The sequence below is a fragment of the Congregibacter litoralis KT71 genome, from assembly GCF_000153125.2.
Classification (GTDB): domain Bacteria; phylum Pseudomonadota; class Gammaproteobacteria; order Pseudomonadales; family Halieaceae; genus Congregibacter; species Congregibacter litoralis.
This window is the reverse complement of record NZ_CM002299.1, coordinates 2,467,363-2,802,827: the sequence shown is the minus strand read 5'-3', so window position 1 is coordinate 2,802,827 and position 335,465 is coordinate 2,467,363. Positions and strand designations below refer to the sequence as shown.

The window sequence follows — 335,465 nt, the reverse complement described above, 5'->3', positions numbered from 1 at the left end:
CCGGCGGCCCCGGCGCCTCTTATGACGCCTCGGGGTATAACCATCACAGCCTCCGGGAGTTGCTGATCCCCCTGGAGCAGACTGCAACCGTGTGCCATATGCGTCCCCTGCCGCCCTTACAGCCCGTCAATGAAAGGAAAGTGATCCTGAGTCCTAAGCGAGGGTCGGAGGCTATGAAGATGCCAGCAGGCCTGACGTCAGGCGCTGCTGGCTTGTTTCCTGCGTTGCCTAGCGGCTTATTCTGTAGCCGAGCTGTTCCAGAACAAACTGGTTCTCACCCATTCCCATGGCTTCCATGATCTTGCCGTCGCCATTGAACTTGATACGCATGATCTGACGCTGGGTGAAGGGGTAGCCGGTCTCTGTTTCGGTGTCACTGTATTCAGCGGTCAGGTAGACCACATCACCCTCAGCCACGACCTCCAGGACACTACACTCGCCGGTGCCCCAATCGCTCGCGTCCGCCATGCCCAGATTTTTCAGAACCGTGCTTTTGTCATTCCTGGCAGCGATGATTCCACGATTAACCTCTACGGACATCTCCTTGCCATCACGCATGATTACCGCTTTTACCGGCTCGCCGGGCTTTCCACGAAACGTTGTTTTGTCACGGTTTTCCCAGGTGGAGGGCATTCCATTGACTGACACAAACTGATCGCCTGCCTTGAGAACACTGGCGGCTGGGGTGCCTGGTGTGACGCTCATGATCGTTCCAAAGTCGTCCCCTTTATCATTGTCGACGGTAAAGCCAAGGCCGACATAGCGATCGGGTGTGAAGACACCATCGTCTGCCATATGCATATCGACGTACTCAACAAAACCCTCGAGATCACCGCAGGACGCTTCGAACCAACCCTCAGCTACGGCTTTATTTCCCGGTCCTTCGTGATGCGCGGCGAAAGCAGTGGAGCCCGCACACAATAGAGCAGTACTTGCCACTAGGCACTTAATCGTATTCATGTTTATTCCTTGTCATTTTTGTTGTTAGAAAAACCGTGAGTTGCCTCGATTGAGGGACTCCACCTCAGCCTAGACCAGAAATTAGCCATGGCAAGGTGGATTCCTACAGTGTGACAGAGCCGGCTGGCTTATACTGCGCTTTTTTTTGGAGGCTTCCCCATGGACGACGACAAGAGCCGCCAGGCAGCAAGAGACGCGGCACTGCGCTATCACGCCTATCCCAAGCCCGGGAAGCTGGAGATCCGCGCGACCAAGCCTCTGGCAAATGGCCAGGATCTCGCGCGGGCCTATTCGCCGGGTGTTGCCGAGGCCTGCCTTGAAATCGTCAAGGATCCTGCCACGGCGGCGGATTACACGGCCCGGGGCAACCTCGTCGCGGTGATTAGCAACGGCAGCGCGGTACTCGGCCTTGGCAATATTGGCGGGCTGGCGGCAAAGCCCGTGATGGAAGGGAAGGCGGTTCTTTTCAAGAATTTTGCCGGCATTGATTGCTTCGATATCGAGCTCAACGAGTCCGATCCCGAGAAACTTGCGGATATCGTCTGTGCCATGGAGCCGTCCTTCGGTGCGATCAACCTTGAGGACATCAAAGCGCCCGATTGCTTTATCGTGGAGCAGCGATGCCGGGAGCGTATGAATATCCCGGTGTTCCACGATGATCAACACGGCACGGCGATCGTCGTGGGTGCCGCCGTTACCAACGCGCTGCATATAGCCGGCAAACGCTTTGAAGATATCAAGATTGTCTCCACGGGTGGCGGTGCAGCGGGTATTGCCTGTCTCAATATGCTGTTAAAGCTAGGGGTAAAACGCGAAAACGTCTGGCTCTGTGATGTTCACGGTCTGGTCTATGAAGGCCGCAGTGAAGACATGAACCCCCAGAAAGCCGCCTTCGCGCAGCCTAGCGACCATCGCACCCTGGATGATGTGATTGACGACGCGGATCTGTTTCTCGGTCTGAGTGCGCCCAAGGTGGTCAGCCCTGACATGATAGGCCGCATGGCCCCGCAGCCGATTGTCTTTGCCCTCGCCAACCCTGTGCCCGAGATTCTTCCGGATGAGGTCCGCGAAGTGGCCCCCGACGCGATTATCGCTACGGGCCGTTCGGATTATCCCAACCAGGTGAACAACGTCTTGTGCTTTCCGTTTATTTTTCGCGGTGCGTTGGATGTAGGCGCCACGGAGATTAACGATGCCATGCAACTGGCCTGCATCGACGGTATCGCGGCTCTGTCCCGGGCCACCACCAGTGCCGAAGCGGCGGAGGCCTATCGCGGCGAGCAGTTGGTTTTTGGCGTGGACTATCTGATTCCCAAGCCCTTTGATCCCCGGCTCATGGGGGTGGTTGCCAGTGCCGTGGCGAGCGCCGCCATGGAGACCGGTGTGGCTACCCGCCCCGTGGAGGACCTGGTGGCTTACCGCGAGCGGCTCGATGCCTCGGTGTTCCGCTCGTCCATGATTATGCGACCCGTGTTTGCCGCCGCGGCGCTGTCGCAACGACGTATCGTTTTTGCCGAGGGTGAAGATGAGCGGGTGTTGCGCACGGCGCAGGTGATCGTCGAGGAGATGACGGACAGGCCTATCCTCATTGGCCGCCCGGAAATCATTGCACGGCGCTGTGAGAAGGCGGGTTTGACCATCAAGCCCGGCGAGGATTTTGAGGTTGTGAATCCCGAGGACGACTCCCGGCATCGCCGTTACTGGGAGGCCTATTTGCAGCTCATGTCGCGACGGGGTGTGACGCCGGATCTTGCCAAAGTCATCATGCGTACCAACACCACGGCCATCGCCGCGATCATGGTGTACTGCGGCGATGCCGACAGCATGGTGTGTGGCAGCTTCGGACAGTATCTCTGGCATCTCAATTACGTGCGCCAGATTCTTGCCTATGATGGCGCCCATCCTCGTGGCGCACTGTCATTGATGATTACCGAAGACGAGCCTCTGTTTATCGCTGACACCCATGTGCATCCCGAACCCACGCCCGAGCAGATAGCAGATACGGTAATGGCTGCGGCAAATCACGTGCGTCGCTTTGGCATGAAGCCAAACATCGCCCTCTGCTCCCACTCGCAGTTCGGCAACCTGGATATTGATAGTGGACGTCGCGTCCGCCAGGCCATGGCACTTCTTGAGGCCCGGGAGCCGGATTTTGCCTACGAGGGGGAGATGCACATCGACTCGGCTCTGGACCCTGATCTGCGAGCGCGTATCTTTCCCAACTCCCGTCTCCAGGGACCTGCCAACGTGCTGGTGTTTGCCTATGGCGATGCTGCGTCCGGCGTTCGAAACATATTAAAAATGCGCGGCGGGGCATTGGAAGTGGGGCCCATTCTCATGGGTATGGGCAACCGCGCGCACATCGTGACGCCTTCCATTACCGCCCGCGGGCTTCTGAATATCTCAGCCCTCGCGGGTACGGACGTTACTCACTACAGCTAGGGTCTTCGGAAAAGTTCAAAGCGCGGTAAAAACGGTATTGCGCGGCCAGGCATACGGGGGCGGCCACGATGAGCCCGAGACCCAGGGGTATGCTCGCCGCAACACAGATCACGGCGATGACGAGAGCCAGCAGGCCATAGCTCCAGAAATGCGCGTGGATAAGTTTGCGGCTGGCCTCCATGGCGGGCCAGAAGTCCATTTTCTGATCAATGATCATCAGGTTCGTGAAGCCGTATACGATCAATAAATAGAGTCCGGGAAGGATAAACAAAAACACGCCAATCCCAATAAACAGCGACATGAGGAAAGAGGCAATGATCAGGGGCAGGAAAACCTGAAAGCCATCAAACAGGTTGTTGATCGTGATGGCTTCACCGCGCTCCAGACGAATAATCATGCTGTACAGACCGCCCAGGAGGGGAGGGTAAACCAGCGCTCCTGCAAAGGGGATCATGCCCGCCACGCCACAGATGATGCCCATGAGAATAGTCGCTCCCGAGAGGAGCAAGGGTTCCTGCTTGTAGAGAAGCCAGCCGTCTCTCAGGCAGGTACCGGCATCGGGGAGGGGATGTTCAGGCATGGCAGGACTCCTGTAAAACGCGTCATATCGACTGCCAGTGTAGCGACCTCCGGGAGTCTATGCGATGCCAGCGACGGAGCGACGGAGCGAGGGGCACCGGGGCCTGACTCGGCGGCTCAGGCGCTCTTCAACAGTTCCGCCCTGGCGAAAAGCGCCATACAGTTGTCGAGCATACGGTTAGCGAAACCCCACTCGTTGTCATACCAGGCCATGACCTTGACCAGATTGCCGTTGGCTTTGCTGTGGTTTGCATCAAACACGCAGGACGCGGCGCAATGGTTAAAGTCGATGGACACCAGAGGTGCTTCGTTGACGTCCAGCACACAGCCCAGGGGCCCCTTGGCTGCGGCGGACATAATGGCATTGACCTCGTCTGCGCTCGTGTCTCTCTCGGCAATAAAACTGAGATCCACCAGGGATACATTGATCGTGGGTATGCGCACCGCCATGCCGTCCAGACGGCCCTCGAGTTCAGGAAGTACCAATCCGATAGCTGCCGCCGCGCCGGTCCTGGTGGGAATCATGGACTGTGTGGCCGCCCGGGCGCGGTACAGGTCGCTGTGATACACATCCGAAAGCTGCTGATCGTTGGTGTAAGCGTGGATGGTGGTGACGTATCCCTTGGCAATGCCCAGGGCCTCGTGGAGCGGTTGCACCAGGGGGCCAGGCAGTTTGTCGTGCAGGATGCGTTGGAAACCACGCGCTCCGTGCCGGTGAGTTTGTGGTGGTTGATGCCGTAAACGATGGTGGCATCGGCGTCCGCCGAAGGCGCAGACACCAGCACCTTACGGGCGCCTGCCGCCAGATGTTGGGCCGCCTTGTCCCGAGCGGTGAAGACGCCGGTGCACTCGCAGACGACATCTACGTTTAAAGCCTTCCAGGGTAGTCGGGACGGGTCTCGCTCACTCAGCACTCGAATGCGCTTTTTGCCCACGAGCAGATAGTCGCCGTCGACGGTTACGGCGGCGGGGAAGCGACCGTGTACAGAATCGTACTGGGTGAGGTGGGCATTGATGGCGCTGTCACCGAGGTCGTTAATGGCAACGATCTCCAGGGCATCCGCCAGTTCATCGCCACGCTCCACGAGCGCTCTGAGAATGTTTCGACCGATACGTCCGTATCCGTTGATGGCTATGCGCAGCATGCTATGTTCACTCCTCGCTATTTTTTGACTATAAAATTACATAAATTGATCCAAAAACAGGTCAAAAACAAAAATTTATGTAGTTTTAGTAAAATATATGCCATGATAGCCTCAATGAACAAGACCAATTGTTAACGTGACAGACGCCCAAAACGACAATTTGCTTCACGAACTGGGGAGCGCCGCACGGCGAATCACCAAGTCCGAGCGGCGTATCGTGGACGTCATCCTCAATGACCCCCGGGCTGCCACCCGACTGAGTATTGCGGCGCTGGCAGAGTCGGCCGGGGTCAGCGAACCCACGGTGAATCGCTTTTGCCGCAAGTTCGAGCCCCGGGGCTATCCCGAATTCAAACTCCGTCTCGCCCAGTCTCTGGTTCTGGGTTTGCCCTATGTGAGTTCTTCCATTGCACCGGATGATGCGACGGGCACCTTCACCGCCAAGATTCTTGATGGAGCGGTGATGTCCCTGAGGGCTCTGGGCGAGCAACTGGCACCGGACCTCGTCGATGCCGTGGTGGATCAGCTCCTTGGTGCGCGGCATATTTTTTTCTTCGGTCTGGGAATCTCCAGCGCCGTTGCCCAGGATGCAGAGCATCATTTCTTTCGATTTTCCCTGCCGGTCACGGCCCACGCCGACGTGCTGATGCAGCGCATGCATGCTGCCGCGGCACACGAGGATGATTTGTTTTTCATTATTTCGCACACGGGGCGCACCCGCGATCTGGTGGATGTTGCGAATCTGGCGAAGGCCCGGGGAGCGACGGTTATTGCGCTGACCGCCGAGGCATCGCCCCTGGCAAAGGCCAGCAGCCTGGCAATCGAGCTCGAAGTGTCTGAGGATACGGATGCGTACATGCCCATGACCTCGCGTCTTGCACACCTGGCGGTGCTCGACGTATTGGCAGCGGGGGTCTCTCTCCGCCGCGGCGAGGCGCTCCAGCCGCATCTGCGCGCCATCAAAGAGAGCCTTCGGGCTACCCGTTTTGCACCGCCATCTGGAGGTAAGCACAGTTCATGACTTCTGAATCTCAAGGGACGCAGGATGATAACGATCACCCCTATCGCAGCCTGCGAAACAATGTCAGCCTCCTGGGAAGTATGCTCGGAGAGACCATGGCGCAAAGCCACGGTGAAGACTTCCTCGCCAGCGTGGAGCGCATACGCCTTCTTTCGAAGTCGGGTAGCAATGGCGAGGACCGTAGCTGGGAGCAACTGGAGGCCCTTCTTGCGGGTTTCGAAACCGAGCAGCTGGGCCGGGTGGCACGCGCCTTTGCGCAGTTTTTGAATCTCGCCAACATTGCAGAGCAGCACCATGGTCTGTCCCGGGAGATGGACACGGTGAATTCCGCCAGCAGAACCCTCACGGGCGTGATGGATCTGCTTGAGGACAAGGGACTGGACCCCGCTGCCATCCGCGCAGCGGTATCTGATCTGAGTATTGAGCTGGTGCTCACGGCGCATCCCACGGAGATCACCCGCCGCTCGCTGATTCACAAATATGAAGAGATTCAACGCTGCCTCGGGCAGTTGGAGTCGCCGGGTCTTACCAACTACGAGCGCAGTCGCATGGATCGCCGTCTCCGGGAACTCATCGCCCAGCTCTGGCATACCCATGAGTTTCGTGAGCACCGGCCCAGTCCCGTGGATGAAGCGCGCTGGGGTTATGCGGTGGTGGAGAACTCCCTGTGGCAGGCGGTGCCGGACTTTTTGCGTCGCCTTGATGACGCTCTGGTAGCCGCTACGGGCGAGCGTCTTCCCCTGGATGCCGCGCCGGTACAGTTCTCCTCCTGGATGGGGGGTGATCGCGATGGTAATCCCTTTGTCACCGCCAAAGTGACCCGGGAGGTATTGTTGCTCGGTCGCTGGCAGGCCGCTGCCCTGTATGTGAAAACCGTGGACCGCCTGGTGCAGGAGCTGTCCATGATCGAGTGCAACGCCGCCCTGCGGGAGTACGTCGGTGATACCCGTGAACCCTATCGCCATGCCATGAAGAATCTGCGTCGACGTCTTCGCAACTGGTTGACGGCCCTGGAGGCCTTGCTCGATGGCCGGGGGGCAGACGAGGGCGATCTTCTGCAGGATGCCGAGGAGATTTCAAAGCCCCTGATGCTCTGCTACCAATCCCTCTGTGACTGTGGGATGGAGCGCATTGCCGACGGCACGCTTCTCGATCTTTTGAGGCAGCTGCGGTGCTTTGGCGTCAATCTTGTGCGTCTCGATATCCGACAGCATTCGGACCGTCACAGCGCTGCTCTCACAGAGATCACTGAATTTCTGGGCCTGGGGCGCTATGTCGATTGGGACGAGGAGCAGCGTCGCGACTGGATTCGCCAGGAGCTCGAAAGTCGCAGGCCGCTCATTCCCCAGCACTGGTCCCCCAGTGAAGAGACCCGGGAGGTGCTCGATTGCTGTGCGGTAGTGGTGGAACAGCCTGCAGACGCTCTGGCCTGCTACATTATTTCCATGGCACGCCAGGCGTCGGACGTCATGGCCGTGCGGCTGCTGTTAAAAGCGGCCGGCGGTGGTGACAGCCTGCCCATCGCACCGCTCTTCGAGACCCTGGATGACCTCGATCGCGCCCCCCAGGTGATTACCGATCTTCTTGCGGTAGAAAAGGCTTTGGGTCGTTTACCCGAGCAGCAGATGGTCATGATCGGCTACTCCGACTCTGCCAAGGATGCCGGGATTCTCGCCGCGGCCTGGGCACAATACCGGGCCCAGGAAGCCCTCCTCGAGGTGTGCGAAAAGGCGGGGGTTCGGCTCCAGCTGTTTCATGGTCGCGGCGGCACTATTGGTCGCGGCGGCGCACCGGCCCATGACGCGCTGCTATCGCAGCCGCCGGGTTCCCTTGAGTGCGGTCTGCGCGTGACGGAGCAGGGCGAGATGATTCGCACCAAGCTGGGGATGACCGGGCTTGCGGTAAAGACCCTGGCGCTCTACACCAGCGCCATACTGGAGGCGCGCACGGCCCACCCCCCTACGCCGATGGCCCACTGGCGCGAGGCCATGGATCGTCTGGCATCGCACTCCTGTGATGCCTATCGCGCCGTAGTGCGAGATGATCCGCGCTTCCTCACGTATTTTCGTGAGGCCACGCCCGAGGGTGAGCTGGGGGCCCTGCCTCTTGCATCGCGACCCACCAGCCGCAAAAAAGATGGTGGTATCGAAGCCCTGCGGGCAATTCCCTGGATCTTTTCCTGGACACAGAATCGTCTCATGTTGCCATCGTGGTTGGGCGCCGGTGCGGCGTTGGCCAGGGAACTGGAAGCACAGGGCGAGACGGTGATCACCGAAATGTTCCGCGAATGGCCCTTCTTTGCCACGCGTATGCAGATGCTGGAGATGGTGTATAGCAAGACCGATGCCCGCATATCGGCACATTACGACAGCAAGCTGGTGAACCCTGAACTTCGTGTCATAGGCGAGCAGCTGCGCAGCCAGCTGGATAATGACGTGGCGACGGTGCTCAGCATACTCAAACAGGAGCAGCTTCTGGAGAAGCTCGACTGGACGCGGGAGTCCCTGGAGCTTCGCAATATCTATACCGTGCCCTTGAACGTGCTTCAGGCGGAGCTCCTGGCCCGTCTTCGACAGAAAGCAGATGACGACACGCGTCAGGCCATCATGATCAGCATTGCCGGTGTGGCGGCGGGCATGCGCAATACGGGCTGATCCAGGATTAGCGGAAGGGATAAAAATCAGCGCAAGCGATAAAAATCAGCGCTAGCGGTAAAAGCCGGCGCAAGAAAGAGGAAGATATGGTTCAGATCAACGACACCGTGGCAAAGGTCACAGAACAGATCAATGAGCGCAGCCGGGGGCCGAGGCAGGACTATCTGGATCTCATGGCGCGCAGCGGCGACCTGCGCCCCCAGCGTGGACAGCTGTCCTGTGGGAACCTCGCTCATGGCTTTGCTGCCTGTGGCGATGATGACAAAGACAGCATTCGGCTTATGGAAGCGTCCAACATCGGCATCGTTACGGCTTTCAACGACATGCTCTCTGCTCATCAGCCCTATGCCGAGTATCCCGAAAAAATAAAATCCGCTGTGCGCGCGGTGGGCAGCACCGCGCAGGTTGCCGGGGGTGTACCCGCCATGTGTGACGGCGTGACTCAGGGGCAGATTGGTATGGAGCTGTCCCTGTTCAGCCGCGACAATATTGCCCAGTCGACGGGCATCGCGCTGTCGCACCATATGTTTGATGGCATTGTTTGTCTCGGCATCTGCGACAAGATAGTGCCCGGACTCATCATGGGGGTTTTGCGGTTTGGCCACCTGCCTGCGTTGTTTATTCCCGCAGGGCCCATGCCATCGGGCCTGCCCAACGCGGAAAAAGCCCGGGTGAGGCAGCTCTTTGCCGAAGGCAAGGTGGGCAGAGAGGAGCTTCTCGCCGCGGAATCCGCGTCTTACCACAGCGCGGGTACCTGCACCTTTTACGGCACTGCCAACACCAATCAAATGGTGATGGAAGCCATGGGGCTGCAGCTGCCCGGTGGTTCCTTTGTCAATCCCGACACGCCTCTGCGTGAAGCGCTCACCCGGGAATCGTCAGAACTGATTACGCGCATCACGGCTCAGGGTCGCGACCCGCGGCCCCTGGCATCGGTTATCGACGCCCGTTCCTTTGTAAATGCCATCGTGGCGCTGCTGGCTTCGGGAGGCTCCACTAACCATACGATTCACCTTGTAGCCATGGCGCGGGCCGCGGGCCTGATTATCAACTGGGATGACTTTGCGCAGCTCTCCGCCGTCGTGCCGCTACTGGCGAGGGTGTATCCCAATGGCCAGGCGGATATCAATCACTTTCACGCAGCGGGCGGGACCGGGTTTTTGTTTCGTGAATTGCTCGACGCCGGATTAATGCATGGCACTGCCAATACCGTGTGGGGTGAAAATTTTCAGGCGTATACCCAGGAGCCGTATCTGGTCGATGGGCAGCTGACCTGGCGTCCCGCGGCGACGACGAGCCTGGATCCCGACGTGCTGGGCACCATGGCAAAGCCCTTTGCAAGCGAGGGTGGTCTGCGCTTATTGAAGGGCAATCTGGGCCGGGCTGTTATCAAGGTGTCCGCAGTGAAGCCTGAACACCGAAAGGTCACCGCGCCTGCGGTAGTGATCGATAGTCAGGAAGCGCTGGCAGAAAAATTTGCAAACGGAGATCTGGAGCGGGACTGTGTTGTGGTGGTGCGTTTTCAGGGCCCCCGGGCGAATGGTATGCCGGAGCTCCACAAACTCACGCCGCTCCTGGGGTCTCTTCTGGACAAGGGTTTTGCAGTGGCGCTGGTTACCGACGGTCGTATGTCCGGTGCCTCGGGTAAAGTCCCTGCGGCTATCCACGTAACGCCGGAGGCGGCCATGGGAGGCGCTCTGGCGCGCCTTCAGGATGGCGATATGCTGACCCTCGACGCCGTGACTGGGACTTTGCAATGTGACGATGCGCAGTTTCTCGACAGGCCCCTGGTCACCGCGCCACGTAACAGCGAGGCGGGCGTGGGTCGAGAGTTGTTTGGCCTGTTTAGAGAAGTGGTGACAACACCCGAAGCCGGTGCCACGGTGATTTTTCGTGAGGAAGCCTGAGATGAATCATTCAACGCAGATCCTGGCCCAGGCCCCCGTCGTCCCCGTCCTGGCCATTGACAACCTCGACCATGCCATTCCCCTTGCGCGGGCTCTGGTTGCAGGGGGTATTCCCGTGCTGGAAGTCACCTTGCGCACCCCCGCGGGCTTACCTGCGATCACGGCTATTCGCGATGCGGTCCCGGACGCTATTGTGGGCGCCGGCACCGTCGTCAACGCGCGGGACTTTGACGCCGCGGTGGAGGCGGGAAGTGCCTTCGTGGTGACGCCCGGTCTTACCCGGGGAATACTGGATGCGGCGGCGGATTCCGCGGTGCCTCTGATTCCAGGTGTTGCCACGGTCAGTGAAATGATGCGGGCGCTGGATCATGGTGTCGATTGTCTGAAGTTTTTTCCTGCGGAGGCATCGGGGGGCGCCGCCGCCTTGAAAGCTTTTGCCGGGCCCTTTCCCCGGGTGAAGTTCTGTCCCACAGGGGGGGTTGGTTTGCACAATATCGATGACTATCTGGCGCTTGAATCCGTGGTTACCGTCGGCGGTTCCTGGTTGACGCCCTCTGAATTACTCGCAGCGCAGGATTGGGATGCCATCCGGGCGCTGGCAAGCGCGGCCGTTGAGCACGTAACGGCCTTCAGGGCGGCACAATGATTGAGACTATGGCTAGTCCGGAGGAGAAGGACATGGATTTACTGATCTTTGGTGCCCGGGGTGACCTGTCGGCACGCAAGCTGTTTCCGGCGCTCTATCATCTGGACAACTGCGAGCTTCTCCCTGCGGGCGTGCGTATTCACGCCCTGGCCCGGGAAGATATTTCTCTGGAGACCTTCCTGAACGACATCAAGGATCGGGTGCGAAAATACGTGGATGATTCCCGCTGGTCTGAGGAGCAGTGGGCGAGCTACAGCTCCCGCTTTATGTATCACCGCATTGATTTTGGCAATGCCGAGGGCTTCTCGGAGCTCGCTCAGCTTTTGTCGGCGGATCGACCGGCAATGTTTTATCTGGCAACACCACCCTCATTGTTTGGGCCGATCTGTGAGCACCTTGGTGCGGCTGGCTGCCTTTCCGGTGATCGTCGTCTGCTCCTGGAAAAACCTATCGGGCACGACCTGGAGAGTTGCAAGGCAGTGAATGATACCGTGGGCGAGTACTTCCCCGAGGACTCCATTTATCGCGTTGATCATTATCTGGGTAAGGAGACGGTGCAGAATCTCCTGGTGATGCGCTTCGGCAATCGCTTCATTAACACCCAGTGGGATCAGAGCTGCGTCGATCACGTGCAGATCACCGTGGCCGAGCCCATTGGCATCGAGGGTCGCTGGTCCTATTACGACGGCGTAGGTCAGCTGCGCGATATGGTGCAGAACCATCTCATGCAACTGCTCTGCCTCGTGGCTATGGAGCCACCCAACTCCATGACCGCCGAAGGTATCCGCGATGAGAAGGTTAAGATTGTTCGCGCCCTGCGTCCCATTAACGAAAACAATGTCCGGGATCACGCGGTGCGGGGACAGTACGCGGCGGGATGGCTGCGGGGCGAATCTGTCCCGGGGTATCTGGAAGAGGAGGATTGTCCGGCGCAGGATAGCCAGACGGAAACCTACGTGGCGCTCAAGGCATTCATCGACAACTGGCGTTGGGCCGGGGTGCCATTTTATCTGCGCACGGGGAAGCGCATGCCCGAGAAGCTTACGGAGATTGTGATCACCTACAAGGCACTGCCGCACAATATTTTTGCCGGTGCGGGGAGCGAGGACGTGCCCAACCGTCTGGTTATTCGTCTTCAGCCCAACGAGGGCATCGAAATGCAGATGGTCTCCAAGCAGCACAGCCTGCGCAATAAAATGGGTCTGGTGACCAAGAACCTCAATCTGGATTTTCTGGATCATTCGGAGCTGGACCGCATACCCGATGCCTATGAGCGGCTCCTCCTCGACGCCATCAATGCGGATCAGTCGCTCTTTGTCGGCCGCGAGGAGATCGAAGAGTCCTGGCGCTGGTGTGATGAACTCATTGATGCCTGGCAGGCGAGGGCACCCAGCCTTCAGAGCTATCAGGCCGGTTCCTGGGGGCCCACAAAGGGCGAGTTACTCATCGAGAAAGATGGACGCAGCTGGCATGTCTGACCGGGATTCCTGCAATGCGTTAGCGGACCGCTTTCGCTCGTTTTCCAGCCGCGACCGTCTGGATGAGGATCTGGCAGCGGATGTCGCGAGGATCCTGAGGAGTGCCCTGGAGCAACGAGGCAAAGCCAGTCTGGTGCTCTCCGGGGGGAGTACCCCAAAAGGCTTTTTTGGGACTCTGGCGAAGGAAGATCTCGATTGGTCCCGGGTCACGGTCACCCTGGCGGATGATCGCTGGGTGCGCGCCGACCACAGGGACAGCAACGATCGCCTGGTACGGGAGAATCTTCTTCAGGGCGCGGCGGGCGATGCGCAGTTTGTCTCGCTGGTTACCCAAGATGAGCATCCCCGGGATGCGGTATCGGAAATCAGCAAGCGCCTCGCTGATCTCGGGACCATTGATGTGATGATTCTGGGTATGGGCGGAGACGGGCATTTCGCCTCCCTGTTCCCCGGGGCGGAGAATCTGAGTGCGGGTCTGGATCTCAGCAGTAGCGACACGGTTATTGCCGTAGATCCCATCACTGCACCCCATGCGCGCATGAGCATGACCCTGGCGCGTATTCTGGACTCGCGCCACCTGATCGTACACATCGTGGGAGAGGAAAAGCGCGCCGTGCTGGAGCGTGCCCGCTTGGAAAAAGATGCGGCAACCTTGCCCATTGCTGCGGTTTTGGCGAGTGAGGCACCCGCTGCCACGGTGTACTGGGCGCCCTGATTCCCTGGCTCCCGGGAAAAGGGCTCCTGGCTCCGAGGCAAAGGGCTAAAGGGCTAAAGGGCTAAAGGGCTAAAGGGCTAAAGAGCTAAAGAGCTAAAGGAGCAAAGGGCCAAAGGAGCTGTCAGGCAATGTCCAGCAGCTGTTCGTTGGGTCTTCCAAGGATCGCCTTGGCACCATTGATGCCGATGGGACGCTGAATAAGCCTGGGTTCCGCGGCCATGGCCGCAAACAGCTCGTCATCCGATGCGGAGTCGGAAATACCGAGCTTGATCGCATCTTTCTCCCGCATAAACGCTCGCGGACTCACATTGCCCATCTTCCTGGCAATATCGCGAAGCTCGCTCTCGCTGAGCATATCGCTCTTGTTCATGTACTTGCGCACTTCAGGCTCTATGCCGTTTTCCTGAAGCAGGGCGAGGCCCTTTTTTGAGGATCCGCAACCCGTGTGATGGATGAGCGTGTATGGCATGGTGTGTATCCTGATCGCTGAAGGGAGCATAATTATTCATCATTGCTCCGGGCAGGAAAAGCACGGTGTTGAGCGTTTGATGATAAAGAGGTGTAGCGATAAAGAGGGGCGTAACCCATTAAGAGGCGTATCCATGACCACAGATGAGCTACCGTCCTTTGGCGATGTTCAAGCCGCCGCCGGGCGGCTGCTGGGGCGAGCCACACGCACGCCCCTGCTGCAAAACCGCTTCCTCAATGAGGACAGCAAAAGAGAGGTTTTCTTGAAGCCGGAGATGCTGCAGCACAGCGGTAGCTTCAAGTTCCGCGGCGCCTACAACCGAATCTCGCAGCTAACACCGGAGGAGCGCAAGTCCGGCGTTATCGCCTGGTCCTCAGGTAATCACGCCCAGGGCGTGGCGGCGGCGGCTAAGCTGGAGGGCCTGCGCGCACGCATCGTCATGCCCGAGGATGCACCGCGCATTAAGCTCGACAACACCCGGGCCCTTGGCGCCGAGGTAATTACCTACGATCGCTACAGCGAGGATCGCGAGGCGATCAGCTACGCCCTCGCTGAGCGTGACGGCGGGGTCATTGTGCCGTCCTTTGACGATGCTCATGTTATTGCGGGGCAGGGGACCGCCGGTCTGGAGATTTTTGAAGACGCCGCAAAAGAGGGGCGAGCCCTCGATGCGCTGCTTATCTGCTGTGGTGGAGGCGGACTTACCGCAGGTTGTGCGCTCGCCGCAGAGACGCTGAGTCCGGATACGGCGCTCTTTACCGTGGAGCCGGCGCACTACGATGACCATGCCCGTTCTCTGATGTCGGGTCAGCGTGAGCGGGCGGATACCTCACAGCCGTCACTATGCGATGCCCTGTTATCGCCGACGCCGGGGGTGATGACGTTCTCCATCAATCAGCGTCTTCTTACCGGCGGCCTGGTGGTCACGGAGTCCGAAGTAAAAGCGGCCATGCGCTACGCCTTCAGGGTCCTGAAGCTTGTGGTGGAGCCCGGCGGGGCCGTTGCTCTTGCGGCGCTGCTGTCAGGAAAGCTGGATCCCAGGTACCAGTCCGTCGCGATAATGCTCAGCGGGGGAAACGTGGATCCGCGCGTGTTCGCAGACGTTTTAGGAGAAGCCCGTTGAAGGTCTCTGGCGCTAGTTCTCCCAACGCTGGACATTTATGAGGGTGTTGCCGTGAGCGTCAGTGCATTCGATTTGTTCAAGGTGGGCATCGGTCCGTCCAGCTCCCATACCGTGGGTCCCATGGTGGCGGCTCAGCGTTTCGCCTGTGCTCTTAAAAACGAAGAAAAGTTGGACTCGGTGTCGCGCCTGACCGTGGAGCTCTTCGGGTCCCTGGGCGCCACCGGTGCCGGTCACGGCTCTCCCAAAGCCATTATTCTTGGCTTGATGGGAGAGCTCCCCGAATCAGTGGATGTGGATAGCATTGCCGCTCATGTGCAGCGGGTGAGGGAGGGCGGTGAGCTGGCACTTCTCGGCAGCCATAGCATTGTCTTCAGCTATCGCGATGATCTCATCATGCATCGCAGGGAGTCCCTGCCCTACCACGCAAACGGTATGCGGTTTACGGCACAGGACGCAGATGGGAGTTCCCTGTTGACCCGGGTGTACTACTCCGTCGGCGGCGGCTTTGTGGTGAACGAGGCGGCGGCGTCGGGCGAAGAGCTTATCGTCGACGATCCCACAGATCTGCCATATCCTTTTAGTACAGCGGATGAATTGCTTGCCCAGTGCAAGGAACATGGCCTGTCCATCAGTGCGCTCATGATGGAAAACGAAAAAGCCTGGCGCAGCGAAGCAGAGGTGCGCCGGAAGTTGCTCGAGCTGTGGTCGGTGATGGATGCCTGTATCGACCGAGGGTGTCGCACCGAGGGCATCATGCCGGGAGGACTCAAGGTGCGCCGGCGTGCCGCGCAGCTCCACCGGCAACTGAAGAGCCAGTCAAACAGTTTTGGTGACCCTTCTCTGAATACCATGGACTGGGTGACGCTTTATGCCCTGGCAGTGAATGAAGAAAACGCCGCCGGTGGCCGCATCGTGACAGCCCCCACAAACGGCGCAGCGGGCATTATTCCCGCGGTGCTCAAGTACTATCTGTCCCACTGTCAGGGCAGTAGTGACAACGATATCTGCCGTTATCTGCTCACCGCCGCAGCGGTGGGGATTCTCTACAAAATCAATGCTTCCATCTCCGGGGCCGAGGTGGGCTGTCAGGGGGAGGTTGGCTCAGCCTGCTCCATGGCGGCGGCGGCGCTGGCGGACGCGCTGGGCGGAACCCCGGCCCAGGTCGAGAACGCTGCGGAAATAGCCATGGAACATAACCTGGGTCTGACCTGTGATCCCATTGGCGGTCTTGTGCAGGTTCCCTGTATCGAGCGCAATGCCATGGGTGCGATCAAGGCAATTTCCGCCGCGCGTATGGCCCTGCGAGGGTCCGGAGAACACTACGTATCCCTGGATCAGGTCATCAAGACCATGCGGGATACGGGACGGGATATGCAGGACAAGTACAAGGAAACCGCCCGGGGTGGTCTTGCGGTAAACGTGCTTGCGGTGCCCGTAAACTTTGTTGAGTGCTAGGTATCTGCATCAGCGCTTGTCACCAGGCACAGTGCTAAAAGAAAGGTAGCGACAACACCTGATCCCCCCGCAACCGCTGAGGGTATGAAAGCGTCCCGACCGGCCATAATCACCGCGGCGTTGGCGATGATGGCGATGCCACCAAGCAGCACGGTAACGCCACCCAGAGGTTTGGATCCCGCGTGCACTCTGGCTATGCCGAACACCATGGCGGCAAGTCCCAGCAATAGTTTTGCGGCGTAGTACACCATAAAGGAAAAAGCGACCACGGCGCTCGCCGCCGGAGCCAGGCCGTCTACCTGTCCCGCCGCCTCGCGAAAGGGTCCGAACATTGTGAGACCCACGCTGACCTGCACAACGTTGAGCACGGCGCTAAAGGCAATCGCAGCCCACCCGAGGTGGTAGCGGTTGGTCTGTACCATGGCAGCACCCGCAAAGGCGGCGAGGAAAGTGAAGAGCAGGCCCTCAATGCCCCAGAGCAATTGCCGTGGCACGTCGAGCTCCGCCACATACAGTGCCGTGTAGGTGGCTTGGGTTATCGCCAGGAGCAACAGTAACAGCGCGGTGATCTGGGTGGTGCGTAATGCTGAGGGTTCCATGAAACGGTCCTTTAAACAAATGAATTCAGCTTGTCGGTGTTATCTGGATCAGGGCGGCGTGGCCTGCCCGCAGGAAGGGTAATCGCAGGCCTGCGAGGTGCAGAGTGTCACCGGATACCGTTACTGCGCCACCGCGATGCCACTCGATGTCCTGCTGAACGAAGTCGGCATCTTCAGGGTTGAGTAACTCAAGATGGAATGTGCTGCCCCTGACGCAGGAAGGCAGGGCGACCACCGGAGGTTGGGCCTGTGTGGGGTAAGCACTGCGTAGTATGAAGAGCAAACAGCGGGTGTCTTCCCGGGAATAGACCAGCAGTGAGTCCAGGCCCGGTTCAAGTCCATCCAGGTAGTAAAAGTCTGAACGCGCCAGCCGGTCGCGCTCTCTCTTGAAAAAGGCCACCCATCGCCGGATTGTGTCGCGCTCACTGGCATCGAGGGTTTTGGGGTCGAGTTCGAGTCCCATGTGTCCCAGGAGTGCAACAAGGCAGCGCGTGGAGAGGGGTAGCGTTGCGCCTGTGGTGGAGGAGGGTGCAGCACCCACATGAGAGCCCAGTAAAGCCGGAGGAAAAACGCAGCTTATATGTTTCATCAGCGCAAAACGTTGCAAGGGGTCCATGCTGTCGCTGGGCCATAGTCGGTCGGCATGGGTCAGGGCTCCGGCATCGTTCCGTGCGCCGCCGGCGGCACAGGATTCGATGACCACCCGGGGATGGCGCAGGCGTAGTTCTGACAGTAACTGGTACCAGGCCCGGGTCATGGCCTCGGGCGTGGCAGAACCCCCAAAACCCACCTGTGCGTAGTCACGGTTCATGTCCCATTTGAGATAGTCGGGATCGCAGTCCTGGATCAGTCGCTCAATGCATTGAAGAATATGCTCGCGGACCTCGGACAGGCACAGATTCAACAGATACTGCTGTCGTCCCGATACCCCCGGGTAGGCCGCTGCCGCGATAATCCAGTCCGGATGTTCCGCCGCGACGCTCGAGTCCGGGGTAAGCATTTCTGGTTCGATCCACACGCCGAAGGACATGCCGAGCTTTCGCGCATGACGGGCAAGGGGCCCCAGACCCTCGGGATAACGGCGGGGGCAGGGCAGCCAGTCGCCAAGTCCGACACCGATACCGCTGCGTCCCTCCATCCAGCCATCGTCCAAAACAAAGCGCTCGGCACCCAGGTCATGAGCCTCGTCGATGAGCTTCAGACTGCTGTGGACGTCGTGCTCAAAGTAACTCGATTCCCAGCTATTAAAATGTACCGGGCGCTCCGGCGGTTCCGAGTAAGCCTTTTGGTCAAACCAATAGCGTTTGAATTGCCTGCGAATATCGTTGAGGCCGCCGTTGCTCAGAGCAAAAAGTGCTTTAGGGCCTTGCCACTGCTCGCCGGGAGCCAGGCGGACTTCCCCGCCTTGGAGAACGACCCCGGCTTGGAGGCTATGGCCGCCCGTGATGGCTGGCTCGACACGGAGCCGGTGATTGCCACTCCAGGCCAGGGTGGTGAGGAGTACCCGCTGCTTTTCGTGACTGAAGCCCGTCTCACCGCAAATCAGCGTGGGGAAACTCTGATGAGAGCAGCGACCTCGCTGGCTAGAGGTGTCGAGCGCAAACTGCCCCAGGGGTATTCGCTCGGCGAGCATTTCGTTCGCCCAAAAACCACCGTAGCGTTCCACTTCGCTATAGAGCGCAGGCAGGGGTAAATGCAGGGCCGCGAGCCAGTCCACCTCCAGAAGGCCCTCCTTCGCGCTGTTGACAATGGCGCTCTCGCTGGAAAAAACGCCGGATGCCGTGGCGCAGAGGGTCAGGCGGATCTCAACTCCCGCCTGACGATCTTCAAGCGTGCAGTGGAAGACCTCGCCGGAAGAAGAACAGTCTGCAACGCGTAACTGGTTCAGGAGCGCGTGGCCATCGCGCCGCAGGCGCAGGGCGGCCTGCCCCGGGGAGTGACCATCCTCGCCGGGGAAACCCTCGGTGCGGAGTTCGCAATCCAGTTCTCCGTGGGGGGTGGGCGCTGCGGTCAGTAGGGAAATTTCCTCAAGGTTCAACGCCGCCGGTAAGCGGCGCCCCAGGTAGCAGACGTCGAGTAGTGCGTCGCGGCAATCAAAGACCAGGGTGCTGTCGCCGGCGTCCAGGCGATGGAAGCTCAAGCGGGGAGCGCCTTGGCAAAAGACAGCTTTGCCTGCCCCTCAAACACCAGGCGATTGGCAATAAGCGCTATGGCAATGCAGAAGAACAGCGTAATGGCCATGAGATGGATGTAGTGGATGGGTGTCCACACAAAGGAAAACACCGCGTACAGGGCCACGCCGCTCACCAGGGCGATACCGGCTGCGCCGGCAGCAACACCGCGAAATACCAAGCCCACGATAAACACCGAGAGGATGGGCATGCTCAACAGGCCGTTGAGTTGCTGCACCAGATTAATAATGCTCTCCGCACCATCGTAGATCGGTACGAGGAGCAGTGCGCAGGCAACAAAAGCAATGGAAACCCATATGTTCAGACGATGGACGTTGGCTCCCTTGTTGACATAGGGCTCATGAAGATCAATGACGTAGAGCGTCGATGAAGAGTTGAGCACGCTGTTAAAGCTGGTAAGCACCGCCGCCACCATCATGGCGGCGAAGGTGCCCGACAGCCAGCCGGGCAGGAGGTCGCCCACGAGGGTGCCAAAGGTGGCATCACCGATGTCGCCATAAAGCTTGTAGGCGCAGATCCCGGGAATCACGATAATCGCCGGCACAATGAGCAGCCGGATAGCAGCCGCTGCAAGGACACCTTTCTGCGCTTCTCTTACGCTGGGCGCTGCCATGGCGCGCTGGGTAATCGTCTGATTGGTGCTCCAGTAAAAGATCTGAATAAACAGCATGCCCGTGAAGAGCGTGGTCCAGGGGATGGGGGAGTCGGCGCCGCCGATCATAGTCAGGCGATCTGCGGGTATCCCGGAAAAGTCGAAGTTGATGGCGTCCAGAGAAAGCCAGACCACGACAAGACTCAAGCTGAGGAGTCCAATGCCGCTGAGGGTGTCGGATACGGCGACGGCACGGAGTCCCCCGAAGATGGCGTAGGACGAGCCCAGCGCGGCGAGGGCGCAGGCTATGGTCAGCGTGGATGCCTCCAGGCCAAACATGGACTTGAGGAAAAGAGAGCCCGTGTAGAGCATGATGGGGAGATACAGAAATACGTTTCCCAGGAGGAACAGAATAGAGACCAGGGAGCGCAGGGATTGCTTGCCATAGCGCTTTTCCAGGAGTTCCGTGGTGGTCGCGCAGTTGTAGCGGTAGTAGATGGGGACAAAAACAAAGGCCAGAATCAGGAGTCCCACTACGGCGGCGAGCTCCCACCAGGCCAGGAGGAGCATCTGATTGCCGTTCATGCCCACCAGCTGATCGGTGCTCAGGTTGGTCAGGGTGATGGAGCCCGCAATGAAGTACCAGGACAGGGTGCGACCCGCCAGAAAATACTCGGCATTATCATCCCCGCTGCGGGGCGCTTTTCGGCATTGAAGATAGGTAAAGACCGCGATGGCGACGGTGATGGCGGCGAAAACAAAAAACTGCGTGTTCATGACAATGCCCTGCGGAGTTGCTCGGCAGCCCGTTCCGGGGTCAGGTCCCGCTGAGACTCGCCGAGCATTTCGAAACCCACCATGTGTTTGCGTACCGTGGCAGAGCGCAGCAGGGGCGGATAAAAATGTGCGTGCAGTTGCCAGTGGGGCGCCGCGACAGATCCCGGCGCGCCATGCCATCCCATGGAGTAGGGAAAGGGCACCGCGAAGAGTTGGTCATAGGTGCCGAGGAGCTGCTGCAGGATTAAGGCAAGGGCATCGCGCTGCGCGTTGCTGAGCGCCGGCAGGCTCGACACGGGCTCAAGGGGCAGCAGCAATATCTCAAAGGGCCAGGTGGCCCACCAGGGAACTACCGCCAGCCAGTGCTTGTTGGCGCACACGCTGCGCTCGCCCTGGGCCATTTCCTGCCGGGCATAGTCAAGTAGCAGGGGCGTAGCGTGTTTTTCAAAGTACGCCGCCTGCTGTTGCTCCTCGACCTTGATTTCGCCGGGCAGGGCATCCATGGCCCAGATCTGTCCGTGGGGGTGTGCGTTAGAGCAGCCCATGGTGGCGCCGCGGTTCTCAAAAATCTGGACGCAGGGATAGTCCCGGCTCAGCAACGCGGTCTCCCGGGCCCAGGTTTCTATAACGGCAAGGAGCTCCGGTTTGCTCATGCGCCCAAGGGTCAGATCGTGCCGCGGGCTGTAGCAGATGACGCGACAACGCCCCCGGACCGGATCGCTGCGAAACAGGCCCCCCGTGCCATCTCCTGCAGGCCTCACCTCGTCGGGCAACAGCGCCGGAAAGTCATTGTCAAAGACAAACACATGAGCATAGTCGGGGTTTTGCTGACCGCCGGCACGCGGATTACCGGGGCACAGATAGCAGTCCTCGCGGTACTGCGGTTCCGGCTCCGGAACGTCCTCCACCTGTCCCTGCCAGGGACGTTGATCGCGCTGGGGAGAGACCAAGACCCAGCGATCCGAGAGGGGGTTGTAGCGGCGGTGAGGATGGTCACTCATGCCAGAGCCCAGGATCGAGCACCGGCTGCGGCGGTAACCCAGCGAATGCCTGCCTCGCCGAAGCCTGCTTTGCGAAAGTCTGTGGTGACCACTTCTTCAAATGCCATCGCGTCACTGCTGTTTACAAAAGCCACCATGGAGCCTCCAAAACCGCCACCGGTCATGCGGGCCCCCAGGGCGCCGGCACGCCGCGCTGCCGCTACCAGTGTGTCGAGTTCGATGCAGCTTACCGCGAAATCCCGGGAAAGACTGTCGTGGCTTTGATACATGAGCTGTCCGGCAGTCGCGGGATCACGGGCGGACAAGGCCGCTTGAAATGCGAGTACCCGGGCATTCTCCGTGATCACGTGCTTTGCCCGTTGGCGCACAGTCTTGTCCGGGATCAGGGTAAGGTCCTCGGGACGAGCGTCGCGCAGGGACTTGCCCAAGAGGTGTTCGGCGGCTTCAACCTGCGCCCGTCGGGCGCCATAGCCGCCGTCGGCGAGCGCGTGGCGAACACCGGAGTCGACGATCGCGATACGCAGATCGCCGGGCAGCTCGATCATCCCAACGTTTTGGTCACGACAGTCCAAGAGCATCGCGGCGCCTTCCCGGGCAAAACTCACGGCAAATTGATCGAGAATCCCACAGGGCACGCCTGCGTAGTCATGCTCCGCGCGTTGACAGAGGAGGGCCCTGTCTTCCGGGCGCAATGCGTGACCGGTGACTGTCTCAATGAGTGTGGCAAAACAGAGCTCCAGGGAAGCACTGCTGGAAAGTCCCGCCCCCAAGGGCAGGTTGCCGCCGATGACCAGATCCATGGGCGGCACAGCGGCACCCTGTTCCTCGTAAAGGGCAAGGACACCGCGGAGATAATCCGTCCAGTCGCCCCTGCGTGACGCCGCTCCCCCTAAGGCTAATTCCGCCTCGCCTTCCTCGGCGCTGAATAGCCGTATCAGCTGACGATCGTCATCCCGGCTTGCTGCGACGACGAGGGTGTACAGGTCGATACCCATGGGCAGGGCAAGACCTTCGGAGTAATCCGTATGGTCACCGATAATATTCACGCGTCCCGGCGCGGCGGCGGCCCAGATCGCTTCTTTTCCGTAGCGCTGGCTAAGAGTTGTTGCCAGGGGTGCGAGGAGGGTCGCCAGGGAGGGGTTCAGTGATTCAGTCACGGGGGCTTTGCCAAACCGCATATTCACCCTGTCCAAGATCCCTGGCGCCGATCACGCACTCGGCGTCTCTGACTTCCAGTCGTTGAGCCTCCGGCGAAAAATTAAAGGCAAAGGTCAGTGAGCCCCGCCGCCGAATACGCAAACCTTCCGGAAGCGGTCGGTAGGCGCGGTCCCGCTGGGTAAAGATTTCCTGCATGACCGCCGTGAGAAACTCAGCAGGCACATGCGCATTGATGTAGTGATGATTGTCATTGCTGTACCAGAGTCCGGCGCCATCATCGCAGCGAATTCGTGGCTCCAGATCTGAGGCGATGGATTCCTGCCAGCGGCTTGCTTCAAAGTTTTTTTCCCCGTAGCTGAAAGATCGCCGGGCGCCCCGGCGCATGCTGTCCACCGCCAGCACCCTGAGGGGTATCAGGCTTTGGAGGGGCCCCGGAGCGAGGGTCTCGGGAAGGGCGCAGTGCTCATCCCGGGAGCCACTGCGGGCACCCATGAGGCAGCTCGCCCCCGCAGCTTCGACCCGCGCAACAAAGGCCGGGTCGATAATGATGGTCCCGGGCACAATGACGAACTCATAGCCGTCCAGGGCTGATTGTTCGCTCACGATATCGATATCCAGTCCCAGGGATCGCGCCGCGCTGTAATAGTGGAAGGCGCTCTCCAGTTGCGCCATGCCCGGCGCGTGGGCCTGGATGGCGCCCGCCCAGCAGGAAGGATAATCAAAGAGCAGGGCGATGGGCGCCTGTACGCTTTCGTTGGCATCAAGGTTCCGGAATTCCTCGGCCAGCCGGGTAACGGTTGCCCACGCCGGGGCGGGGTCGCCCGTGGGAAGCCGCAACGCCGCGTGCATTTGTTCCTGCGCCCGGGGTAACTGCTGATAGCGAAAATAGCTCACAAACTCGGCGCCATGGGCCACCGCTTCCATGCCCCAGAACGCCGGTGCGTTGTCCAGGGGCTGGGCATTGGATTCCGCCCAGTTGACGGGTCCGGGCTGCTGCTCCATCACCGCAAAGCGGCCCTTGCCGACGGCGCGGTAAAGGTCATGATGAAAGGCCGCCCAATCGGGGTGACCAATACGCCGGTAGCGGAGTTTCTCCTCCTCTTTGAACCAGCCCTGATCGAGAAAGCCCAGGGGGTAGCTGTCCCAGGTGGCGACATCCAGGTCTTCAGCGACGGCAAAGTGATCGAAGTCGATGAAGTTGCCCATGAAATTGTGCGTGACCCAGCGATCAGAGCCCTGGGAGCTTGCGAGCAGCTGACGCTGCTTCGCGTTGTAGTGTCGGACCTGATCAGAAGCGAAGCGCCAGTAGTCCAGCTGATGGGCCGGGTTGGCCTCGGTCACCGTGAGGTTGGGTCTTCCCACCTCGGCAAAGCTGCGGTACTCCTGGCTCCAGAACACCGTGCCCCAGGCCTGGTTGAGGGCACCGATATCGCCATGCCGCTTTTCCAGCCAGATTTGAAAGGCGCGTCCGTCATCCTCGCTGTAGCTCAGGGTGGTTTCGTGGCAACCGTATTCGTTATCCAGTTGCCATCCCACGACGGCAGGGTGGCCGGCATAGCGATCGATGACGGCTTGACTGATACGCAGGGACTCGTCGATGTACACCTCGCTGGCAAAGCGGTAGTGGCGGCGGGATCCAAAGCGACGCGGCTGGTCATTGCGATCCACGGGCAGAATCTCCGGGAAGCGCTCCACCAGCCACAGGGGCGGGCAGGCCGTGGGCGTGCACATAATGATCTTGAGGTTTTCCCCGGCGAGAGTTTCCACCGCTTCATCGAGCCAGTCCCACGCAAAGTGACCGGGGCTGGGTTCTATGCGTGACCAGGCAAACTCCGCGATGCGCACCAACTCGATCCCACCGCTGCGCATCATCGCGGCTTGTTCAGACCAGTGCTCCCGGGGCCAGTGCTCGGGGTAGTAGCAAACGCCGATGGTAGCCAGGGCCATGTGTCACCTCGTTATACGTGAAGCCTGCGCGCCAGGAGTAGTGCCAGGAGCGCCGCAACGGCGCCGGCAATGCCCGTCCATCCCAATCCTATAAAATTGGTTACGGCGCCTCCCAGAGACGAGCCCAAACCCTGGCCAGAGTAAAGCATGGAACCGTTTAAAGCGAAGGCGATGGTGGTCGCCGGTCCCGCGGCGTTCGCCAGCTGACTCTGGACCACCGGTGAGGTGCCGAACAGGGCTGCGGAGTTGAAGGCCATGGTAAATACCAACACGGGAATTGCCAGCACGCCCAGATCAAAGAGCATACCCAGGGAGAAGAGCACCTGGGTGACGAGGACGGATCCCAGAAGGATGCTCAACGCCCTGCGGGTGGTCAGCCTTGCAAGGAGAGCGCCGGCGGGCAGTCCCAGGAGGCTGCCGATGCCCGTCGACAGCTGGATGGCCGCGATACCCGAGCCCGTGAGCCCCGTTGATGCGGTGATCACGGGTCCTATAAAACTCACCGTTGCAAAGGTGCCGGCGAAGCTCAGGAGGGTAATGAACATGAGTTTGGGGTTTTCCCCCTGCAGCGCCCGTCGGAAGCTCGACGCGCCCGCTTCCGGTGCGTGGATATGGGCGGGGGCAAAGAGGCCAATGACGATAAAGGCCACGGCAGAGATGGCGGCAGCAAGCCAGAAGGCCGAGCGCCAGCCGTAGATATCACCCAGAATGCTCCCGGCGGGCATGCCGATGAGAAACGCCAGGGTATAGCCGGCAAGCACCGTAGCGATGGCCTTGGGGCGGCTCGCCTCCGGGACGAGGCTCACCGCCAGCGTGGAAGCCAGGGGTAGGGTCAGGGCGGCAAAAAATCCCGCCGCAAAACGAATGCCACCGATGGCGATAAGACTGGGCGCCAAGGCGGACCCCAGGTTCATGGCCGCAAGTATTGCCAGTACGCAAAGCAGCAGGCGTTTGCGATCAAAGCCTGCGAGGAGCCGGGCGAGCACCGGCCCGCCAATACCGCAGGCGAGGGCGAAGACGGTCTGCAGCTGACCGACGCTTGCAATACCGACCCCAAGATCCCGGGACATGGGCTCAATGAGTCCGATGTAGATAAACGCGCTGGTGCCAAGGGCAAAGGGCGCGAAGACAAGACTGAGCAGTCTGAGATTCACAGGACAGTTTCCGGGGGCAATGGGCGATGGGGAAGGGGGCGCCATGGTAGGTAGCGCCCCCTGGGGTGATCACGCGATACTGCGCTTCGCGAGGATTGTCATAGTAGAGTTAATACGTAAAAAACGGGGACTAGATTCATGAAGAGAGTATCCATTGCGGGCCTGCTGTTTCTGTTGGCGGTGCTTATCGGTTTCGGGGTAGGCCCGGGTATGCTCGAGCGCTCCATGAATAAAGTCCTGGATCATAAACCGTACCCGGTCTCTGAGGCCGCCCAGGCGCTCCATGATTCGCTGGTCGTGGGTGATCTCCACAGCGACAGCACACTCTGGGCGCGGGATCTCACGAAGAGAGCCGAGCGCGGCCACGTGGACCTTCCGCGATTACGAGAGGCGAATGTGGCTCTCCAGGCGTTTACCTTTGTTACCCGCTCACCCAAGGGCCAGAACTACGAGACTAACGAGGCGGATGCCCCGGACAACATTACCAGCTTGGCCAAGCTTCAACGCTGGCCCATAGCGACCTGGTCGAGCCTGACGGAGCGGGCCTTGCTGCAGGCAGAGAAGCTGGCCGCGATTGAGGCCGATGATCCCGGCAGCCTGCGAATATTGCGCAGTCAGGGAGACCTCGAAGCGGTCATGACGGCGCGCGAGGAGGGCGCAGAAACCATCGGCGCCCTGTTGGGCATCGAAGGCTCTCACGCCCTCGATGGGTCTCTCAACAATATTGATCGCCTGGAGGCTGCGGGTGTCCGTATGTTCGGACTCCATCATTTCTTTGACAACGCCCTCGGCGGCTCCCTCCATGGCACCGGCGGCGGGGGGCTCAGCAGCTTTGGTCGCGAAGTCGTTGCGGTCATTGATGCCAGAGGCCTGATCATCGACGTCGCCCATTCCTCGGAACAGAGCGTCAGGGATGTGCTTGCCATGAGTGATTCCCCCCTGATTGTGAGTCACAGCGGATTTCAGGGGCACTGTCCGACCCCGCGGAATATTTCTGATGATCTTATGCAAAAAATTGCACAAGGGGGCGGCTTGATCGGTGTGGGCTACTGGGACGCCGCCATCTGCGATGTCTCCCCCACCGGCATCGTGGCGGCCATACGCTACGGTATTGATCTCGTAGGCCTTGATCACGTGGCTCTCGGGTCGGACTACGACGGATCTACCACCGTGCCCTTTGATACCTCTGAGCTGGCGGCGCTCACCGAAGAGATGCTCAAGCAGGGCTTCAGCGAGGAGGAGATTCGCCTGGTGATGGGCGGGAACATGCTGCGATTTCTTCAGGAGAATTTACCTCCCGAAGATGCCTGAAACGCCAGGCTGCCCTGCTGTCACTTAAGGGCAATTTTGCTGAGCGCTGCCAACCTTGGAGCCCCGGGCCCTGCCATGCACAATCTCATGTTGCCAATGTCCCCAACGTTTTAAAAACAGGAGCAAGCTATGTCAGCGAAGGAAGTGCTTACAGAAAAGATTGATGGTGTGCTGATCATCACTCTGAATCGACCCGAGGCCAAAAACGCCGCCAATCGCGCACTGGCGCTGGGTGTGGCAGAGGCCATTGACGAACTGGAATCGGATGACAGCCTCCGGGTAGCAATCCTCACGGGAGCGGGCGGGACCTTCTGCTCCGGCATGGACCTGAAAGCGTTTGTCAGCGGCGAGCTGCCTCAGGTGGAGGGTCGGGGCTTTGCGGGGCTCACGGAGTACCGCTCCACGAAACCGATTATTGCCGCCGTCGAGGGCTACGCCCTGGCGGGGGGATTTGAGCTGGCTATCAGCTGCGACCTCATCGTTGCGTCCGAAAGCAGCAAGTTCGGCATCCCGGAAGTGAAGCGCGGTCTTGCTGCCGCGGCAGGGGGGCTGGTCAAGCTGCCCAAGCAGATTCCCTCCCGCATCGCCATGGAGCTTGCATTAACGGGTGAGTTCATCAGTGCAGAGCGGGCCTACGAATTAGGCTTGATCAACCGCATTGCGGAGACGGGCAAGGCACTGGAAGGCGCGCAGGCCCTGGCCAAGTCCATCGCAGCGAACGGCCCCCTGGCGGTTGCCGCCAGCCTCAAGGCCGTTGCCGGGGCCCAGGATTGGAGCAGCGATGAAATGTTTGCTAAGCAGCAGGAAATTGTCGGTCACGTGTTTACCAGCGAGGACGCCATTGAGGGTGCCACGGCCTTTGCCCAGAAACGCGCACCCAACTGGAAAGGTAAATAGGAGAGTCTGCCATGACTGAAGCCTGGATTATTGACGCCTGCCGTACTCCCCGGGGTATCGGCAAAAAAGGTAAAGGGGCCCTGGCGCACCTGCATCCCCAGCATCTCGGATCCACCGTGCTGAAAGCCCTTGCCGAGCGCAATGACATCGCCACGTCGGACGTGGATGACATTATTTTTGGCACCAGCTGGCAGCGCGGCACTCAGGGCGGTGATTTAGCGCGCATGGCCGCCCTGGATGCAGGCTACGATGTCCGCAGCTCGGCGGTCACCCTGGATCGCTTTTGTGGCTCGGGTATCACCTCGGTGAACATCGCGGCGGCCTCCATCATGAGTGGCATGGAAGACCTCGTGATCGCCGGCGGCTGCGAGATGATGTCCCTTTACGGTTCGGATCCCAGTCAATCGCCGTTTATGGATAACGACAATCTCCATCTCCGGGAAATGCATCCCCAGCCCCATCAGGGTGTGTGCGCTGATGCCATCGCTACCATCGAGAACATTCCCCGGACGGCGCTGGATGCCTTGGCCATCACCTCCCAGGAGAACGCGGCGGCGGCCATTGCCGGCGGGTATTTTGCGGGCAGTCTTATCCCCGTGCTGAATCCCGATGGCAGCGTCGCCCTGGACCATGAAGAGTTCCCCCGTCCCGAAACGACCCTTGAAGGTCTTTCGGCGCTTAAAGCCTCCTTTGAGCCCATTGCGGATTACCCCCTGGACGAGCAGGGCACTACCTATCGCAAGCTGGTGAATCAGGTGTATCCGGACCTCAAGATCAACCACGTGCATCACGCAGGCAATTCTTCGGGCGTCGTGGATGGTGCCGCCGCGCTGCTGTTGGCCTCGCCGGAGTACGCAAAAGCCCATGGCCTCAAGCCCCGGGCGCGGGTTGTTGCCATGGCTAACATGGGGGACTCCCCGACCTTGATGCTGAATGCGCCCGTGCCCGCGGCGAAAAAAGTCCTGAAGAAAGCCGGCATGAGCCTCGCCGATATCGACCTCTTTGAGATCAACGAAGCCTTTGCGGTGGTTGCTGAGAAGTTTATCCGGGACCTCGATCTGGATCGCAGCATAGTCAATGTCAACGGCGGTGCCATGGCCCTGGGGCATCCCATCGGTGGAACAGGTTCCGTGCTCATCGGCACAATCCTTGACGAGCTCGAGCGCCGGGACCAGCAGTTTGGTCTGGTGACCATGTGTGCAGCGGGGGGCATGGCCCCGGCGATTATCATTGAGCGCGTGGCCTGATAAAAATTAAGTAAAAGCTGACAAGCAGCCGGGTAAGAGCCGGGTAAGAGCCGGGTAAGAGCCGGGTAAGAGCCGGGTAAGAGCCGGGTTAGAGCTGGGTAAAAGCCGGCTAAAAAGCCGCATAAACGGTAGAACAAGAATGCAAAAGAGGAAGCAGACCTGTGTTTGAATTCAGCAAGGCGTCACTGGCGTTTCAGGATGAGCTGCGGGCCTTCATGGACGCACACATATACCCCAACGATGAGACCTATCGGCGTCAGGTCGATTCCGCGGAGGATCGCTTTGCCTATCCGCCGATCATGGACGAACTTAAAGCCAAGGCGCGGGAGGCGGGGTTGTGGAACATGTTTGTTCCTCCCAAGCTTGCGGAGCATGTGGATCATGACGGTCTGAGCAATCTGGACTACGCGCCCCTCGCGGAGCTTATGGGTCGCGTGATCTGGTGTCCCGAGGTGTTCAACTGCAACGCGCCGGACACGGGCAACATGGAAGTGTTCATGAAGTACGGCACGCCGGAACAGCAGGCGCAGTGGTTAACGCCGTTACTTGCGGGTGATATTCGCTCAGCCTACGCAATGACGGAACCCCAGGTCGCCTCCTCGGATGCGACCAATATCGAGCTCTCGATTCGCCGGGACGGCGATGAGTACGTTTTGAACGGCAATAAATGGTTCATCTCCGGGGCCATGTACGAACGCTGCGCGATTTTTATTGTCATGGGTAAGTCCGATCCGGATAACGAAAACCGCCACAAGCAGCAGTCCCAGGTGTTAGTGCCCAAAGGTACGCCGGGTTTGGAGATCATTCGTCCCCTCACCACCCTTGGCTACGACGATGCCCCCATGGGCCACGCTCAACTGCGGTTTGACGATGTGCGCGTTCCCGCGGAGAACATTCTGTTGGGTGAGGGGCGCGGTTTTGAGATTGCCCAGGGACGCCTGGGTCCCGGCCGCATTCACCACTGCATGCGGCTCATCGGTGCCGCGCAACGGTCTCTGGAGCTCGCCTGCGAGCGCGTGACCCAGCGCAGCACCTTCGGGCGTAAGCTCAGTGAACACCAGTCGGTGCGCGAGGATATTGCTAAAAGCTTCTCGGAGATCGAGATGATGCGACTGCTGGTGCTAAAGACCTGTCAGCGCATGGATGAGGTCGGTGCCAAGGGCGCAATGGATCTCATTGCGGCGAGCAAAGTGTCTGTGCCCATTATGGCGCAGACCGTGATTGATCGCTGCATGCAGATGCACGGCGCGGGAGGACTCACGGAGGACTATCCCATGGCCGAGGCCTACAACTACGCCCGTTGGTGCCGCCAGGCGGATGGTTCCGATCAGGTCCACCTCATGGCGCTCGGTAAGCAGGTGATCCGTCGCTACGCCGCCGATTGAATGCTCGCCGGGCCGCGAGGCTCGGCATTTTCCGGACACGGCCGGCGCTCAATTGTGACAGTCCCCATCCGGTGGTAGTGTTCACGGTTCATCTATTTCCGGAGCTTAGCTGTGAGCAGAAAGTCTCTACCGTTTGTATCCCTACTATCGTTGACCGCATTGCTGCAGACCGAAGCAGGTCTCGCGCAAAACTTTGATGCCCTTGAATACCGCAACGTCGGCCCCACCCGCGGCGGCCGCGTGACGGCTGTGGCGGGTACCGTGCAGGCCCCTGGTACCTTTTATCTCGGCGCCTCCGGGGGCGGGGTATGGAAAACCAGCGACTACGGTACGACCTGGAACAACATCTCCGATGGTTACTTCGCATCACCCTCTATCGGCGATATCGCCGCGTCGCAGACAGATACCAATCTTCTTTACGTAGGGACAGGATCCGATGGACTCAGATCCAACGTTATCCCCGGTAAGGGCGTCTACAAGTCCACCAATGGTGGCGACAGCTGGACGCATATCGGCCTTGAAGACAGCGGCCACATCGGTGCGGTAGAAATCGATCCCACGGATAACAATACGGTGTGGGTGGCAGCGATTGGATCGGCCTTTGCGGATAATCCCGAGCGTGGTCTTTATAAAACCGAGAATGGTGGGGTCAGCTGGTCCCAGGTCCTCAAGATTTCTGACGCCGTGGGTATCGCTGATGTAGAGCTCCTGCCCAACAATCCGGAGGTAGTGTTTGCCGCAGCCTGGAAGGCGCGCCGTCAGCCCTGGACAATTATCAGCGGAGGCACCCAGGAAGAGGGGGGGCTGTTCAAATCTGTTGATGGCGGCGATAACTGGCGGCGCATCACCGCGGGGCTGCCCACGGGCCTTATTGGCAAGATTGATATTGCGATATCCGCCTCCGATAGTAGTGTGGTTTACGCTCTGGTAGAGGCCCCGGGAGAAGAGGGGGGGCTTTATCGCTCCGACGATCAGGGTGAAACCTTTACGCAGGTGTCCTCAAAGAAAGGCCTGCGCATCCGCCCCTTTTACTACGGCAATGTGGAAGCGGATCCCACGGACGCCGATGTTGTTTACGTGCTGGCCACGGACTATTTCAAATCCGTTGATGGCGGCAAGAGCTGGGAAGAGCTGGAGCCTCCCCATGGGGATAATCACGATATGTGGATAAACCCCGAGGATCCCCAGTTGTTTATTCAGGCGAATGATGGGGGTGCGAACGTCACCCACAATGGCGGCCTGACCTGGTCCAGTCAGTTCAATCAGGCGACCACGGAGCTCTACACCGTTGATGTCGATGATCAGTATCCCTACTGGCTTTATGCGGGCCAGCAGGACAACGGCACCGCCATCGCCGTGCCAAGTCGGGCGCCCTACAGTGTGCAGAACGTCAATGCCTGGCTTATCGAGGCGGGCGGTTGTGAGACCGGACCGGCTGTTCCAAAACCGGGTGATCACACGACGGTCTATGCCAACTGCAAAGGACGCTTCTCGACGTTTAACAAAAACACCGGCACCGAGCGTAGCTACTATGTAGGGGCCACGAATATGTACGGCCAGAACCCCAAGGATCTTAAATACCGTTTTCAGCGGGTAGCTCCCGTCGCGGTATCGCCTCATGATCCCAATGTCGTGTATCACGGTTCCCAGTATGTGCATCGCACCAGTGACAACGGCGTAACCTGGGAGACGATTTCACCGGATCTCACGGCCTTCGAGGCCGATAAGCAGGTGGTCTCCGGCTCGCCGATTACCCGGGATGTCACGGGGGAAGAGGTGTACAGCACGCTGTATTCCATCCGCGAGTCCGCGATTGCCCCGGGCGTGATTTGGACCGGCTCCAATGACGGTCCCGTGCACGTAACCCGGGACGGCGGAGAAAGCTGGGATGATGTAACGCCCCGGGGTCTGCCCAAAGGCGGTCGGGTGGATTCCGTAGAACCCTCGCGACATGACCCTGCGGTAGCTTACATCGCGGTGCTTCGTTACCAGCTCGGTGATGACAAGCCCTACGCCTACCGTACCGCTGATTACGGCAAGCGCTGGACCCTGATGACCGACGGCAAAAACGGTATTCCTGCGGACTATCCCGTGCGCGTGGTGCGCGAGGACCCCGTGCGTCCGGGGCTGCTCTATGCCGGCACGGACTCCGGCCTGTTTGTTTCCTTTGACGATGGAGATAGCTGGCAATCCTTTCAGCAAAACCTGCCCATAACTCCGGTTACGGATATCCGCGTCCATCGCGATGATCTTGTGGTATCCACCATGGGTCGCGCGTTCTGGGTGCTCGATGATATCTCTGCGCTGAGACAGGATCCCATGCCGGACATGGGTGACGCGGTGGTGCTCTTTGAGCCCGCGGAAACCCTGCGGTACCGCGATCGTCCCACCTATGGCGATAAAGATCCCGATGCGATTCCTCAATACCGGGAGCCGTCGGCGATTATCGATTATTACCTGCCCGAGGGTTTCGACGGCTCCGTCACCCTGGAGATCACCACGGCAGATGGCGAGTTCGTGAATGCGTTTACGAATGCTGATGCCATGGATGGCGATGAGCGAGGAGAGCGGGTCGATGATATGGCGATGAATGAGATCCGCTACATCAAACAGAGCAGTCTGACGGCCGAGGGTGGTCTGAACCGCTTTCATTGGGATATGCGCTACCGGGGACCCTGGCGAAGCGACGAGAAAAAACGTTTTACCGACGGGGCTCTCGCTGCTGCCGGTGAGTACAAGATAACGCTCAGCGCGGGTGATGAGACTCTAAGCCAGCCGCTTTCCATTGTCATGGACCCCAGGGTATTGGAGATGGGTGTTACCGAGGCAGACGTGCAGGCGCAGCTTGCGCTCCAGCGTCAGGTTCTCGATCTCCTCGATCAAGCCCGGCGCAAGGCGCACAGCCTTGAGAATGAACTTGAGTCCCTGGGCGCGGGTGATTCGCCAAGGCGCAGCGCTATAGAAAACGCCATCCGCCTCCTCGTCACTGAAAAGGGGACCTATATGCAGCCCCGACTCATCAGCCAGATCAGCTATCTGTCGCGCATGCTCGACCGAGCGGACCAGGAACCCGGTGGCGAAGCCCTTGCGCGCTTTGATGAGCTTCAGGCTGAGTACGAGGCCGTGCTGGAAGCATTGGAAGGCTGACGTATCTCGAGAACTTCGGGCGTCGCTCACTCCTCTCGCTGAGTTGGGGGACGCTCGCTACGCGAGCAACGCTAGTAACCGGGAGCTGGCCTCGGGCTGTTGGCGTCGCTCACTCCTCTCGCTGAGTTGGGGGACGCTCGCTCCGTGAGCGACACCAACAGCCCTTGGTACCGGACCACGACACTATCCCTTGGGAGACAGCGTGGAGCCATCGCACGGCCGTGAGGCAAGCGTGCCTGAATAGCGGAGTGAGCGTCCCCCAATCCAGCGAATGGAGCTGTTCGGGCGCGCTTGCCGGAATCTCCGAGATTGTCTCACCGAACTTCAGGCTTCGATAAGAGCCGGAAAGGTGGTTTCGAGCTGGCTGCGGGCTGTTGGCGTCGCTCACTCCTCTCGCTAGGGAGGGGGACGCTCGCTACGTGAGCAACGCCAACAGCCCTGGGTGCCAAGTGCGGCTACCTTGCTATTGCTGGCAGGTGGAACCATCGCACGGTCGTGAGGCAAGCGTGTCTGAATAGCGGAGTGAGCGTCCCCCAAACCAGCGAATGGAGCTGTTCGGGCGCTCTTGCCGGAATCTCCGGGATTGTCTCACCGAACTCCAGGCTTCGATAAGAGCCGGAAAGGTGGTTTCTAGTTGACCGCGGGCTGTTGGCGTCGCTCACTTCACTCGCTAGGTAGGGGGACGCTCGCTCCGTGAGCAACGCCAACAGCCCTGGGTGCCAAGTGTGGCTACCTTGCTCTTGCTGGCAGATGGAACCATCGCACGGCCGTGAGGCAAGCGTGCCTGAATAGCGGAGCGAGCGTCCCCCAAACCAGCGAGTGGAGCTGTTCGGGCGCGCTTGCCGGAATCTCCGGGATTGTCTCACCGAAATCCAGGCTTCGATAAGAGCCGGAAAGGTGGTTTCTAGTCGACCGCGGGCTGTTGGCGTCGCTCACTTCACTCGCTAGGTAGGGGGACGCTCGCTCCGTGAGCAACGCCAACAGCCCTGGGTGCCAAGCGATGCATTTCCCTATCGCTCGCGGTAATCTACGAAACAAATGTCACCACCCTTACCAATGAGGAATCACTGCATGACCCCCAAGATCAAGTCAGGCTTACTGGCCCTGTTGCTCGCATCGCCTCTGGCCGTCGTTGCTCAGGACTCCGGGCGTCCGAGGTTTTCTGTGGACATGAGTTATCCCTATGATTACAGCTCCATCACGCCCTATGCCGACGAGCACGCGGCGATTTACAAGCATATCGATGACAACCTGACGGCGCACCTGGCGAATCTTCAGCGCTGGTTAAGGCAGCCCTCCATCAGTGCCCAGGACGTGGGTATCGATGACATGGCGCAGATGCTGGTGGATGATTTTCGGGCCATGGGATTTAAAGAGGCCGAGCTTGTGCCCACGGACGGCCATCCCGGCGTCTGGGGCTATTACGATGCGGGCGCTGCCAAAACCCTGATGGTTTACATGATGTACGACGTGCAGCCGGTGAACCCTGATGACTGGGAGTCACCTCCCTTTGCTGCAGAGCTTGTGGATCACCCCACAGGCAAGGTCCTGATGGCGCGGGGTGCAACGAATCAGAAGGGACCCGAGCGGGCGTTTCTGAACGCTCTGGAATCGATCATTGCGGTGGAGGGCAACCTCCCCGTTAATCTCATGATCACTGCGGAGGGGGAAGAAGAGCTGGGTTCACCCCACTATCCGCAGATCGTGGATAAGTATGAGGATCGTCTGCGCACGGCGGACGGGGTGATTTTTCCCTTCAATATGCAGTCGCCGACCGGCGACCTGAACCTCTTCCTGGGTGTGAAAGGCATCGCTTACTGGGAACTGGAGGCCCGCGGCGGTAGCTGGGGCGGTCCCGTGACATCGGAGATTCACGGGTCTTACAAGGCCGCTCTGGACTCTCCGGTTTGGCGCCTGGTGCAGGCCCTGTCGCTGTTAACCTCGCCCGACGGCAACACTGCCAGAGTGCCGGGATTTTATGACGGTATTCGGGGGCCGACGGAGGAAGAGCAGTCGCTTATCGCTGCCTCGCTTATGAACAACGACCGCACCCGAGCATTGAAGGAAGCCTTCGCCATCGAGCGATGGATTGATGATGCGGGTCCCGAGGAGTTGGCCATGGAGCTGACCTATACCCCCACCCTGAACATCGATGGCATTTATGCGGGTTACACGGGGGAGGGCGTAAAAACGATTCTGCCTCATGTGGCCACGGCTAAGATGGATTCCCGCTTGCCCGTGGGCATCGACCCCGATGAGCACATGGACAAGATTCGCTCTTATCTTGACGCCAACGGTTACAGCGATATCGTCATGCGCAGACTATCGAGCTATCCGGCGGCGCAAACGTCTATTCAGACACCCCTGGTTCAGGCTGCTCTGGGCGTCTCTAAAAAGTACGCAGGTACGCCGGCGGTGAATCCGCGTATTGCGGGGGTTCCGCTCCCTTTTATCAATTCACCCAGCGCCTGGGACTGCCCATGATGCCCTGGGGAATGGGTTTTGGTACGGGAGCACACTCACCGAACGAAATCATGCTCATCGAGCCGGCAGAGGCCACGGGCGCCGCGGGACTTGCCGACATTGAAAAAGCCTACGTGGATTTTGTTTTCGCGCTGTCTGATGACTGAGGCATTGCTGCTCCCGGGTTGTGACTAGCCCCAGAGTGCAGCGCTGGGAAGTCCTACGCTACCGCCGCTTCGGTACTCCAGACCGTTTTCAATATCACGGGCCAATAAAAGGGGTCCGTCGATATCAACGAACTGGCAGAACTGCGCGATCACGTAACTGGGGGCCATGGAGAGGGAGGTCCCCGTCATATTGCCTACCATGATTTGCATGTCCCGGCTTTGCGCTGCGCGTACCAGGGCCAGACCTTCCGTAAGACCGCCGCACTTATCCAGTTTGATATTGAGTACGTCGTAACGTTCGGCTGCCTGGTCAAACTCATCGAGCCCCAGACAGGATTCATCGGCGCCCAGGGGCACGGGAGATTTAAAACCTGCCAGGGCCGCGTCCTCGCCCCGGGGCAGGGGTTGCTCGATCATGGCAATACCCAGCTTCTCGCAGGCCGGTAAATAGTCTTTCAGGGCCTCAAAACTCCAACCCTGATTAACATCGATCACCAGGGTGGCATCGGGACGCGCGGCGCGAATGGCTTCCAGGCGCTCTATGGGCTTATCGTCATTCAGCTTGATTTTCAGTTGCGGGAATCGCTTCGCCGCGGCGGCACGCTCGGCCATAACGGCAACATCTTCCATACCCACGGTGAACACCGTGGTTACTTCCTGCGGGGTGATGTCCAGGAGCTCCCAGATGCGCTTTCCGGCGCGTTTGGCGCGCAAATCCCAAAGGGCGCAGTCCAGGGCGCAGCGGGCGCCGCAGAGGGGCATGAGGTCCTGCAGGCTCTCGGGTGTCGTGGTCGCGTCGACATGTCCGATGATGGCTTCCAGCTCAGCCTTCATGCTGGCGGCGGTTTCATTGAGATAATAGCTGCCTACGGACTCACCACGCCCAATTACGCCTTCGTGCTCGAGGGAGACGCGGACCGTGTCTGTGTCGTGAAAGACATGCCCGGTGATGGCGAAGGGCACTTCCATAGGATAGGAAACAATATCGACGGTCATCTTCATAGGTCGTGGGCCCCTTGGGGTTGGTGAGTTGTTGTCAGGGAAGTTTTACTTTCAGCCTAGGCAAAGGGGCTAAGGATCGCTTTTGTGCCCGTGACCAGGGGATCGACGCAGGGGAGGTCGTACTTGGACGATAGCGCCGCGAGGTATTCCTCGCGCTCGTCGGCGGGTATAGACAGGGTATTGACGCTGATCCCCACGCAGCGGATCAGGGGATTGGTCAGCGCGCCTATGGCCACCGTGCGTTCAATCACTTCGCCGATAGTCGGCAGAGCGTAAGCCTCCCATCCTTCGATGTGTGTGCGACCTGCAGCGTGACAAACAACAAAAGCGTCCGGCTGCGAGCCAATGAGCAGGCCGTGGCTGACCGCCGCGTAGCCCGGGTGAAAAATCGACCCCTGGCCCTCGATGACATCCCAGTGATCGGGCGAGTTGTCGGGGGACAGGGCCTCCGCAGCGCCGGATATAAAATCGGCGACCACGCAGTCGATGGGTATGCCACTTCCCGCGATCATGATGCCCGTTTGTCCCGATGCTCGAAAATCTGCGTCCATGCCCAGGGCGCGCATATCGCGCTCCAGCTGCAGCGCCGTGTATTTTTTACCAAGGGCACAGTCCGTGCCCACGGTGAGCAGGCGTTTGCCGCTGCGTTTTTTGCCGCTCGCCACGGGTATGCCGGGAGGCGGAATACGAATATCGATAAGGCGGCAGCCGCCCATATCCGCTGCCTCGCGAAGCTGCTCGATGCTGCTCAGGCGTGTATGCAAACCGGCAACGATATCCATGCCCGCGGCGGCGGCCTCGCAGAGTGTGGCCAGCCAATTGTCGGGTATGCTTCCCCCCACCAGGGCGGTGCCGACGATGAGAGAGCCAACACCCGCCTGAGCGGCTTCGGATACCGTCATGTCAGCAAGACCGAGGTCCGCGGCTGCCGTATCCAGACGCAGTTGCCCCGCACAGAGTTCCGGGCGCCAGTCTGCGACTCCCTTGCCCGTTTTGGCGTAGGTGGTTCGGCATTCGTCCCCGACAAAAACCAGATAGGGCGTGCGCAGTTGTGTAGTGCTGTTATCCATAACCGTCCTCAGGCGCGCTGAGCGACGCTGTGAATGCCGTCTGCGATTTCCTGGAGCAGAGGCGTGGGAAGATCGTGGGCCATGCCCGGCAAGATGCGCAGCTCGCTGTCGTTCAGGTGTTTGGCGGTGTCGATGCCACACTCTACTTTCACCAGCGTGTCTTCCTCCCCATGAATCACCAATGAGGGCGCGTCGACGCGGGCGAGGAGCTTGCGCCGATCCTTCGCCACAATAATGGCGGCAAGTTGTCGTGCTACGCCTTCGGGATAGTAACCGCCGCGATTGACGGCCTCGGTGGCCGTCTGGCGAATCTCGCTGTCATCTTTGGGGTGGGTGCGACTCTGCAATGCTTTTCGCACCCGAACATTGCGCTCAATAATGGATGCCGGGTCATCGGGGTTGTCGGGCTTGAGGAGCAGAGCCTTCGTAGCCGCACGATCCGCCCGGGGTAGGGAGCGGTGCCCCGTGGTCGACATGATGGAGGTTAGGCTGAGGGTGCGCTCGGGATAATGCACGGCGATAAGTTGGGCAATCATGCCTCCCATGGAGGCGCCCACAACATGAGCTTTGTCGATCTTTAGCGCGTCCAGGAGCCCGATGGCGTCCGCCGCCATGTCCTCCAGGGTATAAGGTGCGGGAGCCGGCATCTTCAAGGTCTTCAGTATGACCAGTCCCGGTATGTTGGGCGTCCGCTCGTGGTCAAGACGGCTCGAGAGCCCGATGTCGCGATTATCAAAGCGCAGCACGTGATAGCCGTGATCCACCAGGTAATCGCAGAACGCAGGGGGCCACCCCGTGAGCTGCGTGCCGAGGCCCATAATCAGCAATACCGTCGGATTCTCGGGATTGCCGTGACTTTCGTATTCGAGATTGATGGTATTGACGCTGACGTTAGGCAAGGAAGTGAAGTCCTGTTAAGTGACACGAAAATGTATTGCGGTGGTCCCTGAAAGGGCGCCTCGCGGAGACGCCCCGGGGCTCAGCGCCCAGTGAATTGCGCTTTGCGCCGCTCCATGAAGGATTGTACGCCTTCGGCGGCATCCTCACTTTTCATGATGGGCACCAGTTGCTTGAATATCTGCCTGGCGCAGGCATCGCGGTCATTTTCCAGGGAGTAGCGGCTGGCTGACAACAGTCCCTGTACGCCCAGGGGTGCGGCATCGGCTATCGAGGTGGCAAGCTCCATGGCCCGATCCACCTGCGCGCCGGGTTCCGTGAGTTCTTGCACCATGCCCCAGCGCAGGGCCTCTTCCGCGCTCCAGCGATCGCCCGTGAGCAGCACACGTTGGGCATTACCCCAACCTATCTCCCGGGGCAGGCGAAAGGTGGCGCCACCGCAGGGGAACAGACCTCGCTGAACCTCCAGCATCTGAAACTGTGTATCCGTAGCGGCAACGCGGATTTCCGTGTTCAGCAGCATTTCAACGCCCCAGGTAAAGCAATAGCCCTGGACCGCGATAACCACCGGCTTGCTGTGCTGCGGTCCCGTGACGCCCATGGGATCGATTCTCCCCTCGCCAACGGGCCAGCCCTCGCCGCCGCCGAAATAGGGCGCCCACTGGTCGAGCTCGACGCCCGCGGTGAAGTTGCGACCTTCGGCAGAGATTACTGCCACTCGGAGGTCCGGATCCGTCTCCAGACGATGGAGAGCTTCCGCCAGCGCACCGTACATTTCCAGACTCAGAGCGTTATATTTCTCGGGTCGGGTAAGATGTAAATGCATGATGTGATTGGCAGTAGTAACGTCTACCTGTGACATGGTGTTGCTCTCCTTGGCTGTCGTGCTCGTGTACAAAGCAACTGGTGCTTGAATGCAAAGTAGCGTCTGCTTCGGTGCTGTACGTGGCTGCGATGGTTTTGTTAAAACGGTGTATTGGGACGGTACAAGGTTAAACGATTCGAGACCGGAATTCGGCAGGGATTTGAAAAAAAATCCCCCGGGCCCTATGCGCCATTCACACGGGTGGTAAACGATGATCGCAAGAATTTTTCTGATGTCTTTGATGGGGTTACTTATGGCGTGTAGCGAGCAGTCAGATCATGAGGCTTCCAAAGCCATAGAGGCCGTCGGGGATGAGGTCATTGCGGACGCGCTTCCCTTTGGTAGCTGGCCTTCCATTATCACCGCGGCGTCACTGGTGGAGGGAAGTCGCGGCATCGGCGGTCTCACGAAGGACGGCGAGTATTTCTACTGGCTTGAATCCCGACCGGAGCAGGGCGGTCGCACGACGATCATGCGCTGGCAGCCGGGCTCAGAGCCCGAGGAGATTCTCGACGAAGGCTTCAATGTGCGCACCCGGGTGCAGGAATACGGCGGCGGCAGTCTGCTGGTCCATGGGGGCGTGCTGTGGTTCAGCAATTTCTCGGATCAACGCCTCTATCGCCTTCGCGCCGGCGAGGCAGCAGTCCCTATCACTCCCGAGACTGATTTGCGATATGCCGGTTGCAGCTTTGACCGCCAGCGCGAGCGCCTCCTGTGCATCCGCGAGGATCACCGCGGCATGGGCGAGCCTGTCAACGCGCTTGTCGCGTTGTCGCCCCATGAAGAAACCGAGGGCACCGTGCTGTTTTCGAGGACGGATTTTGTTTCCGCACCCCGCCTGTCACCTGACGGCAAGCACATTGCATTTGTAAGCTGGATGCACCCGAATATGCCCTGGGACAGCACCACCTTGCACAGCGCCAGTTTTGATGAGGCCGGCATGCTGACGGATCTGCGCATTCACAACCCGAAGAGCGATGAGTCCGTGATCGATCCCCAATGGCGGGACGACAATACGCTCATTGCGCTGTCAGACCGGGACAACTGGTGGAAGCCCTATCGCGTGGACGGGTCAGATTTTACCGCCATCGACACGGGTCTTGAGCATGTGGAAATCGGCGGGCCCGCCTGGACCATCGGTGGTCGCTACTACTGGTTCCTGCCCGATGGCAGCATGGTGTTTGTTGCACGGGAAGGGAGCGTCGAAACGCTGATGCATCTCGATAAAGACGGAAAAACTCGCGAGCTCCCAATGGGCGCTGTGAGCTTCGGCAGCGTTGTCTACGATGACGGTCAGCTGTATTTCACCGCGGGCTTTGCCGACAAGCCCGCGGCGTTGCTAAGCGCCAGTCTCAAGGGCAGCGTTAACAACGTCATCCGCCGCTCATCGGACACTGCCCTGGATGTCGCATGGGTACCCCAATACGAACAGGTCGCCTTCCCCTTGCCCACCGGTGGCGAGGCTTATGGCGTTTACTTTGCCCCCAAGAACCCGAATGCGGAGGCCATTCCGGGGACGGCGCCGCCGCTGATTGTGAGTGTCCACGGGGGGCCGACCTCCGTGGCGGGCGTGAGCTACCGGCCGGAGCACTACTATTGGACCAGCCGGGGATTTGCGGTGCTTGATCTTAACTATCGCGGCAGTACCGGGTTCGGTCGGGAATACCGACGGGCACTGTACGGCCAGTGGGGTATCAGCGATGTTGAGGACGCCGCTGCGGGCGCGACCTGGCTTGCAGAGCAGGGGCTTGCGGATGCCGATCGCCTGATTATCCGCGGTGGCAGCGCCGGGGGCTATACAACGCTCGCAGTGCACGCTTTTTACGATGCCTTCGCCGCAGGCGCCTCCTATTATGGCGTTTCAGATATTGAGGCCCTGGCCGAGGACACGCATAAGTTCGAATCGCGGTACCTGGATCAACTGGTGGGACCCTATCCCGAGCGCAAGGACCTTTATGTAGAGCGATCTCCCATTCATCACCTCGATGGTTTTAAAGCACCGCTGCTTCTATTGCAGGGTCTCGACGATCCCATCGTGCCCCCCAATCAATCAGAGATGATCTATGACGCCCTCAAGAGCAGCGGGGTGCCCACGGCCTATCTCGCCTTTGAGGGAGAGTCTCACGGTTTTAGAAAAGCCGAAAACCAGATAGCAGCCCGGGAGGCGGAACTGTATTTTTACGCCCGCGTGCTGGGCTTGAATCCGGCGGATGAACTGCCGGAAATCCTCATCGACAACCTGGACTAGGGGAGCGTTTACCCGGAAATGGCTTTGAGCGACACCACGGACGCGATCGTCATCGGTGCCGGGCACAACGGGCTGTGCTGTGCGGCTTATCTTGCCCGCAGTGGTCTCACCGTCCGTGTGCTTGAGCGGCGTGGCGTAGTCGGCGGTGCGGCCCTCACGGAAGAATTTCATCCCGGGTTTCGCAACTCGGTGTTTTCCTACCTCGTGAGTTTGCTGGATCAATCCGTGATGGAGGATCTTGAGCTGGAAAAGCATGGACTGACACTGATACACCGTCCCGGTGGCTCCCTGTCTCTCCTGCCGAAAGACCACCTGTATTTGCCCCGCGATACTGCCGCGGCACAGGCCGCCATCGCGCGTTTTTCCAAGGCTGATGCCGACGCTTTTCCTGCCTTTGAGAACATGCTGGAGGACATGGGTGAGCTGGTGCGCGGTATCGCCCGAGAAATTCCGCCGAATTTTGGTGGCGGACTGGGCGATCTGTGGCGACTGCTGCGTCAGGCTAATGCCTTTCGGCGTCTGTCCGCCCGGCGACAAATCGAACTGAGCGAGCTGATGACCATGTCCATCGGCGACGTGCTTGACCGCTGGTTCGAAAGTGACGTGGTCAAGGGACTCTACGGTTTTGAGGGCATTATCGGAAACTACGCTGACGCCTACACGCCGGGCACGGCCTACGTGCTCTTGCATCACGTGTTCGGCGACATCGATGGACGCACCGGTGCATGGTCCTACGCCCGCGGTGGTATGGGCGCGATCAGCGAAGCGATGGCGAGCTACTGTGAATCGCTGGGCGTGGAAATTCTCACGGATGCGGCCGTTGCCAGGGTGGAGGTTGAAGAGGGGACGGCCAAAGGCGTGACCCTGGAGAATGGTCGACGCTTCTCGGCTAAGGTGCTTGCTTCCAATACGCATCCCCGGGTGCTCTTTGGTCAATTGATTGATATGGCAGAGACACCGGAGGATTTTCGGCAACGCATCAGGGGATACCAGAGTGAGTCAGCCACCTTTCGAATGAACGTGGCCCTGTCAGAGCTGCCGCGCTTTGAGAGCGTTGAACACGATGAGCAGGGATTGATGGCTATGCAGAACACCATCGATATCTGTCCGTCCCTTGACTACATGAGTGATGCCTATCGTGAGGCGCACAGCAAAGGCTGGGCGTCTCAGCCGGTGATTTCCATGTGCATACCGACACTGGTGGATGATTCCCTCGCACCTCCGGGCCAGCACGTGATGAGTCTTTTCTGCCAGCATTTTCGCCGGCATCTACCCGATGAACAGAGCTGGGACGAGATCAAGGAGCAGGTTGCCGATGAAATTATCAACGTGGTGACTCAGTACGCCCCCAACTTCCGCGACGCGATTGTAGGGCGCCAGATCAACTCACCCTTGGATATAGACCGCAAGCTGAATATGTTGGGCGGTGATATTTTTCATGGCAAGCTGTCCTTGAATCAGATTTTCTCTCTGCGACCCGTGGGTGGCTATGCCGATCATCGCATGCCGGTAAAAGGTGTTTATCTTTGCGGCTCCGGTGCCCATCCGGGCGGCGGGGTCTCGGGCCTCCCCGGCAAGAACGCTGCGAAGGCGATTCTGAAGGACTACCAGCGCAGTTGAAGCGCGAGAATGTAGACGGCGACTTAAACACAACGATCTAAGCGGGCCTAAGCTGACCGAAGCCTATAAAAGGCGATGTGGATCCACCCAGCGTCTGCCGGGATCGAGGCTTTGCATCGCAGCTAGTACCTAATCCGCGTTGTCTGTCTTGATCTGCGCCAGGGCGTGAGCGAGGAGTTTCTCCAAACGGTCTTGCTTGCGTTTGAGCGTATGCAGCTGTTGATCGTTGTCCTCGCCGTTGCGCTGCGCCTTTAAGCCTTCGAGGGCCAGTTCGGTCTCACGCAGGGCCTCGCGGATTTTCTCAGCGGACGCTGCGTCCTCGGCCTTGTCGAAAGCTATATCCTCCGCAAGAGTTTCAATGTCGGCAACGGTAGCAGTGCCTCTCTGCCTGGGAAGCACCTTGTGCTCGGTGGCGAGTTGTCGGGTGTTCATAAAGTTGGGTGACACGATTTCGATGCCTTCATCGCTGAGGGCGTCCAGCATTGCGGTCAGCAAGGCAGACTTTGCGGATATGAGGCTGCGGATGTCTTCGAGGAGTCCGGCCACCCGATAGGTGATGGCGAAGTCGCCAAGTTCACGCACGTGGACAAAACAATCGGTGAGACCAGCGCTTTCTGCAGCGAGGAGCAGGGCCTTTTTTACGTGGTGGTGGGGAACGTCATAGCCCAGGGATACCTCCCCGGTGATTATGGAACCGGAGGCGCGGACGACCTTCAGGGGCTGGGTCACCATGAAGATGTTCGGGACGGTGACGAGGTCGCGGAACTCCGTTTGTATCTCCGTATGGAGCAAGTCCATTTCCGTAATCCGACCCGTGAGCTCAGCCACGGTAATGAAATCTCCCGGCCGGGCCTTGCGAATGGTTTTGAGCATGATGCCCGCGAGGATGTTGCCGATAAAGGTTGTTGACGAGAGTGCGATGGCGGCACTGAGGAGCAGGCCAATGAGACTCAGCAGCTGTCCCCGAAGCACGTCGCCTACGGGCAGCGCTGCGACAACCGCCAGCATGCAGGCCAGGGTAAGGCCCAGCATGATGAGCTGAAACTGAAACTGTGCGTCGGGCACATCTTTCCATCGACGGCGGAGCACAGCATTGACCCCCGCAAGCAGGGATGCGGCGATCCCAAGAGTGGCCAGCAGGGGTATGGCCGGCGTGACAATACCCCAAAGATCGGTCATCGGAGTGCGCTCTGCGGTGCGTCGATAATCTTGCCGGGATTTAAAATACCCTGCGGATCCAGGGCGGCTTTAAGGTTTTGCATGAGGCCGATTTCCGTGGCGGAGCGAGAGAGATGGAGATAGGGTTTTTTCTCAAAGCCGATACCATGTTCCGCCGAAACAGACCCGCCGATTTTTTCCAGGGGGCCATAAATCGTGCGCTCAATGGTTTCGCGAGACTGCGGAGCATCACCCGCTTCGGTCTGAACAATGATATGCAGATTGCCGTCGCCCAGGTGGCCGAATACCCAGCAGATTGCCTTGTCCAGTTGCTCATCCAGCGCAGCACTGATTTTCGCCACATAGGTCTCCATGGCGGCAATGGGAAGGGATACGTCAAACACCACGGGTGGACCGTAGCGGAAGGTCTGCTCCACGTCATCGCGGATGGACCAGAGTTTTTGTCGCTCTGTGGAGGACTGTGCAATTACCGCGTCGACGATATCTCCGTCCTCCAGGGCGCCCTCGAGTACCTCTTCGAACCGTTGTTTGTCGATCTTGTCATTGTTTCCCTGAGCTTCGATGAGCGCATAGTAGGGGTAGTCCGCGGCAAGGGGCGGTTGGTTGCTCGCCGGCGCTTCCGTCACGAGACGGTAAAAGTTTTTCCAGAGTACCTCATAGGCAGAAAGGGCACCGCCTAACTCACGGTCTACGCGTTTTAACATCCTGGGCACAGATGGAAAGTCAGCGAAAGCCACAAAAGCAACATTCTGCGAGCTGGGAGCCTCGCGCAATCGCAGAACCAGGCGGGTTATCACGCCCAGCGTACCCTCGGATCCCAGGAACAGCTGCTTGAGGTCGTAACCCGCGTTGTTCTTGATGAGATGGTTCATGGACGAAACCACCGTGCCATCGGCCAGAACCGCCTCAACACCCAGCACCATATCCCGCATCATGCCGTAGCGTATGACACGATTGCCCCCGGCGTTGGTTGCGGCATTACCGCCCACCGTCGCCGTGCCCCGCGCGCCAAGATCCAGGGGGAAAGCCAATTGATGCTCCTCGGCCGCCTCCTGCAGCGCCTGTAGGGTAACACCGGCCTCCACCGTGGCGGTTCGCTGGATGGGATCAATGGACTCAATGCTGCGCATCCTCTCCAAGGACAGGATCAGTTGCTCAGGGGTCGCATCGGCACCGTGAACCAGGCCCGTGAGTCCTCCCTGGGTAACGACGGAAACCCCTTCGGCGTGACACAGCTTCAATACCCCGGCTACCTCTGAGGTGGATCGTGGCCGGGCGATGGCCAGAGCATCGAGGGGGTCTGCACGCCAGACACCGGCGGCGCGTGATGTGACGTCGGTGCCCGTCAGAACGCCGCCGGCGCCGAGAAGAGTCGTGAGTTCGCTGATCAGGGTCATGGTCGTTACCTCTTGTATCCAGCAACAGATGTTAGAACGAAATTCTTTGCACTATTGTATGCTCTGGGTTTTATCGTAAAAGCGCCTCGCAATGCCACTGAAAAGCAAGTTACCGCAGGTAGGTACCACTATTTTTACCCGGATGTCGGGTCTTGCTCAGACCCACAATGCCCTGAACCTTTCTCAGGGCTTTCCGGACTTCGCCCCCCCAGAGGGGCTCGCGCGGGCTCTGGGTGAGCATGCTGTACAGGGCCATAACCAGTATGCCCCCATGGCCGGATTACCACGGCTTCGTGAGGCGATTGCGGGGCAGCTCGCCTTGCACCGCAAGGTGACGGTAGATCCTGAAGAGGAAATCACCGTCGTTCCCGGGGCAACGGAGGGCATTTTCTGCGCGATCACGGCGGTAGTGGAAGGGGGCGACGAAGTGATCGTGCTCGATCCTGTTTACGACAGCTATGAGCCCGCTATAGCGCTCGCCGGTGGACGCGCTGTACACGTGCCGCTCACGGCGGGAAGCTTTGCCATCGACTGGGATCGGGTAGAGGAGGCCATCAGCCCGAAAACCAAGCTGTTCATGCTCAACAGCCCCCATAACCCCTGTGGCAGTGTTGTCAGCGCCGCAGACCTTGATGTTCTGGCTCTCCTCGCTGAAAAGCACGATTTTTATGTGTGCAGTGACGAGGTCTACGAACATCTTGTCTTCGATGGGCGTCAGCACCGAAGCGTACTTCAGCACCCCGTGTTAAAAGAGCGCAGCTTTGCACACTTTTCCTTTGGTAAGACGCTCAGTGTCACGGGCTGGAAAACCGGCTACTGCGTGGCGCCGCCTGCCTTAACCGCTGAGTTGAGAAAAGTCCATCAGTACGTCGCATTTGTTGCGGTGACGCCGGTACAGCACGCTTTAGCTGATTTTTTTGAGGCACAGCCCCGGTACCCCGTAAAGCTTGCCAGCGACTATGAGCGCCGCAGGGACCTGTTCCTGTCTGCCTTATCGGAATCGAGGTTTTCCTGGACGCCCACGGCCGGCAGTTTTTTTCAGCTTCTGGATTTCGCTGATATCAGCGACGAGTCAGACACGGCGCTGAGCGAACGCTGGACCCGGGAGATTGGTGTTGCGTCCATACCCGTGTCGGTCTTTTATGAGAATCCGCCAACGCAGAGCGTCCTGCGTTTCTGCTTTGCAAAGTCCGACGACATTCTTCTGGAGGCAGCGGAGCGATTATGCGCGATTTAAAAGTCACCCTTGTTCAGCAAGCCCTGGTGTGGGAAGACCCCATCGCCAATCAGGAACACTTTGCGGCGGTGCTCCAAAAAGCCCAACCCGTAACGGATCTGATACTTCTGCCCGAGATGTTTACTACGGGGTTTTCCATGAACGCCGAAGCTAACGCCGAAGAGGCCGGGGGCGTCTCCCAGGACTGGTTACAGTCGCAGGCGCGTGTTTATGACTGCGCTATCGCGGGAAGTGTCGCCACGCGAGAAGATGGCCGTGTCTACAATCGATTGTTGTTTGTCACGCCGGAGCGCGTCGAGATCTACGACAAACGCCATTTGTTTCGCATGGCGGGAGAGCATGAGCATTATGCTGCGGGGGATCAGCGCGTTGTTCTGGAGTGGCGGGGCTGGAGAATCAAGCCGGAAATTTGCTATGACCTGCGGTTTCCCGTGTTCAGCCGCAATCGCGACGATTACGATTTGCTGTTTTTTGTGGCGAACTGGCCCTCACCGCGGGCGCATCACTGGCGCGCATTATTGAAGGCGCGAGCGATTGAGAACCTGGCCTGTGTGGTGGGTGTCAACAGAGTCGGTGTGGACGGCAACGGTCTCAACTACAGCGGAGACAGTTTGGCCTTTGATCAACAGGGGACCGTCCTTGCGGATCTGGAATCGCGCGCTGCGGTTGAAACCGTGTGCTTCAGTGGAAAAGCTTTAGAGGATTATCGCGCTACTTTTCCTACGCCTATGGATGCTGACCCCTTCATCTTAGAGCTTTGATTGGGTCTCGCCAGGCCAACGGGCGTTACCGGAGCAATCCATTGCCGGTGCGTGCACATCTGATCTCGCAGACAGCTCGAGATACCTGAGCTCAGCTCGGCTGTGCTTCTGCTGCGTGCTTGTCTTGGAGTAGATGACATGAGGGATCTCCCAGGTGCGAGCAGTAGGGCACCAGGTCACAGGTTTTCAGGCATTGGGAATATTTTTCCCCAAATACGCGGGGCGGCAGCGGTGGGTCGTGCCGTACGGGTAAATCAAGAAGCGTTAAAATATCCATGTCTCGACAATAGCGCCTGACAGGCCATTGCACACTCGCGCTGCATACAAAGCGCGCAACCCATCACATTCCTGCGCCGCTTAATTCTGGAATGTGATGAGGGTCACATAAAAATCCTGAGCCAGGAGCCCTCCAGGGCCCGAAGGGTTGGGTACCCTAAATGAGATCTGCTGCGACAGCGTGGAGCTGTCCCAATGCACCGGGGTTCGCAATGGGGCCCGCGGCCTGCTTCTGAAGGTCTGCTGCTCAACGATCGTAATCCCGGGGTGTCTTTTTTCTCATCCTTCCGCTTCCATGCTCACGACAAAGATCCCTCTCAGTTCCTCGAGTCCGTAGCCGGTGGCCTGGTCATCGGGATACAGGGCGTCGATCACGGAGAGCGTATCGGGGGATATCTGCGAAGTCTCGTCGCCGTGGCACAGGAGGCAGGTGCCGCTCGTTACGATGGGATAAAAACCGACTTTCCTCCCATTGATGTCCTGAAGAGAGGGCTTTACAGGCTTTCCGCTGGCCAGCAGTGACTTTGCCGTTGCTATGTAAGCGAGCTCAGAAGCGTTGGCCCCATTGGCAGGGTTGCGCGGCCGGTCACTGACGCGCGAGATCAGTGCCCCCGCTTCTGTAGAAACAGAGCGGGTGATTGGCAAGGCGTTCTCATTACAGAATTCAACGGCGGCGGTGGGGCCGCCGCGGCTCATAACCTGCTTCAACTGTCCGCCCAGCTCACTTTTTGCGAGGAGCGCAATATCCCGGCCCTGCTGCAGATAGTTGAAGGGGAGCTCCGTGGTCTGCCCCTGACCGTGACTAGTCCCCGACGTTAATGCGGCGGTGAGTATCAGTGCGAGGGTGATGCCTTGTCTGTTGAGCTGTTTCATAAAATCGAACCCTTTTAAAGTGGTATATCTGATAGTATTAATCAGACTGGCGCTAAAAACAATATCTAATATCACACTTTTAGCCCTAAAGACTCCCCTAGCTACGAGGTTGATCGTTCATGCGGCTGACTGCCTATTCCAATTACTCCATGCGGATTCTTATGTACTGCGCCATGCACCCCGGTCAGCTCGTGCGCATTCAGGACGTCGCTACCGCCTTTGATATTTCCAAAGCTCACTTGTTGAAAGCGGCCCGACACCTCGGGCAACTGGGCTACCTGTCGACGGTGCGAGGTCGCAGCGGAGGTATTCAGCTGGGGATGGCGGCGGAGCGCATTGATATCGGAGCGGTGATAAGAGCCGTCGAGGACAGTGGCGAATTCGTGGAGTGTTTTAACTCCTCGACCAACAGCTGTCCCATCGCGGGAACCTGCAAACTCACCGGTTTGTTTCGGCGGGGTCTGGAGGCCTTTTACCAGGAATTGGATGGGGTGACTCTTGCCGATCTCGTAGGCACGGGAACAGAGTTAAGGTCCAGATTGCCGCTGCTGGAACTGGCATAGGGTTTGGCATCTGTGCTCTTGCCGAAGCGTTCCGGGAGTCGTTAAGAGGCGCTATCCCGCCGCCCAGACCTTGATGAGTTCGTCGTAGGGCACGGTCTCGCCCTGGGGCTTTTCTTCCCTGAGTTTTGCTTTGGGGGCGCCGGGCTGATCCAGCCAGTACTGCGGATCCCTCGGTTCATTCAAAGCGGGTCCACATTCACCGAGCACGCCATGTTGCTCAAGACGGCCCATGATGCGGTCCTGCTGCTGCGCAAGGGTATCCATGGCGACCTGGGGTGTGACTTCACCGCTGACGGCGTTGGCCACGTTAGCCCACCAGAGCTGTGCAAGTTTGGGGTAGTCCGGCACGTTAGTGCCCGTGGGCGTCCAGAGCGTTCTTGCAGGGCTTCGATAAAACTCCACCAGTCCCCCGAGTTTTGGCGCGAGGTCCGTCATCGCCTGAGACTCCAGATCGGACTTACGGATGGGCGTGAGGCCCACGAGGGTTTTTTTCAAGGACACGGTTTTTGAGGTAACAAACTGCGCGTACAGCCAGGCGGCCTTACGACGCTCCAGAGGGGTACTCTTGAGCAGTGTCCAGGATCCCGTGTCCTGATAACCCAGCTTCATACCCTCGCTCCAGTAGGGTCCGTGTGGAGAAGGCGCCATGCGCCATTTGGGTGTTCCATCACTATTCACTACGGCGAGGCCCGCTTGAATCATGTCCGCGGTAAAGGTGGTGTACCAGAAAATCTGCTGGGCGATGTGACCCTGAGCCGGAACGGGTCCTGCTTCAGAGAAGGTCATGCCACCGGCCTCGGGTGGTGCAAAGCGCTTGAGCCAATCCATGTATTTTGACAGCGCATAGACAGCAGCAGGGCCATTGGTGGCACCACCACGACTGACACTGGAGCCCACGGGGCGGCAATCCTCGACGCGGATACCCCACTCGTCCACGGGCAAGCCGTTGGGAATGCCCGCATCGCCGGCCCCTGCCATGGACAGCCAGGCGTCCGTAAAGCGCCAGCCAAGGGAGGGGTCTTTCTTACCATAATCCATGTGGCCATAAACACGCTGGCCATCTATTTCTTTGACATGCACGCTGAAGAACTCTGCGATGTCTTCGTAGGCGGACCAGTTCACGGGCACGCCCAGGGGGTAGCCGTAAATGCCCTCAAACTGCTCCTGAAGGGCAGGGGTGGTGAACCAGTCGTAGCGAAACCAGTAAAGGTTGGCAAACTGCTGGTCCGGCAGCTGGTAGATTTTGCCGTCGGGGCCGGTGGTAAAGCTGATCCCGATAAAATCGTCGAGATCCAGGGTAGGGGAGGTGACTCCTGCGCCGTCACCCGTCATGAAGTCGCTTAGGGGCACCACATAACCATAGCGGGCGTGCGTGCCAATGAGGTCGGAGTCGTTGACGTAGGCATCGTAAACGTTCTCACCGGTTTGCATTTGCGTCTGCAGCTTTTCGATGACGTCGCCTTCCTGAATCAGGTCATGGGTGACCCGGATACCCGTCACGTCATAAAAGGCTTTAGCAAGCTCCGTGCTTTCATATTCGTGGGTGGTGAGGCTCTCCGAGGCCACGTTGATCGACATGCCGCGAAAATCCTCGGCGGCCTCCGTAAACCAGGCAAGCTCTGCCCTTTGCTCTTCCCGGCTCAGCGTTGAGGGCTGAAACTCCTCCAGCCAGCGTTCCGCATTGGCAGAAAAGTGTGTGGCTACCACCGCGGGGGCGTCGGCGCTCTCTTCCGAACAGCCCGCTAGCAGGGTGCCGGCCAGGACAACGGCGGGCAAAACGGGCAAAACCGGAAAGACAGTTGTGGGAAGAGGGACGGAGTTGGTTTTCACGATTATTATCCTGAGGAAACAGGCCCTCAGTATAGAGAGCTTAGCCCCAACGCATAAGTAGGAATGCCCATAGCAGGGACAGGGCCGAGGCCAACCACAGCCCGCTGGTGAGGGTTCCCAGCCAGAGGAGATGAATAAACGCCGCACTCAGGAGGCTGATAAAAAAGCGGTCCCCCCGCGTGGTCGCCATGGGAAGAAAACCCCGGGCTCGCGTTGTGGGTTTGAGTATCTCCAGGGCCGTCAGCGACAGCAGGGCGAGTCCAATGGCGCTGAAGAAGATCGCTGTGGGCAGGGTCCAGGCCATCCAGCTCATGACACCCGTCCCAGGGCAAAGCCCTTCACAAGGTCTTTGCGGACGAACCACACGACAAGCACGCCCGGTAGCACCGTCAGCACTCCCGCTGCCGCCAGGACACCCCAGTCCACGCCCGATGCGCTAACGGTTCGTGTCATCACGACGACAATGGGTTTGCTCGACGCGCCAGAGAGTGTTCGTGCCAGGAGTAGCTCCACCCAGCTGAACATAAAACAGAAGAACAGGGTGACCCCGATGGCCCCGCGATTGACTGGCAGAAAAATACGCAGAAAAAAGTGCAGAAAACTGTGTCCGTCGATCTGCGCCATTTCATCCAGTTCCGTTGGGACCCCTGAGAAAAAACCCTCCAGAATCCATACAGACAGGGGGACGGTAAACAGGCAGTGGGCCAGAGCAACGGCAAGGGGCGTGTCGAACAGCCCCACGGCAGAGTAAAGTTGGAAGAACGGCAACAGGAATACCGCCGGCGGTGCCATCCGATTGGTCAGGAGCCAGAAAAACAGCTGCTTGTCCCCAAGGAATCGATAGCGCGAAAACGCATAGGCCGCGGGAATCGCCACCGCCAGGGAAATCACCGTGTTGATGCCCACGTAGCTCAGGGAATGGACAAAGCCTTCATACCAGACGGGGTTGGAGAAAATCTCTCCGAAGTTCCCCCAGGTAATGGTGGGGGGCAGGAAGGAGAAATCACCCATGATGTCGGCGTTGCTGCGCAGTGCCATAGACAGCAGCCAATAGAGCGGCAGAAGCAGGTACACGCCGTACAGCAGGAGTACGACACGACTCAGGCGGCCCTTATGCATCATCGCTGCGCACCACGCTGGTGTAAAAGACCCAGCAAAACAGCAGTACAAAGAGGAAATAGATCACGGAAAATGCAGCGGCGGGCCCGAGATCAAACTGTCCCACAGCCATCGTGGCCAGGTGCTGGCTCAACATGGTCGTGGCGTTACCGGGACCGCCGCCGGTCAGCACAAAGGGCTCAGTGTAGATCATAAAGCTGTCCATGAGCCTAAGAAGTACCCCGATGATGAGGACGCCCCGCAAGCGGGGTAGCTCCACGTAGCGAAACACCTGCCAGCGGCTGGCGCCGTCGAGCTCCGCGGCCTGATAGTAGGGGGCCGGAATGGACGTAAGGCCTGCAAAGGCCAGCAGGGCAATGAGGGATGTCCAGTGCCAGACGTCCATGGCTATCAAGGTCACCCAGGCGTGGAGGGGCTCCGTGGTGTAGTTGTAGGTGATACCCAGAGCGTTGATGCTCCAGCCCAGAAGTCCGATGTCCGGGCGGGCGTATATCTGCCAGATGGTGCCCACCACGTTCCAGGGAATGAGCAGGGGTATGGCCAGGAGTATCAGGGTCACGGCGGTGAACCGGCTGTTCCGGTTGATACCTTTCGCGACGGCGACTCCCAGGGGCACCTCGATAAGCAAGATGGTAAAGCTGAACAACAGCTGCCTCAGGAAAGCCTCGATAAAGCGGGGATCCCTGAGCGTCTCCCGGTACCACTCAAAACCCACAAAAAACCGCGAATTGAAGTCGAGAATGTCCTGTACGGAATAGTTGACGACGGTCATGAGGGGTATGACGGCGCTGAAGGCGACGATAAGCAGCACCGGGAGCACCCCCAGCCAGGCGCGATTGTTCCGGGGTTTAAAGGAAGTCAATTTCGCGGACCAATGTCTGGTTTTCGAAGCACACACAGCGGCTCAGCTGCAGCTGTAAACCATCGCCGGGTTGAAGACTGTTGCCCGCCATAGGCCCGCGCACGGTAACTTCGCCGTGAGCCGTGCTCAGTGTGATCAAGCCGAAAGCCTCGCCGCCCTGAGCGCCCTGGAGTCGAGTGCGTAAAACCTCCGCCCCGATTGAGCCTTGGGCAGCCGGTTTGTCCGTATTCGCGGGGCTATCGGCATCTCCACGGCTCAGGGTTCCCCACTCGGGACGAAAGCCCACACGCTCGACATCGCCTAAACCCAGGGCCTGTCCGGGTAAAAAGTTCATGCCGGGGCTGCCCACGAAATGTCCGACGAATTCATGGGCGGGGGCCGCGTAAAGCCTCTCAGGGGTATCCGTTTGCAGCAGGCCCCCGGCGGAGAGTACGGAGACGCGATCAGCGAAGGTGAGGGCTTCGGTTTGGTCGTGGGTTACGTAGATCATGGTGACCTTGAGATCCTCCTGTATCCGCCGCAGCGTTTGCCGGAGACGCCACTTGGTGCGGGGCTCCACCGCTGTTAGAGGTTCGTCCAACAGCACCATGGCAACATCGGGGGAGACCAGGGCCTTGCCCACGGCGACTAATTGCTTCTGGAACAGGGATAGCGCTGCGGGCTTGAGCTCACGAAGATCGCAGATCTCAAGCTCATCGCAAATATAGGCAATCCTCTCTGCGATAAGACCGGCGTCGGACTTGCGCGTTTTCAGGGGGAAGGCGAGGTTCTCGGCGACGCTGAGGGATTCATAGAGGACGGGGAACTGAAACACCTGGGCAACCCTGCGCTCCCGGCCTGACTGGCGGGATACATCATTGCCATTGAAACGCAGACTGCCGGCACTGGGAAAAAGAAGCCCCGACAAGATGTTCAGAAGTGTTGTTTTCCCTGCGCCGCTGGCACCCAACAGCGCATGGGCCTCGCCGTCTGCGATCTCCAGCTGAAGATTGGACAGGGTGTCTTCGGACGCGCCGGGGTAACGAAAGCTCAGGTTCTCTAGGCTGATGGCGGCCATCAGAATCTCACGACATCGCGCTCAGCGGCGCTGATCTTTAAATCCTGACCCACCGCGACGGACAGCATGCCCCCTTGGCGTAATACCCACTCGCGGCCTTCCACTTCGCCGTGTATGAAGGATTCGCTGCCACTGGTCTCGCAGGCAATGACGCGCATATCAAATTCTATGGCGGCTGTGCCGGCGCCAGGGGCGGCGCTCAGGCTGAGATGCTCGGGCCGAAGAGCGCAGAGTGTGTCGTCGCGGTAGAAGCGATTGATATCGGGATCGGCCATCAGCGCCATGGCTTCGGCCGATTCGGGGTTTTCATAGACCGACAGGGGCGTACCGCACTGTAGTTTTTGGCCCTTGTGGAGAAGTAACAACTGATCACCGAGGGTGAAGGCATCCCGGGGATCGCTGCTGGTGTAGATGACCGTGGTCTGCGAGGCACGGAGAAGGTCGCGAAGCTCCAGCTCCAGAGACTCGCGCAGTTTAAAGTCGAGATTCACCAGGGGCTCGTCAAGGAGCAGGACGAGCGCTCCCTTGGCCATGGCGCGGGCGATGGCAACGCGCTGCTGTTGCCCCCCGGACAGCTCGTGAGGGTAGCGCTGTAACAGCGCGCTAATCTGCAGCTTTTCGGCGAGGGAGCCGACGGTGGCTTGCATCGTCGCCGCATCGGTTTTTTGCGCTCTCAGAGGAGAAGCAATGTTTTCAAACACCGTCAGGTTCGGGTAATTCACGAAGGCCTGATACACCATACCCACGGGACGCTGCCGAGGTGACAGAGAATCCAGGGATTGTCCGTCGAGAGATATTTTGCCGCGGGCACGGGTGTTTAATCCGGCGATGAGCCTGCAGAGGTCGGTCTTGCCCGATTGGTTGGCGCCCAGCACCACGGAGATTTCGCCCGCCGCGAAGCTGTGAGAGAACGATGTAGTCGTCTCGGCGGTCAGTGATATGTCGCTCAGGCTCAGCATGCGTGACGGTCGTTTTAAGTGATTATTAATGTTTTCTGTGCACAGGATGGCGATCCTACACGCTGGCGTCCCGAGCCACCATGCATGCACCCCGGGGCTTGCGAGGCGCGAGGCTTTGTTCATGGCGGGGATACGCGTATTGTGCCTGCCAGGGGCCTGCTCAGTCGGACCCGTTATGGCTCAAACATAGAGCCAGGGGGCCACACACTGTGTAACAGGCGCCCGCTTGAGCTCCACTTTTAATTGCATAACAAGGAACTGTTTACATGCTAAATCACTTAATGATCGGATCCAGCGACATTGAAAAGACCAAGGCCTTCTACAACGCCGTGCTCGGCGTGCTGGGCGCTGGCGATCCCATCGAGCACACCAATGATACGGGCCAGAAGCGCCTGTTCTATATTCATGATGGAACGACCTTTGGCATCAGTGAGCCGATCAATGGTGAGCCCGTGACCACAGCGAATGGATCAACGATCGGATTTCTCTGTCACTCACCCGAGCAGGTAAAGGAGTTGCACGATGTGGCCGTGGCTCACGGCGCTCGGTCCGTGGAGGACCCTCCCGGGCCCCGAAACAGCAGCATGGGCGTCATGCACCTGAGTTACTTTCTTGACCCCGATGGTCACAAGATCTGTGGTATCCACCGCCCCGGGTAGACCGGGCATGCCCCGGCGATTTCATGATCACCACATGAGATCGTCGGGAATCTCGTAGTCCTTGTACCAGTCCCTCTCTTCTCCCTCCAGGGCGTCGGCAGTGCTTTCGGTGCAAAAAATGACCCGCGTCGCATCCCGCTCGGCGATCTTGTGAGCGACCTCCGAGGGTATGAGTTCATAGCCCTCGGTCACGGCAGCGATAGCGACCTTGCCGGCGGCCAGAAGCTTTTGCTGAAGCCCTGAGACATAGATTTTTTTGATCTTTTGTTCATCGGTGAAGTTAAAGCCGATATCGCCGCCTTTGCGATCCAGCTTGTTTTTATCAATGAGCTGAACAATCTGCGCCTCAATGGCTTTTCGCTGGGCTTCCAGATTCCTTGCCTGGTTAAGTTCCCGGTCCCTCGCGGCTTTGTCGTCACGCGCCCGCTGCGCCGCCAGCTTCACTTCGTCCACTACCTCTGTGCGGGACTTCTGCGCCGTGCGTTTCTGTTTGCGTTTCTCCTTGTCGAGTTTTTTGGCCTTTTTCGCGTCGCTCAAGCCTGCATTCAATAATTGATCCTGGAGAGATCCGGCCATTCTTGCCTCCTTTTTAGGTCGCGCGGTCTGGGGACCCTATTGTCGCAGGAAAATACCCGGGGGATCAGCGATGGCGAAGAGCCTGAGGGGTTTTGGGATTGCAGGGATCAGAGAGCCAGCTTTACCTGCACCCGCTAAAAAGCCGACGTGATTGGTGGTGTTGAAGATTGCCGCAGCTTAGAATTGTAGTCCTGCGAGTGACCCAAGGGTCACGCCCGGTAACCCCTTCAGGAGCGTAGAGCGTGAGCAACAAAATCAAGGTAGAGAAGCCACTGGTCATCCTCCATGGCGACGAAATGGCGCAAATAGCCTTTGAGCGCCTCCTGGAGCAGTTTGTTACCTCACGCCTGGACATCAATCTTCTGGAGGTGGATCTGTCCGCGGAGAAGCGCTTTACCACGAACGGGCAGGTGGTGCTTGACGCCATCGATGCGCTTATTGAGCACGGCGTGGGCATTAAAAACGCCGGGATGACGGTGAATCGCAGCCAGCTTGACGAACTGCTCGCCAAGTATCCCGACGTCAAAGAGTCAGAGCTGGACAAGCTCGCCACCAAGTCCCCCAACGGCGCTATCCGAAAAGGTATCGGTGGCAACATTACGCGCGAGGATATCGAATTTCAGAATCTCACCAGCGTGCGCCCGGACTGGATCGACCGGGACATCGAAGTGGACACCATGGACAGCGGGGGACTGGATTTCAGCTACAGCGAACTGTCCAACGCGACGGGTGTGGCAAAGGTGATGTTTGTGGGCAGCAGTGGTGACCCCGTGGAATTGCATCGGCGCACCCTGAAAAAGGGCGATCCCTGGATGTTGGCAAACAACAGTCTCGAAGAGGTTGAGGCCTGGGCCCATCGGTTTTTCCAGCGCGCTCTGGATGAGAAGCGGGATATCTACCTGGGTTTGAAAGATACGGTGGTTCCCGGCTACGACGGGGTTATGCGCGCCGCCATTGAGGCCATATACGAGCGAGATTACAAAGAAAAGGTCGCTGCGGCGGGGCTGAAGTATCACTACGAGCTCATTGATGCCCAGGCAGCGCGGATCGTGTCAAATCCGCCGGAGCGGGCCCTGTGGGGGGTTCCCGATAACGTCAGCGGCATGAAGCTTTACAAACTGGTGCAGCAGCTCAAGCACTACGGTTTGCCCGAGCGAAAGGCGAACGTCTCCATCTCCCGAATGAGCGCCGGCGGTGGCGATCAATACGGCAGCTACAACACTCCCGCGCCTGAAGACGGCATCATCAAGGTGGTTGTCGACGGCGTTGAGAAGCACGCGCGGATGGTCAAGGCGAATGATCCCATCCTGTTCATGTCCAATGATCGCGATGCGATCAAGGATTGGGTGAAGCAGGTTTTCAAAGATGCATCGATTAATAAAAAGGAGGTGTATTTCGGTCTGAAGCGCGAGTTTGTTAACTACGACGAGGTCTACAGCTCGATTATTCTCGAGATTCGTAAAGAGCTGGCTGCCCTGGACACGCCTCCGCCGTCCTTCATGATCATGCGTCCGTCCCGGCAGCTCAGCAAGATGATCTGCGATCCGCCGCGCTGGGGCCTGTATCCCGCCCAGAACCTCGACGGTGATATTTTTTCGGATATCTCAGCGGCGCTTGGTGGCAGTCTTGCTACCGCAAGCTCGGTGATTAAAAGCAAAGATGGCACCTTGCTCTACGAGGCGCCTCACGGCACGGCCCACGATCTTTATCTGCGGTATCTCGAGACCGACGGCAAGGAAGCGCATTTCAATTCATCGGCATTAATCTTTGCCGTGGCCAATGCCCTGGAGGAGATGGCCCGGCGTGAAGAGAATGAAGCCCTTGCCGACTATGCCCAACGCCTGAAAGCGGCCCTCATAGACACGGTAGCGCAGGGCACGATCACCGGTGATCTCAAGGGTAAAACCCTGGATCCGGAGAGCGAAAACGTGGTGGATATGTACGGATTCCTCGACGCCATTGAAGCAAACCTCAACGCCTCATGAGAATCCTGCGGCCAGGAAGATCACTGCTGCCGGCCCTGTGCTGCGGGCTGTTCCTGGGTTGTTCAGCGCCCCCGGCGCAGGAGCTGGCCGATACCCTGATATTTACGGAAAGCGGGCAGGTGGTCGGCGTGTCCAGCGAGCACCCGGTGGTGCGCTGGCGGGATATTCCCTACGCAAGGCCCCCGGTCGCTGAGCTGCGCTGGCGCGCACCGCAGCCTTTAGTCGGGGCAGCGCAGGAACGCATTGCCCCTTCCGAGAGTGACATCCTCTGCCCCCAGGAGCCGGGAGAGATCTCCGGTACCGATGATGACGGCTTCGTGGGTCAGGAGGATTGTCTTTATCTGGATATAGTGGCTCCCGAGGATTACACGCGCAAAGCTTATCCCGTGATGTTCTGGATCCACGGTGGGGGCAATACCTCCGGCCACAAAGGCACCTATGACTATTCAGCGCTCGCAGCCCGGGAAAACGTCGTGGTGGTGACGATCAACTATCGCCTGGGGCCCCTCGGCTGGTTTACGCATCCGGCGCTGGAAAAGTCCGCCGCTGGCTACGATCGTAGCGGTAACTTCGGCACCCTGGACATTATCGCGGCCCTCGAGTGGACGCAGAGGAACATCGCGGCCTTTGGCGGCGATCCCGACAACGTTACGATTTTTGGGGAGAGTGCCGGCGGGCGAAACGTGTACAGCATGCTTGCCTCACCCCTTGCCGAGGGGCTGTTTCACAAGGCCATTGCCCAGTCGCCCACCGCTCAGAGCTATTCCCCCGAGCAGGCTTACAACGCCGACCAGCAGTTTTCCAATCTTGATCGCGGCTCCTGGGAGGTCCTGAAGGAACTCGGAAAGGACAATGACCGCGTAGGGGCGGAGGAGTTGCGCGGCCTGTCGGTGCAGACGCTCCTGGGCGCGTACTACGGCATTGATAAGGATCATGCTGAGCCGTTGATCGTCAACGATGGTGAGGTCATTCCTGAAGAGGGCTTGCTCGCAGCCCTGGCAAACCCCGCATACGCCAAGCATGTCCCGGTCATGGCGGGTTCCAATCGGGATGAGGTCACGCTGTGGCTGGGTTTGAATCGCTACTTTGTGGACGCAGACGATGTTTTGTTTGGGGTTCTGCCACCGAAGCTCAGGGTTCGTGAGCCGGATCTATTCGGGTATTGGGTGGAGCAGCGGGGGCGCGGCTGGAAGGTACGCTCTGTGGATCGGGCGCTGACGAATCTGGAGGCTGCGGGCTACAGCGACCTCTACGCCTACCGCTTTGATTGGGATGAGCAGGCCGACAATTGGTTTGTGCCGTTTTCCCAGGTTTTGGGGGCGGCCCACGCCAGTGAGATTGCCTTTGTCATGGGGGCGCCCATGTACGGCTCCGTGGGTGAATACATGTATCCTGATACAGACTCCGCAGGAGCCATGACTGAGATCATGATGTCGGCGTGGGCGCAGTTTGCCCGCAGCGGTAAGCCGGGATCGGTGGCTGATACCTCCTGGCCGGTATTTACCGCTGCACAGCCCGATGTGATGGTCCTGGATGCGGGCGCTGATTCGGTCAAGGTACTCCGGGACAGCCCCGGGCTCGATGGTCTACTCACGGAGATTGCAGAAACGGCGTCGCCCCTCAGTGATCTTGAGACCTGCATGCTGGTATGGGAGTTGGTGACGACCGTGGGTGATGCGGCCTACGACGAGTATCGGCAATGGAACAACGGCAGCTGCGCATCCGTTGATGTGCCCGAAGAAAAAGCGGCGGTTCGAGCGGCGCTCACGGAAAAATACGGGTCGCCGGATGTCCTCTGACGACTGTTGACCTCCTCCTGGCGTTGCATCTTAGCTTCAGGCTTCGCTTCGCTGCCCCTGAACCCCTTCCAGACTCGAGTGAGCCCCGGCAGCAAGCTCTCGACATAAATGAGCGTTCGCGGTCACGCTCTTTTAACGCCATACTCAGCTAAGTGATCTTGGCGGAAGAGGGGAGACTAGCACTTGATACTCAATATTGATGTCCATTTGCACTACGCGGTTCAGGCGGAGACGGACATCATCCTGCAAATCACCGTACCGGACTTCGCGGATCAGCGGCTTCTCAGTGAGGACATGGATCTCAGTGAGTGCCTGCACAGTGGCGCGGTGCTCGGGGAGGAGCGCTTCGGTGAGCGTAAGCTGCTGCACATCGACAAAGATCTTGAATGTCGCTACCGGGCGCGTGTCGAGATCGACAGACCCCTGTTAGATATCGCATCGCTGCCGGCGGTTGCTCCCCATAAGCTTCCCAACGACGCCCTCCGATACCTCATGCCCTCCCGCTACTGTCAGGCGGATCAGTTGCAGAGCTTTGTGGAGGCGGAGTTTGGTGATAGCAGTGGTGGTGAGCGCATTGCGCGAATCCGGGACTGGATATTTGAGAGCTTTCGCTATTCGTCGGAGAGCAGTAACAGTCAGACCACCGCCATCGATACCTTTGTGCAACGACAGGGCGTTTGTCGTGACTTTGCCCACGTACTCATCGCCCTCGCCAGAGCGTCGTCCATACCCGCCCGTTTTGTCAGTGGCTATGCGCCCTATGTCATCCCCCAGGATTTTCATGCCGTTGCCGAGGTGTATCTGGATCATACCTGGCATCTGGTGGATGCTACGGGCATGGCAGCATCAAACCAGATAGCGCGTATTGGTATTGGTTTAGACGCAGCCGAGGTGTCTTTTCTTTCAAGCTTCGGCTTCATCATGTTCCAAAACCAGTCTGTGCAGGTGAACATCGAAGACTAGGGGATTGTGCAAGGCTTGGTGTCTAGGCGCTGTCGTGAGTTCCAGGATCTCAGTGCTGATGCCCACCCGGACCGTGGGCATGGCGATGCGCGATCTCTTCGCTGGACGCGGGGCGGACGTCCAGAATCTCGATATCGAAGGTGAGGTCCTGACCGGCGAGGGGATGGTTGGTGTCCAGGTCAGCGCTGAACTTTCCGGCTTTAAGCACCGTTGCGGGGCGCTGCCCCTGTTCTGTATTCACCGCTACGACCATGCCCGGGCGTAAGCGTCCCTTGAAAAGCAGGTGTTTTATGGGGATGCGCTGCTGTCGCTGAGGGTCCCGCTCTCCGTAGGCATCCGCCGCGGCGAGGCTGACGCTAAAAACGTCCCCGGCGCTTTTACTCGCCATACTCTTTTCAAGCCCCGGCATGATGTTGTTGGCACCATGGAGATACACGCTGGGCGTGTCACTGCGGGAGGTTTCCAGCTCCTCGTTGTCTGTGTTGCGGAGCGTGTAGTGGAAGCTGACAACGGTATTACGTTCTATATTCATGAATAAATGGTCACAGCAGATGGGAATGGGATTACAGGCTAAATCGGCGCTCCAGGCAAGGCTTGAGCGTCTGCTGTCCTCAACAATCCGAAGTTTAGGCTCGTCCCATTGAACTAAACGACGGAGGAAGGCGTACTCTGCACTTTACAAAACAGCTCATGGATTCCTTATGCCAACGATAGAGAAGTACGACATTTTGCTTTACGGCGCCACGGGGTTTACCGGTCAGCTCGTTGCGCGGTATCTGGACAGGCATCCGGATCTTGAAGGTCGCTCCTGGGCCATCGCCGGCCGCAACACGGTAAAGCTCCAGGCTCTCGAGAAGACGCTATCGGGCAAAAAGCCGGGCGTTGTCACTTGCGATCTGGATGATGCAGCCGCTGTCGAGGCCATGGTGGCCTCGGCCCGCGTGATTATCTCCACCGCCGGGCCTTACTCCACGCACAACGGCGAGAGTCTATTGAGCGCCTGCGCCCGGGCGGGTGTGCACTACTCGGACCTGTCGGGCGAGGGTTTCTGGCAGCGTGAAATGATCGATGCTTATCATGAGCTTGCCAAGGGCAGTGGTGCGAGGATTGTCCTCGGTGGAGGAGTGGACTCTATTCCCAGTGATCTGGGTGCCTTTCTGGCATTGCGCGCTCTGGATATCGATGAGGTTGGAGACGGCCCTGTGCGGGTCACCGGCAAATACACCCAATACAGCGGCTCATTTTCCGGAGGCACCCTCGCCTCAGGGAAAGCACGCCAGGCGGCGATCAGGAGTGGCCGCATGACCAGAGAGGCAATGAACGACCCGTATATCCTGGCTCCGGGGGCGAGGCCCTGTGAGGGCGAGGAGATGACGCCGGACGGTATGCCGGCGCGTTTCCTGCGCAAAAGGGAGCCGGGCTATGGCCTGATGCTGCCGTTTTTCATGGCAGCGATTAACGCCCCGGTGGTAAGACGTTCCCTTGCCTTGCAGGGTTTGGACGGCCGTGTGAGCTATCGGGAGTGTTGCTCCCCGGGCATGTGGTCGCGCATCAGCTGGCTTTACTTGAGTCGCGGCTTTGGCGTTCCCCTGGGGGAGCCTATCAAGCTGCTGCCCAAGTCCGGGGAGGGTCCGCCAAAGTGGATGCTCAAGCAGGGGGCATTTTCCGTGGAGGTAACCGCCGAAGCGCATGACGGCCGCATTGCCAAGGCCGTGGTTGCCGGACAGGGAGATCCCGGTTACGGCGCGACCTCCAAAATGCTGGCGGAGCTGGGTCTGTGCCTGCTGCTTGACGAAAAAAAGGCTCCGAAGACTGCCGGCGTGCTCACACCGGCCACTGCCCTGGGTAATGCTTTGGTCGACCGACTCAACAGCGCGGAGGATGGACGATTTATGGAGCTGTACTCGGCGGGGTGATCGCCTCAAAAAGGAATATCGTCGTCGCCTACCCCGGGGCCGGGGCCAGGGGCACTCGCCGTCGAAAAATACTCGTCTGCGGCCGGGTTGCCGCCGGCGCTATCACTGTCCTGAGCGACGATTTTCCAGCCCTGGAGATTATTGAAGTACCTGCCGTTGTACTCCCGGCCGCGAATGTCGAAGGTGACCGTGACTTCCATACCCTCGGATAGAGCGTCAAGCAAAGCGACCTTATCCTGAACAAACTCCAGGTTGATCTCCTGAGGATATTTACCATCCTCTACCGTGACCACCATCTCCCGCTTCGTAAAACCGCTCTCAAAGGTCTTGGGTTCCTGGATCAGTTTGACCTTTCCCGTGAGTTCATACGCCATTCGTTGTTTCCTTTCCTTGCCTGTCTTTGGGATTGTTTAAATCGGGGCTCCGGGTCACGGCATCAGCTCGCGACCTCAAAAGCTGCTTTTAAAAAGTCTATGCCGTCAGTATCAGAACGGATACGGCATACACCGTGGTGATTACCGTCAGAGGAGTGAACCACGAGGGTTTTACAACAATGCCCAGGGCCAGCAGTGCTCCCAGGCCCGCAAGCACGATGGATGGTGTTGCTGCGTTACCCAGAAGCCGGATGTTGTAGTAGGGGCCCACGGCAAAATAGGCGACCATAAAGGCGGCCGATACGCGGCCCAGGGATTGGCTATGATCCAGAAAGTTGAGCTCAAGGTCGTTCTCCAGATCGTAGTCCTCCACGGGCAGTGCCAGTTCCGCGGCGCCGTAGACAAAAATGGTGCCGGCCACCAGGAACAAAAAATCGACAATGGCCCACTGCTCAAAATTGCGCAGTGCCCAGCCCACCCACCACATCTGCAAGGCAAACAGCATGATGCTCAGGGCCCAGAGCGCGGTGGCCCAGTGAAACTTGATGCGTTTGTGGGCTCGGATAAGCCCCCCCATGTGACCGAGGAGTCGGGTAATCGCCAGTCCCAGAATGATCGAGATGGCGACGAATACGTACTCGTGCTGGGTCAAGAGCGAACGCCCCCTTTGATACCTGTGATGTGCTCCGCGGGCGTGATTCTACGGGGCAGGGCAGAGGAGTGCTATAGCGCGGTTGTTTTTGCGAGTAATGGCGCTACCTAAGCCGAGCAAGGTTGGCAGAAGAGCGTGTCTGCAACTTGCGATCTCAGTCTATCTGGGCGGTTACTAATTCCGTCCGATACCTTTCCAGGAGCAGTTGGTCCGAGGGAGACCAGAGTTGCTTTCCGCGGAGTCGGGCTTCTTCTAGTGGATGTTGATCTTGCCAAAACCTCGATACGGGCACACGGCAAGAATTACTGAGCTTGCTCGAATTTCACCTATGACTCTCGGATCTACAGGTAGCGTAGGCAGCAATCAGCTGCTCACGCCACTTGTCGTCTTCGCCCAGCGCGCCCAGGGCAGGGTAGACGGCAAAGACAGCGTCCACTTGGGTGCGATAGCTATCGCCTGCTTCGTTCAAGGCACGTCTTAAGGTCTCAGACAATGGATCAGAAAACCCGAGGTCGGTGCCGCGTTGGGACTGGCCGGTCTGAATGCACAGCCAGGCTGCAACCACCGTGGTTAGCGCGGTGACGGAATCCCGTTGCGCTAGTCTTTCTGCCAGCGGTGCCAGAATCCGTTGCGGTAGTTTTTGGCTGGAGTCGGTGGCGATCTGGACCAGCGCATGTTGAAGATGAGGGTTGCCGAATCGAAGCTTTAAGGAGGCCAAATAGGTCGTAAGGTTGAAGTCCTCTGTGTCCGGAAGTGTGGTCGCTGTCTCCCGCCACATTTGATCAACGAGCGACTCCAGACGGGGGTCGGAAATGGCTTCATGGACGAAACGGATATCCAGCCAGCTACCCAAACATGCCAGCGCCGTGTGGGCGGCGTTCAACAAACGCAGCTTACGCAGCTCCCAGGCGTCGACGTTGTCTACCCAGGTCACGCCGACCCGTTCGAGCGCGGGTCGCTGCCCTTTGAAGTTGTTTTCTATAACCCACTGCGAGAACTGCTCTGTAATAGCCAGACCGTGGTCTTCCAGGCCCGTGAGTTTTTGCGTCTCATCTCGATCAGCCGCGGTGACCGCAGGAGCAATCCGGTCGACCATCGAATTAGGGAAGCTAACATTGTCCCCTATCCATTCAGTCAATCCGGCTTCGTGATGCTCAGCCATTGCTAACACCGCCCGTCGAGTGACGTCGCCATTGTGGGACAGATTGTCGCAAGACAATATGGTAAGGGGTTGTCCTTTCTCCCGGTATCTCCGCCGGAGTCCGGCAAGAAGAGAGCCGATGGCGGTGCAGGGATGCTCGAGTGATACCAGATCGCGCTTCACGTCTTCACGGTGGAGATCGAGATCGTCGTTGCCACCGTTTTGGCAGTAGCCCTTCTCGGTGATGGTGAGGGTTACCAACTGGGTATCCGGCCGAGCGATTGCCGAGGTCAATGCTTCGGGCTCCTCGAAGGCATTTACCACCTGCGTTAGCGACTGAACCACGGTGACATCACTGCCAGCCGCTGATCGCGCAACGTGTACATATAGTCCGTCCTGTGGGTTGAGTTGCTCGCCGGCGCTTTTACTGCGTAGGGAGGCGCCTTCAATAAGCCATGGGTACTCAGGTTCCAGGTGATTCAGCCTGTCGAAATACCAGGCTTGATGCGCTCGGTGGAAAGCCCCTACCCCTAGATGCACCACCTTGGGTTTGGGAGTTCTGTCATACGTTTCGGGCTGCAGGGCGCGCGGCAATCGTTGCAGCTTGTCTTTGTTCAGCCGATACACCGGGCTTCCTCATCAGTGCAAAAAAAGGGACCGCGTCCTGCGGTCCCTACCAGTGAATTTGCGTTCTAGGCAATTGGGGGCTTAAGTCTTGATCGGGACAGCTCAGAACGACCAGCGAGCGCGAATCCCGGCATACTGCTGGGAGTTCCGCGGCAGTATGTGAGTCATTACCGGAGAGCCGCCGTAGAAACCCGAGTTGTCGTTGATGAAACTCGCGTAGCGCTCATCAAACGCATTGTTGATGAAGGCGGTAATTCGATACTTGCCGTCATTCTCCGCAATGCCGAAAGTGAAATTGGCAATTCCATAGCCATCCTGCACTGTTCGGGGGTTGGCAAAGAGGTCGAAGTTCACATCGTCCTGGTAGCTATAGTTGGCATTTGCAAATAAGCCAAATGGCATTCCCGCAAGTGGGGTCTCGTAGGTCAGGCTCAGGTTGTATTTCCAGTCGGGAGAATTCGCCAGATCCTCGCCCCCCAGATCCTGTACACCGCCGATGCAGCCCTGGGCTTCTGTCTGGCCTGGATAGCAGTTGGCGCCACTGAAGGATTCGATGTTGGCGTCGACGAAGGCTGCGCTGGCATCGAGGCGCCAGCTGGCGCTGAGCTGCATGGCAAATTCGGCTTCGATACCTTGCGTACGCAATTCCCCAACATTGTTCAGGGCCACCACGATCCCGTCTTCCTGAGTCACTTCGATGCTTTGAGCCTGAAAGTCCTCGAAGTCGGTCATAAAGGCGACAAGACTGAATTGAGCGCGGCCGTCAATCACCGCTCCCTTCAAACCGGCTTCGTAGGAAGTCGCAGTCTCGGAGCCAACGGGGTTGTCGGCGCGATCTTGATTAAAGCCTGAGCTGACGTCGTAACCCTGTCCCTTGTAACCCGTGGAAACACTGGCAAATGCAGAAAGGTCGTCCCTCAGAAAGTATTGTATTGCGGCCTTGCCGACCGTGAATGTCTCCGAGTCATCACCTGTGTAGCTGGTGCCTGCTGCAGTGTCGTTAAAGAACACGTCAATTTCTTCACGTCCAACACGGCCGCCGAGACTAAGGTCCAGCTTTTCACTGAGGTGCCAGTTAAATTGGCCGAATAGAGCCATGTTGGTGTTGCCGGTGCCGGCGTCCCAGTCCGCCACAAACAGCGGCTGTCGATCAAACACACGGGTCGTGTCAGCACTTGAGTACCAGAGGCCAACGATGTAATCAAAGCTGTCGCTTTGCGGGGACTCGAGTCGAAGTTCTTGAGTTATTTGATCCGCTTCGAACGGTGCAATCTGGTAAATACCTCCGCTGAGTGCACCACCGGTAAACGCACCGGCAATGTCGAATTCCGTGCCGTCGACATCCTGCTCAAACAGGTAGCTCCAATCCTGGTAACTGGTGACGCTGACCAGATTGAAATCTCCAAGTGCGTAGCTGATTTTCATGGACGCGGACAGCTGCTCATTATCTGATACCGGTGCATAGTCGAGGCGCGTGTTGTAGTTGTCCTCGCCCGGGACCAGGCCTTCTGTAAACAAGTCCGTTGGGAAGGCACCGAACAGTAGCGATCCCTCGGGGATGTCGCGATAGGTGCTGACGCCACCTTTGATATTGCGCTCACTGTAATCGCCAACAAACTGGATCGAGAGATTGTCCGTCGGATCGATGACCAACTTTCCACGAATCCCGAATCCCTCATCGTCGTTGTATTGTTCGCCCAATGTAAAGTTGTTGATGTAACCATCACGTTGTTGGGTGTAGGCATTGATGCGGTAACCAGCGCGGTCACCAATTGGACCTGACAACGAGGCGTTGATGCGCAGCTCATCATCGTCGGTAGCCGCAGCTTCAATGTACCCTTCAAATTCCTGAGAGGGTCCTTTGGTTACGATGTTAACCAGTCCCGCGGAAGAGTTTTTGCCGAATAGGGTGCCCTGTGGCCCCCGGAGGACCTCAATGCGTTCGATGTCAGACAGTCCGTTGAAAGCCTGAGCCTGCTGCACTACGGGCACATCATCCACTATCACCGACACACTGGGTTCTACACCGATTGAGAACGCATAGGTGCCGATGCCGCGCAAATTAATGGAAGCGTTGGTCGCAGCGCCCGCATCTTTAACCGTCAACGATGGCGAAACAGCGGTAAGACCTCGGAAATCCGTAACTCCAGCGTCTCCAACATTTCTCCGGAAACAGCAGACACCGCGGCCGGTACCTCAAATACGCTTTCTTCGCGTTTTTGTGCGACGACTGTTACCACCTCTAACACAAGCCGTTCCTGAGCGTGGGTATCCGTGCTGAGACCGACGGATGAAGCAGCGACCGCGAGAGCCAGCAGCCGAGGTGTGAAACCATGAGTTTGGGTATTGAGCATGTTAGATGTCCTCTTGGGCGTGTCGTTATAATTTTGTTTTTCCGGAGGGTAACCGGTGTCGTATATTCGACGCAAGCATTTTTTCTACACGTTTTCATGGTGGTTATTGAGAGCTGCTGAGTGGCCTCGCTGCCAGCTTAAGTGGAGTCACTTTGTTTCGCTGCTCGAACGGGAGGCCGTCGCAGGTCTACGGACTCCGAAAGCTGGGATTGCCGTACAAGGCTGAGCGAAGGACTGGGCGCTATTTGTTACCCGGGATTGATACCGAGCTGCGCTCTACGATTTCTGCATCGAACTGCTGCACAGCCCCCGCTTTGCGCGTGATGTCTCCCGTTAGCATGGCGACTGCCAGGGAAGTCATGTCTTGCACGGGCTGGCGGACCGACGTGAGTGGGGGCCACAGTTGAGAAGCGACGGGAGAATCGTCAAAGCCCGTCACTGAGAGCTCTTCGGGTATACGAATGCCTAATTTGGCGGCGCTATGGAAAACGCCGGCGGCCATTTCGTCATTGGCACAAATGATCGCTGTCGCTTTATTAGTGAGTGTTAGTAGGTCGTTGCCCGCTTCTTGACCCGATTCAAAGGTGAACCCGCCGTAGCGAATCATCTCGTCATCAATGGCAAGTCCGTTGAGTGACAGCGCGTCGCGAACGCCAGCGAGTCGGCGCATTGTAGGTCCTGCGTTGGCAGGCCCGCCGATAAACGCAATGCGTGTATGCCCTAGCTTGGCCAGCTGGTTGGTAAGGGTGAGCGCTGCTGTACGGTCGTTGTACCGAATTTGCGGTACAGGGAAGTCGGCGTTATCGCCGGCGATACGCACGCTGGGCCAGTTTTGCTCGGCCAGTGCCGCGATTAGTGTTGCTGACTCGGACAGTGGCGGGGTCAGGATGAGCCCGTCGCAGCCAGAGCGCCGCATGAAGCGAATGAGTTCATCTGCAGCATCGAGATCGCTGCCCACGCTATGCATGACGATTTCGTAGCCTCGGCCGTTGGCGGCCATTTGAGCGCCCTTCAATATTTGCAAGACGTAGTTCGGGTTACGGTTGTTGTAGGCGACACCCAATAAAAGCGATCTTGCATTGGCCAGGGCTCGGGCTCTGCGATCGGGCTCATAGCCCACGTCCCGTATGATTTTCTGAATGTGTTTACGGGTCTTATCAGATACACCGCTTTCGTTGTTCAGTACCCGTGACACGGACTTCTTGGATACGCCAGCGAGTTTGGCAATTTCGTTGATCGTCGGGGTTGGCTTTGGGTGCGCTCAAGGTGCGGCTCCTAGGGAACAGGGAAGCATGATACCCCGTCGTAATCAGTGGCGGCCTTGATGTGAGAAACAATAGACACCGGTGTCGTATTTTATCTATGATGGTCCGTGTAAGTCACAAACATAAAAAAGGAGCACCGTATGATTCCTAAACAAGCCCTAAAGCACCTAACGACGGCAGTGGTGCTGGCTGCGATGTTTGGATCTCCGTCGACAATGGCGGCGGAAGAAAAAGAGACCGCAGAAGAAAGTACGCCATTCGACGCCCCCGCCATTGAGATGCCAGCGCCCGCGCCTGCCGTTTTAGGTTTTGTTGACGCACGGCGCAGCCAGTCGCTCAACGGTAAGTGGAATTTTATCGTTGACCCCATGGGCGTGGGGCAACCCGGCGGGTTCTTCGGTGGATGGGCTACGGACCGGGTGCCCGTCGATGAGTGGCAGGTGCTGGAGTACAACTACGCCGGTTCTCGCAAAATCAGTGTGCCAGGTGACTTCAATACTCAGTTTGAAGATTTACTTTTTTATCGCGATGGCGTTTGGTACCAGCGTTGGTTTGACGTCGAACCCAAGCCGGGCAAGCGATACCATTTGTGGTTTGGGGGGAGCAACTACACTACGTCTGTCTATTTGAACGGCACCCCTATGGCCAAACAGGTGGGCGGCTATGTGCCGTATTCCATTGATGTTACCGATGCTTTGAAGAGCGGTGGCAACGACTTGGTCATTAGTGTCAATAATCGACTTGAAAAGCATTCAGTCCCCACCCCCCGCACCGACTGGTGGCCCTATGGCGGTTTGATCCGCGACGTGATGCTTATAGAGACCCCAAGCGCCCATTTGGTGAATGCAAAGGTCGAGCTTGCAGATTTGTCGGGCCGGGTAGAGGGGGTTGTAGCTACGCAAGGTCTGCGGGCGGGTGACACCGTCACGGTGAGCATTGCAGAGTTAGATTTCTCTACTGAGGTGACCGTCGGAAGTGACGGGCAAGGCCAGTGGACCGCCATGCTGAAGCCTGAGCTATGGAGCCCCGAGAATCCCAAGCTATACGATGTGGAGTTTGCGACCGCCGATGAGCAACTTAGCGATCGCATCGGTTTTCGTCTGATTGAAGCTCGCGGCACCGAAATTTTCCTGAACGGCAAGCGCATCCGCTTCAAGGGCATTTCAACGCACGAAGAGCCGATTGGGCGCGACGGTGCAGCGTATTCGAAGGCGGACTTTGAGGCACTTTTCGGTGAGGCTAAGGCGCTCGGAGCCAATTTTGTTCGTGCGGCACATTACCCCTATGCCCGCCATGCGGCTCAGGTGGCTGACGAGTTAGGTCTAATGCTGTGGGAAGAGGTACCCATTTATTGGAACATCGCCTGGGAAAACCCAGAGACGCTAGAAATCGCCAAGGATCAAATCACTCGTCTGGTAACACGGGACTGGAACCGCGCTAGTGTCGTCATCTGGTCCGTCGCAAATGAGACCCCGTATTCAGAGCCGCGCATGGCGTTTCTGGAGGCATTGATTAACGAGGTGCGCTCTCTTGACGATACACGACTTGTTAGTGCTGCCCTGTTAGGAGATGTCAGCCGTGAACTGAAGGATGCGGCGCTATATCTCGCTGCATACGGCGCCGCCAGCGACGAGGTGTCAAAGCACGAGCGTGACATTTTTAAAGCCATGCTTGATAAAGCCGGCGATCATGCTCCGGCAGTAGGTTCCGGCTTCGAACTGGTAATCGATGATCCCCTCGGCGAACTGCTGGATGTAGTTAGCTACAACGAGTATTTCGGATGGTATTACGCCAGATTCATTGCGCCGCAGCTGGGTGTGAGCGAGAAGACCGTGCGCAAGCTTATGTTCAAGTTCATGGAGCACGTGGTGTTGAGCGCGGCCTTTGATAAGCCGATGCATATTTCTGAGTTTGGTGCTGGCGCCAAGTCGGGCAAACGGGGCGAGGGTCCCTGGACCGAGGAATATCAGGCTGAGGTTTATCGCGCCCAGTCACGGATGATCATGAACAGTCCTCAGATACAGGGCATGACGCCGTGGATACTCAAGGACTTCAGGGCCATGCTTCGCACTCTGCCGGGTATTCAGGACTACCGTAATCGTAAAGGACTCATCGACGAAAATGGTCAACGCAAGCAGGCCTTCTATGTGCTGCGTGACTTCTACGAAGGCTCTTGGGCGAACGTCGAGTAAGGGAGAGGTTATCTTGAGCAAGTCGCCAATATTGCAAATCAACCCGGACCGGCTGTTCCCTGTTGAGCCCTCTGTTCGTCGTTTGTGCGGGGAACTCTATGAGCAAGTGCGCGCAGCACCCATAATTTCCCCTCACGGCCATACCGATCCTGCCTGGTTTGCATGCGATACGCCGTTCGACAACGCGCTGTCATTGCTGGTTACCCCCGACCACTATTTGTTGCGCATGCTCTATAGCCGAGGTGTTGCACTGGAGGATTTGGGCGTGCCCGACCGTCAGGGCAGCGTGGTGGTCAGTCCGCGAGAAGGGTGGCGTAATTTTGCCCGACGCTACTATCTATTTACCGGCACCCCATCGAAGGTATGGCTGGATACCACCTTTGCTGAGGTGTTTGGCTTAACAGTGCAACTGGATGAGCACTCGGCCGATCTTTACTTTGACCACATCAATGAGTGCCTCAGTCAGGAGGCTTTTCGACCGCGGCAATTGCTGGATCGCTTTAATGTGGCATTCATTGCGACCACCGAGCACGCGCTCGATCCACTGTTGCATCACCAGGCTTTGGTCGAGCAGGGGCTTTCGACGCGGGTGACGACGACGTTCCGTCCCGATGATGTCCTCGATCCGGATTTTGACGGTTTTGCTGAGAACGTCGAACGATTGGGTGAGGTCACCGGTGAAACGGTGGCGAGCTATTCTGGCTACCTCAACGCCCTGCGCGCGCGACGAGCGGCTTTCCGTGCCGTCGGTGCAACCGCAACGGATCACGGTCCCGTCAGCCCGTTCACGGCCTGCCTGGCAGATGACGAGGCTGGGCGCCTCTACGGGCGTTGCCTTAGTGGAGCAGCCAGTGGGGACGAACGGAAGCTATTTCGTGGGCATATGCTGATCGAGATGGCGCGAATGAGCTTAGACGATGGCATGGTGATGCAGCTGCACCCGGGCTCTTCACGTAATCACAACTCAGCGCTATTTAACCGTTTTGGCCCCGATAAGGGCGCTGATATCCCCAGGCGTGTTGACTATTGCGAGGCCTTAAAGCCGTTGCTCAACGCCGTGGGAAATGAGCCTGATCTAGAACTCATTGTATTTACCCTCGACGAATCTAATTATGCCCGGGAGTTGGCGCCCTTGGCCGGTCATTATCCTGCGCTGCGACTTGGGCCGCCGTGGTGGTTTAACGACAGTCCTGAGGGAATGTTGCGCTTCAGACACTCCGTAACCGAGACGGCCGGTTTTTATAACACCGCAGGTTTCAATGACGATACTCGGGCACTATTGTCTATCCCGGCACGTCACGACATGGCTAGGCGCATGGATGCGCGGTTTCTTGCGCAACTGGTGACCGAGGGGCGTTTGTCCGAGGCAGAAGCGCTCAGGCTTATCACGACACTGACGACTGATCTGGTTGTTGAAGCCTATCGTTTGGGTGATCGCGTCGAACGCTTCACAGCGGCCTGACCTTCCCAATAGATTCTTCAAAGGATACCGATATGCAGGAAACATGGCGTTGGTTTGGTCCTCAGGATCCCATGGGGGGAGACGTGGAGTGGATTATCGTTGACCCATGGGCGTGGGGCACCCGGCGGGTTCTTCGGTGGATGGGCTCCTGACCGGGTGCCCGTCGATGAGTGGCAGGTGCTGGAGTACAACTACGCCGGTTCTCGCAAAATCAGTGTGCCAGGTGACTTCAATACTCAGTTTGAAGATTTACTTTTTTATCGCGATGGCGTTTGGTACCAGCGTTGGTTTGACGTCGAACCCAAGCCGGGCAAGCGATACCATTTGTGGTTTGGGGGGAGCAACTACACTACGTCTGTCTATTTGAACGGCACCCCTATGGCCAAACAGGTGGGCGGCTATGTGCCGTATTCCATTGATGTTACCGATGCTTTGAAGAGCGGTGGCAACGACTTGGTCATTAGTGTCAATAATCGACTTGAAAAGCATTCAGTCCCCACCCCCCGCACCGACTGGTGGCCCTATGGCGGTTTGATCCGCGACGTGATGCTTATAGAGACCCCAAGCGCCCATTTGGTGAATGCAAAGGTCGAGCTTGCAGATTTGTCGGGCCGGGTAGAGGGGGTTGTAGCTACGCAAGGTCTGCGGGCGGGTGACACCGTCACGGTGAGCATTGCAGAGTTAGATTTCTCTACTGAGGTGACCGTCGGAAGTGACGGGCAAGGCCAGTGGACCGCCATGCTGAAGCCTGAGCTATGGAGCCCCGAGAATCCCAAGCTATACGATGTGGAGTTTGCGACCGCCGATGAGCAACTTAGCGATCGCATCGGTTTTCGTCTGATTGAAGCTCGCGGCACCGAAATTTTCCTGAACGGCAAGCGCATCCGCTTCAAGGGCATTTCAACGCACGAAGAGCCGATTGGGCGCGACGGTGCAGCGTATTCGAAGGCGGACTTTGAGGCACTTTTCGGTGAGGCTAAGGCGCTCGGAGCCAATTTTGTTCGTGCGGCACATTACCCCTATGCCCGCCATGCGGCTCAGGTGGCTGACGAGTTAGGTCTAATGCTGTGGGAAGAGGTACCCATTTATTGGAACATCGCCTGGGAAAACCCAGAGACGCTAGAAATCGCCAAGGATCAAATCACTCGTCTGGTAACACGGGACTGGAACCGCGCTAGTGTCGTCATCTGGTCCGTCGCAAATGAGACCCCGTATTCAGAGCCGCGCATGGCGTTTCTGGAGGCATTGATTAACGAGGTGCGCTCTCTTGACGATACACGACTTGTTAGTGCTGCCCTGTTAGGAGATGTCAGCCGTGAACTGAAGGATGCGGCGCTATATCTCGCTGCATACGGCGCCGCCAGCGACGAGGTGTCAAAGCACGAGCGTGACATTTTTAAAGCCATGCTTGATAAAGCCGGCGATCATGCTCCGGCAGTAGGTTCCGGCTTCGAACTGGTAATCGATGATCCCCTCGGCGAACTGCTGGATGTAGTTAGCTACAACGAGTATTTCGGATGGTATTACGCCAGATTCATTGCGCCGCAGCTGGGTGTGAGCGAGAAGACCGTGCGCAAGCTTATGTTCAAGTTCATGGAGCACGTGGTGTTGAGCGCGGCCTTTGATAAGCCGATGCATATTTCTGAGTTTGGTGCTGGCGCCAAGTCGGGCAAACGGGGCGAGGGTCCCTGGACCGAGGAATATCAGGCTGAGGTTTATCGCGCCCAGTCACGGATGATCATGAACAGTCCTCAGATACAGGGCATGACGCCGTGGATACTCAAGGACTTCAGGGCCATGCTTCGCACTCTGCCGGGTATTCAGGACTACCGTAATCGTAAAGGACTCATCGACGAAAATGGTCAACGCAAGCAGGCCTTCTATGTGCTGCGTGACTTCTACGAAGGCTCTTGGGCGAACGTCGAGTAAGGGAGAGGTTATCTTGAGCAAGTCGCCAATATTGCAAATCAACCCGGACCGGCTGTTCCCTGTTGAGCCCTCTGTTCGTCGTTTGTGCGGGGAACTCTATGAGCAAGTGCGCGCAGCACCCATAATTTCCCCTCACGGCCATACCGATCCTGCCTGGTTTGCATGCGATACGCCGTTCGACAACGCGCTGTCATTGCTGGTTACCCCCGACCACTATTTGTTGCGCATGCTCTATAGCCGAGGTGTTGCACTGGAGGATTTGGGCGTGCCCGACCGTCAGGGCAGCGTGGTGGTCAGTCCGCGAGAAGGGTGGCGTAATTTTGCCCGACGCTACTATCTATTTACCGGCACCCCATCGAAGGTATGGCTGGATACCACCTTTGCTGAGGTGTTTGGCTTAACAGTGCAACTGGATGAGCACTCGGCCGATCTTTACTTTGACCACATCAATGAGTGCCTCAGTCAGGAGGCTTTTCGACCGCGGCAATTGCTGGATCGCTTTAATGTGGCATTCATTGCGACCACCGAGCACGCGCTCGATCCACTGTTGCATCACCAGGCTTTGGTCGAGCAGGGGCTTTCGACGCGGGTGACGACGACGTTCCGTCCCGATGATGTCCTCGATCCGGATTTTGACGGTTTTGCTGAGAACGTCGAACGATTGGGTGAGGTCACCGGTGAAACGGTGGCGAGCTATTCTGGCTACCTCAACGCCCTGCGCGCGCGACGAGCGGCTTTCCGTGCCGTCGGTGCAACCGCAACGGATCACGGTCCCGTCAGCCCGTTCACGGCCTGCCTGGCAGATGACGAGGCTGGGCGCCTCTACGGGCGTTGCCTTAGTGGAGCAGCCAGTGGGGACGAACGGAAGCTATTTCGTGGGCATATGCTGATCGAGATGGCGCGAATGAGCTTAGACGATGGCATGGTGATGCAGCTGCACCCGGGCTCTTCACGTAATCACAACTCAGCGCTATTTAACCGTTTTGGCCCCGATAAGGGCGCTGATATCCCCAGGCGTGTTGACTATTGCGAGGCCTTAAAGCCGTTGCTCAACGCCGTGGGAAATGAGCCTGATCTAGAACTCATTGTATTTACCCTCGACGAATCTAATTATGCCCGGGAGTTGGCGCCCTTGGCCGGTCATTATCCTGCGCTGCGACTTGGGCCGCCGTGGTGGTTTAACGACAGTCCTGAGGGAATGTTGCGCTTCAGACACTCCGTAACCGAGACGGCCGGTTTTTATAACACCGCAGGTTTCAATGACGATACTCGGGCACTATTGTCTATCCCGGCACGTCACGACATGGCTAGGCGCATGGATGCGCGGTTTCTTGCGCAACTGGTGACCGAGGGGCGTTTGTCCGAGGCAGAAGCGCTCAGGCTTATCACGACACTGACGACTGATCTGGTTGTTGAAGCCTATCGTTTGGGTGATCGCGTCGAACGCTTCACAGCGGCCTGACCTTCCCAATAGATTCTTCAAAGGATACCGATATGCAGGAAACATGGCGTTGGTTTGGTCCTCAGGATCCCATCACCCTTGAACAGATCCGACAGGCGGGTGCGACTGGCATTGTGAGCGCGCTTAACAATATAGCGACGGGAGAGGTGTGGCCGGCTGAGGAGATTGAACAGCGAAAGCGAGTGATTGAGGAGGCTGGGTTGACCTGGTCCGTGGTGGAGTCGGTACCCCTTCATAATGACATCAAAACTCGCTCCGGCGATTTTGAACGCATGATAGGAAACTACTGCGAGACCTTGAAAAACCTGGGAGAGCAGGGCATCCACGTGGTGTGCTACAACTTTATGCCGGTGGTCGACTGGACGCGTACCAATCTCCGTTACACATTGCCCGACCGCAGCGAAGCCCTGCGCTTTGATATTGTAGATTTTGCGGCCTACGACCTATACGTGCTGCGGCGACCCGGTGCCGACAAAGACTATCCCGCTGACGTGGTGAAGCGTGCGGAGGCTTATTATGAGTCACTGGACGAAGCCACAACTGAAGCGCTTGAACGAAACATCATTGCAGGCCTACCCGGTGGCGAGGGTAGCTACGATCGATCCAGCATTCTTGCCGCCATTGACCACTTCAATCAGTTTGATAACGACGCTTACCGACAGAATCTGATTGCTTTCCTTCGCGATATCACGCCCGCTGCTGAAGCGGCAGGCATCAAAATGGTCATTCACCCCGACGACCCCCCGTTTTCACTGTTTGGTTTACCGCGAGTGGTATCAACAGCGGAGGATGTTCGGAAATTGCGCGCAGCGGTGTCCAGCCCCAGTAACGGATTGACTCTGTGTGCCGGTTCATTCGGTGCACGTGGCGACAACGATTTGGTCGCTATCGCGAAGGAGTTTAGTGAGCACATTCACTTTGTACACCTGCGCAATATACGCCGTGAGTCTGATGGTTCATTCTACGAGTCCCCTCACCTGGATGGTGATAACGACATCGTGGGATTGGTGTCCGCTCTGCTGGATATTGAATTGAATGCTCGCGAAGACGGTCGCGTTATTGCTATGCGCCCAGACCATGGTCACACCATGAGTGCAGAGCAAAATGACCCGCGCTTGCAACCCGGCTATTCCTATGCGGGCCGAATGAAGGGGCTTGCCGAATTGCGAGGAGTTATCCACGCGTTGACACGGGTCAAGCAGACGGCGTTGGGATGAAGCCTTTGCTAAGCGTTGCGCGGCTTGGACTACCGTTACTGATCTTGGTGATCATGACCGGATGTCTGCCGCAGGAGCGGATGGTGGTGCTGCGCCTCGCCCATTCACTGGACACCGCGCACCCGGTGCACCGCGCCATGGAGGTTATGGATCGCCGCCTCCAGGAGCTTAGCGGTGACACCATGCGTATTGATATCTATCCCGCCGGGCAGTTGGGCAATGAGCGCGAACTGATCGAGCTGCTCCAAATTGGCAGTCTCGCGATGACCAAGGTTTCTGCCAGCCCACTCGAGGGATTCGTTCCCGAGATGAAGGTGTTCAACCTGCCTTACATATTTCGCGACACCCGTCACTACCACGCTGCCCTCGATAGTGACGTTGGTCGGGAGTTGCTTGCTGCTCCCACTTCGGTGCGTTTGCGCGGTCTGGGCTATTACGACGCTGGCGCGCGCTCCTTTTACACCGTAGATCAACCCGTGCACACGCCGGCAGATCTCGAGGGTCTTAAGATTAGGGTCCAGGAGAGTCCGACGGCTCTGGAGATGGTCGCGTCGCTGAGCGGGGCGCCAACGCCGATAGCCTGGGGCGAGTTGTATACTGCATTGCAACAAGGGGTTGTTGATGGTGCCGAGAATAATCTTCCTAGCTTTTATCTGTCAGGCCATTACGAAATCTGTAAGTACTTCACCCTTGATGAACACACCTCGGTACCCGATATCCTGTTGATTGGCACTCCAGCATGGAATGCGCTGAGCCAGCAGCAGCAAAAGTGGTTGCAGCGGGCGGTCGATGACTCTGTGGTTTACCAGCGCAAGCTATGGTCATCAGAGAGTGAGCGGGCCCTGCAGGCTGTTGTCGACGCCGGGGTCGAGATCATTCGACCCGATAAATCAGCCTTCAATAATCGGGTCGTGGGCCTGCGAGCTGCCCATGATGGCACGCCCTTGGGTGACTTGTTGGCGCGCATTGCCGCCTTAAAAACCAATGAAACGGCGGTAACGCCACTATGATGCCGGCCGCATTTTACGGGAAGCTGTTATTGGCTCTGGAGAGCGGTTTGCGTTGGCTGCTGATCATGCTCATGGCAGCGCTGGTCATGGCTGTTTCTTGGCAGGTTTTGTCTCGTTACGTTCTAACACAGCCAAGTTCCTGGACAGAGGAGGCATCGCGCTTTCTGTTGGTCTGGCTAAGCGTGTTGGGGGCCACCTATGCCTATCGCGGACGGATGCACCTGGCAATCGACCTATTGCCTCGCAAGCTCGGATCGCTTGGTAGGGCCCGGCTAGAGGTCTTCAACGCAGCCATGGTGGCTATTTTTGCGATGGCGGCGATGGTGTATGGCGGCGGATATCTCGTGATGATGACCTGGGAACTAAAACAGACTACGCCAGCGCTGGGTATCCCCATGGCGATGATCTATCTGGTGCTGCCCGTGAGCGGCGTACTTTTAACCCTGTTTGCTGCACTGCGGATTGGTGAAGAGATACAGGCTCAAACGACTGCACAGCGGGGTTAGAGGTAGCGATGACAGAAGCTATTCTGCTGTTGATGTTTTTCTTGTTGCTGACTTTGGGCGTGCCAGTGGCGTTTTGCATCGGTTTGGCTGCTGTTGCCGCCATGTTGGTATCCATTGATGTCACTCCGGCGCTTACCACGGTAGCTCAGCGCATGGCGGGCGGCATAAATAGTTTTGCCTTGCTCGCCATTCCACTGTTTATCCTCTCGGGTAATTTGATGAGCTCAGGCGGTATCGCGCAGCGCTTAATCACTTTTGCCCGAAGTTTTATTGGTGCGCTGCCCGGTGGCCTGGCGCTCGTAAACGTCATTTCCTGTGCCTTGTTTGGAGCGATTTCCGGCTCAGCCGTCGCGGCCACCTCGGCGGTGGGCGGCGTCATGGTGCCAGCGATGGAAGAGGATAACTTTCCTCGGGAGTTCAGTGCCGCGCTTACGGCTACTTCCGCGACCACCGGGCTGTTAATCCCGCCCAGCAACATCCTGATTGTCTATGCCGTTGCGAGTGGCGGCGTGTCGATAGCGGCGCTGTTCGTCGGCGGTTACCTTCCGGGTCTGTTGGTGGCGCTTTGTCTTATGGTTGTTTCTGCCCTGTATGCAAAAAGCAAGGGACTGCATGCACAAGGCCAAGTTAGCGCAAGCGTGGTGGTGCGCACCTTCGTGGAGGCAGCCCCTAGTCTTGCGCTCATCGTTATTGTGATTGGCGGCATTATTGGAGGTTTGTTTACCGCGACGGAGGCGGGAGCAATTGCCGTTTTGTATTCGCTATTGCTTTCTTTGCTGGTTTACCGGGAGGTGTCGGTCAGCGATTTGCCAGCGATCCTCCTCAAAGCCACCGAAACCACGGCGATCGTCATGCTGCTGGTGGGCACTTCTATCGCCATGTCCTGGCTGCTCGCGTTTCAGAACGTTCCGACAGTGGTGGCGGAATCGCTGCTGGCGGTGAGTGACAACCCGCTGGTGCTTTTTTTGTTGATTAACCTTGCACTGTTGGTGGTAGGTTCGTTTATGGACATGACGCCAGCCGTGCTGATTTTTACGCCTATCTTTCTTCCGATTGCCGTGCAACTGGATATGTCGCCACTGCATTTTGGCATCATGATGGTGCTCAACTTATCCATTGGATTATGCACCCCGCCCGTGGGTAGCGTGTTGTTTGTCAGTTGTGCCGTCGCCAAGACATCGCTTGAGCGAATGATAAAACCCCTGATGCCCATGTATGCGGCGATGGTGGTGGCACTATTGCTGGTCACTTTTGTACCCGAATTCAGTGAGGCGCTGCCGCGCTATTTTGGACTGTACGAATGAGCCTCAGCATACCGCAATCAGGTTTCGCCGCGATCGGCGAGTGCATGCTGGAGCTCAGGGAGGACGCTACCACGAATGAAAGCCACCCTGAGGTAAAGCTGTCTCTGGGATTCGGCGGTGACACCCTGAACACCGCGGTGTACCTCGCACGACTTGGTGTGCCGAGCACGTACGTGACTGCACTCGGTGATGATGCCCGGAGCCAGTGGCTATTGGATCACTGGGTACAAGAGGAAATCGATACCCATCTCGTCCGTCGCGTGCCCGGTCGTCGTCCCGGGGTTTACTGGATTACTACCGATGCTGCGGGAGAGCGATCTTTTGACTACTGGCGGGGTGAATCGCCTGCGCGGGAGTTGTTTGATGACCTGGCAGATGTCCAGGTGCTCACCCAAAATTTGTCGGCGTTCGGTATGGTTTATCTTTCGGGTATCACCTTATCGTTGTATTCAGCGGTAGCCCTCGAGCGCTTGTACACCATGTTGGAGGCATTGCGCGATAGCGGTGTGATAATCGGGTTCGACGGCAACTTCCGCCCCGCAGCTTGGACTGATTCTGAGAGCGCTAGAGCAGCGTTTGAGCGCGTCGCGCGTTTGGCGCACGTCGTGCTGCCGACCTTCGACGATGAGCTTATGCTTTTTGGCGATGATAGCCCTGAAGCCACTATCGCAAGATTGCGTGAATGGGGAGTAGACGAGGTTGTGGTTAAACTCGGTGGTGCGGGTTGTCTACTTGGTAGTGAAGGTACGCACAAGCTCGTGGCCACGCGGGCAGTTAGCGCACCCGTCGATACCACTGCCGCGGGAGATTCCTTCAATGCGGGTTATCTCGCCGCCCGGTATTTTGGCAAGTCTCTCCAGGAGGCAGCAGAAACCGGCAACCGACTGGCTGGATCCGTTGTTATGAACCGGGGGGCAATTATCCCTTTGGAGACCATGCCCGAGTTCACCTGATCGCCTGTCAGCTCTTCGGGGAAACGCGCCCCAGCTTAATTTTAACTGATGCGGGCCCAGGCCAAAGACCCGGGCAACCAGACTTATTTGTGTGCAGCCCAATGGGCGTTTTTTCCTTTCCGAGGCAAGCGTAAGAAAACTGTGGATACGCTTTGCCACCTATGCGGTGACCCTTGGTAGCCACATGCCCGCCGTAGCAGCGAAGATCCCGACGGCCATGTAAAGGCTCAGGAGCGTGAGCGTTGCGGCAAACACCCACTGTTCGCGGTACCCAGCGCCACGCTGAATACGGAAATACCATTCCAGCACCGCCAATGGCAGCAGGTACTGCGCAAAGCCGAGTACATACAGGAATGGACCCGTAAAAGTCTCAAAATCAATGCCGACGCCGCCGGTCAGCATCAGCCATCCCATAAGTCCGACGCGAAAGAACCACACCGCGCTCGCCACCATGAACAGGCGCATCGCCCAGCGTCGGTGTTCGGGGATACGACGGCCGATGGCGTGATGCACCGCCAGTGCAGAAAACACGAGAATCAGAACGGCATCACCGGAGACTGTCAGGTGACCCACCAGGTCGCCTACGGTGCCGCGGGTCCAGACCATGTAAAGGCCCCCAAGCGCACTGATGCATGCCGCAGTGAGGTAGGTCCTGCCAAGGGTGCGGTGGAACCGCGGAAAGCGTCGGCGCAGCGCCGGCAGCAACTGCAGCGGGCCCCCGCCTATCACTATCGCCGCCAGGAGTACGTGCGCTGTTGCCGCGAGATTACCCAGGAAATCTCCTTCCCGAAACCCTGACGGAAGGTGCATTCCCTCGAGGCCAGCGGTGCCATGCGCCGCGATCGGCGGGTAAAACACGGCAAGAATATAGGCAACAAAGATCAGGTGGCCCAGCAATGCCAGTGTGTACCAAACGTTCACGGCATAGCGGGCGGCCGTTGCCGCAGACGGTGTCGCTGCAAATCTCTGCGCAGCCGGGTCTAAAACTGAGTCATTCATCTGTCACGATCCATAGGGTTGGCGTTGAATCCATAGTGACAAAACGGCGAAGTGTGCACATCGAACCTGCGGCGGGGACTGGACTCCCCCAAAAGGTGGAGAAGAAACCCGAAGAAGCACCGCCAGAACGCTGATGACAGCGCGAGACAGAGTGGTCTAGAGTGGCTGAATGACAAGTGCACAGAACAGTTGGGGCGGCGTCGATAATCGAGCACCGCCGGTAACGGGAGCTTCTGATCCGGGAAGCGTCGCCGTAAAGGCGCTGCAGCCGTTCCGCGGGCCTTTTCAGCGCTGGCCTCGGATAACGGATGCTCTGCTGGGAGTGCTGGCGTTCTTTCTGACCCTGGCGATGTGGTCCTCAAATGCGACGAGCGGTGAGTTAGGGAAGGCCATGAGCGGCGCGCTGCTGATGCTGGCAATAGTGGCCAGTGCCGCTCTCTACTGGCGACGCAGCTATCCTGTGCAGGTTCACGGCCTTATTCTCTGCTGCTTGCTGCTCTCCGTCCTCAGCCCCTTAAATGACGGCGTCGTCGCCATGGCGTTTTCCCTTTACAGCCTCGGACGCTATGCAGCCAACGATCGCATCAGCATCTTAGGCGTGCTGCTCGCTATTCTCCTTGCGTCCATGGATATGTTTGTTATCAACAGCGCCGGTTTTAGCGGCCTGTTTACTCTGATGATGATGGGGGCGCTCTGGTACATCGGGCGCCGTCTTCGCTTTCGCGGCGAGTATCTCCGGCTCCTGGAGGAGCGAGCACAGTACCTCGAGCAGCGCAAGAACAGGGAAGCGGAACTGGCCGTTACCGAGGAGCGCGGCCGCATTGCCCGGGAGCTTCACGATATCGTTGCGCACCAGCTCAGCCTGATGACCGTTCAGGCGGGTGCTGCAAAGACCGTGGGCCAATCCGATCCAATCGCTGCGATGGAAGCCATGGAAGCTGTGGAAGGTGCGGGGCGGCAGGCGCTTAAGGAAATGCGACATCTACTGCATGTGCTGCGCCGCGATGAGAACGACAGCAGCCTTGTACCGCAACCTGGTTGCGCAGACCTGCCGTCGCTTATCGCTGAGGTCAACGCTACCGGCGTTGCGGTGCAGCTACAAACGGGGGGGCGCCTCTCGGGCCTGCCGGCCCGCGTCGACCTCAGCGTCTACCGTATTGTGCAGGAGGCCCTCACCAACGTCCTGAAACACGCCGGCAAACAGGTTTTTGTGACGGTTACGGTAGCCTCCTCTGCCGGGGGTGTGGAGGTGTCGATTTGCGATAGCGGTGGCGGACCCGGAGAAACCTCAGGCAGGGGTTATGGCATAGCGGGCATGCGCGAGCGTGCCGAAATGCTCGGCGGATGGCTGCGCACAGGACCAGGGTCAAACGGCGGTTTTGAAGTCAGCGCATTACTGCCCTGCGATGGGGCGCGCTCATGACCTTGCGAGTACTTGTTGTCGACGACCAGGCCTTGGTTCGACGGGGATTTGCAATGGTCCTCGAACATCAGGGGGACATTGAGGTCGTCGCGGAAGCGAGCACGGGCCTGGAGGCTATCACCGCCGCCAGGGTGCATGCGCCGGATGTGATTCTCATGGACATCCGTATGCCGGAACTCGATGGTCTCGAGGCGACGGCAAGGATTCTCAATGAAAGCGGCGATAGCACCCGCGTTATCGTGCTGACGACTTTCGATCCCGACGAATACATCTACCGCGCTCTGCGCGCCGGCGCCAGCGGCTTTCTCCTCAAGGATATTCCCCCGGAAGAACTGGTTGCCGCAGTGCGCACCGTTGCCGACGGTAGGGCGCTCCTCGGCCCGGATATTACGCGCCGGCTGATCGAGCAATTTGCCCGACAAGGCGGCGGCAGTTCAGCGCTCGCCGAGCGCTTGGAGCGACTCACGGGGCGGGAGCAGGAAGCGCTGCGCTGTGTTGGCGATGGCATGAACAACCAGGAAATTGCCCGGCATCTTGGCATCGGTCCGGCGACCGTGAAGACCCATGTTTCGAGCCTGCTGTCCAAGCTTGGTCTGCGCGACCGCGCACAGGCGGTGGTGTTTGCCTATGAGAGCGGGCTCGCGACGGTCGGCAGCAAGCAGATTGGCTATTAGCAAATGATTGCCCAATGATCTTTCAGCGAATGAGAGCACAGGCTCAGGGAGTCAACTGGTTCTGGCTGGTGGCCGAGTTTTTGATGCTCATCGTCGGCTTCTTCATTGGTCTACAGGTAAACGACTTGCAAGACAGTCGGATTGAGCGCGAACTGGAGGCCGAATACCTGGACCGATTAGTTGCAGATTTCGAGCAAAGTCAATCGCAGTTGCGGGAGAGCGTGACTAGAATGACGGCTGTGCTGGGCACACTCGATGCAGGCATGGACCTGCTGAGTGAGCAAGCGTTATCGGAAGCACAGCACGGGATGATTTTTGACGCCGTCAGCGTTGCAGGCATTTTCGCGCAATTCGATATTGCTCTCGGCACCGTGGAAGAACTCAAAGACACCGGTAATATGCGACTGATACGCTCTAAAGAGCTGCGTGGCGGCCTTGCCGACCTGTGGCAGCGGTATCAGAAGATCATCAGGCTATCCGAGATTCGAGCTCTTTACCGGGTCGACGCATCATCTCAACTGTCAGCACATCTTTACCCGAAAAAAGGGGCGTCTGTCGGCTGGGACACGAAGTCTGTCGAAAACAATAGACGGGAGCTGTATGCCGCACTGGCTCGCATACGGTATAACCAGGCCGCTGATATCGCCGATAGCAGGAAGCTTTTATCTCTACTGGAGGAAAACACTGCGGTTATCAAATCAATCTTGAACTGAGGCGTGAGCAGCAGGCATTCATTGACGCTGATCGGCTGCGGCTGCGGCGTGAATAGAGGGGAAAACACGACTTGTGTCGCCGCTGCGCGTGGCTATAATGCGCGCCGGAAAAGCCGATGTAGCTCAGCTCGGTAGAGCAACGCATTCGTAATGCGCAGGTCGTAGGTTCAAATCCTATCATCGGCACCATTTCCCAAAGGTGCTTCCCCGGCACACGCCCGCTGATTTATTGCCGGTTGCTGAAGCGCTCCAATCCCAGAAACTCTATTTCCGACGTCGATTGCCCGTCAACCGCCAGTTCCGCCATTACCGCGCCCATGGCAGACATAAACTTAAAGCCATGACCTGAAAAACCCGCTGCGAAAACGACGTTCTCGTTCTCCGGATCGCGATCAATGACGAAGTGACCGTCGTCGCTCATGGTGTACATGCACACGTCGTGTCTGACGGGAGAGGACGATAGCGATGGGAAAACATCGTCGATCAGCTTTCCGGGACCGTGAACATCCATCGTCTGGAGTGACCGGTCGAGAGCCAGGGGATCGTCCAGGGGGGTGCCACCGGAGTGTTCTGCAAGTTTTACGGTCTTGCCGTCGATGCAGGGGAATCCGTAATAGCTGCCGTGGGGTCGTTCAATAAAGAAAGTGCTCGTGGGTGCGGGTAGCGCCGCTTGTATCGGATACCAGGCGAGCACCTTGCGCGTGACGTGAAGATTCGCGGCCTCTGCTACCGCAGGTAAGAGCTGGGGAGCCCAGGCACCTGCCGTGAGCACCAGCCGGTCTGCCGAGTACTTGCCGCGATTGGTCTGGACTTCAACGCCTGCCCCGGTTGATTGGAAGCTCAGGATGAACTCACCGGTGTTGAGAGTGGCGCCATGTTTTTGGGCAAGTCCTGCATAACAGCGCACGCAGTCCTCGACCTTGAGATAGCCTCCGGAGGGTTCCCAGAGCACATCACTCCCCTCGGGAATTGAAAATGCCGGGAAGCGCTCGGCGCATTCAGCAACCGTTATGTCCTCTACCGGCACGCCATAGCGCTCTGCCGCAAGGCGCGAGCCTCCAAGGATTTCGCCGCCGGGCGGTCCGATCATCAGCAAGCCGCAGAGATCCATCAGGGACGCCTGAGATTCATCTTCCAACTCGGTCCACAGGCCATAGGCGCGGCGCAGGAGGGGCACGTAGTCCGGGTGTTCGAAGTACGCCTGGCGGATAACCCGCGTTTCGCCGTGGGAGCTGCCGCGGTCGTGGCCCGGCTCGAAGCGGTCAAAACCAATGACCCGGTGCCCGTCGCGGGCCAGGTGATAGAGCGCGCTGGCGCCACAGCCACCCACGCCCGCCACTAAAACATCCGCAGTGTTCTTCACAGATACCGACTCCTAATCAATCGCGTGAACTATGCATCAATGCGCCTACGCAGCAATGCGTTGCCGCAGTACCTGAGGCGTTAACTGCACAAACTGATCACCACTGGTCAGCAACATCTCGCCTTCGGAAACGGTGCACTGCAACTCCAGCCCCGATGCTGCCAGAGCTCCCAGGGATGCCAGCTCGTCATCGCTCACGCTGTACACCGTCAGGTTGTTGAAGCGGGCGAGGGCGTCGGCATTCTTTCTCCACCATACCCCGACGGCGCGCTCGCCATAGCAGTACAGCACCACATCTTTAGCCCGGCCGCTGGCTTTACGCAATCGGTCCGGATCCGGGGTTCCCAGCTCTACCCACAACTCAATGGAATTAGTGAGATCCCGAAGCCACAGGTCTGGCTCATCGTCGGTACTGATGCCTCGGCCAAACTCAAGACGCTCGTGGGCGTGAAGAGCGAAAGCCGCTACGCGGAGCATCATGCGGCTATCGGTTTCTGACGGGTGGCGCGCCACGGCCAAGGGGAAGTCGCCGTAGACATTGCGCTCCAGGTGAGCAACGTTCAGCTTTATCTTAAAAACGGTCGATTTTAATGCCATTACAATCTCTTAGTTATCCAAGTTAAAGCCGTTTCAAATTGCGCGAGTTACAGAGCTATTCGATTGTGACCTTGTCAATCGTAAACACAAGAATTTCCCGTCGTTGGTCTTATTACCGATTCTTCGCTGTACCCCTTATTTGTAACATTTCTGTAACATAGCGCTCCCAGGATTCTCGCGTCTTCAAATGCTCTGAGGGGGGCTATTCCTGTGAAGAAAACCATGTCTCAAATGTTCGCTCGCAAGGCCTTGGTTCGCGCCATCGCCAGTGCGTCTGTCATCGGCGGCGTTGCGCTGTCTATGCCATCTTATGCTCAAGAAACCAGTGCTGCGGTTCGCGGCGTGGTAACCGGTGCCAATGGCCAACCCATTGCCGGTGCCGAGGTCGAAATCAAAAGCCTGTCTACAGGTGTCACCAAGAGCACCACAACAGACAGCACCGGTAGCTACTTTGTCCGTCAGCTGCCCGCGGGTGTTGACTACAGCGTTGTGGTTCGAGCACCGGGTGAGGGTACGGCCTCTACGGCGCGCCTGCCCCTGACCGTCGGTGAATCCGTGGAGATGGATTATCGCCTCAGCAACACTCTCGAGGAGGTTGTTGTTCTGGGTCGCTCCGTTGCCGTTGCTGAAACTGCTATTGGACCCACCGCGGTATTCAGCGCGTCGGACCTGCAGGACTCACCGGCGATCAACCGAAACATCAACGATGTTATCGGTCAGGATCCCCGGGTTTACATCAACCAGTCCAACTCGGCGGACGCCATACAATGTAACGGCGCCAACCCCCGTTTTAACAGCCTGACTCTGGACGGTATTCGTCTGAATGACGGCTTTGGTCTCAATTCCAATGGCTACCCCACGCAGCGTATGCCGTTTCCCTTTGATGCGGTATCCAGCGTTGCGGTAGAAATGGCGCCCATGAGCGTGGTCTACGGCGGGTTCTCGGCCTGTAACATCAACGCTGTAACCAAGTCTGGCGGTAACGAGCTGTTTGGCTCGGTGTTCATGGACTACACCAGCGACTCACTCCAGGGCGATTCTCTCGAGGGTGAAGACGTTCAGGTCCCTGATTACGACGAGACCCGCTACGGTGTCGAAGTCGGTGGTGCGATCATCAAGGACAAGCTGTTCTTCTACGGCGCCTATGAGAAGTACGAGGGTGTTGATTTCAACAACCGCGGCGCTTTGGGCTCCGGTGCCATTAACGAAGTACAGGTCACCCAGGCGGAGCTGGACGAGATTCGTCAGATTGCCAACGATGTTTACCAGTACTCACCCGGCTCTGATTCTCCCGGCGTCAACGACTTTGAAGATGAGAAGTACATCGCCAAGCTGGATTGGTACGCGACGGATACGCAGCGCGTCGCCCTGACCTATATGTACAACGATTCCTTCAACGTTACCGAGTCCGATGGTGATCTCAACGAATTCGAATTCGCTGACCACTTCTACAATCGTGGTGCCGAGCTCGAGTCAATCATCGCAAGCGTCTATTCTGACTGGACGCCCAACTTCTCCACGGAGCTTCGCGTTGCGCGCACGGATGTGGATTTCCTGCAGGCGCCACGGGCAGGTAATGAGTTTGGTGAGATTCGTGTTGAGCTTGAAAACGTCGATGTTTATCTCGGTGGCGACGACAGCCGTCACGCTAACGAGTTGAATTACACCATTGATCAGCTCGTGTTCCGCGGCCGCTACCAGCTGGGCGCTCACACCATTACCGGTGGTATCGAGCGCGAGGAATATGACATCTTCAATCTGTTCTACCAGCACGTAGACACGGAAATCCGCTTTGACGGTATCGATAACTTCCGCAATGGTTTGGCCGATCGTGTTTACTACGGTAACGCTATCTCCAACAACCAGGATGATATCGCCGAGTCTTTCAGCTACGCCATCAACTATCTTTACCTGCAGGACGAGTGGCAGGTTAACGACAAGCTGCGTATGACCTTTGGTCTGCGCTACGATCGTTACGAGACGGATGATGCGCCTAACCTGAACCAGGACTTTGCCGACAGCTACGGCTTTGGTAATGACCAGACTCTGGACGGTCGGGATCTGATCCAGCCGCGCTTTGGTGCGACCTATGACTTCTCTGATGACCTGGTGCTGCGCGCCGGCGTTGGCTTGTTCTCCGGTGGTAACCCCAACGTATGGCTGTCTAACACTTACAGCAACACGTCTACCACGGCTGTACAGGCGCGGATCGACGGCGTAGATCTGTTTTCCCAGAACTACGTGAACTGTGAAGATGGCGTGCCTTCTGGCCCCGGCTACTGTGTACCGCAGAACATCGCAGATATCGTTGGTTCCGGAGACGGCAGCAACTTCGAGATCATCTACCTGGATCCCGACTTTGATATCCCCAGTGAGTGGAAGTACACCGCCGGTTTGACCTGGTACGCACCCATGGATTGGGTAGTAACCGCAGACCTTCAGATCAGCCGTGGCGAAGACACTGCGATCTACAAGCGAGCAGACCTTGAGCGTGTAGGCACTAACGATCTCGGCTACCCCGTTTATGAGAGTGTGCGTGAGGCCGCGTTTGTGCTCACCAACTCCAGCAACGGTAACGAGTCCGAGTCTCTGTCCTTCAGCGGCTTCAAGAGCTGGGATAACGGTTTTGATCTGCGCGTAGGTTATGCCTACACCCAGGCCGAAGACGTTAACCCCATGGGTTCTTCCGTAGCCTTCTCTAACTACATTTTCCGCGCCTTTGAAGATCCCCAGGCGGAAACACTGGGCACGTCTGATTGGCAGGTAGAGCACCGTTTCACCACGGTTCTTAACTACACGGCGGACTTCTTCGGTGGCTATGAGACGCGCATTTCCCTGTTCGGCCAGTACAATTCAGGGCTTCCCTACAGCCTGACGCTGGACGGCGCAGACGGAACCATCGGTGCTTACGGCTTCCAGCCTTTCCTCGACTTCGAGCCCAACGTACTGCCCATCGGCGGCACGCGTAACGGTGAGACCGGTTCATCCTTCAGCAAGGTTGATATGCGTATCACCCAGGAGCTGCCTGGATTCAGCCCCGAGCATCGTGGCAGTCTGTTTGTTGTCGTGGACAACCTGACCAACCTGATCAATGACGAGTGGGGTATCTTCTTTGAGCCCAACCGTCCGGGTGTGACTCAGGCTGATCTGGACAACGGCGCAGAAGAGCAGCGTGTGGGTGGAACCTCCCTCTGGAGCATGCGTGTTGGGGTAAACTACAGCTTCTAAGCCTACTCCATCACAAAGCCCCGCCTTCGTGAGGAGGCGGGGCTTTTTTATTGGATCTCAGTTTTTTATGTTGTTTCACCTGTGACCGTCCTAACAGACACGCTAGTCGAGTTTTTTCCGTGAGCGATCCTGGCCAATCCTACATCCTGACCTTTTCCTGCCCCGATTCCATCGGTGTGGTGGCGCGGTACTCCCAGCTGTTCTTTGAGTGTGGCATCAATATCACGGAGATCTCGAATTACACGGACCCCGTGAGCGATACCTTCTTTCTGCGCTGTGTGTTCGATGTCAGTGGTATGAGTTGCAGCCTGGAGCAGTTTGAAGCGCGACTGCGTCCCGTAGCCGATGAGCTTCAGATGACATATCTGCTTCGCTGTGTGTCAACGCTGCCCAAAATCGTTGTTGCCGTGTCGCGCTATGATCACTGCCTGACGGCTTTGCTCACGAAACAGCGGGCGGGAGCCTTACCCGCGCAGATTGTCGCCGTGGTGAGCAATCATGAGGACTGTCGCGGGCTCAGCGAGTGGCACGGTGTGCCATTTCATTATTTACCAGTAACGCCGGAGAGCAAGCCGGTACAGGAAGCCGAGATGCTCGCTATTCTTCGGGAAAGCGAGGCAGATCTATTGGTGTTGGCGCGCTATATGCAAATTCTGTCGGATGAGCTCTGCAGTCAGCTGTCGGGTCGGGCGATCAATATCCATCATTCCTTTTTACCCGGTTTCAAGGGCGCAAAGCCTTATCATCAGGCTTACGATCGTGGCGTAAAAGTGATCGGAGCCACGGCGCACTATGTCACCGCTGATCTGGACGAGGGGCCCATCATCGCCCAGGAGGTACGCCCCATCGACCACGAGATATCCGTGGAACAAATGGTTCATCTTGGCCATGACACCGAGGCCACGGCCCTGTCGCAGGCGGTGCGTCTTCACTGCGAACAACGGGTCATTCTCAACGGTCAGCGTACCGTTGTTCTTTAATCAAATGGAGTTTTCATGAGCGCATCAATCATCGACGGCAAGGCCGCAGCCCAGGCGCTGCGTGACCGCCTGGCTATCGAAGTATCCCGCATCGACGCCGAACACAGCTGGGTGCCGGGACTGGCCGTGGTGCTGGTGGGTGAAGATCCCGCCAGTCAGGTCTACGTGCGTAACAAGGGCAAGCAGACCGCCGAGGCGGGGATGCGCAGCTTTGAACACAAGTTGCCCGCCAGCACCAGCGAACGCGAGCTGCTGGATCTGGTGGAGAGCCTGAACCGGGACGATGCGGTTAACGGGATTCTTGTGCAGCTGCCGCTTCCGGAACATATCGACGCTCAGTTAGTGATCGAAACCATTGATCCCGCAAAAGACGTGGACGGCTTTCATCCCATGAATACCGGGGCCTTATCCAACGGCGATCCCACGGCACTGGTGCCCTGTACGCCTCTGGGCTGTCTTATGATGCTGCGCGAACAGTTTCCCGAGGGCATTGCGGGTCTTAACGCCGTGGTTGTCGGGCGCAGCAACATTGTCGGTAAACCCATGGCGCAGCTGCTTATCGCTGAGAGTTGTACCGTGACGGTCGCTCACTCCAAAACCCGCGACTTGCCGGCGCTATGTCGGACGGCGGATATCCTCGTTGCCGCTGTAGGGCGGCCGGAGATGGTCCGGGGTGACTGGGTGAAAGAGGGCGCTGTGGTGATTGATGTAGGCATTAACCGCGTACAGCTTGAGGGTCAGGAAAAAGCGCGCCTCGTCGGTGATGTCGCCTTTGCGGAGGCCGCAGAGAGAGCCAAAGCCATCACGCCCGTACCGGGAGGCGTGGGTCCCATGACCATCGCCTGTCTCCTTCGCAATACCGTCGTTGCCGCCTGCCGGCAGCACCGCGTGGTCTGTGAGCTGGGCTGAGGCCGCGCTTTACTCAGGGAAGCCCTTGAGGACTTCCCGCAGTAAATCCCATCGGTTAAAGCCCTGCTTGCCGTAGTCCAGTCCGCGACGCACGATCACCAGGTCGTGAGAAGGATCGATGATCACATACTGCCCCCGGTTGCCGGCGGTGCTGTAGGCATCGGCGGGCACGTCTTTTTTACGGCTATCAGGCACCAACCACCATTGAGCGCCATAGTCGGAGCCTCTGGCCTTCGATGCAGGCGCCGGAGTTCTCGAAAACGTGATCCACTTTTCCGAGATAAGACGCTCGCCGTCCCACATACCGTTGTTGAGATAAAGCAGACCAAAACGACCCAGATCTCGGGCGTTGGTATAGACCTGGCTGCTCAGGATGAAGTCGCCAAACCGATCGGTGGAGAGCAAGGTGTTACGCATGCCAATGCGATCGAGGAGGCGTTTTCTGGGGAATTCCAGATAAGCTGACTGACTTCCCAGGGTGTTTTTGAAAGCCTTCACGGCCAGTAAAGTGTCGTAGTTCTCGTAGTCCCAGAAGCTCCCGGGTTGACGAACCAGTCCCCGGTTTCGCGCGCCGTCAACGGAGCTGGCGCCGGCCCAGTAGGACAGTCCGGAGCCCGTGGCATATTCCATGTTGAAGCTGTCCACGGGATAGAGTCCGCTGGACATGTTGAGAAGGTGGCGCAGGGTGATGGCGTTTCGAGGATCTTTACCGCCCGAGAGCCTGGGTGCCCATTCGATACCCAGCGGGCCGTCCAGGGACATTTTGCCGCTATCGACGCGCATGCCTATGAGCGTGGCAGCAATGCTTTTTGCCGTGGACCAGGTGCGTGTTCGGGTGGTGTGATCAATACCCTCGGCGTAGCGCTCGTGGATAATCTTGCCCTGGTGGATCACCAGCAGACTCAAGGTGTCCTGCTCCTCCGTGGAGCGATTGAACGCCCAATCCGAGGCAGCCTTTAGGGCATCGGCGTTGATTGTGGCGGGTATGGGCATTACCGCGTTGGCATCACCATTGGGCCAGTCCAGGGTTTGGGGATCAATCTTGGGGTAGGGCATGTCCAGCACGGGTTGGCTGTTGATATCTGAAAGGCTCATATCGGGGGCCATCACAACGCAGCCAATACCTTTGCGGAAGGCTGAGATAACCGCGGGACCAGCATCGTCACCGCCAACACTGACCGCCCGCTCCCGGGGGTACACGGTATAGGGGCCACCGCTGGCATCGCCCAGAACGCGATCGCCCAGGTAAGCCAGCTCCTGCTCGAACACCTGTTCCAGCGTGCGACGTGAAGTGAACAATCCATTGCAGGTGAGCAGGGACTGTACGCCATTGCGAATCAGTTGCCGGTTTGCGGAAAAATAGTCGTAGCTATCTTCCTGCGCCTCCACCACGGGGCTGACGCCGAGGCACAGCGCCATGGCTATCGATACAGAGAGCGAGACAGAGCGCGCGATTAAGCGCGGCCCAGCTAGTTGAAGGTGAAGCATAAAAGTTCCCACAAGCAGACGAAGAATGACTATACACGGCACCGGGTTCGACGGGGAGACACGCCGGTTAACACCCCCTGTGTGACCAAGGAAAGACGCAGCCCGGGGGAACAGTCTAGAATGCGCGATTCTTAGCGTCGTATTAAGGAGAAAACGTGAGCCAGGGGGACAGCCTAACCTACGGAACCCGCGATACCGTCACCGGGGGTGCACTCGATGATTCCTCCCGGGGTGGTGAGGAGGTCGCCCTTCGCGGCGCGCAAATTCTCGCCAAGTGTCTTGTCGCCGAGGGCGTGGATACGCTTTTTGGCTACCCGGGTGGCGCCAATCTCGAGATTTTTGATGTGTTGCCGCAGTTTGGTATCCGCTGTATTCGCACAGAGCACGAGCAGGGTGCGGTGCATGCGGCCCAGGGCTACGCCCGCGTGACGGGTCGCCCCGGTGTGTGCCTTGCAACCTCGGGCCCCGGCGCGACTAACCTGGTAACCGGTATCGCCGACGCCAATAGCGATTCCACGCCCTTGGTGGCTATTACGGGCAACGTGCCATCGCATTTGCTGGGTAAAAACGCTTTTCAGGAGGTGGATATTGTTGCGGTCACTGATGCGATCACCAAACGAAACTACCTTGTGAAGCGCGTCGGTGCTATTCCCGAAGTGGTGCGCGAGGCGTTTGCCCTGGCGGGAGGTAACCGCCCGGGTCCCGTGCTGATCGATATTCCCAAAGATATTCAGCAGCAATACCCCAAGGATCCCGAGGGCAATTACAAGGCTCCCCGCATTCCGGCGGTGATCGATACCCCTGAGCCTGCCATGACGGGCATGGAGCAGGGGCAGTTGGAAGAGTGCATGCGGCTGCTTCGGGAGAGCGAACGGCCGGTGATTTATGCCGGCGGCGGCATAGGCGTCGCCGCCGGCGAAGACTCGCTCCTGGCCTTTGCGGAGAAGGCGCAGATTCCCGTTACCTGGACCATCATGGGGGTCGGGTGTTTTCCGCCGGACCATGCGCTATCGCTGGATGTCCTGGGCATGCACGGTGCTAAATATGCCAATCGCGCCATCTACGAGGCGGACCTGGTCCTGGCGCTGGGTGTGCGCTTTGATGATCGCGTAACGGGGAATGTTGCCGAGTTTGCCAAGCAGGCTCGCATTATTCATATCGATATCGATCGCAGCGAACTTAACAAAAATAAGACGGTGACCCTGCCCATTCGCGCGGACCTCAAGCCCGCACTCCTGCAGATGCTCGGCGCCTGTGAGCCCGTAGAGTCACGCCCGTGGGTAGAGACGGTGAATGGCTGGAAGCAGGATTACCCCTATCCGGAATCAGATTCCGAGGGTCTCAAACCCCAGCATGTGATCCGGGCGCTGTGCGCAGCCACTTTGGGAGACGCGGTGGTGTCGCTGGGCGTGGGCCAGCATCAAATGTGGGCCATGCAGTTCTATCGCTCCAAACAGCCTCGTTCCTTCCTGAGTTCCTCAGGCTTCGGCACCATGGGGTATGGCCTGCCGGCGGCCATTGGCGCCAAAATCGCGGCGCCGGATCGGCAGGTTATCGATATCGACGGCGACGGCTCCCTGAACATGACGATCCATGAACTCTCCACCTGTCATCGCTATGGCATCGGCGTCAAAACCGTCGTGATTAACAACCAGTGGCTGGGTATGGTTCGCCAGTGGCAGGACATGATCTATGACTCACATCGCGCAGGATCCGATTTGTCGGATCCCATGGCGGTCAAGTCCAGTGACGATGCGGATATTTATCCGGACTTTTTGAGCATCGCCAAAGGCTATCGCGTGACCGCCGAACGCGTGCGTCGTGCCGAAGATCTGCCTGCTGCTATTGAGCGGATGCTCGCGGATCCTGAGGAGCCCTATCTACTCGATGTGATCGTAGAGGCGGAAGAGAATGTGTACCCCATGATCCCGGCGGGGGGGACCTATCGGGACATCATCATGAGTGCAGACGATCTCGCAGACAGCGACTCCAACACCCAGGGCAGCAATATCTGACCTCCTTCGCCCAGGGGCGGTTAAGCAGGTCTTTGCGCGATAGGACTATCTCAAGGCAGAGAAACTCTCATTTAGACAGCACCATATCCATTAACTCTGCGTAACAAGCAGGAGTTAGAGTTTGCCACTTCAACTACCGAAGCCGGAGTTTATCGTGAGACGCCTTAACCACTTATCAGCCTTGCTATTCACCCTGTGTGCCGGCACGGCCCTGGCGCAGACTGATCCTGGTCAGGCTGCTGCTTCTAATCAGGCTGCGGCGCCTAATCAAGCCGAAACTCTCGATCAAGCCGCAGCGCCTCCAGCGGCCAGTGCAGCCCGATCACCCATGGGACTGCCTCTGGGCTGGCGCTCGGAGTTCGGCGCGGGCCTTATTGTTAATCCGAAGTTTGCCGGCAGCGACGAATACAACGTCACGCCCATTCCTTACTTTGACTTCCGCTATGTGGATGAGGCGGGCACAAAATACTTTGCCAATGTGCCCCAGGGTCTGGGTGGTTTTCTTTACCGAAGCGGCAGTCAGGCCTCGGGCAACTCCTTCAAGGTGGGAGCGTCCATCGCCCCGGGTTTTAATGTCCGGGATGATTCCATTGATGGGCTCGACGAAGTGGGCGTATCCACGGAAGCGCGACTGTTTGTTGAGGTAGCAAGGGGGCGTTGGTCAGGCAATGCTACTTTTGCGCAGGATGTTGGGTCGGGGCACGAAGGTGCCTATCTGGATCTCAGCGTGAATCGCCGGGGCCGCTTGATGAACGGCAGGGGATTTTATGCCGTGGGTCCGGTGCTGCGCTTTGGAGACTCGGTCTACAAGGATTCGTTATTCGGTATCACCCCCGAGGAGTCCATTGAGACGGGCTTGCCCGAGTACTCTGCAGAGGCAGGTGTGGAGCGTCTTGGGCTCCAAGCCCTGGTGAGCTTACCGGTGGGAAAGAGTAAGTGGCGATTTACGACCATCGTGCGAGGCAGTCAGCTCATTGATAATGCGGCTGACAGTCCGATTGTCGTTGATGAAACACAGTTCTTCTTGCTCACCTCCCTGACGCGAAATTTTTGACCCGCGTCCGCCGCCTTTTTTACCGCGAGCGGGCACCGCACAAAGGTCTTTTCTGCTAAGTTGGGGCATCAAGCGTAGTAAGAGGATGCCTACATGACCCTTGAGGAATGGTCGTACGTCTCGCAGATTGTCGGAGTCGTGCTGGTTGTCATCACCCTGGTTTACCTGGCCGTTCAGGTGAGGCAGGGGACGCAGTTATTGCTGTCCGAGGCCCGGCAAGTAGCGCTCACCACGGATCAGGGGGGCGTGTACAAGTTCATTGATTTCCCGGGCCTTGGGCGCTCTATGTCCGGGACCGAAGTCCCGAGCTTCGAAGAGAAAACGCAGCTGATGTTCTGGATCATCGCGCAGATGCGCGCCCGTGAGCACGAATGGCTGCAATACGAAGCGGGTGCTCTTGATGGTGATGCCTGGCTCAGCTACCGCGACGTTATCTACTTCATTCTCGGAACGCCAAGAGCCCGCGAACTCTGGGCGCTTTGCAGTGGCTACTTTCATGAAGGCTTCGTATCAATGGTGGCAGAAATGACAAAAGAGGTGCCTCTCACGGACTTTTGGCGTCGTTTGGAGGCCATAGACTGACCTCTGGTAGCTCACTCTCTTCGCCTGGGAGTCGGTGCTCCCGGTATGCTTTAATCATTGTTCAAGCGGATAAAGACCTCTAATAGAGCACGCTTCCTATGATTCTGCGCAGTGTCACAAGGCATGTTAAAGATCAAAATTGGTTTGCTGTCGGTATCGACTTCGCCATTGTCGTGGTCGGCGTATTCATTGGTATTCAAGTCGCCAATTGGAACGCGATGCAAACCGAGCGAGATCAGGCGCAGCGAACGCTCAGCGCTGTGTTAACGGATCTTGTGACGTTGAGAGAGGAACTTGTCGCCGGCAAACAACACCACCTCGAAGCTGCTACTTCCATCGATACGCTACTGAGCGCGCTGGAAGCAGCGGAGCAGATCAGCCCGGAAAGAGCTAAAGGTGTTCTTAAAGAGGCTTCCACCATCACAGTGCTTCCAACGCCGCCAGCTGCCCTTGATGAGTTACTCGTTGGCGCTCGTCTGGACCTCCTTGGGTTAATACCACTGCGTGATGCTCTGCGAGACTTGGCAGACAGCTCCAAAAGTGGCGCTAGATTTCAAACGGAGTCCTTACGGATATTCAATGCCGCGTTAGACGAAATCTATCCCCATGCGACGATCCTGCGCACGCCCGGTTTAGCAGTGAGGTCTTACGATATTAGTGATGTGGATATAGACGCAATATGGTCCAGTGCCACTGCGCGCGTGGCCATGACGAAATTTTATGTTTTTCACTCTAATCAATGGCGAGCCATGCAAGGTCTGCTGACTCACATCGACGAGGTTTTCGCTGAGGCACAGAATGTGCCATAGGAATATCCAAGCCTGTCTTCTATCAAGGATTCCTTATTGATGCGGTCTTTGGCCGCATTGCGGCGGTAGAGTCTTTACGAGTCGCATTCGCGCTTAGCAAACATCTCAGTGAGGGCTGTAGGCTTCTAACTCTATTTCTATCATGAACTCAGGCAGAGCCAATCCTTTTACCTCCAGCCAGCTGCCTGTTGGAAACTCTCCTTTGTAAATTTTGTTTCGATAATCACCCGAAACCTCAAGGAAGGCTGCCATATCCGTAGTAAACACGTTCTCGACAATTACATTCGAGAATCCCAGTTCATAGTGCTCGAGGACTTTTTGTAGATCGGCATAGACGTTAATCATTTGCTGCTCGATGTCCCCAACCGCAGTGGGGCTTCCATCATCATTCATGCTGACGGCGCCAGAGATCTTCACATCGTTGCCGATTTTTACAGCGTGAATGTAGCCGTAGGCCTTCTCTACCTCCGGACGAAGGGAGAAATACTCAGGCTTCAACTCTTCACTCTGAGAGACGAGGCTAATGCAGGCCAGGGTCATAAAAACGAATAGTTTTAGATACAAGGGTTTTCTCCTCAAGGGATAAGATAAAGACGCGCTAAACGGTGCGACAGAGAAGCCTAGGATTTAATCGATTGCGGCTTACAAAAGCAAGTGGTTCTCAAAGGAGCAGGTCTCTGCTTTCGTTGTTTACGCCGCTCTACAGTAAGCTCTGTTCGTCTGGCAGGCGACTTAAACCTTGTGCTCTAATTGTCGTCACCATGTTTCCCAATAGTGATGCAAAAGAGACAGTCGATGATTCTTCGAAGCCTAACAGCGCACGTAAAAGACCAGAATTGGTTCGCGGTGTGGGTGGATTTTGCCATCGTTGTTATTGGTGTTTTTATTGGTATTCAGGTTTCGAACTGGAACGAGCGGCAGGCGGATAAACGAATTGGGGAGGAATATGTTGCGCGTATTCTGCTTGAGCTCGATATCACGGAGGAAACATTTCAACGGAACCTGGACTTTTCTGAGTGGGTCATTGATTACACCCTGCGTGCGCTTGATTTATTGGAGTTTGAGTCAGGGGACCTTGATGCCGAGTTCGTTGTTGCCAGTTTCATCGCGGCGCACGAAATTGTTGGTTATATAAAGCGCGATGTTTACGACGAACTGCTGTCTGTCGGCTCTCTCAACAAGATTGCGAACCTGGAAGTACGTGAACGTATCCAGAATTTCTATCAGATCGAGCAAGATCTGTTTGATATGGGCACGACGGAAAACACCTATCAGTTCGACTTGCGCGGCGCCTTGCCCCACGACGTCATCATGATCCTGCGAAAGTCCTGCAGCGCAAGGTACACCGATAAGCTGGGGACGATATCGCGACTTCCCAGGACTCAGGAGGATTGCATGTCGGCATTATCGTCAGAGCAGCTATCGCGTGCCCTCGCTAACCTCGAGGCCGCCGATATACGCCGCAGTCTGCGCCAGGCGTTCGGCGACTATCAGAATAAGCAACGGGATTTCATGGATGTGCTTGAGAAGGTGCGTGAGCTGAAGGGCTTCCTTAAAGGCCAGCTTGCTCCGCTCCCGTCCTAATGAGTGAGTCGGGTCCTCCATCGCTGAACGGTGTCCTCAACACCCATCAGGCCTGAAATGGGCTCAACTGAATGGATCCGAAATGCCCTGCGTAGGCGTGAATCGCGGGAGAACCGCCCAGGTGCATGAGCAGCACCTTTGTGTTCCTGTCCAGGCGTCCATCCTCGATCAACTTTAAAAGCCCATGAACTGCCCGGCCCTCATAGACGGGGTCGGCGATTAAGCCTTCTTTGCCAGCCAGGAGGCGAATGCTGTTAATGATCTCCTCATCGGGCGCTCCGTAATCATTGTTGCTGGAGGCGATGATCTCGACGTCCTGCGCGTTAACGCGTGCACTTAGGTCCAACTCCTTTAAGGCCGCGTTGGCCAGCTCCAGCACTCTCGCTTTCTTTATGGCTACTTCACCATCATCAGATATGCCGACGATGCGGGTCTCTATGCCCAAAGCGGCAAATCCCGCCAGCAGTCCCGCCTGGGTGCTACTGGAGCCCGTGCAGTGCACAAGGTAGTCAAAGCGGATGTCGGCTGCATCCATCTGCGAAGCAATTTCCGCAGCACACTTGATGTACCCAAAACATCCGAGTCGATGCTCCGACGCGCCGCCGGGTATCAGGTAAGGCTTATGACCCTGCGCCCGGAGAAAGGCCATGAATTCGTCGAGGGGACCCTGATCCTCAATCGGTCGCTCCGTTTCATCCACGTACAGATCCGCGCCTATAAGATGACTTATCAGTAAGTTGCCCACTATTCGGTATTGAGGACTAGCATCTTTGGTCCACGCATAATGCAGCAGTGAGCATTTGAGACCGGACTTGGCTGCGGCGGCGGCAGTCTGACGCGTATGATTCGATTGAATCGCCCCAACGGTCACCAACATGTCGGCGCCTTTGGCCAGCGCGTCTCCTACCAGAAATTCCAGCTTGCGCGTTTTGTTGCCGCCTCCTTCCAAGCCCGTGAGGTCATCTCGTTTCATCCAAAGCTCGGGAACACCAACCGCCGCTGCGAAATTGCTGAGGGGGTGCATTGGCGTCGGTAAGAGAGCCAGCGGCATGTGGGGTAGGGCATCTAAACGGGCTTTAAGTTGGTGCAGTGCATCCGCGTTGGTCATTTCGGCGTCCTCAGGGGGGGAGGTTTATAGTGCGCCGATTCCGGTTGAATGTTAGAGGCTGTCTGAGGAGCCGTCGTCGCAATTCTGATTTTGCATCATATTCTTCAGCAGCGCATGTTCGCCGATGAGGTTTTGGTACTCTACGACCTCTACTCAGAGTCAGCGCGTGAGCTTGCAGTCGCGGTTACGGTCTCTTCAACTGATTAAATTGGCGCGGTGATGGATCAACAGAATTTCTTTATCGGTTTTGCGCAATTAGCATTGGTTTTGACAGGCTTTTCACGTCATACAGCCGTCAGGAGTAATCGACCTTGATTCTCGCTAAATTTGCTAACGCGGTACGCGGTCACGACTGGTTTACCGCACTGATAGAACTCATCCTTTTGGTCATGGGTATATTCTTTGGCTTTCAGTTAGACCGTTGGAATGACGAACGTCTGGATCGCGAAACGGTCAGTGAATATCGTTCACAGCTCATCAACGATCTGGAAGTCGAGCGCAGCGATATTACCGCGCTCATTGCGTATCACGAGTCTGTAAGAGACTACTCGGAACTCGCTCTGACCGCCTGGGATGAAGAACCTCAAGCGGGACCAGAAGAGCTTGTTGTCGCGCTTTATCAGGCGTCAAATGTTCTGCCCTTCACTTCTGCGCGCGGCGCGTACGATGCCCTGTCAGCGAATGGTCTCATCGATCTCATAGGCGATCTGGGCCTTCGATCCAGGCTGGCGTCATACTATGGGCAGGGGACGGATCGATTTTTTGAAGAGGAAAAGCGTTACCGCCGAGAAGTTCGTGGCGTGATGCCGATCCAGGTGCAAAGGCGTGTGCTCGATACCTGCGTTGTTTTATCGACGGACAACGCGATCAGCGAGACTTTTAGCAGTGAATGCAATCTGGAGCTAGAGCCTGAATACCTGAGTGAGGTACTGGAGTCGATCAGGCAGCATCCCAGGCTGCTCTACTACCTGCGCGAAGGCATATCAAGAGATTCTGTTTTTATATACCTCATGAATGCAAAGTTTGAATCGCCACCAGTTTGCTAGACACCTTTCAGCCATACAAAATGGCTATCAGAGAGGTGTTTATGAGCAACAAGCGTTACCCCGAAGAATTCAAGAGAGAAGCCGTTCGCCAGATCACGGATCGCGGCTACAGCGTGGCGGACGTGGCCAGTCGGCTGGGCGTGACGACGCACAGTCTGTATGCCTGGGTGAAGAAGTACGGGCCGGCTGCTGAGCAACATCGAGTGGAGGCTGATGATCAGGCCGAGATTCGTCGGCTACAAAAAGAGCTTAAGCGTGTCACGGAGGAGCGTGACATTCTAAAAAAAGCCGCGGCGTACTTCGCGAGCCAATCCGAGTGAGGTACGCTTTTATTCAATCCCATCGCCACCAGTTGCCGGTGCGGCATCTGTGTTCTTTGCTTAACGTTCACCCCAGCGGTTTCTATGCGTGGCGTCGACAGCCGCTATCGGCTCGCGGTTGTGAGGACAAGCGGCTCTCTGGCCTGATCAAGCAGTTCTGGCTCGAGTCCGGTGCTGTGTATGGCTATCGGAAGATCCATCGTGATTTGCATGAAATAGGCGAGTGTTGCGGCCCCAACCGTGTCCACCGTCTCATGAAAGACGCTGGAATCAGGGCGCAGGTTGGATATCGCAAGCCACGGCATAAGGTTGGCAAAGCGCATGATGTGACGCCTAACGTACTGCAGAGACAGTTTAATCCGGCTGCGCCGAACGAGCGATGGGCGACCGACATCACCCATATTCGGACCCACGAAGGCTGGTTGTACCTGGCCGTGGTCATCGACTTATTCTCGCGCCGGGTGATTGGCTGGTCGATGCAATCACGGATCACGAGCGATCTGGTTCTAGATGCCTTGTTGATGTCGGTGTGGCGTCGCAAGCCGGTGAGCAAGGTACTTGTTCATTCGGACCAGGGCAGTCAATACACAAGCTATGACTGGAGCGCGTTTCTACGCGCAAACGGCCTTGAGGGCAGTATGAGCAGACGCGGCAACTGCCATGACAACGCAGTCGCTGAAAGCTTCTTCCAGCTACTGAAACGCGAGCGCGTGAAGCGCAAGATATATCCGACCCGGCAGGATGCCCGGGCCGATATCTTTGACTATATCGAGATGTTCTACAACGTCAGACGCCGGCATGGCTCGAACAGCCTGCTGTCACCTGTAGACTACGAACAGCATCACGAAAAACAGCTGGAAAGTGTCTAGAGAACTGGTGGCGATTCAGTTAGAGTTTTTAAACAGGCTATTAGAAGAGCTACGGTCGGTCTGAGTGCAATGCTACGCGACGTAGAAGACAAGCATGAAACCAACGATTGCCCTCATTGGGCTGGTTTTTTCGACGCTGGCAGTCGCAGACGATAGCGGCTCAAGGGGTTTCCCCGTTCTTGAAGGTCCCTACATGGGGCAGGAGGCCCCCGGCATGCGAGCTGAGGTCTTTGCGCCTGGTGTGATCTCTACAGAAGCCTCCGAGCGCAGCCGCGGGTTTTTAGAAGTGCAGTTACCAGAAGAACGTTTAAATCCATGAGTTCTCGGGTGCACTTGGGTTCTAGCAGATTGCGAGCCCCGAAATGACCTGACGCAGGCTTCGCAAATTGTATGTTTTGGGGCATTCACAGCAACTGCGCGACATGTCCGTTGTCCGTCCAACCTAGACTTTTGCTTCCGGGGTCTAAGCTGGCATCTGATCAGATCAGGTGCTGACAATCGAAACTCGGCCGATACCATCTGGCGTTAGTTTCCAGAGGCTCGTAAAAGTCCTTATGCTAAAAGAATTCAAAGGCCCCTTCGGGCGGGAGCATTAAAAATGCCGCATGAGAGTTTCCTTATTGGATTTGCACAGCTCAGCCTAATCGCGACTGGCTTTCTATCAGTGCTTTTCGTTTTCATGGCGCCCGAAGGTGGTGGCTCCCGTGTCAACACGTTTCATGCGTTTCCCGTACTTATGGGAAGTCTAATTTGTTTTGTGGCATCTATACTGCCACTGCTTCTGACTGCTTATGGATTTGAGGGTAGGGTCCTGTGGTGGTGGGCCAGTGTTGCAGCGTTTGGTTTAGGAACAGGCTTCTTTGCGGTGGGTGGTTGGTTGACCATCCAGTTGACCAAAGCGGAGTTCAAAGAACTAGGGCCGATTCATGTGATCGCGGCATATGTGCCGGGGACGGTCGCAATGTTGCTGCTCGCGTGGAACATCTTTGGTGATGTTCGTAGCGGGCATTACCTGACGGCGCTTGTGCTCACGTTTTTGGCGAGCTTGATTGGATTTGTAGCATTTGCGATACAAAAAGTATTCTACTGGTGAGTCTGGCTTCGAGCCGATTACGCCCCGGGGATTCTGAGATGCTTACCCGATCTTAGGACCGTCTTTAGGCGTTATGAGACATCGCTAGAGACCGCTTCCGCCTAGGAGCTGAAGTTCGGGCTCATGTTTAGTCGGTTTCTACTCTCGATCCGAAGCGGCCATCCCGCCCTTGTAGTACATAGCGCAAACCCTCGTTGCCGATTCGAACTTGTGCTTTCCCCTTCCCTCTACCAGTTTGCGCCACTATTGACCGCTCAATAGCCCGCCACCGGAATCCGATGACCGCGCTCATGCTTCCCGCATTCGCAGCAGACTGAGCCCAAGCCAAAGAAACCAAACAATCTGTGAGAGCCCAAACATATCGGTAAACATATCCAAGGGGAGGGTCGTTGCAAGGCCAAAAGCGCCGACAAGACAGCCCAGGCTGTTCAACGCCCTCGGCAATACCCCGTATTTGAGACCGAGCAGACTCACGCCAGCTACCCATAACCCACCAACAAGTTCGTTACCGCCACCCAGACTGTCGCCGAGCATCGAGACAACTCGCCATAAGTGGAAGGCGGCCTCCGAGCTGTCGGGCAGAAGGCCGACAACATGCTGCAGGCCCGTGACATAGATCATTCCACTAGCCATGACGAGCCCAACCCAAACTGCGCCAAGCAGCGAAGTGAGTGACGCTGCTGGCCCGTAGGGGCTTAGCAAGTCATGCAATCCGGCAACCATGACAGCCAGCAAGGCTCCGAACAAAATATAGATTGAGCCATAGGCGATAGAGACGGCCAGCTGATTCTCATCTAAAAACCGGAGTCTTTCTTCCTGAGTGCCCTGCGACGGGTAATCGAAGAACGCGCCAAAATAAACGAAAGCTGCAATGTAAATAAGGGCCATCGCGAGTCCGGAAAAGCCTGCAGCGGAGCGTAGACTAATCATCGGGACTTCAGTGCCCGCTACGCGATGTGGATTATAGTGTGTCAAAGTGAACTGCTCGCGTCCTGTAATTGACGCGTTACACTAACGCATTCCGGTTGATCTCAAATACTAACCCGCGACAAACTGATTCGATTTCACGATAGACGACTGCCTCTGGCCGAAAGCAGCCGTTAACGTCATGGTGATTCTTCCCCACGCTAAAGACCGCCTTGAGGTGTTCTGAGCCGTCATTAAAGATCGCCTCCGCCTATTTTGAGTCGTTAGGGCAAAATTGCAGCGATGTCCGCTTTCGACCCGATGCCGACTCGGATTCAGACTTCACGAACCCTCTGCCTCTAGCAGTCCAACCATTTCCTCAGCAACCAGCGCTGCGGACGGCAAAAACATGGACGAGACGATCCGTTGATCCATGACGACTGCATTTTTGTCTGCCAGTGTCTGCTTGTTCTGAGCCAGCGCGCCATTCTTAAGAAGCTGGTCCTCAACGAGGAAAGGCAATAACTTGCCTTGCTCAGCCCAAGGCTTTGAGCGCTCCGTCGAGTTAGGAAATCCAGCGACTCGCTTGTCTTTAACCAGATATACGCCATTGCTCATCGTGGCATTGGCGAAGCCACCCGGGCCATGGCCACAGCCGCCCACAACACCCCCGGATTCGTAGACCTCACCGATGATGCTCATCAATTTCTCATTGGAAGCGACGTCGAACAATGTTCCGTAGCCTCCACCGACGTAAACGGCCTGATACTGATCGACGTCAACCTCACTAGGTTTGAGTGTATTTGCCGTTTTACCCAGAAAGTTCTGGTGCGCAATCGCATAACTACTGATCCCAATAGGCTCCATCATAAATTCGACGCGACCACCCTGAGGCGACACAAAATCGACTTCATAGCCATGGATAACAAAGATGTGGAAGGGCGGCGCATACTCCCATAAGTTGTTGCGGGCATCGTGTTGCTCAGGGTCGCCCATATGAAGCACGTTTGAAGCCACGAAGAGAACTTTCTTTTGGGCTTCAGCGAATGCTGGATTAGGCGCGAACCATGCGGCAAACAAACAGAACGCGATTGATAAGGTATGTGTTTTTCTCATCGAAAGGTCCAAGTTGAGGAACCTCCTGATTCTCGTTTTCAGCCAAGGGAAAGTGGAGCCGGGCGTGCTAGCCGACTGCGCGTTGTTGTATCTCGAGGCGAGATCTTAGCGCGAGCGACTCAACATGCCTTGGAAGTTTAGATAAGTTGAACTAATTTTGCGCCAGATGGCGGCTCCTGGCCGAAAGCAGTCTTGAAATCCTCTTCACTTGGCCTTCACCGACCGGCCGCTTTGAGGTCAGACTGTGTCAAAACTCGCCTCGGTACTTCTCGCACCGATTTGCTGCGCACAGCAGAACCGCTCGACTCACTGAGAGGCCCTTGCGGCGTCGCAGATTTCCTTGGCAGTTATTCGGTTTTCAAAGCGCGTCGCTCAGAATCGCGCACACGCGGCCTCAGATTATAGATTTCTAGGCGCAAAATGAGGCTGCTTAGCCCCTTATCGCCGCCATCAGCGGCACAACACCAAACATCTGCAACATCCGTTTGAGGTTGTAGGACAGGACATGCAGGCTCATCTCCGTGCTGACGTGTTTGAGCGTCTTCATCTGGAAGTGCGTCGGCCCCAACCAGGACTTGATCGTGCCAAACGGGTGCTCCACCGTGCTGCCGCGAATGCGCATGCAGTTCGACAGACGGTCCACCCGATCCTCCATCGCCTCCAGTATCTCTTCATGTTCCCAGCGACCCATACGGCGTTCCTTGCCCGTCGTGCATTTTGGCTTTAGCTCGCACTGCGGGCAGGCCGACGACCAGTAACGACGCATCGAATGCTCTTTTGAGTTATCTGTGAACCGATAGATCAATCGCTCGCCGGCAGGACATTCGTATTCGTCGTCTTCCGGCTGGTAGACAAAGTCTGCTCGAGCAAACAGTCCTTTGGCCTGGTTGTTCGAGGTTTGAGTCTTGGGCACGTAGGTCGTAATGCCAGCGTTCTCGCAGGCCAATATCTCGGCCCCACTAAAGTAACCGCGGTCCGCCAGTACCGACAGGTCCTCGCGGTCGGTCGCTTCTTTGGCTTGGAGCGCCATGTTGGCCAATTGCGAACGGTCGTGACCGATGTTGGTGACTTCGTGGGCTACGATTAAATGGTGCTCTGTATCCACAGCGGCCTGTACGTTGTAGCCGACAATCGCTTTGCTGCGCGCTGCGGTGGACATTACGCGTGCGTCAGGATCAGTCAGGGATATCTGTTGGTCCGGTGTTGCCAGCATCCGGACCTCCAGCTTTTTTAGTGCCTGAATCTCCTCCTTGAGCGCCGCGATTTTACTTTCCAGTCGATCGGTCTTGGTGTGACTGGCCTCACTGTCGCGCCGGTCGGCGCTGGCGATCTGATCCAGATAGCGGGCGATGCTGTCGTCGATCTGCTCCAGGCGTCTCTTGATCTTGGCTTTGCTGAAGTTGCGATTGCGGTTGTTCACCGCTTTGAACTTGCTGCCATCAATCGCCACAAAGGCATCGCTGAATAAATTGAGCTTGCGGCACAACATGACGAACTCTCGACACACCAGGCGAATGGCTTCACCGTTGTTCTTGCGAAAGTCAGCGATGGTTTTGAAGTCCGGCGTCAGTCTGCCCGTTAACCACATCAACTCGACATTGCGCCCGGCCTCGCGCTCTAACCGGCGAGACGATTGGATGCGATTGAGGTAACCGTAGATATAGAGCTTCAGCATCATCGCCGGGTTATAGGCGGGTCGACCCGTGACGGCGGGAATTGTTTTGAAACCCAAACCGGAGAGGTCCAGCTCATCGACGAACACGTCGATGACGCGAACCGCGTTCTCTTCTGCGATGTAATCGTCAATGCGTTCAGGAAACAGCGTGGCCTGTGATCGGCTTTCGCCCTCGATGAATCCACTCATGGCAGCAACTCTTCAGCGAGAAAGTTGAATCATATCTCGGTGAGAAGTTTTCACACAGTCTGAGGTGTTTTGAGACATCGCTAGCGACCGCTTCCGCCTACGAGCGGTCATCGGTAGGCTGGATTGACAAAGGTCCGCTTCCGACCCATAAGTGATACCACACCACCGTTCAATGCTACAAAAAGCGCGGTGTTCTCTCTCTGTACTGCACGAATGCTTTGCCATATTTCTTGGTCATCCATGGGTCTTCCACCCAGGGTGCGACGATATATAGTGCAGCCCACAACGACAGCAACACAGTCACTTTCCACGACGGCACCACAATCGCCCAACCCACCATGCCAATGATCGATGCGAGATAGATAGGGTTTCGGCTAAATCGATATACGCCTGACGTTCGAAGGCCATCAGGCTTGCCAAAGGCATTTCGCCAGCCGAGATAGTTTGTCCAGAAAAGGGCGCAGCCAAACCCGATAATGAATAAGGGTAGCCCAGCGTACAGGCGGTTTTTTTGTCGGTTCAAAATCAAGTGCCGATACCGTTAACAACCCATAAAAGTAGCTGCGAAATAGGACCCGAAATGCTGTGTGCTGCCAACCCTCTGCATTGGGTGGCGGCCAAGAGGAACGGTGCTTTTTCACAATGCCAAACAAGGTCAGTCCCGCTATCGCCAGCATTGCCGAAGTCGAAATCGAGAACATCCAGAGTGACACGTCATCCTTCATATGTCGTATCAAACGCCGTATGTCATCATGAGCGTGTGAGCGGGTCGCCGAACGACCGTTCGAAAATTAGAACGGATGATCGGAGATGTAGCGCCGCAAAAATTCTGCACTCACTCTAGAACCGACATGCATGCCATTCAAAGGCTGATTCGAACTCCGACATTGGCGATGAATCCATCGATTGGAGCCCAAGCATCGACTGTCCAACGACCATTGTTAGCCTGAGACGGGAGCAATAGCGGATCCTCTTTCGTTTGTCGGACATCCAAAATGTTCTCTAGATTTAGGAACAGGCGGTATCGGCCCAAATACATCTCTCCCAGAAGTCCTACATGTATGTAGGGTTCGCTTTCGTCCCGGTAAGGATTGTCTTCGAGCGTCTGCTCACCAACGTAATAGACCTCCAGACCAACGCGTCCCTTGTTTTCAGCTTCCCAAATCGACACCAAGCCTGCGGAGTGCGTTGGGGTTAGCGGCACTGCACGGTTCATTGGGCTATCTAACACGGGCTCTCGGGTGTCGAGATAAAGATAATTTGCAGTGATCGTGAAGTCGCCCTGACGCCATCGCCCCATTGCTTCTAAGCCTTTCGTTCGCGTTGTCCCTTCCTGATTAGTCAGCCGCACACGATCCGTCCCCGCGTCTTCTAAACGAACCGCATCCTCAATTGCAGATCCGAACAGCGTGAGGCTAGTCTCGAATTCGCCGGATGTGTAGCCGACATCGAGCGAAACCGTTTCTGCGGTTTCCGCTACCAGTTCAGATAGCGGCTCAAGCCGTGAAAGCCCCGTTGCCTCTGTTTCTTCGATAAATGGCGTTGGTGCGTAGAACCCACGCCCCCAAGAAGCGCGAATTGACCATAACCCTGGTCGATACTGGAGAGATAGGCGCGGACTGAATTGGTCTCCAAAGTCACTATGATTATCCCATCGAGCGCTAGCAGCGATGCTAAGCTGATCGTTGATATCTCTGTCTAACTGACCAAACACTGCGGGCGACTCGTAACTGTAATCGAAGCTGGGAAAAGCATCGGAATCATAGCGATCTGCTTGGTATGCAAGCCCGGTGACCCAAGTTGTCATGGCCGAGTCCCCCGTTACCGAGCCCTCGATCAGGGTCGTGCTGTGCGCATCGCTTTCTAGGAGTGTGCCAAACTGATGATCATGTTGCTGGTTCGTCCCAGAAGCGCGCAGTTGAGCTAACCCCCAATTGCCTAGAGGCTTTTCGAACGTTGCGCCTAGGTCAAAGCGCTCAGTGTCTTGGTTTAGGGGGTAGGGTTCTCCCGTGGGTAGCGTATTCCCACTACTCGTCCCACCTCGCCGCGCCTCGGTCATCGCGCCCATAGTGAGATACGCGCGTCTGCCATCGTCTCCATCGTAAAACAGCCTTGGTCGGATGCCGAAGCGGTCGTAGGCGGCCATATCAACCCAACCGTCATCGTCCAAGTCCTGCGCCGACTGGCTATTAATAGTCGTTAAGAGCGATCCACCCCAACTTGGGCTGAATTGCCGCGAAAAGTAACCTGAAACGTCTTGAGCATCTCGCGAGGTCGCGTTAACGATAACCTCCCCCTCGGGCTCGTCAGTTGGCCGCTTGGAGACTAGATTGATGACTCCGCCGAGGGCTTGGCCCCCATAAAGAGCTGATGCCGCCCCTTTAATTACCTCCACCTGCCGTAGGTCGCTTGGCGGAATTTGTAGTAGGCCCAGTGAGGAAGCCTGTCCCCCGTAAAGTGGCAATCCATCCGCCAGTAACTGAGTATAACGACCGCGCATTCCATAGGTGCGTATGTTCGCTGAGCCTAAGGCTGGCGACGTGACTTGCACTCGCAAACCACCAGTTGGGTTCTACCCCGATTTTACGGACACTTCAAAGAAGCCCGATAATGGGCAAAAGGAGTGTTTATGTCCAAGAGAAGGAAGTACAGCCCAGAGTTTAAGCGCGGTGCTGTGCAGCAAGTTCAACAGCCTGGCGTAAGCTGCGCACAGGTGGCTCGGGAGTTGGGCATCGGGCCCAACTTGCTGACCCGCTGGAAGCGTGAGGCCGAATTGGAGGGTGCCAGGGCCTTCGGTGGCACGGGCAATGCGCGCGATGAAGAAGTTGCACAACTGAGGCGCGAGCTGGCCCGGGTGAAGAAGGAACGCGATTTTTTGCGCGAAGCGGCAACGTTCTTTGCAAAGGGATCGTCCTGAGGTACCAGGCGATTCAGCGTTGTCGCAGTGAATTCCCCCTCCGCATGATGTGCCGGTGCCTAAAGGTGTCGCCTAGCGGCTATTACGACTGGGAGAGGCGTTTACCCAGTGATCGGCATGTCGACAACGAGCGGTTGCTTAGGCGTATCCGCGAGATCCACGAAGACAGTCGAGGTGCCATTGGCGCCCCGCGCATGCATGAGGACCTAAGCGATGCCGGTGAGACTGCCAGCAAGAATCGCATTGCTCGCCTTATGGCACGCGATGGCCTACAAGGCTGGCCTCGTAAGAAGAAGCGAGGTCAGCGCGGCAGACCGGGCTTACCGCCGCCAGGCGTGCGTAATCTTTTGGAGCGAGATTTCAACGCATTGGAACCGGAGACCAAGTGGGTCACCGACATTACCGAGTTCAAGACGGATGAGGGCAAGCTGTTTTTGTGCGTTGTCGTCGACCTCTTTAACAAGATCGTAGTGGGTTGGTCGATGCATCATCGTCAGGATCGCCAAATGGTTCTTAGAGCGATTGAGATGGCCTTATGGCAACGCCAAGGCGGGTGGTCTGTCATTCTGCATTCTGATCGCGGTACGCAATTTCGCAGCGGCGATTACCAGCGGTTTCTCAAGCAAAATGCACTGGTCTGCTCAATGAGCGCCGTGGGTCATTGCGGTGACAACGCGGCTTGCGAAGGCTTCTTTGGTCTTCTGAAACGGGAGCGCACTCACCATACAAAATATCGGACTTTGGATATCGCTAAAGCAGATATATTTGACTACATCGAGCGATTCCATAATCCTCGCATGAGACGAAGAGTGGCAAGGCAAGACCTGAAGTTTTCAGGCGTTTTAAAACCGTCCGTGGAATCGGGGTAGAACCCGTTTCGTTGAGCATCATAGAGATGTTGCCAGGACGCATCGATATCTTTTCGTCGACCTCTTCTTGAGATAACACCTCAACTCTGAGGGTTTGATCCTGTACGCGCCGCCCAGATCGGGTAGCTTGAACCACTATCTCTTCAATCTCATTAGCCTGAGCCTTGGCCGCATCGCCAAAAGACATCGCTGATAGGCAGAGGGTAAAAAGGTACATGGCACGCAATTCAGTAAAGCGAATCCACGATATGTCTGATCTGTCCTTTCGCAATGCTAGATCCATCGAGCAGTACTCCTACGGTAGGTTTCAAAGTCTTTGCCAAAGCGGCGCGCGAGCTCTTGTTCTTCTGGAATGATCTGTAAATAGTTGATCGCCAACACGAACAGTAGCGGCGAAGTGAAAGCCGCTACGTTTTGTAGTAAGAAGGCAACTCCGACTAAGACTGCTGCCATAGCGAGATACATAGGATTACGCGAGTAACGATACAACCCCGTCTGTACCAATCGGTTGGCTTCTGACGGCGACATCGGATTGACAGTGGTCTTAGCTCGGATGAACGCCACTACCGAAGCGGCGAGGCAGAAGCCGCCGAATGCTATCAGGGCCCAACCGAAAACCCCTAGAGAGCTAGAGTGGTAGGCAAGCTGTGGTATGGATTCGGCAGCCACGTAGCCGATCAAGGCACAGGCAAGGAGGTACGCTAGCGGCGGGGTTTTAAGTTTCACCCAAATGCCTCATGTTTTTTTGAAGAGGCTTTCCGATCAGACCGGAGTTCGAGTAGGGCCTGACTAAAGATAGCTGAAGACGATTTTAGGAACAGACAAGCCAGCAGCGCACCGACCACTAAATCCGGCCAGGCCGACCCGGTCCACGCAACCAGCCCGCCGGCTGCGATGACGCCAACGTTGCCAATAGCGTCGTTCCGCGAGCAAAGCCAAACGGATCTGACGTTGCTGTCTCCATCGCGCCACTTCAGCAGAATGAGGACGCTCGCCACGTTCGCCAGCAAGGCCAAAAAGCCAATGCTGCCCATTGTCTGCGCGTCTGGGGTCATTCCCTCAAAGTAGCGAATGGCGGTAAGTACCAAGATGAATAACGCCATTGCCCCAAGCGAGGCTGCCTTGAATAGCGAGGCTAGAGCGCGTGTCCTTACTGCAGCGCCTATCACTAAGAGGCTCAGCGCATAGGTCACCGTGTCGCCGGCGAAATCGAGAGCATCCGCCTTTAGCGCTTGAGAATTGGCGACAAGGCCTGCAGACATCTCGATGCCGAACATCACGGCATTGATCGCTATCACTGCCCAAAGCGCTCTTTTGTATCCAATAGATCCACCTTCAAAGGGTGGGGACTCACAGCATCCAGACATCGACCTGGCTCCTTGACTAGTTTGGCAATGCGGGAGATTCTAAGTCCTACAGCGACTGTAGAATCAAGCCCTAAGTGCTAGGTGTGTCATGAAACTGATGCCTATCGGAAAATTGTCAAAGCTTGCTGGCGTAAAGATAACGACGATTCGTTATTACGAGTCTATCGGCCTTATCAGTGAGCCCCTTCGAAGCGACAGCGGGCGGCGACTCTATGCTGAAGAAGCGGTGCAGAAGCTTTCCTTCATTAGGCACAGCAGAGACCTTGGCTTTTCGATAGATTCCATTGAGGGTCTGTTGGAGCTTCAGTCTCGGCCTGATCAAGACTGTTTGGACGTTGAACGTATCGCGCGTGGCCAGCTAGGAGAAGTCCAAAAGCGGTTGATTCAATTGCAAGCTCTGGAATCCGAGCTCAAGCGGATGATCAAAGGGTGCAGTGGTGGCGTTGTCGGAACCTGTAAAATTATGGCCGCGCTGAATGATCATGAAGAATGCCAATCTGATGAGCATGAGCGAGTTCTATCGCTGTAAATTGATGCGTTTGGCTAACGCTTTGAGCACTCCCTTTTCTTTGAATCGCTGAACTTCCGCTCCGTAGCCGAACGCGGTCTTAAAAAAAACACGTGATTTGACCTTCACCGACCGGCCGCTATGAGGTGTTTTGAGAAATCGCCAAGGACCGATCTCGCCTATTTTGAGTCGTTGGGAGAATCTTGGGCCTTCGCCCCAACCGCCACTCCAAGCCAACATAGCTACATGTTTCCAGCTAGCAGAAGTACTATGTTCGCAGACGACTTCTCATCGGCTTCCGAGAACATCGATTGAAATACACCGAGCTTAATGACTTCATACAAACGATTGCTACGGTTGGCGCAATTATTGGCCTGCTGGCTGTTGGGTATGAGCTACGGCAGGGTCACAGAATTGCACTAGCAAGCCAGTATCAGGCGCGTGCAGAGGCCACTCAGGAGCTGTTCCTCACGATGATGGAGTCAGGAATCGTTCCTGACCCCCTTAAAAGTAGCGTTGATAATGAAGCGAAAGCGCAACGAGTTAATCTGTGGCTTTGGCTTTGGACGCAATACGACAATCACTTTTATCAGCACGAGGCAGGATTTCTGGATGAGGAAGCATGGGTCGCTCAGGTGAGTAATATTCGAGAGTTGTATGGCCTGTGCGAGGGGCGTTTTGTTTACGACTGGCGAAAGGCTGGTCTGAGATCTAGTTTCATCGCTTTCATCGAATCGAGCGACGATCCCTGCGAAATCAGCGACTGACTGTTATCGAAAACCCGCCCAGGTTAGGCCATCTGTTTATGGCCGAAAGTGGCTGTAAAAATAGTTGAATTCCCCCTGAGCTAATGACCGCCCTGAGATGTTTTGCGACATCGCCAGGGACCGATCTCGCTTATTTTGAGTCGTTCACAGCATCCCGAGCCAAGGGCCGCTGTCGAACCGCAATGGAAAACTGATAGGCTCGCTCGCTTTCGCACGCAAGATCATGACTCGTATAGAAAGCTAGCCTTCAGTCCGGTTTCCAAGAAAACTTCACTTTCTCTTTACATGCTTCCGAGCTCAATTTTTATGAGCTTCAGAGCGGTCTCGGCGCTAGCGAACTCTCTCTCCCACCAATAGAGTCGAAGAGTACGATTGCGAAGTATTACCTGGAGATGAGGCTCGGCCGATTTCAGTTTTTCCCAATCGTATGCCTCCACTATCTGGCTAGGATCGTAGCTTTTGTCAGCACGGAACCAAACAGCTTCTTCAATAACTCCCTCATCGCGCTTCTTTAGCGCCTGGTCGAGGAGTGTGAGGTCGGCTTCTCTTTGGCGGGCATAGTCATTCAGCGCTTTTCGTAGCTCAGGGTTCCGGATGCGAGATGCGAGATAGCGTGCCCGTCGCGACAAGCTCATCGTATGTAGGTGCCATTTCGGTTACCGCCCATGCGATGACGCTTCCCGCGATCTGATCCTGAAGAGCTGCCGTGAGCCCTGGGTCCACACCGGATCGAATTGTGGAGATAAGTTCACCCACCTGCGCGGCAGATGCACGGTACATGGGCATGCGTCTCTCACCGAAGGCAACGATCTCCTCAAAATCATCCATCAGTCGCGACAGTAGAACCTCGTCCCGCGCTTGTTGAATCCGTGCCTCGTTCCAGTTGGCAACTTGGATACCGATGAACACACCGACCACGACAATCAGGAGGTCGATGCCTACCGCAAACCAGTTCTGATCGCGCACATGCTTGGTGATGCTACGCAGCAGCATTGGGATTACCTCAATTTGGCGTTTATTGAGGATACAACGAGATTGCGTTGTATGGTCTCTTCTGGCCTAAAGCCGTGGTAAAAACTACGTGATTTGGCCTTCACGGACCGGCCGCTATGCAGTGTTATGAGACATTGCTACAGACTGCGTTCGCCTATTTTCAGTCGTTGGGAGAGTGTTGAGCCAACCACTGATTTCGAGCCATAACGCTCGCTATTTGAGCCGGTTCTGAGCGTTAGTTATCGGGATAGCAGCCGTACCCCTTGGTGTATCACTCAGGTTCTATTGAGCGCGAGTATTGCTCCGCAGCCATGATGACTTCCGCTGCGCGCTCTAACGTGACTGTCTGCCAATCTAGAAGCAGTTCGACGCCGCGTAGACAATTCAACGCCCCAAGATACAACTCCAATGATTCAACTTGACTAGATAGCTGCGACTTAAACAGCGAGCCCTCGGCGAATCCGCCGTTTCTTGCAGCGTTAGTTACATCGTGGAGGGGTGCGCCATGTAAAAACAAATAGTCCAGAATTACCGGCGTCGCTATATCCAGCCTGTCCGCTTGAATCCCCCAATCGCGCAACGCGCGTTTCAGTGCCTGAGACTGGATGATGTTTATCTTGCCCGTGCTCAGTAGTTCTCTGTAAGCAGGAGTGCTTATGGCGGGCGACAACAGGCTTATCCCCAAGGAGCGCTCCGCGACAGTTAGAGCCTCCTGTTCACTAACACCGCCGCTTACTTCGTTGATAAGTTCCTGGAGAATCTCCTTGTCTTTCTTGTAGGTCAGCAAGTTCTGGTTTAGCTTTCCTTCAAGCTCCTTGAATTCGGCCAACAGCCTTGAAACGAGAACGCTCTCCTCTTGCTGCGTGAGCCTTGAAGAATTCCAATTTGCGACCTGAATACCGATGTAAACGCCGATCACGACAATACAGAAGTCGATACCGACGGCAAACCAGTTTTGATTGCGCACATGCTCTGTAACGCGTCGTAGCAACATTGGGCGGCTCCACATTTGACAGCTTCGAGCATACAGAAGTCTTCGTAAAATCGCTGCACCTGAACGATAGCGACGGCCCAACCTAGGCTGCGCGGCCGTCCGCTTTGAGGTGTTCTGAGTCATTGCTAAAGACCACTACCGCCTAGTCGACCCAAACGTGACCTTCATAAAACAAGCTCAAGCGAATCATGGGAGCGACATACCGCTTAGATTCGCCTTCTCGCGTCTGGTCGATCGCTATAAGATGACGCTCTTTGTTTGGGGGCGATGCCAGCCACCCAAATTATAAATTGATGAGGTACTGCGAATGAGCGGGTGGAAGCATTGAAGGTAAATAAGCTTGGCGCAGGTATTGCGATTGGAACCGCTGTTGGGGCGGGGATCGGCGCGGCTATGGGTAATTATGGCGCAGGCATTGCCATTGGAATTGCAATCGGCGTAGCCATCGCCGCGTCCGGGCAAAATACGGACGAATAGATTTACTCGCTGGGTTGATACCAACATCTGTTTCTGGCCGTAACCCGTCGTCACAACCAACTAATTTCGTCTTCAGCGACGGGCCGCATTGAGGCGCTTCGAGACATCGCGAAAGATTCTCTCCGCCCATGACCGAAGGCCACTACGTACCGTTCACTGTATCATCGTTGGAATACTCGGGCGGATACGGAGCCTAAAGATCTGTGATTTTAAAAAGACTGGCAAGCTCAATATCCAGACAAGACTGGTTTGCGGTATGCCTTGAAGTCCTGATCGTGGTGGTGGGTATCTATCTTGGCTTACAGGCGAGTGAATGGAGCCAGGACCGGGACGACCGCCAGGCCGAAATTGCTTACCTTGAAAGAATCGTTGTTGACCTGCGTTCTTCCGAAAAGCAGACGCGAATAGATGCTGACTTTCAAAGCCGACATGCAGGCTATGGCGGCTTAATCATTGACTCTCTTGATACCTGCGAGTTGAGTTTGAACAACAGAAACGATTTTGCCAGCGGCATATATTTGGCCGGCAAGTACATAAACGCCACGTTTGTTAAGGCAACGATCGAAGAGCTACTGTCATCGGGTCGCGCCACGTTGATTCGTAACGCCGAACTGCGACAAAAGCTTATCGAATTGCTGAGGTTCTATGATGAACATCTTTTTTATATGAGTGATGTTCAGCTTCGAACGGCCCCTCACGTCAATTACATCGACAGCGTGGTTCCGGTTACGGTCAGGGAAGCAATCGGTGGTGGCGTGAACATCACCTGGGACCGCCTCCGTACGAATTTTGAGGACATGTGCAATGACAAACGACTGTTATCGGCAGTAATCGCAACGACAAACTACACCTGGGATTCCACCGATTCTTTGTACACCTGGGCTGAGCGCCTATCGACGCTGGGTGGCGAGGTTAGGGCTGAACTTGCAACTCTGCGCAAATCAAAATGAGGGCGGTTCGTTTTTTGAGTTTGTAGCGTGTTGGTGGCTGAGCCAATGACCGATGATCGGATCGCACCATAACGGTGAGCGAATTAAGTCCGTGAGACCTTAGACGCAGAGCGCATTGCCGTGACATTGCGGACCCAAACAAACGGGCGGCGTACTGTCTCCCTGGCCCTTTGCTATGATGCGGCCCGTTTCTACAGAGCATGTTTTCATGAGCACGACTGATTTCGCGGCGCTACCTTTGTCGCCTGCGCAACTTGAGGCGCTGGCGGCCCTGGGGTACGAGCATATGACCCCCGTGCAGGCACAGAGTATTCCGCTGTTGCTGCAGGGTAAAGACGTCATCGCCCGCGCACGCACGGGCAGCGGCAAGACCGCCGCCTTTGGTATTGGCTTACTACAGACCATCAATCCCCGCTTTTTCGGGGTGCAGGCTCTGGTGCTGTGTCCAACGCGGGAACTCGCCGAGCAGGTGTCGGGGGAGTTGCGACGTCTGGCAAGCCGCATGGCTAATATCAAGCTCGTAACCCTTTGTGGTGGCAAACCCTTCGGGCCGCAGGTGGGCTCCTTGGAGCATGGCGCTCACATCGTGGTAGGCACCCCCGGTCGCATTCAGGATCACCTAGGTCGTGACACGCTAAAACTGGATGGCCTCAAGGTGCTGGTTCTGGACGAGGCCGACCGCATGTTGGACATGGGGTTTGCCGACAGCATGGAAGCCATCGTCGCCAAAACACCCAGGTCTCGTCAGACGCTGCTGTTCTCGGCGACCTATCCCGAAAACATCCGCAAGATGAGCGCCTCCATACAGCGGCAGCCAAGCATGGTGACCGTGGATGAGGAGGTCGCTCACAAAGAGGAGGTGATAGAGCAGCTGTTTTATGAGGTGCAAAAGCACGAGCGGCACACCACGCTCCTTGCACTCTTCGAGCACTACACGCCGGCAAATGCGGTGGTTTTTTGCAACACCAAAAAGCAATGCGATGAGGTTGCCAGCGTGCTCCGAGACTACGATATCGAGGCCCGAGCGATCCACGGTGATCTCGATCAGCGCGAGCGCGATCAGGTGTTGGTGCAGTTCGCCAACAACAGCTGTCCCGTTTTGGTGGCCACCGATGTGGCAGCCCGGGGTTTGGATATCAAATCCCTGGCCATGGTGATCAATTACGAACTGCCCCGTGACCCCGAGGTCTACGTCCATCGTATCGGCCGCACGGGCCGGGCAGGGGAGACCGGCCTCGCCATGAGCATCGTGATCCCGTCAGAGACGCACCGAATAAGCAAGATCGAGGAGTTTCAGAGCCAGCCCTGCGCCTGTGACACGCTGCCGTCCCTGGACCGGAATCCCAACTATGAGCTCATGGCTCCCATGGTGACCATTCAGCTCGATGCGGGGCGCAAGCAGAAGCTGCGACCCGGCGACATCTTGGGAGCACTCACCGGCGATGCAGGCTTAGAGGGATCGCAGATCGGAAAAATCGCCATCTTCGATCAGTGGAGTTTCGTTGCCATCGAGAGAGCCGCATTGCGCCAGGCGATGAACTACCTGGCCAACGGCAAAATCAAAGGCCGCAGTATTCGCGCGCGGAAGATCCGCTAGAGCGGCAGTGTGACTTCGAGTCCGCAGTTTCAAGCGCTAGGGGAGTTTAGTCACCGATGGGCAGGGGGGCCGCCTGCTTCACCGTCAGGAGGCTGAAGCTGGACTCGATCCCTTTGACCCCCGGAAATTGCAGGATGCCCTGCATGGCGATTTCCGAAAAATGATCCATGCTCTGGGCCACCACTTTAAGTAAATAGTCGTAGGCGCCACTCATGGCGTGGCATTCGATGATGTGCTCCTCCCGGGCCACCTGCACGAGAAAGTCCTGAGTCTTCTGATCGTCGTGTTTTTCCAATTGCACCTGTACAAAGGCCGTCACCTGGAGGCCCAGACTTCGCTGATTGAGGGTGGCACTGTAGCCGGCGATCACCCCCTGTTCCTCCAGTCCCCGAACCCGTCGCAGGCAGGGTGATTCTGACAATCCCACGGCCTGGGCCAATTCAACGTTGGACGTGCGGCCATCCTGCTGCAGCACCTCCAAAATGCGACGCTCGGTTTTATCCAGCTTTTTTGACATTAAATTGCTCCAAAATATTAAATATAAGCAGATTGAGTCTTTTTGTCGCTCATTATGGCAACAAATAGGAGGAATCTTTCGGGGGAAACTCTGTACCCTTAGGGCCTTGCTAGATCATTGATCAACTTGGAGAGTGCAGATGGCAGATGTTTTTGAAAATCCCATGGGCCTTGATGGTTTTGAGTTTGTGGAGTTCGCGGCCCTTGAACGTGGCGTACTGGAGCCCACCTTCGAAATGATGGGCTTTTCGCTGGTTGCCAAGCACCGCACCAAAGATGTGGATCTATGGCGGCAGGGCGGCATCAACTTCATCATCAATTATGAAAAATACTCCCCGGCCTACTACTACGCCGAGGAACACGGTCCCAGCGCCTGTGGCATGGCTTTTCGCGTGCGCGATGCCGCCTTTGCCTATCAGCGCGCGCTGGAGCTGGGTGCTCAGCCCATCGATATTCCCTGCGGACCCATGGAACTGAAGATGCCTGCTATCCGTGGTATCGGCGGCGCCATCCTGTACCTCATCGATCGCTACGAAGACGGCACGGCTATCTACGACATCGACTTCGACTACGTGGAGGGTGTGGACCGTCATCCCGAGGGCTGTGGCTTCGAACTCATCGATCACCTGACGCACAATGTGTACCGCGGTCGCATGGACTACTGGGCCAACTTTTACGAGAAGCTGTTTAATTTCCGTGAAGTGCGGTTCTTCGACATTAAGGGCGAGTACAGCGGCCTGAAATCCCGCGCCATGAGTGCGCCGGATGGCAAGATCCGCATTCCCCTCAATGAGGAAGGGCGCGCCGGTGGCGAGGGCCAGATCGAAGAGTTCCTCATGAAGTACAACGGAGAAGGTATCCAGCACATCGCCTTTGCCTGCGATGACTTGCCCGCCTGTTGGGATCGTCTCAAAGCGCGGGGCCTGTCGTTTATGACGCCACCGCCGGACACCTACTACGAGATGCTGGATGAGCGTCTGCCGGGGCATGGCGAACCCGTGGATGAGCTGAAGGCCCGGGGCATTTTGCTTGATGGCAGCACCGAGGGTGAGCCACGCCTGTTGCTACAGATTTTCTCCGAGACGCTCGTGGGGCCGATTTTCTTTGAGTTTATTCAGCGCAAGGAAGACGAGGGCTTTGGCGAAGGTAACTTCCAGGCGCTCTTTGAGTCTATCGAGCGGGATCAAATGGCCCGGGGTGCGCTGGGACAGAACGACGCAGCCTAGGTAAATCCAAGTGAATACAGGTAAACAAGGGCAGCGTAGCTCAGCTTACGCGGCTGACCTGATAGTGCTCGTCAAGGAGCTCCCGCACCAGGGGGTTATCGAAGCGGCGTTTTAAAGTGATGGCATAGAAGCTCTCGCTCAACGCGTCGAAATGCTTTGCCTCGACGAGCAGGCCGCTGTCCAATTCGTCCCGGACGACAATGGGCGGCACCACGGCAATGCCATGATCCGCGCGCGCCAGGAGACGGATCATGGCCATGTCATCAACCTCCGCCACGATGCGGGGCTGGATGTTCATGCGATCCAGCCAGGCGTCAAAATTGTTGCGAATGCTGCTCGCCTCCGAGGGAAGAATCAGGGGCTGAGTCGTCAGCAGCTCTTTGATGTCGATGTCCGGGGCAACGCGCGACGGACTCCCCACAATACTCACCGCCTGTTCATCAATGAGGTGTGTCAGCCAGGGGATGTCGTGGCTGACCGTAGGCGGCGTGTTCACCAGGAGCACATCCAGCTGCAGATCCTCGAGCTCCTTCATGAGCACCGAGAGTCCGTCAGAGCGCACCACAATATCGAGATCCTCCCGGGTGAGGAGAGGCGATAAAAAGCTCACCTGGAAATTACGGGAGAGGGTGGCCATGGCGCCAATGCGGATGACTTTGCTGGCCCGGGAATCGATGCCGCGCATGCTGCCCACCAGGTCAGCGCCGGCGGTGAATATGGTGTCGGCGTAATCCAGCGCGACGCGACCGGCTTCATTGAGCACCAGCTGGCGGCCTTTGCGATCGAATAGCGGGTGGCCCAGCTGCTCCTCCAGTTTCTGTATCTGCACCGATAGAGCCGGTGTGCTGATATGCAGAACCTCCGATGCGCGAGCCAGGCTACCCTCATGGGCTACGGTCCAGAAGTACTTCAAATGCTTAAAATTCAATTGCATAGGGAGATTTCGGACCTTTTTGGGCGGCATTAATAGTTAATTTTATATTAACTAATTGATTAAAACATTCTATTTTTTAATTCTGACATCTTTCCGTAAAGTGCGCCTCAGTCACCTAACTGAGCAGTGCAGCTATGAATCCTTCTCTCGCAACACCTCTTGCGGCGCCCCTTCACCTGCTCCTCGCAGCGATGTTTGCCGGTGTGCCCATCACCTGGCTGGTCACAGCCTTCTTTTGCCAGAAAGGCGATGACTACCGTCAGGCCCGTGCGCGGTTTCTCAGTCTAGCGGGCGGTATTGCGGCAATGATCTTTTCTCTTGGAGCGATCCTCCTCCTGTCCCTCCACGGACCGACAACGCTTTATGCCCCGGGCATTTTCGCCGAGGTCTTCTCCGTGCGTATTGATGCAGTGAGTGTCGCCATGACCACTCTGGTGAGCTTTGTAGGCCTGGTGGTGCTGCGCTTCAGCCATAGCTATCTCATGGGCGACGCGCGGCAGGCGGACTTTCTGCGCTTTCTCATGCAGACCCTGGCGGCGGTGAGCGTTGTGGTGATGGCGGGGAACGTGATCCTCCTTGTGGCTGGCTGGATCTCCATGAGTCTGTCCCTGCACCGGTTGCTGGTTTTTTACCCCGATCGTCCACGAGCCCAGTTGGCAGCGCACAAAAAGTTCATCATCGCCCGGGGCAGCGATCTTGCCCTGGCCCTGGCCGTTGGGCTCATGGTGGCTGCTACGGGCTCTACGGATATCGCGCTTATCGCCAGCGCAGCGCAGGACAGCGCCGACGTGTTTTCGGCGGCTCCGGCGCTGTTGCTGGTGCTGGCCGCACTGCTTAAGTCCGCACAGTTTCCCACCCACGGCTGGATCGCCGAAGTGATGGAGGCGCCTACGCCCGTATCCGCATTGCTCCACGCCGGCATCGTGAATGCGGGCGGTTTTCTGATTATCCGCTTTGCCGATGTGATTGCCTCCAGCGGCGTGGCGCTTTACGCCTTACTGCTGGTGGGTGGGATGACAGCATTGTTTGGCTCCCTGGTGATGCTGACCCAGCGCAGTGTCAAAGGCGCTCTCGCGTACTCCACGGTGGCTCAGATGGGCTTTATGCTCCTCCAATGCGGCCTGGGTGCCTTCTCTTCCGCCATGCTGCACATCATTGCCCACTCTCTGTATAAGGCCCATGCCTTTTTGTCTTCGGGCAGCATGGTGGATGTCGCCCGGGGTAATGGCTTCCCGTCCAAGGCAGCCCCGGTTCGGCCGGCACTCATTCTCCTGAGCCTGTTCATTGCCGGCGGTATCTTCGCCATCTGGAGCACCGTGGTGGGCATCACCATCGCCACCAAGCCCGCCATTGTTGGCCTGGGTGCCATCCTGGTCTTCGGGGCCATGCACCTGGTGATTCAGTCCAGCCGCGGCCAGGGTTCTGCCCTGGTGTTGTTCCGGGCCAGTTCTACGGCGGCGGTGGTGGCCGGTTTGTACTTCACCCTGCAGGCGCTCGCGGTGCTGGTGTTTGAGGGCAGCGTCCCCGAAGCGGGCAAGCTGGACGCGGTGCAGTTCGCCTTGATGATGCTCATGCTGGGCACCTTTGGCGCCGTCACGGTCCTGCAGTGGTATCTCCCCTCGGCGCGCAGCAATGCCCGCTGGCAGGCGTTCTGGGTGCATCTTTCCAACGGCTTTTATGTCAACCAGCTCTTTAACCAGTTCATCGCCCTGCCGCGAGTAAGCGGCGAGGCTAACCGATGATTTCTCACGAGGACTCTCCCATGACTGCACAAAAAACGGCAACGGTTACCACCCTTCCGGGCAGTCGCCCACCGGCGACAAGCGTCGTCCGCGAAGCGCTGGCGCAAGCGGTCAAGCGGGTCGCACCTCTCTGGTCCCTGGATCATTTTGTGGCGGTAAACCCTTTTCTGGGCTTTACCGAAGAGCGTTTTGAGCATGCGGCACGTCGGGTGTCTCTGGCCTGCGATGCGCAGTTGCTCATGCCCCGAAAGTTCTACCGCGAAGCTCTTGAGTCGGGTCGCATGGCGCAATCAGATATCGAGCGCGCGCTGTCGCAAAGCGCTCATGGAGATACCATCAGTCTTGATGCCCTCCTTGAAGGCCTTCAAAAGGAACGCGATGCCCAAGCCTCCAAAGCCCTCACAACCTGCGCCGACGTGGCGGCGACGATCAGTGGTAAGGATTGGTCGGCGCTCATCGTTGAACGCGTCTCCCACTGGGCATCCGGCTATTTTGATGCGGGACAGGCCAGCTGGCCGTCGCCTTTTCGGGATCTTCGTCCCTACGAGGCCTGGCGTCGCGAAGCGTCCATAGACTGCAGCGATACGGTGATGGGGCTGGCCTCCGCGCAGGACACTATCGCTGATCTACCGGACACTCCCGAGGCCCTGTGTGAGTACGCCCTGCAAAAGCTTGCGGTACCCGAAGCCTTGCTGGATCTTTATCTCCACCGGCTTCTCGCCAGTATCGGCGGCTGGGTGGCCTATGCGCGCTATCAGAGCTGGGGGCAGGAACTGGCAGGAGAATCTCCCAAGTGGGTGGTGGATCTTCTGGCTATCCGTCTCGCCTGGGAGCTTGTGCTCATGCGCGAGATGGCCACAGAGGGCGCCGAGATCGCCTGGCGCCGTGCGGTACAGTCGCATGTGAGCAGCGCTGATCTCCTGCGTGACCTCAACAAAGATGAGGCCATTGATCAGGTGCTGCAGGAGGCCTTCGAGCACGCCTGGCAGCGTAAGGCGATCAATGCGCTGGCAGCAAACAGCAGCAGTCCCGATGCCGCATCCGCCCGACCTTCTGCCCAGGCGGTGTTCTGCATTGACGTGCGTTCTGAGGTATTGCGCAGGGCCATAGAAGCCGCGGGCGAGAATGTCGAGACCCTGGGTTTTGCCGGATTCTTTGGCCTGCCCATCGAGTACCAGCCCCTGGCGGGCGAGGGCCGCGAAGCCCATTGCCCCGTCCTCCTGTCACCCGCGATTGCCGTCCAGGAATCCCTCCGGGGGGAGTCGGTGGAAATGACCAATCGCCTGTCCCAGCGGATTCGCCTGCGCCGGCATCTGGGCAACGGATGGCGGGCCTTCAAAAACTCGGCGGTCTCCTGCTTCGTGTTTGTGGAGAGCTACGGCCTGGCTTACGCTTACAAGCTGGCCGCGCATACCCTGGGTTTGTCGCGTCCCGAGCCCCATCCTTCCCATCGCGGTCTGCCACCGAATCTTGCCCGCAATCTCGGCCCGCAGCTCGCTCCGGTAGATGGTATCGGTGAAGGCATAGGTATTGAGAGTCAGATCGACTTTGCCCACTCCATGCTGAAGGGTATGTCGCTTACGGAGGGCTTTGCCCGGGTGGTGATGCTGGCGGGGCATGGTTCCTCCACGACGAATAACGCGCATGCCACGGGCCTGGACTGTGGTGCCTGCGGTGGACAGACCGGGGAGGCCAGTGCGCGTCTGGCGGCGATGATCCTCAACAATCCGCCGGTTCGCGACGGCCTCCGGGAGCGCGGTATTTCCGTGCCCGAGGACACGGTGTTTGTCGCCGCGCTGCATAACACAACCACCGATGCTGTGGAACTGTTTGACCTGGATGCCTTGCCCGACTCTCACAAGGGCGATATCAGCGACCTTCAGGACCAGCTTTCTGAGGCGGGAAAACAGGCGCGGGAAGAGCGCAGCAAGTTGCTGGCTTTTGCACCGGGTGCCGACCCCCTCGCTGCCATGGAGACCAAAAGTCGCGACTGGAGCGAAGTGCGACCCGAGTGGGGCCTCGCCGGCTGCGCGGGCTTTATTGCGGCTCCCCGGCGCATCACGCGGAACATTGATCTTGAGGGGCAGGCATTCCTCCACTCCTATGACTATCGCCAGGATCCGGACTTCAGCACCCTCGAGCTGATCATGAGTGCACCCATGGTGGTCGCCAGCTGGATCAGTCTTCAGTACTACGGCTCCACGGTAGACAATCAGGCCTTCGGCAGCGGCAACAAAACCCTGCACAATGTGGTTGGGGGGAGCCTGGGCGTTCTTGAAGGGAATGGCGGCGATCTTCGCGTAGGGCTACCCCTGCAGTCCGTGCACGACGGGGAGAAGTTTGTCCACGAGCCCCGTCGTCTATCGGTGTTTCTGGCAGCGCCCATCTCAGCGATCAACCGGATTCTGGATAAGCATCCCCAATTGCAGCAGCTTGTGGACAACGGATGGCTTAAACTCTTTGCTGTGTATGATGATGGCAAGGTAGTCGCCCGGTATATGGGCGACCTGCAGTGGGACGCTGCAGAAGCCGATGCCGCGCCAGCGGGGGTCGAGGAGGCCTGAGCTTGAAACAATTCAGAGATATCCTGGTTTACGCTGAGTCTGATGATCAGGGGTGCCTGGAGCAGGTAGTCGCCGTTGCCAAAGCCCACAGTGCCGCAATCACGGTGTGCGAGGTGGTCGAGCCAGCGCCGCAAATGCAGGATAACCGGGGTGTCATTGAGCGGGTCAGCAAGCTGCGCTGGTCCCGCGCTTTTCAGCGCCTGCGACGCATCTGCGATTTATTTGCCAGTCACACGGTGATTGATTACTCGGTGTTTACCGGTGTGCCCTTTGTCACCATCACCGAGCAGGTGGTGCAGCAGGATTTTGATCTCGTGGTGCATATCAGCGAGCCCGTGCAGATGGCCAGCGGCATTGGCCTGAACGCCACGGGCATGCACCTGATGCGTAAATGCCCCTGTACCGTCTGGGCCCTCCACCCCGAGCGGGAGCGCCACAGCAGCGACGTGGTGCTGGCTCTGGATAGAGAGCTGGCCAGTGGCACCCGGGCAGCAGAAGCCTTTGCCATGACCCTGGCGGATGCCGCTCTGGGTCTGGCGCAGACCCGCGATGGCAATGTGCATGTGCTTCACGCCTGGCAGGCATACGGCGCGGAGCTTCTGGATGATCCCGAACTGGAGCTCACGGACAGCGAGCGGCAGGTGTATCGTCGCCAACAGCAGGGCGACAGCGAGCAATGGTTCAAGCGCATTGTGCAGCGCATTGAGAGCATTGCTGATGACCCCGTGAGGGTTAAGGCGCATCTGATTGAGGGGATGGCCGTGCCCACGGTAGAGGAACTGGTGGAGCGTACGGATTCGGGTATGTTGGTGCTGGGTACCGTGGGTACCTCGGCGAACCCGGGCGTTCTCATCGGGGCGACGACCGAGTCCATCCTTGCCGGCGGCAATATTCCCGTGCTGGCACTCAAGCCCCCGGGCTTTGTCTCGCCCCTGATGCTGGCCCGTCAGGCTTGAGTGGCGACCTGACCCTGGACATCCCCTTCGGCTGTGCAACACTGATCGCCTGTGAGGATCTGAGAGGCCTGCGTAGTGCATGTCGCCGTTGTCAGTAGTCGTGTCGATGCCCTTGAGGAGGTTTTTGCCGGCGCGCTGAAGCCGCATATTCCCGAAGGCGTCACGCTGCGTTTTTATGCGGACAGCGACGCCCTGGATGATTGGGGGCGGGGTGCAGAAATCGCCCTGGGCGCTCCCGATGTGCTGGCTCCGCTCCTGGAGAGAATGCCGCATCTTCGCTGGGTGCAGTCCACCTGGGCGGGGGTCACGCCTTTCTTTGACGTTCCCCGGCGGGATTACCAGCTTACGGGCGTGAAAGACATCTTCGGTGCCAGCATGAGTGAGTATTGCCTGGGTTGGGTGCTGGCTCTGGAGCGCTCCATTCTCAGTCATGCCCAAGCCGTGTCCTGGCAGCCGCGCATCGATCGCGGTCTGTCAGCGCTGCGTGTGGGTATCGCCGGTGTCGGCAGCATCGGCGTGGCGGTAGCGCGGGCGTTTCAACCCTTTGTTCAGGAAATACGCGGACTCAACAGTGATGGGCGGGCGGTTGCGGGCTGTGATCGCTGTTTTGCAACGTCAGAGCGGCTGAGCTTTGCCCGCGATCTGGATGTGCTCATTATGATTCTCCCGGACACCCCCGCCACTGATGGGCTCGTGGATGCGAACTTACTGGATGCCCTGGCACCCGGTGCCCTTTTGATCAATGGCGGCCGCGCCAACGCCCTGGACCTTGATGCCGCATTGCGTGCCAAAGCCTCAGGACAGCTCAAAGCCCTGGTGCTGGATGTCTTCGAGAGGGAACCCCTGGACGATGATCATCCGCTCTGGAAAACCCCCGGTGTTTTCATCACCTCGCACACCGCTGCGCCGACGGACATCGCCAGTATTGCGCGGGTGTTTCTGGATAATCTGCAGCGCTATCAGCGGGGTGAGCCTCTGCAAGGGGTGATCGACTTTGATCGCGGGTATTAGCGCCGCGTAAGCCTCTTGGCGAGAGCCTAGTGGCGATCGCCCTGTCGTCTCCCCCGTGGTTTTTCCCGACGGTTCTTCTCTCCCATAGTCCCGTAAAGCTCCGTCTGCAGGCCAATGCCTATGCGCCGATCCTCGACCCGGTTGCTACGCCGGTCCTGATGATGCTTGAAACTACACTGACAGTCGGGACTCTTGCAGCCCTCCAGGGGCAGGGAGGGCGCGGCGGATCTGAGGTAGCGGACGTTGGCTGTTTCAAAGGCGATGGCGCAGGAATTTGGACAGGGTTTGACCGATACCGCTGCATAGGGCCCCCTGGCTGTCTGGGCCTTGCCGTCCGACGTGAGCGCGGTGTGAGCGGCGCGAGTACTCCGAGGTTGTTTACGCCGATTGGCGTGAGGCAGCTTCTCCCGGGGGCGGAGCAAAACCACCGCAAGAATGCCAACAAGCGCAACAATGCCAAGAGTCATTAAAACCATAGGGTCTCCCGCCTAACACCCCAATACTGTCACTGCACCGGGGCTGTTTCAAGGATGAGAGTTCGGGGCGCAGAGGCGCCCCAAAGTAGCGAGGAGGGCCGGGTCGCCTCCTGCGTTTTTGATCTTTGACCTTTGACCTCAGCGGTTGCGTCCCAGTCGTTCGTGAGCATCTACCCATTCGTTCTGTCGGGTCTTCTTATCGACACGCGTCGCCGCACCGAGAGACAGTTCGCCGGCGACCACCAGTGCCGCTGCGATTTCCGCCAGTTTCAGGGCCTTACCCTGACCGTGACAGTCCATCATCTTCAGGCATTCGCGCTGCGTGGGGAGATTGGTGCCGCCGCCATAGCTGGCAACAATCACACAGGGCAGGGTGATGGAGAAGTGGTAGTCGCCTTCCCGGGTGACGCGGTTGTAGGTCGTGCACTGATTAGACTCGCCGATGTTGGCGATATCCTGTCCCGTTGCCAGATACAGCGCTGCGAGTCCGTTTGCCGGGTGGGCCGCGTTGTTGGAGCTGTTGGTCAGAAAGGACGCGATGGTCGTAATGCCCTGACCGTAGTGCATGGCTTCCGGGGTGATGCGCAGGTTTCGCTCGAGTACTTCCCGGGGGATCGTGATTTCTGCGGTCACTCGCTTACCGCGGTTTTTCAGAAGATTAACGGAGGAGGTGCGTTTTTCCGTATCGAAGTTACCGGATAGCAGATAGTTTTTCAGCGCCGGGTAGTTTTCGCGGATCCACTCACAGGCGACAAAGGTTGCACGGCTGGTCATGTTCTGGCCCGCTGCGTCACCGGTGCTGTAATCAAAGCGGGTGTAGACGAAATTGTGCGCGCAGTAGTGCTCGATCTCGTCGAGCTTACCCACGGAGGTGGTGCTTTCGGCAACTTCCTTGATTTTCGGGAAATTCTCTACCAGCCACTGCTCAAAGTCCCGGGCGTCGCGGGAGTTGCGAAAAACAAAGCAGGGCGCCCGTTGCATGGCCTGACCCACGACGGTGGTCATCACACCGCCCGCTTCGCGAATCACTTTCATTCCCCGGTTGTAGCTGGCCAACATGGTGCCTTCTACCGTGGCCATGGGCACGTAGAACTCACCCTGAGCGTGCTCGCCGTTTACCAGCAAAGGTCCGGCGACGCCGATGGGCACCTGCACCACGCCGAACATGTTTTCGATGTTTCCGGCCATTTCCTGAGCGTCAAAGGAAAACTGTTTGGTGTGATCCAGGGTTGCCCCCGTGGTCTCCTCGATAAAACGCTGGCGCTTCTCGATAATCTCCGGGCTGTAATCGTCGGCACCGTCTCTGGGGATGGATTTGCTCATAGTCGTGTCTCCGTGAGAAAGGCGGCTAAACTACGTTTTCACAGCGCTTTCGTCAAACCGCAAAAAGTGCTGGGGCAATCCCTGGGGAGCGCTCCGGGGAATGACTTATTCAAGAATTGGAGGGGTGATAGTGCCCGGCTTTTATCTAAAAAATTCCAAAATGCTGGCTGGGGTGTTCGTCGCCCTGGCCCTGGTCTCCGGTCTCGCGCCGGCGCAGTCCATTGATGATGCCCTGTCTGTGGACCCGTCCCATAACGTCGATTATCCCGCTTCGGTCGTAGAGCTCAGCATTGAAAGTGGTGGACATCGCATGCCCGCGCATTTGTATGTCGCTGCCGGTGCCGGTCCCCATCCGACGATAGTGTTTCTGCACGGTTTGCCGGGCAACGAGCGCAACCTCGACCTTGCTCAGGCCCTGCGCCGCTTTGGTTTCAACACCCTGTATTTTCATTATCGCGGCGCCTGGGGCGCGGAGGGGGAGTACCGCTTCAGCCAGTTGCCCCGGGACGTGCTTGCGGTCCTCGAATACCTTCGCAACGAGAAGCATGCCGATCGCCTCCGCGTGGATCCTGAAGCGCTTTCTATCCTCGGCCATTCCCTGGGCGGCTATGCGGCGCTCGCCAGCGGTGCCCGGGACGAGGACTTACGCTGCGTTATTGCGCTGTCGCCGGCAAATCTCGGGCTCTGGCAGCTCGACGTAAAACGTGGCGGCGGCGAGACCAGTTCACGCCTCAAGGCCTACGCCGATGAGCTCTTTATGCTCGAGGGGTTTACCGGGGAACGCCTGGAGGAGGAGTTGGCATTTGTCGATGCAGCCGTATGGGATACCACGGGTTTCGGCGCGGGTCTCAAGGGTAAAGCCTTGTTGATGATTGTCGGAGAACAGGATGATGTAACGCCGGTGGCAACCATGTTTACACCGGTGGTCGAGGCCTATGAGGCCCTTGGGGGCATCGATATCACCGCTATGGTGATCAGCGGCGATCATTCATTTTCCTGGAGTCGGATTCAGCTCACCCGCGAGATTCTAGGCTGGTCGGACGCTCACTGCCGGGGAGCCCCTTAGGCGCAGTTGATCAGGAGAAAACCCTCAGGAGGGCAGCAGTAGCTCACAGCGCTGTCGGAAACGGCGGATTTTGCGCTGGGTTTTTCGTCGGGCAAAAAATGCCGACCAGGTGGAGAGGGGTATTAACTCCGCGTTGCCGATGCCGTCGACAAGCATCACGCGGTAGCCGTTATTTTCTTCTACGGCGACGATGTTGTGAGGCAACAGGTCGCGGCTCAGAATTCGCAGCTCCCCCACCGCGGTTACAAACTCCTCAATTCCCGCTTCCAGTGCCGGTGTCATGCCGTCTACGAGAAGCTGTTCAAGGTTCTTGGGCCAGCTGCCGTCGGCGTTGCGCATGAGCTGCGTGACGATACCCACCCCCATATCGGTTTCTTCCGTGCCGTGGTAGCGCGGTACGTAACGCCATAAGGTCTCACTGGCCCGGGTCAGGAGCTCACGATAGGCTTTGATTTCCTTGAGCTGGTCATCGAGAAAGCGCGCCGGCAGATGGCGCTTGAAGTCTTTTCGCAGAACCTTGCGCGCGGCACCCGTGCGGTCAGGACGCAGCACTTTGACACAGCGATTGGCGTGTTCCGGGTGTTGAAAACAGTAGCGGGTGCCGCCGACAAACAGCGGCCGTGAATACTTGAGTTTAAGCATGATTGAGTAACAAGCCCTGTGAAGGGGCACAGTTTACCGCAGGTCTCTGTTGTCTCCAGACTCTTTTTGACTGCAGGTCGCTGACATCGCATAGTAGCGGCGCGTCGTTCTGGAATGCTCCATGAGTTGGCTTAGATTCCCTTTTCCCGCACTGCTTTTGGTGCTCGCGGTGGTGCTCCTGCCCTTTGGCCGCATGATTGAGATCCCCATGGGCCTGCTGGCAATCGCAGGCCTGCTTATGGTGCTGCGGGCAAAAGGCCTGTGCGGCGCCAGCCACGGAAACCTCCTCCTGGCTCTTATCGCGGCCTTTGCCGTGCCCATGCTCATCTCCCTTCCCGATGCCATTGCGCTGAAGAAGGCTTCTCTGACAACCTTGGGGACATTGCGCTACGCCATGTCCTGTGCGGCGCTGCTGTGCTGGTTCCAGTGCTACAGCGAGGAGCCCCTGGAGCGGGACGGACTCCTCCGTGCGCTGGGATTGGCCGTCGCGCTTTTGCTGACGCTCTGGTGCGTCGACGGACTCTGGCAGTTTGCCACGGGGAGCAATGTGCTGGGTTATGGTGTGGGCGAGGGCTACATCAACGGTTTGTTTGGTGATGACGACAATATCAAGTTCGGGGTTGCTCTGGCGTTTCTCCTCCCCGTCGGACTGGTCTATGGGCTGCGTCACTGGCCGCCCGTGGTGGTAGGGGGGTTTCTTTTGCTGGTGCTGATTCTCATTGTGCTGTCGGGAAAACGCGCCGCATGGATCAGCGTGAGCGTCGAATTGGCCGCGCTGGGTATCTATTATTTTTTCCGCGGGCGGCTGGGACTGCTGAAAGTCGTGGCGGTCCTTGCTGTTGGGATTGCTGCGCTGACCTTTGCCTATCAGTCCAGCGACTGGGTGCGGGAGCGCAGCGTCGTGATTGTGTCGGCCCTCGATGAGCCCAGCTACACAGCGGTAAACAAAGCCACGGGGTTGCGACTGCCGATCTGGCGCACGGCCCTGGCCATGGGTGAAGCGCACTGGATCAATGGTGTCGGTCCCCGGGGGTTTCGCTACGCCTATCGGGATTTCGCCGTAGAGGGCGATCGCTGGGCACGACCCGCGGGAGAGGCGGGGGGCGCAAAGGCCTCCCATGCGCATCAGCTGCTTTTGGAGCTTTGGGCGGAGACCGGTGTTGTGGGACTAATGGGCTACGGGATTTTTCTGTTCCTGCTCGGGTCCGCATGGCAGCGGGGAGATGCCCACGCGCGCTCGCGGGCACTGCCCTATGGAGTGGCTCTCGTGGGCGTCCTCTTTCCCCTGAATACCCATCTGGCCTGGTACTCCTCCTGGCATGCGCTGTTGCTCTGGCTGTTTATCGGCGTGTTTTTGCTGGCCCTGAGTGAAAAAAGATCCCCGGAGAATGATCAGGCAATCGCGGAGCTGCATTCGTGATCATCAGTCATCAACATCGCTTTATTTTTGTAAAAACGCATAAGACCGCGGGTAGTTCCCTGGAGGTCGCTCTGGCGCGTGAATGTGGCGACAACGATATCGTGTCGCACATGGAAGACAATATCGCCAGTGGAATCCCGCGCAATTACGGTCCTACGTCCAGGCTGGGACCGGCCTACAACGAGATCAAACTACTGCGAAAAATTGTCGGTCGGCATTCGCCTTTGTTGGGAGAGTTCTACTATGAGCACATGCCAGCGTCGCGCATAAAGGCCCTCGTGGGGTCATCGATATGGGAGAGTTACTTCACCTTTTGCTTTGAACGAAACCCCTGGGATAAAGCGGTTTCCTACTATCTGTGGAAGCAACAGGGGCAGGGCCGGACCATGCCGCCCTTTGAAGAGTACATCGAGAAAAAGCCCCACCGCCTACCTCGGGATGCCGCACTCTATTTCGAGGGAGAGAATCTCCTGGTAGATCGCGTATTTGAGTTTCGCGAGCTGGGTCCTGCCTTGGAGGAGTTGAGGGACCGTCTGGGGCTGCGTCTGCCGGAACCGCTGCCTCGGGAGAAAACCGGCGTTGCCGTGGAGCGCAAGGATTACCGGGAATACTATAGTGATAAAAGTCGGGAGCGCATTGGCGAATTGTTTTCCCGCGAGATTGCTTTGATGGACTATCGCTTCAGCGGCTGACGTCGCGTGCTGCGAAAGGCTTCGCCGGCGCTGTTTGACACCTCTTAGCCCTCGATGTCCTCGGCGCCCTCGACTTAGGTGCTCGCCGGGGGCTTTCGCACAAAGTGCACATAGCCTGTGCGGGGACCGTCAATGCCCAGGTGCTTTCGTTTTTCCGCATCGGGCTCCAGGTCCTCAGGGGCGAAAACCTCCGTGAGGAATCCGGCGTCTTCCAGGCGCTGCTGGTAATCCGGTCCGTAATTCCGCACATGCTCATCGGGACGCTTATCCCAGGTCGGGCGCACATTGCCCGGTGTATTCGCTTCGGATGTTGCTTCAGCGAATAGCGGCACGTTTACCACCGCCCAGCCGCCGGGGCGGAGCACACGGAAGCACTCCGCGATGGCTTTTCTATCATCGGGGACATCCTGAAAAACGTGATTGCAATAGATCGCATCCATGGTTTCGTTGGGGTAGAGCATGTCCTGCACGTCCATGCGAACCATCACATCTTTGCGCATGAGATCCGCGGTGATGTAGCCCTCACCGATAGCACTGAAGAAAAACTCGCTGAGACGGGGCTCGGGCGCAACGTGAAGAAACTGCATGTGCTTTTGCAGAAGTTCGTTCTCGCGCTTTTGCAAAAACAGCCAGCTCAGACGATCTCTCTCCCGGCTACGACAGAGGGGACATACGGCGCCGGGGCGGGCCCGGTCTCCCGTACCGGCAGGCAGAAAATGCGAGAAGCTGTGGTCACAGACCGGGCAGTGAACCGCGTCTCCCCGATACTTGATCGGCGAGATCACCTGATTGCGCCAGTTCCGCAGACTGACTTCGAGAGACTTAAAAAACTGCATAGCTTATAGGTCGGTCACTGCGTCCCCGGGGGGACGCAGTATCGGGTCGTCTTTTAGCGAAAGATCCAAGATCTCAACCATAGCCTTACCCAACGGCTCGGCCGAAGACTTAACCGAAGACAAAGAAGGCCAGCTTGTTGCCATCAAGATCCTTAACGTAGGCACCGTAGAAAACATCGGGGATGCGCTGACCGGGTTCGCCGTCGCAGGTCGCGCCCAGTTCGATGGCCTTGGCATACAGGGTGTCGACAGCCTCTTTGCTCCCCGCAGTGATTGCTACCATGTTGCCGTTGCCCGGATGATTGGGCTCCTCGTCGTAGGGCAGGCAGACGGCGATCATGGGTTCGGCCATGCTCTTACCGATGAATGCGATACGGTCCATATCCGCGGTGACGGTGGCACCCATATCTTTGAGCAATTCGCTGTAAAAATTTTTGGCGCGATCCATATCGCTGACGCCGACGGTGACATAACCGATCATAGGTAGTTCCTCACATTAGATAACAAAGCTACGGGCTGTTCGTTTTATTTGTTGTTCTTTCACTGTTCGTTCGTTTTTGTTTCTATGCACACCCTTGTTCCGGTACCCGAGCGCCGGGAGTGCGCCTTCAAAAACGCCAGCGAATGGGCGCAGAGTGTAAAGCATAACGCAGCACAGGCAATCCGTAGGGAATCATGGCGAATGCTTGAGGCCAAAGGCCGGCTACGCGTATGCTCGCATATTCACAGCCAGACTGATTGTCTATGCCTGAACAGCTGTTCATCGCCGCCATTTTCCTGGGTCTGTTTTATGGGCTCGTGTTCACATCCTATGCGCCGGCCTGGCTGTTTTCGGGTGCCATGGGCGTGGTGTACTTTGCGGGTCTGGTAGACACGCCCGAGGTGCTCGACAAGGCAACGAATATCGGGCTCGTGACACTGGTACTCCTGCTCCTGGTATCCGTCGGTCTCGAGAAACTCAGTTGGTTGTCACGATTGTCCCGAGGCTTGGTTGTCGGCGGATATCGGCGCTCACTCCTCCGGGTGTCTGCGGTAACCAGCGTGTTTTCTGCGCTGGTGAATAACACGGCGGTGGTGGCGACCCTGGCCAACGCCCTTCGCGAGAATAACCACCATCTGCCCAGCCGTCTGCTGCTGCCCCTTTCTTACGCCGCGGTGCTCGGCGGCACCACCACGCTGATTGGCACCTCAACCAATCTTATTGTCAGTTCCTTTCTCGAGGATGCTACGGGCGAGGGCCTGGCCTTTTTTGATTTTCTGCCCATTGGTCTCAGCGTGACCGTAATAGGTATTGCTGTGCTTCTCCTCACCCACCGGCTGCTGCCGGCAAATCCCCGGGACGAGGTTACGGTGGCGGAATATCTGGTAGAAGCAGAGGTGGTCGCGGGTTCCAGCCTCATCGGCCGCAGCATCGCCGAAAATGGACTGCGCGAACTGGAGGCGCTGTTTCTCGTGGAGATCGTGCGCGGTGATCATCTGATCTCTCCCGTGGCGCCCCAGGAGTACATCGCGGAAGGAGATCGCCTGATTTTTTCCGGTGATATCGCCAAGGTCAGCATGCTTGAGCGCTTTGATGGCCTGGCAACCTTTGCGGCGGGCGAGGGTTTGCTAAGCGGGAACCTCGTGCAGGTGATCCTGCTGCCCGGAGCTACTGTCGAAGGAAAAACCGTCAAGGATTCGGGGTTTCGATCTCTGTTCGACGCAGCGGTGGTGGGGATTCGCCGTGGTGGTGAGCGTCTGTCGGGAAAACTTGGAACGATTACCCTGCAGGCCGGCGACAGCCTGATGCTGGCCATCGGGGGTGATTTCTACAGCCGGCGCAATGTGGATAAGAACTTTCTTGTGGTGGGGTCGCGGTCGGTGCAAAAAACCCTTGGCACGACGGTCAATACCATCGTCGGGGTGTCTATGCTCGCCGTGGTTGCCTCTGCCGCCCTGGGTCTGCTGCCGCTGATCAAAGGGCTTCTCGGTATGCTGGTTCTGATGCTGGCGCTGGGCGTTGTTCGTGCGGGAGAGCTCCGACGGCGCTTTCCCTTTGATATCGCCATGGTGATCGGTTCTGCGCTGGTCCTGTCTCAGGCGCTGGTGAATACGGGGCTGGTCTCCGTCATTGCTGACGGCCTGCATCTGCAGCTCGCCAGTAAGGGCCCCTATCTCGCTCTGGTGGCGGTATACCTGGCGACACTCCTGATGACGGAGTTGATGACCAATAACGCAGCGGCGGCGCTGGTGTTCCCCATCGCTTTTGGTCTGGCAGAGAGCTTCGGACTCAGCGCCATGCCCTTTGTAATGGCCGTGGCCTATGGCGCGAGTGCCAGCTTTATGACCCCCTATGGCTACACCACCAATCTTATGGTGCAGAATATCGGCAACTATCGTTTTGTGGACTACCTGCGCTACGGATTTCCCTTGTCCGTGGTGTATTCAGTGGTGGTGCTGGTGATGTTGCCCCGGGTGTTTCCCTTCGCCCCCTGAGCCATCGGGTCCCGCGGATAACTGATTAGTAACCTTTAATCCGCAGCACATGTTTCAACATCTGGATCTGCTCCCGGCTGACGTCGGCATCAGGGCCGCTCCCACCTTCCAAGCCGTCGGCGCCATAGCTTCGCAGCTGGTACTGGGGCACCGTGCGTCCCGACAGACCGCCTTCATAGTGATAGGCATTGCCCCAGGGGTCAGCGAGATTTGCGGTGCCCACGCCGTAATCGCCGCTGAGCAGCTTGTCGAGGGGGGCGGGCAGCGTGGCAGCCGCGTCGTAGTAACGGGTGATGGCGGCGTCTATGGCCAGCATGTCATCACGCACCGTGCTCAGGGCGGTCCAGTCAATATCCGGGCCACCGATGCCTGTGATGTCATAGAAGGCCTGTTCGGAGTCCTTGCTGCAGTAGACCTGCACCTCTTCCTTGCTGGGCGCTGCAATGATCATGTCCTCGCCCACCACAAACCTGCCCCGGTGCATGGTGAAACCGTTGGAGGTGAGGCGGGAATAGCTTCCGCAGAGAATCTTGCCGGGGTAGCTGCGGCTGTCGTGAATGGTGACATCGCGCTGATTTGGCAGGCTGCGTATAAGGCGCTCCTGATAGTCGGCGGTGTAGCTCGCACAGCCGCTCACCGCACTCAGAAAAACCAGTAAAGACACTCGTGACAGCATGATGATCCTTGGGGCTAAAGCAGGGTCGGGGAGTATGAATCCCGTACTGGAAGGGGGCAAGGGGCCGCCATTGAATAAAGGGCGAGCGCTCTCGATGTGGTTCGCCCGCGGTCATGGCGGCATGCTGAAGGGGTCGAGGAAGTGCGAGGAGAATAAAGAATGGCGGCGTCGGCTTGTCAGAGAATCACGCTGGTTTTTGCTTTTTTCTTTTTTGCCGGCCTGTCCCAGGCGGCGTTCTCTCAGTCACCGATTAACATTGAGCAGTTACTGACAAAACCATCGGTCTGGCAAATCAGCAGCAGTGTCGACTACCGGGGCTCATCGCTCGGGTCATTCCAAAACGGGCGCCAGCTCACGGGCTCCACGGGGCTTCGCTACGGACTGACGCCCAGGGTGGAGATCAACGCACGGCTCACGGGCTGGCAGTACCGCCAAAGCGTTGGAGAGCTTCAGTCCGAGGAACAGGGGCATTCCGTGAGTATCGGCGGCAACTGGCTTCTGAAACGCGAATCTCTCCTTCCCGCAATGCTTCTTGAGGCTCGTGGAGAGCTGCTAAGTCGCGGTAGCCCGGAGGAGCGCAGTTTCCCCGGGGGTTCCGTGGGCCTCACCCTTTATAAAAGCAGTGATCCCGTGGTGCTTTCTCTCCGCGCCTCGATGAATCTCCGGCGGTCCTATCGCTTTGAGAGCGTCAAGGTTAGCCCCGGTGCCACCTGGAGCATTGAACCGGGTGTCAATTTTGCGGTGAACGCCAATGTCACACTGTTTGGCAGTGCGTTTTTTGAGCGACGAAACGCGTCATTGCACGATGGCGTAACGCTCTATAACGCGCAAGAGCGTGTGGGGCTTCGCGGCGGTCTGGCGCTTGCCGTGGCGGGGCGCCACTCGCTATTTGTCAGTGGCGATCTTGCCAGTGATCAGCAGGGAGGCGTGAGCCTGCAATGGTTTTACGAATTTTAGTGGTGGGGAAGCATCCAATGAGTAATCGTGAAAGGAATCACATTATGAAAAATCGCAGTAAACAGTGGGCGGCAGTCGCCGCTCTGAGTCTACTTGTTGCGCAGGGAAGCACAGCGAGTGAAGACGCCATTTCCGTGCTTGACACCCAGGCGCAGCAATCAACACTGCTGTCCGAGGCATTCAGCAGCGCCCCTTCGGCATCAACGCGTGTTTTTGACGAGGCGTTGATGGAGGAGACCCAGGGGGCGCTATGGCCCTGGATTTTTGGCGTCGTGGCCGTGGATATCAGTCTCGCCAGCTTCTTCTGGGGCGATTATCTGCCGACCATGGCGGCGGCCGGCGGGGCTTGCGTCAATTGTGATATCGGTAACAAATCGAGGTAATCTCGACGACGGGGCAGATTCCTTGCCCCGTCGCTTTCATCTATGGGTTCCGTGATTTCGGAGGCGATACCTATGATTAATCCCGAATTAAGCAAAAAACGTCAGGATGTCGAGTATTCCCGGCGCTATGACCGGCTGTTTTTTTTCCATGCCCTGAGTCTGCTGCCGCTGCTGGTCTTTGTGACCGTGACCTTTGGGAAGTCGGGGCAGCTGGTATGGACGGCGGTTTATGCCAGCGGGGCCACCTATCTCGTACTGCTGATCTTCCTGCGGGTTCTCTGGCGCCGTGAGGTTCTTACGCGCATGCGGGAAGAGGGTGCAATCGACGGCGACTACAAACCGCCGGTGCTGTGAAGTCCCGCGACCGCGGTCGGAAGTCGCTATGGTCTGTTGCGTCAAGGTCGGTAGCGTGTTGCCTGTTGCTGCAGCTGGTTACGCCCGCGCAAGCCTTCGATAACTGGTTGTCTCTTCGCGATGCCGGGGTGGTAAGGCAAGAGCGGGATTTCAGTTGCGGTGCCGCGGCTCTTGCCACCGTGCTCACTCACTATTACGGGGAACCCGTGAGTGAGGCGGCGCTCCTCGAGCAGTTACTCAGGGAGCGCGTGAATACTGGTGATACGAAGGTGCAACAGCAGGCCCTGTCCTTCGCTGATCTCGCGATGCTGGCGGGCTCCAGACACTATCCGTCCATGGGCCTTGCGGTGGCTTTTGAGGATTTGAAGAAGCTGAAGCTGCCGGTTATTGTGGCGCTCGTCATCGAAGGGCGAGGGCACTTCAGCGTGCTCCGACGTGTCGACAGCGATGATCGGGTTTTTCTCGCCGATCCCAGCTGGGGTAATCGTCAACTGGGAAAACAGGCTTTTCTTCGCAGCTTTAGCACACCGGGGACGTCTGCCCAGGGACGTATTCTCATTATTGGTTCCAAAAGAGATTCCAAAAACGGTTCCAAGAGCGGTTCGGGAGGCGATGAGCGTTTCCGGCACCGGACCCCGCGCCGGGCGCTGATGGCACCCGGCGTCTGAGTCCCGAGCTTAGCGGAACTCGGAAACTCTGACCTTAGAGCTCCTTAAAACGCATATTCAGGGACTGGAGATAGCTTTCGCTGTCGCGGCGGGCCGCATTGCCCGTTACCACGGCGATGGATGCATTCTCCGGCACCAGATACTCGGCCGCGACCCGCTGAAGGTCCTCGAGGGTGACGTTGAGGATCCTCTGTCTGAAGGCCATGCGCTGCTCGTGGTTGCGTCCAAAGCGACGGTTGTGGAAGTCCTGCTTGGCTTCGCCCGCCGGGGATCCCGGCTTATCGATGGTGCTGATCACGCCGAGAATTGCTTCTTCCAGGCTGGCGGGGCTGTGATCGCCCGTGGCCATCCACGCGATGCTGGCGTCAAAATCTTCCAGGGTCCCTTCAATGCGGGGATCCCGATAGGAATAAAAACGAAAGGCTGCGATGCTCGCATCGTGACTCGCGCCGCCGCCGTAGGCGCCGCCCTGTTCGCGGATGGCACGATGGAGGAAGCCGTTGCGCAGATATCCCGATAATACGGTGAGCGCCGCCGCATCGGCATGCCCACTGGGTACCGTAGCGTAAGCCTTCGCACAAAAACTCACCTGAGAATTGGCTACCCAACACTCCCGGCGGGTTTCGCGCAGCATGGGTAAGCTCAGGCTCGAATCACTCTGGCTCGGCAGGGCTTTCCAGATGCTGGCGGCTTCTTCGGCGAGGGCAGTGGTGCGCCCCGGCTCTGCAACGATGAGCGCTTCCCACTCGGCATTCTGAAGCTTGGCGTGAAGCTGCTGCAGTTGCCGGGCAAAGGCCTCGAGTTTCCCTGTTTCGGCAAGAGAATCGTCAAGGCGCCGCAAGGCCGCAATACCCTCCATACCCGACAGTTCATGATGGAGCATGGCCAGGGGGCTCATGCCGGCACAGGCAGCGAGCATGGCCAGGCTATGTCCCTGTCCCGTGATGGACTGTTCCCGACGGGCTCTCTGCTGGGCGACCAATTCGCGAATACGCGGTAGCTCGTCAAAACGCAGATCCAGCAAGGTGTCGCGCATCAGCTTTGATTGCTCGGCGCTTTTCCGTGCCAGCGCCTTGGAGGAGAGCGCCAGGCTCGCCTGCGCCACCTGCTCGTCCTCAATGCTGCCGCGCATGGATGTGAACAGGCTGATGGATCCAACGGAGGAAGACTGCCGGTGTTGCGTCGCAAGATAGTCTGCATCGCCCAGGCCCAGCTCTGCGGTCATGCCCGTAAGATGCGGGAGGAGCGTCAGTTCCTCGGCGCTTAGCTGGGGAATACTGCAGCTGAGCTGCTGGTATACCAGTCCGTTTGTGCCCTGCTCGTACAGGGTAAAGGGCAGGCCGTCGATGTTTGTTTCCTGATACGACAGCTTGGGTAATGTGCCCGGCACATCCTCGAGGGTAACCTTGGGAAGCAGCTCCGGGTCATCCTCCTGCGCCTGACGCTCCAGCAGCGCCGCCGCCTGGGTGACGATGGCCTGTTTTTCCGACGCATCGAGGCTACTTTTGAGCGCCGCAAGCCGCTGCCGCTCCTCCTCGCGTTTTTTCTCGGACAGGGTTCCATCGGGGGTCATGACCAGCGTGACGCGATGGGGGTTTTCGATGAGCAAATTGCGCGCAAGACCGCGGATATAGTCTGGGTTCTGAATCTGCTCCCGCAACTGCGCAATCACCGGTTCGAGATCCATGGAGGGGACGGGGTCGGCATAGTGCGTGGCCGGGCCCAGAGCCTGGAGAATCAGGTTCAGTCCGAAGGGCATCCCGTCGCCGCTGATCTCCCGTTGATGGAGCTCCAGCTGATGCAATACCGCTTCCAGTTGCTCCCGGGGCACACCGTTTGTCGCAATATCCTCAATGACATCCAGCACCAGCTTTTCCAGCGCTTCTTCATGCGACGCTTCGCTGCCCTCGATGCCGCAACAGAAAACAAGCTCTCGAAGGGAGTCCTCCAGTCCGCACAGGGGTGAGGGCGCCGTGCCCAGTTCCGTGGTTTCGAGGGCTTTTTGAAGAGGTGAAGCGCTGTTTTCCATGAGTACGCTGGACAATAACTGCGCCTCCAGAAGGTCCTTCAGCTCGCTGCTTTCACCCAGTAACCAGCCCATCACGATATGGGTTCGCCGCTCGCTGCTGCCTTCCTCATCAAAGGCGTAGGGCTCCGTCACCCGTTTGGGCTCGGTGTAGCGCACCTCGGGGTTGACCACGATGCGCTTGTCCAGGCGGGTGAAGTTTTGCAGTGCCTGTTCGTGGAAGACCGCCTGATGCTCGGCCGCGGGGATATCACCAAAGGTCATGAAGGTGGCGTTGCTGGGATGATAATGGCTCTTGTAAAAGCTCTGTAGCTGATCATAGCTCAGCTCGGGGATATGTTCGGGTTCCCCGCCGGAGTTGTAGTGGTAAGTGCTGGTGGGGAACAGGTGGTGACAGAGAGTCTGCCACAGCCGCGAGGGCACGGAGCTCATGGCGCCCTTCATCTCGTTAAAAACCACACCCTTGTAGACCAGCTCGCTTTCCGTGTTGCCGGACTCCTCAAATTCGACACGGTGTCCTTCCTGGGCAAAATCCAGGGGGTCGAGCTTGGAGAAAAAGACCGCATCCAGATAAACGTCCAGGAGATTGCGAAAATCTTTACGGTTCTGGCTGGCAAAGGGGTAAGCCGTCCAGTCGGCACTGGTGAAGGCATTCATGAAGGTATTCAGGGATCGGCGGAGCATCATGAAGAAGGGGTCGCGCACGGGGTAGTGCTCGCTGCCGCACAGGGCCGTGTGCTCGAGAATGTGCGCCACACCCCGACTGTCCTCAGGAACCGTGCGCAGGGCCACGAGAAACACGTTTTCGGTGTTGTCCGAGGCAAAGTGATAGTGAATAGCCCCGGTCTCTCGGTGCTCAAACTGCTCCACCCGGATATTCAGGGCGTCGATGCGCTCCGCGCGCAGGGGAATGAAGCTATCGTGAGCAATGGGAAGATTGGACGGACTGTTCATAGCGTTTCCAATTCGTAAAAACGCGTATTCTAACGTGATTTGCGCCGCGTCTTTAGGGTCCGCCGGGGGCCGGCATGGCACGGAGTTTCAGACGGTACAGCCAGGGCCAGCGCTTACCCGTCACCCAGAGGGCCCGATTATCGGCATCCCAGGCGATGCCATTGAGTACATCGGTGCCGGGTTCCCGATCCTCGGGGTCAAGGAGCCCGCGAAGATCCACAATCCCCAGGACCGCGCCGGTCTCCGGGTCAATGCGAACCAGTTGATTTGCCTGCCAGACATTCGCCCAGATTTCGCCCTCAATCCACTCAAGCTCGTTGAGCCTGGGAAGAGGCCGAGCACCCAGGGTGACCGCCAGGGTGCGCTTTACGCGCATATCGTCAGTATTCAGGAAATACAGCTGGTGGCTGCCGTCGCTGTAAATCAGCTCCGATCCATTGTGCGTAAGCCCCCAGCCCTGGGTCGAGATGCGATGCGTCGCCAGGGGTTTAAAGGACTCTGCGTCGTATTCAATAAGCTGTCCCGCGCGCCAGGTGAGCTGGTAAATACGATCTTCGAGCCGCGTAACCCCTTCGCCAAAGAGCGCCGGGGGGAGGGCGTGCTCCTGCTTGAGTTTCATGGCGGGAAATTCGTAAGCCAGGAGTCGGGACTCACCATACTGGCCCGTGCTGACATAGAGGGTATCTCCTAGAATCTGCAGACCCTGCACAAAATTTTCCCGGGGGTGGGGGAGTTGCTCCAGCACTTCGTAACCGTAGCGCATCAGCGGCGCGGCCACGGCGGGTAGGGCCATCGTCGCCGCGAGCACCCCGGCAAACGCCCGGGCCGTCACCGTTCTCAGGTAGCTATTCACGCCCCTGCCACCTTTGCCGGCGCTTTGCCGCGAATCAGCCCGCGGATGAGGAATCTCGCGGGGGAGAGCGCCCGCTGCAACTCGCGACTGAGGGGGGGGGGCTCACCAAATATTCGGGCAGCTATGAATTCGCCACTGAGGGCTGCATAACTCAAGCCGCGGGATCCGTGGGCGGTGCTCATGTACAGGCCCCGCTGGTAGGCACCGGTCAGGGGAATAAGCTGGCTGGCGTCCCATTGCAGAGGACGAAAGCGCTCTTCAAAGGCAGCGATGTCCGGAAGGGGGCCGGCAAGGGGGAGATAGTCGGGCGATACGCAGCGAAGCTCCGCACGGCCCTTCAACTGCGTGGGATCAAGGGACATCAGATGATCCTCCCACGCCGGCAGCGCCCGCGCCAGGGCAGCAATATTGTCACGGTGTTCCTCTACGCGGAGCTCGCGACTCTCGTCGCCCGGCTTGAAGGTCGCTCCAATGCAATGCTCGCCATTTACCGCCGGGGCGATATAGCCACGGTGACAGAGGCTGGTACGCAGGGGCTGATCCCGGGGCGCGGGTATCTGGGTCGTCTGGCCGCGCACCACCCGCAAAGGTAGATCTCCGGTCTGTGCAATGCGCCTCCCCGACGGCCCCGTGGCCAGGATCAGTAAATCTCCCAGCCCCTGACGATGGCCCTCTGGATTCCGAGCCTCCCATTGGCCGTTTTCACAGTGAAAGCTGAGGTGTCCGCAATGCTCCTGCAGGCTGATACCCGGTTGATCCAGGAGGGCGCGGCACACGGCGGGTGGCGCAAGCCATCCGGAGCCCGGTTGCCAGATGCCCGCGGTGCCGGAGCGAACACCGAGAAGATGCTCAACACTTTCCACATCCCGAGGTTCGGCTACCGCCTCCAGTCCCCGGAGGGCCTCGGCGAGGCTGGAGGTGTCGCCCCGGGGCATGTCCGTCTGCACGCAACCGTTGAGCTCACCATCCCTGCCTTCACGGAGTAAGCCGTCCTGAAACATCCGGCGGTAAAGATCCCGGGCATACAGAAACGCCAGCAGTGAAAACTCGCCTAGGATTGAGCGCTCGTGAGAGAGCCGCGTAAACAACACCCCCTGCGCATTCCCGGAGCCGCCCCCGGCCGCGGCCCCTTCATCAAGCACGGTCACGGCCATGCCCCGCCGCCCGAGGGCCGCGGCAACATGCGCACCGGCGAGACCGGCACCGATGACCAGTGCCGTCTGATTTGCGTTCGCAGGCGGGTGCGGGCTCAGGTCCCAGGGCGTCAGAGTGGGCGTTAAGGTGGGTGCTGAGGAACGCTCGGCTTGCGGGTCGCTCTGGGTAGCATGCAGCGATCCCTGAAGGCATTCCCGTTTTTTACCAAAGCCCGGTCGTTTGTTCATGCTGAAGCCGACGCGACTAAGACTTCGGCGTACCTGCCCCGACGCGCTGTAGGTGGCCAGGCTTGCGGACAGCTTGCTGGCGCGGACCATATGTTCGAACAGTGGCACCGTCCACATCGATTCGTTCTGCCGCGGGGCAAAGCCGTCGAGATACCAGGCGTCTATCAAGGGCACATCCAGGCCCGCAAGCTCCGCCAGGGCGTCCTCGGCCTCGGCCCATATAAGGTCCAGGGTAACCCGGCCGCCATCGAATACGCGGCGATGCACGCCCGGTAGCGGAGGCGGGTAGGCCGATAGCAACTCCGCCGCAAGATCAGCAAGCTCAGGCCAGCGGCGGAGGGATTTTTCCAGGGCAGGGAGACTCAGGGGGTGACGGTCGACGCTCCAGAAGTGCAGGCGTTTCCCGGGGGAGGCGAAGCGCTGAAAACATCGCCAGCTCAGGAGAAAGTTCAGCCCCGTGCCAAAACCCAGCTCCCCAATGGTGAACAGGGATGCAGAGGGGATCGTCAGGCGTTTCTCGAGATCACTGCCATCAATGAACACATACTGGGATTCCGCCAGTCCATCTTCGGCACTGAAGTAACAATCACCATAACGGACGGATCGCGGCTCCCCGGCCTCAGTCCATTCCAGCTCGGCAGGCTCCATGGCCTGGAGAGGGCCCTGGGCACGTATCACGGGGCGTCACTTGTCTCGGCTGATGCAGCTCCAAGCCATGGGGGGCTGTCATTCTGCAAATCTACAAGGACGCTGGCCGGGACCAGATGGAGCGTCCAATCCTGACGGGGTGGTGCCGTAAGCACTAGAAGGTGTTTTGCACTGCCCTCCAGGGGAGGTAGCTGGAGTTCCCACTGAAAATCCGAAACACTGAAAACGTTCAGCCCGTTACCGAGCTTCGTTTGCCCGACAAACTGGTGTTTGCCGATGTGACGGAGGTTGTAGGTACTGCTACCCACGAGGGAACCGCGCCGGCGTATCTGAATGGTGCCGATAAGGGGACTGTCACTGCGACGCTCGGCGATCGCGGTGTCAGAAAGACGGGTATCCACCTCGGTGCGAAGAAGCGGCCACTCATCGGCCCTTAGGAGCAGCTTGTCCCGGGAGTAGGGAGCGTTGAGTAGGAGAGCCAATTTGGCCTCGTCCGCAGAGGCGTCTACCGGTAGCGCGTCTGTGGCCTCCTCCGGGTCAGGGGCCGTGTTTACAGCCTCGCCGTTGCCGCTATGGTGGCGAAGCAGCAGACCTCTGAGACGCTCCACATCGCTGTCCGACAGGCCGGGCGCACCTGGCTCCTGGGCCCTTGTGGAAAAAGAGCCGAGGAGAGCCAGACAAATCGCAACGGCTGTCAGCGCAGCAGTCGCCCTGGAGGAAACCCCAGTCCCGGGCGTCACGTTTGCTCCGGAGGCAACAACAGCCCCGGGTAAACGAAGGTTTTTTCGCAAGCTGGCTCCGTCTGTCTTCGTGCCGGAGGCGGCGTAAACCATGATCCTGAAATCCTCCAAGGAAAACAGGAGCATAGCAAACTGAGGGGGCCTGCTGTTTGGTGCTTTTACCTATTCCGGCGAAGGTCTGCTGGCATGGTGCAGGACCAATCGGTAGACTTCGCGGGCTGTTAGTCATCTCCGCGGAAAAGCCATGTCAGAAAACACCCAACGCAAGAGTCTCCCGACGGACAAGTTTCTCACCGTCGCCGTGAACCTGATTCACAAGGCGCTCATTGAGCCCAGTCGAACCGAGGCCAAGAGTCTCTACCGTGACCTTGAAGAAAAAAAGGTCGTCGCCCTTACCAATCTGCGCATGGAAGACGGCAGCATGGTGCGCTTTGATCTCAGTCTGGATTATGAGCACTATCAGGGACGCCTCAATTTCACGAGTTTTCGCACGGGACTGACGATGCTGCTCTCGAGCATCGCCGAGGCGATCAAGGATCCTGCGTCTCTGCGCTCTTACGCCAATGAGTCAAAAGAGGACTCCGTGATGTTCGGTATTACCGCGCTCACTGCTGAAGACGGTAAACCCAGCGTGCTGGTGCTCGGAGCGGATTCGGGAAAAGGTGGTGCTACCGTGGAACTGCAGCTTATGTACCTTGATCCTGCGCAGTTTGAACAAACGGCAAAGGCTGACCCGGACTCTGCCGTAGGCTGAGACCCCGCACGCCAGGCCTGTTTTTTAGCTGGGTGCAATCACCTCGGCGCTACCGCGCAGGAGGCAGCGACCGTCCTCATGGCATATCTCGCAATCGATAATTACACGCCCCCGCCGTTTTTTCTCAGCCACCGTGAGTCGGATAAGCACGGCGTCGCCCGGCAGCGCTGGCTGCCGGAATTCCAGACTCTGGCGCAGGTACACGGTGCCCCGTCCCGGCAGGGAGTGAGCGAGACTGGCGGAAATCCAGCTTGCCAGGAGCATGCCGTGGGCGATGCGATCCTCAAAACCCGCGGCGCGGGCAAAGTCCGCGTCGGTGTGCAGGGGGTTGTGGTCGCCGCTGGCAGCCGCAAAGGCATCGATATCGCTGCCCTGCAGTTGGCGTTTGATCTCACACTGCTGGCCTTCCTGCAATTCATCGTAGCTAAAGCTGTTTTCCGTCGTCATGGTGAGGTCTCTTTTTTCCTTCGGCGCCGGGGATGGCTCTCGGTGCTGACAAGGCAGGGCATGCATTCGTGGCACGCACGGGTAAAAGCGCAAGAGTACCTCCGGGGCGGGGTGGACTGCCATGCCTGATACGGAGACGTCGACAGTGTCGCAGACATCGCAGGTGCTTCGTGAGGTGCCGCCGCTGACGTATCCGCCGGAACTCCCCGTGGCGGAGCATCGCCGGGAAATAGCGGACGCCCTGCGGGATCATCAGGTGGTGATTGTTGCGGGAGAGACCGGCTCGGGAAAAACCACTCAGCTTCCAAAGATTTGTCTGGAGTTGGGCCGCGGTCGCGTTGAGCGCATCGGTCATACCCAACCACGCCGTCTTGCCGCCCGCACCGTTGCCCAGCGCATTGCCGAAGAGGTGGGGCTGCCCCTCGGTGACCTCGTGGGCTATCAGGTGCGCTTTCAGGAGCAGCTGGGGGAACGTACCGCGGTGAAGCTGATGACCGACGGGATTCTCCTGAGCGAGATGCAGCGGGATCGCGATCTACGCCAATACGACACGCTGATTATCGATGAGGCCCATGAAAGGAGCCTCAATATTGATTTCATTCTGGGGTATCTTAAACGCCTCCTGCCGCGGCGTCCCGACCTGAAAGTGCTGGTCACGAGCGCCACCATCGATGTGGCGCGTTTCTCCGAGCATTTTAATGACGCGCCGGTGATCGAAGTGTCCGGGCGCAGCTATCCGGTGACGACGCACTATCTTCCCCGGGACAGCAGCGACGCCGAAGACCTTCTGCGCCAGGTTGCCTCCGTGGTAAAGGAGGTGCAGGCGGGGCGTCATGGCGAGCCCGGCGATATGCTCGTGTTTCTGTCGGGGGAGCGTGATATTCGCGACGTGGCGCGGCAGCTTCGAGGTGCGCCGGGGCTGGACGTGCTGCCCCTTTATGCGCGGCTCAGCCAGGGGGAACAGGCGCGGGTGTTCGGGCGGGGTAGCGCCCGGGGTTTGCGGGTCGTGCTGTCCACCAATGTCGCAGAAACCTCGGTCACCGTGCCCGGGATTCGCTTTGTCATCGATCCCGGTGAGGCGAGGATCAGCCGCTATTCCTACCGCACCCGGGTGCAGCGTCTGCCCATTGAACCCATCTCCCGAGCCAGTGCAGATCAACGCCGGGGTCGCTGCGGCCGTGTGGGGCCGGGTGTCTGTCTGCGTCTCTATACGGAAGAGGACTATCTCAATCGACCGGAATTCACCGACCCGGAAATCAAGCGCAGTAACCTCGCCGCGGTCGTGCTTCAGATGCTCCAGCTGGGCCTTGGAAATATTGCCCGCTTTCCTTTTCTTGAGCCGCCGGACAGTCGTCTTATTCGGGATGGTTACAGGCTGCTTGATGAGTTAGGTGCGGTCAATTCCAAGGAACAGCTGACGCGCCTCGGGCGGCGCATGGCGGCGTTTCCTATTGATCCCGCGCTTTCGCGCATGGTGCTTGCCGCGCAGGAGTTCTCCGTGCTCCCGGAGATGTTGGTCATTGCCAGCGCGCTGTCCATTCAGGACCCACGGGAGCGTCCCGCGGACCGCCAGTCCCAGGCGGACCAGGCCCACGCCCGTTTTGCCGATCCCCGCTCGGATTTTATGAGCCTGGTAAATCTCTGGCGCTACTACGAAGAGCAGCGTCAGGAATTGAGTGAGAACAAGCTTCGAAAGCTTTGCAAGAAGGAGTATCTGTCCTGGCTGCGCATGCGGGAGTGGCGCGACGTGCATCGGCAAATCAGCATCGCCTGTCGGAGTCAGGGCCTCAAGCCCGCGCTGGCCTTGTCCGAGGAGACGGATTATGCGGGCGTGCATCGAGCATTGCTCACGGGGCTGTTGGGCAATATTGCGCAGCAGGACGAGCGCCGGGAATACCTGGCGGCCCGGAACCGGCGCTTGCAGCTGTTTCCCGGATCGGTGGTCTATCGCAAGCCCCCCAAATGGCTGGTGGCGGGGGAGATAGTCGAGACGCAGCGGGTCTATGCCCGCAGCGCCGCCGCTATCGAGCCCCAATGGCTTATGCAGGTGAATCCCGCGCTGCTCAAACACCAGTATTACGAACCCCGGTGGCAGCGGGAGCAGGGCAGGGTGGTGGCCTGGCGGCGTACGACGCTCTTTGGTCTGACCATCAGCGATCGGGTGGCCGTGCATTACGCCAAAATTGATGCGCCACTGTGCCGCGAGATACTGATTCGTGAGGGTCTTATTGCGGGACGCTGGTCAAAGCCCCCGGCGTTTCTCAAGCACAATCTGCGTTTGCAGCGGGAGGTCGAAGATCTTGAGTCCCGGGCGAGGCGCCGCGACCTTTTGGTAGATGAAGAAACCCTGTTCCGGTTTTACGACGAATACCTCCCGGAAACCGCCACCAACACCACATCCCTCCTGGCCTGGCTCAAAGACCACGAAGATCGCAGCAGGCTGCTTAAGCTTCGCCGGGACCAGCTTCTGACCCGGGATCCGGGCGCGCTGACGGATGCCTTTCCTGACGCTCTCGATTGGGAAGGGCAGCGTTATCGCCTGAGTTATCAGTTCGCGCCGGGAAAAGAAGCTGACGGCGTGTCCATAACCGTGCCCCTGGGTTTGCTCAACCGCCTGCCGAGATTTCGTCTCCAATGGCTGGTACCGGGGATTCTTCGAGAAAAATGTGTGGCTCTGGTAAAGGGTTTGCCCAAGCCCCTGCGAAAGCAGATGGTGCCCGTGCCCGACTGGGTTGATCGGGCTCTGGCGCACATGGAGCCTACGGACGAGCCCCTCACGGAAGCTCTGGGGGCGGCCCTGAAAGCGGTCGGGGGACCCCGGATCGTGGCGGAGGATTGGCCGCTTTCCGAGATTGACGACTACTACCGAATCAATCTTCGAGTGGTCGATGAAAAAGGCAAGCTGCTGGCACAGGGGCGCGATGTGGATGCCCTCATCAGTGAATTCCAGGAAGCCACCCGTCGGCAGCTCAGCACCACGGAGGGTAACTCTCCCGCGCGCTCGGGGCTGCTTGCCTGGGACTTTCCGGAGCTTGCCAGGGAGTACGCTTTTCGTCAGGCAGGCGTAGACATTCTGGCGTATCCGGCGCTCAAAGATGGGGGCGATAGCGCCGATATTGCTCTCTTCGATTATCCCGGCGAGGCGTTGTTGGCACATCGGCGGGGTTTGGCGCGGTTGCTGATTCTATCTTTGAAGCCGGCGTTTCGCGATATTCGTAAACGCTTTCTGAAGGACAACGAAGCGGCGCTCCTGTTTGCCGCCCTCGATGTGTCGCGGGAGGCTCTCCTTGACGAGGTGCTGCCCACCCTCGCGCTCAACGCTTCAGGATTGCGATCGGAGGACTGTCGGGATAAGCAAAGCTTTGACGACGCCAGGGCGCAACTTTCGCGAAATGTCATCACGGTTGCCAACGAACTGGAAGTGCAGCTGAAAAACACCCTGGTGGCCATGGGCGAAGCCCTGCAGGTGCTCCATCGCCATGCCGGCCAGTATCGCGAAGCCAAAGCGGACATGACCTCCCAGCGGCGATACCTTCTGAGCGGTGCCGGCTTGTTTGGGAAAGACAGCGACACCCTGCGTCATTATCCGCGCTATGCCAAGGCCATGGTGGTACGGGCTGAGCGCCTGGCCGCCAACTACCGCAAGGATCAGGAGCATCAGGCCACCCTCGCGGCATTGGAAGCCCCCATGGCGGCCTTGCTGGCGGAGGTGCCCGGCGCTGCCCAGCTTTCACCATCGCTGTATGACTATCAGACGATGCTTCAGGAGCTTCGGGTCTCCCTGTTTGCTCAGCATCTGGGCACCTCACGACCGGTGTCCGTAAAACGCCTGAACGCCCAATGGACACGGGTAGACGTCTGGTGCAGGAAAACCCTGGGGCGTCTGCCGGAAGAAGAGTAAAAAGAGGTGTATCGAGAGCAGACGTTCAAGCAGATGCGTGAATAATGCCGGATAAACATCGGCCCCGGAAGAAACTCCGCGCCGCGACGGCAGTCCTAATGAATGATCTGTGTGGAATGCGGGACCGCTCCCAAGCGTTTACTACAGAGAGGGGTATTAGCGTTACTTTGGCGAGAGACAGGCGACGAAAAGTGACGGGCCGGAAACAATCGGTCTGCGCTGTTACGCCGTATAATGGGGCTTTCTTTGTTGAGAGATTATCGAGTATCAGGGAACAAGGCATAAAACTGGTGTCGGCTGATCCTGCGGTGTCCGTGGGTGCGACTGTGCGCGCGTTTTCGTCCTCTGATTCCGCGAGGGTGGAGTCCTGGTGGCGCCACATGGCCACGGGGTTCCTGCTGAGTATTGCTGTGTTTCTGGCCCCCGGGCTCGAGGCCAATGATGACCCTCTGGAAGCGATAAACCGCCCGCTCTTTGTCGTCAATGACGTGCTGGATCGCTGGGCGCTGCGCCCCCTTGCGAAGGGCTATGACTACATCATGCCTGCACCTGCGCAGCGTGGTGTCAGTAATTTCTATGCAAACCTTTACGATGTCACCAGTACCTTCAATGCCGTATTGCAGTGGCGTTGGGATGGCGCTGCGCAGAGTGGCGGACGTTTTCTGGTGAACTCCACCCTGGGACTGGCGGGACTATTTGACGTAGCTACGCCCATGGGTATCCGATCCTACCGCACGGATTTTGGCCAGACCCTGGCCCTTTGGGGGGTTCCCGAGGGGCCCTACCTGATGCTGCCGCTGTTTGGCCCGCGTACCTTCCGCAGCGGAACCGGTACGCTGGTAGACACCTTTGCACTGTCGGTTCCGCCCTACATTGATGATCGCGCCGTGCGCAACAGCATCTGGGGACTGGAGCTGGTCCATGGGCGGGCCAGGCTCTTGGGCTCCGACGAGCTGATTTCCGGTGATCGCTACATCTTTGTCCGCGATGCCTATCTTCAGCAGCGCGCCGCTTTTGTTAATGACGGCGAAATTCAGGACGATTTCGCGGATTTTGAGGATGGCTGGGACCAGGAGTTCTAAGTTTTAGCCCCTCGGCTACGTTATCCCTTCAAAGTTGTGAATTCTTCCTCAAAGCGGGGCGCTCCGGTTGCCTGGGCGCGGCGGCAGGCGTAGGGTTCTGCTTACTATTTTGACGAAGTAATACCGGATGGCCTATAGCGGTAAGGTACTGGTCATTGACGACGATCTGAACCGGGGCAGTGATCTCGCTGACCTGGCCTCTTCTGCCGGCTTTACCACTTCCGTAGCAAATTCTCTGGACGCTTTTGGCAATTCCCTGGGTGAAAACAGCGATTGGGACGTTGTGCTGTGCGATGTACAGGCTACGCCGGAGGCCTGGGCAGAGGAGGGCGCCAGTCTTCGGGAGCTGAATATCCAGGTGCCCGTGATGATGTTTAGCAGCGAGTCCCGCTCCGCCAGCATGATGCGCGCCCTGCGCCTGGGCGCGAACGATTTTTTTGCTACGCCCCTGGACGACCCCGACGCGCTTTTAGCCTCCATGGAGCGCTGTGTGCGCCTGCGATCCATGAGTCGGGAGTTGCAGCAGTCCCGACAGAAGTTGGAGGCTGCCAACCGCGAGCTAAAAAACACCGTGCGCGTGCTTGAGAAGGACCAGCAGGCGGGCCGTCAGGTACAGATGCGCATGTTACCCAGCTCCCCCATGGTGGTGAGCGACTACATGTTCAGCCATACGATTATTCCTTCCCTGTATCTGAGTGGTGACTTCACGGATTATTTCACCGTTGACGATCACTACGTCGTGTTTTTTATGGCTGATGTATCGGGCCATGGCAGCTCATCGGCTTTCACCACGGTGCTCCTGAAAAATCTGTTCGCGCGGAAGCGCTCCGATTACCTGCGCCGCAACGACAATACGATTTTAGGTCCCGTGGCCATGCTTACCCTCGCTAACCGGGAACTCCTTGAGCTTGATGTCGGAAAGTACGCCACCATGGTGGTGGGCGTCCTGGACCAGGTCGAGAATACCCTGCACTACAGCGTGGCCGGCCATTTACCCATGCCCGTACTGGTGTCCGATGCAGGTGCGGTTTATCTTGAGGGTGGAGGAAACGCGGTGGGGATGATGCGCGACGCCGAGTACAACGAGCACAGCGTGGAGCTGCCCGACGCGTTCATGCTGGCGCTGTTTTCCGACGGCATTCTGGAAATTCTACCGCCCAAGAATCTGGTGGAGAAAGAAGCTTTTTTTCTCGATATTTTTGCGCAGACGGCGGACACGCCCGAGGAATTGGTGTCAAAGCTGGGACTGGACAGCGCAGAGACCGCCCCCGATGATATAGCAGCGCTTTTTGTGAGCAAGCGGGTAAGTGATGAGTCATGAGTGACGGTCAGGTGCTGGCAGCACGGAAGGACGGCGCCTATGTGCTGCGTCTGGTGGGTGACGTTCGCCTGACGCTGTGTGCTTCCATCGAAGACTACGTTGACAGCATGCTGGATGATCCGGAGTTCTGCAGTGTCTGGGTGGATCTTTGTGATGTGGAGGGCATCGATAGCACGACCCTTGGTCAGCTGGCCAAGCTGGCGATGTCCGTCCATGATCGTTTTGACTTCCGCCCCGCGATCTATTGCTGTGATGCCGGCATTAATCGTCTCCTCAGCAGCATGGGGCTGGACCGGCTGTTTGAAATGCATGCAAAGACCTGCTGTGCGACGGGCAGTGGTCAGAGTATTCCCATGGTCCCGGGGAGCGAGGACGAGGTGCGTCAAAAGGTGCTTGAAGCCCATCGGGCGCTTATGGATGTATCCTCGGAAAACCGCGAGCGTTTCAGTGAGCTGGTAGCGACCCTGGAGCGCCACTGATCCCCCGGCGTCTCATCACCCTCGCTACCCTCGCGACTCTTGCCACCGTCGCCGACCTGCCTAGGCGACCGCTTCTTTGGCAGCGATTTTTCCCCGAATGAAGTCTTCATGATTGACGTAGATAAGCTCCGACGCGCGACGGATTAAATGCTCTTCGTACTTGCTCAGTGACTTGTCCGCATAGGCGACGCGCCACATGGCGTTAATGAGTTGGCACTTTTCCTCGTAACCGTAGTGATCGTTCACCAGTCGGGTGAATTCATACAGGGACGTCGCTTGATCCACGGCCTCGTTTGCCTCGCTCATCAGCGCGTCCACGGTTTGTTTGTCGAGGGCAAGAGTGCTCACCAGGAGCTGCGCCATGGCAGCCTCTTCTTCGGCGTCCTGGGCAAAGTCGGCGCGGGCAACTTCGATGAGTAGCGCCGCAGTGGCGATGCGTCGCACCTCGTCGGGCGTCCTGGTGTTCTCTTCGGGACCTTCCAGAAACAGTTTTTTCAGTGCATCAATCACAGTTCGCTCACCAGCGTTTCCAGTCGCCGCTGATCGGCAATGAAATTGCGAATACCCTCGGCCAGTTTTTCTGTCGCCATGGCATCTTCGTTGACCTCAAGGCGGAAAGTCGCTTCATCGAGGACGGTTTTGGCGTCGCCACTGTTTGCATGGTTAGGATCGAGTTTTCGTGGCAAGGGTCCCTCGTCGCCCTCAAGCTCTTCGAGCAATGCCGGGCTGATGGTCAATCGATCACAGCCCGCAAGGGCTTCGATTTCGCCGCAATTCCGGAAGCTCGCTCCCATGACCACGGTGGTGTAGTGATGTTGCTTGTAATAATTGTAGATGCGTTTGACGGATTGAACGCCGGGGTCATCATCCCCGCTTTTCACTTGCAGATCCGTGTGAGCCTTGTACCAATCCAGAATCCGACCCACGAAGGGCGAAATGAGGAATACCCCCGCATCGGCGCAGGCCTGGGCCTGGGGAAATCCGAAGAGCAGAGTGAGATTGCACTGGATGCCTTCTCGCTCCAGCTCCAGTGCGGCACTGATGCCCTCCCAGGTCGATGCGGTCTTAATGAGGATGCGCTCCCGGGAGATGCCGGCCTTTTCATATAAGCCGATTATTCGCTTTGCCCGCTCTATGGTGCCATGACGATCAAAGGACAGTCTTGCGTCCACCTCTGTAGACACTCGCCCCGGCACGATGCTTAAAATTTCTGTGCCCACGGCGACGGCAAAGTAATCACAGGAGGCCGCGAGCTGCTCGCGGTTGCTTCCACCCTCACGGCCCGCTCGGGCCTTGGCCGCGAGAAGAATATCCTGGTAATGGGGCAGGGCCGCAGCCTTGAGTAACAGCGAGGGGTTGGTGGTGGCATCCAGGGGGGTGAAGCGGCGGATGGCTTCGATGTCCCCGGTGTCCGCTACCACATCGGTCATGGTTTTGAGTTGGCTTAGCTTGTCAGTCATAGGGTTCTCTACTTGTGGCTTCACTGCAGGGCGGCTCCATGGCGCTGATTACGTCGCTTTACCTAAGCGGCCAGCCGGGTAACTTCGTTTACGGCGGCGCGGAGCACATCGGCGCCGGCTCCGGGGCGATGGGCCTGTTCGCTGAGAAGACGCCGGTATCGCCTGGCACCGGGTACCTCCTGATACAGGCCGAGTAAATGGCGGGTAATCTGGTTCAGGCGCGCGCCGTGGGCTAATTCCTTCTCAACATAGGGCAACATCGCCTCGATGATGTCCTCACGATAGCGGGGCTGTTTCACGTCTCCAAACAGGCGATGGTCTACCTCCGCCAGCACCCAGGGGTTGTGATAGGCGCTGCGTCCCAGCATCACGCCATCGACGTGGCCGAGATGTGTCTGGGAATCTTCCAGGGACTCGATACCGCCATTCATCACAATGGTCAGTTCAGGGAAATCCTCCTTGAGTTGATAGACCCAGGGGTAGTTAAGCGGCGGGACCTCGCGGTTCTCTTTGGGGGAAAGCCCTTTGAGCCAGGCTTTGCGGGCGTGAACGATGAAGACCTCAGAGCCGCCCTCGGCCACGGTGCCGACAAAATCACAGAGCTCCTCATAGCTTTCCATGTGGTCAATACCAATGCGGTGCTTCACGGTTACATCGATGGCGCAGGCACTTCGCATGGCTGATATGCAGTCGCGCACGAGGCTCGCTTCGCCCATGAGACAGGCCCCGAAAGCCCCGTTTTGCACGCGGTCCGATGGACAGCCACAATTGAGGTTGACCTCATCGTAACCCCAGTCTTCGGCCCATTTGGCACAGCGCGCCAGATCTCCGGGGTTGGAGCCTCCCAGCTGCAGGGCTATCGGTGCTTCCTCCTCGTGAAACTGTAAAAACCGCTGACGATCGCCGTGAATAAGGGCACCCGTGGTGACCATTTCGGTGTACAGGCGCGCACGGCGGGACAGGAGACGCCAGAAATAGCGACAGTGGCGGTCAGACCAGTCCATCATGGGGGCTGTGCAAAAACGCCAGGGCGACGCCTCTTTCTGTGTGGGTAAATCGGAAAACATAAAATGGGTGAGACGCGCCGGCTCCGTCAGAGGCCTAAAGCGCGCAATTGTATCGACACCCGGGGGGCGTTGCACACTTGTCGCGCCGGGAGTAAAAGCGAGGAGAGGCTGCGAGGTACGCAGTTCACCAGTTGGATTCACCCTTGGGCCTCCTGTAAGGTAAAACCTCCCACAGGACGCCACTGATCCAGCCGGTAGCACTGAGCCATGGCAACAACAAACCAGTCTCTTCATTCTACGGTGCTAAAACGCCACCTCGAGTGGCTTAAAACCAGCATCTGGCTGATTCCCACCCTGCTGTCGTTTCTGGCCATTGCCCTCGCGGTTGTTGCTTTGAGCATCGACAGAAACTTTGGTGATCTGGCGATTGCGTCTCCGGATTTCGGGATGGATGTGGAGGCGACCCGTAATTTAATGGGTGTGCTTGCCTCAGCGTTCGTCAGCGTTGGAGGCATCTCTTTCTCGGTAACCATGGTCGCCCTCACCCTGACCTCGGGTCAGTACGGTCCCAAGGTTCTTCGACACTTTCTGGAAAATACTCGAAACAAAGTCTCTCTGGGGCTTTTCTTTGGGACCGCAGTCTACGCTCTCGCGGTCTCCATCAGCCTTCATCCCGGCGATAAAGCGCGGCTGTCAGTGTTTCTGGCCCTCGCGTTGGCCATGGCAGCCCTCATCGAGTTTATTGGCTTTATTCATCGCACGGCCATTGATCTTCAGGCGGATCAGCTGATTCAGCGTCTGGGGAAGCAGCTGCGGCAGGACATGTGCCGCCTTTGCGATAACGAGGACATGCCGGAGCGGGAGTCGACGACGCTATCGTTTCGCAAGGCGACGTCCGGAATGTCAAAGGAGACCCTTTACGCTGTCGATGAGGGCTATATTCAGACCGTTGATTACACCGGGCTCGTGGATGAACTGCGACGTTACAAGGCCCTCGCTATTCTCCGTGCCCGCCCCGGAGACTTTGTTATCCCGGGCTCTGATTTATTATATGTATGGTCAGAAGGCGGTATTGATCTCGCTGACGCGGGGGCGCCCTTACGCAATCAAATCACCACGGGCCCCCTACGAACGCCCATTCAGGATCCGGAATTTCCCATCACGCAGATCCAGCAGATAGCGGCCCGGGCCCTGTCGACAGGGATCAACGATCCGGGCACCGCCATTACCTGCATCGACTGGCTGACCCTGGCCTTGTCGGAGGTGGTGGATGCTGATTTGCCGGGGAGCGTGGTACTGGGGCCGGACAAAGAACCGCGTTTGCTACTGCGCCCCGTGGATTTTGCCTATCTCGTCAAACTGGTCTACGCCCCGATGCGGCAGTCGAGCTCCGATGACCTACAGGTCAGCCTCCGGCTCATGCAATCGCTTATCCGATTGGCGGCCCTTACTCAGCGCCGGGATCGTCTCTCCTTGCTGCGAGCTGAAGGCGAGCGCATATGGGCGCAGATTGATAGCGCGGTTCACGCATCCCACGATCTTTTGCCGATTAAACAAAGCCTTCAGCGTCTGCGGGCGGGAACCAACGAGGCAGCCTCGAAGATCAGCGCCTGAGACTCAGTCGTCATTGCTATCGCCCCGTCGGTGTAGCCACAGCAGTATGGAGGTGCCGAGAATAGCCGCGGTCAGGGAGCCCATGAGAATTCCCAGCTTGGCGTCTTCCTGCAGGGAAACCGCGTCCTCAAACGCCAGCGAGTTGACGAAGAGCGACATGGTGAAGCCGATACCCGCGAGAAACGCCAGGCCCACAAGATGCCCGAAAACGAGCTCCTCGGGCATGCGGGCAACGCCAAGCTTCAGTCCCAGCCATGCAAAGGCGCTGATGCCGACGGCTTTACCAACGGTAAGACCTAAGGCCGCCGCCAGGGGCACGGGTGCCGTAAACAGGTAGCCGATATCATCGGGTAGGAGTACGCCCGCATTCAGGAACGCAAACAAAGGCACGATCAGCAGACTCACGGGGATATCCATTGCCCGCTCCCAGCGTTGCAACGGCGTCAGGGTGGCGCGCGCCACTTTACGGGCTTCCTCGGCCAGTTCCTCGTGCTCGTCTTTTTCCAGCACGCTCTGATCCGGGTCGTGGGTTTTGCGAAAGCGTTTAACGATGTCCTCCATTTTTTCAAGGAACCAGGTGGTGCTGCCGTAGGGGCGGGCCGGTACGGCCATGGCGGCCAGGATGCCGGCGGTGGTTGCGTGAACGCCGGACTGAAGCACAAACCACCAAAGGGCGACGCCGAGGAGGCCGTAGGGCAATGGTCGTCGAAAGCCGGATAAATTGAGAACTAACAGCAAAAACAGAACAAACACGGCCCTGAAGAGCGGGGCGAGGAGCACCTCGTCGGTGTAGAAGAGGCTGATTACCATAACCGCGCCGATGTCGTCGAGAATCGCCAGCGCAGACAACAGTACGATGGCAACCCGGGGAACACGACTGCCCATGGCGGCGAGAATTCCCAGGGCAAACGCAGTATCCGTTGCCATGGGAATGCCCCAGCCCCGTGCCGCACCTGCGTCGGTTACCCCGTTCACCGCAAGGTACACGAGGGCCGGGAGAATCATGCCGCCGGCGGCCATAAAAAACACCAGGCTGGACTTGCGCACGTCCCGGAGTTCCCCGGCAATGAGTTCGCGCTTGATTTCCAGACCCAGGAGGAAGAAAAACAGCACCATCAAGCCGTCGTTGACCCAGTGTTTCAGGGACATATCGACCGCTGTGGATCCCAGGGAAATGCTGAAATGCAGGTGCTTGATGGTTTCGTAGAGCTCGTGAAACCCGTTGTTCGCCATCACCATAGCCAACACAACGGCGATGGCGAGGAGGATGCCGCTGGCGGCCTGGCTGCGAACAAACTGGCTCAGGGGGGCCAGGAGCTTTTCTGCCGGTTTCTCCAGGGGTGCTTTTTCGCGAAGTTGGTCGTCAGATGACACTAAGGACTCCCTTATAGCTGTGTTGGAAACTGATGAATAAGCCGCTGCTAATGCTGCGGTGCGATACGGTGCGAAAGCGGTAAAGAAACAAACGCTTGAACGGACAAACAAGCTGTGTGCCCCAAGCTTAACAAAGGAGCGATACCTCCGTTAAATCGCGCTTAGCGGTTTAGTTCGCTCCGTCATCCCCGGGAATGCCGCGTTCCGTGAGTTTTAGGGGATCCAGGAGCGCTTCGAGTTGCGTCCGGCTGAGATCGGTTTTCTCCAGGGCAACCTCCAGCACGCTTCTCTGGCTTTCTTCGACTTCCTTCACAATGGCAGCGCCCTGGGCGTAGCCAATATGCTTGTTCAGGGCCGTAATCAGAATGGGGTTCAGCGCCAGCTGTTCGCGGAGGTGGTCGGCGTTAACCGTGATGTCAGGAATGGCTTTTTGACTCATGGAGGAGGCGCCCCGAGCGAGCAGCGTGACGGCCTCCAGCAAGTTGCTGGCGATGAGGGGGAGCATCACATTGAGTTGAAAGTTGCCCGATTGTCCTGCCGTGGTGATAGCTGTGTGGAGACCGCCTACCTGAATGCAGGCCATCGCTACCGCCTCCGGGATGACCGGGTTGACCTTGCCGGGCATGATGCTGCTCCCGGGCTGGAGGGCGGGGAGTGAGAGTTCCCTTAATCCTGAGTGAGGACCGCTGTTCATCCAGCGAAGGTCATTGCAAAGCTTGAGGAGCGCGGTGGCCACAACATTTAGTTGGCCACTCATACTCACGGCGGCGTCCTGGCTGCCAAGGTTGCAAAAGCCATCTTGCGCCTGGAATGTCTGCCGTGCGTCTTTTGATAGATAGCGAGCCACTGCCGGTCCGAATTCCCCATGCGTATTGACGCCGGTGCCCACGGCCGTGCCACCAATGGGCAGTATCCGGAGGCGTTTCAGGGACCATTCGACGCCCAGACGTGCCGAGGCGATGTCTGACGCCCAGGCGCCAAATTCCTGGTCAAGGCGAAGCGGCATGGCGTCCATGAGGTGTGTACGCCCGGTTTTTACAATGCCGGAAAAAGCCTCCCCTCGAGACAGCAGCGTTTGTTCAAGTTCCTCAAGCGCCGGAAGCAATTCCTCGACGGTGAGGGTGCATACCGCGTGCTGCAGGGCGGTGGGGATAACATCATTACTGCTCTGGCCGAGGTTAACGTGATCATTGGGGTGGACTTCTCGCCCCAGTTTTTGGCTCGCAAGACGCGCCAGCACTTCATTCATATTCATATTGCTGCTGGTGCCGGAGCCGGTCTGGTAGACATCGACGGGAAAGTGCTGGGCGTAGTCGCCTTGCATGACCTTTTCTGCCGCCTCTACCAGCGTTTCTGCAATCCCTTCGTCAAGGAGCTTGAGCTCGGCGTTCACTGAGGCGGCCGCGCCTTTGACAGCGGCGAGGGACCGGATAAAGGTGGCGGGGAGGGGTGCGCCACCGATGAAGAAATTGTCCATGGCGCGCTGGGTCTGGGCGCCCCAGAGCGCGTTTTCCGGCACCTTGACCGGGCCGAGGCTGTCGCGCTCTTCCCGCCGGTTTCGGTAATCGATAGGGGCTTCGTCCTGCTTGGCCATGAACGCTCCTTTGTTCAGGAAGTGGGAACAAACCCTATCACGGCTGATTCCCGGTAGGCAGAGATCCTGCGCGATAGCAGGGCAGGAAGAGAGGCGACGAGAGGGGGAAGAGGGGAGAAAGAGAAGGCGAGGCCGAATCTACTGGCCGACGATCTCTGAATACATCGGCGCAAGTCGTGCCAGAAGTCTATTTTGCGTGGCCGTCGGTACCTTTCTTGCCTCCATGGCCTGAATGAGATCACTCACGACGGTATTGAACTGTGCCCTGTCGATATTCATGCCTCGGTGCGTCGCGGCCATGCTATCGCCCTCGTACTCACAGGGCCCGCCACTCACGGCGCAGAGCTGCAAAGCAAACTGCGTCCGAAAGCGTTCGATGTTAGTGTTGGCGAACAGCGGCAGGGAACGATCGTTGTCCGCCAGGGCATAGAGAAACTCATCCACGATGGCTTCGATACCCGCTTCCTGCCCGAGCTCGTGATAAAGAGCGTCAGGCTCCCGATTTACCGGGGCACAGGCGGAGAGAAGGACGGCCGTGGCGATGGCCGCGGGGATCAATGAGTGAATTGTAAAGATAGGTAAAAGCCTCTCTGGTCTGTTAATCCCGCGATGTCGCCAAGATCCGTGTAAGCCCCGATGACGGATACCCGCTTGCCCGGAAACCAGCCGACAAACAGATCCGCCCAGGCATCCTCCGCGACACTGTCAAGCTGATCCGGCTTCTGGCGATACTCCGCACCTACAACCCAGCGCCGGCTGAGAAACACGCCGAGGGAGCCCTCGGCAACTACCCGGGGGCCGCCGTCGGGTCCCCCGAAGCCCAGCAGACCCGTCTGGTTGGCCTCCGTGTAGCGAAGCGTGGCATTCGCGAAAACGTTTCGCCCGGCAAAAGCATCCAGCCAAAGGCGACTGGCAGACAGTGTGTAGTCCACGCCCCGATCATCCGTCGCACCCAATAACTCGGGGACGGTATTGTCGCGGTTTTTCTTCCACTGAATACCCGCGGTGATTACCGGTGTTTTACCGTAAATCAAATCGCCGCCCAAACGGAGCTTCGCGCCGATCACATCCTGCTGGATCTCAAGGCCCAGCGGCTCCACATCGAGGGTTTGTCGTGCATAGCTCAGCTCGAAGCGGTTGTGATAACTCACCGCCAGTCCAGCAACATCGAGGGTGAAATCATCCAGGGCGACGCGTGTTGCCGCAGCGCTCACGCCCATTTCACCAACATCGCCATAGCCGGCGAGTAATGCCCAGGGTACGATACCGCCCCCGGCCTGACCTTCGATCTGCTGGCCGCCGGAAGTCCCCAGCAGTTTGCTGTCTCCAACGGCGGTCAGAGAAGCCAGGGTCAGCGCGACAGACAGCAGTGCCGTTGCTGCTTTACAAGCCTGCATGATGATCCAGTGTTTCCGTAATGTGTGCGGTGTTCCGGGACTCCTGCTCCAGGAGCTCCCCCAGGGCATTGACGGTCATGGGTTTGGCGAGGAGGTACCCCTGAATGACGTCGCAATGCATGTCGCGAAGGAGGGCAAGGATTGCCGCCGTCTCCACGCCCTCTGCCACGACTTCGAGGCCCAGGTGATGGGCCATATCAATGGTAGAGCGCACGATCAGCCGGTCGCCAAGCTCCTCGTCGATGGTGTCTACAAGGCTGCGGTCCAGTTTTAACTCCCGCACCGGCAAGCTGCGCAGTTGCGCCAGGGAGGAAAACCCTGTGCCGTAGTCGTCGATGGAAATACGCATTCCCAGCTTCTCCACCCGCTCCATGTTGCGTCGGGCAGAGTCGGCATCGGCCATCATGGCGGTTTCCGTGACTTCCAGGACCACCGAGTCCACGGGAAGCCCGGCACTCTGTACATCCTCCAGAATCCCGTCGACAAAGCCGTCCTGAAGCACATCGAGTCCCGACAGATTCACGCTGATGGCGATGTCGATACCCGCCTTGCGCAGGTTTACCTGATCCTCGATTACCCGAGCTACGACCCATTCGCTGAGCTTGCTGATGATGCCTGTCTGTTCCGCAATGGTAATAAACTCATCGGGAAATACCTGGCCCAGCTCGGGATCGTCCCACCGGATGAGAGCCTCTGCACCGTTGATCCGACGTTCGCCAATGCTGAATTTGGGCTGATAGAGCAGATGGAACACGTCCTCGCCGATAGCCTCCTGAAGACGGTTGGCGATGCGGATCTGGCGCAGATGCGACTCATCCTGCCCCAGGGCATACACGGCAAACTCCTGTCCCTGGCTTCGTGCCAGGCTCAGGGCCAGCTGGGCACGGCGCTGAAGATCGTCAAAGTCCGTGCCATGGCCGGGGCTGAAGGAAAAGCCCAGGCGTAGTTCCGGACGTACGGGCACGCCGTTAATCAGCAGGGGCTCGTCGCTTTGCTCCTTGATTTTTTCGATGACGGAGTCTGTCTCGTCGGGACTCAATCCCTGTAAAAACAGGAGGATCTGCTGATCACCTACCCGACCCGCCATGTCGCCGCGGCGGAGACTGCGCGTCACCCGTTCCGATGCAGACCGCAGGACCTCGTCGCTAAACTCACTGCCATAGAGGTCACGCACCTGGGGAAGATTTTCCAGTTCCATAAGGGCAAGGCCAAAAGACGCCCGGGAGGGGTTTTCCCGAAGATAGCGTTGATAGAGGGTGTACATGTAGTTGCGATTGGGCAGCTGTGTGAGCAAATCATGTTGTGCCTGATGCTGTATTCGGGATTCACGTTCCGCAACCGTGTCCTGCATAACGCTGAGGGCTTCCGCCAGGGTGTCGAGCTCCGTGCCGCTGTTCAACTCGAGATGGTAGGAGTATTCACCATTGGCGATACGCTGGGCGGCGGTCACCATGTTTTTTACCGGCCCGGTAATCCATCGCGACGCCCCCAGGGCCAGGAGGATCGCCAGCACGAGGGCAATCAATGCAATAGCAATCAGCTGCATACGCAAAGGGTTGTATTCTGCGAGGGCGGCATCGAGGGACAGGGACAGCAACAGGTCCGTGCGCGTAGCGTTTGCCGTGGCATCGACTTTCAGGGGCAGGGGGCGCGTCAGCCAGCCCCGGTCCCGGAGGGCCTCCACGGCATCGTCGAGTTTGAGTGCCGCAAGCTCCTCGGCAAAGGCGAGGGTAGAGGTAAACTTCGTAGCCTCCGCCGCCTGCCCGGACACCACGAGACTGACGTCGGCATTGGTCAGTTGCGCTAACTCAGAGAGCGTTTCCTGGTCCACCTCGTCACCGATCACAAGCCAGCCGATGGGAGCTGGTGCGAGAACGGGGCTGATCACCAATTGATAAGGACGGCTATCAACCACCTCCAACATCGTGGTGGTTTTGAGGGAGTTCGTATCGATGCCCGTCAGGAGGGACGCCGGTACCTCCTGCGCATCCGCTGAGGTCAGCACAATAGATCGGTCTGTATCCAGGAGGATAGCCAGGTCCGCATTCAGACGTTCGCCGTGATTGGCCAGGGCAGAGAGAACAGTGTTTCTGTCGTTACTGGCAACCGCCGCCTTGAAGGCAAAGTCGGCGGTGACGACACCGACGCGCTCCTCGAGGGATTCCGCCCGCTGTGCGAGGGCAAAACGGGCGATGCGGTCCCGAACCTCCAGCTCGCTGCTTACCAGGGTTGTGACGTTGGCGTTGGCCGCACGCAGAGCAGCCACGGTGGATGCCAGAAGAGCGGCTCCCAGCAAACCTACCAGGAGCGCGAGTAAGCGACCCGCAAGACTATTTGGGATCACGGGAAAACTGCTTCAGAAGGGACTCCAGCTGGGCATTGCTCTTGGGTGCCTGGGGGTCCGACCAGGTGAAGGGAAGGGGCCAGGAATAAGTATCTGTTCCCACTTTTGTCAGGTCCTCAAGCGCGGTCTCCAGAGGTTCGTCACCGAGAGACGGGTGCCATATGCGCACCGCAGAGGTGCCCTCAGGCAGGCTGGCACGGCCGGAACTATTGCTCTGTACGATGGCATCGTTACTCACCACGACGTAGGCCTGCATGTTGTCGTGAATGTTGCAGCCCAGGGCGACGATACCCTCGTTCTCAAAGCGGACGGGATCGGCCTCGTTGGCGCGGTACAGCTTTCGTTCGAAGGCGTTTCCCTCGGAAAATGAGTACACGTGGTGGCGGGTGTCGTCACTGTTGGGGAAAAACACATTGGTGCCCGGCCGAACGCTGCTGATAAAGGGCTCGAAGCGTTTATTGCGCTGATCAATATTCCTCGAGGGCGTCGTCACGCTGGTCGCTGCGGCGTCCTGTGCAGGAGCGTTTTGTAGGGATAGGCTTCCTGAAATGGGCCAGACGATCACGTCGGAGACGGGGGCGCCGGTCTCATCCTCAAACAGCAGCTCCGTAGCGGCCATGGCCGCACCCGTAAGCAGGGCAAGAGCGCCGCCGAGAAGGAGTGTTACCGCGAAGCCTGCGACGGGTGCAGGTGCATCGAGCTTGGTGCTGGCTAGAAAAAGCCTCGGCATTACGAGGTCCTGAGGTGATATCTAGGATATGGCTGCGCATGATGCCATTCGCTGGCCAAGAGGCAAGGCAGAACGCACAATAGTCCTCAAATATGTGATCAAATTCCCTCTCCTGAACTCCCGTAGCGAGGCAGCATGCAAAATACAGTTTCGACCCTCTTTTCCCTGGCGGCTACAACGCTGTTGACGACTACTTTGGCGCTACCCGTGGGCGCGGCGGATTCACCGACCTTCATGGTCATCGACGGGCATAACGATCTGCCCTGGCAATACCATGAACGCTTCGGTAATCGCCTTGCACCCCTGGATGTGGCTGAGCGCCAGGAGGACATGGAGCCACCCCTGCACACGGATATTCCGCGCCTACGGGAAGGCGGTGTGGGGGCTCAGTTCTGGTCCGTTTACATCCCCATCGAGAGTTACGGCGGGGCCGCAGGCGATGCTGCGCGGGTTCTGCAGCAAATGGACGTGGTACGACGCCTCGTGGAGCGATACCCCGATGACCTGGCTCTGGCCATGACCGCCGCTGACATACGCAGCGCGGCCGCCGAAGGCAAAATCGGATCCCTCATGGGTATTGAGGGCGGTCACGCCATTGAGAATTCTCTGGGTACGCTACGGTCTCTGTACGCCGCCGGCGCCCGATATATGACGCTCACCCACAGCAAGGGGCTTGCCTGGGCGGACTCTGCCACGGATGCGCCGCGGCACGACGGTCTCACGGCTTTTGGAGAATCCGTCGTTAAGGAAATGAACCGCCTGGGAATGCTGGTGGATCTGTCCCACGTAACCGAGGCCACCATGCATGATGCACTGGATACCGTGACTGCACCGGTGATTTTTTCGCACTCCTCGGCGCGGGGCCTCAACGATCATCCACGGAACGTGCCCGACTCGGTGCTCAAACGCCTGCCCAAAAATGGCGGTGTCGTCATGGTGACCTTTGTGCCGGGCTACATTTCCCAGGATCGACGGGATTGGGACCTGGCGCGAGCCGGCGAGAAAGCGCGACTAGAAGCCATGTATCCCTACGATGAGGCCGTGCAGGAAGCGGGTCTGGCTAAATGGGAGGCCTCCCACACCAGGCCCGAAGCAACCCTGGCCCAGGTGGCCGATCATATCGACCATATCCGTAAGCTTGCGGGTATTGAGCACATCGGCCTTGGGGGAGACTTTGATGGCATCAGCGCCGTGGTAGAGGGGCTGGAGGATGTGTCCACCTATCCGGCGCTTTTTGCCGAGCTCAAGCGTCGTGGGTACAGCGATAGTGACTGTGAAGCGATCGGTGGCGAAAATGTGCTGCGGGTGCTCAAGGCCAACGAAGAGGAGGCGCAGCGCCTCCAGAAAAAACGTCTGGCAGAAGACCCGCCCGCAGATGCCATTGGCGCGGAGTAAATCAGGGGTTTCGCAGCGATGATGCGTGTTGTGTCTGCCATCCTGCTGATGGGCGTTTTTCTCGCCTGGCGAGCGATGGCGTCAGACACCCCCATGCCCGTAACGTTTTCCTCGGTTTTGGAGCTGAAAGCGCGCAAGGCTGATCGGGAACTGCGCTACGGAAGCGCGCCTTCCCAGACCGCGGCCCTGTGGATGCCACCGTTGAGAGCCAAGGGGCCGGTGCCGGTGGTTGTTCTGGTGCATGGCGGATGTTGGCTCCGTGACTATTCCGCTGAGCATATTTATCCCCTGGCGGCGCGCCTGGCTTCCGACGGTTATGCCGTCTGGGTGCCGGAATATCGACGGGTGGGAGAACCGGGAGGCGGCTGGCCAGGCAGCGCCGTGGACCTGACCCTGTCGCTGGACGCCCTGGCGGATTTGGACGATCCCCGTCTGGCCCTCTCCAAGGCGGTTATTGTCGGCCACTCCGCGGGGGGGCATCTTGGTTTGTGGCTTGCGGCAAGGGATGCATCCCTGGTCAAACCTCCGGTTCGCATCGCCGGCGTCGTTGGTCTTGCGGCGATTACTGATCTGGAAGTCTATGCCAGGGGGAGCAACAGCTGTGAGGCGGTCACGGCGTCGTTCATGGGTGGCACTCCCGAAACACGTCCCGGCGCCTACGCAAAAGCATCTCCGGCGGCGCTCTCTTATGCGGTCCCCGTAAGACTGCTGTGGGGTTCCGAAGACGCTATTGTCGGCCCGGAGCAGGTCACGGCGATGACGAGGGCCAGTACCCTGGAGTTGTCGGGAGCAGGGCACTTTGACTGGGTTCATCCCCAGACCCGGGCCTACGAGCGAGTTCGCGATGCGGTGTTTGATGTTCTCAGCGTGTCTATCCAACCCATGCCTCAGCACCCGGGTGCAGCGGCGCCGGTTTTGCAGCCTTGAGCAGGAAACAGCCTTGAGCGAATCAACAGCCTTGAGCGAATCAACAGCCTTGAGCGAATCAACAGCCCTGAGCAAGTCAACAGCCTTGAGCGAATCAACAGCCCAACTCGATAAAGAGGATCCCCTCGCGGCCTTACGACAGCAGTTTCATCTGCCGGATGACACGGTGTATCTCGATGGCAATTCCCTGGGCGCCTTGCCCAAGGGGGTGAGTAAAGCCGTAGCCGACGCGGTCGAGAAACAGTGGGGTGAGGATCTCATCAGCAGCTGGAACAAAAACGACTGGATACGCCTGCCGAACCTTGTGGGTGAGGCCATCGCCCCGTTTATTGGCGCGGCCTCGGGGCAGGTGCTCTGCTGTGACAGCATTTCCGTCAATCTGTTTAAGCTGCTGGCAAGCGCATTGGAACTGCAGGGCGAACGACGGGTGATTCTTGCGCTTGAAGAGGATTTTCCTACAGATGCCTACATCGCCCAGGGTATAGCCCGCCTGCTTGGGGAGGCGCGCTGTGAGCTTCGTCGGGTGGCGCCGGATTGCCTCGAAGATGCCCTGGATGAGGACGTCGCGGTGCTTATGCTCACGGAAGTTAATTATCGCAGCGGCGAGCGCTATGACATGGCGGTTATCACCCGGGCGGCCCACGCGGCAGGTGCCCTGGTGTTGTGGGATCTGGCGCACTCTGCCGGTGTCATGCCTGTAGAGCTTGATCGCGCGAATGTCGATTTTGCCGTGGGCTGTGGTTATAAATACTTCAACGGCGGACCCGGAGCGCCGGGGTTTCTCTATGTGAATCATCGCCATCAGAGCGACGTCCGTCAGCCCCTGTCCGGCTGGTTGGGCCACCGGGACCCCTTTGCTTTCGCGGCGGACTATGAGGCCGGATCTGGCGTTCAGCGCTATCAGGCGGGAACTCCGCCTGTCATCAGTATGGTGGCTCTCAGGGCGGCGCTCGAGGTATTGCAGCTCACCGACATTGCCCGGGTCCGCGATAAATCCCTCGCGCTTACCGCGTTTTTTATGCAGGGTCTGGCGTCCCGGGGCCAACTTGATGCCCTTGAGTGCCTCACGCCGGAGGAACCCGAGCGCCGCGGCAGTCAGGTAAGTGTGCGTCACGAGCAGGCCTGGGGAATCTCTCAGGCGCTGATTGAGGCGAAAGTGATCGTGGACTTTCGCGCACCGGATATTGTGCGCTTTGGCTTTGCCCCCCTGTACAACAGCTTTGCTGATGCGGAGCGCGCTCTGGACATCCTGGCCGAGGTGCTGGCCGACGAGCGGTATCTCCATGAGCGGTTCAGGCATCGTCCAGCGGTGACCTGATGACTGCGGACTCCCGTGTCAATGCATTGAGCTCGCGCGTTGTTTTGGGCGCGCTGCTGTTGATTTCTCAGGGTCTTGCAATGAGCGCCTTCGCGCAGTGGCCCGATGTTCCTGCACCACAGGCTACCCCGATCTTCCAATCCCGCGCCCTGGATGAGACGACGACAATAACGCGCTTTGCCTTTGGTTCCTGTTACAAAGCGCAAAAGCCGGGTGAGGAGGTATGGCAATCCATTGCAGAGGCCGGGCCCCAGTTCTTTGTTTTTGCGGGAGATACGCTATACCCCGATAGCGATGATGAGAGTCCGGAGCTCCCGCAGCTACGCGCTGCCTACAGGATGCTCGCGGATGCACCCGCTTTTGCTAAGTTTCGGGAGCAGACCCCTGTCTTCGCGGTGTGGGACGACCATGACTACGGCCGAAACGACGGTGGTGCTGACTTTCCCTGGCGACGGCAGTCGGAACAGCTCTTTGAAGATGCCTGGACCGCGGAGAGCGATGTCCGACGGACCCGCGCGGGGGTGTATTTCAGCAAAACGCTGGGACAGCCCGGTAAACGTCTTCAACTGATTGTGCTCGACACGCGCTTCTTTCGCTCACCCCTGCGTCCCAGTGATCGCTATGGCGCAAAGGGCAAGGAACGCTACGTTTTCGATGCCAGCGCTGACAAGACCCTCATGGGGTCCGAGCAATGGACCTGGCTTGAAACACAGCTGCAACAGGATGCCGATTTACGCGTCATCGTTTCGTCTATTCAGGTGCTTGCTGATGGACATGGCTGGGAGGGGTGGAAGCAGCTGCCCAGGGAGCGCGAGCGTCTCTTTGCATTGCTCAGGCAGTACGACACGGCACCTGTGCTCTTCCTCTCGGGCGATCGTCACGTAGCGGGGTTTTACGAGCGTGATATCGGTCTTCTAAACCCCTTAACGGAGTTCACCTCCTCGGCGCTCAACAACCCCATTTCCATTCCCAACCGCTATAACACCCTGGCCGAGGAAGGACCTTACCGGAAGGGAGAGCTCTACGGGGATGCGAATTTCGGATCTCTGGATATCGACTGGAAGGCCGGGATTGCCGAGCTTAATCTCCACGGTGCCGACGGGCGGATCGTGCGTTCACTGCTCAAACCTTTGGGCTATTGAGTTTTCCGGCGAAGCTCCCAGGTGTTGCTACACCGCGGCGTCAGAGCCCCAGGGCCACCAGGCCAATCACAATCAGGGTCGCCAGTACGGGAAAGACCACGGTGATAATCCCCACATCCTTGTAGGCCTGGCGGTGCGTCAGCTGCGTAATGGTCAGCATGGCGACCACGGCGCCACAATGGGGCAGGGAATCAACGCCGCCACTGGCCATGGCCGTGACCCGGTGCAACACCTCCGGCGCGATGCCCATGTCGATGTATGCCGGCGCCATGGATTGCATGAATATCTGCAAGCCACCGGAGGCGGAGCCTGTGATTGCCGAGACAAGGCTTACGGAGAAAAAAGCTGATATCAATGGAGGCAGGTCTGAGTTCAGGACCAGAGCGGTAAAATTGGCAAAACCCGAGGTCTGGGTGACCACGCCGCCAAAGCCAATGACAGCAGCCGTGTTGATCAGCGGCAGGATGGCATCCTGGGTGCCTCTTCCTGCCACCGTGAGGCCGTGGCGCCGCACGGCGGGAAACACCGCAATAGCGACGAGACTGCCCATGAAAAGTGCCGCGCTGGGCCACAGTATCGGCTGCGTGCCGGCGAATTCCAGTACCCGTGCGGCAGCGCCGCTACCGAGATCAGCGCCTCTCAAAAGACGGGGCATCAGGATGGTGCCGATGACCAGCCCCAGGGGAAACAAGGCGAGGGGCCAGGGGGGTAGGGCGGGCGTGTCACCCGCCGCCGCAATCTCATCCCGGGGCCCGGGCACAAAGCCCTCGCCGGCGGACTCCGCTTTTACCCGTTCCCGTTCGAGGTACAGCATGCCAAAACCAAACATCAGCAGGCCGCCGATAATGCCCAGCCAGGGCGCGGCGAACAGATCGGTGCCCAGGGCGCTGGCAGAAATGACGTTGTGAATGGATGGGGTGCCGGGAAGGGCCGTCAGAGTGAAGGTTCCCGATCCCAGGGCGATAGCGCCCAACAGCAGACGTTTGGGGATATTGGATTCCTGCAATAGCCGAAGGCCCAGGGGGTAAATCGCGAAGATCACGACAAAAACAACGACGCCGCCGTAGGTGAGCAACGCGCAGGCCACGGTACAGATGAGGAGCGCACGATGCGCGCCCAGGCGGCGGATAAGCGCCATAGCCAGGCTGCTTGCCGCGTGACTTTCCCCCATGATGCGTCCGAATACCGCGCCGGCGATAAACAGCAGATAGAAGCGACCCGCAAAACTGAAAGCTCCCAGGGGGCCCGATGCAAAATACTCGGTAAAACCCGCAGCCAGGGGGAGGTCGTTGCTAATAATGACAACGGTCGCGCAAATGAGTGCGGCGAATACGATGTCGATACCCCGCAAGGCCAGCCATATGAGAAGAATAACGCTGCCGATGAGCCCCGCCGATTCCATATTTCGTCACTTATTCTGTTTATAGAGAGAGGGCGAAGTGTATGAGGGGGCAGCGGGGGTGTACAGCGACGTCCTCGACGATGAGATTCCTGCGCACAGCGCCTATAATCACCGCCCCTTATCCGCTACCAGATGATCCTATGACTGTCAGAACTCGTGTTGCTCCCTCTCCCACGGGCGATCCCCACGTCGGCACCGCTTACATAGCTTTGTTCAACCTTTGCTTTGCGCGGGCGCATGGAGGTGAATTTGTACTGCGCATCGAAGATACGGATCAGGCCCGCTCCACCGCATCGTCGGAGCAGGCAATTCTCGATTCCCTGCGTTGGTTAGGATTGGATTGGGACGAGGGACCCGACAAAGGGGGTGAGCACGGCCCCTACCGACAGAGCGAGCGCATGGAAATCTATGGCGCCTATGCTCAGCAGCTTGTGGATGCCGGCAAGGCATTTGTCTGCTACCGCCGTCCCGAGGAGTTGAACGAACTGCGGGAGTCTCGCCGTGCCGAGGGTAACAGCACCGCCTTGAAGCCCTCAGATTTGCTACTGCCGCCCGAGGAAGTGGAGAAACGCCGGGCGGCGGGCGAGCCCCACGTTATTCGCATGATAGTGCCCGAAGAGCCGGGTGTCTGCGCGGTGCAGGATATGTTGAGGGGAGAGATTGCCCTTGATTGGAGCATGGTGGATGCGCAGATTCTTCTGAAATCTGACGGTATGCCCACCTACCACCTGGCGAACGTGGTCGATGATCATCTTATGGACATCAGCCATGTGATACGCGGGGAAGAGTGGATTAACTCGGCACCCAAACACCAGCTTCTCTACGAATACTTCGGCTGGGAGATGCCGGTGCTCTGCCACCTGCCCCTGTTGAGAAATCCCGATAAATCCAAACTCAGCAAGCGCAAGAACCCCACGAGCATTCTGTATTACCAGCGCATGGGCTTTTTGCCGGAGGCGCTGTGTAACTACCTGGGCCGCATGGGTTGGTCCATGCCCGACGAGCGGGAGAAGTTCAGTCTTCAGGAGATGCAGGACGTTTTTGACATTCAACGGGTCTCCCTGGGCGGGCCTATTTTTGACGTGGAGAAGTTGCGCTGGCTGAACGGTCTTTGGATTCGCGAAGATCTCACCCAGGAGCAGCTGGCCCAGCGCCTCGTAGAATGGGCCTTTAATTCGGATCAGCTGGCCGCTGTTCTGCCACATCTGCAGCCAAGAATGGAGACCCTCAGCGATTTTGCGCCTCAGGCGACATTCCTGGTGTCCGGGGAGCTGTCCCTCAGCGAGGAACAGTTTACGGCGCTGGGTTTGGAACCCGAGGCCTTGTTAAAAACCCTGCAGTTTGCCCTGTGGCGCCTCGAGGCTTTGCAGGATTGGAACCGGGATACGGTGTGGGAGGCGCTGAAAAGCCTCGCGGATAGTCTTGGGATCAAGGTGCGGGACTTCCTCGCGCCGCTGTTTATTGCCATCTCCGGCAGCCGTGCCTCTATTTCCGTGGTCGATGCCATGGGCTTGCTGGGCCCGGAGATGAGCCGTGCGAGGATCCGCCACGCTATTGAGGTCTGTGGCGGGGTTTCCAAAAAGGCGGTGAAGCGTCTCGAAAAGGAGTATCAGGCGCTCTAAAGACTGCAGTGGGCAGTGGGCGATGAGTCCCCTGAGACCCTGGTGAAAACAGGAGAGCTCAGGACAGCGCGGGCGCTGGTGAATAAAAGGATGTCGGAGCGTTACTCCATGCTTTCGTTCCAAAGCGCTATGGCCGCTTTGCAGGTATCGCCTCGCTTAAACACCCTGTCAAAAAGGGGTTTCGCAATGATGGTAGCACCAGCGGTGGCAAACGCGGCCCCGCCGCTGATCGCCGACTTGGTGATGTCCAGGCCGAGTTTCGGTTTTGCGAGGGTTCCGCTGACGGCGACAAAAGGGTTGATAACGCTTGCGGCACTGATCCCCAGGCCCTCTCGCGCCCGGTTATTAAAGTCAATGCTCAGTTTTTCATTGCTGAGGTTTATCTGTCCATAGGCGGTGAGTTCAACTTCTTTGCTGCGGAAAACGAAACCCGGGTCAAGGTTCAGGATGCCCTTTTTGGCCCGCGCAGCCAGCACCGCGCACTCCACTGCCATATCGGTGCTTCCCTTAACGATCATGGGTAAAAGCGTCTGAAGCACCTGCGCGACGAAGGATTCTGTTGCGACGCTGAGTTTCATTTTTTCCAGCCTCCCGGCTCCACCGACCATAAGGAGCTCGCCATCGAGAGATGCGGCTATTGATCGGAGATCGCGGCCTTCCCCGGTGAAGGAGCTACTAAGGTCATAGCGCGGCAGCGCATCGGAGAACGAGCCGGCGGCGACAATGCCAAGAGGAAAATCGCTCACCTTCAGATCACTGACAAGCCTTGTCGTCTCGCCGCGGTCGTCAATTTCCAGTCTTGAACTCAGCTCGCCACGACTCCCCTGGAGTTGGTTTATGTTAAACAAACCGCGGCCTTCTCCGCTCTGAAGCCGCAAAGAGGCGGCCTCTATGAGCGCTTTATCGCTGAACTCCGGATCTCTGAGTCCCAGGTTTCCTGTTTCCAGGATGAGGTCAATCTGGTAATCATGAAGCCAGGCCAGGGGCAGCTCAAGGTCAGGAATTCTCCGCCCGTCCCCGCTAACGGGCGCTGCAGGTTCCTCACCCGAAGCGTTTTCAGGGGGGATCCAGGCCTGAAGATCAGCGCTCGGTACCTCTAGCCTGGCTTCCAGCGCATTGTTCCCGGAATCCCAAATAGCGCTTCCGCGCACCCTCGACGCGCCGAGGCTGAATTCACGGGCATCCACGGTGAGGGTTTTTCCGAGGACGGTCGCATCGAGGTCGATTGCATAGCTCAACTGCTCCTCAGGAAGGAAGCTGAGCTTGCCAAGGCGGCCGACGTCGCTGCCTGCGCCCCGTACCGCGATGGTGATACCTTCATCTTCTTTCTCTGAGGGTACGACGATCTCCACACTGAGTTTAGGTGCGTCGTCATCCAGGAGTTGAGCATTGATCGTTGTCCCGGCCTTGGTGGGTCGGGTGATGGCGGTCAGTGTCAGGGGGTGGGGCGCCGGTTGGTAGCCCTCTACGGGCGGGAGTAGCGCGGAGAGGTCCTCGAGGCGGAGCGTTGATTCCAGAAGCGTATTTTCGTCGAGGGTAAAGTCACGACTGAGTTCGAGGCGGGCGCTCCCCCTAAGCCCCGGGCCCGCGAGATCCTCGAGAGCCAGAGAGAACAGTTCCGAGGAGAGTGTGGGGCGTAAGCTAAATGCATAGCTACCTTCGGGCAGATGATCCGGTGCGTAGCTACCAAGGAGCGTAGCAAGCTCCGCGAGCTTGCCCGAGACGAGGAGGTCGCTGGACAGCGCGCCATCTTCAAGGCGCAAGCCACCACTGATGCCCTGGAGTTCGAAGCCCCCAGCGGTTAGTGATGGGCTTTTCAGGACAAGCTTGTCGGGGCGCCCCGTGAGTGTCGCGTCCAGCTGCACGGGAACATCGCCGAGGGGGTCGAGTCCGAAGCGGGCTCCCAGCTCTGCCAGGGAGCCCGCATCTGCACGGAAGCGGATGTCGGCATCGTCAAAATCCGGGTAGCCGTTAAGACGTCCGCTTAACGCCAGCTCGGTCGTGTAGGCAGTGATGTTCGTGGAACGGATCGCGATGACTCCGTCGTCAGCGACGCCAAGCTCGCTTCTCAGGTCCAGGGGCGTAGGCGGGATTTCTATATCGGCGGCAGCAGCGAGTTCCTCCAGACGTGGACTGAAAAATGTCAGTTGCAGTTGACTACCGGCATAGCTGGGAAAGTTGTCGAGGAGTCCGGATAGTTGCAGCGTGTGCTCGCCCACCCTGAAGTCCCCATTCACCCGCTCGCCGCCCTCGCTGATGTCGTCAATGGCAAGGGCAATACTGTAAGGATGTTTGAGGTTTGGCTCTTGCTTAAGAAGCGTCTGATACAAGGAAAAATCGTTGCCGGCGGCGCTCAACTGCACAGATGCACCATTGGTGCCGGGAAAAGCAGGCATCAGCACATTGGCTTCCAGGTGATTGCTGCCCGCATCCATGATGCCGTCTCGAAATTCCACACGATCCCCCCGGCGGAGTAGTTGCCCCCTCAAGCTCACGGGAACCTCGCCAACGACATCCAGCCCGAAGTGCTGCGCCAGGCGGGGCAGGCTGTCAGCATCGAGGATGACATCAAGGGCCACACCATCAGCCGCAGCCGGATCATCGATGGTGCCCGTGGCCTGCGCCATGAGATGGGGCATTTCAGCGATGAGGCTGACCTCCAGCCCCGGCGTGACGTCGCGTACCTCCAAGCTTATTTTTGTGGGCGCCTGTGCTTCTAGGATGGGTGAGAGCTCAGCGACACGCGGTGGCATGGGGCCCGATAGAATCGCGGTCAGGCTGAGGTTTTGAAGCTCTGTCAGATCCGGCAGCTGATAGTTACCCTCAAGATTCAGATCTCCGAGGCTGCCCTTAACGTCTGCCGACATGTCGATGCCCGTGCGAAGACTCATAAGGTCGCTACTGTCCACGGCGAGTTGCCAGGGGTAGTCCTGGAGACTTCCCTGGCCTCTCAGGCGCAGACCCTCTTCCTCATGAGAATCCTGCGTGAGGGAATCCACCCTAAGGTTCAGGCTTTTCCCAGACTGCTCATTGCTTTGGCGGACCTGTACATTGCGGATCGTCATGTGCTCGAGGAGCACGGGAAGGAGACCGGATGGGGGCTCCTTCGTCGTCGTGTTTTTCTGGTCCCGGTCGAGCCCGGGGATATTGCTGCGACCATCGCGGTCGCGATGTAAGTGCAGATTCAGACCGTCGATGTGTAACTGATTGACCAAGATCTGTTCGTCAAACAGAGACCAGAAGTCGATTTCCGCTTTGAGAGCATTCACGGTCAGCATCGGGCCTTCACCGGCCCAGTCTGCGTCTGCCAGCGCTACCTCAGCCAGGGCGATATGCAGACCATCACTCAGCCGTAGTTGCGGCGCCTTTTTCAGGCTGATCTTTCGGTTGAGGAATTCGCTGGCCCGGGATTCGATGAAAGTGCTGGCAAAACCAAGGGACAGGCCGCTCCGCAGAGATAGGGCCAACGAAGCTGCCGCCGCAAGGAAAACAGCGAGCAGAATAAGAAGTACGGGTTTAAGCCGCATTTAGCGCGCGCGGGAAAGAAGCGCTGCCGCGGCCGCTGTCACGAAGGTCTCAAAGGCCAGCGCTCCCCAGGTGTAGACCGTGAGTACCTCCTCCGTGCGAAGGGCTCCGAGGGCGCGCGTGGCTGCCAGCAGTCCTATCCCGAGCACCAGGAGCAGGAGCACGCTGCGCTCCATGGATGATCGAAATGCGCCCAGGAGACAGAACACACCCACACCCGTTTGCAGGCCGCCGTACATGGCGGACATTTCGGCGTAGCCATCGCCGTTGGTAATCTGCAGACCTGCCAGCCGCGCAGGCAGGCTGGGGTCGAGAATGCAGGCGACACCGTAGGCTGCGAAAATGAAAGCGATAAGGATCAGGAAAGCGCGGGTCATTACAAATCCCTCGTGGTTATTGGTAGACGGAGTAAACGGCGTATGGCGTGCAAGGCATCAGGTCTTGCTCGCCGCAAGTCGCGCGCCCAGACGCTGGCTGACGACATAAAAAATCGCGCCGGAGACCACAATTCCCATGCATATCATGGCTTCAATGGGGCGTTGCAACACAATGTATAGCAGGGTCCAGCCCGTAATCAGCAGAAAGATAATCGGCGGAAGGGGGTAAAGCCAGGTGCGGAAGGGTCGCGGTAGATCAGGCTGTTTCCAGCGCAGCACAAACACCCCCAGCACGGTAAAGAACGTATTGAGCGCCATGGTGGCGCCAGAGAACACGAGTATGCGATCGAAAGAGGAGGACCACAGGAATGCCAGGGCCACGGTAGCCTGGACCAGCACGGCCGTGGCGGGTATGCCGTCTTTGTTCACTCTGCCCAGCACGGCAAACAGGGGGAAGTCCTCGCCGATGCGATGAAGCACCCGCGGACCCGCAAGAATCATTGCGCTTACGGTAGATACCAAAAGCAGGGCCAGAAGCACGCCCATGATGGTGGCCCCTGCGTCGCCGAAAGCATAGCTCGCGGCAACGTAACCCACTTCGACTTTACCGACCATGGCGTCCATGGGGGCCACGGCGAGGAACACGTAGTTCAGGAGCAGATAGGACAGACACACCAAGGAGGTGCTCGCGATGAGCACCAGGGGAAGCGAGCGCTGCGGGTGCTCCAGTTCGCCGGTGATGTAGGTGGCAGCATTCCAGCCGGAGTAAGCGTAGTTGACGTAGATCAGGGACACGGCAAAGGCGCCGGAAAACAACAATGCGCCGTCCCCTTCCGCAGGTAAAAAACGCGTTGCCTGTCCCGAGTCGTTAAACAGCAGGGCTAGGCCCGCGAAGCCAATAATCAGAAGAATCTTGAGAATCGTGAACAGGCTTTGGGTACTGCCGGAGCTTTTATGGCTGCGGCTGTGGGCCACGGCCAGCACAACGATAAGTCCCGTGGCGAGCCAAATGCCCGAAAGTTGTGGAAATACCGCAGACAGATAACTTCCGAAGGTCATGGCCGCCAGTGCCGTGGGCGCCGCGAAGCCCACCGTTGCAGAAACCCAGCCAGAGATGAACCCCGCGCTGGGATGATAAATTTCGCTGAGGAAGTTGTATTCCCCACCGGAGCGGGGCAGGGCAGCGCCGAGTTCCGCGTAGGACAGGGCGCCGCACAGAGCCGCCAACCCCCCCACGGCCCAAAGGGAGAGGAGCACCGGGGCGGACTGAATTTCCACCAACTGAAATCCGAGACTGGTGAAGACGCCGGTGCCAATCATGTTGGCAATGACGATGGCGGCAGCTACGGAGGGGCGAAAACGGGTCACGGGGCATTGTTCCGTGAAAGCAAAGATCGTGCAACGTGTTGTTGATTCAAAGCCATACAGCGATCAGTAGCGCGACCATAAACAGGCTCGTGAATTGTCGCGTATGTCCGAAGGCCTGAGCGGAGAACCACAGGGGCCAGATCTGCTTCGGATAGCGCTCCGGTCGCACTTCGGGTTTGGCCTGTTCCAAGGCCTTGAGCGCGCGCAGGAGCGCCGGCACACTCAGGAGCACGATGGCCAGAATCCAGTGCTCTTTCCCGCTGACGATAAGTGCCGCGCAGCCGAGATATTGAGAGATCAGCAGTAGCTGGGTGGCACGGCGGGCGTTTTTCTGACCGAGGAGTACGGGCAGGGTGCGCACGCCCTTGGCACGGTCCATTTCCATTTTGTCGATGTGCTTGCCAAACAATACGGTGGTGGGACCTATGCCGTACAACAGGCCCAGCCAGGCGGCGGCATGACTCCATTCTCCAGTGGTAACGTAGTAGCTACCGCCGACCATTAAGGGCCCCCAAACCAGGAGCACGGCGGGCTCTCCGAGACCGATGTACTTGAGAGGCCAGGTATAGAACAGTACAAAAAAGGCCCCGGCTGCCATCAGGGGCAGGGTGAGACCGCCGCGAACAGCAATTAGATAAGCACCTACAAGCAGGGCAGCACCGCCGGTGATAGCAACGTAAGCATAAAACTGCCTGCGGCTCATCAGGCCGTCTTCAAGCACGTGAATACCGTACTGATTGCGGTAGTAGTTGCCTGAATCAACGCCGCGAGCGGAGTCCGTGAGGTCATTAAGAAGGTTGTTCGTCGCGTGGGCCAGCATCAGTCCCAGCATGCAAAGAAGCCAGAGCCCCAAGTCCCCCGCACCCTCGCGCCAGGCCAATAGCCCACCGAGCGTTGCCGACATGAGGGTCATGAACAGTACCGAGGAGCGAACGGCAAGGAGCCAGCGCACGGGTAGGGCGAGGGTTTGCCACTGACCGGGATTCAAACGGGGCACGGTGGTCAGAGCCTGCCACCAGGTCGGTGTTTGGTTCATGGCCGGAGATTCCTTTTGTGAAACAGCTTTTGTAACAGCGATACATTGCTCACACTGTAGCCGGCAGTCGTGGGGTGAGACGGTGCTGGCTTGCTATTTGAGCCGTCGGGATTTTAGCAGCACCCTTGGGCTCGCGGGGCGGTTTTGCGCCAAGGGCAGGGGGTTTAGCGAAAGTACAAAATTAGACGGCGGTCGCTTGAAATTACCGTCGACCCCTATTAGACTCGCGCCTCCTCTATGGGGCCATAGCTCAGCTGGGAGAGCGCAACACTGGCAGTGTTGAGGTCGGCGGTTCGATCCCGCCTGGCTCCACCAATAAAATCAAGCACTTAGGGCGAAACTATTGAGCCCACGTCCCGCCAGATTTACCCCGTGTAACCACTATGTAACCAGGGGCTAGCCGGGTGTTAACCACCGAACTTTCCTACTTTGAAGCCACTACTCTCGCAGCGTCCACGCTCGCGCTACTGATCTCGTTTCTAGCGTTCAGGCGATCAGGCCCTGCTGCCGCATTGGCGAGGCAGCAATTACTCGATCTCGCTGAAGAGAAACTCGCTCGCTCCCGACCGGTGCTTTCTTGCGCTCTTTTGGGCGATGGGTCTGGTGCTTTCGTTGTCACCAATGACGGAGAGGTGGTGGCAGATAAGGTTGTCTTTGAAGTGCTGGAAGATGGTCCTGTAGCCCAGACGTGGCTCGATTCATTATCACCGATGACTCTGCGACCTGGACAAGTCGTGAGATTCCCGGTGTCAAAAGCGCTCGGGAATCCCAATCGCGTGTTTCGAGCGCGAGTTTCCTTCGTGAACGCGGACGGTATCGAGTTCAATGAGTTAGTGACGGAGTATTGGCAATAACTATGGCAGTTCCAAAGGTACCCCCTAAAGTATTCATTTCGTATTCCCATGACTCAGCTGATCACAAGCAATGGGTGTTGGATTTTGCGACTACCCTTCGCGGGCGTGGAATTGACGCGATCTTAGATCAATGGGATCTAGTTCCTGGTGCCGATGTTCCGCGGTTCATGGAGCAAAACCTACGCGAGAGCGATTTTGTCCTAATGGTTTGCACCCCCAGATACGTTGAGAAAGCGAATGCGGGCGAAGGCGGCGTCGGGTATGAGCGAATGATTGTGACCGCAGATTTGATGCGGAGTATCGACAACAAAAAGTTCATTCCGGTTATTTGCAAACACGGGGAAGGGAGCTCAACTCCCATTTTCTTGGCAAGTAAATTTTACGTTGACTTCAGCAATTCCGATGGCGTCGAGGCGAGCTTCGATGAACTTCTGAGGTCGCTCACGGGCACCGCGCTTTTTGAGAAACCTGAAATTGGGTCGCAGCCTCTTGCGCGCATGGGGGCGGGCCGGCCGGATCGAACTTCGGATGGATTGAAGGCATTGATGACTTCAGTCGCAGCCTCTTTTGCAAGCTATGGATATAGCGTGAAACTGTACTCAAGGCTCGTCGAAGAGTCGGGCATGCATCAATTGAAGTTTGATCATTACCTAGAACTCGCGATTGATCGCGATTTGGTTTTCCGGTCGGATAGCTCTTATATCGGCATCACAGATGAGGGTCGGAAGTATATTTTTGAGCATGGAATTGTCGATTTGTAATTCTTTACGGCTACTTGCTCTCTGAAGTGAAGGGCGCACTCATACCGTCTAACGGAGGGCGGACGCTGAGCGAGTGCGCAGCTCGGGTAAGCCAGGCAATTAGCACCCCGAGCGCTCAGAAAGTAGCCCCGGTGCCGCCAGGCAGAGATCTGGCGGGGGCGGGGGCTTGCAAGCGAAGTTTCGCGGCTTCACCTGCGCCCTGTGGTTGGTGCCAAACGGAAGCAAGATCCGGCCCATGCCCAACCACTCACGCTCATGGGACAGCGTTTATGCTGCTTCGGACAACTTCACAAATGACTCCGGGTGGCGGACGGCTATGTCGCAATCCATCATGGCCGTGATGATCACGTCGCCATATGCCGCTCGCGTGGTTTGATCCACCACCAGGTCGACACCTGACCACATGCCGATGACGAGATCGGACCAGTTCGCAAAGATCACATTCCCCGCGGGCACGTTGTTGGAGACCATCGCTCGATACCCGTTAAGGATGCCCTGGGCTTCTCCGTTGGATGTCCACACCATGCGGCCGGTATCGGTACCGATGTCGGTTCTTTTGAGCTGAGAGGCAATCACGCCGTTTGATACATAACCCAGATTCCCCATGTCGCTGTTGGCAGCCATGAGAGCGCCCTCCATCGCCACAATCTCGACAAATCCAGGCTCGCCGCCATTCGCGTACGTTTCGGATCCGATGTTTGCAGTGTTCAGGATTCCCCGAGGGCTATTGCCTGTACCGCTGCCGGCAAGTGCCGCCACATCAAGCGCTTGTGCGACTGCGTGGCTCAAGGTGTCTCGTACCACCAGCTCAGACGCTGGTTCGGCCTGAATCAGCATTTTGCGGCTGATGACGCACTGGGCCCCGACGGTTTTCGAGCGCATTGTGATTTTGTCAAAGGTCGGTGTGCTTTGGCTGACGGCATCGCTACCGTCGCCAGCTATCCACCCGGCCACAGAATCCGCGGTTTTGCGAGGGATCTGTATGTCGCTGGTGAGACCTTGCAAGATAGTGGCGCCCATAACGCCCGTCACCAACCGGCTTCTTAGGGCTTCAATGAACAGATCGGGGCGGTGAGACATTCCGATCAAATCGGTGCCTTCGGTAGCCTTATCCAGGGCCCGAAAAATCAGGGCCTCGGGAACCAGTGTCCCTCTTGCGTCGCGTTTTGCCCCGACGCTTTCGCCGTATGCGTCGAGTGCGTCTAGGTCACGGCTTGCCGCTCGGGCTACCTTGTTATCGATTTGTGCGGCGAGCGCACGGCATAAAGAAAATTCAGCAGGTTTCATAATTTTACTCTTTGATAAAAAGTTGGGGCGATGCCAGTGGCCTTGATCTGTACCGGTAGTTTCAGAGCGAACGGTGCTTATTTCGCCGTCGCTGTTGGCGTCGTCTACCAGGTCACCGAGAGCATCGAGCTCTGTGTTTAAGCCCTCGATGTCGGAGACGGACCGGGCGGCCATCATTCGTTGCTCAAACGTTGCGAAAGCGGGAGCTGTTGATTCAACGGAATCTTCGCCATCTTCAGCTACCCAAAGCAGCATGTCGTAGTTGCGCAGCATCGTTCGTTGAGCGTCCATAAGACGAATGTCGTCGGGCTTATCGTCAATCAGTCCCAGGTCCATTGCGCGGCCAATCTTCGCGTTAATGTCTGCAGGAATTGCAACGAGTGAGCATTCAAACGGCATCCAACGGGTAACCGTAGACGTGGGGTCGTCGCGGTCTTCAGAAAAGCTCCGCTCGACAATTTCAGCGCCGATGCTGACACCTTTGAGAATTCCGGCTTTCACATCACGCCAGATCTCTTGCCCTCGCGCTGACTTTGAAAATCTCAGTCGGGCGCGAAGCGCACCACCGTGAACACTCACGTTTTCCGCGATGCCAATCTGGTCGTCTTGCTTGTGAGCCCATAGCAGTGGGAATCCACCGCCATTTTCTGCTCTGGACAGATCGACAGCTTCAGCGGTGTGTTGGAGTACTTCGCGGTAATGCCTGCGTTGCACTGGTGTCTCCGTGCTTAAAATCGCGTGCACGGTTTGCTGGTCATCGGAAGCGCGTTGGATACGGTCAGTTTCAAATTCCGCATAGCGGTAGATGATTTTCGTGTCGGTATCGTCGGCGCGGGGTTCGAATTGCGCATAGCGTTTTAAAAAACGCTCACGCCAGTTTTTAAACTCGGGGGTCATAAAGTGCCCTCATGGGGTTTCGACGAAGATCGCATGCGCAAACGTCGAAACGGGTTATAGAACTCGCTCCTAACGTCCGTCACATGCCTGCCGAATCAGGGCACTTAGCGGGTTGATGTTATCTAGCCGCGGCTGTGGGTAGGACCGCGCCGGGAATTAGCCAGCGCTTAGGAGTAATCTAGCACTGCGCACTTTTCCCACGCAACACCTAACATCGATATTTGTTGGCTTATTCAGTGGATGGGTGGTTGCAGCAAATCCACCCGGGTTTGCTCTAGGTTCCGCCGGTGTTTTTCTACAACCTCGGGGCGCATGAGGTAAGAAATTTTCAGCGCTCGTTTGTTCAGGGTTTCGCGCTGCTCATCACTAACGGCAATTTGCTTGGGAGGCACGATGCCTTCGCGCTGACAGATTCGCGCAATGGCTTCAGGTTTTAGCCAAAGCACGTCTGTGGCCTCCTGGATCCGCTCACGGACGGTCTCCACCACCAATTTCACGGTCTGTCGGTCGACCGGGGATAGGCTGCGATTTGTCTCCGCTGATTCCGCCAGGTTTGTCAGGTGCAGATACGCGAGGTAAAAGTCGATTTCGTCGTGCAGTTGAATCCCGAAAATGTCATCCGTCATTATCTTCTCCCGTCATTTTCCATTCAGTGATGGCCTCGAGGATGCGGTCTCGACTGGTGAGATCCGCATGCAATGAAGCGTTCTGTGTTTCGATCTGCGCGGACACCTTGTCTACCTTTGGGCCAGGTACACCCTCGCCTCTAAGGACGTAGGGGATCTGATCTAAAAACTGTCGAAAATCTGTCGCCACTCCACTCAGCAAAATTTCCATAAATCGCAAGGGAATCAGATTGTTTCGCCGGACCTCGTTTTTCATCTCGATTGCGTCAGCCTCGGCCTTTATCTTTCGCGCTCGATCGATCTCAAACCGGTGCCGTGCCTCGGACACTTCAGCTTTGTCCGGCGCATCAGAGGTAACGCGCCGTGACGCCAACTCTAGAGCCTTGAGCCTGAGCTCCCGGGGGCAGTAGTAGTTCTGTCTCCCGATCTTTGCCGCCGGCTTAACGCCACAGTTAAAAAACCGTGATTTCGTGACATCAAGAAACGCGGCAGCCTGGGTGCTGGTCACGAACTCGTCTGGGGGGGACTTAGCCATGTTTATTACTGTTAACGCTTCGTTGGGCCGTGTCGAAAATAGTGAGAACTCGCCGGTCCCGCCAACCGTATATGCAGGGGGGCAGCAAGCACCTACAAAGGGGGGCTGGGTGCGCGCAGCTCACAGTGCGAGAAGTCCTTGCCGGTATTCATGAATCAAAAACAGCCGCCGTTGTGCCTCTGTAATTCTAGGCTGAGGACGACAAAGTTCCTTGGCAGTGAACTTATAGCTAGTCCATGTCAGGTGGTCTGCTGCTACTTGAGCATCGTCAATCACTTCTGACTCTGGCAGCTCAGGCAGAGCCGTATCCCATAACCGGCCAGCACCCACGTCACCAGCTGACAAAGCAGTCGTGTCACCATGAATCGCCACCAGTTCTCTAGACACTTTCCAGCTGTTTTTCGTGATGCTGTTCGTAGTCTACAGGTGACAGCAGGCTGTTCGAGCCATGCCGGCGTCTGACGTTGTAGAACATCTCGATATAGTCAAAGATATCGGCCCGGGCATCCTGCCGGGTCGGATATATCTTGCGCTTCACGCGCTCGCGTTTCAGTAGCTGGAAGAAGCTTTCAGCGACTGCGTTGTCATGGCAGTTGCCGCGTCTGCTCATACTGCCCTCAAGGCCGTTTGCGCGTAGAAACGCGCTCCAGTCATAGCTTGTGTATTGACTGCCCTGGTCCGAATGAACAAGTACCTTGCTCACCGGCTTGCGACGCCACACCGACATCAACAAGGCATCTAGAACCAGATCGCTCGTGATCCGTGATTGCATCGACCAGCCAATCACCCGGCGCGAGAATAAGTCGATGACCACGGCCAGGTACAACCAGCCTTCGTGGGTCCGAATATGGGTGATGTCGGTCGCCCATCGCTCGTTCGGCGCAGCCGGATTAAACTGTCTCTGCAGTACGTTAGGCGTCACATCATGCGCTTTGCCAACCTTATGCCGTGGCTTGCGATATCCAACCTGCGCCCTGATTCCAGCGTCTTTCATGAGACGGTGGACACGGTTGGGGCCGCAACACTCGCCTATTTCATGCAAATCACGATGGATCTTCCGATAGCCATACACAGCACCGGACTCGAGCCAGAACTGCTTGATCAGGCCAGAGAGCCGCTTGTCCTCACAACCGCGAGCCGATAGCGGCTGTCGACGCCACGCATAGAAACCGCTGGGGTGAACGTTAAGCAAAGAACACAGATGCCGCACCGGCAACTGGTGGCGATGGGATTGAATAAAAGCGTACCTCACTCGGATTGGCTCGCGAAGTACGCCGCGGCTTTTTTTAGAATGTCACGCTCCTCCGTGACACGCTTAAGCTCTTTTTGTAGCCGACGAATCTCGGCCTGATCATCAGCCTCCACTCGATGTTGCTCAGCAGCCGGCCCGTACTTCTTCACCCAGGCATACAGACTGTGCGTCGTCACGCCCAGCCGACTGGCCACGTCCGCCACGCTGTAGCCGCGATCCGTGATCTGGCGAACGGCTTCTCTCTTGAATTCTTCGGGGTAACGCTTGTTGCTCATAAACACCTCTCTGATAGCCATTTTGTATGGCTGAAAGGTGTCTAGCAAACTGGTGGCGATTCACCACCAGGGGTATATGTCCAGACGATTGGATCGGGCACTGTGTGCAAGGGGAATTCAGCGCATGCGTGCGCACCCATGGACACCAGCGATGCACCGATTGATAAGACTTCTCGACGCTCGATCTGAATCACTTCGATTAGTCCAGATTCGGTAAAGCTCTTCACGCTTCGATAAACCAAGTCGCCCACGTTCATCGCACTACCTCATTGTCCAGACCTATGAAGTGACCATGAGCCTTTTGTTGCTCCGACAGCTTGTCTAGGTATTCGCGATAACTCTCAACGAGCTGTGACTTCTGCATACGCTTGAAGCCTGCCCACTTTGGGTAAAATCCAGAGCCCTCGTTGATGTAGAAGTTATCCAGCTTCTGAGCCATTTGGACTGTGAGGCCAACAGTAGCGACTGTGTGAGTCTCAGGGTCGAAAGCAAGAACGCTTCCTAAATGCTCAGTAATCAATCGGTCTCTGCCGTCCTGTGTCTTACCGAAGCCCGTTACCAGAGCTGCAGATATGTTGCGGTGCGTTACTGGAATCATGATTGCTCTCCTGGTTGTTCAATGTTCCTCATGGCCTGATTGCTGTAAGGGGATCTAAAGATTGAAATCAAAAGACAAAGAGTTAAGACCCTTGGTAGATCTAAAGAGGTGCTAAGTCTGTGCAACACAAAACGTCGAAAAAGAGTCTCTACAGTTGCGCTGAGCAAACGCGGTGGTGCTGAAAACCTCAGAATTAGTGCGTTCGCGTTTGCTGTGCGCAACACGTAGTTGCGTATATGCAACATAGGAAATTGAATTAGGTGAGTTTTTTTACTTTCTGCTCGTGCGCTCCTGCATCCAAGTTGGGCGCGCCCTTCCAGTCGCCAGTAGGTAGCCAGGTGAAGCGATATAAGAGTGGATCTCGCTTCGCTCTCGGGTAGCGTGTGACTTCGATCCACTTGTAGGTTTCCAGCTCTTTGCGAAGCCGGCAGCACTGAAAGCGGGAGTATCCAAACTTCTTCATCACGCCTTCGGAGGCGGCTATGTTGCCGTTGTTCTCGCCGTACGGCTTTAGCTGCCGTGTCATGTCCCACAGGAACGCCCTGGCTGAAGTACTTAACGCGAGGTAGTCGGGGTGGTCCAATATCGTGTGCAGCACCTTTGTGAACGTGCCACCACCGGCCTTCCTGCCGTTGCTGTGCATGCCCTTGCTGTTGGGTTTTTGTCTCATAGGGCATCTCGATATGCCCCGCAAATAGCTTTAGTTGCTATACTCATAGCTCTTATTCCTGGCTGGGGATTAGAGTGAAAAACGGTGTGTCGGAAACGATGCGCCGTTTTTTATGCGCTTGCTTTTACTTCGCTGCAGCGATCCTCTGCCCAGCGCAAAAGATCGTCTGGGGTGTAAAGGGCTCGACTGCCAAAGATTCGGTAGCGGGGACCACCACCGGTGCTTGCGATTTTCTGAAGAGTTCCTTTGCCGGTGGGGTAGCCGCAATCGGTGAGATAGTCGGCGGCTTCGGCTCGGGTTAAATATTGCTTGGTTTGTATTTCCATTGCTTCACCTCGGTATCAAGTAGGTGAAACGAACAGTAAGGCTTAGCGGGGATCCAGTGACGTAACTTAGGCTCTCGCTTTTTTGGCGTTAGATACGGCCTTTTCTATTGCACTTGTGCTAGGCGCATCCTCTCCCGGTGGGGAGATGTCCTGGATTACCGTGCACAAAAATCCTTTCATCTTTCTATCTTTGACGCCGTACTTGTCAAACAGCACGATAAGTCTGTGGCAGAGCGATTCCAATTCGACGTTCTTGTCGAGCCGTGCCTCCATAGAATCAATGTCTCTCAATGCGGTTTTACACACCTGAATGCGCGCAAGCGCTCCCTGCATGTCTTTGGAGTCTTCAGGTACACCGCATTCTCTCATTGTCTCGCGATACGCTCTGGAGGCGTCGATCATACGGATATGTGGCGCTTTTAACCCTTCCCGCGTCTGCGGCAGCTTCAATAGCTCAGTACGATCATCACGGTATCGCATGGACGCAACTGCAACGCGGTGAACAAAGAGTGCGTCATCGCAAAGCATGCGCGCTTGGGTGAGCACTCGTTGCGGTGCATTCACTTGCGGGCCTTTTTGATATCGACCACCTCTGCCGTCGGCGAGATCGCGGCGGCAATCCCTGCCGTGTATTTCTCTACCATGGCAGCGCGGGCATCCCGGGCGATGTGAATGTATCGCTGTGTGGTTGAAAGTTGGCTATGTCCCAACGCGGCCATGATCTGCGCAGCTTCTGCCCCCTGCACCGCCATGATGGTGCCCAGGCTGTGTCTCAGGCTGTGATTCGTTATGCCATCAGGGAGACCGGCCTCTTTGCGGATCTGGATCCACATCTTCGAAGGCAGTGATATACCGCCACCACCGCGAGTTGCAGGGAACACAAAGTCATCTTCTCCGTGCCTGGTTAACGATTCAATGACTGCCCGCGCCGGAGAGGGCAGCGGGATTACCTTTGGCTTTCCCGTGATGTGGCCGCTCTTGTGGCTCTTGGGCGGCACTGTGAGCGTCCCGGCGTCAATGTTGACCCACGACCAGCGAGCTTCGGTTATCTCGCTCTTGCGAGCTCCTGTAAAGGCTAGAACGCGGATCGCGTTTGCTGCAGCGTCGGGGATCGGGGTCACCTCACCGGGATCATCCGGATCAATGTTACTCACCTGCATCCGGTCGAGAGCATCGAAAAGGCTTTTGTACTGTTCGGGAGTCTCTAAAATGGCTTCCCGGACGCCGCTCTGCCCGACGTTTACGCCCTTGCATGGGTTCTCGGTCGCCAGTCCCTCTTCAATGGCCCAGGTGAATATTGCAGACAGTAGTTTTACGGATGAGCGAGCAACGGACTCGCCGCCGGTCACTCTGGCCTTGCCTCGCTTTTTGCTGGTTTTTTCGACTGTGGCCGTCTTGCCATCGCGTATGTCGCTAAACAGGCGCCGGACCTTATCGCGGGATAGCTGTTCAACTTTGACGGGGCCCAGGAGGGGGCGCAGGTGGCGCTTAATCCTGCTCTTGTCCATGTACTGGGTGCTTTCTGCCTTGCCCGCAAACTTTGCCGATTCGAGATAAGCGTCGAGCAACTGGTCTATGTTTAAAGCGTTGCGGGTGCTCTGCTTTTCTCCCAATGGATCCGCACCGCGTCCGATGTCTGTCAGCAGATCGTCCGCGTCGTCGCGGGCTTGAGTGATGGTGTAGGTGTCGGTGATTCTCCCTACTTTGTAGCGTCGGCGCTGGCCGTACTTGTTTCGGTAGCCAAGTAGGGCGGTCGTGGTGCCGTTTGAATTGCGACGAACGCCAAAGCCATGGAGGTGGCCATCCCAGAGGTATGGATCTTTGGGGGTGGGCGTCCAAGCCGACAGCACACGCTTGGATAGTGCCGATTTGCTCTTTGCCATAACGCGAACTCCCGTAGTGTTTAGATCGAGAATCCACACCGTGTAACCACTATGTAACCAACTAAGTGAAACTCGGAGCCTGACCTCAACACCAAAGGTAAGCGTTTGAAACTATAAATACAATGGTTTTTACGCGATTAGTATGCGTATGTAACAACTGGAAAAGCCCTCTTTTTAGTTCTGGCAGTGTTGAGGTCGGCGGTTCGATCCCGCCTGGCTCCACCAATAAAATCAATAGCTTATAGCTTGATTCTGATCTGGTCTCGCTGTCTAAGTTCTTAATAGGTACCGGGATAGGTACTCAGCAGTTGTCTACCCTCGCGACGCGCTCGTGTCAGGTGGCTCACACAGCTGCGGTTCCACCAAGGAATGGTGGCCTGCGATCTAACTCGGAGCCCACAACATCGCGTGGCAGGTCAAAATATCGCCACCCCCTTTCCCCCGACATCGACTACGGACCTCGAACGCAATAGAGTCCTCCGCGTGCATCGGTGCACGATATGGGCTTTGGTCCTGAACCGTCGAATCCCTAAGCCCGTGAAACTGGGGCCGCATACGACTCGTGAGCAGCGATGGGCAGTTATGCGTGCCTTGTTCGGTGATAATGCCACCTGATTGTGGCAACTCTGGGCCTTGCCCTTTATGCGGCAAAGGCACCGGGCGGGATTAATGCACGATGCTTGGCATCCTTGGCGCTGTTTCTCACCCCGCACTCAGGAGCCAATGCTTCAGACATTAAAACCGATTGCCTGTCGGTTTTAATGTCTGTTAAGGTTTGGACCGTCGTATTTTGGAAGTTGTAGTGTGATTCTAGGAGATCTAGAGAAGCAGGTTCTTCAGTATCTGTGGAGCGTGCCGGAGGCTGATGCCAAACAGGCCCATTCAGCGTTGACAAAAAGTCGGGGCGGTACCCTGAACACCATTCAGAGCACCTTGGACAGGTTGTTCAAGAAAGCCCTGCTGTCTCGTGAGAAGCGCGGGCATGCCTATCAGTATCGTGCCAGACTCGGGAGGGATGAGTTGATGGCCCGACTGATTCAGGATGTCACCTGCGACTTTCTGGGAAAAGGTGAGCACAGTCTGATTGCTGCCTTTTCGTCCGTCTCTGTCAATTTGGACGACGAAAAACTGACCCAACTGGAAGAGCTGATCCAACTCCAGCGCCAGCTGCGCAGTCAGGAAAACTCTGATGCTGATTGATACGTCGGCAATTCTTCTGAATTTACTGAATATCGCGCTTATTGGCTTGTTTACGGCAACACTGTTGCTGTGTTCTTTGGCGCCGTTTGCGGCTCGCCGCGCCATTCAGTTGTCGGCCGGTGCACGACAGGGCGTTTTGTGGTCGTTCGTGGCCGCGCCATGGTTGGTAGGCATCCTTTGCGCATTACTTTTTTTTACCGTCCCTAGCCGGATCAGAAAGTGCGATCTGGCTGGGCCGCCTGGCGCACTGGCACCACCCTTATGTGTTCTATCTTGACAGTTGGCACAGTGCGGTTCTGTTGTTTTTTGTCCTGGGCATCGTTTACGTACTGGTCCGCAGTGGCCTGACGGCTGTTCGCCATACTAATGCGCTGCAGATTCTCACGCGGCTCTCGCACACCCAATCCGGGTACAGAGACATCGATCGGGAGGTCGTAGTGCTTGATTCTCAGGCACCGGCAGCCTTCAGTGCGGGGATCTTCCTTCCCAGATGCTATGTCACGACGGGGCTTATGGAGCAGGTTTCAGAAACGGAACTGGGGATCATCCTTGATCACGAGCGAGCGCATATCCGGCATAAAGATACACAGAAAAAACTGTTGTTCTCGCTTTTCGCGTCGCTTTACCCCAAACCGGTAGCGCGCGGTTTGAATCGGCTGTTCTCACTGGCAAGTGAACAACGGGCTGATGCTCAGGTTTGCACGTCCTACGGTAATTTCGATATCGCCCAGACCCTGGTCAAGGTCGCCAGACTACAGCGCTGTTTTGCCGGCAATTTGCACCCGGCTATGGTGAGTCACTTTGCCGCAGACGATATTGATTTACGCATCCGGGCCCTCGTATTCCCCGAAAGGTCCCAACTGCCGCCCTGGGGTTATTGTCTATTTTTTCTGGGAGTGATCACGCTGTTTTCCACGGTTGGCGTGGACGCCATGCATCACGTGGTTGAAGCGGCGTTCTCCCATTAATTTTTTGTGAAGTACAGGCTCTAGCGATGATGTTGCACGATACGGGCATGGGAAAAAAGCCGATCACTGGTCGGTTTTTAAGATGGTTTCTGGTGCGGGCTTCTATTCCAGTGCTGATCTCTGGAGCAGGCCTCGTGCCCCTGCCTGCTGGTGCCCAAAGCGTATCCCAACGGCCATTGTTAACCCTTGATGAGGCGGTTCAACGGACGCTCGCGCAACATCCGGAGCTGGATGTTTTTGTAGGTAAACGCGAGGCATCCCGTGGTGTGGTCGATCAGGCAGGCGTAGGTCAGCGGCCTGACATTGATCTCATGGTTGAAGATTTCGCTGGCACTGGCGATTACGACGCGGTCGCCCGCACCCAATCCACATTGTCTATCAGCTGGATAACGCAAGGTGCGCGCATCGAGAGTCGCGTTCAAGCTGCCCGCGTTGCTGCAAGTCAGGTCGAGGTCGAGAAAGAAATTAAAGCGCTCGATCTGACCGCGCAGACATCCCGGCTGTTTATTCAGGCGTTGGTCGAAGAACAGCGCCTGGCGCTGTCACACACGGCCGTGCAACAAGCCAGAGACACTGTCGCCGCTATAAAGATGCGAGTTGCCATCGGCAAGAGCCCCGAGTTTGAGCATCTGCAGGCTGAGGTGGAGCTGGCGCAACGGGAACTTGAGGCTGAAGATCTGAAACACAGGCTCACCTCAACGCGTTACCGGTTGAGGGCGCAATGGGGTGAGCAGGGCAGTGATTTCCGGCTAGCAGGCGCACTAGAAAAGGTTCCGAAGCTTGATAGTGCAGAGCAGCAATTTGATCAGCTGAAAGAAAATCCCGCGCTGGCGCTACTGGCCACGCAGCAGCGTATCGCCGAGTCGAAAATAGAACTGGCGCGAATCGAAGCGCGGCCGCAGTGGCAATTTTCACTGGGAGTCCGCCGTATTGACACAACCGACGATGTCGGGCTGGTAGCCGGCCTTTCGGTGCCCCTCGGGAGGGATCGCAAAAGTGCTGGAAATGTGAGAAGCCTTCAGGGCGAACAGGCTGCGTATGCGAGCGAGTTTGAGGCATTTCAGCGCCAACTGACCACGCAGCTATATGTGCTACTCCAGGAAATCAGCCACGGCCAACATGTTATACGGACGCTGCAGGAGCAGATACTCCCTGTGCTGCAAAAGGCGGAGGCGCACGCCGGGCGAGTCTACGAGAGCGGCAAGCTGGGCTATCAGCAGTGGACCGCCATTCTGCATAAGCGATTAGTGGCACAACAGGAACTGTTGAGCGCCCTTGAAGCCATTCACCTGCAGCATATCGAACTTCAACGCCTCACCGGCTCGACACTGAATTTTTGAGGATGCCACGACTGTGAGAAACCTGACCATGTTTCGCCGCGCCTTTTATTATTTATTGGTGTATCCATTGATGATAGGGGCCTTGTTACTCCCGCTAACTGCGACGGCAGCCATGGGACCGTCGGATGAGAAGGCCGAGCCGGAAAAAGGACCGCATGGCGGCCGGGTGTTGCGTGATGGCGACTTTGCCATTGAGCTGGCCATTTTCGAAACTGGCGTGCCGCCGGAGTTTCGGGTCTGGATAACCAGTAACGGGCAACCGGTGTCACCTGCCGCGGTAGACCTTCGGGTACGACTCACTCGCCTGGGGGATGTCGTGGACGACATTGGCTTTCGAGTCGAGGGCGACTACCTGCGCGGCGATACCGTTATTTATGAGCCTCACTCTTTTGTGGTGACAGTCACGGCGGAATACGAGGGCGAGACCTTCCGCTGGCAGTATGACAACCTTGAGGGGCGCACCCGCATTGGCGGTTCGGTTGCCGATGCCATGGGGGTCGCCACAGAAACGGCGGCTGGCGCCACGCTGCATCAAACTATTCGGGTCTACGGCAAGCTGACACTGCCCCCTAGGGCCACACGGCAGATTCAGGCGCGTTTTGATGGTGTCATCAAAACGATGCCCGTCAGCCTTGGGGGCCGGGTAGAACAAGGGCAGTTACTTGCGACCATCGAGAGCAACGAGAGCCTGAAAGCTTTCCAGATCCTGGCGCCGATGGATGGCGTTATCAGTCAACAGTTTGCCAGCCCTGGAGAGATGAGCGCAGGGCGAACGTTACTGGAAATCACGCGTACCGATACCCTGGTAGCCGAGCTGGCTGTCTACCCTATGGACCGGCTCCGCGTTAAAGCAGGGGTGCCGGTCACTCTGACTTTTAACGGGTTGGATCAAGCGCGGACCAGCATGATCAGCGGCTCAAGAATTGGAGCACGCGACGATCAGGCAAGACTCTTCCTGGCCGAGATTAGTAATGCGGACGGTGTACTGAGTGAGGGCCTGTTTGTCACCGGAGATATCGAGGTCGACAGCTTTGCCGTGCCATTGGCGGTCAAGCGCAGTGGGTTGCAGGGTTTTCGCGACTTTACCGTGGTCTACGTCAAGGTGGGCGAGGACTATGAAGTCCGGATGCTGGAACTGGGACGTGAAGCCGGCCCCTGGGTGGAAGTCCTGGGTGGACTGGAGCCCGGCGCGCGGTACGTGACTGAGAACAGCTATGTCATCAAGGCCGATATTGAAAAATCTGGCGCGTCGCACGATCACTAGGGGCCCGCTGATGCTAGACAGGATTTTACACTTCTCAATACACCGCAGTGGCGTGGTGATCCTGCTGGTGCTGCTGCTGGCGTGCCTGGGAGGCTGGAGCTTCACCAAACTGCCGATTGATGCAGTGCCCGACATTACCAATGTACAGGTGATGATCAATACCGAAGCACCAGGCTTTACGCCTCTGGAAGTAGAGCAGCGCATTTCCTACCCGCTGGAAACCGCATTGGCCGGGATTGCCGGGTCTGGCCCATACACGCTCGATTTCGCGCTACGGCCTGTCACAGGTGGTAGCGATCTTCAGCGATGACACCGATGTCTATTTTGCCCGGCAGTTGGTTAATGAGCGGTTATCAGCTGCCCGCTCGGAGCTGCCGACAGGGGTTGAGCCGGAGATGGGCCCGATCGCTACCGGACTTGGCGAAATCTTCATGTTTACGGTAGATGCAGAACCGGGCGCGATCAACGCCGACGGCGACCCGATTACACCCATGGATCTGCGGGCAGCGCACGACTGGATTATCCGCCCGCAACTCATGCGCGTTCCCGGTGTGGTGGAAGTCAACCCGATCGGCGGCTATAAGCGCGAGATTCTTGTGGCGTTTGACCCCGCTCGATTACTGGCCCATAGCCTGAGTCAGGCCGATGTCGTGCTGGCGATTAAGGCCAACAACGTCAACCAGGGCGCGGGGTTTATCGAGCGCTATGGCGCCCAGTGGCTGATCCGCATTCCCGGGCAGGCCGAAGCCATTGACGATGTCGGTCAGATTCCGCTGACGACTCACGACGGCGCCACCGTGAGAGTGGCGGATGTCGCGCGGGTCAGCGAGGGTTACGGACTTCGCACGGGCGCGGCGACGCAGAACGGTCACGAAGTGGTCATGAGCACCGTGTTCATGCTGATCGGCGAAAACAGCCGTACCGTTGCCAGTGCTGTGGCTGAGAAGTTGATAGCGATCAATCAGAACCTGCCGCAAGGCGTGGTGGCTACCGCCGTTTATGACCGCACCAAGCTGGTGAATAAGACCCTGGCGACCGTGCGGACCAATCTTGTTGAGGGCGCCTTGCTGGTCGTCGTCGTTCTTTTTCTGCTGCTGGGCAATATTCGCGCGGCTTTTTTGACCGCGTTGGTTATCCCTTTTGCCATGCTGATGACAGTTACCGGGATGGTTCAAACGCGGGTCAGCGCTAACCTGATGAGTCTCGGTGCTCTGGATTTTGGCCTTCTCGTCGATGGCGCGATCATCATTGTGGAAAACTGCCTCCGACGATTGACGCGGGCCAGCACGCCCAACGGCGTATTGGCGGCACGAGAGCGACTCGACGTGGTGTTTGAAGCGACCAGAGAGGTTATTCGTCCGGCTCTGTTTGGTGTATTCATCATCACCGTGGTGTACGTGCCGATTTTTGCGCTGGAAGGCGTTGAGGGCAAAATGTTCCATCCCATGGCAATTACCGTGGTGATAGCCCTGCTCAGTGCCATGTTGCTCTCCATTACCTTTGTCCCGGCGGCGATTGCGCTGCTGTTCCGGAAGCCCGTTCAGGAAAAGCGCAATCTGATTCTTCACGCTGCCACATCAGCGTATCAGCCCGCCCTGCAGTGGGTACTGCACTACCGGGGGCTGGTGGTGGCGCTGGCCACACTCCTGGTGATCATCAGTGCTTTTGCTGCCAGCCGACTGGGTAGCGAGTTCGCCCCCGATCTGGACGAGGGCGATATTGCCATGCATGCGCTGCGGATTCCGGGCACGTCGTTAAGTCAGTCCATCGCGCTGCAGGAAATCCTGGAAGAGCGTATCAAGGAGCTCCCGGAAGTAGAGCGTGTGTTCGCCAAGATCGGAACGGCCGATGTCGCAACCGATGCAGTGCCTCCCAGTGTTGCGGACAACTTCATTATTCTGAAACCTCTGGACCAGTGGCCCGATCCCGGCAAGCCTAAAGAGCAGATCGTGGAAGAACTGGATGCGCTGGTGAGCAATGTTCCCGGTAACCGGTACGAGTTTTTGCAGCCTATTCAGATGCGCTTTAACGAGCTGCTGTCCGGTGTTAGATCGGAGCTGGCCATCAAGGTGTTCGGTGATGATCTGGAAACGCTGGCGGCACTCGGTGATGAAATCGAAGAGGCGATCAGTGCGGTAGAGGGCATTGCGGATCTGCAGGTAGAGCAGACCACCGGCCTGCCCATGCTGACGATCCTACCGAAGTTGGACAAACTGGCCCAGTACGGTGTCAGCAAAATGCAGATACAGGAGCAACTGGCAACCGCCTTTGGTGGGCGTATCGCCGGTAAGTTCTATGAGGGAGACCGTCGCGCCGATATCGTTGTTCGGCTTGATGAGTCACTGCGCAGTGATGTGGATGCTATGGCGCGCCTGCCAATCCATCTTCCCGGCGGAATGAGTGTGCCTCTGCAGGAACTTGCTCAGTTGCAACGTGTGCAGGGGGTCAATCAGGTCAACCGGGAAAACGGCAAGCGCCGGGTGGTCGTCACCGCCAATGTGCGGGCGCGGGATCTTGGGAGTTTTGTCGCGGATATTAAAACTGCGATCAATGGCGCTGTGGTTCTGCCCGCGGGCTACTGGGTGGAATACGGGGGCACCTATCAGAAACTGCAATCGGCGTCACAGCGACTATCCATCGTCGTGCCCATTACGCTGTTGATGATTGTCGGGCTGCTGATTCTGGCGCTGGGCTCTTTCAAGGATGCCATGATCATCTTCTCCGGTGTGCCATTGGCGTTGACCGGTGGAATTGCGGCTCTAATGCTCAGAGATATTCCGTTCTCGATCTCCGCCGCTGTCGGTTTTATCGCACTCTCCGGTATCGCCATACTGAATGGGTTGGTGATGGTGTCGTTCATACGGGAGCTGCGTAGAGAGGGGCGGTCCCTGGAGCAGGCAATTTCGGAAGGCGCGTTAACCCGGCTGCGTCCGGTGCTTACCACCGCGTTGGTGGCCTCGCTCGGTTTTATTCCGATGGCGCTGAACACGGGGATTGGTTCTGAAGTGCAGCGGCCACTGGCAACTGTCGTAATTGGTGGCATCATCTCATCGACTCTGCTGACCCTCTTTGTCATTCCAGCTCTTTACCGGCTACTTCACCGCGACGATCAACGCCCGGCTCAAGAGACCGCCCATGCTAATTAACGACAATCGCGCCTACCGGCTAGTGCTCCTGCTGGCTCTCAGCGTGGTATCCAGCAGCGCCCTGGCACATGGCGTAGATGACAATACACGCAGTTTTCTGCAGCAGAACACCGGTGTTCAGTTTGGCCCTTTTCTGTATATCGGCGCGAAACATATGCTGACCGGCTACGATCATCTGTTGTTTCTCGTGGGTGTCATTTTCTTTCTCTATAGAAGCCGGGATGTATTGCTTTACGTGACCATGTTTACCGTAGGGCACAGCATCACACTGCTATGGGGCGTCCTCGGTGACATACAGGTTAATGCGTATCTCATTGATACCATTATTGGGTTGTCTGTGGTTTATAAGGGGTTTGATAACCTGGGCGGTTTCAAGAGGGTCTTCGGCCGGCAACCGGACACGCGGCTGGCGGTTCTAATTTTTGGTCTGTTTCATGGCTTTGGGTTGGCCACCAAACTTCAGGAGTTTCAATTGCCCGGGCAGGGGCTACTCACGAATCTGCTGGCGTTCAATATTGGTGTCGAGCTTGGCCAGTTCGCGGCGCTGGCTTTTATTCTGATTGCGATCAATTTCTGGCGGCGGTCAGCGTTCTTTGAACGCTTTGCCACCTTTGCCAATACACTGCTGATGAGCGCAGGCTTTATGTTGATGGGCTATCAATTAACCGGTTTTACCCTACAGTAATTATGCTGAGAGATAACATGCAACACCTCATAGATTTAACAACGCTGATCAAGGCGACTCTCATAGCAGTGCTGATAGCGGCAATTGCACTGGTTACCCTGATATTACCCGCTGAATACAATATCGATCCCACGGGTGTCGGTCAGAAGCTCGGACTCACCTTGCTAGCTGACGCTGCGGAAACGACGACCAGTCCGCCCCAGCCTGAGATCGTCAGCGCTGACCCGGAACAGGTAGTAGAAGTCACAGTACCTGCCGGCGAGGGCATCGAATACAAATTTCGTATGAACCAGCATGACAAACTGTTCTATGAATGGATCACCGACGGCGAGCCTCTGTACTTCGACCTACACGGCGAGCCTGAGGGCGATACCACCGGTTATTTTGAAAGCTATGCCATTGCTACCCTTGACAGTATGGAGGGCAGTTTTACAGCACCCTTCACTGGTTCGCACGGCTGGTACTGGAAAAACACCAGCACTAAACCCGTCGCCATCCAGCTTATCGTTAATGGCCAATATCAAATCATCGGCTTATAGCACTAAAACCCTTGGATCCTCGTAGGAGAACATCATGAAACTGATTTTACGCTCGATGCTGCTACTTACTCTGACTACCCCGATCAGCGTGCTGATGGCACATGATGACCACGGCGTCATTAGTGAAGATGCAGCGGTACAGATTGCCAATAAAACCGTTAAACAAATGACATTCAAAGATATGGGCTTCCAGGTCGGGCAGCTGGATTCGGGCTGGAAGTCAGTTTCGATCGAAAATATCGACGTCGTGGACAGTAAAGATGGGTTTTACGTGGTGAGCGTGACCAACAAAAGTGCACAGGAGATGGTGTATTTGAAAATAGGCATGAAGGGGAACGTCATTGAAGCGAGGGGCACCAATGACTTTTAAGGCAGCCGAAACGCGTGAAGGCAGTTTAGCTCACAGGAAAATTTGGTGATCTGCAGCACACCGCTCCAATAACCGGTATAGCAGTCAACACTGCCGGGACGACACGATTGGACGTTGAATCGATACTGGGCAGCCTGTAATGTCGAAGGATTGATCGGTCTTTTCCGATCAACCGCAGGACAACCCTGAGGTAGATAACCAGACCAAACAGTTCCACTAGGGACTGGAAGACGATGGTCACGGCAGCGGCGCCCCAGGCGTGTGACGAAGACAGCGCCAGTGGCAGCATGATAAACGATTTGCGGGTGCATCTGGGCCGACGGTCAGCGTGCGGCCCCCGGACGGCGTGAGTACGAAGTGTTGATTTGAGTGCACAGTAGCGGAGTTCAGTGGCAACAATGATACAGGCGCAAACACTACCGTATCCGGCGTTGCTGATTTGCGTTGCCACCACACCAATAGGATTGAGGAATACACTTCATTAAATATTGGTATCCCGCAACTAAAACAGCGATCGACTCTAACCCGCACCTCATCCACAGCAGCCAGGCTATGATCCATCTCGAAGAACGATGTAGTCAGAGGGGGAGGCTATTGAAATAAATTGAGCCATGTACGGTCGGATGACTTGCCCATATCGCGCTAGGCATGCCCTAACCGGACTAAAGAGTGCGTTGCTGCACCTTACAATCACGCTCTCAAAAAGTACGTCAAAGCAATATCCACTGGTAATTCTCTCGTTTATAGCCGCAATTGATCACAACCTATTAATGAAACACTCGCCCTTCAAGCTGCCCGGCGGCCGTCGAACTTTGCTGGATAACCGGTGACATCTGGCGCTCTTTCAGAACTGGTGGCGGTGCGCTATGATACTTGGCTATGACCAAGCGCTTGTTTACAGTTCTGATCTCCCTAGCGATCGCCTTCCAGTCGGTGATGTCGCTTGCCGATGTGGATCAGCAACATTACTCGGAAGCGCAACATCACGAGTATCTTCACGACGTGGCGGAGCTGGAAAAGCCGGATCCTGCCGACACACCTTCCCCAAAAAACCCGATGCATTCGGAACACTGCCACCATGGCGACAGTTGCTTCCACGTGGTATTAATGGTCAATCTCACAGATATACCCGGATTGGCGATGGAAATGCTGTCTACAGATTTCCAAGCCAATTTTACGACTGGCGTTCGAGCGTCGCTGTACCGCCCCCCCATCTCCTGATCCTACGAAACCCTTCCCCGACCGGGGAATAACTGTCGTTTAGCTTCTCGTAGGAGCAGTTCTATGCTTTTCAAGTTGCCATCGAAAGATGGACGGCGCGCTATGTCGTGCCACCTGGTTATCCAGTCACTTTTTATTCTTGCCTTGGCAGTCAATCCGTCTGTCACCCTCGCCCAGGGGTCTGGTCTTTCGCTGTCGGCGGCCCTATCGCAGACCATGGCGCAGAATCCTGGCCTCAAGGTATTTGATCCACGATTTCAGGGTCTCGACGGTCTCCGTATCACCGCAGATCAGAATCCTGCCCTGATCGCTGGCGTGCAGGTGGAAGATTTCCTCGGCAGTGGCAATCTGCAGGGGGCCGACAGTGCGGAATACACCCTGTCCCTCTCATCCGTCCTCGAGCTAGGGGGCAAACGTGAGTCGCGCGTCAGCGTCATTGATTCACGCCTCAACTTGGTCGAGGCCGAGCGCCGGGCCGAGACCCTCGACGTGCTGGGTCAGGTCACCCAGCGCTTTGTCGCGACCCTGGCTCTGCAGGAAAAGCTCCAGCTGGCCGGAGAGGCGGTCGCGCTGGCCGAGACTACGCACGACATCGTCGCACATCGCGCCAAACAAGGGGCCACGCCGCAGGCCGAGGTGTTGCGGGCCAAGGCTGCGCTGACGAGGCGTCGCATCGAACAGTCCCGTCTGCAGGCGGAATACCGGAGCCGGAAGATGGCTTTGGCATCTCTGTGGGGGGATACCGCGCCGGGCTTTGCAAAACTTGAGGGCGACCTGTTCCGGTCCGATGCTGCCGACAGCTTTGAAGCCCTGTATCAGCGCGTCAGCGAGAGCCCCTCTATCGAAGTCTATGCCAGCGAAGAACGCCTGCGCGAGGCGGAGATTCAGCTGGCGCGCAGTGAGTCAGAGAGTGACATCCGTTGGCAGGTGGGAATTCGACGTCTAGAGGGCATTGGCGATACCGCGCTGACTGCCGGGTTCTCGATCCCGTTGTTTGCCAAGCAGCGCAATCGCGGAGAGGTGAAGGCAGCGATGGCGCAGCGGAACGAAGTTGAATACCGCCGGGCGGATGCGCTGCTACAGCTTCGTTCGCGGTTGTTCGATGCCTACCACATGCGACAGCAGAGTATTGAAGCAGTAGAGCAGATCCGCAACCAGATGCTTCCCGACCTGACCCAGGCGCTCATCCAGACCCGCGAAGCCTACGAGAATGGGCGCTACAGCTATGTGGAATGGACCGCCGCCCAGCAGGATCTGCTCTCCGCACAGCTAGCCCTGGTCGATGCCGCCACCACGGCGCTTTTCAATCAAGCGCTGATCGAACAACTCACGGCACAGCCCCTCGCTGACCGTTAAAAAACAGGATTATTATCATGAATTCCATCCAATTTTTATTCGTACTTGTCTGCTCGGGTGCGCTGGCTACAGCATCGCTCCGTGCGGCTGAAAGTAAGGGCACAGGGCAACATGCCGCACAAATATCTCCCCAGATCGCAAAGGAAGTGGGTATCCAAAGCACAACGGCTGGCGCAGGTACCCTGGAGCGCATCGTCGCCAGCTATGGCCGACTGGTTCCGGATCCCGACGGGATCACTCAAATACGCGCACGGTTCCCCGGTCAGGTCACGAACGTTCGTGCCAGGCTCGGTGATGACGTCAAAGCCGGCGACGTACTGGCCACTATCGAGTCCAGCGACAGCCTTCAACCCTACACAGTGGAATCCCCCCTCGATGGCACCGTGATCCAGCGCAACGTGAACGTGGGCGAACTTGCAGACGCACAAATGCTGTTTACCGTTGCCAGACTCGACCCTCTCTGGGTGGAACTGAAAATCTTTCCGGGCCAGCGACGCGATATCGCAATCGGGCAAACGGTACACATTGACACCGGCCATAGTCAGCACGAGGCAAGAATCCGCAATATTGTGCCGTCGCGTGACAACTCCCCTTACGTCATTGCCAGGGCTGAAATTGAGAATGCCAGAGGCCTGCTTTCACCGGGGGCACTGGTGTCAGCACGTATTGTGGTAGAGCGCATGGACGCGCCGCTGGTGATCGAGAGCCGTGCCCTGCAATCACTCGATGAGTCGCGGGTCGTGTTCGTTCGCAAAGGCGATGTCTTTGAGGTACGACCTGTCGAGTTGGGCCGCACGGATGGCCGATTCACCGAAGTGCTTTCCGGCCTGATCCTTAACGAACGCTATGTGGTAGACAACAGCTACCTCATCAAGGCAGACATCGAGAAATCCGGCGCAGAAGCCGTCCACTAGGAGGAGACCACTATGATCGACGCTATCGTGCGCCTCTCAGTGGACAGGCGCTATTTTATGTTATCACTCATTCTGGTACTCATCGGTGTCGGCGTCTGGAGCTTCCAGCGCCTGCCCATCGACGCGGTGCCGGACATCACCAACGTCCAGGTACAGATCAACACCCAGGCACCGGGTTACTCCCCCTTGGAGGCCGAGCAGCGCATCACATTCCCTGTGGAAACGGCGCTGTACGGTCTGCCCAATCTGTCCTACACCCGCTCTCTGTCTCGCTATGGCTTGTCCCAAGTGACCGTGGTGTTCGAGGAAGGCACGGATATCTATTTTGCCCGTAATCTGATCAATGAGCGCCTCGGCGCGATCAAGAGCGTGCTCCCACCTGGCCTGGAGCCGGAAATGGGCCCCATTGCCACGGGGCTGGGCGAGATTTTCATGTACACAGTGGATGCGCTGCCCGGCGCCACCCAGGACAACGGCGAGCCCTGGGATGCCACGGCCCTAAGGGAGGTGCAGGACTGGATCATCCGACCACAGCTGGCGCAGGTGCCCGGCGTGATCGAAATAAACTCAATAGGCGGCTATGACAAGCAGTATCACGTCACGCCCTCCCCGAGAAAACTGCTGGAATTCGGCATCGGCCTCGAGGATTTGGTGGTGGCGCTACAGGCCAATAACGCCAATCGCGGCGCGGGGTACATCGAACGTAATGGCCAACAATTACTGGTGCGATCGCCCGGTCAGCTGAAGACTATCAGCGATATTGAACAGCTGGCCGTCGCGAACCGCGGCGGCGCACCCGTAAAGATAGAAGACGTCGCCGAGGTCGCTATCGGCAAGGAGTTGCGCACCGGCGCTGCCACCCGTGACGGCGTGGAAACAGTGCTGGGTACCGCCATGATGTTGATGGGGGAGAATTCCCGCAGCGTGGCCCGGGCTATCGCTGAGCGGCTGGAAAAAATCCGTCCTTCGCTGCCCGAGGGCGTGCGCCTGGAAACCGTGTATGACCGCACCACGCTGGTGGACAAAGCCATCGCGACGGTGGAGAAGAACCTCCTCGAGGGCGCGCTGCTCGTCATCGTCGTGCTGTTCCTGCTGCTGGGCAATCTGCGGGCCGCCCTGATCACCGCAGCGGTGATTCCCCTGTCGATGCTTGCCACCATCACCGGCATGGTCAGGACCGGTGTTTCTGCCAACTTGATGAGCCTGGGTGCGCTGGATTTCGGACTGATTGTCGATGGTGCCGTGATCATTGTGGAGAACTGTATCCGGCGATTGGCCGGTGCCCAGCAGGCCAACGGCACGCTGCTACCGCTGAAGGAGCGCCTGCAGCTGGTGTATGAAGCCACGACCGAGGTGATCCGTCCGAGTCTGTTCGGGGTGGCGATCATCACCGTGGTTTACATCCCCATCTTCTCCCTTACCGGTGTGGAGGGGAAGATGTTTCATCCCATGGCCGCCACCGTGATCATGGCCCTTCTGTCTGCCATGGTCTTGTCGCTCACCGTTGTCCCCGCTGCGGTCGCGGTACTCTTGACGGGCAAGATTCGCGAGAAAGAGAGCGCGGTCATCCACAGTGCCAAATGGTTTTATCGCCCAGCGCTTGAAGTGGCTCTGAAGTTCCGTTGGTCGGTGCTGGGCGGCGCCGGCGCCTTGCTGGCAACCTGCCTCTGGCTGGCAACAACCCTGGGATCGGAATTCGTACCGCAACTCAACGAGGGTGACATGGCGGTGCAGGCCATACGCATCCCGGGCACCGGTCTGGAGCAGTCGATTGCGATGCAGCAGCAGCTTGAGGGACGCATCAAGGTAATTCCGGAGGTGGCGAAGGTATTCGCGCGAATCGGCACGCCAGAGGTGGCGACAGATCCCATGCCGCCGAACATCGCGGACAGTTTCGTGATTCTCAAACCCCGAGAGCAATGGCCCGACCCGGACAAGCCCAGGGATGTCCTTATCGCGGAGATCAAGGCGTCAATAGAGGAATTACCAGGCAACACTTATGAGTTCACCCAGCCCATCGAGATGCGATTCAACGAACTGATCTCCGGCGTGCGCGCGGATTTAGCCATCATGGTATTTGGCGACGATCTGGATCAGCTGCTGGCGTCTGCCAACGATGTCCTTGTTGTTGCGGAATCCATCGACGGTGCTGCAGACGCACGGGTCGAGCAGGTCACCGGCCTGCCGATGTTATCGGTGCACCCCAAACGCATGGCGCTGTCTCGCTACGGCCTGAGCGTGAATGATCTACAGGACCTGGTCGCTGCTGGCGTGGGTGGCGAAAATGCGGGCCTTATCTACGAAGGCGACCGTCGCTTCCAGCTTGTGGTTCGCCTGCCCGAGGGCATTCGCCGGGATGTGGACAGCCTGGGAGACCTGCCGGTTCCCCTGCCGGGAGGTGGCTATATACCGCTGTTTGAAGTCGCCGAGCTGGAACTGGCCCCCGGCCCTAATCAGATCAGTCGGGAAAACGGCAAACGACGTGTGGTGGTCACAGCCAACGTCCGGGGCCGGGACCTGGGTGGCTTCGTTGAGGAAGCCAGGGAAAAGATTCAGCTGGAAGTCGACCTGCCCGCCGGATACTGGCTGGAATATGGCGGTACCTTCGAGCAGCTGGAATCTGCTAGCCAGCGGCTGGCTATTGTTGTGCCCATAACCCTGGTTATTATTGTAGCCCTGCTGGTCATGGCCTTCGGGTCTTTCAAAGACGCGTTGATCATCTTCAGTGGTGTCCCCCTGGCACTCACGGGTGGTGTCCTCGCGCTGTGGTTGCGGGGCATGCCGTTGTCGATTTCAGCCGGGGTAGGCTTTATCGCCTTGTCGGGCGTGGCTGTACTCAATGGTCTGGTGATGGTGGCGTTCATTCGCGACCTGTGGCGCCAGAACGGCGATCTTGCGGTCGCGGTGGTGGAAGGCGCTCTGATCCGCCTGCGACCGGTACTGATGACCGCGCTTGTGGCAAGCCTTGGCTTTGTGCCGATGGCGCTGAACACAGGTACCGGCGCAGAGGTGCAGAGGCCGCTGGCCACGGTCGTCATTGGCGGTATCATCTCGTCAACGCTGCTGACGCTGTTCGTGCTGCCGATTCTTTATATCCTGCTGCACAGGAAAGACTCGAGCGTGTAGCGAACCGGTTAGATCCCGCCTCCACTGGCTGTATCGGGGGCGGGGACTAACAGGCAGGGGCCGTAAGTCCTCTGACAGCGAATTCACCTATGGCTACCGACGGCTGACTCGGCTGGTGCGCCCGAGCGTTTATCGCAGGTTCGCAGTATTGCGAAAAAAAATGGCCATGTGAAAGACGAGAGATGGTGATTGAAATCAAAGCCAGCATCCGCGAAACCTTGCGGGACGATGTCCGCGACGCACCAAACGAATTGGAGGTTGTCACGGACATCGCTGTGGTCACTCGCAGGACCTATGACCACGCCGTGAGGAACGTTGGTTTCAAGCAGATTGAGAAGACCGAGCTGGAGGCCGACAACGCCGAGTAGCAGGTCGTCGACTGTGTTGTCCCGAATGCCACGACCGGGGAGGGAAAGCCGGGAGACGGTCGGGTGTTTGTCACGCAGCTCAAGCGAGCGGTGACGATTTTCGACGGCGCAAGCGCGGATTAAGTCGGTACAAAAAGGATGGCAGTATTGAACCAAAAAAACGCCTGGCCGGGGTGGCCGGGGTTTTGGATTGAACACGAAACGAGGTAAATCCAGTGAGCCACGACCACGTTAATATCTCAGATGAATCCAATGATAAGCGAGTTGCTGTCGCCATCTGGGCGAACGGGATCCTGACCCTCGTTCAGATTGCGGGCGGCATTTTTGCCGGCAGCCTGGCTTTGATCGCTGATGCCCTGCACAACTTTTCCGATATGGCGTCGCTCGTCATTGCCTTTGCGGCGCGGAAAGTTGCGCGGCGCCCGGCCGATGCGCGAATGACCTTTGGCTATGGCCGGATTGAAATCGTGGCTGCTCTAATCAACTACACGACCCTGATTCTGGTGGGTGTATACCTGATCTACGAAGGCGTCATGCGGATGTTCGATCCACCGGCTGTTCAAGGCTGGGCCGTGGTTGTACTCGGCTCCGTGGCGCTGGTCGTGGACACGCTCACGGCGTGGCTGACGTACTCCATGCAAAAAGGTAGCGTCAACATTCGCGCGCTTTTTCTACACAACCTCTCTGACGCGCTGGCTTCCGTCGCGGTTATCGTGGGGGGAACGCTGATCCTTTTGTACGAAGCGTCGTGGGCGGATCCGGCAATAACTATCGGTATCGCCATTTACATTCTCTTTCTCGCAGTGACAGAAATTGGCGGCCCGATCAGAATCCTGATGTTGGGTAGTCCACCCGATATCGACTGCAGTGAGGTCGTCGATGCACTACGCAGTAGCGTGGGCGTTCATGACGTACATCACGTGCATCTTTGGCAGATGCATGAGCACGAGGTCGCGCTCGACTGCCATGTGGTACTTGATGACAAAAATTGGGAGCATCAGGAAGCAAGAAAAATTGAAATCAAGGCGAACTTGAAAGATCAGTTCGGTATTTCTCATTCAAGCCTTGAGTTTGAGCATATTGGTCGCGCCCACGAGGATGCGGACATCTTCGGTCACGGCTAATCAAAAGTGAGGTGGAGGGGCAACCCTTTCGGCCAGGTTATGTCGGAACCACGCATTTTTCAAAATGTGCGTGCGACCGAATATTGGACGCGACTGACAAGCGCTCATATTTGTTAGTTTGGGCTTTCCCTCATTCGCATTTTAAAACCAACGCCTTGTGCCCTTGCAGTAAGCTTTAAACGAGTGCCCAAACTTTTCTTCGAGCGTTCGCTCCTCTGGAAGAATCTGGAGATAGGTGACGCTAAGCACAAACAATGCGGGCGAGATAAGTGCTGCTGGATTTTGTAAAGCCAGAGCATGGCCAGTCAATAGAGAAGCCATTCCTGCATACATCGGATTTCGTGAATACCGGTACAGGCCTGTTGTAACCAGTTCGCTCACCTGATCTGGCGATATTGGGTTTACCGTTGTTTTTGCGGTTATGAAGGAACGTACCGATAGCAAGAGTACAACGCTGCCTATCGATACAAACGACCAACCAAGCAGTCGACTAGCCGTGGATACGAACGCGAACTCGGGGAACCCTTTTGTAGCCGTCCAGCCCAGGATTCCGCACAGGAATACTTGCGCTAATGGCGGAATTTTAGTGCTCATTGTGAATCGACTCGCGAGGTATCACACGATGACGAGCTCGTGCGGAGTTCCGCCAGTGCCTGTTCAAAAATAAGGGCAGAGGATCGAAGAAAAAGCACTGCCAATAATGCCCCGACGAAAAGATCCGGCCAAGCGGAGCCGGTGGCGGAGACAAGAAATCCTGCCGCAATCACCCCAACGTTCCCAATTGCATCATTTCGAGAACACAGCCAGACAGAGCGAACGTTGCTATCGCCGTCCCTCCACCGTAGCAGAATGAATACGCTTGCGACGTTCGCTAGAAGTGCAATGCAACCTATTAAACTCATGGTGCTTGCATCAGGCGCTGCGTCGCTAAAGAAGCGAAGCGCCGTAGTGATCAGTACGAAGAGCGCAATCGCTCCGAGGGATGCCGCCTTAAACAAAGATGCCAGGGCGCGTGTTTGCAGGGACGCGCCAATCACAAATAGGCTGAGCGCGTAGGTGACTGAGTCGCCTGCAAAGTCAAGAGCATCCGCCTTCAATGCTTGCGATTCAGACGCTAGCCCTGCCGTTATCTCAACAAAGAACATTACAGCGTTGATAAAAATGACCGCCCACAGAGCGCGTTTATAACCAACAGCTTGGCCATCAAAGGATGGAGGCTCACAGCAGCCCGACATAGGTGTTCTCCTTGCAAAAAGTAACCATGCGACAGATCATAATTCCTACAGCGACTGTAGAATCAACCCCTAAATGGGAGCACTGTTATGAAGCCACTATCAATCGGGAAACTGTCAGAGCAAACGGGCGTAAAAGTGACAACGATTCGGTACTACGAGTCTATCGGCCTGGTCGATGAGCCTCATCGCTCTCCGAGTAAGCGACGGTTGTATGATGAAGATGCCGTGCAAACTCTTTTATTCATCAGGCACGGTCGAGAGCTGGGCTTTTCGATAAACGCCATTCAAAACCTGCTGGGACTGCAAACAAGTCCGGATCGCGACTGCTCCGAGGTAAATGCTATCGCCACGGAGCAGCTGATGCAGATTCAACAGCGAATTGCGCAGCTCAACGCGTTAGAGACCGAATTAAAGAGAATGATTCGCGAGTGTGAAGGGGGCCGGGTCGGGACTTGTGGAGTGATCGCTGCGCTAAATAACCATGGAAAATGCGTAACCGGTGAACATGCCCGTGTCTTGCCGTTCTAGGCAGGAGCGAAGGTACGTTGAAAAAACCATAGCCAACGCTCGAGGATGTCTTCCGGCCGTTCTTGTTTATGCATTGCCTGCCGTCGCGATGTTCTCGTGTCAGATGGCTAACGTAGCAGCGGTGCCAGCAAGGCATGGTGTTCGGACGCTTAACTCAGGGCCCACAACGAAGCGTGATAGCACAAAAATTGCCCCCCTCGGGAGACACGGACTATGGACCTCGAACTCAGTCGAGTGCTACGCGTGCATCGAAGCTTGCTACGGGCTTTGACACGCAACGGTCGAGTTCCAAAGTCTGTGAAACCGGTGCCGCATACAAATCGTTGTCATCCTGTACCCTCCAGCGAGTTTTCTACCTTCAATCCTCGAGCGCAACGAAAATGCGCTAATGACGCCGGCGGTGATGCGGTCGTTAAAACCATAAACGCAGCCCCACGACGACGGAGGTTATGGTCGTCGGCTCGCCCTCGTCCCGGGCGAAATCTTTCGTGTCGCCATACAGGTTCTCCCATGAGATACCCACGTACGGTGCGAATTCACGTCGGAAGTGATAGCGGAGTCTAAGTCCCAACTCTGAGCTATTGACGCCAGTACCGACCCCGATTGCACGGTCTTCTGAAAACGCGGCGTTCACTTCCATTCGCGGCTGCAGTACCCAGCGCTGAGTGATGTTCAGGTCGTACTCCGCTTCGACACGTGCGCTTAGATTGCCCTCGTCGCTGACGAAGAGTGCGCTGTCCCATTCAAACTCGTAAGGCACGACGCCCTGTAGGCCCAGTACAAAGCTGGTGCGGTTTGGCGTGGGTTTGAAATCCTGCCGTACGCCCACCTGCCAATCCCAGAAGGGTGAGAACAGATGGCTGTAAAGAACCTGGAGCTCCGCCGACTCCGGTGACTTGCCTTGCTCACCTTCACCCTCGGATTTCAGCCACAGTCGATCACGATCTCCCCCGTACCAGCCTTGCACATCCCAGACGTAGGTATCGATTTCATCGTCGAAGCCCGCCTCCATGCGGTCGGTCAGAAGCCGCGCATTGAGCATGGGTTTCCCCATGGGGGAGTCCCAATCCGGTGGTGTGCCCGCGGGTTCGTAGGCGTGCGCTGTTGTTGCCGCTACCGCAAGCACTGAAACTAGCGGGGCAATGTGGTGAAAGTGTTTCATTGTCCTCTCCTAGCTGACGCGCACGACGCGGAACATGCCCATATCCATGTGGTAAAGCAGGTGGCAATGAAAAGCCCAGCGACCCGGCGCATCCGCATTGATGAGCGCCGATACCCGGGACGCAGGCATGATGTTGATTGTGTGCTTGCGCGGTATCGACTCGCCCTGGCCGTTTTCAAGCTCCATCCACATGCCGTGCAGGTGGATCGGATGATTCATCATCGTGTCGTTGACCAGGGTCAATCGGAGGCGCTCGCCGTAAGCAAATTCAATGGGGCCATCTACCTCATGAAATTGCTTGCCATCAAACGACCACATGTAGCGTTCCATATGGCCGGTTAGATGCAGTTCGATCTCTCGGGTTGGCGGACGGCGGTCAAAATCCTTGTCCAGGCGTTTTAGATCGGTATACACCAAAACGCGGTGCGGCACGTCGGCAAGGCCAATGCCTCGCTCTCCAAGGCGATCACGCTGCAATTGCGCCACGCTGACATTGCCTGCGCCGTGATGGTCAGGGCCGTGGCGGGCGACCACCGGCCCGACATTGCCCGGCATTTGCATAGCATGCCCTGAGTGAGCGTCGGGAGCCGTACCATGGCCCATGGCCTGGTGGTCCATCTCCTGCATAACGTCGGGCTTCGCAGCGTGGCCCATGGCCGAATGATCCCTGCCGGCCATGCCGTCGGTTTTGCTGGCGTGGCCCATGGCGGCATGATCCATAGTGGCCATAGCGTCTTTAGGTGTAGTCGGCTCGCCCATGTCCATGTGCTGCATATCCATGCCCATGTCGACCATGGTCAGGATTGGACGTGGCCGCAGCGCTGGGATAGCGGCTTCCAGGCCGCGCTGAGTGCCGAGGGTGCCGGCAGCATAGCCGCTGCGGTCCATCGCCTCGGCCATGATCGTGTAGGTGGAGTTCCCCTCGGGTTCCACGATCACATCATAGGTTTCAGCAACACCGAACTGAAATTCATCTGTCTCGACGGGGTGCACGTTCTGGCCGTCTGCCGCGATGACCGTCATTCGCAGCCCGGGAATTCGTACGTTGAAGTACGACATCGCTGATCCATTGATAAATCGCAATCGGATCCGCTCGCCGGGTGAAAAGATACCCGTCCAGTTGCCTGCCGGATGTAGACCGTTCATGAGGTAGGTGTAGGTAGCTCCCGTAACGTCCAGGATATCGGTAGCCATCATGCGCATGCGGTCCCAGGCTAATTTTGTCTTCAGGGCCTCCGCCGCCGACATCTCGTCATTGCCATATAGCTCTGTCAGGGAGAATTGCTGGAAATTGTAGTAATCGCTCATTTTCTTCAGGTTCTTCATGACCTGATGCGGGTCCTCAAAGGACCAGTCAGAGAGCATCACGACGTAGTCACGGTCGTAGGTGACCGGATCAGGCTCACGGGGATGCACAACCAGCGGGCCATAAACACCCGTTTGTTCCTGGAGCCCCGAGTGGCTGTGATACCAGTAGGTGCCGCTTTGCTTGACCGGAAATCGGTACTGAAACGTCGTGCCGGGCTTGATGCCGCGGAAAGTGACGCCGGGCACGCCGTCCATCTCGAAGGGCAGTAAGATGCCGTGCCAGTGAAGCGACGTATCCTCATTCATTTCGTTGGTCACATTGAGGACGACATCGCGCCCCTCGACCCATTCGAGCAGGGGGCCCGGCACCGTGTTGTTGATGCTGGTGACGTTGCCGGTGCTGCCAGCGATCTCCAGGCGATGTGCGCGAATCACAAGATCAAAGGTCATTGGTCCGATCGCTGGCCCAGGTGTCTCACGCAGCACCTGCATGTCGCGAGCCCAGGCGGGGACAAAGGCATTGAGCAGGGCGACGCCGCCCGCACTTGCCACTGAGCGCAACAGTCGCCTACGTTTCATCTCGATGTTTAGCACTTTGAGCTTTGTTCCTCTTCGCTCATGGATATGGCCCTCCGGTTTCGGGACTAAGGGATTGGATAATCGCGCCTACCGAAAGTTCAAAAACAGCAGGAGTTGGTGTGCTATACATTTTACGAGACGCGGCTCGCGCGCTGAGGAACGCGCTGACGCGATCGTTTTCCAGCCACTCCTGAGGGGGGCAGGGGCCCAGCTCCTCAGCGGGTTCCAGACGGTGTCGGTATTTGGGAACTCAATGTTTTGGGGAGCCAGGACCGCCGCCCCGCGCAGTGAGTATCTGGTACTGTGCTGGCGTCAGCTCGGGCAGCTTCTGGATAAAAGCTACCATATTCCAGATGCGCTGGTCGTCGTGGGTCGGTCCCCAGGCTGGCATGCCAGACGCCTTTATACCGTGCTTGATTATCCAGAAGTCGCGTTTCAGCTCTTCTTCATCTGCAGACTCACTGTCTTGCGGTCCGATGGCGACGTTACCGATGGCTTCGCTTAGGTTAGGTGGTGCAGGGTACAGCCCCAGCGTGAAATCACTCTCGGTTTTCCCCGGTTTCAAATGACACCCCGCACACATATCGTTGTAGTCGGCGCCACCTGCCAATAATCGCTCCGACGCGTTTAGGTCATGAGGAACATCAATGTCACTGGCGGCACGAGCGACGGAACGTTCTCGCAAGGTTTCCAGCAGCCAATAGGTCAGCCGATTGTGTGGCACATCGGCCCCCATAGGGTAGGTGCCCGAATAGAGAAATAGCCCGCCGCCGACTAACGCGATGACAGCCGTAATTAGCAGACCCTTGATCGTGGCGGTGAGCGTTTGCATGACAGTTCCTTCGCTGAATCAGTGTTTTTGTTCTGAATGCTTCTCGTCGGAGCTTTTCTTGTCGTCGTTATGATCAGCCTGCGCCTCGTCGTTTTCTGATTCCTCGTGATGCATGTTTGGTGCGCACTGTTTCATCATGGCCTGCATCACAGGATCCTGCATATCCATTTTGCTGTGGTCCATGTCCTGCATGGCGGCGCAGTTCGGGTTTTCCGCGTCTTTCATGTGCTCCTTGGGGTCGTGTGCCTGTGCAAAAAAAGCGACGTTCAGGGCTGCGATTGCAATGATCGGAGTGAAGTGTGTGATTTTCATAGTGGTGTTCCTCATAAAGTAAAAGTGCTGGTGGCGCTTATCCGTTTTGCGCCTGCACTGGTGGTGTTAGCTTAATGATTCTGCCGGGGGCTGGCCGTCTTTACAATGCTGCGGCCGAGAGCCCCTTTGGCCTACTCAAGCGTGAGCGTGTGAACCTAGCGCAACACCATCAAACGGCTCTTAACTGATTGGCCGTACTGCCAGGGGAGATTCACCGTAGGAAATGATATCTGGCGGGTGTCGGTGGCGTTTATACGTGTCTACTAGTTGATTTTATCAGTTGCTGCCATTTAACTTACCAGTGTCAGCACCGACACTAGTGTTTGTGCTGCTCCGCCTTAACCGGTCGAGATGCGCTGTTGGTATGGACTATTTTCCACTCAGGCCCAATTTTGCGAAACAGATACGTGCCCCGGCCTTTGTTGTGGATCTCCCTGCCGTCGCTCTTCAATTTAGCCCTAATTTCTGTGTCCACCAGCGCCCAGGCGAAGCCAGTTTCGATATGGATTTCGATATTACTGAAATCAAGACTAAAGCTCTCAAAGGCCTCTGCTTCTGGCTCGACGTGATGTTCAATTAGGTCGGTAAGGCCTGCATTCTGGCCCCCGCCTTCAAAATACCGTGCGCCTTCAAAATCCAGGAAATGTTTTCGAAAGGGCCTGCCATCAGCCTCAATCCACCCAACTCTTACGGCCTCAATAACCTCTCGTAGCGTCCTATCGTCGTCCTGCGCCCGGACTGCCATGGGTAAAGAGAGCAGTAGTATCGAAAGAAAAAACAGCGAGTTATGTATATTTTTCATTATTCTTTATCTCTATGTGCGGAAGCCTGATAACTGAACCCAGCGTTTGAACATTCGAAAAGAGAGGGGGCTCTGGTTGATCTAATGAACACACCGATGCTCTCGTAGATAGCTCTCCAGTGGAGCGAGTTGCTTTCTAAACTTTTCCCATTTGTGCACGGAGGATTTATAAATCGGCCTTCGAACCTCGACAGCGCTAGCAGTTGTTGCAGGTTTGTCGAGTTGGTGAAACGTGAGGCATTCGTCCTCCCATGGAAGTTCGCAGAACTCCAATATACCTCGGATGCTCTTGCTCTGATCTTTGACAAGGTCTTCATAGTGCACCGTATAGATTTTACCAGGAAAGCAACGTTCCCAATGTTCCATGAGTTTAGAGTAGGCAACGTAATACTCGCCGAGATCGTTGAGGCTGTAGGAAAATGGATAGGCTCCTTTAAAAAGCGTTTTAAACATTGCATAACAAGCATCCATTGCGTTTCGTTTTATATGAATGATCTTCGCGTTAGGGAGCGCTGCATGAATTAGGCCAATATATAGAAAATTTTGTGGCATCTTATCGATGAAATGTGGCGTTGCCCCGGTAATATGACGGGTGCTGTCTAGGTATGCCTGCCCGAGCACATCACAATTAATTCTTAGAGACTCCGCAACAATCGAATCTATAGGAGCTTTTGTTGTGCCCAAGCGCTTATGGACTAATCGCATCATCTCTATCGCAAAGTTCTGCAATTCGCCTGCCGAGGTGACGTGACTGTGAGATGCAAGGATACGCTCTACAAGAGTCGACCCGGATCGAGGGAGCCCTAGGAGAAAAAATGGTTCCCTGGATGGCGCGCCTTCACCAGACCCGGTGACTACACCGGGCGCAAAACCTGCCCTCAGTTTTGCCATTTTTGCGACGTCATTAGCAACGTCATAACGAGTATTAACCTCCCTCAATCGTGCTCCACGCGCTAGCTGATTGAATGATGCTTTCCAGTGGCGCATGTCTTCCAACTCTTTTGCGAGCGCGTAACGGAGGAGTACCTCTCCTCTCCAGGGATGTGTGCATGCTGCAAGCGCATTTTCAATTTCTCGAATGTGGTTGCTATCAGCAGAATGTACGCGCAGACCGCTTCGAGCGTAATACGCTTCATAGTCTCTTGGATTAAGTTCGATTGCGAGATCGAAACACTTTTCTGCCGCGGCGAATTCTCCGGAAAAACGCAATGCTGTCCCCAAGTTGTACTGGTGTCCGTCGACTTCGGGTGCTAGAGCGACAGCTCGCCTGAAGCAGTTCAGCGCAGCATCTAACGCATTACACTTGGTATATACAGATCCCAGTGTGGACAAAACGTGAGAGTCATCAAGATCACGATACTGCGCGTGATCGGCGGCGTCTCGAGCCTCTCGAAAGAGCCTGAGCGATGCTAGGCTGCTAGCCTTGTGAGCCAAGAGACCTGCACTGTTTGGATCAAGAATCAAGGCGCGATCTACATAGCCAACAGCGTCTTTGAATCGTCCTGATCTCGAGGAGATAGCCGCTAGTAGCCGTAACACGTCAAGCTGCTGTGGAAACCTGTTGTCTAGGCGTTCAGCCAGGGCTTTTGCTTTCGAAAGGTGCCCGCATTGTAGATCGCGGCTAGCTTCCTCCAGCAAAACACTGAAGCTTGGACTATTTCCAAATTCCCTACTCAAACCGATAGGTGGCTCTTAGCCCAAAACTACGAGGCCGAGTGACGAAGTAAAACTGACCGATCGGACCATTTCGGGTCTCAGGAATACCTCCCGTGATGCCTAGCTCATTCGATATGTTGTCCACGAACGCCGTTAACGCCCACCGTTGATCTTTACTATTGAATGTTGCCGATGCGTTCCATATTGAAAACGCGTCGATGGGGAAGAAGCGAATGCCTTCAAAGCTGGAATCGGTTGCGCTTCTATAATATCCATTTAAGTGGAACGAAACGTCTGAGAGGCTATCCGATGCGAGCGAATGAACATAGTCGAGCGCCACGCTAGCCGTATGCTCCGGCACGCCGGGTAAGGCGTCGCCGGACTTTCCTTGACTCCCGTCGGGTGCGTCGAAATCCTCGGTCAGTTCGGCACTGGTGTAACTGTATCCCAGGTTGAATCGAAGACTGTCCGAGAGGCGCCCCGACATTTCGACTTCGAGCCCCTGCGTTCGTGCACCCTCCGCGTTCACTACCGCGGGGTTTCCAAAAGGCGTAAACGAGTCAATTTGAGGGTCCTGCCAGTCAATATAAAAAGCTGCCACCGTGTATTGAATCGCTTCGTTGACAATCCCCTTAACCCCAACTTCGTAGTTGTCCGCAAGGTCTGGCTTAAAGGTCAGCAATTCCGGTGGGTCAGGAAAGAACGGATGGTTGAGCAACGCAATATTCGCTCCTCCTCTGCGGTATCCCTCTACAACCGTGCCGTAGATCATCAAGTTATCGGAAAAGTTATAAGAGGTATTAGCCTTGAAGACTTGGTCACTCTCTGATTCGTTGACATTGAGAAATATTGAACCATTCGGGTCTACGCCATCCGAGGCGCAATAGTAGCCACAGTGGGGCAACGCTTCGACGAGATCTTGTTCAAAGTCCGTTTCGAACGCTCTCGCACCTACAGTGACTTGCCAGTTGTCAGTAATGTGGTAAGTCAGCTCGCCGAAAATAGCGATATCCTGAATCGTCAGAGATCGATCAAACAGCGTGTTCAAATCCACATTGTTTGCAAACGCATAAGGTGGGGGATCTCCCGCTGCCCTTGGCAGTTCATTCCATGCCGCTGCCCCTGGCAGTGTATAGAGGGACAACACATCGCTTTCAATATCGGAATAGAAACCACCAATGAGCCAGTCAAACTTACCGTCACTATTTGACCTTATTCTTAACTCCTGAATGAACCCGGTATCGTTTGTGATGCTTCGCTCCGGCGATATCACTCTAGGGAAAGCCGAGTAGTAGTAGGCCTCAGTGGTAGCGACCCAAAAATCAGAGTAATCAACGCTTTGGTCGGACTCATTTTCATAGTACGACGTTGCAGACGTCATGGTGGCAAAACCAAAGTCAACGTCAACCTCAAGCGATACCAGGTCCACGTCTCTGGAATAGGGCTCAGGGGTCGCGTGATACTCGACATAGTCTTTTCGACTACCAACAAATGGGTTCTGAATTTGCCGACCGTCAGATTCGTCTCGTTGATAGATATAGCTGATTACTGCATCAATCTTATCGGTTGGTTGATATCTGAGCGCAAATCGCGCGCTGTCTGTGCTTGTATCGCTAATATCCTCTACCGTATCCACTACAGGCAGCGAGTTCACCGGGTCACTGGGGTCAGCAGGCACTGCGGCTCCGGAATCGTCGAGACGATAGCGATTGGCCGCGTCAATGAAGCCGCCCACGCTTTCGGTAGCAAGATTGACACGCAGCGCCAAATTGTCGCCTAGAGGCGCGTTAATCGTGGTGCTCGCCTCGTAGCTCCCTTCGTCAGACGAACTCGTGCCGTATGCCCCCCCGCGAATCTCTGCGGTAAATTGATCGGTCTCCGGCCGGCGGGTGAGCAGTTTTAGCGTGCCGCCGACCGATCCAGATCCATAAAGCGTGCCTTGCGGGCCGCGGAGTACTTCTACGCGCTCGAGGTCTTTGAGCATGATCGGGAAAAACACCGGAGTTTCGTTGAGGTATACCGAAACAGGCGCGACGGCCACGTTGGGAAAGTCGAACGATCCGATCATGGCATTCGCGTTGATCCCTCGTAATATGATGTTGGGATTATTGCCACCAACACGTGCGCCTTGGTCCAAGAATGCAGCGCCGGGTACAAGGCGCAGCAGATCGCCAAAGTCATTAACCCCTGAGCGGGTTATCTGATCTCCAGATAGTGCGGAAATGTTGTAGGGAGTATCTTGGATGGTGCTATCTCGCCGTGATGCGGTCACCACTATTTCTTCAAGACGGTTCTGAGCGTGCGCACGCTCAGACAGGCAAGTGAGGGCGCTGATTGTGGCTAGTGCCAAGATATTCGGTCGATGAAATGGAGAGATGCGGCTAGTGCGACCCGTGCTTTCTTCAGTCAGATGACGTCTATTCATGTATTGCCCTCTAATTAGTTACTCAAGTTCCACACTGCGTGCGATGTGGTTGCAAGTTGCACTCCGTTTGAGTGGCAAGACCAATGAGTGAATCAAGTGCGGGTCAGCGTTCATTATTTAGACATAAACCGAAGGATACTTCAACTACGCTGTTGTTCGCCCTGCGGTTAGTACTCAGGGCGCTTCAACATTCCGCGTTTCAGCAGCAGTTTCAGCCTCGTGTTTTTTAAGCAAGGCGCTGACCATTATTTTCATATCCGTCATCGTGCGGGACGATCGGATGGGGTCCTGGTCTACAGCAACAATCAGCAGCGAGTGTGTAAGCTCGAGAAATACCCGAGCGACCCGGTTAAGCTCGTTCTTCGTCGAAGTGAACCCAGCTCGACGGAGCATCTCGATCATTTTTGAGATGATGAGGTTGTCGTGCTCTGCATCAAGATGACGTAGCTCAGGAATAGCTGATAAACCTTGAGCGAGAGGCAAAACCGCTTCCTGTTTTCGATAGACATCGTGCATACCTTCGAGAATATTCTCAGTAAGGCGTTCAATTGACATTTCCCCAGTTTGTTTGCTCAACACGTCGTCCAGGACAAACGTCATGTCTTCAAGCCAGCCAGTAGCGAGAACGCTCAATATAGAGTGCTTATTCGGGAAATAATGATAGAGCGCTCCGACCGACATCTGCATTTCTTGCGCGATCATTGATGTTGTTAACCCTTCGATACCGTGGCGGGCCAGCAACATGGCAGTGACCTGCAGGATCTGCTGAGTTCGTCTTTGAGATCGCGCTTGTATTGGCGACCTGCGTTGATCAAGACGCAGATCTGGGCCGTCGCGTCTACCTGCGGACACTTAATTGCCTCGCTTAAGTAATTGATGCGTCATTTGAACGATGGGTCTCGTGTGAGGTTGGCTGTTACTTTGCCAGTAATTCGCGCCGCCATCTATCTGAACATTCACCTCCGATCTATTGTTGCGTTGTAAAGGCGGTTCTGACCTCCTAGCAAGCGCAAGAACTAGCTTAGTGAACAAATTGACAGTTTTGTCTGCCCGCAACAGTTATACCTTGTAGGAATTGTTTAGCGAGTTGACTCGCCAATACCCTGTAGCGAGTCTTCTACCTTCAATCCTGTGATTTGTGCAAACTCGTTAACATTGCCGGTCACAACGGCGAGGTCATGCGCTAGCTCACTTGAGCAGCAATCAGTAGCTCGTTTGGCTCAAGGGGTGTCGCCTCGCGTGTGTGGTGGTGGCGCAACGCTGACCGCGCGGATTACGGCGAGATCGCGCAAAATGTTGGTATCCAGCAAGTGAGACAGCTATCCACAGGACACCCTTAAAGCGCTCTATTCTGCCAACGACACAAAGTCAGCCAGTAGCGTCGTGTGCAATGCGATCAAAAAAAACTCTTCTCGAAAGCCAATTCAGCGAAGAGAGTTATTTACCTGGCAGTTCGTGAGGCGATGAAAAAAAACCATGCTGGTCCGCAATTGGACGCGTGCTTGGAATCGCTTTGTGATCAAGTTTGAAGGCAGCCTTGCGGACTACACTATCATTTTGATAGATGCACAGAAATAGTCATACGGTCAATGTCCACGCCTATTCCGACCAATGTATATGATTAATTTTCCAGATACCGTCCTTCTTCTTGAGAACCAAGGTTTCGACACCAGTGTAATTCACCGGCTCACCTTCGTATGCACCAACATATTTAGTACGCGTAACCGAAAATGCCATTTCTTCCGATTCGTAGACTCGATGTTCTAGAACACTCGAATCAACCCCAGACATGAATTCAAAGTCAGCGATCATGTGCCCAGACACATATTCAATTGCGGTCCGATCGACACCGCCGCCCTCAAAGATACTGACGTGGCTGTCAAGCGCCATCAAAACGGAATCGCTGCTGCCTTCGTTAAGCGCGGCGTGAAACGCCTTTACTACCCCAGCTGCTTCTAGCTCCATACCGACAAACAGCGACTCACTATCTGTATCTGCGCCGCGCTCTTCATGGGCGATAACCTCGGCGGTAGAAAAAACTAGAACCGTTAAAATTACGAATGTGCAAGAATAAACTGCCAATCTAGGCATACGGAAGTTATGGTATTCATTTACATAAAACATCGCCTGCATCCTTTATTTGTTTGTTTGTGAGTAGCGATTCGGAGCCTCGCGACTTAGTGCATCACCTTTGATTGTATGGACTGGAGGGTAGCACCTGTAATTTCAGTGGCACAAAATGCGAATGACGAGTGTAATCCATTCTTGCTCATCGCTGTCAAGCATATTGAACCGGCACCAGCTCTATAGACACATTCCAACCAATATTCTCTCTAAATAGGCCCGGAGAGACGCCAAAAACCAGAGTGCATAATCGAAGGATGACTTTTGGACGAGACTAGTACCCAAGGCACGCGCACCCCACGCTTTCCTGAACTGCCACTGGTCGGGTTGAGTTGTCTCACGCATTTTGTGTGGGAGATGTTTCAGGTTCCTTGGTTCGCGGGAATGGCAGAGGCGCCTCACAGCTCTGTGGTTTGGTTGTTTACAAGAGCCACAGGCGGCGACGTCATGATTCTCGTCGTTTGTTTCAAATGACACCCCGCACACATATCGTTGTAGTCGGCGCCACCTGCCAATAATCGCTCCGACGCGTTTAGGTTATGAGGAACATCAATGTCACTGGCGGCACGAGCGACGGAACGTTCTCGCAAGGTTTCCAGCAACCAATAGGTCAGCCGATTGTGTGGCACATCGGCCCCCATAGGGTAGGTGCCCGAGTAGAGAAATAGCCCGCCGCAGACTAATGCGATGACAGCCGTAATTAGCAGACCCTTGATCGTGGCGGTGAGCATTTGCATGACAGTTCCTTCGCTGAATCAGTGTTTGTGTTCTGAATGCTTCTCGTCGGAGATTTTCTTGTCGTCGTGATGATCAGCCTGCGCCTCGTCGTTTTCTGATTCCTCGTGATGCATGTTTGGTGCGCACTGTTTCATCATGGCCTGCATCACAGGATCCTGCATATCCATTTTGCTGTGATCCATGTCCTGCATGGCGGCGCAGTTCGGGTTTTCCGCGTCTTTCATGTGCTCCTTGGGGTCGTGTGCCTGTGCAAGAAAAGCGACGTTCAGGGCTGCGATTGCAATGATCGGAGTGAAGAGTCTAATTTTCATAATGATGTTCCTAGTAAAGTTTAAGTGCTGGTGACACGTCAATGTCGATGGTTAAACCCAGATCGGCAATCCTAAAATGAATTGCATATCTGCGCGTTCGTAGCCAGCCGCGCGGCGATCAACCGCTTTGCGCCTGCGCTTGTAGTCTTAGGGTAACTATTCTGCCGGAGGCCGTGCGGCTGTGCGACGCGTCCTCCTGCGTGAAACGAAGAACAGTGTGAAGCCGGACGCCACAATGAACAGCCCGAATAGCGAGAATGCCCGCAGTAACAGGTTGTTGAAGTCGTCGCGACCTTTGTAGTCCATCGTATGGAGCATCCAAAGAAAATCGAAGATGCGCCAGGACTGATGCCTCACGCTCTGGAAGCTGCCATCACGCTCGGCAACGTAAGCCGTCAAATCCGTCCGGCCTTCAAAGGTAATCGCCCAGGCCGGAAGTGGCCGTCCTCTATACTCGTGATGTTTGCCCACCTCGGTTAGTCGGGTGGTCGAGACCACGTCGTACTCGTTGTTGATATGTCGCCTAGCGATTCGTTCGGCCTCTTCTCTTGAGACGCCTGCCTTCACTTCACCACTTTCTGGATCTATGAGCCTGCTTCTGTTCACCCAAAGGTAGGGACGATCGTCGATGAATCTGACCGCCAACTCCGATACCTGAAATTCCGAGTCCTGCATCATCAGAGCTCGAAGCGTAGTGGTTTGTAATGCTGGAGACAGGAACTGATCACCGTGTATTTCGTCGATATCTGTCCAGCTGAAGTAGAGGCCGCTTGCTGTCCACATTAGTAGCTGGACGCCAACGAAAACGCTTATCCACCGATGCGCTTTACGCACGTAGAAGTGCTTACTCTTACTCATGGCGACATCGATATGATGAAGAACCAGCGGCGTAAGCGAGGCTAGCGGCAGCCGCTGCAAAATCTTGGCGATAGCAGCGGCACTGTGCCGACGGTGCGACTTTACTTGTCAATGTTGTCATCAAGGCAATTGGCTCCATCAGTTTTGATATTGCAGAGCGCCGTAATTCGGTACGACCCATCACTGCCGTGCTTGACCATGAACGCAACTTCGGCATTTTCGGTGAACGCCGAGACATCTACGCCTTCTGATACGTCATATCGCATTGTCATCGCGCCCATCTCAATGCCACCCTTGAAAGGCCCATGATCGATAGTCAACGTGTTGCTCTGTTCCCCAAAAGAGCGAATTACGCCAGTGGCATGCCCCATGGACTCTTCCATTGCGTGTTCACCGTGATCCATCATTTGTTTAGCCATACCGCTCGATGTTTGAACATCGACGACTTGTGAAGAAGCCGGGTCTTTGGCGCCGCCGCAGCCAGCGAGGGCTATTATCAGCAGGTTGATCACAATAGGTTTGATGTCTTTCATATCGGGTTTCCTTGTGGCCTAGATAAAAGCTCGCACGCCGTTTGAGCGCCGACGACAAGCGCTAAGATCGCCTTAGACTGGGGAGCCAAAGGCTGTCACTGAGAGAAAAGAATGTCGTATTTGGTCACTTCTCCACTGGAGATCACCCCTTTGGCGAAGTGCACATTGACGATTTCGCGCACCACAACGGAGCCGACCTCTATCGTGTCGTAGTATTCGCCGTCTTCGAGGTAGTCCTCGTATGTGTAGCGGTGAGCAACGAACTCTTCACCAATCGATGCTCCGGAATCCGAACCTATGCAAAAGACGACCTGATCTCCGTCGACGCCAACGATCTGCCCTCTCATGAAGACCTTGTGGTAGAACGGCGATGATGAACATGCGCTCATGAGGGCGGTTAGAAGCACTATCGAAACGATTCTGTTCATGAAGAGAGTCTCCTAGAGGTAGTCGTATAAGAACGCTGTGGTTGTCCAGGCCTGTCTCCTCGTGGAGACACCTTCCACTGCAGCGAATTTATCCCGTGACGGGACAAGGAAGAGAGTCATGTCTTCGCCCGCGCGACGTACTCTTTTGCTGCGCAATACAAAACAGGTACGAGCAGCGTGGTGATCACCGCGACCAACATGCCCCCAAATGACGGTATGGCCATCGGCACCATGATGTCGGAGCCGCGCCCGTCCGAGGTTAATACTGGAATCAGCGCTATCAACGTCGTGGCGGTCGTCATTAGTGCGGGTCGAATGCGCCGCGTCGCACCTGTTACAACAAGTCGCCGGATATCGGCTGTGCTATTGGAGCGCGTCTTTGCAAGCGTTTGATCCAAATAGGTCGCTGTTACAACGCCGTTATCAGTAGCGATCCCGAACAGCGCCAAAAAGCCCACCCAGATCGCGACGCTCATATTGATGGGACCTACCTGGAACAGTTCTCCCAGATTGGCGCCCAACACGGAAAAGTCCAGGAAGCCACTCGTGCCATACATCCAGATGACCAGAAAGCCGCCGGCCCAGGCCACAGCAATTCCGCTGAAGACGATCAGCGTTGTGGTGACCGATGCGAACTGTAGATAGAGAATCAGGAAGATGACGAGTAATGCAATCGGCAGCACTACAGAAAGTGTTTGCTGCGCGCGTAGCTGATTTTCGTAGTTACCGGCAAAGGTGTAGCTCACGCCGGCCGGTAGACTAAACTCCCCGCTGTCGAGCTTTGCCCGCAAGAAGGCCTGCGCGTCCTCAACCACATCGACTTCGGCTGCTTCGGCGCGTTTATCGAACACCACGTAGCCCACCAGGAACGTGTCTTCGCTCTTAATCGCTTGCGGTCCCCTGATGTATCGGATCTCGGCCAGTTGGCCAAGGGGTATTTGCGCACCAGCTGGCGTTGGCACCAGAATCTCTTCAAGGCCTTCAGGCGTATCACGCAGCTCGCGAAAATAACGCACGCGCACGGGATAACGCTCTCGGCCCTCGATTGTACTGGTGATCCGTTTACCGCCAACAGCAACCTCGATTACTTGCTGTGCATCTTCTATATGCAATCCGTAGCGCGCCAGCGCGTCCCGGTCTAGATCGATCTCCAAATAAGGCTTACCAACTAGCCGGTCGGCTGTGACGGTGCCCCCCTCGATACTGGGGACTTGCTTCAACAGGGACTCCAGTTGCAGTGCGACGTCCTCAATACTTTCCAAGCTCGGGCCTTTGACCTTGATACCCATCGGCGCTCGCATTCCGCTTTGCAGCATCACAATACGCGCAGCAATCGGCTGTAGCTTTGGCGCTGACGTCGTTCCTGGTAGATCGGCAGCCTCAACGATTTCCCGCCATATATCATCGGTCGAGGAAATATGATCCCGCCAGTTCCGAAATGGCTGACCGTTCTTTTCAGGGATGAGTTCACCGCGTGCATCGCGCTCGAAGGCATCAGTCTCATCGTCATACGCAAATCGCAACACGCGCCCATTTGCATCCGTTTGATACTCCGGGTGGTAGTTGATCACCGTTTCAAACATGGAGATTGGCGCGGGATCTAGCGGTGTATCTGCACGGCCCAACTTACCGACTACCGATCTGATCTCAGGAATCGATTCGATAGACTCATCCAGTATCTGCAGCGCATCCTGCGCCTCACCGATTGAAGCATGAGGCATGATCGTCGGCATATACAGAAAGGAGCCTTCGTCAAGGTTGGGCATGAACTCCTTCCCCAATCCCGGAAATGTCCGGTCCACTGATTGCCAGGCTGCCGATTGGCGCAAGGCGTCGGGTGCGAAGCGCAGCAAATTATCGAATCCCATCCAAGCGATAACGCCCGTTAGCATAATGAGTACAGGCACGCTTAAGAACATCGCTTTGCGTTCCAGGAAAAATGCCAGCAATCGTGGGTACACACGCTGATAGGCAATGAAGCTCACCAGCAATCCACCGACCAAAAGGAACACAAAAACAACATTTATCAAGGTGTGGCGACCTGGGCCCAAGGGCATCCATGCATCGGCCAATAGGATTGCGACCAAGCCTGCCACGAGAAGACTTGCAAGTGCCGGCGCGCTTGCGCCAAACCAAGGCGGTAAACGCTTGGCGAATAACTGCATCAGCGCAAACCCCGCTAGGAGTAACCCTGCGAGAGTGCTCATCATGACGGCGATCACCAGGCCTGCAATGACCAGACCTACGTGGAATAAAAGCTTCAGGCGTGCCGAATTGATCTTTGCGGAAAACAATATTTGAGCGGCCGGTGGGATGATCGCTAGCGCGACAATGACGGCTGAGATGAGTGCGAAGGTCTTCGTGAAGGCCAACGGTGTGAAGAGTTTGCCCTCGGCTCCTGTCATGGTGAAGACCGGAAGGAAGCTTACGACAGTCGTTGCTACCGATGTCAGAACCGCGCCAGCTACTTCGCGGGTCGCACGGAAAATGACCTCAAGTTTTGGCTCTTCGTCGTCGCTTTCGTCCATGTGCCGCAAAATGTTCTCGCAGATAATGACGCCCATATCGACCATGGTGCCGATGGCAATCGCTATCCCCGATAGCGCCACGATGTTCGCCGATACACCAAAGAGCTTCATTGCGATGAAGGTCATGAGCACGGCAACCGGTAGCAAGGCGCTGATCAGAATGGAGCTACGCAGGTGCAGCACCATCACCAGGATGACGATCATCGTGATGAAGATTTCCTCCGTAAGCGCGTCATTGAGCGTACCTAAGGTTTCATAGATCAGCCCGGTACGATCGTAGAAAGGAACGATCGATACTTGAGACAGAGTGACGCCCTCAGGCCATGAAGATTGAGGGTTGGCGCGTAGCCATGCGGTCCAGTTGTCTTGATCTAGCTCATTGCCGATGAAGGCATTAATGCCCTCGCGCGCTGCAAACGCGCGGAGGGTGTCGCGAGAGGTTTCTCGATAGTTAATGATCGCTTTGGCAGGCAATCCTGGTGAGATTTCGGCGATCTTGTCTTTTGTATTCTGAATGGCCTCTAGAGGGTTGAACCCGTAGCGAACAACGACGACGCCGCCCACCGCTTCAGCGCCGCCTTTGTCGAGTGCGCCACGGCGCAGCGCCGGACCCTTGGTGACATTGGCTACATCACGCATACGAATGGGTACGTTGTCTTGCACGCCAACTGCGATGGATTCGATGTCCTCAATATTCTCGATGAACCCGAGGCCTCGTATGACGTACTCCGCACCATTCACTTCAATAGTGCGTGCGCCAACATCCAGATTGGAGGCTCGCGTGGCCATGAATATTTCGTTCAGCGTGACGCCGTGCGCGCGCATCGCATCAGGATCGACGTCGATTTGGTATTCCTGGACATAGCCGCCGATGGATCCGACCTCACTGATGCCTTTGGCAGCCAACAGCGCATAGCGTACGTACCAATCCTGGATTGATCGGAGCTCCTCCAGGCCCCAGCCCCCGGTGGGATTGCCATCGGGATCGAGTCCCTCAAGTGTGTACCAATAGACTTGCCCAAGCGCCGTAGCGTCTGGACCCAGGGCGGGTTGTACCTCAGCCGGCACAGTGCCTTGCGGTAGCGAATTCAGTTTTTCCAGTACGCGGCTACGCGACCAATAGAACTCTATATCTTCCTCGAAGATGATGTAGATCGTAGAGAAGCCGAAGAAGGAGTAGCTGCGAACGGTTTTGACACCGGGCACACCGAGCAGCGCAACTGTCAGCGGATAGGTGATCTGATCTTCAACATCTTGCGGCGATCGCCCCATCCATTCTGTAAATACGATTTGCTGGTTTTCGCCAATGTCGGGGACTGCATCCACCGGCACGGGGCTACGCGGTAGGTTCCCGACGTCCCAGGAGAATGGCGCGACGGATATGCCCCAGCCAATGATGCCGATGAGTAGCAGGCCAACAACCAGCTTCTTTTCGAGACAAAAGCGCAGCAGTCGATCAATAAGTGAGTAGGATTCTTTCATCATGGTCACCGACTTCCGTGATCGTGGCCGCCGCCAGTTCCGCCGCCCTCGGGATTCATCATGCTGGGCTTAGCCTGGATCTGAAGCGCACTATCGATCTTGAAGTTGCCTGATACAACGACAAGCTCTCCTTCTGAAAGGCCACTTTCTACGACATAGCTATCGCCCGCCCTTGGTCCTAGAACAACTTCACGTCCGATATAAGTGGGGCGCTCAGTCGCTGACTGTTCGACATACACAACCGCGCGTTTCCCCGTCAATAAAGCAGCGGTCGCCGGTATTACCAGAGGTGGATTGGCTTGCATGTCGCTTGCGCTTGCGTAGCCTAGAGACTCTGCAGGTACGAGATCCATCCCGCAGATTTCGCATTGCCCCGGCACGTCTTTGATGATCTCCGGGTGCATCGGCGAAATCCATTTTCCCACAAGATTTTGATCGACTATCTGCCCGTTGCTCGCCAAATCTGCAGAAACCTCGGCGCGCACGAACATTTCCGGCTTAAGGCGACCTCTTTGTTAGCAACGTTCACTCGAACGTTCACGGTGCGTGTTTGCGGGTCGAGCACCGGATCGATGAACGACACAAGCCCGCTAAAGCGCTCGCCGGGGTACGCCTCCGTCGTGAAGTGGACGGTCTGACCGTAGCGAAGCCACTGCAAATCTGATTCGTAAGCGTCCAATTGAACCCATAGCGCATCGAGGTCCGCCACCGTGAACATACGTGTCCCGATATCCACATACATGCCTTCCTGAGCATTGCGATGAATCACGATGCCGCTAGCCGGTGAAAATAGGGTCACGTGTTCCGAGGTTTGACCGCCGCGCTCGATGTCCGCTATCTGCTCACCGTTGAGACCCCAAAGTCGCAACCTATCTCGTGCCGCTTCTACCGTGCCCGTCGCTGATCGACGTAATGACGCAACTTTGCTTTTCGAGAGCTCTGACTGGCTGCGAAGGGCTTGTAGAAGCTCCTCCTGAGCTGATAGCAGTTCCGGGCTGTAGAGCTTTAACATGCGGTCGCCTTCGCGCACCGCAACGCCGGTGTAATCAACCCACAGTTCATCGATACGTCCCGGCACCCAGGCCGTGATGTAAGCGAGGCGTGTTTCGTCATAGGCGACTTTCCCCACGAGCCGGATTTTGGCTGTGGGATATCGCCGTTCGACAGGCACCGTAGCGATCCGCATGCGATCGTGCTGCGCGGCGGATAAGGTCAGCTGGCGGGGTTCGTTATCCTCCATGGAGGATGGCTCCTGCCGCACCGGTACAAGATCCATGCCGCATATCGGGCACTGTCCAGGACCGTCACGCTTGATGTGCGGATGCATCGAGCAGCTCCAGGCTTCCGCTGACTGCGCAAGCGGATGGCTATCTGCCGTGTGCGTCGCAGGGCTCTGCATCGCTCCATGACCCTCATGTCCAGTATGCGTGTCAGTCGACATAGACATGCCTTTGCTCGCGTCCGTAGTTGGTGTATGCACGGTCTGGGTTTTGGGTTCTGGCCAAAGGACAACAACCGCAAGGAGAACAAAGGTCGCTATTCCAGCCAATGCGGTCGGCTTACGAAGGCTCGAAAGTAGTGATGTCTTATCGTTCATTACCGGACTCCTTGTTCGATGGCACAGGGGCGAGGGACTCGCCGATGAGCTCTTCCAGTGTTGTGCGGGCTAGATTGTGGTCAGCGATGGCGCGGGCCTCGGCTAGCTCAAAGACCAGCAAAATGCGTTGTGCGTCAATCAGATCAGCGAAAGACAGTGATCCTGTGCTGTACGCGCGCTGCGTCGCAGCTAAGGACTCATTTGCCTTAGGAAGCAGTGTGGTCTGATATAAATCGATTTGCCTGCGAGCGTCCCGCAGGCGGAAGAGCGCACTGACGGTGCCTGCCTCCAGCTTATTGAGGTATTGATCGCGCTGTGCGCGTCGTCCCGCGATACGGGCCTCTGAGGCACGCACACCGGCTTTGTATTTGCCGCGTTGTATCGGCAATGTCATCGAAAAAGCTGCCGCTATTGGATCATTGCCGCTGCCTTGCACATTGGGCGAGCGCGCCTCATCAGTCGCTATGTAATCAAATCCAATAGAAAAGTCGGGATAGAACTCCTTTTCCGCTCGCTCTTTCGCGGCTGTTGCCGCAGCAACATCAAAAGATAGAGCACGCAGTTCAGGGTTGTTGCCGATGACAAGCTCGACGAGCGCCTTATCGTTTATAGGTACATCAGCGATAGGGGCGCTCTGTGGCATCGTGACGGGCGCTTGTGATGGTCGATTGAGAGCCGCGTTGAGCCGTGCGAGCAAAGGTGCTTTGCGATCGGAAAGACTGGCCAGGTCGTTTTCAATCTTGCCAAGTTCGACCTGGGCGCGGATCACATCAGGATGACCATTCGACCCAGTTTGATAGCGGGTTCGGGCGACACGTTCTAAATGCTGGACGAGATCCCGGTTGCCTTCCATGATCCTAAGCGCACGGTTGAAGTAGTACAGTTCATACCAGCTACTGGCAACCTCAGCGATAACCGCATTCTGCACGGTCGAGACACGCGTTGCTGCAGCATTAGCTTTTTCGGAAGCGACTTCGCCCTGCAGGCGCAGTTTCCCAAGCCAAGGTAGCGGTTGAGATACTCCAACAGCGTAGGTCTGAGGACCTACACGAGTTTCCACTTCTTCAATGAAGTAGCGAAAGTTCAGTCGAGGATCGGGAAGCGCAGTAGCCTGCTCGATTTCATTCGTGGCCGCTTCGTAGTTGGCGATGGCGGCGGTCACACTCGGATTATTTGCAAGCGCAAAGTCGACCCATACCGGTAGTGATGGGCTGCTTCAGCCGTCATTAAAGCGGCTTCGTCATTTCGTCCAATCGGCCGCTCAATGAGAGTGTCCGCTGGCGCCGCTGCCAGAGGTTCGATCTGTCGAGAGAACAGCGTGTTTGCACAGCCGCTCAACACGAGCATGGCGAGCGCCAGAAGCACGAGGTTTGCTCGAGACAAAATCGGGACAATGCTGTGCGCATTATCGGGTATTGAAGCAATCATTAGCCTGTCCTTTCCGTTTGACTAGTTGTCAGGTGCGCGAAACGCACACGTGGCAGGGCGAGCCTGCCGCACGGAAAGGGGCTATTCGATCAGTCGGTCTTTGCGGTAAATCGGCGTGTCATGGAGTAAGACAGCAACAATACTGTCCGGAGGTATATTTGTTTGGGGAGTTAATGGATGCCAGGGAGGATCAGCGCCAGCGTAAAAGGGATCCAGGTCACTGGAATCCAAGTCATTGGAATCCAGGTCGATATTTGTGAGGGGTGCTACTCGGCAATCGCGCTCTGCAGAAACAACGGTGTAGTCGGGTGTATCGCAAGTATCTCGAAGCTCATCGCAACCGTCACAGTTCTGATGCGCACAAGGTACGTTCGATGAAGAATCTTTGCTTACACTGTCATGATGTGAGCTCTGGTTGGAGTCCTCGCTCTCACCCATCGCTGCGCTGGCTGCGCACGCGCAGGTGATGTTGAATAACATCAACGCGGCAGAAAGAACGGCGACGATTGATTTAGATCTTCTCATTACGTGTGTACGCTATACCCCTATGGAGTATAGGTCAAGTGTTGATGGAGATATGCTAGGCTTTAGTGTAGAAGCTTAAGATTTCACTTTTGACATTAAATCCACAAGCTCTGTGAATTTTTTCCGTTGTTCCTTTGCATCGCCGGATTCAATCGCGCTTTCTATACAAGTGGCTGAATGATCTTTGAGGATCGCGTCTTCGACTTTGGCAAAGGCTGATTTGATTGCCTGCATTTGCTGCAGTATGTCGATGCAATAGCGTTCCTCTTCGACCATCCGAGAAATACCACGAACCTGCCCTTCGATGCGGTTAAGCCGCTTTATGATTGCTTCTTGTTCCACTATTACGCCCTTGACATATACCCTATAGGAGTGTGTAGTATATCAATCATGACTACTAACCCACAACAAACTCACGAGCCGAATGAGCCCGCTAACGATAAGCCAGCCACGCTGTATCGCATGGTGATGGATAAGCATACCTGCCCTTATGGGATTAAGTCGAAGGATTTACTAGAGCGGGAAGGTTTCGTGGTTGAGGATATTCATCTGGTCACGCATGAAGAGACAGAAGCGTTTCGCGCGGAGCATCATGTGAAGACCACGCCGCAGACTTGGATTGATGGCGAACGTATTGGGGGTTACGACGATTTACGAGCGTTCTTTGGTCGTAGCGTCAAAGCCGAGGATGAAACTACATATCGACCGGTAATTGCAATTTTCTCGGTCGCCGCCGCCATGGCACTTGCCACGAGTTGGTTTGCCTTTGGCGAACTGGTGACGCTGCGCGTGTTGGAGTGGTTTATAGCGATATCAATGTGCTTCCTCGCGGTGCAGAAGCTACAAGATGTCGAGAGTTTCTCGACTATGTTTCTCAATTACGATCTCCTGGCACAGCGTTGGGTGCCCTATGGCTACATCTATCCTTATGCCGAAGCTGTGGCGGGGGTCCTGATGATCTCCGGATCCTTGGTTTGGATATCTTCTCCCATCGCACTTTTCATCGGAGGAATCGGCGTCATATCCATTATCAAGGCGGTTTACATTGAAAAGCGCGAGCTCAAATGTGCATGCGTTGGTGGAAGCAGTAATGTACCGCTGGGTTTTGTGTCGCTCACGGAAAGCGTGATGATGGTGGTTATGGGCACGTGGATGGCCCTGAAGACGATGATTGCCTAGCGAAAAACACCGTGACTCACACAGGAACGTGTGGAGGGAATGCGGGTGTTGCAACCTGGGGCCGGCGGCCGTCAGTTCCGGGGCACGCCGATAAGTGATTCTTCAGTTGCGTATAGATTGGGGAGTCCGTGAGCTGCCCACATAGCGTCACTTGTTTTTTTCGAGGGGAAGGCGATACATCAAATAAGACACAAGCTGCTACGTTTGCACCCGAGTGTGAGAAGCAGTTACGTCCCAGCTGCTGACGTAACAGTAAATAGTTGATCTGGCTATGCGCGGGCCTCTGAGCCGTCAGGCTTGCTTTCGAGTTCAGAGTACGAGTGTGCCGGTGCCAACGGCCTCGACCGTTTTGGGGCTTAGGGCAATGTTTTAGAGTATCGCCACGTTCAAGAGTCGGTAAGGTTTTCTGCAAGCGCGTAGCGGAAGCCTATTGGTTTCTCTTCATGGAGTCCCAGATGCACAAATCAACGCAATTGCCTCATAGCGAAGAACACTGTCATCGCAATAGCAACCGGGTTGCAGCCGATGGCCGCTATGATCAGGTTCCTGCGGGTTACGAGGGGACCGTCTTTACATGTCCGATGCACCCCCAAGTGCGCGATACCGCAGACAGCGGCTGCCCCATCTGCGGCATGGCTCTGGAGCCCGAAACGTTTCGAGCAGATGCCGTCGAGGACACAAGCGAGATGGATAGCATGTCGTGGCGTTTTTGGGTCAGCGCGCTTCTTACTTTGCCGCTGTTCGTCTACGCAATGGGTGATCTTATTCCTGGGCGACCTTTAGAGTCGTTGCTTTCACCTACCGGCTCGCAGTGGTTTCAGTTGCTGCTGGCCACCCCAGTAGTGCTGTGGGGCGGCTGGCCGTTCTTTGTGCGCGGCTACCAATCTGTTCGCAGTCTGAACTTGAATATGTTTACCCTGATCGCGCTCGGAGTAGGGGTGGCCTTCCTTTACTCGCTGGTGGCGGTGTTTTTGCCAGAGGTGTTCCCCGCGGGATTTCGCAATGAAGCAGGCCAGGTCGCCCTGTACTTTGAAGCGGCGGCGGTCATCACAACCTTGGTGCTACTTGGGCAGGTCTTGGAGCTTCGAGCGCGCAGTGCTACCTCCGGCGCCATCCGGGCGCTGTTGGAGCTAACACCACCAACCGCCCGTCGGGTCGGGGAAGGTGGCGAGGAAGAGGAAGTCGACCTCGACGCACTGTCGACCGACGACCGACTACGAATCCGGCCTGGCGAAAAAGTGCCGGTCGACGGGACGGTGCTGGAAGGGCACTCCAGCGTTGATGAGGCGATGATCACCGGTGAGCCTGTGCCGGTAGAGAAGTCAGAGGGTGATGTGGTCACAGGTGGCACCGTTAACGGCACCGGGACCTTGCTGATCTCCGCAACGCGCGTGGGCGATGACACCACGCTCTCGCAGATTGTGCGCATGGTAGCGGAAGCCCAGCGTTCGCGAGCGCCCATACAGCGGCTTGTCGACATTGTAGCGAGCTGGTTTGTACCGATTGTCCTGCTGGTCGCCGTGATCACGTTCGTCATCTGGTCCTGGCTCGGACCTGCTCCGGCGATGGCCTACGCTGTTGTGAACGCGGTCTCGGTGCTGATTGTCGCCTGCCCCTGTGCGTTGGGGCTGGCAACACCTATGTCGATTATGGTGGGCACCGGTAAGGGCGCCAGCAATGGCATCCTGATCAAGAATGCCGAGGCACTGGAGCGCCTTGAGAAGGTCGATACCATCGTTGTTGACAAGACTGGGACCCTCACCGAGGGCAAGCCGACGCTCGTTACGATAGGGCCAATGTCTGACTTTACAGAAGCTGCACTTCTAGCCGCCGTGGCCGCCGTCGAGAGCGTCAGCGAGCATCCGCTCGCACAGGCGATCGTGCGTGGTGCGGAAGAGCGCGACACGACCTACTCGGCAGCGGAAGACTTCGAATCGGTGACGGGGGAGGGCGCAAGCGCGCGCGTCGAAGGTCAGCAGGTCGCGATTGGCAACGCCAAAATGATGAAGCGCATCGGTGGATTCGATCCGGACTTAGCTAGCGCCGCCACGCGCTACCGGGAGCAGGGCCAGACCGTGATGTTTGTGGCCATTGACGGAAAACCAGCCGGGCTGATCGGGGTGACCGATCGCGTTAAAGCGACCAGCAAAGAAGCCGTTCGCAGGCTGCATGAGGACGGGCTCACCGTAGTGATGCTGACGGGTGACAATGAAACGACCGCAGCGGCGGTGGCCCAGCAGCTTGGCATCGATGAGGTGCATGCGGGTGTTTCGCCTGAAGATAAGCACCGCATCATTGGCGAGCTCCAGGCGCAAGGCCGCATTGTCGCGATGGCCGGAGACGGTATCAATGATGCGCCCGCACTCGCACAGGCCGACGTCGGAATGGCGATGGGTACCGGCACTGATGTGGCGATGGAGAGTGCAGCCGTGACGCTCGTCAAAGGTGACATCCTGGGGATCGCCAAAGCACGCAGGCTAAGCCAACTGACTATGCGCAACATCCGCCAGAACCTGTTCTTCGCCTTTGTTTACAACGCCCTTGGTGTGCCCATCGCAGCCGGTGCGCTGTATCCCGTGTTTGGATTATTGCTCAGCCCCATGATCGCCGCTGCGGCCATGAGTTTGTCGTCGGTGTCGGTGATCACCAATGCGCTACGTCTTAAACATCAAGATCTGTAATCATCAGGAGGAATGCAGTGAGTTCAAAGAGCAGTAGTTACGAGGAGGGTAGCCTGACGCTGACAGGCACCGTGGCTATGGGCACCGGGGTGATGATTGGCGCGGGTATTTTCGCGTTGACGGGCCAAGTCGCGGAATATGCTGGCGCCTGGTTCCCCCTTGCCTTTGTGGTTGCGGCCGCCATCAGTGGCTTTAGTGCCTACAGCTATATCAAGGTTTCTAACAAGTATCCCTCGGCGGGCGGTATTGCCATGATCCTGCAAAAAGCCTACGGCCCAGTGACTGTGACCGGCGCCGCTGCGCTGCTCATGGCTTTCTCCATGATCATCAACGAGAGCCTGGTAGCGAGGACCTTCGGTGCCTACACGTTGCAGCTGTTTGATGTTGATGACAACACCGTATGGGTGCCGGTATTGGCGGTGGCACTCATTGTGTTCGCGTTTGTCGTCAACATTTTGGGCAACAAGATTATCGGGAATCTGTCGAAGGTCACCGCAATCGTCAAGGTCGGCGGGATTCTGTTGTTCGCACTGGTGGCGCTGTGGGCCGCAGATTTTGCCTTCAAACCGGTGACTGGGAGCGCCGGGGAGCAAACCACGGCGGGGGGCTTTCTTGCCGGCGTAGCCCTCGCGATTCTCGCCTACAAGGGGTTCACGACCATCACCAATAGTGGCGATGAGGTCGAAAACCCCGAAAAAAACGTCGGTCGCGCCATTATCGTGTCTCTCGTGATTTGTGTGATTGTCTATCTGGCGGTGTGTTTTGCTGTGGGCTCTACGCTGTCTATTGACGAGATTATTGCGGCCAAAGATTATGCCCTGGCCGAGGCCGCGCGCCCGGCTGTCGGTGGCTACGGTCTGTGGTTCACGGTTGGCATCGCCATGATTGCGACTGCTTCGGGTTTACTGGCCAGCGTCTTTGCCGTTTCGCGCATGCTTGCCATGCTCACCGATATGGATTTGATTCCGCACAGCCATTTTGGGATGCCCGGGGGCATACAAAAGCACACGCTGGTTTACACGGTTGTGATGGCAGGACTCTTGGCGGCTTTTTTTGACCTGTCGCGCATTGCATCGCTTGGCGCTATTTTTTACTTGGTGATGGATATCATTATCCATTGGGGCGTGTTTCGGCATCTACGCAGTGACGTAGCGCGCATCCGGCGATCTGATCATCGCATTGGGCTTGATATCGCGCGCTCATCGCTTCGTCTGGATAAGGCAGTACTGATTGACAATCATTGTTGTGGCGATTGTCGGCATCGTGGGGGTCTTTATCTTTGAGCGGTTTTTTCTACAGGCCCAGCGTGCAGGCGCTGATCAGGATGCCGACTCGGAGAGTCATCATGAGTAGCATGGTGCTTATTGGGTTGGTGCTGATGCTGGCAAGTGGCGCTGTCCACTACGTTGCAATGACCGTGCTGCACGCACGAATCTCTGGCATTTCCGTCAATCGCGCCGCCAAAACACAGCTGGCGTTGTTGGGCTTGTCGGCTGCACACTTGTTTGAGGCGGGCATTTATGCCGCTGGATTTCAGCTCGGCGAGACGCTGGGATTAGGTGGATTTTCCGGTGCGGACGCGAGCGACGGGATGGGCGTGTACTACTTCTCTTTGGTGAACTATACCTCGCTCGGACTGGGCGACATTTACCCGACTGGGCACCTGCGATTCCTCGCAGGCCTGGAGTCACTAAATGGCTTGCTACTTATTTCTTGTTCCGCAGCAATGCTTTACCTGCATGCAACAGAGCGCTCAATGCCTGATGCGCGAGAGTCACGGTAAAACGGCAATGCGCGCCGGCTATCTGAACCTATTCCTAGGAAGTGTTAGGAGCTCCCAAATTCTTGGAGTCAGTTCTTGGTCAGTTTTGAATAAGTGCCGGGCAAAAATCCATCCAGGTTTATTGCAATCAAGTCACAGAATGAAGGGGATAGGTATATGATTCACACAAAACAGATGGCGCTGGCCGCGACCGTCACGACCGCAGTGCTTTGGACAATATGCAGTGTAATGGTAGCGACAATGCCAAATGCGATGCTGCAACTTACGGCTCACATGGTTCACGTCGACGTCACGGGGTTTACCTGGACGTTGACGTGGACTGGCTTCTTCATTGGTTTGTTAGGCTGGTCCGTTTCAGCGGGTGCTGCCGGGTTCGTTCTTGCTATCACCTACAACCGATTCTCGCGTTCGGCACACGTTGCAGAACGTTGAACATGAATCGGGGCGTTCGTTCGCTCGGCTATTGCCAGCAAGCATGAGAGGAGTGTAGGTTCAGGTTCACGGCTCGGTGATGCTCGACCCAGATTAGCTTGATTGCGGTTAGCACGCTGCAGCGCAACTCCGAACTGTTTTGAAGCACACTTGTTTGGCGGAGTTGCGAGGGCGCCTAGGTCTCTACCTGGGCTTCTTTGAACTGTCCGTAAAATCGGGGTAGAACCCGAAGCAAGGCAGCCGGTAGACCTTTCACACTTCGTATTGAGGACGGGTTGATGCGCTCGTCGCCCGCACGCCCCTTCAGCGCCCGCGGCCAATTCGCCATCCAGGCGTTGCGCACCGCCCCGTAGCAGCTTCATGCTGTCATGGTCGGGAGTCTCTCGACCGGAGAGCGCGAGTGCACGCTCGAAGAACTCCTGTTGAAGGGGAGAGAGGCGCACATAATTTTCGTCATCTGACTTTTCGCGTTGTCGCTTCCGGAGTCTGTTTGCAACCAGTTCGCTGTAGGCACGAAGAGCCGGCTTTGCTGGGTGTTTGCCGGCTTCTAAGTTCGCCCAGTAACCGCGCGGTGGCGTTGATATTTGCAGCTTGGCACAGCGTTTGTGGATGGCCACGTCAGAGACCCCACAATCGTTTGCAATCTGCCGCACAGGTTTGTCTCAGGGCAGTGCAAACACTTCTTCTCGGCTGGGGTCATTATCCATATTCAATACCCCCCTGATGCCGGGATAAGAGCATTTTAATGAAGATAAGCAACGCTCTTGGCTAATAAAGGGCGGCCAAAAAATGTCGCTCTCTTAGGTATTCTTACATCATGGATGACCCCGTTGGCCACATTACGTTTTGCCTGCAATAACTATGACGTCTCGGTTCAGCCGACATACTTGGCTGTTTTTGACGAATGACGAACGCAATCGTTGTTGCTAGCTTTGTAGAGTTATGCAGCACCTCGAGTAGTCAACGCAATACCCATCCTTGCGACGTTTTGGTTTCTCTGCAAAACCGCGCAGGGTTTGGTTAGAGTTTTTTGGCAGGCCCTGATGTCCGGGTTTGTTTTTTACCCATAGTTTTGGAGCACAAATGTAACGTAGCGAACAATTAACGAAAAAGGAGCGCATGAGCATGGATGCTATGCCTGAGTTAGTAACGGATTTACACAGCAGCACGATGACCACTCAGTTGATCGTCTTACCGATTAGTCAGATTAAACCGTTTCCGCGCAATCCGCGCCGAAGTCCACATCCCGCCCGAGAGCGCATTAAAGCGTCTATCCGTGAAAACGGCTTAGACCATGCGCTGGCGGTGACTCAGCGTCCTGGTACGGCCCACTATGTGTTGACCGCTGGCGGCAATACCCGCCTAGAGGTGTTAGTGGAGCTCTATGCCGAAACTCGAGATCCGCGCTTTGCCCAGATCCCCTGCGCGTTGACCTCTTGGCCGGGTGACGTCGAGATCCTGTTGGCACATGTCCGCGAAAACGATCTCCGCGATGCGCTCAGTTTTGTCGATAAAGCTTGCGCTGTCCTTGAGTGCAAAGCACTGCTGGATGCAGAGCGAGATGAGCCGTTGTCACAGCAGGCGCTGTCCGATGCGCTGATGCAGCATGGCTACGGACTCAGCCAGTCCATGATTTCGCAGTTCACGTATGCGGTCGAGCGCCTGTTGCCGGTCATACCGATCGCGCTAGAAAACGGCCTGGGCCGACCTCAGGTACAGCGTATTCGGCACCTCGATCGCTCGGCAAGCCGTTTATGGGCCTCCTGCGGTCTCGATACTGAGTTACCGTATGACGAGGCTTTTCTCACACTTTGTCGTCGCTATGACGGACTCGACTGGTCGTTCGATGACCTTGAAGAGGCCCTAGCTGTGGAGATTGCTGAAGGGGCGGATCGCGGAATTCAAGCGGTGCGGCTTGATCTACGATCAGCGGTAATGGCAAAAGACCTTGGCACTTCAATAATTGAACAGGGGGCAGTAGCCGACAGTAGCGCTTCAGAAACTGAAGCGGCTTGCATCATCGCGACCGCAGAGCGGGCGTATTCCCGTGGATACAATGATCCGCTGCCGCAAGAACGTCGAGCATCGTTTGCGAAATGCGCTCAGGATGCCGCGTCTTCAGATCTGTCTGCGGAATCTATCAAAGCAAGAACCGGTAATCATCCCTTAAAATCAGCCCGCGCTCGGTCCTGGGCGTTGGCACTGCGCTTGGCCAAGCGCTTTGGTTTGAGCGAGCTTGTCATCTCAACGCCCAAAGAGGGGATGGGTTATTTGCTGATTGATGTCCCCGATGCGGGGCTGCTTGCCCAGACTACGGTTGAGGAGGGAAACCATGTGCGTGCGATTTGGCAGCACCTCGCAGCCTGCTGCGAGCTTGCACGGGCACCGCGTGAACGCCTTCTTATCCATCTCACTGAGCATTGATTGCTGGGGCAGCACGTGTTCAATGATGGTATTGCAGCGGGTGGTTCCCTCCGCCATTTTTTCAACGAGACGGTAGACCACGAAATATGGCGTGCGATGGATGACAAGGCATGGCGAGATTATGTCGCGTTGATGGATGCTTACCGGTCCACCCATGTACTTGCCGTAAATCTAAACGTCGCGCTTTGGAGCGAGCAATGAGCGGCGCGAAAGAGTCGGACCTGATCACGGCGGTGCTCCTGTACGCCGTCCGATGCCTAGCCGAAGGCGATCAGCAGTCGCTGCGTGAGATGGAAGTGGGTCCGCGGGAGATGGAGGCGCTTCGTGGCTTGGAGATGGCCGATCTCTATCGTCTGGGTGCCCTGAAGACACATTGCGTGGCGATCAGCATCGATCGTGATGTGTTTTGGCCATTAATAGCTAATCTTCAATCGGCACGCCATAGCGAGGAGGTGCAGCGCGACCTGATCCGGCGGGATGCGCCGCTTGAAATGATGCGTTCTCTTTTTGGAATGGGGTCTCGCGAGTACACGCGATTACGCAGCATTCTAGCGGTGCAGCCGGCGATTGGCCGTCCTCCAGAGCCTGATGAGGAGACCGCGCATAAACTCTGGCGGCTTATTGCCGCTGAGCAGGATGCGTGTGACGGTGAAGCGCTGACTGCGACCCAGTATTTGGGTATAAGCCAAGCAACGGGTGCCAGCATGCGTTGTGTCTGGCGCCACGCCCAGCGCTGGGAGGACTACATTCCCACATCCCGAGCGCGAAGCGCGGAGACGTCCCAGGCCGCAGTTCATCCCAAAACCCCGCGAGCCGCTGTTTCCTAACCGCACTCTCGAGTAAGGAGCACGCTCATGTCCGGGGACGACCTTGTACCCCGGCCGGAGACACTTGCGCTCACTACCTGGATACGCGCGGTACTTGATGACCGCACGAGTGAGTGCAGGCCTTCGGCCTCGGGTAACACGCTGTTTTTAGCATTCGGTCTACACACTATCCCCGCGTCGCTTGTGTGCGACGCAGTGCTGGATCCGGTTGATAAACTCGTCTGGCAGGTGATTTTTTTGGCCGGGGTCGAGGCGGGCGGTTGGGGCACATTTCCGTCTTACAAGGCGATCAATGCGTCTGCAAACGTGGGTTCCAGTGCCACCGTATCTCGGGCACTGGCGATGCTGCGTCTCACACGCTGGTTGACCTCTGTGACCCACGATCAAGGGCCGACAATGTCAGGGTCGCGCAGTGTGCAAGCACTCCACGATGCCCCTCTGTGCATCACCGATACGCTGTTTCTTGATCCCGGTTATGTCGACTATGTATCTAAGAGTCGTACCCATCATCATGCGCGAGTTCGAGCGCTTTCGGCTGAAATCTACGACGCCTTCGAAACCGGTCGTAATAGCCACAGTAGGTCCGTCATGCTGGAGGCGCGATCGGTACTCGCTGACTGGGATGCGGAGCGATCTGGCTCTTCAGGTTCGTTTTTTGATGCGACCGACTCACTTCGAAAATCAAAGTCCCGTAGTAGTAGTAGTAAACAACAAGGCTTTAAAACGGTTAAAAAAACAATAAAAAAAACTACTACAACCCGTGGGGAACAACCGAGTAGATCCTCCGAGCGGGAGGCTGTCGACCTTCAAAAATTGAGTCTGCCGTCTCGCCTGACAACCGCTCAGCACCCGACTGTCGCGCGATACCTCGCCACCGTGTTCGACCGTGATCGACAAGCGGTGCTTGACGAACTCGCCGGTCGGCTAAACACCGAAGGCAACGGGGCCGATCCGGTGTACGACGCATTGCGCTACCTGTACGGGCTATGCCAGCGGGCTCGCCAAGGTCATTTTGTCCCAAACCTGGGTGTGGTCATTCGCAAAGCCCGCGAGCAACGCCAATCGGCGTCGAATCCCGCGCCACTGCAACCGCCAACGCCCGAGCCGGCGGAACCGGTGGACCGTGAGGCCGGCCTGCGCACCCTGGCGGCGCTTCGCACGACGCTGGGCATGTCAGTTCGCGTGAATTCACCCTCTGATTCAAGAGCCCGATCGTTGACCCGTAGATCTCCATGTACGTTGTGGCGTTAACCACGACGAAGAGCGGACCGGTTTTCCGTTGGCGCTACGCACTCGTCGTGAGTTCATGGGACTCGAATTCTCACCCCAAGGACGCCGGCCATGGATCAAACGCTGCCCCCCTCGAATTTACTCGTTGAAACGACGGCCGCTCACGATGAGCAACTCGTGCCGGGCAAGCTGCGGGGGGAGGTGACACTCACGCTGCAAACGCAACAGGCGGCGCGTCTGGTGCGAGGTCGTGCTCACACGGCTGAGAAACCCGCGATTATCGGCTTGCTCAGTTTTGCAGCACTGTGCCGCACGATTGGACATGGGGCTTATGGCGACGACCCGTACGCCTACTGGTGGGAGCAAAAGATCGATAGCGCCCTCACGGACGCCCACGCGGTGATCGATGGCGAGGCGGGGCGTCTCGATGCGTTGATTGCCCCGGATTGTGGCCTCACCGTCGCACCGGCGTGCTCCGAAAAGCCCGCTCGCATTGCACTTAATTTTACAAACGCAGATGCCTATCGCGCTGCTTATCTCATTGCTTGCTACGACCAGTTGGTGTGTCGTGCACTAACGATGGCACATACCGGGCAAGTGCCCCGACAGGCCGCCGTGCAAGCAATCAATACGGGTGGACGTGCGGTACGTCGAGTCCTGCAAACTGCGATGGGTTATCGGTTTTTTGGGCTAGAACGAATCGACGTGCTCGAGCAAAACGAACGTGCAGTAGCGGCACGCGAAGCAATGGGCGAGTGTCCAGAGTCACTGCTTGAACGACTTGAATCAGAGCTCGTCATTGTCAAAAAAGCGGGGTCAGCAGCCGATTCGCATGAGACCGACCCATCAAGTGTTGCCCCTGAGCCTTCGATGGAGATCGAAACGGCTGAGGGCTGTTACATGCGTGATGTCGAGCAGGAGAGCGCATCCCATGTCAAGCCGTGAGCCCGGCGCCCGGTGGCAAGAAGACGGGGCGTCGTGTCAGTCTGACGCTCGATACAGCGATTTTACCGGAGCGCGTGATTGCTCGACGCTTGGAAACGCTATCACGTCAAAGCGGCACCGACTGGTTACGATCACTCCTCACACAAGGACTGCTAGTCGAAGGACGCTGGCATCAAGGGTCTTTAGCGCCGGTGTGCCACAACGGCAATGCCGCCCAAGAGCGACCACCGTCAGAGCCGATAGTCGCCCAACACCCTACAAGAAAGGCGACATCTGCGCCGTCACGCATGCCGGAAGCTCTCAACAACGACAGCAGCGCAAAGCCGTTCTCTCGACTGAGGGCAATTATCGGTTGATTGGGATGGAACTCGGTCGGCCGCACTAGGAGCAGGAGATAATGGATGCACTCGCCGTCGGTCTCGATGATGGATACGCCGTCACTAAAGTTGCGCTAGCAACAGGCCAGTTGTTCGCCGTTCCTTCTCGCGGCCGGATTGGCAGTGCCAAAATAACCGCCGTGAATCAAAACGATACTGGTATTGCGGAGTACATGTCAGGCGATGAACACATCGCGGTCGGCGTTGATGATTTTGATGCTACCGGTTTTGACGATTATCCCTTATCAGCAGTCAATCGGGCGATCGTGCAGCATGCACTCCTGGCCGCAGGTCTCAGTGGTCGGTCGATCCATGCGGTGTCAGGTTTGCCGGTTGCTCGCTTTTATCACTCCGATGGTCAGCGTCGTGATGCGCTGATCGCGAGTAAAACTAAGAGCTTATTAGCTCCGGTTCAGCCCCTTGATGGCCGTCCGCCAGTGAGTATCGCCTGTCATGACGTTATTCCCGAGGCCTTAGCCGCTTGGTATGACCATGTCATCATCGAAGACGGTACCGAGTGGGTTCGCTTGGACGAATCGGCCGTCGAGGCGCCTCTTGCCATTGTCGATATCGGAGGACGTACGACCGATTTTGTCGTCGTGGCAGATGAAAAACTGTGGCACCAAAGCTCGGGCTCGATCACTTGCGGCCTGCTTGATCTTCGCGGATCAGTTGCCGAGGCGATTTGCGCTGTTCATGACCTCGATTCATTGTCTGATGCCGGGGTCGATCAAGCGTTAACAGAAAACACGATCCGCTTGTTTGGCAAAGACCACGATGTCACCGCGATCGTATCAAAGGCCCGCCAACAAATAGTGCTTCGCATTGAACAGGAAACGCGGCGTCGCCTGGGTCGTGGTGCCGAACTGGAGCGTGTCCTGTTTGTAGGCGGCGGCAGTGTGGTACTGGCCGATGCAATCCGACACTGGTTTCCCAATCAGGCGATCGCGCCCCATCCGGCGTTCGCCAATGCCCGCGGCATGCTCAAATATCTGCGCTACGTCGGCCTCCCATCCGAATGAGTCAATTTATCCGTGGTCACTGCGGCTCAGTGACGATCACCGTAGCAACGGTCCGTGTAACTGCTACGGCGCGCACGCCTTTGGGTGTGCACGGCGGTCCATCGCAAGGCCCTTGGGGTTTTGCATCAAAAAGCACCCGGTCGGGAACGTGTTTCCCGCCCGGGAAAACACAACCTCCCGACCGATTTACTCTGATAGGAGATGTGTCATGACCAGCAATGAAGCAAAGTATTTTGATCTAATGACAACGGGCATCGGTTATTTGAGCCGCGTTCGTGAAATCACCCCCACGGACGGCAATCCGTTTCTGGGTATCACCATTGCCGCTTTACGTGGCAGTACCGATGATGCCCAGTACACCCACTTTGACTGCGTGGTTTCGGGGCAGCAAGCGAAGGACATTGTCCGTCAATTGCAGTCTGCGATCACCGAGGACCGAAAGGTGCTTGTGAGCTTTGTGCTCAGTGACCTCATTGGGCAGTCGTTTGTTTTTCAACACGGCGATAAAGCGGGGGAACCGGGTATCAACTTAAAAGCACGATTGCTCAAAATACACTGGGCAAAAGTCGACGGCGAATCTGTTTTTAGCAGGCAGGCCGCCTAACAGCAATATCGATCGGCGGGGTCTTAAAACCCCGTCGTTTTTACCCCTGAGGGATCCTTCCCTCGGGAACGATCTCTCACCTTTGTAGGATAGGAGATCTTTATGAAAACAGGCAAGCAGGCCCCAAAAGCCTCGTCGGATCGCTTTAGCGGTCTCAAGACCGGTGCACTCACGGAAGAGGAGAAAGCATCCGTTATCAATCTGGCGCTGTCAGTGCTGGCACTGCGACACCGTCGCGGTAGAGCCCTGAATAATCCACGCAACACGCAAGAGTACTTGCGGATCAAATTAGCCGATCGAAAGCATGAGGTATTTGGCACGCTGTTTTTGGACAGTCAGCACCGAGTGCTTCAGTACGCTGAGCTCTTCCAGGGAACGATAGACGGCGCTGCGGTGTATCCGCGAGTCGTTGTTCAGGAGGCATTAGGGCTCAATGCCGCGGCGGTCGTGCTCTTTCATAACCACCCTTCGGGGGTTGCCGAGCCCAGTACGGCAGACCGTAATATCACGAAGCGCTTACAGGATGCATTGGCGCTAATTGATGTACGGGTACTTGACCACCTGGTGGTCAGTGCGGGAGAAGCAACATCTTTTGCAGAACGCGGGCTCCTTTGAGCCCGTTTTTTTGTGCATGTGGGTATGGTCTGCGTACCTTGGTCTTGAACATACGCCAGAACACTGGGTCAAGATAGGCTCGATGATTTGCCGATAGGGTTTCTAGTGTGCACTGTAGTGGTCGCGACTTGATCTGGCAGATAGTGTCATATTCTTTAGAAAGCGGACGTTGACGAGTCATGATCTGAAAGACGGCCACAACCCGAAGGAGACGTTCAACAACAAGCATTGCCTTCCTGAATAGGTGGACACTTCACATCGCCGTAAGAGCAGAATACGCAACAATCACCCTGCAAGGGCCGAAGCAGCTCGCCGCAGCCCTTGCAGTTGTAGTAGAACTGGCAAGCGTCTGTTGGCATTTCTTCCTTCTCAGCGTGGGCACATTTCGGGCAGGTTACTGTGGAGAATGCTTCAAGCGCTTCACTCATGGTGCTTCCCCGCGAACCTGTGCCGGGAACCCCACTGCTGTAGACGCCTCAGCGATTGTTGCTGTTTCAGTAAGCGCCGGATCGAAGGTGGCCGTGACCGTTTTGGCCTCAAAGTTCACCTTAACGCTGTGCACCCCATCCACGCGAGACATTGCTTTTCTGACTGTGATCGGACACGCGGCGCAGGTCATGTTCTCAACCGTGAAGGTTTGAGAGACCAAGCTGCTTTCTTGGGGGGTACCCCACGAATATTGAGCCGCTAGAATCCAACTGACAGAAAGTGCGAGCACTGCGCTTAAGATCAAATTTCGTTTCATCATCGGGCTTTTCCTTTCAATAAAACAATGGTGCCCACCAATCAATGGTGAGTGCTGAGAGCACGAGTGCCGTTGCAATCCAGAGCGCGGCCTTGGTGACGCGTCCCGAGATCGGGTTGGTGCAATACGATCCATCTTCACAGGCGACTTTCTCTTTGAAGTACACCTGCCAAAAACCCGCACCTAAGAATGCGATGGTTATTAATGCAAAGTAGTTTTTGTAGGGATCAAGCGCACTGAGATTGCCAATCCAAGCGCCGCTTGCGCCTAAGGTTACCAGCACCAACGGCACAACGCAGCATGACGATGCCAGCACTGCGCCTACCACACCGGCAATGGCGGCAAACCTTCCGCTATTGGGCTGTGAGTGGATGGGTTGTTCGCTCAATTTACACCTTGTCAGCGTTATCGTTCTCGTTATGATAGATCCTGTAGTAACTTCAGGTACAAGAGAAAAATGCACTCTATCCCAAAGCAGCTATCCAGAGGCACCTTGGCGAAACGAAGCGGAGTTAATTCCGAGACCGTCCGCTATTACGAGAAAATTTCATTGCTACCTGAGCCGGTTCGCAGTGCAGGCGGTCATCGGGTCTATCGGGAAGACGACCTACAGCGCTTGTGCTTCATCCGGCGCTGCCGAGAGATGGGCTTTTCGCTAGAGGAAATTCGAGGATTGTTATCTCTCGTCGATCGTCAGCAAGTGTCTTGCAAGCGAGTGAAGAGCATTGCTGACGAACATCTGCGAGATATTCGGACAAAGATTTCTGATCTTAAAAAGATGGAGAAAACGCTACGTACACTCTCCGCTAGTTGTTCTGGTGAAGATGTACCGGAATGCCCGATCATAGAGTCTCTGCAGATTAATTAGGGTCTTAACAATGTTCGTTGTAGGCCGATTACGTCTGTCGCTGTTGTCTCCACGAACGTCGGCAATGTGCAGAGCTTCCGTTCGTGCCTATCCTCTCACAGGCAGAAAAGTGCCCATTGCTGTCGTAGCAAATGTTCGTTTTTACACCGACTCATCATGGAATTGACAGACAGCTCTCGTTAGGGGTTGGAAGCCTCGAGGGAAGAAACTGCGGAGCCGGTGCGCTGAGCTATGGGGATAGTAAAGAACTCCTCGGTCTGCAGATGCGCTGCGACGGCCGAATAGCAGTCGGCATGTAGATACAGCGCGGCGATAGTCGTCCGGGTTTTACCGATAACAACGGCTTGAAGGTCGGGACTGCCTATCGGATGTATGCCCGGACTGTACGAGACGCAAGGGATCGCCAGCGCACGACGTGGTGGGATTCGCACAAGGATCATCGGTGTCGATACGTCGCTGTTCATGGTTCATGCCTCGGCGGCGCCCGGGCCAGGTACTCCGGTGGAAGCGTTTCGACAATGACCATAGGCGCTCGACAGGCTCTGCACATATAGACGGATGCAATGAAAGCCGCTGGGCAGCACGTGGATGAGGAAGCGGCGGATGAACTCGCCGGTGGCCAGCGTCATGGCCTTATGCCGGGTTCGGCCCTTGGCACGATGGTCTTTCCACTTGAAGGTAACCTCGCGCTCATTGCAGGCGATGAGTCGGCTGCTGGCGATGGCCACGCGGTGCGTGTAGCACGACAGATAGGCCAGCACGACCTGGGGTCCGGCGAAGGGGCGTTTGGCATACACGACCCAGTCGATCTGGCGCAGGGGCTGGAGGAAGCGAGCGAAGGCGTCAGCCTCGGCAAGCGCTTGATGCCGACCGAAGAAGCGGAGCTTGCCGGTGTGATGGGCCTCGACGAGCCGTTCGAGGAAGCGACGCCGGAACAGTCGGGACAGGACCCGCACGGGTAAGAGGAAGCCGGGTCGGCACGCGACCCAGCGCTCACCATCCAGAGACACGCCGCTGCCGGGCACGATGCAGTGGATATGCGGATGATGGGTCAACGCCGACCCCCAACTGTGCAAGACCGCCGTGACACCGATGCGTGCGCCCAGATGCTTGGGGTCCGCCCCGCACCGCCGTGCGACAGTGCTCGATGGCCGACATCACCTTGAGCTGACCGAGACTAAGGTGCCCGGCCTGAGTCTGGCGCGACGCCATCCCGTGGTCGCGGAAGATGTCCGCAATCTCCAGGGCCACTCGGGACACGACGCTGCAATCAGCCGGGCAACTCGAACTGCAGATACTCCAGCGGGCCTTTGACCTAGCTTAAAAGCTGGGTAGCGACCTGGCTATAGCGCGGTATTCTCGAGCTTCTTGTGCCCAAGGAGGACCTGGATTACACGGATATCCTCGTGGCGGTCGAGCAGATGGGTGGCAAAGGCGTGATGCAATGAATGCAGTGACACTCACTTGCGGATGCCGGCGGCGTCGCAGCCCTGGTGAAAGATGCGGTTGAGCGATCGAGTCGTCAAGGGATTGACGGGGTTCTGTCCTGGAAATACCCAGCCGCTGGGCAGTAGCTGATGTTTGGCGCGCCCTTCACGCCACCAGGGACGCAACAGCTCCAGCAGTACGGGCGAGAGGATCGCGTAGCGATCCCGCTGCCCTTTACCCTGCTCGACGCGCAGGACCATCCGCTGACTGTCGATGTCCGCGGTGGTGAGGTAGCATACTTCACTGGCACGCAGCCCGGCACCGTAGGCCACGCCCAGGGCCGCCCGGTACTTGAGGCAGCCGGCGCTTTACAGCAAGTGGGCGACTTCATCGACATTCAGCACCTCCGGTATTTTGCGGGGCTGGTATACGTGGCTCATATTCTTCATGGCCTCGGCGCGGTCGAGTGTCACGTCGAAGAAGAACCGCAGGCCGGTGATGGTGGCGTTCGCCGTGACACTGGACGTGCCATCCTCGACCATGTGTAGCTGGAAACGCCGCAGATCCTCTGCGGAGGCGGTATCGGGCGAGCGGCCGACGAACCGGGTTAACTTCTCCACCGCTCGCAGGTAAGCGGTCTGTGTCTTGGGGCTGAGTTTGCGCAGCGTCATTTCGTCGATCATGCGCTGGCGCAGCGGGCTGATAGCATGTGCTGTTGTAGTCATCGGGATGCTCCCGAGGTTGAGCGAGGCGGATTGCCTCATTACGCAACATAGGAAACCGTGGAGAAGCTGCCGGCTCTCACCACACTCTGATCGGAGAACCCCTACCGCGGTAGCGGTTTAGTCCTTCGACCCATAGCGGGCCCGGATGCGAAAGTAATCAAATGCAGCCAAGATGTAGCATCTCAGCTACAACTGTGGATCTGGCGTCGGAAAGTGGCCCCGTGTCCTATTGGCAATGGCGACCAAGGACAACATCACTGGAACCTCGACAAGCACACCAACAACAGTGGCTAGCGCAGCGCCAGAATTCAGCCCGAAAAGGCTGATAGCAACAGCGACGGCTAACTCAAAGAAATTCGACGTACCGATGAGTGCCGCAGGTGCGGCGGTAGCAAAGGGAACTCGCCAAAGGTACGCCCAGCCGTACGCGATAATGAAAATCCCGTAACTTTGGATGATGAGCGGAATGGCGATGAGCGCAATCACCAGGGGTTTGTCCAAGATTGTCTGTGCCTGAAAACCAAACAGCAACACAACCGTCGCCAGCAGGCCCATAACCGAGACGGGCTTAAGACGCGCGGTGAAACGAGCAATGCGCTCCTCCTGTCCCGAACCATCCAAGATGCGGCGCGTGATATACCCCGCAGCCAATGGGATAACCACATAGAGAACAACAGATAGCAACAGCGTTTCCCACGGAACGACCACATCAGTGACACCCAACAGCAAAGCGGCGATAGGAGCGAAAGCAAACACCATAATGATGTCATTGATCGACACTTGTACCAGAGTGTAATTGGCATCACCTCTGACCAGTTGGCTCCACACGAACACCATGGCCGTACAGGGCGCGACGCCCAAAAGAATCATCCCGGCGATGTACTCCGACGCCGTAGCGGGATCAACTAGCCCGGCAAAGAGATACTCGAAAAAGAGAACACCCAGCCCAGCCATCGTGAACGGCTTGATCAACCAATTCACCACGAGTGTGATGCACAGCCCCTTTGGCTTCTTTCCTACATCCTTCAACGAAGAAAAATCGACATTGACCATCATCGGGTAAATCATCACCCAGATGAACACAGCGACCACGAGATTCACATTGGCATATTCCAGCCCTGCGATGGCCTGGAACAGGCCGGGCGCGACAGCACCGAGAGTGACTCCTGAAGCGATGCAGAGTGCGACCCAGACGGTCAGATAACGTTCAAATAGCCCCATGGGCGACTTGGACTCGGTTGTCATAGCAGCTCAGCCTCTACGCGTTGTTTTAGCCGTTGGAATGCTTCTTCGAACGCTCGCTCGATGTCCTCTTCAGAGCCCGTGACCTTTGCGGGGTCTGGCGTGCTCCAGTGCAGGCGTTTGCATTTACCAAAGAAGGCGGGGCAGGTCTCGCTAGCCGCCTCGTCGCACACCGTGATCACCAGATCAAAAGATTGATCGGCGAATTCATCCCAGGACTTACTTAGCGGCCTATCAACGGTAATGCCGTGTTTTTTAAGGATGTCCAAGGACTTCGGGTGTACCTGACCTGTCGGAAAACTTCCGGCGCTCACGGCTCGATAACGCTCTTTCCCCAGGTGATTAATGATGGCCTCTGCCAAGATTGAACGGCAAGAGTTGCCTGTGCAAAGTACAAGAATATCTTTCATTCCGTATTTCCAGCTTGATCTTGTGCCTCGGTCGAGTCGTTTGTCTGCTTCACAGGCTCACAACACGAGGCGGGCTCAGGCTTCTGATCATGACTGTGGAAGTACGCTGCTTCGCCCATGGTTTGATAAGCTTCCCATGCAACCCCTGCCGGGTCTTGGATCCAGGACTTATCGGATTGCGCATAACAACACACCGTTTCACCTTCATCAAAAAGTGTGAGGTCTGCTGCCTTAAGCCGGTCTCGCATAGCGTTCAGCTCTTGCGAACTGTCCACCTGGATACCAAGGTGCTCAACACCGCGTGCAGCGCCGGTGGAGATCGCGAAATTCACGCATGGGTCATCCAGCATCCACTTTGCGTAGTCTGTTTTTAGCTTGGCGGGCTGTGCGCCAAACAACGCACTGTAAAAGGCGATGGCTTGACCCAGATGATCAACCCCGATGTGTATGTGCATGCGTTTCATAACGGTTCCTTTGTACATGTGCCTTACTATCAAAAACTTTATTGCACGCGGTAGAGTGCTGGTATAACAATGCGGTATGGAAACCACATCTGTTGTTACCGCGCTCGGTGCGCTCGCACACGAAACTCGCCTACAGGCCTTTCGATTACTCATCGAGGTGGGTCCGGAAGGCCTACCCGCTACCGAGATTGCTAATCGACTCGGTGTTCAGAAAAGCCTGATGTCGACGCATCTCAATACCCTATCGCGTGCTGGCCTCACCTCAGTTGTAAGAAATGGCCGACAAATCATTCACACGATTGATCTCTCACAGACACGCGATTTGTTGTCCTTTCTGGTCAAAGACTGCTGCAATGGCGATACAGAACGCTGCGCGAGCCTATTGGATCAAATACTGCCCATCTACGACTGCGAATCTGACTGTTCAATTGTTCAATAACTATTGAACAATAGCAAGTCCCGGTTTAAAGTTCCTCCACATCTCTCACGTGCTGGAGGCCACACCATGAAAACTTTCTCAAAAATCACTGTGTTCGCAGCGTTGCTATGCAGCGCCTGGACTAACAGCTCGTTGGCCGACGTTGGAAGCGGGTTGTTTGTGCTCGAAGGCTCAGGCGGCAGAGGTTGGGAAATCAATTGTGATCTGGATCGTGAAGATAAGGAGCCAATGTCCAAACTACTCTTGGGACGAGGGAAAGTAGCGACGATGGCGCTCACAAAAGTTGTTGGAGGAACGTGTAGCTTCAAGACTGGCCCTCGTGAGCCTTTGAAGATCACATTTTCCGACTCGAACTTTCCTGAAAAGTGTCCCTTCGAAGGCGCTGCTGGCAAGTGCTCACGCACAATTAACCCGAACGAGACAGGCACGTTTAGGTTTTGAATGATCGGGATTTAGATGCCGTAAAGTCCGCTCCTGGCCGAGGCCGTGTGAGAACTGGCTTCGAGTCTGCCAGCATGAAGACGGGTTACCCACTGGAGACATTCGGGGAAGTAAAAATCGTCGGATGTCTTGCTCGTTGACGTCAATTCGATAACTGCTTAAGTTGCAGAGAGTAGATGTAGATATATCGAACGCTCAGACGAGACCCGCTATGCACACACATCAAATGGAAGAGTGGACACATGCTCATGTGTTTGGCCAAGACCAACAGCGTGCAGGCGAGAGGCGAACGCTTCTAGTTGTCGCACTTACAGCAGTCATGATGGTTGTCGAAATAGCGACCGGATTGATTTCTGGATCAATGGCTCTGTTAGCCGACGGTCTTCACATGGCGTCACACACCGTCGCTTTAGGCATTTCCGTCTTTGCTTACGTAATTTCTCGACGCTTAGCATCTGATCGACGCTTCGCTTTTGGCGTAGGGAAGATCAATAGTCTCGCCGGATTTGCCAGTGCCATTTTGTTACTGGGCTTTGCGCTAACCATGGCGATTGAGAGCACAGATCGACTGATTAATCCTGTCGCTATAACCTTTGACCAGGCGATTGTAGTCGCAGCAGTTGGGCTTGTTGTGAATGGCATTAGCGCTTGGGTATTGATGTCTACACCCCATGAACACGGCCACTCTCATGGCCATCATCATGACGAAGAACATGATCACAATCTACGTGGCGCATATCTACATGTGCTCGCAGACGCTCTGACCTCGATATTGGCGATAGTGGCCTTGCTGGCGGGCAAGTACATGGGCGCATCTTGGCTTGACCCAGTGATGGGGATCGTGGGAGCAGCCTTAGTCACCCGTTGGTCTTACGGCCTCATCCGTGAAGCCGGTAAGGTCTTGCTCGATAACCAAGCTGACAAGCACCAACTGGATGATCTGCGAGCAGCTATAGAAGGGGATACTTCAGATCGTGTTACTGACCTGCATGTGTGGTGTATAGGCCATGGGATATTTGCCGCCGAGATAGCTGTCGTGAGCGATGACCCTAAATCGCCGGGACACTATAAGTCGTTGGTCCCAGCAAGCCTCAATATTGTGCATGCAATTGTTGAAATACATCGATTTACAGACCACTGAGCAGGAGATGGATAGGACCGCAGCTGGCCAAAAGCGGCGATCGCTGGGTGCGACTACAAATGTCCGCTAGAGGGAAAGCTCGACCCAGCCCGACTACGTCTGTCAGGTCACGTCTGAACTATTACAGTTAGCTCAGTGCTGCAAAGTCGATTAGCTCAAGTGTCAGAAGGGAGCTGGCCTGCGCATGTACCGCGGGACCGTTTTCTGTGATCGCAAAGTAGCCGCCGAAACTCGCGACTGTGCGCTCATTACACTGTAATGAGCGCACAGTCACAGCGATCGGAGCCTCGAATGCAAGCACGTTACCGCGTCGGAAGAGGTCTATGCTTCGGCCCGTGCCAAGCATGCCCTGGCGCTGGCCGTGCCCGCCAGTACGCTGCCCGTGTCACTAGCCAGCGAAGCGGTGTAGTGACACGGGCGGCATCGCCAGTAACCGCGCGGTGTGCGGTCGCTATTTCGTAATGACGGGCGAGTGATCCGTTCGTAGACTACAAAAACTATCCGTGGCCACTGCGGCTCAGTGGCAAAGGGATCGTCCTCCCTCGACCTTGTGTCGAAACGGACATGCGCTTACGGACCAGAAGCAGCGCGCCGGTCGCAAGACCGTTGGTCCTTCTTTAATCCATCGAACTTAGGGTCTCCATCAGAACGGGCATTCGCCCCTATTTTTATCCCAGTACCTATCGGATTCCGCAACGGAATCAGTGGGTGTCCATTCATCTAGACGAAAGAGTCTTTCGTCCTATTTAAAGGAGGTTATGCGTTAACGCACGTTCCTATTTTTAATTCAGCACATCAACAAGGAGGTGATGCTATGTAAGAAAGGCCCACTAGGGCTCGTTGTATGGCATCGGACCGATTCCCAAAAGGGGATCGCCGGTGTTGCCTGCGATCAGGCATTTTCAGGTTTTACGGGAGTTGTGTCCCGAGACCCAAGCCGGGGTTCCGGACTTGGTCGGCTGCGGCCTCCAGGTGGTCAGAAACACTTACCAGAGTATTCATACACGATGAAAAACCTGAACTACCAACTCAAACAGCTTTGCCAGAATAATCGGGACGGGAGCTACTCGACGCAACACAATAGAGAGCGGATTCTGACCCTCGCCGCGGATCAACTTCATGCCCTGGGGTATCGCGGATTAGACGCTCGATCGCTTAAACCCAAGCACGTCGAAGCGCTCGTCAAACATTGGCAGGTCGGCGATATCTCGATCGGGACGCAAAAAAACCGAATGTCGGCGTTGCGCTGGTGGGCGCAAAAGGTAGACCGGCAGAATGTCATTGCTCGTAGCAATGACTTTTATGGCATTCCCGAACGTAGCTTCGTGACTAACGTCTCCAAAGCCAAAGATCTTAATAGCGAAGCACTGGGCCGCATAAAGGATGATTACGTTCGGCTGAGTCTGATGCTCCAGCAAGCGTTCGGACTTCGGCGCGAGGAGGCGATCAAGATTCAGCCTCACTACGCCGATCGCGGCGACCACCTGCTGCTTAAAGACAGCTGGACCAAGGGTGGCAAGGCGCGGTCGATTCCCATCCGTACGGACAGCCAGCGGAAAATACTCAATCGAGCAAGTCGACTAGCGGGCGGAGGTTCACTGATTCCGCCAGCAAGAAACTACGTGCAGCAGCTGCGTGTTTATGAGCGACACACAAGCAATGCGGGTCTGTCGAAGCTTCATGGACTGCGACACGCCTATGCCCAGAATCGCTATGTGGAGCTGACCGGTTGGCAGTGTCCCGCGACGGGCGGCCCTGTCCTCAAGACGCTTACGCATGAACAGAAGATTAGCGATCGCCAGGTACGGTTGACCATTAGTAAAGAGCTCGGGCACGAGCGCGAGCAGATCACAACGGTGTATTTAGGGCGCTGAAACGCGCGCAGGCGCGGTAGGGGTTTTTGGTTTCATGGCAAGTCAGCCCGAAGCACACTTGATTTAACGCCGCTAAAAAATCTACTACGCATGACGCATCGAACTGTACGTTTTCATCGCGCTGTCGCTATAGCGATCTGCGCCGGCGGTTTACTCTGCGGATCGGTTGCCGGTTTAGCGAAAGAGATGACCATTGCGCGGTACTCGACGCTCACATCGGTACCCACAAAAGAACAGTTGGATGTCCTCGCCGCGCCAGTGACCCAAGTATTGCCCATTACGGTCACCCGCATCGGTGAGGCTATTGCCGCACTGCTCGAGCCGAGCGGTTATCGACTCGCACCAGCTCTGGCTGCTCCAGTCGAGCGCAACACACTGTTGGCGCTCCGTTTGCCGGAGGTGCATCGCGATCTTGAAGGGATACCACTCCGATCGGCCCTTAAGACGCTCGCGGGACCCGCGTTCATGCTGGTTGAGGATCCGGTATACCGGCTTGTGTCGTTCGAGCGGTGCGACAATCAGGAAGAGGGCTTCTCATCGAAGCGCTAGTTGTTGTCGCCATCGTGATAGGGGCGATGGCAGCTACCGACAATGAAACCGACTCGACGGACAGCGGCCAGCCGGATCACGAGGTTTTGCAGCGTACTGTTAGATCGTCTTGCATTCGATTACTTCCGAGCGCTAACAGATCTATCTATCGGGATCTAACCGTTCCGTACGAGCAATCTACAAATACCACGCCGGCGTCGATAACGCCTGTCGGTTTTGATGATTAACGCACGCAATGCGGGTTTGATCGTCGCGCTGCTTCTCGGCGCGGGAATCAGCGAGGGGTCTGATCCTAGCCAGACCGCGGCGGTACGCACCGGAACGCATGACAGCGGAGTGCTACGGACTCCGCTAACGGAACAAGAGCGCACTCGCGCAGCCTACTGGCGTTTGTCCGAGAGCGAATGGCGCCGTTATCGATCGTTGATGGACGGTATTCGCGGCAACATCAGTCCTTCGTCGCTGTCACCCATAGAGGCGTTGGGTATCCACGCCCGCGATGACGCCGAGCGCCAGCGCTATGCAGAGCAATGGGCGACTCTGATGAGAGAGGATGCAAAGCGCGTTCTCGCCTTTCAGCAGGCCTATGACACGGCCGGTCAGCGACTATTCCCAGCTGAGACATTGATCGACTACGACCGTTTGCCAGATCCCACTGCAAAACGTGACGCGCTATGGTCGCACGACCGGTTGCTGCTTTTTTTGCGATTGGACTGCAGGGCCTGCGAAGCGGTGCTCGCTCGAGCGCTGGCAAGGATTGATCAGGTCGCCGGTGTCGATGTTTTTCTCATCGGTATCGCGGCGGACGATGACGCGGCCATCCGTGCATGGGCGTCGGATCGCGGCATTCGACCGGATTGGGTCAATGCGCAGCGTGTCACCCTCAATTTTGGTGACAGTGTGCTGGAGCGCATCGCGCCGCACGGTGCCGAAATCCCTCTGATCGTGAGGCGCCGGGGTGACACGCTGACGCTGCTTGATCGAGGATCACTGTGATACGTCGCGGGCTGAGCGCGATTGTGATGATCGCGCTGTCAGCCAGCCATACTCACATCGCGATCGCAGCGCCTTACGGCAGTGTCCCCGGGATCTACATGCAGGTTGCGAGTGCTTACGGCATTCCCACGACGATGCTGTACGCGGTGGCGCTGGCCGAGAGCGGAAAACACGTGAAGCGCTTGAACGCCACGCAGCCGTGGCCCTGGACGTTGAACATTGAAGGGGAGGGCCAGTACTTCCCTAATCGCCACGCAGCGGTTGAAGCGGGTCATCAGGCGCTCAGCACCGGTATTCGTTCTGTGGATATGGGGCTGATGCAAGTGAACTGGGGATACCACAAGGCCGCATTGCGATCTGTCGAGTCGGCGATAGACCCCCTCTACAATCTTCAAGTGGGCGCGAGAATACTGGCCGATTGCTATCGAGCACGCCGAGACTGGTGGGCTGCAGTCGGGTGCTACCACGCGCCCACTAACGCCGAACGTGCAGCGCGCTACAGCGGACGCGTCCGCCAGATCTGGCTACAAGTCCGGAAGGTGAATTAGCCACGGAATGAATTCATTAAGTGTCTCTCAATGGTTCTTTGTAGGGTTCGGACTGTGGTCAGTTGCGGCGATCGCCGAGCTGAGCGTTATCTATGACAGCGGCGGAACCCAGCCGCTGGCGCCTTATTTTTTGGCTTTTGAAGACGAAAGGGTGTCGGCACCGATCGCTACCTCTCCGAACGTGCCGCTGGGTGCGGCGGATCTCTCGCAGCTGCTACCCATACGCACACCCGAGTTAACCCCCGGTGTCGTTATTAAGCGAACCTTTACACTCGCCGATGGCGTCTCTTTGCCACGACCGTTTTTTCTGATTGGAGCGGATCCGCAGTCAATGGAGTGGTTCATAGAGCACCGGGATCGGTTGGCACAAATCCACGCCGTCGGCATGTTGGTGAACGTGGAGACGGTCGCAGATCTTGACGCTATTGCAACAATCGCCGAGGGTTTGCCGATTCTGCCCGCATCGGGGACGGACATCGCACGGTCACTGGCGCTAAAGCACATCCCCGTACTGATTTCCCGGCGCGGCATTGAGCAGTGAGCGAGCATCCCGTCGAGGCGCTGCTGCGCCCGCCCGTGGAGCTTTGGTCCGCCGTGGCGGCCAGCGCGACGGGCGCCATCGCCATTCTTGCCCCCTGGGGCCTGATGATGCCGCCGGGCCTTGCGTATGCCGCGGCCGCCGTGCTGTTTTCGCTCGCCCTGGTTCGTGCTCGTCAGGCCCTGCGTGTCCTGCGCTACCAACGAAACATGCGGCGCCTGCCGCGGTACCAGCTGCGCGCCGAGCGAATTCCCCTCAGTCGTCATAAGTTGTTTTTGGGTAAAGGCTTTCGCTGGACCCAGCGGCATACACAGCGCTTGCGCGACACCCTCCGGCCTGACGTGCAGCGTTATGTGCAGCCCAGTCCCTTGTACCACTGGGCCCGCCGAAAAGAGGTGGCTTGGGAGTCGACCCCGGGTCTCAAGCAGGCCGCGCACTTGCTCCGCCACAGTGCGTGGTGGAATCCGCTAAAACCGCTTCCCTCTGTTGGCGGCACACCGGCGCTACATGCGGTAGAACCTGATGAAGAAGATGTCTGGATGAATCTAGGTGAACGCGTCGGTCATACCCTCGTACTCGGAACCACTCGCGTTGGTAAGACCCGGCTCGCGGAGATACTGATCACCCAAGACATCCGTCGTGGTGATGTGGTGATCGTCTTCGACCCCAAGGGCGATGCCGATTTACTGCGCCGTATCTATGCAGAGGCAAAGCGTGCAGGCCGCGATAGTGAATTCTATCTGTTTCATCTTGGTTTCCCGGAAATGTCCGCACGCTACAACGCGATCGGCAATTTTTCGCGCATCACCGAGGTGGCGACGCGCATTGCGAATCAACTGCCCAGCGAAGGCAACTCGGCGGCGTTTAAAGAGTTTGCCTGGCGCTTCGTTAACATCGTTGCTCGAGCACTGGTGGCGTTGAGGCGTCGACCCGATTATCAGCATATTCGCCGTTACATCAATGATATCGAGCCGCTGTTTATCGAATATGCCCAGGCGTACCTTCTGCGTGAAGGCGCGCCGGATTGGGCGAGCGATGTTGAGGAGATCGCCGGCAACATCAGTGAGCGCAACCTGTCTACGGCCCTGAGGGGACGTGATCGTAAGGCGATTGCCCTGATGCGCTATCTGCAGGCGCAGGATCTTTATGATCCCGTGATGGATGGTCTCTTGTCGGCGTTTAAGTATGACAAGACCTATTTCGATAAAATCGTCAGCTCGGTGGGTCCTCTCATGGAAAAGCTGACCACCGGCAAGATTGCCGAGTTGATCTCACCCGATTACTTAAGCGATAACGATAACCGTCCGATCTTTGAATGGTTAGACGTTATCCGCCGCGGTGGGATCGTTTACGTCGGATTGGATGCCCTCACGGATACCACAGTGGCCAGCGCTGTCGGCAACTCCATGTTTGCGGATTTAGTCTCGGTGGCAGGGCACATCTACAAACATGGAGTCACCGATCCGAACGCAGAGCCAGGGGTGCAGCCCCAGGCCAGTCTCCCGACCATCTCGATGCATGCCGATGAGTTTAATGAGTTGATCGGTGATGAGTTCGTGCCGCTGCTCAACAAGGCCGGTGGCGCGGGCTTTCAGGTCACGGCCTATACCCAGACCTGGTCTGATGTCGAAGCAAAGATTGGCAACCGGGCAAAGGCCGGGCAGGTGGCTGGCAACTTCAACACAATGATCATGCTGCGCGTAAAAGAGCTCGCGACGGCCGAAATGCTGACCGATCAATTGTCGCGGGTGGAGGTCTTAACGCTCATGAGCGTGTCCGGTGTCAGTGACTCGTCTGATCCCTTGTCGGGCGTCGATTTTCAATCGCGTAATGAGGATCGTATCAGCGTCTCCGAGGTGCCGATGCTGACGCCTGCTGAGCTCGTGCGGCTCCCGAAAGGGCAGGCTTTTGCTCTACTCGAGGGCGGCTGTCTATGGAAGGTGCGTATGCCCCTGCCCGATGATCGCGGAGATCCCGCCATGCCAGATAGTCTGGCCTCCATCGCTGCGGCCATGGAGCGAACGTACATCACCAACGACCACTGGTATCGAGTGAATGACACGTGGTGGCATGAGTCGGCTGATACGGCTGTGCGCACGTCATCAGAGAACGCGGACGATGTCTGAGAGTAGGACGGACAATCGGTCACAGGACTTTCGCCAGGGCCTGATTGGCCGTCTACTTACCACGCTGGCACAGGGATTTAAGTGGCTCGTTCTGTCCTTGGTTTTTTCGATTCTGATTGAGTGGTTGGGGATGGTGTTCTGGTGGCCCGATGAAGGACTCAACCACAGCCGCGATATGCTCGCCGCCGAAATTGACTTTTTAAAGACAGATTTCCGCCAGAGTCTCATCAGTGAGGACCCCGCACGGTTTACCAAGACGCTGGCTGGCTACGCCTACCACGGGCTGTTCGAAGCGACTCGGATTGTTGATTTCGTTGATTGGGCGGGCATGACACCGAGAGCCGGGCAATCCGGGCTCCGCTCTAGGTTGCATGACGCGTTTGAGCCAGTGGCCAAGTATGTGCTCGCGGCAATGCAAGTTACCCAAGTCTTCTCAGTGCGGCTGGCAGTGTTGTTGCTCGCGATGCCGGTGTTTGTGATGTTCAGTCTGGTAGCTATCGTCGATGGTCTCGTCAAGCGTGATCTGCGCCGGTGGGGTGGCGGGCGCGAAAGCTCCTTTGTGTATCACTGGGCCAAGCGCACTGCGTTACCATTTTTGGTGCTCAGCTGGGTGATTTACCTTTCGTTGCCATTCAGTGTGCATCCGAGTTTAGTCGTTTTGCCGTTTGCGACCCTTTTTGCGCTAGGTGTTGCAGTTACGGTAAGTAGTTTTAAGAAATACCTGTAGCGCGCAGTTGGCTCTTTACCGTGTAGGTACGGCAATGCAGACGCTACCTAGCACGAGAAAAATCCTGATGTGTACCTAGAGTGTCTAAGACCGATTAGAAGGAACAACTAGAAATAAACGGTGAGGTAAGCAGATGGCAGCGGGCACGCTTTTCGTTGTAGCACCTGGGCTTTCACGCGTTCATAGAGCAGACTTGGGCCATTCTCTTTTGCGTGCATGTGCAGCACGCGCAGAGATGTGTGTCCGCGCCGAGCGCCTTTCGTGTGACTGTGAAAGCGCTTCCGTACTTTTACCTACTGCGGTGCGCGGAGCTCCCTCCTGCATAACGGTTTGTGTTTGGGCTGAATAGCTTTTTTAAAACCCTGAGGGCCCCGTAAGGTAGAACCGCCAATTCAGGGTCTTGTAACAATCGCATCCCAAAAAAGTAGTGTTCAGTCTTCCTGTGAGTCAAGGAGTACCACAGAAGAGATACAGTGATTCCCTGACGGTCGTGCGGTGATATTGATCACTTCGTCCGCTTGTAGCGTCTCTTACAAGAATGGGCTTCGCTCTAAGCGTGACGACTGTGACTTGATCGCCTGAGCGCATTCGCTCGTCAGCGAGCGCGTATTCATCGTCCATCGTGAGTGTAATCGTCTCGTTGCTTGTGTCGCGCGCTGTCACGTCCAGCATCGCGCTTGCGCTGTCCGTGCTTGCATTCACACTTGAGGTCTCTTCTAGGCGCTGGTTAGTAGACATGAGGATTTTGCGATCGACAATCCTTCCTGCTTGAGTTCACCTTCCAACAAGCAACCACTACCGCCTCCCGATACTACCCGACCATAGCCCGTCAATTGAAAGGGCTCTCCCAACTGAGGGGCGTGATTACTTATAGCAAAAGTAAGTGTAGCTAGCTAAACGATATAAAAAATCGTTATTTGGATTTTTACGTCAGCGAGCGAAGCTCAGTTTGTGTGTATTAATCTTTCATACGACTAGATACGTTCTTTGCGGAAAAGGAAATTGATATGCTGTTCAAATACGATGGTACGGGCAAGCGCTGGCTGATCGCGACAGTGTTTGCCGTTTTGCAGCTTCCTATCGCCACATCCGTCGCAGCCATTGAAAGCGACGAGCTTGCGTTTTCAATTCTGATAGACAAAGAACCGACTTCGGAAATCTACGACTTTGTGGATCAAGAGCAACTTAGTGCAGATCAAACGCCTTTAGGCGTTGTGGTTGTTAATACCGAGGTAATAGGTATTAGGTTGGGAATGGTACCAACGGTTGAAGACGACGATAGCGCCGGTAAGTTTATGCCGGCAACCGGTGCGCTAAGCCTGTTTGGAGATCAATTTACATTAATCTTCGGTGAGCCCATCATTGCTAAAACCACTTTCGATCCGAATTTTGACTTACGTAACTATCCCGCAATGCTCGAGGGTCGTGATGGCTACGCCAACTTTACTTTTAACACCGACCTCACAAGATTTGTCGCGACGATCGCGACAGACGACGGAGCTTACAAACTGATATCGGAAGAGAAAAGTGGTTCTTTCATGGAGGCCGCGGTTTTTTGGTCGCCAAGCACTAAGGATGGTCGTAGTGCGAACGTTCTTCATGCAGACAAAGAAATATCTACGAATTACACCGCAGCACAACTTGAGGCGGAGAATGCGCGCTATAACCTTATTTCCCACCTGTCCCCAAACAAGCATCGCTTTTTCCGAACCGGACAAAGCGTTTTCTTTCGTCTCGTTGGTGGAGATTTAGGGTTGTGGGACCTATCTGCAATTGAGGGTGCCTCTAGCGACGACATCTCACGTTACCTGGTGGAGCTAAGTGCGATCTCTGGTGCCGATGGTGATGAGTTGTTCAGCCATATCAACGTGCGTGGCTCTCAGGCTGAAGGTTACACTGTATATTTCAGCCAAGTTTTCCGAGGGGTGCCTATTCGCGCGCAAAATTTAATCCAGGTCGACGCTGTCACTGGGAAGGTCCGGGCGGTAATGGCTTCTATTTACCCCGTTAAATTCTTGGAAAATCTTGGCGGTGGTGTGATGCTGGATGAAACAGAAGCGAAAGCTCTTGCAGGACAGGCACTAGAGGACACTCTCGAAAGCCATGAGTTAGAAAAATTTGCGCTAGAGGACGTTCGTCCCGATATGTGGTTGGTGCAGGATGGGAAAGACTCACTCGTCATGGAGTTTTCATATCGAATGCCTACGGGTGGAACCATTCTGATTCGTAGTGATGGCGTTGTGACCTTTCGTGAGGATAAAAAGTTTGCAGTTGCAAATACTCTATTCAGAGACACCTGTCGGTTTGTGTCCAGTAGAACCCCAGAACTTTGCCCATCTGCTCAATCACCTCACGTTTACAGGGAAAACGCACCTAACACTAGACAGTGCCTAGGTGGATCTAACTGCAATGCGACGCATCGTTTGGTATTTGATGTCCTACGTGAGGCAATTGTTGAGTGGGCCGTTGGCAACGGCAGCAATTGCTGTGCGTCAGCGGGCGGCGGTGATAACCGAATTGGCGCTGTAATTGATACAGATCCTAACGTTTTTGGACCGTCTTACTCGAGTGACAATTCGGTTATCTACTTACCAGGCAACACATCATCTGATGAAGAAGTGATTGGGCATGAGTTCGGGCATGCTGCGGTTAGTGGAATTAACCAGCCTTTTTTTGTGACAAATGGGGGTGTTGGATTTGATATGCAAGAGGGTTTTGCAGACGCTCTTGCCGGTTTGATGTCATTACGGCGTGGATATGATTCTTCCTCACATGTTCTATTCAATCGCACCGCTACGGTTACCAATATCGATATGACTGTTCCTAGGAGGTTCTACGAAGCGTATGGGAATGCGAGCAGAGCGAGACAGGTGGTTGGAAATTTTTTTTATCGACTGAGTCAGCAGCCTGGAGTGAGCAGGAATCAGCAAAGCGAAGTAATATTTCGAGCTATTGCGTTCCTTTCTCCTACCGGGGGCCAGCTCGGAAGTAGCAGCTTTGATACAGATGATTTTATCGCTGCGGTCGAAGACGCTTCCTCGCACAACTCTAGTCTGGAGTCTGCGGTCGACACAGTCGTAAATCAGATGGATACCGACCCAATCAGTACGTTCAACATCATATTTAGGAATGCGACATGTTTGGGCGGTATAGGTAGCGTGGAATTAGGCGTGGGCTTCGCGTCGGGGGCGCCATTGTACTACCTCACCGCTAGCAACTCTAACGTATCAGGATTGAGTGATGATCCGTTTGATTGGTACAGCACAACAGTTAATCCGAATCAGTATTATCTATTTAATCGGCTACAAACCACGTACTACCGAGGTTTGGCATGTCGTGTTATTGGTCCCAATCCATTTGGGCCTGGTAACGCTTACGCTTGTAACTTTTCCGGTTCGACTGGGACGCGGATCAATAGCTGTATTTGATATAGCGACCAGCCCTAGGATCGATAACTAACCGTCCATAATTTTTGGGCGTTTTACTTGTAGGATAGGCTATCGGAGAGCTCAGGAAGCGACTTTATAAACAGCGCAGTCTTGCGTCTGCCACACGTTTCCTAGCTTAACCTGATCTTCGCAGATGAGCATAGAGAACACCGCGGGTTGCTCAGCTTATGCGGTTTTTTCGCCATAGTATTCAACAGAATCTGGTGTCTCATAACCCGGCTAGACAAGAAGGTGCGGCGACTGGCGTGTCAAACACTATTGCTGGGTCGAATGCCTCTGTGTTTATCGCAGTGCATCAGATGATTGTTTAAAGCAAAAATACTGCGAGAACTTGGAGCACGGCACTTGCAACAATGGAGGGTGGCTAAGTGAATTACAGCTCGCTAACACTGCTAGTGTCCTAAACATTCAGCGGTTCATTCCTAACTCGGTAGCCAACTACCTGAGCCTGTTGTGGGACCTGCTTTCGCCTTCGTATCGCTCGCGCTGGTACGTGGGTGGGCTAGTTTGTCGGTAAGCGTCCAGCAAACCCATCTTGTACCATCCGGGGACACCGGCTGAAGCGCGTTGATACTTGTGCTTGATAGCGCGGTCACTAATGATAATGTCCTCTATCTGAGTTGGATCATAATTAGAGGTGTTCTTATCGTACGTCTGCTTTGGAACAAATCTGACGCTGCTTATACGCTCAAGCTAACACACGTATCGACTGCGGAAATAACGTCGCGATCAATGCCCGAGCGTGTTGAAACCTAGCTTATGCGAGTTATTCTGTTGGGGTATCGCCTGAAGCGGCTCTAGCTTCCGGGCTGCGCGTGATCTCTCCAGCACTGAGAGCGTCAGGCGCGTTATCACAATAGTCTTTTGCCCATCTGTGCCACACAATTCGTGATGGTAGGGAAACCACGCCTTCACCTGACGTAGTTTCTCGTAGCGACAACCGACTGTTAGCTCGAACATAGCGGCCATGCAGACCCAAGGCCCATCTTTAAATCATCCCTCGCTTTACACGACCGTTATTGCGATTGTCACGTTCTTCTACATGGCGGGTGCCTCCGCTAACTCCGACGCCGAGCGCGAGGTCCTCGCACGTTTGGTTCATGAAATTGCGATTCTCGAGCCACTTGTTAGTGAAGCTGAGTCTCAAGCAAACTCTGACACGTGTATTCGTTTTCGCTACGCGTGGCTAAGGGAAGATCTCAAAAAAATACGTTCCGGCATTCAGGATCATATCGATGCGCCGCGCAACGAGCCGCGGATCGGTCCGCCATTGCGGGGTGACTACCGTCAGTGATGAACGTCGATGAGTCCCGCACAGATAGCGGCGTTTCAGGCCGGTTCCGGTGTTATACCCGCGGTACTGCTGACAAGCATCGCGAGCATTACGCTCGTAGTGGCGCTTGTATGGGTCATGTGGGTAACCCTCGGCAGTTTTCGTGCGTGGCACGACGGTCAAATCCCCCTGTTCGACCTCATCTGGGCTGCACTGCGAGCCAGCATTGTCCTGATGGTGTTGGGTTTCTATTTGCGGTGAACGGCTTGCCATAGCCGAGGTTAGAGCCGGGCAAGGCCAGGAATTTACTGTTTAAGGGTAACCCCCAACCACGTCGGAGAAACGACAATGTTCATGTTTTTACATCGAAGCAATAAACCAAAGGCATTAACCTCGCTGGGCACGTTGGGTCTGCTTACAGCGCCCTCCGTATGGGCGGTACTGCCAACACCCGTAGCTCCCAGTACAGCGCCCCCCGCGGGTGATTGGATCGGTCTGATTGAAGGCTACATCAAAGATGGCGGTCTGGTTCTGGGTCTCGCGATCGCAGTCTTAGGCTTTCTTTGGGTGGCATACCTCGCGTTCGCTAAGTTCAACGAAGCACGCCAGGGTAAGGCGGAGTGGGCCGAGGTCGGGGTACTCGGCATCGTCGGCGCGATCGTATTGATCTTCGCGAGCTTTCTGCTCACTGAAGCCGCCGGCGTTATCTAAGCCCGTATGGCAGCGCGTGACGACATACTCGCTGAACGCTTAAACGCAGAACCCGCGATCTTCAAGGGCTGCTCTTCAAGCGAACTCGGGGTTATCGTGGGCGTGTCCGCCTTGGTGTGGTTGCCGGTCAGTCTAATGCTTGCCGGCATTGCAGGTGCGGTCACCATGGGGTTTGGCCTGGCCGGTATCGGTGTGGTCGCCACGGTGCTTTTGACAGCCAGCCTGCTACAGCGCCTAAAACGGAATCGTCCTGACGGCTACTATCAGCAGCGCATGGTGATCTGGTTCGATGGCCATGGCATCAAGCGCTCGCCATTCGTTCGACGAAGCGGTGCATGGGATATCGGCAGGACAGTGCATGCGTCGTTACCGCAACGAAATCGATAACGTGCGTGCGCACCTGCGTTCGCTGTGGGCGGTGATCGCCATCCAGGTCGTGATCATCACAGGACTCTGGGCGGGCTGGGCGCGGGCTCCCGATCGCCTAACAGTGCATATCCCCCCCGATCTTCGCTCTGGTGCGGTGCTGTCCGTCAGCGATATTTCACCCGCCAACGTCTACGCCTTCTCTTTTTATATTTTTCAGCAGCTCAACCGCTGGTCGCAAGACGGCGCCAAGGACTACGGCCACGCCATTTTTCGAGTAGCGCCTTACCTCACGCCACGGTTTAGGGCTGAACTTATTAGCGACCTCGAACAAAAGGGTCGTCAGGGCGAGCTCGCGTATCGCGTCCGGGGTGTACAAGAAGTGCCTGGGGAGGGCTACGAAGAAAGGCGCGTCGATGTTATTGATGATGGGGCCTGGGTGGTATGGCTCGATCTAGACCTGCAGGAGTCGGTCAAGGGTATGACCGTGAAACACACCGCGATTCGCTATCCGCTGCGGGTTGTTCGCTACGCCGTTGACCTAGAAGCCAATCCCTGGGGTTTGGCGCTTGATGGTTTTCACGGTGACGGGCCTCGCCGACTTCACGAACACGATAAACAGGGCGAGGAGGGCGTCTAATGACCCGCAAACGTCTCTATAGGCAACCTACAGTCGACTCAGGCTACGGGATGTTCATTGTCGTTTTGTTTGGATTGCTAGGAGCGCTTAATGCAAGTGCCGATCAACCACCTGAACGCATTGCCTGGCGCAAGGTGCCGATCACCATTTCCTTATCGGTGGGCGCGGAGCGACTCGTGTCCTTTCCCGAGACGGTGAAGGTTGGGCTTCCTCCGCACTTGCAGACCAGTGTCAGGGTGCAAAGCATCGCTGGCACACTGTACCTGCTGGCTCGTGAGCCTTTCGATGCGACCCGTGTCATCGTCAGTGCTCTTGATGATACGCAAATCTATGTTTTGGACCTATCGGCAACCGAAGCAGATTTAGAAGACGACGTCGAACAAACGTCGGTCATGATCTATCGACCGGATGAAACGGAGGCATCGGATGTTGCCTCGTCCAATAACGGTTTAGCAGAGTACGGCTATGTATCATTGACCCGTTTCGCGGCGCAGCAATTGTATGCTCCCGCGCGGCTGCTCAATCCGCTCGTGGGCGTTGTACGCGCCCCGATTACCCGTGAGACCGTTGCCTTGGTTCGTGGCGGCGCTGTTGTTGCAGAACCGCTCATCGCTTGGCGCGCAGGTCCTCTTCACCTGACGGCCGTAAAAGTAACCAATCAGACAGCGAATCCGCTAACGCTCGATCCACGCACACTGCGTGGACAGTGGTTGAGCGCAACTTTTCAGCACAATCGGCTACTGGGTTCGGGCAGCGAGGCAGACCGGACGGTCGTGTACTTGATCTCCGATCGGCCCTTCGCCGACGCGTTTTAGGACGATATCGTGCCCACTGTCAGAGCCAACCGCCTTTTGCCCATTTTTGGTGCCGCATCGCTCCTGCTATTGACGGTCGTGACGCTGAAATCCTGTGGGACGGAAACGAGCACAGGCCTGTCGATGGACAAAGTTCCCATTGCGCCGGCACCCGACGCTGATACGCCGGCCGATACCATCAAGACGCTGACGGCGAACGTCGCAGGAATGACCGCCGAGGTCGAGGCGCTGCGCCGCGAGAACGCAGGATTAGCACGCGATAATAAAACCTTCATCAATAGTCGCACGCAGATTGAGCAGAACGTGACTACTCAGTTGCGCCGAGAACTGCTGTCTCGCGAAAAGGATGCCGATAACCGGGACCGCATCGATTCTGGTGTGTTGGCGTCGCTCACAAGTCGCATTGATGGGCTTGCTGCATCGATTGAGCAGGTGCAGCCCGGTAGCCGGAATGATTTCCCAGTCGGGTTTGGTTTCGACGGTATGAGTGATGGCCGGAGCCCGTCTACAGAGCTGCTATGGATTGAGCCTTTGGGCAGCAGAAACACAATGGCCACCCACTCCGGCAGTCTCGATCGCGCTGATCAGGCAATGGACGGCTATCTGGGGCGGGCCACCACGCAGACTCGCCAGGTCACCGCTGATGCACGGACGCAGGTTGCGGTGCTGCAAGCCAAGCCCGCCTACACCGTTCCGCGCAACGCCACATTGATCGGCTCTACGGCGATGACCGCCATGATCGGCCGCATACCCGTTCAGGGGCAGGTACGTGACCCCATGCCTTTTAAGGTGATCACCGGCCCGGAAAACCTCGCAGCGAATGGGCTGAGCGTGCCGGGTGTACAAGGCATGATCTGGAGCGGTACCGCCGTCGGCGACTGGACGCTCTCCTGTGTCACCGGACGGCTTGAGTCGGTCACGTTCGTTTTTGATGACGGTACTATCCGCACGCTCTCCAGCGATGATCGCAGTATGCAAGCGAGCGGGCAGGGCGGGCGTGACTTGTCATTGGGGTGGGTGTCCGATGCCCAAGGCGTGCCTTGCATTAGCGGTGATCGTAAATCCAATGCAGCAGCGTTTTTAAGTCAACGCATCGGTGTTCAGGCCATACAGGCGGCGGCCGATGCGGCGGCGGCATCGCAGACGACCTCAGTGATCGGCAACGCCGGAAACATCACGGATAGCGTGACGGGTGATGTTGGACGGTTTGTTCTGGGCCGAACAGCCAGTGGCGGCAGTGAGGAAATCGCGAAGTGGTTGATCGAACGCCAGTCCCAAAACTTCGACGCTGTGTTTGTACCGGCGGGTACCACGCTCGCTATTCACGTTGATCGTGAGCTCGCCATCGATTTTGATTACCAAGGCAGGAAACTTGACCATGCACTCGCTACCCCATTCACCCGCTACTCTCGCCTGGATTAGTCTCGCGGCGGCTTTCATTCTGCTAAGTGGCTGTACCAGCACCAAGGACACGGTGCTGCCCCAGAACGGACCGTCCATGAAGGCGATTTACGACGCGCACTTTACGGGCATGGGCGCTGATGACCCGACGCAGGTAAAACACGCCCTCGGCGGGCGTCCCATCGGAAATGCCGAGGCGGATCTCGCGGGTTATTCGCGCACAGCGCACACTGAACTCGACACGCTGTTTCCGCGGCTCCCCAATCCGACTCTGGTTATGTACATTTTTCCGCACCTCGCGGGGACACAGCGTACGCCAGTGCCGGGCTACGCCACGACCTTCACGCTCTATGAGCGAGTCGAGTACGCGCTCCCGGGCGAAGTATCGAGCGAGACCCCCAGCGGGCAGCGCTGAGGATGTCGAGACGCGAAAAGCCTAGCCGGACAAACTCGTCGACATCCTCGTCCCAGTCTGCAGCATTTTCGCCGTGCCCGTGCCCGCTCACGACGCAGGATGTCAACGATCTGTACGATCGTCCGCCCTCGTTTACCGATTATTTGCCGTGGGTCGAGTACCTTCCCGAGAGTCAAAGCTTTTTGCTGGAAGACGGAATCAGCGTCGGCGCACTGTTTGAGCTCACCCCAGTGGGGACTGAGGCGCGTACACCCGCTTTTATGGAAACACTGCGCGACGCGATTCAAACCGCGATCACCGAAGCCATTCCTGAGTGTAGTGATACGCCGTGGATACTACAGCTGTATGTGCAGGATGAGCCGAGTCTGTCGGGCTTTGTGCGCGACGTGGAGGATTACCTACCCGCACACGTAAATAACAGAGCGTACACGCGCGAGTACCTTGAACTCTTTAAAACGCATTGCGCACGTATCAGTCGGGCGGGCGGTCTATTCGAAGACACCGCTCTGACCGGTACGAGTTGGCGGGGGCAGATGCGCCGCGTACGCGCGGTGCTTTACCGGCGTTTAAATGCCCGTGGCCGAATGCCCGGCGCACTGGAAGTCGAGGCCGAGCTGAGTGACGTGGCCACCCAATTGACGGCGGCGTTGGGCGCCGCAAACATTCAGTGCCGATGCGGAAGCGGGGCGGACTTGTATCGCTGGCTACTGCCGTGGTTCAACCCGCGACCCGGGTGTGTCGATGGAGATGTCGAGCAGTTGCGTAAGGTCGCGCCGTACCCTGACGATGACACCTTACCTTTTGGGGCAGACTTTGCGGAATCACTGACCCTCGCGTCTCCGCGGTCTGATAACGCGACCGGTACTTGGTGGTTCGACGGATTGCCCCATACAGTGGTGACCATACAGGGCCTGCGCCGGGCGCCGGACATCGGTCACATGACGGCAGAGCGTGCCGCGGGCGATCATGTTTTTTCACTTTTTGACCGACTTCCTGAGCACACGGTGATGGCGCTGACGATCACCGTAAAACCACAGGACCAAATGCGTAATCAGGTGGGCCTGGTAAGACGGGCCGCTGCGGGGGATTCCGCCGAGGCGGAGCTGACCCGGGAAGATGCCAGCGCCGTCGAGCGCGAGATGGCGTCTGGCAACAAGCTGTACCCGATGCAACTGGCGTTCTATGTGCGCGGCCAAGATATGGGGTCTCTTCAAAAGAACGTCAATCAGCTCAATGCCTTGTTACTGCCGAATGCCCTGCAGCCCATTACACGCGAGGCCGACCTTCTGGCACTGGACAGTTATCTTCGTAACCTGCCGATGGCGTATGACACCCGGCTTGATCGAACGTCCCGCCGCTCGCGACTCGTCTTTTCAAAACATATCGCCAACCTGCTGCCGGTCTATGGCCGGTCTCGCGGTACCGGCAACCCCGGCTTTGTTTTTTTTAATCGCGGGGCTGAACCACTGGTCTTCGATCCCCTGCACAGCGCTGATCGTAAGAAAAACGCGCATATGCTGATTTTGGGCCCCACGGGCGCCGGCAAGTCGGCTTTGCTGGTGTATTTGCTCCAGCAGATGGCCGCGGTCCACCGACCACGTATGTTCATCATCGAGGCCGGCGGGTCATTTTCACTGCTTGGACAGCACTTTGCCGGTCACGGACTCACTGTTAATCAAGTCAGCCTAAACCCTGGCGCCGACGTAAGCCTGCCGCCCTTTGGTGATGCCCTGCGGTTATTGGAAAAAGATAAGCGAGTCCGGTTGATCACAGATGAAAGCGCATTGGCGGACACAGGAGAAGAGGATGATGAAACTGACGGCGCTGGGCGTGACATCCTTGGCGAGATGGAGATCGCTGCCCGTATCATGATCACTGGGGGCGATGAGCGAGAAGACGCTCGCATGACTAGGGCTGATCGGCTAGTGATCCGCAACGCCATTTTGCTGGCTGCAAAGTCCGTCAATGATGCAGGCCGTGATCAGGTGCTAACGCGCGATGTCGTCGCCGCACTCAACGGCATCGGCCGTGACCCAGCGCTGCCCGAGTATCGGCGCAACCGCGCGCTGGAGATGAGTGACGGCATGGCGCTCTTTTGTTCTGGTCTGGCGGGTGATTTCTTTGATCGGCCCGGTACGCCATGGCCCGAAGCAGACGTCACCATTCTTGAAATGGGGATCCTGGCGCGCGAGGGTTATGAAGATCAGCTAACGGTTGCGTACATTTCCATGATGAGCCATATCAATGCGCTGGTGGAGCGACATCAGAATGATGCCCGACCCACGCTAGTGGTTACCGATGAAGGCCATATCATCACCACGAATCCACTGCTGGCCCGCTACGTTGTCAAAATCACCAAGATGTGGCGCAAGCTCGGTGCCTGGTTCTGGATAGCGACGCAGAATCTTGAGGATTTTCCGGACGCGAGCCGCAAGATGCTGAACATGATGGAATGGTGGCTCTGCCTCGTGATGCCCAAGGAAGAGGTTGAGCAGATCGCCCGATTTAAAGACCTCAACGCCGAGCAACGCAGCCTACTTCTATCTGCCCGTAAAGAGCCTGGCAAATATGTGGAAGGCGTTGTGTTGTCCGATAATCTCGAAGCACTGTTTCGCAGCGTGCCGCCCCCACTGGCGCTAGCACTCGCGATGACAGAAAAACATGAAAAAGCCGAGCGCGCGCACATCATGCGCGAGCGCGGCTGCACCGAACTGGAAGCGGTTCATGTCGTCGCGGAGCGCATTGCGGCCGACCGAGGCGGGTGAGGCACGACGAGCGGACGTAAACCCCATCACCCTTGGGTGGGCTTTACGCTGTCATACGCAGTCCGGCATAGAGATCATAGGGGTAACGATTGCTCGGCGCGCCACGTATGACCCAAACACTCAAAAGGCACACGGACACCGTTAGGTGGCTGGCCATCGCCGCGATTGGCGTTATGGCGCAAGCGGTATGCGCGGATGCTCCTGAGATGCAGTCAATCGAAGTCTTTACGACCTCTGATCGCCCCGTTATCGGGATTGATCATGCGCTTAGCGAGGCAACCAACGTCACTGTCTACCTGGTCGATGGTCTAGAGCGCTTTGAAGCGCAGTTGTCGAGCAGATTACCGCGGCATCCAACACAAGCCCGGTCGGAAGCACTTCGTCGAATTCAGCAGTTAACTGCCGGCAATATGGTGCAGGCTCGGCAAGCCGCTGTTGGTTTGGCCGAGGCCATGCAGTACGGCATTGATCGATACCCGGCAATCGTTTTCGATGGTCACGCCGTTGTTTATGGCGCGAAGGACTTCGCCGAGGCGCTGGAGCGATACTATGCGTGGCGGCGGGTGCCCGCACGATGAAGTCCCCGTCGCCGAAACGCTACTGCACCCAGCTGCACCGACGCCTGGTGCTTGTTCTAGTCACGCTGATCGGGACGCACATCACAAGCCACGCAGCGACCATGACCACCGCCGAAATCATTTCGCAGACAACGACGGGAGCGCTAGGATGCACGCGCTGGATGCCGGTTGGCGCATGTTTCTGGTTGCGCTGTTCTTGGACAGGCTGCTCTATTGAGACGTCACTCAAGGTCGGACACTACAATCCTGATCTGGTGGTCAGCGCCTATAACGACCTTGGCAACAACCCCTGGGTTGCGATTCGGGCTGCGCTGGGATTAGCCCAGCGAACGGCCGCACAAGGCGTGTTGGGTTCGTTGTTACCGATTCCTGTGGGTAGTGCCGGTAATCGTACGGAGGGCGCGGGTGGCCCACGGGATCACCGCAACCTCGTGTTCCGAGAGACCGACGCGATCGGGCACCCGATAACCTCACTCACGGGCGCGACGACGGGTCTGCTGTGCGCATCGCAGACCACGGCGTTCGTACCGTATTTTCAGTCAGCACTGGATGCGCTCGCTTGGCGACAAGAAATCCCAGAGATTTTTTATGCCGCTAGCTGGGTGCCGGGTCTTCGGGAAATCGGCAGCTGGCCGTTGCAAACCTGGGGAAGCGTGCATCCTCGAACGGGCTGGACCACGCAGGCCGAAGAACCCAAGGCCGCAGCGATCAACGCGCAGCGGGCGGCTGACATTGTCACGCGCGCAAGCCAGCCGCACGTTTACCTACCATTGTCGGCTTCGTCCTACGTCAGCAATTACCACACGAGCATCGTCGACAACTGGGTTGAGAATGAGGACGGTGAGCCCGTCAACCAGTGGGAGCCCTCGTTTTCTGGGCAGCGGGTATGGCCGGCAGGCCCTATCCGTGAAAAGGATGCCCGCACGGGTATGTGGCAAATGCTCGCACCCAGGGCCGAAAGTACGTGCAACGTCTTTGGCGTCAATGATCTCGCGAGCGTCTCGGGATGGGGCGGCGGAAAAGTCGATGGGGCAGGGGATTACGTTTGGAACTTATGGCGTCCGTATCAATGCTGCCGCCGCCGAGGTCAGGTCTTTCTGCACAGCATCAACTGGATGGCGTATCCGCCGTGAGAGGCCTCTATCAAATCATTGCTAAGCTTCCCGCTCAGTCGTTGTTTTTAGCGGTACTGAGCATATCCCCAACGTACGGAGCGCAAGGCCCAACGGAAGACAGCTTTTGGTACTACCAAATCGGCGGCGCCCAACCGATATCAGCGCCGGCCAACCCCTCAGTCGTATCCGTCACCCTGGGCGGCTCCGCGCAACTGGGCTTGGGTTATAGCTGTGCCAAGTTCGATCCCGTCGCCGCAGTGACCCATACCCTGAACAACATCAAATCCGGTGCTGATGACATGATGAATGCCATGACGGCGGCAGCATCCTCCGCCATTGCCGCGCTACCCGCGCTGATTCTTCAGCGGGCAAACCCCGGACTTTACGATCTTTTTCAGAATGCGCTTTTAAAAGCCGAAGAGACGGTGCGGCTAGCCACCAAGAGCTGTGAGCAGATGGAGGCGGAGATTGCGCAAGGCAAAAACCCCTACGCCGATCTTGTCGTGCTCTCCAAGGGTAACGACTGGAAGGTACAAATGGGTATCGGCGGCAACGATGCGGTTGCTGCCAAAGACGCGGTGGAGGCCTCGAATGGCGATAACGGTGTGCCCTGGATCGGTGGTCCGGCCGGCGGTGCCGGACAGCCGGAGCTGCGTTTTACGGGCGATATCGTCGAAGCGGGTTACAACATCACGATGAATCGGCCCACTACCGAGACTGCAGCGGTACCTTCGGCTTCAGCAACTCGGCTTTCTGACATCTGGTCGACACCGGCAGCCGCAAGAGACTGGGTAGTCGATGTTGTGGGTGAGAATATTGTTACTACCTGCGATACCTGCCGGAAAGACAGTATCCCCGGAACGGGTCTGCTGCCACAGCTCTACCGAGAGTCCGCATTGATAACGACGGAACTCGCAAGCTTGGTCAGCGGCGCTACGCCGCCCACGCTTGCCAACCTGGAAATGATCACGGCGCCCGGCGTAGCCGTTACGCGCCAGGTCATTGAGGCGATTCGTGGAATGCCAAACACCGAGCAGGGGCTCATCATTGGCCGGTTAGTGTCTGAGATCAGTACCGGGCGTACGATAGAAAAAGCGCTGCTTGCCCGAAGAATGCTGCTTTCGGGCCGCCAGGTGCCGGAAGTGTATGCGACCGAGGTGGCGCGAGAGCATGCCGACACAGCTATCGCCGAGCTCGATAATGGGATCGAAAGCCTATTGTTCGAAACACGCGTGCGGCGTGAAGTCGTGTCCGACACGGTGAAGGTGTTGCTAGAGCGAGCAGCTGTCCGGCGGCGTGCATCAATGAACGTGCCCGAGGGCGGTCCTATTGATCCTCGGCCCCTCAGTAACGGCCGTGTTCAGTAGTAACAAACCCTTACATCGCCGCTGGTTCGTGCTGCTTTCACTGATCGCGGCGATCGGCATGATTACGATTGGCCTTGTTCTTTGGAAGGCAGTTGGTCTTAGCTCGTTATCGAGCGTGGCAGACCGAGTCGCCGACGCTAAACCTGTTTTAAGCGGCCTGCGCTTTATTTTTATAGCCGTACTAGCGATTAGCTGGTCGCAGTTACCGGCATTTTGGGGAATAACCGGCCATGATCATGGTATTGAGCCTGGTCATTGGATGGCGTTGCGCTGGCGGGTCGTCGGTTGGCTAATCACTGTTGAACTGGTCCTCGGTCAAAACATACTTTGAGGTCGGTCGGAATTCGTGGAGTCCATCGGATCGTTTATCTTTACGATCTGGAGGACAACGATGGAAAGAATCCCCAAGGCATCTTACACGCCGGAGTTCCGGGCTGAGGCCGTGAAGCTGGTTGAGTCGACCGGCATGTCGGTGGCGAAGGCGGCAGAGCGGCTGTCGATCCCCAAGAGCAGTCTCAGTAACTGGGTGCGTGCAGCCCGGGCAGGAAAGCTGAAGCAGGTGGGTGAGCATCAGCGCGCACCCACAGAGCTTGAGATGGAGCTGGCCCGTGCCCGGCGTGAGCTCGCTGAGGTCAAGCAGGAGCGCGATCTGCTAAAAAAGTTTGCGGCGTACTTCGCGAAGGAATCCCGGTGAGGTACGCGCAGATTCACCGGCTACGGCACGAGCACTCTGTCGCCGCGATGTGCCGTCTGCTGGACGTATCCGAGAGCGGCTACTACGCCTGGCGCAAGCGGCCGCCGTCACCACGGTCGAAGGCGAACGCGCGTTTGACGCTGGAGATCAAGGCGGCTCACGAGCGCACGCGCAGGACGTATGGTCCCGAGCGACTTCAGTCCGATCTTGCCGACAACGGTATTCGTGTCGGCGTACACCGCATCAAGCGTATTCGCCGCGAGCAGGGCCTTCGCTGCAAGCAGAAGCGGCGGTTCCGTGTGACCACGGACTCGAAGCACAGGCTGCCTGTGGCGCCGAACCGGCTTGCCAGACAGTTCTCCGTCGATGTGCCGAACAAGGTGTGGCTGACGGATCTCACCTACGTCGACACCGCCGAGGGCTGGCTGTACCTGGCAGGCATCAAAGACCTGTTCAACGGGGAGCTTGTCGGATACGCGATGTCGGAACGGATGACGGTTAACCTGACGGAGACGGCACTGCGCCGTGCGATCGATGTCAGGCAACCAGGTCCTGGGCTTCTTCATCATTCCGATCGCGGCAGTCAGTACTGTGCGAGGAGCTATCAGCAGCTGCTACGGCAGCACCAGATGCTGTCGTCCATGAGCCGCAAAGGAAACTGTTGGGACAACGCGCCGATGGAGAGCGTTTGGGGAATCCTGAAGTCGGAGCTCATTCACCATGAACGCTTTGAGACGCGTGCGCAGGCGAGAGCAGCGATCCGGGAGTATATTGAGATCTTCTACAACCGGACTCGGAAACAAGCGCGCCTCGGTTACCTATCCCCGGTACAGTACGCTACGCAGCACCGCCACAGTCAGGTGGCATATTGAGCCGGTGGACTCTACGAAAACCGACCGACCCCACTTAGTCAGTTTCAAGCTGTGATCTCGGGCGACAGTACGTGAGTGTCGACAGCTATCTAGAGCTGTTCACGACCTTGTTCGGTTGGGCCTTCTACGGCGTGCTGTGGGACGTACTTGTCGGCACCGGGATTGTCTATTTGCCGTTTCTGGGGATCCTGATCGATAACTGGCGTGAACCTGCGGAGGGCGGCGAGTTCGGTACGGTCACGGGCCTCTCTCCTTGCGACGTATGGAGATAGAACTGTTCCTCGCGCTGTTTGTCGTCGTACTGGCGGGGCAGCCGGCGGCGCTGACACCGCTTAATGCCGGCACCCTGAGCTACGACCCACACCCTACGCTGGTTGCTCCGACGCCTGGGACTGCGACAGTCGCTGCGCCAGAAAGTACCTACGGTGTAACCGGATTCACCGGGTCACCCGCGACCGTCAACATTCCAGTGTGGTGGTATGCCGTGTTGGCGATGAGTTCGGGATTTACTCACGCGGTGGTCGAGGGATTGCCCACGGCCAGCGACCTGCGGACCTACGAGCAACAGGCGCGACTTGCCACAATCGCCGACCCGCGCCTTCGTCAGGAGGTTAGCGACTTCTTCAGTGAGTGCTATGTCCCTGCGCGATCGAAATATCAGGCAGAAAGGCCAGCAATACCGTCGGTGGCCGCAATTCTCACTAACTATGGGAATGATGACCCCGACTGGATGGGCTCGCACGTTTATCGCAAGACGCCCGGCTATTACGACACTCAGCGTCCGTCGAGACAGATATCTGGTTGGGCCTACGATCCAGTCCGCGACACCGAGTACGACCCTGCCTCGCCGCCCACCTGGGGAAAGCCTGTATGCAAGCAGTGGTGGGAAGACAATACCCAAGGCCTTCGCCTGAAGTTGATCGACGAGGCCGATGCGACTTCGGCCGGCTTATCCGGTCTTGTGGTCGCCGTAGCTCCGACGCTGGCAAGCGAACAACAGGAAGATGCCGTGGTACGAGCTGTGCTGGCCAGTGCGCCGCCGTCGTGGTCAAGCAATGAGCTTGTTGCGCGTAATACGACGAGTACCGCCTGGTTCGGCTCCGTCCAGAACATGATCAAGGGCGGTTTAGCCGGGGGAGGGGTGGTGACTGCTTCGGCGCTCTTCTCAGTAACCATGACCGCTGTCCTGCAGTCGCTGCCGATGGTTCAGGCGTTGATGTTGCTCGGCATTTACGCCTTGCTACCGATGATAGTAGTGCTGTCCCGCTACTCGCTATCAATGATGGTCGTGGGTGCCATGGCAATCTGCACGGTCAAGTTCTGGAGCGTGCTGTGGTATTTGGCCCTGTGGGTGGATCAGAACCTGATTTTGTCGATGTACCCAGACGCGAACACCTTCCTTCAGATCTTCGCTAACCCCGGCGAACACGATGCAAAGCGCATGCTGCTCAACATGATCACCACAAGCCTGTATTTAGGGTTGCCATTGTTGTGGAGCGGAATGATGGCGTGGGCGGGGGTACAAGTGGGCAGGTCGATCGAATCTGCATCGAATCCCATTAAGGCTCCCGCGCAGGATGCGGGAAACCAGGGAGGAAGTATCGGTAAGATGGCGCTAACAAAAGGGAAGGCACGTTAGTCTCTTTCGTACCAGCCGGCAGCATCGGTACCGTCGTCTAGTTCGCCGGTTCGGTAATTTAACTCGCCACCGCGCACCGCGCTGCTCAGGGCGTCTTGCCCAAGTGTGGACTCTGGTACGCTGGCGAGCAGCGCGAGACCCTCACGTAGCAGGTCAAAGCCTAGGCGAATGACGGTTAATGTGCCGACTAGCGTATTCCTGATGACTTGGTTCATGGCCGCTCCAAAACGCAGGCGCTTGAAAGGGATCGATCTTTATTAAGCCATGTCGGAGTATCGAGAACAACTCTGCATTATTGTCTGATCTGGAGTGAAGCTTGCGCCGGCAGAAGGTGCGTTCTGGCGGCGTCAACTGAAAAATAACGCTATCGTATCGATAGGTATAAAAATTCCATTCAGCGGTTGTTTCATGTACCCCCAATAGCGCCCCCGGGAGCACAAGGGACGTCGCTGGCACTGCCTTTCAGGCATACCAAGGGTATTAGCGCACGCCGCGTCCAGTGAACTTAATTGCATCGTAGGGCGGCCTCAATATAAGGGTAACGGGCTCCTGACCCTACACCTACCCTAGTTCGTGGCTGATACTCTGGATAGTAATTGCTGATTTTAAAGCTTCGCTGTGCATTCCCGGGGGGTACAAAGATGTATTATGTGTCCGAAAATTCTATAAAATTCAGCTTGTTGGAACCTGCCACCCAGGTTCTAGGTCTAGCTTTGGGGCCAGTTATAACGAATGAGTCAATCTTCAAATCTAAAATCCACGCTCTGGGAGGCCGCCAATACCCTCCGCGGCTCTGCAGTTGACCGGACAGACTGGAAGGGCTACATCCTACCACTCCTATTCTTCAAGCGAATTAGCGACTGCTGGGACGAAGAGACTGCCGAGGCATCTGAGCTTTTCGGAGACCCCGACCCCAGTCTCTATCAAGAAATGCATCGTTTCCAGGTCCCCGAGGGGTGTCACTGGAACGACGTTCGCGGCACCGCTCAGAATGTCGGAGCCGCCCTCAAACACGCCATGCAGGAGATCGAGCGCGCCAACCCCGACACGCTCTACCGCATCTTCGGTGCCGCCGACTGGGGCAACAAGGAGAAGTTCACCGACGAGCTCCTCAAGGACCTGATCGAGGGTTTCTCTTCGATAAAACTCGGCAATAACTCTGTAGACACCGACATCCTCGGTGATGCCTACGAGCACCTCGTCGGCAAGTTCGCCGACGTCAACCGACGCAACAAGGCCGGAGAATTCTACACGCCCCGTAGCGTGGTTCGCATGATGGTCGAGATCCTCGACCCCAAAGAAGGCGAGTCGATCTACGACCCTGCCTGCGGCACCGGCGGCATGCTGCTCGCCGCCATCGACCATGTGAAGAGAAACGGCGGCGATCCGCGCACTTTCTTCGGCAAGATCTACGGCCAGGAGAAGAACCTCACGACCTCCTCGGTCGCCCGGATGAACCTCGTCCTCCATGGCATCGAGGACTTTCAGGTCGCACGCGAGGACACTCTCCGCGATCCCGCCTTCACCGACGGTGCTGGCGGCCTCGCTACCTTCGACTGCGTGATCGCCAATCCACCGTTCTCGCTCAAGGAATGGGGACGCGAGGTCTGGGAGAACGACCCCTGGGGCCGAGCGCAGTACGGCATGCCCCCGGACAGCTACGGTGATTACGCCTTCGTCCAGCACATGATCGCATCGATGGCCCAGGGCAGAGGCAGCCGAATGGCCGTTGTCCTCCCGCAGGGCGCGCTCTTTCGCAAGAGCGCCGAAGGCAAGATTCGCGAAGTCTTGCTCAGGGAGGACCTGATCGAAGCTGTCATAGGCCTCGCGCCGAACCTCTTCTACGGCACTGGTCTCGCCGGCTGCGTCGTGATCCTCCGCCGCAAGAAGCCCGCCGAGCGAAAGAATAAGGTGCTCATCATCGACGCTTCGAGCCTCTTCCGAAAGGGCCGCGCCCAGAACTTCCTCGACTCGAAGCACGGCGAGCAGATCGTCAAGTGGTTCCAGGCCTTTGAGGATGTCGAGGACCGCGCGAAAGTCGTCGCTGTCGATGAGATTAAGGACGAAGGCTGGACGCTCAACATCTCCCGCTACGTCCTGCCGCCAATCGGCGAGGACATTCCGCTACTGCCCGAGGCCGTCGCTGCGTTCAAGGAAGCACTCACCGAAGCGCGCTCCGCCGAAGACCATCTTCGGAACGTTCTCAATGACGGTGGTTGGATCTGATGTTTTCCGTTAGCTTCGGCAGCGAAAGGCGTGAAGCCAAGATCCGCAAAATCGGCGAGAAAGATCCGACAACGGCAGTCATTATTGCTGCTGTTCCTTTTGAGTGGATGCTTAAACGGACGATATTGAAACTTGGTCAATCTCCAACTAGCGCCCTTCGTGAGCAGCTTGAACAGGTTTACTCGATAAGTGATCGAGGTAACCGCGAGGGTTATCTTTCAATTTGGAGGAGAGAGGTCCAGCCACGATTCAGGCAAGCCGCACTTGGGACGGTTCTCGGCAAGCTAACCTCGATTAAAGACAACGCTATGGCAGTACGTGGTCGAGTTGTACATGGCAATGGGACCGTTAGCGATGGAAAAGCTCACGAGGCGATTGAGTTATTTCTAACCAGCGGAGAGAAGCTACGCGAATTCACCCTAAAGAATGGTGACGATTTGGATTCACGCCTCAAAACACGAATAAAGGAACGGAGCGATTGATGAGCCACCACCTCTTACAGAAGGAGCTCGAGTCCTACCTCTGGGACGCTGCCACGTTGCTGCGCGGACTGATTGATGCCAGCGACTACAGCAGTACATCTTCCCGCTGCTCTTCTTCAAGCGTCTCTCGGATGTCTGGGATGAGGACTACCGCGAAGCCTTCGAGGACTCCCAGGACGAAGGCTATGCGACAGCCACCGCCAACGACCGTTTCACGATTCCCGAAGGCGCTCATTGGAAAGGCGCCCGCAATGCCTCACGCGATGTCGGCCGGGCCCTGCTGAACGCCTACCAGGCCATCGAGGCCGCCAACCCGCAGCGGCTGGAGGGCGTCTTCGGCAACGCCGCCTGGACCGACAAGGCCCAGATGCCTGACGAGACGCTCAAAAACCTTATCGAGCATTTCTCAAAGCACACGCTGAGCCTCGCCAATGTGCCCGAGGATGAGCTCGGCAACGGCTACGAGTACCTCATCAAGCAGTTCGCCGACGACAGCGGCCACACTGCGCAGGAGTTCTACACCAACCGTACGCTCGTGCACCTGATGGCGCAGATGCTCGAGCCCAAGGCGGGCGAGATCATCTACGACCCGACCTGCGGCACCGGCGGCATGCTCATTTCCTGCCTGGCCGAGGTGAAACGTACCAGCGGCGATACCCGCACCATGGGCCTCTACGGGCAGGAGCTCATCAACATTACCGCGGCCATCGCTCGCATGAACCTGGTGCTGCATGGCGTGTCCGATTTCGACATCCGCAGCGGCAACACGCTGCACGAACCGGCTCTGATCGAGGGCGATCGGCTCAAGACCTTCGATGTAGTCCTCGCCAATCCGCCGTACTCCATCAAGAAGTGGAATCGCGTAGCCTGGCAGAGCGATCAATGGGGCCGCAACTTCCTCGGCACGCCGCCGCAGGGCCGCGCCGACTACGCCTTCTTCCAGCACATCCTGAAGAGCATGGACCCCCAGACAGGGCGCTGCGCGATTCTCTTTCCGCACGGCGTGCTTTTCCGGAACGAAGAGGCCGATATGCGGACTAAGCTCATCGAGGCAGACCTGCTGGAGTGTGTTCTCGGGCTTGGACCAAACCTGTTCTACAACTCGCCAATGGAAGCCTGCGTGCTGATTTGCCGCACGTCGAAACTCTCTGAGCGAAGAGGAAAGATCCTCTTCATCAATGCGCTCAATGACGTGGCCCGCGAGAAGCCCAGAGCTTTCTGAAACCGGAACACCAAGCCAGAATCCTTGAGCATACCGAGATTTCGCAGATAACCCCGGCTTCACCTTTGTAGCGACAACCGAGGAGGTACTAGCCAAGAACGGCGACCTCTCGATTCCCAAGTACGTCGAGAAGGTCACCCCGCATGACGTTGGGAAAGGTAGAGCGGATCTGCCTGCATCATGGGCGTCATTCGAAGCCAATGGTCGGGACTTCTGGGCTGAGATGGACTCCCTCGTCGAGTTGCTCGATGGCGTTATAGCCGAGGAGGCTCGCGATGCTTGAGACATTCGAGCAAACCCAGTTGTTCCGCTTCGACCAGATGGCTGTTCAGGTCAAGGAAAAGGTCGACCCCGCCGAGGCGGACGTGGATCGGTATGTCGGTCTTGAGCACATTGATCCCGAGTCACTGAAGATTCGGCGCTGGGGTGAAACAAGTGAAGTTGAGTCCAGCAAGATCCTCTTCAAGTCTGGCGACATCATCTTTGGGAAGCGGCGCGCTTATCAACGAAAGCTCTGCGTAGCGGACTTTGACGGGATTTGCTCTGCGCACGCGATGGTCCTGCGACCCAAGACGGACGTAGTCCTGGAAGATTTTCTACCATTCTTTATGCAGAGCGAAATTTTCATGAATCGTGCCGTTAAGATCTCGGTTGGAGGTCTATCACCGACCATCAACTGGCGCGATCTTGCGAAGGAAGAGTTCGCCCTCCCACCCCTGCAGGAGCAGCGGCGGATTGTACAGTTGCTGAGCGCCGCAGAGCGATACCAGAACGCTCTCTACGATCTCTCGGAACGCGGCACCTCAAGCCGTGACTCGCTCGTTGACCACCGGATGAGGGGTGCCACACTTGGAGCAACTACCTACCATGAGCGTGTTGGTCGCTATTTTAATGGCTGGAACCTAGTTCCTCTCGGCGAGCTTCTGACCGCTGCGCAGTACGGTCTTTCGGAGAGCCTGCACGGTAAAGGGCAGTATCCGATTCTTCGCATGATGAACCTCGAGGATGGCAAAGCAACTGCTGATGACCTGAAGTATCTGGACCTGTCAGATTCTGACTTCGAGACCTACCGGCTCGTTTCCGGTGATGTGCTCTTTAATCGAACGAACAGCTATGAGCTGGTCGGTCGTACCGGCGTCTATGACTTGCCCGGCGATTTCGTTTTCGCTTCCTACCTGATTCGTCTGAAAACCGATATTGACCGTTTGTCGCCTGAGTATCTCTCTGCCTTCCTGCGAGCACCTATCGGAAGGCGTCAGGTCATGTCGTTCGCGACCCGAGGGGTGAGCCAAGCCAACATCAATGCATCAAATCTAAAACGAGTGTTAGTGCCGCTCCCTCCCATTGGCTATCAGAAAGAAGTCGTAGAACTACTTACCGTGGCCGATTCCTCCCGGAGATGGGCCATTGCGCGACTGCAGGTAGCAAGGGAACTTGCTGGGCAGGTAGTTTACGGAAGCTTGGCGCGATGACATTCAACGAAGCCAACACCGTCGAAGCCTTTATCCGCGACCTGCTCTGCGGTGGAGTTACGCATCACACCGCAGTCGGTCCCGGCCTCGCTCGCCGTTCCGGCCAAATCTCCGGCCTCGGCTGGCACTACCTCTCCTACGAGAACCTCCCCCGCCAGCCCCAGGAAGCACTTGTCGAGGATTATCTCAGCGAGGCCCTTATCCGCCTGAACCCCACCATCGCCGCCCAGCCCGATCGCGTCGACGACGTGCTCTATCGGCTGCGGGCGATCATCATGGGCGTCCGCAGCGACGGCCTAGTCAAGGCCAATGAGGAGTTCGCTGCCTGGCTCACGGGTGAAAAGTCGATGCCCTTCGGCGAGAATGGCGAGCACGTCACCATCAAGCTCATCGATTTCGATGACCTCGAGCAGAACCATTACGTTGTCACCCAGCAATACACCTTCCGTGCCGGCAAGACTGAGAAACGTCCCGACCTCATCCTTCTCATTAACGGAATGCCATTGGTGCTGATCGAGGCGAAGACCCCTGTCCGTTCCAGCCAGAGCTGGCTCGATGGGGCGCTGCAGGTACACGATGACTACGAGCGCAACGTGCCTGAGCTTTTCGTGCCGAACGCATTCTCTATCGCCACCGAGGGTAAGGAGTACCGTTACGGCTCGATTCGGATGCCTGTAGAATTCTGGGGCCCGTGGCGGCTGGAGGATGAAGAGTCTCTACCTTCGATGGGAGGGGTCGAAAAGGCCGTCATCTCGATGCTGCGACCGCAGGTCATCCTCGACTTGCTGGCGAACTTCAGTTCGTATGCGACGCACAAAGGCAAGCAGCGCATCAAGATCATCGCGCGCTATCAGCAGTACGAAGGCACGAACAAGCTCGTCGAACGCGTGGTGGGGGGACGTACAAAAAAGGGCCTGATCTGGCATTTTCAGGGATCTGGAAAATCTCTTCTAATGCTGTTCGCTTCCCGCAAACTGCGCCTGCATCCAGCACTTAAGAATCCGACGGTGATGATCGTTGTTGACCGTATCGATCTTGATAGTCAGATCAGTGGGACTTTCTATGCCAATGACGCCGCAAATCTCGTAAAGGCCGATAGCCGTGAGAATCTGCGGGATCTCCTTGGTAAGGACGTGCGTAAAATTATCATCACCACGATCCACAAGTTCGGTGAGGCAGATGGTGTACTAAACGATCGAGACAATATCGTGGTGTTAGTAGACGAGGCTCATCGAACTCAAGAGGGGGACCTTGGGCGCAAAATGCGCGACGCTCTGCCCAATGCATTTCTCTTTGGCCTAACAGGTACACCGATTAACCGAGCTGATAAAAACACCTTCTACGCCTTCGGGGCTGATGAAGATGCCAACGGCTACATGAGCCGCTATGGTTTCGAGGACTCCATTCGAGACGGCGCTACCAAGGAGCTGCATTTTGAGCCAAGACTGGTTGATCTTCATGTTGATCAAGAACAAATTGACGAGGAGTTTGGGGCGCTAACCGCTCACCTCACCGACGAGGAGCGAGATCAGCTCGGTAAACACGCAGCAAAGATGGCGATATTGCTCAAATCTCCTGACCGCGTTCAAGCGGTGTGTGCCGACATCGCTCAGCACTTTCAGGAGAAGGTGTCCCCAAACGGCTTTGGTGCGCAGGTTGTTACCTTCGATCGTGAGAGTTGCCTCCTCTACAAGAGGCGCTTGACCAATATCTCCCGCCAGAGGCCTCTGACGTCGTAATGTCAGTAAATAGCGGTGAAGATGAGTACGCACCATATCGGCGGGATCGGGATGCGGAGGGGAAACTACTTGATCGGTTTCGAGACCCAACCGACCCGTTGAAGATTGTTATTGTCACCTCCAAGCTGCTCACGGGCTTTGATGCACCAATATTGCAGACTATGTACCTCGATCGCCCATTGAGGGATCACACCCTGCTACAGGCGATCTGTCGCACTAACCGTCCGTATGGGCAGCAAAAGACTCACGGACTGATAGTCGATTACCTTGGAATTTTTGACGATGTGGCACAGGCCATCCAGTTCGATGAGGAGGGCATCACACGCGTAGTTTCCAATATATCTGAGCTCAAGGATTCGCTGCTTCCGGCTATCCAAAAGTGTTTGGAGTACTTCCCGGGCATAGATAGAACACTGGCCGGTTACGAGGGTCTTATGGTTGCTCAGGAGTGCCTGCCAAATAACGACATTCGTGATCGCTTCGCACAGGACGTGAGCTATATGGCACGTTTGTGGGAAGCTATTTCTCCGGACTCTATGTTGGGTGGCTATGAGGCGGATTACCGTTGGCTCGTTCAAGTGTACGAATCCGTTAAACCCGTCTCCACTACAGGCAAGCTGCTATGGCATCAGTTGGGCGCGAAGACCATTGAGCTAATTCATGAAAACGTCCACGTGGACGCGGTGCGAGACGACCTAGACACATTGGTGGTTGATGCTGAGCTGCTTGAGGCTGTGCTTGGAGCTCCCGATCCCGGGAAGCAGTCGAAGGAGATAGAGATCAAAGTCTCCAAGAGGCTGCGGAGTCACCAGCATGACTCTCGATTCAAGGCTCTTGCGGAACGATTGGAAGATCTAAAGAACCGCCACGAGCAAGGTCTTCTGGTCAGCGTCGAATTTCTGAAGGAAATGCTCAAGCTCGCTCAGGATGTGGTGGCGACAGAAAGAGAGGTGCCGCCGATAGAGGATGACGAGCGCGGCAAAGCTGCTCTTACCGAGCTGTTTGAGGAGGCTCGGACTGAAGACACACCAATCATTGTCGAGCGGGTGGTGACTGACATTGATGAAATCGTACGTATGGTTCGCTTCGATGGCTGGCAGAGTACTAATGCGGGTGAGCGAGAGGTGAAAATGGCGCTAAGGAAGACCTTGTTTAGATACAAACTGCACCAGGACGTAGACCTGTTTGAAAAGGCCTATGGGTACATCCGGGAGTACTACTGACGTTGGTTATTCCGGTGTTTACAGGGGCCGAATGTTATCGGTAACTCTTATTAGTGCTCATGCTACGTTGTACCAATCGGCTATCTGATCCGCCATCAGGTCAGTGTCGTCAGCGTCTCGGAGGTCGATCTGTTCGCGGTCTAAGCGCCAACGAATCTCCTCAAGAAGATCATCAAATTGGTTTAGAAAGCTGTCATTTAAGCCATGAGTCTCGCCTGGGCGGACGACAAAAAGGCCACATCGCTCTTCGGGCACACAATTTCGAAGTGTTCGAAGTGAATCTACTCCGCGACGTACTCTGACCTCGGCTTTCCAGACGTCGGCAATCAATGCTGACGCTACATAGCCCGCAGCGCGCCCCTCATCTCTGAAATGAAGCTTGAGCCGGTGGCCTTGATTGTCTATGTCATAAGCCTGTCCATTGGGGTGGAACTTTGATGCAATGTTCTTGTATCTGTCACCAAGGCTCTTACCTATTTTGTTACACGTGGTTGATTCTTGTTCAAATCGTTGCCTTGGTTGCTTGTCTCTCTCAGTCACCTTTGTTCGCGCGATCGGGACGGCGTTGAAAAAGAGAGAGTCGATGATCTCGGTTTCGCTTCTACCAGCTGCATAGCTTGCATCAGTAAAAGTAACGGAGGGCCCAAAATTGCTTTTAAGCCACTCTTCTTCATGCAGCCCCGCCAAGGCTTCGTCGAGCAGGCCAGCAAGAAACTCTACATCTGATATGTTTAGGCGGTCGTCATAGAAGCATGCGAGCCTTTGGTAGTCATCTGCAAGCCGTGTTCTTATAACACCCGCAGAATTTATAAACCCGACGCCTATAGAAATAGAATCCCCAGCAAAGAGATCGGGTGTGAACTTGATTGCAAACCATTTTCCTCGCACCGGATTTGCAATAACCCCAGTTTTGTCTGCTTTCTGAAGTATCTTACTTGCGAGACTCATACCAGCAAGCCCATCTTCTGTGGCATGTCTATCCAGGTGGATCTTGCGATCAAGAATTGCTTCGTAGCATCTATTTCCTGGTCGCCAAAAACTTTAGACAACTCAAAATCCAATTCGTCGACTGCAGTTTGAAGCGCTATTATTAGCTTTGTGTATGCCATTATCGTTCCTTGTTTGAATGGTAACTTAGCTGCTTCTGCACCAAGAACCTGCCAAACGATGTTAGGGGTACTCAGATTGAATTGGTTCGCTAAGTCAGGGGCTTTCCAGTCTGCGCCTCCAAATATGAGTCCATGGTCTATGAGTTCAAAGCCACCAGCCTTCACTAGTAAATTACCTATGTTTCTATCGGCATTGGCGATTAGTTCGTCAAAAGCTACGATCTTCTGAGTAATGGATGGGTAGCTGGTGAGGATCTCAATTATCTTGGCATGGTAGCGTTTTTGCCTTCCTGCACCTGCACTAGCGACCCAATTGATAGATCTTTTTATGCTCGGGTGTGAAGTGTCTGTCGTGAACCATCCAACTGTATGGGTTTTGGGGATCCAGGATGGTGCATTTGAAAGATAGCGCCCTGGAAGAGTTATGAGTCCGCCGTATTTCGGTACCGAAAACCCAAAAGTCTCAGCCAATATGTAGCCAGCACACTCATTGATCAGTGCGCGGGGTTGTCCTGGCGGATAAAACTTGAGGTAGCACATGCAGGGGGCGCCTGGTACGTCTATCTCCGCTATAACGGTGAAACCAGAATCGCCCTCGCTATTTGTCATCGGTTGTTGCGCTATGAAGCGCTCTTCAGTTAGCAGGCTTAGTGGCATTTAGAGCCTTGATCTTGTAGAGAAGCATGGTTGTAAACATCTCCTGATATCGACTAAATCGCAATACATGCTTTTCGGGTACGTAGGCTCTGACGACATGGGTCAGAACAACACGTTGCTTTTGTTTGCTGCGCGCGCCGGCGAGAGTTTAACCTCTGTATCGGGTCTTTGGCGATCTGCCGGAACGTGGTTCCCCAAAAAGCATTTGTATTCAAAGGTTTAAGATTCAGTTAAGGCGCTAGCTGGTTTCCACTAGCCTATACTGTCTCTCGTCGCATCTGAATCCCTTGGTACGACCAAGTTAAAACCTAGTGTTAGCGCTAAGTCTAGGGCGAGCGGCTAAAACAATCTCGTGAGAGTGATGCTCGTGCCACGTTAGCAGTTAGGCTTAGGCCAGTTCCATGGGTCGGGATTCTTACCAGGACCTGGTGAGCAGCCGGGCTCTTCAGCCTTATCGCTGAAATGAACCTGGGCAAACAAAATGGGGGATATTATGGGGGAACGTTGCTTACATGTAATCTAAGTTATTGATAAATAACGATATATGGTACCGAAGGCCGGTTCCGGCACCGGATTGATTGCCACGATGCAGTTTAACGACATGTCAACAGCTTGTGCAGCGCCGAAAGCACCCAGCCAGTGTTTTCCATCAAAGCAGGACTCGGCTTCTGGCCGTTGTCCCGCCTGGTATTAATTGCACAAGGATCGAACTCCTCCCGGCCTTGCGGCAGAAGTTTTCAACGTCTCTACAGCGGCGCGAGGATAATACTTCTGATTGTTTATTCGATGTGCTCTAGGTAGTAATCCGTCCCGTTCCCACCGCCATAGGGTGACGCGTGAAACGCCGAACTCATTGGCTACGATCGCTGCTCGAATCAAGCTGTCTGAACTCTGCTGTTGTTGCATGCTCCACTCATCCTTGAGTTATATTCAGTTCCGAGAGGAGCGTATTATTTCACGTGACCCGTCGGCGCAGCCTCAGAAAATCCGGCAGGGTCGGTTGTGGTTTCTCGGTTAGCGTTTCCCAATCTGTATCTTGCCACCCTCATGAGAAGATCCTTGTGGGAAGGTTGCTGACGACCAATCCCAAGCTTTGATTCCATGCCGCAGCAGAATCCGTTTGGTGTTTATGGACTGCTTCCAAGGTAAGCACACAACCTCAAGTTGCTGGAGCATGGGTAAATGAAGGGCAAAATAACATGTGACCTCTGGAGGTCATTAAGTAAAGCATCGTAAGCGGGCTCCCTCGCTGCCCGCCGAGGGCGAACTGAGGTGCTCGTGGTCCAGATAAGATGACCGTCGAGTTACGGGGAGAACACAACCAGTCGTTGCTTGATTTTGATGACAGACGCTGAAATCTAAGATCTGCGCGCCTGCGCTACGAGCAGAAGTAGATGCCTCGACCAACGCTGTATCAGTCGAATCCGCTGCCTGATGTATGTGGCTCGATTGTATACACCGGCGATGCCCCTTTTGGCGGAGCCCGATACATGGTTAAGGGCTGACTCTATAACATGAGGCTCGTAACCCAGCTCGTTGGCGTGCGTTGCGAACGATCTCCGCAGGTCGCGGAGCTGCCAATCGGCTGAGGCGACACGTCGGTCAAGCCGTTCTTTCGATTTGGACCATCCGGCGAACACTGCCTTTCCGTTAGTGGTGAAGACCAGATCTGTCTGCATGTTTGTCGACGCCTGCAGCGATCGATGATAGTGCAAGATGCTAATCACAGCCGAGCTGAGTGGAACCACATGAGGACGGTGGTTCTTCGTGCGTTGGCCCGGAATGTCCCACCTTCGTTTGTCCAAGTTGATTTCAGACCAACACATGCCAGCAACTTCCTGGCGACGCTGACCGGTTAGCATCATAATTCTGACAATGTTTGCGTAAATTCCTTCTCCTGCGTGATTCCAGATCAGTATGAGTTCCTCTTCGCTCAGGACGCGTTCTCTGACTCCGATATGGGCTGGGCGTTTTACCTGGCTAAGAGGAGAAATCGAAATCAGATTTTCATCGCAAAGCCAGCCGAAAAGCAGTTTTAGTACTGTGTAAATCTTCACGGCCCTCGATTCGTGACCGTCGTCCATAACCGTCTGTAATGCGGTCTTCACATCGTCGTGAGTGATTTCCTGGACTGGTACGTCTGTCCATGACTCGAGCACGTTATGTTGTAAGCATCGGCGATATTCGCCAAGCGTGGACTCGACTGGTCGACGGCCACCGCGGCCGCGGTACGACGAAAGAAAGCGCTCTCTCTCCTTTGCAAAGGTCTGTTTCGACTGCTCAACGAGCAAGTCACGTGGTGTAGGGGGAGCCACGTCATCCAGGTGCTTGCCCTCTGACGCGGCAGTCAGTATCGCGCGAGCTCTTACCCTGGCGTCTGCGAGTGTGAGCTCTGACGTGCGTCCGAGTTTGACACGGCGCTTTCGCCAGTGCCCATTCGCGAGCTCGCGCGTCATTACAATGTACGTGCGGGTTCCGCCCCGAGTCACCCGGACACCGAATCCGGGCAAGTAAGAATCAAAGTAGTCGACCTGTGTGCGGTCGGTCTTAAGGTGCGGTACGGAGGTGGCGGTGAGCTTAACTCTTGGCATGTTGTGCTCTCCAATTTAGGTACTTTTAGGTTCCACTGACCCCCATAGGTACCAAAAAAGCCGCGGTACGCGATGTAACGGTCTGAAACAATATTAGGTACCTATTTGCAGAAATGCACGAAATAAATAGAACAAAAATAGCAGAGAGCACAACATAGGTTAATGCTATGCAACGGTACGAAATGGTGGGGTAGGAGACTGGCAGTGTTGAGGTCGGCGGTTCGATCCCGCCTGGCTCCACCAATATCCTTGCATCAGTTTACTGGTTCGTGGGCTCTCCCCAATTAACGGGGGATGGACCGTTTCTCACTAAACACGATTGATGATGCCATCCCACCCGCAGTGGGTTAAGACCCTCAATCGATAGTTTTCAAAATTTCTAAATCCGTACGCTCTTCGCGTCATCATCTCCATCTTCGTGTGGAAGCCCTCCGTGGGCCCGTTGCTCTTACTGAATCGCCACATCATGACGATGGGCTCAAGCCAAGACTTCAGGGTTTTCGCCAGCCGTCTCAGCGGACTGTGGCGCAGCTGCTCGATCAACGCCAGCAGTTCAGGTAGCTTCTTTTGGGCCGTTTTCTTCCTCAGATTCTTGAGTAGCATCAGCTCGTTGAGGTGTTGCTTGGCGTCATAGAGTGCGGCGAGGCCGGGGTAGTCGCTCAGGTAGCGCCGCAGATTCTCTCGCTGCTCCGGCTTCAAGCGCCAGGCATGGCGCCGCATGAGACTTAGCAGGCCGCGGTTTCTGCGACCCTCGGGGTGCACGTCTTTCCAGGCGTTGAGGAAGTGCTGATTGACCAGGCGAATGACGTGGAATCGATCAGCGACGATCGTGGCGCCGGGAAAGTACTGGCGGGCGATGCTGCGATAGGTCTCGGACAGATCCATCACCACGAGCTTGACGTTGTCTTTGCCCGGCAAACGCCGCAGATAGCTGTCCAGGCTGGCCTGGGAGCGTCCCAGGCGCACATCGAAGACTTTGTGGCGCCGCAGGTCGACCAATGTGGTCGCGAAGCCGCGCTTGCGGGTGAAGAAGTGCTCATCAATCCCGAGGACCTTGGGGCAGGGGCGGTTCGACATCTCCGAGACGCGTCGCTCACAGTGGCCGTGGTACCAGCGTTCAGTAGTGGCTGCGCTGATGCCATGGGTGCGTGTGAGCTTGGCCTGGGTGACCCCGCCATCGTGGGTCTCGAAGACCTCGTGGCGAAACGCCTCGGAGGCTCGATAGCGCGGCCGTACGCCTTTGAATCGATGGCGGAAATAGCGACCGCAGCGCGGGCAGTGATACTTCGGTGCTCTGAGATGCAGAGTGATGAGCTGGTTGCCTTGGCGTGTATGCTTTAGGGGCCGCTGGTAGGTGGCTTTGATCCGCACTCTCGGGTGCTGGCAGTGAAGGCAGCAGGGCCGCTTCTTGGGTTTGGCGTAGACCGAGATCGCATCATTGCGATCGACGTGTTCGACCTCCAGCTCTGGAAGCCCTAGTATTAATCCTGCGTGGGACATCGGGTGTTCTCCATTAAACCGTTTCCGCAAATTCAGTTTAATGAGCCCCGGTGTCCCCCGTTAATGATGAAGAGCCGGTTCGTGTCGTCTGAACGACCCGAGCCTTGATGAATTGTGATATCAGTTGCCTTGCTTGAGGGCGGTAAATAACGCGGCTCCGCCGTTGTTCCAGCCGTCTACCCATGCGGCAAAGTCTGAAGCGGGGATAGGATGCGCAATCGCGTACCCCTGAGCGCGACCGCAGCCCAATCGTAAAAGCTCCCGGGCGTGCTCGGCAGTCTCAACCCCCTCGGCAATCACCTCACGATCGAAGGTTTCTCCAAGGCCTATGATTGCCATAACGATCGTTTTGTCATCCCGATCGCTCAGCATGCCTTTCACAAAGCTCTGATCAATTTTAAGGACTTCAGCGGGTAAAAACTTGAGGTAACGCAGGGACGAGTAACCCGTGCCAAAATCATCGAGGGCCATACGCACACCGAGACGACGACAGGCCTTCATTATCCGGGATGTTGCCTCAAGGTCCGCCAGGGCTCGGGTTTCCAGTATCTCCAACTCCAGGCACGAGGGGTCTAACGCCTCGTGGCGCGCCAGGGCCAGGGTCAGTTTCTCGGTAAAGTCCGGAGCCTGCAATTGCATGGCGCCAACATTAACGCTCACGGGTACTCGAAGGCCTGTCTCAAGCCATTCATTCATCTGCGAGAGTGCCTCAGCAATCACCCAGTCGCCGATCTCAACAGATAGGGGACTCGTCTCAACATCAGGCAGGAATTCTGCGGGTTTGAGCAGGCCGCGCTCCGGGTGCTCCCAGCGGATTAGCGCCTCCGCACCCAGGAGCTCCCCCGAAGGGAGATGAACCTTGGGTTGATAGAAGAGGCGAAACTCCTGTCTGAGTAGTGCCTGCCTGACCTCCGAAAGCAGCGCTCGGCGCAGATCCAGGTTATAACCCTCACTTACATCGAAAAATTCAAGGTCATGCGACGAGTTCTGTTTTGCTGCATACATGGCTTGATCTGCATGTCGCAGCAGTTGGTCAGCGTCGCAACTGTCTTCAGGGTAAAGAGTGACGCCGATGCTTGCTGACACGCTGAGTGCTTCACCGTTAATTGTGACGGGTGTCTTAATGGCTTCAGACAATCGTCGCAGGAGTACCGCGCACTCAGTTTTGTCCGCAACATCGCCGATCAACGCGACAAACTCGTCCCCGCCAATACGAGCCAGGGTATCGGTTTCACGCAGCGCGGTTTTCATCTGCCGGGAGAGTTGTACCAGGAACAGATCGCCGGCTGCATGCCCCAGGCGGTCATTGATCGCCTTGAATTTATCCAAATCGATATAGGCAATGGCGACCTTCGAACCTCTTCTTTGGCTCTGAGAGAGCGCCATGGAGAGACGATCACCCAGCAAAATGCGATTGGGCAAGTCCGTGAGAGAATCAAATTTTGCCGCGTGCTCCAGCTGTTTCTGATGTTCCTTCATCCGGGTGATGTCAGTAAACAAACCCACGTATTGCTGCACGGCTTCGTTGGCATCGCGTATCGCGCTGATGGTGATGAGCTCGACAAATAGTGAGCCATCCTTGCGGCGATTAAAAAACTCACCGCTCCAGTAGTCATTTTTCTTCAGCTCATCCCACATGGCGGCGTAGAACTCTGCGCTGTGCTGCCCCGAGCTCAGGAAGCTGGGGTTTTTGCCCATCGCCTCGTCACGGGAAAAGCCCGTAATGTCCTCAAAGGCCTCGTTTACCTCAATGATTTTGCCGGCGTCGTCGGTTATCAGAATGCCCTCACGGGCGTGGGTAAATACCTGGGCAGCCATCGTGAGGCGCCTTTCATTGAGTTTTCGCTGCGATATGTCCCGGATGACGGTGACGAAGCCTGTTACGTTTCCGTCGGGATCGCGGACAAGTGAGCGTATGGTCTCACCCGTGAAGAGCGATCCATCCCCACGCCGATAGCAAGCTTCATAAGCTCGTTTTGGCGCTGTGGGCCCTTCCCCGTCCAGCAAGGGTGTGATGGGTGGAAACTCTTCCTCGCTGTTGTGGAGCAGGAGCGTTTCCTTGCCGCGTAAAAACTCGATGTCGTAGCCGAAAACCCGTTGCATGCCATCGTTTACCGCCGCAATGCGTCCTTCATTGTCAGAAATGACAATCCCATCACTGATTGCGTTGAGGATGGATTGTCGTTTCAGGCTCTCTTGTTCGGCACGACGACGCTTGATGTCGGCGTCTTGCCGGGCGGATTCCAGATCAGCGGTTTGTTGCGCTCGCTGCTTCAGCTCTCGGGGGATCCAGTAGCGAATAAGCAACGCCAGAATGACCAGAGCCACGGCAACATTAAGGAGCTTCGGGATGATGACGAGGTGAGGCTGCGAGAGTTGATCGTGTATTCCCGCCGGAAGAAATCCGTACAGGGAGTTAAAGAAAAAACCGAAGTAGGTGCTTTCAATAAGCGACCGGAATGCGTCCAGGGCAAGGATAACAAGAAGGACGCTAACGGCTTTGTCGGAGCGTTGCGCGCGCAGAAGATGATTGACGTACAGGCTCAGAATCGCGAGCCACAGGATTACAAGAACCCAATAGAGCGCAGAAGTTAACGCATTGTAATGAGCGTCACCTGCATCCATAACGTAAGCGCCTCTGTTACCCACGGTCCCGCCCCGGGACGAGACCGAGGGAGGATCGAAATATCCTCTCCCGCTTTACCTGATGCTCTCATGGCTTAGGATAGAGGCACAACTCATTCGTCTTTGCCCGTTCTCGGCGTAGATGATGATTCGCTACTTGTTTACCCGGGGTCCGCTTATGAAACTCTATCGTCTGTTGCTAATTGCCTTCGCTACGGTCTTGGCTCCGCTGGTTGCGCTGCAGCCCAGCGCCCAGGAAAATGCCTACCCCCTGCAAATGAGCAGCAGCCGCACAAGCCATCGACCAGAGGTGCCGGGCCCCAATGGGCTGGTCACGGCGGGCCATCCCCTGGCATCCATGGCGGGTCTTCGGATCCTCATGGCCGGTGGCAACGCGGCAGATGCCTCCGTGGCGGTGTTGGCAACCTTGAACGTGGTGCGCCCGCAAATGTCCGGTGCCGGTGGTAATGGGTTTTTCACCTACTACGACAACAACAGCAAAACGCTGCATGCGCTCAGTGCTACCGGGGCAGCACCCCTGGCACTGGATGCCGGCACCCTGGACGCTGAGGAGCTCAACAAGGGCATCAAGGCGGGTGTCGTGCCGGGTCTCTTCGGCGGGTGGGTGTCCCTGCTGCAGAAGTTTGGCACGCTCTCCCTTGAAGACGTGCTGGAGCCGGCAATTGCTTACGCTCGTCAGGGCCACCCCATCGAGGCCTCCGTGGTCCGCTCTATTGCTTCATCGCAGGCTTTGTTTGAAACGCTTCCCAGTAGCAGCGGGGTTTTTCTGCCGGAAGAGCGGCTGCCCATCACCGGTGAAAACTTCACCATGCCGGATCTGGCGAGAACTTTTGAGCGTCTCATAGCGGCTGAACGGCGTGCACTGGACAGCGGAGCCAGTCGACAGGAGGCCCTGCAGGCTGCTTTCGATCTTTTCTATCGCGGCGAGATCGCCGAAGAAATGGCTGCCTTTTATAGCGAGAACGGGGGGGGTTTCACTCAGGAGGATTTCGTCCGTTATGAACCCCTCTGGGGTGAGCCGATCCACGCGCGCTATCGAGGCTATGACATCTATACCTCACCACCGACATCCCGCGGGGGACTGGAGGTGCTCATGCAGCTCAAACTGGTGGAGGGCTTTGATCTCGAGGGTCTGGGATGGGAAAGCCCCGTGACGCAGCACCTGCTCATAGAGGCCATCAAGCTTGCCAAAGCGGACATCTATCACTACGTCGCGGATCCACGACTCCACGACGTTCCCGTGGAGGGAATGCTGGCCGAAGACTATTTGCAACGCCGGCGAGCACTCATCAACAAGCAGGCAGCGATGGGATTCCCAGCGTGGGGCAAGCCCGGGGAGCTATTGACGCTGGCCATGGACACTCTCAGCTCAGGCACCCATAAGAGACCCCTGGACGAGAAGAGTGTCCCGGGGAGCACGACGAGCTTTTCTATCCGGGATAAGAGCGGCAACGTGATGGCCGCAACACCCACGCATGGCGGCGCCTTCGGTACGGGCGTTGTGGTGGGCAACACCGGTCTTACCTTTAATAACGGCACCCGTGTGGGCTCCACATCACCCTATCCGGAAGATATGAATTACGCCCGTGGCGGTCAGGTGCCCATTCTGAACAACTCGCCCATCATTGTGATGAAGGACGGGGAGTTTGTGATGGCCCTCGGTACCCCGGGGGGCGAGACCATCGGGCAGACCCAGTTTCAGGTGCTGGTGAACGTGCTGGATTTTGCTATGCCCGTGCAGGCGGCTATCGAAGCGCCGCGCTTCAGCGTATTTGCGACGCCAAACTTCTATCGCGAGGGCGCGGATATTACCGTGCGTTTTGAGGACCGGCTCACGCAGCAACAGCACGACGGGCTCAAGGCTCTGGGACACGCTTTGACGCTCGCGCCCTCATTCTCTCTGGGCAGCATTCAGGCAATTCTCAAAGATACGGAGCTGGGGACCGTCACTGCAGGTGCTGATCCGCGGCGGGCTGCTCAGGCTGTTGGCTGGTGAGCACTAATTATTTTCTGTTTTTGGTACCTCCCCAAAAAACATGCTGTTAAGCTGATTCAGAAAATAACAGTGCGCAAAGCACAAAGGGATCTATGCAGGAGACAGGGACAACGGCGGTAAACGCCGGAGCCAGCCGCGCCAAGGGAAGTCACCCGGACACCGGCTTTGGTACGCCGGGCTACCGGAAGTATGTGTTGGGCGCGCTGCTCACGGTATACGTCTTAAATTTTATTGATCGCACGATCATCAATATTCTTACGGAACCCATTAAGGAGTCCTTTGGTCTGGAGGACTGGCAGATGGGCATGCTGGGCGGCCCTGCATTTGCCGTGCTCTATACCTTTATCGGCATACCCATCGCCCGCTTTTCCGAGAAGAACCACCGCGTGTGGATCATTGCCGCGTCCGTAGCCCTCTGGAGCCTCATGACCGTGCTGTGTGGCTTTGCCACGAGCTTCATCGCCCTGTTTATTTTTCGAATTGGCGTGAGTATTGGAGAGGCGGGCTGTTCGCCGCCGGCAAATTCCATTATTGCCGACTACTTTATTCCGGCCCAGCGCTCCACGGCGGTGTCCACCTATGCCCTGGGCATCCCCCTGGGGGGCATGGTGGCTTACGTGTTTGGTGGTTTTATCGTGGGCAGCCTCGATGGCCCGGCGGTGGCGGAGCTGTTTTCTTCCTGGGGCTGGATGTGGGCCGTCAACGCCCTGGACTGGCAAAATATTGAAGGCTGGCGTATTGCCTTCGCCGTGGTGGGCTTTCCGGGAATCATCGTCGCGCTCTTAGTGAAGCTGACGATCAAGGAGCCTCCCAGAGGCTACACGGACCCCGCGGCCATGCAGGGAAAGGCGCAGGTCAGCTTTGCTGAGGTTTTAAAGATCCTCGCAAAAAAACCGTCTTACTGGCACATCACCCTGGGCGTCACCATCGCCTCCTTTGTGAACTACGGCGTCGCGCAGTTCTTTGTTTCTTTCCTCATTCGAACCCATGAGATGTCCATCTTCGATGCCGCGGTGAAGGTTGCGATGGTGCTGTCGGTGATGGCCTCCATTGGTACCTTTATGTCCGGCTATCTGGCGGACCGTTTCTCTGTTCGCTATCCCAAGGCGCTGGCCTGGATTCCCATGATTGCCCTTTTGGGCTCCACCCCGATGTTTATCGCGGGGTATCTGGTGGACTCCCTGTGGATTGCCATACCCGTGCTCATGGTGGGTCAGATGCTGCTGTACACCTACCTGTGCCCCCTCTACGCGGTGCCCGGTGGCGTTGTAGATAGTCGTATGCGGGCCACGTCCGTCGCTGTTACGCTGTTTATCGTGAACCTGCTGGGTTACGGACTGGGTCCGCCTTTGATCGGCGGTTTATCGACCATCCTGAACGCGGGCTTTCTTTCCGGAATCGACCCGGCGCTGTCTTTGGAGGCCTGTAAGAGCGTGTCCCTTAGCGAGACCGCGCGGGCCGCCTGTGGCGAAGCAAACGCCAGGGGTCTTCAATGGTCTATGATTTTCTTTAAGTGTCTCTACCTCTGGGCAGCGCTGCATTTTTATCTGGGTAGCAAGACCCTGCAACGCGATATGGGGCGCTAGGCAAGCGCCCGAGGGGTTTTCTCAGGTCGGACGGGACCCTAGGGCAAGCCTGTAAGCTTCTGGATGATCCAGTCGGATACGCGGGTTGGTAGCAGGGCCTTGATCGCGATAAAGGCACTCCCCGGCAAAAAAGGCACCACGCTCCGCGGTGTGGGATTGTGGCTTTCGCAGGCCGCCACAATGCTCCCCGCCACGGTGATGGGGTCCGCCCCTTTGCTGTGCAACTCGTGATGAAAGCGCTTGAGCGTACGTAGCTGCTCTGCGTAAGCTGGGGCTGCTTCTATCCAGTGCGCAATCTGCTCCTGCTCCAGTGAGCCAAAACGCGTCTTTACCGCACCGGGTTCAATAACCACCACGTCAACGCCATGGGGTCTGAGTTCGTGGCGCAGGGAATCGGAAATTGACTCCACGGCGTGTTTAGTGGAGTTGTAGGGACCAAAGAAGGGCAGGGTGACGCGGCCTGCGACGGAGGACACATTGATGATCCGGCCCCGCCGACGTTCGCGCATTCCTGGGACAAAGGCACGGGTAACACGCACTAAGCCCAACACATTGGTACTGAATTGTCGCTCCCACTCAGCGTCAGGAACCGCCTCCAGCGGACCCACCACGGCGTAACCGGCGTTGTTGACGAGAACGTCGGGAGCCTTGCCGTCGAGCGCGTCAAACACCCTGGCCGCCGCTGCAGTGACGGAGTCCCCGTCGGTGACATCCATCGCCAGCGCGGTAATGTTCTCGTAGCCCGCATCGAGTTCCGCCAGGGCGGCCTCATCGCGGCCCGCGGCGAAGACCCGGTGTTTCTTGCTGGCCAGGAGTATAGCCGCAGCGCGGCCAATACCCGCGGTGGCTCCGGTGATCACGATATTCGACATTACGATTCTCTTTTGTTGCTGACCCTAGGCTGCGATAAAAAGCATACCGGCCCTGGGCATTACAGAATAGCCTCGATGAGACAGGGCCCCGGTGTGGCCATAGCCTCCGCAAACTGTACCTGGAACTCACTGCTGCTGCGTGCCTGGCTTGCTTTGACGCCGAGTCCTTTGGCCATGCTGGCAAAATCCATATCCGGCCGGGAGAGGTCAAGCATGGACAGGGTCTTTTCGTTGGGTTCGCCGGCGCCCACTCTCGCCAGTTCAATATTAAGAATCGCATAGCTTTTATTGTTGAGAAGCACCACGGTGACGTCGACGTTTTCCCGGGCCATGCTCCACAGCGCCTGAATCGTGTACATGGCCGATCCGTCCGCCTGGAGAGCAATGACCTTGCGATCCGGGCAGGCAAGGGCTGCGCCCAATGCAACGGGAAGACCCTGGCCGATGGCGCCGCCGGTGAGCGTCAGCCAGTCGTGCGCCGGCGCATTTTCGGTACACATAAACATCGCCAGGCCGCAGGTCGCGCCTTCATCAGAGACGACCGCGTGTTCGGGCATTTCGTTGCTCATGATCTGCCCGATAGTCAGGGGATTGAGGCTGTCGTCGGCAACTTTGTGGATCTGCCGCTCGTGAAGCGTCTTGGCGCGGTCTTGAATGTCCAGCGCATTCAGGAGGGCGGCTACCGTGGTGTCGATGTCTTCGCTGGGCTCTGCGAGTGTCAGCAGTTCGCAGTGTTCCGGAGTCAGCCAGCCCTCTTTACCGGGATAGGCAAAAAAGCTCACGGGCGCAGCGGTGCCCAAAAGAATCAATTGTTCGAAAGGCTCAAGAGCATCGGCTGCCTGCTCCGCGAAATAGGGAAGGCGCTGCACAACGGCACGTCCCGCACCCCGTTGGAGACGCGTGGGGAAGGTGGCGCACATGAGGGTGACGTCGTGAGCGTCCGCGATAGCGCCGAGTTGCGCGAGGTTATCTTCGCGCAGGGCCATTCCGCCGAGCATGATCACCGTCTTTTTCCCATTGCTAATCGCGTCGGCAATGCGTTGGACGCGCTCGCCGGCCACCATCAGAGGTTCCGCTTTCGGCAGTGCCGGCGCAGCCTCGCTGGCCTCGTTCCAGGCGTGGTCCGCGGGGGCGATCACCGTTGCAATCTGGCCGCTGCCTTTCATGGATGCCTGTACGGCACGGGCGCCGGCGGCGGAGAGCTCCTCGGGAGAATGGGCAATCTCCGTCCACTGAGATCCCCAGCGCGTGATGGCTGGGAGGTCCGAGGTGAGCGGTGCATCAAACTGGATGTGGTAGCTTGCATGATCGCCTACGATATTGACGATGGGCGAGCCTGCCCGGCGGGCATTGTGCATGTTGGCGAGACTGTTGGAAAAACCCGAACCCAGATGCAGGAGCGTCGCCGCGGGCTTATCCGCCATGCGCGCGTAGCCGTCAGCGGCGCCGGAAACCACGCCTTCGAACAGGCACAGCACCGGTCGCATGGCGTCAGTCTGGCCGATGGCCGACACAAGCTGCATTTCTGAGGTGCCGGGGTTGGCGAAGCAGATTTCTACTTCGCTCTCCACCAGCGTTTTCAATAAGGCTTCTGCACCATTCATAAGGACATCTCCCGGTTGCGGATTTTTAGAATTTGCGAGGCGCCTATGATAAGCGACAAAGGGGCGGAATGTTTGTCGTAAAGCTTACAGTCACTTAAAATCCGCCCCCCGTTTCACCATCAACAGAGACCTGGTCTATGGCGCTCAATCGTCGCTCCAAAAACATCACCGAGGGCGTCCAACGTGCGCCCAATCGCTCCATGTACTACGGCATGGGCTATGAGGAGGGCGATTTTAGGAAGCCCATGGTGGGCATTGCCAACTCTCACTCGACGATCACGCCCTGTAATGCGGGACTCCAGCCCCTGGCTGATGCCGCTCAGGAAGGCCTGAAAGAAGCCGGGGCCAATCCTCAGGTGTTTGGCACGCCGACCATATCCGACGGCATGTCCATGGGTACCGAGGGCATGAAGTACTCCCTGGTATCCCGGGAAGTTATCGCTGACTGCATCGAAACCTGCGTGGGCGGTCAGTGGATGGACGGCGTGCTGGTGATCGGTGGCTGTGACAAAAACATGCCCGGCGGCATGATGGGCATGCTCCGCGCAAACGTCCCCTCGATTTTTGTATACGGCGGGACCATTCTTCCCGGGCGTCACAATGGTCAGGATCTGAACATCGTCAGCGTGTTTGAGGCGGTCGGTGAGCATGCGGCGGGGCGTATCAGGGACGAGGATTTACTGGCTATCGAACGCAATGCGATTCCGGGAACGGGCTCCTGCGGCGGTATGTATACCGCAAACACCATGAGCTCGGCCTTTGAGGCCCTGGGCATGAGCCTTCCTTATTCCTCGACCATGGCAAACGTCGAGTCCGAAATCAAAGAATCAGCCAAGGCGAGCGCGCTGGCTCTGGTGGAGGCGATTCGCCTGGATCTTAAGCCCAGGGATATTGTGACCCGCGAGTCCCTGGAAAATGCCGTTGCGGTGATTATGGCGACCGGGGGATCGACCAATGCGGTATTACACTTTCTGGCGATTGCCCACGCCGCGGAGATTGACTGGAGTATCGACGACTTTGAGCGAATCCGACAAAAAGTACCGGTGCTCTGCGATCTCAAGCCCAGCGGGGAGTATCTGGCCATTGATCTGCACCGTGCTGGCGGCATTCCCCAGGTGATGAAAATTCTCTTGGACGGGGGCTTGCTCCACGGCGACTGCATGACCGTAACGGGCAAGACTATTGCGGAATCCCTGGCGGATGTGCCTTCGACGCCCGTGGACCCCAAGGTCATTCGTCCTCTGGATAACCCCATGTATGCCAAGGGGCATCTGGCGATTCTTCGCGGCAATCTCGCCGAAGAGGGCGCCGTAGCCAAAATCACGGGTCTGAAAAACCCCGTGATCACGGGACCTGCGAAAGTGTTTGATGATGAACAGTCGGCCCTTGATGCCATTCTCGCGGGCAAGGTCAAAGCCGGTGACGTGGTGGTACTGCGGTATCTAGGGCCCCAGGGCGGACCGGGTATGCCCGAGATGCTGGCACCCACCAGTGCTCTGGTGGGGCAGGGTCTCGGGGAGTCCGTAGGCCTGATTACCGACGGCCGATTTTCCGGGGGCACCTGGGGGATGGTTGTGGGGCATGTGGCACCCGAAGCCTATGCGGGTGGTCTCATTGCCCTGATAGAGGAGGGGGACTCCATCACCATCGATGCCCATACCCTGAGTCTGGAACTCAATGTCGACGACAAAGAAATTGCTCGCCGGCGCGGCGCCTGGGTAAAGCCCGAGCCACGCTACACCCGGGGCGTCCTCGCCAAGTTTGCAAAAAATGCAGCCACCGCAAGCCGCGGCGCGGTGCTGGATCTGTATGAGGACTAAGCTGTTTCTACCGGCTTTGCCCGCGCTCCGTAGTCGTCATCTATGACCCTCGCCGGCGTTATCGCCTACTGCGATCTACTGGCGGTGGGCGTGTTTGCTGCATCGGGAGCCCTCGCCGCCGCAGAAAAACGATTGGACGTGCTGGGCTTTGTGCTGTTTGGCACGATTACCGGAGTGGGCGGAGGCACCCTGCGGGACCTGCTGCTCCAGCTGCCGGTGTTCTGGATCAGCGATGTCCGCTATCTCTGGGTATGTATCACCGTGTCGGCGCTGACCTGGTACATCGCGCCCATGTTGTCGGTCCGTCGCAAAATCCTGCTCTGGGCCGATGCCATGGGGCTGGCGCTGTTCTCTGTGCTGGGCTGTGCGAAGGCGCTGCAATACGATGCGCCATGGATCGTGGCTGTGGTGATGGGTGTGATGTCCGCAAGCTTTGGCGGTTTGATTCGGGATACGCTCCTGGGGCGTGAGTCCGTGCTTCTCGGCGCGGAAATCTATGTGACTGCGGCCCTGGTCGGCGCGGGCACCTATGTCGCATTGGTGGCGAGCGCTGTGGTATCGCCGAGTACGGCGTTACTCCTCGCCATGATTCCCGCGTTTATCCTCCGCGCTGGAGCGATTTATGCGGGATGGCGTCTGCCCAGCTATCGTCGTCTGGGTGATGGTTCCTAGCTCAAACCGTTTTTGCCAGCACCTTGTCCCGCAGATTTTCCTTGTAGCGCCTGAGTCGCTCGCGCAGCGCCTCGTCGCCGGTGGCGAGCATTTGGGCAGCGAGAATGCCCGCATTCGCTGCGTTGTCGATGGCGACCGTGGCCACAGGCACACCGGCGGGCATCTGTACGATGGATAAGAGACTGTCCTGACCCTGGAGCTTGGTTGCAGCCACGGGTACGCCAATCACGGGGAGCACCGACAGGGACGCCACCATGCCCGGCAGGTGCGCGGCGCCGCCGGCACCGGCGATAATGACGCGCAGTCCCCGCTCCTCGGCTTCCCGGGCGTAGGTGTACAACTTGTCCGGTGTGCGATGCGCGGACACGATCTCCATTTCGCACGCCACCTCAAGCATATCCAGAATATCCCTGGCAGCACGCATCACCGGAAGATCCGAGTCGCTGCCCATAATGATGCCTACGCGTACTGTCATAGCGATCGTGCCTCGTCCTGAATCCTGTCCCAGTTGCTGTGCGTTGCCAAGAGTGCCTGGTCGGCCGTGGATGCTACCGCCGTTATATGCCCGAGTTTTCGCATGAGCCGCGCGGGGCTTTTTCCGTACCAGTAGACCGTCGCCTCATCCGTACCGGCCTCGGTACCTGATGCGCGGTGGATGGCCTCTTCCTTGAGGGCCCGTGTGCAGAGGAGGTTGCGCATGGCGGCGGGGGTTTGCAAGCTGCTGTCGCCCAGATCCATGCCCGCTACTGCCCGGAGATGCTGCTCGAATTGCGAGCTGGCGCAGGCCTCGATCGTGTAGTGCCCGGAGTTGTGCACCCGGGGCGCAATTTCATTGATCAGCACCCGATGGTCGGCCAGCAGAAACATCTCGACGCCGAACACGCCCACACCCTGCAGCGCCTCGACGGCCCCGTAGGCAAGACTGATCGCGGCTTGCTCTATTTCCGCACTGACATCGGCCGGGGCACTCACCGTGTCGAGCACGGAGTAATCCGTTTCAAAGCGCATATCCACGGGCCCGAAGTGCGTGGTCTGCCCATCGCGTCCCCGGACCACCAGCACCGCGATTTCACGAAACTCACCGGCGAACTGCTCCAGGAGGGTGCTCCCGGGCCAGGCTTTTTTGAGATCCTCCTCTTTGCGTATCAGCTGTACCCCACGGCCATCAAAGCCGCCGCGGAGGGCCTTCTGCACAAAGGGATAACCCAGGGTTTCGCCGGCCTCTCGCAGCTGCCTCCCATCCTCGTCCGTAATCACAAAGGGGAGGGTGGCCAGATCGTTCTCCGCCAGCCAGCGTTTCTGCCTGGCCTTGTCCTGGAGTATTTCGATAGCCGACAGCGGGGGATAGCAGGAGACGAGTCCGGCATTTTCTGCTGCCCGGAGTTGTGCCACGGTGGCCTCGGGGATATCTTCCCGTTCGTAGGTAATGACGTCGCACTTTTCGATGAGCATGGCGACGGCGTCGGCAGCATCCATGGTCCCCTCAATGGCCTGGGTGGCTTTTTGCGCGGCGGCGCAGTGACGGTCCGTCGTCAACATCACCGTGGCAAGATGTAATGCCGGCGCGGCTTCGCAGAGCAGCATGCCCAGCTGGCCATCACCGATGATACCCACGGTTTTCGCTGTTTTTCCTGAAGAGAATGTCTCTGCCATAAATTCGTTCTGCCACTACATAAGCATGGCGGCGTGCTTGTCCGCGGACCGCCAGGCCCTAAAAAGCCGCGTAGTTTACTGTGTTTGGCTCCCTCTGTGGCGATCACCTGTGCGGCTGGCGATGGGGGATGCAAATCGCTATGCTCCCCCGCCCGACAAAAAGGCAGACACCATGGCATCAGCAGATTCGCGCTCCCTTCGTGGCATCCTCGAAAATCGTCGTTCCTGTCGGGCATTCTTGCCCGATTCCCTGTCGGATGAGGCGCTTCGGAATCTCCTGGCGCCCAGTCTTCGAGCTCCCAGTAACTGCAATACCCAGCCTTGGTACTTTCATGTAGCGTCGGGCCCGGTGCTGGAAAAGCTGCGCAAGCGCTTGCCCGAGGATTTTTTGGCGGGCCGCATAAAGCTGGATTTCCCCTTTGACGGTAAGTATGAGGGCGTCTTTAAGGAGCGTCAGCACGCGTCGGCGCAGGCGCTTTACGGCGCGATGGGGATTGCCCGGGAGGACCGCGATGGCCGGCAGGAGGCCTTCATGCGTAACTTTAGGTTTTTCGATGCGCCCCACGCGGGTTTCTTTTTTCTCCCCGAGGGATTCTCCGAGCGCGAGGCCTGCGATCTGGGTATGTTTGCCCAGTCTGTGATGCTGCTTCTGGAAGACGCGGGTCTGGCCAGCTGCCCCCAGACGGCACTGAGCTTTTTGTCGGATTCCGTTCGCGAAGAGCTATCGGTACCGCAGCATCAGCGTTTGATGTTCGGACTGTCCTTTGGTTACCCGGATACGGACGCACCAGCTAATCGCTGTGTCACGGACCGGGCTGACGTGAACGAGCTTATCTCCCTGCATCGATAGGGATGCCTGCCCACCCCTCGGGCGTTAGCCCGGCCAGGTTGACCTTACTAAGTCAGGTTTAGGTCAGGCTTAAGTCAGGCTCAGAGGAGTCTCAGGGAGAGACGAAATCCACCACTTCCAGGTTAAACCCTGACAGTGCGTTGAAGCGTAGGGGCGCCGACATGAGACGCATGCGGTGAATATCGAGACGTTGGAGTATCTGTGCGCCGGTGCCGATAAAACGATAATTCTGCAGTCCCTCAGAGCCATCACCGGATACGGTAGCGGGGCTATCGGGGAACGCTTCAATGTCTGCGATCTGACTTTCGATAGAGCGGTTCTGACCGATGAGGATGAGGGCTCCAGCGCCTTCCTCGGCAATGCGGGCCATGGCGCGGCTCAGGGACCATCCCTCACGGTCGGGGATCTGGGTATGAAACACATCGCGAAGCATGTCCAGAGGCTGCACCCGGGTCAGGGTGTCGGCATCCGCTGAAAGCTCGCCCTTGGTGAGGGCGTAGTGCAGGGCGTCGTCCACCAGGTCTCGGAAGGTATGCAGTTCGAAATCTCCGTAGTCCGTCTGTACCGGTTTCTGCGCGACGAGTTCTACGGACTGCTCGTGGAGGGAGCGGTAGGTGATCAGATCGGCGATGGTGCCCATGGGAAGTTGATGCTTCTCGGCGAAGAGCTCGAGTTCCGGCCGTCTCGCCATGGTGCCATCTTCGTTCATGATCTCCACAATGAGCGCAGCGGGTTCAAAACCTGCCATGCGCGCCAGATCCACGCCGGCCTCCGTATGGCCTGCACGTCGAAGCACGCCGCCTTCTTTTGCGACCAGGGGAAAAATATGGCCCGGCTGGCAGATGTCCGTGGGGCCGGCATCGACGCCTGCCGCGACTTTCACCGTGTGGGCGCGCTGGATGGCGCTGATGCCCGGGCCGAGCTTTTCCGCAGCGTCAATGGATACGGTGAAGTTGGTTTCGTGCTGGGAACGATTGTCTCGCACCATCAGGGGTAGCTGGAGTTGCCGCGCCCGCTTCTCCGTAAGAGGCATGCAAATCAGCCCGCAGGCCTCACTGGCAAAGAAGTTGATGATTTCCGGGGTCACGGCCTCGGCGGCGATAATGAGATCCCCCTCGTTTTCCCGATCCTCGTCATCCATGAGAATCACCATCCGTCCCTGACGGATGGCTTCGATAAGATCGGGAACGCTGCTAAGAGCCATAACTGCCTGTCCTGCTATTTGAATGAAGGCGAATTGCCGTGAGCCCGGTGCGCCACCGCTAGATCATTTCGATCCCGACGGCTGTCGCTTCGCCACCACCAATACACAGCGCCGCAACGCCGCGCTTGCCTCCGGTTTTACGCAGGGCATACATGAGGCTGACGATAATGCGTGAGCCCGTGGAGCCAATGGGATGACCCTGAGCGCAGGCACCGCCGTGAATATTGACCCTGGCGTGATCGAGACCGTGTTCGCGCATGGCGAGCATCGTGACCATGGCAAAGGCTTCGTTAATCTCGAAGAGATCTACGTCAGCAACACTCCAACCGGTTTTGTCGAAGAGCTTCTGGATAGCGCCGCCCGGGGCCGTGGTGAATTCCGAAGGATCCTGGCTGTGGCGACTGTGGGCGACGATACGCGCCATGCCGGAAACACCGCGCCGCGCTGCTTCGGTGCCGGACATCAACAGGAGGGCGCTGCCGCCGTCAGAAATGGAGCTGGCGGTGGCTGCAGTGATGGTGCCGTCTTTGGCAAAGGCAGCGCGCATGGCGGGTATGCGATCCACGTTAGCCTTGTGGGGCTGTTCATCGTCGCTGACCACGGTGTCGCCCTTGCGACTGCTGACGGTGACGGGGGCTATTTCCGGTGCCAGGGATCCATCGTCGATGGCGGCCTTGGCCCGGCGCAGGGATTCAATGGCAAAGGCATCCATATCTTCGCGACTGACGCCCTCGCGATCCGCCGTTGCCTGGGCGAAAGTCCCCATGGAGCAACCCTCGTAGGCATCTTCGAGTCCGTCCATCATCATATGGTCAAAGGCTGTGGCAGAGCCCAGCCGGAATCCACTGCGTGCACCCATCAGCAGGTGAGGAGCATTGCTCATGCTCTCCATGCCACCGGCCAGCACGATGTTGTTGGTACCCGCCATGATGCTGTCATAGCCGAATATTGTGGCCTGCATGCCGCTGCCGCAGGCTTTGTTGACCGTCACGGCGCCGGTGCTCACCGGTATCCCTGCCGCGATGGATGTCTGACGGGCTGGACACTGTTTAAGACCCGCAGGGAGTACGCAGCCCATAAACACTTCATTGACCGCTTCGGGCTCCACGCCGCTTTTATCCAGGGCGGATTTTGCCGCGACGGCGGCCAGCTGGGGTGCGGGGACGCTCGAGAGCGCGCCCTGAAGTCCACCCATGGGGGTGCGGGCACCATCAATAATCAGGACGCTTTCTTCGCTCATGGTTGTTTCCTTGGCTTGGTATTCGGCGGGGGCGTGATTTAGCCACAGTGTCTCTCGCGCCTCAAGTTTGATCTCCCGTCGTTCGGGGAGGTGAAACTGCCGTTGTGGTGACGAATCGCTTGCCTCTTACGGCTTCCCGGAACGCTCGGGGACTCAAATCCGTAGTGCTACGAAATGCCTGAGAAAAACGGCTCGGGGAGCTGAATCCGCAGCGCCAGGCAATGTCCGCCAGGGGGAGGTCCGAGTGCTGCAGCAGTGCGCGGGCCTCGCGGATACGCAGGTTCTGGAGGTAGCGAATGGGTGTTTCTCCCGTGGCCTTGCGAAACCGACGGCCAAAACTGCGGGGGGATAAGCCGCTCAGGGCCGCCAGACTCTCCACGCTGTGGGGCGCGCCAGGGTGCATCTGCATATGATCCTGAGCATCGCGGATCAGTGCATCGTGATGGGCGCCGGAGGACTCCTGAAGAAACGCGGCCGTCTCAAAGGACTGGCGGGCCTCGGGTGAGAACTGCGTCTCCACGGCGCGGGCGATGCGCTCGCCGTAATGCTGTTCCACGTAGTGCACCATAAAGTCACCGATGGAGTTGACGCTGCCCACGCAGTACAGGCGCTCACTCTGGGTAATCAGATGTCGGCGTTTGAGGTCCACGAGAGGATAGCTTCGCTCAAAGCGATCGAAGTCATGCCAGTGCGTCGTCGCTGGTCTTCCGTCTAAAAGCCCTGTCTCCGCGAGGAGCGCGCTGGCCGTGCCTACGCTGCAGATACTGCTGCCCCGCGCATGGAGCTCCTGCACCCGGGGTAACCAGTCTGCGGCACGCCGTAGCACGCGACGGGGGTGTCGCCAGATTGCCGGCAGAATCAGGAGGTCGCAAAACTTCAGATCCGACAGGTCTCCGTCGAGGCCCAGGCAAAGTCCCGAATCGAGGGTGACCGATGACTCGCCGTGGAGCCCCAGGAGCTGAATGTCGGCGTCCAAACCGCGCCCGCGTACTGTTCGCGACATCTGAGCGGCAGCGCGAAGTATCTCCGCCGGCAGGGTGACGCTGGTGGCCAGAGCTTCGGGGTAGAGAATCAGGGCGGCGGTGGGCATGGCGTTGTATGGCCGTTCGTGGTCGATTATGGCTGTTTATATAAATAAATTGACGTTTATAGGATACAGATAAAGGGGTAGGGCTGCCTACACTGCGTTCATTGCCTTTGCATGCAGGGACACCCGTGGGACAAGCTCTACCCGTTATCGTCAGTTTTGGTGGTGTTAACAGCGCCGGCCGCAGCTCCATGCATCACGCTTACGCGCGCATGGTTGAGACTGCCCTGAGTGCTGATCGGCGCGACAAGATGCTGAGGTCCCTGCGCCAGTTAACAGGCGCTGTCGAGGACAGCGACGGATCCCTTCTGGATCGCACGCTGATTCGGCGCATCGGACCGCAGCATTTTGATCCCAGCCGTGTCTCCTGGAATCAGCGTCTTCCCACCCGCAGCAATGGTGCCCCCGTGAGCTTTGAGCTCCACCGGCGGTATCTCCCTGTTCCCGTGCCCGATGATTGGCAACTGCTCCCCGGTGAAGATGATGAGCACGTGCGCGTACAGATTGTGGGAGAGCAGCAGTTCCTCTTGCCCACGCACCGCGAATTTGAGGTAAAGGCGGCCAGTCAGCTGCCTGATGGCTTTGATCCGGCGGCCCTTTATCCGTCGCGGAACCATCCCCGGGGTCTTGCCATGTCGGTGTATGCCGCCAGTGACGCGCTGGGAAATCTGGGATTGGATTGGGATGCACTGCTAACAACTCTGGCGCCGGATCAAATCAGTGTCTATGCGGGCAGCGCCATGGGGCAATTGGACGATAACGGCACCGGCGGCATGCTGAAGGCGCGCTACCGCGGCAGTCGCATTACCTCTAAATTCTGCCCCCTGGGTCTGGCGGAAATGCCCGCGGATTTCGTCAACGCCTACGTGCTTGGGGCCGCGGGTTCGACGGGGGCAACCCTCGGTGCCTGCGCATCCTTTCTGTACAACCTGCGCCATGCTGTCCACGACATTCGCTCGGGCCGCGCTAGGGTCGCCTTTGTAGGCGCCGCGGAAGCACCCGTCACGCCGGAGGTCATGGAGGGTTATGCGGCCATGGGCGCCCTGGCAACGGACAAGGGGCTCCGTCACCTGGACGGCCTCGGTGACGATGCGGAGCCGGACCATCGCAGGGCCTGCCGGCCCTTCGGGGAGAACTGCGGATTTACCATTGGCGAGTCCGCGCAGTTTCTGGTTCTTTTTGATGATCGTCTGGCCCTGGAGACCGGCGCCAATATTCTTGGCTCGGCCGCCGATGTGTTCATCAACGCTGACGGATTTAAAAAATCCATTTCCGGCCCGGGCGTCGGCAACTATCTGACCATGGCCAGAGCCGCCGCGTGCGCCCGCGCGATTGTTGGCGAGGAAGGGCTCCGCGAGGGCGGTTTGGTGCAGGCCCACGGCACGGGCACGCCGCAGAACCGCGTAACCGAGTCTGTGATTCTCAGCAGGGTCGCCGGTGCCTTTGGTATCGAGGACTGGCCCGTAGGCGCCATTAAAAGTTATGTGGGTCACTCCCTCGCCGCGGCCTCCGGGGATCAGATCGCAGCAACCCTGGGGATCTGGGCCGAGGGCTGGATGCCGGGTATCAGCACCACGGCAGCCCTTGCCGATGACGTGGCAACGGAAAACCTCAGCTTCAATCTGAAGCATCAGGAACTGGATTTATCCAGGCAGCGCTATGCGCTGATCAACGCCAAGGGTTTTGGTGGCAACAACGCATCCGCAGCAATCCTGAGCCCGCTTCAGACCCTGGATATGCTCAAAGCCCGCCATGGCGCCACGGCCATATCGCGATGGGAAAAGGCGCAGGAATCTGTGCAACAGGCGCAGGAAGCACGTGAGGCCCGCGTCCTTGCCGGAGAGGAATCTCCCCGGTACCTCTTTGACAACAATGTTCTGGGCGACGAGGCCGTGAGCTTCGACGGCGAGAGCATTGCCGTTGCGAATCAGCGCGTGTCCCTAGTACAGTCCAACCCCTTTGAGGATTAGGGGCTCGGTTTAGCCGCCCGTAGCCCCCAGACTCTGAAACCTATCTGAGTACAGTCGGGGTTGATTTGAACCATCGAGTCACGCTGCATCCCGTCAACGGGTTGCAGCAAACGATCACCTTGAGGACTCATAACCCCAAGGGTGACCTGGTATCGCGAAAGCTTCACGATGAAGGCGCCTGGGAGCCGTTTGAAACCCGGCTCTGGATCGCCTCCCAACGTCCCGGCGATATCGTGGTCGATGTGGGCGCGAACCTGGGTTACTTCAGTATTCTCAGTGCGCTTAACCCAGCGATAGCGTCCCGCATATTCGCCTTTGAGCCTGCCGCGGACAATGTCCTGCTTCTCCAGAAAAACCTTCGATGGAACCGGTGTGAACGGGATGTTGAGATTGTTCCCATTGCCCTGGGTGACGACGACGGGCAATGCGCCCTCTATCGCAACGAAGACAACCGGGGTGATCATCAGATCTATGCCGGTGACGGACCCCGTTCGCAGGAAATGATCACCGTTCGTCACGGTGCCGGGCTGTTGTCACCGCGCATCGACCGCATTGATCTTCTTAAGGTGGATACCCAGGGCAGTGAGCAGGCGGTGATGCAGGGTCTGCTGCCGCTTTTACACAAAAGCGCTGACAATTTGCGCATGCTGGTAGAGCTGACCCCTTACTCCCTGCGCTTGGCCGGTAGCAGTGGCAGAGTGCTCGTCACCCTGATCGCGGCGCTGGGCCTGCCGCTCTGGATCGTCGATCATGTGGAGCACCGCCTCGTCGCTTCGGACGCTGCAGCGCTGTGCCAATGGTCAGACAATGTGGACGCGGTTGCGGATGATCGTGGGTTCATGAACATCTACGCGGGAGTGCCGCCTCAAGAGCTTCTCTAGGCATCGCCTGTAAATGCTCGGAATATCGCTGTTATCATGGACTTTCACTTTGATCGACAGGTAATTCATGGCGACGGTATTTAACGGCCTGAGCTTTCTCCAGCAGCGCAATTCCATGCCCAAACTTACGGGTCCGGGGCCCGATGCTGCGGAGCTCGAACAAATGCTCCAATGCGCCCTGCGGAGCCCCGACCATGCCCGGCTGCGGCCCTGGCGGTTTATCAGTATTCAAGGCGATCGACGCAAGGACTTCGGCGAGTTGCTCCGCGCATCCCTGTTGCGACGGGATCCCGATGCGGATGACGCTGCCCAGGAAAAAGCACGTAACGCGCCGCTTCGTGCGCCCCTGGTTATCGCCGTTCTGGTGTCTCTGAAGGAGCATCCCAAGGTGCCTGCCTGGGAGCAGCGCATTTCGGCGGGTTGTGCAGCTTTCAGTCTGATTCTCGCGGCAGAGGCGCTGAACTATGGCGCGATTTGGCGCACGGGCGCTGTCGCCGAGGACAAGCAGTTACTCCGCGACCTTGGGGGCGCGGATAACGAGGAGTTTGTCGGATTTATTTATGTTGGCCGACCCGACTGCAACGCCAAACCCGTGCCCACTATGGTGAGCGAAGAATTTCACCGCGCCTGGTAGCGGCGATTCTCGAGTGACGCCCACAAAACCTATGAAAAATACCAACTTTTGATAACGCAGGAAGCAGACATGCAGCAGGAACAGATAACGCAACCTACCTTTGAAACTTTGGAGCTCACGGTCAACGATCACGTCGCTGAGGTGTTTTTGAACCGTGGCGACAAGGCAAACTCCATGAATACCACCATGTGGAGAGAGCTTCAGGCCTGTTTTGAATGGTTGGACAGTGAACCCATGGTGCGTGCGGTAATTCTCGCTGCTCACGGCAAGCACTTTTGCGCGGGTATCGATCTCAAAATGCTGATGGAAGTGCAGGGGCAGCACGAAGATCGCGCGCGCCGCGCCGAGGCCCTGCGTCGCAATATTCTTGGGATGCAGGATAACCTGTCCGCTATGGAAAAGTGTCGTAAGCCCGTGCTGGCGGCGATTCACAACACCTGTATTGGTGGCGCGATGGATATGGTGACCTGCGCGGATATGCGCTATGCCTCCGAGGATGCATGGTTCTCCATTCGTGAAATCGATATCGGTATGACCGCCGATGTGGGTACCTTGCAGCGCCTCCCGAAGATCATTCCCTATGGCGTTGCCTGCGAGCTTGCCTATACGGGTAGAAACGTGACCGCCGATGAGGCGCAGCAGATCGGCCTGGTAAACAAAGTGTTTGCCGATCGTGACGCGCTTTTAGCGGGCGTTCGGGAGATTGCCGCGATGATCGCAACTAAAGCGCCCCTGGCCGTGCGAGGTAGTAAAGAAATGCTCCAGTACAGCCGGGATCACAGCGTCCAGGAGGGGCTGAACTACATCGCCACATGGAACGCCGGCATGCTCAGCGCCCAGGATCTGGAGGAGGGGCTCGCCGCCCAAATGGAAAAGCGGGCCGCGAATTATGACAACTGATATGAGTGCGGGGCAGGGCGCCCCGTCTTAAAGAAGCATGGAAAGGCTTGGGGAGCTTTAGAGAGGGCTTACCAACTCCATCTCAGGGGTTGCCCGGATACTTATCCATTTCGATAAAGGGGTGTAGCGCCAGCGCTATGCCCTCATCAACAAAGCTATTGTTTTCGAGAATGGCGCGTCGTCGGATGTAGCGACCTGTCGACGAACGGGCATCGATCGCATCCGTCGCATCAAGGCCGCCACGGCTGACAAACACGCGCTTGAGTTCCGTATCAAAAATAGTGACCTGCAACGACGCTACGGCAGCGGGCATGGACCAGTCAAACTCTGCGCTCACCCCGGTGCCCGGGCCTTGCATGGAAGGGCGCCGCGACACGCCATCCCAGCGGCCCAAGTGCTTCAGACCGATGTTAAAGGGCACTTCCAGTTCCACAAGATCCGTGAAGACGAATGCGTCCAGCTCCGTGGTCTCGGTAAAGCGGTCGCGGACGCTTTGCATAATCTGGGAAAAGGTCTTCATATTGACTCGGCCCGTTGTGGGGTCCACGGGGTCTCCGAAGGCACGTACGGCGGTATTCCAGTGTTGCTTGAACTGCCGTTGGGGCAGCACTTTGTAGCCATTGGCCTTGAGGTAGCTGCTGATGCGCGCGTCGACGCGGGGAGCCACATCCTCAAGGTGGTTTCGCGATGGAATGCCCAGATTCACATGAGGAATGACCACGGTTTTTATCGGCGAGGCCGCCAGCTGATCGCTTTCTATTTCAAAGGGAAACACCGTGGGGTTGTAGCCGCCGCCCGTGGCACAAGCGGTGATGAATGCGAGTGTTGAGAGCGTTGTTAAGGTAAGGAATATCAGCTTTTTTGGCATAGTCTTAGGTAACATGTCGGGGTGAATGTTCAAGAGGCGCGCATGGTAACAAACTTGGCAGAGAACGAAGAAGCGTCCGGGAGCGATGCGTCATCGACGGCTAACTTGCACGCTTCCGTAAGAGGAGAAGGTACTCCCGTGGTCTTGCTTCACGGTCTTTTTGGCATGGGCAGTAATCTGGGCGGCCTTGCCCGGGCGCTGGCGCCGGAGTTCGAAGTGCATCAGCTGGATCTTCCCAACCACGGGCGGTCGCCCTGGCAGGCACGCAGCAGTCTCGATGATCTTGCAGCCAGTGTTGGAAGCTATATTCAAAGTAAGGATCTGGGTGCCGCGGCGCTGGTCGGGCACTCCCTGGGAGGCAAGGTGGCCATGCAGCTGGCCTTGACCCATCCCCGGGCAGTGTCGGCGCTCGTTGTTGCCGATATCGCACCGGTGGTTTATCCCTCGTCCCATGATGCGGTGTTTGCGGCCCTTGGCGCGGTGGAGTCTGCACAGCCCACCTCGCGAGCGCAGGCAGGAGAAATCATGGGCAAACTGCTTAAAGAACCTGCTCTGATTCCCTTTCTTTCTCTGAGTTTGCACCGCAATGAAGCGGGGGTGTATGTCTGGCGCTTCAATGTGGAGGCCCTGCGGGAGAATTATGCGGCGTTTCGCGCTCCGCCCAGGGGAGCGCCATCCCCCGTACCTGCGCTGTTTGTTTACGGTCAGAATTCAAGCTACGTTGATGAAGCGGGTATGGCAGCGGCGCTGGGGCTGTTCCCCGGGGCGGAGTTTGCAGGGATCGCCGATACGGGACACTGGCTGCATGCAGAGAAGCCGACGGAATTTAACGCAGCGGTGTTGGACTTTTTACGACGCAGAAAAAGCTCGCAACGGGACAATCGGCGATGACACTGACTATCTGGGATCTGGTGTTTGTAGGGGTGTTTGGCGGTCTCGCCTGGTACTTCTTTAGCGGCACCCGGGTGCGGGAGCTTGCGGTGGCGGCGGCAAAACGGTCATCGGAGCTGGCAGACGTGCAAATGCTGGATCAGTCCGTGGCGCTTTCCCGTACCTCTCTCAGTCGTGACGGCAAAGGTATGTGGCGGATCTGGCGCCAATATCGCTTTGAATACAGTCGCGACGGTGTGGGTCGCGAGGTCGGCCACATCATTATGCTCGGGCCTCGTTTGCAGGCTGTGCTGGTAGCAGAGTCGCCCACGCTTCACTGACCCCTGTGCGTGGTCCCGTAGCCCCTGAGCTTAGCCCCTGAGCTTAGCCCCCGAGGTCTCCCGAAAGGACTTCTCTGTTGCGCCTTCGCTATGCTCTGCCTTGGGTGGATTACAGCTCGATAATCACCCGCGCAAGAATGGCTATTGCCACCAGTGTCAGGAGAACCGCAAAGATACGGTCGATTGTGCCAGCGTGGCTGCGAAGCCTGCGGACCCAGTTTTCCCGCGTAACCGCCAGTGTAATTACCGTGTACCACAAGCCATCAACAAAGAACGCAGTGAGAACCATAGCCGCCTGGGTTGCCCCGCTGGCTTCGGGATGCACGAACTGGCTGAACAGGGCGAGCATGAACACCGCGAGTTTCGGGTTGAGAAAAGCGATGGCAAAGCCATCACGAGCCGCGGTGCGGGCGCCGGCGGTGCCATCTTCCTGCGTTGGCGCTGCGTCGGCACTGCGCCACAGTCCGAGGGCAAGCCAGAGCAGGTAGAGGGCGCCAAGGGTTTGCAGGGCAACAAACAGGCGGTCACTGGTGGCTATGATTGCGCTCAGTCCGAACACGGTGAGTGCGGCATACAGCCCTACGCCGAGGGCATGAGCCCAGGCAGCCGCGAGGCCCCTGGCTCTTCCGCCACCGAGACTCGCGCTGATCACCACGGCCAGGCTCGGACCGGGGGAGGCGGCACCGGCCAGACATAGACCGGAGAGACTGAGCCACACCCAGAACGTCATGGAGCGACTTTGCTCTGCGTCGCTGTCTGTGATGCCGTCGATGTCTGTGACAGGGTTGTGACCTTAGACCCGTTCTGGGAAAACTTAGCGCCAATCATCGATTTTGTCCGGGTTGTCCACAAAACCTGTGGATAAAGCAGTGCACAATTTGTTTAGCATGCCCGTAATCCTTTATGTTACGGCTCTTTTGTTACCTTGGTTAAAAATCGAGCAAGTCTATAATATAGTTTAAAATCAAAGGCTTGAAGGCATTTATTCAGAGTAATGCTGCGCGATGCTGCGTAACTTCGATTGTTTGCGGTGCCGCCCCAACGCTGTGCATAACAATTCTCAAGTGCTACGGCCGGTAACCTTTTTGGCGGTAACACGCAAGGCTTATGTAACGTTACGGTCACCCCGCTGTCACACAGCGCTGCGGTTTCCTCGGTAGATACAGCCTGAGGTGCAGGTTTCGCGAATCTCAATCGCCGATAGCTCTGGTAAGGCGGGGAGCACGCGATCCCATATCCAGCGACAAAGGTTTTCGCTTGTGGGATTTTCCAGTCCCTCAATGTCATTCAGATAATAGTGGTCGAGTTGTTCGATGACCGGCTTGCAGGCTGCTTTGATGTCACCGAAGTCCATGATCCATCCGCTTGTCGCGCCGGGCTCACCCTCTACATAGACGCGCAGCTGAAAGGAATGCCCGTGCAGGCGCTCACACTTGTGGCCCGGCGGCACCTGCGGCAGCCGATGTGCTGCCTCGAAGTGGAAGTCCTTAAAGATCTCCATTACTGCTCTCCCAAATAAAGCGCTCTATTTTCGATGTATGCGTGTTCAATAGAAAGACTTTGAAGCGGCAATTTTTCCAAGGACCAGTTCTTGCGACGGATTACGGAAGATCCGGCGTAGAGGTAAGTGCGGTTTGGTGCGTATAAGGAAGATAGACAATGAAAAAACTTCTAGTGCTCGTAGTCAGTGTACTGACTTCTGGTGCAGTCCTCGCAGGGCCAGCTGATCGACTCGGACGTCTCGATAAACGTTTGGGGGCTGCAGAAAACAGTGGTGCCTGGGAGCAGGGAAGCAAAGGAGATCGATTTGAGGACCGTATAGATCGGCTTGAAGATCGTGCAGATCGCCGCGAGGATAGACGGGATCGTGCTGTCACCGTGGGTCCTCGTGACCTTGCGGAGGACCGTATGGATCGAAGGGAAAACCGGAGGGACGTAGCGGAAAATCGCCGGGATCGAGGTGCCGATCGGGATTTTACTCAGCCCTGGTAAAATCCGTTGACAGGCAAAGGCAAGGCTCTATAATGCGCCCCTCCAACGCGGGTGATTAGCTCAGCTGGGAGAGCATCTGCCTTACAAGCAGAGGGTCGGCGGTTCGATCCCGTCATCACCCACCACGTTGCCTCTGGCCTTTACCGGCTGCATTTCCTGACCGAAATGAGGATCGTGGATTGCGCGTTGTCTACCCTGGAGCGGTAGTTCAGTTGGTTAGAATACCGGCCTGTCACGCCGGGGGTCGCGGGTTCGAGTCCCGTCCGCTCCGCCACCTTTTTGTATTGTAGTGAAACATTGCGCAACACGCTGAAATAGCGCAATTACCTGCTAGTAAAGCCTCAAAACACGCGACATCTCACCTCGACTGTTTCATCCCGTTGCGCTACGCTTCGTTTGGAGTGGGGGGTAAATGGGGGGTAAGAGCGTGGCGCTGACACCGGCAGACTGTGACCGCATCACCCGTCGCGGGCGACATCTGGATGCTGAAGGACTGTACCTCCTGGTTGCCAGAGGCGGCAGCAAAAACTGGATCTATCGCTACCAACATGAAGGGCGTCGGCGAGAGCTTGGGTTAGGCGGCTATCCGGCGGTGAGTTTGGCCAAGGCGCGGATGCGCCGAGACGCAGCGCGGGATCAGCGCCAGCAAGGCCACGACCCGCTTGAGGTCCGCGATCGTCAGAGGGCCCAGCTACGCGCGCAGATGGCTGCTGAAACGGCAGAGCGAGAGCGTGCCGCCATGACCTTCCTGCGCGTCGCCGATGAGTTTATCGACAACAACGCGGCGGGTTGGACGAACCGGAAGCACGGGCAGCAGTGGCGCAATACGCTGAAGACGTATGCCTTTCCGATATTGGGTGTCGTGCCCGTAGGTGAAGTCACCACGGATCAGGTGCTGCAGGTGCTCACCCCCATCTGGACCGAGAAGACCGAAACCGCGAAACGGTTGCAGGGCCGCATCGAACGCGTTCTGGACTACGCGACGACAAAGGGCCATCGTGAGGGTGATAATCCTGCTCGCTGGCGGGGGCACCTCGACAACGTGCTGCCCAGGCCCGGCAAGGTTCACCGCGTGGAGCACCAGCGGGCGCTGCCATATCTAGAGGCCCCCGAGCTCGCGGCGAAACTCACGGATGTCGATACCGCCGCGGGTCGCGCTCTTCTGCTGACACTACTGTGTGCGACCCGGACCAGTGAAACCCTGGAAGCGACCTGGTCGGAAATCGACCTTGATCGGAAGGAATGGCGTATTCCCGCTGTGCGCATGAAAGCGGGCAAGGAGCACCGCATACCGCTCTGTGATGCAGCCGTTGCCGTGCTGAAGACCCAGTCAGTTCATCAGGGCGAGAGGGGAGACTGGGTCTTCCCCGGACAAAAGCGCGGTAAATGCCTGAGCAATATGGCCATGACGAATGTGCTGAAGCGTACGGACTGGCTGGAACGAACGAGTGTCCACGGCCTTCGAAGCACCTTTCGTGACTGGGTGGGTGAGAAGACACGCTACCCCGAACGCATGGCCGAGGTGGCGCTAGCGCATCAACTTACCGACAAAGTTCAGGCGGCCTATTTTCGCGCCGACCTTATGGAGCAGCGGCGAGAGATGATGAATGAGTGGGCCGCATTCCTCGGATGTGATTCAGTTGTTGCCTAGTGTCACGCCGTCAACCGACATGCTCGGCCTCTTTGGTTCTTTCGATGGTGACCGAGACGTGAGCTGCATGGCGCCGGCTACCGGATCGCGGTTGGGGCGGTAGCGATATGTCATCAGACATGGAGTCTCGGATCGAACAAGTGCCGGGCGTGTTGGTAGCAATGCGTCAGCGCGCGACCTAAGCGGCGTCATGTGAATACCTCAACTTAACTATTCGTGAGGTTCGCCCAGATCGGCTTGTCTCCCGCCGTTTTTGGACAAAGTTGCCCGATGACTTCCTCACCTGTCTAAAAGCCATTGCGTCGTCAAAAGCTGATCCGGATCTCACTGCATGATCTACAGCCCAGCCGAACATTGGCAGCCAAAAATGCGGAATACCTCAGGCGGCCCGTCACCGAGCCAGCGGCGGCAGGCGATACCAGAGCGCATAGAGCGCCGGCACGAACAGGAGGGTGATCGCCGTGCCCACGGCCAGACCGCCGATGAGCACATAGGCCATTGGACCCCAGAAGCCGTCGAGAGTCAGGGGGACGAAGGCGAAGACTGCTGCCAGTGCCGTCAGGATGACTGGCCGCGCCCGGCGCACCGTGGCCTCGATGACCGCCTCGGCGCCGTCCATGCCGTCGGCGCGGTTGTCTTCCACCTGCTGCGCCAGGATCAGCGTGTTGCGCATGAGGATCCCGGCGAGGCCGATGAGCCCGAGAAGCGCCACGAAGCCGAAGGGCTGGTTGAACAGGAGCAGTGCCGCGACGGCCCCGATCAGCCCCAGGGGCGCCGTTGCCACCACCATGAAGGTGCCGCGGAAGCTGCGCATCTGCAGCATCACGAAGATCAGCATGAGAGCGACCATCACCGGCTGGAGGGCCGATAGGGAGGCGTTCGCCTTGCCTGATTTCTCCACCGAGCCGCCGATATCTATCCGGTAGCCGGGAGGCAGCTCTTCGCGAAGTCCCGCGGCGGCCTCCCATACCTCGTCGGTGACGCTGTTCGGCTGCCCGCTGCGGATGTTCGCAACGACGGGCAGGAAGCGCTCGCGGTTATAACGCATGATCACTGGCTCCTCGTATTCCACTGCCAGCCGGCCGATCTGCGCAAGCGACACCTTGCCACCGTCTGCCGCACGTAACTCGTGCCGCGATGCGTCACCCGGTTCGAGCCCGCCGCGGTCTCGGCCGCGTAGCCAGATAGGGACCGTGCGGATTCCCTGGCGCAGCTCGCCGACAGCTTCACCGTGGAGGTTGACCTGAAGGGAGCGGGCCACTGAGGCCGGCGTAAGGCCGTAGCGGGCCAGTGCGTGCTCGTCGTAGATCAGCCGCTGTATCGGGATGCGTTCGTCCCACTCGAGGTGAGGGTCTTTGATGTGCGGGTTGGCGTTCATGAGGACCACCAGTTCACGGCCGATGTTCCGCAATACGACCGGGTCGGGGCCGACGATGCGGAAGGCCAGAGGCCACACCACCGGCGGTCCGTAAAGCAGCCGCGACACACGCACCCGCGCCTGTGCGAAGGCGCCGGCGGTCACCTGCTCGCGCACCGCAGCCATGATCGCGTCGCGGGCCCGCTTGTCACGGGCCACGGCAACCACTTTGCCGAAGGCCGGGGAGGGCTGCTCCGGATTGGAGGAGATGAAGAAGCGCGGCGCGCCGGCACCGACATAGCTGACTTGATTGACTACGCCCGGTTGCGCCTCGAGCAGAGCCTCGACGGCACGCACGGTTTCCCCGGTCTCAGCGATGGAGGTGCCTTGGGGGTGCCAAAGCGACACGATGACCTCGAGGCGGTCCGAACCTGGGAAGAACTGCTTCTGGACGAAGCCGTTCATGGCGACCCCGGCGAGCACCAGCAGGAGAACTGTGCCGGCCACCACAAGCACGCGATGACTGACGCAGGCGCGAACCAGGGCGCGCAGGCGTCGGTAGCGCGGTGTGTCATAGGGATCGCCCCCGTGCCCGGTACCGCCGGGCTCGCGCAGCAGACGCACGCCCAGGTAGGGTGTGAAGGTGACCGCAACCAGCCAGGAGATTATGAGGGCGTATGCCAGTACCCAGAAGATATTGCCGGCGTATTCGCCTACGCTGGAACGGGCGAAACCAATCGGCACGAACCCCGAGACTGTAACCAGCGTGCCGAAGAGCATCGGCGCGGCTGTGATGTGCCAGGCCTGGGCCGCAGCCTCGACCCGGGGCATTCCTGCCTCCATTTTCACCAGCATAATCTCGATCGCGATGATGGCGTCGTCCACTAGCAGCCCGAGGGCGATGATCAGGGCGCCGAGTGTGATACGGTCGAGGTTGATCCCCGACAGTTTCATGGCCAGGAAGGTGATTCCGAGGGTCAGCGGGATGCTGATGCCGACAACGATGCCGGCACGCAGACCGAGAGCGGCGAAGCTGACCAGCATCACGACGAGCACTGCCACCAGAAATTTGATCTGGAACAGGTTCACAGCGTCGGCGATGGCTTCCGCCTGATTGGTGTGGCGCAGGAGAGACATGCCAAGAGGCAGCCGTTCGCGTTCCTCGGCGAGGAAGGTGTCCAGCCGCTCGCCGAGGTCGAGGCCGTTGGCGCCCTGCGTCATGACCACGCCGAGCAGCAGAGCGTCTTCGCCCTGGGCGCGCACCACGTAGCCGGGCGGGTCCTCGTAGCCGGCGTAGACCTCGGCCAGCTGGTCCAGGCGCATCAGGTGGTTGCCAAGGCGTACGGGGATGGAGCGAAGGTTGTCGAGTTCCGCGTGGTTGTCGCCCACGCGCATGCGCAGCAACGGGCCGCTGGCCTGGCGCTCGCCGGCAGGCAGTAGGCGGACGTGCGTGTTTATGGCATCGATGAGTGCCTGGGAGGAGACCCCGAGGTTGTTCAGCAGAGCATTATCCACGTCAACGTAGATACGTTCCGGCCGCTCGCCCAGGATCAGCGCCTTGTGCACCCCGGGCACCAGCCGCAGCCGATCGCGGATCGCCTCGACCTCCCGGGTCAGGTCGCGCAGCGGCAGTCCCGGGGCGGTGAGGGCGAGCAGGCTGAAGAATACGTCCGAGTAATCGTCGTTGACGATCGGGCCGACCACGCCCTGCGGCAGCAGCGGCATCTCGTCAAGCATACGCTTGCGCACCTGATACTGCAGCTCGGGAATCTTCTCCGCCGGAGTGAAGTCCTCGAACTCGACGGTGATGTCGGCGCGCCCGGGGCGAGCCACCGTCTCCAGCCGGTACAGGTAGGCTACCTCCTGCAGGCGCTTTTCCAGCCGGTGCACCAGTTGCTGGTCCACCTCTTCAGCGCTGGCGCCGGGCCAGAGCACGGACACCACCAGGGAGCGGACCACAAAGGCCGGGTCTTCAGCGCGGCCCATGGACAGGAAGGCGCTAAGGCCGCCGAGGGCGGCCAGGATAATGAAAAATCGGGTGACGGAACGCTGTCTGACCGCCAGCGCAGACAGGTTGACGCCCATCATTGCCGCCGTTCCCTGACCCTCATGCCCGGGGACAGCAGATGCGTTCCCAAGGCTACGACGGCATCGCCCGCGCGGAGCTCCCCGCGTACCCGCGCCTGCTCCCGGTCCACGGCGACGACGGTTACCGGTGTCGGCTCGCTGCGGCCATCCACGACCCGCCAAAGCTGTGGCCCCTCGCCGCGTTCGTCGACGGCGGCCAAGGGCACGGTGAAGGTCGCGGCGTCGCCGGCGCCGGCGAAAGACAGGCTGGCGACGCTGCCCAGGGGCAGCTGCAGGTGTGGCGGCAAGCGGTAGCGCGTGCGCCAGCCGCGGCTTGTCGGATCAGCTACCCCGTCACGCTCGCCAAGCTCGACGGTGATGTCCTTACCGCCGTGCCACAGGGTCGCCATCGCCGGGGCCGCCGGGCTGCCGAGAAATACCTCCGCCTCCCGCGGGCCGTCCTCGGCGAAGAGCAGAGCCGGTGCCTCCTGACGCAGCACGGCGCCGACCTCGGTCTCGAGGCGCATGACGGTACCGGCGGTGGGGGCGCGTAGCTCCGTTTCCCCGAGGCCCAGGCGCGCAAGTCGCAGTTCGTTCTCGGCCACGGTGCGCCGCGCCGCGGTTGCCCTTTCCAGCAGCGCCGCCCTGTCCTGGGCCTGCCTGCTGGTCAACTCACGGGCCATGAGGTCACGCTGGCGCGCAAGCTCGGTCGCCGCATTCTCGGCCTCAGCGGTCGTCGCATCCAGCGCGGCCTCGGCGCGTGCCAGCTCAAGGCGTTCGCTGCGGTCATCGAGGCTGAACAGGAGCTGGTCTGCCGAGACAGTCTCGCCGGCGTCGACGTGCCGCGCGACGATGCGCCCTGCACGCGGGAAAGTGAGCGGTGCCTCGACCCGGGCGCGGATCACTGCCGAGAGGCGCAGCGCTTCCGGATCGTCTGGTGCCACGATTACTGTGCGTACCACCGGTGGTACCCGCGCGGGGGCCTGCTGGTCGCCTTTGGTGCAGCCGATCAGGCCCATCGTTATGGCAAAAAGCACCATAATGGATGAAAGAGAGAAACGGTCATTCCGACACGCGGAGCCATTGATGACATTGATCCAAAGTCTGCAAACCCCAACTTTGCGGGAGTGGCCAGGGTTTAGGCAGGGCGAGCGTACGTTTCCTGCCTTAATGATGAATACCAGGACGGCATAAATGACCGAATAGGCGGGTGTTGCTAACTCGACGGACGGCACCCACACCCCAGGACTACTCACTGCGATTCGCAGACTGTGATCGACATTTTTTGTCGCACGGTATCGCGAATCGCATCCGGGCGCTCCATAGGCAGGAAATGGGTTGTTCCGGCAACGACGGTTACTTCGGCGGCTGGTAGTAAGGCACTGAAACGCTCGCGCGCAGCTGGCGAGAAAGTTGACGCCTGTTCTGCGGCGAGCGCAACAACTTCACATTGCAACTGGCGAATACCGGACCAGGGTTTGTGTTCGGTATGGGCGAAGGTGGCGCTCTCCCACTCTGGCGAACAGGCCAGGCGCACATGATCCCCGTCAGATACAAAGGCGTGACGAACATAGGCTTCCAACCATGTTTCGGGCCAACTCTTGAAGCCACCGCGGCCGCGATAACTGTCCAGCGCATCGTCCCGTGAGTCGAATACCGCTCGCCGGCGCGCCGCGCCAGCGGCCAGAGGAATCCGGTGTGATTGGCGAAGCAACTTGCTCAGCCACAATTTCCGGCCCTGCCGGGGATCCATGATGACGGGCTCCGCCAGAATGAGACCCAGGACGTTGTCTGGCCGCCTGGCTGCGGCCATGACGCTGGTGGTAGCCCCAATGGAATGGCCGGCAAGCCAGACCGGCTCATCAAAGCTTTCCAGCAGGGCGGTCATGTCCCGATAGTAAGGTTCCCAGCCTCGTAATGCTGAGCTTTTCGCCGCACTGGCACTCGCCCCGTGACCCCGCATATCCCACGCCAGGACGTTGATATCGGTGGAAAGCGCGTCAAGAAGGGGTTGATACAGGCGGCCGTGGAATCCCGTGGCATGTGCCCAGTGAAGGGTGGGGCGGCCTTGCGCGTGCGGCCAGCGCCACAGTGCTATTTCCTGGCCGTCCGGGGCTTGAAATGTGTCGCGTTCGGGCATGTCGTACCCATCCTCAATGGCTGGATTGTCACGTGGCCACCGTGGCTGTGAACAGCAACTGAACACGTCCGCTGGTAACGGGTCGGTTCTTGTTCTCCTGCCAACAAGTGACCTCTATCAGGCTGGTACGCCCGCCTTGGCGAACAATACTCGCCTTGGCGAAGGTGGTTACTGCCCTCGCTGAACGAAGATAATTGATGTTGCTGTCGACAATGCGCGTGCAACGCGCATCTTCATCTGCGTTTTGCGCAGCCGCCCGCGCGGTGATCTCGATCACCGCGCCAAGAACGCCTCCATGCAGGGCTGGCAGCATAAAGTTGCCAATGAACGACTCGCGATAAGGCAAGGCAACCACCATGCCCTCATCGTGTTGCTGAGCCTGCAGTCCAAGGTGCCGGGCGTACGGAAAGCGGTCCAGAAGGGCCTGCCATGCGCAGCCTTTTCCCGGGTCTTCGCTCAAGTCGGGGCGTGATTGCACTGAATCGATCATATCGCTCATGTTTCCGGCCTTTTGCCTCCAGTTGCCTGGAACCGTGGGCCGTGGGTATTGCGCATGAAGGTGGCGCTTCCCGTTGCCACGGGCTCGCCCTCACCCTCGGAATGGATCTCGCATTCGATGAATGCGATGTCGTCCGTCAGATGGCGGCAGCTGGCAACCGCCAACAACGGCCGTTTGCCGTTGGCAGGCTGCAGGTAATCCAGACGCAAATCCAGCGTGGCGACAGGGCTCAATCTCTGTACCTCTGCGAAGACCGCCAGCCCACAGGTCGAATCTGCCAGCGAATACATGATGCTGGAACAGATTTCCTCTCCTCCGTCGTCGGCAAGCATCCACGGCTTTGGCGTCAGTCGCATACAAACACGCTTTCCCTTTACTGAGACGACCTCCATACCCAGATCCCGGCTATGGGGGACGTGTTCTATGAACTGCGACGCAGTCAACATGGCCAAACCGCCCTGCGACTTTGCGCGAGCGTAAGATTGAGCTGAACACCGGTGTTGCGCATAGGCGACTGCTAGGTTGTTGCACTTGATGTTCGCTATCCTATCGTATATTTGGTTGGTCGACCAACCAAATGAGTGTCGGTCACGTGAAAATGACGGCTATCGCTGTGATGGCGTACCATCAATGCCAGATAATCGGGTTATCGCCGAGGTGCTGAACAACGCACCGGCCATTGCGGGAGGTACTGAAAGGGTGGATCACAAGCAGGTTGTCCCCGGACGCAAGCTGGAAGACCGGGACAACGTTTTGTCCAACGCGGCGAGCTGCGGCTGGCGGGCCGCGTCGACGAAGTGCCACCGATCCTCCACTTTTCAAAGCAGAAATCCGGATGGCTGACTTTCAATGGGCTCTGCGCTTTGGCAGATGTTCGGCATGCATGGTTCGAGGACGGAGGGAAGGTGATAAAAAACCTCCGCATTCTCCTTTCAATCCTGGATACGGAGACTGTTTCTGCGAAGTGGTTGAGAGAACGCGTTACTTCTGGCGACATGCGTGAAGCGGACAAGAATTACGCCCCCGAAGTTTGGCGAAAAGTCATCAAGGGGAAGATAGAGCGGCGGCAGGTCTGGGCATCAAAAGTACGAAGCAAGCAGCAGCAAGTTCCAGTAGCAAACTCCGAGGACGAGAACATCTTGAGCGAGGTCGCGGCGCTTTCACCTGCGGAATTCGAGGCGTTTACGGTTGCGCTGATCGAAAAGCTTCCAGACATCGTGGCCGGCCTTGAGCACCGTATCACGCGAACTAGGCGCACCGGTGACCACGGCATTGATTTCTTCGGTATGTTCAAGATGCCATATCCTATCGATTATCAAATCGAGTTTTTGGGTGAGGCGAAACGCTACAAGACTCCAATCACTCCTGATCAGGTGTCGCGTCTAGTCGCACGATTAGGGCGTGGCCAATATGGTCTGTACTTCGCGACCTCTTGGTATTCCGAACAGACACAGAGAGAGATTGAATCCGATCGTTATCCAGTGCGACTTTTTTCCGGGCAAGACATCGTAAATATCCTACGGGCGGGAGACTGTGTCGCGGATGGACGCTTGAGAACCGACTGGATGCAACTCGCTCTTGCTGAGGTTGATGTGCACTTTGCAGACGGCCTCAGGCCAACGTCTTTATGGTGACTGTGGCTCTCAGTTCTGACGGCGCCTTTGCTGCGCGTTCTGCGGATCACTTTGGCTCTGAACGGCAAGAGAGACGCATTACAGATAGGCGTTCACAGAGAATTGGTGGGTATATGACTTTGGTGCGGCCGTCTTCAGCTCCTCCAGCGCTATCCTCGAATAAATACCTACGATTGTTGATACGGTGAGCTCGAGGCAGCATCCCGTCACGCACCCATCACCATAATTTCACACGGGATATGTCGAACTCTTGAGCCACCTCTGTCGCTCGCACAAGGTTGTCCCCTCGCTTCTTCGGTTTCACGGGCCAATGCGCCTCTAAACATCTAATGTGCTCTGATGAGTTCAAACTGTTGACGTGCAGGCGCTGCTCGGCTTTGGGGCTGCTCTCGAATTGGGTACCGATCGCCGCTGCAACCTGCAGCTACTATCTGATAGCACTCAAGCGAGGGTGTGGGGTAAGTGGGGGTAAGTCCCTAATTGTTATCTTGAGGTCTTATAAAATAAAGGGTCATGGATGACGTCCGCTCCGCCATTTTTTATGATTTAGCACCCCAGGCGGCTCTCCCCAATTAACGGGGGATGGACCGTTTCTCACTAAACACGATTGATGATGCCATCCCACCCGCAGTGGGTGGCTCTTCCCGCTTAAGGGGGGAACGACCGATATTCACTAAACCCTGTTGATGATGCCATCCCATCCACAATGGGTCATGACTCTCAATCGATAGTTCTCAAAGTTTCTGAACCCGTAGGCTCTGCGTGTCATCATTTCCATCTTGTTGTGGAAGCCCTCCGTGGGTCCGTTGCTCTTGCTGACGCGCCACATCATCACGATGGGTTCCAGCCAGGATGTCAGGGTTTTCGCCAACCTCCTGAGCGGGCTGTGACGTAGCTGCTCGATCAGTTCCAGCAGCTCAGGCAGCTTTTTCTGCGCCGTTTTCTTCCTGAGATTTTTGAGTAATAGCAGCTCATTAAGCCGCTGCTTGGCCTCGTAGAGCGCAGCGAGTCCCGGATAATCTGCCAGGTACCGTAGTAGGTTCGCGCGCTGCTCGGGCTTCAGGTGCCACGCATGGCGCCGCATGAGACTCAGGAGACCGCGATTCCTGCGGCCCTCGGGGTGCACGTCTTTCCAGGCGTTGAGGAAATGCTGGTTGACCAGGCGAATGACATGGAAACGATCAGCCACGATCGCTGCACCTGGAAAGTACTGACGGGCGATGTTGCGGTAGGTCTCGGACAGGTCCATGACGACGAGCTTGACGTTGTCTTTGCCCGGCAAACGGCGCAGATAGCTGTCCAGGCTGGCCTGGGAGCGTCCCAGGCGCACATCGAAGACTTTGTGGCGCCGCAGGTCGACCAATGTGGTCGCGAAGCCGCGCTTGCGGGTGAAGAAGTGCTCATCAATCCCGAGGACCTTGGGGCAGGGGCGGTTCGACATCTCCGAGACGCGTCGCTCACAGTGGCCGTGGTACCAGCGTTCAGTAGTGGCTGCGCTGATGCCATGGGTGCGTGTGAGCTTGGCCTGGGTGACCCCGCCATCGTGGGTCTCGAAGACCTCGTGGCGAAACGCCTCGGAGGCTCGATAGCGCGGCCGTACGCCTTTGAATCGATGGCGGAAATAGCGACCGCAGCGCGGGCAGTGATACTTCGGTGCTCTGAGATGCAGAGTGATGAGCTGGTTGCCTTGGCGTGTATGCTTTAGGGTCCGCTGGTAGGTGGCTTTGATCCGCACTCTCGGGTGCTGGCAGTGAAGGCAGCAGGGCCGCTTCTTGGGTTTGGCGTAGACCGAGATCGCATCATTGCGATCGACGTGTTCGACCTCCAGCTCTGGAAGCCCTAGTATTAATCCTGCGTGGGACATCGGGTGTTCTCCATTAAACCGTTTCCGCAAATTCAGTTTAATGAGCCCCGGTGTCCCCCGTTAATGATGAAGAGCCTCAGGTCCTGCATACAGCGCGCATCCCCTAGCGATCATCGTTTACGCATGATCGAGTCAGAGCACTCCTTTCACTGCCATCCACGCGCCCATGGCCACCATCATTAAGCTCTCGGTTAGCGATACAAATCCGAGGGGTACATTGCTATTGCCGCCAACACAGGCGCATTTGAGCTCGCGTTTCTCGACGTATACGGCCTTAATAATGGACACGACGCCAATGCTGCCTATAAAGAGCGCAATCGGGGAAGAGACCCACACCAAAGCCCCGGAGACCATTAATATTCCTGCCAGAGCTTCTGCGAAGGGATAGATATAGCCGTAACGCACCCAGTGCTGCGCCAGAAGATCGTAGTTCAGGAACATGGTGGAAAAGCTCTCGACATCTTGAAGCTTCTGAATCGCAAGGAAGCACATCGATATGGCAACAAACCATTCGAACGCGCGCAGGGTTACGATGCTGCTGAAGGCAAACCAGCTTGTTGCGAGGGCCATCGCCGCAGCGACGGCAAAAATCGCGATTACCGGTCGATAGCTGGTTTCGTTTTCAGACCTCACGGGAAGATCGAAGTACTCACGCAGGTCGTCGTAACCCCCAACGCGCTCGCCATTGATCCAGGACTGTGGCGTTGTCTTGACGCCATGCTCCTCGAGAAAGGCATCGGTTTTGTCGCGCGATGTCAGGTGATGGTCTTCCACCGCAAAGCCCTGCCGCTCAAGGAGGTCCTTGGACTTAATCCCGTAGGGGCAGGTGTGCTTGTCCATGACCATGCGGTAAAGCGTGGCCTTGTTGTGGCTGTTGTCGTCTTCCGGCCTATGGCCTGTCTTTTCTGAAGAAGTCATGACTGCTAGACTACCTACGGGTATGGGGTATATGTCAAGGGTATGAACTTGGAAAAAGAAGCGATCATTAAGCGGCTCAACCGCATTGAAGGACAGGTTCGCGGTATTTCTCGCATGATTGAAAACGAGCGCTACTGCATCGACATCCTCCAGCAAATGCGCGCAATCAAATCGGCCCTGGCGAGGGTCGAGGACGCGGTGCTCAAAGACCACTCAGCGACTTGCGTAGAGAGTGCCATTGCGTCCGGCGACGCGAGGGAGCAGCGGAAAAAATTCAACGAGCTTGTTGAACTGATGGCAAAAGCAAAATCCTGAGCCCGGGACCATCGTGTTCCTGGGAGCTTTCGCTTGTTGACCGATACTCCCTATGGGTATAGGCTCGCAAAGGTTATGAGAATTTCGAAGCTATCCACCATCTTCCTTGCTGTCGCGCTGATGTTGTCCAACATCGCCTGCGCCTGTGCGTGGAGTGGTGTGGCAAGCGACAATAGCGATTCCAGCCAGACGTCCCATCATCACTTGGGCATGGACATGGGTATGGACATGGGCTTGGAAAGCGATGAGCCCTCCGCCAGGATGCCCTGTGCCCACCAGGACTGTGAAGGCTGCGATGAGCTTCAGGATAGCTGTGCAACCCCGGACTACAGGGCGGTATCAACGGAGCGCGATAACCGCCCGGGAACAGCTTTTGAAGCTGATACCTACAGCGGTGATTTCGACCTCATAGATACCGTCGTGGATCCGCCGTGGCATTCACCAATCCTCCAGCGCGTTCCCCCTGTCGAAATCAGCGCCGTCGCTGTCTATCGGCCCGACACACCGGTCAAGCGCAAAGATCAGCTGACCGAATAGCCCCTTTCCCCTAGGCGGGTTTGTCCCGCGGTTTGTGCGCTCTGCGCATATGACAACTAGCCAACATGGAAAGGACCGGCTGATGTTTTCTCAAAAAATGGACGATGCTCACCCCATTGTCGCGATGTTTCCCCTGCGGAGCCCGACCCTGGCGCTCCTTGCTGCGCTGCTTCTACACGGCTGCGCTGGCACGCCGTCGTCTCGATCCGTCGAATCCCCGGCCGTGACGCCGATAGAAACCCTCTCAGAGCGCCCGATCATGCGCAACGAGGAAGCAGTTGCCAACGCCGCCCGGTCCCTGTCGGAGTGGGTGAGCTACGCCCTTGCGAACAACCCCCGTGTTACGGCGGCCCTTGCCAACTATGAAGCAGCAAACAATGATATCGATCAGGCGACGGCGCTTCCGGATCCTCGTTTAAATTTCCGCTACTTCATCGACGAGGTAGAGACTCGTGTGGGGCCACAAAGCTTCGCTGTGGGAATTTCGCAGCCCCTGCCGTGGCTCGGCAAGCTGCGTTTGCAAGGTGAGATCGCCTCGGAAAAAGCCAATGCCGCGGCAACGCGCGTATCGACTATCCAGAATGATGTCATCGCGGAGGTCGCCCATGCCTGGTATGAGCTTTACTACTTCAATCGCGCCCTCAAAATCATGGCTGGTAATCGGGATCTCGTGCAGAACCTGGAGCGCGTCGCCAGAACACGTTATCAAACGGGATCAAGCGGGCATGCTGATGTCATCCGTGCCCAGGTGGAACTGGGAAAAATCGAAAATGATCTCGCCAGTCTCACGGATCGCGAAGCGCCGTTGCTTGCACGACTCAATGCTGCGCTGAATCGGTCCCCCCAGGCCCCGATAAAAATGCCTGAAGAGGCGCCCATCGTCGACGTCGCCTTAGACGATCAATCGATCGTATCCCGTGTTATCGGCAATAACCCGGAACTGCGCGCCCTGTCCTTTGATGTAGCTGCGGCAAAGGCTGCAAGAGAGCGCGCCGACAAAGACTTCTTCCCGGACTTCTCCATCGGCCTCGACTACATCGCCACGGGTGATGCGCGTTCCCCCGACGTAGAAGACAGCGGCAAGGATCCCATCGCCGCTGTGTTTTCCATGACCCTTCCCCTGCAGCGCGGGAAGTACAAAGCGGGTGTCCGCAGCGCTGAAGCGCGTATCGCGGCGCAGAGGGCGCAACGTGCTCAGCACATCAATCGATTAGAGGCAGACACCGTGAGTGCGGTTTTTCGTCTGCGCGACGCGCGCCGGCAAATTGATTTGTATCAGAGGACCCTGTTACCCAAAGCCAATGAATCCCTGGCCGCGACACAGCGCGCCTATAGCGCCGGATCATCCACCTTTGCTGATCTCATCGATGCACAGCGCATGCTGCTGGTCTTTGAACTCGCTGAAGCCCGCGCCATTGCAGACCACAACCAAGCCCGCACAACACTAGAGGAGCTCATCGGCGAGTCCCTTGCCCCTGCGCCAGCTAATCAAGGAGTCTCGCAATGACTAATCAAACATCGATGAACTCAGTCCTTCGACGCCCGGCCGCGATTGCCGTAATAGCCGTTGTTTTGCTTATCGCGCTTGCGGCTTTTTGGCCAGATCCCTCTACTGAGACCACCGAAACACAAGCCGATGAAGCGGCGGCCGGCGAGTCGATGCCTGGCGATGTGCATGCGGGGCACGGAGCAATGAATGCCGATGCGCCTGCAGAGCATGAAGGTCATGACGCGATGGCTATGGACACGCATGCGGGCCATGAAGGCCATGGCGCGATGCAGAGCCCGGCTACACACGCCGGAAGCAGCCATCCACTTGAGCAGCGGTCCGCCGAGGTATGGAGCTGCTCCATGCATCCACACATTAAACGTGACGGCCCTGGGCAGTGCCCGATATGCGGCATGGACCTCATCCCGGTCCGGCAAGAACCGTCCGACATGGATGACCAGGAGCCGCGCCAGATCACGCTATCCACCGCACAGCGAGCTCGCATGCGCATCGCTACCGTGCCG

The 335,465-nt window shown here is 57.2% G+C and carries 297 protein-coding genes, 4 tRNA genes and 5 pseudogenes (1 of these 306 running past the window's edge); 168 read left to right on the top strand and 138 right to left on the bottom strand.

Features of this window, described 5'->3' with window-relative positions:
* Window positions 1-228: 228 nt before the first annotated feature.
* Window positions 229-960 (bottom strand): PDZ domain-containing protein, encoded by a 732-nt coding sequence (locus KT71_RS12775; protein ID WP_023659746.1) that lies wholly within the window; start codon window positions 958-960, stop codon window positions 229-231.
* A 159-nt stretch (window positions 961-1,119) separates the two neighbouring features.
* Here KT71_RS12775 and KT71_RS12770 point away from each other — a divergent pair, with 159 nt between their 5' ends.
* Complete coding sequence (locus tag KT71_RS12770) at window positions 1,120-3,402, top strand: NADP-dependent malic enzyme (RefSeq protein ID WP_008294964.1); 2,283 nt, start codon at window positions 1,120-1,122, stop codon at window positions 3,400-3,402.
* On the opposite strand, the gene KT71_RS12765 is transcribed toward KT71_RS12770, so the two are convergent.
* From KT71_RS12765 to KT71_RS21285, 3 genes are all read right to left on the bottom strand, one after another.
* Window positions 3,386-3,982 carry a DUF2189 domain-containing protein gene (locus KT71_RS12765; protein WP_008294965.1) on the bottom strand — a complete coding sequence of 199 codons (597 nt, stop codon included), beginning with the start codon at window positions 3,980-3,982 and terminating at the stop codon, window positions 3,386-3,388. The two genes, KT71_RS12770 and KT71_RS12765, sit on opposite strands and share 17 nt — an antisense overlap.
* A gap of 116 nt (window positions 3,983-4,098) precedes the next feature.
* Window positions 4,099-4,587, bottom strand: a complete 489-nt coding sequence (locus tag KT71_RS21290; protein WP_333782702.1) for a glyceraldehyde-3-phosphate dehydrogenase — start codon at window positions 4,585-4,587, stop codon at window positions 4,099-4,101.
* Complete coding sequence (locus KT71_RS21285) at window positions 4,503-5,126, bottom strand: glyceraldehyde 3-phosphate dehydrogenase NAD-binding domain-containing protein (protein WP_008294967.1); 624 nt, start codon at window positions 5,124-5,126, stop codon at window positions 4,503-4,505. The genes KT71_RS21290 and KT71_RS21285 overlap by 85 nt, the downstream gene beginning before the upstream one ends.
* Before the next feature lie 136 nt (window positions 5,127-5,262).
* On the opposite strand from KT71_RS21285, the gene hexR reads away from it, so the two are divergent.
* The 6 genes from hexR (at window position 5,263) to pgl (ending at window position 13,547) form a co-directional block, all read left to right on the top strand.
* Window positions 5,263-6,147, top strand: coding sequence for a transcriptional regulator HexR (hexR, locus tag KT71_RS12755; protein ID WP_008294968.1), 885 nt, complete (start codon window positions 5,263-5,265; stop codon window positions 6,145-6,147).
* The gene (ppc, locus tag KT71_RS12750) at window positions 6,144-8,801 is read left to right on the top strand and encodes a phosphoenolpyruvate carboxylase (RefSeq protein WP_008294969.1); all 2,658 of its coding nucleotides are present in this window, start codon (window positions 6,144-6,146) and stop codon (window positions 8,799-8,801) included. The genes hexR and ppc overlap by 4 nt, the downstream gene beginning before the upstream one ends.
* Before the next feature lie 86 nt (window positions 8,802-8,887).
* A complete protein-coding gene (gene edd / locus KT71_RS12745) occupies window positions 8,888-10,708 on the top strand; it encodes a phosphogluconate dehydratase (protein WP_008294970.1) in 1,821 nt (606 codons plus the stop codon).
* Window position 10,709: 1 nt separating this feature from the next.
* Window positions 10,710-11,354, top strand: a complete 645-nt coding sequence (locus KT71_RS12740) for a bifunctional 4-hydroxy-2-oxoglutarate aldolase/2-dehydro-3-deoxy-phosphogluconate aldolase (RefSeq protein WP_008294971.1) — start codon at window positions 10,710-10,712, stop codon at window positions 11,352-11,354.
* 32 nt (window positions 11,355-11,386) lie between these two features.
* The gene (gene zwf / locus KT71_RS12735) at window positions 11,387-12,832 is read left to right on the top strand and encodes a glucose-6-phosphate dehydrogenase (protein ID WP_238549421.1); all 1,446 of its coding nucleotides are present in this window, start codon (window positions 11,387-11,389) and stop codon (window positions 12,830-12,832) included.
* Entirely contained in the window at window positions 12,825-13,547 is a 723-nt protein-coding gene (pgl, locus tag KT71_RS12730; protein ID WP_023659744.1) for a 6-phosphogluconolactonase, read from the top strand. The genes zwf and pgl overlap by 8 nt, the downstream gene beginning before the upstream one ends.
* Window positions 13,548-13,668: 121 nt before the next feature.
* Here the strand turns inward: pgl and KT71_RS12725 are convergent, their stop codons facing one another.
* On the bottom strand, window positions 13,669-14,016 hold the full coding sequence (locus KT71_RS12725; protein WP_008294974.1) for an ArsC/Spx/MgsR family protein: 348 nt from the start codon (window positions 14,014-14,016) through the stop codon (window positions 13,669-13,671).
* A gap of 133 nt (window positions 14,017-14,149) precedes the next feature.
* Here KT71_RS12725 and KT71_RS12720 point away from each other — a divergent pair, with 133 nt between their 5' ends.
* Both KT71_RS12720 and KT71_RS12715 read left to right on the top strand, forming a co-directional pair.
* The gene (locus KT71_RS12720) at window positions 14,150-15,139 is read left to right on the top strand and encodes a threonine ammonia-lyase (RefSeq protein ID WP_008294975.1); all 990 of its coding nucleotides are present in this window, start codon (window positions 14,150-14,152) and stop codon (window positions 15,137-15,139) included.
* 51 nt (window positions 15,140-15,190) lie between these two features.
* On the top strand, window positions 15,191-16,594 hold the full coding sequence (locus KT71_RS12715) for an L-serine ammonia-lyase (RefSeq protein WP_008294976.1): 1,404 nt from the start codon (window positions 15,191-15,193) through the stop codon (window positions 16,592-16,594).
* Here the strand turns inward: KT71_RS12715 and KT71_RS12710 are convergent.
* The 7 genes from KT71_RS12710 to KT71_RS12680 are packed head-to-tail and all read right to left on the bottom strand — an operon-like array spanning window position 16,591 to window position 26,014.
* Window positions 16,591-17,193: a hypothetical protein gene (locus KT71_RS12710; RefSeq protein WP_008294977.1), complete on the bottom strand. Its 603-nt coding sequence runs from the start codon at window positions 17,191-17,193 to the stop codon at window positions 16,591-16,593. The genes KT71_RS12715 and KT71_RS12710 overlap by 4 nt on opposite strands.
* Before the next feature lie 25 nt (window positions 17,194-17,218).
* Complete coding sequence (locus KT71_RS12705; protein WP_008294978.1) at window positions 17,219-19,333, bottom strand: alpha-galactosidase; 2,115 nt, start codon at window positions 19,331-19,333, stop codon at window positions 17,219-17,221.
* Window positions 19,330-20,754: an SLC5 family protein gene (locus KT71_RS12700; RefSeq protein ID WP_008294979.1), complete on the bottom strand. Its 1,425-nt coding sequence runs from the start codon at window positions 20,752-20,754 to the stop codon at window positions 19,330-19,332. The genes KT71_RS12705 and KT71_RS12700 overlap by 4 nt, the downstream gene beginning before the upstream one ends.
* Window positions 20,751-21,755, bottom strand: coding sequence for a UDP-glucose--hexose-1-phosphate uridylyltransferase (locus KT71_RS12695; RefSeq protein WP_008294980.1), 1,005 nt, complete (start codon window positions 21,753-21,755; stop codon window positions 20,751-20,753). The genes KT71_RS12700 and KT71_RS12695 overlap by 4 nt, the downstream gene beginning before the upstream one ends.
* Window positions 21,752-22,912 carry a galactokinase gene (gene galK / locus KT71_RS12690; RefSeq protein ID WP_169729157.1) on the bottom strand — a complete coding sequence of 387 codons (1,161 nt, stop codon included), beginning with the start codon at window positions 22,910-22,912 and terminating at the stop codon, window positions 21,752-21,754. Before galK ends, KT71_RS12695 begins: the two co-directional genes overlap by 4 nt.
* Window positions 22,905-24,860, bottom strand: a complete 1,956-nt coding sequence (locus tag KT71_RS12685) for a beta-galactosidase (RefSeq protein ID WP_008294982.1) — start codon at window positions 24,858-24,860, stop codon at window positions 22,905-22,907. Before KT71_RS12685 ends, galK begins: the two co-directional genes overlap by 8 nt.
* An 11-nt stretch (window positions 24,861-24,871) precedes the next feature.
* Window positions 24,872-26,014, bottom strand: a complete 1,143-nt coding sequence (locus tag KT71_RS12680) for an MFS transporter (protein ID WP_008294983.1) — start codon at window positions 26,012-26,014, stop codon at window positions 24,872-24,874.
* 138 nt (window positions 26,015-26,152) lie between these two features.
* Here KT71_RS12680 and KT71_RS12675 point away from each other — a divergent pair, with 138 nt between their 5' ends.
* The 7 genes from KT71_RS12675 to KT71_RS20700 all read left to right on the top strand — a co-directional run bounded on the left by KT71_RS12675 (window position 26,153) and on the right by KT71_RS20700 (window position 36,631).
* A complete protein-coding gene (locus KT71_RS12675) occupies window positions 26,153-27,325 on the top strand; it encodes a dipeptidase (protein WP_008294984.1) in 1,173 nt (390 codons plus the stop codon).
* 129 nt (window positions 27,326-27,454) lie between these two features.
* Window positions 27,455-28,222 (top strand): crotonase/enoyl-CoA hydratase family protein, encoded by a 768-nt coding sequence (locus KT71_RS12670; protein ID WP_008294985.1) that lies wholly within the window; start codon window positions 27,455-27,457, stop codon window positions 28,220-28,222.
* A gap of 11 nt (window positions 28,223-28,233) precedes the next feature.
* Window positions 28,234-29,469 (top strand): acetyl-CoA C-acetyltransferase, encoded by a 1,236-nt coding sequence (locus tag KT71_RS12665; RefSeq protein WP_008294986.1) that lies wholly within the window; start codon window positions 28,234-28,236, stop codon window positions 29,467-29,469.
* A 161-nt stretch (window positions 29,470-29,630) separates the two neighbouring features.
* On the top strand, window positions 29,631-30,854 hold the full coding sequence (locus KT71_RS12660) for an acyl-CoA dehydrogenase family protein (protein ID WP_008294987.1): 1,224 nt from the start codon (window positions 29,631-29,633) through the stop codon (window positions 30,852-30,854).
* A gap of 111 nt (window positions 30,855-30,965) precedes the next feature.
* On the top strand, window positions 30,966-34,001 hold the full coding sequence (locus tag KT71_RS12655; RefSeq protein ID WP_023659742.1) for a WD40/YVTN/BNR-like repeat-containing protein: 3,036 nt from the start codon (window positions 30,966-30,968) through the stop codon (window positions 33,999-34,001).
* 1,071 nt (window positions 34,002-35,072) lie between these two features.
* Window positions 35,073-36,485 carry a M20/M25/M40 family metallo-hydrolase gene (locus KT71_RS12650; RefSeq protein ID WP_008294989.1) on the top strand — a complete coding sequence of 471 codons (1,413 nt, stop codon included), beginning with the start codon at window positions 35,073-35,075 and terminating at the stop codon, window positions 36,483-36,485.
* Complete coding sequence (locus KT71_RS20700; RefSeq protein ID WP_008294990.1) at window positions 36,482-36,631, top strand: hypothetical protein; 150 nt, start codon at window positions 36,482-36,484, stop codon at window positions 36,629-36,631. Before KT71_RS12650 ends, KT71_RS20700 begins: the two co-directional genes overlap by 4 nt.
* A gap of 24 nt (window positions 36,632-36,655) precedes the next feature.
* Here KT71_RS20700 and KT71_RS12645 read toward each other — a convergent pair whose 3' ends face one another.
* From KT71_RS12645 to KT71_RS12630, 4 genes are all read right to left on the bottom strand, one after another.
* Window positions 36,656-37,633 carry a dipeptide epimerase gene (locus KT71_RS12645; RefSeq protein ID WP_008294991.1) on the bottom strand — a complete coding sequence of 326 codons (978 nt, stop codon included), beginning with the start codon at window positions 37,631-37,633 and terminating at the stop codon, window positions 36,656-36,658.
* Between the two features lie 56 nt (window positions 37,634-37,689).
* Window positions 37,690-38,703 (bottom strand): N-acetyltransferase DgcN family protein, encoded by a 1,014-nt coding sequence (locus KT71_RS12640; RefSeq protein ID WP_008294992.1) that lies wholly within the window; start codon window positions 38,701-38,703, stop codon window positions 37,690-37,692.
* 8 nt (window positions 38,704-38,711) lie between these two features.
* Window positions 38,712-39,602, bottom strand: a complete 891-nt coding sequence (locus tag KT71_RS12635; RefSeq protein WP_008294993.1) for an alpha/beta fold hydrolase — start codon at window positions 39,600-39,602, stop codon at window positions 38,712-38,714.
* An 80-nt stretch (window positions 39,603-39,682) separates the two neighbouring features.
* The gene (locus KT71_RS12630; RefSeq protein ID WP_023659741.1) at window positions 39,683-40,462 is read right to left on the bottom strand and encodes a crotonase/enoyl-CoA hydratase family protein; all 780 of its coding nucleotides are present in this window, start codon (window positions 40,460-40,462) and stop codon (window positions 39,683-39,685) included.
* A 214-nt stretch (window positions 40,463-40,676) separates the two neighbouring features.
* Between KT71_RS12630 and KT71_RS12625 the strand changes: the two genes are divergently transcribed.
* Window positions 40,677-42,713, top strand: coding sequence for a S9 family peptidase (locus KT71_RS12625; RefSeq protein ID WP_023659740.1), 2,037 nt, complete (start codon window positions 40,677-40,679; stop codon window positions 42,711-42,713).
* Window positions 42,714-42,731: 18 nt separating this feature from the next.
* A complete protein-coding gene (locus KT71_RS12620; protein ID WP_008294997.1) occupies window positions 42,732-44,333 on the top strand; it encodes a phytoene desaturase family protein in 1,602 nt (533 codons plus the stop codon).
* A gap of 129 nt (window positions 44,334-44,462) precedes the next feature.
* On the opposite strand, the gene KT71_RS12615 is transcribed toward KT71_RS12620, so the two are convergent.
* Both KT71_RS12615 and KT71_RS12610 read right to left on the bottom strand, forming a co-directional pair.
* On the bottom strand, window positions 44,463-45,512 hold the full coding sequence (locus KT71_RS12615; protein WP_008294998.1) for a mechanosensitive ion channel family protein: 1,050 nt from the start codon (window positions 45,510-45,512) through the stop codon (window positions 44,463-44,465).
* The gene (locus KT71_RS12610) at window positions 45,509-46,909 is read right to left on the bottom strand and encodes an FAD-binding oxidoreductase (RefSeq protein ID WP_008294999.1); all 1,401 of its coding nucleotides are present in this window, start codon (window positions 46,907-46,909) and stop codon (window positions 45,509-45,511) included. Before KT71_RS12610 ends, KT71_RS12615 begins: the two co-directional genes overlap by 4 nt.
* A gap of 91 nt (window positions 46,910-47,000) precedes the next feature.
* On the opposite strand from KT71_RS12610, the gene KT71_RS12605 reads away from it, so the two are divergent.
* On the top strand, window positions 47,001-48,146 hold the full coding sequence (locus KT71_RS12605) for a methionine aminotransferase (RefSeq protein ID WP_008295000.1): 1,146 nt from the start codon (window positions 47,001-47,003) through the stop codon (window positions 48,144-48,146).
* Entirely contained in the window at window positions 48,134-48,907 is a 774-nt protein-coding gene (locus KT71_RS12600) for an amidohydrolase (protein WP_008295001.1), read from the top strand. The genes KT71_RS12605 and KT71_RS12600 overlap by 13 nt, the downstream gene beginning before the upstream one ends.
* Window positions 48,908-49,462: 555 nt before the next feature.
* On the opposite strand, the gene KT71_RS12595 is transcribed toward KT71_RS12600, so the two are convergent.
* Window positions 49,463-50,056: a c-type heme family protein gene (locus tag KT71_RS12595; RefSeq protein ID WP_152025230.1), complete on the bottom strand. Its 594-nt coding sequence runs from the start codon at window positions 50,054-50,056 to the stop codon at window positions 49,463-49,465.
* Between the two features lie 119 nt (window positions 50,057-50,175).
* Here KT71_RS12595 and KT71_RS12590 point away from each other — a divergent pair, with 119 nt between their 5' ends.
* Window positions 50,176-50,619, top strand: coding sequence for an RrF2 family transcriptional regulator (locus KT71_RS12590; RefSeq protein WP_008295003.1), 444 nt, complete (start codon window positions 50,176-50,178; stop codon window positions 50,617-50,619).
* 51 nt (window positions 50,620-50,670) lie between these two features.
* Here KT71_RS12590 and KT71_RS12585 read toward each other — a convergent pair whose 3' ends face one another.
* From KT71_RS12585 to KT71_RS12560, 6 genes are read right to left on the bottom strand one after another with little or no spacing between them, the layout of a single operon-like run.
* A complete protein-coding gene (locus KT71_RS12585) occupies window positions 50,671-52,449 on the bottom strand; it encodes an ABC transporter substrate-binding protein (protein ID WP_023659739.1) in 1,779 nt (592 codons plus the stop codon).
* 40 nt (window positions 52,450-52,489) lie between these two features.
* Window positions 52,490-52,762, bottom strand: a complete 273-nt coding sequence (locus KT71_RS12580) for a DUF2160 domain-containing protein (RefSeq protein ID WP_008295005.1) — start codon at window positions 52,760-52,762, stop codon at window positions 52,490-52,492.
* Window positions 52,759-53,571 carry a carbohydrate ABC transporter permease gene (locus KT71_RS12575; RefSeq protein WP_008295006.1) on the bottom strand — a complete coding sequence of 271 codons (813 nt, stop codon included), beginning with the start codon at window positions 53,569-53,571 and terminating at the stop codon, window positions 52,759-52,761. Before KT71_RS12575 ends, KT71_RS12580 begins: the two co-directional genes overlap by 4 nt.
* Window positions 53,561-54,430 carry a carbohydrate ABC transporter permease gene (locus KT71_RS12570; RefSeq protein WP_040362341.1) on the bottom strand — a complete coding sequence of 290 codons (870 nt, stop codon included), beginning with the start codon at window positions 54,428-54,430 and terminating at the stop codon, window positions 53,561-53,563. The genes KT71_RS12575 and KT71_RS12570 overlap by 11 nt, the downstream gene beginning before the upstream one ends.
* The gene (locus KT71_RS12565; RefSeq protein ID WP_008295008.1) at window positions 54,417-55,487 is read right to left on the bottom strand and encodes an ABC transporter ATP-binding protein; all 1,071 of its coding nucleotides are present in this window, start codon (window positions 55,485-55,487) and stop codon (window positions 54,417-54,419) included. Before KT71_RS12565 ends, KT71_RS12570 begins: the two co-directional genes overlap by 14 nt.
* Window positions 55,487-56,446 (bottom strand): ABC transporter ATP-binding protein, encoded by a 960-nt coding sequence (locus tag KT71_RS12560; protein ID WP_008295009.1) that lies wholly within the window; start codon window positions 56,444-56,446, stop codon window positions 55,487-55,489. Before KT71_RS12560 ends, KT71_RS12565 begins: the two co-directional genes overlap by 1 nt.
* 266 nt (window positions 56,447-56,712) lie before the next feature.
* Between KT71_RS12560 and KT71_RS12555 the strand changes: the two genes are divergently transcribed.
* Entirely contained in the window at window positions 56,713-57,105 is a 393-nt protein-coding gene (locus KT71_RS12555) for a VOC family protein (RefSeq protein ID WP_023659737.1), read from the top strand.
* 27 nt (window positions 57,106-57,132) lie between these two features.
* On the opposite strand, the gene KT71_RS12550 is transcribed toward KT71_RS12555, so the two are convergent.
* Window positions 57,133-57,681, bottom strand: coding sequence for a DUF2058 domain-containing protein (locus KT71_RS12550; protein WP_008295011.1), 549 nt, complete (start codon window positions 57,679-57,681; stop codon window positions 57,133-57,135).
* 242 nt (window positions 57,682-57,923) lie between these two features.
* Here KT71_RS12550 and KT71_RS12545 point away from each other — a divergent pair, with 242 nt between their 5' ends.
* The 3 genes from KT71_RS12545 to KT71_RS12535 all read left to right on the top strand — a co-directional run bounded on the left by KT71_RS12545 (window position 57,924) and on the right by KT71_RS12535 (window position 62,428).
* On the top strand, window positions 57,924-59,666 hold the full coding sequence (locus KT71_RS12545; protein WP_008295012.1) for an isocitrate/isopropylmalate family dehydrogenase: 1,743 nt from the start codon (window positions 57,924-57,926) through the stop codon (window positions 59,664-59,666).
* Window positions 59,663-61,465 carry a carboxylesterase/lipase family protein gene (locus KT71_RS12540; RefSeq protein ID WP_008295013.1) on the top strand — a complete coding sequence of 601 codons (1,803 nt, stop codon included), beginning with the start codon at window positions 59,663-59,665 and terminating at the stop codon, window positions 61,463-61,465. The genes KT71_RS12545 and KT71_RS12540 overlap by 4 nt, the downstream gene beginning before the upstream one ends.
* 183 nt (window positions 61,466-61,648) lie before the next feature.
* On the top strand, window positions 61,649-62,428 hold the full coding sequence (locus tag KT71_RS12535) for a transglutaminase-like domain-containing protein (protein WP_008295014.1): 780 nt from the start codon (window positions 61,649-61,651) through the stop codon (window positions 62,426-62,428).
* Between the two features lie 49 nt (window positions 62,429-62,477).
* On the opposite strand, the gene KT71_RS12530 is transcribed toward KT71_RS12535, so the two are convergent.
* Entirely contained in the window at window positions 62,478-62,960 is a 483-nt protein-coding gene (locus KT71_RS12530) for an FKBP-type peptidyl-prolyl cis-trans isomerase (protein ID WP_008295016.1), read from the bottom strand.
* 169 nt (window positions 62,961-63,129) lie between these two features.
* Between KT71_RS12530 and KT71_RS12525 the strand changes: the two genes are divergently transcribed.
* Window positions 63,130-64,344 carry a saccharopine dehydrogenase family protein gene (locus KT71_RS12525; protein WP_008295017.1) on the top strand — a complete coding sequence of 405 codons (1,215 nt, stop codon included), beginning with the start codon at window positions 63,130-63,132 and terminating at the stop codon, window positions 64,342-64,344.
* A gap of 5 nt (window positions 64,345-64,349) precedes the next feature.
* Here KT71_RS12525 and KT71_RS12520 read toward each other — a convergent pair whose 3' ends face one another.
* The 6 genes from KT71_RS12520 to KT71_RS12500 all read right to left on the bottom strand — a co-directional run bounded on the left by KT71_RS12520 (window position 64,350) and on the right by KT71_RS12500 (window position 70,720).
* On the bottom strand, window positions 64,350-64,718 hold the full coding sequence (locus KT71_RS12520; protein ID WP_008295018.1) for a DUF3127 domain-containing protein: 369 nt from the start codon (window positions 64,716-64,718) through the stop codon (window positions 64,350-64,352).
* A 97-nt stretch (window positions 64,719-64,815) separates the two neighbouring features.
* Window positions 64,816-65,370 carry a hypothetical protein gene (locus tag KT71_RS12515; protein WP_008295019.1) on the bottom strand — a complete coding sequence of 185 codons (555 nt, stop codon included), beginning with the start codon at window positions 65,368-65,370 and terminating at the stop codon, window positions 64,816-64,818.
* Window positions 65,371-65,692: 322 nt separating this feature from the next.
* Entirely contained in the window at window positions 65,693-67,138 is a 1,446-nt protein-coding gene (locus KT71_RS12510) for a mannitol dehydrogenase family protein (RefSeq protein ID WP_008295020.1), read from the bottom strand.
* Window positions 67,139-67,240: 102 nt separating this feature from the next.
* On the bottom strand, window positions 67,241-69,244 hold the full coding sequence (locus KT71_RS12505; RefSeq protein ID WP_008295021.1) for a TonB-dependent receptor: 2,004 nt from the start codon (window positions 69,242-69,244) through the stop codon (window positions 67,241-67,243).
* On the bottom strand, window positions 69,241-69,492 hold the full coding sequence (locus KT71_RS19755; protein WP_023659736.1) for a hypothetical protein: 252 nt from the start codon (window positions 69,490-69,492) through the stop codon (window positions 69,241-69,243). The genes KT71_RS12505 and KT71_RS19755 overlap by 4 nt, the downstream gene beginning before the upstream one ends.
* Window positions 69,493-69,733: 241 nt before the next feature.
* Window positions 69,734-70,720 carry a LacI family DNA-binding transcriptional regulator gene (locus KT71_RS12500; protein WP_274518445.1) on the bottom strand — a complete coding sequence of 329 codons (987 nt, stop codon included), beginning with the start codon at window positions 70,718-70,720 and terminating at the stop codon, window positions 69,734-69,736.
* Window positions 70,721-70,972: 252 nt separating this feature from the next.
* Between KT71_RS12500 and KT71_RS12495 the strand changes: the two genes are divergently transcribed.
* The 9 genes from KT71_RS12495 (at window position 70,973) to KT71_RS12455 (ending at window position 82,792) form a co-directional block, all read left to right on the top strand.
* Entirely contained in the window at window positions 70,973-72,949 is a 1,977-nt protein-coding gene (locus KT71_RS12495; RefSeq protein ID WP_169729156.1) for a glycoside hydrolase family 2 protein, read from the top strand.
* Between the two features lie 13 nt (window positions 72,950-72,962).
* Window positions 72,963-74,411 (top strand): glucuronate isomerase, encoded by a 1,449-nt coding sequence (uxaC, locus tag KT71_RS12490; RefSeq protein WP_040362337.1) that lies wholly within the window; start codon window positions 72,963-72,965, stop codon window positions 74,409-74,411.
* A 156-nt stretch (window positions 74,412-74,567) separates the two neighbouring features.
* On the top strand, window positions 74,568-76,340 hold the full coding sequence (locus tag KT71_RS12485; protein ID WP_051403812.1) for a glycoside hydrolase family 2 protein: 1,773 nt from the start codon (window positions 74,568-74,570) through the stop codon (window positions 76,338-76,340).
* Between the two features lie 13 nt (window positions 76,341-76,353).
* The gene (gene uxaC / locus KT71_RS12480) at window positions 76,354-77,802 is read left to right on the top strand and encodes a glucuronate isomerase (protein ID WP_040362337.1); all 1,449 of its coding nucleotides are present in this window, start codon (window positions 76,354-76,356) and stop codon (window positions 77,800-77,802) included.
* A 32-nt stretch (window positions 77,803-77,834) separates the two neighbouring features.
* On the top strand, window positions 77,835-79,019 hold the full coding sequence (gene uxuA, locus KT71_RS12475; protein ID WP_008295028.1) for a mannonate dehydratase: 1,185 nt from the start codon (window positions 77,835-77,837) through the stop codon (window positions 79,017-79,019).
* On the top strand, window positions 79,016-80,029 hold the full coding sequence (locus KT71_RS12470) for a TRAP transporter substrate-binding protein (RefSeq protein WP_023659730.1): 1,014 nt from the start codon (window positions 79,016-79,018) through the stop codon (window positions 80,027-80,029). Before uxuA ends, KT71_RS12470 begins: the two co-directional genes overlap by 4 nt.
* On the top strand, window positions 80,026-80,535 hold the full coding sequence (locus KT71_RS12465; protein ID WP_008295030.1) for a TRAP transporter small permease: 510 nt from the start codon (window positions 80,026-80,028) through the stop codon (window positions 80,533-80,535). Before KT71_RS12470 ends, KT71_RS12465 begins: the two co-directional genes overlap by 4 nt.
* Window positions 80,536-80,543: 8 nt before the next feature.
* On the top strand, window positions 80,544-81,839 hold the full coding sequence (locus KT71_RS12460; protein WP_008295031.1) for a TRAP transporter large permease: 1,296 nt from the start codon (window positions 80,544-80,546) through the stop codon (window positions 81,837-81,839).
* Window positions 81,836-82,792 carry a sugar kinase gene (locus KT71_RS12455; protein WP_008295032.1) on the top strand — a complete coding sequence of 319 codons (957 nt, stop codon included), beginning with the start codon at window positions 81,836-81,838 and terminating at the stop codon, window positions 82,790-82,792. Before KT71_RS12460 ends, KT71_RS12455 begins: the two co-directional genes overlap by 4 nt.
* Before the next feature lie 159 nt (window positions 82,793-82,951).
* On the opposite strand, the gene KT71_RS12450 is transcribed toward KT71_RS12455, so the two are convergent.
* The gene (locus tag KT71_RS12450; protein ID WP_008295033.1) at window positions 82,952-83,791 is read right to left on the bottom strand and encodes a DUF2306 domain-containing protein; all 840 of its coding nucleotides are present in this window, start codon (window positions 83,789-83,791) and stop codon (window positions 82,952-82,954) included.
* 169 nt (window positions 83,792-83,960) lie between these two features.
* Between KT71_RS12450 and KT71_RS12445 the strand changes: the two genes are divergently transcribed.
* From KT71_RS12445 to KT71_RS12430, 4 genes are all read left to right on the top strand, one after another.
* Window positions 83,961-85,214, top strand: coding sequence for a sensor histidine kinase (locus KT71_RS12445; protein ID WP_023659729.1), 1,254 nt, complete (start codon window positions 83,961-83,963; stop codon window positions 85,212-85,214).
* The gene (locus tag KT71_RS12440; protein WP_008295035.1) at window positions 85,211-85,888 is read left to right on the top strand and encodes a response regulator; all 678 of its coding nucleotides are present in this window, start codon (window positions 85,211-85,213) and stop codon (window positions 85,886-85,888) included. Before KT71_RS12445 ends, KT71_RS12440 begins: the two co-directional genes overlap by 4 nt.
* Before the next feature lie 14 nt (window positions 85,889-85,902).
* Window positions 85,903-86,601, top strand: a complete 699-nt coding sequence (locus tag KT71_RS12435) for a hypothetical protein (RefSeq protein WP_008295036.1) — start codon at window positions 85,903-85,905, stop codon at window positions 86,599-86,601.
* 112 nt (window positions 86,602-86,713) lie between these two features.
* Window positions 86,714-86,790, top strand: a tRNA-Thr gene (locus KT71_RS12430).
* A 37-nt stretch (window positions 86,791-86,827) separates the two neighbouring features.
* Here KT71_RS12430 and solA read toward each other — a convergent pair.
* Together solA and KT71_RS12420 are read right to left on the bottom strand one after the other, a co-directional pair.
* A complete protein-coding gene (gene solA, locus KT71_RS12425; RefSeq protein WP_023659728.1) occupies window positions 86,828-87,964 on the bottom strand; it encodes an N-methyl-L-tryptophan oxidase in 1,137 nt (378 codons plus the stop codon).
* A 45-nt stretch (window positions 87,965-88,009) separates the two neighbouring features.
* On the bottom strand, window positions 88,010-88,561 hold the full coding sequence (locus tag KT71_RS12420; protein ID WP_008295038.1) for a YaeQ family protein: 552 nt from the start codon (window positions 88,559-88,561) through the stop codon (window positions 88,010-88,012).
* 222 nt (window positions 88,562-88,783) lie between these two features.
* Here KT71_RS12420 and KT71_RS12415 point away from each other — a divergent pair, with 222 nt between their 5' ends.
* The 3 genes from KT71_RS12415 (at window position 88,784) to folD (ending at window position 93,678) form a co-directional block, all read left to right on the top strand.
* Window positions 88,784-91,789, top strand: a complete 3,006-nt coding sequence (locus KT71_RS12415) for a TonB-dependent receptor (RefSeq protein ID WP_238549420.1) — start codon at window positions 88,784-88,786, stop codon at window positions 91,787-91,789.
* A gap of 119 nt (window positions 91,790-91,908) precedes the next feature.
* Window positions 91,909-92,769, top strand: a complete 861-nt coding sequence (gene purU, locus KT71_RS12410; protein ID WP_008295040.1) for a formyltetrahydrofolate deformylase — start codon at window positions 91,909-91,911, stop codon at window positions 92,767-92,769.
* Window positions 92,770-92,784: 15 nt separating this feature from the next.
* Window positions 92,785-93,678, top strand: a complete 894-nt coding sequence (folD, locus tag KT71_RS12405; RefSeq protein ID WP_008295041.1) for a bifunctional methylenetetrahydrofolate dehydrogenase/methenyltetrahydrofolate cyclohydrolase FolD — start codon at window positions 92,785-92,787, stop codon at window positions 93,676-93,678.
* Window positions 93,679-93,687: 9 nt separating this feature from the next.
* Here the strand turns inward: folD and KT71_RS12400 are convergent, their stop codons facing one another.
* On the bottom strand, window positions 93,688-95,097 hold the full coding sequence (locus tag KT71_RS12400) for a serine hydrolase domain-containing protein (RefSeq protein WP_008295042.1): 1,410 nt from the start codon (window positions 95,095-95,097) through the stop codon (window positions 93,688-93,690).
* Between the two features lie 224 nt (window positions 95,098-95,321).
* Between KT71_RS12400 and ilvB the strand changes: the two genes are divergently transcribed.
* The 4 genes from ilvB to KT71_RS12380 all read left to right on the top strand — a co-directional run bounded on the left by ilvB (window position 95,322) and on the right by KT71_RS12380 (window position 99,626).
* Complete coding sequence (gene ilvB, locus KT71_RS12395) at window positions 95,322-97,181, top strand: biosynthetic-type acetolactate synthase large subunit (protein ID WP_008295043.1); 1,860 nt, start codon at window positions 95,322-95,324, stop codon at window positions 97,179-97,181.
* 154 nt (window positions 97,182-97,335) lie between these two features.
* The gene (locus tag KT71_RS12390; protein ID WP_051403900.1) at window positions 97,336-98,235 is read left to right on the top strand and encodes a MipA/OmpV family protein; all 900 of its coding nucleotides are present in this window, start codon (window positions 97,336-97,338) and stop codon (window positions 98,233-98,235) included.
* A gap of 93 nt (window positions 98,236-98,328) precedes the next feature.
* Window positions 98,329-98,817: a hypothetical protein gene (locus KT71_RS12385; protein WP_008295045.1), complete on the top strand. Its 489-nt coding sequence runs from the start codon at window positions 98,329-98,331 to the stop codon at window positions 98,815-98,817.
* 98 nt (window positions 98,818-98,915) lie between these two features.
* Window positions 98,916-99,626: a hypothetical protein gene (locus KT71_RS12380; RefSeq protein ID WP_008295046.1), complete on the top strand. Its 711-nt coding sequence runs from the start codon at window positions 98,916-98,918 to the stop codon at window positions 99,624-99,626.
* Window positions 99,627-99,731: 105 nt separating this feature from the next.
* Here the strand turns inward: KT71_RS12380 and KT71_RS12375 are convergent, their stop codons facing one another.
* Window positions 99,732-100,190, bottom strand: coding sequence for a RidA family protein (locus KT71_RS12375; RefSeq protein WP_023659724.1), 459 nt, complete (start codon window positions 100,188-100,190; stop codon window positions 99,732-99,734).
* A gap of 231 nt (window positions 100,191-100,421) precedes the next feature.
* On the opposite strand from KT71_RS12375, the gene KT71_RS19750 reads away from it, so the two are divergent.
* Window positions 100,422-101,210 (top strand): hypothetical protein, encoded by a 789-nt coding sequence (locus tag KT71_RS19750; RefSeq protein WP_008295049.1) that lies wholly within the window; start codon window positions 100,422-100,424, stop codon window positions 101,208-101,210.
* 46 nt (window positions 101,211-101,256) lie between these two features.
* Here KT71_RS19750 and KT71_RS12365 read toward each other — a convergent pair whose 3' ends face one another.
* Window positions 101,257-102,318 carry a 1-aminocyclopropane-1-carboxylate deaminase/D-cysteine desulfhydrase gene (locus KT71_RS12365; RefSeq protein WP_023659723.1) on the bottom strand — a complete coding sequence of 354 codons (1,062 nt, stop codon included), beginning with the start codon at window positions 102,316-102,318 and terminating at the stop codon, window positions 101,257-101,259.
* Between the two features lie 311 nt (window positions 102,319-102,629).
* Here KT71_RS12365 and KT71_RS12360 point away from each other — a divergent pair, with 311 nt between their 5' ends.
* From KT71_RS12360 to KT71_RS12340, 4 genes are all read left to right on the top strand, one after another.
* Window positions 102,630-103,364 (top strand): hypothetical protein, encoded by a 735-nt coding sequence (locus tag KT71_RS12360; protein ID WP_008295051.1) that lies wholly within the window; start codon window positions 102,630-102,632, stop codon window positions 103,362-103,364.
* A gap of 41 nt (window positions 103,365-103,405) precedes the next feature.
* A protein-coding gene (locus KT71_RS12350; protein ID WP_169729177.1) for an IS3-like element ISGpr2 family transposase occupies window positions 103,406-104,553 on the top strand; the annotation gives its coding sequence in 2 pieces (ribosomal slippage) (window positions 103,406-103,643 and window positions 103,643-104,553; 1,149 coding nt in all).
* 94 nt (window positions 104,554-104,647) lie between these two features.
* Complete coding sequence (locus KT71_RS12345) at window positions 104,648-104,872, top strand: hypothetical protein (protein ID WP_023659722.1); 225 nt, start codon at window positions 104,648-104,650, stop codon at window positions 104,870-104,872.
* A 279-nt stretch (window positions 104,873-105,151) separates the two neighbouring features.
* A complete protein-coding gene (locus KT71_RS12340) occupies window positions 105,152-105,646 on the top strand; it encodes a hypothetical protein (protein ID WP_008295053.1) in 495 nt (164 codons plus the stop codon).
* A gap of 288 nt (window positions 105,647-105,934) precedes the next feature.
* On the opposite strand, the gene KT71_RS12335 is transcribed toward KT71_RS12340, so the two are convergent.
* From KT71_RS12335 to KT71_RS12315, 5 genes are all read right to left on the bottom strand, one after another.
* Window positions 105,935-106,534 (bottom strand): Domain protein of unknown function, encoded by a 600-nt coding sequence (locus KT71_RS12335; protein ID WP_023659721.1) that lies wholly within the window; start codon window positions 106,532-106,534, stop codon window positions 105,935-105,937.
* Between the two features lie 360 nt (window positions 106,535-106,894).
* The gene (locus tag KT71_RS12330) at window positions 106,895-107,680 is read right to left on the bottom strand and encodes a type 1 glutamine amidotransferase domain-containing protein (RefSeq protein WP_238549419.1); all 786 of its coding nucleotides are present in this window, start codon (window positions 107,678-107,680) and stop codon (window positions 106,895-106,897) included.
* Window positions 107,681-108,098: 418 nt separating this feature from the next.
* On the bottom strand, window positions 108,099-109,532 hold the full coding sequence (locus KT71_RS12325) for an IS1182 family transposase (RefSeq protein ID WP_008295056.1): 1,434 nt from the start codon (window positions 109,530-109,532) through the stop codon (window positions 108,099-108,101).
* A gap of 175 nt (window positions 109,533-109,707) precedes the next feature.
* Window positions 109,708-110,055: a methyltransferase family protein gene (locus tag KT71_RS20130; RefSeq protein ID WP_169729155.1), complete on the bottom strand. Its 348-nt coding sequence runs from the start codon at window positions 110,053-110,055 to the stop codon at window positions 109,708-109,710.
* Between the two features lie 339 nt (window positions 110,056-110,394).
* The gene (locus KT71_RS12315; protein WP_169729154.1) at window positions 110,395-112,083 is read right to left on the bottom strand and encodes a TonB-dependent receptor plug domain-containing protein; all 1,689 of its coding nucleotides are present in this window, start codon (window positions 112,081-112,083) and stop codon (window positions 110,395-110,397) included.
* Between the two features lie 78 nt (window positions 112,084-112,161).
* Between KT71_RS12315 and KT71_RS12305 the strand changes: the two genes are divergently transcribed.
* A protein-coding gene (locus tag KT71_RS12305; RefSeq protein ID WP_152025179.1) for an IS3 family transposase occupies window positions 112,162-113,318 on the top strand; the annotation gives its coding sequence in 2 pieces (ribosomal slippage) (window positions 112,162-112,402 and window positions 112,402-113,318; 1,158 coding nt in all).
* Between the two features lie 273 nt (window positions 113,319-113,591).
* Here KT71_RS12305 and KT71_RS12300 read toward each other — a convergent pair.
* Entirely contained in the window at window positions 113,592-114,044 is a 453-nt protein-coding gene (locus KT71_RS12300) for a methyltransferase family protein (protein WP_008295059.1), read from the bottom strand.
* A complete protein-coding gene (locus tag KT71_RS12295; RefSeq protein WP_008295060.1) occupies window positions 114,041-114,616 on the bottom strand; it encodes a cation efflux transmembrane domain-containing protein in 576 nt (191 codons plus the stop codon). The genes KT71_RS12300 and KT71_RS12295 overlap by 4 nt, the downstream gene beginning before the upstream one ends.
* Window positions 114,617-114,773: 157 nt before the next feature.
* On the opposite strand from KT71_RS12295, the gene KT71_RS12290 reads away from it, so the two are divergent.
* Both KT71_RS12290 and KT71_RS12285 read left to right on the top strand, forming a co-directional pair.
* Complete coding sequence (locus KT71_RS12290; protein ID WP_008295061.1) at window positions 114,774-115,214, top strand: MerR family transcriptional regulator; 441 nt, start codon at window positions 114,774-114,776, stop codon at window positions 115,212-115,214.
* Between the two features lie 290 nt (window positions 115,215-115,504).
* A complete protein-coding gene (locus tag KT71_RS12285; protein WP_008295062.1) occupies window positions 115,505-115,960 on the top strand; it encodes a hypothetical protein in 456 nt (151 codons plus the stop codon).
* Between the two features lie 582 nt (window positions 115,961-116,542).
* On the opposite strand, the gene KT71_RS12275 is transcribed toward KT71_RS12285, so the two are convergent.
* Together KT71_RS12275 and KT71_RS12270 are read right to left on the bottom strand one after the other, a co-directional pair.
* Window positions 116,543-116,953 carry a hypothetical protein gene (locus KT71_RS12275; RefSeq protein WP_008295064.1) on the bottom strand — a complete coding sequence of 137 codons (411 nt, stop codon included), beginning with the start codon at window positions 116,951-116,953 and terminating at the stop codon, window positions 116,543-116,545.
* Window positions 116,954-117,224: 271 nt separating this feature from the next.
* Window positions 117,225-117,947, bottom strand: a complete 723-nt coding sequence (locus KT71_RS12270) for a hypothetical protein (protein ID WP_008295065.1) — start codon at window positions 117,945-117,947, stop codon at window positions 117,225-117,227.
* A gap of 315 nt (window positions 117,948-118,262) precedes the next feature.
* On the opposite strand from KT71_RS12270, the gene KT71_RS20780 reads away from it, so the two are divergent.
* From KT71_RS20780 to dbpA, 3 genes are all read left to right on the top strand, one after another.
* Window positions 118,263-118,424 (top strand): hypothetical protein, encoded by a 162-nt coding sequence (locus KT71_RS20780; RefSeq protein ID WP_008295066.1) that lies wholly within the window; start codon window positions 118,263-118,265, stop codon window positions 118,422-118,424.
* Window positions 118,425-118,627: 203 nt separating this feature from the next.
* Window positions 118,628-119,374, top strand: a complete 747-nt coding sequence (locus KT71_RS12260) for a hypothetical protein (protein ID WP_023659717.1) — start codon at window positions 118,628-118,630, stop codon at window positions 119,372-119,374.
* 208 nt (window positions 119,375-119,582) lie between these two features.
* Window positions 119,583-120,971, top strand: coding sequence for an ATP-dependent RNA helicase DbpA (gene dbpA / locus KT71_RS12255; protein ID WP_008295068.1), 1,389 nt, complete (start codon window positions 119,583-119,585; stop codon window positions 120,969-120,971).
* Between the two features lie 46 nt (window positions 120,972-121,017).
* Here dbpA and KT71_RS12250 read toward each other — a convergent pair whose 3' ends face one another.
* Window positions 121,018-121,488, bottom strand: coding sequence for an Lrp/AsnC family transcriptional regulator (locus KT71_RS12250; RefSeq protein ID WP_008295069.1), 471 nt, complete (start codon window positions 121,486-121,488; stop codon window positions 121,018-121,020).
* Window positions 121,489-121,627: 139 nt separating this feature from the next.
* Here KT71_RS12250 and hppD point away from each other — a divergent pair, with 139 nt between their 5' ends.
* Window positions 121,628-122,713 (top strand): 4-hydroxyphenylpyruvate dioxygenase, encoded by a 1,086-nt coding sequence (hppD, locus tag KT71_RS12245; RefSeq protein ID WP_008295070.1) that lies wholly within the window; start codon window positions 121,628-121,630, stop codon window positions 122,711-122,713.
* 40 nt (window positions 122,714-122,753) lie between these two features.
* Here the strand turns inward: hppD and KT71_RS12240 are convergent, their stop codons facing one another.
* Complete coding sequence (locus KT71_RS12240) at window positions 122,754-123,647, bottom strand: LysR family transcriptional regulator (protein WP_040363224.1); 894 nt, start codon at window positions 123,645-123,647, stop codon at window positions 122,754-122,756.
* A 134-nt stretch (window positions 123,648-123,781) separates the two neighbouring features.
* On the opposite strand from KT71_RS12240, the gene KT71_RS12235 reads away from it, so the two are divergent.
* From KT71_RS12235 to KT71_RS12220, 4 genes are all read left to right on the top strand, one after another.
* Window positions 123,782-125,389 carry a proton-conducting transporter transmembrane domain-containing protein gene (locus KT71_RS12235; RefSeq protein ID WP_008295073.1) on the top strand — a complete coding sequence of 536 codons (1,608 nt, stop codon included), beginning with the start codon at window positions 123,782-123,784 and terminating at the stop codon, window positions 125,387-125,389.
* 20 nt (window positions 125,390-125,409) lie between these two features.
* Window positions 125,410-127,953: a YbcC family protein gene (locus KT71_RS12230; protein WP_040363222.1), complete on the top strand. Its 2,544-nt coding sequence runs from the start codon at window positions 125,410-125,412 to the stop codon at window positions 127,951-127,953.
* A 2-nt stretch (window positions 127,954-127,955) separates the two neighbouring features.
* Window positions 127,956-128,909, top strand: a complete 954-nt coding sequence (locus KT71_RS12225) for a universal stress protein (protein ID WP_008295075.1) — start codon at window positions 127,956-127,958, stop codon at window positions 128,907-128,909.
* A gap of 75 nt (window positions 128,910-128,984) precedes the next feature.
* Window positions 128,985-129,920 (top strand): D-2-hydroxyacid dehydrogenase, encoded by a 936-nt coding sequence (locus tag KT71_RS12220; RefSeq protein ID WP_008295076.1) that lies wholly within the window; start codon window positions 128,985-128,987, stop codon window positions 129,918-129,920.
* Window positions 129,921-129,946: 26 nt separating this feature from the next.
* Here KT71_RS12220 and KT71_RS19745 read toward each other — a convergent pair whose 3' ends face one another.
* Together KT71_RS19745 and KT71_RS12210 are read right to left on the bottom strand one after the other, a co-directional pair.
* A complete protein-coding gene (locus tag KT71_RS19745; protein WP_023659716.1) occupies window positions 129,947-130,396 on the bottom strand; it encodes a hypothetical protein in 450 nt (149 codons plus the stop codon).
* A gap of 138 nt (window positions 130,397-130,534) precedes the next feature.
* The gene (locus tag KT71_RS12210) at window positions 130,535-131,719 is read right to left on the bottom strand and encodes a hydroxymethylglutaryl-CoA reductase (protein ID WP_008295078.1); all 1,185 of its coding nucleotides are present in this window, start codon (window positions 131,717-131,719) and stop codon (window positions 130,535-130,537) included.
* A 100-nt stretch (window positions 131,720-131,819) separates the two neighbouring features.
* Here KT71_RS12210 and KT71_RS12205 point away from each other — a divergent pair, with 100 nt between their 5' ends.
* A complete protein-coding gene (locus KT71_RS12205) occupies window positions 131,820-132,785 on the top strand; it encodes an alpha/beta hydrolase family protein (protein WP_202962351.1) in 966 nt (321 codons plus the stop codon).
* A 24-nt stretch (window positions 132,786-132,809) separates the two neighbouring features.
* On the opposite strand, the gene KT71_RS12200 is transcribed toward KT71_RS12205, so the two are convergent.
* Window positions 132,810-133,427, bottom strand: a complete 618-nt coding sequence (locus tag KT71_RS12200; RefSeq protein ID WP_008295080.1) for a YrbL family protein — start codon at window positions 133,425-133,427, stop codon at window positions 132,810-132,812.
* 121 nt (window positions 133,428-133,548) lie between these two features.
* Here KT71_RS12200 and KT71_RS12195 point away from each other — a divergent pair, with 121 nt between their 5' ends.
* Window positions 133,549-134,847 (top strand): O-antigen ligase family protein, encoded by a 1,299-nt coding sequence (locus KT71_RS12195; protein WP_023659714.1) that lies wholly within the window; start codon window positions 133,549-133,551, stop codon window positions 134,845-134,847.
* Window positions 134,844-135,539 (top strand): hypothetical protein, encoded by a 696-nt coding sequence (locus KT71_RS12190; protein WP_008295082.1) that lies wholly within the window; start codon window positions 134,844-134,846, stop codon window positions 135,537-135,539. The genes KT71_RS12195 and KT71_RS12190 overlap by 4 nt, the downstream gene beginning before the upstream one ends.
* Window positions 135,540-135,613: 74 nt before the next feature.
* On the opposite strand, the gene KT71_RS12185 is transcribed toward KT71_RS12190, so the two are convergent.
* Both KT71_RS12185 and KT71_RS12180 read right to left on the bottom strand, forming a co-directional pair.
* Window positions 135,614-136,375, bottom strand: coding sequence for a class I SAM-dependent methyltransferase (locus KT71_RS12185; protein ID WP_008295083.1), 762 nt, complete (start codon window positions 136,373-136,375; stop codon window positions 135,614-135,616).
* A gap of 109 nt (window positions 136,376-136,484) precedes the next feature.
* Window positions 136,485-136,856 (bottom strand): VOC family protein, encoded by a 372-nt coding sequence (locus KT71_RS12180; protein WP_008295084.1) that lies wholly within the window; start codon window positions 136,854-136,856, stop codon window positions 136,485-136,487.
* A gap of 263 nt (window positions 136,857-137,119) precedes the next feature.
* Here KT71_RS12180 and KT71_RS12175 point away from each other — a divergent pair, with 263 nt between their 5' ends.
* A complete protein-coding gene (locus tag KT71_RS12175; RefSeq protein ID WP_008295085.1) occupies window positions 137,120-138,850 on the top strand; it encodes an SLC13 family permease in 1,731 nt (576 codons plus the stop codon).
* A gap of 25 nt (window positions 138,851-138,875) precedes the next feature.
* On the opposite strand, the gene KT71_RS12170 is transcribed toward KT71_RS12175, so the two are convergent.
* Entirely contained in the window at window positions 138,876-139,526 is a 651-nt protein-coding gene (locus tag KT71_RS12170) for a type II secretion system protein GspG (RefSeq protein WP_008295086.1), read from the bottom strand.
* Window positions 139,527-139,685: 159 nt separating this feature from the next.
* On the opposite strand from KT71_RS12170, the gene KT71_RS12165 reads away from it, so the two are divergent.
* From KT71_RS12165 to KT71_RS12150, 4 genes are all read left to right on the top strand, one after another.
* Window positions 139,686-140,483 (top strand): hypothetical protein, encoded by a 798-nt coding sequence (locus tag KT71_RS12165; RefSeq protein WP_008295087.1) that lies wholly within the window; start codon window positions 139,686-139,688, stop codon window positions 140,481-140,483.
* Between the two features lie 44 nt (window positions 140,484-140,527).
* Window positions 140,528-140,866 (top strand): hypothetical protein, encoded by a 339-nt coding sequence (locus tag KT71_RS12160; RefSeq protein ID WP_008295088.1) that lies wholly within the window; start codon window positions 140,528-140,530, stop codon window positions 140,864-140,866.
* Window positions 140,867-140,938: 72 nt separating this feature from the next.
* Window positions 140,939-141,220 (top strand): hypothetical protein, encoded by a 282-nt coding sequence (locus tag KT71_RS12155; RefSeq protein WP_023659713.1) that lies wholly within the window; start codon window positions 140,939-140,941, stop codon window positions 141,218-141,220.
* A gap of 65 nt (window positions 141,221-141,285) precedes the next feature.
* Window positions 141,286-141,888 carry a C39 family peptidase gene (locus tag KT71_RS12150; protein ID WP_008295090.1) on the top strand — a complete coding sequence of 201 codons (603 nt, stop codon included), beginning with the start codon at window positions 141,286-141,288 and terminating at the stop codon, window positions 141,886-141,888.
* A 34-nt stretch (window positions 141,889-141,922) separates the two neighbouring features.
* Here the strand turns inward: KT71_RS12150 and KT71_RS12145 are convergent, their stop codons facing one another.
* From KT71_RS12145 to KT71_RS12130, 4 genes are read right to left on the bottom strand one after another with little or no spacing between them, the layout of a single operon-like run.
* Window positions 141,923-144,868 carry an insulinase family protein gene (locus tag KT71_RS12145; RefSeq protein ID WP_008295091.1) on the bottom strand — a complete coding sequence of 982 codons (2,946 nt, stop codon included), beginning with the start codon at window positions 144,866-144,868 and terminating at the stop codon, window positions 141,923-141,925.
* A gap of 52 nt (window positions 144,869-144,920) precedes the next feature.
* Window positions 144,921-145,721: a glutaminyl-peptide cyclotransferase gene (locus KT71_RS12140; protein ID WP_008295092.1), complete on the bottom strand. Its 801-nt coding sequence runs from the start codon at window positions 145,719-145,721 to the stop codon at window positions 144,921-144,923.
* Complete coding sequence (mnmC, locus tag KT71_RS12135; RefSeq protein ID WP_008295093.1) at window positions 145,718-147,781, bottom strand: bifunctional tRNA (5-methylaminomethyl-2-thiouridine)(34)-methyltransferase MnmC2/FAD-dependent 5-carboxymethylaminomethyl-2-thiouridine(34) oxidoreductase MnmC1; 2,064 nt, start codon at window positions 147,779-147,781, stop codon at window positions 145,718-145,720. Before mnmC ends, KT71_RS12140 begins: the two co-directional genes overlap by 4 nt.
* On the bottom strand, window positions 147,778-148,584 hold the full coding sequence (locus tag KT71_RS12130) for a hypothetical protein (RefSeq protein WP_152025227.1): 807 nt from the start codon (window positions 148,582-148,584) through the stop codon (window positions 147,778-147,780). Before KT71_RS12130 ends, mnmC begins: the two co-directional genes overlap by 4 nt.
* Before the next feature lie 151 nt (window positions 148,585-148,735).
* Between KT71_RS12130 and KT71_RS12125 the strand changes: the two genes are divergently transcribed.
* Entirely contained in the window at window positions 148,736-149,245 is a 510-nt protein-coding gene (locus tag KT71_RS12125; protein ID WP_008295095.1) for a hypothetical protein, read from the top strand.
* A 24-nt stretch (window positions 149,246-149,269) separates the two neighbouring features.
* Here the strand turns inward: KT71_RS12125 and KT71_RS12120 are convergent, their stop codons facing one another.
* Window positions 149,270-149,692, bottom strand: a complete 423-nt coding sequence (locus KT71_RS12120; RefSeq protein WP_023659711.1) for a MaoC family dehydratase — start codon at window positions 149,690-149,692, stop codon at window positions 149,270-149,272.
* Window positions 149,693-149,813: 121 nt separating this feature from the next.
* Here KT71_RS12120 and hrpA point away from each other — a divergent pair, with 121 nt between their 5' ends.
* The 4 genes from hrpA (at window position 149,814) to KT71_RS12100 (ending at window position 156,475) form a co-directional block, all read left to right on the top strand.
* Window positions 149,814-153,593, top strand: coding sequence for an ATP-dependent RNA helicase HrpA (hrpA, locus tag KT71_RS12115; protein WP_023659710.1), 3,780 nt, complete (start codon window positions 149,814-149,816; stop codon window positions 153,591-153,593).
* 290 nt (window positions 153,594-153,883) lie between these two features.
* Window positions 153,884-154,675, top strand: coding sequence for an MlaA family lipoprotein (locus KT71_RS12110; protein ID WP_238549417.1), 792 nt, complete (start codon window positions 153,884-153,886; stop codon window positions 154,673-154,675).
* A 127-nt stretch (window positions 154,676-154,802) separates the two neighbouring features.
* Window positions 154,803-155,996: a response regulator gene (locus tag KT71_RS12105; protein ID WP_008295099.1), complete on the top strand. Its 1,194-nt coding sequence runs from the start codon at window positions 154,803-154,805 to the stop codon at window positions 155,994-155,996.
* Window positions 155,993-156,475 carry an STAS domain-containing protein gene (locus tag KT71_RS12100; RefSeq protein ID WP_008295100.1) on the top strand — a complete coding sequence of 161 codons (483 nt, stop codon included), beginning with the start codon at window positions 155,993-155,995 and terminating at the stop codon, window positions 156,473-156,475. Before KT71_RS12105 ends, KT71_RS12100 begins: the two co-directional genes overlap by 4 nt.
* Before the next feature lie 60 nt (window positions 156,476-156,535).
* On the opposite strand, the gene KT71_RS12095 is transcribed toward KT71_RS12100, so the two are convergent.
* The 3 genes from KT71_RS12095 to dusA form a co-directional block, all read right to left on the bottom strand.
* A complete protein-coding gene (locus tag KT71_RS12095) occupies window positions 156,536-156,985 on the bottom strand; it encodes a tellurite resistance TerB family protein (protein WP_008295101.1) in 450 nt (149 codons plus the stop codon).
* Entirely contained in the window at window positions 156,982-157,935 is a 954-nt protein-coding gene (tal, locus tag KT71_RS12090; RefSeq protein WP_040362330.1) for a transaldolase, read from the bottom strand. Before tal ends, KT71_RS12095 begins: the two co-directional genes overlap by 4 nt.
* A 62-nt stretch (window positions 157,936-157,997) precedes the next feature.
* The gene (gene dusA / locus KT71_RS12085) at window positions 157,998-159,077 is read right to left on the bottom strand and encodes a tRNA dihydrouridine(20/20a) synthase DusA (protein WP_008295103.1); all 1,080 of its coding nucleotides are present in this window, start codon (window positions 159,075-159,077) and stop codon (window positions 157,998-158,000) included.
* 132 nt (window positions 159,078-159,209) lie between these two features.
* On the opposite strand from dusA, the gene KT71_RS12080 reads away from it, so the two are divergent.
* On the top strand, window positions 159,210-160,556 hold the full coding sequence (locus KT71_RS12080) for a DUF2254 domain-containing protein (RefSeq protein WP_023659706.1): 1,347 nt from the start codon (window positions 159,210-159,212) through the stop codon (window positions 160,554-160,556).
* 3 nt (window positions 160,557-160,559) lie between these two features.
* Here KT71_RS12080 and nhaA read toward each other — a convergent pair whose 3' ends face one another.
* The 6 genes from nhaA to KT71_RS12050 form a co-directional block, all read right to left on the bottom strand.
* Window positions 160,560-161,930 carry a Na+/H+ antiporter NhaA gene (nhaA, locus tag KT71_RS12075; protein WP_008295105.1) on the bottom strand — a complete coding sequence of 457 codons (1,371 nt, stop codon included), beginning with the start codon at window positions 161,928-161,930 and terminating at the stop codon, window positions 160,560-160,562.
* 169 nt (window positions 161,931-162,099) lie between these two features.
* Window positions 162,100-163,524 (bottom strand): class II fumarate hydratase, encoded by a 1,425-nt coding sequence (locus tag KT71_RS12070; protein WP_008295106.1) that lies wholly within the window; start codon window positions 163,522-163,524, stop codon window positions 162,100-162,102.
* 138 nt (window positions 163,525-163,662) lie between these two features.
* Window positions 163,663-164,082, bottom strand: a complete 420-nt coding sequence (locus KT71_RS12065; RefSeq protein ID WP_008295107.1) for a group I truncated hemoglobin — start codon at window positions 164,080-164,082, stop codon at window positions 163,663-163,665.
* Window positions 164,079-164,921, bottom strand: a complete 843-nt coding sequence (locus KT71_RS12060; protein WP_008295108.1) for a DUF3034 family protein — start codon at window positions 164,919-164,921, stop codon at window positions 164,079-164,081. The genes KT71_RS12065 and KT71_RS12060 overlap by 4 nt, the downstream gene beginning before the upstream one ends.
* Window positions 164,908-167,265 (bottom strand): putative bifunctional diguanylate cyclase/phosphodiesterase, encoded by a 2,358-nt coding sequence (locus KT71_RS12055; protein ID WP_008295109.1) that lies wholly within the window; start codon window positions 167,263-167,265, stop codon window positions 164,908-164,910. Before KT71_RS12055 ends, KT71_RS12060 begins: the two co-directional genes overlap by 14 nt.
* Entirely contained in the window at window positions 167,252-167,995 is a 744-nt protein-coding gene (locus KT71_RS12050; protein WP_008295110.1) for a cupredoxin domain-containing protein, read from the bottom strand. The genes KT71_RS12055 and KT71_RS12050 overlap by 14 nt, the downstream gene beginning before the upstream one ends.
* A gap of 135 nt (window positions 167,996-168,130) precedes the next feature.
* Between KT71_RS12050 and KT71_RS12045 the strand changes: the two genes are divergently transcribed.
* The 4 genes from KT71_RS12045 (at window position 168,131) to KT71_RS12030 (ending at window position 172,777) form a co-directional block, all read left to right on the top strand.
* Window positions 168,131-169,390: a dipeptidase gene (locus tag KT71_RS12045; RefSeq protein ID WP_023659705.1), complete on the top strand. Its 1,260-nt coding sequence runs from the start codon at window positions 168,131-168,133 to the stop codon at window positions 169,388-169,390.
* A gap of 18 nt (window positions 169,391-169,408) precedes the next feature.
* Window positions 169,409-170,317: an alpha/beta hydrolase family protein gene (locus tag KT71_RS12040; RefSeq protein WP_008295112.1), complete on the top strand. Its 909-nt coding sequence runs from the start codon at window positions 169,409-169,411 to the stop codon at window positions 170,315-170,317.
* An 85-nt stretch (window positions 170,318-170,402) separates the two neighbouring features.
* The gene (gene kynU, locus KT71_RS12035) at window positions 170,403-171,635 is read left to right on the top strand and encodes a kynureninase (protein ID WP_040363212.1); all 1,233 of its coding nucleotides are present in this window, start codon (window positions 170,403-170,405) and stop codon (window positions 171,633-171,635) included.
* Window positions 171,635-172,777 carry an alkaline phosphatase D family protein gene (locus KT71_RS12030; protein WP_008295115.1) on the top strand — a complete coding sequence of 381 codons (1,143 nt, stop codon included), beginning with the start codon at window positions 171,635-171,637 and terminating at the stop codon, window positions 172,775-172,777. Before kynU ends, KT71_RS12030 begins: the two co-directional genes overlap by 1 nt.
* A 40-nt stretch (window positions 172,778-172,817) precedes the next feature.
* Here KT71_RS12030 and KT71_RS12025 read toward each other — a convergent pair whose 3' ends face one another.
* The gene (locus KT71_RS12025; RefSeq protein WP_008295116.1) at window positions 172,818-174,179 is read right to left on the bottom strand and encodes a GntP family permease; all 1,362 of its coding nucleotides are present in this window, start codon (window positions 174,177-174,179) and stop codon (window positions 172,818-172,820) included.
* A gap of 140 nt (window positions 174,180-174,319) precedes the next feature.
* On the opposite strand from KT71_RS12025, the gene gltX reads away from it, so the two are divergent.
* On the top strand, window positions 174,320-175,801 hold the full coding sequence (gene gltX / locus KT71_RS12020) for a glutamate--tRNA ligase (RefSeq protein ID WP_040362327.1): 1,482 nt from the start codon (window positions 174,320-174,322) through the stop codon (window positions 175,799-175,801).
* A gap of 101 nt (window positions 175,802-175,902) precedes the next feature.
* Here the strand turns inward: gltX and KT71_RS12015 are convergent, their stop codons facing one another.
* Genes KT71_RS12015 through KT71_RS12000 form a run of 4 tightly spaced genes read right to left on the bottom strand, consistent with a single transcriptional unit; the run spans window position 175,903 to window position 182,107 of the window.
* Window positions 175,903-179,328, bottom strand: a complete 3,426-nt coding sequence (locus KT71_RS12015; protein WP_008295118.1) for an AsmA family protein — start codon at window positions 179,326-179,328, stop codon at window positions 175,903-175,905.
* Window positions 179,329-179,703, bottom strand: a complete 375-nt coding sequence (locus KT71_RS12010; RefSeq protein WP_008295119.1) for a DUF4345 family protein — start codon at window positions 179,701-179,703, stop codon at window positions 179,329-179,331.
* A 57-nt stretch (window positions 179,704-179,760) separates the two neighbouring features.
* Entirely contained in the window at window positions 179,761-181,071 is a 1,311-nt protein-coding gene (locus KT71_RS12005) for an APC family permease (RefSeq protein WP_008295120.1), read from the bottom strand.
* Between the two features lie 46 nt (window positions 181,072-181,117).
* Window positions 181,118-182,107, bottom strand: coding sequence for a prenyltransferase (locus tag KT71_RS12000; RefSeq protein WP_008295121.1), 990 nt, complete (start codon window positions 182,105-182,107; stop codon window positions 181,118-181,120).
* A gap of 239 nt (window positions 182,108-182,346) precedes the next feature.
* Between KT71_RS12000 and KT71_RS11995 the strand changes: the two genes are divergently transcribed.
* The 3 genes from KT71_RS11995 to KT71_RS11985 all read left to right on the top strand — a co-directional run bounded on the left by KT71_RS11995 (window position 182,347) and on the right by KT71_RS11985 (window position 183,722).
* Window positions 182,347-182,422 (top strand) — tRNA-Ala (locus tag KT71_RS11995).
* Window positions 182,423-182,511: 89 nt separating this feature from the next.
* The gene (locus tag KT71_RS11990; RefSeq protein ID WP_008295122.1) at window positions 182,512-182,961 is read left to right on the top strand and encodes a hypothetical protein; all 450 of its coding nucleotides are present in this window, start codon (window positions 182,512-182,514) and stop codon (window positions 182,959-182,961) included.
* Window positions 182,962-182,963: 2 nt separating this feature from the next.
* Window positions 182,964-183,722 (top strand): toll/interleukin-1 receptor domain-containing protein, encoded by a 759-nt coding sequence (locus tag KT71_RS11985; RefSeq protein WP_008295123.1) that lies wholly within the window; start codon window positions 182,964-182,966, stop codon window positions 183,720-183,722.
* Window positions 183,723-183,989: 267 nt separating this feature from the next.
* Here the strand turns inward: KT71_RS11985 and KT71_RS11980 are convergent, their stop codons facing one another.
* The 9 genes from KT71_RS11980 to KT71_RS11935 all read right to left on the bottom strand — a co-directional run bounded on the left by KT71_RS11980 (window position 183,990) and on the right by KT71_RS11935 (window position 192,071).
* Window positions 183,990-185,906, bottom strand: a complete 1,917-nt coding sequence (locus tag KT71_RS11980) for a phage major capsid protein (protein ID WP_008295124.1) — start codon at window positions 185,904-185,906, stop codon at window positions 183,990-183,992.
* A gap of 233 nt (window positions 185,907-186,139) precedes the next feature.
* Window positions 186,140-186,532, bottom strand: coding sequence for a hypothetical protein (locus tag KT71_RS11975; RefSeq protein WP_008295125.1), 393 nt, complete (start codon window positions 186,530-186,532; stop codon window positions 186,140-186,142).
* The gene (locus KT71_RS11970; RefSeq protein WP_008295126.1) at window positions 186,522-187,067 is read right to left on the bottom strand and encodes a terminase small subunit; all 546 of its coding nucleotides are present in this window, start codon (window positions 187,065-187,067) and stop codon (window positions 186,522-186,524) included. Before KT71_RS11970 ends, KT71_RS11975 begins: the two co-directional genes overlap by 11 nt.
* Window positions 187,068-187,446: 379 nt before the next feature.
* Window positions 187,447-188,594 (bottom strand): IS3-like element ISGpr2 family transposase gene (locus KT71_RS11965; protein ID WP_169729177.1). Its coding sequence is split into 2 segments (ribosomal slippage): window positions 187,447-188,357 and window positions 188,357-188,594, totalling 1,149 coding nucleotides; the frame shifts between segments, so codons are not numbered across the junction.
* Window positions 188,595-188,847: 253 nt separating this feature from the next.
* Window positions 188,848-189,192, bottom strand: a complete 345-nt coding sequence (locus tag KT71_RS11955) for a hypothetical protein (protein ID WP_008295127.1) — start codon at window positions 189,190-189,192, stop codon at window positions 188,848-188,850.
* Between the two features lie 256 nt (window positions 189,193-189,448).
* Window positions 189,449-189,862, bottom strand: a complete 414-nt coding sequence (locus KT71_RS11950; protein ID WP_008295128.1) for a hypothetical protein — start codon at window positions 189,860-189,862, stop codon at window positions 189,449-189,451.
* 110 nt (window positions 189,863-189,972) lie between these two features.
* Complete coding sequence (locus tag KT71_RS11945) at window positions 189,973-190,188, bottom strand: MerR family transcriptional regulator (RefSeq protein ID WP_008295129.1); 216 nt, start codon at window positions 190,186-190,188, stop codon at window positions 189,973-189,975.
* A 66-nt stretch (window positions 190,189-190,254) separates the two neighbouring features.
* On the bottom strand, window positions 190,255-190,752 hold the full coding sequence (locus tag KT71_RS11940) for a hypothetical protein (protein WP_023659701.1): 498 nt from the start codon (window positions 190,750-190,752) through the stop codon (window positions 190,255-190,257).
* Complete coding sequence (locus KT71_RS11935) at window positions 190,749-192,071, bottom strand: tyrosine-type recombinase/integrase (protein ID WP_008295131.1); 1,323 nt, start codon at window positions 192,069-192,071, stop codon at window positions 190,749-190,751. The genes KT71_RS11940 and KT71_RS11935 overlap by 4 nt, the downstream gene beginning before the upstream one ends.
* A gap of 804 nt (window positions 192,072-192,875) precedes the next feature.
* Here KT71_RS11935 and KT71_RS11930 point away from each other — a divergent pair.
* The 15 genes and pseudogenes from KT71_RS11930 to KT71_RS11865 all read left to right on the top strand — a co-directional run bounded on the left by KT71_RS11930 (window position 192,876) and on the right by KT71_RS11865 (window position 209,692).
* Window positions 192,876-193,271: a BlaI/MecI/CopY family transcriptional regulator gene (locus KT71_RS11930; protein ID WP_023659700.1), complete on the top strand. Its 396-nt coding sequence runs from the start codon at window positions 192,876-192,878 to the stop codon at window positions 193,269-193,271.
* Window positions 193,261-193,548, top strand: coding sequence for a hypothetical protein (locus KT71_RS20505; protein ID WP_023659699.1), 288 nt, complete (start codon window positions 193,261-193,263; stop codon window positions 193,546-193,548). Before KT71_RS11930 ends, KT71_RS20505 begins: the two co-directional genes overlap by 11 nt.
* Window positions 193,535-194,239 carry a M56 family metallopeptidase gene (locus tag KT71_RS11925; protein WP_008295137.1) on the top strand — a complete coding sequence of 235 codons (705 nt, stop codon included), beginning with the start codon at window positions 193,535-193,537 and terminating at the stop codon, window positions 194,237-194,239. Before KT71_RS20505 ends, KT71_RS11925 begins: the two co-directional genes overlap by 14 nt.
* 26 nt (window positions 194,240-194,265) lie before the next feature.
* Window positions 194,266-195,579, top strand: a complete 1,314-nt coding sequence (locus tag KT71_RS11920) for a TolC family protein (RefSeq protein ID WP_008295136.1) — start codon at window positions 194,266-194,268, stop codon at window positions 195,577-195,579.
* A gap of 13 nt (window positions 195,580-195,592) precedes the next feature.
* The gene (locus KT71_RS11915; RefSeq protein ID WP_023659698.1) at window positions 195,593-196,843 is read left to right on the top strand and encodes an efflux RND transporter periplasmic adaptor subunit; all 1,251 of its coding nucleotides are present in this window, start codon (window positions 195,593-195,595) and stop codon (window positions 196,841-196,843) included.
* A gap of 10 nt (window positions 196,844-196,853) precedes the next feature.
* A pseudogene (locus KT71_RS11910) lies at window positions 196,854-199,989 on the top strand (efflux RND transporter permease subunit).
* Window positions 199,979-200,674, top strand: a complete 696-nt coding sequence (locus tag KT71_RS11905; RefSeq protein WP_008295140.1) for a HupE/UreJ family protein — start codon at window positions 199,979-199,981, stop codon at window positions 200,672-200,674. The pseudogene KT71_RS11910 and the gene KT71_RS11905 overlap by 11 nt, the downstream one beginning before the upstream one ends.
* A 17-nt stretch (window positions 200,675-200,691) precedes the next feature.
* Window positions 200,692-201,213 (top strand): hypothetical protein, encoded by a 522-nt coding sequence (locus tag KT71_RS11900; RefSeq protein ID WP_023659695.1) that lies wholly within the window; start codon window positions 200,692-200,694, stop codon window positions 201,211-201,213.
* Window positions 201,214-201,247: 34 nt separating this feature from the next.
* Window positions 201,248-201,583 carry a DUF6488 family protein gene (locus KT71_RS11895; RefSeq protein WP_023659694.1) on the top strand — a complete coding sequence of 112 codons (336 nt, stop codon included), beginning with the start codon at window positions 201,248-201,250 and terminating at the stop codon, window positions 201,581-201,583.
* An 879-nt stretch (window positions 201,584-202,462) separates the two neighbouring features.
* Window positions 202,463-202,804, top strand: coding sequence for a hypothetical protein (locus KT71_RS11890; RefSeq protein WP_008295143.1), 342 nt, complete (start codon window positions 202,463-202,465; stop codon window positions 202,802-202,804).
* A 63-nt stretch (window positions 202,805-202,867) separates the two neighbouring features.
* Window positions 202,868-204,160, top strand: a complete 1,293-nt coding sequence (locus KT71_RS11885) for a TolC family protein (protein ID WP_023659693.1) — start codon at window positions 202,868-202,870, stop codon at window positions 204,158-204,160.
* A 17-nt stretch (window positions 204,161-204,177) separates the two neighbouring features.
* Complete coding sequence (locus KT71_RS11880) at window positions 204,178-205,074, top strand: efflux RND transporter periplasmic adaptor subunit (RefSeq protein WP_008295145.1); 897 nt, start codon at window positions 204,178-204,180, stop codon at window positions 205,072-205,074.
* Between the two features lie 12 nt (window positions 205,075-205,086).
* A complete protein-coding gene (locus KT71_RS11875; protein ID WP_008295146.1) occupies window positions 205,087-208,200 on the top strand; it encodes an efflux RND transporter permease subunit in 3,114 nt (1,037 codons plus the stop codon).
* A gap of 182 nt (window positions 208,201-208,382) precedes the next feature.
* On the top strand, window positions 208,383-208,568 hold the full coding sequence (locus KT71_RS11870; RefSeq protein ID WP_008295147.1) for a hypothetical protein: 186 nt from the start codon (window positions 208,383-208,385) through the stop codon (window positions 208,566-208,568).
* Between the two features lie 215 nt (window positions 208,569-208,783).
* A complete protein-coding gene (locus KT71_RS11865) occupies window positions 208,784-209,692 on the top strand; it encodes a cation diffusion facilitator family transporter (RefSeq protein ID WP_008295148.1) in 909 nt (302 codons plus the stop codon).
* A gap of 141 nt (window positions 209,693-209,833) precedes the next feature.
* Here KT71_RS11865 and KT71_RS20120 read toward each other — a convergent pair whose 3' ends face one another.
* The gene (locus tag KT71_RS20120) at window positions 209,834-210,286 is read right to left on the bottom strand and encodes a methyltransferase family protein (protein ID WP_023659691.1); all 453 of its coding nucleotides are present in this window, start codon (window positions 210,284-210,286) and stop codon (window positions 209,834-209,836) included.
* Entirely contained in the window at window positions 210,283-210,927 is a 645-nt protein-coding gene (locus KT71_RS11860) for a cation efflux transmembrane domain-containing protein (RefSeq protein WP_008295149.1), read from the bottom strand. Before KT71_RS11860 ends, KT71_RS20120 begins: the two co-directional genes overlap by 4 nt.
* 87 nt (window positions 210,928-211,014) lie before the next feature.
* Between KT71_RS11860 and KT71_RS11855 the strand changes: the two genes are divergently transcribed.
* Window positions 211,015-211,455, top strand: coding sequence for a MerR family transcriptional regulator (locus KT71_RS11855; protein WP_008295150.1), 441 nt, complete (start codon window positions 211,015-211,017; stop codon window positions 211,453-211,455).
* A 412-nt stretch (window positions 211,456-211,867) separates the two neighbouring features.
* On the opposite strand, the gene KT71_RS11850 is transcribed toward KT71_RS11855, so the two are convergent.
* From KT71_RS11850 to KT71_RS11755, 19 genes and pseudogenes are all read right to left on the bottom strand, one after another.
* Window positions 211,868-212,617, bottom strand: coding sequence for a copper resistance protein B (locus KT71_RS11850; protein ID WP_023659690.1), 750 nt, complete (start codon window positions 212,615-212,617; stop codon window positions 211,868-211,870).
* A 9-nt stretch (window positions 212,618-212,626) separates the two neighbouring features.
* Window positions 212,627-214,504, bottom strand: coding sequence for a copper resistance system multicopper oxidase (locus KT71_RS11845; protein WP_040363208.1), 1,878 nt, complete (start codon window positions 214,502-214,504; stop codon window positions 212,627-212,629).
* Window positions 214,505-214,754: 250 nt separating this feature from the next.
* The gene (locus KT71_RS11840) at window positions 214,755-215,336 is read right to left on the bottom strand and encodes a c-type cytochrome (protein WP_008295153.1); all 582 of its coding nucleotides are present in this window, start codon (window positions 215,334-215,336) and stop codon (window positions 214,755-214,757) included.
* A gap of 18 nt (window positions 215,337-215,354) precedes the next feature.
* Window positions 215,355-215,648 carry a hypothetical protein gene (locus KT71_RS11835; protein ID WP_008295154.1) on the bottom strand — a complete coding sequence of 98 codons (294 nt, stop codon included), beginning with the start codon at window positions 215,646-215,648 and terminating at the stop codon, window positions 215,355-215,357.
* 316 nt (window positions 215,649-215,964) lie between these two features.
* Complete coding sequence (locus tag KT71_RS11830) at window positions 215,965-216,450, bottom strand: YybH family protein (protein ID WP_023659688.1); 486 nt, start codon at window positions 216,448-216,450, stop codon at window positions 215,965-215,967.
* Between the two features lie 81 nt (window positions 216,451-216,531).
* Window positions 216,532-218,127: a tetratricopeptide repeat-containing sulfotransferase family protein gene (locus tag KT71_RS11825; RefSeq protein ID WP_008295156.1), complete on the bottom strand. Its 1,596-nt coding sequence runs from the start codon at window positions 218,125-218,127 to the stop codon at window positions 216,532-216,534.
* Entirely contained in the window at window positions 218,120-220,531 is a 2,412-nt protein-coding gene (locus KT71_RS11820; RefSeq protein WP_023659687.1) for a TonB-dependent receptor, read from the bottom strand. The genes KT71_RS11825 and KT71_RS11820 overlap by 8 nt, the downstream gene beginning before the upstream one ends.
* A gap of 174 nt (window positions 220,532-220,705) precedes the next feature.
* A complete protein-coding gene (locus KT71_RS11815) occupies window positions 220,706-221,383 on the bottom strand; it encodes a TetR/AcrR family transcriptional regulator (protein WP_040362317.1) in 678 nt (225 codons plus the stop codon).
* A gap of 747 nt (window positions 221,384-222,130) precedes the next feature.
* On the bottom strand, window positions 222,131-222,655 hold the full coding sequence (locus tag KT71_RS11810) for a YybH family protein (RefSeq protein ID WP_023659685.1): 525 nt from the start codon (window positions 222,653-222,655) through the stop codon (window positions 222,131-222,133).
* Window positions 222,656-223,119: 464 nt separating this feature from the next.
* Window positions 223,120-223,392, bottom strand: a pseudogene (locus KT71_RS11805) (c-type cytochrome); the annotation flags it as partial.
* Window positions 223,393-223,410: 18 nt separating this feature from the next.
* The gene (locus KT71_RS11800) at window positions 223,411-223,704 is read right to left on the bottom strand and encodes a hypothetical protein (RefSeq protein WP_008295162.1); all 294 of its coding nucleotides are present in this window, start codon (window positions 223,702-223,704) and stop codon (window positions 223,411-223,413) included.
* A 156-nt stretch (window positions 223,705-223,860) separates the two neighbouring features.
* Complete coding sequence (locus tag KT71_RS11795) at window positions 223,861-224,562, bottom strand: PepSY domain-containing protein (RefSeq protein ID WP_008295163.1); 702 nt, start codon at window positions 224,560-224,562, stop codon at window positions 223,861-223,863.
* 101 nt (window positions 224,563-224,663) lie between these two features.
* Window positions 224,664-225,095, bottom strand: a complete 432-nt coding sequence (locus KT71_RS11790) for a copper-binding protein (protein WP_008295164.1) — start codon at window positions 225,093-225,095, stop codon at window positions 224,664-224,666.
* 95 nt (window positions 225,096-225,190) lie between these two features.
* On the bottom strand, window positions 225,191-225,523 hold the full coding sequence (locus KT71_RS11785) for a hypothetical protein (RefSeq protein WP_008295165.1): 333 nt from the start codon (window positions 225,521-225,523) through the stop codon (window positions 225,191-225,193).
* 116 nt (window positions 225,524-225,639) lie between these two features.
* Window positions 225,640-229,536 (bottom strand): efflux RND transporter permease subunit, encoded by a 3,897-nt coding sequence (locus KT71_RS11780; RefSeq protein WP_023659684.1) that lies wholly within the window; start codon window positions 229,534-229,536, stop codon window positions 225,640-225,642.
* A 2-nt stretch (window positions 229,537-229,538) separates the two neighbouring features.
* Window positions 229,539-230,018, bottom strand: coding sequence for a heavy metal-binding domain-containing protein (locus KT71_RS20915; protein WP_023659683.1), 480 nt, complete (start codon window positions 230,016-230,018; stop codon window positions 229,539-229,541).
* Window positions 229,973-230,773, bottom strand: coding sequence for an efflux RND transporter periplasmic adaptor subunit (locus KT71_RS20910; RefSeq protein ID WP_051403809.1), 801 nt, complete (start codon window positions 230,771-230,773; stop codon window positions 229,973-229,975). The genes KT71_RS20915 and KT71_RS20910 overlap by 46 nt, the downstream gene beginning before the upstream one ends.
* A 346-nt stretch (window positions 230,774-231,119) precedes the next feature.
* The gene (locus KT71_RS11770) at window positions 231,120-232,292 is read right to left on the bottom strand and encodes a TolC family protein (RefSeq protein ID WP_008295171.1); all 1,173 of its coding nucleotides are present in this window, start codon (window positions 232,290-232,292) and stop codon (window positions 231,120-231,122) included.
* 866 nt (window positions 232,293-233,158) lie between these two features.
* The gene (locus KT71_RS11755; RefSeq protein WP_023659680.1) at window positions 233,159-233,425 is read right to left on the bottom strand and encodes a metal-sensitive transcriptional regulator; all 267 of its coding nucleotides are present in this window, start codon (window positions 233,423-233,425) and stop codon (window positions 233,159-233,161) included.
* A 120-nt stretch (window positions 233,426-233,545) separates the two neighbouring features.
* On the opposite strand from KT71_RS11755, the gene KT71_RS11750 reads away from it, so the two are divergent.
* The 12 genes from KT71_RS11750 to radC all read left to right on the top strand — a co-directional run bounded on the left by KT71_RS11750 (window position 233,546) and on the right by radC (window position 247,202).
* Window positions 233,546-234,262 (top strand): MauE/DoxX family redox-associated membrane protein, encoded by a 717-nt coding sequence (locus KT71_RS11750; protein ID WP_008295174.1) that lies wholly within the window; start codon window positions 233,546-233,548, stop codon window positions 234,260-234,262.
* Between the two features lie 455 nt (window positions 234,263-234,717).
* Window positions 234,718-236,943, top strand: coding sequence for a copper-transporting P-type ATPase (locus KT71_RS11745; RefSeq protein ID WP_023659678.1), 2,226 nt, complete (start codon window positions 234,718-234,720; stop codon window positions 236,941-236,943).
* A 17-nt stretch (window positions 236,944-236,960) separates the two neighbouring features.
* Window positions 236,961-238,226: an APC family permease gene (locus tag KT71_RS11740; RefSeq protein WP_023659677.1), complete on the top strand. Its 1,266-nt coding sequence runs from the start codon at window positions 236,961-236,963 to the stop codon at window positions 238,224-238,226.
* 62 nt (window positions 238,227-238,288) lie between these two features.
* A complete protein-coding gene (locus KT71_RS21085; RefSeq protein ID WP_023659676.1) occupies window positions 238,289-238,726 on the top strand; it encodes an ion channel in 438 nt (145 codons plus the stop codon).
* A 156-nt stretch (window positions 238,727-238,882) separates the two neighbouring features.
* Complete coding sequence (locus KT71_RS11730) at window positions 238,883-239,158, top strand: DUF5676 family membrane protein (protein ID WP_008295178.1); 276 nt, start codon at window positions 238,883-238,885, stop codon at window positions 239,156-239,158.
* Window positions 239,159-240,283: 1,125 nt separating this feature from the next.
* Window positions 240,284-241,582: a ParB family protein gene (locus tag KT71_RS11725; RefSeq protein ID WP_023659674.1), complete on the top strand. Its 1,299-nt coding sequence runs from the start codon at window positions 240,284-240,286 to the stop codon at window positions 241,580-241,582.
* Window positions 241,583-241,779: 197 nt separating this feature from the next.
* Entirely contained in the window at window positions 241,780-242,409 is a 630-nt protein-coding gene (locus KT71_RS11715; RefSeq protein ID WP_008295181.1) for a DUF2857 domain-containing protein, read from the top strand.
* A 27-nt stretch (window positions 242,410-242,436) separates the two neighbouring features.
* Window positions 242,437-243,660: a hypothetical protein gene (locus KT71_RS11710; RefSeq protein WP_023659673.1), complete on the top strand. Its 1,224-nt coding sequence runs from the start codon at window positions 242,437-242,439 to the stop codon at window positions 243,658-243,660.
* A 90-nt stretch (window positions 243,661-243,750) separates the two neighbouring features.
* A complete protein-coding gene (locus tag KT71_RS11705) occupies window positions 243,751-244,584 on the top strand; it encodes a PFL_4669 family integrating conjugative element protein (protein WP_008295183.1) in 834 nt (277 codons plus the stop codon).
* A gap of 397 nt (window positions 244,585-244,981) precedes the next feature.
* On the top strand, window positions 244,982-245,983 hold the full coding sequence (gene parM / locus KT71_RS11700; RefSeq protein ID WP_008295184.1) for a ParM/StbA family protein: 1,002 nt from the start codon (window positions 244,982-244,984) through the stop codon (window positions 245,981-245,983).
* A 208-nt stretch (window positions 245,984-246,191) separates the two neighbouring features.
* Window positions 246,192-246,587, top strand: a complete 396-nt coding sequence (locus KT71_RS11695) for a DUF3577 domain-containing protein (RefSeq protein ID WP_008295185.1) — start codon at window positions 246,192-246,194, stop codon at window positions 246,585-246,587.
* 102 nt (window positions 246,588-246,689) lie between these two features.
* Window positions 246,690-247,202 (top strand): RadC family protein, encoded by a 513-nt coding sequence (radC, locus tag KT71_RS11690; protein ID WP_008295186.1) that lies wholly within the window; start codon window positions 246,690-246,692, stop codon window positions 247,200-247,202.
* Between the two features lie 215 nt (window positions 247,203-247,417).
* Here the strand turns inward: radC and KT71_RS21245 are convergent, their stop codons facing one another.
* Genes KT71_RS21245 through KT71_RS11680 form a run of 3 tightly spaced genes read right to left on the bottom strand, consistent with a single transcriptional unit; the run spans window position 247,418 to window position 248,335 of the window.
* Window positions 247,418-247,630: a GDCCVxC domain-containing (seleno)protein gene (locus KT71_RS21245; RefSeq protein WP_023659671.1), complete on the bottom strand. Its 213-nt coding sequence runs from the start codon at window positions 247,628-247,630 to the stop codon at window positions 247,418-247,420.
* Entirely contained in the window at window positions 247,627-247,950 is a 324-nt protein-coding gene (locus KT71_RS11685) for a heavy-metal-associated domain-containing protein (RefSeq protein ID WP_008295187.1), read from the bottom strand. The genes KT71_RS21245 and KT71_RS11685 overlap by 4 nt, the downstream gene beginning before the upstream one ends.
* Before the next feature lie 13 nt (window positions 247,951-247,963).
* Complete coding sequence (locus KT71_RS11680; RefSeq protein ID WP_023659670.1) at window positions 247,964-248,335, bottom strand: mercuric transporter MerT family protein; 372 nt, start codon at window positions 248,333-248,335, stop codon at window positions 247,964-247,966.
* A 69-nt stretch (window positions 248,336-248,404) separates the two neighbouring features.
* On the opposite strand from KT71_RS11680, the gene KT71_RS20105 reads away from it, so the two are divergent.
* Window positions 248,405-248,815 (top strand): MerR family transcriptional regulator, encoded by a 411-nt coding sequence (locus tag KT71_RS20105; protein WP_008295189.1) that lies wholly within the window; start codon window positions 248,405-248,407, stop codon window positions 248,813-248,815.
* Between the two features lie 548 nt (window positions 248,816-249,363).
* Here the strand turns inward: KT71_RS20105 and KT71_RS20100 are convergent.
* The 6 genes and pseudogenes from KT71_RS20100 to KT71_RS11650 form a co-directional block, all read right to left on the bottom strand.
* Window positions 249,364-250,075 (bottom strand): annotated as a pseudogene (locus KT71_RS20100) (IS91 family transposase); the annotation flags it as partial.
* A gap of 83 nt (window positions 250,076-250,158) precedes the next feature.
* Window positions 250,159-250,584: pseudogene (locus KT71_RS20895) on the bottom strand (tyrosine-type recombinase/integrase); the annotation flags it as partial.
* A gap of 27 nt (window positions 250,585-250,611) precedes the next feature.
* Window positions 250,612-250,968 carry a phage integrase N-terminal SAM-like domain-containing protein gene (locus KT71_RS20890; protein WP_023659666.1) on the bottom strand — a complete coding sequence of 119 codons (357 nt, stop codon included), beginning with the start codon at window positions 250,966-250,968 and terminating at the stop codon, window positions 250,612-250,614.
* A 186-nt stretch (window positions 250,969-251,154) separates the two neighbouring features.
* Window positions 251,155-252,189, bottom strand: coding sequence for an ACR3 family arsenite efflux transporter (gene arsB, locus KT71_RS11660; RefSeq protein ID WP_202962450.1), 1,035 nt, complete (start codon window positions 252,187-252,189; stop codon window positions 251,155-251,157).
* Window positions 252,190-252,209: 20 nt separating this feature from the next.
* A complete protein-coding gene (locus KT71_RS11655; RefSeq protein ID WP_023659665.1) occupies window positions 252,210-252,620 on the bottom strand; it encodes an arsenate reductase ArsC in 411 nt (136 codons plus the stop codon).
* Entirely contained in the window at window positions 252,617-253,084 is a 468-nt protein-coding gene (locus tag KT71_RS11650) for an ArsI/CadI family heavy metal resistance metalloenzyme (RefSeq protein ID WP_023659664.1), read from the bottom strand. Before KT71_RS11650 ends, KT71_RS11655 begins: the two co-directional genes overlap by 4 nt.
* A gap of 76 nt (window positions 253,085-253,160) precedes the next feature.
* Here KT71_RS11650 and KT71_RS21360 point away from each other — a divergent pair, with 76 nt between their 5' ends.
* The 27 genes from KT71_RS21360 to KT71_RS11500 all read left to right on the top strand — a co-directional run bounded on the left by KT71_RS21360 (window position 253,161) and on the right by KT71_RS11500 (window position 280,563).
* Window positions 253,161-253,523 (top strand): ArsR/SmtB family transcription factor, encoded by a 363-nt coding sequence (locus KT71_RS21360; protein WP_023659663.1) that lies wholly within the window; start codon window positions 253,161-253,163, stop codon window positions 253,521-253,523.
* Window positions 253,524-253,589: 66 nt separating this feature from the next.
* Window positions 253,590-253,964, top strand: coding sequence for a hypothetical protein (locus KT71_RS11640; RefSeq protein ID WP_023659662.1), 375 nt, complete (start codon window positions 253,590-253,592; stop codon window positions 253,962-253,964).
* A gap of 211 nt (window positions 253,965-254,175) precedes the next feature.
* On the top strand, window positions 254,176-255,105 hold the full coding sequence (gene dmeF / locus KT71_RS11635; protein ID WP_023659661.1) for a CDF family Co(II)/Ni(II) efflux transporter DmeF: 930 nt from the start codon (window positions 254,176-254,178) through the stop codon (window positions 255,103-255,105).
* A gap of 1,007 nt (window positions 255,106-256,112) precedes the next feature.
* Window positions 256,113-256,979, top strand: a complete 867-nt coding sequence (locus tag KT71_RS11625) for a phage integrase N-terminal domain-containing protein (protein WP_023659660.1) — start codon at window positions 256,113-256,115, stop codon at window positions 256,977-256,979.
* A 90-nt stretch (window positions 256,980-257,069) separates the two neighbouring features.
* Window positions 257,070-257,528 (top strand): PFGI-1 class ICE element type IV pilus protein PilL2, encoded by a 459-nt coding sequence (pilL2, locus tag KT71_RS11620; RefSeq protein ID WP_023659659.1) that lies wholly within the window; start codon window positions 257,070-257,072, stop codon window positions 257,526-257,528.
* A gap of 219 nt (window positions 257,529-257,747) precedes the next feature.
* A complete protein-coding gene (locus KT71_RS11615) occupies window positions 257,748-258,524 on the top strand; it encodes a TIGR03759 family integrating conjugative element protein (RefSeq protein WP_008295204.1) in 777 nt (258 codons plus the stop codon).
* A 26-nt stretch (window positions 258,525-258,550) separates the two neighbouring features.
* The gene (locus KT71_RS11610; RefSeq protein WP_238549490.1) at window positions 258,551-259,072 is read left to right on the top strand and encodes a lytic transglycosylase domain-containing protein; all 522 of its coding nucleotides are present in this window, start codon (window positions 258,551-258,553) and stop codon (window positions 259,070-259,072) included.
* 7 nt (window positions 259,073-259,079) lie between these two features.
* On the top strand, window positions 259,080-259,613 hold the full coding sequence (locus tag KT71_RS11605; RefSeq protein WP_008295206.1) for an integrating conjugative element protein: 534 nt from the start codon (window positions 259,080-259,082) through the stop codon (window positions 259,611-259,613).
* Window positions 259,610-261,736: a type IV conjugative transfer system coupling protein TraD gene (traD, locus tag KT71_RS11600; RefSeq protein WP_008295207.1), complete on the top strand. Its 2,127-nt coding sequence runs from the start codon at window positions 259,610-259,612 to the stop codon at window positions 261,734-261,736. Before KT71_RS11605 ends, traD begins: the two co-directional genes overlap by 4 nt.
* A complete protein-coding gene (locus tag KT71_RS11595; protein WP_008295208.1) occupies window positions 261,729-262,463 on the top strand; it encodes a TIGR03747 family integrating conjugative element membrane protein in 735 nt (244 codons plus the stop codon). The genes traD and KT71_RS11595 overlap by 8 nt, the downstream gene beginning before the upstream one ends.
* A gap of 1,007 nt (window positions 262,464-263,470) precedes the next feature.
* Window positions 263,471-265,891, top strand: a complete 2,421-nt coding sequence (locus KT71_RS11585) for a secreted protein (protein ID WP_008295209.1) — start codon at window positions 263,471-263,473, stop codon at window positions 265,889-265,891.
* Window positions 265,892-266,879: 988 nt separating this feature from the next.
* Window positions 266,880-267,206 (top strand): integrative conjugative element protein, RAQPRD family, encoded by a 327-nt coding sequence (locus KT71_RS11575; RefSeq protein WP_008295211.1) that lies wholly within the window; start codon window positions 266,880-266,882, stop codon window positions 267,204-267,206.
* Between the two features lie 9 nt (window positions 267,207-267,215).
* Entirely contained in the window at window positions 267,216-267,446 is a 231-nt protein-coding gene (locus tag KT71_RS11570) for a TIGR03758 family integrating conjugative element protein (protein WP_008295212.1), read from the top strand.
* An 87-nt stretch (window positions 267,447-267,533) separates the two neighbouring features.
* On the top strand, window positions 267,534-267,896 hold the full coding sequence (locus KT71_RS11565) for a TIGR03745 family integrating conjugative element membrane protein (protein ID WP_023659657.1): 363 nt from the start codon (window positions 267,534-267,536) through the stop codon (window positions 267,894-267,896).
* A gap of 6 nt (window positions 267,897-267,902) precedes the next feature.
* Window positions 267,903-268,283, top strand: a complete 381-nt coding sequence (locus KT71_RS11560; RefSeq protein WP_008295214.1) for a TIGR03750 family conjugal transfer protein — start codon at window positions 267,903-267,905, stop codon at window positions 268,281-268,283.
* Entirely contained in the window at window positions 268,255-268,902 is a 648-nt protein-coding gene (locus KT71_RS11555; protein WP_008295215.1) for a PFL_4703 family integrating conjugative element protein, read from the top strand. The genes KT71_RS11560 and KT71_RS11555 overlap by 29 nt, the downstream gene beginning before the upstream one ends.
* Window positions 268,902-269,717, top strand: coding sequence for a TIGR03749 family integrating conjugative element protein (locus KT71_RS11550; protein WP_023659656.1), 816 nt, complete (start codon window positions 268,902-268,904; stop codon window positions 269,715-269,717). Before KT71_RS11555 ends, KT71_RS11550 begins: the two co-directional genes overlap by 1 nt.
* A 9-nt stretch (window positions 269,718-269,726) precedes the next feature.
* Entirely contained in the window at window positions 269,727-271,139 is a 1,413-nt protein-coding gene (locus KT71_RS11545; protein WP_023659655.1) for a TIGR03752 family integrating conjugative element protein, read from the top strand.
* Window positions 271,096-271,533 (top strand): TIGR03751 family conjugal transfer lipoprotein, encoded by a 438-nt coding sequence (locus KT71_RS11540; RefSeq protein WP_023659654.1) that lies wholly within the window; start codon window positions 271,096-271,098, stop codon window positions 271,531-271,533. Before KT71_RS11545 ends, KT71_RS11540 begins: the two co-directional genes overlap by 44 nt.
* A gap of 2 nt (window positions 271,534-271,535) precedes the next feature.
* Window positions 271,536-274,298, top strand: coding sequence for a conjugative transfer ATPase (locus tag KT71_RS11535; RefSeq protein ID WP_023659653.1), 2,763 nt, complete (start codon window positions 271,536-271,538; stop codon window positions 274,296-274,298).
* Window positions 274,299-274,405: 107 nt separating this feature from the next.
* Window positions 274,406-274,876: a TIGR03757 family integrating conjugative element protein gene (locus KT71_RS11530; protein WP_023659652.1), complete on the top strand. Its 471-nt coding sequence runs from the start codon at window positions 274,406-274,408 to the stop codon at window positions 274,874-274,876.
* Window positions 274,873-276,009 carry a TIGR03756 family integrating conjugative element protein gene (locus KT71_RS11525; RefSeq protein ID WP_023659651.1) on the top strand — a complete coding sequence of 379 codons (1,137 nt, stop codon included), beginning with the start codon at window positions 274,873-274,875 and terminating at the stop codon, window positions 276,007-276,009. The genes KT71_RS11530 and KT71_RS11525 overlap by 4 nt, the downstream gene beginning before the upstream one ends.
* Window positions 275,931-277,358, top strand: coding sequence for an integrating conjugative element protein (locus KT71_RS11520; RefSeq protein WP_238549489.1), 1,428 nt, complete (start codon window positions 275,931-275,933; stop codon window positions 277,356-277,358). The genes KT71_RS11525 and KT71_RS11520 overlap by 79 nt, the downstream gene beginning before the upstream one ends.
* A complete protein-coding gene (locus KT71_RS11515) occupies window positions 277,348-277,689 on the top strand; it encodes a hypothetical protein (protein ID WP_040362310.1) in 342 nt (113 codons plus the stop codon). Before KT71_RS11520 ends, KT71_RS11515 begins: the two co-directional genes overlap by 11 nt.
* A 60-nt stretch (window positions 277,690-277,749) precedes the next feature.
* Window positions 277,750-278,924 (top strand): IS3 family transposase gene (locus tag KT71_RS11505; RefSeq protein ID WP_152025221.1). Its coding sequence is split into 2 segments (ribosomal slippage): window positions 277,750-278,020 and window positions 278,020-278,924, totalling 1,176 coding nucleotides; the frame shifts between segments, so codons are not numbered across the junction.
* 71 nt (window positions 278,925-278,995) lie between these two features.
* The gene (locus KT71_RS20885; RefSeq protein WP_008295224.1) at window positions 278,996-279,196 is read left to right on the top strand and encodes a hypothetical protein; all 201 of its coding nucleotides are present in this window, start codon (window positions 278,996-278,998) and stop codon (window positions 279,194-279,196) included.
* On the top strand, window positions 279,187-280,563 hold the full coding sequence (locus KT71_RS11500; RefSeq protein WP_008295225.1) for a conjugal transfer protein TraG N-terminal domain-containing protein: 1,377 nt from the start codon (window positions 279,187-279,189) through the stop codon (window positions 280,561-280,563). Before KT71_RS20885 ends, KT71_RS11500 begins: the two co-directional genes overlap by 10 nt.
* Here the strand turns inward: KT71_RS11500 and KT71_RS11495 are convergent.
* Window positions 280,560-280,778, bottom strand: a complete 219-nt coding sequence (locus tag KT71_RS11495; protein ID WP_008295226.1) for a hypothetical protein — start codon at window positions 280,776-280,778, stop codon at window positions 280,560-280,562. The genes KT71_RS11500 and KT71_RS11495 overlap by 4 nt on opposite strands.
* Window positions 280,779-281,295: 517 nt before the next feature.
* Between KT71_RS11495 and KT71_RS11490 the strand changes: the two genes are divergently transcribed.
* The 7 genes and pseudogenes from KT71_RS11490 to KT71_RS20865 all read left to right on the top strand — a co-directional run bounded on the left by KT71_RS11490 (window position 281,296) and on the right by KT71_RS20865 (window position 288,927).
* Window positions 281,296-282,789 carry a type I restriction-modification system subunit M gene (locus tag KT71_RS11490; protein WP_008295231.1) on the top strand — a complete coding sequence of 498 codons (1,494 nt, stop codon included), beginning with the start codon at window positions 281,296-281,298 and terminating at the stop codon, window positions 282,787-282,789.
* Window positions 282,780-283,271: a hypothetical protein gene (locus KT71_RS11485; RefSeq protein ID WP_152025220.1), complete on the top strand. Its 492-nt coding sequence runs from the start codon at window positions 282,780-282,782 to the stop codon at window positions 283,269-283,271. The genes KT71_RS11490 and KT71_RS11485 overlap by 10 nt, the downstream gene beginning before the upstream one ends.
* Before the next feature lie 97 nt (window positions 283,272-283,368).
* Window positions 283,369-283,617 (top strand): annotated as a pseudogene (locus tag KT71_RS21355) (type I restriction-modification system subunit M N-terminal domain-containing protein); the annotation flags it as partial.
* Between the two features lie 21 nt (window positions 283,618-283,638).
* Window positions 283,639-284,493, top strand: a complete 855-nt coding sequence (locus KT71_RS20875; protein ID WP_023659648.1) for an HsdM family class I SAM-dependent methyltransferase — start codon at window positions 283,639-283,641, stop codon at window positions 284,491-284,493.
* A 275-nt stretch (window positions 284,494-284,768) separates the two neighbouring features.
* Window positions 284,769-285,965 (top strand): restriction endonuclease subunit S, encoded by a 1,197-nt coding sequence (locus KT71_RS11475; protein ID WP_008295233.1) that lies wholly within the window; start codon window positions 284,769-284,771, stop codon window positions 285,963-285,965.
* On the top strand, window positions 285,962-287,704 hold the full coding sequence (locus tag KT71_RS20870) for a type I restriction endonuclease subunit R (RefSeq protein WP_023659647.1): 1,743 nt from the start codon (window positions 285,962-285,964) through the stop codon (window positions 287,702-287,704). The genes KT71_RS11475 and KT71_RS20870 overlap by 4 nt, the downstream gene beginning before the upstream one ends.
* Entirely contained in the window at window positions 287,704-288,927 is a 1,224-nt protein-coding gene (locus tag KT71_RS20865; RefSeq protein ID WP_008295235.1) for a type I restriction enzyme subunit R domain-containing protein, read from the top strand. Before KT71_RS20870 ends, KT71_RS20865 begins: the two co-directional genes overlap by 1 nt.
* 57 nt (window positions 288,928-288,984) lie before the next feature.
* Here the strand turns inward: KT71_RS20865 and KT71_RS11465 are convergent, their stop codons facing one another.
* The 6 genes from KT71_RS11465 to KT71_RS19730 form a co-directional block, all read right to left on the bottom strand.
* Entirely contained in the window at window positions 288,985-289,875 is an 891-nt protein-coding gene (locus tag KT71_RS11465) for a hypothetical protein (protein WP_008295236.1), read from the bottom strand.
* Window positions 289,872-290,693 carry a hypothetical protein gene (locus tag KT71_RS11460; RefSeq protein WP_008295237.1) on the bottom strand — a complete coding sequence of 274 codons (822 nt, stop codon included), beginning with the start codon at window positions 290,691-290,693 and terminating at the stop codon, window positions 289,872-289,874. Before KT71_RS11460 ends, KT71_RS11465 begins: the two co-directional genes overlap by 4 nt.
* Window positions 290,694-291,383: 690 nt before the next feature.
* A complete protein-coding gene (locus tag KT71_RS21350; RefSeq protein WP_084566978.1) occupies window positions 291,384-291,599 on the bottom strand; it encodes a MerR family transcriptional regulator in 216 nt (71 codons plus the stop codon).
* A gap of 452 nt (window positions 291,600-292,051) precedes the next feature.
* The gene (locus KT71_RS21345) at window positions 292,052-293,284 is read right to left on the bottom strand and encodes a tyrosine-type recombinase/integrase (protein WP_008295238.1); all 1,233 of its coding nucleotides are present in this window, start codon (window positions 293,282-293,284) and stop codon (window positions 292,052-292,054) included.
* 309 nt (window positions 293,285-293,593) lie between these two features.
* Window positions 293,594-294,784, bottom strand: a complete 1,191-nt coding sequence (locus tag KT71_RS11450) for an ISL3 family transposase (protein ID WP_023659646.1) — start codon at window positions 294,782-294,784, stop codon at window positions 293,594-293,596.
* 120 nt (window positions 294,785-294,904) lie between these two features.
* Complete coding sequence (locus KT71_RS19730; RefSeq protein WP_008295240.1) at window positions 294,905-297,409, bottom strand: putative bifunctional diguanylate cyclase/phosphodiesterase; 2,505 nt, start codon at window positions 297,407-297,409, stop codon at window positions 294,905-294,907.
* Window positions 297,410-297,587: 178 nt separating this feature from the next.
* Here KT71_RS19730 and KT71_RS11440 point away from each other — a divergent pair, with 178 nt between their 5' ends.
* Together KT71_RS11440 and KT71_RS11435 are read left to right on the top strand one after the other, a co-directional pair.
* Window positions 297,588-299,426 (top strand): gamma-glutamyltransferase family protein, encoded by a 1,839-nt coding sequence (locus KT71_RS11440; RefSeq protein WP_169729153.1) that lies wholly within the window; start codon window positions 297,588-297,590, stop codon window positions 299,424-299,426.
* Window positions 299,427-299,518: 92 nt separating this feature from the next.
* Complete coding sequence (locus KT71_RS11435) at window positions 299,519-301,012, top strand: spinster family MFS transporter (RefSeq protein ID WP_008295242.1); 1,494 nt, start codon at window positions 299,519-299,521, stop codon at window positions 301,010-301,012.
* A 38-nt stretch (window positions 301,013-301,050) separates the two neighbouring features.
* On the opposite strand, the gene KT71_RS11430 is transcribed toward KT71_RS11435, so the two are convergent.
* Together KT71_RS11430 and KT71_RS11425 are read right to left on the bottom strand one after the other, a co-directional pair.
* Window positions 301,051-301,884: an SDR family oxidoreductase gene (locus KT71_RS11430; protein ID WP_008295243.1), complete on the bottom strand. Its 834-nt coding sequence runs from the start codon at window positions 301,882-301,884 to the stop codon at window positions 301,051-301,053.
* Window positions 301,885-301,943: 59 nt separating this feature from the next.
* Window positions 301,944-303,488: an acetolactate synthase large subunit gene (locus KT71_RS11425; protein WP_008295244.1), complete on the bottom strand. Its 1,545-nt coding sequence runs from the start codon at window positions 303,486-303,488 to the stop codon at window positions 301,944-301,946.
* 137 nt (window positions 303,489-303,625) lie between these two features.
* On the opposite strand from KT71_RS11425, the gene ilvD reads away from it, so the two are divergent.
* Together ilvD and KT71_RS11415 are read left to right on the top strand one after the other, a co-directional pair.
* On the top strand, window positions 303,626-305,308 hold the full coding sequence (gene ilvD / locus KT71_RS11420; RefSeq protein ID WP_008295245.1) for a dihydroxy-acid dehydratase: 1,683 nt from the start codon (window positions 303,626-303,628) through the stop codon (window positions 305,306-305,308).
* A gap of 42 nt (window positions 305,309-305,350) precedes the next feature.
* Window positions 305,351-305,980: a trimeric intracellular cation channel family protein gene (locus KT71_RS11415; RefSeq protein ID WP_008295246.1), complete on the top strand. Its 630-nt coding sequence runs from the start codon at window positions 305,351-305,353 to the stop codon at window positions 305,978-305,980.
* A 1-nt stretch (window position 305,981) separates the two neighbouring features.
* Here the strand turns inward: KT71_RS11415 and purE are convergent, their stop codons facing one another.
* Together purE and KT71_RS11405 are read right to left on the bottom strand one after the other, a co-directional pair.
* Entirely contained in the window at window positions 305,982-306,455 is a 474-nt protein-coding gene (purE, locus tag KT71_RS11410; protein ID WP_008295247.1) for a 5-(carboxyamino)imidazole ribonucleotide mutase, read from the bottom strand.
* Window positions 306,452-307,633 carry a 5-(carboxyamino)imidazole ribonucleotide synthase gene (locus tag KT71_RS11405; RefSeq protein ID WP_084566977.1) on the bottom strand — a complete coding sequence of 394 codons (1,182 nt, stop codon included), beginning with the start codon at window positions 307,631-307,633 and terminating at the stop codon, window positions 306,452-306,454. Before KT71_RS11405 ends, purE begins: the two co-directional genes overlap by 4 nt.
* Before the next feature lie 172 nt (window positions 307,634-307,805).
* Here KT71_RS11405 and KT71_RS11400 point away from each other — a divergent pair, with 172 nt between their 5' ends.
* On the top strand, window positions 307,806-308,483 hold the full coding sequence (locus KT71_RS11400) for a nitroreductase (RefSeq protein ID WP_040363180.1): 678 nt from the start codon (window positions 307,806-307,808) through the stop codon (window positions 308,481-308,483).
* A 91-nt stretch (window positions 308,484-308,574) separates the two neighbouring features.
* On the opposite strand, the gene ribB is transcribed toward KT71_RS11400, so the two are convergent.
* The 3 genes from ribB to KT71_RS11385 form a co-directional block, all read right to left on the bottom strand.
* Window positions 308,575-309,687, bottom strand: coding sequence for a 3,4-dihydroxy-2-butanone-4-phosphate synthase (gene ribB, locus KT71_RS11395; RefSeq protein WP_008295250.1), 1,113 nt, complete (start codon window positions 309,685-309,687; stop codon window positions 308,575-308,577).
* 58 nt (window positions 309,688-309,745) lie between these two features.
* Window positions 309,746-310,927 (bottom strand): thiolase family protein, encoded by a 1,182-nt coding sequence (locus KT71_RS11390; RefSeq protein WP_008295251.1) that lies wholly within the window; start codon window positions 310,925-310,927, stop codon window positions 309,746-309,748.
* 61 nt (window positions 310,928-310,988) lie between these two features.
* Window positions 310,989-312,017, bottom strand: a complete 1,029-nt coding sequence (locus tag KT71_RS11385; protein WP_008295252.1) for a GlxA family transcriptional regulator — start codon at window positions 312,015-312,017, stop codon at window positions 310,989-310,991.
* 125 nt (window positions 312,018-312,142) lie between these two features.
* Here KT71_RS11385 and KT71_RS11380 point away from each other — a divergent pair, with 125 nt between their 5' ends.
* From KT71_RS11380 to KT71_RS11365, 4 genes are all read left to right on the top strand, one after another.
* Window positions 312,143-313,984, top strand: coding sequence for a beta-ketoacyl synthase (locus KT71_RS11380; RefSeq protein ID WP_023659644.1), 1,842 nt, complete (start codon window positions 312,143-312,145; stop codon window positions 313,982-313,984).
* 119 nt (window positions 313,985-314,103) lie between these two features.
* Window positions 314,104-314,865, top strand: coding sequence for an FkbM family methyltransferase (locus KT71_RS11375; protein ID WP_202962350.1), 762 nt, complete (start codon window positions 314,104-314,106; stop codon window positions 314,863-314,865).
* A gap of 67 nt (window positions 314,866-314,932) precedes the next feature.
* Window positions 314,933-315,499 (top strand): nitroreductase family protein, encoded by a 567-nt coding sequence (locus tag KT71_RS11370; RefSeq protein ID WP_008295255.1) that lies wholly within the window; start codon window positions 314,933-314,935, stop codon window positions 315,497-315,499.
* Window positions 315,500-315,568: 69 nt separating this feature from the next.
* The gene (locus tag KT71_RS11365) at window positions 315,569-316,399 is read left to right on the top strand and encodes a crotonase/enoyl-CoA hydratase family protein (RefSeq protein ID WP_008295256.1); all 831 of its coding nucleotides are present in this window, start codon (window positions 315,569-315,571) and stop codon (window positions 316,397-316,399) included.
* An 82-nt stretch (window positions 316,400-316,481) separates the two neighbouring features.
* Here the strand turns inward: KT71_RS11365 and KT71_RS11360 are convergent, their stop codons facing one another.
* Window positions 316,482-317,267, bottom strand: coding sequence for a hypothetical protein (locus tag KT71_RS11360; protein WP_008295257.1), 786 nt, complete (start codon window positions 317,265-317,267; stop codon window positions 316,482-316,484).
* A 42-nt stretch (window positions 317,268-317,309) separates the two neighbouring features.
* On the opposite strand from KT71_RS11360, the gene KT71_RS11355 reads away from it, so the two are divergent.
* Together KT71_RS11355 and KT71_RS11350 are read left to right on the top strand one after the other, a co-directional pair.
* Window positions 317,310-318,158 (top strand): alpha/beta fold hydrolase, encoded by an 849-nt coding sequence (locus KT71_RS11355; RefSeq protein ID WP_023659642.1) that lies wholly within the window; start codon window positions 317,310-317,312, stop codon window positions 318,156-318,158.
* Window positions 318,155-318,478 (top strand): DUF3301 domain-containing protein, encoded by a 324-nt coding sequence (locus KT71_RS11350; protein WP_008295259.1) that lies wholly within the window; start codon window positions 318,155-318,157, stop codon window positions 318,476-318,478. The genes KT71_RS11355 and KT71_RS11350 overlap by 4 nt, the downstream gene beginning before the upstream one ends.
* A gap of 109 nt (window positions 318,479-318,587) precedes the next feature.
* Here the strand turns inward: KT71_RS11350 and KT71_RS11345 are convergent, their stop codons facing one another.
* Together KT71_RS11345 and queD are read right to left on the bottom strand one after the other, a co-directional pair.
* The gene (locus KT71_RS11345; protein ID WP_008295260.1) at window positions 318,588-319,208 is read right to left on the bottom strand and encodes a LysE family translocator; all 621 of its coding nucleotides are present in this window, start codon (window positions 319,206-319,208) and stop codon (window positions 318,588-318,590) included.
* 402 nt (window positions 319,209-319,610) lie between these two features.
* Complete coding sequence (queD, locus tag KT71_RS11340) at window positions 319,611-319,979, bottom strand: 6-carboxytetrahydropterin synthase QueD (RefSeq protein WP_008295261.1); 369 nt, start codon at window positions 319,977-319,979, stop codon at window positions 319,611-319,613.
* 158 nt (window positions 319,980-320,137) lie between these two features.
* Between queD and KT71_RS11335 the strand changes: the two genes are divergently transcribed.
* The 4 genes from KT71_RS11335 (at window position 320,138) to KT71_RS11320 (ending at window position 322,121) form a co-directional block, all read left to right on the top strand.
* Window positions 320,138-320,470 (top strand): hypothetical protein, encoded by a 333-nt coding sequence (locus KT71_RS11335; RefSeq protein WP_008295262.1) that lies wholly within the window; start codon window positions 320,138-320,140, stop codon window positions 320,468-320,470.
* A 49-nt stretch (window positions 320,471-320,519) separates the two neighbouring features.
* Window positions 320,520-320,595, top strand: a tRNA-Val gene (locus tag KT71_RS11330).
* Between the two features lie 72 nt (window positions 320,596-320,667).
* A tRNA-Asp gene (locus KT71_RS11325) sits at window positions 320,668-320,744 on the top strand.
* A gap of 138 nt (window positions 320,745-320,882) precedes the next feature.
* Window positions 320,883-322,121, top strand: coding sequence for a tyrosine-type recombinase/integrase (locus KT71_RS11320; RefSeq protein WP_008295263.1), 1,239 nt, complete (start codon window positions 320,883-320,885; stop codon window positions 322,119-322,121).
* Window positions 322,122-322,512: 391 nt separating this feature from the next.
* Here the strand turns inward: KT71_RS11320 and KT71_RS11315 are convergent, their stop codons facing one another.
* From KT71_RS11315 to KT71_RS11295, 5 genes are all read right to left on the bottom strand, one after another.
* Window positions 322,513-325,566, bottom strand: coding sequence for an efflux RND transporter permease subunit (locus KT71_RS11315; protein WP_008295264.1), 3,054 nt, complete (start codon window positions 325,564-325,566; stop codon window positions 322,513-322,515).
* Window positions 325,563-326,585 (bottom strand): efflux RND transporter periplasmic adaptor subunit, encoded by a 1,023-nt coding sequence (locus KT71_RS11310; protein ID WP_008295265.1) that lies wholly within the window; start codon window positions 326,583-326,585, stop codon window positions 325,563-325,565. Before KT71_RS11310 ends, KT71_RS11315 begins: the two co-directional genes overlap by 4 nt.
* 212 nt (window positions 326,586-326,797) lie before the next feature.
* Window positions 326,798-327,685 (bottom strand): alpha/beta fold hydrolase, encoded by an 888-nt coding sequence (locus KT71_RS11305; protein WP_008295266.1) that lies wholly within the window; start codon window positions 327,683-327,685, stop codon window positions 326,798-326,800.
* A 28-nt stretch (window positions 327,686-327,713) separates the two neighbouring features.
* Window positions 327,714-328,184 carry a PaaI family thioesterase gene (locus KT71_RS11300; protein WP_008295267.1) on the bottom strand — a complete coding sequence of 157 codons (471 nt, stop codon included), beginning with the start codon at window positions 328,182-328,184 and terminating at the stop codon, window positions 327,714-327,716.
* Window positions 328,181-328,630: a PaaI family thioesterase gene (locus tag KT71_RS11295; RefSeq protein ID WP_008295268.1), complete on the bottom strand. Its 450-nt coding sequence runs from the start codon at window positions 328,628-328,630 to the stop codon at window positions 328,181-328,183. The genes KT71_RS11300 and KT71_RS11295 overlap by 4 nt, the downstream gene beginning before the upstream one ends.
* Before the next feature lie 184 nt (window positions 328,631-328,814).
* On the opposite strand from KT71_RS11295, the gene KT71_RS11290 reads away from it, so the two are divergent.
* Window positions 328,815-329,027 carry a hypothetical protein gene (locus KT71_RS11290; protein ID WP_008295269.1) on the top strand — a complete coding sequence of 71 codons (213 nt, stop codon included), beginning with the start codon at window positions 328,815-328,817 and terminating at the stop codon, window positions 329,025-329,027.
* A complete protein-coding gene (locus tag KT71_RS11285; RefSeq protein WP_008295270.1) occupies window positions 328,982-329,818 on the top strand; it encodes a restriction endonuclease in 837 nt (278 codons plus the stop codon). Before KT71_RS11290 ends, KT71_RS11285 begins: the two co-directional genes overlap by 46 nt.
* 673 nt (window positions 329,819-330,491) lie before the next feature.
* Here the strand turns inward: KT71_RS11285 and KT71_RS11280 are convergent.
* Window positions 330,492-331,682 carry an ISL3 family transposase gene (locus KT71_RS11280; protein WP_023659639.1) on the bottom strand — a complete coding sequence of 397 codons (1,191 nt, stop codon included), beginning with the start codon at window positions 331,680-331,682 and terminating at the stop codon, window positions 330,492-330,494.
* Between the two features lie 132 nt (window positions 331,683-331,814).
* Entirely contained in the window at window positions 331,815-332,528 is a 714-nt protein-coding gene (locus KT71_RS11275; protein ID WP_008295272.1) for a MauE/DoxX family redox-associated membrane protein, read from the bottom strand.
* 114 nt (window positions 332,529-332,642) lie between these two features.
* Here KT71_RS11275 and KT71_RS11270 point away from each other — a divergent pair, with 114 nt between their 5' ends.
* The 4 genes from KT71_RS11270 to KT71_RS11255 all read left to right on the top strand — a co-directional run.
* Window positions 332,643-332,915 (top strand): metal-sensitive transcriptional regulator, encoded by a 273-nt coding sequence (locus KT71_RS11270; protein WP_008295273.1) that lies wholly within the window; start codon window positions 332,643-332,645, stop codon window positions 332,913-332,915.
* Between the two features lie 75 nt (window positions 332,916-332,990).
* Window positions 332,991-333,452, top strand: coding sequence for a hypothetical protein (locus KT71_RS11265; RefSeq protein ID WP_008295274.1), 462 nt, complete (start codon window positions 332,991-332,993; stop codon window positions 333,450-333,452).
* Between the two features lie 82 nt (window positions 333,453-333,534).
* A complete protein-coding gene (locus KT71_RS11260; protein ID WP_008295275.1) occupies window positions 333,535-334,959 on the top strand; it encodes a TolC family protein in 1,425 nt (474 codons plus the stop codon).
* Window positions 334,956-335,465, top strand: the beginning of a protein-coding gene (locus tag KT71_RS11255; protein WP_023659637.1) for a heavy metal-binding domain-containing protein. The gene runs 1,161 nt beyond the window's last position; 510 of the gene's 1,671 nt are visible here — the first part of the coding sequence; its start codon is at window positions 334,956-334,958; its stop codon lies off the right edge, out of view. The genes KT71_RS11260 and KT71_RS11255 overlap by 4 nt, the downstream gene beginning before the upstream one ends.

Bases quoted from the DNA above. Each gene is read 5' to 3' on its own strand.
- KT71_RS20505 (WP_023659699.1), top strand. From the start codon at position 193,261: ATGCTGATTGATACGTCGGCAATTCTTCTGAATTTACTGAATATCGCG.
- hppD (WP_008295070.1), top strand. From the start codon at position 121,628: ATGGCAGATGTTTTTGAAAATCCCATGGGCCTTGATGGTTTTGAGTTT.
- KT71_RS12160 (WP_008295088.1), top strand. From the start codon at position 140,528: ATGAAAAATCGCAGTAAACAGTGGGCGGCAGTCGCCGCTCTGAGTCTA.
- KT71_RS11605 (WP_008295206.1), top strand. From the start codon at position 259,080: ATGAATTCATTAAGTGTCTCTCAATGGTTCTTTGTAGGGTTCGGACTG.
- KT71_RS20865 (WP_008295235.1), top strand. From the start codon at position 287,704: ATGTCAGTAAATAGCGGTGAAGATGAGTACGCACCATATCGGCGGGAT.
- KT71_RS12665 (WP_008294986.1), top strand. From the start codon at position 28,234: ATGACTGAAGCCTGGATTATTGACGCCTGCCGTACTCCCCGGGGTATC.
- KT71_RS11845 (WP_040363208.1), bottom strand. From the start codon at position 214,504: ATGAAACGTAGGCGACTGTTGCGCTCAGTGGCAAGTGCGGGCGGCGTC.
- KT71_RS12470 (WP_023659730.1), top strand. From the start codon at position 79,016: ATGAAGCCTTTGCTAAGCGTTGCGCGGCTTGGACTACCGTTACTGATC.
- folD (WP_008295041.1), top strand. From the start codon at position 92,785: ATGAGCGCATCAATCATCGACGGCAAGGCCGCAGCCCAGGCGCTGCGT.
- KT71_RS12335 (WP_023659721.1), bottom strand. From the start codon at position 106,534: ATGGCCCTTATTTACATTGCAGCTTTCGTTTATTTTGGCGCGTTCTTC.
- KT71_RS12050 (WP_008295110.1), bottom strand. From the start codon at position 167,995: ATGCCGAGGCTTTTTCTAGCCAGCACCAAGCTCGATGCACCTGCACCC.
- KT71_RS11275 (WP_008295272.1), bottom strand. From the start codon at position 332,528: ATGGTCATGGACAAGCACACCTGCCCCTACGGGATTAAGTCCAAGGAC.
- KT71_RS11880 (WP_008295145.1), top strand. From the start codon at position 204,178: ATGAATTCCATCCAATTTTTATTCGTACTTGTCTGCTCGGGTGCGCTG.
- KT71_RS11650 (WP_023659664.1), bottom strand. From the start codon at position 253,084: ATGAAACGCATGCACATACACATCGGGGTTGATCATCTGGGTCAAGCC.
- KT71_RS12495 (WP_169729156.1), top strand. From the start codon at position 70,973: ATGGCGGCGGAAGAAAAAGAGACCGCAGAAGAAAGTACGCCATTCGAC.
- KT71_RS11715 (WP_008295181.1), top strand. From the start codon at position 241,780: ATGAGCGGCGCGAAAGAGTCGGACCTGATCACGGCGGTGCTCCTGTAC.
- arsB (WP_202962450.1), bottom strand. From the start codon at position 252,189: ATGGGGCTATTTGAACGTTATCTGACCGTCTGGGTCGCACTCTGCATC.
- KT71_RS11320 (WP_008295263.1), top strand. From the start codon at position 320,883: ATGGGGGGTAAGAGCGTGGCGCTGACACCGGCAGACTGTGACCGCATC.
- KT71_RS11615 (WP_008295204.1), top strand. From the start codon at position 257,748: ATGATTAACGCACGCAATGCGGGTTTGATCGTCGCGCTGCTTCTCGGC.
- KT71_RS11875 (WP_008295146.1), top strand. From the start codon at position 205,087: ATGATCGACGCTATCGTGCGCCTCTCAGTGGACAGGCGCTATTTTATG.
- KT71_RS11520 (WP_238549489.1), top strand. From the start codon at position 275,931: ATGGCGTCCGTATCAATGCTGCCGCCGCCGAGGTCAGGTCTTTCTGCA.
- KT71_RS19730 (WP_008295240.1), bottom strand. From the start codon at position 297,409: ATGGATGCAGGTGACGCTCATTACAATGCGTTAACTTCTGCGCTCTAT.
- KT71_RS12520 (WP_008295018.1), bottom strand. From the start codon at position 64,718: ATGGCGTATGAACTCACGGGAAAGGTCAAACTGATCCAGGAACCCAAG.
- KT71_RS21085 (WP_023659676.1), top strand. From the start codon at position 238,289: ATGAGTAGCATGGTGCTTATTGGGTTGGTGCTGATGCTGGCAAGTGGC.
- KT71_RS12465 (WP_008295030.1), top strand. From the start codon at position 80,026: ATGATGCCGGCCGCATTTTACGGGAAGCTGTTATTGGCTCTGGAGAGC.
- KT71_RS21245 (WP_023659671.1), bottom strand. From the start codon at position 247,630: ATGAGTGAAGCGCTTGAAGCATTCTCCACAGTAACCTGCCCGAAATGT.
- KT71_RS12155 (WP_023659713.1), top strand. From the start codon at position 140,939: ATGATTAATCCCGAATTAAGCAAAAAACGTCAGGATGTCGAGTATTCC.
- KT71_RS12575 (WP_008295006.1), bottom strand. From the start codon at position 53,571: ATGATGCATAAGGGCCGCCTGAGTCGTGTCGTACTCCTGCTGTACGGC.
- KT71_RS11885 (WP_023659693.1), top strand. From the start codon at position 202,868: ATGCTTTTCAAGTTGCCATCGAAAGATGGACGGCGCGCTATGTCGTGC.
- KT71_RS12725 (WP_008294974.1), bottom strand. From the start codon at position 14,016: ATGCCATACACGCTCATCCATCACACGGGTTGCGGATCCTCAAAAAAG.
- KT71_RS12200 (WP_008295080.1), bottom strand. From the start codon at position 133,427: ATGCTTAAACTCAAGTATTCACGGCCGCTGTTTGTCGGCGGCACCCGC.
- KT71_RS11800 (WP_008295162.1), bottom strand. From the start codon at position 223,704: ATGAAAATTAGACTCTTCACTCCGATCATTGCAATCGCAGCCCTGAAC.
- pgl (WP_023659744.1), top strand. From the start codon at position 12,825: ATGTCTGACCGGGATTCCTGCAATGCGTTAGCGGACCGCTTTCGCTCG.
- KT71_RS11365 (WP_008295256.1), top strand. From the start codon at position 315,569: ATGCAGCAGGAACAGATAACGCAACCTACCTTTGAAACTTTGGAGCTC.
- KT71_RS11335 (WP_008295262.1), top strand. From the start codon at position 320,138: ATGAAAAAACTTCTAGTGCTCGTAGTCAGTGTACTGACTTCTGGTGCA.
- KT71_RS12030 (WP_008295115.1), top strand. From the start codon at position 171,635: ATGACTGCGGACTCCCGTGTCAATGCATTGAGCTCGCGCGTTGTTTTG.
- KT71_RS12720 (WP_008294975.1), top strand. From the start codon at position 14,150: ATGACCACAGATGAGCTACCGTCCTTTGGCGATGTTCAAGCCGCCGCC.
- KT71_RS11950 (WP_008295128.1), bottom strand. From the start codon at position 189,862: ATGAGACAAAAACCCAACAGCAAGGGCATGCACAGCAACGGCAGGAAG.
- KT71_RS21350 (WP_084566978.1), bottom strand. From the start codon at position 291,599: ATGCAACAACAGCAGAGTTCAGACAGCTTGATTCGAGCAGCGATCGTA.
- KT71_RS12645 (WP_008294991.1), bottom strand. From the start codon at position 37,633: ATGAAGATGACCGTCGATATTGTTTCCTATCCTATGGAAGTGCCCTTC.
- KT71_RS11575 (WP_008295211.1), top strand. From the start codon at position 266,880: ATGCAGACCCAAGGCCCATCTTTAAATCATCCCTCGCTTTACACGACC.
- KT71_RS12600 (WP_008295001.1), top strand. From the start codon at position 48,134: ATGCGCGATTTAAAAGTCACCCTTGTTCAGCAAGCCCTGGTGTGGGAA.
- KT71_RS12080 (WP_023659706.1), top strand. From the start codon at position 159,210: ATGGCAACAACAAACCAGTCTCTTCATTCTACGGTGCTAAAACGCCAC.
- ribB (WP_008295250.1), bottom strand. From the start codon at position 309,687: ATGGCTCTTAGCAGCGTTCCCGATCTTATCGAAGCCATCCGTCAGGGA.
- KT71_RS11625 (WP_023659660.1), top strand. From the start codon at position 256,113: ATGAAAAACCTGAACTACCAACTCAAACAGCTTTGCCAGAATAATCGG.
- KT71_RS12420 (WP_008295038.1), bottom strand. From the start codon at position 88,561: ATGGCATTAAAATCGACCGTTTTTAAGATAAAGCTGAACGTTGCTCAC.
- KT71_RS11970 (WP_008295126.1), bottom strand. From the start codon at position 187,067: ATGGCTAAGTCCCCCCCAGACGAGTTCGTGACCAGCACCCAGGCTGCC.
- KT71_RS21345 (WP_008295238.1), bottom strand. From the start codon at position 293,284: ATGCCAAGAGTTAAGCTCACCGCCACCTCCGTACCGCACCTTAAGACC.
- KT71_RS11540 (WP_023659654.1), top strand. From the start codon at position 271,096: ATGCACTCGCTACCCCATTCACCCGCTACTCTCGCCTGGATTAGTCTC.
- KT71_RS12740 (WP_008294971.1), top strand. From the start codon at position 10,710: ATGAATCATTCAACGCAGATCCTGGCCCAGGCCCCCGTCGTCCCCGTC.
- KT71_RS12145 (WP_008295091.1), bottom strand. From the start codon at position 144,868: ATGAACAGTCCGTCCAATCTTCCCATTGCTCACGATAGCTTCATTCCC.
- KT71_RS11265 (WP_008295274.1), top strand. From the start codon at position 332,991: ATGAGAATTTCGAAGCTATCCACCATCTTCCTTGCTGTCGCGCTGATG.
- KT71_RS11295 (WP_008295268.1), bottom strand. From the start codon at position 328,630: ATGTTGACTGCGTCGCAGTTCATAGAACACGTCCCCCATAGCCGGGAT.
- KT71_RS12270 (WP_008295065.1), bottom strand. From the start codon at position 117,947: ATGTTGCTACGACGCGTTACAGAGCATGTGCGCAATCAAAACTGGTTT.
- KT71_RS11790 (WP_008295164.1), bottom strand. From the start codon at position 225,095: ATGAAAGACATCAAACCTATTGTGATCAACCTGCTGATAATAGCCCTC.
- KT71_RS12625 (WP_023659740.1), top strand. From the start codon at position 40,677: ATGATCGCAAGAATTTTTCTGATGTCTTTGATGGGGTTACTTATGGCG.
- KT71_RS11350 (WP_008295259.1), top strand. From the start codon at position 318,155: ATGACACTGACTATCTGGGATCTGGTGTTTGTAGGGGTGTTTGGCGGT.
- KT71_RS11450 (WP_023659646.1), bottom strand. From the start codon at position 294,784: ATGTCCCACGCAGGATTAATACTAGGGCTTCCAGAGCTGGAGGTCGAA.
- KT71_RS11565 (WP_023659657.1), top strand. From the start codon at position 267,534: ATGTTCATGTTTTTACATCGAAGCAATAAACCAAAGGCATTAACCTCG.
- KT71_RS11820 (WP_023659687.1), bottom strand. From the start codon at position 220,531: ATGAATAGACGTCATCTGACTGAAGAAAGCACGGGTCGCACTAGCCGC.
- KT71_RS12530 (WP_008295016.1), bottom strand. From the start codon at position 62,960: ATGAATATAGAACGTAATACCGTTGTCAGCTTCCACTACACGCTCCGC.
- KT71_RS12630 (WP_023659741.1), bottom strand. From the start codon at position 40,462: ATGTCACAGGTAGACGTTACTACTGCCAATCACATCATGCATTTACAT.
- KT71_RS12210 (WP_008295078.1), bottom strand. From the start codon at position 131,719: ATGAGCAAATCCATCCCCAGAGACGGTGCCGACGATTACAGCCCGGAG.
- KT71_RS11390 (WP_008295251.1), bottom strand. From the start codon at position 310,927: ATGAGCGAAGAAAGCGTCCTGATTATTGATGGTGCCCGCACCCCCATG.
- KT71_RS11850 (WP_023659690.1), bottom strand. From the start codon at position 212,617: ATGAAACACTTTCACCACATTGCCCCGCTAGTTTCAGTGCTTGCGGTA.
- KT71_RS11315 (WP_008295264.1), bottom strand. From the start codon at position 325,566: ATGATGGGCGTCAACCTGTCTGCGCTGGCGGTCAGACAGCGTTCCGTC.
- KT71_RS12440 (WP_008295035.1), top strand. From the start codon at position 85,211: ATGACCTTGCGAGTACTTGTTGTCGACGACCAGGCCTTGGTTCGACGG.
- KT71_RS12185 (WP_008295083.1), bottom strand. From the start codon at position 136,375: ATGCAGTTTTTTAAGTCTCTCGAAGTCAGTCTGCGGAACTGGCGCAAT.
- KT71_RS12435 (WP_008295036.1), top strand. From the start codon at position 85,903: ATGATCTTTCAGCGAATGAGAGCACAGGCTCAGGGAGTCAACTGGTTC.
- KT71_RS11280 (WP_023659639.1), bottom strand. From the start codon at position 331,682: ATGTCCCACGCAGGATTAATACTAGGGCTTCCAGAGCTGGAGGTCGAA.
- KT71_RS11890 (WP_008295143.1), top strand. From the start codon at position 202,463: ATGACCAAGCGCTTGTTTACAGTTCTGATCTCCCTAGCGATCGCCTTC.
- KT71_RS12195 (WP_023659714.1), top strand. From the start codon at position 133,549: ATGAGTTGGCTTAGATTCCCTTTTCCCGCACTGCTTTTGGTGCTCGCG.
- KT71_RS11495 (WP_008295226.1), bottom strand. From the start codon at position 280,778: ATGAACCAAGTCATCAGGAATACGCTAGTCGGCACATTAACCGTCATT.
- KT71_RS11840 (WP_008295153.1), bottom strand. From the start codon at position 215,336: ATGCAAACGCTCACCGCCACGATCAAGGGTCTGCTAATTACGGCTGTC.
- KT71_RS12290 (WP_008295061.1), top strand. From the start codon at position 114,774: ATGAAACTGATGCCTATCGGAAAATTGTCAAAGCTTGCTGGCGTAAAG.
- KT71_RS12565 (WP_008295008.1), bottom strand. From the start codon at position 55,487: ATGGCCGCCATCAGCCTAGAGAACCTGAGCTTTCGTTACCCCGGCGCG.
- pilL2 (WP_023659659.1), top strand. From the start codon at position 257,070: ATGACGCATCGAACTGTACGTTTTCATCGCGCTGTCGCTATAGCGATC.
- radC (WP_008295186.1), top strand. From the start codon at position 246,690: ATGAAAACAGGCAAGCAGGCCCCAAAAGCCTCGTCGGATCGCTTTAGC.
- KT71_RS12345 (WP_023659722.1), top strand. From the start codon at position 104,648: ATGAAACCAACGATTGCCCTCATTGGGCTGGTTTTTTCGACGCTGGCA.
- KT71_RS12400 (WP_008295042.1), bottom strand. From the start codon at position 95,097: ATGGCGCTGTGCCTCGGCGTCAGCCCCGTGGTGGAGGCGCAGGAAGAT.
- KT71_RS12100 (WP_008295100.1), top strand. From the start codon at position 155,993: ATGAGTGACGGTCAGGTGCTGGCAGCACGGAAGGACGGCGCCTATGTG.
- queD (WP_008295261.1), bottom strand. From the start codon at position 319,979: ATGGAGATCTTTAAGGACTTCCACTTCGAGGCAGCACATCGGCTGCCG.
- KT71_RS12610 (WP_008294999.1), bottom strand. From the start codon at position 46,909: ATGACCCTGATCAGCGAACTCACGACTCTTCTCGGCGCCGGCGGCGTT.
- KT71_RS20870 (WP_023659647.1), top strand. From the start codon at position 285,962: ATGACATTCAACGAAGCCAACACCGTCGAAGCCTTTATCCGCGACCTG.
- KT71_RS11270 (WP_008295273.1), top strand. From the start codon at position 332,643: ATGAACTTGGAAAAAGAAGCGATCATTAAGCGGCTCAACCGCATTGAA.
- KT71_RS11985 (WP_008295123.1), top strand. From the start codon at position 182,964: ATGGCAGTTCCAAAGGTACCCCCTAAAGTATTCATTTCGTATTCCCAT.
- KT71_RS11705 (WP_008295183.1), top strand. From the start codon at position 243,751: ATGGATCAAACGCTGCCCCCCTCGAATTTACTCGTTGAAACGACGGCC.
- KT71_RS11795 (WP_008295163.1), bottom strand. From the start codon at position 224,562: ATGAGTAAGAGTAAGCACTTCTACGTGCGTAAAGCGCATCGGTGGATA.
- KT71_RS11640 (WP_023659662.1), top strand. From the start codon at position 253,590: ATGAAAACTTTCTCAAAAATCACTGTGTTCGCAGCGTTGCTATGCAGC.
- KT71_RS11830 (WP_023659688.1), bottom strand. From the start codon at position 216,450: ATGAAAAATATACATAACTCGCTGTTTTTTCTTTCGATACTACTGCTC.
- KT71_RS12640 (WP_008294992.1), bottom strand. From the start codon at position 38,703: ATGGATAACAGCACTACACAACTGCGCACGCCCTATCTGGTTTTTGTC.
- purE (WP_008295247.1), bottom strand. From the start codon at position 306,455: ATGACAGTACGCGTAGGCATCATTATGGGCAGCGACTCGGATCTTCCG.
- KT71_RS12445 (WP_023659729.1), top strand. From the start codon at position 83,961: ATGACAAGTGCACAGAACAGTTGGGGCGGCGTCGATAATCGAGCACCG.
- KT71_RS11870 (WP_008295147.1), top strand. From the start codon at position 208,383: ATGGTGATTGAAATCAAAGCCAGCATCCGCGAAACCTTGCGGGACGAT.
- KT71_RS11405 (WP_084566977.1), bottom strand. From the start codon at position 307,633: ATGGCAGAGACATTCTCTTCAGGAAAAACAGCGAAAACCGTGGGTATC.
- KT71_RS20875 (WP_023659648.1), top strand. From the start codon at position 283,639: ATGCCTGACGAGACGCTCAAAAACCTTATCGAGCATTTCTCAAAGCAC.
- KT71_RS11525 (WP_023659651.1), top strand. From the start codon at position 274,873: ATGAAGTCCCCGTCGCCGAAACGCTACTGCACCCAGCTGCACCGACGC.
- KT71_RS11310 (WP_008295265.1), bottom strand. From the start codon at position 326,585: ATGGTGCTTTTTGCCATAACGATGGGCCTGATCGGCTGCACCAAAGGC.
- KT71_RS11810 (WP_023659685.1), bottom strand. From the start codon at position 222,655: ATGTTTTATGTAAATGAATACCATAACTTCCGTATGCCTAGATTGGCA.
- gltX (WP_040362327.1), top strand. From the start codon at position 174,320: ATGACTGTCAGAACTCGTGTTGCTCCCTCTCCCACGGGCGATCCCCAC.
- KT71_RS19755 (WP_023659736.1), bottom strand. From the start codon at position 69,492: ATGCTCAATACCCAAACTCATGGTTTCACACCTCGGCTGCTGGCTCTC.
- KT71_RS11975 (WP_008295125.1), bottom strand. From the start codon at position 186,532: ATGACGGATGACATTTTCGGGATTCAACTGCACGACGAAATCGACTTT.
- KT71_RS11435 (WP_008295242.1), top strand. From the start codon at position 299,519: ATGCAGGAGACAGGGACAACGGCGGTAAACGCCGGAGCCAGCCGCGCC.
- KT71_RS12460 (WP_008295031.1), top strand. From the start codon at position 80,544: ATGACAGAAGCTATTCTGCTGTTGATGTTTTTCTTGTTGCTGACTTTG.
- KT71_RS11750 (WP_008295174.1), top strand. From the start codon at position 233,546: ATGGTGATGGATAAGCATACCTGCCCTTATGGGATTAAGTCGAAGGAT.
- KT71_RS11920 (WP_008295136.1), top strand. From the start codon at position 194,266: ATGATGTTGCACGATACGGGCATGGGAAAAAAGCCGATCACTGGTCGG.
- KT71_RS11370 (WP_008295255.1), top strand. From the start codon at position 314,933: ATGGCGACGGTATTTAACGGCCTGAGCTTTCTCCAGCAGCGCAATTCC.
- KT71_RS11440 (WP_169729153.1), top strand. From the start codon at position 297,588: ATGAAACTCTATCGTCTGTTGCTAATTGCCTTCGCTACGGTCTTGGCT.
- KT71_RS11360 (WP_008295257.1), bottom strand. From the start codon at position 317,267: ATGCCAAAAAAGCTGATATTCCTTACCTTAACAACGCTCTCAACACTC.
- KT71_RS11425 (WP_008295244.1), bottom strand. From the start codon at position 303,488: ATGAATGGTGCAGAAGCCTTATTGAAAACGCTGGTGGAGAGCGAAGTA.
- KT71_RS12560 (WP_008295009.1), bottom strand. From the start codon at position 56,446: ATGCTGAGCCTGAGCGACATATCACTGACCGCCGAGACGACTACATCG.
- KT71_RS11560 (WP_008295214.1), top strand. From the start codon at position 267,903: ATGGCAGCGCGTGACGACATACTCGCTGAACGCTTAAACGCAGAACCC.
- KT71_RS11780 (WP_023659684.1), bottom strand. From the start codon at position 229,536: ATGATGAAAGAATCCTACTCACTTATTGATCGACTGCTGCGCTTTTGT.
- KT71_RS12675 (WP_008294984.1), top strand. From the start codon at position 26,153: ATGAAGAGAGTATCCATTGCGGGCCTGCTGTTTCTGTTGGCGGTGCTT.
- tal (WP_040362330.1), bottom strand. From the start codon at position 157,935: ATGACTGACAAGCTAAGCCAACTCAAAACCATGACCGATGTGGTAGCG.
- KT71_RS12540 (WP_008295013.1), top strand. From the start codon at position 59,663: ATGAGAATCCTGCGGCCAGGAAGATCACTGCTGCCGGCCCTGTGCTGC.
- KT71_RS11400 (WP_040363180.1), top strand. From the start codon at position 307,806: ATGGCATCAGCAGATTCGCGCTCCCTTCGTGGCATCCTCGAAAATCGT.
- KT71_RS11500 (WP_008295225.1), top strand. From the start codon at position 279,187: ATGGAGATAGAACTGTTCCTCGCGCTGTTTGTCGTCGTACTGGCGGGG.
- KT71_RS12275 (WP_008295064.1), bottom strand. From the start codon at position 116,953: ATGCTGCTGCGTAGCATCACCAAGCATGTGCGCGATCAGAACTGGTTT.
- KT71_RS12025 (WP_008295116.1), bottom strand. From the start codon at position 174,179: ATGGAATCGGCGGGGCTCATCGGCAGCGTTATTCTTCTCATATGGCTG.
- KT71_RS12595 (WP_152025230.1), bottom strand. From the start codon at position 50,056: ATGAAACAGCTCAACAGACAAGGCATCACCCTCGCACTGATACTCACC.
- KT71_RS11725 (WP_023659674.1), top strand. From the start codon at position 240,284: ATGGATGCTATGCCTGAGTTAGTAACGGATTTACACAGCAGCACGATG.
- KT71_RS11465 (WP_008295236.1), bottom strand. From the start codon at position 289,875: ATGAGTCTCGCAAGTAAGATACTTCAGAAAGCAGACAAAACTGGGGTT.
- KT71_RS12555 (WP_023659737.1), top strand. From the start codon at position 56,713: ATGCTAAATCACTTAATGATCGGATCCAGCGACATTGAAAAGACCAAG.
- KT71_RS11570 (WP_008295212.1), top strand. From the start codon at position 267,216: ATGAGTCCCGCACAGATAGCGGCGTTTCAGGCCGGTTCCGGTGTTATA.
- hrpA (WP_023659710.1), top strand. From the start codon at position 149,814: ATGCCTGATACGGAGACGTCGACAGTGTCGCAGACATCGCAGGTGCTT.
- KT71_RS12130 (WP_152025227.1), bottom strand. From the start codon at position 148,584: ATGGTTTACGCCGCCTCCGGCACGAAGACAGACGGAGCCAGCTTGCGA.
- KT71_RS20700 (WP_008294990.1), top strand. From the start codon at position 36,482: ATGATGCCCTGGGGAATGGGTTTTGGTACGGGAGCACACTCACCGAAC.
- KT71_RS12695 (WP_008294980.1), bottom strand. From the start codon at position 21,755: ATGAGTGACCATCCTCACCGCCGCTACAACCCCCTCTCGGATCGCTGG.
- KT71_RS12385 (WP_008295045.1), top strand. From the start codon at position 98,329: ATGACCCTTGAGGAATGGTCGTACGTCTCGCAGATTGTCGGAGTCGTG.
- KT71_RS12250 (WP_008295069.1), bottom strand. From the start codon at position 121,488: ATGTCAAAAAAGCTGGATAAAACCGAGCGTCGCATTTTGGAGGTGCTG.
- KT71_RS11730 (WP_008295178.1), top strand. From the start codon at position 238,883: ATGATTCACACAAAACAGATGGCGCTGGCCGCGACCGTCACGACCGCA.
- KT71_RS12045 (WP_023659705.1), top strand. From the start codon at position 168,131: ATGCAAAATACAGTTTCGACCCTCTTTTCCCTGGCGGCTACAACGCTG.
- ilvD (WP_008295245.1), top strand. From the start codon at position 303,626: ATGGCGCTCAATCGTCGCTCCAAAAACATCACCGAGGGCGTCCAACGT.
- parM (WP_008295184.1), top strand. From the start codon at position 244,982: ATGGATGCACTCGCCGTCGGTCTCGATGATGGATACGCCGTCACTAAA.
- KT71_RS11595 (WP_008295208.1), top strand. From the start codon at position 261,729: ATGTCTGAGAGTAGGACGGACAATCGGTCACAGGACTTTCGCCAGGGC.
- KT71_RS11550 (WP_023659656.1), top strand. From the start codon at position 268,902: ATGACCCGCAAACGTCTCTATAGGCAACCTACAGTCGACTCAGGCTAC.
- KT71_RS11655 (WP_023659665.1), bottom strand. From the start codon at position 252,620: ATGAAAGATATTCTTGTACTTTGCACAGGCAACTCTTGCCGTTCAATC.
- KT71_RS11895 (WP_023659694.1), top strand. From the start codon at position 201,248: ATGAAACTGATTTTACGCTCGATGCTGCTACTTACTCTGACTACCCCG.
- KT71_RS11415 (WP_008295246.1), top strand. From the start codon at position 305,351: ATGACCCTCGCCGGCGTTATCGCCTACTGCGATCTACTGGCGGTGGGC.
- KT71_RS12070 (WP_008295106.1), bottom strand. From the start codon at position 163,524: ATGGCCAAGCAGGACGAAGCCCCTATCGATTACCGAAACCGGCGGGAA.
- KT71_RS12590 (WP_008295003.1), top strand. From the start codon at position 50,176: ATGCGGCTGACTGCCTATTCCAATTACTCCATGCGGATTCTTATGTAC.
- KT71_RS12235 (WP_008295073.1), top strand. From the start codon at position 123,782: ATGAATCCTTCTCTCGCAACACCTCTTGCGGCGCCCCTTCACCTGCTC.
- KT71_RS11355 (WP_023659642.1), top strand. From the start codon at position 317,310: ATGGTAACAAACTTGGCAGAGAACGAAGAAGCGTCCGGGAGCGATGCG.
- KT71_RS12015 (WP_008295118.1), bottom strand. From the start codon at position 179,328: ATGCGGCTTAAACCCGTACTTCTTATTCTGCTCGCTGTTTTCCTTGCG.
- KT71_RS21285 (WP_008294967.1), bottom strand. From the start codon at position 5,126: ATGCTGCGCATAGCCATCAACGGATACGGACGTATCGGTCGAAACATT.
- KT71_RS12455 (WP_008295032.1), top strand. From the start codon at position 81,836: ATGAGCCTCAGCATACCGCAATCAGGTTTCGCCGCGATCGGCGAGTGC.
- KT71_RS11490 (WP_008295231.1), top strand. From the start codon at position 281,296: ATGAGTCAATCTTCAAATCTAAAATCCACGCTCTGGGAGGCCGCCAAT.
- KT71_RS19750 (WP_008295049.1), top strand. From the start codon at position 100,422: ATGATTCTTCGAAGCCTAACAGCGCACGTAAAAGACCAGAATTGGTTC.
- KT71_RS12170 (WP_008295086.1), bottom strand. From the start codon at position 139,526: ATGCTGTCACGAGTGTCTTTACTGGTTTTTCTGAGTGCGGTGAGCGGC.
- KT71_RS12700 (WP_008294979.1), bottom strand. From the start codon at position 20,754: ATGAACACGCAGTTTTTTGTTTTCGCCGCCATCACCGTCGCCATCGCG.
- KT71_RS11745 (WP_023659678.1), top strand. From the start codon at position 234,718: ATGCACAAATCAACGCAATTGCCTCATAGCGAAGAACACTGTCATCGC.
- KT71_RS12165 (WP_008295087.1), top strand. From the start codon at position 139,686: ATGGCGGCGTCGGCTTGTCAGAGAATCACGCTGGTTTTTGCTTTTTTC.
- KT71_RS12525 (WP_008295017.1), top strand. From the start codon at position 63,130: ATGCCAACGATAGAGAAGTACGACATTTTGCTTTACGGCGCCACGGGG.
- KT71_RS11695 (WP_008295185.1), top strand. From the start codon at position 246,192: ATGACCAGCAATGAAGCAAAGTATTTTGATCTAATGACAACGGGCATC.
- KT71_RS11900 (WP_023659695.1), top strand. From the start codon at position 200,692: ATGCAACACCTCATAGATTTAACAACGCTGATCAAGGCGACTCTCATA.
- KT71_RS12000 (WP_008295121.1), bottom strand. From the start codon at position 182,107: ATGAACCAAACACCGACCTGGTGGCAGGCTCTGACCACCGTGCCCCGT.
- KT71_RS11585 (WP_008295209.1), top strand. From the start codon at position 263,471: ATGCTGTTCAAATACGATGGTACGGGCAAGCGCTGGCTGATCGCGACA.
- KT71_RS11555 (WP_008295215.1), top strand. From the start codon at position 268,255: ATGCGTCGTTACCGCAACGAAATCGATAACGTGCGTGCGCACCTGCGT.
- KT71_RS11290 (WP_008295269.1), top strand. From the start codon at position 328,815: ATGCCAGATAATCGGGTTATCGCCGAGGTGCTGAACAACGCACCGGCC.
- KT71_RS11685 (WP_008295187.1), bottom strand. From the start codon at position 247,950: ATGATGAAACGAAATTTGATCTTAAGCGCAGTGCTCGCACTTTCTGTC.
- KT71_RS12105 (WP_008295099.1), top strand. From the start codon at position 154,803: ATGGCCTATAGCGGTAAGGTACTGGTCATTGACGACGATCTGAACCGG.
- KT71_RS12765 (WP_008294965.1), bottom strand. From the start codon at position 3,982: ATGCCTGAACATCCCCTCCCCGATGCCGGTACCTGCCTGAGAGACGGC.
- KT71_RS12340 (WP_008295053.1), top strand. From the start codon at position 105,152: ATGCCGCATGAGAGTTTCCTTATTGGATTTGCACAGCTCAGCCTAATC.
- KT71_RS12670 (WP_008294985.1), top strand. From the start codon at position 27,455: ATGTCAGCGAAGGAAGTGCTTACAGAAAAGATTGATGGTGTGCTGATC.
- KT71_RS11610 (WP_238549490.1), top strand. From the start codon at position 258,551: ATGATCGCGCTGTCAGCCAGCCATACTCACATCGCGATCGCAGCGCCT.
- KT71_RS11945 (WP_008295129.1), bottom strand. From the start codon at position 190,188: ATGGAAATACAAACCAAGCAATATTTAACCCGAGCCGAAGCCGCCGAC.
- KT71_RS12060 (WP_008295108.1), bottom strand. From the start codon at position 164,921: ATGCAGGCTTGTAAAGCAGCAACGGCACTGCTGTCTGTCGCGCTGACC.
- KT71_RS12620 (WP_008294997.1), top strand. From the start codon at position 42,732: ATGGCTTTGAGCGACACCACGGACGCGATCGTCATCGGTGCCGGGCAC.
- edd (WP_008294970.1), top strand. From the start codon at position 8,888: ATGGTTCAGATCAACGACACCGTGGCAAAGGTCACAGAACAGATCAAT.
- dmeF (WP_023659661.1), top strand. From the start codon at position 254,176: ATGCACACACATCAAATGGAAGAGTGGACACATGCTCATGTGTTTGGC.
- KT71_RS11385 (WP_008295252.1), bottom strand. From the start codon at position 312,017: ATGCCCACCGCCGCCCTGATTCTCTACCCCGAAGCTCTGGCCACCAGC.
- KT71_RS12415 (WP_238549420.1), top strand. From the start codon at position 88,784: ATGTCTCAAATGTTCGCTCGCAAGGCCTTGGTTCGCGCCATCGCCAGT.
- KT71_RS12180 (WP_008295084.1), bottom strand. From the start codon at position 136,856: ATGATCGGTTATGTCACCGTCGGCGTCAGCGATATGGATCGCGCCAAA.
- KT71_RS11855 (WP_008295150.1), top strand. From the start codon at position 211,015: ATGAAGCCACTATCAATCGGGAAACTGTCAGAGCAAACGGGCGTAAAA.
- KT71_RS11460 (WP_008295237.1), bottom strand. From the start codon at position 290,693: ATGCCACTAAGCCTGCTAACTGAAGAGCGCTTCATAGCGCAACAACCG.
- KT71_RS11835 (WP_008295154.1), bottom strand. From the start codon at position 215,648: ATGAAAATCACACACTTCACTCCGATCATTGCAATCGCAGCCCTGAAC.
- ppc (WP_008294969.1), top strand. From the start codon at position 6,144: ATGACTTCTGAATCTCAAGGGACGCAGGATGATAACGATCACCCCTAT.
- KT71_RS12710 (WP_008294977.1), bottom strand. From the start codon at position 17,193: ATGGAACCCTCAGCATTACGCACCACCCAGATCACCGCGCTGTTACTG.
- KT71_RS12040 (WP_008295112.1), top strand. From the start codon at position 169,409: ATGATGCGTGTTGTGTCTGCCATCCTGCTGATGGGCGTTTTTCTCGCC.
- KT71_RS11430 (WP_008295243.1), bottom strand. From the start codon at position 301,884: ATGTCGAATATCGTGATCACCGGAGCCACCGCGGGTATTGGCCGCGCT.
- zwf (WP_238549421.1), top strand. From the start codon at position 11,387: ATGGATTTACTGATCTTTGGTGCCCGGGGTGACCTGTCGGCACGCAAG.
- KT71_RS21360 (WP_023659663.1), top strand. From the start codon at position 253,161: ATGGAAACCACATCTGTTGTTACCGCGCTCGGTGCGCTCGCACACGAA.
- KT71_RS12775 (WP_023659746.1), bottom strand. From the start codon at position 960: ATGAATACGATTAAGTGCCTAGTGGCAAGTACTGCTCTATTGTGTGCG.
- KT71_RS20890 (WP_023659666.1), bottom strand. From the start codon at position 250,968: ATGACTACAACAGCACATGCTATCAGCCCGCTGCGCCAGCGCATGATC.
- KT71_RS12605 (WP_008295000.1), top strand. From the start codon at position 47,001: ATGCCACTGAAAAGCAAGTTACCGCAGGTAGGTACCACTATTTTTACC.
- KT71_RS11305 (WP_008295266.1), bottom strand. From the start codon at position 327,685: ATGCCCGAACGCGACACATTTCAAGCCCCGGACGGCCAGGAAATAGCA.
- KT71_RS11345 (WP_008295260.1), bottom strand. From the start codon at position 319,208: ATGACGTTCTGGGTGTGGCTCAGTCTCTCCGGTCTATGTCTGGCCGGT.
- KT71_RS12230 (WP_040363222.1), top strand. From the start codon at position 125,410: ATGACTGCACAAAAAACGGCAACGGTTACCACCCTTCCGGGCAGTCGC.
- KT71_RS20910 (WP_051403809.1), bottom strand. From the start codon at position 230,773: ATGGAGGATAACGAACCCCGCCAGCTGACCTTATCCGCCGCGCAGCAC.
- KT71_RS12685 (WP_008294982.1), bottom strand. From the start codon at position 24,860: ATGGCCCTGGCTACCATCGGCGTTTGCTACTACCCCGAGCACTGGCCC.
- KT71_RS12580 (WP_008295005.1), bottom strand. From the start codon at position 52,762: ATGAGCTGGATGGCCTGGACCCTGCCCACAGCGATCTTCTTCAGCGCC.
- KT71_RS12325 (WP_008295056.1), bottom strand. From the start codon at position 109,532: ATGAGTGGATTCATCGAGGGCGAAAGCCGATCACAGGCCACGCTGTTT.
- KT71_RS11935 (WP_008295131.1), bottom strand. From the start codon at position 192,071: ATGGCAAAGAGCAAATCGGCACTATCCAAGCGTGTGCTGTCGGCTTGG.
- KT71_RS11860 (WP_008295149.1), bottom strand. From the start codon at position 210,927: ATGTCGGGCTGCTGTGAGCCTCCATCCTTTGATGGCCAAGCTGTTGGT.
- KT71_RS12205 (WP_202962351.1), top strand. From the start codon at position 131,820: ATGACTTATTCAAGAATTGGAGGGGTGATAGTGCCCGGCTTTTATCTA.
- KT71_RS11260 (WP_008295275.1), top strand. From the start codon at position 333,535: ATGTTTTCTCAAAAAATGGACGATGCTCACCCCATTGTCGCGATGTTT.
- KT71_RS12615 (WP_008294998.1), bottom strand. From the start codon at position 45,512: ATGACCGATCTTTGGGGTATTGTCACGCCGGCCATACCCCTGCTGGCC.
- KT71_RS12365 (WP_023659723.1), bottom strand. From the start codon at position 102,318: ATGACCAACGCGGATGCACTGCACCAACTTAAAGCCCGTTTAGATGCC.
- KT71_RS11530 (WP_023659652.1), top strand. From the start codon at position 274,406: ATGACCCAAACACTCAAAAGGCACACGGACACCGTTAGGTGGCTGGCC.
- KT71_RS11905 (WP_008295140.1), top strand. From the start codon at position 199,979: ATGCTAATTAACGACAATCGCGCCTACCGGCTAGTGCTCCTGCTGGCT.
- KT71_RS11710 (WP_023659673.1), top strand. From the start codon at position 242,437: ATGTCCGGGGACGACCTTGTACCCCGGCCGGAGACACTTGCGCTCACT.
- KT71_RS12380 (WP_008295046.1), top strand. From the start codon at position 98,916: ATGATTCTGCGCAGTGTCACAAGGCATGTTAAAGATCAAAATTGGTTT.
- KT71_RS12550 (WP_008295011.1), bottom strand. From the start codon at position 57,681: ATGGCCGGATCTCTCCAGGATCAATTATTGAATGCAGGCTTGAGCGAC.
- uxuA (WP_008295028.1), top strand. From the start codon at position 77,835: ATGCAGGAAACATGGCGTTGGTTTGGTCCTCAGGATCCCATCACCCTT.
- KT71_RS11475 (WP_008295233.1), top strand. From the start codon at position 284,769: ATGCTTGAGACATTCGAGCAAACCCAGTTGTTCCGCTTCGACCAGATG.
- KT71_RS11535 (WP_023659653.1), top strand. From the start codon at position 271,536: ATGTCGAGACGCGAAAAGCCTAGCCGGACAAACTCGTCGACATCCTCG.
- KT71_RS12175 (WP_008295085.1), top strand. From the start codon at position 137,120: ATGCCTGAACAGCTGTTCATCGCCGCCATTTTCCTGGGTCTGTTTTAT.
- KT71_RS12120 (WP_023659711.1), bottom strand. From the start codon at position 149,692: ATGACGACGGAAAACAGCTTTAGCTACGATGAATTGCAGGAAGGCCAG.
- KT71_RS12010 (WP_008295119.1), bottom strand. From the start codon at position 179,703: ATGACCCGCGCTTTCCTGATCCTTATCGCTTTCATTTTCGCAGCCTAC.
- KT71_RS11980 (WP_008295124.1), bottom strand. From the start codon at position 185,906: ATGACCCCCGAGTTTAAAAACTGGCGTGAGCGTTTTTTAAAACGCTAT.
- KT71_RS12650 (WP_008294989.1), top strand. From the start codon at position 35,073: ATGACCCCCAAGATCAAGTCAGGCTTACTGGCCCTGTTGCTCGCATCG.
- KT71_RS20105 (WP_008295189.1), top strand. From the start codon at position 248,405: ATGCACTCTATCCCAAAGCAGCTATCCAGAGGCACCTTGGCGAAACGA.
- KT71_RS11785 (WP_008295165.1), bottom strand. From the start codon at position 225,523: ATGAACAGAATCGTTTCGATAGTGCTTCTAACCGCCCTCATGAGCGCA.
- KT71_RS11300 (WP_008295267.1), bottom strand. From the start codon at position 328,184: ATGAGCGATATGATCGATTCAGTGCAATCACGCCCCGACTTGAGCGAA.
- KT71_RS12240 (WP_040363224.1), bottom strand. From the start codon at position 123,647: ATGCAATTGAATTTTAAGCATTTGAAGTACTTCTGGACCGTAGCCCAT.
- dbpA (WP_008295068.1), top strand. From the start codon at position 119,583: ATGAGCACGACTGATTTCGCGGCGCTACCTTTGTCGCCTGCGCAACTT.
- KT71_RS12770 (WP_008294964.1), top strand. From the start codon at position 1,120: ATGGACGACGACAAGAGCCGCCAGGCAGCAAGAGACGCGGCACTGCGC.
- KT71_RS19745 (WP_023659716.1), bottom strand. From the start codon at position 130,396: ATGGTTTTAATGACTCTTGGCATTGTTGCGCTTGTTGGCATTCTTGCG.
- KT71_RS11955 (WP_008295127.1), bottom strand. From the start codon at position 189,192: ATGATTCCAGTAACGCACCGCAACATATCTGCAGCTCTGGTAACGGGC.
- KT71_RS12450 (WP_008295033.1), bottom strand. From the start codon at position 83,791: ATGAATGACTCAGTTTTAGACCCGGCTGCGCAGAGATTTGCAGCGACA.
- KT71_RS12125 (WP_008295095.1), top strand. From the start codon at position 148,736: ATGTCAGAAAACACCCAACGCAAGAGTCTCCCGACGGACAAGTTTCTC.
- KT71_RS20120 (WP_023659691.1), bottom strand. From the start codon at position 210,286: ATGAGCACTAAAATTCCGCCATTAGCGCAAGTATTCCTGTGCGGAATC.